Origin of the sequence: Nocardia sp. NBC_01503 (assembly GCF_036327755.1) — a bacterium.
Taxonomy (GTDB): domain Bacteria; phylum Actinomycetota; class Actinomycetes; order Mycobacteriales; family Mycobacteriaceae; genus Nocardia.
Genome location: NZ_CP109596.1, coordinates 7,547,957 through 8,004,956, shown reverse-complemented (window position 1 = coordinate 8,004,956; position 457,000 = coordinate 7,547,957). Strand labels below are relative to the sequence as shown.

Annotated in this window: 441 protein-coding genes, 6 tRNA genes, 3 rRNA genes and 11 pseudogenes (2 of these 461 cut by a window edge); 288 read left to right on the top strand and 173 right to left on the bottom strand. The window is 65.9% G+C overall.

Features of this window, described 5'->3' with window-relative positions; genetic code table 11:
• The 11 genes from OHB26_RS37000 to OHB26_RS36950 all read left to right on the top strand — a co-directional run.
• On the top strand, nt 1-1,338 hold the 3' portion of the coding sequence (locus OHB26_RS37000) for an anthranilate synthase component I (protein ID WP_330181882.1). Its footprint begins 210 nt before the window's first position; 1,338 of the gene's 1,548 nt are visible here — the last part of the coding sequence; its start codon lies beyond the left edge, outside the window; the stop codon is at nt 1,336-1,338.
• Nucleotides 1,331-2,245: a TIGR02234 family membrane protein gene (locus tag OHB26_RS36995; protein ID WP_330181881.1), complete on the top strand. Its 915-nt coding sequence runs from the start codon at nt 1,331-1,333 to the stop codon at nt 2,243-2,245. The genes OHB26_RS37000 and OHB26_RS36995 overlap by 8 nt, the downstream gene beginning before the upstream one ends.
• Before the next feature lie 149 nt (nt 2,246-2,394).
• Nucleotides 2,395-3,213 carry an indole-3-glycerol phosphate synthase TrpC gene (trpC, locus tag OHB26_RS36990; RefSeq protein WP_330181880.1) on the top strand — a complete coding sequence of 273 codons (819 nt, stop codon included), beginning with the start codon at nt 2,395-2,397 and terminating at the stop codon, nt 3,211-3,213.
• A gap of 8 nt (nt 3,214-3,221) precedes the next feature.
• Nucleotides 3,222-4,505: a tryptophan synthase subunit beta gene (trpB, locus tag OHB26_RS36985; RefSeq protein ID WP_330181879.1), complete on the top strand. Its 1,284-nt coding sequence runs from the start codon at nt 3,222-3,224 to the stop codon at nt 4,503-4,505.
• Nucleotides 4,506-4,575: 70 nt separating this feature from the next.
• The gene (trpA, locus tag OHB26_RS36980; RefSeq protein WP_330181878.1) at nt 4,576-5,376 is read left to right on the top strand and encodes a tryptophan synthase subunit alpha; all 801 of its coding nucleotides are present in this window, start codon (nt 4,576-4,578) and stop codon (nt 5,374-5,376) included.
• A gap of 227 nt (nt 5,377-5,603) precedes the next feature.
• Nucleotides 5,604-6,836, top strand: a complete 1,233-nt coding sequence (gene lgt / locus OHB26_RS36975) for a prolipoprotein diacylglyceryl transferase (RefSeq protein ID WP_330181877.1) — start codon at nt 5,604-5,606, stop codon at nt 6,834-6,836.
• 74 nt (nt 6,837-6,910) lie between these two features.
• Nucleotides 6,911-7,411: a TM2 domain-containing protein gene (locus OHB26_RS36970; protein WP_330181876.1), complete on the top strand. Its 501-nt coding sequence runs from the start codon at nt 6,911-6,913 to the stop codon at nt 7,409-7,411.
• 197 nt (nt 7,412-7,608) lie between these two features.
• Nucleotides 7,609-8,364: a transporter substrate-binding domain-containing protein gene (locus OHB26_RS36965; RefSeq protein ID WP_330181875.1), complete on the top strand. Its 756-nt coding sequence runs from the start codon at nt 7,609-7,611 to the stop codon at nt 8,362-8,364.
• A gap of 37 nt (nt 8,365-8,401) precedes the next feature.
• Nucleotides 8,402-9,070, top strand: coding sequence for an amino acid ABC transporter permease (locus OHB26_RS36960; RefSeq protein ID WP_330181874.1), 669 nt, complete (start codon nt 8,402-8,404; stop codon nt 9,068-9,070).
• 233 nt (nt 9,071-9,303) lie between these two features.
• Nucleotides 9,304-10,725 carry a pyruvate kinase gene (pyk, locus tag OHB26_RS36955; RefSeq protein ID WP_330181873.1) on the top strand — a complete coding sequence of 474 codons (1,422 nt, stop codon included), beginning with the start codon at nt 9,304-9,306 and terminating at the stop codon, nt 10,723-10,725.
• 1 nt (nt 10,726) lies between these two features.
• Nucleotides 10,727-11,638: an acyl-CoA thioesterase gene (locus tag OHB26_RS36950; protein ID WP_330181872.1), complete on the top strand. Its 912-nt coding sequence runs from the start codon at nt 10,727-10,729 to the stop codon at nt 11,636-11,638.
• A gap of 207 nt (nt 11,639-11,845) precedes the next feature.
• On the opposite strand, the gene OHB26_RS36945 is transcribed toward OHB26_RS36950, so the two are convergent.
• The 3 genes from OHB26_RS36945 to OHB26_RS36935 all read right to left on the bottom strand — a co-directional run bounded on the left by OHB26_RS36945 (nt 11,846) and on the right by OHB26_RS36935 (nt 13,919).
• Complete coding sequence (locus tag OHB26_RS36945; RefSeq protein ID WP_330181871.1) at nt 11,846-12,247, bottom strand: hypothetical protein; 402 nt, start codon at nt 12,245-12,247, stop codon at nt 11,846-11,848.
• A 216-nt stretch (nt 12,248-12,463) separates the two neighbouring features.
• Nucleotides 12,464-13,144: an arsenate reductase/protein-tyrosine-phosphatase family protein gene (locus OHB26_RS36940; protein WP_330181870.1), complete on the bottom strand. Its 681-nt coding sequence runs from the start codon at nt 13,142-13,144 to the stop codon at nt 12,464-12,466.
• A gap of 253 nt (nt 13,145-13,397) precedes the next feature.
• Entirely contained in the window at nt 13,398-13,919 is a 522-nt protein-coding gene (locus OHB26_RS36935) for a monooxygenase family protein (protein ID WP_330181869.1), read from the bottom strand.
• Nucleotides 13,920-14,168: 249 nt separating this feature from the next.
• On the opposite strand from OHB26_RS36935, the gene OHB26_RS36930 reads away from it, so the two are divergent.
• A complete protein-coding gene (locus tag OHB26_RS36930) occupies nt 14,169-14,717 on the top strand; it encodes a hypothetical protein (protein ID WP_330181868.1) in 549 nt (182 codons plus the stop codon).
• 8 nt (nt 14,718-14,725) lie between these two features.
• Here OHB26_RS36930 and OHB26_RS36925 read toward each other — a convergent pair whose 3' ends face one another.
• Complete coding sequence (locus OHB26_RS36925; RefSeq protein ID WP_330181867.1) at nt 14,726-15,826, bottom strand: FAD-dependent monooxygenase; 1,101 nt, start codon at nt 15,824-15,826, stop codon at nt 14,726-14,728.
• 124 nt (nt 15,827-15,950) lie between these two features.
• On the opposite strand from OHB26_RS36925, the gene OHB26_RS36920 reads away from it, so the two are divergent.
• From OHB26_RS36920 to OHB26_RS36905, 4 genes are all read left to right on the top strand, one after another.
• Nucleotides 15,951-16,520, top strand: a complete 570-nt coding sequence (locus OHB26_RS36920; RefSeq protein ID WP_330181866.1) for a TetR/AcrR family transcriptional regulator — start codon at nt 15,951-15,953, stop codon at nt 16,518-16,520.
• A gap of 470 nt (nt 16,521-16,990) precedes the next feature.
• Nucleotides 16,991-17,677 carry a helix-turn-helix domain-containing protein gene (locus tag OHB26_RS36915; protein ID WP_330181865.1) on the top strand — a complete coding sequence of 229 codons (687 nt, stop codon included), beginning with the start codon at nt 16,991-16,993 and terminating at the stop codon, nt 17,675-17,677.
• An 83-nt stretch (nt 17,678-17,760) separates the two neighbouring features.
• Entirely contained in the window at nt 17,761-18,417 is a 657-nt protein-coding gene (locus OHB26_RS36910) for a histone deacetylase (RefSeq protein ID WP_330181864.1), read from the top strand.
• A 76-nt stretch (nt 18,418-18,493) separates the two neighbouring features.
• Nucleotides 18,494-19,126, top strand: coding sequence for a hypothetical protein (locus OHB26_RS36905; protein ID WP_330181863.1), 633 nt, complete (start codon nt 18,494-18,496; stop codon nt 19,124-19,126).
• Between the two features lie 84 nt (nt 19,127-19,210).
• Here the strand turns inward: OHB26_RS36905 and OHB26_RS36900 are convergent, their stop codons facing one another.
• Complete coding sequence (locus OHB26_RS36900) at nt 19,211-19,867, bottom strand: hypothetical protein (RefSeq protein ID WP_330181862.1); 657 nt, start codon at nt 19,865-19,867, stop codon at nt 19,211-19,213.
• 307 nt (nt 19,868-20,174) lie between these two features.
• Nucleotides 20,175-20,846, bottom strand: coding sequence for a YdcF family protein (locus OHB26_RS36895; protein WP_330181861.1), 672 nt, complete (start codon nt 20,844-20,846; stop codon nt 20,175-20,177).
• Between the two features lie 118 nt (nt 20,847-20,964).
• Here OHB26_RS36895 and OHB26_RS36890 point away from each other — a divergent pair, with 118 nt between their 5' ends.
• The gene (locus OHB26_RS36890; protein ID WP_330181860.1) at nt 20,965-21,801 is read left to right on the top strand and encodes a hypothetical protein; all 837 of its coding nucleotides are present in this window, start codon (nt 20,965-20,967) and stop codon (nt 21,799-21,801) included.
• Nucleotides 21,802-21,809: 8 nt separating this feature from the next.
• Here the strand turns inward: OHB26_RS36890 and OHB26_RS36885 are convergent, their stop codons facing one another.
• Complete coding sequence (locus OHB26_RS36885) at nt 21,810-22,502, bottom strand: GntR family transcriptional regulator (RefSeq protein WP_330181859.1); 693 nt, start codon at nt 22,500-22,502, stop codon at nt 21,810-21,812.
• A 509-nt stretch (nt 22,503-23,011) separates the two neighbouring features.
• Nucleotides 23,012-23,098: transfer RNA gene (locus tag OHB26_RS36880), tRNA-Leu, on the bottom strand.
• 231 nt (nt 23,099-23,329) lie between these two features.
• Between OHB26_RS36880 and OHB26_RS36875 the strand changes: the two genes are divergently transcribed.
• The 6 genes from OHB26_RS36875 (at nt 23,330) to OHB26_RS36850 (ending at nt 29,531) form a co-directional block, all read left to right on the top strand.
• Nucleotides 23,330-23,953 (top strand): ANTAR domain-containing response regulator, encoded by a 624-nt coding sequence (locus OHB26_RS36875; RefSeq protein WP_330181858.1) that lies wholly within the window; start codon nt 23,330-23,332, stop codon nt 23,951-23,953.
• Between the two features lie 248 nt (nt 23,954-24,201).
• Nucleotides 24,202-25,413, top strand: coding sequence for a branched-chain amino acid ABC transporter substrate-binding protein (locus tag OHB26_RS36870; RefSeq protein ID WP_330181857.1), 1,212 nt, complete (start codon nt 24,202-24,204; stop codon nt 25,411-25,413).
• A gap of 89 nt (nt 25,414-25,502) precedes the next feature.
• Complete coding sequence (locus tag OHB26_RS36865) at nt 25,503-26,540, top strand: branched-chain amino acid ABC transporter permease (RefSeq protein ID WP_330181856.1); 1,038 nt, start codon at nt 25,503-25,505, stop codon at nt 26,538-26,540.
• The gene (locus OHB26_RS36860; protein WP_330181855.1) at nt 26,537-27,787 is read left to right on the top strand and encodes a branched-chain amino acid ABC transporter permease; all 1,251 of its coding nucleotides are present in this window, start codon (nt 26,537-26,539) and stop codon (nt 27,785-27,787) included. The genes OHB26_RS36865 and OHB26_RS36860 overlap by 4 nt, the downstream gene beginning before the upstream one ends.
• Nucleotides 27,784-28,752, top strand: coding sequence for an ABC transporter ATP-binding protein (locus OHB26_RS36855; protein ID WP_330181854.1), 969 nt, complete (start codon nt 27,784-27,786; stop codon nt 28,750-28,752). Before OHB26_RS36860 ends, OHB26_RS36855 begins: the two co-directional genes overlap by 4 nt.
• Nucleotides 28,753-28,835: 83 nt before the next feature.
• Nucleotides 28,836-29,531 carry an ABC transporter ATP-binding protein gene (locus tag OHB26_RS36850; RefSeq protein ID WP_330185897.1) on the top strand — a complete coding sequence of 232 codons (696 nt, stop codon included), beginning with the start codon at nt 28,836-28,838 and terminating at the stop codon, nt 29,529-29,531.
• 60 nt (nt 29,532-29,591) lie between these two features.
• Here the strand turns inward: OHB26_RS36850 and OHB26_RS36845 are convergent.
• A tRNA-Trp gene (locus OHB26_RS36845) sits at nt 29,592-29,664 on the bottom strand.
• Nucleotides 29,665-29,825: 161 nt separating this feature from the next.
• On the opposite strand from OHB26_RS36845, the gene polA reads away from it, so the two are divergent.
• Entirely contained in the window at nt 29,826-32,564 is a 2,739-nt protein-coding gene (gene polA, locus OHB26_RS36840; protein WP_330181853.1) for a DNA polymerase I, read from the top strand.
• A gap of 170 nt (nt 32,565-32,734) precedes the next feature.
• Here polA and OHB26_RS36835 read toward each other — a convergent pair whose 3' ends face one another.
• Nucleotides 32,735-33,067 carry a four-helix bundle copper-binding protein gene (locus OHB26_RS36835; RefSeq protein ID WP_330181852.1) on the bottom strand — a complete coding sequence of 111 codons (333 nt, stop codon included), beginning with the start codon at nt 33,065-33,067 and terminating at the stop codon, nt 32,735-32,737.
• Between the two features lie 244 nt (nt 33,068-33,311).
• Here OHB26_RS36835 and OHB26_RS36830 point away from each other — a divergent pair, with 244 nt between their 5' ends.
• Complete coding sequence (locus tag OHB26_RS36830; protein WP_281180216.1) at nt 33,312-33,443, top strand: hypothetical protein; 132 nt, start codon at nt 33,312-33,314, stop codon at nt 33,441-33,443.
• Between the two features lie 96 nt (nt 33,444-33,539).
• On the top strand, nt 33,540-33,962 hold the full coding sequence (locus OHB26_RS36825; protein WP_330181851.1) for a 2-keto-3-deoxygluconate kinase: 423 nt from the start codon (nt 33,540-33,542) through the stop codon (nt 33,960-33,962).
• A gap of 92 nt (nt 33,963-34,054) precedes the next feature.
• Here the strand turns inward: OHB26_RS36825 and trxA are convergent, their stop codons facing one another.
• Nucleotides 34,055-34,423, bottom strand: coding sequence for a thioredoxin (gene trxA / locus OHB26_RS36820; protein WP_330181850.1), 369 nt, complete (start codon nt 34,421-34,423; stop codon nt 34,055-34,057).
• Between the two features lie 130 nt (nt 34,424-34,553).
• On the opposite strand from trxA, the gene OHB26_RS36815 reads away from it, so the two are divergent.
• The 4 genes from OHB26_RS36815 to OHB26_RS36800 all read left to right on the top strand — a co-directional run bounded on the left by OHB26_RS36815 (nt 34,554) and on the right by OHB26_RS36800 (nt 38,462).
• Nucleotides 34,554-35,639 (top strand): isocitrate/isopropylmalate dehydrogenase family protein, encoded by a 1,086-nt coding sequence (locus OHB26_RS36815; RefSeq protein ID WP_330181849.1) that lies wholly within the window; start codon nt 34,554-34,556, stop codon nt 35,637-35,639.
• Nucleotides 35,640-35,793: 154 nt separating this feature from the next.
• Complete coding sequence (locus tag OHB26_RS36810) at nt 35,794-36,702, top strand: ABC transporter substrate-binding protein (RefSeq protein WP_330181848.1); 909 nt, start codon at nt 35,794-35,796, stop codon at nt 36,700-36,702.
• Between the two features lie 9 nt (nt 36,703-36,711).
• Nucleotides 36,712-37,668 (top strand): amino acid ABC transporter permease, encoded by a 957-nt coding sequence (locus tag OHB26_RS36805; RefSeq protein ID WP_330181847.1) that lies wholly within the window; start codon nt 36,712-36,714, stop codon nt 37,666-37,668.
• 35 nt (nt 37,669-37,703) lie between these two features.
• The gene (locus tag OHB26_RS36800) at nt 37,704-38,462 is read left to right on the top strand and encodes an amino acid ABC transporter ATP-binding protein (protein ID WP_442942803.1); all 759 of its coding nucleotides are present in this window, start codon (nt 37,704-37,706) and stop codon (nt 38,460-38,462) included.
• A 230-nt stretch (nt 38,463-38,692) separates the two neighbouring features.
• Here the strand turns inward: OHB26_RS36800 and OHB26_RS36795 are convergent, their stop codons facing one another.
• The 3 genes from OHB26_RS36795 to OHB26_RS36785 form a co-directional block, all read right to left on the bottom strand.
• On the bottom strand, nt 38,693-39,574 hold the full coding sequence (locus OHB26_RS36795; protein ID WP_330181846.1) for an alpha/beta fold hydrolase: 882 nt from the start codon (nt 39,572-39,574) through the stop codon (nt 38,693-38,695).
• Complete coding sequence (locus OHB26_RS36790) at nt 39,571-40,002, bottom strand: helix-turn-helix domain-containing protein (protein WP_330181845.1); 432 nt, start codon at nt 40,000-40,002, stop codon at nt 39,571-39,573. The genes OHB26_RS36795 and OHB26_RS36790 overlap by 4 nt, the downstream gene beginning before the upstream one ends.
• A gap of 77 nt (nt 40,003-40,079) precedes the next feature.
• Complete coding sequence (locus OHB26_RS36785; RefSeq protein ID WP_330181844.1) at nt 40,080-41,003, bottom strand: LysR family transcriptional regulator; 924 nt, start codon at nt 41,001-41,003, stop codon at nt 40,080-40,082.
• Nucleotides 41,004-41,074: 71 nt separating this feature from the next.
• Here OHB26_RS36785 and OHB26_RS36780 point away from each other — a divergent pair, with 71 nt between their 5' ends.
• From OHB26_RS36780 to OHB26_RS36770, 3 genes are all read left to right on the top strand, one after another.
• Nucleotides 41,075-42,430: an FAD-binding oxidoreductase gene (locus OHB26_RS36780; protein ID WP_330181843.1), complete on the top strand. Its 1,356-nt coding sequence runs from the start codon at nt 41,075-41,077 to the stop codon at nt 42,428-42,430.
• Nucleotides 42,431-42,559: 129 nt separating this feature from the next.
• Entirely contained in the window at nt 42,560-43,444 is an 885-nt protein-coding gene (locus OHB26_RS36775; protein ID WP_330181842.1) for an SPFH domain-containing protein, read from the top strand.
• Nucleotides 43,444-43,608, top strand: coding sequence for a hypothetical protein (locus OHB26_RS36770; RefSeq protein WP_330181841.1), 165 nt, complete (start codon nt 43,444-43,446; stop codon nt 43,606-43,608). The genes OHB26_RS36775 and OHB26_RS36770 overlap by 1 nt, the downstream gene beginning before the upstream one ends.
• Nucleotides 43,609-43,747: 139 nt before the next feature.
• On the opposite strand, the gene OHB26_RS36765 is transcribed toward OHB26_RS36770, so the two are convergent.
• Nucleotides 43,748-45,316, bottom strand: a complete 1,569-nt coding sequence (locus tag OHB26_RS36765) for a serine/threonine-protein kinase (protein WP_330181840.1) — start codon at nt 45,314-45,316, stop codon at nt 43,748-43,750.
• Nucleotides 45,317-45,376: 60 nt separating this feature from the next.
• Nucleotides 45,377-46,249: a class I SAM-dependent methyltransferase gene (locus tag OHB26_RS36760; protein ID WP_330181839.1), complete on the bottom strand. Its 873-nt coding sequence runs from the start codon at nt 46,247-46,249 to the stop codon at nt 45,377-45,379.
• Between the two features lie 295 nt (nt 46,250-46,544).
• On the opposite strand from OHB26_RS36760, the gene rpsA reads away from it, so the two are divergent.
• Together rpsA and OHB26_RS36750 are read left to right on the top strand one after the other, a co-directional pair.
• Entirely contained in the window at nt 46,545-48,023 is a 1,479-nt protein-coding gene (gene rpsA, locus OHB26_RS36755; protein ID WP_330181838.1) for a 30S ribosomal protein S1, read from the top strand.
• Nucleotides 48,024-48,264: 241 nt separating this feature from the next.
• Nucleotides 48,265-49,794 (top strand): phospholipase C, encoded by a 1,530-nt coding sequence (locus OHB26_RS36750; RefSeq protein WP_330181837.1) that lies wholly within the window; start codon nt 48,265-48,267, stop codon nt 49,792-49,794.
• Between the two features lie 66 nt (nt 49,795-49,860).
• Here OHB26_RS36750 and OHB26_RS36745 read toward each other — a convergent pair whose 3' ends face one another.
• Nucleotides 49,861-50,076: a hypothetical protein gene (locus tag OHB26_RS36745; protein ID WP_330185918.1), complete on the bottom strand. Its 216-nt coding sequence runs from the start codon at nt 50,074-50,076 to the stop codon at nt 49,861-49,863.
• 290 nt (nt 50,077-50,366) lie between these two features.
• Between OHB26_RS36745 and coaE the strand changes: the two are divergent.
• Nucleotides 50,367-51,314: pseudogene (gene coaE / locus OHB26_RS36740) on the top strand (dephospho-CoA kinase); the annotation flags it as partial.
• A gap of 53 nt (nt 51,315-51,367) precedes the next feature.
• Here coaE and OHB26_RS36735 read toward each other — a convergent pair.
• Nucleotides 51,368-51,892 carry a DUF402 domain-containing protein gene (locus OHB26_RS36735; RefSeq protein WP_330181836.1) on the bottom strand — a complete coding sequence of 175 codons (525 nt, stop codon included), beginning with the start codon at nt 51,890-51,892 and terminating at the stop codon, nt 51,368-51,370.
• A 149-nt stretch (nt 51,893-52,041) separates the two neighbouring features.
• Between OHB26_RS36735 and OHB26_RS36730 the strand changes: the two genes are divergently transcribed.
• On the top strand, nt 52,042-52,473 hold the full coding sequence (locus tag OHB26_RS36730; RefSeq protein ID WP_330181835.1) for a hypothetical protein: 432 nt from the start codon (nt 52,042-52,044) through the stop codon (nt 52,471-52,473).
• Between the two features lie 94 nt (nt 52,474-52,567).
• On the opposite strand, the gene OHB26_RS36725 is transcribed toward OHB26_RS36730, so the two are convergent.
• Nucleotides 52,568-53,152 (bottom strand): DUF402 domain-containing protein, encoded by a 585-nt coding sequence (locus OHB26_RS36725; RefSeq protein WP_330181834.1) that lies wholly within the window; start codon nt 53,150-53,152, stop codon nt 52,568-52,570.
• A gap of 304 nt (nt 53,153-53,456) precedes the next feature.
• Here OHB26_RS36725 and uvrB point away from each other — a divergent pair, with 304 nt between their 5' ends.
• Nucleotides 53,457-55,622, top strand: coding sequence for an excinuclease ABC subunit UvrB (gene uvrB, locus OHB26_RS36720; protein ID WP_330181833.1), 2,166 nt, complete (start codon nt 53,457-53,459; stop codon nt 55,620-55,622).
• A 73-nt stretch (nt 55,623-55,695) separates the two neighbouring features.
• On the opposite strand, the gene OHB26_RS36715 is transcribed toward uvrB, so the two are convergent.
• Entirely contained in the window at nt 55,696-56,166 is a 471-nt protein-coding gene (locus OHB26_RS36715) for a VOC family protein (protein ID WP_330181832.1), read from the bottom strand.
• A 55-nt stretch (nt 56,167-56,221) separates the two neighbouring features.
• Between OHB26_RS36715 and OHB26_RS36710 the strand changes: the two genes are divergently transcribed.
• From OHB26_RS36710 to OHB26_RS36700, 3 genes are all read left to right on the top strand, one after another.
• Nucleotides 56,222-57,085, top strand: coding sequence for a helix-turn-helix domain-containing protein (locus tag OHB26_RS36710; RefSeq protein WP_330181831.1), 864 nt, complete (start codon nt 56,222-56,224; stop codon nt 57,083-57,085).
• Nucleotides 57,086-57,178: 93 nt separating this feature from the next.
• Nucleotides 57,179-57,595: a DoxX family protein gene (locus OHB26_RS36705; RefSeq protein WP_330181830.1), complete on the top strand. Its 417-nt coding sequence runs from the start codon at nt 57,179-57,181 to the stop codon at nt 57,593-57,595.
• Between the two features lie 450 nt (nt 57,596-58,045).
• Nucleotides 58,046-58,498 (top strand): universal stress protein, encoded by a 453-nt coding sequence (locus OHB26_RS36700; protein ID WP_330181829.1) that lies wholly within the window; start codon nt 58,046-58,048, stop codon nt 58,496-58,498.
• Nucleotides 58,499-58,667: 169 nt separating this feature from the next.
• Here OHB26_RS36700 and OHB26_RS36695 read toward each other — a convergent pair whose 3' ends face one another.
• Both OHB26_RS36695 and OHB26_RS36690 read right to left on the bottom strand, forming a co-directional pair.
• Nucleotides 58,668-61,004 carry a HelD family protein gene (locus OHB26_RS36695; RefSeq protein ID WP_330181828.1) on the bottom strand — a complete coding sequence of 779 codons (2,337 nt, stop codon included), beginning with the start codon at nt 61,002-61,004 and terminating at the stop codon, nt 58,668-58,670.
• Between the two features lie 178 nt (nt 61,005-61,182).
• Nucleotides 61,183-62,526 (bottom strand): diguanylate cyclase domain-containing protein, encoded by a 1,344-nt coding sequence (locus OHB26_RS36690; protein WP_330181827.1) that lies wholly within the window; start codon nt 62,524-62,526, stop codon nt 61,183-61,185.
• A gap of 165 nt (nt 62,527-62,691) precedes the next feature.
• Here OHB26_RS36690 and OHB26_RS36685 point away from each other — a divergent pair, with 165 nt between their 5' ends.
• Nucleotides 62,692-63,888 carry a beta-ketoacyl synthase N-terminal-like domain-containing protein gene (locus OHB26_RS36685; protein ID WP_330181826.1) on the top strand — a complete coding sequence of 399 codons (1,197 nt, stop codon included), beginning with the start codon at nt 62,692-62,694 and terminating at the stop codon, nt 63,886-63,888.
• Between the two features lie 22 nt (nt 63,889-63,910).
• Here OHB26_RS36685 and OHB26_RS36680 read toward each other — a convergent pair whose 3' ends face one another.
• Nucleotides 63,911-65,629 carry a sensor histidine kinase gene (locus OHB26_RS36680; protein ID WP_330181825.1) on the bottom strand — a complete coding sequence of 573 codons (1,719 nt, stop codon included), beginning with the start codon at nt 65,627-65,629 and terminating at the stop codon, nt 63,911-63,913.
• Between the two features lie 301 nt (nt 65,630-65,930).
• Between OHB26_RS36680 and OHB26_RS36675 the strand changes: the two genes are divergently transcribed.
• From OHB26_RS36675 to OHB26_RS36660, 4 genes are all read left to right on the top strand, one after another.
• Entirely contained in the window at nt 65,931-66,713 is a 783-nt protein-coding gene (locus tag OHB26_RS36675; protein ID WP_330181824.1) for a hypothetical protein, read from the top strand.
• Nucleotides 66,714-66,838: 125 nt separating this feature from the next.
• On the top strand, nt 66,839-69,877 hold the full coding sequence (gene uvrA, locus OHB26_RS36670; RefSeq protein WP_330181823.1) for an excinuclease ABC subunit UvrA: 3,039 nt from the start codon (nt 66,839-66,841) through the stop codon (nt 69,875-69,877).
• Nucleotides 69,878-69,981: 104 nt separating this feature from the next.
• Nucleotides 69,982-70,194, top strand: coding sequence for a toxin-antitoxin system HicB family antitoxin (locus OHB26_RS36665; protein WP_330181822.1), 213 nt, complete (start codon nt 69,982-69,984; stop codon nt 70,192-70,194).
• Complete coding sequence (locus OHB26_RS36660; RefSeq protein ID WP_330181821.1) at nt 70,194-70,553, top strand: type II toxin-antitoxin system death-on-curing family toxin; 360 nt, start codon at nt 70,194-70,196, stop codon at nt 70,551-70,553. The genes OHB26_RS36665 and OHB26_RS36660 overlap by 1 nt, the downstream gene beginning before the upstream one ends.
• Nucleotides 70,554-70,584: 31 nt before the next feature.
• On the opposite strand, the gene OHB26_RS36655 is transcribed toward OHB26_RS36660, so the two are convergent.
• Nucleotides 70,585-71,376 carry an SDR family NAD(P)-dependent oxidoreductase gene (locus OHB26_RS36655; RefSeq protein WP_330181820.1) on the bottom strand — a complete coding sequence of 264 codons (792 nt, stop codon included), beginning with the start codon at nt 71,374-71,376 and terminating at the stop codon, nt 70,585-70,587.
• Between the two features lie 76 nt (nt 71,377-71,452).
• Nucleotides 71,453-72,325 (bottom strand): helix-turn-helix transcriptional regulator, encoded by an 873-nt coding sequence (locus OHB26_RS36650; protein WP_330181819.1) that lies wholly within the window; start codon nt 72,323-72,325, stop codon nt 71,453-71,455.
• 165 nt (nt 72,326-72,490) lie between these two features.
• Here OHB26_RS36650 and OHB26_RS36645 point away from each other — a divergent pair, with 165 nt between their 5' ends.
• Both OHB26_RS36645 and OHB26_RS36640 read left to right on the top strand, forming a co-directional pair.
• On the top strand, nt 72,491-72,850 hold the full coding sequence (locus OHB26_RS36645) for a spore germination protein GerW family protein (RefSeq protein WP_330181818.1): 360 nt from the start codon (nt 72,491-72,493) through the stop codon (nt 72,848-72,850).
• A gap of 56 nt (nt 72,851-72,906) precedes the next feature.
• Nucleotides 72,907-73,425 carry a hypothetical protein gene (locus OHB26_RS36640; protein ID WP_330181817.1) on the top strand — a complete coding sequence of 173 codons (519 nt, stop codon included), beginning with the start codon at nt 72,907-72,909 and terminating at the stop codon, nt 73,423-73,425.
• Between the two features lie 103 nt (nt 73,426-73,528).
• Here OHB26_RS36640 and OHB26_RS36635 read toward each other — a convergent pair whose 3' ends face one another.
• From OHB26_RS36635 to OHB26_RS36615, 5 genes are all read right to left on the bottom strand, one after another.
• Nucleotides 73,529-75,520, bottom strand: a complete 1,992-nt coding sequence (locus OHB26_RS36635; RefSeq protein ID WP_330181816.1) for an ATP-binding cassette domain-containing protein — start codon at nt 75,518-75,520, stop codon at nt 73,529-73,531.
• A 36-nt stretch (nt 75,521-75,556) separates the two neighbouring features.
• Nucleotides 75,557-76,681: a type III polyketide synthase gene (locus OHB26_RS36630; protein WP_330185895.1), complete on the bottom strand. Its 1,125-nt coding sequence runs from the start codon at nt 76,679-76,681 to the stop codon at nt 75,557-75,559.
• Nucleotides 76,682-76,815: 134 nt separating this feature from the next.
• Nucleotides 76,816-78,279, bottom strand: coding sequence for a fatty acid desaturase (locus tag OHB26_RS36625; protein WP_330181815.1), 1,464 nt, complete (start codon nt 78,277-78,279; stop codon nt 76,816-76,818).
• Nucleotides 78,280-78,565: 286 nt separating this feature from the next.
• Entirely contained in the window at nt 78,566-79,393 is an 828-nt protein-coding gene (locus tag OHB26_RS36620; protein ID WP_330181814.1) for an LppX_LprAFG lipoprotein, read from the bottom strand.
• A 454-nt stretch (nt 79,394-79,847) separates the two neighbouring features.
• Nucleotides 79,848-80,219 carry a DUF1844 domain-containing protein gene (locus tag OHB26_RS36615; protein WP_330181813.1) on the bottom strand — a complete coding sequence of 124 codons (372 nt, stop codon included), beginning with the start codon at nt 80,217-80,219 and terminating at the stop codon, nt 79,848-79,850.
• A gap of 341 nt (nt 80,220-80,560) precedes the next feature.
• Here OHB26_RS36615 and infC point away from each other — a divergent pair, with 341 nt between their 5' ends.
• From infC to OHB26_RS36590, 5 genes are all read left to right on the top strand, one after another.
• A complete protein-coding gene (gene infC, locus OHB26_RS36610) occupies nt 80,561-81,268 on the top strand; it encodes a translation initiation factor IF-3 (protein WP_330185894.1) in 708 nt (235 codons plus the stop codon).
• Nucleotides 81,269-81,332: 64 nt separating this feature from the next.
• On the top strand, nt 81,333-81,527 hold the full coding sequence (gene rpmI / locus OHB26_RS36605) for a 50S ribosomal protein L35 (protein ID WP_330181812.1): 195 nt from the start codon (nt 81,333-81,335) through the stop codon (nt 81,525-81,527).
• Between the two features lie 91 nt (nt 81,528-81,618).
• Nucleotides 81,619-81,999 (top strand): 50S ribosomal protein L20, encoded by a 381-nt coding sequence (gene rplT / locus OHB26_RS36600; protein WP_067570932.1) that lies wholly within the window; start codon nt 81,619-81,621, stop codon nt 81,997-81,999.
• 41 nt (nt 82,000-82,040) lie between these two features.
• Nucleotides 82,041-82,841 (top strand): TrmH family RNA methyltransferase, encoded by an 801-nt coding sequence (locus tag OHB26_RS36595; protein WP_330181811.1) that lies wholly within the window; start codon nt 82,041-82,043, stop codon nt 82,839-82,841.
• Between the two features lie 161 nt (nt 82,842-83,002).
• Nucleotides 83,003-84,508, top strand: a complete 1,506-nt coding sequence (locus OHB26_RS36590) for an APC family permease (RefSeq protein ID WP_330181810.1) — start codon at nt 83,003-83,005, stop codon at nt 84,506-84,508.
• A 5-nt stretch (nt 84,509-84,513) separates the two neighbouring features.
• Here OHB26_RS36590 and OHB26_RS36585 read toward each other — a convergent pair whose 3' ends face one another.
• Nucleotides 84,514-85,080, bottom strand: coding sequence for a TetR/AcrR family transcriptional regulator (locus OHB26_RS36585; RefSeq protein WP_330181809.1), 567 nt, complete (start codon nt 85,078-85,080; stop codon nt 84,514-84,516).
• A 102-nt stretch (nt 85,081-85,182) separates the two neighbouring features.
• Between OHB26_RS36585 and OHB26_RS36580 the strand changes: the two genes are divergently transcribed.
• The 3 genes from OHB26_RS36580 (at nt 85,183) to OHB26_RS36570 (ending at nt 87,866) form a co-directional block, all read left to right on the top strand.
• On the top strand, nt 85,183-86,634 hold the full coding sequence (locus OHB26_RS36580) for an MFS transporter (protein ID WP_330181808.1): 1,452 nt from the start codon (nt 85,183-85,185) through the stop codon (nt 86,632-86,634).
• A 32-nt stretch (nt 86,635-86,666) separates the two neighbouring features.
• Complete coding sequence (locus OHB26_RS36575) at nt 86,667-87,191, top strand: DoxX family protein (protein WP_330181807.1); 525 nt, start codon at nt 86,667-86,669, stop codon at nt 87,189-87,191.
• 105 nt (nt 87,192-87,296) lie between these two features.
• On the top strand, nt 87,297-87,866 hold the full coding sequence (locus OHB26_RS36570) for a hypothetical protein (RefSeq protein WP_330181806.1): 570 nt from the start codon (nt 87,297-87,299) through the stop codon (nt 87,864-87,866).
• Here OHB26_RS36570 and OHB26_RS36565 read toward each other — a convergent pair.
• Complete coding sequence (locus OHB26_RS36565) at nt 87,826-88,206, bottom strand: winged helix-turn-helix transcriptional regulator (protein ID WP_330181805.1); 381 nt, start codon at nt 88,204-88,206, stop codon at nt 87,826-87,828. The two genes, OHB26_RS36570 and OHB26_RS36565, sit on opposite strands and share 41 nt — an antisense overlap.
• A 69-nt stretch (nt 88,207-88,275) precedes the next feature.
• On the opposite strand from OHB26_RS36565, the gene OHB26_RS36560 reads away from it, so the two are divergent.
• From OHB26_RS36560 to OHB26_RS36545, 4 genes are all read left to right on the top strand, one after another.
• A complete protein-coding gene (locus OHB26_RS36560) occupies nt 88,276-88,920 on the top strand; it encodes a nitroreductase family protein (RefSeq protein ID WP_330181804.1) in 645 nt (214 codons plus the stop codon).
• A 154-nt stretch (nt 88,921-89,074) separates the two neighbouring features.
• The gene (gene pheS / locus OHB26_RS36555; RefSeq protein WP_330181803.1) at nt 89,075-90,136 is read left to right on the top strand and encodes a phenylalanine--tRNA ligase subunit alpha; all 1,062 of its coding nucleotides are present in this window, start codon (nt 89,075-89,077) and stop codon (nt 90,134-90,136) included.
• Between the two features lie 36 nt (nt 90,137-90,172).
• Nucleotides 90,173-92,695 (top strand): phenylalanine--tRNA ligase subunit beta, encoded by a 2,523-nt coding sequence (pheT, locus tag OHB26_RS36550; protein ID WP_330181802.1) that lies wholly within the window; start codon nt 90,173-90,175, stop codon nt 92,693-92,695.
• Nucleotides 92,696-93,103: 408 nt separating this feature from the next.
• Nucleotides 93,104-93,877, top strand: coding sequence for an alpha/beta hydrolase (locus OHB26_RS36545; RefSeq protein WP_330181801.1), 774 nt, complete (start codon nt 93,104-93,106; stop codon nt 93,875-93,877).
• Nucleotides 93,878-93,880: 3 nt separating this feature from the next.
• Here OHB26_RS36545 and rho read toward each other — a convergent pair.
• Nucleotides 93,881-94,987 (bottom strand): annotated as a pseudogene (gene rho / locus OHB26_RS36540) (transcription termination factor Rho); the annotation flags it as partial.
• Between the two features lie 264 nt (nt 94,988-95,251).
• Nucleotides 95,252-95,869, bottom strand: coding sequence for a TetR/AcrR family transcriptional regulator (locus OHB26_RS36535; protein ID WP_330181800.1), 618 nt, complete (start codon nt 95,867-95,869; stop codon nt 95,252-95,254).
• A 98-nt stretch (nt 95,870-95,967) separates the two neighbouring features.
• On the opposite strand from OHB26_RS36535, the gene OHB26_RS36530 reads away from it, so the two are divergent.
• The 11 genes from OHB26_RS36530 to OHB26_RS36480 all read left to right on the top strand — a co-directional run bounded on the left by OHB26_RS36530 (nt 95,968) and on the right by OHB26_RS36480 (nt 103,176).
• Complete coding sequence (locus OHB26_RS36530; protein ID WP_330181799.1) at nt 95,968-96,861, top strand: metal-dependent hydrolase; 894 nt, start codon at nt 95,968-95,970, stop codon at nt 96,859-96,861.
• Nucleotides 96,858-97,940 (top strand): PDR/VanB family oxidoreductase, encoded by a 1,083-nt coding sequence (locus OHB26_RS36525; RefSeq protein ID WP_330181798.1) that lies wholly within the window; start codon nt 96,858-96,860, stop codon nt 97,938-97,940. Before OHB26_RS36530 ends, OHB26_RS36525 begins: the two co-directional genes overlap by 4 nt.
• Nucleotides 97,941-97,962: 22 nt before the next feature.
• Nucleotides 97,963-99,426, top strand: a complete 1,464-nt coding sequence (locus OHB26_RS36520; RefSeq protein WP_330181797.1) for a flavin-containing monooxygenase — start codon at nt 97,963-97,965, stop codon at nt 99,424-99,426.
• On the top strand, nt 99,423-100,304 hold the full coding sequence (locus OHB26_RS36515) for an SDR family oxidoreductase (protein WP_330181796.1): 882 nt from the start codon (nt 99,423-99,425) through the stop codon (nt 100,302-100,304). The genes OHB26_RS36520 and OHB26_RS36515 overlap by 4 nt, the downstream gene beginning before the upstream one ends.
• 109 nt (nt 100,305-100,413) lie before the next feature.
• Entirely contained in the window at nt 100,414-100,923 is a 510-nt protein-coding gene (locus OHB26_RS36510) for a PspA/IM30 family protein (protein ID WP_330181795.1), read from the top strand.
• Nucleotides 100,924-100,959: 36 nt separating this feature from the next.
• Nucleotides 100,960-102,003 carry a hypothetical protein gene (locus tag OHB26_RS36505; protein WP_330181794.1) on the top strand — a complete coding sequence of 348 codons (1,044 nt, stop codon included), beginning with the start codon at nt 100,960-100,962 and terminating at the stop codon, nt 102,001-102,003.
• Nucleotides 102,004-102,051: 48 nt separating this feature from the next.
• On the top strand, nt 102,052-102,420 hold the full coding sequence (locus OHB26_RS36500) for a DUF6188 family protein (RefSeq protein WP_330181793.1): 369 nt from the start codon (nt 102,052-102,054) through the stop codon (nt 102,418-102,420).
• A 189-nt stretch (nt 102,421-102,609) separates the two neighbouring features.
• Nucleotides 102,610-102,687: transfer RNA gene (locus OHB26_RS36495), tRNA-OTHER, on the top strand.
• 26 nt (nt 102,688-102,713) lie between these two features.
• Nucleotides 102,714-102,790: transfer RNA gene (locus tag OHB26_RS36490), tRNA-Glu, on the top strand.
• A 1-nt stretch (nt 102,791) separates the two neighbouring features.
• Nucleotides 102,792-102,868, top strand: a tRNA-Glu gene (locus OHB26_RS36485).
• 170 nt (nt 102,869-103,038) lie between these two features.
• Entirely contained in the window at nt 103,039-103,176 is a 138-nt protein-coding gene (locus OHB26_RS36480; RefSeq protein ID WP_330181792.1) for a hypothetical protein, read from the top strand.
• On the opposite strand, the gene OHB26_RS36475 is transcribed toward OHB26_RS36480, so the two are convergent.
• From OHB26_RS36475 to OHB26_RS36455, 5 genes are all read right to left on the bottom strand, one after another.
• On the bottom strand, nt 103,177-103,677 hold the full coding sequence (locus OHB26_RS36475; RefSeq protein ID WP_330181791.1) for a nitroreductase/quinone reductase family protein: 501 nt from the start codon (nt 103,675-103,677) through the stop codon (nt 103,177-103,179).
• A gap of 98 nt (nt 103,678-103,775) precedes the next feature.
• The gene (locus OHB26_RS36470; RefSeq protein ID WP_442943064.1) at nt 103,776-105,263 is read right to left on the bottom strand and encodes an LCP family protein; all 1,488 of its coding nucleotides are present in this window, start codon (nt 105,261-105,263) and stop codon (nt 103,776-103,778) included.
• 209 nt (nt 105,264-105,472) lie between these two features.
• Complete coding sequence (locus OHB26_RS36465; RefSeq protein WP_330181789.1) at nt 105,473-105,880, bottom strand: RidA family protein; 408 nt, start codon at nt 105,878-105,880, stop codon at nt 105,473-105,475.
• Between the two features lie 10 nt (nt 105,881-105,890).
• A complete protein-coding gene (locus tag OHB26_RS36460) occupies nt 105,891-106,646 on the bottom strand; it encodes an IclR family transcriptional regulator (protein WP_330181788.1) in 756 nt (251 codons plus the stop codon).
• Nucleotides 106,643-107,731, bottom strand: coding sequence for a sugar kinase (locus OHB26_RS36455; RefSeq protein WP_330181787.1), 1,089 nt, complete (start codon nt 107,729-107,731; stop codon nt 106,643-106,645). The genes OHB26_RS36460 and OHB26_RS36455 overlap by 4 nt, the downstream gene beginning before the upstream one ends.
• Before the next feature lie 51 nt (nt 107,732-107,782).
• On the opposite strand from OHB26_RS36455, the gene OHB26_RS36450 reads away from it, so the two are divergent.
• From OHB26_RS36450 to OHB26_RS36380, 15 genes are all read left to right on the top strand, one after another.
• On the top strand, nt 107,783-109,135 hold the full coding sequence (locus OHB26_RS36450) for an amino acid deaminase (RefSeq protein WP_330181786.1): 1,353 nt from the start codon (nt 107,783-107,785) through the stop codon (nt 109,133-109,135).
• Between the two features lie 10 nt (nt 109,136-109,145).
• On the top strand, nt 109,146-110,762 hold the full coding sequence (locus OHB26_RS36445) for an N-acyl-D-amino-acid deacylase family protein (protein ID WP_330181785.1): 1,617 nt from the start codon (nt 109,146-109,148) through the stop codon (nt 110,760-110,762).
• Between the two features lie 8 nt (nt 110,763-110,770).
• A complete protein-coding gene (locus tag OHB26_RS36440; RefSeq protein WP_330185893.1) occupies nt 110,771-111,379 on the top strand; it encodes a bifunctional 4-hydroxy-2-oxoglutarate aldolase/2-dehydro-3-deoxy-phosphogluconate aldolase in 609 nt (202 codons plus the stop codon).
• 10 nt (nt 111,380-111,389) lie between these two features.
• Nucleotides 111,390-112,853: a GntP family permease gene (locus OHB26_RS36435; RefSeq protein ID WP_330181784.1), complete on the top strand. Its 1,464-nt coding sequence runs from the start codon at nt 111,390-111,392 to the stop codon at nt 112,851-112,853.
• A 76-nt stretch (nt 112,854-112,929) separates the two neighbouring features.
• A complete protein-coding gene (gene argC / locus OHB26_RS36430) occupies nt 112,930-113,988 on the top strand; it encodes an N-acetyl-gamma-glutamyl-phosphate reductase (protein WP_330181783.1) in 1,059 nt (352 codons plus the stop codon).
• The gene (argJ, locus tag OHB26_RS36425) at nt 113,985-115,196 is read left to right on the top strand and encodes a bifunctional glutamate N-acetyltransferase/amino-acid acetyltransferase ArgJ (RefSeq protein WP_330181782.1); all 1,212 of its coding nucleotides are present in this window, start codon (nt 113,985-113,987) and stop codon (nt 115,194-115,196) included. Before argC ends, argJ begins: the two co-directional genes overlap by 4 nt.
• Nucleotides 115,193-116,104, top strand: a complete 912-nt coding sequence (gene argB / locus OHB26_RS36420) for an acetylglutamate kinase (protein ID WP_330181781.1) — start codon at nt 115,193-115,195, stop codon at nt 116,102-116,104. The genes argJ and argB overlap by 4 nt, the downstream gene beginning before the upstream one ends.
• Nucleotides 116,101-117,303: an acetylornithine transaminase gene (locus OHB26_RS36415; RefSeq protein WP_330181780.1), complete on the top strand. Its 1,203-nt coding sequence runs from the start codon at nt 116,101-116,103 to the stop codon at nt 117,301-117,303. The genes argB and OHB26_RS36415 overlap by 4 nt, the downstream gene beginning before the upstream one ends.
• The gene (gene argF / locus OHB26_RS36410; RefSeq protein WP_330181779.1) at nt 117,300-118,241 is read left to right on the top strand and encodes an ornithine carbamoyltransferase; all 942 of its coding nucleotides are present in this window, start codon (nt 117,300-117,302) and stop codon (nt 118,239-118,241) included. Before OHB26_RS36415 ends, argF begins: the two co-directional genes overlap by 4 nt.
• Nucleotides 118,238-118,768 carry an arginine repressor gene (locus tag OHB26_RS36405; RefSeq protein WP_330181778.1) on the top strand — a complete coding sequence of 177 codons (531 nt, stop codon included), beginning with the start codon at nt 118,238-118,240 and terminating at the stop codon, nt 118,766-118,768. The genes argF and OHB26_RS36405 overlap by 4 nt, the downstream gene beginning before the upstream one ends.
• Before the next feature lie 97 nt (nt 118,769-118,865).
• Entirely contained in the window at nt 118,866-119,225 is a 360-nt protein-coding gene (locus OHB26_RS36400) for a CopG family transcriptional regulator (protein ID WP_330181777.1), read from the top strand.
• Between the two features lie 90 nt (nt 119,226-119,315).
• Complete coding sequence (locus OHB26_RS36395) at nt 119,316-119,642, top strand: WXG100 family type VII secretion target (protein ID WP_330181776.1); 327 nt, start codon at nt 119,316-119,318, stop codon at nt 119,640-119,642.
• Nucleotides 119,639-119,938, top strand: coding sequence for a WXG100 family type VII secretion target (locus OHB26_RS36390; protein WP_330181775.1), 300 nt, complete (start codon nt 119,639-119,641; stop codon nt 119,936-119,938). The genes OHB26_RS36395 and OHB26_RS36390 overlap by 4 nt, the downstream gene beginning before the upstream one ends.
• Before the next feature lie 30 nt (nt 119,939-119,968).
• Nucleotides 119,969-121,297: a polymorphic toxin type 24 domain-containing protein gene (locus tag OHB26_RS36385; RefSeq protein ID WP_330181774.1), complete on the top strand. Its 1,329-nt coding sequence runs from the start codon at nt 119,969-119,971 to the stop codon at nt 121,295-121,297.
• Entirely contained in the window at nt 121,297-121,707 is a 411-nt protein-coding gene (locus OHB26_RS36380) for a HEAT repeat domain-containing protein (protein WP_330181773.1), read from the top strand. Before OHB26_RS36385 ends, OHB26_RS36380 begins: the two co-directional genes overlap by 1 nt.
• A gap of 110 nt (nt 121,708-121,817) precedes the next feature.
• On the opposite strand, the gene erm is transcribed toward OHB26_RS36380, so the two are convergent.
• The 3 genes from erm to OHB26_RS36365 all read right to left on the bottom strand — a co-directional run bounded on the left by erm (nt 121,818) and on the right by OHB26_RS36365 (nt 123,794).
• On the bottom strand, nt 121,818-122,594 hold the full coding sequence (gene erm, locus OHB26_RS36375) for an ErmE/ErmH/ErmO/ErmR family 23S rRNA (adenine(2058)-N(6))-methyltransferase (protein ID WP_442943063.1): 777 nt from the start codon (nt 122,592-122,594) through the stop codon (nt 121,818-121,820).
• 274 nt (nt 122,595-122,868) lie between these two features.
• Entirely contained in the window at nt 122,869-123,117 is a 249-nt protein-coding gene (locus tag OHB26_RS36370) for a hypothetical protein (protein ID WP_330181771.1), read from the bottom strand.
• Nucleotides 123,114-123,794, bottom strand: coding sequence for a hypothetical protein (locus OHB26_RS36365; protein ID WP_330181770.1), 681 nt, complete (start codon nt 123,792-123,794; stop codon nt 123,114-123,116). The genes OHB26_RS36370 and OHB26_RS36365 overlap by 4 nt, the downstream gene beginning before the upstream one ends.
• Before the next feature lie 186 nt (nt 123,795-123,980).
• Between OHB26_RS36365 and OHB26_RS36360 the strand changes: the two genes are divergently transcribed.
• Genes OHB26_RS36360 through OHB26_RS36345 form a run of 4 tightly spaced genes read left to right on the top strand, consistent with a single transcriptional unit; the run spans nt 123,981 to nt 127,812 of the window.
• A complete protein-coding gene (locus OHB26_RS36360; RefSeq protein WP_330181769.1) occupies nt 123,981-125,183 on the top strand; it encodes an argininosuccinate synthase in 1,203 nt (400 codons plus the stop codon).
• A gap of 40 nt (nt 125,184-125,223) precedes the next feature.
• The gene (locus OHB26_RS36355) at nt 125,224-126,141 is read left to right on the top strand and encodes a class I SAM-dependent methyltransferase (protein WP_330181768.1); all 918 of its coding nucleotides are present in this window, start codon (nt 125,224-125,226) and stop codon (nt 126,139-126,141) included.
• Nucleotides 126,138-127,559 (top strand): argininosuccinate lyase, encoded by a 1,422-nt coding sequence (gene argH / locus OHB26_RS36350; RefSeq protein WP_330181767.1) that lies wholly within the window; start codon nt 126,138-126,140, stop codon nt 127,557-127,559. The genes OHB26_RS36355 and argH overlap by 4 nt, the downstream gene beginning before the upstream one ends.
• Before the next feature lie 52 nt (nt 127,560-127,611).
• On the top strand, nt 127,612-127,812 hold the full coding sequence (locus OHB26_RS36345; protein ID WP_330181766.1) for a hypothetical protein: 201 nt from the start codon (nt 127,612-127,614) through the stop codon (nt 127,810-127,812).
• 15 nt (nt 127,813-127,827) lie between these two features.
• On the opposite strand, the gene OHB26_RS36340 is transcribed toward OHB26_RS36345, so the two are convergent.
• Nucleotides 127,828-128,010 (bottom strand): hypothetical protein, encoded by a 183-nt coding sequence (locus tag OHB26_RS36340; RefSeq protein ID WP_330181765.1) that lies wholly within the window; start codon nt 128,008-128,010, stop codon nt 127,828-127,830.
• A gap of 269 nt (nt 128,011-128,279) precedes the next feature.
• Between OHB26_RS36340 and OHB26_RS36335 the strand changes: the two genes are divergently transcribed.
• On the top strand, nt 128,280-128,603 hold the full coding sequence (locus tag OHB26_RS36335; protein WP_330181764.1) for a DMT family transporter: 324 nt from the start codon (nt 128,280-128,282) through the stop codon (nt 128,601-128,603).
• A gap of 51 nt (nt 128,604-128,654) precedes the next feature.
• On the opposite strand, the gene ilvA is transcribed toward OHB26_RS36335, so the two are convergent.
• Nucleotides 128,655-129,878: a threonine ammonia-lyase gene (gene ilvA, locus OHB26_RS36330; RefSeq protein ID WP_442942801.1), complete on the bottom strand. Its 1,224-nt coding sequence runs from the start codon at nt 129,876-129,878 to the stop codon at nt 128,655-128,657.
• Nucleotides 129,879-130,059: 181 nt separating this feature from the next.
• On the opposite strand from ilvA, the gene OHB26_RS36325 reads away from it, so the two are divergent.
• The 5 genes from OHB26_RS36325 to OHB26_RS36305 all read left to right on the top strand — a co-directional run bounded on the left by OHB26_RS36325 (nt 130,060) and on the right by OHB26_RS36305 (nt 134,757).
• The gene (locus OHB26_RS36325) at nt 130,060-130,578 is read left to right on the top strand and encodes a hypothetical protein (RefSeq protein WP_330181763.1); all 519 of its coding nucleotides are present in this window, start codon (nt 130,060-130,062) and stop codon (nt 130,576-130,578) included.
• Between the two features lie 101 nt (nt 130,579-130,679).
• Entirely contained in the window at nt 130,680-131,405 is a 726-nt protein-coding gene (locus OHB26_RS36320; protein ID WP_330181762.1) for a GntR family transcriptional regulator, read from the top strand.
• An 80-nt stretch (nt 131,406-131,485) separates the two neighbouring features.
• Nucleotides 131,486-132,970, top strand: a complete 1,485-nt coding sequence (locus OHB26_RS36315) for an NCS1 family nucleobase:cation symporter-1 (RefSeq protein ID WP_330181761.1) — start codon at nt 131,486-131,488, stop codon at nt 132,968-132,970.
• 90 nt (nt 132,971-133,060) lie between these two features.
• On the top strand, nt 133,061-133,519 hold the full coding sequence (locus tag OHB26_RS36310; protein ID WP_330181760.1) for an RrF2 family transcriptional regulator: 459 nt from the start codon (nt 133,061-133,063) through the stop codon (nt 133,517-133,519).
• Nucleotides 133,520-133,527: 8 nt separating this feature from the next.
• Nucleotides 133,528-134,757: a globin domain-containing protein gene (locus OHB26_RS36305; protein ID WP_330181759.1), complete on the top strand. Its 1,230-nt coding sequence runs from the start codon at nt 133,528-133,530 to the stop codon at nt 134,755-134,757.
• On the opposite strand, the gene idi is transcribed toward OHB26_RS36305, so the two are convergent.
• From idi to OHB26_RS36285, 4 genes are read right to left on the bottom strand one after another with little or no spacing between them, the layout of a single operon-like run.
• On the bottom strand, nt 134,754-135,323 hold the full coding sequence (gene idi, locus OHB26_RS36300) for an isopentenyl-diphosphate Delta-isomerase (protein ID WP_330181758.1): 570 nt from the start codon (nt 135,321-135,323) through the stop codon (nt 134,754-134,756). The two genes, OHB26_RS36305 and idi, sit on opposite strands and share 4 nt — an antisense overlap.
• Entirely contained in the window at nt 135,320-136,189 is an 870-nt protein-coding gene (locus OHB26_RS36295; RefSeq protein WP_330181757.1) for a geranyl diphosphate 2-C-methyltransferase, read from the bottom strand. The genes idi and OHB26_RS36295 overlap by 4 nt, the downstream gene beginning before the upstream one ends.
• Nucleotides 136,190-136,245: 56 nt before the next feature.
• Complete coding sequence (locus tag OHB26_RS36290) at nt 136,246-137,937, bottom strand: family 2 encapsulin nanocompartment cargo protein terpene cyclase (protein ID WP_330181756.1); 1,692 nt, start codon at nt 137,935-137,937, stop codon at nt 136,246-136,248.
• 12 nt (nt 137,938-137,949) lie between these two features.
• Complete coding sequence (locus OHB26_RS36285) at nt 137,950-139,356, bottom strand: family 2B encapsulin nanocompartment shell protein (protein WP_330181755.1); 1,407 nt, start codon at nt 139,354-139,356, stop codon at nt 137,950-137,952.
• A 478-nt stretch (nt 139,357-139,834) separates the two neighbouring features.
• On the opposite strand from OHB26_RS36285, the gene OHB26_RS36280 reads away from it, so the two are divergent.
• From OHB26_RS36280 to OHB26_RS36265, 4 genes are all read left to right on the top strand, one after another.
• Nucleotides 139,835-142,798, top strand: a complete 2,964-nt coding sequence (locus OHB26_RS36280) for an AMP-binding protein (protein WP_442942800.1) — start codon at nt 139,835-139,837, stop codon at nt 142,796-142,798.
• Between the two features lie 178 nt (nt 142,799-142,976).
• A complete protein-coding gene (locus tag OHB26_RS36275) occupies nt 142,977-143,618 on the top strand; it encodes a class I SAM-dependent methyltransferase (RefSeq protein ID WP_442942799.1) in 642 nt (213 codons plus the stop codon).
• A 265-nt stretch (nt 143,619-143,883) separates the two neighbouring features.
• Nucleotides 143,884-144,417, top strand: a complete 534-nt coding sequence (locus OHB26_RS36270) for an anthrone oxygenase family protein (protein WP_330181753.1) — start codon at nt 143,884-143,886, stop codon at nt 144,415-144,417.
• Nucleotides 144,418-144,426: 9 nt separating this feature from the next.
• Nucleotides 144,427-144,795 carry a DUF4267 domain-containing protein gene (locus OHB26_RS36265; RefSeq protein WP_330181752.1) on the top strand — a complete coding sequence of 123 codons (369 nt, stop codon included), beginning with the start codon at nt 144,427-144,429 and terminating at the stop codon, nt 144,793-144,795.
• A gap of 59 nt (nt 144,796-144,854) precedes the next feature.
• Here OHB26_RS36265 and rffA read toward each other — a convergent pair whose 3' ends face one another.
• Both rffA and OHB26_RS36255 read right to left on the bottom strand, forming a co-directional pair.
• The gene (gene rffA, locus OHB26_RS36260; RefSeq protein WP_330181751.1) at nt 144,855-145,994 is read right to left on the bottom strand and encodes a dTDP-4-amino-4,6-dideoxygalactose transaminase; all 1,140 of its coding nucleotides are present in this window, start codon (nt 145,992-145,994) and stop codon (nt 144,855-144,857) included.
• Nucleotides 145,984-147,099, bottom strand: a complete 1,116-nt coding sequence (locus tag OHB26_RS36255; RefSeq protein WP_442942798.1) for a glycosyltransferase — start codon at nt 147,097-147,099, stop codon at nt 145,984-145,986. The genes rffA and OHB26_RS36255 overlap by 11 nt, the downstream gene beginning before the upstream one ends.
• Before the next feature lie 257 nt (nt 147,100-147,356).
• On the opposite strand from OHB26_RS36255, the gene OHB26_RS36250 reads away from it, so the two are divergent.
• The 3 genes from OHB26_RS36250 to OHB26_RS36240 are packed head-to-tail and all read left to right on the top strand — an operon-like array spanning nt 147,357 to nt 150,344.
• Nucleotides 147,357-149,582 (top strand): hypothetical protein, encoded by a 2,226-nt coding sequence (locus tag OHB26_RS36250; protein ID WP_330185889.1) that lies wholly within the window; start codon nt 147,357-147,359, stop codon nt 149,580-149,582.
• Nucleotides 149,579-150,112, top strand: coding sequence for a GtrA family protein (locus tag OHB26_RS36245; protein ID WP_330181750.1), 534 nt, complete (start codon nt 149,579-149,581; stop codon nt 150,110-150,112). The genes OHB26_RS36250 and OHB26_RS36245 overlap by 4 nt, the downstream gene beginning before the upstream one ends.
• A 10-nt stretch (nt 150,113-150,122) precedes the next feature.
• The gene (locus OHB26_RS36240; RefSeq protein WP_330181749.1) at nt 150,123-150,344 is read left to right on the top strand and encodes a Trm112 family protein; all 222 of its coding nucleotides are present in this window, start codon (nt 150,123-150,125) and stop codon (nt 150,342-150,344) included.
• Between the two features lie 48 nt (nt 150,345-150,392).
• Here the strand turns inward: OHB26_RS36240 and OHB26_RS36235 are convergent, their stop codons facing one another.
• The 4 genes from OHB26_RS36235 to OHB26_RS36220 all read right to left on the bottom strand — a co-directional run bounded on the left by OHB26_RS36235 (nt 150,393) and on the right by OHB26_RS36220 (nt 154,174).
• Entirely contained in the window at nt 150,393-150,992 is a 600-nt protein-coding gene (locus OHB26_RS36235) for a TetR/AcrR family transcriptional regulator (protein WP_330181748.1), read from the bottom strand.
• On the bottom strand, nt 150,989-151,777 hold the full coding sequence (locus OHB26_RS36230; RefSeq protein ID WP_330181747.1) for an ABC transporter permease: 789 nt from the start codon (nt 151,775-151,777) through the stop codon (nt 150,989-150,991). Before OHB26_RS36230 ends, OHB26_RS36235 begins: the two co-directional genes overlap by 4 nt.
• A complete protein-coding gene (locus tag OHB26_RS36225) occupies nt 151,774-152,505 on the bottom strand; it encodes an ABC transporter ATP-binding protein (protein ID WP_330181746.1) in 732 nt (243 codons plus the stop codon). Before OHB26_RS36225 ends, OHB26_RS36230 begins: the two co-directional genes overlap by 4 nt.
• A 145-nt stretch (nt 152,506-152,650) precedes the next feature.
• Nucleotides 152,651-154,174, bottom strand: a complete 1,524-nt coding sequence (locus OHB26_RS36220; protein WP_330181745.1) for a multicopper oxidase family protein — start codon at nt 154,172-154,174, stop codon at nt 152,651-152,653.
• 150 nt (nt 154,175-154,324) lie between these two features.
• On the opposite strand from OHB26_RS36220, the gene OHB26_RS36215 reads away from it, so the two are divergent.
• Both OHB26_RS36215 and OHB26_RS36210 read left to right on the top strand, forming a co-directional pair.
• Nucleotides 154,325-155,524, top strand: coding sequence for a low temperature requirement protein A (locus tag OHB26_RS36215; protein WP_330181744.1), 1,200 nt, complete (start codon nt 154,325-154,327; stop codon nt 155,522-155,524).
• 139 nt (nt 155,525-155,663) lie between these two features.
• Complete coding sequence (locus OHB26_RS36210; protein ID WP_330181743.1) at nt 155,664-156,719, top strand: NAD-dependent epimerase/dehydratase family protein; 1,056 nt, start codon at nt 155,664-155,666, stop codon at nt 156,717-156,719.
• A 66-nt stretch (nt 156,720-156,785) separates the two neighbouring features.
• Here the strand turns inward: OHB26_RS36210 and OHB26_RS36205 are convergent, their stop codons facing one another.
• The 3 genes from OHB26_RS36205 to OHB26_RS39800 are packed head-to-tail and all read right to left on the bottom strand — an operon-like array spanning nt 156,786 to nt 160,337.
• Entirely contained in the window at nt 156,786-157,820 is a 1,035-nt protein-coding gene (locus OHB26_RS36205; protein WP_442942796.1) for a sensor histidine kinase, read from the bottom strand.
• Nucleotides 157,804-158,499 carry a response regulator transcription factor gene (locus tag OHB26_RS36200; RefSeq protein ID WP_330181741.1) on the bottom strand — a complete coding sequence of 232 codons (696 nt, stop codon included), beginning with the start codon at nt 158,497-158,499 and terminating at the stop codon, nt 157,804-157,806. The genes OHB26_RS36205 and OHB26_RS36200 overlap by 17 nt, the downstream gene beginning before the upstream one ends.
• A 5-nt stretch (nt 158,500-158,504) precedes the next feature.
• The gene (locus OHB26_RS39800) at nt 158,505-160,337 is read right to left on the bottom strand and encodes a hypothetical protein (RefSeq protein WP_442942794.1); all 1,833 of its coding nucleotides are present in this window, start codon (nt 160,335-160,337) and stop codon (nt 158,505-158,507) included.
• A gap of 125 nt (nt 160,338-160,462) precedes the next feature.
• On the opposite strand from OHB26_RS39800, the gene OHB26_RS36185 reads away from it, so the two are divergent.
• The 4 genes from OHB26_RS36185 (at nt 160,463) to OHB26_RS36170 (ending at nt 163,820) form a co-directional block, all read left to right on the top strand.
• Nucleotides 160,463-161,128 (top strand): glycosyltransferase family 2 protein, encoded by a 666-nt coding sequence (locus OHB26_RS36185; protein WP_330181740.1) that lies wholly within the window; start codon nt 160,463-160,465, stop codon nt 161,126-161,128.
• Nucleotides 161,125-161,814: a TIGR04282 family arsenosugar biosynthesis glycosyltransferase gene (locus OHB26_RS36180; RefSeq protein ID WP_330181739.1), complete on the top strand. Its 690-nt coding sequence runs from the start codon at nt 161,125-161,127 to the stop codon at nt 161,812-161,814. The genes OHB26_RS36185 and OHB26_RS36180 overlap by 4 nt, the downstream gene beginning before the upstream one ends.
• Before the next feature lie 372 nt (nt 161,815-162,186).
• Nucleotides 162,187-163,410 (top strand): molybdopterin-dependent oxidoreductase, encoded by a 1,224-nt coding sequence (locus tag OHB26_RS36175; RefSeq protein WP_330185888.1) that lies wholly within the window; start codon nt 162,187-162,189, stop codon nt 163,408-163,410.
• Complete coding sequence (locus OHB26_RS36170; protein WP_330181738.1) at nt 163,407-163,820, top strand: hypothetical protein; 414 nt, start codon at nt 163,407-163,409, stop codon at nt 163,818-163,820. Before OHB26_RS36175 ends, OHB26_RS36170 begins: the two co-directional genes overlap by 4 nt.
• 3 nt (nt 163,821-163,823) lie before the next feature.
• On the opposite strand, the gene OHB26_RS36165 is transcribed toward OHB26_RS36170, so the two are convergent.
• Nucleotides 163,824-164,552: a DsbA family oxidoreductase gene (locus OHB26_RS36165; protein ID WP_330181737.1), complete on the bottom strand. Its 729-nt coding sequence runs from the start codon at nt 164,550-164,552 to the stop codon at nt 163,824-163,826.
• 196 nt (nt 164,553-164,748) lie between these two features.
• On the opposite strand from OHB26_RS36165, the gene OHB26_RS36160 reads away from it, so the two are divergent.
• The 4 genes and pseudogenes from OHB26_RS36160 to OHB26_RS36145 form a co-directional block, all read left to right on the top strand.
• Nucleotides 164,749-165,651, top strand: a complete 903-nt coding sequence (locus tag OHB26_RS36160) for an RNA polymerase sigma-70 factor (RefSeq protein ID WP_330181736.1) — start codon at nt 164,749-164,751, stop codon at nt 165,649-165,651.
• 187 nt (nt 165,652-165,838) lie between these two features.
• Nucleotides 165,839-166,162, top strand: a complete 324-nt coding sequence (locus OHB26_RS36155; protein ID WP_330181735.1) for a DUF3761 domain-containing protein — start codon at nt 165,839-165,841, stop codon at nt 166,160-166,162.
• Between the two features lie 64 nt (nt 166,163-166,226).
• Nucleotides 166,227-166,850 (top strand): DNA-3-methyladenine glycosylase, encoded by a 624-nt coding sequence (locus OHB26_RS36150; RefSeq protein ID WP_330181734.1) that lies wholly within the window; start codon nt 166,227-166,229, stop codon nt 166,848-166,850.
• Nucleotides 166,851-166,941: 91 nt separating this feature from the next.
• A pseudogene (locus tag OHB26_RS36145) lies at nt 166,942-167,364 on the top strand (Clp protease N-terminal domain-containing protein); the annotation flags it as partial.
• A 135-nt stretch (nt 167,365-167,499) separates the two neighbouring features.
• Here the strand turns inward: OHB26_RS36145 and OHB26_RS36140 are convergent.
• A complete protein-coding gene (locus OHB26_RS36140; RefSeq protein WP_442942793.1) occupies nt 167,500-168,849 on the bottom strand; it encodes a 2-isopropylmalate synthase in 1,350 nt (449 codons plus the stop codon).
• A 215-nt stretch (nt 168,850-169,064) separates the two neighbouring features.
• On the opposite strand from OHB26_RS36140, the gene OHB26_RS36135 reads away from it, so the two are divergent.
• From OHB26_RS36135 to OHB26_RS36100, 8 genes and pseudogenes are all read left to right on the top strand, one after another.
• Complete coding sequence (locus tag OHB26_RS36135; RefSeq protein ID WP_330181733.1) at nt 169,065-169,733, top strand: FadR/GntR family transcriptional regulator; 669 nt, start codon at nt 169,065-169,067, stop codon at nt 169,731-169,733.
• 137 nt (nt 169,734-169,870) lie between these two features.
• Nucleotides 169,871-170,308 (top strand): DoxX family protein, encoded by a 438-nt coding sequence (locus tag OHB26_RS36130; RefSeq protein ID WP_330181732.1) that lies wholly within the window; start codon nt 169,871-169,873, stop codon nt 170,306-170,308.
• A gap of 230 nt (nt 170,309-170,538) precedes the next feature.
• Entirely contained in the window at nt 170,539-171,828 is a 1,290-nt protein-coding gene (gene tyrS, locus OHB26_RS36125; protein WP_442942792.1) for a tyrosine--tRNA ligase, read from the top strand.
• 542 nt (nt 171,829-172,370) lie between these two features.
• Nucleotides 172,371-173,889: ribosomal RNA gene (locus OHB26_RS36120) — 16S ribosomal RNA — on the top strand.
• Nucleotides 173,890-174,192: 303 nt separating this feature from the next.
• Nucleotides 174,193-177,310, top strand: a 23S ribosomal RNA gene (locus OHB26_RS36115).
• Between the two features lie 125 nt (nt 177,311-177,435).
• A 5S ribosomal RNA gene (gene rrf, locus OHB26_RS36110) occupies nt 177,436-177,552 on the top strand.
• Together the 16S, 23S and 5S rRNA genes form the textbook arrangement of a ribosomal RNA operon.
• Before the next feature lie 1,334 nt (nt 177,553-178,886).
• A pseudogene (locus OHB26_RS36105) lies at nt 178,887-179,879 on the top strand (hypothetical protein); the annotation flags it as partial.
• Between the two features lie 301 nt (nt 179,880-180,180).
• Nucleotides 180,181-181,089: an HAD-IIA family hydrolase gene (locus OHB26_RS36100; RefSeq protein ID WP_330185886.1), complete on the top strand. Its 909-nt coding sequence runs from the start codon at nt 180,181-180,183 to the stop codon at nt 181,087-181,089.
• Between the two features lie 188 nt (nt 181,090-181,277).
• On the opposite strand, the gene OHB26_RS36095 is transcribed toward OHB26_RS36100, so the two are convergent.
• Nucleotides 181,278-182,036: a class I SAM-dependent methyltransferase gene (locus tag OHB26_RS36095; protein ID WP_330181731.1), complete on the bottom strand. Its 759-nt coding sequence runs from the start codon at nt 182,034-182,036 to the stop codon at nt 181,278-181,280.
• A 302-nt stretch (nt 182,037-182,338) separates the two neighbouring features.
• Between OHB26_RS36095 and OHB26_RS36090 the strand changes: the two genes are divergently transcribed.
• From OHB26_RS36090 to recN, 4 genes are read left to right on the top strand one after another with little or no spacing between them, the layout of a single operon-like run.
• Nucleotides 182,339-182,605 (top strand): hypothetical protein, encoded by a 267-nt coding sequence (locus OHB26_RS36090; protein WP_330181730.1) that lies wholly within the window; start codon nt 182,339-182,341, stop codon nt 182,603-182,605.
• A 1-nt stretch (nt 182,606) separates the two neighbouring features.
• Nucleotides 182,607-183,515 (top strand): TlyA family RNA methyltransferase, encoded by a 909-nt coding sequence (locus OHB26_RS36085; protein WP_330181729.1) that lies wholly within the window; start codon nt 182,607-182,609, stop codon nt 183,513-183,515.
• A complete protein-coding gene (locus OHB26_RS36080; protein WP_442943062.1) occupies nt 183,479-184,552 on the top strand; it encodes an NAD kinase in 1,074 nt (357 codons plus the stop codon). The genes OHB26_RS36085 and OHB26_RS36080 overlap by 37 nt, the downstream gene beginning before the upstream one ends.
• Complete coding sequence (recN, locus tag OHB26_RS36075; RefSeq protein ID WP_330181727.1) at nt 184,530-186,302, top strand: DNA repair protein RecN; 1,773 nt, start codon at nt 184,530-184,532, stop codon at nt 186,300-186,302. Before OHB26_RS36080 ends, recN begins: the two co-directional genes overlap by 23 nt.
• Nucleotides 186,303-186,471: 169 nt before the next feature.
• Here recN and OHB26_RS36070 read toward each other — a convergent pair whose 3' ends face one another.
• From OHB26_RS36070 to OHB26_RS36060, 3 genes are all read right to left on the bottom strand, one after another.
• Complete coding sequence (locus tag OHB26_RS36070; protein WP_330181726.1) at nt 186,472-187,701, bottom strand: DUF7373 family lipoprotein; 1,230 nt, start codon at nt 187,699-187,701, stop codon at nt 186,472-186,474.
• Between the two features lie 16 nt (nt 187,702-187,717).
• Nucleotides 187,718-189,430 (bottom strand): serine/threonine-protein kinase, encoded by a 1,713-nt coding sequence (locus tag OHB26_RS36065; RefSeq protein ID WP_330181725.1) that lies wholly within the window; start codon nt 189,428-189,430, stop codon nt 187,718-187,720.
• A 195-nt stretch (nt 189,431-189,625) separates the two neighbouring features.
• Nucleotides 189,626-190,045 carry an SRPBCC family protein gene (locus OHB26_RS36060; RefSeq protein ID WP_330181724.1) on the bottom strand — a complete coding sequence of 140 codons (420 nt, stop codon included), beginning with the start codon at nt 190,043-190,045 and terminating at the stop codon, nt 189,626-189,628.
• Between the two features lie 187 nt (nt 190,046-190,232).
• Between OHB26_RS36060 and steA the strand changes: the two genes are divergently transcribed.
• From steA to OHB26_RS36000, 12 genes are all read left to right on the top strand, one after another.
• Entirely contained in the window at nt 190,233-191,447 is a 1,215-nt protein-coding gene (gene steA / locus OHB26_RS36055) for a putative cytokinetic ring protein SteA (RefSeq protein WP_330181723.1), read from the top strand.
• Between the two features lie 7 nt (nt 191,448-191,454).
• The gene (locus OHB26_RS36050) at nt 191,455-192,375 is read left to right on the top strand and encodes a copper transporter (protein ID WP_330181722.1); all 921 of its coding nucleotides are present in this window, start codon (nt 191,455-191,457) and stop codon (nt 192,373-192,375) included.
• A 120-nt stretch (nt 192,376-192,495) separates the two neighbouring features.
• Entirely contained in the window at nt 192,496-194,214 is a 1,719-nt protein-coding gene (locus OHB26_RS36045; protein ID WP_330181721.1) for a CTP synthase, read from the top strand.
• A 108-nt stretch (nt 194,215-194,322) separates the two neighbouring features.
• Nucleotides 194,323-194,964 (top strand): NUDIX hydrolase, encoded by a 642-nt coding sequence (locus OHB26_RS36040; protein WP_330181720.1) that lies wholly within the window; start codon nt 194,323-194,325, stop codon nt 194,962-194,964.
• A gap of 226 nt (nt 194,965-195,190) precedes the next feature.
• Nucleotides 195,191-196,111: a site-specific tyrosine recombinase XerD gene (xerD, locus tag OHB26_RS36035; protein WP_442942790.1), complete on the top strand. Its 921-nt coding sequence runs from the start codon at nt 195,191-195,193 to the stop codon at nt 196,109-196,111.
• Between the two features lie 193 nt (nt 196,112-196,304).
• Complete coding sequence (locus tag OHB26_RS36030) at nt 196,305-197,198, top strand: ParA family protein (protein ID WP_330185884.1); 894 nt, start codon at nt 196,305-196,307, stop codon at nt 197,196-197,198.
• A gap of 29 nt (nt 197,199-197,227) precedes the next feature.
• Entirely contained in the window at nt 197,228-198,133 is a 906-nt protein-coding gene (locus OHB26_RS36025; RefSeq protein WP_442943061.1) for a segregation and condensation protein A, read from the top strand.
• A 173-nt stretch (nt 198,134-198,306) separates the two neighbouring features.
• Nucleotides 198,307-198,987 carry an SMC-Scp complex subunit ScpB gene (gene scpB, locus OHB26_RS36020; RefSeq protein ID WP_330185882.1) on the top strand — a complete coding sequence of 227 codons (681 nt, stop codon included), beginning with the start codon at nt 198,307-198,309 and terminating at the stop codon, nt 198,985-198,987.
• A gap of 788 nt (nt 198,988-199,775) precedes the next feature.
• Nucleotides 199,776-200,621, top strand: coding sequence for a pseudouridine synthase (locus tag OHB26_RS36015; RefSeq protein WP_442942789.1), 846 nt, complete (start codon nt 199,776-199,778; stop codon nt 200,619-200,621).
• Nucleotides 200,622-200,686: 65 nt separating this feature from the next.
• Entirely contained in the window at nt 200,687-201,355 is a 669-nt protein-coding gene (gene cmk / locus OHB26_RS36010) for a (d)CMP kinase (RefSeq protein WP_330185881.1), read from the top strand.
• Nucleotides 201,352-202,767: a ribosome biogenesis GTPase Der gene (gene der, locus OHB26_RS36005; RefSeq protein ID WP_330181719.1), complete on the top strand. Its 1,416-nt coding sequence runs from the start codon at nt 201,352-201,354 to the stop codon at nt 202,765-202,767. The genes cmk and der overlap by 4 nt, the downstream gene beginning before the upstream one ends.
• Before the next feature lie 190 nt (nt 202,768-202,957).
• Complete coding sequence (locus OHB26_RS36000; protein WP_330181718.1) at nt 202,958-205,375, top strand: bifunctional serine/threonine-protein kinase/ABC transporter substrate-binding protein; 2,418 nt, start codon at nt 202,958-202,960, stop codon at nt 205,373-205,375.
• Between the two features lie 18 nt (nt 205,376-205,393).
• On the opposite strand, the gene OHB26_RS35995 is transcribed toward OHB26_RS36000, so the two are convergent.
• Nucleotides 205,394-206,125: a TetR/AcrR family transcriptional regulator gene (locus tag OHB26_RS35995; protein WP_330181717.1), complete on the bottom strand. Its 732-nt coding sequence runs from the start codon at nt 206,123-206,125 to the stop codon at nt 205,394-205,396.
• Nucleotides 206,126-206,232: 107 nt separating this feature from the next.
• On the opposite strand from OHB26_RS35995, the gene OHB26_RS35990 reads away from it, so the two are divergent.
• The 8 genes from OHB26_RS35990 to OHB26_RS35955 all read left to right on the top strand — a co-directional run bounded on the left by OHB26_RS35990 (nt 206,233) and on the right by OHB26_RS35955 (nt 213,911).
• On the top strand, nt 206,233-207,183 hold the full coding sequence (locus tag OHB26_RS35990; protein WP_330181716.1) for an ATP-binding cassette domain-containing protein: 951 nt from the start codon (nt 206,233-206,235) through the stop codon (nt 207,181-207,183).
• Between the two features lie 35 nt (nt 207,184-207,218).
• Entirely contained in the window at nt 207,219-207,947 is a 729-nt protein-coding gene (locus tag OHB26_RS35985) for an ABC transporter permease (protein ID WP_330185880.1), read from the top strand.
• Between the two features lie 495 nt (nt 207,948-208,442).
• Nucleotides 208,443-209,291, top strand: coding sequence for a lysophospholipid acyltransferase family protein (locus OHB26_RS35980; protein WP_330181715.1), 849 nt, complete (start codon nt 208,443-208,445; stop codon nt 209,289-209,291).
• A 210-nt stretch (nt 209,292-209,501) separates the two neighbouring features.
• The gene (locus OHB26_RS35975) at nt 209,502-210,071 is read left to right on the top strand and encodes a hypothetical protein (protein ID WP_330181714.1); all 570 of its coding nucleotides are present in this window, start codon (nt 209,502-209,504) and stop codon (nt 210,069-210,071) included.
• Nucleotides 210,068-211,201 (top strand): PrsW family intramembrane metalloprotease, encoded by a 1,134-nt coding sequence (locus OHB26_RS35970; RefSeq protein WP_330181713.1) that lies wholly within the window; start codon nt 210,068-210,070, stop codon nt 211,199-211,201. Before OHB26_RS35975 ends, OHB26_RS35970 begins: the two co-directional genes overlap by 4 nt.
• A gap of 87 nt (nt 211,202-211,288) precedes the next feature.
• Nucleotides 211,289-212,152 (top strand): GNAT family N-acetyltransferase, encoded by an 864-nt coding sequence (locus OHB26_RS35965; protein ID WP_330181712.1) that lies wholly within the window; start codon nt 211,289-211,291, stop codon nt 212,150-212,152.
• A gap of 86 nt (nt 212,153-212,238) precedes the next feature.
• Nucleotides 212,239-213,561, top strand: a complete 1,323-nt coding sequence (locus tag OHB26_RS35960; protein WP_330181711.1) for a cryptochrome/photolyase family protein — start codon at nt 212,239-212,241, stop codon at nt 213,559-213,561.
• Between the two features lie 53 nt (nt 213,562-213,614).
• The gene (locus tag OHB26_RS35955) at nt 213,615-213,911 is read left to right on the top strand and encodes a hypothetical protein (RefSeq protein WP_330181710.1); all 297 of its coding nucleotides are present in this window, start codon (nt 213,615-213,617) and stop codon (nt 213,909-213,911) included.
• A 3-nt stretch (nt 213,912-213,914) separates the two neighbouring features.
• Here the strand turns inward: OHB26_RS35955 and OHB26_RS35950 are convergent, their stop codons facing one another.
• Nucleotides 213,915-214,787: an SDR family oxidoreductase gene (locus OHB26_RS35950; protein ID WP_330181709.1), complete on the bottom strand. Its 873-nt coding sequence runs from the start codon at nt 214,785-214,787 to the stop codon at nt 213,915-213,917.
• A 158-nt stretch (nt 214,788-214,945) separates the two neighbouring features.
• Between OHB26_RS35950 and OHB26_RS35945 the strand changes: the two genes are divergently transcribed.
• Nucleotides 214,946-215,590 carry a pentapeptide repeat-containing protein gene (locus OHB26_RS35945; RefSeq protein ID WP_330181708.1) on the top strand — a complete coding sequence of 215 codons (645 nt, stop codon included), beginning with the start codon at nt 214,946-214,948 and terminating at the stop codon, nt 215,588-215,590.
• 4 nt (nt 215,591-215,594) lie between these two features.
• Here the strand turns inward: OHB26_RS35945 and OHB26_RS35940 are convergent, their stop codons facing one another.
• Both OHB26_RS35940 and OHB26_RS35935 read right to left on the bottom strand, forming a co-directional pair.
• The gene (locus tag OHB26_RS35940; protein ID WP_330181707.1) at nt 215,595-216,365 is read right to left on the bottom strand and encodes an SDR family NAD(P)-dependent oxidoreductase; all 771 of its coding nucleotides are present in this window, start codon (nt 216,363-216,365) and stop codon (nt 215,595-215,597) included.
• Nucleotides 216,366-216,485: 120 nt separating this feature from the next.
• Nucleotides 216,486-217,346 carry a LysR family transcriptional regulator gene (locus OHB26_RS35935; RefSeq protein ID WP_330181706.1) on the bottom strand — a complete coding sequence of 287 codons (861 nt, stop codon included), beginning with the start codon at nt 217,344-217,346 and terminating at the stop codon, nt 216,486-216,488.
• Nucleotides 217,347-217,447: 101 nt separating this feature from the next.
• Here OHB26_RS35935 and OHB26_RS35930 point away from each other — a divergent pair, with 101 nt between their 5' ends.
• A complete protein-coding gene (locus tag OHB26_RS35930; protein ID WP_330181705.1) occupies nt 217,448-218,359 on the top strand; it encodes an MBL fold metallo-hydrolase in 912 nt (303 codons plus the stop codon).
• Here the strand turns inward: OHB26_RS35930 and OHB26_RS35925 are convergent.
• Nucleotides 218,356-218,940 carry a helix-turn-helix domain-containing protein gene (locus OHB26_RS35925; RefSeq protein WP_330181704.1) on the bottom strand — a complete coding sequence of 195 codons (585 nt, stop codon included), beginning with the start codon at nt 218,938-218,940 and terminating at the stop codon, nt 218,356-218,358. The genes OHB26_RS35930 and OHB26_RS35925 overlap by 4 nt on opposite strands.
• 67 nt (nt 218,941-219,007) lie before the next feature.
• Here OHB26_RS35925 and OHB26_RS35920 point away from each other — a divergent pair, with 67 nt between their 5' ends.
• Complete coding sequence (locus OHB26_RS35920) at nt 219,008-220,066, top strand: NAD(P)/FAD-dependent oxidoreductase (protein ID WP_330181703.1); 1,059 nt, start codon at nt 219,008-219,010, stop codon at nt 220,064-220,066.
• A gap of 144 nt (nt 220,067-220,210) precedes the next feature.
• Here OHB26_RS35920 and OHB26_RS35915 read toward each other — a convergent pair whose 3' ends face one another.
• Nucleotides 220,211-220,981 carry an RNA polymerase sigma factor SigF gene (locus tag OHB26_RS35915; RefSeq protein WP_330181702.1) on the bottom strand — a complete coding sequence of 257 codons (771 nt, stop codon included), beginning with the start codon at nt 220,979-220,981 and terminating at the stop codon, nt 220,211-220,213.
• Between the two features lie 282 nt (nt 220,982-221,263).
• Here OHB26_RS35915 and OHB26_RS35910 point away from each other — a divergent pair, with 282 nt between their 5' ends.
• Nucleotides 221,264-222,184: a DoxX family protein gene (locus OHB26_RS35910; protein WP_330181701.1), complete on the top strand. Its 921-nt coding sequence runs from the start codon at nt 221,264-221,266 to the stop codon at nt 222,182-222,184.
• On the opposite strand, the gene OHB26_RS35905 is transcribed toward OHB26_RS35910, so the two are convergent.
• Nucleotides 222,162-223,070 (bottom strand): LysR family transcriptional regulator, encoded by a 909-nt coding sequence (locus tag OHB26_RS35905; protein ID WP_330181700.1) that lies wholly within the window; start codon nt 223,068-223,070, stop codon nt 222,162-222,164. The genes OHB26_RS35910 and OHB26_RS35905 overlap by 23 nt on opposite strands.
• A 122-nt stretch (nt 223,071-223,192) precedes the next feature.
• Here OHB26_RS35905 and OHB26_RS35900 point away from each other — a divergent pair, with 122 nt between their 5' ends.
• Nucleotides 223,193-224,869, top strand: a complete 1,677-nt coding sequence (locus OHB26_RS35900) for a CDGSH iron-sulfur domain-containing protein (protein WP_330181699.1) — start codon at nt 223,193-223,195, stop codon at nt 224,867-224,869.
• Nucleotides 224,870-224,885: 16 nt separating this feature from the next.
• On the opposite strand, the gene OHB26_RS35895 is transcribed toward OHB26_RS35900, so the two are convergent.
• Entirely contained in the window at nt 224,886-225,458 is a 573-nt protein-coding gene (locus tag OHB26_RS35895) for a TetR/AcrR family transcriptional regulator (RefSeq protein WP_330181698.1), read from the bottom strand.
• 92 nt (nt 225,459-225,550) lie between these two features.
• Here OHB26_RS35895 and OHB26_RS35890 point away from each other — a divergent pair, with 92 nt between their 5' ends.
• The 5 genes from OHB26_RS35890 to OHB26_RS35870 all read left to right on the top strand — a co-directional run bounded on the left by OHB26_RS35890 (nt 225,551) and on the right by OHB26_RS35870 (nt 232,759).
• Nucleotides 225,551-226,765 (top strand): alpha/beta hydrolase family protein, encoded by a 1,215-nt coding sequence (locus OHB26_RS35890; RefSeq protein WP_330181697.1) that lies wholly within the window; start codon nt 225,551-225,553, stop codon nt 226,763-226,765.
• Between the two features lie 24 nt (nt 226,766-226,789).
• The gene (locus OHB26_RS35885; protein ID WP_330181696.1) at nt 226,790-227,362 is read left to right on the top strand and encodes a TIGR03086 family metal-binding protein; all 573 of its coding nucleotides are present in this window, start codon (nt 226,790-226,792) and stop codon (nt 227,360-227,362) included.
• Between the two features lie 85 nt (nt 227,363-227,447).
• Complete coding sequence (locus OHB26_RS35880) at nt 227,448-229,910, top strand: phosphoketolase family protein (RefSeq protein ID WP_330181695.1); 2,463 nt, start codon at nt 227,448-227,450, stop codon at nt 229,908-229,910.
• A gap of 84 nt (nt 229,911-229,994) precedes the next feature.
• A complete protein-coding gene (locus tag OHB26_RS35875) occupies nt 229,995-232,244 on the top strand; it encodes a molybdopterin-dependent oxidoreductase (protein ID WP_330181694.1) in 2,250 nt (749 codons plus the stop codon).
• Nucleotides 232,241-232,759, top strand: coding sequence for a winged helix-turn-helix transcriptional regulator (locus OHB26_RS35870; protein ID WP_330181693.1), 519 nt, complete (start codon nt 232,241-232,243; stop codon nt 232,757-232,759). Before OHB26_RS35875 ends, OHB26_RS35870 begins: the two co-directional genes overlap by 4 nt.
• A 561-nt stretch (nt 232,760-233,320) precedes the next feature.
• On the opposite strand, the gene OHB26_RS35865 is transcribed toward OHB26_RS35870, so the two are convergent.
• Nucleotides 233,321-233,929 carry an amidohydrolase family protein gene (locus OHB26_RS35865; RefSeq protein ID WP_330181692.1) on the bottom strand — a complete coding sequence of 203 codons (609 nt, stop codon included), beginning with the start codon at nt 233,927-233,929 and terminating at the stop codon, nt 233,321-233,323.
• Between the two features lie 14 nt (nt 233,930-233,943).
• On the opposite strand from OHB26_RS35865, the gene OHB26_RS35860 reads away from it, so the two are divergent.
• Nucleotides 233,944-234,141, top strand: a complete 198-nt coding sequence (locus OHB26_RS35860) for a hypothetical protein (protein WP_330181691.1) — start codon at nt 233,944-233,946, stop codon at nt 234,139-234,141.
• A gap of 46 nt (nt 234,142-234,187) precedes the next feature.
• Here the strand turns inward: OHB26_RS35860 and OHB26_RS35855 are convergent, their stop codons facing one another.
• From OHB26_RS35855 to OHB26_RS35840, 4 genes are all read right to left on the bottom strand, one after another.
• On the bottom strand, nt 234,188-234,625 hold the full coding sequence (locus OHB26_RS35855; protein ID WP_330181690.1) for a helix-turn-helix domain-containing protein: 438 nt from the start codon (nt 234,623-234,625) through the stop codon (nt 234,188-234,190).
• A gap of 113 nt (nt 234,626-234,738) precedes the next feature.
• Nucleotides 234,739-235,971, bottom strand: a complete 1,233-nt coding sequence (locus OHB26_RS35850) for a cytochrome P450 family protein (protein WP_330181689.1) — start codon at nt 235,969-235,971, stop codon at nt 234,739-234,741.
• A 19-nt stretch (nt 235,972-235,990) separates the two neighbouring features.
• Nucleotides 235,991-236,710, bottom strand: a complete 720-nt coding sequence (locus OHB26_RS35845; RefSeq protein ID WP_330185879.1) for a DJ-1/PfpI family protein — start codon at nt 236,708-236,710, stop codon at nt 235,991-235,993.
• A gap of 38 nt (nt 236,711-236,748) precedes the next feature.
• Nucleotides 236,749-237,093, bottom strand: a complete 345-nt coding sequence (locus OHB26_RS35840; protein ID WP_330181688.1) for a helix-turn-helix domain-containing protein — start codon at nt 237,091-237,093, stop codon at nt 236,749-236,751.
• A gap of 200 nt (nt 237,094-237,293) precedes the next feature.
• On the opposite strand from OHB26_RS35840, the gene OHB26_RS35835 reads away from it, so the two are divergent.
• The 14 genes from OHB26_RS35835 (at nt 237,294) to OHB26_RS35770 (ending at nt 249,695) form a co-directional block, all read left to right on the top strand.
• Nucleotides 237,294-237,677, top strand: a complete 384-nt coding sequence (locus OHB26_RS35835) for an acyl-CoA thioesterase (protein ID WP_330181687.1) — start codon at nt 237,294-237,296, stop codon at nt 237,675-237,677.
• Nucleotides 237,677-238,066 (top strand): acyl-CoA thioesterase, encoded by a 390-nt coding sequence (locus OHB26_RS35830; RefSeq protein WP_330181686.1) that lies wholly within the window; start codon nt 237,677-237,679, stop codon nt 238,064-238,066. Before OHB26_RS35835 ends, OHB26_RS35830 begins: the two co-directional genes overlap by 1 nt.
• Before the next feature lie 68 nt (nt 238,067-238,134).
• Nucleotides 238,135-238,521 (top strand): 50S ribosomal protein L7/L12, encoded by a 387-nt coding sequence (gene rplL / locus OHB26_RS35825; protein WP_330181685.1) that lies wholly within the window; start codon nt 238,135-238,137, stop codon nt 238,519-238,521.
• A gap of 227 nt (nt 238,522-238,748) precedes the next feature.
• Nucleotides 238,749-239,831: a hypothetical protein gene (locus OHB26_RS35820; protein ID WP_330181684.1), complete on the top strand. Its 1,083-nt coding sequence runs from the start codon at nt 238,749-238,751 to the stop codon at nt 239,829-239,831.
• A gap of 48 nt (nt 239,832-239,879) precedes the next feature.
• Nucleotides 239,880-241,064: a cation:proton antiporter gene (locus OHB26_RS35815; protein WP_330181683.1), complete on the top strand. Its 1,185-nt coding sequence runs from the start codon at nt 239,880-239,882 to the stop codon at nt 241,062-241,064.
• Between the two features lie 288 nt (nt 241,065-241,352).
• The gene (locus OHB26_RS35810; RefSeq protein ID WP_330181682.1) at nt 241,353-242,327 is read left to right on the top strand and encodes an acyl-CoA desaturase; all 975 of its coding nucleotides are present in this window, start codon (nt 241,353-241,355) and stop codon (nt 242,325-242,327) included.
• A 30-nt stretch (nt 242,328-242,357) separates the two neighbouring features.
• On the top strand, nt 242,358-242,615 hold the full coding sequence (locus OHB26_RS35805; protein ID WP_330181681.1) for an acyl carrier protein: 258 nt from the start codon (nt 242,358-242,360) through the stop codon (nt 242,613-242,615).
• Nucleotides 242,616-242,618: 3 nt separating this feature from the next.
• Nucleotides 242,619-243,515 (top strand): cyclopropane-fatty-acyl-phospholipid synthase family protein, encoded by an 897-nt coding sequence (locus tag OHB26_RS35800; RefSeq protein WP_330181680.1) that lies wholly within the window; start codon nt 242,619-242,621, stop codon nt 243,513-243,515.
• A complete protein-coding gene (locus tag OHB26_RS35795) occupies nt 243,512-244,756 on the top strand; it encodes a cytochrome P450 (protein ID WP_330181679.1) in 1,245 nt (414 codons plus the stop codon). Before OHB26_RS35800 ends, OHB26_RS35795 begins: the two co-directional genes overlap by 4 nt.
• Nucleotides 244,753-245,493 carry a thioesterase II family protein gene (locus tag OHB26_RS35790; protein WP_330181678.1) on the top strand — a complete coding sequence of 247 codons (741 nt, stop codon included), beginning with the start codon at nt 244,753-244,755 and terminating at the stop codon, nt 245,491-245,493. The genes OHB26_RS35795 and OHB26_RS35790 overlap by 4 nt, the downstream gene beginning before the upstream one ends.
• Before the next feature lie 11 nt (nt 245,494-245,504).
• Nucleotides 245,505-247,202: a fatty acyl-AMP ligase gene (locus tag OHB26_RS35785; protein WP_330181677.1), complete on the top strand. Its 1,698-nt coding sequence runs from the start codon at nt 245,505-245,507 to the stop codon at nt 247,200-247,202.
• A gap of 1 nt (nt 247,203) precedes the next feature.
• Nucleotides 247,204-247,644 (top strand): PaaI family thioesterase, encoded by a 441-nt coding sequence (locus OHB26_RS35780; RefSeq protein ID WP_330181676.1) that lies wholly within the window; start codon nt 247,204-247,206, stop codon nt 247,642-247,644.
• Between the two features lie 2 nt (nt 247,645-247,646).
• The gene (locus OHB26_RS35775; RefSeq protein ID WP_330181675.1) at nt 247,647-248,849 is read left to right on the top strand and encodes a cytochrome P450; all 1,203 of its coding nucleotides are present in this window, start codon (nt 247,647-247,649) and stop codon (nt 248,847-248,849) included.
• 15 nt (nt 248,850-248,864) lie between these two features.
• Entirely contained in the window at nt 248,865-249,695 is an 831-nt protein-coding gene (locus tag OHB26_RS35770) for an alpha/beta fold hydrolase (protein ID WP_330181674.1), read from the top strand.
• Nucleotides 249,696-249,708: 13 nt separating this feature from the next.
• On the opposite strand, the pseudogene OHB26_RS35765 reads toward OHB26_RS35770, so the two are convergent.
• Nucleotides 249,709-250,506 (bottom strand): annotated as a pseudogene (locus tag OHB26_RS35765) (AI-2E family transporter); the annotation flags it as partial.
• A gap of 53 nt (nt 250,507-250,559) precedes the next feature.
• Between OHB26_RS35765 and OHB26_RS35760 the strand changes: the two are divergent.
• Nucleotides 250,560-251,675 (top strand): annotated as a pseudogene (locus OHB26_RS35760) (CocE/NonD family hydrolase); the annotation flags it as partial.
• Nucleotides 251,676-251,741: 66 nt separating this feature from the next.
• Nucleotides 251,742-251,894 carry a hypothetical protein gene (locus OHB26_RS35755; protein WP_330181673.1) on the top strand — a complete coding sequence of 51 codons (153 nt, stop codon included), beginning with the start codon at nt 251,742-251,744 and terminating at the stop codon, nt 251,892-251,894.
• Nucleotides 251,895-251,911: 17 nt separating this feature from the next.
• Here the strand turns inward: OHB26_RS35755 and OHB26_RS35750 are convergent, their stop codons facing one another.
• Nucleotides 251,912-252,694, bottom strand: a complete 783-nt coding sequence (locus OHB26_RS35750) for an SHOCT domain-containing protein (protein WP_330181672.1) — start codon at nt 252,692-252,694, stop codon at nt 251,912-251,914.
• Nucleotides 252,695-252,701: 7 nt separating this feature from the next.
• Nucleotides 252,702-254,186, bottom strand: a complete 1,485-nt coding sequence (locus OHB26_RS35745) for an FAD-dependent oxidoreductase (protein ID WP_330181671.1) — start codon at nt 254,184-254,186, stop codon at nt 252,702-252,704.
• 169 nt (nt 254,187-254,355) lie between these two features.
• Here OHB26_RS35745 and OHB26_RS35740 point away from each other — a divergent pair, with 169 nt between their 5' ends.
• Nucleotides 254,356-255,468: an NAD(P)-dependent alcohol dehydrogenase gene (locus OHB26_RS35740; RefSeq protein WP_330181670.1), complete on the top strand. Its 1,113-nt coding sequence runs from the start codon at nt 254,356-254,358 to the stop codon at nt 255,466-255,468.
• Between the two features lie 15 nt (nt 255,469-255,483).
• Here OHB26_RS35740 and OHB26_RS35735 read toward each other — a convergent pair whose 3' ends face one another.
• The 3 genes and pseudogenes from OHB26_RS35735 to OHB26_RS35725 form a co-directional block, all read right to left on the bottom strand.
• The gene (locus OHB26_RS35735; RefSeq protein WP_330181669.1) at nt 255,484-256,545 is read right to left on the bottom strand and encodes a DUF4185 domain-containing protein; all 1,062 of its coding nucleotides are present in this window, start codon (nt 256,543-256,545) and stop codon (nt 255,484-255,486) included.
• 43 nt (nt 256,546-256,588) lie between these two features.
• On the bottom strand, nt 256,589-257,131 hold the full coding sequence (locus OHB26_RS35730) for an ATP-binding cassette domain-containing protein (RefSeq protein ID WP_330181668.1): 543 nt from the start codon (nt 257,129-257,131) through the stop codon (nt 256,589-256,591).
• 79 nt (nt 257,132-257,210) lie between these two features.
• Nucleotides 257,211-257,447: pseudogene (locus tag OHB26_RS35725) on the bottom strand (ATP-binding cassette domain-containing protein); the annotation flags it as partial.
• Nucleotides 257,448-257,706: 259 nt separating this feature from the next.
• Here OHB26_RS35725 and OHB26_RS35720 point away from each other — a divergent pair.
• The gene (locus OHB26_RS35720; RefSeq protein ID WP_330181667.1) at nt 257,707-259,257 is read left to right on the top strand and encodes an amino acid permease; all 1,551 of its coding nucleotides are present in this window, start codon (nt 257,707-257,709) and stop codon (nt 259,255-259,257) included.
• Between the two features lie 3 nt (nt 259,258-259,260).
• Here the strand turns inward: OHB26_RS35720 and OHB26_RS35715 are convergent, their stop codons facing one another.
• From OHB26_RS35715 to OHB26_RS35700, 4 genes are read right to left on the bottom strand one after another with little or no spacing between them, the layout of a single operon-like run.
• Nucleotides 259,261-260,025 (bottom strand): 3-oxoacyl-ACP reductase, encoded by a 765-nt coding sequence (locus OHB26_RS35715; RefSeq protein ID WP_330181666.1) that lies wholly within the window; start codon nt 260,023-260,025, stop codon nt 259,261-259,263.
• A gap of 9 nt (nt 260,026-260,034) precedes the next feature.
• Entirely contained in the window at nt 260,035-261,399 is a 1,365-nt protein-coding gene (locus OHB26_RS35710) for an aldehyde dehydrogenase family protein (protein WP_330181665.1), read from the bottom strand.
• Nucleotides 261,396-262,139, bottom strand: a complete 744-nt coding sequence (locus OHB26_RS35705) for a gamma-glutamyl-gamma-aminobutyrate hydrolase family protein (RefSeq protein ID WP_330181664.1) — start codon at nt 262,137-262,139, stop codon at nt 261,396-261,398. The genes OHB26_RS35710 and OHB26_RS35705 overlap by 4 nt, the downstream gene beginning before the upstream one ends.
• Entirely contained in the window at nt 262,120-263,484 is a 1,365-nt protein-coding gene (locus OHB26_RS35700; RefSeq protein WP_330181663.1) for a glutamine synthetase family protein, read from the bottom strand. Before OHB26_RS35700 ends, OHB26_RS35705 begins: the two co-directional genes overlap by 20 nt.
• Nucleotides 263,485-263,687: 203 nt before the next feature.
• Here OHB26_RS35700 and OHB26_RS35695 point away from each other — a divergent pair, with 203 nt between their 5' ends.
• Entirely contained in the window at nt 263,688-264,530 is an 843-nt protein-coding gene (locus tag OHB26_RS35695; RefSeq protein WP_330181662.1) for an SGNH/GDSL hydrolase family protein, read from the top strand.
• Between the two features lie 8 nt (nt 264,531-264,538).
• On the opposite strand, the gene OHB26_RS35690 is transcribed toward OHB26_RS35695, so the two are convergent.
• The 3 genes from OHB26_RS35690 to OHB26_RS35680 all read right to left on the bottom strand — a co-directional run bounded on the left by OHB26_RS35690 (nt 264,539) and on the right by OHB26_RS35680 (nt 267,663).
• Entirely contained in the window at nt 264,539-265,813 is a 1,275-nt protein-coding gene (locus OHB26_RS35690; RefSeq protein ID WP_330181661.1) for an MFS transporter, read from the bottom strand.
• 56 nt (nt 265,814-265,869) lie between these two features.
• Nucleotides 265,870-266,091 (bottom strand): heavy-metal-associated domain-containing protein, encoded by a 222-nt coding sequence (locus OHB26_RS35685; RefSeq protein ID WP_330181660.1) that lies wholly within the window; start codon nt 266,089-266,091, stop codon nt 265,870-265,872.
• A 414-nt stretch (nt 266,092-266,505) separates the two neighbouring features.
• Nucleotides 266,506-267,663 carry a helix-turn-helix domain-containing protein gene (locus OHB26_RS35680; RefSeq protein ID WP_330181659.1) on the bottom strand — a complete coding sequence of 386 codons (1,158 nt, stop codon included), beginning with the start codon at nt 267,661-267,663 and terminating at the stop codon, nt 266,506-266,508.
• A 192-nt stretch (nt 267,664-267,855) separates the two neighbouring features.
• On the opposite strand from OHB26_RS35680, the gene OHB26_RS35675 reads away from it, so the two are divergent.
• Complete coding sequence (locus tag OHB26_RS35675; protein ID WP_330181658.1) at nt 267,856-268,158, top strand: hypothetical protein; 303 nt, start codon at nt 267,856-267,858, stop codon at nt 268,156-268,158.
• Nucleotides 268,155-268,394: a MarR family transcriptional regulator gene (locus OHB26_RS35670; RefSeq protein ID WP_330181657.1), complete on the top strand. Its 240-nt coding sequence runs from the start codon at nt 268,155-268,157 to the stop codon at nt 268,392-268,394. Before OHB26_RS35675 ends, OHB26_RS35670 begins: the two co-directional genes overlap by 4 nt.
• Before the next feature lie 136 nt (nt 268,395-268,530).
• Here OHB26_RS35670 and OHB26_RS35665 read toward each other — a convergent pair whose 3' ends face one another.
• On the bottom strand, nt 268,531-269,430 hold the full coding sequence (locus OHB26_RS35665) for a ketopantoate reductase family protein (RefSeq protein WP_330181656.1): 900 nt from the start codon (nt 269,428-269,430) through the stop codon (nt 268,531-268,533).
• A gap of 136 nt (nt 269,431-269,566) precedes the next feature.
• On the opposite strand from OHB26_RS35665, the gene OHB26_RS35660 reads away from it, so the two are divergent.
• The 3 genes from OHB26_RS35660 to OHB26_RS35650 all read left to right on the top strand — a co-directional run bounded on the left by OHB26_RS35660 (nt 269,567) and on the right by OHB26_RS35650 (nt 273,524).
• Nucleotides 269,567-270,880, top strand: coding sequence for a DUF2786 domain-containing protein (locus OHB26_RS35660; RefSeq protein WP_330181655.1), 1,314 nt, complete (start codon nt 269,567-269,569; stop codon nt 270,878-270,880).
• 80 nt (nt 270,881-270,960) lie between these two features.
• Nucleotides 270,961-272,112 (top strand): serine hydrolase domain-containing protein, encoded by a 1,152-nt coding sequence (locus tag OHB26_RS35655; RefSeq protein ID WP_330181654.1) that lies wholly within the window; start codon nt 270,961-270,963, stop codon nt 272,110-272,112.
• 119 nt (nt 272,113-272,231) lie between these two features.
• Complete coding sequence (locus OHB26_RS35650) at nt 272,232-273,524, top strand: family 1 glycosylhydrolase (protein WP_330181653.1); 1,293 nt, start codon at nt 272,232-272,234, stop codon at nt 273,522-273,524.
• A gap of 9 nt (nt 273,525-273,533) precedes the next feature.
• Here the strand turns inward: OHB26_RS35650 and OHB26_RS35645 are convergent, their stop codons facing one another.
• A complete protein-coding gene (locus tag OHB26_RS35645; protein WP_330181652.1) occupies nt 273,534-275,204 on the bottom strand; it encodes a cation:proton antiporter in 1,671 nt (556 codons plus the stop codon).
• A gap of 173 nt (nt 275,205-275,377) precedes the next feature.
• On the opposite strand from OHB26_RS35645, the gene OHB26_RS35640 reads away from it, so the two are divergent.
• The 6 genes from OHB26_RS35640 to OHB26_RS35615 all read left to right on the top strand — a co-directional run bounded on the left by OHB26_RS35640 (nt 275,378) and on the right by OHB26_RS35615 (nt 279,708).
• Nucleotides 275,378-275,451: transfer RNA gene (locus OHB26_RS35640), tRNA-Pro, on the top strand.
• A gap of 464 nt (nt 275,452-275,915) precedes the next feature.
• A complete protein-coding gene (locus OHB26_RS35635; RefSeq protein ID WP_330181651.1) occupies nt 275,916-277,007 on the top strand; it encodes a Fic family protein in 1,092 nt (363 codons plus the stop codon).
• Between the two features lie 668 nt (nt 277,008-277,675).
• Entirely contained in the window at nt 277,676-277,858 is a 183-nt protein-coding gene (locus tag OHB26_RS35630; protein ID WP_330181650.1) for a hypothetical protein, read from the top strand.
• A 13-nt stretch (nt 277,859-277,871) separates the two neighbouring features.
• The gene (locus OHB26_RS35625) at nt 277,872-278,165 is read left to right on the top strand and encodes an integrase core domain-containing protein (protein ID WP_330181649.1); all 294 of its coding nucleotides are present in this window, start codon (nt 277,872-277,874) and stop codon (nt 278,163-278,165) included.
• A gap of 394 nt (nt 278,166-278,559) precedes the next feature.
• On the top strand, nt 278,560-279,348 hold the full coding sequence (locus OHB26_RS35620) for a GTP pyrophosphokinase (protein ID WP_330181648.1): 789 nt from the start codon (nt 278,560-278,562) through the stop codon (nt 279,346-279,348).
• Nucleotides 279,349-279,531: 183 nt separating this feature from the next.
• Nucleotides 279,532-279,708, top strand: a complete 177-nt coding sequence (locus tag OHB26_RS35615; protein ID WP_330181647.1) for a hypothetical protein — start codon at nt 279,532-279,534, stop codon at nt 279,706-279,708.
• Between the two features lie 209 nt (nt 279,709-279,917).
• On the opposite strand, the gene OHB26_RS35610 is transcribed toward OHB26_RS35615, so the two are convergent.
• The gene (locus OHB26_RS35610; RefSeq protein WP_330181646.1) at nt 279,918-280,139 is read right to left on the bottom strand and encodes a DUF5988 family protein; all 222 of its coding nucleotides are present in this window, start codon (nt 280,137-280,139) and stop codon (nt 279,918-279,920) included.
• 168 nt (nt 280,140-280,307) lie between these two features.
• Between OHB26_RS35610 and OHB26_RS35605 the strand changes: the two genes are divergently transcribed.
• The gene (locus OHB26_RS35605) at nt 280,308-281,006 is read left to right on the top strand and encodes a Pr6Pr family membrane protein (protein ID WP_330181645.1); all 699 of its coding nucleotides are present in this window, start codon (nt 280,308-280,310) and stop codon (nt 281,004-281,006) included.
• Nucleotides 281,007-281,091: 85 nt separating this feature from the next.
• Here the strand turns inward: OHB26_RS35605 and OHB26_RS35600 are convergent, their stop codons facing one another.
• Entirely contained in the window at nt 281,092-281,862 is a 771-nt protein-coding gene (locus tag OHB26_RS35600; protein ID WP_330181644.1) for an SDR family NAD(P)-dependent oxidoreductase, read from the bottom strand.
• 215 nt (nt 281,863-282,077) lie between these two features.
• Between OHB26_RS35600 and OHB26_RS35595 the strand changes: the two genes are divergently transcribed.
• From OHB26_RS35595 to OHB26_RS35585, 3 genes are all read left to right on the top strand, one after another.
• Nucleotides 282,078-283,085, top strand: coding sequence for a TerC/Alx family metal homeostasis membrane protein (locus OHB26_RS35595; RefSeq protein ID WP_330181643.1), 1,008 nt, complete (start codon nt 282,078-282,080; stop codon nt 283,083-283,085).
• Nucleotides 283,086-283,224: 139 nt separating this feature from the next.
• Nucleotides 283,225-284,586, top strand: coding sequence for a hemolysin family protein (locus tag OHB26_RS35590; RefSeq protein ID WP_330181642.1), 1,362 nt, complete (start codon nt 283,225-283,227; stop codon nt 284,584-284,586).
• Nucleotides 284,579-285,613 (top strand): hemolysin family protein, encoded by a 1,035-nt coding sequence (locus OHB26_RS35585; RefSeq protein WP_330181641.1) that lies wholly within the window; start codon nt 284,579-284,581, stop codon nt 285,611-285,613. The genes OHB26_RS35590 and OHB26_RS35585 overlap by 8 nt, the downstream gene beginning before the upstream one ends.
• A gap of 149 nt (nt 285,614-285,762) precedes the next feature.
• On the opposite strand, the gene OHB26_RS35580 is transcribed toward OHB26_RS35585, so the two are convergent.
• A complete protein-coding gene (locus tag OHB26_RS35580) occupies nt 285,763-286,188 on the bottom strand; it encodes a hypothetical protein (RefSeq protein WP_330181640.1) in 426 nt (141 codons plus the stop codon).
• 305 nt (nt 286,189-286,493) lie between these two features.
• On the opposite strand from OHB26_RS35580, the gene OHB26_RS35575 reads away from it, so the two are divergent.
• Nucleotides 286,494-287,666 (top strand): lipase family protein, encoded by a 1,173-nt coding sequence (locus tag OHB26_RS35575; protein ID WP_330181639.1) that lies wholly within the window; start codon nt 286,494-286,496, stop codon nt 287,664-287,666.
• A gap of 27 nt (nt 287,667-287,693) precedes the next feature.
• Here OHB26_RS35575 and OHB26_RS35570 read toward each other — a convergent pair whose 3' ends face one another.
• Together OHB26_RS35570 and OHB26_RS35565 are read right to left on the bottom strand one after the other, a co-directional pair.
• Entirely contained in the window at nt 287,694-288,587 is an 894-nt protein-coding gene (locus OHB26_RS35570) for an alpha/beta fold hydrolase (protein WP_330181638.1), read from the bottom strand.
• Nucleotides 288,568-289,512: an oxygenase MpaB family protein gene (locus OHB26_RS35565; protein ID WP_330181637.1), complete on the bottom strand. Its 945-nt coding sequence runs from the start codon at nt 289,510-289,512 to the stop codon at nt 288,568-288,570. Before OHB26_RS35565 ends, OHB26_RS35570 begins: the two co-directional genes overlap by 20 nt.
• Nucleotides 289,513-289,743: 231 nt before the next feature.
• Between OHB26_RS35565 and OHB26_RS35560 the strand changes: the two genes are divergently transcribed.
• The 14 genes from OHB26_RS35560 (at nt 289,744) to OHB26_RS35495 (ending at nt 302,437) form a co-directional block, all read left to right on the top strand.
• The gene (locus OHB26_RS35560; RefSeq protein WP_330181636.1) at nt 289,744-290,625 is read left to right on the top strand and encodes an oxygenase MpaB family protein; all 882 of its coding nucleotides are present in this window, start codon (nt 289,744-289,746) and stop codon (nt 290,623-290,625) included.
• 213 nt (nt 290,626-290,838) lie between these two features.
• Nucleotides 290,839-291,531 (top strand): hypothetical protein, encoded by a 693-nt coding sequence (locus OHB26_RS35555; protein WP_330181635.1) that lies wholly within the window; start codon nt 290,839-290,841, stop codon nt 291,529-291,531.
• Nucleotides 291,532-291,561: 30 nt separating this feature from the next.
• Entirely contained in the window at nt 291,562-292,416 is an 855-nt protein-coding gene (locus OHB26_RS35550) for an MlaE family ABC transporter permease (protein WP_330181634.1), read from the top strand.
• Nucleotides 292,413-293,285: an MlaE family ABC transporter permease gene (locus OHB26_RS35545; protein WP_330181633.1), complete on the top strand. Its 873-nt coding sequence runs from the start codon at nt 292,413-292,415 to the stop codon at nt 293,283-293,285. Before OHB26_RS35550 ends, OHB26_RS35545 begins: the two co-directional genes overlap by 4 nt.
• A gap of 7 nt (nt 293,286-293,292) precedes the next feature.
• On the top strand, nt 293,293-294,315 hold the full coding sequence (locus tag OHB26_RS35540) for an MlaD family protein (RefSeq protein ID WP_330181632.1): 1,023 nt from the start codon (nt 293,293-293,295) through the stop codon (nt 294,313-294,315).
• 1 nt (nt 294,316) lies between these two features.
• Nucleotides 294,317-295,324, top strand: coding sequence for an MlaD family protein (locus OHB26_RS35535; RefSeq protein ID WP_330181631.1), 1,008 nt, complete (start codon nt 294,317-294,319; stop codon nt 295,322-295,324).
• Nucleotides 295,312-296,331, top strand: a complete 1,020-nt coding sequence (locus OHB26_RS35530; protein ID WP_330181630.1) for an MlaD family protein — start codon at nt 295,312-295,314, stop codon at nt 296,329-296,331. Before OHB26_RS35535 ends, OHB26_RS35530 begins: the two co-directional genes overlap by 13 nt.
• On the top strand, nt 296,331-297,365 hold the full coding sequence (locus OHB26_RS35525; RefSeq protein WP_330181629.1) for an MlaD family protein: 1,035 nt from the start codon (nt 296,331-296,333) through the stop codon (nt 297,363-297,365). Before OHB26_RS35530 ends, OHB26_RS35525 begins: the two co-directional genes overlap by 1 nt.
• Entirely contained in the window at nt 297,362-298,360 is a 999-nt protein-coding gene (locus OHB26_RS35520; protein WP_330181628.1) for an MlaD family protein, read from the top strand. Before OHB26_RS35525 ends, OHB26_RS35520 begins: the two co-directional genes overlap by 4 nt.
• Nucleotides 298,357-299,313 (top strand): MlaD family protein, encoded by a 957-nt coding sequence (locus OHB26_RS35515; RefSeq protein ID WP_330181627.1) that lies wholly within the window; start codon nt 298,357-298,359, stop codon nt 299,311-299,313. Before OHB26_RS35520 ends, OHB26_RS35515 begins: the two co-directional genes overlap by 4 nt.
• A 66-nt stretch (nt 299,314-299,379) precedes the next feature.
• Nucleotides 299,380-300,051 (top strand): TetR/AcrR family transcriptional regulator, encoded by a 672-nt coding sequence (locus OHB26_RS35510; RefSeq protein WP_330181626.1) that lies wholly within the window; start codon nt 299,380-299,382, stop codon nt 300,049-300,051.
• A 69-nt stretch (nt 300,052-300,120) separates the two neighbouring features.
• Entirely contained in the window at nt 300,121-300,426 is a 306-nt protein-coding gene (locus OHB26_RS35505) for a hypothetical protein (protein ID WP_330181625.1), read from the top strand.
• A gap of 98 nt (nt 300,427-300,524) precedes the next feature.
• Nucleotides 300,525-300,926 carry a hypothetical protein gene (locus tag OHB26_RS35500; RefSeq protein WP_330181624.1) on the top strand — a complete coding sequence of 134 codons (402 nt, stop codon included), beginning with the start codon at nt 300,525-300,527 and terminating at the stop codon, nt 300,924-300,926.
• A gap of 527 nt (nt 300,927-301,453) precedes the next feature.
• The gene (locus OHB26_RS35495; protein WP_330181623.1) at nt 301,454-302,437 is read left to right on the top strand and encodes an oxygenase MpaB family protein; all 984 of its coding nucleotides are present in this window, start codon (nt 301,454-301,456) and stop codon (nt 302,435-302,437) included.
• A gap of 458 nt (nt 302,438-302,895) precedes the next feature.
• On the opposite strand, the gene OHB26_RS35490 is transcribed toward OHB26_RS35495, so the two are convergent.
• Genes OHB26_RS35490 through OHB26_RS35480 form a run of 3 tightly spaced genes read right to left on the bottom strand, consistent with a single transcriptional unit; the run spans nt 302,896 to nt 305,441 of the window.
• Entirely contained in the window at nt 302,896-304,320 is a 1,425-nt protein-coding gene (locus OHB26_RS35490; protein WP_330181622.1) for a cytochrome P450, read from the bottom strand.
• Nucleotides 304,317-305,150, bottom strand: a complete 834-nt coding sequence (locus tag OHB26_RS35485; RefSeq protein WP_330181621.1) for a hypothetical protein — start codon at nt 305,148-305,150, stop codon at nt 304,317-304,319. Before OHB26_RS35485 ends, OHB26_RS35490 begins: the two co-directional genes overlap by 4 nt.
• Nucleotides 305,151-305,210: 60 nt before the next feature.
• Entirely contained in the window at nt 305,211-305,441 is a 231-nt protein-coding gene (locus OHB26_RS35480; RefSeq protein WP_330181620.1) for a ferredoxin, read from the bottom strand.
• 950 nt (nt 305,442-306,391) lie between these two features.
• On the opposite strand from OHB26_RS35480, the gene OHB26_RS35475 reads away from it, so the two are divergent.
• The 3 genes from OHB26_RS35475 (at nt 306,392) to OHB26_RS35465 (ending at nt 309,523) form a co-directional block, all read left to right on the top strand.
• Complete coding sequence (locus OHB26_RS35475) at nt 306,392-306,970, top strand: MauE/DoxX family redox-associated membrane protein (protein ID WP_330181619.1); 579 nt, start codon at nt 306,392-306,394, stop codon at nt 306,968-306,970.
• A 2-nt stretch (nt 306,971-306,972) separates the two neighbouring features.
• Complete coding sequence (locus tag OHB26_RS35470; RefSeq protein ID WP_330181618.1) at nt 306,973-307,539, top strand: TlpA family protein disulfide reductase; 567 nt, start codon at nt 306,973-306,975, stop codon at nt 307,537-307,539.
• Nucleotides 307,540-308,392: 853 nt separating this feature from the next.
• Nucleotides 308,393-309,523, top strand: a complete 1,131-nt coding sequence (locus OHB26_RS35465; protein ID WP_330181617.1) for a Fic family protein — start codon at nt 308,393-308,395, stop codon at nt 309,521-309,523.
• 141 nt (nt 309,524-309,664) lie between these two features.
• On the opposite strand, the gene OHB26_RS35460 is transcribed toward OHB26_RS35465, so the two are convergent.
• Nucleotides 309,665-310,045 carry a hypothetical protein gene (locus OHB26_RS35460; protein WP_330181616.1) on the bottom strand — a complete coding sequence of 127 codons (381 nt, stop codon included), beginning with the start codon at nt 310,043-310,045 and terminating at the stop codon, nt 309,665-309,667.
• Between the two features lie 97 nt (nt 310,046-310,142).
• Nucleotides 310,143-310,571, bottom strand: coding sequence for a DUF4189 domain-containing protein (locus tag OHB26_RS35455; RefSeq protein ID WP_330181615.1), 429 nt, complete (start codon nt 310,569-310,571; stop codon nt 310,143-310,145).
• Nucleotides 310,572-311,172: 601 nt separating this feature from the next.
• Here OHB26_RS35455 and OHB26_RS35450 point away from each other — a divergent pair.
• The 11 genes from OHB26_RS35450 (at nt 311,173) to OHB26_RS35400 (ending at nt 321,791) form a co-directional block, all read left to right on the top strand.
• Nucleotides 311,173-311,559 (top strand): hypothetical protein, encoded by a 387-nt coding sequence (locus tag OHB26_RS35450; RefSeq protein ID WP_330181614.1) that lies wholly within the window; start codon nt 311,173-311,175, stop codon nt 311,557-311,559.
• A 159-nt stretch (nt 311,560-311,718) separates the two neighbouring features.
• A complete protein-coding gene (locus OHB26_RS35445) occupies nt 311,719-312,219 on the top strand; it encodes a response regulator (protein WP_330181613.1) in 501 nt (166 codons plus the stop codon).
• A gap of 24 nt (nt 312,220-312,243) precedes the next feature.
• Nucleotides 312,244-312,429: a LuxR C-terminal-related transcriptional regulator gene (locus OHB26_RS35440; protein WP_330185878.1), complete on the top strand. Its 186-nt coding sequence runs from the start codon at nt 312,244-312,246 to the stop codon at nt 312,427-312,429.
• A gap of 1,230 nt (nt 312,430-313,659) precedes the next feature.
• A complete protein-coding gene (locus OHB26_RS35435) occupies nt 313,660-314,700 on the top strand; it encodes an agmatine deiminase family protein (protein WP_330181612.1) in 1,041 nt (346 codons plus the stop codon).
• A 17-nt stretch (nt 314,701-314,717) separates the two neighbouring features.
• Complete coding sequence (locus tag OHB26_RS35430) at nt 314,718-315,683, top strand: nitrilase-related carbon-nitrogen hydrolase (protein WP_442943060.1); 966 nt, start codon at nt 314,718-314,720, stop codon at nt 315,681-315,683.
• 33 nt (nt 315,684-315,716) lie between these two features.
• Nucleotides 315,717-317,357 carry an ABC transporter substrate-binding protein gene (locus OHB26_RS35425; protein ID WP_330181610.1) on the top strand — a complete coding sequence of 547 codons (1,641 nt, stop codon included), beginning with the start codon at nt 315,717-315,719 and terminating at the stop codon, nt 317,355-317,357.
• A gap of 1 nt (nt 317,358) precedes the next feature.
• Entirely contained in the window at nt 317,359-318,306 is a 948-nt protein-coding gene (locus OHB26_RS35420) for an ABC transporter permease (protein WP_330181609.1), read from the top strand.
• Nucleotides 318,306-319,166, top strand: a complete 861-nt coding sequence (locus OHB26_RS35415) for an ABC transporter permease (RefSeq protein ID WP_330181608.1) — start codon at nt 318,306-318,308, stop codon at nt 319,164-319,166. The genes OHB26_RS35420 and OHB26_RS35415 overlap by 1 nt, the downstream gene beginning before the upstream one ends.
• Nucleotides 319,163-320,206 (top strand): ABC transporter ATP-binding protein, encoded by a 1,044-nt coding sequence (locus OHB26_RS35410; RefSeq protein ID WP_330181607.1) that lies wholly within the window; start codon nt 319,163-319,165, stop codon nt 320,204-320,206. Before OHB26_RS35415 ends, OHB26_RS35410 begins: the two co-directional genes overlap by 4 nt.
• Nucleotides 320,203-321,030, top strand: coding sequence for an ABC transporter ATP-binding protein (locus OHB26_RS35405; RefSeq protein ID WP_330181606.1), 828 nt, complete (start codon nt 320,203-320,205; stop codon nt 321,028-321,030). The genes OHB26_RS35410 and OHB26_RS35405 overlap by 4 nt, the downstream gene beginning before the upstream one ends.
• Nucleotides 321,027-321,791, top strand: coding sequence for a carbon-nitrogen hydrolase family protein (locus tag OHB26_RS35400; protein WP_330181605.1), 765 nt, complete (start codon nt 321,027-321,029; stop codon nt 321,789-321,791). Before OHB26_RS35405 ends, OHB26_RS35400 begins: the two co-directional genes overlap by 4 nt.
• A gap of 319 nt (nt 321,792-322,110) precedes the next feature.
• Here OHB26_RS35400 and OHB26_RS35395 read toward each other — a convergent pair whose 3' ends face one another.
• Nucleotides 322,111-323,193 (bottom strand): agmatine deiminase family protein, encoded by a 1,083-nt coding sequence (locus OHB26_RS35395; RefSeq protein WP_330181604.1) that lies wholly within the window; start codon nt 323,191-323,193, stop codon nt 322,111-322,113.
• Nucleotides 323,194-323,303: 110 nt separating this feature from the next.
• Between OHB26_RS35395 and OHB26_RS35390 the strand changes: the two genes are divergently transcribed.
• The gene (locus OHB26_RS35390) at nt 323,304-323,876 is read left to right on the top strand and encodes a TetR/AcrR family transcriptional regulator (RefSeq protein WP_330181603.1); all 573 of its coding nucleotides are present in this window, start codon (nt 323,304-323,306) and stop codon (nt 323,874-323,876) included.
• 65 nt (nt 323,877-323,941) lie between these two features.
• Here OHB26_RS35390 and OHB26_RS35385 read toward each other — a convergent pair whose 3' ends face one another.
• From OHB26_RS35385 to OHB26_RS35365, 5 genes are all read right to left on the bottom strand, one after another.
• A complete protein-coding gene (locus OHB26_RS35385) occupies nt 323,942-324,652 on the bottom strand; it encodes a YoaK family protein (protein ID WP_442942787.1) in 711 nt (236 codons plus the stop codon).
• Nucleotides 324,649-325,080, bottom strand: a complete 432-nt coding sequence (locus tag OHB26_RS35380; protein WP_330181602.1) for a hypothetical protein — start codon at nt 325,078-325,080, stop codon at nt 324,649-324,651. The genes OHB26_RS35385 and OHB26_RS35380 overlap by 4 nt, the downstream gene beginning before the upstream one ends.
• Nucleotides 325,080-325,664, bottom strand: a complete 585-nt coding sequence (locus tag OHB26_RS35375; protein WP_330181601.1) for a TetR/AcrR family transcriptional regulator — start codon at nt 325,662-325,664, stop codon at nt 325,080-325,082. Before OHB26_RS35375 ends, OHB26_RS35380 begins: the two co-directional genes overlap by 1 nt.
• A 42-nt stretch (nt 325,665-325,706) precedes the next feature.
• Entirely contained in the window at nt 325,707-326,276 is a 570-nt protein-coding gene (locus OHB26_RS35370; protein WP_330181600.1) for an agmatine deiminase family protein, read from the bottom strand.
• Between the two features lie 93 nt (nt 326,277-326,369).
• A complete protein-coding gene (locus tag OHB26_RS35365; protein WP_330181599.1) occupies nt 326,370-326,750 on the bottom strand; it encodes a DUF4436 family protein in 381 nt (126 codons plus the stop codon).
• Between the two features lie 254 nt (nt 326,751-327,004).
• Between OHB26_RS35365 and OHB26_RS35360 the strand changes: the two genes are divergently transcribed.
• From OHB26_RS35360 to OHB26_RS35345, 4 genes and pseudogenes are all read left to right on the top strand, one after another.
• Nucleotides 327,005-328,120 (top strand): agmatine deiminase family protein, encoded by a 1,116-nt coding sequence (locus tag OHB26_RS35360; RefSeq protein WP_330181598.1) that lies wholly within the window; start codon nt 327,005-327,007, stop codon nt 328,118-328,120.
• Nucleotides 328,121-328,269: 149 nt separating this feature from the next.
• Nucleotides 328,270-328,435 (top strand): annotated as a pseudogene (locus tag OHB26_RS35355) (serine/threonine protein kinase); the annotation flags it as partial.
• Nucleotides 328,417-328,635 (top strand): annotated as a pseudogene (locus OHB26_RS35350) (serine hydrolase domain-containing protein); the annotation flags it as partial. The pseudogenes OHB26_RS35355 and OHB26_RS35350, both read left to right, overlap by 19 nt.
• On the top strand, nt 328,632-329,135 hold the full coding sequence (locus tag OHB26_RS35345) for a serine hydrolase (RefSeq protein WP_330181597.1): 504 nt from the start codon (nt 328,632-328,634) through the stop codon (nt 329,133-329,135). The pseudogene OHB26_RS35350 and the gene OHB26_RS35345, both read left to right, overlap by 4 nt.
• Before the next feature lie 198 nt (nt 329,136-329,333).
• On the opposite strand, the gene OHB26_RS35340 is transcribed toward OHB26_RS35345, so the two are convergent.
• Both OHB26_RS35340 and OHB26_RS35335 read right to left on the bottom strand, forming a co-directional pair.
• A complete protein-coding gene (locus OHB26_RS35340) occupies nt 329,334-330,854 on the bottom strand; it encodes a catalase (protein WP_330181596.1) in 1,521 nt (506 codons plus the stop codon).
• Nucleotides 330,855-330,906: 52 nt separating this feature from the next.
• Nucleotides 330,907-331,464, bottom strand: coding sequence for a type 1 glutamine amidotransferase domain-containing protein (locus OHB26_RS35335; RefSeq protein ID WP_330181595.1), 558 nt, complete (start codon nt 331,462-331,464; stop codon nt 330,907-330,909).
• Between the two features lie 325 nt (nt 331,465-331,789).
• Here OHB26_RS35335 and OHB26_RS35330 point away from each other — a divergent pair, with 325 nt between their 5' ends.
• Genes OHB26_RS35330 through OHB26_RS35310 form a run of 5 tightly spaced genes read left to right on the top strand, consistent with a single transcriptional unit; the run spans nt 331,790 to nt 335,055 of the window.
• The gene (locus tag OHB26_RS35330; protein WP_330181594.1) at nt 331,790-331,936 is read left to right on the top strand and encodes a hypothetical protein; all 147 of its coding nucleotides are present in this window, start codon (nt 331,790-331,792) and stop codon (nt 331,934-331,936) included.
• Between the two features lie 60 nt (nt 331,937-331,996).
• On the top strand, nt 331,997-332,725 hold the full coding sequence (locus OHB26_RS35325) for a glycosyltransferase (protein ID WP_330181593.1): 729 nt from the start codon (nt 331,997-331,999) through the stop codon (nt 332,723-332,725).
• A gap of 55 nt (nt 332,726-332,780) precedes the next feature.
• Nucleotides 332,781-333,692: an acyl-CoA dehydrogenase family protein gene (locus tag OHB26_RS35320; RefSeq protein WP_330185876.1), complete on the top strand. Its 912-nt coding sequence runs from the start codon at nt 332,781-332,783 to the stop codon at nt 333,690-333,692.
• Nucleotides 333,677-334,426 (top strand): PIG-L deacetylase family protein, encoded by a 750-nt coding sequence (locus OHB26_RS35315; RefSeq protein ID WP_330181592.1) that lies wholly within the window; start codon nt 333,677-333,679, stop codon nt 334,424-334,426. The genes OHB26_RS35320 and OHB26_RS35315 overlap by 16 nt, the downstream gene beginning before the upstream one ends.
• The gene (locus OHB26_RS35310; RefSeq protein WP_330181591.1) at nt 334,423-335,055 is read left to right on the top strand and encodes an SAM-dependent methyltransferase; all 633 of its coding nucleotides are present in this window, start codon (nt 334,423-334,425) and stop codon (nt 335,053-335,055) included. The genes OHB26_RS35315 and OHB26_RS35310 overlap by 4 nt, the downstream gene beginning before the upstream one ends.
• Before the next feature lie 8 nt (nt 335,056-335,063).
• On the opposite strand, the gene OHB26_RS35305 is transcribed toward OHB26_RS35310, so the two are convergent.
• From OHB26_RS35305 to OHB26_RS35280, 5 genes are all read right to left on the bottom strand, one after another.
• Nucleotides 335,064-336,041 (bottom strand): zinc-binding dehydrogenase, encoded by a 978-nt coding sequence (locus OHB26_RS35305; RefSeq protein ID WP_330181590.1) that lies wholly within the window; start codon nt 336,039-336,041, stop codon nt 335,064-335,066.
• 89 nt (nt 336,042-336,130) lie between these two features.
• Nucleotides 336,131-336,721, bottom strand: a complete 591-nt coding sequence (locus OHB26_RS35300) for a TetR/AcrR family transcriptional regulator (protein ID WP_330181589.1) — start codon at nt 336,719-336,721, stop codon at nt 336,131-336,133.
• Between the two features lie 249 nt (nt 336,722-336,970).
• Nucleotides 336,971-337,675 carry a flavodoxin family protein gene (locus tag OHB26_RS35290; RefSeq protein ID WP_330181588.1) on the bottom strand — a complete coding sequence of 235 codons (705 nt, stop codon included), beginning with the start codon at nt 337,673-337,675 and terminating at the stop codon, nt 336,971-336,973.
• 68 nt (nt 337,676-337,743) lie between these two features.
• The gene (locus tag OHB26_RS35285; protein ID WP_330181587.1) at nt 337,744-337,971 is read right to left on the bottom strand and encodes an anti-sigma factor family protein; all 228 of its coding nucleotides are present in this window, start codon (nt 337,969-337,971) and stop codon (nt 337,744-337,746) included.
• Nucleotides 337,961-338,623, bottom strand: a complete 663-nt coding sequence (locus tag OHB26_RS35280; protein ID WP_330181586.1) for an RNA polymerase sigma factor — start codon at nt 338,621-338,623, stop codon at nt 337,961-337,963. Before OHB26_RS35280 ends, OHB26_RS35285 begins: the two co-directional genes overlap by 11 nt.
• Nucleotides 338,624-338,844: 221 nt before the next feature.
• Between OHB26_RS35280 and OHB26_RS35275 the strand changes: the two genes are divergently transcribed.
• Together OHB26_RS35275 and OHB26_RS35270 are read left to right on the top strand one after the other, a co-directional pair.
• The gene (locus tag OHB26_RS35275; RefSeq protein ID WP_330181585.1) at nt 338,845-340,221 is read left to right on the top strand and encodes an MBL fold metallo-hydrolase; all 1,377 of its coding nucleotides are present in this window, start codon (nt 338,845-338,847) and stop codon (nt 340,219-340,221) included.
• Between the two features lie 28 nt (nt 340,222-340,249).
• The gene (locus OHB26_RS35270; protein ID WP_330181584.1) at nt 340,250-341,023 is read left to right on the top strand and encodes a sulfite exporter TauE/SafE family protein; all 774 of its coding nucleotides are present in this window, start codon (nt 340,250-340,252) and stop codon (nt 341,021-341,023) included.
• A 79-nt stretch (nt 341,024-341,102) separates the two neighbouring features.
• Here OHB26_RS35270 and OHB26_RS35265 read toward each other — a convergent pair whose 3' ends face one another.
• Nucleotides 341,103-341,711 carry a hypothetical protein gene (locus OHB26_RS35265; RefSeq protein WP_330181583.1) on the bottom strand — a complete coding sequence of 203 codons (609 nt, stop codon included), beginning with the start codon at nt 341,709-341,711 and terminating at the stop codon, nt 341,103-341,105.
• 301 nt (nt 341,712-342,012) lie between these two features.
• Between OHB26_RS35265 and fabD the strand changes: the two genes are divergently transcribed.
• The 19 genes from fabD (at nt 342,013) to OHB26_RS35170 (ending at nt 361,427) form a co-directional block, all read left to right on the top strand.
• A complete protein-coding gene (gene fabD, locus OHB26_RS35260) occupies nt 342,013-342,999 on the top strand; it encodes an ACP S-malonyltransferase (protein WP_330181582.1) in 987 nt (328 codons plus the stop codon).
• 77 nt (nt 343,000-343,076) lie between these two features.
• Nucleotides 343,077-343,514, top strand: a complete 438-nt coding sequence (locus OHB26_RS35255; protein WP_330181581.1) for an acyl carrier protein — start codon at nt 343,077-343,079, stop codon at nt 343,512-343,514.
• A complete protein-coding gene (locus OHB26_RS35250) occupies nt 343,514-344,296 on the top strand; it encodes a 3-oxoacyl-ACP reductase family protein (protein ID WP_330181580.1) in 783 nt (260 codons plus the stop codon). The genes OHB26_RS35255 and OHB26_RS35250 overlap by 1 nt, the downstream gene beginning before the upstream one ends.
• Before the next feature lie 20 nt (nt 344,297-344,316).
• Nucleotides 344,317-344,766 carry a 3-hydroxyacyl-ACP dehydratase FabZ family protein gene (locus tag OHB26_RS35245; protein WP_330181579.1) on the top strand — a complete coding sequence of 150 codons (450 nt, stop codon included), beginning with the start codon at nt 344,317-344,319 and terminating at the stop codon, nt 344,764-344,766.
• On the top strand, nt 344,766-346,091 hold the full coding sequence (locus tag OHB26_RS35240) for a beta-ketoacyl-[acyl-carrier-protein] synthase family protein (RefSeq protein WP_330181578.1): 1,326 nt from the start codon (nt 344,766-344,768) through the stop codon (nt 346,089-346,091). The genes OHB26_RS35245 and OHB26_RS35240 overlap by 1 nt, the downstream gene beginning before the upstream one ends.
• Nucleotides 346,088-346,546 carry a 3-hydroxyacyl-ACP dehydratase FabZ family protein gene (locus tag OHB26_RS35235; RefSeq protein WP_330181577.1) on the top strand — a complete coding sequence of 153 codons (459 nt, stop codon included), beginning with the start codon at nt 346,088-346,090 and terminating at the stop codon, nt 346,544-346,546. Before OHB26_RS35240 ends, OHB26_RS35235 begins: the two co-directional genes overlap by 4 nt.
• A complete protein-coding gene (locus tag OHB26_RS35230; RefSeq protein WP_330181576.1) occupies nt 346,543-347,820 on the top strand; it encodes a beta-ketoacyl-[acyl-carrier-protein] synthase family protein in 1,278 nt (425 codons plus the stop codon). Before OHB26_RS35235 ends, OHB26_RS35230 begins: the two co-directional genes overlap by 4 nt.
• A 17-nt stretch (nt 347,821-347,837) precedes the next feature.
• Nucleotides 347,838-350,249 (top strand): beta-ketoacyl-[acyl-carrier-protein] synthase family protein, encoded by a 2,412-nt coding sequence (locus OHB26_RS35225; RefSeq protein ID WP_330181575.1) that lies wholly within the window; start codon nt 347,838-347,840, stop codon nt 350,247-350,249.
• A gap of 10 nt (nt 350,250-350,259) precedes the next feature.
• Nucleotides 350,260-351,396, top strand: a complete 1,137-nt coding sequence (locus OHB26_RS35220) for a 3-oxoacyl-ACP synthase III family protein (protein WP_330181574.1) — start codon at nt 350,260-350,262, stop codon at nt 351,394-351,396.
• Nucleotides 351,383-351,925, top strand: coding sequence for an ester cyclase (locus tag OHB26_RS35215; RefSeq protein WP_330181573.1), 543 nt, complete (start codon nt 351,383-351,385; stop codon nt 351,923-351,925). Before OHB26_RS35220 ends, OHB26_RS35215 begins: the two co-directional genes overlap by 14 nt.
• Nucleotides 351,922-353,169 carry an FAD-dependent monooxygenase gene (locus tag OHB26_RS35210; RefSeq protein WP_330181572.1) on the top strand — a complete coding sequence of 416 codons (1,248 nt, stop codon included), beginning with the start codon at nt 351,922-351,924 and terminating at the stop codon, nt 353,167-353,169. The genes OHB26_RS35215 and OHB26_RS35210 overlap by 4 nt, the downstream gene beginning before the upstream one ends.
• Nucleotides 353,166-353,873, top strand: coding sequence for a bifunctional 2-polyprenyl-6-hydroxyphenol methylase/3-demethylubiquinol 3-O-methyltransferase UbiG (gene ubiG / locus OHB26_RS35205; RefSeq protein ID WP_330181571.1), 708 nt, complete (start codon nt 353,166-353,168; stop codon nt 353,871-353,873). Before OHB26_RS35210 ends, ubiG begins: the two co-directional genes overlap by 4 nt.
• A complete protein-coding gene (locus OHB26_RS35200; protein WP_330181570.1) occupies nt 353,870-354,835 on the top strand; it encodes an NADP-dependent oxidoreductase in 966 nt (321 codons plus the stop codon). The genes ubiG and OHB26_RS35200 overlap by 4 nt, the downstream gene beginning before the upstream one ends.
• Nucleotides 354,825-355,232 (top strand): hypothetical protein, encoded by a 408-nt coding sequence (locus OHB26_RS35195; protein WP_330181569.1) that lies wholly within the window; start codon nt 354,825-354,827, stop codon nt 355,230-355,232. The genes OHB26_RS35200 and OHB26_RS35195 overlap by 11 nt, the downstream gene beginning before the upstream one ends.
• A gap of 249 nt (nt 355,233-355,481) precedes the next feature.
• Complete coding sequence (locus tag OHB26_RS35190; RefSeq protein ID WP_330181568.1) at nt 355,482-355,916, top strand: DUF1772 domain-containing protein; 435 nt, start codon at nt 355,482-355,484, stop codon at nt 355,914-355,916.
• Nucleotides 355,917-355,982: 66 nt separating this feature from the next.
• The gene (locus OHB26_RS35185) at nt 355,983-357,797 is read left to right on the top strand and encodes an AfsR/SARP family transcriptional regulator (RefSeq protein ID WP_330185875.1); all 1,815 of its coding nucleotides are present in this window, start codon (nt 355,983-355,985) and stop codon (nt 357,795-357,797) included.
• A gap of 2 nt (nt 357,798-357,799) precedes the next feature.
• A complete protein-coding gene (locus OHB26_RS35180; protein WP_330181567.1) occupies nt 357,800-358,303 on the top strand; it encodes a DUF2505 domain-containing protein in 504 nt (167 codons plus the stop codon).
• A complete protein-coding gene (locus tag OHB26_RS35175; protein ID WP_330181566.1) occupies nt 358,300-359,232 on the top strand; it encodes an SDR family NAD(P)-dependent oxidoreductase in 933 nt (310 codons plus the stop codon). The genes OHB26_RS35180 and OHB26_RS35175 overlap by 4 nt, the downstream gene beginning before the upstream one ends.
• A gap of 5 nt (nt 359,233-359,237) precedes the next feature.
• The gene (locus OHB26_RS35170) at nt 359,238-361,427 is read left to right on the top strand and encodes an MMPL family transporter (RefSeq protein WP_330181565.1); all 2,190 of its coding nucleotides are present in this window, start codon (nt 359,238-359,240) and stop codon (nt 361,425-361,427) included.
• 49 nt (nt 361,428-361,476) lie between these two features.
• On the opposite strand, the gene OHB26_RS35165 is transcribed toward OHB26_RS35170, so the two are convergent.
• Nucleotides 361,477-362,838: an NAD(P)/FAD-dependent oxidoreductase gene (locus tag OHB26_RS35165; RefSeq protein WP_330181564.1), complete on the bottom strand. Its 1,362-nt coding sequence runs from the start codon at nt 362,836-362,838 to the stop codon at nt 361,477-361,479.
• 347 nt (nt 362,839-363,185) lie between these two features.
• On the opposite strand from OHB26_RS35165, the gene OHB26_RS35160 reads away from it, so the two are divergent.
• The 4 genes from OHB26_RS35160 (at nt 363,186) to OHB26_RS35145 (ending at nt 366,250) form a co-directional block, all read left to right on the top strand.
• Nucleotides 363,186-363,905, top strand: a complete 720-nt coding sequence (locus OHB26_RS35160; RefSeq protein ID WP_330181563.1) for a hypothetical protein — start codon at nt 363,186-363,188, stop codon at nt 363,903-363,905.
• Nucleotides 363,902-365,557 (top strand): phosphoenolpyruvate carboxykinase (GTP), encoded by a 1,656-nt coding sequence (locus OHB26_RS35155; RefSeq protein WP_330181562.1) that lies wholly within the window; start codon nt 363,902-363,904, stop codon nt 365,555-365,557. The genes OHB26_RS35160 and OHB26_RS35155 overlap by 4 nt, the downstream gene beginning before the upstream one ends.
• Nucleotides 365,554-365,784 carry a hypothetical protein gene (locus OHB26_RS35150; protein ID WP_330181561.1) on the top strand — a complete coding sequence of 77 codons (231 nt, stop codon included), beginning with the start codon at nt 365,554-365,556 and terminating at the stop codon, nt 365,782-365,784. Before OHB26_RS35155 ends, OHB26_RS35150 begins: the two co-directional genes overlap by 4 nt.
• 136 nt (nt 365,785-365,920) lie before the next feature.
• A complete protein-coding gene (locus tag OHB26_RS35145; RefSeq protein WP_330181560.1) occupies nt 365,921-366,250 on the top strand; it encodes an ArsR/SmtB family transcription factor in 330 nt (109 codons plus the stop codon).
• A 332-nt stretch (nt 366,251-366,582) separates the two neighbouring features.
• Here the strand turns inward: OHB26_RS35145 and OHB26_RS35140 are convergent, their stop codons facing one another.
• The 18 genes from OHB26_RS35140 to OHB26_RS35055 all read right to left on the bottom strand — a co-directional run bounded on the left by OHB26_RS35140 (nt 366,583) and on the right by OHB26_RS35055 (nt 381,961).
• Entirely contained in the window at nt 366,583-366,813 is a 231-nt protein-coding gene (locus OHB26_RS35140) for a hypothetical protein (protein WP_330181559.1), read from the bottom strand.
• A gap of 129 nt (nt 366,814-366,942) precedes the next feature.
• Complete coding sequence (locus tag OHB26_RS35135) at nt 366,943-367,980, bottom strand: hypothetical protein (RefSeq protein WP_330181558.1); 1,038 nt, start codon at nt 367,978-367,980, stop codon at nt 366,943-366,945.
• 197 nt (nt 367,981-368,177) lie between these two features.
• Nucleotides 368,178-368,507, bottom strand: coding sequence for an ArsR/SmtB family transcription factor (locus OHB26_RS35130; RefSeq protein WP_330181557.1), 330 nt, complete (start codon nt 368,505-368,507; stop codon nt 368,178-368,180).
• A gap of 95 nt (nt 368,508-368,602) precedes the next feature.
• Complete coding sequence (locus tag OHB26_RS35125) at nt 368,603-370,090, bottom strand: hydrogenase large subunit (RefSeq protein WP_330181556.1); 1,488 nt, start codon at nt 370,088-370,090, stop codon at nt 368,603-368,605.
• On the bottom strand, nt 370,087-371,553 hold the full coding sequence (locus OHB26_RS35120; protein ID WP_330181555.1) for a proton-conducting transporter transmembrane domain-containing protein: 1,467 nt from the start codon (nt 371,551-371,553) through the stop codon (nt 370,087-370,089). The genes OHB26_RS35125 and OHB26_RS35120 overlap by 4 nt, the downstream gene beginning before the upstream one ends.
• Nucleotides 371,553-372,215 (bottom strand): hypothetical protein, encoded by a 663-nt coding sequence (locus tag OHB26_RS35115; RefSeq protein ID WP_330181554.1) that lies wholly within the window; start codon nt 372,213-372,215, stop codon nt 371,553-371,555. The genes OHB26_RS35120 and OHB26_RS35115 overlap by 1 nt, the downstream gene beginning before the upstream one ends.
• On the bottom strand, nt 372,212-373,168 hold the full coding sequence (locus OHB26_RS35110; protein WP_330185874.1) for a respiratory chain complex I subunit 1 family protein: 957 nt from the start codon (nt 373,166-373,168) through the stop codon (nt 372,212-372,214). The genes OHB26_RS35115 and OHB26_RS35110 overlap by 4 nt, the downstream gene beginning before the upstream one ends.
• Before the next feature lie 5 nt (nt 373,169-373,173).
• Entirely contained in the window at nt 373,174-375,072 is a 1,899-nt protein-coding gene (locus tag OHB26_RS35105) for a proton-conducting transporter transmembrane domain-containing protein (RefSeq protein ID WP_330181553.1), read from the bottom strand.
• Nucleotides 375,073-375,149: 77 nt separating this feature from the next.
• Nucleotides 375,150-375,626 carry an NADH-quinone oxidoreductase subunit B family protein gene (locus OHB26_RS35100; RefSeq protein ID WP_330181552.1) on the bottom strand — a complete coding sequence of 159 codons (477 nt, stop codon included), beginning with the start codon at nt 375,624-375,626 and terminating at the stop codon, nt 375,150-375,152.
• 170 nt (nt 375,627-375,796) lie between these two features.
• Entirely contained in the window at nt 375,797-376,477 is a 681-nt protein-coding gene (locus OHB26_RS35095) for a hypothetical protein (protein ID WP_330181551.1), read from the bottom strand.
• Nucleotides 376,478-376,629: 152 nt separating this feature from the next.
• Complete coding sequence (locus tag OHB26_RS35090; protein ID WP_330181550.1) at nt 376,630-376,866, bottom strand: hypothetical protein; 237 nt, start codon at nt 376,864-376,866, stop codon at nt 376,630-376,632.
• Nucleotides 376,867-377,144: 278 nt separating this feature from the next.
• Nucleotides 377,145-377,660 carry a pyridoxamine 5'-phosphate oxidase family protein gene (locus tag OHB26_RS35085; RefSeq protein ID WP_330181549.1) on the bottom strand — a complete coding sequence of 172 codons (516 nt, stop codon included), beginning with the start codon at nt 377,658-377,660 and terminating at the stop codon, nt 377,145-377,147.
• Nucleotides 377,657-378,061, bottom strand: coding sequence for a sigma 54 modulation/S30EA ribosomal C-terminal domain-containing protein (locus OHB26_RS35080; RefSeq protein ID WP_330181548.1), 405 nt, complete (start codon nt 378,059-378,061; stop codon nt 377,657-377,659). Before OHB26_RS35080 ends, OHB26_RS35085 begins: the two co-directional genes overlap by 4 nt.
• 574 nt (nt 378,062-378,635) lie before the next feature.
• Nucleotides 378,636-379,418: a spermidine synthase gene (locus OHB26_RS35075; protein ID WP_330181547.1), complete on the bottom strand. Its 783-nt coding sequence runs from the start codon at nt 379,416-379,418 to the stop codon at nt 378,636-378,638.
• Nucleotides 379,419-379,468: 50 nt separating this feature from the next.
• Nucleotides 379,469-379,897, bottom strand: coding sequence for an SRPBCC domain-containing protein (locus OHB26_RS35070; protein ID WP_330181546.1), 429 nt, complete (start codon nt 379,895-379,897; stop codon nt 379,469-379,471).
• A 131-nt stretch (nt 379,898-380,028) separates the two neighbouring features.
• The gene (locus OHB26_RS35065) at nt 380,029-380,232 is read right to left on the bottom strand and encodes a cold-shock protein (RefSeq protein ID WP_330185873.1); all 204 of its coding nucleotides are present in this window, start codon (nt 380,230-380,232) and stop codon (nt 380,029-380,031) included.
• A gap of 231 nt (nt 380,233-380,463) precedes the next feature.
• Nucleotides 380,464-381,465, bottom strand: a complete 1,002-nt coding sequence (locus tag OHB26_RS35060) for a zinc-binding alcohol dehydrogenase family protein (RefSeq protein ID WP_330181545.1) — start codon at nt 381,463-381,465, stop codon at nt 380,464-380,466.
• Nucleotides 381,466-381,478: 13 nt separating this feature from the next.
• Nucleotides 381,479-381,961 (bottom strand): MarR family winged helix-turn-helix transcriptional regulator, encoded by a 483-nt coding sequence (locus OHB26_RS35055; protein WP_330181544.1) that lies wholly within the window; start codon nt 381,959-381,961, stop codon nt 381,479-381,481.
• Between the two features lie 79 nt (nt 381,962-382,040).
• On the opposite strand from OHB26_RS35055, the gene OHB26_RS35050 reads away from it, so the two are divergent.
• On the top strand, nt 382,041-383,468 hold the full coding sequence (locus OHB26_RS35050; protein WP_330181543.1) for an MFS transporter: 1,428 nt from the start codon (nt 382,041-382,043) through the stop codon (nt 383,466-383,468).
• A gap of 301 nt (nt 383,469-383,769) precedes the next feature.
• Entirely contained in the window at nt 383,770-384,441 is a 672-nt protein-coding gene (locus OHB26_RS35045) for a DUF4232 domain-containing protein (RefSeq protein ID WP_330181542.1), read from the top strand.
• A gap of 12 nt (nt 384,442-384,453) precedes the next feature.
• On the opposite strand, the gene OHB26_RS35040 is transcribed toward OHB26_RS35045, so the two are convergent.
• Entirely contained in the window at nt 384,454-384,930 is a 477-nt protein-coding gene (locus OHB26_RS35040) for a MarR family winged helix-turn-helix transcriptional regulator (protein ID WP_330181541.1), read from the bottom strand.
• Nucleotides 384,931-385,022: 92 nt separating this feature from the next.
• Nucleotides 385,023-385,643, bottom strand: a complete 621-nt coding sequence (locus OHB26_RS35035) for a hypothetical protein (RefSeq protein WP_330181540.1) — start codon at nt 385,641-385,643, stop codon at nt 385,023-385,025.
• A gap of 531 nt (nt 385,644-386,174) precedes the next feature.
• On the opposite strand from OHB26_RS35035, the gene OHB26_RS35030 reads away from it, so the two are divergent.
• Nucleotides 386,175-386,783, top strand: a complete 609-nt coding sequence (locus OHB26_RS35030; protein ID WP_330181539.1) for a sigma 54 modulation/S30EA ribosomal C-terminal domain-containing protein — start codon at nt 386,175-386,177, stop codon at nt 386,781-386,783.
• A 36-nt stretch (nt 386,784-386,819) separates the two neighbouring features.
• On the opposite strand, the gene OHB26_RS35025 is transcribed toward OHB26_RS35030, so the two are convergent.
• From OHB26_RS35025 to OHB26_RS35015, 3 genes are read right to left on the bottom strand one after another with little or no spacing between them, the layout of a single operon-like run.
• A complete protein-coding gene (locus tag OHB26_RS35025) occupies nt 386,820-388,283 on the bottom strand; it encodes a patatin-like phospholipase family protein (RefSeq protein ID WP_330181538.1) in 1,464 nt (487 codons plus the stop codon).
• A gap of 23 nt (nt 388,284-388,306) precedes the next feature.
• Nucleotides 388,307-389,314: a lysophospholipid acyltransferase family protein gene (locus OHB26_RS35020; RefSeq protein ID WP_330181537.1), complete on the bottom strand. Its 1,008-nt coding sequence runs from the start codon at nt 389,312-389,314 to the stop codon at nt 388,307-388,309.
• On the bottom strand, nt 389,311-390,912 hold the full coding sequence (locus OHB26_RS35015) for a lipase family protein (RefSeq protein WP_330181536.1): 1,602 nt from the start codon (nt 390,910-390,912) through the stop codon (nt 389,311-389,313). The genes OHB26_RS35020 and OHB26_RS35015 overlap by 4 nt, the downstream gene beginning before the upstream one ends.
• 171 nt (nt 390,913-391,083) lie before the next feature.
• Between OHB26_RS35015 and OHB26_RS35010 the strand changes: the two genes are divergently transcribed.
• A complete protein-coding gene (locus tag OHB26_RS35010; protein WP_330181535.1) occupies nt 391,084-391,839 on the top strand; it encodes a bestrophin-like domain in 756 nt (251 codons plus the stop codon).
• 128 nt (nt 391,840-391,967) lie between these two features.
• Here the strand turns inward: OHB26_RS35010 and OHB26_RS35005 are convergent, their stop codons facing one another.
• Entirely contained in the window at nt 391,968-392,291 is a 324-nt protein-coding gene (locus tag OHB26_RS35005) for a hypothetical protein (protein ID WP_330181534.1), read from the bottom strand.
• 296 nt (nt 392,292-392,587) lie between these two features.
• On the opposite strand from OHB26_RS35005, the gene OHB26_RS35000 reads away from it, so the two are divergent.
• The gene (locus OHB26_RS35000; protein ID WP_330181533.1) at nt 392,588-394,600 is read left to right on the top strand and encodes a TerD family protein; all 2,013 of its coding nucleotides are present in this window, start codon (nt 392,588-392,590) and stop codon (nt 394,598-394,600) included.
• Nucleotides 394,601-394,647: 47 nt separating this feature from the next.
• On the opposite strand, the gene OHB26_RS34995 is transcribed toward OHB26_RS35000, so the two are convergent.
• Nucleotides 394,648-395,829: an NAD(P)/FAD-dependent oxidoreductase gene (locus OHB26_RS34995; protein ID WP_330181532.1), complete on the bottom strand. Its 1,182-nt coding sequence runs from the start codon at nt 395,827-395,829 to the stop codon at nt 394,648-394,650.
• A 186-nt stretch (nt 395,830-396,015) separates the two neighbouring features.
• Between OHB26_RS34995 and cynS the strand changes: the two are divergent.
• Nucleotides 396,016-396,299: pseudogene (gene cynS, locus OHB26_RS34990) on the top strand (cyanase); the annotation flags it as partial.
• A gap of 5 nt (nt 396,300-396,304) precedes the next feature.
• Here cynS and OHB26_RS34985 read toward each other — a convergent pair.
• Nucleotides 396,305-397,234 carry a LysR family transcriptional regulator gene (locus OHB26_RS34985; RefSeq protein ID WP_330181531.1) on the bottom strand — a complete coding sequence of 310 codons (930 nt, stop codon included), beginning with the start codon at nt 397,232-397,234 and terminating at the stop codon, nt 396,305-396,307.
• A 137-nt stretch (nt 397,235-397,371) separates the two neighbouring features.
• On the opposite strand from OHB26_RS34985, the gene OHB26_RS34980 reads away from it, so the two are divergent.
• The 4 genes from OHB26_RS34980 (at nt 397,372) to OHB26_RS34965 (ending at nt 402,190) form a co-directional block, all read left to right on the top strand.
• On the top strand, nt 397,372-398,748 hold the full coding sequence (locus OHB26_RS34980; protein WP_330181530.1) for an MFS transporter: 1,377 nt from the start codon (nt 397,372-397,374) through the stop codon (nt 398,746-398,748).
• Entirely contained in the window at nt 398,745-399,494 is a 750-nt protein-coding gene (locus OHB26_RS34975) for a 3-hydroxybutyrate dehydrogenase (protein WP_330181529.1), read from the top strand. The genes OHB26_RS34980 and OHB26_RS34975 overlap by 4 nt, the downstream gene beginning before the upstream one ends.
• Complete coding sequence (locus OHB26_RS34970) at nt 399,491-401,464, top strand: acetoacetate--CoA ligase (protein ID WP_330181528.1); 1,974 nt, start codon at nt 399,491-399,493, stop codon at nt 401,462-401,464. The genes OHB26_RS34975 and OHB26_RS34970 overlap by 4 nt, the downstream gene beginning before the upstream one ends.
• Before the next feature lie 81 nt (nt 401,465-401,545).
• Entirely contained in the window at nt 401,546-402,190 is a 645-nt protein-coding gene (locus OHB26_RS34965) for a GNAT family N-acetyltransferase (protein ID WP_330181527.1), read from the top strand.
• 2 nt (nt 402,191-402,192) lie between these two features.
• Here the strand turns inward: OHB26_RS34965 and OHB26_RS34960 are convergent, their stop codons facing one another.
• Both OHB26_RS34960 and OHB26_RS34955 read right to left on the bottom strand, forming a co-directional pair.
• Nucleotides 402,193-403,797: an FAD-binding protein gene (locus OHB26_RS34960; RefSeq protein ID WP_330181526.1), complete on the bottom strand. Its 1,605-nt coding sequence runs from the start codon at nt 403,795-403,797 to the stop codon at nt 402,193-402,195.
• Nucleotides 403,798-403,888: 91 nt separating this feature from the next.
• Nucleotides 403,889-404,491, bottom strand: coding sequence for a TetR/AcrR family transcriptional regulator (locus OHB26_RS34955; protein WP_330181525.1), 603 nt, complete (start codon nt 404,489-404,491; stop codon nt 403,889-403,891).
• A gap of 148 nt (nt 404,492-404,639) precedes the next feature.
• On the opposite strand from OHB26_RS34955, the gene OHB26_RS34950 reads away from it, so the two are divergent.
• The 3 genes from OHB26_RS34950 (at nt 404,640) to OHB26_RS34940 (ending at nt 409,278) form a co-directional block, all read left to right on the top strand.
• Entirely contained in the window at nt 404,640-405,491 is an 852-nt protein-coding gene (locus tag OHB26_RS34950) for an alpha/beta fold hydrolase (protein ID WP_330181524.1), read from the top strand.
• Nucleotides 405,488-407,869 (top strand): beta-glucosidase, encoded by a 2,382-nt coding sequence (locus OHB26_RS34945; RefSeq protein WP_330181523.1) that lies wholly within the window; start codon nt 405,488-405,490, stop codon nt 407,867-407,869. The genes OHB26_RS34950 and OHB26_RS34945 overlap by 4 nt, the downstream gene beginning before the upstream one ends.
• Before the next feature lie 167 nt (nt 407,870-408,036).
• Nucleotides 408,037-409,278 carry an MFS transporter gene (locus OHB26_RS34940; RefSeq protein ID WP_330181522.1) on the top strand — a complete coding sequence of 414 codons (1,242 nt, stop codon included), beginning with the start codon at nt 408,037-408,039 and terminating at the stop codon, nt 409,276-409,278.
• A 40-nt stretch (nt 409,279-409,318) separates the two neighbouring features.
• Here the strand turns inward: OHB26_RS34940 and OHB26_RS34935 are convergent, their stop codons facing one another.
• The gene (locus OHB26_RS34935; protein WP_330181521.1) at nt 409,319-410,320 is read right to left on the bottom strand and encodes a phosphatidylinositol-specific phospholipase C; all 1,002 of its coding nucleotides are present in this window, start codon (nt 410,318-410,320) and stop codon (nt 409,319-409,321) included.
• Between the two features lie 598 nt (nt 410,321-410,918).
• On the opposite strand from OHB26_RS34935, the gene OHB26_RS34930 reads away from it, so the two are divergent.
• Nucleotides 410,919-411,317: a DUF4870 domain-containing protein gene (locus tag OHB26_RS34930; RefSeq protein WP_330181520.1), complete on the top strand. Its 399-nt coding sequence runs from the start codon at nt 410,919-410,921 to the stop codon at nt 411,315-411,317.
• Between the two features lie 213 nt (nt 411,318-411,530).
• Complete coding sequence (locus OHB26_RS34925; protein WP_330181519.1) at nt 411,531-411,812, top strand: GNAT family N-acetyltransferase; 282 nt, start codon at nt 411,531-411,533, stop codon at nt 411,810-411,812.
• Between the two features lie 23 nt (nt 411,813-411,835).
• Here OHB26_RS34925 and OHB26_RS34920 read toward each other — a convergent pair whose 3' ends face one another.
• Nucleotides 411,836-412,429 carry a TetR/AcrR family transcriptional regulator gene (locus OHB26_RS34920; RefSeq protein ID WP_330181518.1) on the bottom strand — a complete coding sequence of 198 codons (594 nt, stop codon included), beginning with the start codon at nt 412,427-412,429 and terminating at the stop codon, nt 411,836-411,838.
• A gap of 130 nt (nt 412,430-412,559) precedes the next feature.
• On the opposite strand from OHB26_RS34920, the gene OHB26_RS34915 reads away from it, so the two are divergent.
• Both OHB26_RS34915 and OHB26_RS34910 read left to right on the top strand, forming a co-directional pair.
• Nucleotides 412,560-413,453, top strand: a complete 894-nt coding sequence (locus tag OHB26_RS34915) for an NADP-dependent oxidoreductase (RefSeq protein WP_330181517.1) — start codon at nt 412,560-412,562, stop codon at nt 413,451-413,453.
• Nucleotides 413,454-413,611: 158 nt separating this feature from the next.
• Nucleotides 413,612-414,124 (top strand): DUF2199 domain-containing protein, encoded by a 513-nt coding sequence (locus OHB26_RS34910; protein ID WP_330181516.1) that lies wholly within the window; start codon nt 413,612-413,614, stop codon nt 414,122-414,124.
• Between the two features lie 79 nt (nt 414,125-414,203).
• Here the strand turns inward: OHB26_RS34910 and OHB26_RS34905 are convergent, their stop codons facing one another.
• Entirely contained in the window at nt 414,204-414,854 is a 651-nt protein-coding gene (locus OHB26_RS34905) for a Rossmann-like fold-containing protein (RefSeq protein ID WP_330181515.1), read from the bottom strand.
• 680 nt (nt 414,855-415,534) lie between these two features.
• Here OHB26_RS34905 and OHB26_RS34900 point away from each other — a divergent pair.
• The gene (locus tag OHB26_RS34900; RefSeq protein ID WP_330181514.1) at nt 415,535-416,545 is read left to right on the top strand and encodes an aldo/keto reductase; all 1,011 of its coding nucleotides are present in this window, start codon (nt 415,535-415,537) and stop codon (nt 416,543-416,545) included.
• Between the two features lie 377 nt (nt 416,546-416,922).
• Here OHB26_RS34900 and OHB26_RS34895 read toward each other — a convergent pair whose 3' ends face one another.
• From OHB26_RS34895 to OHB26_RS34860, 8 genes are all read right to left on the bottom strand, one after another.
• On the bottom strand, nt 416,923-417,594 hold the full coding sequence (locus OHB26_RS34895) for an FHA domain-containing protein (RefSeq protein ID WP_330181513.1): 672 nt from the start codon (nt 417,592-417,594) through the stop codon (nt 416,923-416,925).
• Complete coding sequence (locus tag OHB26_RS34890) at nt 417,594-418,886, bottom strand: vWA domain-containing protein (RefSeq protein ID WP_330181512.1); 1,293 nt, start codon at nt 418,884-418,886, stop codon at nt 417,594-417,596. Before OHB26_RS34890 ends, OHB26_RS34895 begins: the two co-directional genes overlap by 1 nt.
• Nucleotides 418,883-420,001, bottom strand: coding sequence for a protein phosphatase 2C domain-containing protein (locus OHB26_RS34885; RefSeq protein ID WP_330181511.1), 1,119 nt, complete (start codon nt 419,999-420,001; stop codon nt 418,883-418,885). The genes OHB26_RS34890 and OHB26_RS34885 overlap by 4 nt, the downstream gene beginning before the upstream one ends.
• Nucleotides 419,998-422,454, bottom strand: coding sequence for a serine/threonine-protein kinase (locus tag OHB26_RS34880; protein ID WP_330181510.1), 2,457 nt, complete (start codon nt 422,452-422,454; stop codon nt 419,998-420,000). The genes OHB26_RS34885 and OHB26_RS34880 overlap by 4 nt, the downstream gene beginning before the upstream one ends.
• Entirely contained in the window at nt 422,451-423,629 is a 1,179-nt protein-coding gene (locus OHB26_RS34875) for a hypothetical protein (RefSeq protein ID WP_330181509.1), read from the bottom strand. Before OHB26_RS34875 ends, OHB26_RS34880 begins: the two co-directional genes overlap by 4 nt.
• A gap of 6 nt (nt 423,630-423,635) precedes the next feature.
• Complete coding sequence (locus tag OHB26_RS34870; protein WP_330181508.1) at nt 423,636-424,604, bottom strand: glutamate ABC transporter substrate-binding protein; 969 nt, start codon at nt 424,602-424,604, stop codon at nt 423,636-423,638.
• On the bottom strand, nt 424,601-425,878 hold the full coding sequence (locus OHB26_RS34865) for a hypothetical protein (RefSeq protein WP_330181507.1): 1,278 nt from the start codon (nt 425,876-425,878) through the stop codon (nt 424,601-424,603). Before OHB26_RS34865 ends, OHB26_RS34870 begins: the two co-directional genes overlap by 4 nt.
• Before the next feature lie 245 nt (nt 425,879-426,123).
• The gene (locus OHB26_RS34860; protein WP_330181506.1) at nt 426,124-426,852 is read right to left on the bottom strand and encodes a 2OG-Fe(II) oxygenase; all 729 of its coding nucleotides are present in this window, start codon (nt 426,850-426,852) and stop codon (nt 426,124-426,126) included.
• 161 nt (nt 426,853-427,013) lie between these two features.
• Between OHB26_RS34860 and OHB26_RS34855 the strand changes: the two genes are divergently transcribed.
• Nucleotides 427,014-427,595 (top strand): hydrolase, encoded by a 582-nt coding sequence (locus OHB26_RS34855; RefSeq protein ID WP_330181505.1) that lies wholly within the window; start codon nt 427,014-427,016, stop codon nt 427,593-427,595.
• A 1-nt stretch (nt 427,596) separates the two neighbouring features.
• Here the strand turns inward: OHB26_RS34855 and OHB26_RS34850 are convergent, their stop codons facing one another.
• A complete protein-coding gene (locus tag OHB26_RS34850; protein WP_330181504.1) occupies nt 427,597-428,343 on the bottom strand; it encodes a hypothetical protein in 747 nt (248 codons plus the stop codon).
• Between the two features lie 275 nt (nt 428,344-428,618).
• Between OHB26_RS34850 and OHB26_RS34845 the strand changes: the two genes are divergently transcribed.
• The 3 genes from OHB26_RS34845 (at nt 428,619) to OHB26_RS34835 (ending at nt 431,739) form a co-directional block, all read left to right on the top strand.
• Complete coding sequence (locus tag OHB26_RS34845) at nt 428,619-429,272, top strand: TetR/AcrR family transcriptional regulator (RefSeq protein ID WP_330181503.1); 654 nt, start codon at nt 428,619-428,621, stop codon at nt 429,270-429,272.
• A gap of 129 nt (nt 429,273-429,401) precedes the next feature.
• Entirely contained in the window at nt 429,402-430,433 is a 1,032-nt protein-coding gene (locus tag OHB26_RS34840) for an esterase/lipase family protein (RefSeq protein ID WP_330181502.1), read from the top strand.
• The gene (locus tag OHB26_RS34835) at nt 430,420-431,739 is read left to right on the top strand and encodes a lipase family protein (protein WP_330181501.1); all 1,320 of its coding nucleotides are present in this window, start codon (nt 430,420-430,422) and stop codon (nt 431,737-431,739) included. Before OHB26_RS34840 ends, OHB26_RS34835 begins: the two co-directional genes overlap by 14 nt.
• Here OHB26_RS34835 and OHB26_RS34830 read toward each other — a convergent pair.
• On the bottom strand, nt 431,638-432,561 hold the full coding sequence (locus OHB26_RS34830; RefSeq protein ID WP_330181500.1) for a PucR family transcriptional regulator: 924 nt from the start codon (nt 432,559-432,561) through the stop codon (nt 431,638-431,640). The two genes, OHB26_RS34835 and OHB26_RS34830, sit on opposite strands and share 102 nt — an antisense overlap.
• Before the next feature lie 124 nt (nt 432,562-432,685).
• Here OHB26_RS34830 and OHB26_RS34825 point away from each other — a divergent pair, with 124 nt between their 5' ends.
• Both OHB26_RS34825 and OHB26_RS34820 read left to right on the top strand, forming a co-directional pair.
• Entirely contained in the window at nt 432,686-433,360 is a 675-nt protein-coding gene (locus tag OHB26_RS34825; RefSeq protein ID WP_330181499.1) for an SGNH/GDSL hydrolase family protein, read from the top strand.
• A 24-nt stretch (nt 433,361-433,384) separates the two neighbouring features.
• On the top strand, nt 433,385-434,005 hold the full coding sequence (locus tag OHB26_RS34820; RefSeq protein WP_330181498.1) for a TetR/AcrR family transcriptional regulator: 621 nt from the start codon (nt 433,385-433,387) through the stop codon (nt 434,003-434,005).
• A 21-nt stretch (nt 434,006-434,026) separates the two neighbouring features.
• Here OHB26_RS34820 and zomB read toward each other — a convergent pair whose 3' ends face one another.
• Nucleotides 434,027-435,925, bottom strand: coding sequence for a flagellar motor control protein ZomB (zomB, locus tag OHB26_RS34815; protein ID WP_330181497.1), 1,899 nt, complete (start codon nt 435,923-435,925; stop codon nt 434,027-434,029).
• 209 nt (nt 435,926-436,134) lie between these two features.
• Nucleotides 436,135-436,971 carry a hypothetical protein gene (locus tag OHB26_RS34810; RefSeq protein ID WP_330181496.1) on the bottom strand — a complete coding sequence of 279 codons (837 nt, stop codon included), beginning with the start codon at nt 436,969-436,971 and terminating at the stop codon, nt 436,135-436,137.
• A 414-nt stretch (nt 436,972-437,385) separates the two neighbouring features.
• On the opposite strand from OHB26_RS34810, the gene OHB26_RS34805 reads away from it, so the two are divergent.
• Nucleotides 437,386-438,417: a fused (3R)-hydroxyacyl-ACP dehydratase subunits HadA/HadB gene (locus tag OHB26_RS34805; RefSeq protein ID WP_442943059.1), complete on the top strand. Its 1,032-nt coding sequence runs from the start codon at nt 437,386-437,388 to the stop codon at nt 438,415-438,417.
• A gap of 20 nt (nt 438,418-438,437) precedes the next feature.
• On the opposite strand, the pseudogene OHB26_RS34800 reads toward OHB26_RS34805, so the two are convergent.
• A pseudogene (locus tag OHB26_RS34800) lies at nt 438,438-438,649 on the bottom strand (steroid C27-monooxygenase); the annotation flags it as partial.
• A 150-nt stretch (nt 438,650-438,799) separates the two neighbouring features.
• Here OHB26_RS34800 and OHB26_RS34795 point away from each other — a divergent pair.
• On the top strand, nt 438,800-439,642 hold the full coding sequence (locus tag OHB26_RS34795; protein ID WP_330181495.1) for a helix-turn-helix domain-containing protein: 843 nt from the start codon (nt 438,800-438,802) through the stop codon (nt 439,640-439,642).
• Between the two features lie 73 nt (nt 439,643-439,715).
• Nucleotides 439,716-440,330, top strand: coding sequence for a dihydrofolate reductase family protein (locus tag OHB26_RS34790; RefSeq protein WP_330181494.1), 615 nt, complete (start codon nt 439,716-439,718; stop codon nt 440,328-440,330).
• Here the strand turns inward: OHB26_RS34790 and OHB26_RS34785 are convergent.
• On the bottom strand, nt 440,320-441,507 hold the full coding sequence (locus OHB26_RS34785) for an FAD-dependent monooxygenase (RefSeq protein ID WP_330181493.1): 1,188 nt from the start codon (nt 441,505-441,507) through the stop codon (nt 440,320-440,322). The two genes, OHB26_RS34790 and OHB26_RS34785, sit on opposite strands and share 11 nt — an antisense overlap.
• Nucleotides 441,508-441,636: 129 nt before the next feature.
• A complete protein-coding gene (locus tag OHB26_RS34780) occupies nt 441,637-442,137 on the bottom strand; it encodes a hypothetical protein (protein WP_330181492.1) in 501 nt (166 codons plus the stop codon).
• A gap of 500 nt (nt 442,138-442,637) precedes the next feature.
• Between OHB26_RS34780 and OHB26_RS34775 the strand changes: the two genes are divergently transcribed.
• The gene (locus OHB26_RS34775; RefSeq protein WP_330181491.1) at nt 442,638-443,543 is read left to right on the top strand and encodes an ADP-ribosylglycohydrolase family protein; all 906 of its coding nucleotides are present in this window, start codon (nt 442,638-442,640) and stop codon (nt 443,541-443,543) included.
• On the opposite strand, the gene OHB26_RS34770 is transcribed toward OHB26_RS34775, so the two are convergent.
• Nucleotides 443,532-443,957 carry a hypothetical protein gene (locus OHB26_RS34770; RefSeq protein WP_330181490.1) on the bottom strand — a complete coding sequence of 142 codons (426 nt, stop codon included), beginning with the start codon at nt 443,955-443,957 and terminating at the stop codon, nt 443,532-443,534. The genes OHB26_RS34775 and OHB26_RS34770 overlap by 12 nt on opposite strands.
• Nucleotides 443,958-444,951: 994 nt before the next feature.
• Nucleotides 444,952-445,833, bottom strand: a complete 882-nt coding sequence (locus OHB26_RS34765; protein WP_330181489.1) for an alpha/beta fold hydrolase — start codon at nt 445,831-445,833, stop codon at nt 444,952-444,954.
• A gap of 217 nt (nt 445,834-446,050) precedes the next feature.
• Here OHB26_RS34765 and OHB26_RS34760 point away from each other — a divergent pair, with 217 nt between their 5' ends.
• Nucleotides 446,051-446,269, top strand: a complete 219-nt coding sequence (locus OHB26_RS34760; RefSeq protein ID WP_330181488.1) for a hypothetical protein — start codon at nt 446,051-446,053, stop codon at nt 446,267-446,269.
• A gap of 26 nt (nt 446,270-446,295) precedes the next feature.
• Here the strand turns inward: OHB26_RS34760 and OHB26_RS34755 are convergent, their stop codons facing one another.
• From OHB26_RS34755 to OHB26_RS34740, 4 genes are all read right to left on the bottom strand, one after another.
• Nucleotides 446,296-447,450, bottom strand: coding sequence for an oxygenase MpaB family protein (locus OHB26_RS34755; protein ID WP_330181487.1), 1,155 nt, complete (start codon nt 447,448-447,450; stop codon nt 446,296-446,298).
• A gap of 48 nt (nt 447,451-447,498) precedes the next feature.
• A complete protein-coding gene (locus OHB26_RS34750; protein WP_330181486.1) occupies nt 447,499-448,551 on the bottom strand; it encodes a polyprenyl synthetase family protein in 1,053 nt (350 codons plus the stop codon).
• Nucleotides 448,544-448,816 (bottom strand): hypothetical protein, encoded by a 273-nt coding sequence (locus OHB26_RS34745; protein WP_330181485.1) that lies wholly within the window; start codon nt 448,814-448,816, stop codon nt 448,544-448,546. Before OHB26_RS34745 ends, OHB26_RS34750 begins: the two co-directional genes overlap by 8 nt.
• Nucleotides 448,817-448,967: 151 nt before the next feature.
• Nucleotides 448,968-449,336, bottom strand: coding sequence for a VOC family protein (locus OHB26_RS34740; protein WP_330181484.1), 369 nt, complete (start codon nt 449,334-449,336; stop codon nt 448,968-448,970).
• Nucleotides 449,337-449,398: 62 nt separating this feature from the next.
• On the opposite strand from OHB26_RS34740, the gene OHB26_RS34735 reads away from it, so the two are divergent.
• Together OHB26_RS34735 and OHB26_RS34730 are read left to right on the top strand one after the other, a co-directional pair.
• Complete coding sequence (locus OHB26_RS34735; RefSeq protein WP_330181483.1) at nt 449,399-449,857, top strand: MarR family winged helix-turn-helix transcriptional regulator; 459 nt, start codon at nt 449,399-449,401, stop codon at nt 449,855-449,857.
• 122 nt (nt 449,858-449,979) lie between these two features.
• The gene (locus OHB26_RS34730; RefSeq protein ID WP_330181482.1) at nt 449,980-450,396 is read left to right on the top strand and encodes a hypothetical protein; all 417 of its coding nucleotides are present in this window, start codon (nt 449,980-449,982) and stop codon (nt 450,394-450,396) included.
• On the opposite strand, the gene OHB26_RS34725 is transcribed toward OHB26_RS34730, so the two are convergent.
• Nucleotides 450,321-451,319, bottom strand: coding sequence for a serine hydrolase domain-containing protein (locus tag OHB26_RS34725; protein ID WP_330181481.1), 999 nt, complete (start codon nt 451,317-451,319; stop codon nt 450,321-450,323). The two genes, OHB26_RS34730 and OHB26_RS34725, sit on opposite strands and share 76 nt — an antisense overlap.
• A 252-nt stretch (nt 451,320-451,571) precedes the next feature.
• Nucleotides 451,572-452,039, bottom strand: coding sequence for a (4Fe-4S)-binding protein (locus tag OHB26_RS34720; protein WP_330181480.1), 468 nt, complete (start codon nt 452,037-452,039; stop codon nt 451,572-451,574).
• A gap of 757 nt (nt 452,040-452,796) precedes the next feature.
• Between OHB26_RS34720 and OHB26_RS34715 the strand changes: the two genes are divergently transcribed.
• Both OHB26_RS34715 and OHB26_RS34710 read left to right on the top strand, forming a co-directional pair.
• Nucleotides 452,797-453,675, top strand: coding sequence for a DUF5753 domain-containing protein (locus OHB26_RS34715; protein ID WP_330181479.1), 879 nt, complete (start codon nt 452,797-452,799; stop codon nt 453,673-453,675).
• Nucleotides 453,675-453,863, top strand: a complete 189-nt coding sequence (locus OHB26_RS34710) for a DUF397 domain-containing protein (RefSeq protein WP_330185871.1) — start codon at nt 453,675-453,677, stop codon at nt 453,861-453,863. Before OHB26_RS34715 ends, OHB26_RS34710 begins: the two co-directional genes overlap by 1 nt.
• Nucleotides 453,864-453,964: 101 nt before the next feature.
• On the opposite strand, the gene OHB26_RS34705 is transcribed toward OHB26_RS34710, so the two are convergent.
• Nucleotides 453,965-454,915 (bottom strand): sigma-70 family RNA polymerase sigma factor, encoded by a 951-nt coding sequence (locus OHB26_RS34705; RefSeq protein WP_330181478.1) that lies wholly within the window; start codon nt 454,913-454,915, stop codon nt 453,965-453,967.
• Between the two features lie 96 nt (nt 454,916-455,011).
• On the opposite strand from OHB26_RS34705, the gene OHB26_RS34700 reads away from it, so the two are divergent.
• Nucleotides 455,012-455,407: an SgcJ/EcaC family oxidoreductase gene (locus tag OHB26_RS34700; protein ID WP_330181477.1), complete on the top strand. Its 396-nt coding sequence runs from the start codon at nt 455,012-455,014 to the stop codon at nt 455,405-455,407.
• A 70-nt stretch (nt 455,408-455,477) separates the two neighbouring features.
• On the opposite strand, the gene OHB26_RS34695 is transcribed toward OHB26_RS34700, so the two are convergent.
• The gene (locus tag OHB26_RS34695) at nt 455,478-455,981 is read right to left on the bottom strand and encodes a L,D-transpeptidase (RefSeq protein WP_330181476.1); all 504 of its coding nucleotides are present in this window, start codon (nt 455,979-455,981) and stop codon (nt 455,478-455,480) included.
• Between the two features lie 170 nt (nt 455,982-456,151).
• Nucleotides 456,152-457,000, bottom strand: partial view of an MlaD family protein gene (locus tag OHB26_RS34690; protein ID WP_330181475.1) — the 3' portion only. 318 nt of this gene lie beyond the right edge of the window; 849 of the gene's 1,167 nt are visible here — the last part of the coding sequence; its start codon lies off the right edge, out of view; it ends in the stop codon at nt 456,152-456,154.

Sequence of the window (457,000 nt, the reverse complement as noted above, 5' to 3'; positions counted from 1 at the left end):
GGCGCCGGAAGTCCGACCGCGTTGAGCGTGGTCGATGGTGAGGCGGCCTGGCTCGGGCAGAGTCCGGCGGATGCGCCGTCCGGTGGTGACCCCCTGGTCGCGCTGCGTGAAACCCTGGAGTTGCTGCGCACCGAACGACTGCCCGGTCTGCCGCCTTTGACCGGTGGCATGGTCGGCTACCTCGGCTATGACGCGGTCCGCCGGATGGAGCGGCTGCCCACCCTGGCCGCCGACGATCTGGAACTTCCGGAGATGGTGCTGCTGCTCGCCACCGATCTCGCGGCCTTCGACCATCACGAGGGCGCGATCACGCTCATCGCCAATGCCGTGAACTGGAACGGCACCGATGAGCGCGTCGACGAGGCGTACGACGATGCCGTGGCCCGCCTGGATCGCATGACCGATGCCCTGGCCGCGCCCGCCGAATCCACCGTGTCGGTCTTCGATCGCTCGGAACCGGACTTCCGCCGCCAGCGCACCTCCGACGAGTTCGGGGCCGGTGTGCGCCGCCTGGTCAAGGAGATCGAGGCGGGTGAGGCGTTCCAGGTGGTGCTGTCGCAGCGCTTCGAGATCGAGTACGGCGGTACGCCGATCGATCTGTACCGCATGCTGCGCGCGTCGAATCCGAGCCCGTACATGTACCTCATGCACATTCCGGACGGATCGGGCGGAACGGCGTTCACGATCGTCGGCTCCAGTCCGGAAGCGCTGGTGACGGTGAAGGACGGCGTGGCCACCACGCACCCCATCGCGGGCACCCGCTGGCGCGGCGCCACCGAGGAGGACGATCTGCTCCTCGAGAAGGGCCTGCTCGCGGACGAGAAGGAGAACGCCGAGCACCTCATGCTCGTCGACCTCGGCCGCAATGATCTCGGCCGCGTCTGCGAACCCGGCACCGTGCGCGTCACCGAATACCGGCATATCGAGCGCTACAGCCATGTGATGCATCTGGTTTCGACGGTTTCGGGCCGCCTCGCCGCGGGCAGGATCGCCTTCGACGCGGTGCGGGCGTGCTTCCCCGCGGGCACCCTGTCCGGCGCGCCGAAGGTGCGCGCCATGGAGCTCATCGAGGAGCTCGAACCCACCCGCCGCGGTATCTACGGCGGTGTGGTCGGCTACCTCGACTTCGCCGGTGACGCCGATACCGCCATCTGTATTCGCACCGCCCTGCTCAAGAACGGCACCGCCTACGTGCAGGCGGGCGCGGGCGTGGTCGCGGACTCCGATCCCGATTACGAGGATGTCGAATCCCGCAACAAGGCCATGGCCGTTCTCAAGGCCGTAGCCGCTGCGGAGACCCTGCGCGCGTATCGACCGAATGGCAGCAGCAATGACTGATTCGGAGCCCGACCCGAGAACCCCCGCGGCACAGCCGGACCCGACCGAACAGACCCGTTCGAGCGATTCGGTGGCCGCCGATATCGCTGCGGCGCAACGGGATGCGGCCGCCGCGCGAGCCGAGGCATCCGGTGCGGACGCGGATGTCCTTGCCGCCGAGGCCGATGCCGCCCGGGCCGAGGCCGACGGCGCCGCCAAGAAGCCCAAACCGGTCGGCGCGGTCGCCCTGCTGGCGCTCGCCGCGGCCCTGCTGTGGGTCTCCTCGCGCATGACCTGGGTGAGCCTGGACGTCACCAGTGAGCTCGGCACCGGTCGGACCGCGCACCTCAATGGCAGCACCTGGTTCGGCGCGCTGACCCCGCTGGCCCTGGTCCTGGTCGCGACCATCGCCGCGGTCTTCGCCGCGCGCGGCTGGTGGCGGCGCGGACTCGGGGTCGTTGTCGCGGTCCTGGCGGCAGTCGCGGCGGTCCCGGCGTACGCACTGCTCCAGGGTGCCGGGAAAACCGAGGAGCGGGCCGGTCGGCTGGCCGAATTGCGCGACTGGGAACATGTATCGGGGGTGCAGACCTCGACACTGCCCGCCGTACTGACCATCATCGGTGCGCTGGCGGCGTTCGGAGCCGGTGTGCTGCTCACGCGTATGCCATCGGAGAGCTCCGCACCCATGTCCGGAAAGTACGACAATCCGGTCTTCCGCAAGTCGGAGGCGGCCGAACAGGTTGCCGAACATCACGCGGTCAAGCGCGCCGCGGAATCCGGGTCACAGCGGACCGCTGCCGAGCCGCTGTCGGGTCGCGTCCTCTGGGATGCCCTCGACGCGGGCGCGGACCCGACCGACGATGAAACCAATACCCCTGCCGCACACGATGATCCAGGTAGCGGCAGCGCGGGCCACAAGCCCGCCTGATCAGCGATCAGGAGCAGTGCCGCTCCAGGTTCCGGCCCCGCCGACATTGACGGGAACATAGCCATTTACTCTTTATCAGCATCGGTGAGACAGCGCCTGGGGGGATTCTCAGGCAGCAAGTCCGTCTCCCCAGAAAGGATTCGAGCCAGATGACGGTACTCGACTCGATTCTCGACGGGGTCCGCGCGGATGTGGCCGCTCGGGAAGCCCTCCTGGATTTCCAGGCTGTCAAGAAGGCCGCCGCCGCGGCGAAATCTCCACGTGACGCCAAGGCGGCGCTGCACGAAGAGGGTATCGGCGTTATCGCCGAGGTGAAGCGGTCTTCTCCTTCCAAGGGCGCCCTGGCCGACATTCCGGACCCGGCCGTACTGGCCCGCGCGTACGAGGACGGTGGCGCGCGCATCATCAGCGTGCTCACCGAGCAGCGCCGCTTCGGCGGCTCGCTCGCCGATCTCGACGCGGTGCGCATGGCGGTGGACATCCCCATCCTGCGCAAGGACTTCATCGTCGGCCCGTACCAGATCCACGAGGCCCGCGCCCACGGCGCGGATGTGATTCTGCTGATCGTGGCGGCGCTGCCGCAGGATGTGCTGGCCTCGCTCATCGATCGCACCGAATCGCTCGGTATGACCGCGCTCGTCGAGGTGCACACCGAGGAAGAGGCCGACCGCGCCCTCGAGGCCGGCGCCACCGTGATCGGTGTGAACGCCCGCAACCTCAAGACCCTCGAGGTGGATCGGGATGTGTTCGCGCGCATCGCCCCCGGTCTGCCCAGCGATGTCATTCGCATCGCCGAATCCGGTATCCGCGGCACCGCGGATCTGCTGGCCTACGCCGGTGCGGGCGCGGATGCCGTGCTCGTCGGCGAGGGCTTGGTGACCAGCGGCGATCCGCGTGCCGCGGTGGCCGAGCTGGTGACCGCCGGAACCCATCCTTCCTGCCCGAAGCCGGTTCGCCGGGGCCGGTGAAAGAGCCGATGACACAGATCAACGATTTGGGTAAGAACACGCTCGGCCTGCCACCGGCCAGCGCGGGCGTCGCGCACAAGAGCGAGCATGAGCCGGACCTGGGTGGACACTTCGGTGTGTACGGCGGCCGGCATGTGCCCGAGGCGCTCATGGCCGTGATCGAAGAGGTCACCGCCGAGTACGACAAGGTGCGCGTCGACCCCAACTTCCTGAACGAGCTGGACCGGTTGCAGCGCGATTACACCGGGCGTCCCTCGCCGGTGTTCGAGTGCAAGAACCTCGCCAAGCATGCGGGCGGCGCTCGTATCGTGCTCAAGCGAGAAGACCTGAACCACACCGGTTCTCACAAAATCAACAATGTGCTCGGACAGGCATTGCTCGCCAAGCGCATGGGCAAGACCCGCGTCATCGCGGAGACGGGCGCGGGCCAGCACGGCGTCGCCACCGCCACCGCGTGCGCACTGCTGGGCCTCGAGTGCGTCATCTACATGGGCGCGGTCGATACCGCACGACAGGCGCTGAACGTGGCCCGCATGCGGCTGCTCGGCGCCGAAGTCGTCAGTGTGACAACGGGTTCGCAGACGCTCAAGGACGCCATCAACGAGGCGCTGCGGGACTGGGTCACCAATGCCGACGAGACCTACTACTGCTTCGGCACCGCCGCGGGCCCGCATCCGTTCCCGCTCATGGTCCGCGATTTCCAGCGGGTCGTGGGTTTGGAGGCGCGCCAGCAGATCCAGGCGCTGACCGGTCGGCTGCCCGATGCCGTAGTCGCCTGTGTCGGTGGCGGTTCCAATGCCATCGGCATCTTCCACCCCTTCATCGATGATGCGGGCGTGCGGCTGATCGGCTACGAGGCGGCGGGTGACGGTGTCGAAACCGGCCGTCACGCGGCCACTTTCGCCGGTGGACGGCCCGGCGCCTTCCAGGGCGCGTACTCGTACCTGCTGCAGGACGAAGACGGCCAGACCATCGAATCGCATTCGATCTCAGCGGGTTTGGACTACCCGGGCGTCGGCCCGGAGCACGCCCACCTCAAGGATATCGGCCGCGCCGAATACCGGCCGATCACCGATGCCGAGGCCATGGACGCGCTGCTGCTGCTGAGCCGCACCGAGGGCATCATTCCGGCCATCGAATCCGCGCACGCCGTGGCGGGTGCGCTGAAGCTCGGTAAGGAATTGGGCGAGGGCGCGATCATCCTGGTGAACCTGTCCGGTCGTGGCGACAAGGATATGGACACCGCCGCCCGCTGGTTCGGGCTCTTCGACAAGGCTCAGGAGGCGGAGTGAGCGACAATCGCGAAGCGGCTCGCTTCGCCGACCGGGTGCGGGTGTCCCGCATGACACCGCAGGAGGCCGAATGAGCCAGCAGTCCCGTCTCGCCAATACCTTCGCGGCCTGCCGCGAGGAGAACCGCGCCGCGTTGATCGGCTACCTGCCCGCCGGATATCCGGATCTGCAGGGCAGCATCGACGTCTGTCGCACCATGGTCGAATCCGGTTGCGACATCATCGAAGTCGGTGTCGCCTACTCCGATCCGGTGATGGACGGCCCGACCATCCAGGCCGCCGCCGAGCAGGCGCTGCGCGGTGGCATCCGGGTGCGCGATGTCTTCAAGGTCGTGGAGGCCATCACCCGGGCGGGCGGTAAGGCCGTGGTGATGACCTACTGGAATCCGGTGCTGCAGTACGGCGTCGACACCTTCTCCCGCGATCTGGCGGCGGCGGGCGGCCTCGGGCTGATCACGCCGAATCTGATTCCGGAGGAAGCCGACGACTGGTTCGTGGCCTCGTCCACCTACAACCTGGATCGCATCTTCCTGGTCGCGCCATCCTCGACCGAGGAGCGATTGGTGAAGACCCTGGAAGCCTCGCGCGGATTCGTCTACGCGGCCTCCACCATGGGTGTGACCGGTGCGCGCGACGCGGTGTCGGATATGGCTCCGGCGCTGTGCGCCCGGGTGCGCGCGCATTCGGACATTCCGATCGGCGTGGGCCTGGGTGTGCGCAATGGCGCGCAGGCCGCCGAGATCGCTTCCTACGCGGACGGTGTCATCGTCGGCTCGGCTCTGGTGAGCGCCGCGGCGCAGGGCCTGGGCGCGGTGCGGACGCTGACCGAGGAGCTCGCGTTCGGCGTGCGTTCGGCGCCTGTCGCCTCCTGAGGATCAATCAATAGCATTGGGCGCGTATCGAATTCGATACGCGCCCAATGCTATTGAGGTCGGCGGTGGTGTGCTGAGCCCGGCTGTGACGCGCGCCCGGGTTGTTACCGCCAGGCACTGCTGGGCGCGCACCGCGATGAATCCGCCGGGTGTTGTTCGCGCGGGTGTCGGCGGCGCGCCACCCGGGGCACATGCCCACGCAGCGAATTCCGCTACGGTGGGGACTCGTGACCATTCGAGCCCTGGCCGACAATCTTCCGGCCTCCGACGTGCTGGCCTACATTCCCAGTCCGCCTCGCGGCGTCTGGGATATCGGCCCCTTCCCGCTGCGCGCCTATGCCATCTGCATCATCATCGGCATTGTCGCGGCCATCTGGCTGGGGGAGAAGCGGTGGCAGCAGCGCGGCGGACAGCAGGGCATGGTGCTGGATGTGGCCATGTTCGCGGTGCCGCTGGGTTTGATCGGCGGGCGGCTCTATCACGTGGCCACCGACTGGTCGACCTACTTCGGGCCCGGCGGTAAATCGGGCGACTGGTGGAAGATCTGGCAGGGCGGCCTCGGCATCTGGGGCGCGGTACTGCTCGGCGCGATCGGCGCGTGGATCGGCTGCCGGGTCTACAAGATTCCGCTGACCGCCTTCGGTGACGCCATCGCGCCCGGCATTCTGCTGGCGCAGGGCATCGGCCGACTCGGCAACTACTTCAATCAGGAGCTGTTCGGCCGCGCCACCACCATGCCGTGGGGTCTGGAGATCTACGACCGCTTCGACGCCAATGGTGGGCCGTCGCCGATGAACGGTTCGGCCGCCGGTCCGCCGGTGGCGATCGTGCAGCCGACCTTCCTGTACGAGCTGATCTGGAATCTGCTGGGTGTGGCGGTGCTGCTCTGGGCCGATCGCAAGTACCGGATCGGGCACGGGCGCTTGTTCGCGCTGTACGTGGCGATCTACTGCTTCGGGCGGTTCTTCGTGGAGTTGCTGCGCGATGATCACGCCACGCATATCGCGGGTATTCGCATCAACTCGTTCACCTCGGCGATCGTATTCCTGTGCGCCATCGCGTATTTCATCTTCGCGACGAAGGGGCGCGAGACCGCCGAGCAGGTGCGCGCGGGGGTGGAGCGGCCGTGGCCATGGCAGTTCGGCGCGTTGCGGGCCTACGGTGCGGCGAGTGCCGGGACCGAGGTCGTCGCGGCCGACGAAGCCGAATCCGACGCCGAGTCCGGTGATACGGCAGTCGATCTCGACAAGTCCGAATCGTCTGAATCCGAATCCGCCTCCGATGCGGAGTCCGAGACCGGGACATCCGAGACATCCGGGGATGACTCCGACTCCGAATCCCCTTCGGAAGGCAACGAATCCGCCGAGGTCCGCGATAACTCTTCCGAATCCGGTGATTCCGATCCGGTGGTCCCGCTCGAGGAGACGAAAACGGTCGACTCGGGCAAGAATGGCTCCTGACCGCCGCGTATCGAATTCGCCCGGCGGGTTCAGCACACAGGGGGCCGTGCGGCCCGCGATTCAGGAGGACGCGAGTGACCGATCCATTCAACAAGCAGCCCGAGCAGGGTGGCCCGCAGTACGGCGCGCCCGGCACCGGGCCGCAGTACGGTCAGCCGCAGCCTGGCTATGGCCAGCAGCCCGGATACGGTCAGCCGCAGCCCGGTTACGGTGAGCCCCAGCCGGGTTACGGACAGCCCCAGCCCGGATACGGTCAGCAGCCCTACGGTGCGCAGCCCGCGTACGGTCAGCCCGGTCCCTATGGCCAGCCGATGCCCTACGGCGCGGATGCCGAGGCCCCCTTCGGTCGCGATCCGTACGGCGTGCCCTATTCGGACAAGTCCAAGCTGACCGCGGGCCTGCTGCAGATTCTGATCGGCGGATTGGGTATCGGCCGCTTCTACCTCGGTTACACCACCATCGGTGTGCTGCAACTGATCACCTGCGGCGGCTTCGGCATCTGGTCGCTGATCGACGGCATTCTCATCCTCACCGGCAAGGTCCCGGACCCGCAGGGCCGTCCACTCAAGGACTGAGCTCGGAGTAGCGACACACCGACTCCGGCGGGCACCACTGGGCAGAGAGGTGCCCGCCCGCCGCTATCATCACCGTCGTAATCGCACAAGGTTTGCGCGCATCATGATGGTTGACGTGCCACCCGGTTGGTTTCGGGCGTACCCTTTGTCGGTTGTTTGTCGCGTGGGTCGACCACGCTCGAGGAGAGGTAGTCCCCGTGCGCCGTAAGCTGTTCGCCGCCGTACTCGCCGTAGTCGCCGCCACCGCGGCACTCACCGCGTGCAGCAGCAATGACGACCCGAATGTCCTGAAAGTCGGCACCGAGGGCACCTACTCTCCCTTCAGCTACCAGGACGGCGGCAGCCTCACCGGCTACGACGTCGAGGTCATCAAGGCCGTCGGCGACAAACTCGGCCGCAAGGTCGAATTCGTGCAGACCCCCTGGGACGCCATCTTCGCGGGCCTGGAGTCCAAGCGCTTCGATCTGGTCGCGAACCAGGTCACCGTGAATCCCGATCGCGCGCAGAAGTATTCGCTCTCGCAGCCGTACACCACCTCCGAGGGCGTCATCGTCACCAAGACCGATAACGCCGGTATCCACGCGCTCACCGATCTGAGCGGTAAGACCTGCGCGCAGTCGGTCACCAGCAACTGGAACAAGGTCGCCGAGGGCGCGGGCTGCAAGGTCGAGGGCGTCGAGGGTTTCGTGCAGGCCATCCAGCTGCTCAAGAACGGTCGCGTCGACGCCACCGTCAACGACACCCTCGCGGTAGGCGAATACGCCAAGAAGACCAATGACGCGACCGTGCATGTCGCGGGCAAGACCGGTGAGACCAGCAAGCAGGCGTTCGCCGCGCGCAAGGATTCGCAGGCGCTGACCGATCAGATCAATACCGCCCTGGATCAGCTGCGCGCGGACGGCACCCTGGCCAAGATCTCCGAGAAGTACTTCGGCACCGACGTCAGCAAGTAAGCGGCACAGGACGATTGGACTGCTGAGCGACTAGACGATGGATGACGCCACCTGGGAGCTGATCCGGGCGAATCTGTGGCCCATGCTCGTGGCCACGGTCGAGAAGACGCTGCCGCTGACCGCGATCAGCTTCGCGATCGGAGTGGTGCTGGCGCTGTTCGTGGCGCTGGCCCGCATGTCGAAGCTGTGGCCGGTATCGGCGGCGGCCCGGTTCTATATCTCGATCATTCGCGGGACGCCGCTGCTGGTGCAGCTGTTCATCGTCTTCTACGCGCTACCGCAGTTCCACATAGTCATCGACCCGTTCCCGGCGGCGGTGATCGCATTCAGTCTCAATGTCGGCGGCTATGCGGCCGAAGTCATTCGCGCCGCTATTCTTTCGGTCGCGCACGGGCAGTGGGAGGCGTCCTATGCGGTCGGTATGACCTATGCGCAGGCGTTGCGTTTGATCATCCTGCCGCAGGCCTCCCGCATTGCGGTGCCACCGCTGAGCAACACCCTCATCTCGTTGGTGAAGGACACTTCGCTGGCCTCGACCATCCTCGTCACCGAACTGTTGCGGACCGCCCAACTGGCCGCCGCGCCGACCTTCGACTTCTTCGCGCTGTATGGCGTAGCGGCACTCTACTACTGGGTTATCTGCCTGATTCTCGGCTTCGGTCAGACGCGTCTGGAGACCCGCCTCGCACGGCACATCGCGCGTTAACCGAGCGGTAAGTTCGCGGCCCGCCTCGGGTCTGGACTGACGGAGCGGGGGAGCGAAGCGGCGGAGCGGAGGAGGGAAGACCCGAGGTCACGAGGGCCGCGAACAGCCGTAGCGCAGCGGAGGCAGATCAAACACAGTGCTGACCGGCTGTTAGCTGAACGGCATGTGTATATCTTTCTTCCAGGCGTGTGCCCGTTCAGCGGGACAGTTGCGGCAGGTCTAGGGTTGATGCCGTGATGCGACGAACGAAGATTGTGTGCACACTCGGACCAGCTGTGTCGTCCGAGGACCGTATTCGTGAACTCGTTGAGAGTGGAATGGACGTGGCGCGGCTGAATTTCAGCCATGGCGAGCACTCCGACCATGCCGAGAACTATAAGAAGGTGCGTCAGGCCAGCGATCTGCTGGGCCGCGCGGTGGGAATTCTCGCCGATCTCCAGGGACCGAAGATCCGATTGGGCCGGTTCATCGAGGGTAAGACCGTCTGGGCGACGGGTGAAGAAATCCGCATCACGGTCGACGACATCGAAGGCACTCACGACCGAGTTTCGACCACCTACAAGCAACTGGCGCAGGACGCCAAAGCCGGAGATCGACTGCTTGTCGACGACGGCAAGCTGGGGCTGACCGTTGAGCGCGTCGACGGCAATGACGTGATCTGCCGGGTCACCGAGGGCGGCCCCGTCTCCAACAACAAGGGCGTCTCCCTGCCGGGTATGGATATTTCCGTTCCGGCCTTGTCCGAGAAGGACATCGAGGATCTCGAGTTCGCGCTGAACCTCGGCGTGGACTTCATCGCGCTGTCCTTCGTGCGCTCGCCGTCCGATGTCGAGCTGGTGCACGAGATCATGGATCGCGTGGGCCGCCGGGTGCCGATCATCGGCAAGCTCGAAAAGCCCGAAGCCATCGATAATTTGGAGGCCATCGTGCTGGCCTTCGACGCCATCATGGTGGCGCGCGGTGACCTCGGCGTCGAGCTTCCGCTGGAGCAGGTGCCGCTGGTGCAGAAGCGGGCCATCCAGATGGCGCGCGAGAACGCCAAGCCGGTCATCGTGGCCACCCAGATGCTGGAATCGATGATCACCAACTCGCGGCCCACCCGCGCCGAGGCCTCCGATGTGGCGAACGCGGTGCTCGATGGCGCTGACGCGGTGATGCTTTCGGGTGAGACCTCGGTCGGCGACTACCCGATCGAGACCGTGCGCACCATGGCCCGCATCGTGCACGCCGTGGAGTCCGAATCCTCCACCCGGGTGCCGCCGCTGACCCATGTCCCGCGTACCAAGCGCGGTGTCATCTCCTACGCCGCACGCGATATCGGCGAGCGCTTGAATGCCAAGGCCCTCGTCGCCTTCACCCAGTCCGGTGACACGGTGCGCCGCCTGGCCCGCCTGCACACCCCGCTGCCGCTGCTGGCATTCACCCCGAATCCGGCGATTCGCAGTCAGCTGGCCTTGACGTGGGGCACTGAAACGTTCATCGTCCCCACCGTCGATACCACTGACGAGATGATTCATCAGGTGGATACCGCACTGCTGTCGATCGGCCGCTACAAGAAGGGCGATCTCGTGGTGATCGTGGCGGGCTCCCCGCCCGGTACTGTCGGGTCCACCAATCTGATTCACGTGCACCGTATCGGCGAGGAGGACCACTAAGTTGAGCGCGTCGCTTGGCGAGACCGCAACCGGGGCAGCGAAATCCGCTCCGGCCGATGATCTACGGGTGCTCCTCGAGCTGCTCGATCTCGAGGAGCACGGCCCCGACATCTTCATCGGACAGCACCCGGAGAAGGTGTGGAGTCGCACCTTCGGCGGGCAGCTGGTCTCCCAGGCGATCATCGCCGCGGGGCGCACGGTCGGCCCCGGCCGGCCGGTGCACGCGGTGAACGCGCACTTCGTGCGTGGCGGCGACCCCAAGAAGCCGATCGAATATCACGTCGATCGGCATCGGGACGGGCGGGCGTTCGCCAATCGCACGGTCACCGCGCTGCAGGACGACCAGGAGCTGTTCGTCATGCTCGCGGCCTTCCAGGACTGGGGTAAGGGGCTCGAGCACAGCGCGCCGCAGCCCGAGGTCGCCGACCCGGAAGACCTTCCCCGCGTGGAGGAGTCCTTCGCCGGGCTGGAGGACAAGCTCGAGATGTTCGTCAAGGCACCGCATCCCATCGATATGCGGTACACGAACGATCCGGCCTGGATCCTCAAGGGCACGGGGGAGAAGCTGAACCACAACCGGGTCTGGATGCGCACCGATGGCGCGCTCTCCGACGATCCGCTGATTCATGTTGCGGCGCTGGCGTACTCCTCCGACACCACGGTGCTGGATTCGATCATCACCACGCACGGGCTGTCCTGGGGACATGACCGGATCCTCGCGGCCACGGTGAACCACTCCATCTGGTTCCACCGGCCGTTCCGCTTCGACGACTGGGCGCTGTACGCCACCGAGTCGCCGGTGGCGTCGGGTTCACGCGGTCTGGCCCGCGGCCACTTCTACTCGCGCGGCGGCGATCTGCTCGCCACCACGGTGCAGGAAGGCGTCATCCGGCACTTCCCGGCGCGCGCCTGAGCTGAGGCATGAGATTTCGGGCCGTACCCTCACGGGTGCGGCCCGTCGTCATTCCGGCATGCTTGTGGCCGTCATCCTGGCGTGCTCCCGCCCGTCATTTCGGCGTGCTTTCGGCCGTCGTCATCCCGGTGTGTGCCGATCCGTCGTCCCGGCGTGCTTTTGGCCGGGATCCACCCCGTCACAGCGGATTCCAGCGCTACCGCACCCTCAGATGAGTTCGCGGTTCTCTTCCAGCTCGAAGTTCTCCCGCTGCAACGCGTGCACGATGTAGGGGATGGGCTCATCGGCCGACAGTTCGAGCACCAGCCGCTGCTCCAGGCGCGCGATTCCGGCCTTGGTGAGCTGGCGCGCCTCGCCGACCAGGCTGAGCGCTATCTCGTAGGTACGGCGCTCACCCGGGTCGGCGTCGGGATGATCCAGCCGCCACTGGGTTTCGAGCACCGTATGGGTGGGATCGTCGCACTCCACCGGGAGGGTGAAGCGCCACGCGAAGATGTCGCGATCGTCCACGTATTCGTCCACGACGCGGCACACCGTTTCGGTGACGCGGTGGAGGGTCTGCGGTGTGACGAAAACATGGAGCGAAACATCCGAAATTCGCTTCGGCATGTCCTGAGTCCTGTTCCTGTGTCGAACCACCGGCGGTGGTGTTCCGCGCGGAAGTGTAATCCCTTACCGGACTTAGCGGGCAGACAGGTGTATTGACACGCAGGAGCCAGCGTAATCCTGGTTACGCCACAACGGAAGTAGGAGTACGGGTTCGGTGACCGGAATAGGTGATCGGGTGGCCGAAATTCACACGGACGCGATGGCCGGAATCCGCTCCTATCCGGCCGATTCCACGGAATGACGCACGGGTTCGGCTGACCGCTCGGGCAATTCGGGTTGTGCGCCGGTGTCGGCGCGTCCGCCGGGGAGCACCAGCAGGGCGGGGCGATGGGTACCGGTATCGGTGACCCCCGAACGGTGAATTGTGGCCTGCGGGTGCTGATGTGCGTGCAATGCCAGCAGCAGCGGCACCAGCGCCTCGGCGATGCGATCGCCGACCTCGCAGAACTGCTGGGCCTTGAGACCGACCGGATCCGAGATGTTCTCGCGCCCCACATACGCCAGATCGTCGCGCGCGGCATGCAATCCGACCACGGTGCGCGCGCCGCTGACCTTGGCGATGCGGTACGCCTCGAGCAGGGTGAAGGTGCGGGGGAGCGCGTCGGGCACCAATTCGCGCACCTGGTCGCGGATCTTGTCGGTCATGGTGAGCACCAGATCGGCGCGGTGCACCATCTCGGCTTTGATGCGGCGGGCCTTGAATCCGCCGGGATCGCCGCCGAGGCCGATGATCGTCTGGGCCGCAAGCGGTTCCACCGGGAAGCCGACCAGTGCCCGCACGCCCGCGCTTTCGGCGGATAGCTCCTGTAGGCCGTGTTCGGCCGCCACCGCCAGCGTGAGGCGCTCGGCAATGACAGACCGGCAAACGTTTCCGCTGCACACGAAGAGCACATGCATGGGAGCAACGTATGCCCACGGCGGCGACACGAAAACGCCTGGAAGACCGAATCACACGTTTTGACCGGTAAGTTCATCTTTCGGCCGAATGTCGGTCGCTTGCTGTTCGCTAACGGGTACCGAATCGCTTCGCCGTGCGAACCGTCAACGCCCCTGGAATGTGAGCTTGCTGGTTTTCCGTCAGCGAATCAATAGTGCCGTGGGTTTGCTCGACTAACGATTCGGATTCGATTGCGTCGCTGGAACGTTCGTCCTAGTGCTGGGGCTCGTCCGGGTCGCCGTAGTACGTGCCCTCCTCGACCACCGAGGTGACCAATGGGGCCGCCCCGCGCACCCGCTGTCGCGTCGAGAACATCCGGCCGCGTGCGGGGACCATCGGTGCGAAGCGGGTGAGGCCCGAGACCGGAGCCATATCGTCGTACACCGAATCGATGCCACCGCGCGCGAAGTACGCCTCATGCCAGAAGCCGGTGCCGCCGGAGTCCTTCAGGAACTCTCGCCACCAGATCCGATGCGGATCCGAACGCGTCCACTTCTCCAGGCTCTCGAGGTCACGCCAATATTGGCGCGCTCCCCAGTGTGGTGGGAACAGCGACCAGATCACGTCCTCATGGGAGAGCAGTCCATCGGGTCGATCGTGATGCGATCGGTAGAGCTTGGGCCCGACGCCCAGCAGTCGCAGGATTCCGCGTGGCTTGTGCACCCGCATCCCCAGCAGTACCACCACCAGATCCGGATACTGCGACAGATCCGCCGTCACCCTGTTCACGCGCATGCGCAGAGACCTCCACTCGACCCGAGGCCGTCGTCAGGTCTGTCTGTGCGGATGTACGAGATACCCGTTCCGACGGTTCGGACCTTCTTCAGTTACCTCTCACGCCTCCAGCATGCGCTCGCATACCGAATCCGGCTACGCATCCGTCCGGTCCGTTCCGTCGTGTTCGGGACGAATGTTCGAGACCCGCAGGTCGAGACTGCCCTATTGCCATGCGGGGCCCACTCCGCCTTGGCTAATGTCCGGTAGGTGAGCTCCGAACCCGCCGCCCCGCGTTCCTACTCCCTGCGCGATCTGGCAGAGACCTATGTACTCGCCCAAGCGAACTGGACCGACCCCGTCGGTGGCTACGACAAGGAGAACACCGCCTACAACGCCGCCCTGCGCAAATATCGTGAGCGCCTGCTGGCGGCGCTCGAGGATCTCTACGGGCAGAAGCTCGAAATGAAGGAGATGGTCGAGATCCCGCGCGGGACCGTCCTTTTCATGCATTTCAAGCGCACGGTCAGCTCATGTCTGGCATTGCGAACACCCGGCTCGGCCTTCCTCGAACCGGGCCTGCTACTACGGTCGCTCGAGGCGGCGGGCGAGCCGGGTCGCCGCGTGGTGGACACCTCCGCCCGCATCGACAAACTCATGAACCTCTCCCGCGATGCCCACCTCGATATCCTGGAGGATCTACTACGCATCCTGGTGGGCGGCAACGCGGATCTGGTCTTCACCACCGACGAGCTGAGCTCCATGGGCGTCGAAGCCGCGCCGCCCTCGATGGAGGAGTACGTCGCGGTCGCGGAGTGAATTTCGGATCAGCCTTTCCAATCCAGTACCGGGGCAAGTGCTTTGAACTGCGCCGAGGACGGGATCAGCCGCATGACGGTGTCGCGCAAGCGCACCGCCAGCGGTGAGTCGAGTTGGGCGACGGCGCCGATTCTGTTCGAACGCGCCGCGATCATCCGGGTGCGGGGGCGGCGTTCGGCGTCGTAGCGGGTGAGATCGGAGTCCTCGGCGGCGACTCGCGCCAGCACCACCGCATCCTCGAGTGCTTGGCATGCGCCCTGGCCGAGATTCGGGGTCATGGCGTGGGCGGCGTCGCCGAGCAGGGCGATACGGCCCGAGACATAGGTCCGCAGCGGGGGCAGTTCGTAGATGTCGTTGTGCAGGACGGCCGATTCGTCGGCCGCGGCCAGCAGGCTCGGGATCGGGTCGTGCCAGGTGCCGAAGCGCCGCCGTAGTTCGGGCAGCCCGGTGCTCGATGTTCCGACGGGGACGTTGGCGGTGGCGAAGCAGTAGACGCGGCCGTCGGCCAATGCGGCATAGCCGAAACGCTCACCGCGGCCCCAGGATTCGGCCAGCTCGCCGAGGGGTTCTGTCGGGGTGACCACCATTCGCCAGGCGGTGTAACCGCTGTAGCGGGGATCGACGACACCGCATACCGCGCGCCGCACGACGCTGTGGATGCCATCGGCTCCGACGATCACATCACCTGCCGAGGTGCCCTGTGAGTGTGTGACGGTGCCGTCCGCGCGCACCTCGCGCACCGAAATGCCGGTGCGCAGAGCCGATTCCGGCACCGCCCCGCGCAGAATGTCCAGCAGATCCGCGCGATGCGTCATGATCGGGCTGCCGTAACGTGCCCGCACCGCTTCGGCATCCGTGCGGGACAGCCAGGTGCCTCGGCTGTCCCGAATCCCGGCCGAGCCATCCTCGATGGCGCGGGCCCGCACCTCATCCCCGAGTCCGAGCGCGTCGAGCGCCCGAATCGCATTGGGCCACAGTGACAGTCCCGCTCCGACCGCAGTGATCTTGGTGGCCTTCTCGAGGATCTCGACCTCCCAACCCCGCCGGTCGAAGGCGATGGCCGTGGCCAGTCCGCCGATGCCGCCGCCGACGATGAGTGCCTTGGACATGTCGTTCTCCGTTTCGATCGCGAACCGGCGCCCGAGCCGATTGCCGTACCCGTCGAAAATTACTACAGGTGTAGTCTCTATACTACCGGTGTAGTGCAAGTCACTACCGATGTAGTATCCGTTCATGCCCACCAAACGCGAGCTGATCCTCGACGGCGCGATCGAACTGCTCGGTTCGCGCGGCCTGCGCGCGCTGACGCACCGGGCGGTCGACGAGATCGCCGGCATGCCCCCCGGCTCCGCCTCCAACTACTTCCGCACCCGCGAGGCCCTGCTCACCGGTATCGCCGAACGCCTGGCGGAACGCGACTACGCCGACTGGTCGGCCGTCACCCGCGTCTCCGCCCCCTCAACCCTTCCGCAACTCATCGAGGGCCTGTCCCAACTCCTGACCCACACCGTCACCACCGACCGCACCCGAACCCTCGCCCGCTACGCCCTGTTCCTGGAATCCCACAACCTCCCCACCCTCGCCGACACCCTCCACCACGGCCACCTCCGCCTGACCGAATGGATCGACACCCTCCTGCGCGCCGTCGCCCCGACCGCTCCCGCAGGCACCACCAAACTCCTGGTCGACTACGTGGACGGCGCGGTCCTGCACCAACTCACCTACCCCGCAGCGGATTACGACCCGCAGCCGGCCTTGAATCGGCTTATCCAGGCCCTATTGGATCGGTCCTCGCCCAGCTGACGAACCCTTGTTCGATCTCGCTGCGACCACAATGCATGCCGGGTTCTGGGCAACTCCGCCATCGGGTCCTACACTGGGCCTAAAGTGAAGTTACGACTTCACTCCGGTTGGAGGTGTTGCATGAAGGCTCGGAACTGACGTTGTACGGCGTTGTCGTCGAAGATGCCTGTCAGGCTCGTGAGTGGTTGGCAAGCCGAGATCGGAAGACCCAAGCCCAGTTCTATGCCCGCTTCGAACGCCTCACCACTATTGGTTACCTCCGGAGCCCGGAGCCCGGAGGAGATGCGGCAACTGCAATGCCCTGTCGATCCCCCTGTTTTCGAGATCAAGACAAGGTCTGGCCACCGCTTATATGTTGTGCGGCGACACCGAGACTGGGTTGCGACACATGGCGAAAAGAAGCCTCCTGATCGGAGGGTATGCGTTCAGGCGGCGAAAGCAATCGAGATTTGGAAGGAGGCGCACACCCAATGAACACATGGTTCCGACGCGGTTCCGAAGCTGAAGCGCTCGTCGCCGAGGAGCGCCTTGTGCTGGCGGCCACGGAGATGGTCCACGAAGCCTTGAACGCCCGAGGGGTCAGCAAGAAGGAACTGGCGGATCGATTGGGCGTTCGCCCAACCGAGATCAGTCAACGACTGAGCGGCCGGCGAAACCTCACCCTCCGAAGTCTTGCGCAGATGATGCATGCGCTCGGCTATGGGATCGATCTCGATTCGACCGAAGCGGTAGATATGGATGCTGCCTCCGAACGGGTCGGTACACGCGTGGTCAGGGAGGTCGACAATGGGGTCGCGCCGTTGACTCGACGTTGGATACTTGGCTTTCACGTGCTCGTCCGAACCGGCGGCGATCGCAATCGTGATCTTGTGAAGCTCCGAATGCAGAAGGTGCTCGAGGAACTGCGCGCGCTCGATCGGATACACGAAGTCACAGCGGAGTATCCCGACAATGCGGCGGTGCTGGTCCGTCTCAGTGTCGAGGCCGAAGATGCGTTGTCTGCCAGCCAATTGGGAGTAACCGCACTGCGGACAGCGATTCACACCGTCGGCGACGGAACGCCCGGGTGGGAGAAAATGCTCGAACGGATGGTTCAAGATCTTCGGATCAACATCGACGCGTCGGATAAATTCGACGAAAGCACATCTTGCAGCTGATGGGTTCGGGCGTCTCGAACTCGACTACCCCGCAGAGGATTTCGACTCCGGCCCGGTTCGGATCGAATTGGGCGGATGGCCCGATGCCGGGTGACGCGCTGGTCTGGTATGCCGCCTATGGCTCGAACCTGCTCGAGTCGCGATTCCGCTTCTACCTCGAGGGTGGGGTGCCGGCGGGGACCACGCGGAACTACTCCGGATTCCGAAACTCGCGGCCGCCCAGGCGCACTCGGCCGCTGATGCTGCCGGGTTCGGTCTACTTCGGCGGGGAGTCCGGCGTCTGGGGTGGCGGTATGGCTTTCTACGCTCCCGAGGCCCCGGCCGGATGGCCGCGGACCGCGGCCGCGCGCGGATATCTGCTCACCGCGGGGCAATTCGCCGATCTGGTGGCGCAGGAGATGCATAGGCCCGCGCACGGTGATCTGGATCTGTCCCGGGTACTCCGTGACGGGCGGGACGAGCTGGGGCCGGGCCGTTACGAAACACTGGTCCACCTGGGCGATCTCGACGGCCATCCGATCCTGACCTGTACCGCGCCCGGCGACCCGGCCATCGTCGAACTTCGCGCCCCGAGCGCGCGTTATCTGGGGATGATCGCCAGCGGCCTCCATCGAACCTTCGACTGGCCCGCTACCCGGGTCTCCGAATATCTGACGGCACTGCCGGGCATCGAAGGTGTCTGGGACCGCGACGAACTCGAAGCCGTCATCGAGGGTATGCATCAATCAGGTTGTCAGTAGCGGGTTTTCGGGTTGGTGAGCGGTGCGGGCTTCTACCATCGGACGTCTCGAGGTTCGAGTCTTGGGAGGTCATCACATGGACGCTCACCTCAGTGCCGGACAACCCGCCGCGGTGTACGAATCGGCGCGGGCATCCCGGGAGAACGTGTACACGAATATCCCCGGCAACCACCCCTATCACTATTCCTGGCATCAGAATCTGCGGATCGTCGTCGGCACCGGCGGCGGACAGCATCGAAACTTCACTTGCACCATCAGCAATCAATTCGTCGTCACGCTCCCGCAGGGTGATGGTGCGCTACCCGTCGGCGCCGGTGGGATCAATGTGGCCGCGCTGCTCGGCAGTGTCACCGGCGTGCTGAAAGCCCGCTTCCGCGCACTGATCCTGACGACCGCCTTCAACAATCTCGGCAGATCCGCACATCAACTGACCTTCCACAACAACGAGCTGGTCAACCGTCACGAAACCCGCAAGGTGCGCATCGGCAACACCACCATCGACCCCGGCCGCTCCCACACCTTCGCCGCAGGCACCATGAACGGCTTCACCATCTTCAAAAATCTCCCCGGCCTCGACACCTACTACCGCAACTACGACCTCAACGAAACCACCGACGCCGCGGTAGACGAGCGCCTCCGCATCCAATACAACCCGGTAGCCCTCAGCGGCACCCTCGCCCCCGCCAACTACGCCATCCAATTACTCTGACCCACCCCGCTTCTCGACGGCTCACTCGGGCAGCAGTCGCCTATCGTATTCGGCGACTACCAAGCGCGAGAAGGCTTTTCGCGCCTAGCCGCGCAGCATTTGAACGCCGTGCCAGGATGTGCCTTTCATCAGTTCGACGCCGAGTTCAGGGTCATCACCTGTCAATTCGACGAGTTCGCGGGGCGTCGGATATCTCGCATCGGCCCCCTTGAATCGTTTCATGATGTCGCCGAGTAGTTTTCGATCCGCCCGCGAGCAATCGGGGGAGATCGCCGCGGCCCGTTCCCTGATGCTGGACAGTGCCCGGGCCAGATTTTCCGGAGTCCGGTCGAAGTCGAAACCTGCCCGAGCCCAGGCGACGGAGCCATCTTGAACGGCGAAGATCTTGATTCGGTCGACACCCGACCGGCGGTAGTAGTCGTTTATCGCGCCGGTGAAGGCTTTCGAAAAGCCCTGGCCACGACCCGACGGTTCCAGCCACATATGAGCGTTGAATGCGACTGTCCGGCCGTCCTCGGTGAGAATGTGCCGTTCGAGTCTGCCGACGCGCTTCCCAGCGCCATCGATGATCTCGCCGTTGAACCTGAAGCCACTGACTGCGGGACCGCCGGAACCCTTGGGGCCGAAGTAGGCCGCGTCGGTTATCCGCAGGCGATGGCTACCGTACTGCTGTTCCAACCCGGACAGTCGCTCACGAAGTCGCCGGTTGTCCAGGGTGGTCACCCTCAGCAGTTCGTCCACGCCCGGCACCGACGAAAGATCGGGTCCATTGGTCCTTGCACGACCACCGCGCTCGGTCCGACCCACCGCACGATCGGCCTCGCCCGCACGATCGATCGTCCTCCCGATCTGATGGTCCATGCCCCCGACTGCTCTGGCGTGCCCAGCGATCGCGTCGGCAGGACGCCGAATCGAGGCCCCATCACGCTCGGCGAAGTGTCCAAAGGCGCGAGCGAGACGGCGTGCCACTTCACCCACCACCTCGGAAACCCTGGACACCGTTCCACGCTATAGCAATAACGGCGCCTCTCATCTGCACGGCCGATGCTCATCGCTCCGGGAGCAACCGCCGATCGAATCCGGCGTCTACCAAGTGCGAGAAGGCTTTTCGCACGGCCTCGGGTATTGCTTGCGCGATGGCCCAACCATTGGCGGGGTAGACCCAGAGTCGTTGAGTGTCGCCGACCAGCATGTTGATGACGCGAGCAAGGTCGCCGATGTGGTTGATGTACTCGTCGAGGGGGAGCGGGCGCGACGCACACGTCACTTCGACTTCGGGCCAACGCTTTCGGCAGATCGCATAGCTCCGCCGCTGTTGGTATGGGCGAGAGATCAGCATCACGGACCGGATTCGGCTCGAGTCCTTGTGACCCTCGATGAGTGCCCGGGTGAAGTCGACGTTCTCGCCGGTATTCGTAGCCCTGGGCTCCACCAGGATCGCGCTGTCCGGCACGCCGAGCTCGAGTGCGCGTTCGCGGAAGTGCACCGCCTCGCCCCGCGGGAACTGATCGACAGTGCTGGGCGCATTGGCTCCGGTGAACACGATCTTCGGGAACAATCCACGGTGATAAAGCTCGGAGGTGTAGACGGGCACGTCCCGGTCATGGCTTCCGAGGCCGATTCCGAGATCCACCGCCCGCGGCTCATGGTGCATTTGGCTGTAGTCCCACAGCGTTTCGACATCGTCGCGGAGCTCCGGAGGAACGGTCACTGTCTGCACGGGATCTCCTTGCTCGGGCAGTACCAAGGCCGTGTTGAGTCCCGACGGAGGGTACGTCGAACATGGTGACCGTCGCGAATATCTCGCGAGACATGTTGATGCCGGGGAAAATGATTCCATGGCCGATCTGGTGCTGACCGCGGAACGCCGTGATGAACTGGCCGCGTTGCTGGACGATGTGCAGGGTCTTCGGTCCACGTTTCCGAAGGTAGCGGACTACCTCGAGACCGCGCCGATGCTGCCCGGCAGTGGGAATGCCCAGGCGGACAGCGCGTTTGATCTTCGGTTCGTGCATTTCATGACGGGCGGCCCGTCGGTGAGCGGGAATCCCTACTGGGACATTGTCGGTCCATCGGTGTCCAATCGCGACGGCAACCTTCGGGCCGATGGCGGTCGACCCAACGGGAGTGCACGGCTCGGGTACGCACAGACGATTCTGCAAGTCGTCTACGCCTACGCCATCCCGGGACCGGAGACACTCACCTGGATTTCCGATTTCTGTGAGGGTCGGCCCCTCGTGGAACTCGGTGCGGGGCGCGGGTATTGGGCCGCGCAGCTTGCCGAGCAGGGGCTGACGGTCGACGCCTACGATTCGGAGCCACCGGACCGAGTGGAGAACCTCTCGTTTCCGGGCGCTGCCGGTCAGCGGGATGTCTGGTATCCGGTGGGCGACCTCGCGGCATCCTCGACCCGAATCGGTGATCGCTCTGATCACGTGTTGTTTCTGTGCTGGCCGCCCGGGTGGGGCAGCACGATGGCCTCACAAGCGCTGGCGGAGTTCGAACGCTCCGGCGGCGAGCAACTGGTATTCATCGGCGAACCGAAGGGCGGAAAGACCGGCGACGCCGCCTTCTTCGACGCGCTCGCGTCCGGCTGGCAGCTGGAATCGCAAGACTCCCAGTACGTTTCGTGGTGGAACTTGTCGGATATCGCTCAGGGCTGGGTTCGCCGCTGAGCGCCGATTCACTCCGCCCGCGACTGCTTCGGAGGATTGGTGAGCGCCATCCTGGAGACGAACGCGTCGTAGCGGTCATGGGGGTAGGAGATGTCCGAGATCATCAGCACCTGATCATCGGTTCCGAGGTAGCGCTGACGTACCGCTTTGACGAGACCGCCCGTCGGTGTCCGAAGCCATTCGCCGTGCGAGCTGGACGGGAGTCGATCAGCGACGCTTTCTTCGAGGAAGAGTGCCGCTGAGATGTCTGGAACGCCGACCGGCCGGTAAGTGTCCGAGATGGAGATCGGTCGCCCGTTTTCCAGGGCGCGAGTGATGACGTGCATCAGCTCCGAGCCCTGGTCTATCGCGAACGCATCGGCCAACTCCTGGGTAGCGCGCATGCGCTCGCTCTCGCGCTCAATCCGGATATCGCCGCCGGATTCGTGTCTGAAAGTGTCTTCGGGGTCTTCCATTTGGCGTTCGGGGGCAATCCGGACGAGGTTGGGATGATCGGTCACAAACGTGCCCCGACTCGGGACAGTGCGAACGAGTCCCTGCCTCTCCAGTAGGCGAATGGCCTCGATGATCACGATCTTCGAAACCTTGTGCCGTTCGACCATCTCGTTGAGACTCCGCAGCTGCGTTCCGGCAGGCAGTGAGCCGCTGCGGATCTGGTGGGCGTAGTCCGCCGCGATCGCGACGTACGCGGGGTCCTTCACGATTCGGGTCCTTCCGGCCGAGGATCGTGCCGATCTCTTATGGAGAGTCATTGCTAGCATACACGGCTGTGCATGTACTTGGTGGTCGTCCATAGATCGGCTCTACCTAGCAGCATCATTGAACATATACGGCTGTGCATATACGATCTACCCATCTGATCGGTTCGAAATCTCAGAGGGACCCGAGGGGTTGGATGATGGGGAGCGAGCGGATTTCGGGGTCGATGCGAGACGGCGATGGTTCGTCCTGGGTCCACGACGACTGCGAGAAGGGCTACGTCTACTCGATCGGTCGTGAACGCGCCGAAGGCATTTTGCGGATTCATGCCCCGTGCGAGCCCCCGTGTCCGCGCAAGCGAGCCGCCAGAGAGTATCTGGAGAGCGGTCTTTCATCGTCGGGGGAGTGAAGGATGTTGTCCGGCTTCGGGGTTCGGGCGATCCGCGAGCAGGACTCGGGGGGCGGCCGTGAAATGTGAAAGGGGCCTCCCGGAAAATCCGGGAGACCCCTGTGGTGCCGAGTGTGGGAATCGAACCCACACGTCCTTTCGGACAACGGTTTTTGAGACCGTCGCGTCTGCCTATTCCGCCAACTCGGCGCACCGCGTTGGAGAGCATAGCGGGTGGGGTGGCGGAAAGCCTAACCGGGGCGCGCGGGATCGGAGGTGAGAACGACACGGTTGTGATACTGGTCGGTTTGCGCTGGGTACGTGGGTTGTGAGCGGGGGCGGACGGTACTCTTTGGGTACTCGGGTACGTGCCGATCCGTCGAGGGTGGCTTCGGACCGATGTACGTCGGGTGTTGGTATCGGAGCGACAGGGGTTCATCTATGGGAACGACAGCAGGGGGCGGTTCGAAGAAGGATGCGGCGGCATCGGCCCCCAAGCGGGTGGTGGTTGCCGAGGACGAGGCGCTCATCCGGATGGACCTGGTGGAGATGCTCTCCGAGGAGGGCTATCACGTGGTGGGTGAGGCGGGGGACGGCCAGCAGGCCGTGGACCTCGCCGAGGAGATGCGTCCGGATCTGGTGATCATGGACGTGAAGATGCCGCGCCGCGACGGTATCGACGCCGCGGCCGAGATCGCCTCGAAACGCCTTGCGCCGGTGGTCATTCTGACCGCCTTCAGCCAGCGCGACCTGGTCGAGCGGGCACGCGACGCGGGCGCGATGGCGTACCTGGTGAAGCCGTTCACCAAGTCCGATCTGGTTCCGGCCATCGAATTGGCCGCCAGCCGCTTCCACGAGATCGCCGCGTTGGAGAGCGAAGTCGCGAATCTGACCGATCGCCTGGAAACGCGCAAGCTGGTGGAGCGTGCCAAGGGTGTGCTCATGCAGACCCAGGGCCTCTCGGAACCGCAGGCATTCAAGTGGATTCAGCGCACCGCAATGGACCGTCGCACCACGATGAAGGCGGTCGCGGAGGTAGTGCTGGAGAATCTCGCTCCCAAGTAACATCGCTCGCCGGAGCGTTGCCCCTCTGTTGCCGCGAATGCGCTAGCGCAATTAACTCGCGAGTAACACGAGGGGCGCTTTCGTTTGTTGCGATGTCACATGAATGATGCGAATGTGATGCGGAGCTAACCTGGCGGGGATATGTTCTGTCCGGGCCGATCGATGGGGCGGCCCTCCTCGGCAAGCCGAGGGAGCACAGAACATAGAGGTGAATCGTGCTTGGTTCAGTGACAAACACGCGAGGCCCAGTGGCTCGCGCGGTAGTCATCGGAGCTGCCGCAGTACTTGCGCTTGGCATTGCCGGATGCAGCAGCAAGTCCACCGACAACAACAGTGGCGGTGGTGGAAACGGTGGCAGCAGTCTGACCATTTCGCCCCTTGTCCAGATCGACAAGGACGGCAAGGAAGTCGCCAGCGCCGACAATTCGGCCGCGGCGAATCCCGCCAGCGACGGCAAGGACAGTTGCGCGCCGCAGACGATCGCCATGTCGGGCCCGCTGACCGGCCCGAACGCCAACCTGGGCTTGAACATCGTGCGTGGCGTGAAATTGGCGCTGGACCAGCACAACAAAGCGAACCCGGACTGCCAGGTCACCGTCAAGGAATTCGATACCGAAGGTGATCCGCAGAAGGCCACCCAGGTCATTCCGACGATCATCAGCGATCCGTCCATAGTGGCCATGATCGGCCCCACCTTCTCGGGTGAGACCAAGGCGACCGGCCAGATCATCAGCGATGCGGGGCTTTTGGCGCTGACACCCTCGGCTACCAACGTCACCCTGACCACAAACGGCTGGAAGACGTTCTTCCGTGGCCTCGGCAATGACGGGGTGCAGGGCCCGGCCGTCGCGAAGTACCTGGCGGGTACCGGTAAGTACAAGAAGATCTGCGTCGTGCAGGACAACTCGGATTACGGGACCGGCCTGGCCAAGACGCTGACCGATGGTCTCGGTCCGATCGCCGATCCCAGCTGTGCGACCCAGGTGAAGGCGGGCGACAAGGACTTCTCGGCCGCGGTCTCCAAGCTGGCCTCCGCCAAGCCGGATGCCATCTTCTACTCGGGCTACTACGCCGAAGCGGCGCCCTTCGTGCAGCAGCTGCGCTCGGGCGGAGTGACCGCCACGTTCATCTCCGATGACGGCACCAAGGATGTCGAGTTCGTGAAGCAGGCGGGCGATTCGTCCAAGGGCGCGCTGCTGTCCTGCCCGTGTGGTCCGGCTCCCGACAAGTTCGCCACCGACTACAAGGCGTTCAGCGGCTATGACGCCGGAACCTACTCGACCGAGGGCTACGACCTGACCACGATCGTGCTCAAGGGAATCGCCGCCGGTAAGGTTTCGCGCTCGGATCTGGTCGACTACGTGAAGACCTACGACGGTCAGGGCTTGGCCCGCGCGTACAAGTGGGATGCCCAGGGTGAATTGGCGAATGCGCTGATCTGGATGTACGAGGTCAAGTAGTCACCTCCGACTCGAAGCGGCGCGGCCGGATTCACAGCGGGTCACAAACCCGTTCCGGCCCGCCGCTTCCTCTACGGCGAGAGTTTTGAATGTCTTCATCCCTATTGGCCGATGCGGCTCTGCTTGCCAACGGGTCCATCGATTTCAACGTCTCCGGCGTGGTCGACCAATTCTGGCGGCTCACCGTGGACGGTTTGGCTTATGGCTCGATCTACGCTCTGGTAGCGGTCGGCTATACCTTGGTCTACGGCGTGCTGCGACTGATCAATTTCGCCCATTCGGAAATTTTCATGGTGGGCATGTTCGGTCAGTACATCGGTCTCATGGTGGTCGGTTTCAGTCCCAGCGGAAATGTGTACTCCGAAGGCATTGTCCTCACCGTCGTCTATCTGTTGGTGGCCATGATCTTCGGCATGCTGGTCTCGGGTGCGACCGCGGTCGGCCTGGAGCGCATCGCCTATCGTCCGCTGCGTAAACGCGGCGCCAAACCACTCATCTTCCTGATCACCGCGATCGGTATGTCGTTCGTGCTGCAGGAGTTCGTGCACTATGTGCTGCCGAAGTTCTCGACCGAGCTGGGCGGCACCAACGCGCAGCAGCCGATCATGCTGGTGCGCGCGACCGAGCAGTTCACCATCTTCGGGGCTTCGGTCACCAATGTGACCCTGGTGATCATCGTGGCCGCCGTCATCCTGGCCGCCACCACCGAAATCCTCATCAACAGAACCAAATTCGGCCGCGGCATTCGCGCCGTGGCGCAGGATCCCGATACCGCCACCCTGATGGGCGTCTCGCGGGAGCGGATCATCATGCTGACCTTCCTGCTCGGCGGTCTGCTCGCCGGTGCGGCGGCCATGCTGTACACGTTGAAGATCCCGAACGGCATCATCTACTCGGGCGGATTCATCCTGGGCATCAAGGCATTCAGCGCCGCGGTGCTCGGCGGTATCGGCAATCTGCGTGGCGCGCTGCTGGGCGGTCTGCTGCTCGGACTCGCGGAGAACTACGGTCAGATCCTGTTCGGCACCCAGTGGCGTGATGTGGTCGCGTTCGTGGTGCTGGTGGCCGTGCTGATGTTCCGCCCGACCGGCATTCTCGGCGAGAGCCTGGGGAGGGCGCGGGTATGACGCTATCGAAATCCGCTGCACCGCAGCCGAAATCGCCCGCGCCGAAGGCCAGGCCCAAGGGGCGCGGTATCGGCGATTCGCTGCGTGATTGGTGGGGCGGGCTGTCCCGCCCGGCGCAGTGGGGCGTCGGCGTGCCGGTGATCATCCTGCTCGCGCTGCTCCCGCTGTTCCCGCCGCCGCTGCTCGATACGCCGGGCACCAGTTTCTCCGGTGTGATGGCGCAGTTCGCCATGACGGCGCTGATCGCCGTCGGCCTGAATGTCGTTGTCGGACAGGCAGGTCTGCTCGACCTCGGCTATGTCGGCTTCTACGCGGTCGGCGCGTACACGGTCGGTCTGCTCACCAGTCCGAACAGTCCGTGGAATCAAACCGGCGGCTGGTTGAATCCGAGCTGGGCGTGGATCGTCTGTGTGCCGCTGGCCATTCTGGTCACCGCCGTATCCGGTCTGATCCTGGGTACGCCGACGCTGCGCCTGCGCGGCGACTACCTGGCCATCGTGACCCTCGGCTTCGGTGAGATCGTGCGCCTGCTCGCCGACAACCTCGGCGATATCACCAATGGCAGTCTCGGCCTCTCGCGTATCGCGTATCCGCGGGTCGGGGTCTCCGAGACGCATCCGGACGGATACTTCTCCTCCGGAAATCTCGGCGATAAGAACAGCTCGAATCTATTGGACCGGGCCAACTCCGGCGCCTGGTGGTTCTGGCTCGGCATGACGTTGGTGATCATCGTCCTGCTGTTCGTCGGCAATCTGGAGCGCAGCCGCGTCGGCCGGGCCTGGGTGGCGATTCGCGAGGACGAGGATGTCGCCGAGATGATGGGCGTCCCGACCTTCAAATTCAAATTGTGGGCGTTCATGATCGGCGCGGGCATCGGCGGTATGTCGGGTGCGCTCTACGCCGGTCAGGTGCAGTTCATCAATCCGACCGGATTCAACATCATCAATTCGATGCTGTTCCTGTGCGCGGTGGTGATCGGTGGTCAGGGTAATAAACTGGGTGTCATCGTCGGCGCGTTCCTGATCGTGTATCTGCCGAACCGGTTCATGTCGGTGAATATCAGCGGCCAGTCGCTCGGCGACTACAAGTATCTGTTCTACGGCGTCACGCTGGTGGTGGTCATGATCTTCCGGCCGCAGGGTTTGTTCCCGGTGCGACAGAAACTGCTCGCCTACGGGCGCACGGTCTACCGCGCGGTGCATCGCACCCCCGGGACGGCCGTCGAAACCACTGGAGGACAGCGATGACCGGGCCGGGCGCGGGTGGCGCGCTGTTCGACAATGAGGATATGGCGGCCGGTTTTACCGCCGAGGAGGTTCGCGAGGCCGCGGGGACACTCGATGTGACCGAGGTGCTGCCGACCTTCGCCGATGCCGAGGTCGTCGCGGAAGTCGTTGCGCCGCACCGGGAAATCGGAACCGCCGTGGGTGCGCCGCTGCTGCGCACCGACGGGCTGACGGTGAAATTCGGTGGCCTCACCGCCCTGGACAACGTCAGCTTCGAGATCCGCCGCGGTGAGATCCTGGGGATGATCGGACCCAATGGCGCGGGCAAGACCACCTGCTTCAACGCCATCACCGGTGTGTATCGCCCCACCTCCGGCACGGTGTCCTTCGACGGTCAACCGCTCACCAAATCCAAGCGCAATGAGATCACCCGCCTGGGTATCGCCCGCACCTTCCAGAATGTGCGGCTGTTCCAGGAGATGACGGCGCTGGAGAATGTGGTGGTGGGAACCGATGCGCGGCACCACACTTCGATTCCCGGCGCGGTCTTCCGCTCCGCACGCCATCGCCGTGAGGAGAAGGACGCCATCGAACGCGGTATGGCGCTGCTGGAGTTCGTCGGCATCGCCCCGCGCGCGGTGGAGAAGGCGCGCAACCTCTCCTACGGCGATCAGCGTCGCCTGGAGATCGCGCGTGCCCTGGCGACCGAACCGAAACTGCTCTGTCTGGACGAACCCGCGGCCGGGTTCAATCCGAGCGAGAAGTCCGCGCTCATGGATCTGATCCGCAAGATCCGCGATGACGGTTTCACCGTGCTGCTCATCGAGCACGATATGCGTCTGGTCATGGGCGTCACCGACCGCATCGTGGTGCTGGAGTTCGGTCGCAAGATCGCCGACGGCCTGCCCGCGGAGATCCGCGACAACCCCAAGGTGATCGCCGCCTACCTTGGCGTCCCCGACGACGAAGTGGAGGCAGCACAGTGACATCGCCGACCCCTCCGACCGCGCCGCTCAGCAAGACCGAGCAGCCCGGTACGGCCGCCGATGCCCTGCTCCAGGTCGACGATATGGTCGTCAGCTACGGCAGAATCCAAGCCCTGCACGGTATTTCACTCTCGGTCGCACCCGGTGAACTGGTGACCCTGCTCGGCGCCAACGGTGCGGGCAAGACCACCACCATGCGCGCCCTGTCCGGTCTGCTCCCACTGAGCCGCGGCCGAATCCTCTTCGAGGGTCGCGATATCACCCGTGTGAAGGCGCACGACCGTGTCGGGCTCGGCCTCATCCAGGCTCCCGAAGGCCGCGGCGTCTTCCCCGGTATGACAGTCCAGGAGAACCTCGATATGGGCTGCTACTCGCGCCCATTCAAAACCAAGGCCGAGTACAACGAGACCCTGGAGTGGATCTTCACGCTCTTCCCCAGGGTCAAGGAACGCCAGAAGCAGGTGGGCGGCACTCTGTCCGGTGGCGAACAGCAGATGGTCGCCATCGCCCGCTCCCTGATGGCCCGTCCCAAGCTCCTGCTGCTGGATGAGCCGTCAATGGGCTTGGCCCCCATGGTCATCCGCCAGATCTTCCAGATCATCGCGGATATCAACGCCCAGGGCACCACGGTCCTGTTGGTCGAACAGAACGCCCAGCAGGCCCTCACCCGAAGCGACCGCGCCTACATCCTGGAGACCGGTGAGGTCACCAAAACCGGTTACGGCCGCGACCTGCTGCACGACCCGGCGGTCAAATCCGCCTACCTCGGCGTCGGCTGATCGCCTGCCCCACACAGCATTCGGGCCGGTCATCCTGCTGGATGACCGGCCCGAATATTGCAGGGGCGACAGGACTTGAACCTGCAACCTGCGGTTTTGGAGACCGCTGCTCTGCCAGTTGAGCTACGCCCCTTGGCGTGTTGTGCGCGGCAAGATTATCAGGGCGAGCCGCCGACGCGAAATCGGATTTCCGGCGCGCCGCCGGAGCGGGCACGGCGGGTGGTGTCGGCCGGTGGACGCGGCGAAAGTGCCCGCTTCCCCCATGTGTCGGTGCACGTCCCTAGACTCTCCTGCGTGACCCCTGCCTCCACCGATCAACGGCCGAGCGCCGTGTCCGTCCCCGGCACCTCCGATGCGCAGCCCACGTTGCTGTTGCTGGATGGGCATTCGCTGGCCTATCGCGCGTTCTACGCGCTGCCGGCGGAGAACTTCAAGACGGCGGGTGGGCAGACCACCAATGCGGTGTACGGGTTCACCGCCATGCTCATCAATCTGCTGCGGGATGAGAAGCCCACGCATGTGGCGGCGGCGTTCGATGTGAGCCGCAAGACCTTCCGCACCGAGGCGTATCCGGAGTACAAGGCGAATCGGGCCACCACGCCGGACGAGTTCCGGGGGCAGGTGGAGACCACCCAGGAAGTGCTGGGGGCGCTGGGTATTCCGGTGATGGCCATCGACGGATACGAGGCCGACGATGTGATCGCCACGCTCGTCACGCAGGCCGAACCGCAGGGATTCCGGGTGCTCATCGTCACCGGCGACCGGGATTCGCTGCAGTTGGTGAGCGATAACGTCACCGTGCTCTACCCGAAGAAGGGTGTTTCGGAGCTGACCCGGTTCACCCCGGCGGCGGTGGAGGAGAAGTACGGGCTCACCCCGGCGCAGTACCCGGATTTCGCGGCGCTGCGCGGCGACCCGAGCGACAATCTGCCCGGCATTCCGGGTGTGGGGGAGAAGACCGCCACCAAGTGGATTCGCGAATACGGTGACCTGAACGCACTCGTGGACAAGGTCGATACGGTCAAGGGCAAGGTCGGAGATGCCTTGCGCGCCAACCTCTCCAGCGTGATCCTCAACCGGCAGCTCACCGAGATGGTGAAGGAGGTGCCGCTGCCGTACACCCCGGATCAGCTGGGAATGCAGCCCTGGGATCGGGACAAGATCCACCGGCTCTTCGACGAACTCGAATTCCGGGTGCTGCGTGATCGGCTCTTCGACACCCTCGCCCCGGTGGAGGCGGAAGCCGAGGCGGGCTTCGAGATCAGCGGTGCGGCCATCGCACCCGGCGCATTGTCCGCCTGGCTGGCGGAGCATGCCAAAGCCGGTGTCCGGCACGGTGTTTCGGTGGTCGGAGTGGGCACCCCGGTGCACGGTGACGTGAAGGCCATCGCCCTGGCCGCCGCCGACGGTGAGGGCGGCTACCTCGACGTACACACCCTGACCCCGGAGGACGAAGCAGCGCTCGGTGCCTGGCTCGCCGATCCGGAGACCCCGAAAGCCCTGCACGAGGCCAAATCCGCCATGCACGCGCTGCGCGGTCGCGGCTGGACCCTCGGCGGGCTCAGCAGCGATACCGCCATCGCCGCCTACCTGGTTCGCCCCGGCCAGCGCACCTTCAACCTCGACGATCTCTCACTGCGCTACCTGAGCCGCGAACTGCGCGTGGAGGACAGCGGCGAAACCCAGCTGTCCCTGCTCGATGACGAGGATCAGGTCGACGAGGAGATCGCCAAGGGCGAAATGCTGCGCGCCCGAGCGGTTTCCGACCTCGCCGACGCCTTCGACGCCGAACTCGAGCGCATCGAATCCACCGCACTGCTCGGCGATATGGAGTTGCCGCTGCTGAGCGTGCTCGCCGATCTGGAGGCCGCCGGAATCGCCGTCGACTCCGCGCAGCTGGAAGAGTTGCAGGGCGAATTCGCCGACCGCGTCGCCGAGGCCGCGCAGGCCGCCTACGGGGTGATCGGTAAGCAGATCAACCTGGGCTCGCCCAAACAGCTCCAGGTGGTGCTGTTCGACGAACTCGATATGCCCAAGACCAAGCGCACCAAGACCGGCTACACCACCGATGCCGATGCGCTGGAAGGGCTTTACGAGAAGACCCAGCACCCGTTCCTGCAACACCTGCTGGAACACCGCGACGCCACCCGCCTCAAGGTGACTGTCGACGGCCTGCTCAAATCGGTCGCCGACGACGGGCGGATTCACACCACCTTCAATCAGACGGTCGCCGCGACCGGACGCCTGTCCTCCACCGAGCCGAATCTGCAGAACATTCCGATCCGCACCGATATGGGCCGCCGTATTCGCGACACCTTCGTGGTCGGCCCCGGCTTCGAATCGCTCATGACCGCGGACTACAGCCAGATCGAAATGCGCATCATGGCGCACCTTTCCAAGGACGAGGGCCTCATCGAAGCCTTCAACTCCGGCGAGGATCTGCACAATTTCGTCGCCTCCAAGGCATTCGACATCCCGATCACCGAGGTCGATCCGGAGCTGCGCCGCCGCATCAAGGCCATGTCCTACGGCCTGGCGTACGGTCTGTCGGCCTACGGTCTGTCGCAGCAGCTGAAGATCAGCGCCGAAGAGGCGAAGGCGCAGATGGACGTCTACTTCGAGCGGTTCGGCGCGATTCGCGAATACCTGCGCGAGGCAGTCGAATTGGCCCGCAAGACCGGCTACACCGAAACGCTCTTCGGCCGCCGCCGCTATCTGCCGGATCTGGACTCGTCGAACCGTCAGCGCCGCGAGGCCGCCGAACGCATGGCCCTGAACGCACCCATCCAGGGCACGGCCGCCGACATCATCAAGGTCGCCATGATCGACACCCAGCGCGCCATCGCCGCCGCGGGCCTGAAATCCCGCATGCTCCTGCAGGTCCACGACGAACTCATCTTCGAAGTGGCCTCCGGCGAACGCGAGGAACTCGAAGCCCTTGCCCGCGAACACATGTCGAACGCCATCGAGCTCTCGGTCCCGCTCGAGGTCTCCGTCGGCGTGGGCCGCAGCTGGGACTCCGCGGCCCACTAACCGTTGGGCCGACTCGGCTCACCATCCCCCGTCATCCCCGGCATGCTTTTGGCCGGGATCCACACCCGGCGGTACTCCGCCGATCAACGTGGATCCCGGCCAAAAACGCGCCGAGATGACGACGGGGTTGCGCCGCGGCCGACAGGGGGCAAGCGGCCGCACATTCCGGGTTAGCCGCGGAGTTGTTCGGCGAGAACCGTTAGTACTTCAGCGGTTTCACGACAGGTGCGGGCGCAGATCTTCTCGTCGAGCTGCTCACAGCTCTCGGCTGTCGCGGTGCACACCTGGGCGGTCAGCTCGCACAGCGCCAGCGCCCACGGCGAGCGCCGATCCAGGATGTCCGCGGTGAGCCGGCAGATGGCCGCGCAGTCCATCAATTGCGCGATATGCGCGCGCGCCGCGTGGGCCCCACTCAAATCCAGGGATTCCCCGGTTTGCCTGACGCAGGTGCGGTGACAGCCGAACAAATGATTGATGGTGCTCATGATCTTCGGATCGGTCATCGTATGGCTCCCGGGTGTTCACGGAGGATTGGAGCGAGCGTCCGGCAAGGTTTGCCCATTGTGACATCCGCTGTTGCCCGCGCCCGGAACCATGGATGTCGTGCCACACGAGGCTGGTTGCCGTGCTCGCCGAGGCTAGGCGGTATGGCCCACACCACACACCGGATGACCTGCGACAAAGTTACCCGTGGGTCGAATGCGAATATGGTTGCCATTGCGTGGGTCTGCCCCTATGCTCGGTGCCGTGCCGAATCCCCTCAACAGCCGCAACGCTGCGCTCGAAGTCGCCGACCGCGACCGCGCCGCGATTGTTCCGCTCACCGCGACGGTGGCTGTCGAGCGCGTACTCGTAGTACTCCGCCGTAGCGGGGTCTGAATTCGGACCGGCCCCCTCGCTGCGGCCGTTTGGAACTTTTTTTTGTGCTGGTCCCCTCTGCCAATTTCTGAGAAGAAGTCGGGAAGACCTAGTTCAATGACACTCACAATCGATACACACGCGTTCATTGCCGCTGCCCCCGCGAGCCTGCGGGCCGAGAGCGCCGGTTTGAGCCCCGCCGAGTTCCACGATCGCTACTGCCGCGACGCGGGTGCGATCAAACTCGGCGAATGGACTCACCTCTGTGCCGCGGATTTCACCGCGACCCTGGAGTTCGCGGATCACCTGCGCACCGTCACGGCGTCGGGGAGCCCGGTCGCGGCGCTCACCTCGGCGCTGTACGACGAGGGCTATCCGGTCGAGATCCTGCAGTTCCATCAGCGCCGCACCGAATCCGGCACCGCCACCTTCGTGCAGTGCGAGTTCAACGGCCGACGCGGCTGGGGTGCGGCCCTCGCCGACGACAGTGCGGAGTCCACCGTCCGCGCCATGATCGCCGGTATCAACACCTTCGCGTAAACGAATGCGCCGCAACCCATTCGATGGGTTGCGGCGCATTCGATGCGTGAATCATCGGCGGTGGCAGTGCTTTTCGGCAAGTGAGCCGAAGATCAAGCCTTGGTCTGCTGCTCGGCGAGCTGCTTGCGGACCTCGTCCATATCGAGCTCCTTCACCTGCCCGATGAGATCCTCTAGCGCGGCGGGCGGCAGCGCACCGGGCTGTGCGAACACCAGCACACCCTCGCGGAAAGCCATGATGGTCGGAATCGACCGGATATTCGCGGCGGCGGCCAGCCCCTGCTCGGCCTCGGTGTCGACCTTGCCGTGCACCACATCGGGATGCTTCTCCGAGGACGCCTCGAAGGTGGGGGCGAACGAACGGCACGGACCGCACCACGCAGCCCAGAAGTCGACGAGAACCACGTCGCTCTTGGTGACGATGTCATCGAAGTTCTGCTCGGTCAGTGTCTGGGTGGCCATGACGTCCTCTCATGTCGATTTTCCCGGTCCAACACCGGGCCGTCGCGTTCTCTTCCCTTTACCCACTACGGTAGTCGCCAACCGCGTGCCGCCGCATGGTCGCCGTGGTGTTTGCGCGAGGATGACTGCCATGAGCGACAGCGAGACTCGGCTCCGGCTGGGCCTGATCGAGGGTGACGGCATCGGCCCGGAGATCGTGCGGGCGACCCGCGATGTGGTGGACGATGCCTTCGAGGTGGTCGGTCTGACCGCGGTGGAGTGGGTGCCGTTGCCCATCGGTCACACCGCGATCGCGGAGTTCGGTGATCCCATGCCCGAGTCGACGCTGAAGACCCTGGAGGGTCTGGAGGGCTGGATCATGGGCCCGCACGACAATGCGTCGTACGCCGCCGAGCATCGCCTCGGCCTGCCGCCCGCCGGTGCGGTGCGCAAACGCTTCGGTCTGTACGGAAACCTGCGCCCGTCGCGCACCATCGAGGGTGTGCGCTCGGTCGCGCCGGAGATGGATCTGATCATCGTGCGGGAGAACAGCGAGGGCCTGTACGCCGATCGCAATATGTTCACCGGCTCCGGCGAGTTCCGGCCGACCGCCGATATGGCCATGGCCATCGGCGTGTTCACCCGTTCGGCCATCGAGCGTGTCGCACGGCTGGGCTTCGATGGCGCGAGTAATCGGCGCAAGCGGGTCACCATCGTGCACAAGGCGAATGTGCTGCCGGTGACCATGGGCCTGTTCCGGGACGTGTGCTACGAGATCGCCACGGAGTATCCGGATATCGAGGTGAACGATGAGCACGTCGATGCCGCGGCGGCACATCTGGTGCGCGCGCCGGGGGATTACGACGTGATCGTCACCGAGAACCTCTTCGGTGACATCCTCTCGGACCTGGCCGGTGAGCTGAGTGGTTCGCTGGGTCTGGCGCCCTCGTTGAACTGCTCGGATGACCAGGCCATGGCGCAGGCCGTACACGGTGCCGCGCCCACCCTCACCGGGCACAATCGCGCGAATCCGGTGGCGCTCATGCTCTCCGCCGCGCTGCTGCTGCGCTGGCTGGCGACCCGTTATTCACACAGTGCGCTGCGACGGGTGGCCGAGCGGATTGAACATGGGGTAGCCGAGACGTTGCGGGCCGGAGTCGCCACATCCGATTTGGGTGGGTTAGCATCTACCACCGAATTCACCGAGCAGGTGCGCGCCCGGCTGCACCGCTGGTGAAGCGCACTTCCGGAACCGGGCGTGTATCGGCCACGCTGCGGCGTGTCGCCGATTAATGTTCGGTTACCGACCGGCATGGAATGTACGACTCGCCTACATTTCAAAACGGCGGGCGACGTCCGGATGTCGCGTGACCGAACTGTGGAGGACTGCTGTGTCTGTTCGTAACTCTCTCCGCGGGCGTGCCCTGCGGGCCGCCTGCGTAGTCGCGGGTGGCGCCCTGGTGCTGACCGCGTGTACCAGCAACTCGGATTCCAACGCGCCCGATGTGGCCAAGGTGGATGTGGCCAAGGTCGACACCATCGCCGCCAAGGTGCCCGCGGATATCAAGAGCGCGGGCAAGCTGCTGGTCGGCGTGAACACCCCCTACTCGCCGAACGAGTACAAGGATCCGGGCACCGGCAAGATCGTCGGCTACGACGTGGACCTGATGGACGCGGTGGCCAAGGTGCTCGGTCTGACGGCCGATTACAAGGAAGCCGATTTCGAGAAGATCATCCCGGGTATCGAGGCCGGTACCTACAACCTCGGCATGTCCTCGTTCACCGATAACAAGGAGCGCGAGAAGACCGCCGACTTCGTCACCTACTTCACCGCGGGCAGCCAGTGGGCCCAGCAGAAGGGGAAGACGGTCGACCCGAACAATGCCTGCGGTAAGCGAGTCGCGGTGCAGCGCACCACCGTTCAGGACACCGACGAGATTCCGGCCAAGAGCGCGGCCTGCGTCGCCGCCGGTAAGCCGGAGATCACCAAGGTCGCCTACGACGAGCAGAGCGCCGCGGCCACCGCACTGGTCAACGGTCAGGTCGACGCCATGTCCGCCGACTCGCCGGTGACCGCGTACGCGATCAAGCAGAACCAGGACACCATCGAGCCCTCGGGCGCCATGTTCGACTCCGCGCCGTACGGCTGGCCGGTCAAGAAGGGTTCCGCGCTGGGCCCGGTGCTGCAGGAGGCCGTGCAGTACCTGATCGACAACGGTCAGTACAAGAAGATCGCCGAGAACTGGGGCGTGCAGGACGGTGTGATCGCCAAGTCGGTCATCAACGGAGCGCAGGGCTGATAAACCGCCATGTCACAGGACGAGACCAATTCCGCAGCCTCGGCTGTGACGGTCGCGAAATCCACCGAGCCCGAGCCGATCAAAGCGATTCCGCTGCGTCGGCCGGGCCGGTGGATCGCCGCGACGGTGCTGCTGGCACTGGTGGCACTGTTCCTCTACGGGGCCAAGACGAACCCGGCCTATCACTGGGACACCTACGGTAAATACCTGCTGGACAGGAAGATCGCCCAGGGCGCGCTGATCACCCTCGAGCTGACGGTGCTGGCCATGGCCATCGGCGTGCTGCTCGGCGTGCTGCTGGCGGTCATGCGGCTCTCGCCGAATCCGGTGCTGCGCTCGGTGGCGTGGGCGTACCTGTGGATCTTCCGCGGCACCCCCGTATACGTGCAGTTGGTGTTCTGGGGCCTGTTCCCGTCGCTGTACAAGACGATCACCGTCGGCGTGCCGTTCGGGCCCTCGTTCGCGCACTTCGATGTACAGCACTGGTCCGCGCCGTTCTTCTTCGCCATGATCGGCCTGGGATTGAACGAGGCCGCGTACATGGCCGAAATCGTCCGTGCCGGAATCAATTCCGTGGACGACGGACAACGTGAGGCGTCGACGGCGCTGGGCATGTCGTGGTCGCAGACCATGACCCGCACGGTGCTGCCGCAGGCCATGCGCGTCATCATCCCGCCCACCGGCAATGAGCTGATCTCCATGCTCAAGACCACCTCGCTGGTCACCGCCATCCCGCTCACCACCGACCTGTACGGCCGGGCGCGCGATATCTACGGCGTGAACTTCCAGCCGATTCCGCTGCTGCTGGTCGCGGCCACCTGGTACCTCGCGGTCACCAGTGTGCTCATGGTGGGCCAGTTCTATCTGGAGCGGTATTACTCGCGCGGTTCCTCGCGCAAGCTGACCGGTAAGCAGTTGCGGGCATTGGCGGCTGTGCAGCAGCGTTCGGGGGTGGAAGGGCATTGAGTACCAACGATTCTTCGAGTATCAGTGATTCTTCGATGCCGATGGTGCGTGCCGACCGGGTATGCAAGAACTTCGGCGCTCTCAATGTGCTGAAAGGGATTTCGCTGGAGGTGAAGCGCGGTGAGGTGATGTGCCTCATCGGGCCGTCCGGCTCCGGCAAATCCACTTTCCTGCGCTGCATCAACCATCTGGAGGTTGTGAACGCCGGAAGGCTGTATGTGGACGGCGATCTCGTCGGCTACCGCGAGAAGGCCGGCAAACTCTACGAGATGCCTCCGCGCGACGCGGCCCGCCAGCGCCGCGATATCGGCATGGTGTTCCAGCATTTCAACCTCTTCCCGCATCGCACGGTGCTAGAGAATGTCATCGAGGCACCCACCCAGGTGAAGAAGCTCAAGAAGGCTGATGCGATCGCTCGCGCCCGCACGCTGCTGGATCGAGTCGGCCTGGCGGACAAGGCCGATTCGTATCCGGCGCAGTTGTCGGGCGGTCAGCAGCAGCGTGTCGCCATCGCCCGCGCACTGGCCATGGATCCCAAACTGATGCTCTTCGACGAGCCCACCTCGGCGCTCGATCCGGAGCTCGTCGGTGAGGTGCTGGGCGTCATGCGCGAACTGGCGGCCGACGGTATGACGATGATCGTGGTGACGCACGAAATGGGCTTCGCCCGCGAGGTCGCCGATCAGCTGGTCTTCATGGACGCCGGCGTGGTCGTCGAGGCGGGCAACCCCCGCGAGGTGCTGGCCAACCCGCAGCATGACCGCACCAAGGCATTCCTGTCTCGCATCCTGTAGCGAGACAACGCCTTTCAGCCCCCGCTCCGAGCTTCGGCGCGGGGGCTGGTGCGTACGGAGGGGATGACGGGTTCGTGCAGCGGAATTCGTCCGCGTGGTCGGGTGGCCCATTCCAGAGATCGCGGGGCGGGCGGCCGGTGGCAGATCCACTTGGAAGTGCGGGATTCCGGCGTGGCGTCGTGCGGCGTGGCGGCGTTTCGCCGTGGCATCGAAGCGGCCGGTCGCCGCGGTCAGCTCCGGCCGAGGTGTTCGAGCAGGAAGTCCAGCACCAGATCGGTCTGACCGAGGATGGCGTGACCTACGCCGGGCAGGACTCGAACCGTGGCATCGGGAACGGAACGGGTTATGCGGCGGGCGGTTTCGGCCGAGTCGAACATGACGTCCCGATCGCCGGCGACGGCCAGGACCGGCATGTTGAGGCCGCGCAATTGCGCATCGGTGAAGGGCGGCAGCCGTTCCCGGCGCGGATTGAAGTGGGTGAAGGTGAGTACGATCTCATCCACCACCGCATCCAGGTGCGCACCCTCGAGGCCGGTGACCGTGCGCGCCGAGCTGTGCGGGTCGTGGCGGTCGAACAGGCGGGGGACGATGGCCCTCAATATCCAGCCATAGCGCTGCTTGCCGACACCGCCGGGGCACAGCAGTGCCAGTTGGGTGACGCGCTCGGGGCGGCGGATGGCGTAATCCAGCGCGGTCCACCCGCCGAGTGAGATCGCGGCGATGGCGGTGCTCGAAACACCCAGGCCCGCAAGCACGTCGTCGAGCCAGAGCGCGACCGCCTCGGACCCCAATACCGGGCGTGATGGTGCGCTGCCGCCGGGCTCGCCGACCATATCGACGCCATACACCCGGAATTCCTTTGCCCAGGAGGCGATATCGCCTCGCCACATGCCCGAGTTGGCGCCGGACCCGTGTAGCAGCACCAGCGGCGGTGCCTCGCGCGGTCCGCTGGCGATGACGAAGGTGTCGCCCTCGCGGGTCGGCACCAGCAGTCGCTCCGACGGAATCGGCCAGGTGCGCAATACCTCTCGATACTGTTCCGCGATGGCGGCGGCACCGGCGGCGGATTTGTAGATGGATGCGATGGGTCGGGTGGTGTCTGTCGTGCTCATGAGGTGAGCACCCCTTCCAGGTATTCGAGCAGCCGGGCCGTCTCACCCAGGCCGCCCACGATGATGATCTTGAGCCGGGCGCGTTCGGCGTCGTAGAAGGTCTGGAACCGCAGTGGTTCGTCACCGGCCTGCCGGTTGCCGGTAGCCCCCGTGAGCAGGGTGGACATTCGATCGACCGTCGCTCGGTCCACTGCGTCGACCTCGACAATGCTCGACACCTCGGCATGGCGCTCGCGAGAGACGCTCTCGCGCAACGCATCCGGAACAGGTCGGCCGGTGAAGGCTTCCAGATCCGCGTGCGCGATGCGGTACTGCTTACCGATGCGCACCGCGGGGAGCTTGCCCTCGCGGACATAGCCGCGCACGGTGCGCACGTGTAGGCCGAGGCGTTCGGCGACTTCCTCCGCGGAGTACAGGCGATCGTTCACGTGAAATACTCTAACCTTCCCTATCTGACATTTCAATAGGGAAGGTTAGGGAAGTATTGGGTATGTAAGGTGGTGCGCTATCGCTCTACGAAGATGGTCTCCTCACCCTTCCAGCCGCCCATGGCGATCCGGACCTGTCCCAGCAGTACCTTCGCGGCCGGGCTCAGCTGGCGATCCCGGTTCCATGCCAGGGCCAGTCGTCCGCGAATCGGGGGATCGATATCGACCATGCGCACCCCGAGCGCGGCCGCATCCGCCGCCCGCAACGGCGGTACCACCGCCACGCCGAGTCCATACCGGGCCAGTCGCAGCAGCAGGGGTGGCGCGGCACCCTCGAATGCCACCTGTGGAGTCAATCCGGCTGCCGTGCAAGCGTTTTCGAGCGATCCGCGAATGCCGGTACCGCGCGGCAGGCAGATGAGCTGGTGCTCGCACAACTCGGCGAGGGTGATGCGATCACCGAATCCGGTGGCATCGGCCGCCACCGCCGCGACAATGACCGAATCGAAGACCGTCTCCAGTGCGACCTCCGGATCGAGGTCGTCACCGGTGAGTCCGAGTAGCGCGATATCGAGTTCGCCGTGCCGCAGTGCCGCGTACATGTTCTCCGAGGTGTCCTCGGTGAGCGAGATGGCGATCTGCGGATGATCGCGATGGTATTCGGCCAGCACCCGCGCGAAGTCGACCTCGTCATTGGCGGCGCCGGAGATCATGCCGACACGCACATGCCCGCGCAGTAGTCCGGTGAACTCGTCGACGGTGTGGCTGATCCGCTCGGCGGCCTCCAGTGCGGCCCTGGCGTGCGGCAGCACCGCCGCACCCACCGGGGTGAGGCTGACCGAACGCGTGGAGCGATCCAGAAGTTGTTGTCCCAGTTCGCGTTCCAGCTGCCGGATCTGCGCGCTCAAACCCGGCTGGGCCAGGTGCAGGCGGGCCGCGGCGCGGGTGAAGTTGGCCTCCTCTGCGACGGTGACGAAGTAGCGCAGCTGACGGAGTTCCATAACCGTTGATTCTAGCTATAAGAAAAACTATCTGTTGGAGTTCTCAATCCGTCGGGGGCAGAGTCGAAGCCATGACGAAGAACGCGAATATCGAACTGCCCGCCACCACCGGTGCGGTCCGGCAGCCGGGCGACAGCGGCTACGACGCCGAGATCGCCGGATTCCAGACCGCGTACACCCATCGCCCCGCGATCGTCGTCACCGCCGCGCACGCCGAGGATGTCCGCGCCGCCGTGGAGTACGCCGCCCGGCACGGACTTCCGGTCGCCGTGCAGGCCACCGGACACGGCCTGTCGGTGCCCGCCGACGGGGGAGTTCTCATCAACACCCGGCAGCTGACCGATATCCGGATAGATGCCGCCACCCGCACCGCCCGCGTCGCGGCCGGGGTGCGGGCCGGTCAGCTGATCGAGGCGGCCGCGGCGCACGGCCTGGCCCCGCTGAACGGCTCCTCGAATTCCGTCGGTGTCGTGGGCTACACCCTCGGCGGTGGCATCGGCCTGCTGGCCCGCGAATTCGGTTATGCCGCAGACCATGTGCGCGCCATCGAACTGGTCACCGCGGACGGTCGCCTGCGCCGTCTGGAGTCCGGTGACGAACTCTTCGGCGCGGTGCTCGGCACCGTCGGGAACTTCGGCGTGGTGACCGCGCTGGAGCTCGAATTGGTGCCGGTCACAACGGTTTACGGTGGCCAGCTGCAATTCGATGCCGCGCTGGTGCCGCAGGCCCTGGAGGCTTGGCGGCTGTGGACCACCGATCTGCCCGAACAGCTCACCTCCGCCATCACCATGATGGCCGCACCCGATATCCCGCAGGTGCCGCCGCAGCTGCGCGGGCGCTACCTGGCCACGGTGGCCCTGGCCTACACCGGATCGGCGGCCGAGGGTGAGCGCCTGGTAGCGCCGCTGCGCGCGATCGGCGAACGTTTCACCGACAACCTGAGGGTTATGTCGTACACCGATTCCCATGCGATCCACAGTGATCCGCCGCACCCGCATCCGTACACCGGCACCAACGCCCTGCTCTCGGAGCTGCCCGCCGATGCCACCGACGCCTTCCTGGAGGCCACCGGTCCGGGATCGGCTCTGTCGGTCGTCGCCGGATTCCGGCATATGGGCGGTGCGCTGCGCCGTCCCGGTCCGGTCGCCAGCGCCGTGGATCACCGTGCGGCCGAGTATGTCGCCCGGGCGATCGCGTTGCCGGGCTCCGATGATCGGGCGGTGGCCGCGGGGCTGGAGCGTATTCGAAAGACGGTGGAGCCCTGGACCATCGGCCGGAATCTGAACTTCCTCTACGGCGGCGGGGAACAGGCCGAGCAGACTCGCGCGGCCTATTCGGACGCGACCTATGCGCGGCTGACCGCGCTCAAGTCCGAGTACGACGCGCAGAACATGTTCCGCTTCAACCGCAATATCGCGCCGCGCTGAGGGTGCGGACCCGGCGGCCCGTGATCACGTCGATCACGGGCCGCCGTGCTGTCCGCCGGTGGAAATGTCTTGGCGGCGGCCCCTTCGCGCGCTATCGTCGTGATATCACTTCGATACTAGGAGAGTGTCATGGAGATGCGCCGGGCGTTCCGCGTGAACGGGTTTTTGATGCTGGGGGTGTTGGTATTGCTCGGGGTTCTGGTCGCGGTGGCGATCGGCATCATCGGCAATGCGCAGAACGGTCATGAGGGCGCGTCCCCGGGTGGGGTGGCGCTGCTGATCGTGGCCGTCATCGCGGCCGTGGTGGTACTCACCGGGTTCGTGGTGGTGAATCCCAACCAGGCCAAGGTGGTTCAGTTCTTCGGCCGCTACATCGGCTCGGTGAGCGAGGCCGGATTCCACTGGGCCACCCCGTTCAGCAGCCGCCGCAATATCTCGCTGCGGGTCCGGAACTTCGAGACCCAGAAGCTGAAGGTCAACGAGGCCGACGGCAATCCGGTCGAGATCGCCGCGGTCGTCGTCTATCGCGTGGTCGACAGCTACAAGGCCGCCTTCGCCGTCGACGACTACGAACAGTACGTGGAGACCCAGTCCGAGGCGGCCGTACGGCATCTGGCCACCACCCACCCGTACGACGCGCATGACGACACCACTCGCACCAGCCTGCGCGATGGCAGCACCGTCGCCGAGGAACTCACCACCGAACTGCGCGAACGCACCGACCTCGCCGGGATCGAGGTCATCGAGGCCCGCATCACGCACCTGGCCTACGCCCCCGAGATCGCCCAGTCCATGCTGGTGCGCCAGCAGGCCTCGCAGATCGTGGCCGCCCGCACCCGTATCGTGGAGGGCGCGGTCGGCATGGTCGGCCTGGCCCTGGAGCGCCTCGCGGCCGAGGGCATGGTCGAACTCGACGAGGAGCGCAAAGCGGCGATGGTCTCCAACCTTCTGGTCGTGCTCTGCGGCGACCGCGCCGCCCAGCCCGTCGTGAACACCGGCACCCTCTACAACTGATGCCGGCGCCCAAACGCGAGCCCAAACGGGTCCTGCTCCGCCTCGACCCCGGCGTCCACGACGCCATCGCCAAATGGGCCGCCGACGATCTCCGCAGCATCAACGCCCAAATCGAGTACGCCCTGCGAATCGCCCTGAAAAACGCTGGGCGAGAACCGAAATAGGGAATCGGACGCCCCGTCGCACTCATCATGCGGCGGGGCGCTTCGCCGGTCGTGCGGCCGGTGCCGATCTCCTTTCGGCGCGACCGGCTTCCAGCCGACCGGTGGGTGAACCGGCCGCCGGTGACCGGCGGAACGGCGGTCAGGAAATCGGTTCGGCGCTGTCGATCAGGAATGTGTCGCCATTGCGCACCAGTTGGGCGCGGCGCTGTTCGGAGGTGATCGGTGTGCCGTTGTTGTACCGGAAGGACAGACGGTAGGTGACCGTCAGTGCGACCGGATCCGCGGCCACATTCCCTATGGTGACGGAATCGACTGTGCCCCAGAAGGATCGGTAGGTGTCGTAGCCGCCGATATAGCCCTGGTAGCGCGGGGTCAGGCGTGCCCAGGCGGCCGCCGGATTGCGCGGCAGCAGCGCGTAATGTTCCTGGACGAAATTGGCCAGGGCGCTCGCGGTATCGGTCGGGGGCGGGGTGATCAACGGGCTCGCCCGGGTCAGCGGGCCCGTGCTGGGGGCGGGAGAGCCGGTGCGCACCGGACTCGTGGGGACCATGGTGGTGGCCTGGGGGGCGGTCGCGGAGTTCGATTCGGTCGAGCCGTGGCGGATGAGCGGGACCGCGACCACGCCGATCGCGACGATCAGGATCATGGCGGAGGCGGCCCACATCAGGGCGCTCAGTGAGCGTTTCGCGGGGTCGGGGGTCGCCGGGCGCACCACGTGGGTGTCCGCGGTCGCGGCGGGTGTGGTGTGCGGCCCGACCCGTGGCGGGTGCAGTGGATTGAACTGCGTGACAGCGGTATCCGGCCCCTCCGCGTCGAACCCTGGCGCGGGGTGCCCCGACGGATTCGAGGTGGGCGGAAGCGGCGTCCCCGGCCCGTGCCCGGCCTCCCGGAGTCGGCTGCGTTGCGCAATTCGCGCCGCCTCGGCCAGTGCGCCCGCGGTCGGGTATCGGTCGGCCGGATTCTTGGCCATACCGCGCGCGATGACCGCGTCGAAGTCGGTGGCGATTCCGGGGCCGCTCACCGAGGGCCTGGGTGGCGGCGCGGACAGGTGGGCGGCTATCTGGCGTTCGACGCTGTTGCCCGGGAACGGTTTCGAGCCCGCCAGGCATTCGTAGAGCACGCAGGCGAGGGAGTAGACGTCCGCGCGGCCGTCGTAGTCGTCGTTGGCGAGCCGTTCGGGGGCCATATAGGCGAAGGTGCCGATGGCCGCGCCCATGGTGGTGAGCTCGGAGTCGTTCTCGCCCCGGGCGATTCCGAAATCGATCAGGTACGCGAACCCGTCCGCGGTGGTGAGGATGTTGGAGGGCTTCACATCCCGATGCACCAGCCCGGCGCGATGCGCGGCATCGAGTGCGGCGGCGATCTGGGAGAGGGTGTCGACGGCTCGCATGGGTGCGAGCCGCCCCGCATCGCTGAGCACCGTCGCCAGATCGATCCCCTCGACCAGGCGCATATCCAGGAACAGTCGCCCGTCGATCTCCCCGTAGCCGTGGATCGGGATGATGTGCGGTTCGGTCAGTCGCGCCGCCGCCTGTGCCTCGCGCCGAAACCGCTCCCGGTACACCGGATCATGCGCGAACTGCGGTGGCAGCACCTTGAGCGCCACCACCCGCTCGGTCTCGATATCGAAGGCGCGGTAGACCCGCCCCATCCCCCCTTCGCCGAGCAGCCCGAGGAGTCGATAGCGGCCGAACGGACTTTCCTCCACCCGGTACGCCTACCACAACCGAGCCCGGCACGGCAGTCCCGCCGTGATCGCCGGAACCCGTCAGCGCGGCTTCTCGGTGACGAAAATGGCTGTGCCGGGGAAGATCTCACCCCGAAGCGGACTCCACTGACCCCATTCCCGCTCCAGCCACTCCGGCCATTCGGGTTCGATGATGTCGACCAAAGTCAAACCGGCGGCGACGATCTCGCGTACCCGGTCGCCGATGGTGCGGTGATGCTCCACATAGGTGGGCTCTCCGTCGCCGTCCAGCTCCACATACGGTGTCCGGTCGAAGTACGGGATGGTGGCGCGTAGTCCCTCGGGCCCCGGATCGTCCGGGAAGATCCAGCGCATGGGGTGGTTGACGGAGAACACCCAGCGCCCGCCCGGCCGCAGCACCCGCGCCACCTCGCTCATGACCTGTCCGGAGTCGGCGACGAATGGCACCCCGCCGAAGGCCGAGCACGCGATATCGAAGCTGGCGTCGGCGAACGGCAGCGCCTCCGCGCCCGCCTGCACCAGGGGCACCCGCGGCCCGCCCGCCGCCATGGCGCTCATCCCGCGCTCCAGCATCTGCCGCGAGATATCGAGCCCGACCGGATGCGCCCCGTGTGCGGCGAGCCAGCGCGAGCACGGCGCGGAGCCGCAGCCGATCTCCAATATGTGCTTGTCCACAATGTCGCCGAGCAGCCGCCAGTCACCCTCGTGCATGCCCTCCGGGCACCAGATGAACTCGCCCGCAGCCGAATCCACGCCGAGGAAATCGGCATGCGTCTCGTGGTAGGCCGCAGCGTCCGCGTCCCACCATCGGCGACTGGCTCTTTCGCTGGCGGAGGAGTCAATCTTGGTGCGCGCCACTCCCACTGTGCCGAGCAGGGAATTCGCCTCGGCATGCCGGGTATCATCGGGGGGCGTGGGGAGATCTTCGGCCATTGCGTAACCCTATCGACTCGCGCCGGGGGACCCGTGTTTGCTTGGTACAACAGACCTCGCGTACGCTGTTTCCCGCGAGTGTCTTCTGTACTCGATTCTCTGGGGAAACTCACGGGGGCGAGCAGAGCAGACAATCGTGCTGTGAGTCCGCATGCTTTTCAGGGCAGCGTTGTGCTCCGCCACAGCGATGTGCTGTTGCATGACCAACGTTAGTTCCATCAGCTGTGTGTTCGCAGCAATACCGAAAGCCCACATGTCCACTACCGACCACAATCCGTCCGGAGCAACCTCACACATGCCCACTACTGTGACCTCGCCGCAGGTAGCCGTTAATGACATCGGCACTGCCGAGGACTTCCTCGCCGCTATCGACAAGACGATCAAGTACTTCAACGACGGCGATATCGTCGAAGGCACCATTGTCAAGGTCGATCGTGACGAGGTCCTTCTCGACATCGGTTACAAGACCGAAGGCGTCATCCCCTCTCGCGAACTCTCCATCAAGCACGATGTCGACCCGAATGAGGTCGTTTCCGTGGGTGATGAGGTCGAGGCCCTCGTTCTCACCAAGGAGGACAAGGAAGGCCGCCTGATCCTGTCGAAGAAGCGCGCGCAGTACGAGCGGGCTTGGGGCACGATCGAGGAGCTCAAGGAGAAGGACGAGGCCGTCAAGGGCACCGTCATCGAGGTCGTCAAGGGCGGCCTGATCCTCGACATCGGTCTCCGCGGCTTCCTCCCCGCCTCGCTCGTCGAGATGCGTCGTGTCCGCGACCTCCAGCCGTACGTCGGCAAGGAGATCGAGGCCAAGATCATCGAGCTCGACAAGAACCGCAACAACGTGGTGCTGTCGCGTCGCGCTTGGCTGGAGCAGACCCAGTCCGAGGTGCGCTCCGAGTTCCTGCACCAGCTGCAGAAGGGCCAGGTCCGCAAGGGCGTCGTGTCCTCCATCGTCAACTTCGGTGCCTTCGTGGACCTGGGTGGCGTCGACGGCCTGGTGCACGTCTCCGAGCTGTCCTGGAAGCACATCGATCACCCGTCCGAGGTTGTCGAGGTCGGCAACGAGGTCACCGTCGAGGTTCTCGACGTCGACCTGGACCGCGAGCGTGTCTCCCTGTCGCTCAAGGCGACTCAGGAAGACCCGTGGCGTCAGTTCGCCCGGACCCACGCGATCGGTCAGATCGTCCCGGGCAAGGTCACCAAGCTGGTTCCGTTCGGCGCCTTCGTGCGCGTCGAAGAGGGCATCGAGGGCCTGGTGCACATCTCCGAGCTGGCCGAGCGCCACGTCGAGGTCCCGGACCAGGTTGTCGCCGTCGGCGACGACGCGATGGTCAAGGTCATCGACATCGACCTCGAGCGTCGTCGTATCTCGCTGTCGCTGAAGCAGGCGAACGAGGACTACAACGCCGAGTTCGATCCGTCCAAGTACGGTATGGCGGACAGCTACGACGACCAGGGCAACTACATCTTCCCCGAGGGCTTCGATCCCGAGACCAACGAATGGCTCGAGGGTTCGGACAAGGTCCGGGAAGAGTGGGAAGGCCGGTACGCCGAGGCCGAGCGTCGCCACAAGATGCACACCGCTCAGATGGAGAAGATGGCGGCCGACGCCGCCGCTGAGGCCGCCAACGGCGGACCGCAGAACTACTCCTCCGAGACCGGTTCGCAGGCCGCCGCTTCGTCGTCGTCCTCCTCGTCGACCGAGTCCGCCGGTGGCTCGCTCGCGAGCGACGCCCAGCTGGCCGCACTGCGTGAGAAGCTGTCGGGCAACGCCTGATTCGCGACTGACGCGGTAACGCGATAGTTCGAAAGTCCCCGAGTCCCTTAGGGCTCGGGGACTTTCGCTTTTCGCACCGCGGTGAGAGGTACCTCTCGTCCCGGGAAACCCCGGGGATACCGGGGATTCGCTGTCCGGACATCATTCGCGGGTTGGATGCAGGTGTCGTGCCGGGACCGACGGGAATCGGCGCGCTAACGTTTCTCTGATTCTCGCTTCTCAGGAAAGGCGCTACCGAGGTATGGGTGTGTTCGACGGCATCAACAGGCGTGACTTCATGGCCAAGGCCATGGTCGCGGGCGGGGCGGGAATGCTGGCCTCCTGGGCCAATCCGATCATCGATCGGGCGTACGCCGCCGATCCCGCGGGAATGGGCGGGCTCGGCGATATCGAGCACTTCGTCCTGCTGATGCAGGAGAACCGATCCTTCGACCACTACTTCGGAACCCTCTCCGGCGTACGCGGATTCGACGATCCGTCACCGGCGTGGAATCAGTACGGGTACGCGCCCGGGGTCGGGCCCACCCCCGACGGCTTCATCAACCCGTTCCGCCTGGACACCGAACGCGGCCCGTCCCTGGACGGCGAGTGCATCAACGATCCCGACCACACCTGGGCCGGTATGCACAGGGCGTGGAACAACGGGAAGAACGACGGCTGGATGCCGATGTCCATCGCCTCGGTCGGCGCGGCCAACGGACCGGCGGCCATGGGGTACTACACCCGCGCCGATATTCCGGTGCACCACGATCTCGCGGACGCCTTCACCATCGCCGACAACTACCACTGCTCGGTGCTCGGCCCCACCGATCCCAATCGGCTGTACTGGGTTTCGGCCACCCTCGATCCCGATGGTGTCGCCGGTGGTCCGCTGCTCGAGACGCCGACGCTGATTCCGCAGAACGCGTACAGCTGGCGGACCATGCCGGAGAACCTCTCCGACGCCGGCGTCAGTTGGAAGATCTACAACAATCGCGATGTGGGTCCGCTCTCGTCGGTGCTGCTGGACGGCATGATGGGCTGCTTCAAACAGGCCGCCGATCCGGCCTCGGAGCTGGCACGCCGCGGTAAGGCCCCGGTGTACCCCAGCGATTTCGCCGCCGATGTGGCCGCGGATCAGCTGCCGAGCGTCTCCTGGGTGATCCCGTCGCTGCTCAACTGCGAACATCCCGCACTGCCACCGGCTTTGGGCGCGGTCGGCATTATGCAGGTGCTGGATATCCTCACCTCGAATCCGAAGGTGTGGGAGAAGACCGCGCTGATCGTCAGCTATGACGAGAACGGCGGCTTCTTCGATCATGTGACACCGCCGACCCCACCGCCCGGAACCGCCGGTGAATACCTGACCGTTCCCCTGGACCGGGCGCACAAATCAGAGGGCATCGCCGGACCGATCGGCCTCGGCTATCGCGTTCCGTGCTTTGTGATCTCGCCGTACAGCCGGGGTGGACTGGTCGCCTCGGAGACGTTCGACCACACCTCGCAGCTGCGCCTGCTGGAGCGCCGCTTCGGTGTGGACGTGCCGAACCTGACCGCGTGGCGGCGCGGCGTCACCGGTGATATGACCTCGACCTTCGACTTCCGGTCGTCGCCGGACGCGGTGAAGCCCGCCTTCGGTCCCGCGGACCGGAAGGTGAATGCCGCACTGGCGCAGTGTGGTCCGAATGCCGCCCTGGGTACGGCGAACGTCGGCACGCCGTATCCGGTGCCGCCCAACGCCATGCCCACGCAGGAGCCGGGGAGTCGTCGCAGGCCCAGTGGCCTGGTCTGATTCCGCTCCGCGCACGCGATAGTGGCCCAGTCCCGGAAGGGGCTGGGCCACAAGCGCTCTCGCACGTCAGACGGCGGTGGCGGGTACCCATTGGACGGGGGCGGGGCGCTCGGCGCGTTTTCGCATGGACGCGAAGCTGTGCCGGGCGGGGTTGAGCAAAGCGGAAAGCCAACCGCGGCGATGCTCGGCGAGCGCTGCCGCGACCGCGGGGATCTCGATGCAGTGCATCATGCCCGGCAGTCCCAGACGGTGCCGACCCGTCTGGATGTTTCTGGTGCCCAATGGTGTTCCTTCTCCTACGTGTTTCCCGGCCCTGGATCGCCTGCGGCGAACCTTAGCGGAACAAAAGTGTGCGACGCCGTATTTTGCACGACATCCGCCCCGGCGTGTCGGAATGTTGCCGACAAACGGTTCGGATTGAGCGAAAAAGTTGCGAATTGGTCTCGCGGATATCACGGAATGGGCAAACTCCGGCCTGGATTGTGAAATCCCCGGGGCAACTGGGTAATCCGTACTTTCGGCAGGTGAGGGGTGGTGCGCGCGATCGCGGGCGCGGCTGTCAGACTGGTCGAATGTTGCGAATCGGTCTCACCGGAGGCATGGGAGCGGGCAAATCCACCGTGGCCCGCATTCTCGTCGAACACGGCGCGTTGCTGGTGGACAGCGACCTCATCGCGCGCGAAGTCGTCGCGCCCGGCACCGAGGGATTGGCCGCCCTGGTCGCCGCCTTCGGGCCCGATATCCTCACCGCCGACGGCAGCCTGGATCGACCGGCGCTGGCGGCCAAGGCCTTCGCCAGTGACGAGGCCCGCGCCACCCTCAACGGCATCACCCATCCGCTGGTCGGTAAGCGCACCAATGAACTGGTCGCCTCCGCTCCCGCGGACGGCATTGTGGTGCAGGACATTCCGCTGCTGGTGGAGAACGGGCTCGCGCCGTTCATGAACCTGGTGGTCGTGGTCGATGCCGCCGAGGAGCTCCGGTTGCGCCGCCTGGTCGAATTCCGTGGGGTCGACGAGGCCGACGCGCGCAGCCGAATCGCGGCTCAGGCCACCGACGCCCAGCGCCGCGCCGTCGCCGATGTGCTGCTGGACAACAATGGCGCGGACGGTGCGGTCGAACCCGCCGTGCACGCGCTCTGGACCGAGCGGCTCATCCCCTTCGAACGCAATCTGCGCACCCGGACCCCCGCCGCCCGTCCGGCGGAACTGCCTGTGGTCGAGGCGAATCCGGAGTGGCCGGTGCAGGCCAAGCGGATCATCGCCCGGCTCGCCGTCGCCTGTGCCGCCGACGCGCGCCGTATCGAACACGTCGGACCCACCGCCATCGCGGGTAAGCCCGCCGAGGATGTGCTCGATATCCGCGTCACGGTCGCCGACGCGGCGGTGGCCGAGGGTCTGCGAGATCGGTTGGCGGACGCGGGCTTCCCGCGTGATACCGATCGTGCGGCCGCCGCGGGGGAGTGGGCGCATGCCGGTGCCGATCCCGGTCGCCTGGTGAATGTGGTTGTCGCCGTGGACAACTGATATGACGGTCGCCACGGCACCTGCGGCCCTGGCGACCCGGCCGAGACCTACATCCAGGTCAGGGTGATATCCCGCGCCTGCAGCCAGTTCTCGAAACTGTGCCCGTGCGCGGCGATTCCATCGATCACGGTGGTCGCGGTCTCGATGGCCCGCTGTGCCTCGGTCAATTCGAGGTACCCCGCGGCGTGTGCGGCCAGTAGTTCGTCCACATCGAGTAGCTCGACCTCGCGACTGCTGCGCACCACCAGATCCAGGTAGTGATCGACCGATCGCCACTTCTTCGGGGCGACCTGCGCGTACTCGCCGATATCGATGTAGTAGTCCTGATCGCGCAGGTGCGCCGGGGTGAAGTGGAAGACCGTCGCGCGAATGGACAGGCTTGGCAGCAGCCAGGATTCGATGTAGTGGAACTCGGGGTGATCGGAGGTGCGCGCCATGTACAGCCCCCACGGTTCGACGTGGTAGCGCTCGACCTGTCGCACGAAGCCCTTGGGGTCGATATTGGTGAGTTCCTCGACATTGAAGTACTCAACCTTGGGTCGGTGGAGGTCAACCGCGGAAGCCTGAGTCATGTCGTAAGCATTGCGTGTCGCGGCGGCATCGTCCAGGGGAGTGTGGTCGATTCGGCCGAGTTTCCGCGAAACCCAAATGTGAAACACTGCCTTCCGTTACGGTGCGGCTACCCATAACTTGACGTGGGTAGTTCGAATCAAGGGAAGTAATGATGAAGGTACAGAGCGTTCGCGCTCGCCGGGCCGGGATGGGAGTCACCGCCTTCGGCGCGATGGCCGCCACCATGGTTCTGGCCGCACCCCAGGCCGGCGCGTGGGTCGGCAACCTCGAGGTCTCCGGCTCCGACCACAAGACCGGTTGCAGCTACACCATTACCGCGTCGGTCGAGATCGACCGGCTCTCGACGGTGAAGTTCACCGACAATGGCGCGGATATCCCGGGCAGCCCGGTATCGCCGTCGCTGCTGAGCAATAAGGTCACCATCAAGTGGACCCCCGCCACCGCGGGTAACCACAAGCTGGAGGCGCGACAGATCCTGATCAGCGACTCGATCGACGTCCAGGTGACCGCGGGCAGCGGCACCGGCAGCCTGGGCTGCGGCGGCGGACTCGGTGGACTGATTCCGAGCTTCTCCGGCTAAGCATCCGCGAGAACCAGCTCCAAGCGAAAGCCACCCGGGCCGAACACAATACGAACCGGGTGGCTTTTCGCGCGGAGCCGGGCCGAAGCGCCCTTTACAGCCAGCTCAGCGCGAGACCGTGGGTGGCGAGCCAGCGGTCCACATCGTGACCGCATCCGGCGATACCGTCGACGACCGCCGCGGCCCGCTCGATGGCCAGATGCGTGCGGACGGTGTCGAAGTGCCCGGCGGCGTGCGCGGTCAGCAGTTCGTCGATGCCCAAGAGTTCGGGCACCTGACCGGGGCGGGCCACCACGTGCAGGTAGTGCCCCTCGGCGCGCCACTTCCTCGGCCCGACCGGACCGTAATCACCGATATCGAGGTAGTAGGTCTGACCGCGATCGTGACCGGGTCGCAGATGGTAGACCGTCACACGCAGGTGAAGTTCCGGGAGCAACCAGGATTCGATGTAGTGGAAACGCGGATTGTCCACTACCCGCTCCACGTACAGACCCCACGCCTCGGCGTGTAGCCGCTCCACCGAGTGCACGTAACCGTGATAGTCGGTCCAGCACAAGTCCGCCAGATTGAAATACTCGAGTCTGGGGCGATGCGGCGTCGCCGGGGGAGCGGTACGACTGATCCTGTTGGGATCAGTGCCGTTGGTGGAATTGCGCTGTGGCATATGCAGACCGGTCATGGCCTTGCCTCTTTTCCGACTCGTCCGAACCGCCAGCCCAGGTTACACCTGGACGCTGTGAATCGGATGGCGGTGTGCCACGCGGAAATTCGATGTTCGTCACATGGGAATTCTTTGAACTTTCTTGGGAGAAACAATAATTCGGACAATTGGCGCATGGGAAAGTGGAACGCTCCTGCGTCACGGGGAGTGCTGCGCGGCGTGGTGGACCGAGTACCCGCCGCGCCCGTGCCCCGGCGGACACCTCCGGCGGCTCGGCCGCGCTCCGCGTGAACCTGTCGGTGGGTCGTCCTAGGCTGTGAACATGGCATTCGCAACCGAGATCCCGGACGATCGGCCGCTGGCGCATTCGGACTTCCGGCCCATCGGCGATATCGAACGGGTCGAGGGACAGTTCCAGGTCGTCAGCGAGCATGTTCCCGCAGGTGACCAGCCCGCCGCCATCGCGGAGCTGGAGAAGCGCATCAACGCCGGTGAGCGCGATGTGGTGCTGCTCGGCGCCACCGGCACCGGCAAATCGGCCACCACGGCCTGGCTCATCGAGAAGTTGCAGCGGCCGACCCTGGTCATGGCCCCCAACAAGACGCTCGCCGCACAGCTGGCCAATGAGCTGCGCGAGATGCTGCCGCACAATGCCGTCGAGTACTTCGTCTCGTACTACGACTACTACCAGCCCGAGGCGTATATCGCGCAGACCGATACCTATATCGAGAAGGACAGCTCGATCAACGACGATGTGGAGCGGCTGCGGCATTCGGCCACCTCCAGCCTGCTCTCGCGGCGCGATGTCGTGGTGGTGGCGTCGGTATCGTGCATCTACGGTCTCGGTACCCCGCAGTCCTATCTGGATCGCTCGGTCATGCTCGAGGTCGGGCATGAGGTGGAGCGGGACAAACTGCTGCGGCTGCTGGTCGATGTGCAGTACACGCGCAATGACATGTCGTTCACCCGCGGCAGTTTCCGGGTGCGCGGTGACACCGTCGAAATCATTCCCTCGTATGAGGAATTGGCGATTCGCATCGAATTCTTCGGTGATGAGATCGAGGCGCTCTATTATCTGCATCCGCTCACCGGTGATGTGGTGCGGCAGGTGGATATGGTCCGCATTTTCCCGGCCACCCACTACGTGGCGGGCCCGGAACGAATGGAGCGCGCGGTCCGCGATATCGAGGCCGAACTCGAAACGCGCCTGGCGGAATTGGAGAAGCAGGGGAAACTGCTCGAGGCGCAGCGTTTGCGTATGCGTACCCAATACGATCTGGAAATGATTCGGCAGGTCGGCTTCTGCTCGGGTATCGAGAACTATTCCCGCCATATCGACGGTCGCGGTGCGGGTACCGCGCCCGCGACCCTCATCGATTACTTCCCAGACGATTTCCTGCTCGTGATCGACGAATCGCATGTGACCGTGCCGCAGATCGGCAGCATGTACGAGGGCGATATGTCCCGTAAGCGGAATCTGGTGGAGTTCGGTTTCCGATTGCCCTCCGCGGTGGACAATCGCCCGCTCACCTGGGAGGAGTTCGCCGACCGCATCGGGCAGACGGTGTACCTGTCGGCTACCCCGGGCAAGTACGAATTGGGTCAGACCGGTGGTGAATTCGTCGAACAGGTCATTCGCCCGACCGGTCTGGTCGATCCGCATGTGGTGGTGAAGCCGACCAAGGGACAGATCGACGATCTGGTCGGTGAGATCCGGCTGCGCACCGAACGCGATGAGCGGGTGCTGGTAACCACGCTCACCAAGAAGATGTCCGAGGATCTCACCGATTATCTGCTCGGCCTCGGTATTCGGGTGCGGTACCTGCACTCGGAGATCGACACGCTGCGCCGCGTGGAGCTGCTGCGTCAGCTGCGCCTGGGCGAGTACGACGTTTTGGTCGGCATCAACCTGCTGCGTGAGGGTCTCGACCTGCCCGAGGTCTCCTTGGTCGCCATCCTCGATGCCGATAAGGAGGGCTTCCTGCGCAGCGGCACCAGCCTCATTCAGACCATCGGCCGCGCGGCCCGAAATGTCTCGGGTGAGGTGCATATGTACGCGGACAAGATCACCGACTCCATGGCGCACGCCATCAGTGAGACCGAGCGCCGCCGCGCCAAACAGATCGCCTACAACGAAGAGCGCGGAATCGATCCGAAACCTTTGCGCAAGAAGATCAATGACATTCTCGACACCGTCTACCGCGAGGCCGAGGAGACCGAGGTCGAGGTCGGCGGTTCGGGTCGCAATGCCAGCCGTGGCCGCCGAGCTCAGGGTGAACCCGGTCGCGCCGTCTCGGCGGGCGTCTACGAGGGCCGCGATATCAAGTCCATGCCGCGGGCCGAACTCGCGGACCTGGTCAAGGATATGACCGCGCAGATGATGAATGCCGCCCGCGAGCTCCAGTTCGAGCTGGCCGGTCGCCTCCGTGACGAGATCGCCGATCTCAAGAAGGAACTGCGGGGTATGGACGCCGCCGGATTGCAGTGAGAATCGGGTGCTGACGACGACCGATCGCCGCTTCCCGGACCGCCGATGCGGAGGTCCGGGAAGCGCGAATAGCTCAGCCCTGCTGTGCCATCCACTCGTTGACGCGGCGCTCGGCCTCTTCACGGGAGACGTCCTCGACCCGGGTCATGCAGACCCAGCGGTAACCGAAGGGGTCGTACAGCACGGCGTAGCGGTCACCGGTGACGAAGGTCGCCGGTTCGTCGGCAATACGGGCGCCGACCGCGCGACCGCGCTCGATGACCGCGTCCACATCGGGGCAGTAGTGCACGATGCTGGTGTTGAGCGTCTCGCCATTCGGTGCGACCAGGCCGTTATCGGGTATCGGCATGCCGATCTGAATGGTGGAATCGCCGATCAGGAGTTCGGCGTGGGCGGGCTGGCCGTCGGGAAGGTCATTGCGGCTCAGCACCTTCGCGCCGAACACCTCGGTGTAGAAATCGATGGCCTTGACGCCGTCCGGGACGGCCATGAAACAGGTGATGGAGTGGTAGTTCTCCGGAATGGGATGCACTTTCTCGCTCATGGCCACCACTCTGCTCGCCCGGCCGCCGTGGATCTTGTAAGAAAGCGACACCTTCATGACCAGCGATAATCCACCGACGTTTCCGCGCCGCCCGGTGCCGCCGCCCGAGACCGCGAAGGGCATTCTGCGCCCGCGCGAACAACAGGCGGCCAGCAATCACAGCCGGTTGCCGGCGGGGGAGCCGGTCGCCCGCTATGTCGAGTTCTACTGGTCCGTGCACTGGGATCGCCGCGGCCTGCCGCCGTACTCGGCCGAGGTGCTGGGCTTCCCGGTGGTGAATATGACCTTCGAGAACGAGTCGGGTCGTCGCGGTGGTTTCGTCACCGGTGTCTGGACCGCCAAGTACGTGCGCGAATTGGCCGGGGTCGGTGAGACATTCGGGGTGAAATTCCGCTCCGGCGGCTTCGGCGCCTTCACCGGTATGGATGTGGGCGCACTGCGCGATACCGCGCTCCCGCTCACCGAGGTGCTGCCGGAGGCGCAGGGGCTGGCCGAGAAGGTCCTCGACACCCCGGAGTTGGAGCAGCGCCGAATCCTGGTGGAGGACTTCCTCATCGACGCCATCGCCCGCCGCGCCGTGGCCGATGACACCTCCTATCACCTGGTGCTGCGCATCATCGATGCCATGGAGCGTGAGCGTGAGTTGACCCGGGTCGATCAGGTCACCGAACGCTTCGACATCCCGGTCCGCACCCTGCAGCGCCTGTTCCGCCGCTATGTCGGGGTCGGCCCGAAATGGGTGCTGCGCCGCTTCCGCCTCCAGGATGGCGCGCATCTGCTCGCCCAGGGCCGCGCCTCGGATCTGGCCGCGCTCGCGCTGGACCTCGGTTACTTCGATCAGGCGCACTTCTCCCGCGAGTTCGCGGCGGAGATCGGAATGCCTCCACTGGAATACGCCCGAACCTCGCTAATGTCCTGAACAGCACTGAGCACGGGAATATGCTTCTCCCACAGCTAGTTGGTTGCCATGTCACCAACATGGCGATCACAGCAATCGACCAAGGAGCGGGCCATGGATGTGCTGGTTCTGATCGGACGTATTCTCTTCGTCCTGCTGTTTCTCTCCTCCGGCGTCGGGCATCTCACCCAGGCCGACGCAATGGCGCAGTACGCGCAATTCAAAGGTGTTCCGGCGGCCAAACTCTCGGTCATGGGCTCCGGGGTACTGCTGGTGCTCGGCGGCCTGAGCGTGCTGCTCGGTATCTGGGCCGATCTCGGCGCACTACTGCTGTTCATCTTCCTGCTCCCGACCGCGTTCCTCATGCACGCGTTCTGGAAGGAAGCCGATCCGCAGACCAAGCAGACCGAGATGATCTCGTTCAATAAGGATCTGTCGCTGGCGGGTGCGGCGCTCATGCTCTTCGCCTTCTTCGCCTATGTCGGCCACGACCTCGGATTGACGCTGACCGGGCCACTTTTCAGCCTCTGAGCATGGGCCGGGCGCGCTACTATTGCGCGTCATCGATCGGCCGTAGCGACAGGAGTGAGGATGACCATCCTCAGTGTGATTCTCGGCTGGATCTGGGCCGACTATCGCTCGCTGTGAGGTAGCGGTTTCACGACCCATCCGGTGCGCGCCTCGCACCGGATGGGTCGCCCGGTATCCCCGGGAAAACCCCTTCTGTGACGAAAGTCCCAGGCGCACAATAGTGTTGGCGAATTCTGGGAAGTATCACAACCATCCGGGAATTCGCTGGTAGCCAGGGTTGTATCCGGCCACGTCACAGAATGTGTGCTTCGGCCGACACGGCGCGTGAGTGTGATGTGTTGCGATATCGAAAATTTCCGCCTGTTATGCCGCTATTGTCAGGCGGAGTTGCCGCGGCGGTAACCACGACAGTGGACGCTGCGGCCCCGACCCTTGTACTTGGAGGAGAGAATGACCGCCTACCGGACGATTGTCGTCGGTACCGATGGCTCGGACTCGTCGTATGTAGCCGTTGAGCGGGCCGCTGCTCTGGCAGGTGCCGAGGGGGCGACCCTGTACATCGCCTGCGCGTACTACCCGACCGACGACCGCGATGTGGCCGCCGCCGCCGATGTGCTCAAGGACGAGGCCTACCAGGTGCGCGGCTCCGCGCCCACCAGTGAGATCCTGCGCGTCGCCCGTGACAAGGCCGCCGCCGCCGGAGCCGTCAATGTGGTCGAGAAGGCCGTTGTCGGTGAGCCCGTCGAATCCCTGCTCGCCCTGCTCAAGGAGGTCGACGCCGATCTGCTCGTCGTCGGCAACCGCGGGCTCAACACCCTCGCGGGTCGCCTGCTCGGCTCCGTCCCCTCGGACGTCGCCCGCAAGTCCCGCAGCGATGTGCTGATCGTGCACACCGTGCGGTAAGAGGTAAGGAGATTTGTGGGGGCAAGCCCCCACATCCCCACCGAGAAGTGGCCGTGCCCAGTTGGGTGCGGCCACTTCACTTTTGCGCGAGCGCGGCCGCTTCGCTTTGTGCGGGCGGGGCCCGCTGGGCTTTGCGGGGGTGTGGGGGCGTCAACCCCCACACCTCACTTCACTCCAACCGCTGCAGGACGGCGGGTAGGTCCTCGGTGTGCACCACCGCCAGGCGCTGGGTGGCGCGGGTCAGGGCGACGTAGAGGTCGTTCATACCGCGCGGGGATTCGGCGAGGATGTCGTGGGGCTCGACCAGGATGACGGCGTCGAACTCCAGGCCCTTGACCTCGTGCACGGTGAGTACGCGCGCCGAATCCACGCTCAGGTGGGCGAGTTTCGCGGCCAGATCGTGCGGCACGATGACCGCGGTGGTGCCCGGATGCTCGGCTTCGGCGGCCACCAGGCGGGCGACCTCATCGGCCAACTCACCGGCGGTGACCCGGTTCGAGGTGGGCGCGAAGCCCGAATCGCGCACCGAGCGCGGGATGGCCGCGCCCGGATCGATCTCGGCGAGCACATCGGCGGCGACCGCCATGATCTCGGCGGGTGTGCGGTAGTTGACCGTCAGCTCGGTGAGCTTCCACCGTTTGGCCACATACGGTTCCAGCACCTGCTGCCAGGAGGAGGCCCCGGCCGGATCACCGGTCTGCGCCACATCCCCGACCGCGGTGATCCACCGATTCGGGATGCGCCGCATGACCATTCGCCACGCCATCTCCGAAAGCTCCTGAGCCTCATCGACGATCACATGCCCGTAGGTCCAGGTGCGATCGCCGGCGGCGCGTTCGGCGGTGGTCTGGCTGGCGCGCACCTGCTGACGTTCGGCGAGCTGACTGGCGTCGATGAGGTCGTACGCCATGAGCAGTTCGGGATCGAGTTCGTCCTCGAGATCCTGTGGCGCGGAACCGGTCAGAATGTCGAGGGCGTCCTGCGCCTCGGCGAGCTGGGCACGCCAGCGGCGGCGTGAGCGTTCGCGCTCCTCACTGTCGTCGATGCCGAGCAGTTCGGCGAGCTCGTCCAGCAGCGGTGCGTCGGCATCGCTGAATTCACCGCTGTCGGTGCGCTGCAACTCGGCCCGATCCTCCGGGCTGAGATGTCCGGCGGCACTTGCCAATCGCTTGGGGTCGGCCCACAGCCCGCCCAGGACGTCCTGCGGGGTGAGCAGCGGCCACAATCCGGCGATGGCGCGCTGGATATCGGCGTCGGCGCGCATCTCATCGCGGATCTCGGTGAGATCGGTCTGGCTCAACAGGTTTCGCCCGCCGAGTGGATCCGAGCCGATGATCTCGGCCAGCTGATCGGTGAGCGCGTCCACCACGCCCGCGGCGAAGATGGGCCGGGCCAGGTTGTGCGGTCGCCGCGAGGAGCGGGCGCGCCCGCGCGCCTTGGTGACAATGCGCCGGTCCAGGGTGAGTTCGCGCCCGTCGAAGTGCAGCCGGATCGGCTCCTTCGGGATCTCCTGCCATTCCCGCACGGCCTTCTTGAGCACCTCGAGCATATCGAGGGAGCCCTTGAGCTCGCCGGCGCGCAGCGAATCCTCCAGTGTGGCCTGCACTCCCGGATACAGATCGCCGATGGTGGACAGCAGTACACCGGTCTCACCGAGCGAGGGCAGCACCTGCCCGATGTAGTCCAGGAACGTGGAGTTCGGTCCGATGATGAGTACACCGGCCTTGTCCAGCTGCTGGCGGTAGGTGTACAGCAGATACGCCGCACGATGCAGTGCGACGGCGGTCTTACCGGTACCCGGTCCACCCTGTACCACGAGCACACTCTTGTGCTCGGAGCGAATGATGGCGTCCTGCTCGCTCTGAATGGTCTCGACAATGTCGTTCATATGCCCGGTGCGGGCGGCGTTCAGCGCCGCCAGCAGCGCGCTCTCACTGCCCACGCCGCCGTCGTCGTTGATGACGCCGTCGCGCCGCGCGGTCTCCAGATCGAGGTACTCGTCATTGACCGAGGTGACCTTGCGATTACGGGTGCGGATATGCCGCCGCCGGGTGACGCCGTCCGGTGCGGCGGTGGTGGCGAGGTAGAACGGCCGCGCCATGGGCGCGCGCCAATCCAGCAGCAGCGTCTCGTAATCGGCGGTCTCGTCGAGGATGCCGATACGGCCGATGTACCGCTTCTCGGCCTCGCCGCCGGAACCGTTCCCATTGGCGGCGCTGCCGTTCGCGCCGCCGCCGTCCTCGGCCTCGGGCGCGAGATCGATTCGGCCGAAGCACAATCCGTGTTCGGCGGCATCGTATTTGGATAGGTCTTCGGAGTAGAGCTGGGTGAACGATTCGCGTTCACTGCGGGCCTGCGGCGTCCCGCCGGTCTCCAGCAGAACAGTGCGCAGCCGTCGCTGCGCGTATTCGCGCATTCCGTCGAGCCGCTCGTACAGCAGGGTGAGGTGCTGCTGTTCGCGCTCCAGATCCGCCGTGCTCTTGGCATCGGAGGTGGACGCGGACACAGAACGCTCCTCGGTGAGGTCGGGCAAAACGGAACTCCTTGTCACCACGCGGTGCGTACGCGCACTGCGCGCGAACCATCGAGAACAGAGTTATCGAGTCTAGTTCGCGTTCGCCCGACTCGCCGTACCGGCAGGTCAACCGTGCCGCGCGGCGGGGTTCGCGCGGCATCGGGCCAGTTCAGGAGGCGTGCGTGGAATCGCTTCTGCGACTCAGCGCGCTGTCCCGATGTCCGGGCGGTTTGGCCCGGTACATGGCCAGATCGGCATCGTGCAGGACCGCCTCGGGGGTGCGGCCGTCGCCGGGATGCAATGGGGTGATGCCGACCGAGGCATTGACCTGGATGCGATGCCCGCGCGCGATGATCGGCTCGGCCATGGTCTGGCGCAGCCGGGTGACCAGCGCCTCCAGATCCTCGCCGAGCGTGCGCCCGGAGAGCAGCACCAGGAATTCGTCGCCACCGATACGCCCGACGATATCGTCCGAGCGCAGTCCGCGCTGTAACCGCTGCGCCACGATCTGCAGCACGGTATCGCCGATGGCATGTCCGAGCGTGTCATTGATGCTCTTGAATCCGTCCAGGTCGATGAAGAGCACGGTGGATACCGGCAGCGATTCACTGGTGCCCAGTGCCGCCGCCAGCCGGGACAGCACCAGGGACCGATTGGCCAGCCCGGTCAGCGGATCGTGGGTGGCCTGGTACTCCAATTGCCTTCTGCTGGCCCGGAATTCGGTGATGTCATTGAAGGACGACACCGCCGCGGAGTTCGGATCCTCGGGATTGAGCAGCCGACTGCTCGCCGACAACCAGCGCCGCTGCCCGTCGGGCCGATCCACCCCGAAGACGAAGCGCGTCACCGTCTCCCCGGTCGCCAGTGTGCGGATCACCGGGTACCAGGACGGCGGCATCGGCTGGGCATTGGCGTCCAGCAGGCACAGCGGAATGTCATTGATATGCGTGCCGACGAGATCGTCCGCGTCGTATCCGAATATGCGCCGGGCCGCGGGATTCGCCGATTCGATACGCCCCTCCCGGTCGATGACGACCACCCCCTCCTCCAGTTGCGACACCACGGTGGTGAAGAACTGTTCGGCCCGCGCCTGGGCGGCCTCGGCGCGCCGCTGCGGGGTGAGGTCGTGCACCACCACCTGATAGGCGAGCCGGTCGTGCCAGGCGGTGAGCACCGACACCGTCTCGGCCTCGACGGTGCTGCCGTCACAGCGCACGAGCACCAATTCGGCGGGCTCGGAAGCGGTTCCGGCGATGGTGAGTCTGCGAATCCGCTCCAGCATGGCGGGCACATCGCGCGCCATGACGAAGTTGGCGACCGGCTGCCCGATGACATCGTCGTTGTGCTGGGCGCCGAGCAACCGCAGCATGGCCGGATTGGCGTACACGATCGTTCCGCGTTCGTGGACCACAACCCCGTCGGGGCTGTGCTCCACCAGCGTGCGGTACCGCTGGGCCAGCTGTTCGGCATCGGTCGGGGTATTTGCCCGATCGTTACCAACCACCTCAAGCACCCCCTGATCGTCGTTGAAACACGTCGCTGGAGCACGGCACTAAAGTGTGAACGGCAGGGTTTGCTGGAAACCCCACCGAACCTATTGGATCAATCACAGTTCCGCACAGCATCGGCCTGCTGATGGTGATCATTACAGGCAAAGGCTCTGGGAAGGAGCGATGCAATGCCTGGCACCAACCCCGTCCCCAACACTGCGGCACCGCACCAAGATCATATGACCATTGCCGGAATCGGTGCCGTCACCGGGTACGGCTGGGGTCGAGACGCCCTCTGGGAGGGTTTGCTGAGCGGTAAGCCCGCAGCCCGGCTCCATCCAGGGTACGGCCCAGAACGCGATCGGCACGGATGGGTTGCCCGCGTGCCGGACGGCGGCGATCCGGAGTTGGGACCGAGTCGCTATGTACGCGCGGTACAGGAATCGGTGCGCGAGGCGGTCGCCGACGCCACCGCGCGCGGTTGGCGGCCCGGTCGCACCGTGGGTCTGCTGCACGCCATCGTGCTGGGCAATGTGTACGAGTGGCGGGACTTCTATGTCGAGGATGACGGGCACCGCCGCGCCCGCGACTATCTGCGACTACTGCCCTCGACGCCGATTTCGAATCTGATGGGCGAGTTCGGTTTCCACGGCCCGGCCATGAATGTGACCGCGGCCTGCTCCTCGGCCAATGCCGGATTGATCACCGCGCAGCTGTGGCTGGCGCAGGGTTTCGCCGATGACGTGGTGGTGGTCGCCACCGATCTGTCCGGCACACCCGACATGGTCGAGCATTTCGAGGCGCTCGGGGCGGCGGTCACCGATGTGGAGCCCCTCGTCGCATGCCGCCCGTTCCAGGAGGGCAGTCGCGGATTCAGTTGGGGTGAGGCGTCGACGGCGTTCGTGGTGACCCGCGAGGCCGATCGGCCGTACGCGGCGGTGCTGGGCGGGGCCATGACCAATGACGGGTATCACGTTATCTCGGTGGATCCCTCGCATGAGCAGATCTTCGAGTGTGTGCGGCGCGCCCTGGCCAGTGCCGATGTGCGGCCCGAGGAGGTGGCGTACCTGAACTCGCACGGCTCGGGCACCCAGCAGTGCGATGACGCCGAAACCGCGCTGCTGGCGGATCTTTTCGACAATCGCCCGCTGGTCTGCGCGACCAAGCCTTTGACCGGGCACTGCCAGGCGGCGTCCGCGGGAGTCGAAGTGGCCGCGGTGGCAATGGGTTACGAGCGCGGACTGGTGGTGTCCGCGCCGGTCGTCGCACCCGCGCACGCCCGGCTCGCGGATGGGGTGGTCCCGGGTGGTGCGGGGATCACGGTGAAGACCGCACTCGGTATGGGCGGTAACAACTCCGCGCTGGTGCTCGGCCCCGTCGGCTGAGTCGGGTGCTGTCGGCCGTCGCTCAGTGCAGCGGGACAGACCAATTCAGTTTGGTGCCGGTCGTGTCCCGCCGCGGATACACCGCCAGCCGCCCACCGGACTCCTCGGCGCGATGCGCGAGATTGGCGAGCCCACTGGGCGTGATGCCGTCCGGAATCCCGCACCCGTTATCGGCGACGACGATGGTGAGATCGTCCGCCACCCCGATGTCGACGGTGATGGTATCGGCCCCCGAATGCCGGACCGCATTGCTGACCGCCTCGCGCACAACGGCTTCCGCGTGATCGGCGAGTGCGGGCTCCACCACCGACAGCGGTCCGGTGACGTGCATGAGCGCGCGGATACCGGTGGTGGTGGTCTGCTGTTTGATCGCGCGCTCCAACCGCTGGCGCAGTCGCGTGCTGTGCCCGTGGCCGCCGTGCAGGTCGAAGATGGAGGTGCGGATCTCCTCGACCACATCCTGCAGATCATTGATGGCATCGGTGAGCCGCTGCGTCACCTCGGGCACCCGGGTGCGCGGCACCGTGCCCTGGAGTGAGAGCCCGATGGCGAAGAGCCGCTGGATGACATGGTCGTGCAGATCCCGGGCGATGCGATCGCGATCGGTGAGAATGTCGAGTTCGCGCATGCGCCGCTGCGCCACCGCCAACTGCATCGCCAGCGCGGCCTGATCGGTGAAGGCCGCGATCAGCTCCACCAATTCGTCGGTGTACGGCGCGGATTCGGCCGAGCGCAAGATGATCAGCACACCGAGGGTGGAATCCGGGGTGTGCAGCGGCAGTATCAGTGCCGGTCCGATGACGGCGATGCGCTCGCCCAGGTGCACCCGCCGCGAATTGTCGAAACGCAGTGGCGTACGGGTGGTGAGCGCCTCACCGATGGCGGTGCCGACCGTGTCGACGGTGCTGCCGACCGGATTCTCACCGGGGCCGGACCACTGCGCGATCACCAATTCGGTGACCTCCTCCGGCGGCGTCTCCGGATCGGCCACCACCGCGAGCAGTGCCCGGTGTGATCCGGTGAGTTCGCGCGCGTGCTCCACCACGTGCGCGAGCACCTCCGCGGGATCGGTATCGGCCAGGAATTCGGTGGCGATATCGCGGGTGGCCTCGATCCACGCCTGTCGCGTGCGCGCGGATTCGTAGAGGCGGGCATTGTCCACTGCGATACCGGCGGCCGCGGCGAGGGCCTGCATGAGCACCTCGTCGTCCTCGGTGAAGGGGTGACCGCCGGTCTTCTCGGCCAGATAGAGGTGGCCGAACATCTCGCCGCGAATCCGCACCGGCACCCCGAGAAAGGTGTGCATGCGCGGATGATGCGGGGGGAATCCGACGGCGTCCGGATGATGCGTAACGTCCTCCAGTCGAACGGGTTCGGCCTGCCCGACCACCAGGCCGAGCACCCCTTTGCCCTCCGGCGGCGCGCCGATGTGCATCCGGGTGAGTTCGTCGATACCGTGCGAGATGAACTGGCTCAGCTGTTGATCGCGGCCCCGCACCGCGAGCGCACCGTAGCGGGCATCGACCAGACCGGTCGCCGCGCGCACGATGGTGTGCAGCGTCTGATCCAGATCGAGTCCGTAGGTGACCGCGAGCATGGCTTCCACCAGCCCGTCGATACGGTCACGGGCATCGATGATCTGCTCGACCCGATCCTTGACCTCGGTCAATAGTTCGCGCAATCGCAGCTGCGACAGCGTGTCTCGTACGGAGTAGGGACCGGTGCGATGAGTGTCGTACATGGTGGTCCTGGCTGTCCGGCGGATGCGCACACGGCATCCGGAATGGTACTCGCGAGGTGGTTGCCGAAGGGTTGTTGTTGCGGATGCACTTGCAGCACAGCCGAATTCATCCCATGCAACCATCCGCCAACTTTTTAACGGAAGAATTTCCAAAAAATAGCCCGGATTGGGACCTTAGCCCCTGTCGGCAGCCGTCGAGGCGTGTTGTCATGGGAGCGGGTTGCCGGGTCGGAATCGGGAAAGTGGGTCGGCTATGGGTGGGTTCGAAGTGTGGTCGAGTGGAACCGATGAGGATTTCGTGGTGACCACACGCGGACCGGTGCCGGCCGCCGAGGTGACCCGCGTGGTGCGCGGACTGGGCAGAATCCTGCGCCGCCACGGGGTGCAAGGGCCGGTGCGGGCACGCCTGCACTGGCCCGACTCCGAGGATGAGAACACCCTCGCGCAAATATCGATCCGGACGCTGGGGAAGGCGTTCCGGGTACAGGTCGCCGGGCCGGGACGCTTCGCGACCACCTTCGCATTGGAACGCCTCGACCTGCGGCTTGGCTGTCCACCGGAGGAAGCGTCTCGGCCCTGGCCCGACCCGGCGCGGCCGCCCCTGGCCGTGGTCACCGGTCCGCGCCCCATTGTGCGGCGCAAGGACTGTCGTTTACAGGTGGCCACGGCCGGGGCGGCCGCGCTGATCCTCGATGCCATGGATTACGACGCGCACCTATATATCGACGCCGAGACCGGCGCGGATGCCGTGGTCTGCTGGAGCGGACAGCTCGGTGCGCGGCCGTTGCGCCAGCATCGCGACAGCGTCCCGGCGCTGCACGAGGACGAGGCCGCCGCGCGCCTGTGCCTGGGCGGGGTGCCGTATCTGTTCTTCACCGATCCGGACACCCGCCGGGGTCGTCTGATCTATCGCCGATTCGACGGCGACCTGGCCTTGGTGACGGCCGCGGGCTCGGAGGAGCGCTCACGCGATCGCGGTTTGGCGCCCCGCGCCATCTCGGTGCCTTGTGTGCGCCGGATCATCCCGGAACAATCGAGCGCACAGCCGTCGTTGTGGTTCACGGACCGTCTCGTTCCGGAGTGACGTAGCGCGCAATTTATATCGTGTGACCAGCGTTTCAGCGTGCGTGACCGAACTTGTCGGTGGTCGCGCCTAGCATGGCGTCGCGGGGGCTATGTCTTGATGCCGAAACGTTGGAAGGATGGCCGGTGGCGGATCGCCTGACGGTGCGTGGAGCGCGGGAACACAATCTCAAAGGGGTCGATCTCGACCTACCCCGCGACAGTCTCATCGTGTTCACCGGTCTGTCCGGGTCCGGTAAGTCTTCGCTGGCGTTCGACACGATCTTCGCCGAGGGACAGCGCCGGTATGTGGAGTCGCTGTCGGCGTACGCCCGGCAATTCCTCGGACAGATGGACAAGCCCGATGTGGACTTCATCGAGGGGCTCTCGCCCGCGGTGTCCATCGATCAGAAGTCGACCAATCGCAATCCGCGGTCGACCGTGGGCACCATTACCGAGGTCTACGACTATCTGCGTCTGCTGTTCGCGCGCGCGGGCACGCCGCACTGCCCGACCTGTGGTCATCTCATCGAGAAGCAGTCGCCACAGCAGATCGTGGATCAGGTGCTCGCCATGCAGGAGGGCATCAAATTCCAGGTGCTCGCACCCGTGGTGCGTACCCGCAAGGGCGAATTCGTCGATCTCTTCGAATCCTTGAACGGGCAGGGCTACTCGCGGGTGCGGGTCGACGGCGTGGTGTATCCGCTGACCGAACCGCCCAAGCTGAAGAAGCAGGAGAAGCACGATGTCGAGGTGGTCGTCGACCGGCTCGCCGTGAAGCCCAGCTCCAAACAGCGTCTGACCGATTCGATCGAGACCGCGCTGCGCCTGGCCGACGGCATCGTGGTGCTGGACTTCGTGGATCGCGATGAGCACGCGCACGATCGGGAGCGGCGCTTCTCCGAGCGACTGGCCTGCCCGAACGGGCATCCGCTCGATATCGAGGATCTCGAGCCGCGGTCGTTCTCGTTCAACTCGCCCTACGGCGCCTGCCCGGACTGCACCGGTCTCGGTATTCGCAAGGAGGTCGATCCGGATCTCGTTGTGCCCGATACCGAGTTGAGTCTGGGCGAGGGTGCGATCGCGCCGTGGTCGCGCGGGCAGACCGCCGAATACTTCACCCGGCTGCTGTCGGGCTTGGCCGAGGCCATGGGGTTCTCCATGGACACCGCCTGGCAGGATCTGCCGCCGAAGGCGCGAAAGGCCGTGCTGGAGGGCAGTTCCGAGCAGGTGCACGTCTCGTACACCAACCGGTACGGCCGCAAGCGTTCGTACTACGCCGATTTCGAAGGTGTGATGCCGTTCCTGCAGCGGCGCATGGAGAGCACCGAATCGGAGTCGGCCAAGGAGTACTACGACGGGTACATGCGGGACATCCCGTGCCCGGTCTGCAATGGCGCGCGGCTGCGGCCGGAGATCCTCGCGGTCACGCTGCGAGCGGGCAAGGCGGATAAGTCGATTGCCGATATCTCCGATCTGTCCATCGGTGACGCCGCGGACTTCCTGAACTCGCTCACCCTGGACGACCGGCAGGCTGCGATCGCCGCGCAGGTGATCAAGGAGATTCAGGCGCGACTGGGCTTCCTGCTCGATGTCGGCCTGCAGTATCTGACCCTGTCGCGAGCGGCGGCCACGCTCTCCGGTGGTGAGGCGCAGCGTATTCGGCTTGCCACACAGATCGGTTCGGGCCTGGTCGGTGTGCTTTACGTGTTGGACGAGCCGTCCATCGGCCTGCATCAGCGCGATAACCGGCGACTGATCGAAACCCTCACGCGGCTCAAGAAACTCGGCAATACGCTGATCGTGGTCGAGCATGACGAGGACACCATCCACGCCTCGGATTGGGTGGTCGATATCGGCCCGCTCGCCGGTGAGCACGGTGGTGAGGTGGTGTACTCCGGACCGTATCCGGGACTGCTGACCGATAAGCGATCCCTCACCGGCGCTTACCTTTCCGGTCGCGAGAGCATCGAGATTCCGCTCGTGCGCCGTCCCGCGGACAAGAAGAAGCAGCTCACCGTGGTCGGCGCGGTCGAACACAATCTGCGCGATATCGATGTGAGCTTCCCGCTGGGCATTCTCACCTCGATCACCGGTGTCTCCGGCTCCGGTAAGTCGACGCTCGTCAATGACATTCTGGCCACCGTGCTGGCGAACAAACTCAATGGCGCGCGCCAGGTTCCGGGTCGGCACACCCGGGTGAACGGTCTCGATCACCTGGACAAGCTGGTGCAGGTGGATCAGTCGCCCATCGGCCGCACCCCGCGTTCGAACGCCGCCACCTACACCGGTGTCTTCGACAAGATCCGCACCCTGTTCGCCGCCACCACCGAGGCCAAGGTGCGCGGCTATCAGCCGGGTCGTTTCTCCTTCAATGTGAAGGGCGGCCGCTGCGAAGCCTGTTCGGGCGACGGCACTTTGAAGATCGAGATGAACTTCCTGCCGGACGTATACGTCCCCTGCGAGGTCTGCCACGGCGCTCGCTACAACCGGGAAACCCTCGAGGTGCATTACAAGGGCAAGACCATCGCCGAGGTCCTGGATATGCCGATCGAGGAGGCCGCCGAATTCTTCGAACCGGTCACCTCCATTCACCGGTATCTCGCGACGCTGGTCGATGTCGGCCTCGGCTATGTGCGCCTGGGCCAGCCCGCACCGACCCTGTCCGGTGGTGAGGCGCAGCGCGTGAAGCTGGCCGCCGAACTCCAGAAGCGCTCCACCGGTCGCACCATCTACATCCTCGACGAGCCCACCACCGGCCTGCACTTCGAAGACATCCGCAAACTGCTCAAGGTCATCAACGGCCTGGTCGACAAGGGCAACTCGGTCATCGTCATCGAACACAACCTGGACGTCATCAAAACCTCCGACTGGGTCATCGATATGGGCCCCGAAGGCGGTTCCGGCGGCGGTATGGTCATCGCCGAGGGCACCCCGGAAGATATTGCGGCGGTAGCCGACAGCTACACCGGCCAATTCCTCAAGGGCGTTCTCGATGCCCAGCCCCCAGTTCCCGCCAAGGCCGTAGCCGCCAAGAAGACCCCGGCCAAGAAGGCCGGCGCCAAGACGACCACATCGAGCAACGGCAGTTCGGCCAAGAAGACCACGGCGGCGGAAAAGAAGCCCGCCGACGCCGCGGCGAAGAAGGCGGCGGCAGCCCGCCGAAAGGCAGCCGCCCTGCGCTGATCTGCGGTGCACCAGCGGAAATGCCCTCCCGAGAGAGATTTCGGTGGGGGCATTTCGCTGCCGATCTGGAGCCGCGATGAAACGGGTGGTGCTATTTTGGTGCTATGTCGAATCTGAACCTGCGGCTACCCGATGACCTGCACACCGCTGCCGCCGCTGAAGCCGAAGCAGCCCACCTGTCTCTGAACAGCGCGATCTGCGACGCACTTCGCGCCTGGGTCGCGGCCCGCGCGCTCAGCCGCCGAGAGGACGCGATCCTGGACCGAGTCATGAAGGAAGATGCCGATCTCCTCGAGATGATCCGAAGGGCTGAATAGTGCGGCCGGAAGCCCTCATCAAATGCAATCAGCGAGTCACCGAGGGGCGCGGCGGGATCCGGGACCTCGGCCTGGTTGCCGCGGCCGCGACGCGGGCCGATCAGATTGTATTGGGCAAAGAGGCGTACCCGACCCCGGAACTGAAGGCGGCGGCCGTCTTTCAGTCCGTCATCCGTGAGCAGCCGTTTACCGAGGGCAATAAAATGACCGCCTGGGTCGCGGTCCGGCTTCTCCTCGGCTGTTATGGACTCGCTCCCAGCGCTGCGGCCGGAGCTGTAGTGGCCCTGATCGATACCGTTGATACGAAGCGGACAGACGTCGCCTGGATCGCTGCCCGATTCGGCGTTCGGCCGCAGTAGTACCTGTCCTGGATTCACTTCGGGCTGACGGTTACAGCATGGCCGCGGGGGTGGCGGCAACGAGGCCGCCGTCGATGATCAGATCTTGACCGTTGACGTACGACGCCTCGTGCGAAGCAAGGAATGCGACCGCTGCGGCCACATCCTCGGCGGTGCCGAGTCTCCCGGCTGCGACGGCCGAGATCACGTCGGAATGTGCTGTGTCCGAGACGTTCTCGTGGAACATGGGGGTGGTGATGTAGCCGGGGCTCACCGAGTTCACTCGGATGCGGCGGGGTGCGAGGTCTGCGGCCAGGGTGTGGCCGAGGTTGTGCACGGCGGCTTTGGTCGCGGCGTAGACCGTCGCACCGGGGATGCCGCGATGCAGCGTCCAGGATGCGTTGATCACGATGGCCGATCCGTCGATCAGCGGGGGAAGTGCTTGCTGGATGGTGAAATACACGCCCTTGAAGTTGATTCCGATCACTCTGTCGAATTCGTCTGCGCTGACCTGGTCGATCGGTTCGAATGAACCGATACCGGCATTGGCGAACAGCACGTCCAGTCGTCCGTAGCGATTGCCGATGGCCTCGAACAGTGTGTTGCGGTCGCTGGTTGCACCCACGTCACCGGGTACCGCGAGAATGCGTTCGGCCGCGGCGCCTTGCGGCAGTTCGCGGCCGAGTTCGGTCGCGGCGGCATCGAGGCGGGTCTTATCGCGGCCGGTGATGATCACGCTCGCCCCCTCGGCCAGCAGCCGATGCGCGGCCGCCAACCCCATCCCGCTGGTGCCACCGGTGACGAGAGCGATCTTGTCCTGGAATCGAGAGCTGCTGTGCGTCATATGATTCAGCCTGCCGACTCCCGCCGCGGCCGAACAGTGTGCAGTCAACCTGGGTCCACCACCACCAGGCTGACCGCTACGCGGTCGCCGAGTGCGCCGGGTGGCGGGTTGCTGTCTCTGCGAGTTGCTCTTCCACTCGCTTGCGGGTCCCGGTTCCGGGCTGCGGGTTGTACAGCTCGAGATACCAACTCGGGCGGTCGATTACCGCGAGAGTGGTGGTGTCGAAGTACAGGTCGCCTGCGTCGGGATGGCGCACGGCTTTGACCCCCTGTGTCGGTGTCGCCACATCGTGCTGTGTCCACAGTCGCGCGAACTCCGGGCTGACCGCGCTGAGCTGACCGACCAAGCGCTGCAATCCCGGATCTCCCGGTAGGTGCGCCGCCTCGGCCCGGAAGGCCGCCACCACCGCGGGGGCGACCTGCGCCCACCGCGGGTGGATCCCGTGATACCGGGGATTGGTGAAGAACGAGATCAGGCAGTTCTGATCACTCTCGTCGTATCCGAACACCGCCCGGGTCGCATTGTTGACAGCGAGGATATTCCAGTACCGATCGCGCAGTAGCGCCGGTTGCGGCGTCCACGCGTCGATCAGCCGCCGCAGCTCCGGACTCACCTCGACGTTCGGAAGTTCTTGCGCGGGTGGGGGATTCAGCCCGGCGAGGACGAACAGGTGCGCCCGCTCGGGCTGGCTCAAGTGAAGTGCGCGGCCGATGGCGTCGAGTACTTCGGCGGAGACGTTGATATCGCGGCCCTGTTCGAGCCAGGTGTACCAGGAGACCCCGACACCGGCGAGCAGCGCGACCTCCTCTCTGCGGAGGCCGGGGGTGCGGCGCTTGCCCGCCGGTGCGAGGCCGACGTCGCCGGGCGCCAATCGCGCTCGGCGGGTCCGCAGGAAATCCCGGAGTTGTTCCCGTCGCTGCTGTTTCGTTGCCGCTGATTCGCCGACCATCTTTGGGACAACACCGGTGACAACCGGGTTACTCCGGTGCCGGTGCCGCTGTGGCCCTTCCTACTTCGCGAGAGGGGATTAAGGCCCTCTCCCCGGACCGCTGCGCCGCCGAGACTGGTGAGAGACCGGGCAGAGCGACTGCTCGTCAGCAGGGAAGGCATAGCCATGAAGGTCGAGGATGTTCTCGCCGCGGCGAAGGATTCCATCACGGTGCGGCGGGTCTACGCCGAACCGGTCGAGCGGGACGGGACGACGGTTATCGCCGCCGCCGCGGTATCGGGTGGCGGTGGCGGTGGCGGCGGCACCGACGGCGGTGGTCAGGAGGGTTCCGGCGGCGGGTTCGGTGTGGGCGCGAAACCGGTCGGCGCCTACGTGATTCAGGACGGGCGGGTGAGCTGGCTGCCCGCCGTCGATGTCAATCGGCTGATGACGGTGCTGGGCGTGGTCGTAGTCGCGGGTCTGGCCATCGGTGCGCGCATTGTGAAAGTGCGGGCGAGTCAGGGCTGTTCGGCGTGCGCGCCGTGACGACTGGTGGACCGCTGCCGATTGGCTCGGCGTTCGTAGCCGTCGCCCGGTGCGTGATGACGTCGCTCGGTTTGCTGCTGCGGAGCCGGGTGCGGGTGCCGCGTGGAAACCGCGGGCTGCGTGTGGGTTTCGCCGATGGGACGTCGGCGTTCGTCTTCCGGGAGACGGTGATCGATCGCCCGGCACCGCGCGATCCGTGCGTGCTTGTGGTGACCTTCGCACTGCGGGCGGTGCGCGGTCGCGGCCATGCCCTGTTCCGCCGGGAGAGTCTGCTGAACACATTGCTCTTCGCGGGTTTTCCGGGCTTGGTCTCCAAGCTGTGGCTGACCGATGATCAGCGGGGCCGGTATCGCGGGCTTTACGAGTGGGATGGACCGGAATCGGCTACCGCGTATGCCGGCGCGCTGTGGCGGGTACTGGCTTTGGTCAGTGCGCCGGGCTCCATCGACTATCGGGTGCTCCCCGGGCTCGATCGCACCGGCCTTTTCGAGCAGCTGCCCCACGGTACGGAACAGGCCGACGGTTCGCAGTGGTGGCGGGTCACCGAGGTCGGTGCCGTGGCGGCGACCCGGTGAACGCGAGCACCGGCTGCCTCGACCGAAATCGGGCAGCCGGTGCGGACCGGATCCCAGACCGGCCCCCACCGATTCCGGTGGCGGGGTCCGGGTGGAGCGGAGGCTACTTGGCGTCGGAGCTCAGCCGCGCTGCGGCCTCGGCCTCGGTGAGTTTGCCGAAGTCGAGCTTGACGAGTTGGTCGGCGAGGTGGAAGTAGCGGTCGTCGTGGGTGATGACGATGACCGTCTTGTTCCGCGCCTTCAACTCGGCCAGGATCTCGGTGTAGAACACATCGCGGAACTTGGGTTCCTGATCGGCGGCCCACTCGTCGAAGAGGTAGATCGAGCGGTCCTCCAGTAGGGCGGTCAACAGTGCCAACCGCTTCCGCTGACCCTGTGACAGGTCGATGGTGGAGAGCTTGCCGTCCTTGACGGTCACCTTGTGCGCGATCTGCAGCTCTTCGAGATAGTGCCGCACCTCCTCGTCGATGCCGGGGCGATCGAAGCCGAGGTAGTCCTCGAAGAGATGGAAATCGGTGAAGATGGCCGACGCGTTCTGCCGGAACCACTCGATGTTCTCGTGGTCGATACGCTCACCATTGAGGGTCACCGTGCCGGTGCGCGGCACGTACAGCCCGGTGATGAGCTTGGCGAGCGTCGACTTACCACTGCCGTTGCCGCCGACGATGAAGGTGATCTGACCGGGTTCGAAGGTGAGATCGATCGGCCCCAAACGGAATCCGTCACCCTCACCCGCCTCCGGCATTGCCGTCATCGGCACCGGCCGCGCATCGCGTCCACCGTGGTCGACCCAGCGGTGCCCGTTCACATCCGGTCCGGTGGGATGCCCACCGCGCCGCGGCGGCGGCGGACCGCCCGGCCGATGCGCGCCCACGCCACCGGGATGGCTGCCCGGCGCACCCGGTCGTCCGCCCGGATGTGGCGGCGCCCCTTCGGGATTCGCGCCTTCGGGATGCGGTCCGGCGGGCGGTGCGCCCACCCGATCCGGGCGTGCGCCCGGTCGCGCCGGACGTCCACCGGGATGCTGGCCGATCCCCGGCGGCGGTCCGCCGGGACCCTCGTCCAGCGGTGACGGCGCCTCGAACCGGTAGTTGTAGCCGACCCCCATCAGCTCGAGTCGCGCCTCGGTGGCCGGGGCCCGATCGGTGTACGGCAGCAGATCCTCGTTATGCATGGTCTCCATGGAGAGGTTCATGCCGCGAATCTTGGCCAGCGCCACATCACCTCGGAGCAGATCCGGAATGCGATGCATGAAGTTCTGCATGGGCATGGCCAGGAAGGTGGTGACCAGCACGTACCCGACCATCACATCCTGGTGCACGCCAAGGGATTTGGCGACCACGAACAGAATCAGCGCCATGGTGGCCAGCTGTAGCGCCTGGCCGAGCCCCTGGCCGATGGAGAACCGCGACCCGGCCTCCACATTCTGATCCCGCAGTGCCCGAGCGGATCCGAGCAGATGCCGCTCCATGAAGTCGCGTCGCCGTCCGCGATGCAGTTTGAGCTCCTTGATGCCGAGCGTCACCGCCTGGAAGGAGCGCAGCAGGGCATCGTCGTTCTCGCGCGCCTCGCGGTAGAGCACCCGCACCCGCTTGAGGAACAGCTCCACCGAGGAGATGCCGATAATGGTGCCTGCCAACGTGATCGCGAAGATCGGCCCCGACAGCACCACCAGGAAGATGAAGCAGCCGATGATCGTCGCCACATCGACGGCGATGCTCGGAATCGCGGTGACGGCCTGCGACAGCGATCGCACATCCTCGGTGAGGGTGGCCATCAGCCGGTGCATACCGAGGCGTTCGAGGTGCTCCAGCGGAGCCGAGACGATGCCCGAGCTCAGCTCCGCGCGGAGCCGGTAGATGGCGTCCTGGGCCAGTCGCACCAGCAGTACCTGCGAGAGCACGCCGCTCACCAGGATCACCAGTCCGGTGAGCGCGAAGCTCGCGACGGTGACCTGCGGATGCGGTTCGGGCGATACGACGCCGCGGATCAGGGTCACCAGGTACGTATTGGCAGCGCCGCAGATCAGACCGGCGGCGATGACGGCCACGATCCGCATCCACGAGATGGAGATGAGGAATCTGATGAGTTGCATGGCTTGCTCTCTGAAAGATGCTGTGCGCGAATACTGTCAGCGGACGATGTCGAAGATGATGCCTTCGAGCGTCACACCCGGCGCGAAGGAGAACGCGACGCCGGTGGAGAGGGGCTTGGGCGAATCCGCCTGCCGCGCCATCTCTTCCAGCACGAAGATCAGCGAGACGCTCAGCATATTGCCGTAGCGTGCCAGCACATCCCAGCTCACCGCGGCCTGCTCGACCGGGATGCCGAGGGAGGCGGCGGACTGCTCGATGATCTTGGGTCCACCCGGGTGGATGGCCCACAGGTCGATATCGGACTTGTCGAGTCCGTTGCGCCGCAACACATCCGAGACCACCGGGTCGACCCCGCGCAGAATGTACTGCGGCAGGTTCTCCGAGAGTTCGCAGGTGATGCCGTTATCGTTGACGCCGAGCACGATGCCGTCCTCGGCCTCGTCGAACAGGTAGCTGAAGCTGTCCCGGATGACGATCTTGCCTGGGGCGAGCTGCTGATGCGGCTGGCCCGCGCCGATCACGACGGCTCCGCAGCCGTCGCCGAAGAGGCTGTGCGTGATGACATCATTGATATCGTCGTCGAAAACCGCGTTCACCGAGCTGATTTCGATGCAGATGAGCATGGACTTCTTGTCCGGATGGGCCCGGACGTAATCCACCGCGGTGCGCATACCGTTCATGGCGGCGGCGCAACCCATGAAGTTCACCACCACGCGGCTCACGGCGGGGGATAGGCCGAGCGCCTTGACCACGGCCACATCCACACCGGGCGCGATGAATCCGGTGCTGGTCACGAAGATCAGCTGGCCGATCTGCGCGGCCGGATCGTCGAGTCCGGCGACCGCGCGCCGGGCCACGTCGATCGCCAGCGGTGCGGCGTGCTCGTAGAACAGGTTCATCCGCTCGCGAATGGTCGCGGGCTCGGAGCTGAACGGCAGGAACTCCGCGTCCAGCGGATCGATGGCCAGGCGGCGCGTATCGATCCGGGTCTTCTGGTAGATCCGCGGAATGCGGGCCTGCTGGGCCGGATCGGTGAAGCGTTCGGCGACCCGCAGTGCCGCCTCGGCCTGATCGATGACCGGCAACGGCGATCCCGTCGCGATGCTCTCGATAACGCCGACGGTGGTCGGCGGGGCCGGCGGCAGTGCCGTCTCGATCATGCCGTACCCGTGCTGACCCCCCGCGAACGGAGTGGTCTTTACAGGCGCGGCGCCCCCCTCGTCGAATGTGATAGTCACGAAATTACTCCCCTTCTTTCAGTGAAAATGTTTGCGCGTCGATGCACGAAATCGGTTCAGACCGTGCCGATTCCGGTGAAGCCCTGGACGGTGTACACCACACAGGTCTTCAGGGCCGACGGCGCGAAATGCTCGCGGAAGAACCCCCAGTTCTGTTCCTTCGCATCGTCCGAGGCAGAGAGCAGATAGGTCTGGATCTGCTTCGGGAAACGATCGGTGAAGAAACTCTTGGCCGGCAGCCATTCGACCCCGAATTTGGCTGCCTCCTCCCGCAAGACGTCTTCGGTGGCGATATTGGCGAAACCGCTACGCTGGTAAGGCAATACGTGATGCACCCGGTGCGAGCTGAGCCCCGCGGACAGGAAGCAGTCCACATACCGGTTGCCGATCACCTTGAGGTCATAGGCCTGTTCGATCTGATTGATGCCCCAGTCCTCGGTATCGACCTCGATCTCCTCGACCTCCTCCTCGAAGTCGTGGCTGGCCACCACCAGGAAGGTGCTGATCCACAGCGAGATCACGAATTGCAGTGCCCAGGCCCAGAAGTCGCCCATGATGATGAAGGCGATCAACTCGCCGAGCAGCAGGAAGCGCACGCCGAACGAGCCGATGAAGTGCGGCAGCGCTCCGCCCCAGGTGCCGTACATATCCTTGATGCCGACCTTGCGGGTCAGGCGGCAGACATCGAGCAAGCGGATGGTCATCCCGGTGACGGTGTGCCCGAACTTGTGGATGGTGTGGATCGGCATCCGGTAGAGCCGGGGGATGCGCGTCATCATGGTGAAGACGTTCTTCTTGATGTCGACTTCACTCTGGGTGTGCGGATGGTGCAGTAGGGCGTGGCCATCCGCGGTCACGAAAGCCAGTGCGACATAATTGAAGTCGAAGGCATTCGTGTAGATCTTGTTCATGCCCTTCTGGGCGCGGTGGATGGCGTAGTGTCCGAAACCGGCCAGCGAACTGCGCAGCAGCACCATGGCGATCACGAATACCGGCAGCGGCATCCAGCTGCGCTCGAACAGGCGCAGGCCCTGTACCGCGAAGTACGAAATCGCAAGCAGCGCAACGACGATATTGAAGGCCCGGTCCATCCGCTTGATGCGGGCGGCCAATTCGGGCTCCTTGAGCCGCTTCTTGACCTGGTGCAGCAGGTCGTCCTTATTGTCGAAGCGGTACTTGGGGGTATCGCGCCAGCTGTCGAAACCCTCGGTGAACAGGAAGTCCGGTGCGTTGGCCTTGGGGTGGATATCCTCGGGTAGCGCGACGCGATCGAGTGAGTAGCGCTCGATCAGCTTGCCGATTCCCTCCGGATTCTTGTGGTACGAACCGATAATCGAGGTGATGTCACGATTTTTCGTTCGCCCGATGAAGAACTCGCCGCCCGGATGCTTGGAAATCCAGTCGCTGAGGTCGTAGGCTTTGCCGTTGTAAACCCACACGTTTGAGATCGGAGGTGGGCCGTCCGGCGGAGGTTGACGGAGTTCCCGCTCCTCGATATCTGGGCGGTCGTCGGTCGTCATCTCATTCCTCCATGTCTGATCGGCTGCTGCTCGGCCGATCAGGTTCATCGCTGCCCCCGGAAAGCCATACGCACACACAGCGTTTGAGCGTTGTGTAGGTATCGTCCGTGCTGAGGCTTGCATTTCACTGAAAAACTTCTTAAGCGAGACGTGCGCTGCCAGCGTGTCGAGACGTTACTCGAGAGTCGCTCGGACGCAACCGGTCCGGGACCGCGGACGGCAGTCATCGCCGCCGTTCGCTTTCCCGGACCGGGGTGTAGCTCGATTGCCGATCTGGTGCCGCGGCTTAACCCGCGGGCTTGACCACGTTCACGGACTTGCCCCAACCCGAGAGGGTCAGGTTCACATTGCCGGAATCCTTGGTGACGATGGCGCGCACCAGGTTCGGGCCGGTGCCGGGCGAGGCCGCGGACGACGGCAGCGCCGAGGCCGAGGTGGTCGGCGGGGCGACATCGGCGATCCACAGGGTGATGGGCAGGACGCCGCCGGCCTGGCCGATACGCGGGACGACCGGGTCGATGACCGCGGTGTCGATGGTGCCGGTGACCTTCACGGTATTGACGCCGTTGATGGTCTCGCGGGACTCCACCTTCGGGTTCTGCACCTCGGCGATGACGTGCGCCAAGCCCTTGTCCTTGTCCAGGATTACGCCCGGATCGTAGATCTTCTCGGCGGGGCCGACGGGCGCGTACTTGGTGCCGTCACCGGCGTACAGGGTCTTGTCGACGACCAGGAACTTGGTCTCGGTCCAGTTCGGGTCGCCCTCCTTGACCTTGACCTTGGCCTCACCGACGGCCTGGCCGCTGCCCTGGGGCTGGTTGGTGATGTCGGCCTTGACGTAGTCGACCGGCAGGTTCTCCAGACCGGTGGCCTTGAGATCCAGGTGCACCGACTGCAGGGTCTGGGTGGTGCGCGAGCATTCGGCGACCAGCTGGCCGCCGTCGGGCAGCGGGCCGGTGGCGGGCGCCGCGGCCGAGGTGCTGGAGGAGCCGGAATCGGAAGAGGAGCAACCGGTGACGAGTGCGCCGAACAGGGCAGCAGCCGTGATGACGGCAGGGACGAGTGCCCGGCGTCGCCGGTGCACGGAGATTTCTTGTGGAATCGAGTCGAGCATGTACAACCCCCGAAGAGTTCGTGATCCGTGACGGACAGCTCGCGCTGCCCGCGTCGTAGTATGCAGCCTTCATTTGCACAGCGCGTGGTCGGCGCTACTCCGGCATCCAACCAGCACAGCGCTTGTGACGCTACGACTTTCCATCGCGAAAACGCCAAACATCGTTTACACGAAAAAGTTTCGTGCGGAAACAACAAATCAGCAACCGATTCGCTAACCATGGGTTAGCTGCGGCGTCCACCCGGTTTCCAAGTTGTCTGCGGTAAACGATGATTGGCAACCGTTGAGCAACGCTCACAGTGAATTCACAGCAGATCACGGCAAATCGGACCCAGGCCCTGCGTCGACCTCATCGTGCGATCGATCCGCGCGAGCCGGGGCTGAACGGACGAATTCGGCCCGCCCCGACCGTGACTGGTCGGGGCGGGCCGAATCGGTATGGGGGAGTGGCGGGTCAGTACACCGGGCCGGTGTACTTCTCGCCCGGCCCCGCGCCCGGAGCGTCGGGATGTGCCGACGCTTCGCGGAACGCGCGCTGCAGGGACTGCAGTCCGTCGCGGATCGGTCCGGCGTGCGGTCCGAGGTATTCCACCGATGCGGTGACCAGACCCGCGAGCGCGGTGATCACCCGGCGGGCCTCGTCCAGATCCAGATGCGGGCTGGCGGACGGATCGTCCTCGCCCAGGCCCAGCTTCTCCGCGGCCGAACTCATCAGCATGACGGCCGCGCGGCTGATAACCTCGACCGCCGGGATCTCGGCCAGCTCGCGCACGACCTCACCGTCGATGAGAGCCGACTCCTGTTCGTGTACTGACGCCTCGCTCATGCCTTAGATCTTGGCACCGACCGGGTTGCCGCTGGTCGAGGGGGCGGCCGATTCGGTTCTGCGGCGCGGGGCTGTTAGACTCTTCCGCGACGACCGTCCCGGTCTGATGCATGTTGTCAATCTTCATGTATTCAGCCAGGGCATCAAGTGGAGCCCGACTCCCACCGTCAGCCGGTCTCAGAACCAGGCGAACGGTTCCGGTCGCTCATCCTTTACCGGATGGGTATCTGTACGGGTTTGCCCTGTACAGGTGCGATGCGAGTTGTTTGCGTCGTAGATCGGTCGACTCGGGCCCCGTGTTGGAGAAATACCAACCCGGGGCTTTCGTGTTGAAATTGGGGTTGCAGTTATTGCTTGCGGTCGTTGACGAACCGCTTGACCTAGGAGGCCCCATCAGCACTGAGACTCGCATCAACGATCGCATCCGCGTACCCGAGGTCCGCCTCATCGGACCGGGTGGTGAGCAGGTCGGGATCGTGCGTGTTGAAGATGCACTACGCGTCGCCATGGAGGCCGACCTCGACCTGGTCGAGGTCGCACCGGACGCGCGTCCGCCGGTATGCAAGATCATGGACTACGGCAAGTTCAAGTACGAGACCGCGCAGAAGGCGCGTGAATCTCGGAAGAACCAGGTCCAGACCGTGATCAAGGAGCAGAAGCTCCGCCCGAAGATCGACGACCACGACTACGAGACCAAGAAGCGCAACGTAGTTCGCTTCCTCGAAGCAGGCTCGAAGGTCAAGGTCACGATCATGTTCCGTGGTCGTGAGCAGTCCCGGCCGGAACTCGGTTTCCGGCTGCTGCAGCGGCTGGCCTCCGACGTCGCCGATCTCGGTTTCGTCGAAACTTCGGCCAAGCAGGACGGCCGGAACATGACCATGGTCCTCGCACCCCACAAGGGCGCGAAGACGCGGGTGAAGGCGCAGAACGAAGCGAGCTCGACGCCGCAGCGCAGCAGTGCGCCCGCGGCAGCGGCTCCGGCCGAAGCGCCGGCCACCGACGTTGCGGCAGCTCCGGCTGAAGCACCGGCGGCCACCCCGCAGCAGTAATAACGATCAGGCTCCGGCGGCGCGCTCACGCGCGCCCCCGGGACGAGACAGATTAGAGGAATCCATGCCGAAGATGAAGAAGCACAGCGGTGCCTCGAAGCGATTCAAGGTGACCGGCTCGGGCAAGCTCCGTCGTGAGCAGGCCAACCGCCGCCACCTGCTCGAGCACAAGTCCTCGCGCCGGACTCGCCGTCTGGAAGGCACGGAGGCCGTCGCCACGGTTGACGTTCCCCGCATCAAGAAGCTGCTCGGCCTCTAAGCCGCACACAGCAACTCGCGTTCTCGAACGCCGACCCCGACCCACTCCGGGCGCAACCGCCGCGCCCGCCGAATCGATCAAGGACTGACAAGTGGCACGCGTCAAAAGGGCCGTAAACGCTCAGAAGAAGCGCCGTTCCGTACTCGAGGCCTCCAAGGGCTACCGTGGCCAGCGCTCGCGCCTGTACCGCAAGGCCAAGGAGCAGCAGCTCCACTCGCTGACCTACGCGTACCGGGACCGCAAGGCGCGCAAGGGTGACTTCCGCAAGCTGTGGATCGCTCGTATCAACGCCGCCGCGCGTCTGAACGACATCACCTACAACCGCTTCGTCCAGGGCCTCAAGCTCGCGGGCGTCGAGGTTGACCGCAAGATCCTGGCCGAGCTGGCCGTCTCCGACGCCGATGCCTTCGCCGGCCTCGTGGCCGTCGCCAAGGCCGCGCTGCCGGCCGACGTCAACGCCCCGGCTGCCTGAGCTCCGGCTGCGTGACAACACAGCACAATTCGGAACGACCCGTGGAAGCGCTCTCCGAGCGCAATCCGCGGGTCGTTTCCGCTGTCAAGCTGCATCGCGCGCCGGTGCGGCGCAAGAGCGGACTGTTCCTGGCCGAGGGCGCGAACTCCGTGGAGTCGGCCCTGGAGACCGGCCGGGTCGAGGAGCTGTTCTTCTCACTCAAAGCCGCCAACCGCGAGCATGAGTTGGTTGCCGGTGCCGCCGCTATGGGCGTGCGCACCACGCTGGTGAGTGAACGTGCCGCGGAGGCGTTGGGGGAGACCGTGACTCCGCCCGGACTGGTCGCGGTCTGCCGTCAGGTCGATGTGCCGCTGACCGATATCCTGGCCACCACGCCGAGCCTGCTCGCCGTCCCGGTCGGCATGTCCGACCCCGGCAACGCGGGCACCCTGATTCGGGTCGCCGACGCGGTGGGCGCGAATGGTGTGGTGCTGGCCGGTGATTCGGTGGACCCGCACAACGGCAAATGCGTACGCGCAAGCGCCGGAAGCGTTTTCCATCTGCCTATCGCGCGTGAGCGTGATGCCGATCAGGTGCTGACCGCGCTGGAGTCGGCGGGCATCACCATCCTGGCCACCACCGCCAAGGGCGAAGTCGACCTCGACGAGGCCGATGACATCCTGCGCGGCCCCGTAGCCTGGCTCTTCGGCAACGAGGCACACGGCCTGGACCGCGCCGTCGCGGACCGTGCCACCCACCGGCTGCGGATTCCCATCCACGGCCGCGCCGAAAGCCTGAATCTGGCTGCGGCGGCATCGATCTGCCTCTACGCGAGCGCCCGCGTCCAACACGCCGCGCGCTGACCTTCAGCGCTGTCACACCCTGTGTCATAACGGCACGCCCGCCATAGCGGGTGTGCCGTTTGTGTACGGGGTGTGCCAGCTACCGGGAGCCGATGGTGCGGTTGCGACCGGAGGGCCTGCCGCGATTCGGTGTGCTGGGAGGTTGCCCTTACTCTTACCCGGTGACTTCGCCCAGCACCCTGCGCTCCGGTGCGCTCTCCCTGGCATCCAGTGTGGTGATCGGGGTGGCCTCGGCCGGGCCCGCGTACAGCATTACCGCCACCCTCGGTCTGGTGGTCGCGGCCGTCGGTCTGCAATCGCCGATCATCGTGCTGCTGGCATTCGTGCCGATGCTGCTCGTCGCCATCGGATATCGGGATCTCAATGCGGTGGAACCGGATCCGGGCACCACCTTCGTGTGGGCGACGCGCGCGTTCGGACCGTTCACCGGATGGATGTCGGGCTGGGCGATCGTGGTGTCGGATCTGCTGGTGATGGCGAGTCTGGCGCAGATCAGTTCGCAGTACACCTTCCATCTGTTCGGCGCGCACGGGATCGGATCCGATGCCACCAATGTGTGGGTGCTGTTGCTGGGCGTTGTCTATCTGGTCGTGATGACCTTGATCGCGGTGTACGGGATCGATGTGTCGGCGCGGCTGCAATCCTGGTTGCTGACGGTCGAATTCGGCATGCTGGTGGTCTTCTCCATCGTGGCGCTGACCCGCGTGGTCATCGGGAACGCGCCGGAGGGTGCGCACTTACCGGAGTGGTCGTGGTTCAACCCGTTCGAGATCGGGTCGTTCTCGGACTTCGTCACCGCCATGCTGCTCATGGTCTTCATCTACTGGGGCTGGGATTCGGCGGTCGCGGTGAATCAGGAGACCGTCGATCCGCGGCATACGCCGGGGCGCGCCGCGGTGCTCTCGACCATCACCCTCGTCGCGCTCTATCTACTGGTGACGGTGGCCGGTCAGGCGTTCGTCGGCGCCGGTACCGAGGGGCTGGGGCTGGCCAATCCCGATCATGTCGACGATGTGCTGGGTGCGCTGGGCAATGCCGTCTTCGGCGCCGGACCGGTGGGTACCGTGCTGGTGCATCTGCTGTTCCTGATGGTGCTCACCTCGGCGGCGGCCTCCACCCAGACCACGATTCTGCCCACCGCGCGCGCCACCTATTCGATGGCGCTGCATCACGCGCTACCCGAGGCGTTCGGGCGGATTCATCCGCGCTTCCGTACCCCGGTCTTCTCGACCATCGTCTTCGGCGCGGTATCGGTGGTGCTGTATGTGGGGCTCAACTTCGCCTCGGGCGGACGGCTCATCGCCGAGGCGGTGACGGCGATCGGCATCTCTATCGGTCTCTACTACGGGCTCACCGGGCTGAGCTGCGCCTGGCTGTACCGCGATCAATTCGCCGCCAGCTCCAGGACGCTGATCATGAAGGGCATCATGCCCGCGCTGGGCGGCTTCGCACTCCTGTTCGCGGCGGCCTGGACGGCGGTGACCTCCTGGTTCAGCGCCATCTTCGTGCTGGGCGTTGGCACACTGCTGGTCGGAATTCCGATCTATCTGGTGCTGGCACGCATGATGCCGCCGTTCTTCCGCGGTGAGGTGCTGGCGCGGCAGTTGCCCGAGCCGACCGAGCGAATCATCGAGGCCGACGCGCCAGCGGCGCAGGCGCACGGCTGAGCAGCTCAGAGTTCGGCGTCGAAACAGGTGAGAATCTCTGTGGCCCAAGGGGTTTCGACGGCATCCGGGCCGACCACCTGCATGGCGGCCATATCGGTGAGCAGCATGCCGGTGGCGACGAAGGTCCCGGCCTCGCTCGCCGACGCGCCGGTCAGATCGCGCACCAGCTGGTAGATCTCGCCGAAGCGGGCGCGCATGATCGGGCCGATCGCGGGATCGCCGCTGGCCGCGAAGCCGTGCAGCAGGACCCGCGGTAGATCGCGTTCGGTGAGCAGCACCTTGTATGCCTCGCCGAGGTACTCCAGGGCCTCCTCGACGCTCGCGCCAGGTGGAATCTGTTCGGCGGCGGTCCGGAAGAGCTCCTCGATGCGATCGCAGACCAGGCGCAGCGCGGCCAGGAACAGCTGTTGTTTGGTGCCGAAGAGCCGGATCACATACGGCTGCGAGACCCCGGCGCGGCGCGCGATCTCATCGGTTTTGGTTGCGGCATAACCGGATTCGGCGAAGGCGGTGACGGCGGCGGCGAGTACCTGCTCGCCGCGTTCGCTCGCGGTCATGCGTGTCCTCGTCATGGCTGTCTGCCTCCTCGGTAGCGGTTTTCCGATGTCTCATTGACATGTTATCAGTCAATGCATACTCTCGAGTTATCAGTCGATAACAACTAGGGACCGGACATGACTGAAATACTCGATAACCCCGCATCACAGCCGGTTTCCGGCCCGCGCACGCCCCCGCTGTGGGCCGTGCTGGTGGCCGTCGGCATCCCCATGTTCATGGTCACGCTCGACAATCTCGTCGTGACCAACGCCCTGCCGGTCATTCGCACCGAGCTCAATGCCTCGCTCAGCGATCTGCAGTGGTTCATCAACGCCTACACGCTGTCCTTCGCCTCCCTGCTGCTCACCGCCTCGGCGCTGGGTGACCGGCTGGGGCGGCGGCGGCTGTTCCTGATCGGGATCGCGGTCTTCACCGCCGCCTCCGCGGCCTGCGCCATGGCCACCGAGCCGTGGATGCTGATCCTGTTCCGGGCGATTCAGGGCTTCGGCGGGGCCGCGGTCATGCCGCTCTCGCTCACCCTGCTCTCGGCGCATGTGCCGGAGAAGATGCGCAGTGCCGCCATCGGAATCTGGGGCGGCATAACGGGTCTCGGTGTGGCGCTCGGCCCGGTGGTCGGCGGCGCGGTGGTGGACGGGCTGAGCTGGCAGTGGATCTTCTGGCTCAATGTCCCCGTCGGCATACTGGCGCTCCCGTTCGTGGCCCGCGTGCTCGGTGAATCCTTCGGTGGTGCACGGCGTTTGGATGTAGTCGGCCTGCTGCTCTCCGCCGGTGGCGTACTCGCGGTGGTGTGGGGCGTCATTCACGGTGCGGACGACGGCTGGACCTCGGCCCCCGTGCTGACCGGAATGCTCGGTGGCGCTGCGCTTCTCGCCGCGTTCATCGTCTGGGAGCTGCGGGTCGCCGAACCCATGCTGCCGCTGCGGCTGTTCCGTTCCCGTGGCTTCAGCGCCATCAATGCCGTGAACTTCGCCTTCTCGCTCGGCGTCTTCGGCTCGATCTTCCTGCTGTCGCAGTACTTCCAGGTGGTGCAGGGCTATACGCCGCTGGAGTCGGGTATTCGCACGATGCCGTGGACCATGGCCCCGATGGTGGTCGCCCCGCTCGCCGGGCTCATCGTCGACAAGGTCGGCCCCCGGGTCCTGGTGGTCACCGGCCAGATCTTCCTGGCCTCGGCGCTGGGCTGGATGGCCCTGATCGCCGATGTCGGCACCTCATACGGTTCGTTCGTGCTGCCGTTCATCCTCGGCGGCGTCGGCATGGGCCTGACCTTCGCCCCCGCCTCGACCGTGGTCATGGCCAGCGCCTCGGCGCAGGATCAGGGCATGGCCTCGGGTACCAGCAGCACCGTCCGTGAGGTCGGCGTCGCCATGGGCGTGGCGGTCCTGGCCTCGGTCTTCGCCTCGCACGGCGGTTACGGCACCCCGCAGACCTATGTCGACGGCCTGGCCCCCGCGGTCGCGGTCGGCGCGGTCATCGTCGCGGTCGGCGCGCTCATCGCCATCCTGATCCCCGCCCGCAAGACCATCGCGACCGTAACCGCCGGCCGCGCGGTCGAATTCGCGCACTGATCGATCAACCGACCGAACTCTCGGAGACCATCATGTTCGAGACTCTGCTCCTGCTCCTCGTCCCGACCCTGCTGTTCCGACTGCTCGGCGCGCTCGGCGCCACTCGCTTCGCCACCTGGCGAGTGGCGGCCGCGCACGGCCTGGCCTTCATGCTCCTGCTCACCGGCGCTTCGCATTTCGCGCCGGAGAGCGTGACTTTCATGCCCACCCACTCCGATTCGCTGCATATGCTCCCGTCCTGGATTCCCTTCCCGGACTTCACCATCTACCTGACCGGCGCACTGGAGTGGCTGGGCGCGCTCGGTCTGATCATCACCGCGACTCGCATGTGGGCGGGCACCGCCCTGGCCCTGCTGTTCGTGGTCATGCTGCCCGCCAATATCTATGCGGCGCTGAACAATATCGAGTTCGACGGCGCCGCGCCCACCCCGCTCTGGTTCCGCGTACCCGAACAACTGGTCTACATCGGCGTAGCCCTCTTCGCGGCCTTCGGCAGTGTCGCCGTCCGCCGCACCCTGATCCGTCCGCGCGTCGGAAGCCCGTCGCCACAGCTGTAGCCGTGCCTCCGCGAGCCCCTCTGCACCCCCGCCGATCCGTTATCGGCGGGGGTGAACTCGTGCCCGGGCCACACCGTAACCAGGGTGAAGGCGATTGGAGCGCGCATGAAAAACGGTGCCGCGGTGCGGCTGTACCTGAGAATCTTTCTGCTGACCGGCATCCCGTTCGGTGTCGTGATCGGACTCTACGATTCGATCACCTTCGCGGGCGGTACCGCCGCGATACTCGGCGGCGTGGTCACCGGCGCGATCTTCGGCGCACTCAGCGCGGGCTTCGGTGGCACCGGGCAATTGCGTGCGGCGCGCGCAGCCGTCTACACCGACGCGACCGATCTGCGATTGCCGCAGAGCGCGCGGATTCGCGTGGAACGCCCCGCGCCGCAGGCATATGCCCTCGCGCAGCAGGTGCTCCGCGCCCTCCCGGCGCGTATCACCGCCGAGGACGCGGTGCTCGGCAGGATCACCGCGCAAACCGGTATCACCTGGCAGAGCTTCGGCGAGAACATCGCCATCGCAATCGAATCCGATGGAGCGGACGCCGCCGAAGTGCTGGTCGAGGGTCGCCCTCGACTGCGCTTCACCGCCGTCGACTACGGCCTGGGCCGTCAACGCGTGGAGCGCATCGCCGCCAACCTCACCGATCTTGCCGCGCGCGGGCGCGCTCGACCTCGTTGATGTGCTGTTCGGTCCAGTTACGCAGGGCCGCAATGGGTTCGGCGAGGCTGTGACCCAGTTCGGTGAGTTCGTACTCGACCCGGGGCGGAATGGTGGGATGCACCGTGCGGGTCAGGAATCCGTCGGCCTCCAGGCTGCGCAGGGTTTGGGTGAGCATTTTCTGGGAGACGCCGCCGATGCGGCGGGACAGATCGGTATAGCGCATGGTGCCGTCCTGGCGCAGGGCGTCGATGATCAGGACCGTCCATTTGCCCGCGATGTGGTCGAGCACCTGGCGGGTGGGACATTTGGCGGAGTAGACGTCGGCGGGGAGGCCGGAGGATTCGACGAGCGGTATCACCTGAAGGAGAGTAGCGCACTAATTAGTGCCTACTTCACTGTAGAGAGTCACTCTCCGATAGTTAGTGGCATGAACACGATCTCAGTCGCCGAAGCCATCCGCACTCGCCGTACCGTTCGGCACTACCGCCCCGATCCGGTCGCCGCCGCCGATCTCGACACCCTTCTCGCACTCGCCATGGAGGCTCCGACCAGCTGGAATCTGCAGGACCGCAGCATTGTGGTGATCACCGATCAGGCGGGCCGGGACGGGCTGGCATGGGCCACGGGCGGGCAGCCGCAGCCGCAGGAGGCTCCGGTCATGCTGGTCTTCGTCGCGGAAACCCAAGCGTGGCAGGAGGATCGGGCCGATGTGTACGAGCAGGCTCGTCGCAATCACGCGTGGAGCGAGGAGTTCATCATCGGTTTCGCCGCCGCCTCGCGGGAATTCCAGCGGAGCCTGGCCGGCCGCGGGCTGCTGCGGGAGTACGCGGTGAAGGACGCCATGATCGCCGCGAGCTTCACCATGCTGGCCGCCACCGAACTCGGTTTGGCGACTTCGCCCATGAACGGCTGGGATGAGGACAAGGTGAAGAAGGTCATCGGTATCGAGGATCGACCGGACCTGTCCATCGCCCTGCTCATGTCCATCGGCTATGCCGCCGAGGAGCGGATTCACCCCGGTCGCCGGAGCGTAGCGCGCACGGTATTCCGCGAGACCTACCCCGCCGCGTGAGCGGCGAAGGTGGCGCGCACCACGCCGACGCGGTGCGCGCTGCCTGCGGGAAAAGCACGTGAACCGGGCTGAGTACAAGGCTTACGATTCGACCAGCAAGAATGGGGGAGGCAATCCGCCCGACCCGTACCAGCCAGGGGAGAGACGAAGCATCGTGGCCGACGATATCGACCGTGCCGAGCAGTCCGCGGCACTGACCGAGGAATCCCTCGCAGCCGCCGCCGAAGCCGCTGAGAAGGCGTTCGCCGCTGCCGCCGATCTGGACGCCCTGGCGAGCGCGAAAACCGAGTACATGGGCGGTAAGTCGCCGATCGCTCTCGCCCAGCGCTCCCTGGGCTCGCTGCCCAAGGAGGAGAAGTCCGAGGCGGGTAAGCGCGTGAATGTGGCGCGCCAGCGCGTCACCGCCGCCTTCGAGGCGCGCAATGCCGTCCTGCTCGCCGAGCGCGATGCCGCGGTGCTGGTGGCCGAGGCCATCGATGTCACCCTGCCCGCGCGCCGGGCCGCGGTCGGCGCGCGCCACCCCATCAACGCGCTGTCCGAGCGCGTCGGCGATGTTTTCGTGGCCATGGGCTGGGAGATCGCCGAGGGTCCCGAGGTCGAGACCGAGCACTTCAATTTCGACGCCCTGAACTTCCTGCCCGATCATCCGGCGCGCACCATGCAGGACACCTTCCATATCGCGCCGGAGGGTTCGCGGCAGGTGCTGCGCACGCACACCTCACCGGTTCAGGTGCGCTCCATGCTCTCTCGTGAGCTGCCCATCTATGTGGTGTGCCCGGGTCGCACGTTCCGCACCGATGAGCTCGACGCCACGCACACCCCGGTGTTCTCGCAGGTGGAGGGTCTGGCCATCGATAAGGGCCTGACCATGGCGCACCTGAAGGGCACCCTGGACCATTTCGCGCGGGCGCTGTTCGGACCGAACACCACCACGCGGATGCGGCCCAGCTTCTTCCCCTTCACCGAGCCCTCGGCCGAGGTCGATGTCTGGTTCGAGGACAAGAAGGGCGGGCCGGGCTGGGTCGAGTGGGGCGGCTGCGGCATGGTCAATCCGAAGGTGCTCATCGCCAGCGGTATCGACCCCGAGGTGTACAGCGGTTTCGCCTTCGGTATGGGCCTGGAGCGGACTCTGCAGTTCCGCAACGGCCTGCCCGATATGCGCGACATCGTCGAGGGTGACGTGCGTTTCACGCTGCCCTTCGGCATCCAAGCCTGACCCGACCACCCCTTAAACAAGGAAGCGAAACGTCAAGTGCGAGTAGCGCAGTCCTGGCTGACGGAAATCCTGCAGCGCACCACCCCCGGGTGGTCGGTGACGCCGGAGGAGCTCGACGCGGGGTTCGTCCGGGTCGGCCTGGAGGTCGAAGAGGTCGATCGGCTCCAGCGGGTGACCGGTGATATCGAGCATCCGCTGGTGGTCGGCCGCGTCGCCGAGATCACCGAGCTGACCGAGTTCAAGAAGCCGATCCGCTTCTGCAAGGTCGAGATCGGGCTGGGCGGGTCCGGGGGCGATCAAACACAGCTGCAGGAGATCGTCTGCGGCGCACGGAATTTCGCCGTCGGTGATCTCGTGGTCGTGGTGCTGCCCGGTGGTGAACTGCCCGGCGGTTTCAAGATCGCCTCGCGAAAGACCTACGGGCACACCTCCAATGGCATGATCTGCTCGGTCGCCGAACTGGCGATCGGCAAGGACCACAATGGGATCCTGGTGCTGGAGCCCGGCACCGCCGAACCCGGCGCGGACGCCAATGAGCTGCTCGGACTTGACGATACGGTCATCGAGCTGGCCATCACCCCGGACCGCGGCTACGCCTTCTCGGCGCGCGGGCTGGCGCGTGAACTCGCCTGCGGCTTCGACCTGGAATATCAGGATCCGGCCGTGCGACTGCTGCCCGACGCCGACGTCGAGGCGTGGCCGGTGCGCCTGGAACCCGAATCCCTGTGCACCCGTTTCGCGGTCCGCCGGGTCACCGGGGTCGATCCGAAGGCCATGAGCCCGTGGTGGTTGCAGCGCCGACTGTTGCTCTCGGGTGTGCGCCCGATCTCCCCGGCCGTGGACGTCACCAACTACGTGATGCTCGAACTGGGTCAGCCGCTGCACGCCTTCGACGCCGCCAAGGTGTCGGGCGGGCTGGTGGTGCGCCGCGCCAACAAGGGCGAGACGCTGCGCACCCTCGACGAGGTCGAGCGCACCCTCGACGCGGAAGACGTGGTGATCGCCGATGATTCCGGCGTCATCTCCCTCGCGGGCATCATGGGCGGTGCGAGCACCGAGGTCGGCGAGGAATCCACCGACATCATTCTCGAGGCCGCCACCTGGAACCCGATCGCCGTGGCCCGCACCGCGCGCCGGCACAAGCTGGGCTCCGAGGCCAGCCGTCGCTTCGAGCGCATCGTCGATCCCGAGGTGAACCTGGCCGCACTGGATCGCGCCGCCACACTGCTGGCCGAAATCGCCGGTGGCACGGTCGAATCCGTGCTCACCGATGTGCGCGTCCCGGTTCCGGCCGTCGCGCCGATCGCCATGAATATCGATCAGGCCGATCGCATCGCGGGAGTCCATTACGCGCCGGGTGCTTCCACCCGTCGTTTGCAGCAGGTCGGCTGCACCGTCGAGGTCGGCGTCAGCGAGGCCGGACACGGTCAGCTGATCGTCACCCCGCCGACCTGGCGGCCCGACCTGACCCAGCCCGCCGATCTGGTCGAGGAGGTGCTGCGCCTGGAGGGTCTGGACAAGATTCCGTCCGTGCTGCCCACCGCTCCGGCCGGTCGCGGTCTGACCGCCGAGCAGAAGCGCCGTCGTGCGATCAGCAAGGCCCTCGCATTCGAAGGTTGTGTCGAGGTGCCGACGCCGGTCTTCATGGCCCGCGACGTCTTCGACGTCTGGGGTCTGGACGCCGACGATCCGCGCCGCAACACCATGCGCGTGCTGAACCCGCTCGACGCCGACCGCCCGGAGCTGGCCTCCACCCTGCTGCCCGGTCTGCTGGAAGTGGCCGCGCGCAATATCTCTCGCGGTGAACGCGATCTCGCCATCTACGGCATCGCCCAGGTGGTGCGCCGCACCGAGCAGACCGGCCCGGTCGGCCCGCTGCCGGTGGATCGCCGCCCCACCGAGGACGAGATCAACGTCCTGCTGCGCTCGCTGCCCGAGCAGCCGGTGCATGTGGCCGCCGTGCTGACCGGTAAGCGTGAACCGCGCGGACCGCACGGCCAGGGTCGCCCGGTCGAGGCCGCCGACGCCTTCGCCCTGGTCGACGTGGTCGCCGAGACCACCGGTCTGGTCATCGAGCGGCGTGCGACGGCGTACCTGCCGTGGCATCCGGGCCGCTGCGCCGAACTGCTGGTGGACGGCACCGTCGTCGGTCACGCCGGTGAACTGCACCCCGCGGTCCTCGAGCGCTCGGGTCTGCCCCCGCGCACCTGCGCCGTGGTCATCAACCTGGACGCCCTGCCCCTGCACGAAAACCGTCCCGCCCCCGTGGTTTCCGCCTTCCCGGCGGTGCTCCAGGACGTCTCGGTGAGCGTGGACAAGGCCGTTCCGGCGGCTTCGGTGGAATCCGCATTGCGCACCGGCGCGGGCGAACTCCTGGAAAAGATCTCACTCTTCGACGTCTACGAGGGCGCACAGGCCGGTGAGGGCCGCAAATCCCTCACCTATGCCCTGCGTTTCCGTGCCACCGACCGCACCCTCACCGAGGATGAGGCCAGCGCGGCCCGCGACTCGGCGGTGGCTGCGGCGGCGGACGCGGTGGGAGCGGTTCTGCGCGGCTGATAGCTAGCTAGCATGCATGTCAGCTAGCTAGTTTGCTAGCACGCTAGGAGAGTCTCACGTAGCATGAGTGAATCACCTTGGTGATGGCTGAGAGGATGGAGCGCTGCTGTAACAGCGCCCCACCCGAATGGGCTACCTAGCCCGACTGATCAGTCGGATCAGGCACAGGACCCCGGCGACTGCGGCAGCGGCTACAGCAACCCATGCCCAGTTGTTCGGGGTTTCCTGCTTCTTCAGGGAGTGTTTCCCCATTCCCATCACCTCCTCCCTGGTGGGGCGACGAGGACCAGGCCAAGTCGCCACCCCCCTCGGGATGAGGTGCCATCACCATACTGGCTGGCAGGATTGCTGCGGGTTGCTTTGGCGGGGCGGGTTTTTCACTACCTTGCGGTCGGGTAAGAAGGGTGTATGCGGCATCCGGCGGAGACGATTCTCAATGTGCTGACCTACGTTCCGGGGGATCGGCGGGTGTATGCGACTCCGGAACAGTTCGGGGTGCCGTTCGAAGATCTGTCGTTGCGGACGGCGGACGGGGAGAGTATTAACGCCTGGTTTGTGCGGGCCGTGGGGAAACCGTTGGGGCACATACTGTTCGCACACGGGAATGGCGGGAATATCGGTGATCGGTCGCCGGTGCTGGCTTTGCTGGCGGCCGCCGGATTCGATGTGCTGATCTTCGATTATCGGGGGTACGGGGGTAGTAGCGGTCGGCCCAGCGAGCGGGGTACCTACCTGGATGCGCGAGCAGCGCGGGAGGCGCTGCTCACGCAATCCGGGGTGGAGCCGGAACGTGTTGTGTACCTTGGCAAATCGCTCGGCGGGGGAGTCATGCTGGAGTTGGCGAATGCTCATCCGCCCGCCGCGCTGATACTCATGTCGACGTTCACGGGATTGCGTGATGCGGCGCGGGCGGTGTACCCGTTCTTGCCGAAGATGTTCGTGCCCGACGCCTATCCGAGTGTGCGGCGGATTCGGGGGCTGCGGAGTCCGGTGCTGATCATGCACGGGGATGCCGATGAACTACTGCCGGTGCGGATGGGGCGCGAATTGTTCGCGGCGGCTCCGGAGCCCAAGGAATTGGTGATCTATCCGGGCGGTGCGCACAACGATATTGTGCTGAAACCGGGGTGGGCGAATACGGTGGCGGACTGGGCGGTGAAGGTATTGCCTACTGCGCGTTAGGGATTACTTGCGAGCGATATTGAGCAGGAATTCGGCATTGCCGCCGGTCTTGCGCAGACCGTCCAGCATCAGGTCCAGGGCGCGCTGATCATCGAGTTCGGAGAGCGTGCGGCGCAGTTTGCTCACAGCCGCGTGTTCGGCGGGGGTGTGCAGCAGATCGTCTCGGCGGGTGCTGGACCGGGCGATATCGACGGCCGGGTAAACGTGGCGGCTTGCGAGACCGCGGTCGAGTTTGAGCTCGGCATTGCCGGTGCCCTTGTACTCCTCGAAGATGACCGTATCCGCGAGCGAACCGGTCTCGACCAGTGCGGTGGCGATAATGGTGAGCGATCCGCCGTGCTCGATATTGCGGGCCGAACCCAGGAACTTCTTGGGCGGCAGCAGTGCGGTGGCATCCACGCCCCCGGACATGATGCGGCCCGACGCGGGTCCGGAAGTGTTGTAGGCGCGGGCGAGCCGGGTGAGCGAATCGAGTAGTACTACGACGTCGCGGCCCTCCTCGACCAGGCGCTGTGCGCGTTCGATGGCCAGCTCCGCGAGCGCGGTCTGCTGGGCGGGGGAGTGGTCGAAGGTGGCGGCGATGACCTCACCGGGAACGCCGCGGGTGAATTCGGTGACCTCCTCGGGGCGTTCGCCGATCAGCACCAGCATGAGATGCGCCTCCGGGTGATTGGCGGCGATACCGTGCGCGATCGCTTGCAGCACAGAGGTTTTGCCCGCCTTGGGCGGTGCGACGATGAGTGCGCGCTGCCCCTTGCCGATCGGCATGATCAGGTCGGTGACCCGGGTGGTGAGCTTGTTCGCCGTGGTCTCGAGCCGCAGCCGCTCATCGGGGTGGATGGGGGTGAGGTCCGCGTAGCGCGGACGGGATTTTGCTTCGGCGACGGGACGTCCGTTCACCGTATCGACCCGAATGAGCGGAGCGAGCTTGCCGCCCTTGGCATTCGGTTGTGCCAGTCCGGCGATGTCATCGCCGCGGCGCAGTCCGTGTTCGCGAATCAGATTGTTCGGGACATGGACGTCACCCGGTCCGGGCAGATATCCACCGTGGCGAAGTACCGCCGTATGTCCGGTGATATCGAGGATTCCCGTTGCGGGAGAGAGTGTTTCGATGACCTCGAGGCCGAGGTCGGGATTGATGGTGGTCATGCGGGTTCTCCTGAGGAAGATATGGTGAACCGAGTTCGGCTATACGACAGCGCAGGAGCTGGATCGACAGCCGTCAGGCTGGATTCGAACTCGGGAGGGAAGAAATCCGGAGGGAGGGACTGACGTCAACCTGCATCCTCGAGACTGCGACTCCATCACCGTACGCCCCGTTCGAAATCCGTGCAAGAGCGGGGGTGGAACAGGGCCCGTGACCGGGGCGAACGCTCAGGCGGGCAGGCCGGTGATGATCGGCAGCAGGTAGCGGTGCGCGAATTCCCTGAGCTGTGAATCGGTCTCGAGCTCGAGGGCGGCTTTGGGTAGCAGGATCAGTGAATGCACGATGCGGCAGGCGATTTCGGCGCGTGCGGTGAGATCGCTTGCGGGAGCAAGGAGTTCGCGATCGACGGCGCGTTGCAGGGCATGTGCGGTGGCGGCGACCGCCATGGTGAAGATATCCGCCCCGTCCACGCTGAGCTTCATGACGACCCGTTCGGGCTCGAGCATCAGCATGCGTTCGGCGACCGGGTGCGCGCGCCAGCGCTGCAGCACCGTCATGAACATATCGGTGACGAGGTCCTCGATATTCCCGTGTCGTTCGGGAATGAGCGCCAGCTCGGCCAGGACCAGGGCAACCTCGCGGCTGAAGACCGCGGTCACCAGATTGTCGCGGGAGCCGATCCGGCGGTAGACGGTCACCCGATCCACGCCCGCCTCCCGGGCGACGTCCTCGATGGTCGTCTTCTTCACTCCGACCCGCTGGAACTGGAGCAGGGCGGCGTCGAGAATCCGGGTGTTGTCATCGGCCGTGGCACGGCTGGACTGGGGTTTCGACGCGGTCGGCACAGTTCAACGCTAGCAAATCGAACGAGTGGTGCAACATTTGACTAGATTTTGTTGCGTGCAACATTGCCATGGAATTTGTTGCACTGTACCGTCGGGTCATGGTTGAGCAGGACGGCGCAAAGACGCGCCAGTACCGTGAGCAAGCGCATGCCATCGCCGCCCGCGATGTGCACTTCGACTTCGAATCCGTTCCGCTGCACTACATTCCGGGTGAGGTGCTGGCCACCCACATTGTGAACGTCATGCACCTGGTGCTGCCGGAGGGTGAGCGGGCCATGGCCGGGGCGCTCGCCGAGGCACTGCCGTATATCGACGACGACCGGCTGCGCGAGGAGGTCACCGGCTTCGTCGGCCAGGAGTCCATGCACGCCAGCAGTCATGAGGGCGCACGTAACCACCTGCGCGATATCGGCCTCGATGTCGACTCGTACGTGCGTGCCATCGCCTGGCTCGTCGACCGCGTTCTGGGCGACCACGGCCTCACCGGCCGGGCACGGGAGGAGTGGCTCAAGGAGCGACTCGGCCTGTTCGCCGGTATGGAGCATTACACCGCGGTCCTCGGCGAATGGCTGCTGGAAGCCGATGTGCTCGAGTCCAAGGGTATGCACCCGACCATGCTCGATCTGGTGCGCTGGCACGGGGCCGAGGAGGTGGAGCACCGCAGCGTCGTCTACGACGCCTACATGCACGTGGACGGCGGATATGCCCGCAAGGCCCGTACGGCTCTGCTGGCCAGCGCCACCCTGCTCCCGCTCTTCATCGTCTCGACGGGCTACCTGTACCGCAAGGATCCGAGCCCGGACAAGGGCCGTTTCTGGGGACTGCAATTCATCAATGCGACGCGACGCGGCGTAATCCCCAGCTGGACAGTCTTTTTCAAGGAGATCCCGCGCTATCTGCGCCCCGGCTTTCACCCTTCGCAGCTCGGCCCGATGGATACGGCGCTGCGCTACCTCGCCCATTCCCCCGCTGCCCGCGGGGCCGACTCATGACCGCCCCCTCGGCATCCCGGCATGTTTTCGGCCGGGATGCGCACACCCCGGCCGTAGGTCTCCGGCTACTGGGCGGCGTGCTGGACGCGTACCTGAAGCTTTTCGTCAGCGGTCCGGCCGCGCCTGTGCTGTCGCGTCCTAATCCGGTGCGGCGCAGCGGATTCGAAATAGATGTGGTGGTCGGAGAACGGATCCGCGAGGCCGATGATGTGGTGAGTCTGACGCTGTACCGGGCGGGCGGTGGGCCGCTCCCGGTTTGGCGGCCCGGTGCGCATGTGGATGTGTTCCTGCCCTCGGGACGGCACCGGCAGTACTCGCTGTGCGGTGATCCGGCGGACCGGGATCGATATCGCATCGCGGTCCGCCGGATTCCCGGCGGCGCCGGGTCGGCGGAGCTGCATGATGCGTTGCGGGTCGGGGACCGGCTGCGAATTCGCGGTCCGCGCAATGCCTTCACGCTGGTGGACGCGCCGTCCTATCTGTTCCTGGCGGGCGGCATCGGTATCACGCCGATCCTGCCCATGGCGCGGGCGGCGGGCGCACGCGGACAACTCGTGTACACCGGGCGCTCGCGGGCGAGCATGCCGTTTCTGAACGAGCTCGGCTCTGCCGAAATCGCGTCTGCGCGAATACTTCCCGATGACGAGTGCGGTGCCCCGGAGGTAGCGTCCATTCTCGCCACCGCCGAACCCGGTGCGGCCGTGTACGTCTGCGGTCCGCCGCCCATGCTGGCCGCCGCACAGCGGTGCCTGTTCGAGCTGAATCCGACCGGATCGCTGCATACCGAACGATTCTCGGCGCGGCCGGTGCTGGACGGACGCGAGTTCGATCTCACCTTGGCGCGCACCGGAACCACCCTGCGGGTCGGTGCCGAGGAGACCGCGCTGGCCGCCGTCCGGCGCGCGCTGCCCGATGTTTCGTACTCCTGTCAGCAGGGCTTCTGCGGCTCCTGCGAGGTGGGCGTCCTGTCCGGGGCGGTCGATCATCGTGATCGCCTGCTCACCGAATCCGCACGGGCGCGACGCATGCTGCTGTGCGTCTCGCGCGCGGCGGGCGATCAGCTCGTGCTCGACCTGTGATCTCGAAGGGAATACAGCGGTAATGACCACAGTGGTCGAACACACGCCCATCGCCATTGTCGGCGCGGGCTTCGGCGGTATCGGATTGGCGATCAAGCTGCGGGAGGCCGGATTCGAGGAGCTGGTCATTCTCGAGCGCGCGCCTGATCTGGGTGGGACCTGGCAGGCCAATACCTATCCGGGCGCCGCGTGCGATGTGCCCTCGCATCTGTACAGCTTCTCGTTCGCGCCGAATCCGAACTGGTCCAGGACCTATGGCCGGCAGCCGGAGATTCTGGAGTATCTGCGCACCGTGGCCGTCGAGCATGATGTGCTGCGGTATATGCGTTTCGGCGTCGAGCTGTTGGATGCGCGCTGGGACGGGGAGGAATCCCGCTGGCGGATCGAGACGAGTGACGGCCCGCTCACCGCGGACTTCCTCATCTCCGCGACCGGTGTCTTCGCCGAGGCCAAGTATCCGGATCTGCCCGGCTTGGATACCTTCGAGGGCAAGACATTCCACTCCCTGCACTGGGATCACGAGCATGATCTGACCGGTGAGCGGGTCGCGGTCATCGGCACCGGCGCGTCGGCGGTGCAGTTCGTACCGGAGATTCAGCCGCTGGTGGACAGGTTGCTGCTGTTCCAGCGGTCCGCGCCGTGGATCGTGCCGCGCCTGGACCGCGCCACATCGGGCCTGGAACGCTATGTCCTGGAGCGTATTCCACTGGCACAGCGGCTCATTCGCGGTGGCTTCTACTCCGCGATCGAGGGCTTCGGGCTGATCTCGCTGGTCGATCAGCGCTTCCGGCACCCCTATGAGGCGCTGGCGCGGTGGCAACTGTCGCGCCAGGTGCGCGATCCGGCGCTGCGGGCCAAGCTGCTGCCCGACTATGTCATCGGTTGTAAGCGCGCCATCTTCTCCGATGCCTATCTGCCCGCGCTGGACAAGCCCAATACCGAGGTGATCACCGACGCCATCGCCGAGGTCCGGCCGCACTCGATCGTGCTGCGCGATGGTACCGAGCATGCGGTCGACACCATTGTCTTCGGCACCGGATTCACCTCCATCCCAACGGCTTACGACCGCTTCATCGGCTCCGACGGTCGCAGCATCGCCCAGCTGTACGACAGGGAGCCGCAGAGCTATCTGGGTGTCGCGGTGGCCGGGTTCCCGAACTTCTTCTGCACCCTCGGCCCGTTCGGGGCGGCCGGGAACCAGTCGGCTATCTTCATGATCGAATCGCAGATCACCTACATCGTCGATGCGCTGACCATGTTGCGCCGCAAGGGGGCCCGCCGAGTGCAGGTGCGTCCCCGCGCCCAGCAGGCTTTCCTCGCCGAAATGGCTTACCGCAGTACGACGACCGTCTGGCTCACCGGGGGATGCCAGAGCTACTACACCACCGCCGACGGCCGCAACGCCGGGTTGTATCCGAACTGGAGTTTCGAATATCGCCGTCGCACGGCGAGATTCGACAGCGAGAACTATGAGGTGACGCGATGATGACGCGACTGCTGGGCCTACTGTCTCCCGAGCGCCCCGGTCACCGGGTAGCCGGACAGACCGTGCTCATCACCGGGGCCGGGCAGGGCATCGGCCACGAACTCGCGGTGCTGCTGCACGAGCGGGGCGCGCGGGTGGTGCTGGTCGATATCGACGGTCATGCCGTGGCGGCCATCGCACATCGCCTCGGTGACCGCGCCCTGGCCGTCACAGCCGATGTCACCGATCGAGAAGCCATGCGCCAGGCCGTGATTCGCACCGTCGCACACTTCGGCACCTTGGATGTGGTGGTGGCGAACGCCGGTGTGGTACCGCGCCCGGCGACCCTGCGCATAATGGACGGCGCCGATTTCGATCGCGTTATCGACATCAATCTCACCGGCGTGTTCAATACCGTGCGACCGGCGCTCGACCACATCGTCACCGCGCACGGGCACGTCGTGGTGATCTCCTCGTGCGCCGCGTTCGCACCGGGGATGGCGGGTGCGCCGTACATGATCAGCAAGGCGGCCGTGGAACAGCTCGGTCGGGCCCTGCGCGTGGAGCTGGCCCCCTTCGGCGCCACGGCCGGGATCGCGTACTTCGGCATCGTCGACACCGATATGACCCGCGCGACCCTGGACCGCGATGAACTCGGCCGCGACCTGGACGATCTGCTGCCCTGGCCGCTCAACGTGCGCATTACCGCCGCCCGTGCCGCGGAGGTGATCGCCGACGGTATCGAGCGGCGCGCGGCTCGCACCATCGCACCGCTGGGGTGGGAGCCGTATGCCCTGTTCCGGGGCCTGGTGAATGTGGTGCTGGATCGCGCACTCGCCGCGGACCCCCGGGTGCACGATCTGGTGCGCCGGGCCGAACAGCGCCGGGTGCGTTCATAGCCGATGCGGTCGGATCTGTTCGCTGTCGAAAACCCGGGCGCTCCGGATAAATAGGCAGGCAAGCCGCATTTCGGGCATGTCGCCCGGACCGCTGCGTAGCCTGGTTCCCATGAGCGATGCCAAGGATTTCGGATCGGAATTGGCGGGGCTGTCGGACGCCGAGTTGGCGGCCGTGGTGGTGACGGCCACGCAGGGGCGCGCGGGACTGGCCGCATTGCACGCGGTGGCCGAGTCGGTGGCGGCCACCCTCGGTCATGCACCGAATGTGATCGATGTGACTCCGGACACCGACGAGGAGGCGTTCGCACCGCCGCCATCTGTCTCGGACACATTCGAGCAGGTCGGGGGCGGTCCGGTGGTGACCGGAGTGCCGGTACCTCCGGCGGGTATACCGACCGCTCCGGGGATCGGCGGTTATACCGGCTCCGGCGTCCCTACTTTCGAGTCAGTTCGCGATAAGGTCGAGCAGCGCTACGGCACCGCACAGGGGATGGGCGAGCTCGATCGGCAGACACCCGTGGGTCGTAGCGTCGAGGAACAGTGGGACGCGCGGGAGAAAGCCGCGCGGGAGCGTCTGGAACAGATTCGAAAATCGGTGCACGGCAACGATTCCGACTGAACTCGGCGGTCCCTTCTTGATGATGGGTGGAACCCGATGACCGAGCCGCGCGAAATCGCCGAACGACTGCTCGACCTGCAAGTGGACTTCGTACTCGCCGAGGTGACCGGCGATCGCTTCGCCGAGGTGATCGGCCGCGATGTGGAGGCGGTGATCGGCGTCGCCGACACCATTATCTTCCGCGATGTGGTCGAGATCGATCAGGCCAAGGAAACCGTCGCCGATGTGATCAATCTGATCGGTGGCAGCCCGGTACTGGGTGAAATGGTCGGCGCGCTGGCCAATTCGCTGTACACCGATATCGCCAGCAATAACGACTACACCCTCGGTGACGTGGTGGAGCGTGAGCCGGTGGAACAGCTGCTGGAGAAGATCTTCGGCATGCATCAGGCGCAGGAGCGCATCCTGGAGCGGCTCACCGAAAGCCCGCTCATCGCCACCGTCGCCGCGAAATTCGTCGACAAGCTGATCGACGACTTCATGGAGAGCAATCGCCAGATGGCGAACAAGATCCCGGGCGTGGGCTCGCTGGTCTCGTTCGGCACCTCCGCCGCCAAGCAGGCCCGTAAGGCCGCCGAGAAGGCCACCGGTGACGGCACCTTCCTCGGTGAAATGGCCGGTAAGGGCGCGCAATTCGCGCTCAAGCGGACCAATAACGCGATTCGCGAAATGCTGCGGGACGCGCCCGTGCACGATGCCGCCATGGAGTTCTGGGATCTGCACGCGGGTGAGCCCGTGAGCGGATTGCGCGAATACCTCTCGCAGCAGGAACTGCACGATCTCGCGCTGATCATCTACCGCATCGCGCTCACCACGCGCGAGAAGGAGTACTTCGGCGTCCTGGTGGATCAGGGGGTCGAGGTGTTCTTCGAGAAGTACGGCGATCACACGCTCGCCGGGCTGCTGCCCGAGCTCGGACTCTCCGGCGCGGATATCGGCCGCGAGATTCTGCGCTACGGTCCGGCCGTGGTTGCGGCCGCCAAGCGTAATGGTGTGCTGGCCAAGCTGATTCGTGAGCGTCTGGAGCCGTTCTTCCTCTCCGACGAGGTCATCGCCGTACTGGCGGAGGCCACCAAATAGCAGCTCGGCGCCCGGGCTCGCCCGGGTGCCACCAACACTGGAGGCGCAATGAAACTACCGATCACCGGTGAGCGCCTCACAGTGTTGTCGCCCGGCCCCTACGTAATCATCTTGGGCGCGGGTGTTTTCGAGATTCACATCGAGGGCGAGCTGGTGGTGCATCGCGCCGCCGGTTCGACCTCGCACCGGCTCGCCGGAGAGGCGCGCCCGGAGGATCTGTCCACCGCGGTGGATGGCGTAATCGTCGCCGCCACAGTCGAATCCAGGGGCGAGCTACGCATCGACCTGGATTCCGGACACCGCATCGTGGTGGAGCCCGACCAGTACTTCGAGGCCTGGCATGTGACCGATCCCGGCCGCTATCTCGTGGCGTGCATGCCGGGTGGCGAATTGGCCGTGTGGTCCCCGGAGCCCTGAAATCGTGTGCCCGGTTCCTGTCCCCGGTCGCGGATAAATTCGCTATCTCCCTGCGGCTCAGCCTGTTAGCGTTGATCTCACCGACGACGAAAGGAATGGCGATGACCGGCAGCACCACCTCCGAACGCTATTCCTATGAGTCATCAGAGCGCTGACCGCGCTCCGACTCTTTCGTATTCACACCATCGCGGGGGCGCGGAGCCTGGTGGCTCAGCCTGTCTGTAAAACAGGTGCGCGAGCAGGTAGGTTCGATCCCTACCGCCCCCACCGCATTTCGCGTTTCGCGAAAGTGCGGCGCAGTCGCTCTGCTGGTAACGGGCAGCCTGACTTTCACTCAGGACCTCCGTCGGTTCGATTCCGACCTGCGTCACGGCCTCGTGCTCCGCTGGATTGGGCGCCCTGGTTCTCAGCCAGGACTACGCGGGTTCGATTCCCGCCGGGGTCACCATTTTTCACCATGGAAAGCAATGCGGACCGGCGTCCGCCACCGCCTCGAAAACGGCAGGTCCTCCGGGAGGGGGATGGGGGTCGGCACCTCTGCTTTCCGCCAGGTATCACCCGGAAATCGGGGCACCCGTGCCGTGTCGGCGCGTACCCGCCGGGGGTTCCCATGCGGACATGGCGGCGGTGGCGACGGCTTCCAGGTCGGCGCGGGAACACCTACCACTGGGCGGGTGTGCCGTGACCGCGGTGTTCTTCACCTCGACCAAGACGGTCGCGCCGGTTGTGGCCGAGGTCGCGGCGACGGCCGGGTGATCACTTCCCGGTGGCTCGGCTCAGGACGGCCACGGGGAATTCGCGGGGGCTCAGGGCGCGGTAGGTGGCGAAGTCCGGGTACCCGGCTACCAGTGTGCGCCAGTGCTTTTCGTACTCTTCGTCGTCGGTGACGATGCGGACGTCGACGGGCCAGGTGTCGGGGCCGACCTGGACTCGGGCGGTGGGTTGGGCGGCGAGGTTGTGCCACCAGTTGGGAGTGCCGGGATGGCCCCCGTTGGAGCCGCAGACCAGGATGTCATCGCCGTCGCGGACGAGCATGAGCATGACGGGGCGGGGTTCGCCGGATTTGCGGCCGGTGACGATGAGTTGGAAGACGGGTTTGCCCTGGAGTTTGTTGCCGCGGGTGCCGCCGGAGCTGGTGTAGACGCGGCTGTTGCGGCGCGCGAAGGCGCGGGCGGCGAAGCCCAGGTAGATGCTGGAGTAGTGGTTGAACCGGCCGCTCAGGGTGAGGTTGCCGGATTCGGAGGACTTGCCTGCCATCTGTTTTCCCATGCTCTGCCCGTTGTGTCGCGGCTCACTTTACATGGTGTCCAGTGAGTCGCCGGGGCTCAGGGTTTCAGCTTTCGACGTGGTGCCGATCAGTTCACGCAGGGGATGCTGCCGCCGATGGTGGTCGTCACCGGCTTGCCGTTGTCGGGAATATTCGAGGTGCTGGTGGCCGCGGACTTCGACGTGGTGGTGGTCGTCGTGGTCGAGCTGGTGGCGGTGGGATCGAGCGTCTCGGGAATCTCGAAATCGGTGCCCAGCACCAGCCTTATCTGCCCGGACCCGAGCGTGGTGGACGCGGCGGGGGTGACACTGCCGCCGAGCATATCGGCGAGCGACTGGGCGTCGGTATCGGCTCCCGCGCCGTAGTAGAGCACGGTCGAGGTCCCATCCGAATAGGTGGCATTGCCGATGTCGCCGGGCGTGAATCCCTTGTCGCCCAGGCTCTTCGACACCTTGGCGGCCATACCGGGCGTCCCGGTCGCATTCACCACATCCACGGTCGAGGTGGGTGTGGTGCGCGGTGCGGCGGCGACGGTCGGCTGCTCCACTCCGAACGCGGCGCGCACCTCTTTCTTGATGGCGGCCGGATCGATGATGTTCACATCTTGGCCGTCGACGGTGTCGTAGCGCAGTACCGGCAGCGTCCGGAACTCCACCGACGGCGAATCGGCGCGCCCCAGTGTGGTGATGAAATCGGTGAGGCTCCAGCCGTCCGAGAGCACCACATCGCGGTGCGCCACATCCATCAGCGCCTTCATCTTGCCGATATTGGTGATGGTCCCGGAGTCCTTGAGCTGTTTGGAGACCGAGGTCAGGAACGCCTGCTGGCGATGCGTGCGGTCGAGGTCGCCGTTCTCCAGCCCATGCCGCTGCCGCACGAAGGACAGCGCGTTGGCGGCGTCGAGGTGCTGTGGCCCGGCGGGGAATACGGCACCGGAGAAGTAGCTGTCGTCGACGGCGTGATTGAGGCACACATCGACCCCGCCGAGCGCGTCGGCCAGATGGTAGAACCCGACCAGCGATACCTCGGCGAAGCGATTGATCGGCACCCCGGTGAGTGATTTGACCGCCTGCACGATCGAGGCGCGCCCGGCCTCGCGGCCCTGGCGCTCCAGCTCGTTCTTATCGGTCATGCCCTGCGCCTTGAGCTTCTCCTCGGCGTAGAACTTCTTGAGGCCGTACGCCTCTTTGATCTTGATGTGGTCGTATCCGGGAATCCCGCTGGCGGGCACATAGTCGTCGCGCGGAATCGAGAAGGCGACGATCGTCTTCAGATCCTTCGGAATGTGCACCAGGATCAGTGAATTGGCGTTGTATCCGCCCTCGGAGCCGTCACCGGCGTGCAGCTGATCGAGAATGTCCTTGGGCAGATCATTGCCATTGAGATCTTTGCGGGTGTCCAATCCGATGAGCAGAATATTGACATCACCGCCCAGCGAGGCTCGATCCTCCTCGGAGATGACACCGGTCTTGGTGAACCCGTTGTCCAGGCTGGTCTCCCCGTACCAGGCGACCCCGGTCACCCCGATGACGCCGACGGCGAACAGTGACATGAGCCCGCGCCCGGCATAGCGCATGCGATGGCTCTCGCCGGAGCGGCGATGCGAAATCGGCCCGGCCCGCCGGGTACGGCGCGGCTCGGGCGTAGGCGTCTGCGCGGCTCCGTGAACCCCGCCGGAGCGGTAGACGGGCAGCTGCTCGGTGTCGTCGTCGTACATGGCTCTGTCGAGTCTGCCGGAGCCCTCCCGACTTGTCACAACGTGCGGGCTCCGGTCTCAGCCGCGTCTCAGTTTTCGACGATGGCGACGGCGTCGATCTCGACCAGCATTTCCGCGCGCGGCAGGCCGGTGAAGACGGTCGTGCGACTGGGCAGCACACCGCCGAGCGTGTACTTGGTCACGAAATCGCCATAGGCGTCGTTCATGATCGGGAAGTCCTCGCGCTTGGTCAGATAGACGCGCAGCATCACCACATCGTCGAAGCTGGCGCCGCTCGCCTCGACAATGGCCTTCACGTTCTCCAGGGTGCGGGTGGTCTGTGCGGCCACATCACCCGGATGGAGGTACTCATTGGTGACGGGGTCGACCGGACCCTGTCCGGAGACCTGGACGAACGGACCCTTGCGCACACCCTGGGAGAAGGTGTGCGCGGGTGCGGGGGCCTTATCGGTGCGGACGGCGATCTTCTCGGTCATGAACGGCCTTTCATTTCTCGGGGGTGGGGCTCCAGCCCAGTTCGGTGGAGACGGCATCGGCGGCGGCGCGCACCCGCGGCAGCATGGCGAGCACCTGGTCGTGGTCCAGCAGCATGTCCGGCACCGACATGGACAGTGCGGCGACGACCGCGCCGGTGCCATCGCGAATCGGGACGGCGACGCAGTTGATGAAGCTCTCGTGCTCCTCGTGGTCCTCGGCATACCCTTGGGCCGCAACGAGTTCCAGCTCGGCGAGGTACTGCTCGGGAGTGCGGATGGTGCGGTCGGTGAAGGCTTTGTACTCGAGGCCCTCGGCGAGCTTGCGCCACTGTTCGCGCGGCAGAGCCGAAACCAGCACCTTGCCGACCGCGGTGCAGTGCAGGGCGGCGGGACGGCCTATGCGCGAATACATTCGGACGCTGTGCGTGGCATCGAGTTTGTCGATGTACACCGCCTCACCCGATTCATAGGTGGCCAGGTGCACGGTCTGACCGGTCGCGGCATTGAGCGCGGCCAGGTGCGGTCGCGCCGCGGTGCGGACATCCCGGCCCTCGAGTGAGCGATTGGCGAGCTCGAAGAGCTTGGAGCCCAGTCGATATCGATGCTCGCTGTCGTGGGTGACGAAGCGTTCGCCCTCCATGGTCTGCAGTAGCCGCAGCACGGTGGATTTGTGTACCCCGAGCTGGCCGGCCAACTGGTCCAGGGATTTCGGCTCCTCGCCGAGTTGGGTGAGGATGGTGAGGGCGCGCAGCAGGCTCTGGCTCATGAGCTGACATTCTCGGGGATGGGCTGGGCCGGGCTGTAATTCAATTCCGCCCATTCGGAAACAGTGGCGGCGGAGCGGGATTCGAGCATGTGCAGCGGGGGCAGTTCGGCGACGTCGCCGGTACCGGTCAGCGCGGCCGCGGCGCACAGGTGTCCGAAGCGCAGTAGCTGTTCATGGGGGCGGCCCTGTAGCAGCGCGGCGAGGTAGCCGCCGGCGAAGGCATCGCCCGCGCCGATGCGTTCGGTGACGCGCAGGCGCAGCGCGGGCACCTCGAGGGCCTCATCGCCGATATAGCCGGTCACCGAATGTCTGTCGTTCTTGACGATCAGATGCCGGGGTTCGGGGAAGAGTGCGCGCAGCTGCGCGGCCCGGCCCACCCCGAAGACCTCCAGGGCCTCGTCCGCGCCGAGGAACACCACATCGCTGCGGCGGATATGGCGGGCCAGGATCTCCGCGGCGGGCTCATCGCGCCGCTCCCACAGGGCCGGGCGGAAATTCAGGTCGAAGCTGATCAGCCGCTGCTCGCGCGGTCGCGCCAGCAATGCCTCGGTGAACGCGGTTGCCGAGGGTGACAGTGCCGGGGTGATACCGGTGAAGTGCACAAGATCGGCGGTGTCGAGCAGCCTTGCCGTGATGGCGAGATCGCGCGGTCCGAGGGCGCTGGCGGCGGAACCGGTGCGGTAGTACAGCATTCGGCTCGCCCCGGCGGCCAGGTCGTCCGGGCGGGTGGAGCCGCTACCGCGTTCCTTGACGTACATACCGGTCGGCCGGGCCGGATCGATGGTGACGGCGGAGGTGTCCACCCCGCGCTCGGCCAGATGCCGCACCAGATAGCGGCCGAAACCGTCATCGCCGACCCGTGAGACCCAGGCTGTCGGAACGCCGAGCTGTGCGAGCACGGTGGCCACATTGGCCTCGGCTCCACCGGCCCCGCGCTCGAAGGTGTGCGAATCCTCCAGCGGGCCGGGCTGCGCAATGAGTACGGCGAGTCCCTCACCGATGGTGACCGCGCGTCGGGTCGCCTGGATCACACCAATCTCCTTCGAGTGGTTGCGGCTTTCGGCCATGGCATGCAGAATAACCACGGCGAACACAATACGCAACAATCGTTGCAGATTATGCAATGCCTTTAGGCTATGAATCGGCCGATCGGATTCGGAAGGAGCGTCGTGGCCCTCGACAACGATGTCGTCGCAGCACTGCATGACCGGAGGCTGGGAGCGGAGCACAAATCGCTCCCGCCCACCGCCTGGGGGCTGACGGTGCGCGAGTATCTGGCCACCGCACCGTATTTGGACCAATTGCAGACCCCGGTGCTGACCGTGGACCGCTCGGCCGTGGACTCGAATCTCGCCGTCATGGCGCAATGGGCTGCCGCGCACGGGGTTCGGCTGGCACCGCACGGCAAGACCACCATGTCACCGCAGCTGTGGGGTGAGCAGCTGGTGGCCGGGTCGTGGGGGATCACCCTCGCCACCGGATGGCAGGCACAGGTGGGTCGCTGCTTCGGTCTCGACCGCATCATGCTGGCCAATGCCCTGGTCGACCCGGCCGGATTGACTTGGGCGGCAGCTGAATTGGCGCGTGATCCCGACTTCGAGCTGTACAGCTGGGTCGATGGCGTCGGAACCGTCCGGGAGATGGAGCGGCACCTGCGATCCGCGCCCGCCGGGGTGCGACTCTCGGTACTGGTGGAACTCGGTGGGCCGCACGGCCGTACCGGGGCGCGCACGCTGACCGAGGCGCATGAGATCGCCGACGCCATCCACGAGTCGGATCGGCTGATTCTCGCCGGTGTCGGCGGTTACGAGGGTGCGCTGGCGCACGACCGCACCCCGGAAGGTCTTGCGGCCGTTCGTCATTACCTCGACGAGATGGGCGTCCTGCACAAGGAGCTGGTCGCACGGGGCCGCTACGCGGGCCGCGCGATCATCACCGCCGGTGGCAGTGCCTATCCCGACCTGGTGGTGGAGCGACTCGCCGGACTCGCGGATGAACAGGGCGCACACGGGGTTCCGACCACCGTGCTACTGCGCTCGGGCGCCTATGTGATCCACGATGACGGTTTCTACTCCGGCATTTCCCCGCTCACCGCGGGCGGTGCGTCGTTGACCGGCGATGCCCGCCCATTGCGTTCTGCCATGCACGGCTGGGCGCGCTGCGTCTCCCGGCCGGAGCCCGGCCTGGCGCTGCTCGACGCGGGTAAACGGGATCTGCCATTCGATGAGGGGCTGCCGGTCCCGCAACTCGTTGCGGGACCGGCGGTGAAACCACTGCCCGAGGGCGCGACGGTCACCAAACTCAATGATCAGCACGCCTTCCTGCGTTGGAACGGCGGCGATGCCGAATCGGTTCCGGCGGGTGCGGTGGTGCGACTGGGGCTTTCGCATCCGTGCACGGCCTTCGACAAATGGCGGCTCATCCCGGTGATCGATGACGCGGGGGCCGAACGGCCGCGCATCGTCGACTTCCTGCACACCTTCTTCTGAGCGGACTGCCATGGCCGACTTACTGATTCGTGATATCGACATATTCGACGGCACCGGTGCGGACCGCTTCCGGGGCGATGTGCTGGTGGACGGCGGGCGGATCGTGGAGATCGCCGCGCCCGGTACGCTCACCGAGGCCGATCGCATTGTCGATGAGGGTGAAAGTCTCGCGCTGGCACCGGGTTTCATCGATATGCACGCACATTCGGATCTGCATCTGCTGACCGAGCCGGGGCATTTCCCGAAGCTGAGTCAGGGCATCACCACCGAGGTCATCGGGCAGGACGGGTTGTCGTACGCGCCCATCGACGATGCCGCGCTCGCGGTGGTGCGCCGTCAGATCGCCGGCTGGAACGGCAATCCCGCCGAGCTCGACTTCTCCTGGCGGACCGTCGCCGAGTACCTGGATCGCCTCGACTCGTCGGGCATCACGCCCAATGCCGCGTATCTGGTGCCACAGGGCACCCTGCGGTTGATGGTGGTGGGCAGCGAGAAGCGCGCTGCCACATCGGACGAAATCGACCGTATGCGTGCGCTGCTCGCGCAGGGTTTGGCCGAAGGCGCGGTCGGCATGTCCAGCGGGCTCACCTACACGCCCGGAATGTACGCGGACACTTCGGAACTCGCCGCACTGTGCGAGGTCGTCGCCGAGCACGGCGGCTTCTACGCACCGCACACCCGCTCCTACGGTGCGGGCGCGCTGGAGGCGTACGCCGAGATGATCGAGCTGTCCCGCCGCACCGGCTGCGCCCTGCACCTGACCCACGCCACCATGAACTTCGGCGTGAATCGCGGCCGCGCACCGGAATTCCTCGCCATGGTCGACAAGGCCCTGACGGACGGCTGCGATATCAGCCTCGACACCTACCCGTATCTGCCCGGCAGCACCACACTCTCGGCGCTGCTGCCCAGCTGGGCCATGTCCGGCGGACCCGATGCCGCGCTCGCACGCATCGCGGATCTGCCGACCCGGCTGCGAATTGTGGCCGATGTCAATGAGAACGGCTCGGACGGCTGCCACGGCGTCACCGTCGAATGGGAGACCATTCAGATCAGCGGTGTCGCCAATCGCGACCTCGACCGCTATGTCGGGCGCACGATCACCGAGATCGCCGCCGAACGCGATATGCCGCCGGTCGAGGTGTTCTTCGACCTGCTGACCCGAGATCAGTTGGCCACCACCATTCTTCAGCACGTCGGTGATGAGGAGAATGTGCGCGCCATCATGCGCCATTCCCGGCATATGGGTGGCAGTGACGCGCTGCTGGTGGGGGAGCGGCCGCATCCGCGCGCCTGGGGCACCTTCCCGCGCTACCTCGGCCACTACTCGCGTGAACTCGGTGTGCTCGGCCTCGCGGAGTGCGTACATCACCTCACCGGCCGTCCCGCACAACGACTTCGGCTCGGTGACCGCGGACTCGTCCGCGCGGGCTACGCCGCCGATCTCGTGCTCTTCGACCCGGGCACGGTGGCCGATACCGCCACCTTCGAGAACCCCAAACAGCAGGCGCGTGGCATTCCATACGTCCTTGTCAATGGCGAATTCGCCTTGGACGCGGGCAAACCCACCGGGGTACGCGCCGGTCGCGCCCTGCGCATGAATTCCGTTCGGAAGGAGACCCGTTGACCTCCGCCATGGATGTCATTCGCACCGATCGCGTCCTCACCGTGGTGCGCGCCCCGCGGATCCCCGATCCGGCGGCGCTGGCCCAGGCCCTGGCCGGATCCGGAATCCGGGCCGTGGAGCTGACTTTCACCACCCCCGGTGTACTGGACGCACTGCGCGAGGCCGCCGACTCCGGATACGGGGTGCTGGGCGCGGGCACCGTGCTCACCGGTGATCAGGCCGCCGCCGCCATCGACAGCGGCGCACGCTTCCTGGTCACCCCCGGCATCCGCGAAGGGGTCGCCGAGGTCGCGAATCGGCGCGGAATCCCGGTCGTCATGGGCGCTTTGACGCCCTCCGAGGTCATGCGCGCCCTGGATCTGGGCGCCGCCGCGGTCAAGATCTTCCCCGCCCGCGTGTTCGGGCCGGACTACTTCAAGGACCTGCGGGGCCCGTTCCCCGAGGCGCAGCTGATCCCCTCCGGCGGGGTCAACGCGGGCAATGCCGCCGACTTCCTCGCCCAGGGCGCGGTAGCGGTCACCGCCGGAACCGATGTCGTCGCACCCGCCGATGTCGCGGCGGGCCACTGGGCCGAAATCGCCGCGCGCGCGGCATCGTTCGTTCGATCTCTGAACTGAGAGGTACACCATGGGCGCCACAGTCGACTGGCTGCGCACCACCACACCAGGACTGCTGGTGCTCTGCGGACTCGCCATCGCGGTCCTGCTGTTCACGATCATTCGCGTCAAACTGGAGCCGTTCATCGCACTGCTGCTCGTCAGCCTGGGCTTGGCTCTCGCGGCCGGGCTGCCGGTGTCGAAGATCGTGGGTTCACCGCTCAAAGCCGGTGATTCACTGCTGGAGACGGGCTTCGGCGGAATCCTCGGGCATATCGCGGTCATCATCGGCCTCGGCACCGTGCTCGGCGCGATCCTGGAGCGATCCGGGGGCGCGGATGTGCTCACCGATCGACTGCTGAAGATCTTCGGCGACAAGGGCGCTCCCGTCGCCATGGGTCTGCTCGGTTTGATCTTCGGTATTCCACTGTTCTTCGATATCGGCATCTTCGTGCTCGCGCCGCTGGTCTACGTTGCCGCCAAACGCGGTGGCGGATCACTGGTTCGGTATGTGCTGCCGCTGGTCGCGGGTCTGTCCATGACGCACGCCTTCCTGCCGCCGCACCCCGGGCCGGTCGCGCTCGGCGGGCTCATGGGGGTGAGCCTGGGCTGGCTGATTCTGGTCGGATTCATCTGCGGTATCCCGGGATTCGTCGCCGCGGGCATTGTGTGGGGCAGCTGGATCGGCAAGCGCGTCATGGTCGAGGTGCCGGAGGAGTTCCTGGTCGCCGAGGCGAACAAGGCAGCGGCGCAGGCGCATCAGGTCACCGCGGGCAAGGGTGACGGTCCGGGTACCACCACCGCGGTCGCGGTACAGCGTCCGCCGTCGGTCGCGCTCATCGGTGGCATTATCGCCATTCCGCTGATCCTGATTCTCGGTGCGACCTTCGGCAGTCAAATGCTGCAGGCGAATTCGCAGCCCCTCGAGGTGCTCACCTTCCTCGGCACACCCGCGGTGGCGCTGCTCATCGCGGTACTGATCGCCTTCTACGTGCTCGGCATTCGGCGCGGGCAGACCGTACAGGAGCTCGGCGCGCTCACCTCCGAATCACTGCGCCCGGTGGGCATGCTGCTGCTGGTCGTGGGTGCGGGCGCGTTCTTCGGAAAGGTCATCTCCGCCACCGGAATCGGTTCGGCGCTGGCCGAGACCATGTCCGCCGCCGGGCTTCCCGTCATCGTGCTGGCGTACATCATCAGCTGCGGGCTGCGGATCGCGCAGGGGTCGGCGACGGTCGCCATTGTCACCACGGGCGGCATTGTCGCGCCGCTGGTGGTGGATCACGGGTACTCGCAGTTCTCGCTGGCGCTCATCGCCATGGCGATCGCGGCGGGCTCGATCATTCTGAGCCACGTCAATGACGGCGGATTCTGGATCATCGCCAAGTACTTCAATATGACGGTCAAGCAGACGCTGCAGACCTGGACCGTGCTGGAGACGATTCTCTCGGTGGTCAGTTTCGCGGTCGCCGCATTACTGTTCGCCCTGGTCGCATAGCGTTCCGACCCTCGCACTCGGTGGGCCCACCGGACCCCACTGTGAATGAGCTTGCACAGTCGTGCATAATCATCACATGGCGGATACCTCTGGTGGGCCCCTGGTGCGGGTCGCGGTCGCTGGTGCGAGTGGGTACGCGGGCGGTGAAGTCCTGCGTCTGCTGCTGGGGCATCCAGCCTATCGAAGCGGGCGCCTCGAGATCGGGGCGCTGACCGCCGGATCCAATGCCGGAAGCCCGCTGGGTGAACTCCAGCCGCATCTGCTGCCCCTCGCCGATCGGGTGCTCGGGCCCACCACCGTGGATGAGCTCGCCGGGCATGACGTGGTCTTCCTCGGCCTGCCGCACGGACAATCCGCCGCCATTGCCAAGGCGCTGCCCGAATCGACCGTCATCATCGACTGCGGAGCCGATTTCCGGCTCACCGACGGCGCGGCCTGGGAGAAGTACTACGGCACGCCCCATGCGGGCAGCTGGCCGTATGGTCTGCCCGAACTGCCCGGACAGCGGGACAAACTGCGCGGGGCGACCCGGATCGCGGTGCCCGGCTGCTATCCGACCGTCTCGAGCCTCGCGCTGGCACCGGCCATCGCCGCGGGCATTATCGAACCGAATGTGAATGTGGTTGCCGTGAGCGGCACCTCGGGCGCGGGCCGCAAACTCGATATCGGGCTGCTGGGCTCGGAGGTGATGGGCTCGCTGCGCGCGTACAGCATCGCGGGCGCGCACCGGCACACCCCCGAGATCGCGCAGAACCTCGAGGCCGCGGGCGGAGTCGACGTCGCGGTGTCCTTCACCCCGGTACTGGCCCCGCTGCCGCGCGGCATTCTCGCCACCTGCACCGCCCCGACGCGCGTGGATGCCGCCACGGCCCGCGCCGTCTACGAAAAAGCCTATGCCGATGAGCCTTTCGTGCACCTGCTGCCCGAAGGTGTACTGCCGCAGACCGGTTCGGTGCTGGGCTCCAATGCGGTCACGCTGCAGGTGGCCGTGGACGCCGACGCCGGACTGCTGATCGTGATCGGCGCGATCGACAACCTGGCCAAGGGCACCGCCGGCGCGGCGGTGCAATCCATGAATCTGGCTCTCGGATTCGACGAGACCGCAGGACTTTCCACCGTAGGAGTGGCACCGTGACTTCGCATATCGACGGCAAGCTGGTTCGGACCCAGGGCGTCACCGCACCCCTGGGCTTCCGCGCGGCCGGAATCTCCGCGGGTATCAAGGCCAGCGGAAAGCCGGATCTGGCACTGGTTTTCAGCGAGGGGCCGGAGTATTCGGCGGCCGGTGTCTTCACCCGCAACAAGGTCAAGGCCGCACCGGTGCTGTGGTCGCAGCAGGTGCTGAAAACCGGGCGACTGCGCGCGGTCATCCTCAACTCCGGTGGGGCCAATGCCTGTACGGGTCCGGGCGGATTCCAGGACACCCACACCACCGCCGAGGAGCTCGCCAAGGCGCTGAGCAACTGGGGCACCGAGACCGGGGCGGGTGAGATCGCGGTCTGCTCAACGGGTTTGATCGGCGACCGGCTGCCCATGGACAAGCTGCTGCCCGCCGTTACCGAAATCGTGCACGAGATGGGTGGCGGGCTGTCCGGCGGGGCCGAGGCCGCGCGCGCCATCATGACCACCGATACGGTGCCGAAAGAGGTTGCGTACCACCATAAGGACAAGTGGAACGTCGGCGGTATGGGTAAGGGCGCGGGCATGCTCGCACCATCGCTCGCGACCATGCTGATCGTGCTCACCACCGATGCCGTGGCCACCCCGGCGCAGTTGGACGAGGCGCTGCGCAAGGCTACCGGGCTCACCTTCGATCGCCTGGATGTGGACGGTTCCTGCTCCACCAATGACACCGTGCTGCTGCTCGCCAATGGCGCGAGCGGGGTCACGCCCGGTCAGGACGAGCTCGACGCTGCCGTCTTCGCGGTCTGCGACGATCTGGCTGAACAGTTGATGGCCGATGCCGAGGGCGTCACCAAGCGCGTGCATATCACCGTGCGCGGTGCGGTCAGCGAGGACGAGGCCCTGATCGGCGCGCGGGCGCTGGCGCGGGACAGCCTGGTCAAGACGGCGTTCTTCGGTTCGGATCCGAACTGGGGCCGGGTGCTCGCGAGCATCGGTATCGCGCCGATCGAGCTGGAGCAGGACAAGATTTCGGTGTCCTTCAACGGGCATCCGGTGTGTGTGAACGGTATGGGCGCGCCCGGTGCGCGCGAGGTCGATCTCTCCGGTGCGGATATTCAGGTACTGGTCGATCTCGGCCTGGGTAGCGGTGAGGCGACCATTCGCACCACCGATCTCTCGCACGGATACGTCGAAGAGAATTCGGCCTACAGCTCATGAGCTCGGTGCGGGAACAGCTTTCGGCCCTGGACAAGGCGCATGTGCTCGCCGACGCGCTGCCGTGGCTGCAGAAGTTCCGGGACAAGATCGTCGTGGTCAAATACGGCGGCAACGCCATGATCGACGATGAGCTCAAGCGCGCGTTCGCGGCCGACATGGCATTCCTGCGCACCGTCGGCGTACATCCGGTGGTGGTGCACGGTGGTGGGCCGCAGATCAGCGCCATGCTGAAAAAGCTTGGTCTGCAAGGGGAATTCCGCGGCGGCTTCCGGGTCACCACCCCCGAGGTGATGGATGTCGTGCGCATGGTGCTCTTCGGTCAGGTCGGCCGCGAGCTCGTCGGATTGATCAATGCGCACGGGCCGTACGCGGTCGGTATCTCCGGTGAGGACGCGCGACTGTTCACCGCGACCCGGCGCACCGTGACCGTGGATGGCGCGGCCACCGATATCGGCCTGGTCGGCGACGTCACCGAGGTGAATCCGGACGCGGTACTGGATCTCATCGCGGCGGGCCGGATTCCGGTGGTCTCCACCATCGCCCCCGATTCGGACGGCGTGGTGCACAACATCAACGCCGATACCGCGGCGGCCGCGCTCGCCCAGGGCATCGGCGCGGAGAAGCTCGTCATCCTCACCGATGTCGAGGGTCTGTACACGAATTGGCCGGACCGGTCCTCGCTGACCACGCGCATCGACAGCGATGAGCTGGCCAAGTTGCTGCCGAGCCTGGATGCGGGCATGGTCCCCAAGATGGAAGCCTGCCTGCGCGCCGTCGAAGCCGGCGTGCCCACCGCGCACGTCATCGACGGGCGGGTACCGCATTCGGTGCTATTGGAGCTGTTCACCGGGGAGGGCATCGGCACCATGGTGACCCCCGCGGAGAGTTCGAACGGAGTGGAGTCATGAGCACAGCCGATCTACAGCAGCGGTGGAACTCCGCGCTGATGAACAATTACGGCACCCCCAAGGTGGCGCTGGTGCGCGGCGCGGGCGCGGTCGTCTACGACGCCGACGGTAAGCGCTACCTCGACTTCCTCGGCGGTATCGCGGTCAACAGCCTCGGGCATGCGCATCCGGCGATTCTGGCGGCGGTCACCCAGCAGTTGGGCACGCTCGGACATGTCTCGAATCTGTATGCGAGCGAACCGGTTATCGAATTGGCCGAGCGGCTGCTCGCGCACTTCGGCGACGGGCAGGGACGGGCGTTCTTCTGCAACTCCGGGACCGAGGCGAATGAGGCCGCGTTCAAGATGGCGCGGTTGACCGGTAAGACCAAGATCGTCGCGTGTGACGAGGCGTTCCACGGCAGGACCATGGGCGCACTGGCTTTGACGGGCCAGCCCGCCAAGCGCACCCCGTTCGAGCCGATGCCCGCGGGCGTCGTCCATGTGCCCTACGGTGATTCGGCCGCGCTGGCCGCCGCCGTCGACGATGACACCGCCGCGGTATTCCTCGAACCCATGATGGGCGAGAGCGGTGTGGTGGTGCCGCCCGCCGACTATCTGGCCGAAGCGCGCGCCATCACCAAAGAGCATGGCGCACTGTTGATTCTGGACGAGGTGCAGACCGGGATCGGGCGCACCGGGGCGTTCTACGCGCATCAGGCGGCGGGCATCGTGCCCGATGTGATCACCCTGGCCAAGGGGCTCGGCGGTGGGTTGCCGATCGGTGCGGTGCTGGCGCAGGGACCGGCCGCGGAGCTGTTGCAGCCGGGTATGCACGGCACCACCTTCGGCGGTAATCCCGTCTGTGCCGCAGCGGCTTTGGCCGTGCTGCGCACCATCGACGAGGAGGGGTTGCTCGCGCACGTCGAGAAGATCGGGAAGATGATCACCGACGGTATCGACGCGCTCGACCACCCACTGGTCGACCATGTGCGCGGTGCGGGTCTGCTCATCGGTATCGAGCTCACCGCCGATGTCTCCGCGCAGGTCGAGGCGGCGGCCCGCGAGATCGGTTATCTGGTGAATCCCGCCAAGCCCAATGTGATCCGGCTGGCTCCGCCGCTGGTGCTCACCGAAACCCAGGCCGACAATTTCCTGTCCGACCTGCCCGGCATTCTCGATGCCGCGCGGGCCGAGGCCGAGAAGGAGCACACCAAGTGACCATTCGACACTTTCTGCGCGATGACGATGTGAGTCCCGCCGAACAGACCGAGATCCTGTCCATCGCAGCGGATCTCAAGAAGGCTCCGCTGTCGCTGCGGCCGCTCGACGGTCCGCGCGGGGTGGCGGTCATGTTCGAGAAGAACTCGACCCGCACCCGGTTCTCCTTCGAAATGGGTATCGCCCAGCTCGGCGGGCATGCCGTCGTGGTCGACGGCCGCGACACCCAACTCGGCCGCGAGGAGACCCTCGCCGACACCGGTCGGGTGCTCTCCCGCTACGTCGACGCCATCGTATGGCGCACCTTCGGCCAGGAACGCCTGGACGAAATGGCCGGAGCCGCAACCGTTCCCGTGGTGAACGCGCTCTCCAATGAGTTCCATCCGTGCCAGGTCCTGGCCGATCTGCAGACGCTGAAGGAGCGCAAGGGCGATCTCGCCGGGCGCAATCTCGCCTACCTCGGCGACGGCGCGAACAATATGTCGCACTCGCTGCTGCTGGGCGGCGTCACGGCGGGCCTGAACGTGACCATCGCCGCCCCCGAGGGTTTCGAACCGCTGCCGTGGATCGTCGATCTGGCGCAGAAGCGCGCCGCCGAGACCGGTGCGACCATCACCCTCACCGATGATCCGCGGTCCGCCGCCGAGGGCGCGGACGCCCTGGTGACCGACACCTGGATGTCCATGGGCCAGGAGGGCGACGGCCGCGACCGGGTAGCCCCCTTCCGCCCCTTCCAGGTGAACGCGGATCTGCTGGCCCGCGCCGCCTCGGATGTGACCGTCCTGCACTGCCTTCCGGCGCATCGCGGTGAGGAGATCACCGACGAGGTCATCGACGGCCCGCACAGCGCGGTCTGGGACGAGGCCGAGAACCGCCTGCACGCCCAGAAGGCCCTGCTGGTCTGGCTGCTGCGCCAACACGACCGAGGTGAGGCGTGACCAGCGGCGACCGCCGCTCTCCCGCAACGGTTTCCGGCAAGTCGGGTGCGGCCGTAGCCCGCACCCGCGCCGGTCGCCAAGCCCGAATCGTGGCCATCCTCTCCCAGCACGAGGTCCGCAGCCAATCCGAATTGGCCGCCCTCCTGTCCGGCGAAGGCATAGACACCACCCAGGCCACTCTCTCCCGCGACCTGGACGAACTGGGCGCGGTCAAGCTGCGGGCCGCCGACGGCGGCGCCGGAGTCTACGTAGTCCCCGAGGACGGCAGCCCCGTCCGCGGCGTAACCGGCGGCACCGAACGCCTGTCGAAACTATTGGGCGACTTACTGGTATCCACCGACGCCAGCGGCAACATAGCCGTCCTGCGCACCCCACCCGGCGCAGCCCACTTCCTGGCCAGCGCCTTGGACCGAGCCGCCCTCCCCGAAATAGTCGGCACCATCGCAGGCGACGACACCATCGCCGTCATAGCCCGAGAACCCCTCACCGGCGCCGAACTGGCCGCCAAAATAGAACACCTCGCCTGAACCGCCCGTTCGGTACTCAACGGTCTATTTCGAGTTCGACACAAACCTGGCCTGCGGGTAATACCTTGGTATTATCGTATTCTGCCGTGGAGTATGAATGGTGGATCGCGTCAGGATTCATCGCTTGGGAGGCGGAACAATGACCGCGATGTATGAACCGAAGCCCGGCGAGGGTCCGCAAGAGATCCTCGATTCCCTCGTGTACGACGACAGTGCCGATGCACCCCCGCTCCCGCCCACTTCCGATGAGATCGAGCGAGGCATGGTCACCACCTCGCTCAAACTCCCGAAGGAGTTGCGCGACCGAGTTCGCGAAGCAGCCGCCGAGCACTGCATCACCCCCTCGATGCTCATTCGCCAATACATCGAAATGGGGCTTGCGGGTGAACAGCCCGGCCGCATGATCCCTCTCTCCGACGCGATCCGAGTGCTGAGCAGCCTCCGTCCCACTGCTTGACCGGTACCCGGTGTGTCGGGGTGCGAAGTTCGATTCCGCCGAATAGTTGCTGTATGGATGCCATAAGATGCTGCGCTGAAGGAGGATGGCGTGGCTATCGAATCGGGTGGGGTATCCGGGCAGTTGGAAGTGGGTCCGGATGAGGTGCGGGCGTTCGGTCATTCGGCGTATCGGATGGCTGAGGAGTTGCGGTCTGGGTCGGAAGGGCTCGATCGGGAGGTCGCCGGGCTGATGAACAGCTGGAAGGGTGCGGCGGCTACCGCGTATGGCGGCGGGTGGGACGAGATGCATCGCGGTGCCGTCGAGGTGTGGGACGCGCTCTTCGAGCTTGCCGCCAAGCTGGGGGTGACCGCCGAAACTTATCGCGACACTGACGCCGAATTCGGTGCCGCCGTGAACTCGCTGGAGTTGCCGTGAGCACTCCCGGCGGCTATTCGGTCGACCTGACCCATTTGGATGAGACGACCGCGCGCATCCGCGCATTCACAGGCTTCGTCAGCGTCCATTTGGCCAGTCTCGACGAGATGGCGAAGACGCTCTCGGCGACCTGGTCGAGTGAGGCCGCCACCGCCTACGGGCTCGCGCACCGCGAATGGTCAACGGGCGCACAGGAAGTCCGCGATGGACTGGACGCGCTGGAATCCGCGGCCCGCACCGCCCACAGCAACTATCAGGGCGCGATCGCCGCCAATCTCCGCATGCTCGGCCGGTGAGATGAGCCAGTCGAATGCGCGGCGGCTGCCGTGGTGAACGTCGACTTCGGAGCGTATTACGCGGTCGGCAGAGCCTGTTTCGGCCTCGATGACGCGCTGCAAACCGCTTTTCTCGCCGAGACCAGGGCCATGGCCGACTGTGGCGCTATGGCCGGAGTCGATGAAACCGGTGCCGCATGGGGTCGGAAGTATGACCTGCGCGCGGCCGAGGTACTCACCATGGTCTCCGACCTCGGCAATGGCCTGCAAAAACTCGGCAATGTGATCGTGCGGGCGGGCTACAACCACTATCTGGCCGACTACGACAGCATTCTCGATTCGACGGTCCCGCCCGCGGCGATGCCCGCGGGCCCAACCCCCGCATGCCTGTATTACGGTGCCGCGCCGTCGGCGGGCGGCCCCAGCGATGGCCTTCGCGAAGCGGCCGACTCCCTGATCCGCTTGGCCGACAAAGTCGGCATAGACATCCCCGACGGCAACACCGACAAACTGCAAACCGCTGCCGAAGCCTGGACCCGCCTGCGCACCGCCCACACCGCCGACCTGGCCTCGGTCCTGAAAAACGCCGCGGCCGTAATGAACCGCAATGACGTCGAAGACGCCCAAGAGTTCACCCGCAGACTCCTCGACCTCCAAGACGCCATGGACGAGATCCTGAGCGCGTGCGGCGAACTGGCCCAACTCTGCACCACCCACAAAACGGATCTCGACCACCTCCGCGGCCAAATCCTGCACGGCATCCTCGTAGAACTCTCCTGGGCCGTAGCCGGCGAACTAACCATCGCCATAGCGTCGGCCTGGTTCACCTTCGGCATCACCGCGGTCGTAATGACCGGCGCAACCGCCGCCACCGTAACCCGCTACGCCCTCCGCATAACCGAAGCCGTCCGAGGCTGGCGCGACGGAATAGCCACCGCCCGAGCCCGTTTCGCCCTCCGCGACCTGAGCCGCTCCCGCCGAAGTATCGACGAGGCGAACCGGCTCGAACCTGAGGCCTTCAAACCGTCAACGCGGCCGAAACCTGTTGTAGCGCAAATCAGTCTGCGCGAGCAGTTGGATGCGGCGACCACCTGGCCTCGCGGAAACCTTCCCACCCAAGGCGGTCCACCCAATGGGTACCTCGCCAAGCGAGATTCGCAGGGAAATATCACCCACTACTCGTATTACGATGCCGATGGAGTGGCTACCAAGCGTGTAGATCTGACCGGTAGAGCGCATCTCGACAAGGCAACCGGTCAATATATTCCCACTCCGCATGTCGTAGACGTTCGGCGAAATGTCAATCCGGCCACCGGCGAGATTTTCGGTCAAACCCTCCCCAATAGTGTCAGACCTGCACTCCCCGAGGAGATTCCGTAGTGAGTGACAATTCGAAGGGCTCTGGCCTCGAGGCCGCGCTGGACGCCTCGCGGAGTTCAGATGCCATGATCAGGGTCGCGGCAATCATCGAACTCGGTGATTACATCGAACACCCGGAGGCGCGGAAGCGGCTCGAGGAATTGATGGATGACGACATCGTCACCATTGAGGTCGACGCGGCGGAAGTGCTCGTGAAAGTCGGCGGGCCATCCGGATTGCTGTCGGTATTGGACGTTTTGGGACGGCGCGAGGACGATCCGGACGTCGACTACATCGCCTACATGCTGCAGAATCTCGACTCCGGTGGTGAACTCCCCGTTCTGGCCATCGCATCGTCGATCGACGATGACCGTCTCTCGGCCGCGGCTCGAACAGGGCTCGCGAATCTGCGACGGCTGATGGGTCGATGAACGCCGAGGCCCCGTCCCGTTAGCCCGCGAGTGTGTACTCAGGGCGGTGGTATGTCTGGTTTACCGCCGTGGGTGCACACTCGCCGGGTGGATTGGCGCGGACCGTTGGGTTAGGAGTTGGTGGGGAGGGAGTGGTGGAGGGTTAGCCACTGGTCTGGGTGGACGTAGCCGACGACCGTGTCGGGGGTGATGCCGGCGGTGGAGAGGGCGCGGTCCAGGTGGCGGTAGTGGGGGCGGAGGGAGGCGCGGACTGAGCCTCCTATGCCGGTGAAGCCCAGGGCCACCAGGGTTTTGAAGGCTTGGTGGTTTTCTACCAGGGGGTGGGGGCGTCGGCGGAGTTGGAGGATGGCCGCGTCTACCAAGGGGATGGGGCGGAAGTTTTCGCGGTTGATTCGGGCGTGGAGGGTCCAGGTGAAGCGGGGCCAGGTGGTGACGGTCAGTTCGCTCCAGCGGCCGTAGTCGCCGGTGCGTTTGCGGGCGTACTCGCGTTGGGTGAGCAGGGTGGCCGAGGTGAGGGTGGGGGCGGTCAGGCACCAGTTCACGATTGCGGCGGTTGCCGAGAAGGGGATATTGCCGACTACCGCGAAGGGTTCACGTGGTGGGGCGGCTTTGGTGAAATCGCCTCGTACCACCTGTATTTCAGGGCTTTCCCGGGTTCGCGCCGCGAGCTTGCCCGCCAGCAGCGGGTCGATCTCATAGGCCGTCACCCGTGCGCCGCGTTCGGAGAGCGCCCGGGTTATCGCGCCTTCGCCCGCGCCGGGTTCGAGCACCAGACCGGTCGGACTCGCCGTCTCGACAATCAGGTCGATCGCATGGCGATCCACCAGAAAGTTCTGCGAATACTCTCGCCGGGCTCGATCGCGCGGTGTTCGACCGCCATTGCCGATCTTGCCCTGGGTGTGGGAGAAGTTCCCGTAGCCGGATGTCCGGGAGGAAAAGTTGTGCGCCACTGTGCAATTGCCCTTTCGGGTCTTCGAGATGGATAGGTCTCGAAGGGCCCTGGGCGCGCCGGTGGACGCGGTGGGGTTACCTGCGTCCGCTAGCGGGCCAGAGCCCGGGCGGAACGCACGCGTACGAAGCAGTAGGACGACATGAAGGTCACCTTAGAAATCCGGTCCCGGTCTCGCAAACGATTTATCAGCGCCACTCCGAGTGGAGGTGTCAGGTGAGTAGAGCGCGGACCAGAGCACGAATCCTGGTGCGGGTGGCGGTGTTCGGACCTGTGGAGGGGAGTGCACGGCCTGGGGTGTCGAAGTGTTCGGTGAGGAGGGTGGCGGTTTGGGTGAAGGTGGGGCCGGTGGGCCAGGAGGTGGGGGTGTCGAGATCCGCCGCAGCGTCGGCCGCATCGGCGAGTGCGCGATAAGCCCCGTCTTCGGCGCGGGATCCGCTGGTGATTCGTATCGTCTTCATATCCGCGGTGATTCGGATTCGACCGCCCGCCTGGCTTGCAGGAATCGATGGCGCAATTCGGCTACTGCCTCGGCGGCGTCCGGCCCACCGGTGACTCGGATTCGGCGGGCAATATCGTTGACCGGAGCGAGGTTTCGCCCGGGTTCGGAATCGGCCATGCGCACCGCGATGCGCGGATCGGTCCGCCACCTGGGCGGGACGGTGCCGACCACGAGATGCAGTGTCGCATCGGTCAACTCGGCGGGGACGAATCCGGCATCCTCGAGATCCAGCGGTTTGTCGACATGAAGCACCACCAACTGAGGAATCCGCCACGGGGCGAGCAGATCCGCCGCCCAATCGCCCGTGAGCCGATACTCGGCCCGCGCTCGGGTGGCGGCATCGATACTCGACTCCACCTGCCGCAATCCGGGTTCCAGTGCGTACCAGCCGAGAGGCGGGAGCGGCCGGAGTGGTTGACCGGTGCAGAGGTCGAACACCGCGGCCGGGTCGGTGACCTGCCATCCGGCAGCGGTACGCAGCGTCAGCCCGTCACGATCGGTCTCGGCGAGGACCTGGGACACTCGCGCCTGAGTAGCGTGGATCGCGTTCGCGATCTCGGTCTGCCGCATCGCGTCGGGATTCTCGAGCAGACAGCCGAGGGTAGCGGCCTGTACGCGCGCTAGTCGAGCGGTCACACTGCAAGTATGAATTTTCGTCGACCTATCGGCAATAATTTATACCTAATGGTCAGATCGGTTGTGTGTGACGATATGGGCCGTGCCCACCCCCGGTTATGAATGGGATTGCATCATCGTGCATAATCATTTGCAGGACGCCGGGGGAACCGACCTACACGTATCTAATCGAGGAGCACACGGACTATGACCAAGCGCGTCGTACTCGCCTACTCCGGCGGGCTGGACACATCGGTCGCGATCAGCTGGATCGCCAAGGAAACCGGGGCCGAGGTGGTCGCGGTCGCGATCGATCTGGGCCAGGGTGGCGAGGACATGAACGATGTGCGCCAGCGCGCGCTCGACTGCGGCGCCGTCGAGTCGATCGTGGTGGACGCGCGCGACGAGTTCGCCAATGAGTACTGCCTGCCGACCATCCAGTCCAACGCGCTGTACATGGGCCGCTACCCGCTGGTCTCCGCGATCTCCCGGCCGCTGATCGTCAAGCACCTGGTCGAGGCCGCCGAATACCATGGCGCGGACACGGTTTCGCACGGTTGCACCGGTAAGGGCAACGATCAGGTCCGCTTCGAGGTCGGCATCGGCGCCCTCGCCCCCGATCTGAAGGTCATCGCCCCGGTCCGCGACTACGCCTGGACCCGCGAGAAGGCCATCGAGTTCGCGGCCGAGAACAAGCTGCCGATCAACGTCTCCAAGAAGTCCCCGTTCTCCATCGACCAGAACCTGTGGGGCCGCGCGGTCGAGACCGGATTCCTCGAGGACCTCTGGAACGCTCCGACCAAGGACGTCTACGACTACACCGTCGACCCGACCGTCAATTTCGAGGCCCCCGACGAGCTCATCGTCACCTTCGACAAGGGTGTCCCGGTCGCCATCGACGGCCGCCCGGTCAGCATGCTCGAGGCCATCACCGAGCTGAACAAGCGCGCGGGGCGCCAGGGCGTCGGCCGCCTCGATATGGTCGAGGACCGGCTCGTCGGCATCAAGAGCCGGGAGATCTACGAGGCCCCGGGCGCGATCGCCCTCATCACCGCGCACCAGGAGATGGAGGCGGTCACCATCGAGCGTGAGCTGGGCCGCTACAAGCGGCAGGTCGAGCAGCGCTGGGGCGAGCTGGTCTACGACGGCCTGTGGTTCTCCCCGCTCAAGCGCGCCCTGGACGCCTTCGTGCAGGACACCCAGCAGCACGTCTCCGGTGATGTCCGGATGGTGCTGCACGGCGGCAGCGTCGTGGTCAACGGCCGTCGCTCGGACGAGTCGCTGTACGACTTCAACCTGGCCACCTACGACGCGGGCGATACCTTCGACCAGTCCCTGGCCAAGGGCTTCGTGCAGATCCACGGCCTGTCGTCGAAGGTTGCGGCGCGTCGGGATCTCAGCAAGAAGTAGTAGCCTGCGACCGGGACTCGACCGGCCTGAGGAGGCGCCCATGCGAACCGATGACGACAGTTGGGACATCACGGAGAGCGTGGGCGCGACCGCCATCGGCGTCGCCGCCATGCGGGCCTATGAAACCGATCGCGCGGACGCGCTCTTCCATGATCCGTATGCCGCCAAGCTGGTCGAGGCCGTCGGTTCGGAGAACTGGACCGCGATGCTGCGGGGTACTCGCGAGGATCCGCGCGAGCAGGGTGGTTCCTTCATCCAGGGGGTGATGGGCTACTTCCTGATCGCGCGCACCCTCTATTTCGACAAGTACTTCGCCGATGCGATCGAGGTGGGCGTCCGCCAGTTCGTCATTCTGGCCTCGGGCCTGGATGCCCGCGCGTACCGGATGCAATGGCCTTCCGGCAGTGTGGTTTTCGAACTGGATCAGCCGAGAGTGCTGGATTTCAAGGCGAAAGCGCTGGCGGCGGATACTCCGGCGGTCGATCGTCGTGAACTACCGATCGATCTGCGCCAAGATTGGCCGAAAGCCTTGCTGGACAAGGGGTTCGACCCGACCCGGCCGACCGCCTGGCTCGCCGAGGGTCTGCTCCGCTACCTCCCCGGCGACGCCCAGGACCGGTTGCTCGGGAACGTCGCCGAACTCAGCGCCCCCGGCAGCCGGATGGCGCTGAATATCGGCACCGGCGAGCGCGCGCTCTCCGACGAATTCCGTAAGCGTCGCGCGGAAGCCTTGGCCGAGGCCGGAATTCGCGTCGACCTGGAGCAGCTCTGGTATCCGTGGGAGGGCCGCACCGACCCGCGGACCTGGTTCGCCATGCACGGCTGGCTGGTGCGCGAGGGTGATCCGGCCGCCCTGCTGGAAGACCGCGGCCGTACCGTCGTCGAGGCGGCACTGCCGGATTTGAGCACACACATTCTGATGACCGCGATACGACCGCGAGGAGACGACACGCTATGACCGAGGGCGGCAGCACGAACGAGGGCGCGCTGTGGGGCGGACGATTCGCCTCCGGCCCGGCCGCGGCAATGGCGGCGCTGAGCAAGTCGACCCACTTCGACTGGGTGCTCGCGCCCTATGACATCCGCGCGTCGAAAGCCCATGCGCGCGTGCTGCACAAGGCCGGACTGCTCTCGGCGAGCGATCTGGAGGCCATGCTCATCGGACTCGATCAGCTCGCCGCCGATGTGGCCTCGGGAGCATACGGTCCCGCCGATTCCGATGAGGACGTGCACGGTGCGCTGGAGCGCGGTCTGATCGAGCGCGTCGGCACCGAGCTCGGTGGCCGCCTGCGCGCCGGTCGTTCGCGTAATGACCAGGTCGCCACCCTGTTCCGGATGTGGCTGCGCGACGGCGTGCGTCGCGTCGCCGCGGGTGTGCTGGATGTGGTCGATGCCCTCGTCGCCCAGGCCGCCGCGCATCCCGATGCCGTCATGCCCGGCAAAACGCACCTGCAGGCCGCGCAGCCGGTGCTGCTCGCGCATCATCTACTCGCACACGCGCATCCGCTGCTGCGCGATATCGACCGCCTGCGCGATTGGGACAAGCGCGCCGCCATCTCGCCGTACGGTTCGGGCGCACTCGCCGGTTCCTCGCTGGGCCTGGATCCCGAGGCGATCGCCGCGGACCTGAATTTCGATGCGGCGGCGGCCAATTCGATCGACGCCACCTCCTCGCGTGACTTCGCCGCCGAGGCCGCGTTCGTGCTGGCCATGACCGCGGTCGACCTCTCCCGCATGGCAGAGGAGGTGATCATCTGGAGCACACCGGAATTCGGCTACATCACCCTGGCCGACGCCTGGTCCACCGGCTCCTCGATCATGCCGCAGAAGAAGAACCCGGATGTCTCGGAGCTGACGCGCGGTAAGGCCGGTCGCCTGATCGGTAACCTCACCGGCCTGCTCGCCACGCTCAAGGCACAGCCCCTGGCGTACAACCGTGACCTGCAAGAGGACAAGGAACCGGTCTTCGATTCGGTGGCCCAGCTCGAGCTGCTGCTCCCCGCCATCGCGGGCCTGGTCTCCACCCTCACCTTCCACACCGACCGCATGGCCGAGTTGGCCCCGGCCGGTTTCACCCTCGCCACCGACATCGCCGAATGGCTTGTCCGCCAGGGTGTTCCGTTCCGCGTCGCGCACGAAGCGGCGGGCGGCTGCGTCCGCGCCGCCGAGGCCCGCGGCGTCGGCCTGGACGAACTCACCGATGCCGAATTCGCCGCCGTCGACCCGGCGCTGACCCCGCGGGTCCGCGAGGTCCTCACCGTCGAAGGCTCCATCGCCTCCCGTAACGCCCGCGGCGGCACCGCCGGAATCCAAGTCGCCAAGCAGCTCGAAGAGGTCCGCTCCACCGCCGCCGAACAGCGTACTTGGCTCGGCTGACCTGCCGAAAAACCCGTAGCCGCCGTGGAATACGGCGGCTACGGTCATGTTCATGTCCAGACGCGAGCAGCGGTTGCGCGCCGAGATCCCACCGTTCCTGAAGGCGTATGGCCGCAGCTCGCGGCGGCGCAACGGCATGGACCCGAACGATCGGCACTATGACCGCGCCTTCGAACAGAAGATCAAACGCCTGGATCCGCGCGACCTCGACTGCCTCATGAACGAGACGGGCGAGGGCGACGATGAGCGCTGATCGACGCGGATTCCCTTATCCGCGGCGGTAATTCATATGTTTGGAGGCCGGGACCGCCGCGCGTCCGGCGTTCCGCACCCGACCGCCGATCGGCTGCCGATCGGCGGCTTTACCGCGCCGCTCACGACGCGAGAGCGGACGTTCGGCGGGAGTGACGTCGTGCGAATGCGATTCGGAATTCGAAGGATGGGCAGGCATAGGTCCTCCTGAGGGGATGCGTGACCGACTCACCGGAGGCGGCCGGTCAGTACGGGTACATGCCGCGAGGCGGCGGGAATCGGCGTTCAGTGCCGAACAGCGCGCGAAGGTACGCGGAGACGAGAGCTCACGGTGCGCGGCGCGAGGCGCTCAGAAGTGCAGTGGCATCCACATGCGGATCAGGTTAACCAGACCGCGGACGCTCGCGCATCCCCTTTTTCGCGGAGTGTGATCGCGGCGTGTACCGCTCGGCCGGTTACGCTCCGGCAATGACCTTGCTGCTGCTGGGATTGGCCATTGCCTGCGAAGTGACGGCGACCGTCTCGCTGAAGATCTCCGAGGGATTCAGCAAGCTGGCGCCCTCGATCATCGTGGTGCTCGGGTACGGGGCGGCGTTCTGGTTCCTGTCGCAGGCGCTCAAACGCGGGATGGCGATCGGCGTCGCCTACGGCATCTGGTCCGCGGTCGGTGTGGTGGCGGTATCGGTGATCGGGGTGCTGTTCCTGGACGAGCGGCTGACCCTGGTGCAGGTGGGCGGGATCGGACTGGTGATCGCGGGCGTGCTGGCGCTGGAACTCGGTGGGGCGCACTGAGACCGCGCCGCGAAAGCGGGTGGCGACCCGGTGTGGGCCGCCACCTGGATCTCAATCCTCCACGCGCAGTACATATCCCGCTTCGGCGAGTGCGTCGATCACCTCGTCGCGATGCGTGGGGCCGCGGGTTTCCAGGGTGAGCATGACCTCGACTTCATCGATCGCGAGCCATGCCCCGGTGCGGGAATGGACCACGTCCAGGACGCTCGCACCGCTGCGGCCGAGTTCGGCGAGCAGGCGGCCGAGGCTGCCCGGACGGTCGGAGATGGTGACGCGGGCGGCGAGATAGCGGCCCGCCGCGCTGAGGCCGTGGCCGATGACACGGGTCAGCAGCAGCGGGTCGATATTTCCGCCGGAGAGTATGGCGCACACCGGACCTCGCAGGTCGAGCTCGGCGAGATCGCAGGCCATGAGCGCGGCCACCGCCGCCGCCCCGGCCGGTTCGACAATCAGTTTGGCGCGTTCCATACAGAGCAGCAGCGCCTTGGAGAGGGCATCCTCATCGACGGTCACAATGCTCGGCGCGCATTCGACAATGTGCTCGAACGGCACTTCGCCCGGAAGTCCGACGGCGATACCGTCGGCCATGGTCGCCATCTGTTCCAGGCGAATGGGTTTCCCGGCCTCGATCGAGACCGGCCAGGCGGCCGCACCCTGGGCCTGCACCCCGATCACCCGCACCCGGGGCGCCAATTGCTGTAGCGCACCGGCGATTCCGGCGAGCAGCCCACCGCCGCCGGTCGGGACGATCACCGTCCCGACCTCGGGCAGCTGTTCGAGGATTTCCAGCGCCACCGTCCCCTGCCCGGCCACGATATCCGGGTGGTCGAACGGATGGACCAGCGTGGCCCCGGTCTGCTCGGCGAATTCCCTTGCCGCGGCGAGTGATTCCTCGATGGTCTCGCCGACCTGATGCACGGTCGCCCCATATGCCTTGGTGGCCACCAGTTTCGGCAGTGCCGCCCCGACCGGCATGAACACCGTGGATTCGATACCGAGCGAGGTCGCCGACCAGGCCACCCCCTGTGCGTGATTGCCCGCGCTCGCGGCCACGACACCGCGCCGCCGTTCGGCCTCGGGCAGATTCGCGATCCGGTTGTACGCCCCGCGCGGTTTGAACGATCCGGTGCGCTGCAGGTTCTCGCATTTGAGCCACACCTCATGCCCGGTGCGTTCGGCCAGTACCCGCGAGGCCACCACCGGGGTCCGGCGAATCACCGGTGCCAGCAGGGTCGCCGCCGCGTCTATCCGCGCGATCAGGTCCATGGCGGCCATGCTGCCAGTTGGCAGCGGAACTGTCGCGTATCGCGCGGACCGCCCGGCGAATATCGCCGCCACGCGTGGGGACCGCGCGTGATTCGAAATCCCCGACCCGGGCGCCCATGCACGCTATCTTTCTGGCGAATCGCGCTGACCTGCGACGATGTGCCAATTTGAGCAGTGGGAGAGGAAAACTGTGCCGAAAGCAGTGCAGCTTCTCGCGGCCGCCGTCATCGCCTCCGCGGTGAGTGTCATGCCGCTGGGCACCCCGACCGCCGCGGCCGCCATCTCCAGCTGCTCGGGCGGTGACTTCCGCTGGACCGCGGTCGACGGCGCGATCACCATGCAGCCCACCCTGCTCACCTTCACCTCGGTGGGCCGCCTCTGGGACTGCACCGGCCCCGCGAATATCTCCGGCGGCACCTTCACCGGCGTTCACATCGCCTGGTCCGACTGTATGCACCCCGCGGACGGTCCCCTCACGGTCAATATCACCTGGGACAACGGCGAGGTCAGCACCCTCTGGGGTCCCTGGCCGGTCGGCATGTCCCAACCCACCATCGGTCCCATGGAGGTGATCGACGGTTATGGCAAGGGCAGCCATGTCCGGGTGGTCGCCACCTACGAAATGCTGGAACCGGATATGGTCATGGGCTGCGTGAACGGCACCGGCGTGAAGACCGGCCCCGGCAGGCTCTCCGCCACGCTGCTGTAGGAATTCCGGGCTGAATCGGCGGTTCGGGGCGGAGCGCCGACTTTTCACGGTTGTGACACAGCCGACCGAGAAAGTGAACACGGGAAACATAGCGTGGCGCTATGCCCCCACGCCGACGCTCCGCCCTGCTGGCCACGCTGGTGGTCGACCAACCGGGTCGCCCGCAGATCATTCTCGGTGAACTGCGCCGCGTCATCCTCGACGGCGCGGCTCCGCCCGGCACCGTGATTCCGCTGCGCGAGATCGCGGAACTCTTCGGCGTCAGCCATATTCCGGTCCGCGAGGCGCTCAAAACCCTCATCGGCGAGGGACTGGTCACCCATGAACAACACGCCGGATACACCGTCGCCCAGTTGACCGCCGCTGAACTGCGCGAAATGTATGTGGTGCGACAGACTTTGGAGGAGGCCGCGCTGGCGCTGGCCGCGGTCAACGCCTGCGCCGACGACCGTGCCGCGCTGGTCGCGGCGAACACCCTGCTGGAGAAGGCGATTCACGAAGACGATTCGGTGGCCTACCACCGGCATTCGCGCACTTTCCATCTCGCCCTGACCCGGCCGTCGCGCATGTTCCGGCTTGTGCACATGCTGGAGGCGGCCTGGAATGTCACCGAACCGGTACAGCCCATGGTCCATGTGTCACAGGCGGATCGGGAGCGCCTGCACGGCGATCACAACCTCATGCTGGACGCCTTCCTGGACCGCGATGTCGATCGCCTGCTGTCCATCGCGCGCCGTCACCACCTGCGCCTGGAGCAGGTGATCTCCACGCTGCCAACCGATATCGGCCTGCTGATGCCCCAGGAAGATATATCGATCCCGCAATAAGCGGGCAATAGAGGTGCAACGGAAGGGCAATAGCCCGTTCCTACTTTGGTCCGACCATTGCTCTTCGGATCGGATGCACCATGACCGATATCGTCACCCCTGCCACCACGGCGGACTCACCGCCCGTGACGGCCCCAGTCTACGACCCCGCCCTCACCAATGCGGATTTGGCCCCACTCCGTGAACAACGCTGGGGCAGTTACCACATCTTCGCGTTCTGGATGTCGGACGTGCACAGCGTCGGCGGATACGTCACCGCCGGAAGTCTTTTCGCGCTCGGCCTGGCCGGTTGGCAGGTCCTGGCCGCCCTGCTCATCGGCATCACCATCGTATATTTTCTCTGCAATCTGGTCGCCGCGCCCAGCCAGCACGCGGGTGTGCCGTATCCGGTGATGTGCCGCAGCGCGTTCGGTGTGCGCGGTGCGAACATTCCCGCGATCATCCGCGGCCTGATCGCGGTGGCCTGGTACGGAATCCAGACCTATCTGGCCTCGGCGGCGCTGATAGTCGTCGCGGTGAAGCTTCTCCCGAGCCTGGCCCCGTACGCGGTGGCCGATGACTACGGTTTCCTGGGGCTGTCCCTGCTGGGCTGGGGCGCGTACCTGGTGCTGTGGGTGGTGCAGGCGGCCGTGTTCTGGCAGGGCATGGAATCCATTCGCCGGTTCATCGACTTCTGCGGTCCCGCCGTCTATGTCGTGATGTTCGTGCTCTGCGGCTACCTGATCTACAAGGCGGGCTGGAGTTCGATCGATCTGCAATTGGGTTCGGTGAAGTACCACGGCTGGGATGCCCTGCCGGTAATCCTGGGCGCGATTGCCCTTGTCGTCTCATACTTCTGCGGTCCGATGCTGAATTTCGGCGACTTCTCTCGTTACGCGAAGTCGATGCGGGCGGTGAAGCGCGGCAACTTCCTCGGGCTGCCCGTGAACTTTCTGGCCTTCTCGTTGCTCGTGGTCATCACCGCATCGCTGACGATTCCGGTTTACGGCGAGCTCATCACCGATCCGGTGGAGACGGTCTCGCGCATCGACTCGACCTTCGCGATTGTCTTGGGCGCGTTGACCTTCACCATCGCCACCGTCGGCATCAATATCGTCGCCAACTTCATCTCCCCGGCCTTCGACTTCTCGCATGTGAGCCCGCAGAAGATCAGCTGGCGGATGGGCGGCATGATCGCGGCGGTCGGCTCGATCGTCATCACGCCGTGGAATCTGTACAACAATCCCGATGTCATCCACTACACCCTCGAGGTGCTGGGCGCCTTCATCGGCCCGCTGTTCGGCGTGCTGATCGCCGACTACTACCTGATCCGCAAGCGCACCATCGTCATCGATGACCTGTTCACCCTCTCGACCGCCGGAAGCTACTGGTACAGAAAGGGTTTCAACCCGGTAGCGGTGATCGCCACCATTGTCGGCGCGGCGGCCGCCGTCTTCCCGGTGCTCGCCAAGAACCTCACCGGGATGTACACCGCCGCGCAGTACAGCTGGTTCATCGGCTGCGGTCTGGCCCTGGTCATCTACTACGTCCTGGCCAAACGCTCCAGGTTTGCCATGAAAGTGTGACGGCGCCTACATAATCCGCATGGGTTCGCGTATTAGAGCCCACACCCGCAAAACCTGCTTTTCTCGAGCGGAATTAGTAGCGTGATCGGTATGCAGCTCTCCAGGTTCACCGATCTCGGATTGCGCGCCCTCATGCGGCTGGCGATCAGTGATCGGGCACAGGAGCGAGTCACCGTCAAACTCATTGCGCGACAGGTTAATGCCTCTGAGAACTATGTGGCCAAAGCGGTCTCGCGCCTGTCCGAACTGGGGTATGTGGAGTCGTTGCGTGGCCGTACCGGCGGGATATTCCTCACGCCCGCCGGACGGTCCACCACACTCGGCCGTATTGTCCGCGAACTCGAAGGCGATGCCGAAGTCGTCGAGTGCCTCGGCGTGAATCCGTGCCCGCTGGCGAGTGCCTGCCGTTTGCGGGGCATTCTCGCCCGGGCCCAGCGCGCCTTCTATGCCGAGCTCGACAACTTCACCCTCGCCGATCTGGTGGACCGCCGGACCGTGGAGCTGCTGCATCTGCCGGTCTTTCCGGCCGTGGCACTGATCGACGATTAGGAGACACCATGACCATCGCGCAGGATTCGGCGCCGTACGCCATCGCGGAGCTGGACCCCGGACACGCCGAGGCGATCAGGGCGACGCTACCGCTGGTCGGTGCGCATATCGACCAGATCACCCCGCTGTTCTACGCCAAGATGTTCGCCGCGCATCCGGAGTTGCTGCGGGACCGCTTCAATCGCGGTAATCAGACCCAGGGTGCGCAGCAGCGGGCATTGGCCGCCTCCATCGCCACCTTCGCCGCGCATCTGGTCGATCCGGCCCTACCGCATCCGCGAGAGTTGTTGTCCCGCATCGGGCATAAGCACGCTTCGCTGGGCGTCACCGCGGCCGAGTACCACATCGTGCACGAGCATCTGTTCGCCGCGATCGTCGAGGTACTGGGTGCGGAGACGGTGACAGCCGAGGTGGCCGCCGCCTGGGATCGGGTCTACTGGTTGATGGCCACCACGCTCATCGATCTGGAGGCCAAGCTCTACGCCGAGGCGGGGGTGGCACCCGGGGAGGTCTTCCGCGAGACCCGGGTGGTGCGGCGCGTCGACGATCCCTCCGGCGCGGCGACTTTCGTCGTCGAATCCGCCGATCCGGCGCGGCCACTACCGGATTTCCTGCCCGGACAATATATTTCGGTCGGCGCGCGGCTGCCCGACGGTGCGCGTCAGCTCCGGCAGTACAGTCTGATCAATCGCCCGGGGACGCATCGACTGGCCTTCGCGGTCCGCCGGGTGGTCGCCGCCGACGGCACTCCGGAGGGCGAGGTCTCCGCATGGCTGCACGAGAACATCGGCGCGGGCGATACTTTGGAGATCACGCTGCCCTTCGGTGATCTCACCATCGATCCGGATGCCACGACTCCGCTGGTGCTCATCTCCGCCGGTATCGGCGTGACACCCATGGCGGGCATTCTGGAGCATCTGGCCGTGACAACGAGCGACCGCCGAACGCTGGTCCTGCACGCGGACCGTTCGGCGGCCGCCCATCCGCTCCGCGACATCGTCACCACTTTGGTTGGGGGACTGCGTGATTCGGATTTCCGGGCCTGGTATCAGGCCGAGGGGCACGGTCTGATGGATATCTCCCAGGTCGAATTGCCACGGGACGCCGACTACTACCTGTGCGGCGGGAACAGCTTCCTGCAGGGGATACGCAGTCAGCTGCTGGCCGCCGGAATTCCGGGCAGCAGAGTACATTTCGAGCTCTTCGCACCCAATGATTGGCTGCTGGCGCCCGCCTAGCGGCGATTGCGCTCGGCGATATCGAGCACCTGCGCCAGCCACGGCGTATATCCGGCGGGCACCGCGGACATGGCGGTGCGCAGCTCTTCGATGCTCACCCACATGGTTTCGGCGACCTCCGCCGGATTCGGTTCGGGCACTTCGTCACCCACGCGCCCGAGCACCACGTGATCGAATTCGTACTCGACGCGCCCGGTGGCCGGATCGGCGGCCTGGTAGCTGAAGGTCCCGGCCTCGGTCAGCTCGACCGTGAGCCCCATCTCCTCGCGCAGTCGGGTGGCGGCGGCATCGATCACCGATTGCCCGGGTGCGGGATGCCCGCAGCAGGTGTTGGTCCACAGCAGCGGGAAGCGGGTTTTGACGCCCGCGCGCTGCTGCAGCAGTATCTGCCCACTGTCGTCGAAGAGCAGTACCGAGAAGGCTCGGTGCAGCCGTCCGGGCGCGGTATGGGCCGCGGCCACCGGCAGCGATCCGGTCGCGCGACCCTGCTCGTCCACCAGCTCGACGAGCAGGGTTTCGCGATCGACCGCCGCCGAGGCGTCGGGAGTGTCGAGAGTGCCGGTCACCGGCCTACCTTATCGGCGGCGATCATCAGGTATTGGAAGCTGCCCTCCTTGTACGAGGTCAGGAATGGTTTCTCCACACCGGTGGCCAGCTCGGAGTGGGTGCGCAGCTCCCAGTACGGAATGGTGTCCGGGGTCAGATCGGTGACCGAGACCGGCACCAGATTGTTGGCGGCCATGGCCTTGAAGTACTCGCTGCGCGGATGGATATTGCAGCCGTAGTGCGCGTCGATCCAGCTCACCGCCGCCGAGCGGGCGCCGAACACATCATTGGAGCAGCCGGTGATGCAGACATAGCGCCCACCGGGCCGCAGCAGCCGGGAGAACTCGGCGAAGAGTTCGTAGAGGTCCACGTACATGGTGGTCTCATTGGTCCAGATGCCGCGCATGGCACCGGATTCGAACCCGGTGTCGAGCATATTCTTGAAGTGGAACCGCACCTTGTCCGTCACACCGCGCTCACGCGCCTGATCATTGGCGAATCCGGCCTGGTATTCGGAGATGGTGACGCCGTCCATCCGGCAGCCGAAGCGCTGATTGGCCATGAAACTGGTGCCACCGCGCCCGGAGCCGCCGTCCATCAGCCGGTCACCCGGGCCGATATCGCCGAGATGGTCGAGCAGCAGATCGGCCTGTGCGGTCTCCAGGCGGTGCAACTCCTGCACCAGGCGCTGCTGGCGGGTGTCCTCCGGACCCTCGAGGACCGACAGATCGGGCGCGCCGATGCCGTAGTGGTGGTGGTAGAGCCCGTCCACCTCGCCGAGCACGGTATTGACGCGGTCGTCATTGGGATTGTTGTTCCAGTACGCGGCGACCGACTTCTGATAGTCGGTGCGCAGAACCTCGGTCTCGGAGTGCAGCGCGGTCATGGCAGCTCATCCTCTCGCTTGGGGAGTACCGATGAAGAGTCGAAAAACCGTGGAGCTCAGCTGGTTTCGTTATAGCGGCGGCTGCCGGCATGCCAGGCGCGATTACCGCCCATCCAGGCCCAGAGTCCGCCGAGGAAGCGGCGCAGTTCGGGGGAGCCGGAAGCGGCGAGCGCGCCCGCCTCGGCCTCGAACCGGTGCACCAGTTCGTCGTGCACCTCGGCGGTGCGTTGTACGGCGTCGGCGCGTGAGCAGTTCTCCTCGGCCGCGAGCACCGTGGGGAGATTGAATTCCCTTCCGCCGGAGAGGTCTTCACGGGCCATCGAGTAGAGATCGTTCACCATCTGACTGGCCAGTGCGGCGGTGGTGACCACCCGCCGCACCCGCGGATCGGTGTACTCCGCCGCGGGCAGTTCATAGCCGCCGACCGCGTCGATGGGCGCCATGCACGGCAGGAAGCTGTGCGGTTGGCGATTGAGCAGGTACTCCCACACCGGTGGCATGCGCTTGGCCCCACGCCAGCCCGCCTCCGCACCGAGGGCGATGAACCAGCCCGCGATCTCGGTGCGCAACCGGGCGACCTGGGTGGGGGAGGCGAAGCGCGAGAGGTGTTCGAAGGAGGTCCGGAAGGCCCGCAGAATCGGATCGCTCTGCATGGCCGCCTCCACCTCGGCCTGATACCGGACCGGCAGATGCACCGGATCCATTGCCGCGGCGGCCAATTCGAGCCGGGGACCCAGCTCGGCCGCGGCGTTGGAGTGCGACCCGTCCGGGGCGATATCGCTGGCATCCTCCTCGCAGTAGTAGTCGTCCACCGACCACTCCGAGACGGCGCATTTGGCCGCCGCCAGCAGCCGGTCGGCGTCATCGCAGTCCGGATGCGCGAGCATGATCAGCCGCCCGAAATCGGCTTTGCGGAGTTCGTCCAGACGACCCTCGTAGAGTCCGATCTCCTTGGCCCAGGACAGGATTCCGACATTCACCGCCTCGCCGAGCTCCGGATTGTCCCGCACCGGAGGTGGGCAGTACAGCGGTGGAATCGCTTGCCCGGCCTGGCGTGTGCGCCGCACCGATGCCGTGCCGATTCCGTTGGGGGCGTGAGGTACCGCCGGAGCGCCCGAGACCGCGGACGATGCCGTAGCGGGAGGTGCGACAGCAGGCGTGGCCGGGGGAGACGCCGCCGCGGCGGTGGCGGGGGTAGCCCCCACCGCCGCGCCGGATATCGCTGCCCGCCGGGCGGCCGACAGGGCTCCGAGTCCGCTGGGGCCCCGTGGTATTCGCCCGCTACCGGATGGTGTGCCCGGTCCGGCGGATTTCGGTGCCGCCCGAGGTGTGGTGGGCGGAGTGGGTACCCGCCCCGAGCTGTTCGCCCGGGGTATCGGTCGAAGCGGTTGTCCCACACCGGGTGTCGGTGGCGTAGGACGCAGGGCGGGCACCACGCCACCGGCGGGTGTGACCGGATGCGCCGCCTGGTCGGCGACGCCCGCGATCGTCCCGGAGGTGGGCAGATTCACCAGTAGGCTCGCGGACCCCAACCCCATGGGACCGAGTAGCCGTTTGGGCGGCAGATGCGCCTCGGCGGCATCCGATTCGCCCAATCGTGGATCATCCAGTGCGCCTCGGCTCTCCGGTGTCTCCGGAATTGCCAGCCGGGACGGCGCGTTCGGATCGAAGGATTTCAGCAGGGCGGCGACGGCCGCCGCCACCTCGTGGGTGGCGGGCGGCGCGGCGGCGCGGGACAGCACCGACATGGCCTGCTCCGATCAGTCGGACTGACGGGCGACCAGCACATTGTCGAGAATGCCGAGCGCGTCGGGGACCAGGACGGCAGCCGAGTAGTAGCAGCTCACGAGGTACGAGATGATCGACTGGTCGTCGATGCCCTTGAATCGCACATTCAGGCTGGGCTCGTACTCGTCCGGAATCCCGGTCTGGTGCAGGCCGATGACGCCCTGATCCTTCTCCCCGGTACGCATGGCCATGATCGAGGTGGTCTGGGTGCCGCTCACCGGGATCTTGCCGCACGGGAAGATGGGCACCCCGCGCCAGGCGGGTACGCGGTGGCCGTCCACCTCGACCGGATCCGGGTAGAGGCCGCGCTTACTGCATTCGCGGCCGAACGCGGCGATCGCCTTCGGGTGCGCCAGAAAGAGTTTGGTGCCGCGCCGCATGCTGAGCAGCTCGTCCATATCGTCCGGGGTCGGCGGGCCGGACTCGGTGTAGATGCGCTGCTTGAGATCGCAGTTGTGGAGCAGCCCGAAATCGGGATTGTTCACCAGGTCGTATTCGCGCCGCTCGTACATGGCCTCGATGGTCAGGCGCAGCTGCTGTTCGATCTGATCCATCGGATCGTTGAACAGATCGGCGACGCGGGTGTGTACCCGCAGCACGCTCTGTCCCAGGCTGAGCTCGTATTCTCGGGGCTGATCGTCGTAGTCGACGAAGGTGCCGTCGAGCAGCGGCTCACCGGAGTGACCCGAGGCGACCACGATCTCGGCCTCGCCGTATTTGTTCTGCGGTGCGGCGGGCAGATTCGCCACCGACTCCAAATGCTGTGCCAGCGCGGGGATCTGGTCATTGAGCTGTTCCAGGGCCTGCCGGGTCAGCACCAGCATGGTGGTCGGCGTGACGGTCTTGATGGTGACCGGCCAGATGGCATCGGGATCGACCAGGGTCTGGTCACCGTAGAAGTCGCCGCCGGCGAGCATGCCGAGCTTGGTGGTCTCACCGTATTCGCCGGTGCCCATCTTGCTGAGCTTGCCGTGCACGATGAGCAGCACCTGATCCATCGGATTCCCGAATTCGGCAACCACCGTGCCGGGGGCCAGATCTCGCTGTTCGAAGCGCTGCGAGACGGTGGAGAGCACCTCTTCGTCGGTGAAGCCGCGCAGCTGTGGCAGTTCCTGCAGTTCGAGTGGAATGACCCGGGCGTGCGGGCCATTGATGATGAACTCCACCTCGCCATTGCCGACGGTGTGGGTGAGGCGTCGGTTGACGCGGTAGACACCACCCTTGACCTGGGTCCACGGCAGGCTGCGGGTCAGCCACCGGGAGCTGATGCCCTGCATCTGAGGTTCGGATTTGGTGGTGTGCGCGAGCTGGCTGGCGGCGGCGGTGCTGAGGGTTTTGCGCTGGTGGTTGTCGGTCTGGAGGGGCAATTCAATGGTCATGCTGCGGTCCTCACCTCGAAGGGCCACCGCGTATACAAGCGGTGGAATCCACGGCGATAGGGCAGGCCCGAGATGGGCCTGCGAAAACTAGACATGTGGATGAAATGACAAGCGCGACAGTGCGTTCCAGCGATACCGATGGTAGGGCGGGCAATCGCATAAGCGCAGCGAAATGCATAAACATGATGTCTGGTGTATTGCTATCGCCGGGGTGTCGTGACTTCGCGGCCTCGCAATCGTGCGTTCGCAGGCATTTCAGCCGGGCCTTCGACCAGTGTGCTGACCGGCCGCGTATAGGTGATGATCTCGGCATTCGCAGCTTCACAAAAATAGCGGAACCGACCGGGCTGTTCGTAGAATTCGCCGCGCCCGGGGGTGTGCTCGCATGGTGCTGGTCACAGCGCCCACGCGATAGGGTGGCTCTATGGCAAGCTCATCTGGACGCGTTGGGGCGGATGACGCAGGTCACGAGCAGATTATGTCTGGGAGCGAAGCCGTGAAATTCAATACGAAGTCCGTTGTGGGGCCGATGCAGCGCCTGATGGCGACCGCTCAGAACGGGCTCGAGGTGATCCGGTTCGGGGGACTGGTTCACGAGATCGAATCCTCGCCGTACGAGATCGCCGAGCGTAAGCGCATGTATCGGCTGCGGCATTACTTCCCGGACGCGGTGGGAACCGACCGTCCGGTTGTGCTGTTGGTGCCGCCGATCATGGTCACCGCCGAGATCTGGGACGTGAATGCCGCCGACGGGGCGGTCGGCATTCTGCACGCCGCCGGAATCGATTGCTGGGTGGTCGATTTCGGCTCACCCACCACCGAGGAGGGCGGCTGGGATCGCGATCTCGCCGATCACGTCCTCGCGGTCAGCAGCGCCATCGATACGGTCAATGAATTGACCGGCCGCGGTGTCCATCTCATGGGTTACTCGCAGGGCGGCATGTTCGCCTACCAGACCGCGGCCTACCGGCTCGGTGGCGGTGTGGAGTCGATCGTCACCTTCGGCAGCCCCGTGGACGCGGTCGCGGGCATCCCGTTCGGTATTCCCTACGGTGTCGCCTCCGGCGCGGCGGAGTTCCTCGCCGATCATGTGCTGAACCGGCTGCCCATCACCGACTCCATGGTGCGCCTTGGCTTCCAGGCCCTGGACCCGGTCAAGACCGCCAAGGCGCGCATCGACTTCCTGCGCCAGCTGCACGATCGCGAGGCCCTGCTGCCCAAGGAGCGCCAGCGCCGCTTCCTCGAGGCCGACGGCTGGCTCGGCTATCCCGGGCCCGCGCTCACCGATCTGCTCCGGCAGTTCATCAAGCACAATCGAATGATGCTGGGTGGCTTCGTCATTCGTGACCAGCCCATCTCACTCGCCGATCTCAAGTGCCCGATTCTGGCGTTCGTCGGCGAGGTCGACGATATCGGCCAGCCCGCCGCCGTCCGCGGTATCGTGCGCGCCGCACCCAATGCCGAGGTGTATGAGGCCAGCGTGGTGGCGGGGCATTTCGGGCTCGTCTCGGGCTCCACCGCCACCAAGCACACCTGGCCGGTGGTGCGCGATTGGGTGAACTGGCTGAGCAACCGGGGTGAACTGCCCCCGCAGATCGTGCCGATGAGCCAGGAGGTCGCACGCAAGGGGCCGAGCACCGGACTCACCCGCGCCGTACACGCCGTCGGCAGCCTGGCCGAGGCGGGCGCGGGCCTGAGCAAGACCATCGAGGGCGTCGCCAGCCAAACCCTGCGCGGCACGGTCGAATTGACCGGTGAGGCGGCCCGCGCGCTACCGCGCCTCACCCGCCTGGGCATGATCCAGCCGCACACCCGAATCTCGCTGGGCCGCTTGCTCTCCGAACAGGCGCGGCGCGGACCGGACCGGGAGGCTTTCCTTTTCGAGGATCGCGTGCACACGCACTTCGCGGTGAATCAGCGCATCGACAACGTGGTGCGCGGGCTCATCTCGGTCGGGGTGCGACCGGCCACCCGGGTCGGCGTGGTCATGGAGACCCGGCCCAGCGCCATGGTCGCCATTGCCGCGCTGTCGCGGCTCGGCGCGGTCGCGGTACTGCTCGCGCCCCGCAGTGAATTGACCAAGGTCGTCGCGCTGACCGGGACGAAACTGCTGATCACCGATCCGGAGAATCTGAAGGACGCGGCCGCCACCGGGACCCGCGTACTGGTGCTCGGCGGTGGCGATGCGCGCGGACTGGATATTCCGGCCGGATGCGATGTCACCGATCTGGAGCAGATCGATCCCGCCGAGGTCACCCTGCCCGGCTGGTACCAGCCCAATCCGGGCCTGGCCCGAGAGCTGGCGTTCATTCTGGTGACCGGCACCGGGGATCGCTTCGATATCAAGTACGTCACCAATCACCGCTGGGCGCTGTCGGCCTTCGGTACCGCCTCGGCCGCCGATCTCGGCCGCCGGGACACCGTGTACTGCCTTGCGCCACTGCATCATTCCTCCGGTCTGCTGGTGAGCCTGGGTGGCGCGGTGGCCGGTGGCAGCCGGATCGCGCTGGCCCGCTCGCTCGATCCGGCGCAGTTCGCCGCCGAGGTGCACCGGTACGGCGTGACGGTGGTCACCTACACCTGGACCATGCTGCGCGACATTCTCGATGCGGACACCTTCCCCAACGGGCATCCGCATCCGATCCGGCTGTTCATCGGCTCGGGTATGCCCGCGGGTCTGTGGCGGCGCACCCAGGAGCGCTTCGCCCCCGCCCGGGTGCTGGAGTTCTACGCCTCCATCGAGGGGGATGTGGTGCTGGCCAATGTCTCCGGCGCGAAGATCGGCTCCAAGGGCCGCCCGGTTCCGGGCACCGCCAAGGTCGAGCTCATCGCCTACGATCCGCTCACCGACGAAATCCAGGTGGAGGATTCGGGTTTCGCGCGCCGCTGCGCCGAGAACGAGGTCGGGCTGCTCATCGGTACCGCCTCGGACACGGTGGATGTCTCCGCGGGCGGGCTGCGCGGCGTCTTCACCCCAGGTGATGCCTGGATGCCTACGGAGAACCTCTTCCGCCGCGACAGCGATGGAGATTACTGGCTGATGGACCGTCGCGACACGGTGATCCACACGCCGCGCGGCCCGGTCTACACCCAGCCGATCGTCGACCTGTTGAACGACATCACCGCGGTGGATATGGAAGTCGCCTACGGTCTGCCCGCGGGAGATCGCACCCTCGCGGTGGCGGCCGTCAGCATTCGCGAGGGTCTGCGACTGTCGCCGAAGGATGTCACCGAGGCCCTGCGTGATCTGGTTCCCGATCAGCGGCCCGATCTCATCTACGTGGTGGACGAGATCCCGCGCAGCTCCACTTTCCGGCCCTCCACCCGGGCGGTTCAGGCCGCGGGGCGTCCCGCGCCCGGCGATCGAACCTGGTGGTACAACCGGGAATCGGAGTCCTACGAGATCCTCACCGAGGAGCTCGCCGCACGTCTGTTCGCCTGATCGCGGTCTCGGGAGATGCCAACGGCGATCGGCCGGGTCGGGGGTCCGGCCGATCGCCGCGGTACCGACGAGTCTAGAGATCGCCGGACCGAGCTCGCATCCCCGAAATTCGGGGGCTCGGTAGCGGTCAACACTTTCGCACCGTTGACACTGTCGGCGCGGCGGTAGCATCGAGAAGGTGAATCCCCTTGCCGCACGTGTGATGTCCACTGTTGCCGGTCAACTCGGTAATCCGCACGGCCTGTTGGGTAAGGGCACCGCCCTCATGCTCAATCGGGTCAATCGATTCCTGATCGACGAGGCGGTGGCCGCGGCCGCGCCGGTGGTGGGGGAGACGGTCGCCGATATCGGCTTCGGCGGTGGCGTCGGACTCTCGCTGCTGTTGGACCGGGTGGGGCCCACCGGAACCGTGCACGGCATCGAGATCTCATCCGATATGTTGAATCGCGCCAAGACCAACCTCGCGACCGCGATCGGCGCGGGCCGATTGCAGGTGCTGGAGGGTTCCCTCACCGAACTACCGTTCGCCAAGGCCGGCCTGGATGCCGCGATAACGGTGAACACCATCTACTTCGTCTCCGAATTGGACCGCGTCTGCGCCGAATTCGCGCGCGTGCTCAGCCCGCAGGGCCGGGTAGCCATCGGCATCGGCGATCCGGACGGAATGGCCAAGATGCCCTTCACCCAATTCGGCTTCCGACTGCGCCCGGTCGCCGAGGTCATCGTCGCGCTCGAAGCGGCCGGTCTGGTGGTGGAGGTCCGCATCGTCGACCACAAACCGGTCCCCGGTCACATTCTCATCGCCCGCCCCAAGAACTGATACGGGCGAAGCTGGAATCATTGCGGCCGTGGCTAGGTCCCGGCGGTCTCGGCATGTCGGGTCACCGGGCCCATCGACTCGAGGCCCTACGAACTACCGGCGCGATCCCGAATTTGTTCCATATGGACCCTTCAGTATCGCTAAACGGTGGTTGGTCAACGAGGCATTGTTCCCTCGACTCGCTCGCTGAATCCTTTGAGGTGCAGTAGCACGAGTGAGATGAGGAACGAAAAGCCATGTCCGAGAACATGAAAAGCGGCGCCCGATGAGGGCGGCGCGGTCGGCGACCCTGGTCGCCGCAGCCATAACGGCCGGTCTGATGGCGGGACTGTTCGCCGGATTCGCCTACGCCGTCATGCCCGGTCTGAAGCGCGGCAGCGACGCCGCGTACATCGAGGTCATGCAGAACATCAATGTGGTCATTGTGAATCCGCTCTTCATGACCCTGTTCATGGGCGGCCTGGCGGTGGGGCTGGCCGCGGTGGTGACGAACTGGCGCTCCGGTGATCCGGCGGTCCGATACTGGGCCATCGCCGGATTCGCCTGCTACGTAGTGATGTTCCTGATCACCAGCGGCGCGAACGTCCCGCTGAACGACAAGCTGGCCGCTGCGGGCGATCCGGCGCAGATCCCCGATCTGGCCGCTGTCCGCGCGGACTTCGAGGGGCCGTGGGAGGCCTGGAATATCGCCCGCACCCTCGCGAGTGTGGCAGCGCTGGGCTGTTTCTCCTTGGCGCTCTTACGTTTCCGTCGTACCGCCGTGCAATCCGGTGCCGGACAAGCCGTCCTGGCGAGCTAGGGAATCACCGTGACAGTTCTCGCCTATGGGTTGGCCATTGTGCTCAACCTCATGATCATCCTTGTCGGAGTGCGGTTCCTGCTGGCTCCGGAGACCGCCGCGGCGGCCTACGGCGTACCCGCGAAGGCCGACGGTGATGCCGCCTACCTGAGCATCAAGGGCTTGCGCGATCTCACCTCGGGTGTCATCGGTTTGACTCTGCTCGCCCTCGCGGGCGCATCCGCCGAGGGCTGGTTCATGCTCGCCGTCGCGCTCACCCCGCTCGGTGACACCGCCATCGTCCTGCGGCACGGCGGTACGAAGGCCGTGGCCTTCGGAATCCATTTCGCCACGGCCGTAACCGTATTGATCAGCGCCGCATTGCTCTTCGCGGTCTGAACGGCGATCGGCCGGTCACCTTCGTGATGACCGGCCGATCGGGTGCCGTGTGCTACCGGTCAGACGGTGAAGGCGGTGATACCCTCGACGACCCGGTCGAGCTGTTGTTCGGTGAGGCCGGGCCAGAGGGGAAGGCGCACAATGGTTCCGGAGAATTCGGCGCTGCGGACGCAGGGGTTTGGGGTGCGGCCCAGTTTCAGGCCCGCGGGGCTGGAGTCCAGCGGGATGTAGTGGAACGGGGCCGAAATGCCCTGTGCGCCAAGGTGTCTGATGAGGTCGTCGCGGCGGTCCTCGGTGGGCACGCGCAGGAAGTACAGGTGGGCGGTGTGCTCGCGGTCCGCGGGGACTGTCATGAGCTGAACGTCGTTGCGGGCGGCCCAGTCCGGGAGCGTGGCCGCGTAGTGATCCCAGACGCGGTGACGGTTGGCCTGGATGGTGTCGAACTCCGCGAGCTGGGCGTCCAGGACGGCCGCGTTCAATTCGCTCGGCAGATAGCTGGAGCCGATGTCCTGCCACGAGTACTTGTCCACCGCGCCGCGCAGGAAGCGCGCGCGGTCGGTGCCCTTCTCGCGCACGATCTCCGCTCGCGCCATGAGGATCTCATCGGTGAGCAGCAGCGCGCCGCCCTCACCGCAGTGCACGTTCTTGGTGTCGTGGAAGCTCAGCGCGCCGACCGTGCCGATGGTGCCCAGCGGGCGTCCGCGCCAGGTGCCGCCGAGGCCGTGCGCGGTGTCCTCGATGAGCGCCAGACCGTGCGCGTCCGCGATCTGTTGCAGCCGTTCCATATCCGCGCCGACGCCGCCGTAGTGAATGATCACCACGGCTTTGGTGCGCGGAGTCACCGCGGCGGCCACCGATTCCGGATCGATATTGCCGGTCGCGAGATCGATATCGGCGAAGACCACCGTGGCGCCGCGCAAAGCCATGGCCGTCGCGGTCGAGGTGAAGGCGAAGCTCGGCACGATCACTTCGTCATCGGGTCCGAGTTCCAGCAGCAGCCCGGCCATTTCGAGCGCATGCGTGCACGAGGTGGTCAGCAGCGCGTACGGCGCGGCGGTGATACCGCGCAGCTTGGCGGTGGCCGCCGCGGTGAACGGGCCGTCGCCGTGGCTGTGGTCCGACGACAGCACGGCCTCCACATTCGCCAGCTCACCCGTGGCACGGAACGGACGGCTGAAGATGATGCGATCAGTGCTCACCCGGGTCGATTCCCCTCGCTCCTGCGTTGCTGTACCGGACATCCTGGCCCGCGTCCCGCGAATGCTGTTGCACCGGTCGCGGTGTCGGCGAATCTACCGTCAAATACAGCGGTTTGCCCACGAGCACGTGCAAGGCCACACCGAGATACTCGGCGATCAGGCCGAGTGAGAACAGCACCGCGCCCGAACACAGCAGCAGCACCGTCATGAGCGAGGCCCAGCCCTCGGGATCGGCGCCGCTGTTGGTGAGCGCGCGATAGACCACCCACGTCGCCATTCCCACACCCGCCAGGGCGAGGGTCACCCCGAGCATGCTCACCAGGCGCAGACCGCGAGTTCCACTGCACAGCACCATCTTCCAGAACAGCGAGAACAGTCGCCGGTAGTTGTACCCCGACTCCTCACGCCCCTCCGCTCGCAACTGCACCGGCACCTGCGCCACATCGCTCACCACCCAGGTGAGCGCCACATCCAGATACACGCCATTGGAGGCGACCTGCGCCAGCTGCCGCGCGATATCGCCGCGAATCAGCCGATAGCTCTCGAACCGGGTTGAATCCGGGAACGCGAAAATCGTTGCCAGCACGATCTTCGCGCCGCGCGAGGTGATATTGCGCAGGAACCCGTGCGGGCGGGTATTGACCGGTTTGGAGTAGACCAGATCCGCGCGCTGCGCCATGGCCGCGTCCAGGAAATCGGCGATGAACGCCGGATCGTGCTGCCCGTCCTCATCCATGGTGACGGTCCAGTCGCCGGTGGCGGCGGCCATACCCGCGATGGTGGCGGCGTCCTGACCGTAATTACGGCTCATCCACACCACCCGCACCTGCGGATAGGTCTGCTCCAACTCCTGCAACACCACATCCGAGCGGTCCGGCCCGTGATCGTGCACCAGCACGATCTCGTTCACCGTGAACTCCGCGCCCGCGGATGTGCGCACCGGTCCGCTCAACTTGTCCAGCTCGGCGACGAGCGCGGCAATGGTGTCCTGTCCGCGATAGACGGGGACGACGACGGAGACGGCGTGCACCCGCATCGGTCCGTGGGGACCGGAGGTGACGCTCGGAGCGGTCTGCGACCGGAGCGGGCGAGACGGAATCGGCATCAGCTGGATCGACTTTCGATGACGGTGCGTGCCGGTACTCCACGGCGAATGACAGAGCCCGAACCGCGCTGAACTCTAACACGGTGCAGGTGGCGGCTTCCGGGGTGCGAGATCATCACCCCATCATTCTTGTCACACAGCTTGATGCCGCTGAGCGCGACGCCCTGTAGGGTCTGGAACTCGTGGTGGAAAGTGCATTTTCGACGGTGGCGGAGACCGCCGGAACCGGGCCATCGGACAGCTCGGACAAGCGCGAGGTGTACCGCTGGGGAGTCGTCACCGCGATCGGTGTGACCCTCGGCTATATCGCGGTCCTGCTGGCCAATGCCCGCCACTTCTATACCGACGACAGCGAATCCCAGTACACCGGTCTATGGGTGTTCTTCGGGCGCGCCTTCCGTGACGGCCAATTCCCGTTCCTGATTCCGCAGCAGTGGATGTCGGGCAATTACACCAATGAGGAAGCGGGACTGTTCAACCCGCCGCAGCTGCTGATCGATCTGATCGCGCCCTCGGTGCCGAACCTGGCGGTGTACGCCACCATCGTCAAACTCGTCTTCGCGATCATCGCCGGACTCGGCGTGTACCGCGTCTGCCTGGCCTACGGCAGTCGCGCGCAGTGGGCGGCGGTCGCGGGTGTGGCCTTCCCGTTCACCGGCTTCTTCCTCTTCTTCGACGAGGCCAGCTGGTTCACCGCCATGAGCGGTACCGCGTGGATGATCCACGCCTGGGCCTGCTCGGTGCGCTACGCCCGCGGTAAGGGCGGGCCGATCCCGGTCTTCGTCTACCTGTACCTGGCCATTTCGGTGCAGTACGTATTCCCGGCGGTCGAGGCCGCCATCATGCTGGTCGCGGTCGCGGTGGGTGAACTGGTGTGGCGCGGGCGCGCCGCCTGGGCGCCGCTGACCCGGCTGACCGCGGCCGCCGCCTGCGCGGGTGGGGCGGGTCTGATCACCTTCCTGCCGAGCATGCTCTCGGCCAAGGTGAGCTGGCGCGGCACCTCGCAGATCAATAACGACCAGTTCCTCACGGTCCCGTGGTCCGAGTCGCTGAACGCCAGCCTGCCGAGCACGCTGCCCGCGTTCAACTCCTGGTGGGGGTATATCCAGCCGCTGCCCATGGTCTATATCGCCTGGTTCCTGATTCCGGCGCTGGCGTTCATCGACTGGCGTGCGGCCAAGGCGTATTGGAAGGAGCTGGTCTCCATCGCGATCTTCGCGATGGTGATGCTCATGTGGACCGCCGGGCCCGGCACCATCGGCCCGCTGCGCTGGCCCGCGCGCGTGCTGCCCATGCTGGCGCTGGGATTGCTGGTGCTGGTGTGCGTGCTGCTCGGTCGCTTCGGCACGGTGCGCGATTGGCGTAACCGCGGTATCGCCGCGGGCGTGCTGATACTGCTGCTGTGGGTGCGCACCTTCTCCGCCGATCCGCATCGGGTGCTCTGGCATGTGCTCTCCGCGGTGGTGGTGGGGCTGCTGGTGGCGGGCGTGGTGTGGCTGGGCCGCACCCGGGGCACCGCGGCGGCGGTCGCGCTGACCATCATCGCCATGTTCCCGATCACGTACTTCCAGGTGCGCGGTGTGCAGCCAACACCCATGTCGTGGAACCTGCCCGCGAATCGCGAGGAGGCCAAGGCCGCGTTCCCGAAGTTCAACAGCGGCACCACACTTCAGCTCGGTGATCGCGGCCTGCTGCAACCCGCGGACAAGAGTCTCGACGGTGCGTACGGCTCGCTGGTGTGGGGCAACTACGCCAAGGATCTCGAGCTCGACTACGTGAACGGCTATACGCCCAACGGGCACTTCTACTTCGGCGAAATGCTCTGCATGCGCTGGGACGGCAGCACCTGCCCCGACGCGTACCGGCGCATGTTCACCCCCGAACCGACCACCGGACGCGTTCTCGCCGATCTCATGCTGATCGACCGAATCGTCTTGCAGAAGGCCATGTTCCCCGACGCCGGGACACAGCCCGCGCCGGACGGCTGGCACTTCGTCGACGTGCCCGGACATGAGAAGTACATCTGGGTGCTCGAGCGCGACAACGGCCCGATCTCCACGGTCAACGGCCGCGTCGGCGACGCCACCGGTGTCGAGGCCACCTCGGTCTCCGAATCCGGCACCGGCAGCGTGGTGCGCGTCTCGTCCGAGGCCGGCGGTCGTGTCACCTTCGCCCGCCTGGGCTGGCCCGGTTACCGCGTCACGCTGAACGGTAAGACCATCCCGTTCACCACCGTCGCGAAATCCTTTGTCGCGGTGAATATCCCCGCGGGGACCAAGAACGCCGAACTCGAGGTCAGCTGGCGTCCGCCGGGCTGGAAGATCGGCATCGGCTCCGCCGCGGCCGGAGTCATCGGAGTCGGTGTCCTGCAGTGGCTCTACCTGCGCTCGCGCCGTCGCGGTGATGACGGCGGCGAGGGCGGCGACGATGTCACCCCCGTGCATCCCGATCCGAAACGCGAACTGGTGGAATCGGTTTCGTGACCACCGAGCAGTCCATGCCCTCGAATGACGCGGTGGCGGCCGAGACGGTTGCCGCCGCCGCGGATCCGGCTGTGGCGCAACCCGAAACGCCGGGCCCGTTACTTCGACTGGTGCGGCGGCAGGAGATCGCCTTCGCACTCGTGGGCGGCTTCAACACGCTGCTGGGCATGGTCCTGACCATCGTGTGGCTGACCGTCCTGAACGGCATGGTCTCCGAGGATGTGGCCGCCGCCCTCTCGGTGGCCCTGGCGTACACGGTGAGCGTCTTCATCGCCTTCGCCCTGCACCGCACCCTGGTCTTCCGGGTCCGCGGCCACCTCCTGCGCGACTTCGTGGCCTTCGTTGGCGTCAACTCGGTCGGCATGGTCCTGAATATGGCCCTACTGCAATTCGCCGTCTCGATCCTGCACGCCCCCGCCAAGCCCGCCGCCGTGGTGGTGATGGGTTTGGTGGCGGTTGCCAGCTTCTTCGGCCACCGCCACATCTCCTTCCGCCGAACCGATTCCCACCCCGCTCCGACGGACCGGTAGGTTGTCGACCATGTCGGAGGAAATCCTGGACCCCACCCTGCTGACCCTGCTCGCCTGCCCGCAGGACAAGGGCCCGCTGCAACTGGTCCACACCGAGACCGGCGACCCGGTCCTGTACAACTCCCGCCTCCGCATCGCCTACCCCATCGACAACGGCATCCCGGTCCTGTTGGCCGACGAAGCCCGCCCCGTCACCGACACGGAGCACACCACCTTCCTCACCCAGGTCTGAGATCGGCGACAGCCGTCACGGGAGCGCTCCCGGCCCCGCGGGTCCGGGTCAGCCGATATCGCCGGTGAGGTAGTGCTGGATATTCGGGCCGACGGCTTTCGCCAGCTCATCGACGGGCATCGAGGCGATGGGTTCGAGGTGCAGGAGTTTGCGGGTCACCAGGAGGCCCGCCAGTTGAGAGGCGGCCAGGACCGAGCGTTTATCGCCGGTGCCGGGGGGTGAATCCACGCGGGCGCGAACGTCTTTCAGGACTATCTCGAGGAGAAAGCTGCGGGCCAGGGCCGGGTCCGCATTGGTGAGTAGGGAGCGGAACGCCGCTACCGCGGGGGTACCGACGGGGGAGTCCCAGACCGTGACCACGGCACGAACTATCGTCTCGCCCAACTCTTCCAAGGGGGCGGCGGCCACCTGCGTCAGCACCACCTCCGGATCGATCGGGAGTTCCAGTGCGGCGGTGAACAACTCCTGTTTGGTGCCGAAATAGTGGTGCACCAGTGCGGGATCCACGCTCGCCGCGGTGGCGATGGAGCGGATGGAGGCGCGGTCGAAACCCGCCTCGGCGAAGCGCTCGCGGGCGGCGTCCAGGATCGCTTCGCGGGTGCCGGAGCGGCCGGGTCGCCGGCCGCTCCGGGGATTGCCGACACTCACGCGGTACGCCGCCGTAGCGTCGCCGCGCCCAATCCCAGTGCGATACAGGCGAATCCGGCCACCACCGCCAGATCCCGCCACATCAGGCCGGTGACCCCGGTGTGCGTGGACACCTGCTGCAGGGCGTCCACCGCATAGCTGAGCGGCAGCACATTGCTGATGGCCTCGAGCCAGCCGGGCAGCTGGCCACGCGGAACCAGCAGTCCGCAGAGGAAGAACTGGGGCAGCACGATCACGGGCATGAACTGTACGGCCTGGAACTCGGTGCGGGCGAAGGCGCTGGCCAGCAGGCCCAGGGCCACGCCGAGTACGGCATCGACCACGGCGATCAACACCACCAGCAGCGGACTGCCCGCCGCGTTCAGGCCGAGTAGCCAGAACGCCACCACGCAGGCGATCACGGCCTGCGCCGCGGCCGCGACGGAGAACGCGGTGCCGTACCCGCCGAGCAGGTCGATTTTCGACAGCGGTGTGGTCATGAGCCGTTCGAGGGTGCCCGAAACCCGTTCGCGCTGCATGGCGATGGCGGTGATCAGGAACATGACCACGAATGGCAGCACCCCGAGCATGGTGATCCCGACCCGATCGAAGAGCCGCGGCGCACCCGGCATCGTCGGATAGTTCTTGTACACGAAGTACAGCAGTGTCATGAGCAGGGCGGGCACCAGCAGAATCATGGCGACGGTGCGGCGGTCCGCGCGCAACTGGCGCAGAATGCGCACGGTGGTGGCGGCATAGCAGCGCAGCGGCTTCGGTCCGGCCGGGCGCGCGAGGGTGGCGGTCACGACTGTTCTCCCATTCGGATGAGCGCCAGGAAGGCATTCTCGAGGCTGGATTCGCCGGTGTCGGCGCGCAATTCGGCGGGGCTGAGCTGGGCGAGCAGCAGCCCCTCGCGCATGAGCAGCAGTTGATCGCAGTGCTCGGCCTCATCCATGACGTGGCTGGAGACGATCAGGGTGCGGCCCTGCTTCGCGAGAGCGTCGAACTGTTCCCAAAGATCCGCGCGCAGTACGGGATCCAGGCCCACGGTCGGCTCGTCCAGCACCAGCAGTTCGGGATCGGCGACCAGCGCGCAGGCCAGTGAGACCCGGGTGCGCTGCCCGCCGGAGAGCTGACTGCCTCGATTCCCGGCGTGTCCGCTCAATCCGACAGCGGCAATGGCGGATTCGACATCACCGGCCGAACAGCCGTACAGCGCACCGAAGTACGAGACATTGTCGGTGACGGTCAGATCGTCGTAGATGCTCGGCGCCTGGGTCACATACCCGACCCGGCGCCGCAGCGCGGGGGACCCGGCCTCGTCGCCGAGTACTCGCACGCTGCCCGCGGCAATGATCTGCGTCCCCACCATGGTGCGCATGAGCGTGGTCTTACCGCAGCCGGACGGCCCGAGTAGCCCGGTAATGCTGCCTTTCGGCACGGTCAGCGAAATATCTTGCAGGACTTGTCGTCCGCCGCGATCCACCCGCAGGTGTTCGATCGCTATGGCGGGCGATGGGCTCGGTGCCGTCACTGGGTCACCCTCAATTCATCGAGTGTTGAATTCACTACGTGATGAATTGTGCGCCCGGCCGGGCCGTTCGCGCAAGACCCCGGCGTGTGTCGAATGCCAAAAGCGTGTCGCCGCGGGTCGCGGCGACACGCTCGAGGGGTGGGCTTCAGTGCCCCGAGTGCTGGTGTGCGGGCGGCTGCCCGGCCTGCTGACCGGGCTCGACCACCACGAACTGGCCCATCATCCCGAGGTCCTCGTGCCACAGCAGGTGGCAGTGGAACATGTACGGCGTATTCGGATCGGCGGGCCCGTCGAACCGCAGCGCCAGCCGCACCGTCCCGTTCGGTGGCAGGAAGACGGTGTCCTTCGCTCCGCGCAGTGCGGGCGGTGGTGCGTGACCATCCACCTCGACCACCGCGAATTGCACATCGTGCACATGGAAGTTGTGCGGCATACCGTCGGCATTGCGCACCGTCCAGGTCTCGGTGCTGCCGCGCGTGATGGTGGCATCGATACGATCCATGGCCATCGGCCGATTGTTGATCTGACCGAACGTCAGCGTGAAGTCGCGCTGTCGCACCGAATCCGTCGCCTTGGGCAGTGCCGCCGCGGGCAGGGTAGCGGGCAGTGTGGGGGAGGCCCGAAGCGTCTGTGCCGCACGCAATTCCAGTACATCGAACCGGTCGTCGCCACCGCTGAACCGCTGTCCGAAGAAGTCCAGTCCGGCATCCACGCGATCGCTGCGCAGGGTCACCCGCTCACCGGGTTGGAATCGCACCACGATCTCCGCGCGCTCACCCGGTGAAAGCTGAATATTTCCCAGGCTTTCCGGCTGTGCCAGCAATCCGCCGTCGGTGCCGACCAGTGTGAACCGCCGATCATCGGAGAACCCGAAGTTGTAAATCCGTGCGGTGGAGGCATTGAGCAGCCGTAACCGCACCAACTCGTCACCGACGTTCCGGTACGGCGCGAGCACGCCGTTCACCATGGTGCGGTCCCCGAGTACCCCGATATCGGCGAATATTCCACGGCCGGTGTCGAATTGCGCGCCCTTGAATTTCACGTCCTGCACGATGACCGGCACATCGTCAACGCCGTAGGTGTGCGGCAGCTCCGGAGTGGGCCCGGTCTCGTCATCGAGGATGAACATGCCCGCCAGCCCGCGCCGCACATGAGATTCGGTGGCCCCGTGCGGATGTGGGTGATACCAGAGCGTCGCCGCCGCCTGATCGACCCGCCACTCCGGGGTCCAGATATCTCCGGGCCGCACCATCTGATGCGGTCCGCCATCCATGGCGGCGGGTAGATGCATACCGTGCCAGTGCACCGTCGAGGCGTCCGGCAGCCCATTGCGCACCTGCACGCGTACCTGCTCGCCGCGTCGCGCGCGCAGGGTGGGTCCGAGGTAGTCCCCATTGAACCCCCAGGTGTCGGTGACCTGGCCGGGACGGAATTCCTTTGTCCCCGAGCGCATATCGAGCTGGAACACCCGCGTCCCGTCCGCCTCCACGGTCGAGTCGGCCAGGGGTGGCACGCTCAACTCCTGCCGGAATTCGACCTTGCCCACCGTCGATACGTCGGCAGTGGTGTAGATCCATGTCATACCGCCGCCCACCACCAGCGCTACCGTGAGAAGAATCCCACCGAGAATCAAGAGAATTCGCCGCATCCGCGACCTGGGAACCGCCATGGGTCGACGGTAGGAAGTCCGGGCCGCGCGGCACATCGGGTAGCGCACCCATCTCGCAACCGAATCGACCCCGAGGTGACCCCGAAGAAGTTCCGATATACCGGCTGGTCGGAATGGTGAATGGCGCGCCGAACCTTTACGCTCTCCGGCGTGACCAGCGACTATCCCAATGCCGCCGAGGACGCTACCGAGGGCGGCCAGGTACGCGCCTCCACCCTGGAACTCTTCTTCGACCTCGTCTTCGTCTTCACCATCACCCAGTTGACCCATGCCTTCACCCATCACCCCGGGTGGGAGGCGCTCGCGCAGGTGGCGCTCATGTTCGGCGTCATCTGGTGGATGTACGCCGGATATGTCTGGCTCACCAATGAGGTCGCACCGAACAGCTCCAACCGCCGAACCTGGCTGCTGGTCGGCATGTTCGGATTCTTCGTCCTCGCCCTGGCCATTCCCGGAGCCTTCGGAGGTTCGGGCCTGGCCTTCGGCCTCGCCTACCTCCTGATCGTGGCGGTACACGCGGCCATGTTCGCCACCTCCGGCTCCGCCGGCGCCTCCGCGATTCTGCGGATCGCCCCGTTCAACGCCGTCTCGGCGGGCCTCGTACTGGCGGGCGGACTTATTCACGGCTGGCCGCGATATCTGCTGTGGGCCTTGGCCTTCGGCGTGCAGATCGTCTCGCCGTACATCATCCACGGCGGCGGATTCGTGGTGCGGGTCAGTCACTTCGTCGAACGACACGGCCTGGTCATCATTGTCGCGCTGGGCGAATCAGTGGTGGCCATCGGCACCGGGCTCGCCGGACAGGACATCACGGTCCCGCTGGTCGCCACCGTCGCGCTCGGACTCACCCTGGTCTACGTGCTGTGGTGGGCCTTCTTCGGCATCGACGACGAACGCGGCGAACACGTCCTGGAATCGCTGCCCACCGCAGAGCGGACCCGCGCCTCGGTCGCGGCCTACGACTACGCCTTCTACGCGCTGCTGGTCGGAATCATCCTCGCCGCCGCGGGCATCAGCATGACCATCGCGCACGGCAACGAACCGGCGAGTACCGCTGCGGCGCTGGCACTCTCCGGGGGTGTGGCGCTGTACTTCTTCGGGCAGGTCTGCTTCCGCTGGGTGCTCGGACTGGCGCGGCCCTGGCTGCGGCTCGTCGCCGCGGTGGCGGTGCTGGCGACCGCGCCGATCGGCGTCGTCTGGGTGGCGTGGGCTCAGCTCGCCATTCTGGTCGTGGTCGGTTACGGCTTCGTCATCCTCGACGACGTCCTGAGCATCCGAGACGGACAAGGTGGCAAGTACCTCGCGCGCACGCACCTCGACACCCTGCATGCCCGCCGCCCCCGCGGCTAGCCCGGCGCGCGCCAGAGGATGACCAAACGCTGACGAATCCGCGCCACGCCGTGCGTGAGCGAGCCGGCTCGGGCGCACTCGCCCACAATCGACCGCATGACGTGCAATCACAGCCTCCGATCGATCGGAAGGGCCTGACATGCGGGTATTGCTCACCGGCGCGGCCGGATTCATCGGCTCGCACATTCACACCGCGCTCACCGAGGCCGGGCACGAGGTGATCGCCGTCGATCTCATGCTGCCCGCCGCACACGGTTTCGGCGCCACCCCGCCACCCGGCGTACAGCGGCTCGACGTGCGTGATCCCGACGCCCTCGACGCGCGGCTGCACGGTATCGACGCCGTCTGTCATCAGGCCGCGGTCGTCGGCGCGGGGGTCAGCGCCCAGGACGCCCCCGCCTACGCCGCCCACAATGACCTCGGCACCGCGGTGCTGCTGGCCGCCATGGATCGCGCGCACTGCCGGCACCTGGTGCTCGCCTCCTCCATGGTGGTCTACGGCGAGGGTCGATACCGCGACACCCCAGCCGATTTCATCCCCGGCCCGCGCTCGCGCACCGATCTGGACAGCGGCATATTCGACCACCGTGCCCCCTCGGGTGAACCGCTCGACTGGACCCCCATCGACGAATCCGCCGCCCTGCACCCGCGCAGCCTCTACGCGGCGAGCAAAGTGGCGCAGGAGCATTACGCCCTGGCCTGGGCGAGCGCGACCGCCTCCACCGTGACGGCGCTGCGCTACCACAATGTCTACGGCGACGATATGCCCAGGGATACACCGTATTCCGGCGTAGCCGCCATCTTCCGCTCAGCGCTCGAGGCGGGCGAATCCCCACGCGTCTTCGAAGACGGCCGCCAGGCCAGGGATTTCGTCCACGTCCGCGATATAGCCGCCGCCAACGTAGCCGCCCTCACCCGACCCCTCGCCCCCTTCACGCCACTGAACATCGCCTCCGGCCACCCCATCACCATCGGTGAGGTAGCCGCCGTCCTCGCCACCGCCGCGGATGGCAAACCTCCGGTGGTGACCGGCGAATACCGCTCCGGCGATGTCCGGCATATCGTCGCCAGCCCCGAAAAAGCCCACCGCACCCTGGGTTTCACCGCCGCCATCACACCTCAGGCAGGCTTGACCGACTTCGCCCATGCCCCGTTGCGCGCGGCCGCGGGTGTCGGTGCCCCCACATGGCGGTGACTCGGGTAGGCCCCCTCCGTCATCCCGGCATGCTTTCGGCCGGGATCCACACCCGCGGTGCCGCGACTAATTCGCGTCGGCGAGTAGCGGCAACCGAACCTGGAATCGTGCGCCGTGCTCGCGATTCTCGGCACTGATATCGCCGTGGTGCGCCTCGACCAGCCCGGCCGCGATGGCCAAACCCATTCCGCTGCTACTGCCGAGATCATCGGCGGAGGGGGAGCGGGCGGAGGTGCCACGGTAGGCGACCTCGAAGATGCGCGGCAGATCGGTGGGCGCGATACCGGGACCGGTGTCCTCCACCCGGGCCCAGGCGTACCCGCCGTCGATCCCGGTGGAGATATCGATCCGCCCGTCCGGCGGGGTGTGCGCGATCGCATTGGCGACCAGATTGGTGAGCACCCGGCTGAGCGCGTGATCGCTGCCCGCCACCAGGATTCGATGCTCCGGCTGCCGCGCGGTGAGCGTCACACCGGCGCGCCGCGCGGTCGGCTGATTGGCCGCCAGCACCTCATCGATGAGCTCACGTAGATCCACCGGTTCCAGGGTCAGTCGCAGGGCCCCGGAGTTGATCTTCGACATCTCGAACAGGTCATCCACCATGGTCGAGAGCCGATTGGTCTCGCGCACAATCTGATTCGCGTACCGCTCCACATCCGCGGTCTGCGCCACCACCCCGTCGGCCAGCGCCTCACCCATGGCGCGAATCCCGGCCAAGGGCGTGCGCAGATCATGACTCACCCACGCCACCAACTCCCGCCGTGAGCGTTCGGCGGCGCGCTCCTGCTCCAGCATCTCGCGCTCCCACACCGTGGTTCGCGCCTGCGCCCGCCCGAGCAGAATCGCCGCGGGCACCGTCACCGCCGTGACCACACCCAGCACCACCGCGAACTTCTCGAACTCGTCGGTGAACATGAGCCCGCTCACCGCCACCACGCCGCAGAGGGTGGCGACCGTCGGAATCAATACCAGCACGGCCATACTCGTGGTCATGGCGCGATTGCGCAGATAGCGCATGAGCAGCGCGCCCAGCACCACCACCGGCAGTGACGCGGCCAGCGCGTAGCCGATCAGGCCCGGCAAATCAGTCGGCACGGCCATCCTCCTCGGAATCGGTACGGCCCCAGGCGTATCCGCGACCCCACACCGTATCGATGCGATGCGCCGCCCCGAGTTTGGCGCGCAACCGCTTGATATGCACGGTCACGGTGGATTGATCACCGAAGCTCCACCCCCATACCTGCGCCAGCAGCTCATCCCGGCTGAACACCCGCTGCTGATTCGACAGCAGGAACACCAGCAGATCGAACTCCCGCGCCGTCAGATCCACCGGCACACCATCCACCGTCACCACCCGCGCGGCCCGCCGCACCTCCACACTCCCACTGCGCAACACCTGATCCCCGGTGACGGGGGGATTCGCCCGCCGCAGTACCGAGGCCACCCGCAAAGCCAACTCGCGCGGACTGAACGGCTTGGTGACGTAATCATCGGCCCCCGCCTGCAACCCGATCACCCGATCATCCTCATCCCCGAGCGCGGTGAGCAGAATGATCGGCGTCCCCGGATTCGGCCCCGACCGCACCGCCCGAGTCAAATCGATCCCATCCGGCGGCGGCATCATCACATCCAATACCGCGAGGTCGATCTCATTGCGCGCCAACACCTCAGCGGTCGCGGGGCCATCCGCGGTCTCGATCACCTCGAGCCCATCCCGCTCCAGATACCGCCGAACAACTTCGCGGACAACAGGATCGTCATCGGCCACCAGAATGCGCATACGTATCACCAATTCGTCAGAATGACATGAACAAGTACGAGCGCCCCCACCGCCTGCACCCCCAACCACACCCGCACACCCCGTGCGGGCAAGAGTGCGGCCCCCGCCAGCACCCACACATCGAACGGCAACCAAATCCGTTCCGTCTCAGCCTTACTCAACCCACTGAGATCAGCCAGCAGTAGTGCGATCACCCCGGCCGCAGTCACCAGCGCCACCGGATCGACCGCGGCCCGCCAGCGCCGGACCCGGTCCACGCACCCGGCAGCGGCCTGCGCGAATACGAACGGGCCCGGCCGGGCAGCGCTGCGCTTCGAGCGCTCGGCCCCCATGACAGGTGGGCTGATGGCAGCCGAAATCGGTGCGGATACGGCCGAACCGGCGCTCGACGGCGGCGGAGCCGATGCGGTCCCCGCGGCCGGGGCGGTCGCGGGAACCGGCACGAGTGGCTCACGCGTCGGTGTTTTCGGCGTGGACGATCGGGGCATCATCGGCAGATCTCGTTTGCCCCATAGCGTGTCGAACTCGAGCCCACGCGCCACCCGGTGCAAGGCTGCGACGGACGCCAGCCCCACCGCGCATACGGTCGCGGCGAGATTGGCCCACACCCAATATGAGTACGGCCGATCACTTGCGATGCCCTGGTAATACCGTTGCACCACAAGGTGATACCCGTCCAGCCACCAGAATCCGGCCGCCTTGAACGCGAATACCACCAGCAGTACGCCCAGGAGCGCTGGCACGGCCGGTCGCAGTGTCCGAGCGATAAGTATGGCCGCGGCCGGAACCGCCATCAGCACAAGTCCGTAGCTCAGGAATATCCCGTAGCCGAAGAGCAGTCCCGCACCGATGGCCGCGAGCACCCAATTCCGTTGCTGCCGAGTGGCAATGGCCAGCAGCGCCACCGCCCATGCGGTCACTCCGGCGAACAGCCCATCCGCCGAGACCGCGATCCAGATCGCCGCCGGGGCGAGCGCGAGAAACGGCAGTGCCGCCCGCGACCGCCATTCCGCGGCACTCACGGCTTCGCGGTTCGCGCTGGAACCTGGGGTGGTGGCGCTGGTTCGGGGAGTCGCGCCGCCCGCGCGACGGCCGAGATCAGCCGGGCCGGACTCCACCGGTGGCGCGCCGAGGTCTGCGTGCCCCGCCCGGATTACCGTCTTCATCTCGGATCGACCTGGGCGACCGGTGTTCTCGGAGCCGGTGCTCGCGGCTCCGAGAACGCGGATCGTCACCGGAACGGCCACGGCCACGCTGGAACCGACGAGGACACACAGCAGGGCTGCCCAGGCTCCGCCGCCCAGCCCCAGGCGGTCCAGCAGCACGAAGGTGAGCAACGCCCCCGGCGGATGTCCGGAGACGTGGGTGGTCCAGGAGTCGGGCTGGAAATCGAGTATGCGACTGGAGAATCCGCGCAACATGGCGGCTATGTCGTGGACGCCGCCGACCTCGTGCAGGTATTCGTCGCGGGTGGTCAGGCGACCGGCGAAGCCGCGTTGCCAGCCGTCGACCATCGCCAGTGCGAACGCCCAGGCCGCGGCGGTCACCCAGGTGAGGAGCAGGGCGCGCCGCCAGGGGAGGCGGTGTGCGAGCTCCGGACCGTAGACGATGACCAGTGCGGCGATGCCGATCGCCGGGGCGGTGCCCCAGCCGATATGCGGCAGCCAGTTTCCGAAGATCGGTGCGGCTCCCGCGAACAACCGCCCGCGCTCGCGTTCGCCGAGTATTCGCGGGACCAGGAAAGCGGTCGCGACGAGCACCGCTCCGGCGATCGCGCAGTACAGATCGGCGCGACCGGTGAGGCGGCGTGGGGGAGTCAGGACGGGGGCGTTCCGCACGGGTTCCACCCTAGGCCGCGCAATCCCCCGACTCGCGGTGAAATGAGCGTCGGTCCAGGTCTCGTCACACTTTCGTCACCGGTGACTTCCGGTGAAAACCGCACGTGCGGCCCTACGGTCATGGGGTGACCGAATCCAAGCTGGAACGCGGAGTCACCGTCGTGATCCCGTGTAAGGACGAAGCGGGCGCACTGCCCGGCGTACTCTCGGCAATCCCACGCGACTATCGGGTGATCGTGGTGGACAACGGCTCCACCGATGCCACCGCCGCCGTCGCCAGACTCGCCGGTGCGACCGTCGTCGCCGAACCCGAGCCGGGCTACGGCAGCGCCGTTCAAGCGGGCGTGCACGCCGCCCGTACCGAGGTGGTGGCGGTCCTGGACGGTGACGGCTCCATGGACCCGCGCGAATTACCCGCCCTGGTAGCCGAACTCGGCCCCGATGTGGACATGGTGGTGGGCCGTCGTCGCCCACACCGCGCCGGCGCCTGGCCGTGGCATGCCCGGCTCGGCAATCAGATCGTCGCCGCCCGGCTGCGCCATCGCTACGGCCTGGCCGTCCACGATGTGGCGGCCATGCGCGTGGTGCACCGCGCCCGCCTGCTGGACCTGGGGCCACTGCACCGGCGCTCCGGCTATCCGCTCGAATTGCTGGTCGCCGCGGCGCATTCCGGCTGGCGACTGGTCGAACGCGATATCACCTACCGGCCACGCACCCACGGTGAGTCCAAGGTTTCCGGCTCGTGGCGCGGCACCATCCGCGCCGCCAAAGACTTCTGGAGCGTCCGATGAGGCCATCCGCCATCCCCGCCACCCTGCTCATCATCGCCAAGGCCCCCATCGCGGGCTTCGCCAAAACCCGTCTGACACCACCCTTCTCACCCCGCGATGCGGCCAGACTGGCCGCCGCGTCCCTGCTGGACACCCTGACCGCGGTGCGTGCCAGCGGTATTCAACACCGCATGGTCGCCTGGACCGGCACCCTCGCCGCCGCCGAGGAGGCCGATACCCTCGCCGACACCCTGCGTGAGTTCACCGTGGTTCCCCAGCGCGGCAACAGCTTCGGCGAGCGCCTCGCCAACGCGCACGCCGACGCCGCCCACTTCGGCCTCCCGGTCCTGCAGATCGGCATGGACACTCCGCAGGCGGGCCCTGAACTCCTGGCCCGCTCCGCCACCCACCTGATCGCCAGCGAGGACGCCGTCCTCGGCCCCGCCGCCGACGGTGGCTGGTGGGCACTGGGTTTGACCGACCCCCGCCCCGCCCGCCTCCTCGTCGAGGTCCCCATGTCCACCTCCCGCACCGGCGACTTGACCCGAGAAGCCGTGCGCGGCTGCGGATACCGCGTCCACCGCCTCCCCATCCTCACCGATGTGGATACCTACGACGACGCCCTGACCGTCGCCGCGCACTCCCACGGCCGCTTCGCCACCACCTTCGAAAGGCTCAGTGCGGCGCACACCCCGGCGCTGCTGTAACCCATGCCCACCGAGCCGACTACCCCCGAAAACGCGTCCGGCGCAATGGATGCGATGGAGCAAGGCATGCAATCATCTCGCAGCTGTGAATCGCGGGCAGACGGACCGGCCAGCTCCACGGCATCGGTCGAACGGCCCGATCTCGACGAACCCTCCGGCGCGGATACCCGGGCTGTAGAAGGAGCCCGGACCACGCGATCGGACGCCACTGTCTCCGAGGTGAGCGCTCCCGTATCGGCACAGCATCCGGTCGAACCCGTGCCCCCGGCGCATTCGAGTGGTCGTTCGCCCGCGACCTCTTCGGGCGATCATGTGCGGGGCAAGCGTGCGGGTGCTCGTGTGGCCGCCGGAGCGCTGGCGCATATGCCTCCGATGTCCTCTGCCCTGATCCTGCCCGAGTCCATCGCTACGCGGATCTCGACTGCTCGCGGTCCGGCGGTGGCGGCGCGGGTGGGGATCGCGCTCGGTGTCAGCATTACCCTCTGCTTCCTGACCGGGCTGATCAGTCATTGGATTCAGCATCCGCCGACGTGGTTCTATTGGCCCGCGAATCCGGTGTGGCTGTATCGGTTCACCCAGGGCGCGCATGTGATCTCGGGAGTTATCGCGATGCCGCTGCTGCTGGTCAAGCTGTGGGCGGTGTACCCGCGGCTGTTCGGTCGCCCGCTCATCGGCAATCCGGTGCGGATGCTGGAGCGCGGTTCCATTGCGCTGCTGGTGGGTTCGGTGATCTTCCAGCTGGTTACGGGGCTGTTCAATACGGCCCAGTTCTATCCGTGGAAGTTCTTCTTCACCACAACGCATTACGCCATGGCGTATGTCGCGGCGGGCGCGCTCGCGATACACCTGGCGGTGAAGCTCCCCATCGTGCACACGGCATTGAGTCGACCGGTGGTCGCACCGCCCGAGTCCGAATCCGCGGGACAGCCCGATCCCGAAGGTGCGCACCGGCCGGAAGGTGAAGTCGCACAGCAGCAGCCCGGTACACCGGTGGCATCCACCGGCATCTCCCGGCGCGCGGTGCTGAGCACGGCTGGAATCGCGGCGGTGGTCGCGGGCCTGGCGGTGGCGGGGCAGACGGTGCCGTTCCTACGCTGGATTTCGGTGCTCGCACCGCGCAGTGGCCAAGGGCCGCAGGGCGTTCCGGTCAACCGCTCCGCCGCCGACGCCGGTGTGGAGACCACGGCGCGGGATCCCGCGTACCGTCTCGAAGTCAGGGTCGGCGGTCGACAACGCGAGTTCACCCGCGCCGATCTCGCCGCCCTACCTCAGACGGCGGCCGAACTCCCGATCGCCTGCGTCGAAGGCTGGAGCGCCGAGGCTCGGTGGACCGGTGTCCGCCTGCGCGATCTACTCGCCGCGGTCGGCGAATTCCACGGCGGTGACGTGCGTTTCGAATCCCTGGAATCCGGTGGTCTCTACCGCACCTCGGTACTGCCGAGCCGCCACGCGATCGACGCCGCCACCCTGGTGGCCCTGCGCCTCAACGGCGAGGACCTCACCGTGGATCACGGCTACCCCTGCCGTCTGATCGCCCCCAACCGTCCCGGTGTCCTGCAAACCAAATGGCTTTCGAGCATCGAGGTGCTGTCATGACGGTGATTCGTATATTGCTGATCGCGCTGGGAGTATGGCTCGGCTGGTACGGCATCAGCCTGCTACTGGATATGAATCCGACGGATCTGCGCTCGGTGGCGCTGTGGTTCGCGGGCGGAATCCTCTTGCACGACGGCGTATTCGCCCCGATCGCGGCAACTCTCGGCGTCGCCGCCCGCCGCGTGCTCCCGGCATCGTGGTGGGCGCCGGTCGCCTGCGGCACGGTATGCACCGTCACGCTGGCACTCATCGCGGTGCCGGTCATCGGCCGGGCCGGAGCGCTTTCCGGTAATCCGACTATTCTGAACCGCGATTACGTGCTGGGACTGTCGATTTCGCTGGCGGTGGTATGGCTCCTGGTCGCGGTCGCCCTGCGCCGCGTCCACACCACCCGCGCGAAACTCAGCTGATCGTCAATTCCGTTCCGGCACAGCGCAACCGTCCGGACCGCACGCCTCGGCATCCTCGGCGCCGGTCAGGGTCACCAATTTCGGCGCATGATCACTCCACGCCTGTTCGAGCGCCTGCGCGAACACCTCGGGCGGTTGCGCACCGGAGACCCCGTACTTGCGATCGATCACGAAGAACGGCACACCGCGCGCACCCAGCGCGGCGGCCTCGGCCTCATCGGACCGCACCGCCTCGGCAAAGGCATTGGGGTCATCGAGTACGGCGCGCACCGCCGCCTCCTCGAATCCGGCCCCGACCGCGACCCGGACCAACCGCTCGGCATCCCCGAACAAGGGTGCGTCCTCCGCGAAATTGGCGGCGTACAGCGCGTCCAACAGCGCCTCCTGCCGCCCCTGCTCCAGCGCGAAGTGCAGCAGCCGATGCATATCGAAGCTATTGCCGAAGTCGCGGCCCGAGGTCAGATAGGTCAGCCCCGCCGCCTCGGCCTGCGCACCGATTCCGCGCTCATTCGCCGCGGCCTGCGCCTCGCTGATCCCGTACTTCTCCGCGATATGCGGTACCACCGCATCACTGTGATCGCGCGGCAGCGTCGGATCCAGCTCGAAGGATTTGTGCACCACCCGCACATCGTCGCGGTGCGGGAACGCTTCGAGGGCCTCCTCGAACCGCCGCTTGCCCAGATAGCAGAACGGGCAGTTGATATCGGTCCAGATCTCGACCTGTACGGCCATCACACCTCACTCGATAGCGGAAATTCGCAGGCCGGAGACCCGGCCACCGAGAAGTTCCAACCGATGGCACCCGCCGAAGATTCCACGGTGACACGGCTCACCCCGCACCCTGTCACGTTTGCGCAGCCGGTCCTGTCTTCTATCCGACCACCGCGAACATGACTTCCGCAGGCGAGGCCCGGTAGATATGAATGTCATGCGGGACCACGACACCGACCCCTTCGTCGAGCACCGCCGACTGCTGTTCGGCACCGCGTACCAGATGCTCGGCAGCGTCACCGACGCCGAGGACATCCTGCAGGACGCCTGGATCAAATGGCATGCCGCCGACCGCGAATCGGTCGAGCATCCCAAGTCGTACCTGGTCCGCACAATTACCAATCTGTGCCTGAACCGCCTCACCTCCGCCCGCGCCACTCGCGAGACCTATATCGGCCCGTGGCTGCCCGAACCGCTGCTCACCACCGCCGCCGATGCCGCCCAGGAGACCGAGATGGCCGAGACCGTATCGACCGCCATGCTCGTGGTTCTGGAGACCCTCACCCCGGTCGAACGCGCGGTCTTCGTATTGCGCGAGGTCTTCGGCTACTCGTACGCCGAGATCGGCGGTTTCCTGGACCGCCCCGAGCCCAGCGTGCGGCAGATCTCGCATCGCGCGCGCGATCACGTGCACGCCCGGCGACCGCGTTTCGACGCCGACGACACCGCGCGCCAGGAGATCACGCGCAAGTTCATGGCCGCCTGTCACGGCGGTGACGTCAATGCTCTGATGGAGTTGCTCGCCCCGGAAGTGACATTGTGGAACGACGGCGGTGGCAAGATCACCGCCGCGCGCCGTCCGCTGCACGGTCCGGATCATGTGGCGCGCTGGATGCTCGGGGTCATGGCGAAACCGATCAGCGCGGGCATTCGCCTCGAAACCGCCGTCATCAATGGCGAACTCGGCATTCTCGGCAAGATCGGCGACCATGTCGTCGGCGCGCTCACCTTCGATATGGTCGACGGCCGCATCGAGAACCTGCGCTTCCAGGTCAATCCAGACAAGCTGGTCAGGTTGCAATCGAATGCGGACGAAACCCCGCAACTCGCAACGGATTAGCGGTGAGGTAGCCATTCGGGCGTGCGACCGACGGAATACGCCACTCCAGGCGCACCCGCTGCCATCGCGTGCCAATCTCGTTCCGGCAGTTCGCAACTGGCGGTGAACGCGCGTTACGCTGGCGCGGCTCAATCCGGGGGGACGTTCGTTTCCTCGGTCGAAAACCGCACCGCTAGAAGGATTCCGAATGCGTTTTGGGGGAACCCGACCCGCCCTGATCGGCCGGTCCACCGCGCTGGTAAAGCGCTCCGCCCTGCCCGCCCTGTTCGCCGCCGTCCTGGGCGCCGCCGCCCTCACCTCGGCCCCGGCCGGCGCGGCACCGGTCCTCATGGAGACCGCCTGCCCGTCCAGCCAGTACGAGAACGTCCAGGGCAACTGCGTCCAGCGCCCGACCGAATCGGATACCGCGCCCAATGGCGCGACCGCCCGCTGTGGCGACGGCACCTACAGCTTCAGCCGGAATCACCGTGGCACCTGCTCGCACCACGGCGGCGTATCGAAGTGGCTGTAACTCGCTGACCGGTCCGCCGTCCCGACTCGGGGTCCGGGACGGCGCTCGGGAACAATGGCATGTCGTGGATGCCGAACAACTGGCCGTCGAACCCCTGCTCGCCGCCCGACGACTGCTCGGCGCGACCCTGTGGTCCGGACCAGTCGGCATGCGCATTGTCGAGGTCGAGGCATACGGGGGAGATCCGGCCGGACCCTGGCACGATCCCGCCGCGCACTCCGGCCGCGGCCGCACCCCGCGCAATGCCGTCATGTTCGGCCCGCCCGGCGTGCTGTACGTCTATTTCAGCTACGGCATGCACACCTGCGTGAATGTGGTGACCGGACCCGACGGCACCGCCAGCGCCGTCCTGATTCGCGCGGGCGAGATCATCGCCGGACACCAGCACGCCCGGGCCCGCCGCCCCGCCGCCCGCACCGACACCGGACTCGCCAAAGGTCCGGGCAATGTCGGCAGCGCCCTCGGAATCGCCCTGAGCGACTACGGAATCGACCTCTTCGACCCGAAATCGCCGATCCGTCTCCAGCTCGGACCCGAAATCGACGACCCCGCAGCGGTTTCCGCCGGACCCCGGGTCGGCGTGCGCCTGGCCGCCGACCGCCCCTGGCGACTCTGGCTCACCGATTCCCCCGCGGTCTCGGCCTACCGCCGCAGCCCGCGCGCCCCGCACCTGGACCGCCCGGCCTGAGCATCCCGACCGGCGGCAGTCGATTCGGCAAACCCGGACGGGAGCCGGTCTACCGTGGATGGGGAACACAGCCGTACTAGGGGGTCCGTCCATGTTCGAGCGTTTCACCGATCGCGCCCGCCGGGTAGTCGTACTCGCCCAAGACGAGGGCAAACTGCTCAACCACAACTACATCGGCACCGAACATCTGCTCCTCGGACTGCTGCGCGAGGGCGAGGGTGTGGCCGCGCGGGTGCTCGGCGATCTCGCCGTGGACCTGAAGGAGGTCCGCGACCGCGTCGAGACCATCATCGGCCGAGGCGAACACGCGCCCACCGGTCATATCCCCTTCACCCCGCGCGCCAAACAGGTGCTCCAGATCTCACTGCAACAGGCAATCCAGCTGGGGCACCGCGAGATCGGCGACGAACACCTGCTGCTCGGCCTGATCGTCGAAGGTCATGGCGTGGCCGCGCAGGTGCTGAACACTATGGACGTGCACTCCGACGCGGTACGTGTTCGGGTACTCGAATTGCACGCTCCCGCAGCGGATTCCATGGCTGCCCGGCCACCGCGCGCCGCCTCCGTCACGGAACAGCGCCTTGCCGCGCTGGAACATCGCGTCACCGAGCTGGAACAGCGGCTCGGTGACGCCTCCGGCGAGTCCTGATCACACCGTCGAATCGACCCCGTACACCTGGGCATACAGCTCACGCAGTGTCTGCGCGGAAACCTCGGTGCCGATGCGATCCATATACCCCTGCACATGCCGGGCGAACTCGATCTGCCGGCGCCGCGACATCTCGATCCCGTACTCCTGCTCCAGCAGATACGCGATACCGCCCTTGCCGGACTGTGAATTGACCCGGATCACCGCATCATAGGATCGCCCCACATCGGCCGGATCGATCGGCAGATACGGTACCTGCCAAGGGATTTCACGCTCCGGCAGCCCCATTCGCTCGGCCCGCGCCCGATGCTCGGCGAACCCCTTCTTGATGGCGTCCTGATGCGTCCCGGAGAAGGCGGTGTAGACCAGATCCCCGGCGTAGGGATGACGATCGTGAATCGGCAGCCGCGTGCAGTACTCCACGGTCTCGCGCACCCGGTCGATATCGGAGAAGTCGACCATCGGATTCACCCCCTGCGCATGCAGATTCAACGCCAGCACCGCCAAATCCACATTGCCGGTGCGCTCACCATTGCCGAAGACACAGCCCTCCACGCGCTGCGCCCCCGCCAAAACCGCCAGCTCGGCGCAGGCGATACCGGTCCCGCGGTCATTGTGCGGATGCACCGACAGGATGACGCTGTCCCGCCGCGCCAGATTCCGATGCATGTACTCGATCTGATCGGCGTACACATTCGGAGTCGCCACCTCGACCGTGGCGGGCAGATTCAACACCACCGGCCGCTCCGGTCGCGCATCCCACAGCGTGGTGATCCGATCGCAGATATCCAGGACGAAATCCGGTTCGGTCAGCATGAACACCTCGGGCGAGAACTGGAACCGCACATTGGGCAGATCCCCCGCCAGCTCCAGAATGTCGCGCGCGCCCGCCATGATCAGCTCCGCCACCCGCTCGCGGGACGCACCCAGCACCACCTCCCGCCAGGTCGGCGCGGTGGCGCAATACATGTGCAGCACAACATCATTGGTGATCCCGCGCACCGACTCCACGGTCCGCTCGATCAAATCCCGTCGCGCCGGGGTGAATACGACGATGGACACATCCTCGGGGGCCAGCCCCTCGCTGCCGATCAGCCGGACGAAGTCGAAGTCGGCTTGTGATGCGCTCGGATACCCGACCTCGATCTCCTTGTAGCCCATGGCCACCAGCATTTCGAAGAACCGCCGCTTGCGATCGGGATCCATCGGTTCGGTCAGGGCCTGATTGCCGTCCCGCAGATCCACCGGCACCCACAGCGGCGCCTCGGTAATGCGATTGGACGGCCACTGCCGGTCGGTCAGCGGCACCGAAACCCGTTCGTACACATCGCGATACCGATGCGATGGCATGGGGGAGGGCTGCTGACGATTCCAGTTCTGGGAAGTAAACACGGTTCGCTGTCTTTCGCGTCGGAAGGCAGACCGGCGCAGCACTTCAACCCGCGGGCGGGGTGCCGGTCGATCAAACCCCGCCGCGGCGAAGAAGGAGAAGCAGCACACCCTGTGTCATGTGGCTTAGACTAGAGGGGATTCACTCCTCAGACAAGTAGCGAGGCGAAACGGATATGTCCCAGGTCCAGCGGCACCCGCTAGCCGCGCAAGCCGCAGAGGTGCTACTCGATCGGCTGCGCGCGGGGGAGTGGGAGCTGGGCCACCGGCTCCCCGGCGAGACCACCCTGGCCGCTCAGCTCGGCGTCGGCCGCTCCACCCTGCGCGAGGCCATTCGCGAACTCGCGGGTAAGGGCGTGCTCGAAAGCCGCCAGGGCGCGGGCGTTTTCGTCACCGCCCTGGATGTGGCGGAGGACTGGGACGCGGTACTACGCCGTGCCGACATCACCGCCGTCATCGAGGCCCGCATAGCCATCGAGGCCGAGGCCGCCGCCCTGGCCGCCGACCGCCGCACCCCCGCGGATCTGCGAAACATCCTGCGCGCCCTCACCGCTCGCGCCGAAGCGGGCGACTCTGCGGAGGCCCTCGTCGACGCCGATACCGCCTTCCATCGCACGGTCATCGTCGCAGCGCACAATGACATCCTGCTCGAGATGTTCAATGCCTTCGTCCCGCGCCTGCGCCGCGCCATGGTGGAGATGCTGCGCATCAAACCCATCGCGAACCCGGCCGCCGACCAGCACGCGCACGAAGACCTCTATGTAGCGATCCGCGCGCGCAAGCCGGAGGCCGCCGGCACCGCCAGCCGCGTCCACCTGACCGCTCTCAAGGTCGCCCTCGGCTAGCGAATCAAGCGCTGACCAGGCAAAACACAATCTTGGAAAATTTCTTCGCCACCGCCGATGAGTTTCCGAACCGGGCCCCGTCTGTACCAATGACCGAGTTCAACCCCGAACTCGCAAGCCCCAGAAGGACACTCGACATGACCGCCATCACCGCCTCCGCCCAGACCATCTCCGCCACCACCTCGGCCACCCCCGGCAAGACCCGCAACCGGGTGCTGTGGACCCTGCAGATCGTGTTCGGCCTCTTCTTCATCATCGCCTCGGGTCTGCCGAAGCTGGTCGGCCAGCACGACGCGGTCGAGGCATTCCGCACCATCGGCTGGGGCGAATGGTTCCGCTACTTCACCGGCGTGGTCGAGGTCTCCGGCGGTATCGGCCTGCTGGTTCCCCGCCTGAGCGGTCCGGCCGCCGCGGGTCTGTCCATCACCACCGTGCTGGCCGCCCTCACCCAGATCTTCCTGCTCGACGCCCCGGCCCTGGCCCCCTTCCCGCTGATCCTGGCGGTCATGTTCGCCTGGATCGCCTACGAGCGCCGCGCCTCCTTCGCCACCTTCACCTCGCTGGTGAAGCACTGAAGGACACCGTGCGAGCAGATCGCAAATTGAATAATCCCTCGCTCACAGATCCGCCGCCGATAGCAATCGGCGGCGGATTTTTTGTGTACAGGTGACTCTCACCCGGTCGTTCGCGGCCCGTCTCGCTTCTGGACTGAGTGGAGCGGGGGAGCGAAGCGGAGGAGCGGAGGGAGGGAAGAAGTGAGACTTGGGGGGGCCGCGAACAGGCCCGGAGCGAAGCGGAGGGCAGAATGAGCACAGTGAACGGCGACATCATTGATGAACTGACTTGGCGCGGATTGATCGCGCAGTCCACCGATCTGGACGCACTGCGTGCGGAGCTGGCCAAGGGGCCGATCACCCTCTATGCCGGATTCGACCCCACCGCGGCGAGCCTGCACGCCGGGCATCTGGTTCCCCTGTTGGCGCTCAAGCGTTTTCAGCGCGCGGGCAATCGCCCCGTCGTGCTCGCGGGCGGTGCCACCGGCCTCATCGGCGACCCCCGTGACGTGGGCGAACGCACCATGAACTCGACCGACACCGTGGCCGAATGGGCCGGGCGCATCCGCTCGCAGCTGGAGCGCTTCGTCGATATCGACGACTCGCCCACCGGCGCGATCATCGCGAACAATATGGATTGGACCGGCCCGCTGAGCACGGTCTCCTTCCTGCGCGATATCGGTAAGCACTTCTCGGTGAACGTCATGCTGGCTCGGGATACGGTCAAGCGCCGCCTGGAGAGCGACGGCATGTCCTACACCGAGTTCTCCTACATGCTGTTGCAGGCCAACGACTTCCTGCAGTTGCGCCGCAATCACGGCTGCACGCTGCAGGTCGGTGGTTCGGATCAGTGGGGCAACATCATCGCGGGCGTGGAGCTGAACCGCCGCGTCGACGGTGCGCACGTGCACGCCCTCACCGTTCCCCTGGTGACCTCGGCCGACGGCAAGAAGTTCGGCAAGTCCACCGGTGGCGGCAGCCTCTGGCTCGATCCCGAGATGACCAGCCCCTACGCCTGGTACCAGTACTTCGTGAATACCGCCGACGCCGATGTGGTCCGCTACCTGCGCTGGTTCACCTTCCTGTCCCGCGAGGAGCTCGACGAGCTGGAGACCGCGACCGCCGAGCGCCCGCACGCCCGCGAGGCGCAGCGCCGCCTGGCCGCGGAGATGACCACACTCGTGCACGGCGAGGAGAACACCCGCTCGGTACAGCTGGCGAGCCAGGCGCTGTTCGGCCGGGGCGAGCTCCGCGACCTGAATGAGTCGACCCTCGCCGCCGCGCTCACCGAGGCCGCGGTCGAGGGCAAGGTCGCCGAGGCCACTTCGGAATCGACGATTGTCGACCTGCTGGTATCCAGCGGTCTTTCCGAGAGTCGCGCCGCGGCACGCCGTGCTGTCAATGAGGGTGGCGCATCGGTGAACAACGAACGCGTCTCCGATCTCGAGTGGACTCCGTCGGAATCGGACTACCTGCATGGACGCTGGCTGGTCCTGCGCCGCGGTAAGAAGAACTTCGCGGGCGTCCGCAAAGCCGATTGATCTTGCTTTTTCATGACCTGGGTCACAAATAGGTGGCCCAGGTCGGGAAAAGGCCCGGCGCGCGCCCTCGCGACCTGCGACGACACGCCCGTGACCAGGCGATTTGACGTTCCGTTTCCCGCCACGTAACTTATTCCAGGTCAGAGCGACACGGACACCGACCGGGTGCCAAACGCCCAGCTCAGAAGCTGGAAACGGGATCCGGAAAACGAGGTAGTACGAGGAGCGCCTGACAGCCTGCAAAACGATCAAGAACCCCGAGCTTGACTCGGTGGGACTCGGCCGTTAGGCTGGAAAAGTTGCCTCAGAGACTAACCGGGACAAAGAGCCCGCGAAGTTCTGTGTGCGCCTGTTCTTTGAGAACTCAATAGTGTGTCGATGAATGTCAGTGCCAATAATTTATTGGTTCCGATGCTTCTCACCCCCGTGAGATTGTGTCGGACATTTAGTCAGCAAATACTTTTGCTGGCGTTTGATTTTGCCAAGGTTTTCGGACTCTGGTTAATTCTTCCAATTACTGCTTCGGCAGCGATTGAGAGTCTTCAACGGAGAGTTTGATCCTGGCTCAGGACGAACGCTGGCGGCGTGCTTAACACATGCAAGTCGAGCGGTAAGGCCCTTCGGGGTACACGAGCGGCGAACGGGTGAGTAACACGTGGGTGATCTGCCTCGCACTCTGGGATAAGCCTGGGAAACTGGGTCTAATACCGGATACGACCAGGGAATGCATGTTCCTTGGTGGAAAGGTTTACTGGTGCGAGATGGGCCCGCGGCCTATCAGCTTGTTGGTGGGGTAACGGCCTACCAAGGCGACGACGGGTAGCCGACCTGAGAGGGTGACCGGCCACACTGGGACTGAGACACGGCCCAGACTCCTACGGGAGGCAGCAGTGGGGAATATTGCACAATGGGCGAAAGCCTGATGCAGCGACGCCGCGTGGGGGATGACGGCCTTCGGGTTGTAAACCCCTTTCGACAGGGACGAAGCGCAAGTGACGGTACCTGTAGAAGAAGCACCGGCCAACTACGTGCCAGCAGCCGCGGTAATACGTAGGGTGCGAGCGTTGTCCGGAATTACTGGGCGTAAAGAGCTTGTAGGCGGTTCGTCGCGTCGATTGTGAAAACTTGGGGCTCAACTCCAAGCTTGCAGTCGATACGGGCGAACTAGAGTACTTCAGGGGAGACTGGAATTCCTGGTGTAGCGGTGAAATGCGCAGATATCAGGAGGAACACCGGTGGCGAAGGCGGGTCTCTGGGAAGTAACTGACGCTGAGAAGCGAAAGCGTGGGTAGCGAACAGGATTAGATACCCTGGTAGTCCACGCCGTAAACGGTGGGTACTAGGTGTGGGTTTCCTTCCACGGGATCCGTGCCGTAGCTAACGCATTAAGTACCCCGCCTGGGGAGTACGGCCGCAAGGCTAAAACTCAAAGGAATTGACGGGGGCCCGCACAAGCGGCGGAGCATGTGGATTAATTCGATGCAACGCGAAGAACCTTACCTGGGTTTGACATACACCGGAAAGCTGTAGAGATATGGCCCCCCTTGTGGTCGGTGTACAGGTGGTGCATGGCTGTCGTCAGCTCGTGTCGTGAGATGTTGGGTTAAGTCCCGCAACGAGCGCAACCCTTATCTTATGTTGCCAGCGCGTAATGGCGGGGACTCGTGAGAGACTGCCGGGGTCAACTCGGAGGAAGGTGGGGACGACGTCAAGTCATCATGCCCCTTATGTCCAGGGCTTCACACATGCTACAATGGCCGGTACAGAGGGCTGCGATACCGTGAGGTGGAGCGAATCCCTTAAAGCCGGTCTCAGTTCGGATCGGGGTCTGCAACTCGACCCCGTGAAGTTGGAGTCGCTAGTAATCGCAGATCAGCAACGCTGCGGTGAATACGTTCCCGGGCCTTGTACACACCGCCCGTCACGTCATGAAAGTCGGTAACACCCGAAGCCGCTGGCCTAACCCCTTGTGGGAGGGAGGCGTCGAAGGTGGGATTGGCGATTGGGACGAAGTCGTAACAAGGTAGCCGTACCGGAAGGTGCGGCTGGATCACCTCCTTTCTAAGGAGCACATCTCCAGATGCCCCTCACAGAGGTGAGAGTGGTTCTGGCAGAGACCGTTTCGGACTCGAATGTAGTCCGGCGGACGCTCATGGGTGGAACACTGACTAACTCCCTTCGGGGATATACCGACACACTATTGGGTCCTGAAAGAACAGACGTAAGTCTTTCTTTCCAGGCAAGATAACGATCCGCTCGGATCTTCCTCGATACCGCGAAGCTTGCTTCGGTCCGGTCCTGTGAAATGCGATTCGATGCGGGTGTGTTGTTTGAGAACTGCACAGTGGACGCGAGCATCTTTGTTAGTAAGTGTGTAAGAGCGTACGGTGGATGCCTTGGCACCAGGAGCCGATGAAGGACGTAGTAGGCTGCGATAAGCCTCGGGGAGCTGTCAAACGAGCTGAGATCCGAGGATTTCCGAATGGGGAAACCCAGCACGAGTGATGTCGTGTTACCCGCCACTGAATATATAGGTGGTGTGGAGGGAACGTGGGGAAGTGAAACATCTCAGTACCCACAGGAAGAGAAAACAACAGTGATTCCGTGAGTAGTGGCGAGCGAAAGCGGAAGAGGCTAAACCGTGTGGATGTGATAGCCGGCAGGCGTTGTCCATGCGGGGTTGTGGGATTGTTCTTCCCGATTCTGCCGAATCGGGCGAGAGTCAGAAACCGTTGTGTTAGTCGAAGTGGCCTGGGACGGCCCGTCGTAGAGGGTGAGAATCCCGTAGACGAAAACTCAACGGCTCTCGTGAGCAACTCCCGAGTAGCAGCGGGCCCGTGAAATCTGCTGTGAATCTGTCGGGACCACCCGATAAGCCTGAATACTACCTGGTGACCGATAGCGGACTAGTACCGTGAGGGAAAGGTGAAAAGTACCCCGGGAGGGGAGTGAAATAGTACCTGAAACCGTGCGCTTACAATCCGTCAGAGCCTTCGCAACTTGTTGTGTGGGGTGATGGCGTGCCTTTTGAAGAATGAGCCTGCGAGTCATCGGTGTGTGGCGAGGTTAACCCGTGTGGGGTAGCCGTAGCGAAAGCGAGTCCGAATAGGGCGAGTTAGTCGCACACTATGGACCCGAAGCGGAGTGATCTACCCATGGCCAGGGTGAAGCGACGGTAAGACGTCGTGGAGGCCCGAACCCACTTAGGTTGAAAACTGAGGGGATGAGCTGTGGGTAGGGGTGAAAGGCCAATCAAACTCCGTGATAGCTGGTTCTCCCCGAAATGCATTTAGGTGCAGCGTCACGTGTTTCACACCGGAGGTAGAGCTACTGGATGGCCTAGGGGGCCCACAAGCTTACCGAAGTCAGCCAAACTCCGAATGCCGGTGTGTGAGAGCGTGGCAGTGAGACTGCGGGGGATAAGCTTCGTAGTCGAGAGGGAAACAGCCCAGATCGCCGGCTAAGGCCCCTAAGCGTGTACTAAGTGGAAAAGGATGTGGGGTCGCGAAGACAACCAGGAGGTTGGCTTAGAAGCAGCCACCCTTGAAAGAGTGCGTAATAGCTCACTGGTCAAGTGATCCTGCGCCGACAATGTAGCGGGGCTCAAGTACACCGCCGAAGCCGCGGCATTCACACATTATCCCGCCTTCGGGCCAGGAGTGTGGATGGGTAGGGGAGCGTCCTGTGGCCAGGGAAGCGGCGGAGTGATCCAGCCGTGGAGGCCATGGGAGTGAGAATGCAGGCATGAGTAGCGAAAGACGAGTGAGAAACTCGTCCGCCGAATGACCAAGGGTTCCTGGGCCAGGTTAATCCGCCCAGGGTGAGTCGGGACCTAAGGCGAGGCCGACAGGCGTAGTCGATGGACAACGGGTTGATATTCCCGTACCCGTGTATCCGCGCCAAATATCGAATCATCTGTGCTAAATGTCCAAAAGCGGTCTTATCCACCTTCGGGTGGAGGGAACGTGGCTGCACATGACCCCGGGTGTAGTAGGTAAGCGATGGGGTGACGCAGGAAGGTAGCTGGGCCCGGTAATGGTTGTCCGGGTGTAAGCCTGTAGGGCGAGACATAGGCAAATCCGTGTCTCATATGGCCTGAGAGGTGATGCGTAGCCGATTGAGGCGAATTCAGTGATCCTATGCTGCCGAGAAAAGCCTCTAGTGAGTTGGTACACGGCCCGTACCCCAAACCGACACAGGTGGTCAGGTAGAGAATACTAAGGCGATCGAGATAACTGTGGTTAAGGAACTCGGCAAAATACCTCCGTAACTTCGGGAGAAGGAGGGCCTTGTCTGGTGACGGCACGTGCTGCCCGAGCTGGGTGAGGTCGCAGAGACCAGTGAGAAGCGACTGTTTACTAAAAACACAGGTCCGTGCGAAGTCGTAAGACGATGTATACGGACTGACGCCTGCCCGGTGCCGGAAGGTTAAGAGGACCGGTTAGCCCGCAAGGGCGAAGCTGAGAATTTAAGCCCCGGTAAACGGCGGTGGTAACTATAACCATCCTAAGGTAGCGAAATTCCTTGTCGGGTAAGTTCCGACCTGCACGAATGGCGTAACGACTTCTCAGCTGTCTCAACCACAGACTCGGCGAAATTGCATTACGAGTAAAGATGCTCGTTACGCGCGGCAGGACGAAAAGACCCCGGGACCTTCACTATAGCTTGGTATTGGTGTTCGGTACGGTTTGTGTAGGATAGGTGGGAGACTGTGAAATCAGCACGCCAGTGTTGGTGGAGTCGTCGTTGAAATACCACTCTGATCGTATTGGACCTCTAACCTCGGACCCTGATCGGGTTCAGGGACAGTGCCTGGTGGGTAGTTTAACTGGGGCGGTTGCCTCCCAAAATGTAACGGAGGCGCCCAAAGGTTCCCTCAGCCTGGTTGGCAATCAGGTGTCGAGTGCAAGTGCACAAGGGAGCTTGACTGTGAGACCGACAGGTCGAGCAGGGACGAAAGTCGGGACTAGTGATCCGGCACCGGCAAGTGGAAGCGGTGTCGCTCAACGGATAAAAGGTACCCCGGGGATAACAGGCTGATCTTCCCCAAGAGTCCATATCGACGGGATGGTTTGGCACCTCGATGTCGGCTCGTCGCATCCTGGGGCTGGAGTAGGTCCCAAGGGTTGGGCTGTTCGCCCATTAAAGCGGCACGCGAGCTGGGTTTAGAACGTCGTGAGACAGTTCGGTCTCTATCCGCCGCGCGCGTCAGAAACTTGAGGAAGGCTGTCCCTAGTACGAGAGGACCGGGACGGACGAACCTCTGGTGTGCCAGTTGTCCTGCCAAGGGCACGGCTGGTTTGCTACGTTCGGAAGGGATAACCGCTGAAAGCATCTAAGCGGGAAGCCTGTTCCAAGATGAGGTTTCTCACCCCCTTCGAGGGGTTAAGGCCCCCAACAGACCATTGGGTTGATAGGCCGGAACTGGAAGCCCGGTAACGGGTGCAGGTGACCGGTACTAATAGGCCGAGGACTTACCAACAAAGAAGCTACGCGTCCACTGTGCGGTATCTGAAACAACACACTGCCGTGTGTTGAGACGGACTCCTGAACCCTGTGAGGGGCAAGGGAATTCGGCTCCGCTCGCGGTGCATAGTTTCATAGAGTTACGGCGGCTATAGCGGTGGGGAAACGCCCGGTCCCATTCCGAACCCGGAAGCTAAGGCCACCTGCGCCGATGGTACTGCACTCGACAGGGTGTGGGAGAGTAGGACACCGCCGGAACATCATTCCCGAAAGCCCTCAGCATATGCTGGGGGCCTTCGTGGTTTTCACGTTTGGTAGCCCGAGAGCAATACGGTCGGATAGACGAGCCGGGATACGACCCGGTGCCGCTTGGCGGCTCAGCGGTGCGTGATTGAATTTGTGGTGGTGGGAACAAAACGTCCCGCCGACCGTCACGCGCGCCAGCGCCGCGGCCGGGTACCGCAGGCAAACTATAGAGAGGGATCACCGTGGCGGAGCATAACGACGGCCGCAAACCTTTCCGCCGTAGCGGCGGATCCGATCGTCCGGAGGGCGGATTCAACCGCGGTGGTCGCGATAACGCGGGCCGCGGCGACAATAACGAGCGCGGCGGCTACAACGGTGGCCGCGACAATGCCGGTGGTCGTGGTGGTTCCGGCCGAGGTGGCGACAGCGGCGGCCGTGGCGGCTTCAACCGCGACAACCGTGATGGTGAGCGCGGCGGATTCAACCGCGGCAGCTCCGATTCTCGCGGTGGCGAGCGCGGTGGATTCAACCGTGGCGGTGACAGCGGCGGGCGTGGTGGATTCAATCGCTCCGGCGAGGGCCGGGACAACGATCGTGGCGGCTTCAACCGCGACAATGACAGCAACTCCGGTGGTCGCGGTGGCTTCAACCGCGGTGGCGGCGACAGCCGTGGCGGTGAGCGCGGCGGGTTCAACCGTGACAGCGATAACCGGGGTGGATACAACCGTGGTGGCGGCGACAGCCGCGGCGGATTCAATCGCAGTGAGGGTCGCGACAACGAGCGCGGCGGTTTCCGGGGCGGCGAGCGGCGTGAAGGCGATCGCGGCGGATTCAATCGCGGCGGCGACAGCCGCGGTGGCGAGCGCGGGGGATTCAACCGCGATCGTGACAACCGTGGTGGCGACAGCCGTGGCGGGTTCAACCGTGGTGGTGGCGACAGTCGTGGCGGATTCAACCGCGACAGCGACAATCGTGGCGGTGACCGCGGCGGATTCAATCGCGGTGGCGACAACCGTGGCGATTCCCGTGGTGGGTTCAACCGCAGCGGTGGTGGCGATAGCCGTGGCGGTGAGCGCGGAGGATTCAACCGCGATCGCGATAACGATCGTGGCGGATTCAATCGCGGTGGCGACAGTCGTGGTGGCGAGCGCGGTGGATTCAACCGGGATCGTGACAACCGTGGTGGCGACAGCCGTGGCGATTCCCGTGGTGGATTCAACCGCAGCGGTGGTGGCGACAGTCGTGGCGGCGAGCGCGGGGGATTCAACCGCGATCGTGACAGCCGTGGCGGTTCCTCGCGTGAGGGTGGCCGTGACTTCAACCGCGATAGCCGGGGCGGCGAGCGCGATGATCGAAAGAGCTTCGGCCGCAGCGGTTTCGGCGATCGTGGCAATTCCGGCGGCGGTTTCAACCGTGATCGTGGCGATCGCCCCGAGCGCAGTGACCGCCCGGCTCGCGAGCGGTTCGACAAGTCAGACAGCGCACCCAAGTCCGAGCGTTTCGACCAGGTCGAAGGCATCGAAGGTGCGGAGAAGCCGGAGCGTTTCGAGAAGCCCGAGCGTGCGGAGCGTCCCGAGCGGTCCTTCGGCGACGATTCGGATCGTCGGCGTGGCGGCGAAGGCGCGCGTGGTCCCGGCGCCCGGGGTGGCGAGCGTCGGACGGGTCGCCCGGATGAGCCGGAGCTGCCCGATGAGGTGCAGGCCGCCGATCTCGATCCGGCGGTACGCCGCGATCTGCTGAGCCTGGACAAGAGCAATGCCGAATCGGTCGCCCGGCACCTGATCATGGTGGCGCAGCTGCTCGATGAGGATCCGGAGTTGGCGCTCGAACATGCCCGTGCCGCTCGTCAGCGCGCCGGTCGTATCGCCGTGGTGCGCGAAACCGCCGGTGTCGCGGCCTACCACGCGGGTGAGTGGGCCGAGGCGCTGTCCGAGCTGCGCACCGCGCGGCGTATGTCCGGTGGTTCCGGGCTGCTCGCGGTCATGGCCGACTGTGAGCGTGGTCTGGGTCGTCCCGAGCGCGCCATCGAGTTGGGTCGCAGCGATGAGGCCCGGCTGCTCAAGGGCGATGAGGCCACCGAGCTGCGCATTGTCGTGGCGGGCGCGCGTATGGATCTGGGTCAGTACGACCAGGCCGTGGTCACCCTGCAGACCCCGGAGCTCGACCCGGCGCGCACCGGATCGGCCTCGGCCCGGCTGTTCTACGCCTATGCCGAGGCCCTGTTGGCCGCCGGTCGCCGCGAAGAGGCGCTGACCTGGTTCATGAACGCCGCCTCCGCCGATGCCGAGGGTGAGACCGACGCCGAGGACCGCGCCGCGGATCTGGCCGAGGGTGGTTCGGGCCAATCCGATTGGACCGCCGAGGTTTCCGAGGACGAGGACGACTCCGACGAGCCGGACTGGACCGCCCAGGTCGAGGACGGTACCGAGGATGACGAGGACGCCGACGCGGAGGATGACGAAGACGACTTCGTCGCCGACAAGGACGGCGACGTCGCGGACGGCGATAACAAGAAGTAGTAACCGGCCGAGGTGTTCGGCGTACGAAGACAGGCTGTGACCTCGGCCTAGTAGGCTGGCCGTCCCCAGATGGGGGCGGCCGACCTGTATGTGACGGCTCGGAACTTGGAAGAGGGGCGGCATCATGCGGCTACGGGATCGATTCGGCGCACTACTGTTGGATTTGGACGGCACGCTGTATCGCGGGCCCGAGGTGATTCCGGGTGCGCCGGAAGCGCTTTCGGCCGCGGGTGCGCAGCAGTTGGTCTACGTGACCAACAATGCCAGCCGCTCGGCCGCCGCCGTCGCGGTGCATCTGCGCGAAATCGGTTACAGCGCTGTCGAAGACGAGGTCGTCACCAGCGCCCAGGCCGCCGCTCACCTGCTGGCCGCTCGACTCGAGCCCGGTTCGACGGTGCTCATCGTCGGCACCGATGATCTGGCCGCCGAGGTGAATGCGGTTGGCCTGGAACCGATCCGCCGCTTCAACGGGGTATCGCCGGCCGCGGTCGTCCAGGGCCATTCCCCCGAGACCGCCTGGCCCGACCTGGCCGAAGCCGCCTACGCGCTGCGCGGCGGTGCCCTCTGGGTGGCCGCGAATACCGATGCCACCCTGCCGAACGAGCGTGGTCTGGCACCGGGCAACGGCTCCATGGTGGCGGCCCTGCGCACCGCCTCCGCGCGTGAGCCGATCGTGGCGGGCAAACCCTATGCGCCACTGCTGGAAGACGCGCTCTTACGCGCCGGAACCCGCGATGCGCTGGTGGTCGGAGATCGCCTCGATACCGATATCGACGGCGCGCACTGTGTCGGCCTGGAGTCCTTCATGGTCCTCACCGGTGTGAGCACCCTCGCGGACCTGCGCTCCCAGCCGGTCGAGCACCTCCCGACGTACATCGCGGAATCCCTTGACGCCCTGAACCATCCGATCGCCGATACCGCCCCCGTCACCCCCGGCGACGGCGATATCGCCGAGGTGATCACGGCCCTGCTGGCCAAGCACCCCGGCCGCGCCATCGCGATCTCCGCCCCGCCCGCCGCCAAGGACTGATCTCCCGGGCGCGATGAACCCGCCGCCCGGCCGGCGTATGTCGCCGTCATCCGCCGGCAGGTACTTCCCCGTAATCCGGCGGACGCTTCCCCCCGTTATCCGGCGGACGCTTCCCCTGTCATCCCGGCATGCTTCTGGCCGGAATCCACACTTCGGCCGGGCGTACCGCCCGACCGAAGTATCAAGCCTCAGTTGGGCTTTCGCGCCTCGAAGAGCGTGCGGGCCGAGTTGGCCTCGAACGGCCCGTTCGCGGTGATCTCCTCGTGCAGCTCACGCAGTCGATCCCGATACTGCGCCACGGTGAATCCGGGCACCATCCAGATCACCTTGCGCAGGAAGTACACGACGGCCCCGATATCGTTGAACCGCATGGGAAGTCGCTCCGTGCGCGTCTGCACGATCTCCAGCCCGGCCGCGCGCGCCCCGGTCGCCTCGATCTCCGGATCGCGCCCTTTGCGTGCCTCCGGCTGTGGCCCGAGAAAGTATTCGACGAGTTCGAAGACGCTCGCGGGCCCCACATGCTGTGCGAAGTACACCCCGCCCGGTTCGAGTACCCGCGCGATCTCCTCCCACCAGATGGTGGCCGGATGCCGACTCGTCACCAGATCGAACGCCTCATCGGCGAACGGCAGCGGTGGCTCGTCCGGATCGGCCACCACCACCGCTCCGCGCGGATGCAGCAGCCGGGTCGCCTTGGCCAGATTCGGTGGCCAGGATTCGGTGGCGACCATGGTGCGCGGAAAGTGCTCGGCCTCGGCGAGCACCTCGCCGCCCCCGGTCTGTATATCCAGGGCCGCCCGCGCGGTGGCCAAGCGCCCCGCCTGCTGCCGCTGATAACCCCAGGACGGACGCTTCTCGGCGGCTCGTCCCGCCAGCCAGGAGAAGTCCCATCCCGCGACGGAGACGGTATCCGCCTCCGCGATCAGCTCCTCGAAGTTGCGGTCCATTTGCCCGATTCTGCCAGTCGAGTCCACCGATTTTCCGCAGCTGTGGCTCCACCGACCGTTACTTCGATGAGGCTGCCCTTGCTGGGGAGATCGCCGCGGACGAAATCCAGCCGACGCGTCACCGACGACCGATGCCCGGCATCGCGCAGGTGCGAGAGATGTCCGCCGACGAGTTGATCGGCCCCGTGTCTCCGCCGGATCGCGGCCCGTCGTGCTGAAGCCGGGGTGCGTGGGCGGACACGAAATGAACCTTGTGGGCTGGATACTGTTCGAATGCGAGTTCGGGTAGCGTTGGTCCCACGATGAGTATGCCCACGTCTTATCCGCAGTCTCCCGCGCCGGGACCCCGTCCGGGGATGCCGTTGCCCGGGCAGCATTTGGCGGGTGCGAATCAGGAGTTCGCCGATCCGGCGCGGGTGCGCTCGGAGGTGGACGCGCTGCTGGCCGAATTGTCGGCGGGCGCGCGGGACGCGGCGTCCGATGGCACCGATATGGTGCGCCGCGCCAAAATTCTGGAGCAGGCGCACGATGTGCTGGTGCGGGCGCTGGCAACGGTGGACAAGATCTAGGGTGGCCAAACGCGCACGGGTGGACGCGGAACTGGTTCGCCGCGGGTTGGCGCGGTCGCGGGAGCACGCGGTCGAGCTGATCAACGCGGGCCGTGTCCTGATCAATGGAAGTGTCGCCACCAAACCGGCGACCGGTGTCGAGACCGCGGCCGCACTGCTGGTCCGCGATGAGCCCGATGAGGTGCGGTGGGCCTCGCGCGGTGCGCACAAGTTGCTCGGTGCGCTCGAGGCGTTCGAGGCACAGGGTGTTTCGGTGGACGGTAAGCGCTGCCTGGACGCGGGCGCGTCCACCGGCGGATTCACCGATGTACTGCTCGCCAAAGGCGCGAAGGAGGTCGTGGCCGCGGATGTCGGTTACGGCCAGTTGATTTGGCGGTTGCAGAACGACGACCGGGTAAAGGTGCACGACCGCACCAATGTTCGTGCTCTCACCCCGGAACTCATCGGCGGCACAGTCGATTTGGTCGTCGCAGACCTGTCCTTCATCTCACTCGCGCTGGTGCTGCCCGCGCTGGCGTCCTGCTGTGCGCCCGGGGCGGATCTGCTGCCCATGGTGAAGCCGCAGTTCGAGGTCGGTAAGGATCGGCTCGGATCCGGCGGCGTGGTGCGTGATCCGGCGCTGCGCGCGGAGACCGTCCGCGAGGTCGCGGCCGCCGCGGCCAAGTTGGGTCTGCGCTCCCGGGGTGTGGTGGCGAGTCCGCTGCCCGGCCCGTCGGGGAATGTCGAGTACTTTCTCTGGTTGCGTAAAGAGGCGACGGAACCGGATGGTGTTGTCACCATTGCTGAAAGCTTGTCGGTGCCGGGAGATACGGTGTCCGCTGCGAGCTCTGTCCCCTCCGCATACAGTGCGGAGGAACAGGCTCGAGTGGCGGCATTGATCGATCGGGCGGTGGAGGAGGGACCACAGTGAATTCGCGGGGCGCCGCACGGGAAATCCTGCTGGTCGCACATCCCGGGCGGTCCGAGATCACCGAGACCGCGCATCGGGTGGCCAAGATCTTCGACGAGGCCGGTATCGGGCTGCGGGTGCTCGAGGACGAGGCATACAGCACGCGTTTCGATCTCGACGACGGCGGGGCGGCGAACGGATATCCGGTGCGCGTGATGGCGCACGGTCCGGATGCCGCCGTCGGCTGCGAGATGGTACTGGCCCTCGGCGGTGACGGCACCTTCCTGCGCGCGGCCGAGTTGGCGCGTGACGCGTCGGTGCCGGTGCTGGGAATCAATCTGGGCCGCATAGGTTTTCTGACCGAGGCCGAGGCCGAGCATCTGGACGAGGCGCTATCGCAGGTGGTGCGCGGGGATTACACCCTCGAGACGCGTATGACCATCGATGTGTGCGTCCGGGTCGACGATGTGATCGTCGAGCGGGGCTGGGCGTTGAACGAGGCCAGTATCGAGAACGCCGCGCGCATGGGCGTTCTCGAGGTGGTGCTGGAGGTGGACGGCCGACCGGTCTCCTCCTTCGGCTGCGATGGCGTATTGATCGCCACGCCCACCGGTTCGACGGCCTATGCCTTCTCCGCCGGTGGTCCGGTGGTGTGGCCCGAACTCGAGGCGCTGCTGGTGATTCCGAGCAATGCCCATGCCCTGTTCGCGCGCCCGCTGGTCACCAGCCCGGAGTCCCGGATAGCGGTGGAAACCGTTGCGACGGGCCATGATGCGATAGTTTTCCTCGATGGTCGACGCACCCTCGCACTGCCGCGGGGCGGCCGGGTCGAGGCGGTCCGCGGGACCGAGCCGGTGCGCTGGGTGCGGTTGGATTCCGCACCCTTCGCAGACCGGATGGTGCGCAAGTTCCAATTGCCCGTGACAGGCTGGCGAGGCCGCCCGTCTGCGCGGTCAGGCGCGGAGGCGGTAGCTCGCGTAACCACGCAGCGCCCGAGTGCAGGCGAGAATGAGAACCGCCGAACGGAGAGCACGAGTGCTGACAGAGATCAGGATTGACGGGCTGGGCGTAATTTCCACCGCCACCGCGCAATTCCACGAAGGTTTGACCGTATTGACCGGTGAGACCGGTGCGGGCAAGACGATGGTGGTGACGAGCCTGCACCTGCTCAGCGGTGCCCGCGCCGATGCGGGCCGGGTTCGGCTCGGCGCGTCCCGCGCTTTGGTCGAGGGGCGCTTCACCGTGGACGAGGTGCATGAGGGAGCCGTCTCCGAGGTCAAGGAGGTGCTCGAAGCCTCCGGCGCCGAACGCGATGACGACGGCAGTGTGATCGCGGTGCGCACCGTGGGCAGCGACGGTCGTTCGCGCGCGCATCTGGGTGGGCGCAGCGTCCCCGCCTCGGTGCTGTCGGATTTCACGACACCGCTGCTGACGGTGCACGGCCAGAACGATCAGCTGCGGTTGCAGCGGCCGGATCAGCAGTTGCACGCCCTGGACCAGTTCGCCGGTGACGGTGTCGCCGCCCTGCTGAACAAATATCAGAAGGTGCGCAAAGCTTGGCTCGACGCGCGTAATCAGCTGCTCGAACGCACCGCGCGCAGCCGCGAATTGGCCCTGGAGGCCGATCATCTCACCCAGTCGCTGAACGAAATCGACGCCATCGCACCGGAACCCGGTGAGGATGAGCGCCTGGTCGGCGAGGTGCGCCGGCTCTCGGATCTGGATTCACTGCGCGAGGCCGCCTCGGCCGCGCATGACGCGCTCGCCGGTCCCGCCGAAACGCCCGGCGAGGGTTCGGGTGCGTTGGATCTGCTCGGCACGGCTCGCGCGCGCATGGAGTCCGCCGACGATCCGGCGCTCGCCGCCCTGGCTCCCCGGTTGGGTGAGGCGATTTCGGTGGTGGTGGATATGGCGACCGAGCTCAGCTCATATCTGTCGGATCTGCCGTCCGATCCGGGCGCATTGGATTCGATGCTCACCCGTCAGGCCGAATTGAAGTCGCTGACCAGGAAATACGCGCCGGATATCGATGGCGTCATCGCCTGGGCGGATCAGTCCCGCACCCGGCTGGAGTCCCTGGATGTCTCCGAGGAGGCGCTGGCCGCCCTCGCCGCCGAGGTCGAGACGGCCGCGGTGAAGGTGCGCGAGGCCGCCCGCAAACTCAGTACCGCGCGCACCAAGGCGGCGGGCAAGCTGGCCAGTGCCGTCAGCGTCGAACTCGGCGGTCTGGCCATGGGCCGCGCTCGCCTCGAGGTCGAGGTGCGCCCCATGCCCGCCGGGGTGCAGGACTCCGCGCCGCTGCTGGTCGACGGCAAGGAGCTGCACGCCGGATCCACGGGTGTGGACGAGGTGGAGTTCCGGCTCGCCGCGCACTCGGGCGCACAGCCACTTCCCTTGAGCCGCAGCGCCTCCGGTGGTGAGCTCTCCCGCATCATGCTGGCCCTGGAGGTGGTGCTGGCCAGCTCCGAACACGGCACCACCATGGTTTTCGACGAGGTCGATGCCGGTGTCGGTGGTCGCGCCGCGGTCGAGATCGGCCGTCGCCTGGCCAGATTGGCGCGTACCCATCAGGTCATCGTGGTCACTCACCTCGCGCAGGTCGCGGCCTTCGCCGACACTCACCTGGTGGTCGACAAGGTCGACGACGGCAAGGGTGTGAAATCCGGTGTCCGAGCCCTGACTAGGGATGAGCGTGTGGTCGAATTGGCCCGCATGCTCGCCGGTCTCGACGACACCGAAACCGGTCGCGCCCACGCCTGGGAGCTGCTCACCACCGCCGATGCCGAGAAGGTCACCGCCGCGAGCTGAAACATCAACCTGCGATCGACCGAGAACCGATGGGCCGCAGGGGATGTGGATCCCGGCCACCGGCACGCCGGGAAGACGGGGAGAGCCCTGTGCCCGGTCGCCCGATTCGGCGTGGGGCGGCAGGCGAGCCCCTCGTCCCACCGTGACGGTGCGGGCTCGTCGGTGCGTACTACTTGGTATCCGCCGCGATCAGCAACAGGTACTGGGCGGCGGTCTTGCGGAGCAGGTCGGGGAGGTCGCCGCCGATGACGAACCCGACATAGCGGTGCACCAGGATCTTGCACGAGTACTTCACCTCCCGGGTATCGGCGCCGGTGCCGAGGTCTTCGATGCAGCGCGCGTCCGGGACCCCGGCCGGGACTTCGGTGAGCCGGTATTTCGTCGGGTCCGGGGTATGTGAGATGTATTTGCGGGCGGCGGTGGCGTCGGCGAAGCGCAGCACGCCGCCGAGGCCGACCTTGGCGAAGGCGTCGGCCGTGAGGTCACCGGGGGTGGTGCGGTCGTATTTGAGGTGTATCGCGTTCCGTCCCAGGATCACGCCGGAGTCGATGATCGGGTTATCCCAACTGGCCCCGAGGAATTCGGGTACCGAGCTCAGCACCGGATACGGCCATTGACCGGGTGTGTTGGGCTGGGTCCGGCGCAGCATGCCGTCGCGGTCCAGCGGCAGGCTCGCGAATTGGTCCGCCGGTGTGGCGGCGAAGGTGTCCAACAGGGGGAGCTGTGCGGCGAAGGCTTTCGCGGCGACATCGGTGAGCGCGGTGAGATCGGTGCTCGGCAACTGGATGAACAGGCTGACGACATAGGAGCCGTGCGCGAGTGTCGAGGCCAGCGTCGGCACGTCCGGCCGTCGATGACTGTGCGCCGCATCGTATCCGGGAATCGGCGCCGCGACATTCTCCGGGCTGACGGCGGCGTCGGCGGTATCGATCCCCGCGGCCGCGCGCTGTGCCGTGGCATCGTCCGGAAAGCGTAAGAGCACCACCGATACTCGGTGCATGCGGCCGATCTGCGCCGTCGATCCCGCCGTATCGCTGCCGCCGGTCCAGAATCCGGCGAGCATGCGCTCCTGTTCGAGCACCGATCGGACGGCGGCGCCCAGCCGCAGTGCGGCGTAGTCCGGGGTGGGCAGCACCGCGATGCCCACTCCGAGTGAGTATTTCGCCTCCGGATCGGCGACCACCGGATCGATGATCGCCTCGCCCATGCGCATCGATTCGATGATCTTGCCGTATTTTCCGTCCTGCGTGACCGGTTCGATCAGCGGTGCGGTGTCATAGTTGCCGGTGTCGAGATGCTGTGCCGGACCGGCCTCGACCGGGTGCCCGGCGATACCGCACGAGGTGGTGAGCAGCAGTGCGCCGATCGCGGTGAGCGCGCGCCTCCCGAAGGTCTTCATCCGTTGTCATCACTCTCTAGAGGGGTGCGCTCGGCCACCAGCGTTGCAGCAGTTCCTCGCCGGTGGAGGCGCCGGTGACGGTCAGGGAGCAGAAGTAGCGGGCCGGAGCGTCGAAGAACACCTGCAGCACACCGCGCACGCGACCCGGTTTGGTCTCACCGTGCCCCCACAGCATGCGGCCCGACCCCGAGGCCCGGGTCCACTCCTGACTGCCCTCCGGGGTGGCGTCCGGTGCGATGGCGACGGGCATGGGCGTGCGATCGGCCAGGCAGATGAACAGCAGACTTTCGGCCGGCGGGGTGACACCGGCACAGAAGATGTCGGCGGTCGCGCCCGAGACCTGGTCCACCGTAAGCGTTTTCCCTTCGGTGTCGACCGGGAAACAATTGCCGGACCCGCCGATCCCCAGCGCGTTCGGCTGTTTGGGCAGCAGGCCGGGGAAGGCCGCGGGAATGTAGGCGTATGACTTCCACGCCGGATAGTCGGCCACACTGAGCGCCGTCGTCGGCGGGGTGGTCGCGGCGGCCCCGGTGGTGGTCGTACTACTCGGTCCAGTGGGATGGGCGCCGATGTCTCGCAGGGCCACGGCGGAGATCGCCGCGACCAGTACGAGAACGGCTACGCCGGAACCTATTCCGAGTGCCCGCCGCATCCGCCGGGTCCGAGCCGCTCGGACATCGGTCGCTGAGGCGGCACCGAGCTGGGTGAGGGCGTGTTCGGAGGCCGGTGCCGTATTCGAAGGCCATTGGCGCGCATCGACGAGCCCGTGTGGGTTACTCGACCGGGCGCGTCGAGATTCGGAGCCCGGTGGAAATGCGATCGTCGGTTGGGCCGATCCACCTGCCATGTCGGCCGCGGGTGGCATCGGCGGTGCGGGCGCGGTTGCCGGATTACGCAGCGCGACAGCGGCATCCGCGGCCAGTGCGCCGCAGCTGGGGTAGCGGTGGGCCGGGTCTTTCGCCATGGCGCGCGCGATGACTGCGTCGAGCGCGAGTGGAAGTCCGAGCCCGGTCGCGGAGGGCTGCGGTGGTGGCGACATCAGATGGGCGCGGACCATCCCACCCGGATCGGTGCGCGGAAACGGCATTGTGCCGGTGAGCATTTGATAGAGGGTGCAGCCCAGGGCGTAGATATCGGCGCGGTGGTCGACGGGGGCGATCTCGAGCTGTTCCGGTGCCGCGTAGGCCAGGGTGCCGACCATGGATCCGGCATCGCCGAGGGTGTCGGTGGCGTCGGCACTGCGCGCGATACCGAAGTCGGTGACCAGCACCCGGTCATTGCCGTCGCGGCCCTTGGTCACCATGATGTTGTGCGGCTTCACATCTCGGTGCACCAGCCCGGAGCGGTGGATTTCGTCCAGTCCGCGTGCCGCTTCGGCGATGATGGCGATGGCGCGTTCGGGCGGTAGCGCCGCGCGGCCGTGCCGGATGAGTGCGGCGGCATCGGTGCCGTCGATGTACTGCATGGCAATCCACAACTGTCCGTGGTGGATTCCACGATCGTGCACCGACACCAGATTGGGATGGTCCAGTTGTGAGGCGATTTCGGCCTCGCGCAGGAATCTGGCCTGGAATTCCGGGTCGTCGGAATGGGTTTCGACCAGGATTTTGAGCGCTTCGTAGCGGGGTAGCCGGGGATGGCGGGCGCGGTACACCACCGCCGTCCCGCCCGAACCGAGTCGCTGTTCGATCCGATATCCGGCGAAGACAGCTCCCTCCAGCCTGTCCACCGCCGCGGCCCCCTGTCTTGATCTCCGGGGGTAGCTTATCGGGCATTCGCCGCAGGGGCACTGATCAGGCTGAGCCACTTCGGCTTCGGCGAGGGCCTGGCGGACCGGCGCGAGCCGAATAGCGCCGCGGACGAGCGCCTGCTCGTCAAAAAACCGCCCGCGGAACGAATCCGCGGGCCGTGCACCGGTTTCGACCTACTTGACGGCCTTGCGGGCGCCGCTCAGGAAGGTGTTGATCAGGCCCTTGAGTCCGGCCTCGAGTACCTTGGCCGGGACGGGCAGGCTGGGGTCGGACTCCATGGTGTAGACCACGCGGGTGCCACCCGGGGCATCGGCGAAGGTGATGGTGCCGACGTGTCGCTTGACGGGTGCGCCCTTGATGATCCGGTAGACCATGCGCTCGCCGGGGACCAGTTCGGTGGTCTCCTCGGTGACGCCCACACCGGCGAGGCCGATGAGGTACTGCGCGCCGACGCCGGACGGGCTGCCGATGCCAGGCTTCTTCAGCGAGATCTGCACCGGCAGATAGGAGCTGAGCGCATCGCGATCGCTGAAGAGCTGGTAGACGACCTCGCGTGGAGCGGATAGGACAGTATCGACGGTGGTGCTGGCCATAACGGTGGGTCTCCTCTCGAACCGTTGGCGTGAGCTTATCCTTACCGTCGGGTAAGAAGACAGTCTTGGTCTCACTGTCTCGAGGGTGATAAGTCCCTTGTGCCCCACTGGCATCACAGTGACGAATGTTCGCCCGGTCGGCGCGCCTCCACCAATGGTTGAGAGTTTGCGGTAAAGATCGATCGTTATGAAGATGCTGGCCCTGCTGTCGCGCACCTCCGAAACGCTGCCCGGAATCGCCGGGATGGCCCGGGTCGACCGCAATACCAGGCGTCTGCTGCAGCGCATCGGACCCGGTGACGTGGTGGTTCTCGATGAGATGGACCTGGATCGGCTCACCGCCGACCGGCTCGTCGAAGCCGGTGTCGCCGCGGTGATCAATGCCTCGCCGTCCATCTCCGGCCGCTACCCGAATCTGGGTCCGGAGGTGCTGGTGGCCAATGGGATTCTGCTCCTGGACGCGCTCAGCTCCGATGTCTTCACCAAGATCAAGGACGGCGCCAAGGTTCGCATCGACGGCAGTGTGGTCTTCGCCGACAAGGTGGTGAAGAAGGAACCCGAGGCGCTGGTGGAGGGCATCGAGCTCACCGAGGCCGGGATCGCCGAGCGCATGGTCGAGGCCCGCAACGGCCTGGCCGATCATCTGGAGGCGTTCGCGGGCAACACCATCGAGTTCATTCGCACCGAATCCTCGCTGCTGATAGACGGAATCGGCGTCCCCGATGTCGTGCTGGACATGAAGAAGCGGCATGTGGTGGTGGTCGGTGACGGACCCGATCACGCCGAGGATCTCAAGCGCATCAAACCGTTCATCAAGGAGTACGCGCCGGTGCTCATCGGCGTCGGTCGCGGCGCGGATACCTTGACCCGCAATGGATATCGCCCCGATCTGATCGTCGGCGATCCGGAGGAGATCACCGCCACCACACTCAAATGCGGGGCCGAGGTGATCCTGCCCGCCGATACCGACGGCCATGCCAAGGGTTTGGAGCGCATCCAGGATCTGGGGATCGGCGCGACCACCTTCCCGTCCTCGGGCGCGCCCGCCGATCTGGCGCTGCTGCTGGCCGATCATCACGGCGCGAGCCTGATCGTCACCGCCGGTGCCGCGGTCTCGCTCGACGACTTCTTCGACCGCGGCCGCCGCGACTCCAATCCGGCGACCTTCCTGACCAGATTGAAGATCGGCACCAAGCTGATGGACGCGAAAGCCGTTGCGGCGCTGTACCGGCACCGCGGTTCGGGCTGGGCCATCGCCCTGGTGGTGCTGGCCGCGCTGGTCGCGTTGATCGTCGCGATGCTGGCCACGCACTCCGGTGCCGAGGTCACCACCTGGCTCACCGACACCTGGCATCGCGGTTCGCACTGGTTACAGGTCCAGCTCGACCGGCATCTCAAGTAGGGGACCCATGATTTCCTTTCGCCACCACGCGGTTTCGATCGCGGCCGTCTTCCTGGCCCTGGCGGTCGGCGTGGTGCTCGGCACCCGCACGCACAGCGCGGGTTTCTTCCCCGGCTCCGCGGATCGTCAGCAGGTCGACGCGCTGACCGCCGAGAATGCCAGGCTCACAGAGCAATTGAAGGCGGCCGACGATTTCCTGACCGGCGCCGCCGCCAAGGTGCTCGCGGGCAGTCTCGGCGACAAGACCGTGCTGGTCTTCACCACCCCCGATGCCGACGGCGCGGATGTGGATGCCGTCACCACCGCGCTGACCGCCGCCGGTGCGACCGTCACCGGCCGGGTCGCGCTCACCGGAGCCTTCACCGACTCCTCCGAGGGCGATCGCCTGCGCACCGCGCTCACCAATGTGGTGCCCGCGGGCGCGCAGTTGAAGATCGACGCCGCCGACCAGGGCAGCCTGGGCGGTGATCTGCTGGGCCAGGTGCTGCTCACCGATCCGGTCGGCAATCAGCCGCGCGGCACCGAGGCCGAACGCGGTCTGGCGCTGGAGACCCTGCGTGGCGGTGGCTTCCTCACCTTCGCCGATGTCAAGCCCGCGCAACTGGCGGTGGTGGTCACCGGTCCGGGTGCGCGGGCGGATGAGAACAATCGCGGGACCATCATCGCCAGGTTCGCCGGAGGGTTGCGGTCACACGGTGCCGGGGTGGTGCTCGCGGGCCGCCACGGTGCCGCCGAGGGCCCCGGACCGATAGCCGTGGCACGCTCGGAGGCCGCGCTCGCGACCATCACCACGGTCGACAATGTGGATCACGAGATCGGCCGCATCACCACCGTTCTCGGTCTCACCGAGCAGCTGAACGGTGGGACCGGGCGATACGGCACCGGCGACAAGGCGACCTCGCTCACAGTCGCCGCCATGCCGCGCTGACCGATTCACCGTCGACACCGGCAATATCGGCGCTATCGCTCGGCGGATGGGCGGATAAGCATGGGAGCGCCGCGCGTGGCATTCGATCGGCATACCGAATCCGTGTTACCGTGAAGTCCCGTGGGTCAATCACGGATTCCGGCGCGCGCGGCCACGAAACACATCTTCGTCAGCGGTGGCGTTGCCTCTTCACTCGGTAAGGGTCTGACCGCCTCCAGCCTCGGTCAGCTGCTCACCTCACGCGGTTTGCGCGTGACGATGCAGAAGTTGGATCCGTACCTGAACGTCGATCCCGGCACCATGAACCCTTTCCAGCACGGTGAGGTGTTCGTGACCGAGGACGGCGCTGAGACGGACCTCGACGTGGGTCACTACGAACGCTTCCTCGATCGCGATCTCTCGGGGATCGCGAATGTCACTACCGGCCAGATCTATTCGTCGGTCATCGCCAAGGAACGACGCGGCGAGTACCTCGGCGATACGGTGCAGGTCATTCCGCATATCACCGATGCCATCAAGGCTCGGATCGTCGCCATGTCCGGTCCGGACCTGCACGGTCAGGTGCCCGATGTGGTGATCACCGAAATCGGCGGCACCGTCGGCGATATCGAATCGCAGCCGTTCCTCGAGGCGGCTCGTCAGATCCGCCACGAGGTGGGTCGCGAGAACTGCTTCTTCCTGCACGTCACGCTGGTGCCCTACCTGGGCCCGTCGGGTGAGCTCAAGACCAAGCCGACCCAGCATTCGGTGGCGGCGCTGCGCAATATCGGTATCCAGCCCGATGCGCTGATCCTGCGCTGCGATCGCGATGTGCCGGAGCCGCTCAAGAACAAGATCGCGCTCATGTGCGATGTGGATGTGGACGCCTGCATCTCCACCCCGGACGCGCCGTCGATCTACGACATCCCCAAGGTGCTGCACCGCGAGGGCCTGGACGCGTACGTGGTGCGCCGCCTGGGACTGCCCTTCCGCGATGTGGACTGGACCGTTTGGGGCGGCCTGCTGGATCGGGTGCACAACCCGCGCGAGCAGGTCACCGTGGCGCTGGTCGGCAAGTATGTCGATCTGCCGGACGCGTATCTCTCGGTCACCGAGGCGCTGCGCGCGGGCGGTTTCGCCTCGCGGGCCAAGGTGAATATCCGCTGGGTGCAGTCGGATGAGTGCGAGACGCCCGCGGGCGCGCAGCAGCATCTGCACGATGTGGACGCGGTGCTGGTGCCCGGCGGCTTCGGCATCCGCGGTATCGAGGGCAAGGTGGGTGCGATCAATTACGCGCGCACCCATGGGATTCCGACCCTGGGCCTATGTCTGGGCATGCAGTGCATGGTGATCGAGGCGGCGCGTTCGGTCGGTCTGACCGATGCGAATTCGACCGAGTTCGAGCCCGACGCCAAGTACCCGGTCATCTCGACCATGGCCGATCAGCAGCAGGCCGTGGCCGGTGAGGCCGATCTCGGCGGCACCATGCGACTGGGCGCGTACCCCGCGATCCTGGAGCCGGGTTCGGTGGTGGCGCAGGCGTATGGCGCGACCGAGGTCTCCGAGCGGCATCGGCACCGGTACGAGGTGAACAACTCCTTCCGCGACAAGATCGCCAAGAGTGGCCTGAAGTTCAGTGGCACCTCGCCGGACGGCAAGCTGGTGGAGTTCGTCGAGCTGCCCAAGGACAAGCATCCGTTCTTCGTCGCCACTCAGGCGCATCCGGAGCTCAAGTCCCGGCCGACGCGTCCGCATCCGCTGTTCGCGGCGCTCATCGCGGCGGCGCTGGAGTACAAACTCGCCGAGCAGCTTCCGGTGGATATGCCGGAGGCCGCCGAAAGCGAGAAAGTGACCAGCTGACGTTTGTCACGCTGTACGACGGCCCGGCAGAGCCCGTTCCCGCCCGAGGGGACCAGCTCCGCCGGGCCATCGGCGTTTCCGAGCCCGTTCGACAGATAAGGTTGCCCAATGGCTGAATCCGCGCCCGGAACACACGAATTCGACACTGTCTCCAGTCACACCGCGTACTCGGGAGCGATTCTGGCGCTGCGCCTGGATCAGGTCGCCATGCCCGGCGGGCGCGTCGCCGAACGCGAGGTGATCGAGCATCATGCGGCGGTCGCCGTCGCGGCGCTGGACGAGAACGACGATGTCGTGCTGATCAACCAGTACCGGCATCCGATCGGACGGCGGTTGCTGGAGCTTCCGGCGGGTTTGCTGGACAAGCTGGGGGAGGATCCCCTCGAGGCTGCCAAGCGTGAGCTGGCCGAGGAGACCGGACTGGCGGCGCGCGAATGGTCGGTGCTGGTCGATATCGCCCTCTCGCCGGGTTTCACCGATGAGGCGCTGCGCATCTACCTGGCCACCGACCTCTACGAAACCGACCGTCCCGAACCCGAATTGGAAGAAGCGGATATCGAACTGGTCCGCGTGCCGCTCGCCGAGGCGGTCCGCGCCGCCCTCGCCGGTGAGATCACCAATGCGACAGCCGTCGCAGGTGTGACGGCGCTGATGACCGCCCGGGCCAGCGGAGCCGAACTCCGCCCCGCCGATGCCCTGTGGCCGGGCATGCCCACCGCGTTTCTGGAACGCAAAGCGGCACAGGACTAGTCGCACGGCTGACAACTCGGCGTGCACACCCACCCCGTCATCCCGGCATGCTTTGGCCGGGATCCACAGCGGCCGGTGGATTCCGGCCAAAACGCGCCGGGATTGACGAGGGTGTCCGGTGCCCGGATTGACGAGGGTGCTGTGTCGGGATGACAGTGCGCATCGGGCCGCGCCGGATTTGTCGTGGTGCGGTCGACTGTCGGTGTCGACTGCCATGATGTGCGGTGTGCTGAGCCGCCAGATCGACGTCTACCTCGACCATTTGACGGTCGAGCGGGGCGCCGCGCGCAATACGCTCGCGGCGTATCGGCGGGATCTGGTGCGGTACAGGGGATTTTTGGAGGGGCGCGGGATCGATACGCTCGCGCGGGTTTCCGAACAGGACATCGCCGATTTCATGGTGTCGCTGCGCGCGGGGGACGGTGATCATCCGGCGCTGGCGGCGAGCTCGGCCTCGCGCGCCCTGGTCGCGGTGCGCGGCCTGCACAAGTTCTCCGCGGCCGAGGGGGTGACCGATGCGGATGTCGCGCATCCGGTGAAACCGCCCACACCGGCGCGGCGACTACCCAAAGCGCTCCCGTACGACCAGATTTCGCGGCTGCTGGACGCGGCGGGCGGTGATATCGCCGATGCCCCGCGTGGTCTGCGCGATCGCGCGCTGCTGGAGTTGCTGTACTCCACGGGCGCGCGCATCTCCGAGGTGGTCGGCCTCGATGTCGACGATATCGACACCGCCGAACGCGCGGTGCTGTTGCGCGGCAAGGGCGGAAAGCAGCGCATGGTCCCCATCGGGCGGCCCGCGCTCGCCGCGGTGGACAACTATCTGGTGCGCGGCCGTCCGGCGCTGTCCGTGCTCGGCAGGGGCAATCCCGCGCTGTTCCTGAATCATCGCGGCGGCCGGCTCTCCCGTCAGACCGCTTGGCAGGTCCTGCATTCCGCCGCGGGGCGCGCCGGGATCGCCGCGCACGTTTCACCCCATACGCTGCGACATTCGTTCGCCACGCATCTGCTGGACGGTGGCGCGGACGTGCGCGTGGTACAGGAGTTACTCGGTCATGCCTCGGTAACGACCACGCAGATTTACACTCTGGTGACCGTCGGCACGCTGCACGAGGTGTGGGCAACCGCCCATCCACGTGCCCGCTAGCCGGGCTGAAGTGCAGGTTCAGGGTGCGTGTCCGAACGTAGGTCTGGTGCCGGCAGGCGGTAGCGTCTGTTAGGTACCGGACCGCACACGCGGTCGGGCACGCCGTCCACCGGCATACCGGAGCGGGCGGGGCAAGGGCAGGAACGTCGAAGGAGCAGCGGACGTGACGAAAGCCGGTGGTGCGGGCCAGCGGATCGAAACCGCCGCGCAAACCCTGTGGGAGGCGCCGGAACTGGCCGCCAGCAGTGCGGTCGGTCCGACCGGGCGCCCTTTGCGTGAGATCGCGGAGCCCCCGGCCCCGGACCACACCGGGGACGCGCTCATTGTGGCCATGTGTAATCAGAAGGGCGGCGTCGGCAAGACCACCTCGACCATCAATCTCGGTGCGGCACTGGCCGAATACGGTCGCCGGGTGCTGCTGGTGGATCTGGATCCGCAGGGCGCGCTCTCGGCCGGATTGGGTGTGGCACACCACGATCTGGATATGACCGTGCACAATCTGCTGGTCGGGCCGGGCAAGGTCACGGTGGATCAGGTGCTGATCAATACCAAGGTCGAGCAGATGGATCTGCTGCCCAGCAATATCGATCTGTCCGCGGCGGAGATCCAACTCGTCAACGAGGTCGGCCGTGAGCACACCCTCGGGCGGGCGCTCCGCCCGCTGCGCGATCGCTACGACTACATCCTGATCGACTGCCAGCCGTCGCTGGGTCTGCTCACCGTGAACGCGCTGGCCTGCGCGGATGGCGTGATCATTCCGATGGAGTGCGAATACTTCTCACTACGTGGGCTGGCGCTGCTCAATGACACCGTGGAGAAGGTGCGGGACCGGTTGAATCCCGAGTTGAGCCTGTACGGCATCGTGGTCACCATGTTCGATGCCCGGCTCCTGCATTCCCGGCAGGTGATGACGCGTGTGGTCGAGGTCTTCGGTGATCTGGTCTACGACACGGTGATCTCGCGTACCGTGCGCTTCCCGGACGCCTCGGTGGCCGGTGAGCCGATCACCACCTGGGCGCCCAAATCCGGTGGCGCGGAAGCGTATCGGGCCATGGCGCGGGAAGTCATCTTCCGGTCGGGCCGTTGAACGATGCGCTCGAACCCGCGACCTCCGATGTGGTCGCGGATATTGTGGCGGCCGAAGAACCCGCGGTGGCGCAACCCGCGGCGGAACTGCCTGCTGAATCCGACAATTCGGACAAAAAGGTCGGATTCCATCTGCGGCTGAGTAACTTCCAGGGGCCGTTCGATCTGCTGTTGCAGCTCATCAGCTCCCGGCGGCTCGATGTCACCGAGGTCGCGCTGCACAAGGTCACCGACGAATTCATCGCCTACACCAAGGCTTTGACCGCCAGCATGTCCGAGGAGACCGGCCTGCGCGCGGACAAGATCCTCGATCAGACCACCGAATTCCTGGTCGTCGCGGCGACCCTGCTCGATCTCAAGGCCGCGCGTCTGCTGCCCTCGGGCGAGGTCAGCGATGAGGAAGACCTCGAACTGCTCTCCGCCCGCGACCTGCTCTTCGCCCGCCTGCTGCAGTACCGCGCCTTCAAACAGGTCGCGGAGTTGCTCGGCGAGCTCGAGGCGGCTGCGCTGCAACGCTATCCGCGCGCGGTCTCCCTGGAAGAGCGCTACCTGGAGCTGTTGCCGGACGTTACGCTGGGAGTGGATGCCGCGGGCTTCGCGGAGGTCGCCGCGGCCGCGTTCCGCCCCCGCCCGACTCCTACGGTGGGCCTGGACCACCTGCACAACCACTCCATCTCGGTCGCCGAACAGGCCGCCCTGGTATTGGAAATGCTGAAGAGTCGCGGTATCGGCGGCTGGACCACCTTCGCGGAGATCTGCCACGACTGTGAGGTCGCGGTGCAGATCGTGGCCCGCTTCCTGGCCCTGCTGGAGCTGTACCGCGGTAAGACGATCGAGTTCGATCAGTCCGATCCGCTCGGCCCGCTCTCGGTGAGCTACGTGGGCGAGCCGGGCGACCGACCCGAACCGATCACCGTAGAGGAGGACTGGGGTTGACCGAGTCAGTGCCGAACGTGGGCGACGCGACCGAGAACACCGGTGCCGTGAGCGATGTCCTGGGTGATATTGCCCACGATACGGGCCGAGTGACATCGGTCGCCGAGGCGATCATCGCGGCCGCCCGGCAGAGCGCCGCCGGATCGAGCCCCGTCGAAACGGAGTCGCCGGCGGTGCCCGAGCAGACCCGCCTCGAACTCGGTGACGAGGTCGGCGAATCGGACTCGGACACCCTCGATGAGGCCGAGTTCCGCAGTGCGCTGGAGGCGATGCTGCTGGTCGTCGACGCCCCCGCACCGGTGGAATTGCTGGCCTCGGCTCTGAACGACTCGGCGCGCCGGGTAGAGACCACCCTGCGCCTGATGTCGCGCGAATTGACCGAGCGCCACAGTGGCATGGATCTCAGATTCGTCGGCGACGGGTGGCGTTACTACACGCGGACGGAGTTCGCGCCCTACGTGGAACGTATGCTGTTGGACGGCGCACGTTCGAAGCTCACTCGCGCTGCCTTGGAAACCCTGGCGGTTATCGCCTATCGTCAACCGGTTACCCGGGCCCGTGTGAGTGCGGTGCGCGGCGTGAATATCGACGGCGTGATCAGAACCCTGCTGGCGCGGGGGCTGCTCACGGAGGCCGGAACGGACCCGGAGACCAACGGCACCCTGTACGTCACGACCGAACTGTTCCTGGAACGGATCGGGCTGGCGTCCCTGGCGGATCTTCCGCCGCTGGCACCGCTGCTCCCGGGCGTCGACCTGATCGACGAGATCAATGAGAGCCTGGACACCGACCCCCGGTACACCAGGCTGAAAAAACCAGCCGAGGCGGATATCGACCTCGGCACCGAGGATTGAAATAGGACAACGTGAATACTCCCGCTCGCCGAGATGGCACACCGGAACGTAGGAAACGTGGATTCGAACCGCCCAGCCGCGGTTCGCAGTCCGCCCGAGGGACCGACAGGTCCGCACGGGGCGGCGATTCATATGGAAACAGTGGTTCGCGGGGCGGCTCGGCCGCCCGCGGTGGATCTCGCGGAGACTCGCAGTCGTGGGGGAGCGGCTCGTCCCGGGGATCGAATGAAGGTTCGCGCGGCGGATACCAGGGTTCGCGCGATTCGCGCGGCGGCTCCGGTTATGAGGGCTCGCGTGGTGGTTCGGGGTACCAGGGTTCGCGCGGTGATTCGCGTGGTGGCTCCGGTTACCAGGGTTCGCGTCCGGATTCGCGTGGTGGTTCGGGGTACCAGGGTTCGCGCGGTGATTCGCGTGGTGGCTCCGGTTACCAGGGTTCGCGTCCGGATTCGCGTGCTGGCTCGGGATATCAAGGCTCGCGCGGTGATTCGCGCGGCGGATCGAGTTCGTTCGACTCGCGCGGTGGATCTCGCGGCGGCTCCTACGAGGGTTCGCGCGGCGGATACCAAGGCGCACGCGGTGATTCGCGTGGCGCGGCCCCGTCGGCTCGCGGTGGTTCGGCCCCGCGTGGCGGTGCCCCGCGCGCTGGTGATTCGCGAGGTACGCAGGGCCGCACCGGATTCGGTGCCGATCGCACCGGATTCGGACAGGATCGCAATGCCTCGCGCGGTCGTATCGGTGGCGGGCGGCCGCTCGCGCCGAGCACCTCGCCGACCCCCAAGAAGGCCAAGGTGCATCGCCCGTCGCCCGCGCTGCCGGTGATGCTCAGCAATGCCAAGCCCGCCCGGCATCAGCATGTCGACGAGGAGTCGCGCGAGACCCCGAAGAAGCTTCCGTGGGGCGAGGGTGAGCGCCTGCAGAAGGTGCTGGCCAAGGCCGGTGTCGCCTCGCGGCGCGTGGCCGAGGACATGATCGAGGCCGGTCGTATCGAGGTCGACGGTCGCATCGTGCGCGAGCAGGGTCTGCGCATCGATCCGGAGAACGCGGTCGTTCGTGTCGATGGTGTGCGTGTCGTGGTTCGGGACGAGCAGGTGTACCTGGCGCTGAACAAGCCCAAGGGCTGGCAGTCCACCATGTCCGATGAGATGGGCCGCCCGTGTGTCGGCGATATCGTCGCCGAGCGCATCGCCGCCGGGCAGCGCCTGTTCCACGTCGGCCGCCTGGACGCCGATACCGAGGGTCTGCTGCTGCTCACCAATGACGGCGATCTGGCGCACCGCCTGATGCACCCGTCCTACGAGGTCTCCAAGACTTATCTGGCGACGGTCAACGGCGAGGTCAATCAGCGCCACGTGTCCAAGCTGCTGCGCGAGGGCGTCGAGTTGGAGGACGGTCCGGCCAAGGCCGACAAGTTCCAGGTGCTCGAGGTCGGCCAGGGCAAGTCGCTGGTGAAGATCGTGCTGCACGAGGGGCGTAAGCACATTGTGCGTCGCCTGCTGGCCGAGGTCGGCCATCCGGTGACCGCGCTGGTGCGCACCCATGTGGGTCCGGTGGCCCTGGGTGATCAGCGCCCCGGTGCGCTGCGTGTTCTTGGTCGTGACGAAATCGGGAAGCTCTACGAGGCGGTGTCGTTGTGAACGGTGTGGGATCTGTGAAGGATCGGCTCGGCGGGCTGACGGGTATCTCCCCGCTGGTGGTCGCCATGGACGGCCCGTCCGGCACCGGCAAGTCGAGCGTGTCGCGCAAGCTGGCGACGCGGCTGGAGGCGAGCTATCTCGATACCGGCGCCATGTATCGGGTGGCGACGCTGCGCGTACTGCGCAGCGGTGTCGATCTCGATGACGCCGACGCGATCGTGGCGGCGGTCAAGGAGTTGCCGCTGACCATCGGCACCGATCCGAGCCGCGAGGTGATTCTGCTCGACGGTGAGGATGTGTCGAGCGAGATCCGCGGCAATGCGGTGACCAAGGCCGTCTCCGCCGTGTCCGCGGTGCCCGAGGTGCGTGAGCAGCTCGTCGCCCTGCAGCGCGATATGGTGACCGCCGCGGGCCGAATTGTGGTGGAGGGCCGCGATATCGGCACCGTGGTGTTGCCCGCGGCCGATGTGAAGGTCTATCTGACCGCGTCCGCAGAGGCGCGGGCGCAGCGGCGCAATGCGCAGAACATCGCCGAGGGTCGCGGCGATGATTATCAGGCGGTGCTGGCCGATGTGCAGCGCCGCGACAATCTCGACTCCACCCGCAAGGTGTCGCCGCTGCGTCCCGCCGAGGACGCGGTGCTGGTCGACACCAGCGAGCTGAACAAGGACGAGGTTATCGACGAGCTGTTTCGCGTTGTGCGGCAGCAGATTTCGGCAGGAGGCGCGCAGTGACGCAGGACACCTTCGCCGGTGACGGCATCTGGTCGGACGAAACCGACTGGGATCTGGCCGAATTCGAGGGCGAGCAGGACGCCGAGCATGTGCCCATGCCGACGCTGGCCATTGTCGGCCGGCCGAACGTGGGTAAGTCGACGCTGGTGAACCGTATTCTGGGCCGCCGCGAAGCGGTGGTCGAGGATGTGCCGGGCGTGACCCGCGACCGCATCTCGTACGAGGCCACCTGGGCCGGACGTAAATTCCTGGTGCAGGACACCGGCGGTTGGGAACCCGACGCCAAGGGTCTGCAGCAGTCCGTGGCCCGGCAGGCCGAGATCGCCATGCAGACCGCGGACGCCATCGTGGTGGTGGTGGACGCGGTGGTCGGTGCGACCGCCACCGATGAAGCGGTGGCGAAGGTGTTGCGCCGCTCCAAGACCCCGGTGATCCTGGTCGCCAACAAGGTCGACAATCAGAAGCTGGAATCCGATGCGGCGGCGCTGTGGTCGCTGGGTCTGGGTGAGCCCAAACTGGTTTCGGCCGCGCACGGTCGTGGTACCGGTGATCTGCTGGACGATATTCTGGCCGTACTGCCCGAAACCCCGCGTGAGGGTGGCAATCTGCTCGGCGGCCCGCGTCGCGTGGCGCTGGTCGGCAAGCCGAATGTCGGCAAATCCAGTCTGATCAACAAGCTTTCGGGTGTGGAGCGCTCGGTGGTGCACGATGTCGCGGGCACCACCGTGGATCCGGTCGACTCGTTGGTCGAATTGGGCGGTAAGCCTTGGCGTTTCGTCGACACCGCCGGTCTGCGCCGCAAGGTGGCCAATGCCAGCGGCACCGAGTTCTACGCCTCGCTGCGCACCAAGTCGGCGGTCGAGGCCGCCGAGGTGGCGGTCATGCTCATCGACGCCTCGCAGCCGATCACCGAACAGGATCTGCGGGTCATCTCCATGGTGGCCGAGACCGGTCGCGCGCTGGTGATCGCCTACAACAAGTGGGATCTGGTCGACGAGGATCGCCGCGAACAGCTCGAGCGTGAGATCGATCGCGAAATGGTGCAGGTGCGCTGGGCGCAGCGGGTGAATATCTCCGCGCATACCGGTCGTGCGGTGCAGAAGCTGGTTCCGGCCATGGAGACCGCCCTCGAATCCTGGGATAAGCGCATCTCCACCGGCCGCCTGAACAATTGGCTCAAAGAGGTCGTGGCCGCGACGCCGCCGCCCATGCGTGGTGGCCGACTGCCCCGCGTCATGTTCGCCACCCAGGCGTCCACCCGGCCGCCGACGTTCGTGCTCTTCACCACGGGCTTCCTCGAGGCCGGCTACCGCCGGTTCATCGAGCGCAAGCTGCGTGAGGAGTTCGGCTTCGACGGTTCGCCGGTACAGGTGAATGTCCGCGTGCGCGAGAAGCGCGAGCGCAAGAAGTAGGTGTCCCGCACCCGATGAGCGGCCCCCGGCGAATTCGCCGGGGGCCGCTCGCGTATCGATCGGTGTGTGCCCCGAGCCCGGATGCGCGCGGTGCGCCGGGACCGCCCCGATACGTCCGCCGGATGCCCGCCCGGGACCGTCCGTGCGGTGTACCGTTCCAAGGGTTCCGTAGCTGCGAGGGGACCGGACGATGCGTGCGGGTGAGGTTTTCGCGGGGTACCAGGTCGAACGGCTGCTGGGCAGCGGCGGGATGGGTTCGGTGTATCTGGCCCGGCATCCGCGCCTGCCCCGGCTGGTCGCGCTGAAGGTGCTGAGCCCGGAGTTCGCGGGCGACACCGAGATTCGTGCCCGTTTCGAACGGGAAGCGGAGCTGATCGCCCGCCTGGATCATCCGAATATCGTCTCGGTCTCCGATCGCGGGGTGGAGGGCGGGCGATTGTGGATCGCCATGCAGTACATCGACGGCTCGGACGCCTCGGGGCTGACCCCGCCGGATCTGCGGCCCCCGCACGCGGTTCGCGTCGTCGCCGAGACCGCCAAGGCCCTCGACTACGCGCATTCCGTGGGTGTCCTGCATCGAGATGTGAAGCCCGCCAACATCATGCTGGCCCGTCCCACGCTCGGCCACGATGAACGGGTGCTGCTCACCGATTTCGGTATCGGCCGGCTGCGGGATGACACCGCGCATCTGACTCGCACCGGAACACTCACCGCCACACTGGCTTACGCGTCTCCGGAACAGCTCTCCGGTCATCCGCTGGACCAGCGCTCGGATCAGTACTCGCTGGCGTGCACCCTCTACTGGCTGCTCTCGGGGACTACTCCGTTCCAATCACTCACCGCCGCGGCGGTCATCGCGGGCCACCTGCATTTCGCGCCCGCGCCGGTGAGCTCGCGCCGGGGTGGCCTGCCCGCGGCGCTGGACGTCGTCTTCGGCCGTGCGCTGGCGAAGAACCCCGCCGACCGTTTCGACACCTGCCGCGATTTCGCCTCCGCCGCCACGCGCGCGCTGACGGGCTTGGCTCCGGCCCCCGGTTCCTCATCGCAGCCCGAAATCACCGCGCCCCCAACGCTTATCGATCCGGAGTTCGCGACGCCCACGCCGCTTCTCGCATCCGACTACTCCTTCACCCCCGCGCCGCGACCCGACTCGGGTCCGGGCTATCCGCACGCCCCGACTCCACCGGCGCGGAGTGATCCGCGCATCGCGGAGACGATGTTCGCCGGTGGTCCGCCGGACCGGATCCCGCCGCCGGGGGTGCCGCGACCGTCGGCCGATACCGCTGTGGCGCAGTCGAATACCCCGCCGCCGTCGAGCGCTCCCGCGAAAACGGCGGTGAAACGTGTGTTGCGGGGCCGGTGGATGGCGGCCGGGGCGGCGATGCTCGTGACGGTCCTACTCGCGGCGGCTGGAACCTTCTGGCTGACAAGGGATTCCAAGTCGCCCGGTGGGGATTCGGCGTCAACCGCCGGCGGTGGTTCCGCCGCACCCATCGAGCTGCCGATCAGCCCGGGCGGCGGTATTCAGCCGCTGACGCGAATCGACGGGCAGGGCAATAAGGTCGGGCCCGCGAACTCCGGTCTGGATCCCGCCGGGGATGGTCAGGCGAAATGTCCGCCGACGAGTGTGGCCATGGCGGGTGCGCTCACGGGGGCGAATTCGGTGCTGGGGCAGAATGTGCTCGGCGGTGTGAAGCTGGCCGTCGACCAGTTCACCCGGAACAATCCGGGCTGTGTGATCACCGTGAAGGAGTACGACACCACCGGGGATCCGCAGGTCGCGAACCGGATCGCGCCGACGATCGTCGCGGACCCCGCCATCGCCGCGCTGATCGGGCCGGTTCTCTCGGGTGAGACGTATGCGACCGGTAAGCAGTTCAGCGACGCCGGACTTCCCTTCCTGACCCCTTCGGCCACCAATATCGAACTGTCGCAGCGTAACTGGCGCACCTTCTTCCGCGGACTGGCCGGTGACGACTTCAGCGGTCCCGCCATCGGCCGATATCTGGCAGGACCGGCGGGTTTCGGTGGTGTCTGCGTGGTCTGGGAAGCCAGCGATTACGGCATCGGTCTGGGCAAGGCCGTCACCACGGGCCTGGGCGCCGCGGCCGACACCAACTGTTCCTTCGCCCTCGACCCGCACGGCGATATCGACGCGGCGGTCGCCAAGATCGCCACGGCGGGCCCCGACGCTGTCTTCTACGCGGGCTACTACACCGAATCGGGCCCCCTACTCGCGCGCCTGCGCGCGGCGGCGGTAACTGTCCCCTTCATCTCGGGTAGCGGCAGCGACGATCCGGGTTTCGTGGAACGCGCGGGCGCCGCTGCCACCGGCGCCACGCTGTCCTGTGCGTGCGGCCCCGCGACCGACACCGACTTCGCCACCGCCTATCAGGCACTCACCGGTACATCCCCGGGCGCCTACTCGGCAGAAGCCTACGACTTGACCGCGATAGTCCTGCAGGGCATAGCCGCCGGCCACACCACCCACCCCGCCCTGGTCGCCTACCTCAACGCCTACTCCGGCGATGGTCTGGCCCAAACCTACGGTTGGACCGCCACCGGCGAACCCGCCCGCCCTCACCTCTGGCTCTACCGGGTCGGCTGACCCGCGATCCTCGTCGGATCAGCGGGGGTACGTGCTGACATAGTGCTCGTAGCCGTCCAGGAGGCGGTCCAGGGCGAAGCCGAAATCGCCTTCCTCCCAATGCATATCGTCATCGTCGAAGGCTCGGTTGGTGATGGCGCTGGTGACGGCGGGGTAGCGGGCGGGGTCCAGGATCTGGGCGAGGATGCCGGTGTAGTCCGTATCGTCCTTGGCCTGTTTGATGGTGTCGCGCAGGAACCGGGCTCGGCTTACGACGAAGAAGGACAGGTTCGTCACGAGCTGTAGGCGCTGGGGTTCGGGGATCGGCAGGTCGGCGAGGGCGGCCATACCGGTCTCCAGCCAGTCCATATTGTTCGGGCCCAGCGGGGGACCGGTCATGGGGATGTCGAGCCACCAGTCGTGGACGCGGATGCTGCGGAATTCGGCCCAGGCCCACGCTTGGAGGTTGGCGCGCCAGCCCGCATCGGTGGTGAGCAGGGGTGGAGGACCGATGACGCGGTCCAGCAGGATGTCGACGAGGGTGTCCTTGCTGTCGACGTAGCGGTAGAGGGACATGGGGGTGAAGCCGAGCTCCTTGGCGATGCGGCCCATGGAGATGGCGGCGAAGCCCTCGGCATCGCCGATCTTGACGGCCGCCTCGACGATCTGGTCCAGGCTCATTCCGCGTTTGGGTCCGCGGGTGCCGGGATCGTCCAGGTTCCACAGCAGCTTGACCGACTTGGGCAGGACCCGTTCGTCGTGCCGATCCATTCGACCCTCCTGTTCTCGTGCTCCCTCATATCTTGCGGCATTCACGAAACTGTGTAACCTATACACAGAGTGTATGCCATATACAGTTTCTGATTCGGGGGTTCCCCATGACAACCACTCGCCAGCCCGCCATCGAGGTGGCCGGGTTGACCAAATCCTTCGGCGAACATCCGGTGCTCCGTGGCATCGACGTGAATGTTCCTGCGGGAACAGTCTTTTCACTGCTCGGGCCGAACGGCGCGGGTAAGACCACCATGGTCCGGATTCTCGCCACCCTCGGCGGGCTCGATGCCGGACAGGTGCGGGTCGGCGGTTTCGATCCCATCCGCCAGCCCGATGAGGTGCGCCGGATCATCGGCGTCACCGGCCAGTCCTCGGCCGTGGACCCGGTATTGACGGGGGAGGAGAACCTGCGCCTGGCGGGTCGCCTGCTGCATCTCGGCAGTGCGGAAACATCCAGGCGCACAACGCGATTGCTGAAGCAGTTCGATCTCGCCGAAGCGGCCCGCAAGCGCACCGGGTCCTACTCCGGCGGTATGGTGCGCCGACTGGATCTGGCCATGAGCCTGATGGGCGATCCGAGCATCATCTTCCTCGATGAGCCGACCACCGGCCTGGATCCACGCAGCCGCCGCGAATTATGGTCGGTGATAAGGGGTTTGGTGAGCGAGGGGGTCACGGTCTTCCTCACCACCCAGTATCTGGAGGAGGCGGATCAGCTCGCCGACCGCATCGCGGTCCTGGACGACGGCCGCATCGTGGCCGAGGGCACCGCGGGCGAGTTGAAGAAGCTCGCCCCCGGCGGTCACATTCGGATCGGATTCGCCGACGAACAGGGTTTGGCGGCGGCCGTCCGCGCGGTGCCGAGCGCGGAGGCCGATCTGGAGCAGCTTGTCCTGCAGGTCCCCTCGGATGGCAGTGTCGGCGATATCCGCAGGCTGCTGGAGCATTTCGACGATCACGATCTCGCCATCGGTCAATTGTCCATTCACACACCGGATCTCGATGATGTCTTCTTCGCCTTGACCGGCAATTCCTCGAAAGGCGCACAGCTGTGAGCACTCTGGTTCGCGCGGCCCAGGATTCGACAACCATGATGGGGCGCAGTTTCCGGCACACCCTGCGCAGCCCCGACACCATGCTGATGACCGTCGTCATCCCGCTCATGATCCTGTTGATGTTCGTCTACGTCTTCGGTGGCGCGTTCAATGTGGGCGGTAAGTACATCGACTATGTGGTGCCCGGAATCATCCTGCTCTGTGCGGGTTTCGGGGCGGGTGGTACCGCGGTGAGCGTCTCCACCGATATGCACAATGGCATTGTCGATCGTTTTCGCGCCATGGCGATCTCGCGTTCATCCCTGCTCACCGGGCATGTGGCCGAGAGCGTACTACGCAATATGATCACCACCGGATTGGTAATTCTGGTGGCGATCGCGCTGGGTTTCCGGCCCACCACGGATCCGCTGCGCTGGCTCGGCGTGCTCGGGTTGCTGGCGGTCTTCCTGCTGGCGCTGTCCTGGCTGGCCGCCGCGCTCGGCCTGCTCGCACCGAATCCGGAGGCGGCCAATGGATTCACCTTCGGCTTCATGTTCCTGCCGTATGTGAGTAGTGCCTTCGTGCCGGTGACCACCCTGCCCGGCTGGTTGCGCGGATTCGCCGAACATCAGCCCATCACCCCGATCACCGAGACCGTGCGCGGCTTGCTGATGGGCACACCGGTCGGGCATAACCCGGTGACGGCGCTGTTGTGGTGTGCCGGAATAGGTTTGGCGGGCTATCTGGCAGCGGGCGCGCTGTACCGCCGCCGCGGACTGAACTGAGTCCGAGCTCCATCGCGGGGATCCGGGCCATTCGGATCCCCGCGATATTCGTCTACGCCGATATGCGCATTAGAGCATGTATGTCCGGATCGTCGACCGAGGGGAAGCTCCTCGGCTGGGAGCCTATGCGCTCAGTTGCATTGCGCCGCAAGATCATCGCCGCGACGCCGGGAGTAAGAGCGGATAGGTATCTTAGGCAAACGCTCGCACTCGCGCTGGAATCACGCTGTGGATGTTGGGTTTCGCACACTTCCTAACAAGCAAATGCTTGGGTTGATAACCTCGGAAGGGCAGGAGGACGGTGACGGGCATCGGTCGCAACGCAGCGACACGCGCACTGCCAATCGGGACCGCGTAGGACGCGGCCGTCGGGACTATCAATGGGGATGTGGTCCGGGGGCAATTCATTTCGGCTCGGCGTCGAATGTGGACGCCAGGTGTGTGTCGTCGCGCGCCGCCGCCCGTCACCGGCAAGGCAATACGACAGGACATCCCATGAACAATGCACCGGTACTACCGAACCCGAATCACCCACTGCTTCCCGTGGCTCGGGCCTATACGAATTACTTCACGCCGAAGGTGATCGGCATCGAGAATCTACCGGCGGCGGGGCCGGCCCTGGTGATCGGTAATCACTCGTCGATCTATTGGGCTCCCGAGGTGTGGATCACCTTCATGGCGGCCATGGATCGCCGACCGAATGAGCCCACCTTCGGTGTGGCACACGAAATCCTTTTGCGCACACCGGGTCTGGGTGACAGCCTGCGGGAGTTCGGTGTGATTCCGGCCTCGCAGGAGGCGGCCACGGCCGGGCTCAAGGACGGCGGCGCGGTCATGGTCTACCCGGGTGGGGACTGGGAGGCATGCCGGCCGTGGACCGATCGTGGCAAGGTCGACTTCGCCGGGCGCAAGGGCTTCATCCGGCTGGCGCTCAAACTGGGTGTGCCGGTGATTCCGGCGGTCGCCAACGGCGGACATGATTCGATCTTCATTCTGAGTCGCGGTGAGCGCACCGCGCGCCTGCTGGGTCTGGATAAGCTGGTGCGCGCCAAGGTGTTTCCGTACACTGTCGGCCTGCCGTTCGGTGTCGCGCCGATTCTGCCGCAGATTCCACTGCCCTCGCATGTGGATGTGAGCTTCCTGCCGGCCCTGGACTGGTCCACTCAGCCGGGCGATCCGGAGGACGCGGAGCTGGTCGACCGCATCTACGACCAGACGGTCGGCGTCATGCAGACCGAGCTGGATCGTCTGCGGGCGGCGACCCCGAATCCGGTGGCGACCGGTCTGAAGAATCATGTGGCGGCGCTGCCCGGTCCGCTCTCGAGTCTGGCGAATCTGCTGTAACCGGTAGGTCTCGCGTACGTGGATGGCTCCCGGAGATGATTCCCGGGAGTCATTCCCCGTGACCTGCTCGCGGATTCACTGTGCCGGGACGGCACGGTCCGGGCGGCGTGCATCCCCGGTCGCACTCTGGATTTGTGGTTAACTCTCGGCTACCACATGCTGCCGGTCGCTCATCGCGAGCGTGCCGCACAGACCGGGAGGCTGGAAGACATGGCGCGCCTTGTGCATTCGGTGAGACCGGCGGTGGCGGCGGTGGCCGCGCTCGCCGTGATCATCGTGGTGCCACCGCTCGTGGACGCGGCGATACCCACCAGGGAGACACCGATTTCGGCGGGTACCGAAGTCACCCTCACGGCTACGGGAATCGGCGCGGTACACGGAACAGCCGATCCCTCGAACGGCGTCTCCTTCCAGGCACCCGAGGCCATGCGGCGCATTGCCACCGGCGATATCTCCACCGGAATCTTCGAATCCGATATCGGTGAACAGCGCCTGGGCGTCTCGGTGGTGGACGGCATCACCGACTTCGATACCGCCGCACCGCGTCTGCTGCTGCCACTGCGCGCTGCCGGTCGGGAGGTGCACTTCGACGGCAATGTCATCGATGCGGGTGCGTTCCACGGCGTGCTGTGCGTGCTGCCCGATACCGCGGGTGGTGTCTGCGCGGTGGCCAACTCCGGTGATATCGCGGTGACCATCACTGTCACCGGTCCGACCCGGGAGGCGGGCCGAGCGCTCATCCAGGCCGTGCTCGCGTCGAGTAGGGCGGTGCGGGTGTGAGTCGGCCGGGAGCGGGCGCGCCGATGGGGGCAATCGGTTCCGCGCCGATCGACGCGGGCCGGGGGAATTGGTTCCAGCCGAGGTCCGCGCTGTTCTGGGTGTACTGCGCGGCGGTGCTGGCGGGTCCGCTGGTGTTCCTGGCGCAGGCGGCGGGCATGGTTCGCTTCGGCGGGGCGCAGGCCATGGCGGCGCTGCCGATCACCGCGGCGACGCTGGTGTTCTTCGGCTGGGTGTTGTTCGCCCTGGATCCGTTTCGCGCGCGGCGGCGGTTGGTCGCGCCGATTGTGCTGGGTTTCCTCTGGGGTGCGTCGGTGTGGCCGGGTGTGGCGTTGTGGGCGAATGACCATGTGACGCATGCGGTGACGAATCTGGCGGGGGACTCCTTCGCCAGTAGCTGGCAGGCCGCGATCGCCGCGCCCATCGATGAGGAGTTCATCAAGGCGATCGGTATCGCGGTGGTGGCGGTGCTGTTCCGGTCGCGGTTGCGGCGGCCCATGGACGGTTTCCTGATCGGCGGGTTCGTCGGATTGGGTGCGCAGATCTCCGAGGATGTGCTGTACAGCGTGCAGACCGCACTGGCCGCGCCGCAGAATCCGGTGGCGGATGTGCTGATCGTGGCGCTGCTGCGGTTGGTGACGGCGTTGACCTCGCACTGGGCCATGTCCGCGTTGGCTGGTGTCGGCATTGTGGTGCTGTTGCTCCGGACCGATCGGTCGTGGGGTTGGCGGTGGGGGTTCTTCGCGCTCTTCTACGGCATGGCGGTGCTGATGCATTTCGTCTTCGACGCGCCGCGCCCGGGTGGTCCCGGCTGGTTGCTGATGTTCCTGCCGGTCATCATCGATCTGACGATTTTCGCGCTGGCCTACCGCTGGGTCCTGGGTGTCGAGCGAAAGTGGTTGCGCGCCAACATCTCTCAGCCCATCGCGCGCACTCTCGGTTCCGAGGCGCAGTTGGCTTCGCTGCTCACCCGGCGTAGTCGGCGGCGGGCGCGCGCCGGATTGCGTGCGGCCACGGGTATGGGTCGCCGCCAGGCCCGGCGCTATGAGCATGAGCTGATCGACCGGGTGGAGCTGCTCGCCGAGCCGCAACCGCAGCCGATATGGAACTACCAGCAAACACCGAGGAGGTAGTCGCATGATGCGTCGATGGATGGTCGAAGTCGATCCCGAGCGTGCCGATTACCTGCGACTTGGGTACCGAGCGCTAGCTTGTTCGGTATGAGTGAGGGCAAGTCGCTTCCGGATACGGCCGGTTCCGACCGCGCGCGCGAGCTGTTGGAGCGTCGACAGCAAGCATTGTGCAACTACCTGGAGGCCAGCGGTGATGTCGCGGGCACCCGTATTCGCGCCAACCTCACCGGGTGGCGGCGCTGGCTGCACCGCCTGCCCGGGGCCACCATCGCCAATGCCGCGGGCCGTCGCGATGCGCTGTTGCGCGAGCTCGCCCAGCACGGTGTCGGTGCGGAGGATCGGCGTTGGGGGGTGCTGTCCGGTGGTTATCTGCGCAGCCGGGGCGCCCCGATCGGGTTGGAGTTCACCCTCGCGGAGTTGATGTCCGAGTACGAGTCCACCGATCCGCACTGGGCGCGGCAGCTGCGCGTCATCGCCGATGCCGCCGAGCAGGTGCGCCCGCTGGCGGCGCTGGGGGATCGGGTGGCGGTCGCCGAACTCACCGAGCAACTGGTGGCGGTGACCCGGGCGGCGCCGGATGAGGCGGCGCGGCAACGACTCTCCGATCATCTGCCGGGGGTGCTGCGGCCACTGCCCGCCGATCTCGAATCCCTGCGCCGCAGTGACGATCTCGTCGATGTGGTCTTCGAGGTGTACGCGAACACCATCAAGCTGGACAACATCACGGTGAATCCGGAGCTGCGTGGTACCGGGCTGGGAAGTGCTGTGCTGCAACAGCTTTGCCGGGCGGCGGATGCGCATCACCTGACCATTGTCGGGCAGCTGGTGCCGACCTATCGTGATGACGATTCGGCGGTCCCGCTGCTGGCGGCGTGGTGCCGCAAACATGGTTTCGCGGTGAACGAGCGACTGGGCGGTCGTATCTCGCGGACCCCGGCCAGCATTTCCTGACCGGGCGGCGCGGTGGACGGCACCGTCCTCGCCTCGAATATCCTGCTGGCATCACTTGGGGTTGACCATGGCGAAGGGGCTTGTCGATGAGTGTCGCGATCGCGTTGTTCACCCGGGATCTGCGGGTCGGGGACAATCCGATATTGGCCGCGGCGGCGCGGGCGGATGCGGTGGTACCGCTGTTCGTTCTCGATGATCGGATTCTCGGCCGGACGGGATTGGGCGCCAATCGGATTCGGTTTCTGCTGGCGGCATTGAGCGAACTCGATACGGAGTTGCGGGGGCTGGGTGGGCGGTTGGTGCTGCGGCGCGGGGATGTGGCCGAGGAGGTGGCGCGGGTCGCGGCGCAGGTGGGGGCCGAGCGGGTGCATATCGCGGCGGATGTGAGCGGGTACAGCACGCTGCGGCTGCGGCGACTTCGGGAACGACTGGGGCAGAACAGGATTGAGGTTACCGAGCATTCCGGTTCGGTGAGTGTGGTCGATCCCGCCGATCTTCGACCGGCGACCGGGCGCGATCACTTCTCGATATTCACCCCGTATTTCCGGCGGTGGGTCGAGACGCCGTTGCGCGGTGCCGCGCCCCGGCCCTCGGCCTTGACGGTCCCCGAGGTGGACAGCATCGACATGCCCGCCCGGGCAGACCTATGCGCGGACGAGGGGTCCCCGCGGCTCGCGGTGGGTGGTGAGACGACCGGGCGAAAACTGCTGCGCGCCTGGCTCTCCGGCCCGGTCGCCGAGTACGAGGCGCGCAATGACGACCTCGGCGCGGACGCCACCTCGCACCTGGCCGCGTATCTGCATTTCGGCTGCCTCTCACCGACCGAGCTGGTGCGCCGCACCGACCTGTCCACCCCGGGCGGTCATGCCTTCGCCCGCCAACTCGCCTGGCGCGACTTCAACAATCAGCTGCTGGCCGCCCGCCCCGAGGTGGCGACCCAGGACTACCGCTCCCGACCGGCCCCGTGGCGTACCGACCCGCAGGCCGTAAAAGCCTGGTGCACAGGCAGAACCGGCTACCCCATCATCGATGCCGCCATGCGCCAACTGCTCGCCGAGGGCTGGATGCCCGGCCGCGCCCGTCTCGTGGCGGCCAGCTTCCTGAGCAAATCCCTCGGCATCGACTGGCGTATCGGCGCGGCGCACTTCACCCGCTGGCTGGCCGACGCCGATGTCGCCAACAACCAACTCAACTGGCAGTGGGCCGCGGGCACCGGTACCGACACCCGTCCCAACCGCACCCTCAACCCCCTGCGCCAGGCCGAACGCTACGACCCCGAAGGCAGCTATATCCACCGCTGGCTCCCCGAACTCGATGACCTCCCCGGCCCCGCCGCCCACAAGCCGTGGCGCTCACCCCTTCTCGCCCCCGACTACCCGCCCCCCATCATCGAATGCAAAGGCATGTGACGGGAACGGCGAAATGGGGGCGGGGTGCGGGTGCGGGCCATACGCTCGGGTGGGTGAAGACATTGTTGCAGGTTGTCGCGGGTCATCTGCCTCCCACCATTGCCGCTCGGGTGCGGGTGGCGGCGGCGAATCCGCTGTTGGACGGGGTGCAGATCGAGGAGGTGGTGGCGCCGCTGGCGCAGTTGAGCGAGGTACAGGTGACTGCTGTACGGGCGGCGCTGGCGGATTTCGAAGAGCCGTCGTTGCCACCGGTATTGCGGGATGAATTGGTTGTGTTGCAGCGGGATCCGTCGCCGGAGGCGCTGATCGCGGTGGTGCGGGATCTGCTCTCCGCTATTGCCGCGGTGTGAGGTTCACGCGCGGCCGATCAGGCGGTCCAGCACCTCGGGGTGGGTGTCGAGGTAGCGCTCGAAGTCGATGGGCGGGTGGCCGGTGACGGCCTCGACCGTGCTGGAGACATTCGCGAGTTCGCCGGTGGCGATGGCCTCGTAGGAGGTCACCCAGCCGGCGACCATCCAGTCGGGTGCGTGGTAGTGCGAACGGCTTTCGTACGCCTCGGGAATCGACTCCGGTTTATAGGTGATGGGCCGCCCGGTGTGGCGGCTGAGGATCTCGGCGACCTCGTCCAGGTCCAGCGCCCGCGGTCCGGTGACATCGCGGACCTGGTTGGGCAGTAGCCCCTCGTCCAGCAGCACCGCGGTGGCGACATCGGCGATGTCCTCGTGTGCCACCGCCGCGACCCGTCCGTCCCCGGCGGGACCGCTGATCACCCCGGTCTCGGGATCGGCGAGCGCGGGCAGATGCACCTGATAGTTGTTGTCCCGCAAGAACGTGAAGGGCAGTTCGGTCTGGCGGATCTGCTGTTCGGTGTACCAGTGATCGCGCGCGAAGGTGAAGGTGGCCTCGGGGGCCGCGCCCTGGAAGGAGATGTAGACGATGCGCCGCACACCCGCCGAGACGGCCGCCTCGATGGCGGTGGTGTGCTCGGCCACGCGCAGCTCGCTCTCCATGGCCGAGACCAGCAGTAGCGTCTCCACCCCGGTCACCGCCAGCTCGAACTTCGGCGCGTCGCCGTAGTTGGCGAATCGCACCTCGGCATCGGGCAGCGGCAGCTGTTTCGCGGGGCTGCGTGCGATCAATCGCAGGTCCGCTCCTGCGGCGGCGAGGCGCTGGGCGACCAGGGTGCCGAGCTTGCCGGTCGCTCCGGTGACACCGATTTTCGTCACGATCGAACCCTCCCGGTGCAGTGGGTGATCAAAATGCTGCCGTTTCGCAGCCTACGCCCGTGGGCGGCCGGACGGTTCCGGGCACCGACCGCGCCGGGGTGTCGGGGCGGTCGGCTACGGTCGCAGGACTTGTTGCCGAGCAGAGGTGAGGATCTTCGATGCCGCGGGATTTGGCCGATCTGTCGTTCGCGCGCTTTCTGGAAGCCCGCGAGGATCTCACGATGGAGGGCGAATACGATTGCGCGCTCTTCGAGGGCCTGCGACTCGAGGACGCCGAAGTGCGTGGCGCGCAGCTCACCGAATGCGCCATGACCGGCAGCACCATCTCCGGCGGCAGTATGCGGCACACCAGATTCAACGATGTGTGGATTCAGGGCACGCAGTGGATTCGCGCCGATCTCTCCGAAACCTCTTGGATGGATGCGGAATTGGTGATGAACGCCTGGTCGGGTGTGGAGGCGTTCGGTGCGCGCCTGCGCCGGGTCAAGTTCTACAACTGCAAATTCGATTCGGTGAACCTGCGCGGCGCGCACCTGAACGAGGTGCAGTTCGTGGATTGTGTACTGCGCCATCTGGATATCGGCGAGGCGAAGCTGACCTCGGTGAGTTTTCCCGGCACCGAGATCGAGGCGCTGTCCATGCGCAAGGCCACCCTGTCGAAGGTGGATCTGCGCTCGGCGCGGGCGATCGGCATCTTCGACGGGGTCGAATCCCTGCGTGGGGCGACGATCAACAGCTCACAGCTGATGGATCTGGCCCCGGTCTTCGCACACAATATCGGGCTGAACGTCTCCGATCGCTGAGCGATTACACCCCGTAGCCGCCGTCGATATCGAGCTTCTGCCCGCTGATGAAATCGGCGCGGTCCGAGGCCAGGAAGCACACCGCTTCGGCGATGTCCTCGGCATTTCCGAAGCGGCGCAACGGAATATTGGCGCGCGTGATGTCCAGGGCATGCTGATCGAGCTCACCGGAGCTGATGAGTCGATCGGCCATCCCGTCGGTGGTCATACCCGGTCCGACGCAGTTGGCGCGAATCCCGAAGCGGCCTTCCTCGGCGGCGATACCCCGAATCAGGGCTTCCACAGCGGCTTTCGGTCCGCTGGAGAGACCGTCGCGAATGGGGAAGCGCGCGGTCGCGGCGGTGGTGACGGCGACGATATTGCCGCCGGTCTCCCGCAGATACGGCAGCGCCGCATGCGCGGCATTGAAGAATCCGCTGGCATCGTCGATGAGCTGAGACTTGAACTCGGCCGGGGTGATTCGGCTCAGATGCCGCATCGGAATATGCGGTCCGGCCGCGTAGACCAGGGTGTGGATGCCGCCGAACTCGGCGGCGGTCTGCGCCATGACCTCGGCCGCGCGTTCGGCATCGGTGAGGTCGAGTCGCCAGGACAGTGCCCGCCGCCCCCGTTCCTTGGCGAGGGTGAGCAGCGGATCGAGTTTGCCCGCGGAGCGGAAGTAGGTCAGCCCCACATGGCTGCCGCGCTCGATGAGCATGCGCGCGGTGGCCAGGCCGAGCCCGCCGCTGGCTCCGAGTACGAGTGCGGCACCGGGCCGATGACCGAAGTCGTCCATCTACTTCCTTCGGTGCGGGTCGCGCGGGTGGGCGCGACGAATATGAACAGGTTGATAGCACCCTATTGGTAGTCCACCGAAGCAAAACAAGCAAGTGCTTGGTTTGGTGATGGCGGATGATCAGTGGGTTCGATACACCTCGGCCGCGATCCGCCGGAACGAGTCGATGAGCGGATTGCGATCGGTCCGCTGCCACGCCACCACCAGATTGCTGGGCGCGGCATCGCTGAGCGGAACCGCCCGCAAGCCGTCCGGCAGCGTGTGCACCAGCGGCGCCAGACCGACGGAGCCGTTCCACAGCACGGCCTGCATGCACTCGTGCACGGTGCGCACCACCGGGCCGTCGGTGCGCGCGCCCGCGGGTTGGGTCCAATACGCCCGCCAGATCGGATCGGTGCCCTCGGGCAGCTGGAACCAGTCGCGGTCCGCGATCTCCCGCACTTCGAGCCGCTCGCGCCCGGCGAGCGGATCATCCGCGCGCAGCACCACCCCGATCGGATCCGATCGGAGCGTATGCACCGCGATTCCCTTGTGCTCGAACGGGGTTCGAGTGAGCGCCACATCCGCGAGTCCGGTGCGCAGGCCCGCCGTGGGATCGGTGAAATCGAACTCCCGGATGCGCACCCGAATTCCGGGGTGGGCGCGCCGGAACTCCGAAACCAGCCGCGCGCCGGCTTGTTCGGCACTGTCGCCCAGGGTGCCGAGGGTGAGTGTGGCCGATCCGGCGATGGCGAGCACCCGGGCGCGCGCCTGCTCCGCCTGGGCCAGTAGGGCGCGTGCTTCGTCGTGGAGCGCGGATCCGGCGGCGGTGAGGGTGACCCCGCCGGGTGCACGGTGCAGGAGTTCGCAGCCGAGATCGGCTTCGAGTTGCCGGATGGCGCGGCTCAGCGGCGGCTGCGACATGTGCAGGCGGGCGGCGGCCCGGCCGAAGTGCAATTCGTCGGCGACCGCCACGAAATAGCGCAGCGTGCGTAAGTCCATCAGCGGCAACGATACCCGCAGGGTATGGGCCGAACGGTATGGGTCTTGGACGCCGCCGGTCGCCGCGACTGGACTGAGGAGACATAGGACAGGAGTGGACAATGACCGCAGCAGTGACACCGGAGCAGCCGATTCCGGACCCGGTGGTGCAGGTCGCGCAGGCGCGCGAGGTCGCCCGCGATCTGGTGGTGATTCCGAATCGGGGAGTGCAGCTGGTTCCCAATATCGGTGTGATCGGCGGGCGGGAGGCGGTGCTCGTCGTCGATACCGGGATTGGGCCGGGTAATGCCGGGCAGGTGCTGAACTTCGCGATCGAGTACGCGGCGGGCCGTCAATTGTATTTGACGACAACGCATTTCCATCCCGAGCACGCATTCGGTGCGGAGGTCTTCGCGGGATCGGCGACCTATCTGATCAATCGCGCGCAGGCGCTGGATCTGGAGCGCAAAGGCCCGGCCTACCTCGAAATGTTCAGGGGCCTGGGAGATTCGGTGGCGCGGCGATTGGAGGGTGTGCGGCTGGCGACACCGGATATCGTCTACGACAGTACCCACGACCTGGACCTGGGCGGCCGCCGGGTGCGACTGCGGGCCACCGGTCGCGGGCACAGCCTCGGTGATCAGGTGGTCGAAATACCGGACGTGGAAGTGCTTTTCACCGGCGATCTGGTGGAGGCGGGTCAGTTCGCCATCTTCCCGTGGTTCCCGCCGTACGACACCGATGTCTCCGGAATCCATTGGCTCGCGGTCATGGAACGCCTCATTGCCGAACGGCCGGGCATCGTGGTCCCCGGGCACGGTGAAGTCGGCGATACGCGACTGCTCGGCGATGTCCGCGACTATTTGCGGCTACTGCGTGACGAGACCTGGATACGCCGCGATTCCGCGGCGAGCGAGCAGACCGTCGTCGATGAGGTGCGCGCGATAATGCTCGCGCGACACCCGGATTGGGTCGGGCGGGAGTGGATCGAGCAGGGTGTCGGCTGCCTCTGCGCCGAACATTCGCACGCTTAATCCTTCGGCTTCGGCCGGGCGCGCAGATGCGCTCGTTCGCCCTGTTTGCCGAAGAGGCTCAGGAATTCGACCGATTCCGGACCGGCCGCGCCGAACCAGTGCGGTTCGCGAGTGTCGAACTCCGCCGCCTCACCCGGCTGCATGATGAAATCGTGGTCGCCGAGCACCACCCGTAGTCGACCGTTCAGGACGTACATCCATTCGTAGCCCTCATGGGTCTGCGGGTCGGGTTCGCGCCGCGTTCCGCCGGGGATGACCAGCTTGTACGCCTGAATGCCGCCGGCCCGCCGGGTGAGCGGCACCATGGTCATCGCGCCGCGGCTGACCGGTCGCATATGGATGCGCGGATCCCCGGTGGGTGGTGCGCCCACGAGTTCGTCGAGGGTGACCCCGTGCGCCTTGGCCAGGGGCAAGAGCAGTTCGAGGGTGGGCCGCCGCGCCCCGGACTCCAGCCGGGACAGGGTGCTGACCGAGATTCCGGTGCTCGCGGAGAGCTCGGCGAGCGTGGCCTCACGCTTGCGGCGCAGGTCGCGCAGGCGCGGGCCGACCGCGTCGAGGGCCTGATCGAGTTCGCTGTCCATGCTCCGAGTTTGCCGTATCGGCAAATAACCTTGCCGGATTTGTGGATCTTCTCGCATGGTCGATGACATGCGGAACAAGGAGGTCATAGTGGCGGATCAGCTGGCGGACGGCTACGACGCGGTGGTGATCGGCGGCGGCGCGGCCGGTTTGAACGGCGCGCTCATGCTGGCGCGGGCCCGGCGCTCGGTACTGGTGATCGATGCGGGCGAACCCCGCAATGCTCCGGCCGAGGGCGTGCACGGACTGCTGGCGCGGGAGGGAATGGCACCCGCGGAGCTGGTGGCGCGCGGCCGCGAGGAGGTGCGCGGCTACGGCGGGCAGGTCGTCTCCGGCATGGTGGTCAACGCGACGCGGGATGCGGACACCCCTGCCGGTGGCGAGCGGGAGCACGCCGCGCGCGATGGTGGCACGCACGCCGGCGGTACCGGCGCGGAGAGCGCCATCGGTTTCACGGTCGAGCTGGCGGACGGCCGTAGCGTGCGCGCACGGCGGCTGCTGGTGACCACCGGGCTCGTCGATGAGCTGCCGAATATCGAAGGGCTGCGGGAGCGTTGGGGTCACGATGTGATCCACTGCCCGTACTGCCACGGCTGGGAGGTGCGCGATCAGGCCATCGGCATTCTGGGCAGCGGCCCGATGTCGGTGCATCAGGCACTGCTGTTCCGGCAGTGGAGCCCGGATATCACCTACTTCGCGCACAGCGTCGCACCCACCGCGGAGCAGGCGGAACAGCTTGCGGCGCGCGGGATTTCGGTGGTGACCGGTGCTGTGAAGGCCCTCGAGATCGCCGATGACAAGATCGTCGGCGTCCGCCTCGAAGACGGAACGGTCGTCCCGCGTTCGGCCGTGGCAGTGGCCTCACGCATGGTGGCCCGCGCGAATTTCCTTGCGGCCCTTGATCTGAAGCCCGCGGATCACCCCTCCGGCATGGGTGAGCACATCCCCGCCGATCCGACCGGCCGCACCGATGCCCCCGGCATCTGGGTGGCGGGCAATGTCACCGATCTCTCCGCCCAGGTCGGCGCGGCCGCCGCGGCCGGTGCCACCGCCGGTGCGATGATCAACTTCGACCTGGTGAACGAGGAGACCGCCGCGGCCGTGGCGGCCTACCGCGCTCGCACCTGATCAAGTTCCGCGAGGTATGCGTCGAGGCGCGCGAAGGTCGCCTCAGGCTGCTCCCACTGCGGCAGATGCCCTGCCTCGTCGATGATTTCGAGGCGGGTATGCCGTTCCAGCCGGGATGGATGGGCTGCTGGAGTGCGTGGGTGGTCAGTCGGCGAGGGCGTCGGCACGCAGTTGATTGAGGGTTTTGGACAGGATGCGCGAGACGTGCATCTGTGAGATGCCGAGGTGGTCGGCGATCTGCTTCTGGGTCTGGCATTCGAAGAAGCGCATGGTGAGGATGTCACGCTCGCGGTCCTCGAGCTGAATCAGATGCGGGCGTACCGCCATTCGCTGTTCGATGAGTTCGAAATCGGGATCGTCGGAACCGAGGGTCTCGGCGGGGGACAGCGGTGTGTTCTCACCGTCGTCACTGGTGTAGGCATCGAGCGAGCTGGCTTGATAGGCATTGGAGGCCACCAGCGCCTGGGTGATCTCGAGGAGGTCGACATCGAGTTCGACGGCGATCTCGCGCGCCTTGGGCATGCGCCCGAGGCGCTGTGCCAATCGTTCGACGGCGCCGCCGATCTGGAGTTGAATCTCCTTGGTGCGCCGTGGAACTCGCACCGACCAGGTGTAGTCGCGGAAGTGCCGGCGTACCTCGCCCATGACGGTGGGTACCGCGAAGGACAGGAAGGTCGAGCCGCGGGAGACGTCGAACCGATCCACGGCCTGAACCAGTCCCACGCGCGCCACCTGTTGTAGATCGTCGAATCCCTCACCGCGCCCGGCGAATCTGCGCGCGATGTGATCGGCCAGCGGTAGGCAACGCTCGATAATGCGCTCCCGCAAGCAGTTTCGTTTGGGGTCGAGCTTCTCGTCGGCGACGGCGAGCTCCTTGAAGGCAGCCTCGATATTGTCGTAGCTGTTTTCGGTCATCGGTCAAACTCCGACTCCGGCTGATCGCGCCACGACCTCCCGGGGGAAGTCCGGCTGCGCCGCGCGTCTTAGCGTTTCGCAGTGGCGAAATCAGCTGTCGCACCACCGGCCGGCCGCATATGAGCGGACCTCCCGGGATCGGCTGTTCTATCAACCTGCTGCAGGGGTACCCAATCGCACCGTTGCCAAACCGAGACGTGTGAAACGTGGACACTGCGGGGTTTACCGACCGCCGTTCCGGCTACAGCCGGAGTATCGGCGACCAGGAAGGACCTCCTCATTATGTTGATGCGACGACTCGCCCGCCCACTGCTCGCGACGGCGTTCATAGCCGAGGGATTGGACACCCTCGCCAACCCACAGCACCGCACCAAGGCTGCCGCCGATCGGGTGCAGCAGGCCAAGCGAGTGTTGCCCGATCGCTACGCGGATCGGTTTCCCGAACCCGAGCGTGCGGTGCGGATCAATGCCATGGTGCAGGTGGGCGGCGGCGCGCTGCTCGCTTTCGGTCGCGTGCCGCGCCTGGCCGCCGGTCTACTCGCCGCCACGGTGATCCCGGCGACCATCACCGAACAGGACTTCTGGGCCGAAACCGATCCGGCGCTGAAGTCCGCCAAACGGCTGGCCTTTCTGAAGGATCTGAGCCTGCTCGGTGGTCTGCTCATCGCCGCGGGCGACAAAGGTGGCCGCGGAACGCCCGCGTGGCATGAGTTCGCGGAGCGGGCCGCCGCCGGGACCGCCGAATTGGCCGATTCGGCGCAGACCAAGGGTTCCCATCTGGCCGAGCTCGCGCAGGATCGTGGGTCGCATCTGGCCGAGCTCGCGCAGGACCGTGGTTCGCATCTGGCCGAGCTCGCCCAGCATCGGGGCGCGCACCTGGCCGATGTCGCGAAGGATCGCGGTGCGCATTTGGCCGAGGTGGCGCGCGATCGCGGCGGGGAGCTCTCCGAGGTCGTGAAGGATCGCGGTGCGGTGCTGTCGGAGGTGGTCAAGGACAAGGGTGCGGCGCTGTCCGAGGTGGCCAGGGACCGGGGCGCGGTGCTGGCGGAGGTGGTGCGCGATCGCGGCTCGGAGCTGGCGGAAGTGGTCAAGGATCGCGGCGCCGATCTGGGCGAGGTGGTCAAGGATCGCGGCGCCGAACTCGCCGACGAGGTCAAGGAGCGTGACGGTCGTCGGCGGGTCAGGTCCGGTTGGCGCGCTTGAGTTCTGCCCGGACCAGACCGTGTGCGGCGGTGTCGAAGGCGCGGATGCGGGCGGTCTCATCGCAGGCGCGCCAGGTGAAACCCCATCGCATGGGCGGGGTCCCGGTGATCGGCAGGAAGGCGATATCGGGTCGCTGATAGAAGCGATTCACCTGGGCGCCGCAGATGAACGCGCCCTCACCCGCACCGATCGAGGCCAGCACCTCCTGGAAGGTGTGCACCAGTCTGCCGCGCGGTATGGGTCGTCCCGCGGGGGTGTGCGTCGGGAGGTGGTCCCGCACCCAGGACTGCGGGACGGATTCGGGCACGTCCAGCAGTGTCACCGCGGCCAGATCCTCGAGCTCGACGGTCTGCCGGGTGGCCAGCGGATGCCCGGCGGAGACGGCCAGTACTCGCGGTTCGGTAATGAGCGCGGGTCCGTGCACCAGCGCCGGATCATCGATCGGACGGCTCACCAGCACCATATCGAAACCCGTTGTGAACCAGCTCAATCCGTCGGTCAGTTGGGCATCGCGAATGGAGATTTCGGTCTCGGGGTGTTCGGCGCGGAACAGGGCGGCGGTGGCGTGGCAGAGTTGTCCGGCGGCCGCGCCGATGAATCCGACGGTCAGGGTGCCCTCGAAACCACGGCCCGCTCCGACGGCCCGGCGAATACCCCGCTGGATCTGTTCATGACCCGGCCGCAGATCGCTGAGCAGCCGCTCGCCGATTCGGGTCAGGACCACCCGGCGGGTGGTGCGCTCGAACAGCTGCGCGCCGATGCGCCGTTCCAACTGTGTGATGGTCTGGCTGACCCGGCTGGGGGAGACGTGCAATTGTTCGGCGGCGCGCCCGAAGTGCAGATGTTCGGCCACCGCGAGGAATCCCTCGATTTCGTAGAGCTCCATGGACCTTCGCTCGTTTCCTGAGTGGAACTACGTAAGCGTTGAGCGAACGGTCATTGTTCCCGGGGCTTTCGATGGGCATCCTTCGAAGTGGATATCCACTCGTCCTCGAGGGAAGGCACGCCTTGACCACCGCCACCCGGCACGAACTCCGAACATTGCTGGCGCGCGCCCGGCGTCTCGATGGTGAACTCGTCGAGGGAGCGGCTCCGCTGCGCGATAGCGTAATCCGTCCGCTGGCCGCTGTCGTGGACGAAACAGGCTCCGCCGCAGGCGAATCCGAGTCAGGCGCGCCGGAGCAGCGGTTGTGGGAGCTGGCCAAGGATGCCACCCGGCTGCGCGCCGACTGCGATCTGCCCGAACTGCGGGAGGCGGTGGCCGCGCTACAGCATCTGGCGTGTGTCTTCGCCTCGGACGAAGAGACTTTGGCCGCGCGTATCGCCGAACTCACAGCGATCCAAGGTGTTTCGCCGACGCATATCGAGGTCTCGCCGGACGGGCCGTATCTGCTCACCAATCCCGAACAACTCACCAACTGGCTCGGTGAACCCATTCGCACCTTCCCGCAGATGGCGCTGTGCCGCTGTGGCGCTTCGGAGATGAAGCCGCTGTGCGATGGCAGCCACGCTCGTATCGGCTTCAGCGGCGCCAAGGATCCCGAGCGGGCGCCGGATCGGCTCGACACCTATCGCGGGACGGGGGTGACGGTCACCGACAATCGGGGTCTCTGCGCGCATTCGGGATTCTGCACCGACCGGGTGCCGACCGCCTTCCGCGCCACCCGGGAACCGTTCGTCGCACCCAGCGGCGCGCGCGCCGACGAGATCGCAGCGGCGGTACGGGCCTGCCCGTCCGGTGCGCTCGGGAGCCCGGATGTGCTGCTGCCGCAGCGTGATCCGGCCGTCGAGGTGTCGAAGGACGGGCCGTATCGAGTCACCGGCGGGGTGCCCCTCGATGGTGATACCGGTCGCGAACACTACAGCCTGTGCCGATGCGGGCAATCGCGTAACAAGCCGTTCTGCAGCGGAATGCACTACTACGTGGGCTTCCAGGATCCGCCGATGTCGCAGGAGCCGAGCCTGTTCGAATGGGCGGGTGGACTGCCCGCGCTCACCCGAATGACCAAGATCTTCTACGGCAAGTACGTGGCCGATGACGATCTGCTGGCCCCGCTCTTCGCCCGCATGTCACCCGATCATCCGGAGCGGGTGGCGGCCTGGCTGTCCGAAACCTTCGGCGGGCCGATGCTTTACACCGAGCAGTACGGCGGTTACGACCATATGGTCGCCGAGCACGCCGGTAAGGGGCTGACCGAGGAGTGGCGGGCGCGCTGGGCGCAGCTCATCTCGCGTGCCGCCGATGACGCGGGCCTGCCGCGTGATCCGGAGTTCCGGGCCGCCTTCGCCGCCTATGTGGAGTGGGGTTCGCGTATCGCGGTGGAGAACTCCCAGCCCGGTGCGAATCCGCCCCCGCATATGCCGGTGCCGCGCTGGTGGTGGGTGTGCAATGCCACGCCGGGCTCGAGGATCTCGGCGCTCGCGCCGAAAACCGAAGAGGCCGTGACGCTTCCGGCCGCCGATGCACCGCTCGGCTTCGCCGCGCACATCAAACCGCTGTTCCGCGAGATGGACCGCAAGTCCATGAGTTTCGTCTTCGACCTGTGGTCACACGAGGATGTGACCCGGCATGCCGACGGGATTCTCACCCGCCTGCGGCAGGGCTCGATGCCGTGCGACGGCGCCTGGCCCGCCGATCACGTGGATGCCTTCGAGCGCTGGCTCGAGGATGGCTGCCCGGCCTGAGTGCTGTCGTGGTACATCAGGATTGGTCGATCAGCCGATCTACCAGTTCATCGGTGTAAGCGTCGGTGAGCGGGCCCAGGCCGAAAAGGGTCCGCACATAGATCGGGGCCAGGATATGGTCCACGATATGCATCGGATCGGGGGCCCGCTCACCGCGCGCCACCGCCCGGTCGACCATGGCCCGTAGCTGGTCGAAACGTGCTGTGAGGAACTGGTTCCGGGCCTGCTCACCGGTCTCCCCGGCATTGGACAGCGCCATGGCCAGTCGCAGCACCCCCAGTCCGGCCGGGCCGGACACATCGGCCGCGACCTTGCTCGCGAATCCGCGCAGATCGGCCCGCAGACTCCCGGAATCCGGGATCGGGGAATGCTCGGTGAGCCAGGTGATCGCCGCATCCGCGCTGAGCGCCTCGAGGTTTCCCCACCGGCGATAGATGCTGGTATCGGCCACTCCGGCCCGTGCGGCCACCTCGCCCACGGTGAAGTTCCCGTACCCGCGCTCGGCGACGAGTTCGGCCACGGCCTGATGCACCGCCGTGCGCACCCGGGCGCTGCGCCCGCCGGGCCGTCGGGTCTTCTCCGTTTCCATGTCCCTACTCTAACGCAGTTGGTGGTTGCGTTTATCGCGGCATGCCTCTACCGTTTTCATTAACGCCGTTAGCAACTGCTTTAGGAGCGATAATGCAACCGATCTTCTTCCCCGATGACCCGCAGTTCTGGTTCGAGACGCTGCGCACCTTCGGTCACATCACCTACGGCGGCGCAGATTTCGGTGAGGCCGTCGTGACCACTCAGCGCATTACCGCCGGCGATTACGACAGCTGGCATGACGAATGGCGGGCCACCGCCGATCGTGTTGCGGCGCAGGCGCGTTCGTCTCTGTCCGGTGGCCACCGCGTCAGTGCCCGGGACGGTTTCCTGCGTGCCTCGAACTACTACCGCAACGCCGAATTCTTCCTGCACGGCGATCTCGCCGACCCGCGCATCATGGCGGCCTACGACGCCCAGGTCGAATGCTTCCGCGCGGCGGCGGAACTGGCCGATGCCCCCATCGAGCCGGTCGAAATCCCTTATGAGGGAACGACATTGCCCGGCTATCTGTATCGAGTCGACGATTCCGGGGTGCCCCGCCCGACCGTATTGATGTGCAACGGTTTCGATGGCTCCGCCGAGGAAATGTATTTCGGCGGAGCGGCGGCCGCGGTGGAACGCGGCTACAACGTGCTGGTCTTCGACGGTCCGGGCCAGCCCGGCGCCCGGCACCGGCGCGGCCTGTTCTTCCGCCCCGACTGGGAGCATGTGGTGGGCCCCGTCATCGATTTCGCCCGCATCCTTCCCGACGTCGATCCGGCGCGTATCGCCCTGCTGGGCAACAGCATGGGCGGTGTGCTGACCCCGCGCGCCGCCGCCTTCGAACCACGCATCGCGGCCCTGATCACCCTGGACGGCATCTACGACCTCGGCACCATCGCCACCGCCGGCATTCCGGGTGATCGCGCCGAGATCGAACGCCGCCTGCGCGCGGACTCCGATCCGGAGCTCGATGCCCTGCTCGAGGGCGCCGCCCAGGAGAGTCCTATGCTGCGCTGGGCAATCGCCCAGGGCTGCTTCACCTTCGGCGTCGCCACCGCCCGCGAATTCTGCGCCGCCTACCTCGACTACCACGTCCGCGACGGCATCGCCGAGCGAATCACCTGCCCCACCCTGGTCTGCGAGGGCGCCGAGGACGGTTTCTTCAAGGGCCAGCCCGAGCTCCTCTACGCCCACCTGACCTGCCCCAAAACCCTGCTGTCCTTCACCGAAGCCGAAGGCGCCGATGCGCACTGCCAATCGGGCGCCCAGCGCCTGGCCTTCGCCCGCATCTACGACTGGCTCGACGACACCTTCGCCGCCTGATCACAAAAAGCCTTGGAGTACAACATGATCACGCTCATCGACCGCATCGACGCGGCAATCACCACGACCGGCGGCATAGTGGACTCGATCCCCGTGGCCGCACTCTCCGCCCGCACGCCCTGTGCGGGGTGGGATGTCCGAACCGAACTCAACCACCTGGTGGGCGGTATGCGCATCTTCGCCGCCGAACTGACCGGGATCGACGCGGGTGGTGAACACGAATCCGATTGGCTGACAACCGATCACCACGTCGCCTATCGCACCGCGGCAGCCCTCGACCGCGCCGCCTGGCAGCGGCCGGACGCGCTGGCCACGAATGTGCGCCTCGGCTTCGGCACGGTGCCCGGCACCACCGCGGCTCTCATCCATCTGACCGAGGTCCTGGTCCACGGCATCGATCTCGCGGTCGCCGCCGGTCACGAGGATCTCATCGATCAGCGGGCAGCCGCCGAACTCCTGGAGATCATGCGCGGCATGGATTTCGACGCCTTCCGGCAGCCGGGCATGTTCGGTCCGGACGTCTCCGTGCCCGCTGCCGCCCCCGCCCACCGGCGACTACTGGCATTCACCGGGCGCTCGGCGCTCGGTGCCGATTGACGCCACTTCGAGCGGGTAGCCTGTGCTTGGAATCTTCGCCCGAATTGTCCGTACAGGCACGCCGCAAGCGTGAGGAGCTCGGTGCATGACGCAGTTGACCAGCGCGAATGATGACACCTCGGCCGATAATCTCGGCGGAGCCGGCGGGCGGACCGTCGCTCCGAAGCCCTACCGGCTCGATGCGAGTCCCGGGCCGCTCGACCGCGATGAGTTGAGCACCGTCGACGCCTGGTGGCGAGCCGCGAATTATCTGGCGGTCGGGCAGATCTATTTGATGGCCAATCCGCTGCTGCGCACACCCCTGGAACCCGAGCAGATCAAGCCGCGATTGCTCGGCCACTTCGGCACCGTGCCGGGATTGAATCTGGTGTGGGTGCATGCCAATCGGGCCATTCTGGCGCGTGATCTCGATGCGGTTTTCGTCGCAGGTCCCGGTCACGGTGGTCCCGGCCCCAACGCCTGCGCCTGGCTGGAGGGCACCTACTCCGAGCTGTACGGCAATATTTCGCGGGACGCCGACGGTATGCGGGCACTGTTCGCGCAGTTCTCCTTCCCGGGTGGTGTGCCCAGTCACTGCGCCCCCGAGACCCCGGGTTCATTCCATGAGGGCGGTGAACTCGGTTATTCGCTGCTGCACGCTTTCGGTGCGGCGCTGGACAATCCGAAGCTGACGGTCTTCTGCGTGGTCGGCGACGGTGAGGCCGAGACGGGTCCGCTGGCGGGGAGCTGGCATGCCAACAAGTTCATCAACCCGGCGCGCGACGGCGCGGTGCTGCCGATCCTGGCACTGAACCAGTACAAGATCGCGAATCCGACCGTGCTGGCGCGCATTCCGGAGTCGGAGCTGGTGTCGCTGTTCAACGGGTACGGCTACGACCCGATCATCGTCTCCGGGAGTGATCCGGCGGCGGTGCATCAGGATATGGCCACCGCGATGGATCGCTGCCTGGATCGCATTGCCGAGATTCAGCAGCTCGCGCGCGCCGGTGACACCACGCGGCCCAGCTGGCCGATGATCGTGCTGCGCACGCCCAAGGGCTGGACCTGTCCGCCGATAGTCGACGGTGAACCGGTCGAGGGCACCTTCCGGGCGCATCAGGTGCCGTTGTCCGCCGCCCGTACCGATGCCAATCATCGTGCGGTACTGGAGAAGTGGCTCGAGTCCTATCGACCCGAGGAACTGTTCGACGAGCAGGGGCGGCCGGTCGAGGAGTTGCTGCGGTTGGTGCCGACCGGGGACCGGCGGATGAGCGCCAATCCGGTCAGCAACGGCGGCATGCTGGTGCGCGATCTGAAGCTGCCCGATTGGCGGGAGTACGGTGTGGAGGTCGTGACGCCCGGTGGCACCGAACATGAGGCGACGCAGGTGCTGGGTACCTGGCTGCGCGATGTCACCGCCGCGAACCCCGACAACTTCCTCACCTTCGCTCCGGATGAGTTGGCCAGCAACCGATTACAGGACATTCTCACCGTCACCGGCCGCGACTGGCAGGCCGAGATCGGTGAGTACGACGTCAAATTGGATCGCGCGGGCCGGGTCATCGAGGTGCTGTCCGAGCATATGTGCGAGGGTCTGCTGGAGGGCTATCTGCTCACCGGGCGGCACGGCGTCTTCACCTGCTACGAGGCGTTCATCCACATTGTCGACGCCATGTTCAACCAGCACGCCAAATGGCTGGACGCGAGCGCGGCGGTACCGTGGCGGCGGCCGATTCCGAGCCTGAATTACCTGCTTTCGTCGCATGTTTGGCGGCAGGATCATAATGGCTTCACCCATCAGGATCCGGGATTCCTGGATGTGGTGCTGAACAAGTCGCCGGAGATCGTGCGCGTCTATCTGCCCCCGGACGCCAATACGCTGCTCTCGACCTATGATCACTGTCTGCGATCGCGGCACTATGTGAATGTGGTCGTCGCGGGCAAACAGCCGCAGGCGGACTGGCTTTCGGTGGACGAGGCGACCGTGCACTGCGCGCGGGGTGCGGGTATCTGGGAGTGGGCGGGTAATAACGACGAGCTCGGCTCTACCCCCGATGTGGTACTCGCCTGTGCGGGTGACGTGCCCACACTGGAGACCCTCGCGGCCGCCGCCATTCTGCGGGAACGGCTGCCGCGGTTGCGAATTCGAGTGATCAATATTGTCGATCTGATGCGCCTGCAGCCGCGGGACGAGCATCCGCACGGTCTCCCGGACAGTCTTTTCGACACCATGTTCACTACCGACCGCCCGGTCATCTTCGCCTTCCACGGCTATCCGTGGTTGATCCACCGCCTCACCTACCGGCGCGCGAACCACTCGGGTCTGCATGTGCGCGGCTATAAGGAGAAGGGCACCACCACAACGCCTTTCGACATGGTGATGCTCAATGATATGGACCGCTATCACCTGGTCATGGATGTCATCGACCGCGTCCCGGGGCTGCGTACCCAGGCCGCCGGGCTGCGGCAGGAGATGGTCGACGCACGCTGGACGGCCCGCGCGTGGACTCGCGAACACGGCGAGGACATTCCGGAGGTCGCCGACTGGGCCTGGCCGTATTCGCGCTGATGGCCCGCGCCCCGCTTCCCTAGCGGGCGCGCCATTTCCGCCCAGTGGGTAGCGCAAGTGAACTAACTCACCTACGCTGAGCGAATGACGGAGTGGCAGCCCACGGCATGCATCCTGTGCGAGTGCAATTGCGGCATTCAGGTGCTGCTCGGGCCGGACGGCCGGTCCTTCGAGAAGATCCGCGGCGATAAACTGCATCCCGCCTCGGCGGGCTACACCTGCAATAAGGCGCTGCGCCTGGACCACTACCAGAACGGCCGCACCGATCGGCTGACCACACCGCTGCGGCGTCGCACCGACGGCGAGTTCGAGGAAATCGACTGGGATACCGCGATTTCCGAGATCACCGCGCGTATGCAGGAGATTGGATTGCGCTACGGCGGCGAGTCGATCTTCTATTACGGCGGCGGCAGCCAGGGCAATCACCTGGGCGGGGCGTACGCGCCCGCCACCATGGCGGCCTTCGGGATGAAGTACCGCTCGAGTGCGCTCGCGCAGGAGAAGACCGGTGACTTCTGGGTGGGTGCGCGCATGTTCGGGCATCCGCTGCGCGCCGATGTGGAGCATGCCGAGGTGGCCTTGTTCGTCGGCAAGAATCCCTATCAGTCCCATGGGTTTCCGCGCGCCCGCACGGTGTTGAAAGAGATCGGGAAGAATCCTGAGCGCGCCATGATCGTGCTCGATCCGGTGCGTACCGAGACCGCCGAGCTCGCGGACTTCCATCTGCAACTGCGGCCGGGCACCGACGTCTATCTGCTGTCGGCCATGGCCGCGATTCTGCTGCGCGACAATCTCATCGATACCGCGTGGCTGGCCGAACATGCCGAGGGTCTCGATGAGGTCGTGGCGGTGTTGCGCGCCGTTCCCATCGAGAAGTACTGCGGCATAGCCGATGTGGACACCGACCTGGTGGTCGCGGCGACACATCGGCTGGCGCGGGCGAAGTCGGTGGCCGTACTGGAAGACCTCGGCGTGCAGATGAACCGGTACTCGACGGTGGTCAGCTATCTGGAGAAGCTGGTATGGCTGCTCACCGGCAATCTCGGCAAGCCCGGCACCCAGTACGCCTTCACCGGTATGGCCGCCATCGGGCATGATCGCGGACATCCGGCCGGGGAGGGCCCGCGCAGCCCGGTGGTGGGCGCGCCGATCATCAGCGGCCTGATTCCGTGCAATGTGATCACCGAGGAGATCCTCACCGATCATCCGGCGCGCTATCGCGCCATGTTCGTCGAGAGTAGCAATCCCGTGCACTCACTTGCGGATTCGGCGCGTATGCGGGCCGCGCTGGAGTCCCTGGAGCTGGTGGTGGTGGTCGATGTGGCCATGACCGAGACCGCGCGACTGGCCGACTATGTACTGCCCGCCGCAACACAATTCGAGAAGTACGAGGCGACATTCTTCAATTTCGACTTTCCGCGCAATATCTTCCACCTGCGCCATCCGGTGCTGCCCGCGCCCGAGGGTGTGCTGGCCGAACCGGAGATCCACGCCCGCCTGGTGGAGGCGTCGGGCGCGCTCACCGAGGATGACTACCGGCCGCTGCGTGCGGCATTGGCGCAGGGCCGCGCAGCCTTCGCCATGGCCTTCCTGGGTGTGCTCGCGGACCGGAACAAGGCGAAACTCGCCCCGGTGCTGCTGTATCGGACGCTCGGCCCGACCCTGCCAGCTGGCGCTGACGCGGCGGCCATGCTGTGGGCGGCGGCCTACAACTGTGCGCGCAAATTCCCCGAGAGTGTCGAACGCGCCGGATATGGAACGGGTTCGGCGGCGGGTGAGCGGCTGTTCGAAGCCATTCTCACCGGAAGGCACGGCATCGTCATCACCGAGGACGACTACGACGAGACCTGGAACCGACTGCGCGACAACAAAGTCCAGTTGAGCATTGCCGAACTGCTCCGAGTCGTCGCCGCGCTGCCCGAACCGGACGCCGATGCCGGTCAGTGGCCGTTCGTGCTCTCCGCCGGGGAACGTCGTGCCTTCACGGCCAACACCATTGTGCGAGATCCCCTCTGGCGCAAGCGCGATAGCGGCGGCACCCTGCGCCTGAGCCTGGCCGATGCCGATCAGTTGGGCCTCGCCGCGGGCGATCTGGTCCGGGTGACCACCCGGCGCGGCAGTGTCGAGGTCCCGGTGGAGCCCACCGACCGGATGCGCCCCGGCCACCTGTCCCTCCCGAACGGCTTCGGCCTCTCGGTCACCGATGCCACCGGCGCACAGGTCACCACCGGCGCGGCCCCCAATGAACTCACCGAATTCGATTCCCGCGACGAATGGGTCGGAACCCCGTGGCATAAGTACGTCCCGGCCCGCTTGGATACCGTGGACGCATGAAACGCACGACGTTCGCCACCTGGCCGTGCACCGTGGCCCGCACGGTGGATCTCATCGGCGACTGGTGGACCCCGCTCGTGCTACGCGAAGCCTTCTACGGCGCAAAGCGTTTCGACGAATTCGAGCGCATCCTCGGCCTGAGCCGCAATGTGCTCACCCAGCGCCTGACCCGCCTGGTCGAGGAGGGTCTGCTCGAACGCGTGCAATACCAGGACCGCCCGCCCCGCTCGGAATACCTGCTCACCGATCAGGGGCGAGATTTCTTCCCCGTCATCGCCGCCATGATGCGCTGGGGCGACCGTTACCTGGCCCCCGACGGCCCCCCGGTCGTCCTGCACCACAACACCTGTGACCACGACACCCACGCCGAGGTCGTCTGCGCGCACTGCCGCGAACCCCTGCACCACGCCGACATCTCCGCCCGCCTCGGCCCCGGCTTCCCCGACCGGCACCGCGAATCCGCCCTCGCCACGGGCCGATTCGACGATGTCGAGCCGGGGAATCACGCCGACTAGAGGTATGAATGCCCGCCCAGCGAGGCGGTATGCACGGCGCCGTGATGACATCCGGCCCGCAGATTGCGGCGTTCATCGGCGGTGAGGGTATGCCGATCTCTCGACGGTTTCCTCGAATTGCGTTGTGAACTGCGTTTTTTGGAGATCCGATGCAACATTGGCGGTGTGCGTCACTCTCGGTGATCGTGGATTGACAGCGCGTGAATTCAAGGCACATGCCGGCACCGGGCAAATGCTCGGCAAGTTCGAGCAGCCCCATTCCGGATAACCCGAAGAAAGTCTCCTGATGAAATTCCGTTCCATTGTCGCGACCGCGGCTGTTGCCGTCGCGGCCGTCTCCGTCACCTCCGTCACCGCGAATGTGGCCTCCGCACAGCCCGATTCGGCGAACAACAATCGCGGCGTAGATAGTCCCGCTCGGCGTAGGCGGCTTTCATACGGTCGAAGAGCGTCTGGGCGCGGCGGGTCATGGCGGGTAGATCGATGCCCGGCACCTGACCGTCGCACAGGAACATGCGTCCCGCGCGATCATGCTGAAGGTGGTCGCGCGGGCCGTGCTGTTCATACAGAGGGTGCGGATCGGATCGTCCAGGACGCCGTCGAGGGGGTCGTCGAGTCGGAAGGCGACCAGGTCGGCGGCTGCGCCCGGGGTGGGAACGAGTCGGTGCTGAGGGCGAGGGGCACTCCGGCGGCGCGGTAGCGCTCGAAGCTGTCGAGTGCCGCGCCGTGTCTGGCTATGGTGAGCGGGCAGTGGATGACGGTGGTCCCCGAGGCTGCCAGGGTGGCGATATCGGCCTCGGTATCCGCTGCGACCAAGGGCTTCGAGTTGACGTAGATTCCATGCGGGATAAGCAGTTTCGGCCCCAGTAGGCCGATCCGCGCCAATACCTGCAGCGGTGGCACGCCGAAGCTGTCCAGGATGAGCCGCCGTTCGAGCAAACCCTGCAATGCGTGCAGGCGCACCGGCACCCCGGATTCGGCGGCGAGTTTCGCAGTGCGCCGCATGAGGTCTTCGCTCAGCGTTTCGATCCGGCACGGCGGTAGCGCACCGTGTACGAGATCGGAGTCACGCGCCCGGGCCCAGTCGAGAAACCTTGCGGCATCGTCGAATCCGTCGAGTCCGAGCTGCTCGTTTCGGTAGATGGAGCGGGCACCGTCCGCATCCACCACATTGACGCCCGAGCGTGGCGTGGCTGTTCTTAATCACCACCGAGCGCGATGTGGCCGAACAACTCGACGATCATCGGCACCTGATCGCGGCCATCACCTCCGGGGACGAACGCCTGGCCGAGTACGCCATGCTCAGTCACACCGAGGCGGGCCGCATTCCGACGCTCACCATTCTCGGCGAGCTGCGCCACGGGCACCCGCAAGGGGATTGAGCGACACGGCCGTTCCGGTCGAGCGGAACGGCCGGACGCTGCGCGGTCACGCGTCGACGGCGACGCGGCCCGCGAGGATGGCGGCGGCGGTATCGGCGGGCCAATCCAAACCGGCGTCGAGTTTGGCGAGGACCTCCGCGGCGGGGGATTCGACCAGGCTGCGTTCGATCTGGCTGATCATGCCCGCGGCCGGTCCGCCCTTCTTGGCGACATCGCCCTGGGTCCAGCCCATTTCGCGGCGGCGGGCCTTGACCCGGTCGGCGAGTGCGGCGATATCGAGGTCGCCGGTGGGTTGTGCGGCGGGTTTCGCCTCGGCCTTGGCGGCCGTCTTCGCCTTGGGCGCTGCGACACTCGGTGCGTCGGCGGCCGCCGCGGCGGTGCTGTCGGCTTCGGCGGCCTCGCGTTGCTTCTTGGAGACTCCACCACTTGCCAGGAACGCCTGCGTATTGAGTCGCGAGCGCTTTCGCCTACCCATTTTTGCCATGAAACCCTCCCTGATCTGTCGATGCTCACGGTCGTCGGAGCATGGGGAAGACTGCCACGACTGTGCCAGCCCCCCCGGTATGAGCGGAAGCTCGGCGTGCCGCGAACCGATGGCTATCTATCTTCGGAGCCGACGGGGTTCCGGATGGATTCGGTTCTTCCCAAGCGAACCGGCAGGTCGGTGAGGCCGCGGATAATGGGGTTCGGGTACCGGTGCAGATCGGATTCGGCCACGGCAAGTTCGATATCGGGAAATCGGTGCAAAAGACCGGCGAATGCCGTGCGCGCCTCGAGACGGGCCAGGGGTGCGCCGACGCAGAAGTGGACGCCGTGTCCGAAGGCCAGGTGGGAGTCGCGGTCGGCGGTGAGGTCGAGGTGGTCCGGGTCGGGATAGTGCGCGGGATCATGATTGCCCGCCGAGAGCGCCACGTACACGACCTCCCCGGCCGGAATCACGGTGTCGCCGATCGTGATCGGCTCCACGGTGAAGCGCGGGGTGGCGAGGTTGACGGGGCCGTCGAAGCGCAGGAACTCCTCGACGGCGTCGGGGATGAGCTCCGGATCGGCGCGGAGCCGGTCCAGCCAGGGGCGGTCGCGGAGCAGAGCGAGCATGCCATTGCCGATGAGGTTCACGGTGGTCTCATGCCCGGCGACCAGGAGCAGCAGGGCCATACCGACCAACTCCTGCTCATCGAGGTCGGCGTCGGTATCGGTGACGAGTAGCGAGAGCAGATCATCGCCCGGATCGGCCTGTTTGTCGCGCACCGTATCCCGTAGGAATCGCACCATATCGTCGTGCGCCCGGGCGCGGTCGGTCGCCGAATCGGCGGTCCCCACCATCGCTCGGGTCCATGCGCGGAAGGTGTCATGATCCTCGATGGCGACACCCAGGAGATGGCAGATGACCGTGACCGGCAGTGGTACCGCGAAGGATTCGAGCAGGTCGACCCGATCGGATTCGTCCATGGCGTCCAGGAGTTCGGCCGTGGTCCGCTCGATGATCGGTTGCAGTCGCGCCACCTGCCGTGCGGTGAACGCCCGCGCGACGGCCTTGCGCAGCCGCGTGTGATCGGGCGGATCGGAGTTGAGCATATGCCGCAGCACCTCCTGCGGCCGCGGATTCACCCGTGCCACACCGCGTTTGCGCGCCAGCACCGCGTTGAAGTAGGCGATGTCCTTGCGCAGCCGCGGATCCGCCAGCGCGGCGCGCCCCTGCTCGTAGCCGAGGATGAGCCAGCGATCCAGGCCGTCTCCGAAGTCGACCCGACGCACCGGACCGTGTGCGCGCCAACGCCGGTAGTACTCGTGCGGGTCGGCGAAGAAATTGTCGTCGAGCAACTCGCTCACACTTCGACGCTACGGCACATCAGCGTCGTGCGGTTGCGCGTTCGCGCACCCGATTCAGGGTCAGATGCCAGAAGGCGCTCGCCAGATCGAGTGGAATACGCGGCCGGGCAGCACGTTTCGTCATCTCCAGGCGGGTCTTGCGCAGCAGTTCGGCCGGTGCCTTGTCCGGATGCCCGGTGTCGAACGGCGGATGCGGATCGTATTCGATACCCAACTGGGTCATCTGCGCCGCCTCGGTGCCCGCGATCTCGCCGACCAGCCACAGACCCAGATCGATTCCGGCCGAGACTCCCGCCGCCGTGACGATCTCGCCGCTGCGCACGATGCGGTCGTGCGGACGGGACTCCGCGCCGAAGGCGGCCAGCATGGGCTGCGCCGACCAGTGCGTGGTGGCCGGATGTCCCCTCAGGATATCGGCGGCGGCCAGCACCAGTGAACCGGTGCAGACCGAGGTGGTCCACCGGGTATTCGGATGCACGCGGCGCAACCAGTCGATGAGTTCGCGATTGGCCATGGCCTCGGTGGTGGCGGCCTCGGAGCCGCCGATCAGCACCAGATCGGGGGCGGGCGTCTCGGCGAAGGTGTGCGTCGCACCGAGCACGAGAACACCGGAGTCCGAAACGATCGGTCCGACTTCATTCGATACGAACCGCAATTCGCTGTCGGGCAGCGACCGCAGCACCTCATCGGGTCCGATGGCATCGAGCACGGTCATGCCCGGGTACAGCACTATGGCGATCTGGAAGGTCCTGGGGGACTCTCACTTTCGGTGCCGATTCAAACGCGGGTGAAGCGCGCGCGATACTCGCCCGGCGGAATGCCCAGGTGGTGGTGGAAGATTCGGTAGAGGGTCTCCGGACTGCCGAGTGCGACGGCGGCCGCGACCCGGTCCATGGGCTGATCGGTGTTCTCCAGCAGGCGACGTGCCGCGCCGATGCGGACCTGTTCGACATAGCGGGCGGGGGTGGTGCCGGTCTCGATGGCGAAGACCCGGGAGAAATGCCGGGTGCTCATCCCTACGTGCTCGGCCAGGGCTGGCAGGGACAGGTCCTCGGCGAGGTTCTCCTCCAGCCAAACCTGGAGTGCGCGCAGCGAATTGCGCCTGGGCGGAGCGGCGGCCATCGGGGTGCTGGCTCTGACCGCCCGGCCGGTGCAGCCGCCAGATCCACGAGTTGGAATCCGTCGTAGACCACCATCAGCACCACCCGCATACCTCTCAGCCTGCGTTCGGCACCCGCATGGCGTCAATGCCACGGCTCTTGCAAATCCGGCCATCGACTGCTGGTCAGAGCGCCCGAAGTGCGGCTTGGTATGAATGCCGGGTGGCTAGACACCAGTTCCTGTGCCCCCTGCGCTGGTCCGATATGGACGCGGACGGTCATGTGCACAATGCCGAACACCTGCGCTACCTGGAGGAAACCCGCATCGACGTATTCCGCGAGCGGGGGTTCCGCGGGTCGTGCGTGGTCGCGCAGATGGATATCGACTATCTGACGCCGCTGCGGTATCGCTCGGAGCCGGTGCGGGTGGAGACCTGGGTGACCAAGGTGGGTAGCTCATCGTTCACCCTGACGCAGGAGATCCGCGATGACGACATCGTCTATTCGGCCGCGACCTGCACCATGGTCGCCTTCGACCGCGAGGCGCAGCGCTCCCGCAAACTCGACGACGCCGAACGCCGCATGCTCGAGGAACTGAGCGCCTGATGCACTCCTATGACATCCAACTGCGCCGCACCGATATGGACGCGCTCCAGCATGTGAACAATGTGGTCTTCGCGCAGTACCTGGACGAGGCCCGCACCGAGCTGCTCGCCGGGTGCGAATCACCCGACGGCCCTTGGCGGGTCGTGGTCGCGGGGCAGCGACTCACCTACCGCACACCGCTGGTGTTCCGTCGCGAACCGGTTACGGTCCGCACCGTGCTGGACCGCATCGGCACCTCATCCTTCACCCTGCGACATGAGGTCCGCGATGCCGAATCCCATTATCTCACAGCGACTTCCACGCTCGTCGCGATAGCCGACGGCGCGCCACGCCCGCTCACCGCCGCCGAACGCGACTACCTCACCGCACTGGCCGCCCCGCAAAACTGATCGCCAGCGGGTGGCATCCGCGCATATGATGGATGTATCTCCTGGTCAGCGCTTCAAGGGGGTCCATCATGGCCAAGATGACCAATGACGAACTGCTCGACGTCTTCAAAGGTATGACGCTGCTGGAACTCTCGACGTTCGTCAGGGCCTTCGAAGACGAATTCGGCGTCACCGCCGCCGCGACCTATGCCCCGGCGCCCATCGACGGCACCCCGGTCGAGGTCGAAACCGCCGATGAGCAAAGCGAATTCGATCTCATCCTGGAATCCTTCGGCGATAAGAAGATCCAGGTGATCAAGGCGATGCGCGAAATCATCCCCGGCCTCGGCCTCAAGGAGGCCAAGGATCTGGTCGAGTCCGCCCCCAAGCCGGTGCTGGAGGCGGTCTCCAAGGACGCGGCCGAATCGGCCCGCATCAAACTGGAAGCCGCGGGCGCTCGCGCCGCTCTCCGCTGATCGATCCGCGGGGTTGCCCCTGAGGCAGGGTCAACCCCGCAGCATGGTCGGTATGACTTCGATTGTCGATCAGTTCACGATTCACCATGACGGCGTGACGATTTCGTTGTCGCGTGCCGGGCGTGGGCGGCCGCTCGTACAGTGTCCGGGGCTGAACTCGACGCGTCGGTATGACGAAGACGGGTGGATAAGCGGCGGTTCCACGGTCGATCTGCGACAGTGGGCTGATGAGGTGGTCGCTCGTGCTGTTGTCGGTGCTGGCACTGATCGCGGGATGTGCCCGGGGCACAACGGATTCGGAGTGGAAAGAGCTGGCGTTACCGGCGTCCGGCGCCCGGGTGGTCGAGTTGGTGCCGGTGCGCGACGGGGTGTTGGCGCTCGGGTCGGTGCCCTCCGGGGAGGATCGGGCACCCGCGGCGTGGACTTCGAGCGATGGAAGTCATTGGCGTGCGGTCGCGGTGGAGCCGCGCAGTCCCTATGGGTCGCTGGCGGAGTTGATTTCGGCCGGGGTGGGGGATCGGACGGTGGTGCTCGGGCGGGCTTTCGGTGGGTCGCATGGGAATCCGCGGATGACGGTCTGGAGTGGTGACAGCACCAAGTTGGTCGAGTATCCGCAGGTGTTCGAATTGTTCGGCGGGCCGCATTCGATCGCGGTGACGGCGGCGGCCTCGCTGGGTGGAACCGACCTGCTGATCGGCGGGTGGGACGGGGCGGACGGGCGGTACGGGGTCGCCGTCTGGGTTTCCGCCGATGGTGCGAATTGGCAACGGCGGGTGGATGATCCGGCGCTATCCTCCGGGGCGGGAGAGTTGACGGGTGCGTCCGCGATCACCACCGGTCCGGCCGGGTTCGTGATTGTCGGGGAGACGCAGCGTGACGGTACCCAGTTGCCGCTGGAGTGGACCTCGCGCGATGGGAGCGCCTGGCAGCGAATCGCTATGCCCGGTACAGCCGCGCTCGCCACGCAGGTCGGCTGCAATCCCGCCCGCTGCACCGTCTTCGGGCAATCCACCCTCGCGGCTCCGACGGTGCTCTGTTGGCCGAGCGATACGGCGGCGGCGATTCCCGGGCCCGCCGCGACCACCATCGACACCTTGAAGGTGCTGGTGCGGGACGCTCGTACGTTCGCGGTGGTACGCCTCGACGGTGCGGTACACCTGCTGTCGGTGCGTCCGGACTGCACCGACTGGCAAGATCTGCCGCTACCCGTGCCCGCCGCGCGCGCCCAGCTCACCGAACTCCCGAACGGACTTCTGCTCAGCACCATCGAGGACAACGCCAGTCGACTCTGGCTGCGCGCGCACCCCTGACTGTCCCGGTTGCCAGGAAAATGCCGGTGCGTCTGGGAGGATGCGCGGGTGACTCAGGCGCTGATCGCTATCGCGGGCGTGGTCGCCGCGTGGTCGTTGCTGGCGGCGCGATTGGAGCGGTGGCAGATCACCGCGCCGGTCGCGGTGGTGCTCGCGGGGATCGCGGCGGGGATCGGGACGCGCAACACCATCGGCGAGACGCTCAATACCCGAATCGCCCAGCATGCGGCCGAGATCGTGCTGGCGGTACTGCTCTTCGTCGATGCCACCGAGGTGCGCGGCGGCCTATTCGGGCCGCAGCCGCGAGCGGTGTTCCGAATGCTGTTCATCGCCCTGCCGCTGGGGCTGGGATTGTCGGTGCTGTTCGGGGCGTGGCTGCTGCCCGGACTCTCCTGGGCGGTATTGCTGGTTATTGCCTGCGTGGTGGTGCCGATCGATTTCGCACCCGCGGCCTTCATTCTGCGGGACCGGGGGATTCCGCCGCGGGTGCGCGATGTGCTCAATGTGGAGGGCGGCTACAACGACGGAATCGTCTCGCCGATCTTCATTTTCGCGCTGGCGCTGGCGGGCGATGCCTCACGCGCCACCACCCCGATGGATGCGCTCGGCGATGCGGTGCCCTCGGCGGTGAAGGCGATTCTGGTCGGCTCGGCGGTGGGGTGGGTGCTCGCGGCGGCGACCGATGCCGCCGAGCAGCGCGATCTCATGAACCATCAGTCCAAGCGGATGGCGTTGGTGGCCGCGCCGATCCTGTCCTATGCGCTCGCGGTCGCCGCGGGCGGAAATGGCTTCGTCGCGGCTTTCGTCTCTGGCTTGGCCCTCAACTACTTCCGGCGTACCGCGGGCTTCCACCGCGAATTGGAGTTGATCGACGATATCGGCTTCCTGCTGACCATGGCCATGTGGTTCGTCTTCGGCAGTGTCGCGGTCTACGCGCTGACCGGTGAGAACAACTTGCGCGCAGTGCTTTTCGCACTCGCCGCATTGACCGTGGTGCGCATTCTGCCCACCTACTTGGCCATGCTGGGCTCCGACTGGTCCTGGCGGGACCGACTCCGGCTGGGTCTGCTCGGTCCGCGCGGCACCACCTCGATCGTCTTCGGCCTGCTCGCCTTCAACGGCCTCACCGGCGAACCGGCCGAGTTCGTGCTGCTGACACTGGTTTTCACCGTCCTCGGCAGTGTGCTGCTGCACGGGGCGGGCGCGCCATTGGCGGCCCGCCGCCGTGGCTGAATGGGGCTGTGCCCGCTGACGCGCCTCCTGACCGAATGAGCCCAGCGGGAGCGAGCCGTCGGGCAGCACCAGATCCCCCGACTCCAGCCGCGTGCGCGAATGCCGAAAGATCTGGGCGGTCTGGGCGAAGAGATGCTCGCGCGCGCCGCGCGGTCGCGCGATCAATGATTCCGATGCCGCGATCGGACCGGGGAACGAAGCCGGTGCGGCGGTCGAGCGCGCTGTTACCTTCGGATCGTTCGCTGGATGGACAAGTGTCCGGTACTCCTGAGGGTTTGGACGGGTGCAATGACCGAGGACAATTCACTGTCCGCCGAGCGCTTTTCGGACGCGCTCGACAACGCGCAGCCCACGCCGCGCCGAAAGACCATCAGTAGTCCCTATATTCACCGATTGCAGCGCCGGCACTTCCTGCTCTTCGATGTGCTGCCGATTATCGGCACCGTGGCGGCCCTGGCGTTCCTGCTGGTGCGGCCGCTGGGCGCGCTGGAAGTGGCCCTGTTATTCGTGATGTGGCTCGTCACCGGGCTCGGCGTGACGGTCGGATATCACCGGTTGTTCACCCATCGCACCTTCAAGGCGGCCCCGTGGGTGGCGGTCGTGCTGGCGGTACTGGGTTCGATGGCCGGGCAGGGCGGGGTGCTGTCCTGGGTCGCGCTGCATCGCCGCCACCACGAATACAGTGATCGTGAGGGAGATCCGCACTCGCCCAACCTCTCCGGGGGCGGTGTCCGGGGTGCGGTGCGCGGCCTGGCGCACTCGCACTTCCTGTGGATGCGCCGCCACGAATACCCCAATATCGTGCACTACGCGCCCGACCTGATCAAAGATCGCCGACTGGTGCGCGTCGCCCGGCTCTACTACTACTGGGTCGCGCTCGGACTGCTGGTGCCCGCGGTGCTGGGCGGTGTGCTCTCGATGAGTTGGACCGGTGCGGTGAGCGGTCTGCTGTGGGGCGGTTTCGTGCGGATCTTCCTGCTCGAACACATTGTGTGGGCGATCAATTCGTTCCTGCACATGTTCGGCACCCGGCCGTACGAATCCCGTGAGAACAGCCACAATGGCGGCATCTTCGCACTGGTGACGCTCGGCGAATCCTGGCACAACAATCACCACGCCTTCCCGGAGTCGCCGTCGTTCGGGCTGGACTGGTATCGACTCGACCCCGGGTACTGGCTGATTCGAGCGCTGGCCGCCTGCGGGCTGGCCTGGGAGCTGAAACTGCCGTCGCAGGCCCGCATATCCGCCAAACGCGTTGCCTGACAAGCGTATTGCACTCCTGAGAGGTCCATCATGGATAACAGTCAAGAAGCCATCGTCAGCTGGTGCCGGGAGTACCTGGCGAATCTGCTCGAGGTCCCGGTCGAGACGATCGGTCCGGCCGCCGACTTCGATCGTCTCGGCATCGATTCCGCGCTCGCGGTGGCCCTGCTGATCGATGTCGAGGACCGCTACGGCGTCGATCTGTCGCCCGAGGACCTGTACGAGAACCCGACCCTCGACGCGGTCGCGGCGCTGGTGCGGGAGCAGTCCGCGCGAAATGTGGCGTGAGCGGTGGCCACGATCGATGCCGAGCGCACCGCCGCCGCGGCCGCGGCCATCCGCCATCACTACGACATCGGCAACGAGTTCTATCGACTGTGGCTGGACCCGACCCTGAGCTACTCCTGCGCGCTGCGGCAAAACGCAGACGACACACTGGAAATCGCGCAGGCGCACAAACTGCGCCATCATCTGGACGCGGTCGAGGCGGACCGGGCGCGGTCGGTGCTGGATATCGGCTGCGGCTGGGGCGCGATACTGAACGGGCTCGCCGAACGCGGCGTCGGCCGCTCGGTGGGGCTGACGCTCAGCGCCGAACAGGCGGAATATGTTCAGGCACAGCGGTATCCGGGTGTCGAGGTGCGAGTCCAGGACTGGTTGGACTATCGGCCGCGGGAGCGATTCGACGGCATCATCTCCGTCGGCGCGTTCGAACACTTCGCCAGGCCCGATGATTCGCCCGAACAGAAGATCGGCGTCTACCGCGAATTCCTCACCCGCTGCCGGGACTGGCTGACCCCGGACGGCGCGCTCTCCCTGCAAACCATCGCCTACGCGAATATGCATCCCGCCCAGGCGAACTCGTTCATGACCCAGCAGATCTTCCCCGACGCCGAACTGCCCACCCTGGCCGAGATCACGGCGGCGGCGCAGGGCCTGTTCGAGGTCTGCGCGGTCACCAATGGCCGCCTCGACTACGCGTGGACCTGCGCGGAGTGGGCGCGCCGACTGCGGTCCGAACGTGCCGCCGCCACCGAACTGGTCGGCGCGGAGGCCGTCGCCCGATATGAGCGCTACCTCAAGCTGTCGGCAATGGGTTTCCGGATGGGCAAGCTGACCCTGTACCGCCTGGTGCTGCGGCCGTACCGGACCGAACTCTTCGGCGCGCGGGGTGATCGAGCGTCATGACCGTGCAGGCGTCCGAACCGGCCCGCCCGCGTATCCGGTTCAATCCGTTCAGCGCCGAATTCCGGTGCGACCCCTACCCGATGTACCGGGAACTGCGCACGGTCGCCCCGGTGCACAAGACGCTCGGCATGTGGGTGCTGACCCGGCATGCCGATGTCCGGACGGTGCTACTGGATCGCTCCTTCAGCGCCGGACTGATTCCGGAATTGGTGAGCGCGCAGGCCGAGCGGCTCGGCCAGGGCCACGTCGCGCGTATCGAACGACTGGGCCGAAAGTCGCTGGTATTCACCGACAACCCCGATCACGCGCGCCTGCGCGGACTGGTGAACCGGGTGTTCACCGCGGCCGCGGTGGCCGAGCTGCGGCCGGTGGCGAGCACCGCCGCGACGCGGCTGCTGAGCCGGGCCCGTGCGGCGGGCAGTCTGGATCTGATCGCCGATTTCGCCGCCCCGCTGCCGATTTCGGTGTTGTGCGAATGGATGGCGCTGCCCGAGGAGTTGCGCGCCAGGGTCGGCCCGTGGACGCACGATATTCGTTTCCTGCTCGAACCCGGGCTGATGAAGGCGGCCGATTTCGCGCGGGTGCGTGAGGTCGTGGAGGAGTTCGCTACCGCGCTCGGCGAGGTGCTGGCCGAGCGGCGGCGACGCCCGGGAACTGATCTGATCAGCCGTCTGCGCGCGGTGCGGACCACGGGCGGCGACGCGCTCAGCGATGAGGAACTGATCTTCGTCTGCGTCATGTGCTTCGTCGCGGGCAATGAGACCACCAAATCCCTCATCGGCAATGGCACGCTCGCGCTGCTGCGGTATCCGGATCAGGCGGCGTTGCTACGACAGGATCCGGATACCGTCGGGACCGCCGTGGTGGAGGCGCTGCGCTATGACAGTCCGTTGCAATTGACAAAGCGCCTGGCCACCAAGGATGTCGAGATCGGCGGGCGGGTGATCCGGGCGGGCGATCAGGTGCTGGTGTGCCTGGGAGCGGCCAATCGCGATCCCGAGGTATTTCCCGACCCCGACCGATTCGATCTCACCCGGGACACCTCGAGCCAGCTGGCATTCGGTCACGGCATGCACGGATGTCTCGGCGGGCAACTGGCCGAGCTCGTCGCGGGTGTCGCGTTCGCACAGCTGCGGACGGTCGACCTGACCCCGCTGGTCGATGAATTCGAGTGGCAGGACCATAGTTTCATCGTCCGGGGGTTGCGCGCACTGCCGGTCGAGATTCGGGCCGCCGCGTGACCGCCACCCGTCCCGGACATCGAAACTGGTTGCGGTACAGCGACTCCGATGCCGTATTGCGATTGATCTGCCTGCCGCACGCGGGTGCGGGAGCCTCCTCGTTCAATCGCTGGGTGGAGTTGTTCCCGGCGTGGATCGCCCCCGTACGAGTCCAATTGCCGGGCCGGGAGGACGCGGCGTCGGAACCCGCGCTGCGACGCGTCCCGGATGCGGTGGACGGACTGCTGGCCGAACTGTCCGCGCTGGACCGGACACCGCTGGCCGTCTACGGGCACAGTATGGGCGCGCTGGTGGCCTACGAATTGGCCCGGGCGCTGGCCGCCGCCGGTACGCCGGTGCTGCACCTGTTTGTCTCCGGCCGTCGCGCACCACATCTGGCGGCGACCCGGCAACAGATCCATCGCCTGCCGGACCCCGATTTCGCCGCCGCGCTGGCCGCCATGAACGCCTGGGGCGATGCGGGACGCAGTGCCTCGTTCCTGCGGTACGCGCTGCGCTTGACCCGGTCGGATCTGGAGCTGTCCGAGGAGTACCGGCATCTGTCCGAACCCCGGCTGGAGTGTCCGATCACCGCCTTCCACGGCACCGCCGATCCGATCGTCGACGCCGCCGAGATCACCGCCTGGCGGGAGTTGACCGGCGGCCCGTTCGTCCTGCACGAATTCGCGGGCGATCACCTCTTCCACCATCGGCATCGGGCGGCGATCGTCGTGCTCATGGCCGAGGCCGTGCGGTAAAGGAATCCGAGATGCGCCAGCCCACACTGCTTCCCGACATTCTGCGCCGCCGTGCGGTGCAAGAGACCGACCGCACCGCGTACATCTTTCTCGACGACAACGGCGCGGAGACCTCGACCCTGACCTACGGCGAACTGCACGCCCGCGCGCTGTCCGTCGCCGCCGAGCTCGAAACACGGTGTGCGCCGGGCGATCGCGCGCTGCTGGTGTTTCCGCAGTGCCCGGAGTTCATCGTCGCCTGGTTCGGCTGTCTGTACGCCGGTGTGATCGCGGTTCCGGTGCATCCGCCGCGCCGCGCACGCGTACAGGAGGCGACCGTATCGATCGTGCGGGACTGCGTTCCGGTCGCCGTATTGAGCCTGGACATGTTCCTCGCGCCGTTGCGGACGGTGCTGGGGCCCTACTGCGCCGCACCACATTGGCTCGCGGTCGACGGAATGTCCACCGCCGGAGTGGAATTCGAACCGGTGGCCCGAACCGTGGACGATCTGGCCTTCCTGCAATACACCTCCGGCTCCACCTCCGCGCCCAAGGGCGTCATGGTCACGCACGGCAATCTGATGGCCAACGAGGAGATGATCCGGCAGGGCTTCGGCCATGATCGCGACTCCACCGTGGTCGGGTGGGCTCCGTTCTTCCACGATCAGGGTCTGATCGGAAATGTGTTGCAGCCGTTGTACGTCGGTGCGACGAGCGTTCTCATGTCACCTACGGCGTTCATTCGGCGTCCACTGCTGTGGTTGTCGACCATCAGCCGCTATCGCGCGCATACCAGCGGCGGACCGAACTTCGCCTTCGACGCCTGCGTGCGGCGGGCCGCCGCCGGGCCGCTACCCGAATTGGACCTGAGCAGCTGGCGGGTGGCGTTCAACGGCGCGGAGCCGATCCGGCCCGGCACCTTGCGGGCGTTCACGGAAACCTTTGCCGCATATGGCTTCAGCGCGGGCGCTTGGTATCCGTGCTACGGCCTGGCCGAGGCGACGCTGCTGGTCGCCGGGAGTCCGGTGGGCCGTGGGCCGCGTCTACTCGAGCTGGACTCGGACGCGCTCGGCGAGCGCAGGTATGCCGTCGGCGGCAGGACCAAGACCCTGGTCGGCTCCGGACAGGTCCTCGCCGGGGAACAGGTGCGCATTGTCGACCCGGACACCGGCGTGAGCTGTCCGCCGGATCGGGTCGGTGAGATCTGGGTGGCGGGAAACCATATCGCGCAGGGGTATTGGCGGAACGAGACCGCCACGGCGGCGAGCTTCCGGTCCGACGGCTTCCTGCGCACCGGTGATCTGGGCCTCTTGGTCGACGGTGAACTGTATGTGGTCGGCCGGGTGAAGGATCTCGTTGTCATTCGCGGGCGCAACTACTATCCGCAGGACATCGAGCACACGGCGCAGACCGCGCATCCGGCCTTGCGGGCCGGTGCGTGCGCCGCGTTCGCGATCGACGCGCCCGGCGGCGAGAGACTCGTTCTCGTGCAGGAGATTCGGCGCGACGCCGAGGGCGATCCCGCCGACATCACCGGCGCGATCAAAGCGGCGGTGACCGCCGAGCACGAACTCGCGCTCGCCGATGTCGTACTCGCCGCACCGGGGCAGGTGCAGCGCACAAGCAGCGGCAAGATCATGCGATCCGCCGCCCGAAACCGTTATCTGGCCGGTGAGTTCGAGGTATGGACCTCGGCCGCCGACGACCACACCCGAGCATCGAGGAGCTGATATGCAGACCTGGCAGGCACCGAATCCGGATTTCGCCGCGGCCGTGACGGGTGCGGTGCTGAGCATGCCCGCGGCCCGGCACCTGGGCTTCGAATTCGCCCGGATCGCGCCCGGCGAGGCCGAGATCGTGCAGCCGTTCCGGACCGAACTCACCCAGCACAATGGGTTCTTCCAGGGCGGTGTGCTCGGATCACTCGCGGATTTCGCGGCGGGCTCGGCCGCGGGCACGCTGTTGCAACCGGGGTGGGTGAACATGACCATCGACTACACGGTGAAGATCCTGGCTCCGGCCAAGGGGGAGCGGGTGATCGCGCGCGGGCGGGTGCTCAAACCGGGTGCGCTCATCACCTCGGCCGCCGCCGACGTGTACTCGGTCGAGGGTGACGGCGAAACCCTCTGTGCCACAGCGCTGGTCACCATGCGCAATGTGAAGCTGGGCTGACAGTGCCGGACTTCGCCTTCGACCCGTTCGCGCCCGGCTTCGCCGAGGACCCGTATCCGCATTACGCGCGGTTGCGCGCGCACGGCCCGGTGTACGAGCATCCGCTCGGCTTCTGGATCCTGTCCAGGTACGCGGATGTTGCCGCGCTGCAACGGTCTTCACACTCGGTCGACGAGGTGCATCTGACCCGGCTGCCCGCGTGGAAGAGCGATAGCGGCACGCTCGGCAAGGCGAACCGGATCATGGGCGGGCAATCCATGCTGGATCAGGATCCGCCGGACCACACCCGTCTGCGCCGCCTGGTCGCCAAGGCGTTCACCCGGCGGGCCGTCGAGGATTGGCAACCGCGCATTCAGGAGATGGTGCGGGCCGCGCTCGCGCGCATCGCCGAGCTGGGGCGCGCGGATATCGTCGCCGAACTGGCCTTTCCGCTGCCGTTCACGATCATCTCCGAACTGCTCGGCATTCCGGTACTGGAACACGCCCGGCTGCGTGAACTCACCGGAACGCTGGTGCTCGCCTTGGAACCGCTGGCCGATCCGGGCCTGCAGGTGCGGATTCGGGCCGCGAACACCGAACTGCTCGAGCTGGTGGCGGAGTTGGTGCGGTGGAAACGCGCGCACCCCGGCGACGATCTGCTGACCGCGTTGATCGGGGCCGAGCACGAGGGCGATGTACTGACCGAGGACGAATTGATCGCCCAGGTCATGCTGCTCTACGTGGCCGGGCATGAGACCACGGTCAATCACCTCGGCGGTGGGCTGCTCGCGCTGCTGCGGTATCCCGAACAGGCCGCGCGGCTGCGCGCCGAGCCCGCGCTGGCGGTCAACGCGGTCGACGAACTGCTGCGCTACGACACCCCCGTGCATCTGATGCGTCGCATCACGATCGCGCCCCTGACCGTCGGTGCGGTCGAGATTCCCTCCGGCAGTTGGGTTTTGGGCGCGCTGGCGGCCGCGAATCGAGACACCGAATTCTGGGGATCGGATGCGGACCGGGTGCGGATCGATCGGCCGATCGCGGCACAGCACGGCTCGTTCGGCGCGGGCGCGCATCACTGCCTGGGCGCGGCGCTGGTGCGGGTGCAGGGGCGGGTGGCGTTCACCGAATTCGTCCGGCGCTTCCCGGACGCCGTGGTCGAGGACGTGCGCTGGAACGGCCGCATCAATGTACGCGGTCCCGAACAACTCATCGTCACGGTCTGACCGAGGAGTCCACCCATGCCGACCGTTTCCGTCAATGGCGTTCCGATCGCCTACTCCGACACCGGAATTCCGGACGGCAGGCCCCGGGCCGAGACCATCGTCTTCGGGCACGGGCTGCTGTTCGGCGGCTGGATGTTCGATCCGCAGATCGCGGCGCTGCGGCAGCGCTATCGCTGCGTGACCATCGACTGGCGTGGTCAGGGCGATACCCCTGCCACCGCCGACGGCTACGATATGGACACACTCACCGCGGACGTGGCCGGAATGATCGGCGAGCTACGCCTGGCACCCGTGCACTATGTGGGGCTGTCCATGGGCGGATTCATCGGCCTGCGTCTCGCGGCCCGGCATCCTGAACTGCTCAGCTCACTGACCCTGCTCGATACCAGTGCGGCCCAGGAGGATTCGGCGAAGATCGGCGAGTACAAGCGGCTCGCCCTCGCGGTGCGACTGCTCGGTTTCCGAGCGGTCCGCGGTCAGGTCCTGCCGCATATGTTCGGCCCGGTCTTCCGCGCCGACCCCGCGGCGCGTCCGATGCTGCGGGACTGGTCCGCCCGGCTGAGCCGTCTCGATCGGGCCGCACTGCGCAAAGCCGTCCTCGGCGTCGCGGATCGCCCTTCGGTCGAACTCGAACTGGCCGCCATCACCCTGCCCACCCTCGTGCTGGTCGGGGCCGACGATATCGCCACCCCACCTGCCCGTGCTCGCGAAATCATCGCCCGCATACCGGGATCGCGCCTGGCCTTGATCGAATCATGCGGTCATAGCAGCACCCTGGAGCAACCCGCATCGGTCAGCGCGTACCTCGCGGACTTCCTCGCCGGACACCCGGTGCCATCGAACTGAGCCCCCGTGCCGGTTACAGCTCTGAACCGGGTGGACTCTGATCCAGGCGCGGAAACAGGGTCTCCTCGACGAGCAACAGGATCGCCGCGGCAATGGGAATGGCGAGCAGTGCGCCGAGCACGCCCAGCAGTGAACCGCCGATGAGTACGGCGATCACCGTGACCACCCCGGGCACTTTGACGGTGCGGCCCATGATGTGCGGGGCGAGCAGATAGTCCTCGAGCAGTCGCAGCACGATGAAGAAGCCGAGGGTGGTCAGACAGACCGGCATCGAAACCGTCAGTGCCACCAGCGCGATCACAATGCCCGCCAAGGTGGAGCCGACCATCGGAATCAGATCCAGCACGGCCACCAGCACCGCGAGCGCGAGCGGGAAAGGCACACCCCAGATCTCGAGCCAGACGAAAGTCAGCACGCCGGTGATGACGGAGATCAGCAGATTTCCCAGTACATAGCCGCCGACCTTCACGAAGATGGCATCACCGATCAGGATGGCGCGTGGCCGGCGCGCGGCGGGGAAGAGTCGATACAGATTCGCCCGCAGACTCGGAAAGTTCGCCGAGAAGTACGCGGTCAGGACGACGACGATGACCGTACTTGTCAAGACGCCGAAGACGATTCGGCCCGCGCCGATCAGTCCGTGGGCGATTTCCCCACTGTAACTTCCGATTCCCTGTCTGAGCTTGTCCTCCAGATGGAATCGCTCCGCGGCCGAACGCACCACCGGATACTTGTCCTGCAGATGATGCAGTTGATCCGGTGCGTGATCGACCAGTGCCTGCCCCTGATCGACGAGCGGTGTGATCACGGCCAATCGAAGTACCAGGACGCGACCGCCGGATTCTCCGGATGCATCGGCGGGAACGCCACCCGACGCGTGACGACTACTGGAAGCCGTGAAGTATTCGCGATCGGTACGCGCGAGTGCAGGTCCCGGTGTTGGACATAGAGGGCTGGTACGACGCGTTTCTCGCGGGCGGGGTGGAGAACTTCACCGGTATGGTGGCCGACGGCGGCACACCCGCCGCACGGGAGAATCAGCGGCTGGTGATCGGGCCGTGGGATCACACCGGTTGGGGCAGAGCCGATTCCGCCACCGGTACCCCGCTGATGGCCACCGCGGGCGCGGCCGGGGACAGCCCGATCAACGAACTCATGCTGGCGTGGTTCGATCACTTCCTGAAAGGCAAGGGCGACAACGTATCCGGCAAGCCCATCGTCGACTACTTCGTCATGGGCGCGAATCGCTGGAAGACCGCCACCGCGTGGCCGCTACCGGACACCCGATGGACCACCTACTACCTCTCCGGCGCGGGCGGAAATGGAATACACGGCCGCACCGGCCATCTCGGCACCGATCAACCCAAAGACGCCCAACCGCCGGACAGCTACGACTACGACCCCGCCAATCCGGTCCCCAGCGCAGGTGGGCATTCGTGCTGTGGCACCGGTACCGGACCGCAGGGACCGGTCGACCAGTTCGTGGTCGAGCAGCGCTCGGATGTGCTCACCTATACAACCGATCCGATGGCCACCGATACCGAGATCACCGGTCCGGTCCGCATGCGGCTCTGGGCCGCCTCCACCGCACCCGATACCGACTTCACCGCCAAGCTGGTCGCGCTGGCACCCGACGGCAGTACGGTCAATCTCAACAGCGGCATCATCCGCGCCGCCTTCCGTGATTCGCTCGAGCATCCCGCACCGATCGAACCCGGCCGCGCCTATCCGTACAACATCGCTATCTGGCCCACGTCCTACCTGGTCAAGGCGGGATATCGGATTCGCGTCGAGGTCTCCAGCAGCGACTTCCCGCAGTTCGCTCCCAACCCCAATACCGGCGAACCCTTCGGCACGACCGCCAACAGCCAACTCGCCACCCAGACCATCTATCACGATGCCGAGCACCCCTCGGCCCTCATACTTCCGGTCATTCCGGGCGCCGACACCGGGAGCACCCGATTCCCTGTCGGACACTGACCGTAGACTGCCAGGGAATACCCCTTGTAGGTATTTCGGTCATTCACGACGCCAATAGGAGTTCATGTGTGCCAGCGAATTGTCTGTCAGGCCTGCGGTAAGCCCTCCTTCCAGGGCTGCGGCGAGCATGTCGAGGAGGTACTCGGCGATGTGCCTGTCGCGCAGCGCTGCGCCTGCGCGAACCCCGGCGGCAGCCGCGGCCTCTTCTCCCGCCAGTAACCGAGTCAGGCTGCGGCTCAGGGTTTCTCGAGGATTCGGGATTTCGCGCGCTGGAATTCGGCGGCGCTGAGATGGCCCTTGGCGTAGAGGGCGGTGACGCGTTCGAGTTCATCGGCGACGGTGTCGTCCTCGCTCGCGCCGTCACCGCGCAGGGGGCGGTACCAAGGCAGGGCGAGGCGGACCCGGGTGGGGTCGTCGCGGTGGTAGTGGGCGTGCACGGGCAGGTCCAGCCAGGATTGGGCGGCGGGGATTCTGCGGGTGTGGGTGAGTCCCTCGGTGTCGGTGAAGGTGATCAGGGCGGTGCCCGCATCGTCGACGACCTCGAATTCGGTCAGTCGGGCGGGTACGCGGGGGCGTCCGAGGATTCGATCCAGGGTGCCGGTGACCTTCAGTTCGTAGCGCAGGGCCAGGGCGGTGACCGCTATGCCGAGCCAGCCGGCGATGGTCCAGATGGTGGCCGCGGTGGAGTTGACCGCGGCGGGTTCGAGGCCCGCGGCGGTGGCTCTGCGCCAGCCGCTGACCGTCGCGAACGAGCCCAGGGCGAAGGCGATTCCGACGCCCGTCATGTGCAGGATGGACCAGGCGGTACCGGCCAGGCCGAAGGCGAGGAAGCCACCGACGACCAGGAACGCCACCCGGGCGTCATTGGTGCCGCAGCCTTCGCTGTCACAGGTCCAGGGGATATCGTGCAGCACATAGGTGCCCTGTCGGATCATCAGCCACGCCGTGACGCCGAGTGCGATCGACAGGATGAGCAGGACGGGAGCGGCGATGCGGCCGGGCCTGGGCGAGTCGGACACGCCCTGATTATGCGGTGGGGCGGGCATGGGCGCACGGTCGGTTTCCGGGGCCGAACCACGCCGGGATCACCGCGCGGGCGAAGGCGCTGATGCATTCGGCGGTGGGGCCGGAGAGGATCTCACCGGTGAACCAGATGCCGTCCCGGCCCTGGATCGTCGCGATGCGGTCGAACCAGCCGTCGCGAATGGCGGCGGCGCTCGGGTACGCGGGCCATTCGGCGATGGTTTCGGTAATCAGCTCGGGGTCGTCGAACAGGAACAGGCTCTCCCTGGCGAGGTTCCAGGCTTGCGCGTCCGAGATGGAGAGATCGGAGTTGCTGAAGCAGACCCAGTACGGTCCGGGATGCTGCTTATTGACCGCGGTGATGCGGTGCATGGCCTGTTCGGGATCGGTGTCGGTATAGCTGCCGTAGGGGTCGATCACCCAGAAGCCGAGGGGCTCGGGGGAGTTGGGTTTGCGCGGGAAGCCGATGATCTCGTCCGCGACCTTGACGAGATAGCTGCGGGTCCAGGCGCGCGGGCAATTCCCCTCGCCGAACAGGTCGTGAATCTCACCGGTGGGGAAGATATCTCGGATCTGCGCGGGGCGGGCCGTGACGATGACCCGTGCATAGGTGGCCGCGCCGGTGCCTTCGGCGGTCGTGTAGCCGACTCGAACCCCCTCCGGCGCAACGGGTTCGATCGAGGTCACCCTGGTGCCGACCCGGATGTTCAAATCGTGATCGGCGATCATCCGCCGCAGCAGGCTGATGAAGCCCTGTCGCAGACTCATCGTGACCGGTCTGCGCGAACTCATCTGTGCCAGTAATGAGTGCGGCATCCGCGCCAGCAATGCCTCGCGCTGTGCCGGATACAGCGAAAGGATCATCTTCGCCAGCTGCGAAACGTGTCCGGAGATATGGGCGTTGATATTGATGACGGTCTCCGCGGGCTGGCGTGGCCGTCGCATATTCGCGTACAGCGTCAGCCCCTGCAGCAACTCACCGACCAGCGGAGCGTGCCGGGCACGGTAGGTCTCCCAGGTCTCGCCCGGGACGCGATCGAAGACGAGCCCGTGCATGCCGGGGCCGCGACTCTCCCGGATCGCCCGCTCGATAATCGTCCACGCCTGCGCGAGTTGATCGGCGGCCTGCTCCGGGGTCAACAGCTGGAACAATGGGACGAAATGCGGTGGAACGGCCATCCGCGGCTTGCCGGAGTCGTCCCTGGATACGAAATACAGTGCCTCGGTTTGCAGTTCGACCGGATGCCGAGTGAGCAGCTCGTGGATGGCGGTGCCCTCGATATCCTCGCCGAAGTCCTGCTGTATCACCAGGTGGGCCTGGAAATCGTATGTCGCGCCGTCGATTTCGGCGGTCTGGCAGTAACCGCCCGGCTCCGGACCGGCCTCCAGGATGTCGATATTCGTGAATCCCAGCTCGCGTAGTCGCGCGGCCGCCATGATTCCGCTCTGACCTGCGCCGACAATGCAGATGCGGTCCGTGAGTTCCATCGAACTCCTTCGGGTGCGGCGAAGGTGATGGGAATGAGTATGCGCGCTCCGTCGGCAAGACGCCGCCCCCCTGAGTGAAACACGTTCTAGATTTGTGGCCCGCCGCGCCCTAGGGTGCTTGGGATCGGCGTGAGACTCTCTTCGCCGACTTTGGGAAGGAGCCGTCCGGATGGACATCACTGCCGCGGTCGCGCGTGGAGCGCAGGCGCCCCTCGCGCTCGAAGCCATCACGCTGGAGGACCCGCGCGCCCATGAGGTCGTGGTGCGCATTGTCGCGACCGGCGTCTGCCATACGGATCTGGTCACCAAGAGCGTCTTCCCGGCCGAGCTCCCCATTGTGCTGGGGCATGAGGGTGCGGGCATTGTCGAGCGGGTCGGGTCCGAGGTCACCGATGTCAAGGTCGGCGATCATGTGCTGCTGACCTACAACAGCTGTGGTGAGTGCCGTCCGTGCACCACCGGTACGCCGTCGTACTGCGAGAACTTCGTCATGCTGAACACTTCCGGCGGGCGGGCCGATTTCACCTCACCGCTGAGCCAGGACGGTGAGCGGGTCATGGGCGCGTTCTTCGGGCAGTCGAGCTTCGCCTCGCATGTGCTGGTGTCGCGGCGCAGTGTGGTCGTGGTCGACGATGAGGTGGATCTGGTCGCGAGCGCGCCGTTCGGTTGTGGTGTGCAGACCGGTGCGGGCGCGGTCGCCAATGTGATGCGCCCGCAGCCGCACGAGTCGATCGTCATCTTCGGCGCCGGTGGTGTGGGCATGTCCGCGCTGATGGCCGCGCGGGCGCTGGGTGTGGAGAATGTGGTCGCCGTCGACCTGTCCGCCGAAAGGCTGGCGGTGGCAAAGGAACTCGGTGCGTCCACGGTCATCGACGGTGCGGCCGAGGATGTGGTGGCGCAGGTGCGGGCCGCCACCGACGGTGGTGCGAACTTCGCCCTGGACACCACCGCCGCCAATCCGGTGATCGCCAACGCGCTACTGGCCCTGGCTCCGCGCGGCACCCTGGTGCTGGTCGGGCTCGGTGAGGCGTCGATGGATTTCGAGATCGGTCACCTCACCGGCAATGGCAAGGCCGTCCGCGGTTGTATCGAAGGTACTTGCGACCCACAGGAATTCATTCCGCAGCTGATCGAATGGCATCGTTCAGGCAAGTTCCCGATCGAGCGCATCTCCCGCCAGTACCCCTTCGCCGAAGTCAACGCCGCCATGCATGACGCCCACACCGGCGCGACCATCAAGCCGATCCTGGTCCTGCCCACCGAGATCACCCCGGAACCATAACTGGACCTCGCGCTGTCAATCCGGCTGTGCGGTAAGCCCGGTCCACTGTGTCGCGGTGTAGGGCCGGGCTCCCAGCGTGCCGTTCCACTGGCTGACGATCAGGCACAGGTTCGAGGTGCTCGCGGAGCCGGGATGGATGTACCCGCCATAGGGGTACCGCTGTTGTGGCTTGCCCCAGTGGCTGGGCGGCCAGAGTTTGTTGTGCACCACCTGAATCTTCTCGTCGGACCAGATGCCGTCCACCGCGGCCGCGGTGCGGGTCTTGATACTGCGGTCCGTGCAGTCGAAGTAGCTCATCACCCAGGTGGAGCCGATCTTCTTGACCGACAGTTCGCCGAGGTTGTTGCCGGGGGCGAAGAGCGGGGTGGCCGGGAGGTCGCCGCACCAGCTCCACGTCCCCGAGCCGTAGTGCCAGTTCTCCACGTTCGAGAAGTCCCCGTCGTAGAAGTCGGCAAGACTCATGCGGAACAGGATGATTCGTGCGTTGTCGCCGTTGTAGTTATGGCTGCCGTTCCAGGGCTTGCTGAAGATGTAGATCTTGTCCGCGTCGGTATCGATGCCCGCGAAGGTCCACATCATGTACACCGAGCCGTTGTTGCCGCGCCGGTCCCCGTCCCACTGGGTGGCGAAGTCCGCCCAGGTGTCCCCGTAGTCGTCGGAGTACGCGATGCCCGCGAATCGTGAGCCGTCGCTGAACGAGTGGGGACGGACCCAGGTGTCGACCGACGTGTACTGAATGAAGGTCCGGCCGTTGTACTCGACGCAGTCGTTCGGAATGCGCGAGACCTCATAGCCGTACCCGTTGTCGGCGTGGTCGGCGTAGTCGAACAGCCTCGACGCCTGCGGCTTCGGCTCCGCCCAGGTGAAAGCGATGGCGCTCGCGCCCGCGCTGTCGAAGCTGTCCTGGTCCAGCATGATCGGGGATCCGAGGTAGTTCCCGCCCTGTTCCTGGCCGTCCCAGCAATCCCCGAAAACGTAACCCCAGGTCGAATCACGTACGCGCGCAAAGGGAATACACAGATCACCCGAACCGACGCCGTAATAGTCGGCCGAATCCCCGGGGTTATCGCACAGCATCACGCCACACTGACTCATAAGGGCCTTCCCATCTTTCATTGCATCACGAATGAATTGCCTTGGGAAGCTTTGAAAGTCCGACACCCCACGAGAATCGAGTCAGCACTTGGACTTGTAGAAGTACGGCTCGTTGGTGGACATGTTGTCCTGGGTCAGGGCGATCATGTCGGTTTGGATGTTGCGGGTGGTCGGCCTGCCTTCGATGGCCGCCGCGGCTTGGTCTACGCCCTGTGGTGGCATCGGAGGTGAACCGGGCCACCCGCCGCCCCAGGCGCAATACCTCGATCCGATCGGCCACCGCCCGCACCTCGGGCATATTGTGGCTGATCAGCACCACCGAGATCCCCTGATCGCGCACGCGTCGAATGACATCGAGCACCCGCTCGCGCTGTACGACCCCGAGCGCGGCGGTGGGCTCGTCCATGAACACCACTTTGCTGGCCCACATCACCGCCCGCGCCACCGCCACAGTCTGCCGCTGCCCGCCCGAGAGCGATCCGATCGGGATATCGGCGCGCGGCAATACCACCCCGAGCCGCTGGAAGTGCTCCGCCGCTTGCGTTCTCATGGCCTTGCGATCGAGCATTCCGAGTCTGCCCGACAGTCCCCGCCGGATCGAGATCGGGTGCCACGGCCAGATCCTGATAGACGGTCTCCACCCCGGGTCGCCGCGCGGCGGTGGGCGAGGCCATCCGCACCGGCTCGCCATCGAGCAGGATCCGCCCGCCATCGGGCTGTTCGGCCCCCGAAAGGCATTTCACCAGCGTGGATTTGCCCGCCCCGTTATCCCCGATGAGCGCCACTACCTCACCGGCGCATACCTGAAAGTTGGCTCCCCGCAACGCTTCCACGCCGCCGTACCGTTTGACCAGCCCTTCGGCTTCCAATACCACGGCAGGCATGGCGATCACCCCGGCAACATTGACTGAACGGACGTCCGGTCCGTCCGCCGATCGTACGATCGATCACCGCGCGTCCGGGTCGATACGGCGAAAGATCGTCGATACGCACGATATCCGCGCCGCGATGGCGGCAGGAATCGCGCGTAACCATGGGTAACCACTGATTTACGCGCAATGGGCTGCGGGCGACACATCTCTACTTCACACTGAGGCCCTGGCAAACGCCGTGTGAGGGCGGCGTTTTCACGCGGGAGTGCGAATGAGCGTTAACCAGTCCCCATCCGATGACGAACGACGGCTGGCCGAGCTCGGCTATAAACAGGAACTGGCCCGATCCTGGTCGGGATTCTCGAACTTCGCCATCAGTTTCACGATTGTGTCGATTCTGACCGGTGGTCTGGCGAGTTATGGGATCGGGCTCTCCAACGGTGGGCCGATCACCATGGCGTGGGGCTGGCCGCTGGTCTCGATCATGGTGCTGTTCGTGGGGCTGGCCATGGCCGAATTGGCGTCGGCCTACCCGACCTCCGGTGGATTGTATTGGTGGGCTTCGGAGTTGGGCGGGCCCATCTGGGGCTGGTTCACCGGGTGGTTCAATCTGATCGGGCAGATCGCGGTGACGGCCGCGATCGATTACGGCGCTGCGATCTTCACCACCGTGGTGCTCAATGTGATCGGCGTGGACATCGGAACCGACCGCACCGCAATCTTTTTGGTGTTCGCCGCGATTCTGATTCTGCACGCGGTGCTCAATGCCATCGGCCCGCACCTGTCGGCGGTCATCAACAATATTTCGGCCTGGTGGCATGTGGGTGGTGTGGCCATCTTCGTCCTGGTGCTCGGGATCGGTGCCGAACACCATCAGAGCGTGAGCTTCGTCTTCACCCAGACCGTGGACAATTCCTCGGTGGGATTCGGCGGCGTGGCCTTCAGCTTCCTGCTCGGACTGTTGCACGCGCAGTACACCTTCACCGGGTACGACGCCTCGGCGCATATGTCCGAGGAGACGCATGACGCCTCGCGGATGGCGGCCAAGGGGATCATCAATACGATCATCGTCTCGGCGGTCGCCGGATATCTGCTGATCATGGCGGTGACCTTCGCGATCCCCAACCTCGATGACGCCCTCGATCCGACCAAGAACAGCGGTTATCCGGTGATCTATATCCTGGAGAACTCGCTCAGCTCGTTCTGGTCCGGATTGCTGCTGATCATCGCCGCCGTCGCCCAGTTGTTCTGCGGCTACGCCTCGGTCACCGCGGCCTCGCGCATGCTGTTCGCCTTCGCCCGCGATGGCGCGGTGCCCGGTTCGGCGCTGTGGTCCAAGTTGTCGGCGCGCAAGGTGCCGGTGAACGCGGTGCTGTTCGTCTCGGTGTTCGCGTTCATGCTGTTGATTCCGTCGATGCTGGTGCCCGCCGAGAACGCGCCGACCGCGTACGCCGCGGCGACCTCGGTCGCCACCATCGGGCTGTATATCGCCTACGGCATTCCGGTGCTGCTGCGGCTGCGGCACGGCAGCCGATTCCAGAACGGGCCCTGGCAACTCGGCCGCTGGCATCGCCCGATCGGTGTGATCGCGTTGATCTGGATCGTGTTCATCAGCCTGCTGTTCATCCTGCCTATGGATGATCGCGGATATCCGTGGAATGCCGAATTCACCTGGAACTCGGTGAATTACGCGCCGATCGCCTTGTTCGGCGTGGTCGGTGCCATCGCGATCTGGTGGTTCGCCTCGGCCCGGCGCTGGTTCGCCGGACCCAAGCGCACCGTGGACGAGCCGCCGGGGGCCGAAACCCCCGTCGGCGCGTAGGGCCTACAGCGGGGTCACATACGCCCCGGAGATACCACCGTCGACCAGGAACTGCGCGGCGGTGATGAAGGAGGAATCGTCGCTGGCCAGGAAGGCGACGGCCGCGGCGATCTCCTCCGGTTCGGCGAACCGGCCCGTCGGAATATGCACCAGCCGCCGGGCCGCGCGCTCGGGATCCTTGGCGAACAGCTCCTGCAGCAGCGGGGTGTTCACCGGGCCGGGGCACAGCGCATTGACCCGGATTCCCTGGCGGGCGAACTGAACTCCGAGCTCTCGGCTCATCGACAGCACGCCGCCCTTGGACGCGGTGTAGGAGATCTGCGAGGTCGCCGCACCCATCACCGCCACGAACGACGCGGTATTGATGACCGAACCCTTACCGCGCTCGAGCATATGCTCGATCGCGTACTTGCTGCACAGGTACACCGAGGTCAGATTGACCTCCTGCACCCGCCGCCAGGCGTCCAACCCGGTGGTGAGAATCGAATCATCCTCCGGCGGTGAGATTCCCGCATTGTTGAAGGCGATATCTAGCCCGCCGTAGGTGTCCACCGCCGTCTGGAACAGCGCCCGCACCTGCTCCTCGTCGGTGACATCGACCTTCACGTACAACCCGCCGACCTCGGCCGCGGCGGCCTCACCGGAGGTGGCATCGATATCGGCGACCACGACTTTCGCGCCCTCCTGGGCGAAACGCTTGGCGGTGGCGAGTCCGATACCACTGCCGCCGCCGGTGACGACCGCGACTCGATCCTGTAAGCGCTGCAACGTATCTCCTCAATTGTCGGTGGCGATGAAGACGTTCTTGGTCTCGGTGAACGCGCGCGCGGCGTCCGGTCCGAGCTCACGACCCAGGCCGGACTGTTTGAAACCGCCGAACGGCGTCCAATACCGCACGGAGGAGTGCGAATTCACCGACAGGTTCCCGGCCTCGACCCCGCGCGCGACGCGCAGCGCCCGGCCGACATCGGAGGTCCAGATGGAGCCGGACAGGCCGTACTCGGAGTCATTGGCAATGCGCAGTGCGTCCGCCTCATCGTCGAAGGGCAGTACCGCGACGACCGGGCCGAAGACCTCCTCGGTCAGGATGCGGTCATCGGGGCCGGAGGGCAGGACAACCGTTGGCGGGAACCAGAATCCGGGTCCTTCGACGCGGGTGCCGGTGAAGGCGACCTTGGTCGAGGGCTCCAGGAATCCGGCGACCCGCTCGCGATGCGCGGCCGAGATGAGCGGACCCATCTCGGTGGCCTCATCGGCGGGATCGCCGACCCGCACGCCTTGCACGGCCGGCTCCAGCAGTTCCAGGAATTTGTCGAAAACACTGCGCTGCACCAGAATCCGGGAGCGCGCGCAGCAGTCCTGCCCGGCATTGTCGAAGACGCCGTAGGGCGCGGTGGCGGCGGCCTTGGCCAGATCGGAGTCGGCGAAGACGATATTGGCGCTCTTACCGCCCAATTCGAGGGTGACCCGCTTCACCTGTTCGGCACAACCGGCCATGATGCCGCGGCCCACCTCCGTGGAGCCGGTGAACACCACCTTGCGCACCGCCGGATGGGTGACGAAGCGTGCGCCCACCACCGAACCCTTGCCCGGAATCACCTGAAAGACGTTCTCCGGCAACCCCGCCTGGATCGCCAGCTCACCGAGACGGATAGCCGTCAGCGGGGTCAGCTCGGCCGGTTTGAGCACCACGGTATTGCCCGCCGCCAGCGCCGGACCGAAGCCCCATGCCGCGATCGGCATGGGGAAATTCCACGGCACGATGATTCCGACGACGCCCAGCGGTTCATGGAAGGTGATATCCACCCCGCCCGCGACCGGAATCTGATTGCCCAGCAGGCGTTCCGGCAATCCGGCGCTGTAGTGCAGCACATCGCGCACATTGCCCGCCTCCCAGCGGGCATTGCCGATGGTATGGCCCGCATTGCGCACCTCGAGCTGTGCGAGATGCTCCAGATCGGCCTCGACGGCCTCGGCGAATCGGCGCAGCAGCCGCGCGCGGTCGCCGGGGGCTATCGCACGCCAGCCCGGCAGCGCCCGCTGGGCTCGATCGATGGCCGCGTCCGTTGCCGCCGCATCGGCCAATTCCACTGTGGCCTCGACCGTTTCGGTCGCGGGGTTGACGACCTGGGTCGTTGTCACCGAGTGCGCTCCCTTCCATAGATTGTCGCCTGCTCGACCAATGCCCGCATCAGGCGGTCATCGGTGGAGTTCTCCTCCGGATGCCATTGCACGCCGACCAGGAACGGCTCGCCCGTCGACTCGGCCGCCTCGATGGTGCCGTCGGGGGCGTGCGCGGAGGCGGTGAGGCCGGGCGCGAGCACTTCGATCGCCTGGTGATGGTGGCAGTGCACCTTCACCTCGGGACCGGCGATCGCGGCGACCCGGCTGCCCGGCACGGTGCGCACCGTGGTGACCCCGAAGACGCCCGGGGTCCGGGCATGATCGGTATGCCCGAGCGCATCGGGCAGATGTTGCACCAGGGTGCCGCCCAGGGCGACATTGACCAGTTGCAGGCCGCGGCAGATCGCCAGCACCGGCATATCCACCACGCGGGCCAGTTCGAACAACCCGAACTCGGATTCGTCCCGGTCCGGGCGGAGCCCACGGGTCGCGGGGTCCGGCTCGGCCCCATAGCGGGCCGGATCGATATCGGCGCCACCGGTCAGCGCCAGGCCGTCGAGGCGCTCCAGCAGCTCCGGACGCGGAGTTCCGATGGGCGGCAGCAGGATTGGAATACCGCCCGCGCGCACGACCATATCGACGTAGGTGCGCGACAGCACCGCGCTGTTCACGTCCCAATGTCCGAATCGGGTCCGCTCGGAGTAGGTGGGCAGTCCGATCAGCGGCCGCCGCGCACCCTCAGAGTCGTTCGAAACCACGCACCCGCTCCCAATCGGTCACCGCGGCGTCATAGGCGTCGAGCTCGACCTGGGCCGCATTCCGGTAGTGCCGCACCACTTCCTCGCCGAACGCCCGCTGCGCGACCTTGCTCTCACCGAACAGGCGCGCCGCATCCCGCAGCGTATGCGGAACCCGTGGTCGTTGCGACCGGTAGGCATTGCCGTGGAACTCCGGTTCCAGGGGCAACTGCTGTTCGAGGCCGTGCAATCCGGCCGCGATCGAGGCGGCCACGGCGAGATAGGGATTCACATCCCCGCCCGGTACCCGATTCTCGAACCGCAGCGACGGCCCGTGCCCGACCACTCGTAGTGAACAGGTTCGATTGTCCCGTCCCCACGCCACCGCGGTCGGTGCGAAACTGCCCGCCTGAAAACGCTTGTACGAATTGATATTGGGTGCCAGCAGATAGGTGAACTCCGCTAGGCAGTCCAACTGCCCGGCCAGGAAGTGCCGCATGAGCGCCGATCCGCCGTCGGCGTCCTGTCCGGCGAAGACCGGCTGACCCTCCATATTGCGCAGGCTGAGGTGAATATGACACGAATTCCCCTCACGCTCATTGTATTTCGCCATAAAGGTGATGCTGCGCCCCTCCTGCGCGGCGATCTCCTTGGCCCCGGTCTTGTAGATGCTGTGGTTATCGCAGGTGATCAGCGCCTCGTCGTATTTGAACGCGATCTCATGCTGCCCGGGATTGCACTCACCCTTGGCGGATTCGACGTACATTCCCGCCCCGGACATTTCATTGCGAATGCGCCGCAGCAGCGGTTCGATCCGGGAGGTGCCGAGCATGGAGTAGTCGACGTTGTACTGATTGGCGGGCGTCAGATCCCGATAGCCGTCGCGGAACGCCGCCTCGTAACTGTCATCGAAGACCAGGAATTCGAGCTCGGTCCCGACATAGGCTTGCAGGCCGTGCTCGGCGAGCCGATCCAACTGCGCCCGCAGCACCTGCCGCGGTGAGGGCGCCACCGGCTTACCGCCCGAATCCACCTGCTCCACATCGCAGAGCACCAGCGCGGTCCCCGGCCACCACGGCACCAGCCGCAAAGTGCTGAGATCCGGCCGCAGTACGAAATCCCCGTACCCGGTCTCCCATGAGGACATGGCGTACCCGTCGACGGTGCTCATATCCACATCCACGGCCAGCAGATAATTGCACGCCTCGGTGGCGTGATCGAGCACCTCCTCCACGAAATATCTTGCCGAACAACGCTTTCCCTGCAATCGCCCCTGCATATCGGTCATGGCCACCAGTACGGTGTCGATCGCCCCCGCCTCGACCTGCCCCACCAGCTCCGCGACACTCAGCATTCCGGCTCGCATCAGTGACCCCTCTCGACAGCAACGTGCTCACGCTAAGGGAACCGATGCCCTACCGTGCCCGAATCCGGAAGGAGATGAGCGAGTGTCGCGCGGGCGATCATAAAAGGAAACTTTTCACAACTCTTGCGCCCCTCGGGTTGCGGATGTGATCCTGACCACCGTGCCCGATCGCTGGGCGGGTCTACAGGATGAGGAGCTCCTTCGTGAAGTTGAAGCACTGTTTGCCGGTACTCGTGGTCACCGCGGCGGCGATGATGGGGGCCGGGCCCGCGAACGCGGCCGGGGAGCAGTACGTGGCGCTTGGTGATTCGTACGCGGCGGGTGTCGGGATCCCTACGATCATCGACCAGGCATGCGATCGATCCGATCACAACTACGCGCACCTGGTCGCCGGACAGCGGAGCTACAGCCTCACCGATGTCACCTGCGGAGGCGCGAAAACCGCGGATGTCAGTGCCACCCAGCTCTCGGCGATCACCGCGACCACGGCGGTGGTGACGCTCGGAATCGGCGGCAACGACATCGGTTTCAGCGATATCGTGCGCAGTTGTGTGGTCGTACCCGGCTCCAATGGTGCGGGATGCCGCAATCGGTACACCGATATGCCCGATCGCCTGGCGAAGACATCCACCAATGTCGGGGCCATCCTCGACGCTGTTCGCTCGCGTGCGCCCAAGGCCCGGGTCCTGCTCGTCGGCTATCCGAAGATCATCCCGGACAATGAATCCTCCTGCGCCGCAACCCAACCCTTCGACCCGGCCGACCTCGCGTGGGCCCGTGACACGGTGGTCGCCGGGCTCAACGCCATGCTGAAATCGCACACCGGTGACCGTGTCGGCTACGTCGACACCCAGGCCGCCACCACCGGGCACGACATCTGCCAGGACCCCGCCCTGCGCTGGATCAACGGCGTGCAGGTGGAGCCCGGCAGTGACGGTCGCACAGTTCACCCGAATCACTATGGCCAGGAAGCGATGTCGATTCAGGTGCTGGGCGCCCTCGGCAACGGCGGCGGCGGTCTTCCGACCGGTAGCTTCGGCAGCTGAGCCCCGGCTCACGCGGCCACGGTGGACCGCGGTGCGTCCTGGGCCGACCCGAAACGGTGCGCGGCGTCGATGATCTCGGCGTCGTGGCGGGGCCACAGGCGCACCGCCGCGGTGATGCCGGTGGCCGCGATGAAGGCCAGGGTCACCCAGGTGGTGGTGAATCCGGTTGCGGTGCTCAGCCATCCGGCGATCGGGTAGGTGATCAACCAGGCCAGGTGTGAGAGCGAGAACTGCGCCGCGAAGAGCGCGGGCCGGTCGGCGGGCTCGGCCGAGCGGCGCAGCAGCTGCCCGGTCGGGGTGAGAATTGCGGCGGTGCCCGCACCCGCGATCGCCCACACCAGCGGTGCTGCGGCCCAGCGCCATTCACCCGAATCGGCGGTGGAGAGTGCGATGGCGGCGACGAGCCCGGTGATGAGTGTCGCCGCGCCGGTCAGCATGACCGGGCGCGCATCGAGGCGGTCCAGCGCGCGGGGGAGCGTCAGCGCCACGAGCATGGTGCCGAAACCATTGGCGGCCAGCAGCATTGCCACACCGGTCTGGGTGCCGCCGAGAGTATCGCGCACATAGTTCACGGTATTGACCATGATGACCGAACCGGCGGCCGCGACAATGAGATTCAATCCGAGCAGGCCGCGCAGTCGCGGGGTCGCGGCGAAGATCCGCATGCCGACGGTGATCCGGTCACGGAAGCCGCCGCGGCCGGTCGCGCCCGCATTCGGAATGCGAGTGGCGAGCACCAGTGCGGCCGAGAACGCGAATCCGATCGCGGTGCCGACGAACAGCCAGTGGTAGCTGATCACCAGCAGTGCGGCGGCGGCCAGCATGGGGCTCAGCAGCGTCTCCATTGTCGCGGCCAGTTGGGCGGCCGACAGTGCGCGGGTGTAATCGCGCTCGTCAGGCAGGATGTCGGGGATGACCGCCTGGTAGGTGGGGGTGAATGCCGCGGAGGCGGTTTGCAGTACCGCGATCAGTACGTAGATCTGCCAGATCTCTCCGATGAACGGCAGCGCCAGCACCACGCCGCCGCGAATCGCATTGAGGGAGACCAGGAAAAGCCCGCGGGGGAGTCGATCGGCATACGCGGCCACAATCGGCGCGACCGTCACATAGACCAGCATTTTGATGGTGAGCGCGGTGCCCAGGACGGCCGCCGCATCCGCCCCCGCGAGCTCATAGGCGAGCAATCCCAGTGCGACCGTGGTCAATCCGGTCCCGAACAGTGCCGACACCTGAGCGGTGAACAGCCGTAGGTAATCCCGGTTCCGCAGTAGCGAGGTGAACATCGGACAATCCTTCCGATCCGCGTCACCGGGCGAATCCCGGTGACGCGGACACGAATTCAGCCTTCGGCTACCCCGTAGCCGAGCTTCTCGATGGTGGTCTTGATCAAAGCGCCATCGCCCGCACCCGCACCGATGACACTCATCCGGCCGGTGGCGAGCTCGATCTGAACGGCGTCGACCCCGGAGAGCTTCCCGACAGCCGCCTCGACCTTCCCGGCGCACCCACCACACGTCACACCCGAAAGCGTGTAGTTGCTGACATCCGTATTGCTGCTCATAGCCGTTCTCCTCGCGTCTCACGGGACTTGCCCGCCGAGGCGGAACCTCCGCCGCGACTGACTATAAACGTATACCCCCTGGGGGTATCAATATGACCTGAATCACTATGCGGGAAGAATCGTGGAATCGGCACCCAGGCAGCCGAAAAACCGCACTACAGAGAGGCGTTGGCGCAAATGACAGGTACATGGCGCGGACGGTCCACCGGGTCCATGGCAGGTGTGGATCCCGGCCGAAAGCGCGCCGGGATGACGGGGTGCCATCCGCGTGGCGATACGAGTCGGCATCGCCCATCAGGCGATTGGCGGGCTGCTCTCAGGCTCGACGCGAACCGCGGCGAGCGCTACGACCGTCGGCGCGGAATCGGTCACCTCGCCGATTCTGTCAGCACCTCTGCCGCTCGTACGAAGGTCTCAAAGGGTTGCGCCGAGCCAGGATGCGAACCCCAGCAGGCCATCACTTTGCCGACGCTGCGCGCTCGCGATGCCGTACACCGTCTCGCGCACAGCGGGATGCAGTCGGGTCTGTTGCGGGGCCGCCGCTCGCGCCTTGTTCAACGCGGCCAATGCCTTGTCCGGCTTACCTGACATCAGCCATGCCCGCGCGTTGTCCTGCCAGTGGTGGGCGATTCGGGTTGGGGCGGCGTTGGTGGGGTGGGTGAGGGTGGTGCCTTCGAGGGCGGCTCGATGAGGGTCTCCCGCTTCGAGTTCTATTGCGTGGGTGTGGATTTCGACATTCAGTGGACCGAAGGCGGTCATGTAGATGTCGGTTTCGCCGGTGTGGGTGGCGTATTCGCGTGCCTGGTGGACGTGAGCCAGCGCGCCGTCGTAGTCGAGTTTGCGGGCTTCGTTGATCGCGGCGGTGAGGTGGGAGTATCCGGCCAGCACCATTCCGGCTCGACTGGTGTCGGCGGTGTCGATCGCGGAGTCGATGAGTTGGGCAGCCACTGCGGATTCGCCGTAGTGGATGAGGACGCGCGCGCGGGCGAGCGCTGAGAACGCGCCGTAGCGAGGGTCGTCGGCGTCGGGGGCGTAGGTGTCGGCCAAGTCCAGTGCGGGGAGTGCGAGCAGGAGGTGGCCGGTGCGGCGGACGGACCACTCGGCCAAGACGTATGCCGAGGTGAGCAGCGTATTGGCACGGGCTTTCGCGTCACCGCTGGACTCACGCACCGCGCCGTGCAATCGGCGAATCAGATCGGGGAGGGCCTCGATCGTCTGGCGGGTGCGGTCGCTGCGGTAGAGGCGTTGTGCTGCTTCCAATTCCGCTTCGAGGGCGGCAATCGCTCCGGGGTCGATGGCTCGGGCATAGCGGCCTTCGGCGAGCAGTACCGATAATTGGTTCACCGCATCGGAGAGCGGTTTGCCGTCGTCGTATGGGGCACCGGTCAAATGTTCCGGTGTGACCTTCAGAGCCTTCGCGACTGCGGAGATGAACCCGGTGCTCGCGGGTTCCCTGCCCTGCTCCACTGCTTTGAGCATGGACAGGCTGTAATTCGCCCGGGTAGCCAATTGCTGCTGTCCGAGTCCGGCAATCTTGCGTTCGGCCGCGATCCGCTGCCCGACGTTCGCCATGCATTCGAGGGTAGCCGCGTGCTGAGTCACGGACCGGGCTTCAGGGCAGAGGCTGTCCTCTTACTGTCCCTCCGAGCTCGTAACCGCGGGATGGCTTCGCCGGAGAATCACAGGTGGGGCGGCTGTCCTTTTGCTGTCCCTCTCCGTTCCCGCTCGCCCCGAATCTTGGGTGTGGCGAGAAAAGGGGCTGTGATGCAGGCGAATCCGACGGCTTTGGCGTTCGTCGATCCGGAGATCTCCGGGCCGGGTACGGCCTGGGATTGCGCACAGGTGCGGCGGCTGGCGCGCAGACTCGGCTATGAGCTGCTGTGGCCGCCGGAGGACTCGGCGCTACCGCTCGCCGACCTCGCGCGGGAACTGGATGTGGACGCGGTAATCGTCCCGGCCGCAACACATTTGGACTTCGCTACGGTCGACGCGCTCACCCGGGTATGCGAAATCGAATGCGCCCAGCCACCACTCACCTACACCCGGCGGGCGGTGAGGTACGCATGACCCCGGGTGTACTGGCCGCCGAATACGCCGTTCTGGGCGTACTCGCACCGGGTGATCCGCTCGCGATCGATGAACTTCAGCGCCGTACCGGCCTGACCGGCCGCGCCGTTCGGGCGGCCGTGGCTCGGCTCGAACGACGCGGATTGATCAGCGGGGTGGCACGGCCGGGGCGCTGGCAGATCACCCCGCGTGGGCGGGCGGCATGGGTGACCAAAGGGCGGCGCTGCACCTGGTGAACGCCGCCGGATACGCACACCGGTGTACGCCGCCCGGTGCGACACCCGCGGAGCGTTCGGCAACTATCTCCTCGGTTGCGCAGCGTCCATGTGGTGCTGTTCGGCGGCTCCCGCCGCGGGATGCTCCTGGCCGCTGTCAGGGCCGGGTGTCCAACTCCTGGACCAGGCGGGTCGCCACGGGGACCGGGATGTCGTGGTGAGCCGCGGCGCGCAGGAGTGCGCCGCCGATGGCGTCCAGTTCGAGGGGGCGGCCCGCCTCGGCGTCACGTTGCATGGAGGACTTGGACTCCGGCGGGAAAGCGTTGTAGCGGGCCATGATCTGGGCTGTGTCGGTGGGCGCGCCGTATGCGCGGGCCACCGCTACCGTCTCCGCGGTCAAGGCGGAGAGTTCGTCGGCGTGCTCGGTTCGGATTGTGCCGAGCGGGACCGCGTAGCGGGTGGTCAGTAGCGCGAAGGGGGCCAGGAAGGCCAACTTCGACCAGAGTGCGGCGGCCTCGTCGTCGAGAACGCGGACCGTGGGCCCGGCCTCGGTGAGTGCGTCCGCGAGCGCCTTCAATTGGGTCTCGGGGACGGTGCCGCTGGTCAGGTCGACTTCGACGAAGGGGCTGGCGTGCTCGATTTCGCCGGGAGCTACCCGGGTGGATTCGACGCGAATTATGCCGGGGGACACTCGATCCGGACGATAGCGGTTGCGGAGCAGCGCCGGGTGTTCGACACCGTTCAGCAGCGGGATCACCGGACCGTCACCGAGGGCAGCGGGCGGAATCCGGTCGAGCGCCGAGTCGAGGGCGGTGTGCTTCACCGCGATGAAGCAGACATCGACCGGCTCGCGCAGCTCGGTATCCGCCTCGACCCGGGCCGTGAAATCGCCGAATCGCGTGCTGTGCACCTGTATTCCCTTGGTGCGCAAGGTTTCCACGGTCTCCGGACCGGCCAGGCAGATCACCCGGTTCCCGGCCCGCGCCAGCAATGCCGCGAGCAATCCGCCCACGCCACCCGGCCCCAGAATCGCAACGGTCAGTGCGTTATTCGCCACAGCGAGTTCCTTTCTTCGGTCGACCCCTGGAAAGGTGGCCGCCTGCACCGAGTATGGCAGCCACGCCGAACAGCGGCCGGCGAGGGTTCGGCCCGATAAACGTGCTGAACCCGAGGTGAAATAGGGTCGACGAGTCATGGGTAAACCGAATCGGAAGCATCGTGCGGCCAAACAGCGAGCACAGCAGAGTGCTGCCGAATTCTGGGCGGCAGTCGGTATCCCGGAGGATCGGGAAGCCACCGCCGCGGAGATCGGCAATGCGATCACGGCCGCCGCTCTGCAATCGGCGCGGAGTGGAGCGCGGGGCAAGACCGCGCGCGGGGACGCGATCGTCGCCGAACGCTTCGGCGCGCTCTTCGCCGGACTCCCCGCGAGCGTGGTCGAGCACGGCACCCAACTCGCTGGTCAGCACATTATCGCGAGCGTCTTCCGGAATGGCTGGCTGCCGTCGGATATCGCCCAGGCCGCACAGCGCCGAGGCGATACCTTCGTTGTCGAATTCCTGACCGATGTCATCGCCGCATATGTCCGGCCATTCGCACCCGACACCATCGACGAAACCTGGCGGGCACAGCTCAGCGAACTGGGCGCGGAGGTCTGGTGGTCGGACTCCGCGACGCACCTGTCCCAATGGTCGGTGAAACAGATGCTGACCATCGAGGAGGCATTGACCACCGTTATAGCGGCTCTCGCACTGTTACTCCTGCTGCCCAAGATGGAATCGATCAGACCGCTACCCGGCGCGGCCCGCCCGCAATCCGTACCGCATCATGTGGACGAGAAGGTGCTCGGACGCGTACGCGGCCTGCTCGCCAAGGCCGAATCGACCTCATTTCCCGAAGAGGCCGAGGCGCTTTCGGCCAAGGCACAGGAGTTGATGACCAAATACGCACTCGATCGCGTACTGGTCGATGCCGATACCTCCGCGGTGGACCTGCCCGGCGCGCGCCGAATCTGGCTCGATACCCCGTATACCGATGCCAAGGCGCTGCTGATCGACGCCGTCGCCAAAGCCAATCGCAGCCGCGCCATCTTCGTCGCGGAGTGGGGTTTCGTGACCATTGTCGGCGATGAAACCGACCTCGACGCGGTGGAATTGCTCTCCACCTCCCTGCTGGTCCAGGCGACCCGGGCAATGATCGCGATCGATATCAACGCGACGGGCACCGACGCCCGCACCTTCCGAAAAGCCTTCCTGGTCGCCTATGCCACCCGCATCGGGGAACGACTCGCCGCCGCCACCGCGGCCACCATCGCGCAATCCGCTACGCCGGAACGGCTATTGCCGGTGCTGGCCTCGCATCAACTGGCTGTCGACAACGCCTTCGAAACCCTCTTCCCGCAATCCCGCAGCCGCGGGATTACCATTCGCAGTGCCGAAGGCTGGGACGCCGGACGAGCCGCCGCCGACCGCGCCCGCCTCGACTCCCGTCGCGGCCTCGAGAGGTAGGGGTTCTCGGGGGCTTCTCGGGGTCCGCGTGGGACCTGGGAGCGATGTGGGCGACCGCGCGTCCGTGTGAGTCTGCGGGTATGACTTCGAAGCTGAGGGTTCGACGAATCGTCGTAGGCGGCTTGGCGCTGGCCTGCGCGCTCACCGCATGCAGCTCCGGAGCGGATTCGGCCGCACCGCAACCGCTTTCCGATACCGCGCGGGTCGAGGTGCGGCGTGCCTTGGACGCGGCGGTCGCGGCCGGTACCCCCGGGGTGCAGGTGGTCGTCACCGAACACGGACAAACCTGGACCGCCACCGCGGGAGTCGGGAATATCGACACCAAGGCACCCTTTCCGGACAATGCCGAGGTCCGCGTGGGCAGCAATACCAAGGCTTTCGTCGCGACCGTCATGATGCAGTTGGCAGGCGAAGGGAAAGTCGATCTCGATGCACCGATCGAGCGATATCTCCCCGGTGTGGTGCAGGGCGAAGGCATCGACGGAAACCGCATTACCGTGCGAAACCTCATGCAACACACCAGCGGACTACCCGAATACCTCGAATTGCCGCAACTCGATGCGGATTACGAAACCATGCGCACCTATCACTTCGAATCCGCCGATCTGGTGCGCGCCGCCGTCGCCAGCGGACCCGCGCATTTCCCGCCGGGGGAGAAGGCCGAATACAGCAACACCAACTATCTGATCGTCGGAATGTTGGTGGAGCGACTGACCGGCCATCCCTTCGCCGACGAAGTCGACCGCAGGGTAATCCAGCCACTCGGCCTGAAATCCACCTACATTCCCGCCGCAGGTGAAATCGACATCAGAAATCCGCACCCGCTCGGCTACGAGGTGGTCGACGGAAAGCCCATGGATTTCACCCAATTCGATACGTCCTGGGCGGGCTCCGCCGGCGCCCTCATCTCCACGGGTGCCGACCTGGACCGTTTCTTCACCGCGCTCCTGTTCGAAAAACTGCTCCAGCCAGCGCAATTGGCGGAGATGCGCCGTGATCCCAAACCGCTCACCAACCGAAACGGAATCGACTATGCCCTGGGCCTGGCCCGCCTCAGCGTCCCCTGCGGTAAAGAAGTCTGGGGTCACGGCGGCTCCATCCCCGGGTTCCGAACCCATGACGGAGTGACGGTCGAAGGTCGCGCGGTAACCGTCCTGGCGAATCTGCGTCCGGTCGATCCCGCCGCCACCGAGGCCGTGCAACACGTCTTCGACACGGCGATCTGTCAATAGCGACCGAGCCCGGCTCAAATGAGCATTTGCGCACTTGGACGGTCCGCAAGGCGTGTCGCCCGCACTCGATCTGATCGGACCGCCCCGAAAGTGCTTCTCCGGAAGGTACTCTCGATCCGATGGGACAACGTGCACCGTTCGCGCTGGCATGCATTGTTCTGGCCGCCTTATGCGCGGCCATCACACCCGGGCGGGCCACCGCCGATCCCGGGTTACCCGCTGTCGGCGGCAATTTCCTTTGGGGCGTATCGAGTTCGGGATTCCAGAGCGAAGGCTCCGCACCCGACAGCAATTGGAGCCGCTACGCCGCCTCCGGCCGAGCCGAGAACTACCGCGATTCCGTCGATTTCCTGCACCGCTACGGTGAGGATATCCAGAACGCCGCCGACCTCGGCGTAGGCGTTTACCGGATCAGTGTGGAATGGGCACGCGTACAACCCAATCCGGGCGAATGGGATTTCTCCTTCTATGACGCGATGATCGCGCGCATCCGCGCCGCCGGAATGCGCCCGATGATCACCCTGGACCACTGGGTATTCCCCGGCTGGGAGGTCGACCGCGGCGGCTGGCGCAATCCCGGCATGGTCGAGGACTGGCTGACCAACGCCCGCGCGGTGGTGGACCGGTACGCGGGTTCGGATCCGCTCTGGGTCACCTTCAACGAGCCGCTCGCGTATGTGTCGAAGGAACAGCAGATCGGCGGTATCGGCGCACTCGATGTGACGACCATGATCGATCGAATGGTCGCAGCACACCGCGCCATCTACGACCATATCCACGCGCGGCAGGCCAATGCGATGGTCACCAGCAATATCGCCTACTCGTCCATCGGCGCGGCGCAGGCCGATGCCTCCTTCGTCGACCGCATCGCCGATAAACTCGACTATGTCGGGATCGACTACTACTACGGCGGATCGCTGTCCAAACCACCGAATCTGGCTGCGCTGCTGACCAATCAACCCTCCAGCCTGATTATCGAACCCGACGGCATCTACTACGTACTGCGCAGGTACGCCCAGAAATTTCCGGGCCGACCGCTCTATATCGTCGAGAACGGTATGCCCACCGACAACGGCTCACCAACCACCGACGGGATCACCCGCGCGGACAATCTGCGTGACACCGTCTACTGGATCCAGCGGGCCAAGGCCGACGGTATGAATGTCATCGGCTACAACTACTGGAGCATCACCGACAACTACGAATGGGGCAGCTACGCACCGCGTTTCGGCCTCTACACCGTCGATGTGACCACCGATCCCTCGCTGGCCCGGCGACCCACCCCCGCGGTACCCGCCTATCACGACATCACCGCGATGGGCGGGGTCCCGGCCAACTACGTTCCGACCAGGGCCCCGGCCCTGTGCTCCATCCAGGACCTCCCCTCGAGCTGCCTGAATCCGGTCCGCTGAGCGTGCTGCTCAGCTGATCAAGGTGCCGCGCAGTTCGATGGCGATCTCCGAGGCGTCCAGATTGGCCAGGGCGTTCGCGAGCACATCGGCGTCGAAGGTGCCGTTATCGCGGGCATCGAGCAGCGCCGAGCGTTGTGCGTCGATGACGGCCAGGCGGTGGGCTCTCGCCTCCTGAAAGCTCTGCTGGGTGGGTTCGTCATCCGCCTGCTCCGGCTCCTGGATGGATTGGGCGGTGGTGCGCATCAACTCCACGATCCGGGTCTGTTCGGCCTGTAGCTGTTCCCTGGAGGTGTCCTGGTCGGCATCCGGCGGGAGCAGGCGCAGCAGCGGGCCGATCGTGCCGCCCTGGACGACCAGGGAGAGCAGTGCCACCGCGAACGCGATGAGCACCAGCACCGAACGCTGCGGCGTGTCCTCCGGCAGGGTCTGCGCGGCGGCCACCGTCACCGCGCCGCGCATACCCGCCCACACCACCGCGGTGCCCTCGCGCCAGCCGAGCGGTTCCCGCAGAAAATACTCGATATTGGCCAAACCCTTGGTGACCCGACGGGCAAGTCGATCGAGATCATGTTCGGATACCTTGCGGCGCTTGGTGTTCGCCCGCTCCAGCAGCTGCTGCTTGCCCTCGGCGGTGGACATCTTCTCCTGCATACCCTCGAGCCGGGGCTGCAATTGCTCGCCGCGCCTTACGTTCGCGGCGAGCAAACGCAGCAGCGGGGCGACGAAGGCGGCGCGCACCGCGATCGTCAACAGCAGCGCACCCGCGGCAATGAGCACCGCCGTCCCGACCCCGCCGTGATCGTTCTGAACATTGGTGACGATCGTCCGGATCTGCAAACCCATGGTCAGGAACACCGCGCCCTCGAGCACCAGCTCGATGGTCCGCCAATTCTGACTATCCGAAAGCCTGTTCCGCGGCGAAAGATCTCGCGGCGCACGGATTCCCGTAATCAAACCGGCGACCACCGCCGCCACCAGCCCCGAAGCGCCGAGCAGCTCCGCGGGCACCGACGCCACGAACGGCACCGTGAACGAGATGACCGTATTCACCGTCGAATCGGTGACCCGCTTCCGGACCATCAAATTCAGCCGCCCGATCACCCACCCGATCGCCACCGCGACCAACACCGAGTACACGAACGTCCCCACCGCACCCCAGAACGCGAACGACGCCGCCGTAGCCACAATCGCGGTACGCAACAGCACAAGTGCCGTCGCATCATTGAGCAAACTCTCCCCATCGAGCATCGCCACCACCCGTTTGGACACCGACGTCTGCTTGATGATCGACGTCGCCACCGCATCCGTAGGACTGATGATCGCCCCCAGCGCCACACCCCAGGCGAACCCCACATCCGGGATCACCACCATGAAGAACACCCCCAGCGCGAGCGCACTCGCCACCACCAACAACACCGAAAGCCCACTGATAGCGCCGAATTCCCGCCTGAAGTTCATCGCGGGCATGGACACCGCCGACGAGTAGAGCAACGGCGGCAACACCCCCTCGAGGATCCACTCCGGCTCGATCCGCACGGCGGCGAAGATCGGCATCAAACTGGCCAAAACCCCAATCCCCACCAACACCAACGGCGAAGCGATCCCCACCCGCGGCCCCACCACCGCCGACCCCGCAATCACCAGCAGCGCCGCGACACTCACGATCAACAGTTCGGTCACCGCCCCATCCTGACAGCGCCCCCACCCCAACCCCCGGCACCGCGAGTCCACACCTCCCCGGTGTCGCCGCCCCACCCGCTCACCGCCGGTGGAATCGCCCAGAACCAGCCGATTTGGAGGAACCGGGGGGTGCTGATGTAATCTCATCGAGCACGAAGCGAAGCGGAGTGCAACGGGCTGTGGCGCAGCTTGGTAGCGCACTTGACTGGGGGTCAAGTGGTCGCAGGTTCAAATCCTGTCAGCCCGACAGTGTGCAGGTCGGAGCGGGTTTCCCGCTCCGACCTGCTTCTGTTAATTGGGGCGAATGCTACGCATTTCCGGAGCGCCTGAGTCAATCGAAAATGCCCTGACCAGGCATTTCACTCTCGGGTTGAGCACTTGACTCGCTGTCAAGTGCGCGGATGGTGAAACATATTCTGCTACTTCAGCTTTCGCGCCTTAGGCGTTGCGATGGCACCGTTCGAGTTCACGGCGATGTGGCGTCAAGTCCGGCATCCTCCCAGGTGGGGTCGCTATTCTGCACCGCGCGGTCACCACTGTTCTGTGGACCGATCGTGGACCAGCGCTGGTCCAGGATCGGTCCATAAGCGTCTAGAGCGGACCCGGGCACCGATCGGGTGGCCTGGCCACCAGGCTCATCCGGGTGCGTTATCAGGCAAATAAACACGCTTTAAAGACGCAATGTTCACAATTTATCGGTAAACTGGTCCGATGTTCCAGCCGAACTTCACGATCACCCCTGCTGCCGCGACTTCGCTGATGGCCATCGAGGCAGACCGCCAGGCGATCATGGAACTACCGATCAATGTCGACGTACTCGCAGGTCTGCGAGAGACCGCACGACTGGCGGCAACCCACTACTCCACCCAGATCGAGGGAAACCGGCTGACCCAGGCACAGGTCGCGAAAGCCCTTGCCGGAGCCCATTTTCCGGGCCGAGAACGCGACGAAGCCGAAGTCCGAAACTACTACCGCGCCCTCGAACACATCGAATCCCTGGCGATCGAGGGCGGCCCGATCGATGAAGTCGAACTCCGGCGGGTCCACGGATTCGTCATGACCGGCAAACGGACACCGACACCGTACCGGCCCGGCCAGAACGAGATTCGCGAAGCAGTTAACGGCCGTGTGGTCTACATGCCACCAGAGGCACCCGATGTTCCCGAACTGATGTCGGACCTGTTCGCGTGGATCAACACCCGCATGGCCGAACACGATCTGCCCGCACCACTGGTCGCGGCGCTGACCCACTACCAGTACGCCACGATCCATCCGTATTACGACGGCAACGGCCGCACCGCCCGCCTGCTCACTACGCTCGTCCTGCACCGAGCGGGCTACGGGCTCAAAGGCATTTACTCCCTCGACGAGCACTACGCCCGTAACCTCGCCGGCTACTACGCGGCACTGACCGTCGGTCCCTCGCACAACTACTACCTCGGCCGGGCCGAAGCCGACCTCACCGGCTTCCTGAACTTCTTCTGCGACAGCATGGCCCAAGCCCTCGGTTCGGTACGCACCCGAGCCACCGACGTCGCCCAGACACCGGGAAACCGTCACACCGACGACACCGCGGCACTGAGACAGCTCGACCCGCGTCAACGACGCGCCCTGGAACTCTTCCGCGACAGCGCGATAGTCACCAGTTCCCACATCGCCACACACCTGGGCATCAGTCCCCGCACAGCAAACACCCTGATACGCAGTTGGATAGACGACGACTTCCTCGAAGTAGACGACCCCTCCAAGAAGAAACGCACCTACCGCCTCCGGCCACGATACGAGCGACTGGTCAGCCCCTAACCGACCACCTGACATCCCAGTCAAGCAAATACGGCGGGCCGGGTGAACCCGGCCATAGGTCGATTGCGGCAGTTGGGACTGCCCCAACCAAAGTGACTTGTGCGCAAAGGGGGTGTCGCCTGCGCGGCGAGCACGACGACATCAGTGACCGTTCCGGGGTGAGTCCGAGCATCGCGGGCACGCTCGCGATGAGTTACCGCGGGTCGGTGAGCGGGATGTCGGGATTAGGAGAGCCGGACTCAGAGGCATGACAAGCTCCTCCGAGGAGATGAAAGCTCCACGAACACAACGAGAACGAGCCCAGCAGCCAAGCGCCGCGCCGTGGACATGCTTCGTGAGTGCAAGAGGATGTCGGAACGGTTCGCGTGCAAGGTCGTTGGGCTGAATCGGTCGACGCATCGGCGGTTGCCGATCAAGGACACCCCGACCGATCCGGACGCTGGTTTGCGGGCGTGGCTGCGCTCGTACGCGGTCAAGAATCAGGGGCACGGGTTCCGCCGCGCCTGTGCGGCCCTGCGGTTCGACGAGGGCGCAGGGGTCAACATCAAGAAGATCCACCGTCTTTGGCGCGAGGAGGGCCTACAGGTCCGCGAACACCATCCTCGCAAACGGGCCGGGGTTTCTCGGTCCCGCCGGTCGAGGCCGATGCCCCGAAAGTAGTGTGGGCGTTGGATTTCCAGTTCGACTCCACCACCGACGGCCGGGCGGTGAAGATCGCATCGATGATCGACGAACACACCCGCGAATCCCTGCTGCACGTGGTGGAACAGTCGATCACAGCCGACCGGCTGGTCGCCGAGTTGGAGAAAGTTTTCACCGCCCCGGCGGCCCGCCGAGGGTACTGCGGATGACAACGGCCCGGAGATGATTTCCCATGCTCTGCAAAGGTTTTGCGCCGACCGGGTCGGGATCTCCTACATTCCACCGGGCACACCCTGGAACAACGGCTTCGTCGAATCGTTCAACCGGCGGCTGCGGACCGAGTGCCTCAACCGCAACCACTGGACCAGTCTGCTCGAGGCGCGGGTGGTGATCGGCGACTTCAAGATCGACCACAATCGGCGGCACCGACATTCGGCGCTGGGATACCTGACGCCGGCCGAGTACTCTGCGGCCTGCACTCACACCCACCATCCGGTGGCCTGCGGGACCAACTGAACACGGTACGAAATCACCTGGCTCTATACCCGGGTGGTCTCGTCATCGGGGACCGCTCAGTCGTGCTCACGGCCTCGGTGGTGCTCAGTTCGCGTCGACCGCTACCGGTAGTGCCCACACAGCTCGATCCACTGGATGTTGCGAAGAAGGAAGTCGGACTGACGAGATCCCTCAATTGGTCCACCCTCCGGGGCCCGTCTCGTCACCCGGCTGAGGTCTGCTGAGGTCTTATGCACCGGTAGTTTCGTGCCCACCGCTGTTTGCACTCGCGGTCCGGAGTGATCCAATCCCTCCCCCTCGGTCACCACCGCTCGGCCAAGCTCTGGACCAGGCGGGTCGGTCAACACCGCACCGGCTGCGGCGTTCGTAGTGTGCCAAAGGCACAATGAACTCAATGAAACCCTGGCAACTGGACCACATCATTGACGACGGCCTGCTTGGCAACCGACAGCAGGTCGGCATCGACGACCTCCGGGTGCTCAGAGAGCAGTTCGTGGATTTCATGCTCGGCTACAAGTTCGCGATCGACGAGGTCACGACCAAAATCAATATCCTGCGTGAGGACTTCAACAACGCGCACGAGTACAACCCCATCGAGCACGTCGGATCGCGGCTCAAGTCCCCTGAAAGCGTGCTGGAGAAGGTTCGGCGCAAAAACTACGCGATGAACCTGGCGGCGATCCGGGAGAACGTGCTTGATATCGCCGGGGTTCGGGTGGTTTGTAGCTTCATCTCCGATATCGGCACGATCAGGGATATGTTGGCGGGCCAGGAGGACATTACGGTTCTGGAGGAGCGCGACTACATCTCCAACCGCAAACCGAACGGATACCGGAGCCTGCACTTGATCGTGTCGATTCCGGTGTTTCGTTCCGACCGGACCCAACCAATACCGGTCGAGATCCAGATCCGCACTATCGCGATGGATTTCTGGGCCAGCCTCGAACACAAGATCTACTACAAATATCAAGGCGAGGTTCCCCCGAACCTTCGCAGCGACCTCGCCCAGGCGGCCGAGGTGGCCACTCAGCTCGACGAGAAGATGGAGGCTCTCCATCGCCAGGTCGATCGCAGCGCGCGCCCGAAGAAGAGCGCAGCTGATTCTCTGGATCTCAGCATGTTGTACAACAGCCTCATCGCTGACCAGCCCGTACGTCTGCGGCCCGGCGATCTTCCGATTTGAGCCCCGCGCACTCGGGCGCTGGCGTCCAGCCGCGTGCGTATTGCACGGGATCGGCTGCGGTGCCGAAAGGACGTGGCTACCCCTTCACCGGAGGTGTCGGGATGCGCAGGTTCACTACCGCCGTCGAACGGCTGAGGACCGCCTGATCGCCGTTTGACATCACCGAACACCGAAATTCGACTGTTGCACGTACTGAAGGAGGTCGGTGCGATCGAGGACATCATCGCCCTGGCCGACTGCCTAGCCGCCGACGCCGCCCTGGAAATCCCGAACATCGTGGCCTGGCGGCTGCGAGCGCTGAAGGAGGTTGGTGCGACCGAACAGATCACCGCCCTGGCCGTGAGTTGCTGGCGCAAGTAGCGCAATCGATTCTCAGAGCTGCTGTCCTCTCCGGTCAGCCCCTGCGGCGCGGCGGTTTACGACGTCGGTCACGATTGCCTTACTGAATAGTCGTGCTGAACGATTCCCGCAGGCGATGTGACACCGAATGCTCGAATACGCGTGTCGATGACACGCAGGGGGCAGACCTTTCAGGCATAGCCGCGTCTGTAATCCTGGGCCTGTCAGTACTATTCGGCGATGCGGGTGCGGTACGCCCATCTGAACACCGGCAACGATGTGCCGTCGAGGGTCACGGTTGAGTCGGTGGGGTCGAAGTGCTCGTATCCGCTGAGGCGGGGAACCTTCACCGGCAACGAAGTTGCGGCGGCGTTGATTGTCCAATAGTTCGGGATACCGCTCGGGCCGTCGGCGCGCTGCTGCGTGAGGTCCAAACGTGTTCGGGGGATCATGTCTCGTCCGGTCGCCTACATCCGTCGATGCATGCCTGCGCGTCGAATCCGGTGGCCAAGTTCAATAATTCGAGTCTGCGCCACCGACTGCCCGTAGTCGCCGCGCCGTTCAGCTGCCGGCAGGCGATGGGGCGTGTGCGTGGATGCTCAGCGGATAGGGTTCGGCCCATGGATGTGAAATGGGCGCGTGCCTGGTTCGTGGTGACTGCCGCGTGTGTTGTTGTGGGCGTGGTCATGCAGGTGGTGCTGGCTTGGCAGAACCACATGCCGATGATCGCCGAGACGGGCGAGTTGTTCCAGAAGTTCGGTGGTAGCCCAATTGCGCGAGCGCTGAACGTCTTCGCGTTCTTCACCGTGCAGTCGAATCTGATCGTGGGCGTGACGAGTTTGCTGCTCGCGCTCGATCGGAATCGGTCCTCGACGGTGTTCGCGGTGTTCCGGCTGATCGGGCTCGTGGCGATCACGGTCACCGGGCTGGTTTACCACGTCGCGCTCAGCAATCTGTTCCGGTTGGACAGTTGGGCGCTGGCCGCCGATCAACTCTTGCACACGGTGGTGCCGGTCATGACCGTCGTGGGCTGGCTCGCGTTCGGGCCACGGGGGCTGACCTCGGCGCGGATCGTGAAGCTGACGGTTCTGTTCCCGCTCGCCTACATGATCTTCACCGTCATCCGCGGCCCGCTGGCCTCGGACTGGTACCCCTACCCGTTCGCGGACGTGCACGCCCTGGGATACCTGCGCGTACTCATCAACGGCCTGTGGATCGGGTTGCTGTTCGTCGCGCTCGCGGCCGGTGCTGCCTGGATCGACAAACGCCTGTCGGCCAAGCAAGCCACCACTGTTGTGCCCGCGGAGACACATTCCTGACTTCTCGGCTTCGGAGATGTCGAGCGTGTTCTCATCGAGCCTGCTTCGGGATCCGCACCGGTCGGTGCGGATCCCGAAGTGCGTTTCAGAGGGCGGTGCCGCCGCTGGCGTCGATGGTTTGTCCGGTGACCCAGCGGGCATCGTCTCCGGCCAGGAAGGCCACGACGTCGGCGACATCGGCGGGGCGGCCGAGGCGGCCGAGCGCCACATTGGCCGAGGCTTCACGCTGTCCATCGGGATTGTCGATGAGTGCGGCGTTCATATCGGTGAGAGTGAAGCCGGGGGAGACGGCATTGACGGTGATGCCGCGCGGGCCGAGCTGGTGCGCGAGTACCCGGGTGAACGAATCGATCGCGCCCTTGGTCATGGTGTACGCCAGCGCATCCGGGATCGCCACCCGGGTCAGGACCGAGGACACATTGACCACTCGGCCACCCTCGCGCAAACGATCCAGCAACCCTTGGACCAGAAAGAAGGGAGCGCGGACATTGGTGGCGAACAGGAGATCGAACTCCTCGGGCGTCATGGCGTCCACGCCCGTTACCGAGGAGATGCCCGCGTTGTTGACCAGGATGTCCAGGCCGCCGGGTACGCCGAGGTTCGCGAAGCCCGCGTCGATCTCGTTCAGCAGTGCGGTGTAGTCGGTCGAGCTGAGGTCGCCACCCACGGCGAACGCTTGACCGCCCGCTGCGTGAATACCGGCGACAACCTCTTTCGCCGCCGTATCGTTTCGACCGAAATGCACTGCGACCGTTGCCCCGTCGCGAGCCAATCGTTCGGCGGTGGCACGTCCGATGCCTCGGCTGGCGCCGGTCACCAGGGCTGTCTTGCCTGTCAGTTTCTTGGCTTCGCTCATGAATCGATCCTACGGACGAGATCATCAGCAATCCGACAGCACACCACAAACTGGACAAGCGAGCTAAAACTCGGCTATTCTCGGCGGCGAGGGGAGTACTTCCCAAGAATCATTCCGGTCAATACGGACTGCGCCATCGCGGTCCCCGGGTGGTCACCCGGTTGTTCGGGTGAAGGAGACCTCAGGCTGGTTTAACCGTGCTTGAGGAGGCTCCGTTGAATACCGCCGCATCTTTGCTGGCGAGTCCCGCCGCTATCGAATCCATTGGCACGCCCTGGTTGTGGGCTGGAACTATTGGCGTCGTCCTGGTGTTGCTGGTGCTCGATTTCGCGATAACCCGTCGCCCGCACGAGGTTTCGATGCGCGAAGCGATCGGGTGGACCGTCTTCTATATCGCCCTGCCCGTCGCGTTCGGCGTATACCTTTGGGCCAGTAACGGTTCCACGACCGGCGTGGAATTCTTCACCGGATATCTGCTCGAGAAATCGCTGTCGGTGGACAACCTGTTCGTGTTCATGCTGTTGCTCTCGGCGTTCGCGGTTCCCGCTGCCCTGGCCCAGCGCGTGCTGTTGTTCGGTATCGCCGGTGCCTTGGTATTGCGCGGCATCTTCATCGCCCTCGGCGCGGCCGCCTTGGCCACCCTGGACTGGGCGTTCCTGCTCTTCGGCGCGATCCTGCTGATCACCGCGATCAAACTGCTCGCGGACACCGTGCGCGGTGACGAGCAGACCGTGGACATCTCGTCCATGAAGTCGGTCAAGCTGATGCGCAAGTTCATGCCGGTCACCGACGACTACCAGGGCACCCGCATGACCGTCATGCGGGCGGGAAAGCGCGCCCTGACCCCGCTGGCCTTGGTCGTTGCCGCCGTCATGGTTACCGACCTGGTGTTCGCGGTCGACTCGGTGCCCGCGGTCTACGGCGTGACCGGTGATCCGTTCCTGGTGTTCGCCACCAACGCGTTCGCGCTGTTGGGTTTGCGCGCACTGTATTTCGTGCTGCACGCCGCGCTGTCACGACTGGTGCACCTTGCCTACGGCCTGGCTGCGATCCTCGGGTTCATCGGTGTGAAACTGGTTCTGCACTGGGCGCACGGTGTCTGGGCCGGCGTGCCGACCATTCCGACGGTCGCTTCGCTGCTGGTCATCGTGGTGGTGTTGACCGCCGTTACCGCGACCAGCCTGTATGCCACCCGCGATCAGGAACCCGCCGCGGTCTCCTGATCGATGCCGCGGCAACAAGTACTCAGGAATCAAAGAAATCGACTTACTCATGTCGCAACTGAAATGAGCCGATGAACCGCACAGCACGACAGTATCGAGCTGACCTGGACGCCGGATATTCGAGGCGAGTGTGGTCGCGGTGATTGTGTTGAATATCGCCCTCGGTGTCCTGGTCGTTCTGCTGATCACCGCACTGACGGGGTACTTCGTCGCACAGGAATTCGCCTATATGGCGGTGGACCGCTCGCGGCTGAAGGTCCGCGCCGAAGCTGGTGATGCCACTGCCGCAAGGGCTTTGGCGGTGACCAGGCGAACCTCGTTCATGTTGTCGGGTGCTCAGCTCGGCATCACCGTCACCGGTCTGCTGGTGGGCTATGTCGCCGAACCGCTCATCGGCCGAGGCTTGGGAGTGCTGCTCGGCGGTGTCGGTATTCCGACCGGAGTGGGCGTCGCGGTGGGTGCGGTACTGGCTCTTGCCTTCTCAACTGTCGTGCAGATGATTTTCGGTGAGCTGTTCCCGAAGAATCTCGCCATCGCTCGGCCGGAACAGGTGGCGCTGCGACTCGGGTTGTCGACCGTCGCCTATCTGCGGATGTTCGGTTGGCTCATCTCGCTTTTCGATAGAGCGGCGAATCTGCTGTTGCGCGCGCTGCGGATCGAACCGGTGCACGATGTGGAGCATTCGGCCACCCCGCGCGATCTCGAACACATCGTCGCGGCCTCGCGGGAATCCGGGGAACTGCCGCGCGAGCTCTCCACACTGCTGGATCGGATTCTCGACTTCCCCACTCGCACAGCAGAACACGCGATGATTCCGCGATCCCGCACCGATGTCGTGGAGCACGACGAACCGGTCGCGAAGGTGCTCGAGCGGATGCGCACCGGGCACACCCGCTATCCGGTGGTCGGGGAGACCAGCGATGACCTGCGCGGCGTCATCCATCTGCACGATCTGCTCGAGGGTGAGCTCATCGGTACGGCCGGAGACCGGACCCGATCGGCGGTCACGGTGCCCGAATCGCTGCCGTTGCCCGATGTCATCGCCGCACTGGCGGCGGCGAAACAGGAGATGGCGCTGATCATCGACGAATACGGCGGATTCGCGGGTGTGATCACCGTGGAGGACATCGCCGAGGAATTGGTCGGCGAGATCGCCGACGAACACGATCCCGAAGTCGACAGCAAGGTCGTGACCGTGGACGGCGGCTGGGTGATCGCCGCCGACCTACATCTGGACGAGGTGCGGCGATTGCTGGATCTGGTGCTGCCGCACGGGGATTACGAGACCCTCGCCGGTCTGGTGATCACCAGGTTCGGTGGACTTCCCGGGCCCGGAGACACCGTCGAGATCGCGCTCGAACCCCACGCCGCGGACGTGATCTCCGAGCAGCCTCGACCCCGGCGGTGGCTGATCGCCCGGGTGCTCGAGGTCGACAAGCGCGTTCCGTCGCAGATCTTCATCACCGTCCACCGCGAGCAGGAGCCGACCTCCGATGAGTAACCCCTGGGTAGTCATCGCGATCACGATCGTTCTGATCGCGGCCAGCGCCTTCTTCGTCGCGGTGGAGTTCGCGCTCATCGCCGCCCGCAAACACCGGCTCGAGGATGCCGCCGCCACGAGCTCGGCCGCACGCGCCGCGCTGCGCAGCGCCTCGGAACTGTCGGTGTTGCTGGCGGGTTCACAGCTCGGCATCACCCTGTGCACTGTGGCGCTCGGTGCGCTCACCAAACCCGCTGTGCATTACTGGCTCACCCCGGTGATCGAGACGTTCGGTGCGCCACTGTGGATCGCCGACGCCGCGGGCTTCGTACTCGCGCTCATCGTGGTGACGTTCCTGCACCTGGTCGTCGGTGAGATGGCCCCCAAGTCGTGGGCCATCGCCCATCCGGAGCGGTCGGCCATTCTGCTGGCGGTGCCGATGCGCGCATTCATGTGGTTGACCCGCCCGCTGCTCGTGGTGTTGAACCGGATCGCCAACTGGTTCCTGCGCCGAGTCGGCGTCACCCCGGTCGACGAGGTCGAGGCCGGTCAGAATCCGGCCACGCTGCATCATCTGATCGAGCATTCCGCCACCGTCGGCACACTCGACGAGCGCTATCGCGGACACCTCACCGCCGCACTGGAACTCGAGGCATTGACCGTCGGCGATATGACCCGGCCCGACACCGCGTTCAGCAGCGTCACCCCGGATGCCGACGCGCGCACCTTACAAGCGGCCGCGCTCGGTAGCGGGCATCTGCGGCTGATCGTTCGTGACGGCGACACGGTCGAGGGCGTGGTCCACGTTCGAGACAGCCTCCATATGCCCGCGAGCGTGACCGCGCGTGAGCTCATGCGGCCGGTGCTCCTGCTCGCACGCACCGTGCCGGTGTACGAAGCACTACGCACGATGCGTGAAACCCGCAGCCATATCGCGATCGTGATCGATCCTGAGACCGACCTTCCGATCGGCCTTGTCACGATGACCGACGTGCTGGAAAAGTTGCTGCCCGCCGCCGGTGCGGCGCAGAAAACGTCTGTCGCGTAACGAATCTCGGTCTGAACTCGGGCCATCTCTCGCTCGACCCGAGCCGAGATCCGCTGAATTCGATGCCGCCGTCGCCTACCGCTGTGCCCTTGCCGTCATTTCTTGGTTCGGCACACGGACGAACGACCGAGTCGGCACGGCTCCGTTGGTTACTGGCCGCGGGCGGCGCAGCGGAACCAGCCGCGGAAGCTGATCTCGCAGAACGCGCCCGCGTAGGACAGTTTGGGGCCGAAGGGGCCTTGCTCGTTGGCGACCTGGAAGAAGTCGGGGTTGCCGCCAGGCTGGGTGTAGGACTGGCTGAAATCGTAGGAGGGGTGCAAGCCGCCGGCGTCCTGGATGGACTGTGGTGCGGGGATCGAGATCGGGATGCCGCCGCCGATCGGAATGGTGAAGATCGAGACGTCTTGCCAGCCGTCGCAACCGATTACGCCGTCCGGGGTGATCGCGCAGTTCTTGCCGCCGTAGTTGAAGTAGACCGAGTCCGGAGGAGCTGCCTGCGCGGGCACGGTCGCCACCAGGGGTGCTGTCACGGCTGCGGTCACGCCGGCGGCAATCAGGAGTCCGAAGCGCTTCATGTCACTGATCCTTCGTCGAAGGCTAGGCGAATGACTGAATGGTCGCGCTAGCTGATGGGTAGCCACGTCTAGTTGCTCTACTACAGCACACAACGAGCAATGATCTGTCAACGGTCGCTGGATCGACCTCTGCCGTAACTTCGGGGTAGTGGCTGATAAGGGCTGAAAAATCGGCGGGCCACATCGTTTCGGTTCTATTGTGCGACCATTTCGATTGCGGTCCGGTGTGGTAACTTGTCGGCAAATAAACTGGTCGGTTGATCATTTGCGGATGGGTTCCTCACGGGGGATCTGGTGGAGGATTCATGAGATTTACCGCGGCCGTTGCTCGCAATCTGGTCATTGCTTCCGTGACCGCGAGCACCCTGCTGGTGTTGCCGGTGAGTCCGGCGAGCGCACAGACGCCGGGGACGCTCATTGCCGCGACCGCGCAACCCGATGGCTGGCATCAGCTGAGTAATGGTTCTCTGGTGGAGTATTGGACCACCCGTTCCAATGGCGAACAGGTCAAGGCGACGGGCGCGATGTTCGTTCCCTCCGGGCCCGCCCCTGCCGGCGGCTGGCCGATCATGGCTTACGACCACGGCACCTCCGGTCTCGGGTCGGGCTGCGGTGGGATGGCCGATCCCCAGCTCGCGCCCTTTCCTGAGGTACTGAGCCTGGAAGAGACGCTGCTGCAGTACTTCGTGTCCAAGGGGTTCGCCGTCGTCGCACCCGATTACCTGGGCCTGGGCCGCTTCGACACCGGCCCGCACCCCTACCTGGAGACGCGCACCGAAGCCACCGCCACCCTGGATCTGGTGCGCGCCGCTCGCGCGGCCAACCCGTCCCTGTCGCGCAGCTGGGCGGTGACCGGTACCTCCCAGGGCGGTCACGCGGCCCTGGGCACCTCCAATCTGCAGGTGATCGCGGCCCCGGACCTCGATTTCCGCGGCACCATCGCGATCGACCCGGCTTCGGACCTGGAGAAGATCCTTCCGATCGCGGGCCCGTGGGGGCCGAATATTCCAGGTAAGGCCGGTGACGGCGTGAACGGTCTGGTCGTCAGCGTCCTGACAGGGCTTCGCGCCGCCCGCCCCGATGCGCAGGTCGACAGCTACTTGACCGAGCGCGGTCGCCACATGCTCGACAGCGTCGGAAGCACCTGCCTGCCGCAGACCATCAAACTGATGCAGGACGACTCGATCGGTGATCTGCTTTCCCGCCCGCTCTCCGAAGGCCCGCTGCCAGCGGTGCTGCGCGACTACATGACGGTCCCGACCAAGGACTACAACGCGCCTATCCTGTTGCTGCTCAACGCGACCGACACCACCGTCCCGTCCCCGTTGCACGCTGCCCTGGCTGCCCAGTTCGCCGCCAACGGCGTCGACTTCTCGACCGTGGTCGGCGTCGGCAAGCACGGCGAGGTCGACGCACGGATGTGGGACGGCATCCACGCCTTCACCGACCGTATTCTCGCTGCCCCGACCCAACGCTGAGAGCCTGCCCGAGCCTTGTCGGCGCGATCACGGGATCGGTTGGCGGGCAGAAGGTTCCATTCCGGGCCGTTCGACGATTTCCGAGGAGTGGAGCCATTCGTCGATTCGGTCGACAACGCTCGTGGGAGCTTTCGCCCAGCTATTGTGGCCCAGTGGGGTGTCAAGCACAGTGCGGGTGATGCTTGCGGTCCGGAACTTCGACAGCAGCAACTCTGTTTGGCACGGTGGTACCCGTGCATCGCCCGGTATCTCCACTGCCAGAACAGGTGTCGTGGTCCGGGCCATCGCGTATTCATAGTTCAGATCGGCACGACTCGGGTCGTATCGTCCCGATCCCAGGAGTTCGACTATGTCGCGAACCATTGTCAGTGATTGCGCGCCGACAACCGAGTTATCGGCCAGGAAGCCTTCCCTTTCGCTGCGGTCGAGCATCACGGCCCAACTCTCTCGCAGCACGGTCAGATCGGGTGCGGGAGTGTCGCTGAACGGAGTTCCCGAGGCCACCAGGATCAGGCCCGCGAGATCTGTCTCCGGGCGAGCGGCGTAGAGCGAACCCAGTTGACCTCCCAAGCTGTGGCCGAGAAGAATGCGTGGCGAATCCGGAAAAGCTTGCGCGACAAGCTCATCCACTGCGGAGTAGTCCTCTGCTACCAGCGCGTGCATCCCGTAGCGGCTACGACCGTCAGGCTTCGGGACGCTGTCGCCCTGACCACGGAGGTCGGAGATCGTCGCGTGATATCCACGGGCCGCGAGTTCGTCGGCAAGACGATCGAAATAACGTGCGGCCAAACCGATTCCGGGCCAGATCATGATCGCCGGCGTCCGTCGGCGCCGACCGGTCCGGGCGTGAAAAATTCGGACCGGCAGCGCGGTGCCGTCGGGCGCGGAGAGAGTTGTGATTTCAGTGGGCAGGGTGGCCATTGGTCTTGAACCTGGTGGGCCACGCATTGTCACGGTCGAATGCTGCGCGAGCTCGCTGGACGTATTTGATTCGGCGTGGGAGCCACGGCCATGTGATGCGGATGCTGGCGGCAACCATCGAGAAGGCGCGCTCTTGCCACGGTGACCAGGTGTATCCGACGGTCATGCGCACACTTTCGGGGAGCAGTCCGTACATTAGAAAGCTCCCGAATCGAGTGAGGACCGGGGCAAAGATCCAGTAGAGCCACTGGGGCATCTGGGTTTGTGGCGCAGGTCGAGGGTCGCGCGCGATCTCCATCGCACGGTCGAAACCCTTGGTCTTCTCGAGTACTTGTGCGGCGAAGTCGTCGAAATAGACACAGAATTCATCCCAAGTCGCGGGTTCGTTCTTCTTCGCGATTCCGTACTGCGCCCACCACTGCCTCGATTCCTGATAGAGCTGCTCCTTCTCGATGTGATCCATCCGGTGGTCGAAACGGTCGATCATCGCGACGAGGCAATCGACAAAAGTGGCGTGCGCCCAGTAGAAGGTATCGGGATTGAGTGCGTGATAGCGATTTCCATTGTGGTCGGTGCCTTTCACGCCTATGTGTTGCTGTAGCACCCATCGAGTGGTCGCCGCGGCTTCGGCGCCGTCGTAGACGACTCCATAGATCGGGGGCATCGAACGCATCAGCCGATCCAATGGCTCGGTGAAGATCGCCGAGTGCTGGAACGAGGCTGCACCGAAAGCGGGATCCATGACTTGCAGCGCACCCCACCTCGACGAGGTCAACATGTAGCGCCAATCCCCGAGATAACGCCAGAGCAGTGTTCCGGGTTGGACCGGAGCAACGGCGGTGCGTCGGCGCTCGGCGCCGACAAGCCGTGCGGCGCTGTCCTCGTCGGGCTCCGAACCCATCAGATCTGCGGCGCTGTTGGTCATCGTCATCCTCCTTGCTGGGCACACCGTTACCGGCCCGGTGTGACTTCAGTCGTTGTCAGTATCGACCAAGCTATGGTTGACTTCGCATGTTGTCAATTTGTCCGCGACCGGCTTTGGCTGCCTTATGTGGTACTCGGAGAGTCTCTGGGCTGTCGTCTGTCGCGAAGTCTCTCGTGTATTGACAATGATATATGTCAGTTCTAGCGTTCGGGGCATGATCTGGGAGAAGAGATGACCGCCGGCCGGGCCGGGATGGCCGATCAGCCGGCGATGAGGGCACCCATCGGGCCGGGTTCGCTGCTGTGGCACTTCGCCTCGGATACGCGCAGCATGTTTCCGGGCCTGAGTCTCGGGCTCTTGCAACTGATGCACCCCGCGATCGGCGCGGCGGTCACCGAACACTCCGCGTTCTCGGAGCAACCATTCGAGCGGGTGTATCGATCTGTCCCGCAGATCTGGTCGGCGCTACTGCTTCCGGATGGAGATGCGCGGAGTCTGCGGATTCGAGATCTGCACAGCAATATCGCCGGGACCGATGAACGGCAGCGTCGATACCACGCGCTGGAGCCGGAGACTTTCTGGTGGGCGCATGCGTGTTTCACCTGGGGGATCTTCCGATCCGTCGAGTTGTTCCACGCCAGGCAACTCGACGACTATGAACGCGCTCGGCTCTACGCCGAGACGCTGAGTTGGTATGACCGCTATGGCGTGAGCAGTCGCCCTGTCCCCCCCGACTATGCCGCGTTTCGGGCCAAGTTCGATCACGTCTGCGCTGATGTGCTCGAGTGGACTCCGGCGGTGCGACAGGCGCTGCACGTCAGGCCCGCCGCCGCTGCGGCGGTTTCCTCGGGCGCCTCCCCGTTGGCGGGGCGATTCCTGAATCTGGTCACACCGGACCTGGGGTTGTTCAGCATCGGATGTATGCCACCGATTGTGCGTCGGCGCTTCGACCTGCGCTTGGACGACGACCGGCAGCGGCGATTCGATCGATCTGCTTCGGTCATTCGGCAGGGCGCGCGCCTTGTGCCCGACCGGCTGAACTATTCGGTCTTGCGAACCTTCCTGCGCCAGACCGGTGCTCATACGCGTGCGGACCGCTACCAGGCCGAGTAGTTCTTATGACATCAATAGTTGTCACTGAATGGGGTATGTGCGGGATTCCGGATATGTGCGGTCGGTTGCTGTTGGTTGTGGATGGAACCGCAACCGAGATGACGAGTATCTCGGCTTCTCTGGTCAAATACCGACCGCACTGTTAGCTTGGGCACATGGAAATGACATGCAAAATTGTCATTCAAGCGAATGCATGGCTAATCGAGGTGGGCGATGTCTGAACAGATGGCGACAGCGGAGGCCGAGTCGGCGCAGGTCGATGACGCGGCCCTCCGCGCGGTCGCCGAAGGCTCCGGACAGGTGAAAGTTTCGTCCCGATCGGGCCGGGGATTCGATCGACGGATCCGGCAGTTGCGGTCCGGCGGCACGGTGTCGGTTCGGCTCAGCACCGTGATGGCGCTCGGCCTTGCGGCTGTACTACTGCTCGCGACCCTCGTTCTGGGCTGGGTGGCATATGAACGCGGCAGTGATCGTGACGCGGCCCGCGCGGAGGTCGCGGCGCTGGGGGCGGCGGCGAACGATCGGCACCACGCCGAGCGCGTGGCCACCGAGTACTCGGTCGGCGCGGCCGATATGAACTTCAAGGACCTCGCGGCCTGGTCACAGCGGCTGACCGCGAACACCTCACCGCAGCTGGCGAACAAACTGAAGCAGGCGGCGGCCTCGATGGAGCAGATCATCGTGCCCCTGCAATGGATTTCGGCGCCGACTCCGATCGCGGCGACGGTCCGTTCGGAACAGGGCGGTAGCTATGTCGTCACCTGCTTCGTCAGCGTGATGACCAAGAACACCCAGGCGCCGGACGGCGTCCAGTCAACCGCGACCTACACCGTCACCATCGACAAGAACGCCGGTTGGAAGATCACCGATGTCGGTGGCATCGATTCCGCCATGAGCGGCAAATAGATTCGCCGACCCAGGGATACGGAAGACCTCATGGCACAGCCCGATAGCGCGACGACGCTGGACAGAGTCGCGGATGTTCTCAATGCACCGGTCGATCATCTGAGTGGCGTCGGCCGCGCGAGTGCGGCGACGCTGGGCAGATCGATCCTGCTCGGCACCTCGATAGTCCGGCATCTGGTGCGAGACGTCCTCGCCGGTCGGCTCCCGTTCGGTGAATTCGTGCAGCAGGCATGGCATCTGCTGAAGGTGACCGCGGTCCCGGCGATCCTGATGGCGATTCCGTTCGGCGCGGTCGTCTCGGTTCAGGTCGGGGGACTGGTGCATCAGGTGGGGGCCGACTCGCTGATCGGTGCGGCGAGCGGCTTGGGCATCATCCGGCAAGGTGCGCCGCTCGCGGCCGGCCTGCTGCTGGGTGGGGCGGGGGCCGCGGCGATCGCGGCCGATCTCGGGGCGCGGGCCATCCGGGAGGAACTCGATGCCATGCGGGTGATGGGCGTGGATCCGGTGCAGCGGTTGCTGGTGCCGCGTTTCCTTGCGCTGCTTGTTATTTCGCCGATGTTGTTTGTCGCCATCGTGATGGTGGGTGTCGGCTCCTCCTATCTGGTGGCTGTCGAAATCAACGGGGTCAGCCGCGGCAGCTTCTGGGCGTCGTTCGGGGCATTCGCCACCACAGCCGATCTGGCCGTGGCGGTGATCAAGACGCTGGTCGCGGCCGTGCTGGTCGCGATCATCGCCGGATTGCGCGGCCTAGAGGCGCGCGGCGGACCGCGTGGCGTCGCGGATGCGGTGAATTCCGCTGTGGTGCTGAGTGTTACGGCGATCATCCTGGCTACGCTGCTGATCACGCAGCTGCAGGCCATGTTCCTGCCGGGTCACGTCGCATGAACACGACCGCGCCGTCCCGCTACCAACCGCTGCCGCGCACCGCCCGGCTGGTGCGGCGAGTAGCCCGGCCCGGTGCTGACCTGGTGGCCGAGATCGGCAGGGTCGCGGTGTTCGTCGGCCGGACGCTGTGGCTGCTGCCGGTCACGGTTCGTCAGTACCGTGCACAGACTTTCCGGGTGTTGAACAACCTGGCGTGGGGGCGTGGATCGCTGATCGTCGATGGTGGAGTGGTCAGCACCATGTTGATACTCGGTGTCGCGATCGGTGCCATGGTGTCCATCGAGGCCTTCGCCGGGTTGGATCTCATCGGGTTCGGCGCGCTGTCCGGTGTCGTGGGTGGGATGGCGAATATTCGGGAGATGGCTCCCATCGTCGCCGGGGTCGGCTTCGCCGCACAGGCGGGGTGCCGGATGACCGCGGAGATCGGGTCCATGCGGATCTCGGAGGAGATCGACGCCATCGGATCGCTCGGGGTCCGCACGGTGCCGTTCGTGGTCGGCACCCGGCTGATAGGCGGAATGCTTTGTGTCGTACCGGCTTATCTGGTGACACTGTTGGTCAGCTTCGTCACCTGCCGTCTGGTGGTGACGGTGGTGCACTCGCAGTCCACCGGAACCTACAACCATTATTTCGAGCAGTTCCTCGATCCGGTGGACGTGCTCTATTCGACGATCAAGGCGGTTTTGTTCTGTGCGGTGGTCACGTTCATTCATTGCTACTTCGGTTATTTCGCCTCGGGCGGCCCGGCCGGTGTGGGCCTTGCCAGTGGGCGCGCGATCCGCGCGAGCCTGGTCGCGATCATCATGCTGGATCTGATGCTGACCGTGCTGTTGTGGGGGCTCACCCCGGAATTCGTATTCACGGGGTGAGGTGACGATGTCGGAACTACTGGCTGGATCAGAGCGCAGGCAACGGCGGATTCTGTTGTTGACCGGCACCGTCACGGTGGTGGTGCTGGTGATCGCGATATTCACCATGATGCGGATCACCGGACGGGAACCCGGTGGCACCGTGCAGATCACGGTGCGGACGGCCTATCTCGGGCAGGGCGTCGCGGCCGGCTCCGCGATCATGCTGCACGGGGTCGAGGTGGGACGGGTGGAATCGGTGCACGCTGCTGCCGGGCACGGAGTCGAGCTGGGTATCCGGTTGCAGCGCAATCAAATCGGGGGACTGACCGATACGGTCCGGTTCGACTACCGGCCGATGAACTACTTCGGCGTCTCCGCGCTCAACCTGCTGCCCGGCGTCGGAGGCCAAATCCTGACCGACGGCCAGCGGCTCGATCGCGCACCCGAGGGTGACTTCACCATGGCGGCGCTCCTGACCCGCTCCTCGATGGTGGTGAACGGTGTGGTCACCGATCGCATGGTCGAGGTGATCCGGCGGATCGCCGACTACACCGATGCGCTCGCGCCATTGCTCGAGGCCGGGTTCACGGTCGCCGGCGTCGTGGCCGAAACACAGCAGCGCACGCCCGATATCCAACTGCGCCAGCTGAATACGCTGCTCGATCCGCTCCCCGTCTTCGCCGATGACGCGGTCGCCGCGATCAAGGCTGTACGCGAGATACCCGGCGGTGAGATGATCATCGACGACTTCGGGCCGATAAACGAAACCCTGCAGTTGATCTCCACCGGCTTCTTCGGTCCGCTGGGATCGCTACTCGGTTCGCACGCGGACGATTTCACTCCGCTGACCGAAATCCTGCGCACAGTGTCGGATCTGGTCTCCGCGACGCTGAACAAGGCGCAACTGGGTACTCGGCTCGATCAGGTGATGTCGGGATTCGCCTCGGCCTATACCGGCCCGGACCAGGACAGATCACTGAAGTTGCGCATCGTGCTGGACCAGTTGCCCGCGCTCGCCTCGGCGCTACCGCTGCCCGGGGGGAACTGAGATGGGGACGGCACCGCGCCAGGCGCTGTGGCGGCTCATCGTCGCCGCAGCTGTCACGGTCGTGCTCTTCGGCGGCGTCGTCAACGCGCTCCGCAATCCTGTGATCGGCGACACGGTTTCCTACACAGCGGATTTCGCTGATGTGTCCGGACTGCGCATCGGGGCGGACGTACGTCGGCAGGGAGTGCAGGTCGGCAAGGTGACCTCGATCGACATCCGGCAGCAGGGCGGCACGAATATCGCCGTCGTCGGTTTCGCGCTGCAGCAGCGTTATCGGCTCACCTCGGCATCGCATCTGGCGGTGAGATACCAGAATCTCAGTGGCCTGCGTTATCTGGACTTCGACGAAACCGGCACCGTGGCAGGGGAGCCCGTGGCCATCCGGCACGCGACAACGCAGATGACCACCTCATCCTTCGATATAACCACTCTGTTCCACGGCTTGGAACCGGTGCTGCGCACTCTCGATCCGGCCGAGATCGACAAGCTGGCGGAGAACGTCTCGGCCTTCCTGGCGGGCGATGGCACCGGCGCGGCGGATCTCGCGGCCGGCGTCAAGAAGATCGCCGACTACACCGTCGACCGGCAGCAGGTCGTTTCCACGCTGGTCGCGAATATCGCGGCGATATCGAACACCATGAAGGGAAAGTCGGATCGTGTGCTGGAGTTCATCGAGAACTTCGACTTGGTCCTGGACAAGACGATGACGGTACTCGATCAGTTCTACGTGACCGCCACCTACGGACCGGCCTTCGTCGACGCGGTCAATCGGCTGTTGACCAGCGTCGGGTTGAGGGAAGGGACCGATCTCGACGCCTTGTTGAAATCCGCGCTCGCACAACTGCAGGACGCCCCGCAGACCCTGCGCATGCTGCCGTCCGTGCTGGCGGGACTCGAGCAACTCGACTCCGCGAAGCTTGACACCCGATGCGCCAACGGTCCCGCGGTACTGCCGCAAGCGGTGCAGGTGCTGCTCGCCGGACAGCAGGTGGTGCTGTGCAACCGATAGCCGCCGCGGCGCATCGTGTGCGCGCCTACCTGGAAAGCCGCAGCTCCGAACAGAAGCATGTGCTCATCGGTGTCGTCTCGGTCGGGACGGCGGTGATCGTCGCAGTCGCGGCGGGGGCACTGTATCTGCATCCGCTGCGCCAACAGCGGGTCGTTTTCGAGACCACCGATGCCGCGGCGTTGCGTACCGGCGAGGAGGTGCGCGTCGCCGGAGTCCCCGCGGGCAAGGTGACCGAGGTGCGGTTGCGGCCCGATCATGTCGAGATCGAATTGACCGTCGACGACAGCGTCTTCCTCGGCGCCGAGACCGCCGTGGACGTCCGCATGCTGACCGCCGCCGGGGGCTACTACGTCGCGCTCGTGTCCGCAGGCGAAGCGGCGCTGGGGAATCGGACGATTCCCGCCGCCAGGGTGCACCTGCCCTACCGCCTGCCGGAACTGCTCGACGACGCTCCACCGAAAATCGCTGCTCTCGACGCACCCGCGATCGGCACCGACCTCGACCAGGCCGCGGCCGCTCTGGAGGCGAATCCGGGTTCGGTGAAGTCGATGATCGACAGCGTCCAGGCACTCGCCGGCGTCCTGGATCGCCAGCGCGACCAAGTCGGAACCAGCTTGACGGTGACGCAGGAATACCTGGGCGCGTTCGGTAATCGACGTGACGTGCTGTTCAACATGCTGCGCAAAGCCGCGATCGTGCTGCGCGTGCTCGACGACACCCATGTCGAATTCGCCTACGCCTACCAGGGTTTGGCACAAGTCTTCACCTCGGTGAAGACGCTCACCACCTTCTACGCGAACCACCGCGACGAGGTGTACGACGCGGTGCGGCAACTCGACGCCGCAGCGCACAGCGTGAACACCGACCTGCCGACCCTCATCGGCCAACTGCAAACCTTTGTCGACTACCTGCAATCGCTGCTCGGCCCCGACGGAATCCGCCTCGCGGGCGGCGATCAGGTGCTGGCCACCGACCTGTGCATACCGATCCCCGGAAGGAGCTGCTGATGCTTCGCCGCTACCGAGGGCTGCTCATCCTGACCGCCATCGCCACCGTTGCGCTCGCCGTCGGCACCACCGTCGCCACCGACACGAATTCCGGTAGCACCAAGGGCTTTTGCGCGATCATGCCCGACACGATCGGCCTGTACCCCGGCAACTTCGTGACCCGCATGGGCGTACGCATCGGCACGGTGGATCGGACCGACCCGGAAGGGGCCGGAGTTCGCGTCACCTTCTCCCTCGACGACAGCCAATCGATCGCCGCCACCACGAAGGCGGTGACTCGGTCGACATCGATTCTCGCCGACCGCAGTATCGAACTGACCGGCAACAATCAGCCCGGACCACACTTGACACCGGGACACTGTATTCCGCTGTCGGACACCGCCACCCCGAAGAGCATCTCCGAAATCACCGCTGCCACTGCCGGACTCATCGACGGCATCACCCGATCCGGTACGACCAGCGCCGCGAACGGGGCCCTGGACAATCTGTCGAGCCAACTGGCAGGCAACGGTGCCGCCGCCGGTGCCGCCGTAACCACCCTGAGCCACGCCCTCGCGGATCCGGACCATGCGACGGCGACCCTCGGTCAACTGCTCGCGGACATCGCACCGCTGCTGGCCGCCACCCGCACCCATTGGGACGACATCGAATCCGCGCTCGCGACCGCACCACCGGGCATCGACGCGGTCGCGACGCAGGTCTTCCCGGCCATCACCAAGATCTTCGACGGCCTGCCGGGAGCGATGGATCTGTGCCTGGACCTGGCGCAGCGCTACGGAACCCTGCTTTGGCCCGGACTCGACACCGTCGCCGCGGCACTGCATCTCGCAGCCACCGGCGAGGACAGCATCGCACAATTGGCCAATTCACTACCGGTGCTCGCCGATTCGATCGCAACCCTCACCAATGCCCGGACCGGACAGCCGATCTCCGGCGTCGCGCCGCGATTTCGGCTGACCACGATGCCGGGACAGCCCGAGGCATCCATCACCGATCTCTTACAACTGGTACTGAAGGGCGGTGTGCCCCAATGAGAACCACGCGCCATCTGATCGTCGTGGTCCTGACGACAGCGGTCACCGCCACGCTGGCCGCATGCTCGGCGAATCCGGCGAAGCTGCCGATGCCCAGTGACCTGGCCCGCAATGGCTACCCACTCACCATCGAGTTCGCCAACGCGCTGAACCTGCCGGCTGGGGCAAAGGTGTCCTTCGACGGTGCCGCCGTCGGATCGGTCCGCAACATCGACCTGACCGGTGACAACGTGGCAGTCGGAGTGGATATCCGCATCGGCATCGTCATTCCGGCCGACAGCACCGCCGCCATCACCCAGGACACCGTGCTCGGCGACGCCTACGTGAAGATCCAGCGCCCACAGCCGGTATCGAACAGCGCTGCGCTGGCACCGAATTCACGGATAGCCCGTGAGCACACGGTGTCGCCCGCACCGCTGGAGGACACCCTCGCGGTGCTGGCGAACTTCCTCGGTTCCGGTTCGGTACAGCGCATCGAACAGGCCATCGGCAAGCTGAACGCGGCCCTGCCACCGACGACCGACGACGTCCGCAAGGTCGCCGCAACCATGGCCGTCGATGTGCGGAGCCTGGCCGCCGGCACCGCCGACATCGACCGGATGCTCACCGGCGTCGACGACATCACCCAGACCCTGAATCGCCACAGCGACGCTCTCGAGAGCATTTTCTCTCCGCATGCGATGAAACTGTGGGCCAACCTGCGGCTACTCATCGGGAACATCGGTATCCTGCTGCCGTCGGTCGGCAGCGTCTACACCGGCGGAAACTGGCTGGTCCCAATGATCGACTCGCTTGCCGTCACCGTCGAGGATGTCTCCAGCACTGGTACAGGTCTCGCCGACACCGGCATGAGTCTGCAACGATTCCTGCGCACCACGCTGTTGCCGCTGCTGAGCAAACCCGCTGTTGACGTCACCTCCCTCGTCAGCGCCGACGGCAATGAACAATTGGCCGCCGTCGAGGATCTGCTCAGAATGCTGGGAGCCGTCCGGTGAACACCAGGAACGCCGTGTCCATCGCCGCTCTGCTGGCCCTGCTGGCCTTCTCGGTCGTAGCGATCGGCCGCCAGGGGGTGCACTGGCTACCTCCTGCGGATCAACACCACGCCGTGCTGGCCGTAGCCGACGCCAATGGAATCGTCGCCGGTTCCAAACTGCTGTTACGGGGAGTACCCATCGGCCGGGTGATCGCGGTTCACGCCGCGGCAGACGGCGTGGAGATCGAATTCGGCTACCACGACAGCTATAGAATTCCCGTCGACAGCGATTTTCGCATCGAAAGCCTCTCCTCGCTGGGGGAGAGTTATGTCGCGATCCTGCCGAAATCGACCGCCGGGCCGTACTTCGCCGATGACCAGCATATTCAGGCCCAGGTATCGATAGTGCCGCGCACCTTCGGCGATCTGTCGGCCGCGCTCACCCGAATGCTCGACGGCATCCCCCCAGACACCGCGAATTCCCTTGTCGATGAGCTCGAGTCGGCCTTACCCGCGGATATCATGGTGGTGCACAACCTGTCTCGGGCCAGCGCGCTGCTCGCCTCGACGCTGCTGATGAGCACCGGCTCGATCCGCGATCTGCTCACCGACGGACAGGACGTGCTGGCCCGCAGCGGCGCGGTCGGTCCCACCCTCGCCGAGACCAGCGATCCGGCCCGGCTGCTGGGCGTCAACTTCGCGGCCCTTGCTCAGACTGCCATCGACATGATGCAGACCAACGACTACCCGCGGGTCGTGCAGATCGGGCCGTTGACCCTGTTCGGCAAGCTCCAGCGGTTCGAGGACCAGGTCGGCCCGGATATCCGAAAACTCGCCGGTACAGCCCTGCCCGGCATTCGCGCCGCTGCCGATTCCGCGGGCATGATCGACATCAGCCGTCTACTGGATACCGCGCTGTCCGCGGTCGCGGTCCCCGGCGCGGTCACCCTTCACGTCACCACACCGCGATAGGGGATAATCGATGCCATGACATCGCAGCCGACCCCTGTCGCCCGGCGGCCCCATCGGTTTGCGGGTATGAGCAAAGAGGACCGCAAGGACGCCCGCCGCACGGCATTCCTGGACGCGGGAATCGCGGTCATCGCTGAATCCGGAATCGCCGATACCAAGGTCCGTGACGTGTGCCGCCGCGCCGAACTGACCGAACGCTACTTCTACGAGAGTTTCGACAATCTCGATACCTTCGCGAAGGCGGTCATCGAAGCCGTTGCCATGCAGGTCGCGGGGCGACTGTTTGTCAAGGCCGTCGGCATCGACGAGGCGCAGGCTCGATTGCGAGCGGTGGCAAAGGAACTCGTGACGATCCTGGATGAGGACCCCAGGGTGGGGCGCATCCTGTTCATCGAACCGGAGCGGGCCGGCGGCGCACTGGCCAAGCTGCGTCAGCAGATGTTGTACGGAACCACCTGGCTGATGACCATGTGGCTGGAGAACCCCGAATCGAACGATATGGCCGTGGCGACACTACCCATGGTCACCCAGTTCATGAACGGCGGATCCGACGCAGTGGGCCCGCTAATGGGCGACATCACCACCATCGCCATGGCGGGTGCGGCTGCCGAGGTGCTGATGGCCTGGGTCGATGATCGACTCGACATGTCCGCCGAGGAGTTGGTCGACTACCTTCTCAGTTTCCTCGACGAAGCAGTCGCCTGGCGGCGGAAGATTACCGCAGCTGATCGGTCGTAGCCGGGCAGATCAGCGGTCGCTGCGGTCCTGGATCGGCGGCCCACCGATAACCGTCCCGGTCTACCGACGGTGCAGCACTACGACGATCTGCTGCCTTCACAGCGCCACGGCCGGGCGGCAACGCCGCAGCCCGTGCCGGATCGTGAAGAGCGAGCGGCACAGGAACTTTCGGTGCGACGGCTGGTACGTCAGGTCATCGAACCCGACGAGGTATTCGAGGTCGACGATCTGCTCGCCCGGCTCGCGCGTCTGGGCATAGCGATGACACCGGGCAAGGTCACCGGCATCCTCGACTACTGGGCCGCGCGCTCCCAACTCGCCTTCATCAGGCCCGGGGTCTATTGCCGCCCACCCGAGCCCGACGACGCCACCTGAACTGCGCCTTCGCCATATTCGTTGTTTTTCGCGCAGTCCGATACCCCAGGCCGGAATCGCCATCATCGGCGAGATCGGGATCGCGGACACGAAGGTCCGTGACGTGTGCGCCCGCACCGAGCACACCGAACGCTACTTTCTACGAGAGCTTCACCAATCTCACTCAGTTCGCTCATGAGGTCGTGCAGTTAGTCGCGGTTCAGGTCGCTGTGCGTCTGCTGAGCAAGGCGATACTCGTCGACGATGGGCATGCACGGCTGCGGGCCGTGACCCGGGAACTGGTGGCCATTGTGGATGAAGACCGCCGTATCGGCCGCATTCTTTTGGTGGAAACCGAACGAGCTGGAGGCCATCTGGCCACGTTGCGCCGGCAGATGCTGTACATCGTCACGTGGTTGATGGCGATGTGGCTCGACGATCCTGAACAGCGCGCGGAATCAATCTGGCGGCTCTCGCCGCCCCGATGCTCGCCCAGTACCAGCAAAACGGCCCGGACGTGATCGAGGCGGTCCATGGGTGACGCGAACACCCTCGTCATCTCCGGGGCGATTGCGGAACTGTTTCGCGATGGATCGAGCAGCGGATCGTGATGTCAGCCGCCGAGGTGGTCGACTACCTGCTGCGCTATTTCGACAACACGCTGGCGTGGCAACAAGAACAGATTCCGCTCGATCCCGCGGCGCGGTGAAGGGCTGCTGATCGGACTGAATTCGGTGGGCGCAAGGCTGCTGTGACGCCGCCCTGGCGTGCGCCGGCTCGGATGCGCCTGCGGCCGGCGCGGTCGAGAGTGCAGTTGTGTGGCGTGGGGGTTGCTGCCCGGGGAAGGGCCCGGCGTCGAATCAGCGTGTCCTGACCTGGGTTTCGTTCGCTGAAGTGCGGATCTACCGCCGGCGGTGCCGCTTTGGCGGCAGTCCTGTGCCCCGATCCAAATATTGACAACGACAATTGTTAATTTTAACGTAAGGTGGGCGACCCGGATGAGGCGTCGTCGCGGACCTCGGTCCGAACCTAGTGATGGAGGTCGAAGATGACTGTCGAGTCCCGGTCGGCCGGAGCCGGCGATCCAGCCCCCTTGCCCGTCCCGCTACGGGCCGCGTGCCTCGGGCCGGATTCGCTGATGTGGAAGTACTACGGCGATCTGCGCTACAACCTGCTCACCTATTGGTTGGGAATAACCCAGAACATGTTCCCCGAGCTAGGTGCCGGTGTGGAGGAGCATTCGCTGATCAACGCCGAACCGGTCCAACGCTTTTCGCGGTCGGCCTATCCGATCGTCGGGGTCATCTACGACGGTGATCGCGCGCCCGAGACGGCACGCAAGATCCGTGACTACCACCTCACGATCAAGGGCGTCGACAGTCAGGGCAGGCGCTACCACGCCTTGAACCCCGGCACGTTCTATTGGGCGCACGCGACCTTTCTGATGATGACGATCCGTGCCGCCGAATATTTCGGTGACGGGCTCACCGAGCAGCAGAAGCGCGAACTGTTCGCCGAGAGCTCCCAGTACTACCGGCTGTACCAGGTGTCGATGATGTCGGTCCCCGCGACCTGGGAGGAATTCCAGCAGTACTGGGACCGGGTGTGCCGAGACGAACTCGAGGACAACCGGGCCACCCGAGACGTCTTCCAACTCGGCCGTAAGGCGATCGATGATGCGAGTGCGCGGATGCCGTCTTTGCTGCGCCCCGCCGTTCGGGTCGGAGGCCGGATCGCGGACTCGCTGATGCTGTGGATTGCCACCGGGCTCTTCGACGAACCGGTCCGCGAGAAACTGGGCCTGTCCTGGAATGCGCGTGACGAATGGATGCTGCACCGGTTCGGCCGGGTGGTTGCGCTCGCATTCAAACTCGTGCCGTTCCGGTACCGCTACCACCCGCGCGCGCGGGCGGCCTGGAATCGCGCTTCCGGACGTGCACCGGTCGATGCCCCATTGGTCGAAACTCCCGCTAAATACCTTCCGCCGCGGTCGGCACGGGGCAACCCGCAACACTACTGCCCGATGGCATGAGCCACATGATCCCGAGTTTCACCGGCACACAGCCATCTTGGACAAATCGTGACAACCATCGACGACAACACGGTGACCGAACCCGGCGGACAAAGCCGTGTCGCAGGTGCGATGCGTAAACGCGAATCGGTAGCTCCGATCAGCTCGGGCACGATGTTGTGGCGTTACCTCGGTGACTGGCGATTCATGTTCGCCGCGAGCAGGTGGGGCGCTCTGCAGGTGATGGATCCCGCCTTCGGTGCGGCTTGTACTGCGCCTTCGCCTCACAGCGAACGCCGGTGCAGGATGGGCTCGATATGACCGCCGAGGAATTGGTCGACTATCTGGTGAACTTCATCGACGAGGCGATTGTGTGGCGGCGCAAGGTCGCCCGCCCGAGTCAGCAGTAGCGAGCCGCTCGGCTGTCGGCAAAACGAAGGGCCCGTTCGTCGATGACGAACGGGCCCTTCGCTATTGGGTCAGGACACGCGCTCCAGGGTGACCGGCAGGCCGCCCTGAATGGTGGTGGAGAAGGTGGAGGCGTGCTTGGGCTTCCAGCCCGGCGCGGTCTTCATGCGGTAGCGCTGGAAAAACAGCGTCAGAATGAATTGCGCGTTCATATAACCCAATTGGGAACCGATGCAGCGATGCGGACCGGTGCCGAAGGGAATGAAGGCATTGATCGGCCGGGCCGAGACCACGGCGCGATCGGTGAACCGGGACGGATCGAACTTGTCCGGCTCGGGCCACCAGCGCTCATCGCGATGCAGGGCGTACACCGAGACGCCGATAATGGTGCCGCGTGCGATGAGATGCCCGTCGATGACATCGTCGTGCAGGGCGATGCGCGGGTGGAAGGGATGCCCCTGCATGCGCTGGCCCTCATCGAAACAGGCTTTGGTCCACTCCAGGCGTTTGAGATCGGCGTATGTGGGCCGATCACCTTGCAGCTCATCCACTTCCGCGATGAGCTGTTCCCGCGCCTCGGTGTTCTCCGCGAGCAGCGCCAGTGTCCACGACACCGAGGCCACGACGGTTTCGTAGCCGCCCGCAATGAGAATGGCGAGTTCGGCGATGAGATCCTTGCGGTTCAGCGGGGTGCCGTCCTCATTGCGTGCGTCCAGCAGCACCTGCAACATATCGACGCTCTCGATCGGATGCGTCAAGCGCCGCTCGATCTGATCCTCGATCCACCGCGAGATGCGGAACCACGCCGCGGGCAAGGTGTCCCGGCCCGGGAACGGGACCATTTTCGGTATGGGACTGAGGAATACGGCCGCGGCGAAGGAGCCGAGCAGCATGCGCAGATCGTGATCGAGTTGTTCGATTTCCGCATCGGAGGGGGAGATGCCGAACATGGCGCGCATGAACGCGGGCATGGTCAGCCAGGCGATCTCGTGTTGTAGATCGATGGTCTCACCGGCGTCGGCCCGGTCGCCCCATTTGTCTATGCGAGTGGCGAATTCGTCGACGATCTCGTCCGCCAGCTCGGCCAGCGAGCTGTGCTTGAACATGGGGGTGATGAGCTTGCGTCGCTGCCGTAGCGGATCGCCCTCCAGCAGCGGGATGGTGCGGCCGATGACTCGGTGCGCGATCGGCGCGTAATGCCCGATCATGGTGTACTTTTCGACGTCGCTCATGATGTAGCGGACCAGGTCGGGGGTATTGACCACCACCATGTCCAGCGCCGGTACCGGCAGCCGGAATATATCGCCGTATTCGTTCGCACAACCCCGCAGATACTCGAACGGATCGGCTTTGAACTCCCGCAGTACACCGGTCACCGGGCGGCCCACCGGTCCGGGCGGCAGCGTCAGCTTGCGGCGCTTGGCGACCACCGATTTGCGCACCGCCCGAACGGGATTGCGCGTCAGCGCGTACTTGTCTCGTTGGGGAATGCTCATGCGTTGACCTCGACCTTCGCCGAATCACCGGACTGTGCGGCGGCTTTGCGCAGGCGGACGACGGACGGTGCGTAGGCCGCGAAGACGACGGCTCCCAGGTTCAGCAGGGTCGACACGATCGCCAGGGCCCACGACGTCGCCCGGGAGGCATCATTGTGAATGGCGTAGTAGCTCGGCAGGGTGCAGAGCAGGGTGTAGGCCAGGTACACCGCAGGAGCGATGAACGGCACCACCACAATTCGCCGCCAGCCGTGCAGATGCGGGAGCATGATCGTCATCACCCAGGCGATGACGACGAACATGCCGCCGTTCTGCACCAGGCTCGGCATGGGAATGCCGAAGACCAGCGCGTCATTGCTGTAGTAGAGCATGACGCCGTAGTGGCAGCTGATCATCTCGCCGAGGCACTCGGTGATGGAAATGAAAGCGGCGAACGCGAATAGCGCCTTTGCCGGTCGACCCTGTTTGACGATCAGGTACGCGGTTATGGTCGCGATACCGATACCGCCGACGTAGGTCACCCACATATGCCAGGGGAGTGGCCGATCCACAATGGTCGTGACGGGATCGATGACATTGGTGAGATAGGTTGTCGCCCCGATGAAGTCGAGCCAGGGCTCCACGTAGAACGGGAACACCACCAGCGCGCCGACGGTAATGAGCCCGAGCAGGACCAAACTCTCACGGTCCTTGGCCAGCCGTAGGCCGATGGCGTACACCAGCGCGCCTAGCACCGAGCAGATGGCTACTCCGAGCAGCAGCCAGGTTGCCAGCGGCCCCGCCTCGGTGATCGGAGGCGGACCCCAGTTGCCTGCCAACACTTGCACCATTGCAATGTTCCTTCCGGGTACTGCTGAAGATTTACAACGAAAGTTGTCTATTACCGCGACTCAGTCGGCGGTGTGCACCGCGATCGCCGCCGCTGGGCAACCCAGCTCGGCGGCCTGGACGGCTGCGGTGAACCGATCGGCCACCGGCACCGGTCCGGTCGTTCCTCGCGGGTGATTGTGCAGTTCAACGACGTCGTCGGGAAACTCGAAGACCTCCGGGGCCAATCTCGCGCACAATCCGGATCCCAGACACAGATCCTGATCGACCTCGACAACGATGTCCTCGGTCATCCCGCACTCCTCTGCACTCACCATCGCCGAAACGCAATAATGACATCAGATATTGTCAATATTGGAGCGAAAGGTCAACCATGGGTTTTATTGGGTTGATCAGCCGTTTCGGAGTGGCGGTAGGGGAGCGATCCTCAGCGCATGGCGTTTTCGATGATCAGCACGAAGTACTGCCGAGCCAGTTCGCGGGACTGCTCGTCGGTATCGATGGACAGACTGCTGGTCATGACCGCCGATGTTCCGCCGACCGCGAACTGACGCAAAACCCGGACGGCTCCGGGAGTAACTGACGGTTCTATCAGCGTCGCATTCGCCAGTAGCTATCGTTGGGCTGACCTCAGATCGCCGCTGCCGGTCGATCTTCCACTGCTCCCGCGCTCGATCGTTCGGTCAGCGCGCCCTGCGGCATTAGCGGTCGTTGCCAAGTCATCGCCAACGACCCATTGCGACCTCGACGAGACACCGCTCCCAGGGCTGGATAGGTAGAGGATGCCTGGCCAGTCACCTAATGCCCCACTGCGCGTGTCACCCTCCGAGAGCCGCCGTGGCTGCGAAGATGACCGTGTGCCGATGCCTGCCCGAGGCGATCGGTGGGCAGAAGGGAGCGGAACTCATGACAGCGCACCACAAACGGCGATGGATGATCCGGTCAACTTTCACCGCGATGGGCGTCGGCGCGGTATCCGTGCTCGGATTCAGCCGGCCGGCACTAGCCCGACCCCAACCTGAACCTGAAACTTGCAAAACTCAGGTCATGAACTTTATGAACTGCCTCACGCTGGGACTCGGCGAGAAATGCTGCGGCGGGGTCGTCGAAACCCCTGAGTGTTATTGCGAAGTAGATCGATACGCCTACGTCAGACCGGGCAAGAATCAACCCGAGGTGCGCGTCAGCGAACTGGGCCTCTCGTGCTTGAAGAATCTGAAATGCAAGAGGTAGGAGAGTTGCTGTGCAAGGCGATGCCGTTGTAGCAGTCGGTGTACTCGCCGTGCGACTGGTCTTGGCCGCGGTGCTGGTGACTGCCGGATTGGCGAAACTGGGCCGCGGGGTGGACCTGCGCGCAGACATCGAGCGCTATCATCTGGTGCCGGTCCGCGTGCTTCCGTTCGCAGCTTTCCTGCTGCCGGCACTGGAACTTGTACTCGGCACCGCGCTGCTGCTCAACCGCGCCACCCCCGTCGCCGCCATGGTCGCGACGGCGATGTTCGCGGCGTTCACGACCGGGATCGTCGTCAACCTCCGCCGCGGCCGAGCGATCAACTGCGGCTGCCACGGCGTCCTCGGCGACATCACCCTCAGCTGGCCCCTGGCCACCCGCAGCCTCGCCCTCACCATCTGCGCTGCCGTGCTCGCTGGTACCGCCGCCGCCGGAACTGTCGCGGTCTCCACCGCCGACACCATCGCCACCGTCGTCGCGGTCCTGCTCGGCCTGTGCGCAACCCGCCTCGCCGCGCTCAGCTACGCCCTGAACCGCAGCCACCACCGACTCGCTGACCTCATCAGCGCCACCCCATCCGGAAGGCGATAATCGTGACCTGGCCATGGATCACCGTCGTGTGCCTGCTCGCCTTCATGGTGCTCGCCCAAGCACTCACCCTGACCGGGCTCATCACCCGCACCACCGCCGCCCTGGAACAGGTCGAAACCCTCCTGACCCGTAACGGCGCACCAGGACCCGCTCCCGGCACCCCTCTTCCGACCCTCACCCTCTACCACCACGAACAACCCATCCGGCTCGACCAGCGATACGCGGGTCAACCCCTGCTCTTGCTCTTCCTCTCCAGCGGCTGCCCCCACTGCACCCGCCTGGTTTCCGCTTTCGCCGACACCCCCGCCGGACCACCCATCACGGTGCTCGCCATCAGCGACACCGACGATCACGCGACTACCCTTCCTTCCTGGATCACTCCACTGCGCGATCGGGAGGACACCTTCCTCACCGCGCTGGGCATCGACCGCGTCCCCCTAGCCCTCGCCATCAACCCCGACCACACCGTCCACACCGTCCAAACCCCCACCACCCCAGCCAGCCTGCACACCCTCGCCGAGGCCCTCACCGAGCCCCACGAGGTTCCACTGACACCAGTGGGCCTCTGAGAAACCAGATGCAGGGTTCCAGTTAGCCAACCGCCACGACGCGGACCTCCGCGCCGAGCATCACGCACTCGGGACTGCCCTCTCCGGACTCACTGGGGCGATTCAGTTTCCCTGGCCTGAGCCAGGGGCGTTTCGCCGACTGCGGTTCGCGTCCTGGTTGCCGGGGCGTGCTTGACAGCTTGGTGCAGGGGCATCGGTGCTGTGTCCGCGCGGACCTTCGGCATCAGGTTCCTTGCGGCGCAAGGTCGGCTTTGTGGCATGACGTATGTGGGAATAAGGCGTCGTTCCTCTGTCCTGAAATCGTGGACCAATCGTGGACCAATGCTCTCTGAGGCGAGGGTCGTGTGGACCGATCATGGACCACCCGATCTGCCCGCACCGCCCGTAGGCAGCGGGTATGCTCGATATGCATGCGGGAACAACGAGCGTTCCGTGCGTGAAATGTCCCTATCGGGTACCAACATTTGACTGGGGGTCAAGTGGTCGCAGGTTCAAATCCTGTCAGCCCGACAGGTTTGCAGGTCGGAGCGGGTTTCCCGCTCCGACCTGCTTCTGTTTTCGGGGAAGAATTCTACAGATCTTACGGCTGCTTGAGCCGGTTCGAAACGCTCTGACCAGGTCTTTTTCGGTTCCAAAACCACTTGACCCGCTGTCAAGTAGGGTTGGGAATGAAACGCCTTGTGCCGCTTGATCTTCCATGTATTGACTCGTCGGTCTGTCGGAATTGTGGACCAATTCGTGGTCCGCGATTGGTCCACAAGGCGTCTTGGGTGCGTAGGTGGCCCATTGGCCCATTGGCCCATTGGCCCCGTGTCGCCTTGACGCAATGACTACGTCATCATATTGTTGTGTCATGTTGTTTCCCACGCCCGCACTAACCGCAGCCGACGTCCGCGTCCTGGCGGGTGTGGATCGGATGCGCGATCAATTACGCCATGAAGTTCAGGCCAAACCCGGCAAATGGGCGGGTGGTCTCCGCAAATTCCTCACCGCAGACTCCGTTGCCGCGTCGAACTCCATCGAGGGGTTCAAAGTCTCCACCGTTGATGTGGAAGACCTCATCGCAGGCGAACGGGACGTCGAGGTCTCCGAGGAGAACAAGGCCGAGACACTCGCCTACGAGCGGATGATGACCTACATTCAGACCCTCCACAATGTAGACGATTTCGCGTACAGCAAAGGCTTCCTCAATGCGTTGCATTGGATGTTGCAAGGGCACCGGCATACCGAACGTCGCTCAGCCGGGCAATGGCGACCGGGCCCCGTCTACGTGACCGACCCCCGCGACCCGAGCATCGCCGCTTACACCGCACCCGATGCCGACCACGTACCAGCGCTAATGGGAGAACTCGTCGAATGGCTCAATACCGACGACGGCACACATCCACTCGTTCGCGCGGCGATGGCACACCTGCACCTCGTGTCCATCCACCCCTGGGCCGATGGCAACGGACGCATGTCAAGATCGTTGCAGACACTGATGATCGCCAGGGAAGGTGTTCTCGCACCGGAGTTTTCGTCCATTGAAGCGTGGCTTGGCAGGCCTGGAAACACCTGGGAGTACTACCAGGTGCTCGGTCGCCGCGGCTCCACTTATCACCCGGATCAGGATGTATCCGAATGGATTCGATTCAATCTGACCGCCTACCATCAGCAGGCCCAAACCGTGTATGCCCGTTGGGTTCGGTCCGGTACGGTATGGGCGATGCTCGAGGAGTACGTCGCAGGTGCGCACCTGGACGAGCGCGTCATCAGCGCACTGCACGACGTCGCGATGTCCGGCCGAGTCCGGCGAACCCGCTACGAGCAATCCGAAGGGCTAAGCCTGCAGCAAGCACAACGCGATCTACGCGACCTCGTTGCGCTTCGGGCACTCGAACCTGTCGGTAAGACCCGAGCCCGCTTCTACACTGCTGGATCGGCCTACCCCACAACTGTGTTGGAGGTCGCCAGCACTCCAACCACCCTCGAAAGCCCCTACTAGCGTCGTCGCACTCGTGGGACTGCTGCATGGCAGGTCAACCTGTCACCTGATCTTGCAGCAGTCCCCATCTTGTGCGTTCACCGAATTAGCGAGGTCTCCGACTGGGTTGGATACCGACCGTCGAGCCTGGTGGGCCGTTGATCAGCCTCCGGATCCCGAGGGAGGAAGGGCCGATCCCGGTGCGACGCCGGTGATAGCGGCTCCGGTCATGCTGTCGCCGCCCCGGCAGATCGGGGTCAGCGTCATCGTCGAATGTGGATTGACGACGACGCTCATCGCGTTGGTGTAGGGAGTAGGGGCGGTTGGTTGTTGCCCGGGCATGGGCGGAGTGTTGGCCGGGTTGGTCAAACAGTAGGTCACCCCCGACGCCACATAGGGTTCGTCGGAGTCGTTGGTGCAGCTCAACCCCTCGCAGTTCACACCGGGGGCGAACTCCTGCGCCCGCGCTGCTCCGAATGCCGACAGCGAGACAGCCATAACCCCTACCGCTAACTTTGAAGCCTTGACCAGCAGATCACTCACCGCCGCGCCTCCTACGTCGAAAACCATTGCGATGGAGCGGATTCGGGCCGTTCGTAAGAGGCGTTGTCACCGTTGTCCGGCCTTCGATCACGGTGCGTCAGCCCGCGTTGCCGGTGCATTCGGTGTGCGCGATCGCGGCGGGTGGGTTGCCCGCGCTCAGCGACACCAGGTCGGGTGGGCCGAAGGCGTCGAGTGCGGCGCGTTCGGCTTCCTCCCGGGTGTGTCCGACTCCGCCGAGCAGTCGGTGGTTGTGTTGGGCGATGGATCCGCAGCCGTCGACGAACCGGGCCTGCACCGCGCAGTTACCGGACTCGCAGTGCCGTAGTGCGGCGTCATCGGCCTCGGCCCAGTTGGGATAGTTGACCGCCCACATGACCCCGAAATGGTCCCCGAGATCTTCGGTGGCCAAGGATCCGTAATACCGGCCGTCGGGTCCGGGCTCGGCAGCCGCCACACCGATACCGGAGCCGCCCACCACAATGGCGGCCATCGCGAGAAGTCCGAATAGCTTGGGCACCAGCGCCATTACCGTCGCCTCCTGCTCGGAGAACCGCCTTCGGGCCGACCTCGGACCCGAGAACCGGATCTATGTCGATGCTGTGACTACGCGAAACCTCATGCCCGTCGCCGCCCTGACGGTTCTACGGCGACATTGCCAACCAGCTATTGACTAGCTAAGCGCTTGCGTGTCGATTCCGCCCCGGAATCGCATAACAATCGTGACTCCCTTCGGCGGTGGTCCGGTCGGCGGCATGGCCTGCCGCCCGAAGTCGGTTTCGACTACGGCACCGTGCCGTGCCCGGCGTGGGCGAAGGTGCCGGAAGGAGTGAACGGGCGGCACGATTGGATCTCGTCGTTAGGGCAGGTCACGGCGGCGATGTGAGGCAGGTGACATTGATGCTGCACCGCCGCGGGGCTCGGGGCGTCTTGCGGGGGATTGTTGGTGTACGGCAAATGAACGAGTGATCACGGGCGGCGTTGACGATGGTCTATGGATTGCCAAAGAATTGCTGTCAATGTTCACTTACCGCATCCGAATTGGACGTACGTCCAGCGGTGATCGGAATACGTGCGACCGGTCGCGATTGGTTCTCGATCGGCACACCCTCCCGGAAAGTGAGCTGACAATGCGTGTTCACCCCATCACCCTCCTGGCCGCCGCGTCCGCGGCAGGCACCGCCGCTCTGCTGCTGAGCGCGGGAACCGCTTCTGCCGCAACGCCGTTCGCCGGTCCCGATATGAGCGGTGTCGTGCTCTCTCCGAGTGAGACCGCCGCACTGACGGGGAGCCCGATCCCCGGGGCGATCGACGCACTGGTCCCGGCCGGTGCCCAGCGCGTGGACCTGGAACCCGATTCCCAGCTGGCGTTGCCCGATGGCAGCACCTACGCCAGCACTTACGAGATCGCCGCCGAGGCCGCGGCGCACCCCGGCGGCGGAACTTACGTAGCGGTCTTGAATCCCCTCGACCCGCAGGACCCGGGCGCCGTGCTCGCGGTCGGGCAGTACTGGTAACCGCGTCGGACCGAAAAGCGTTCGAGGCGTAGGACTTCAGGTCATGACGAGGCTGCTCCCGAACCGGTCGGCACGCCGGGACCGTCCGAGGGCGAAAGTCCCGCCCGCTGGTGGCGTTGGCCCGATGGCAGGGCGGGCGGGCAGGCGGATCGTGAGGTGATGAGCAATCCCACCCGTGCGGGCGCGACTCGTCCGCCGCCCTCGCGCCATAATCCGGTTCGGGTGGCTCTGGTCGAGGAGGACTACATCGTCCGCCACGCCCTCGCCGATCTGCTGGAGTGCGATCGCACCATCGCGATCGTAGGTGCGGCCGGCACCGTCGCCGCCGCGCGGGCGCTGCTGTCGGCGGTGCGGCCCGAGGTGGTGATCCTGGACCCACACCTGCCCGACGGCGATGGACTCGAGCTGTGCCGGGTCTTGCGTGCCGAGCACCCCGCGATTCGGTGGTTGATCCTGAGCGCCGACATTGCCCCCGAGGCGATGCTCGCCGCGATCCACGCCGGCGCGGCCGGATATATGGTCAAGGACCTGACCGAACTCGACGTGGCGGGCGCGGTCAAAGCCATCGCCACCGGACACTCGCGCCTGGACCGGCGTCCTGTGCCCAGCCTGACCCATCCGTTGCGCCACCACGACGGCGCCCATCACTCACCGGCCTGACGCTGACCACCATGGAGATGAACGATCCTGCTGCTGCTCGCGCAGGGATTGACCAACAAGCAGATCGCGCACCGACTGTTCTTCTGCGAGAACACGATCCGCAACAATCTCCTCGCGCTGACCCGCAAACTCGGCCTCGACGACCACACCCACCTCGCCGAGCACTCCGCAGCCCTCACCGTGTCCTGCCCTCCGAACTCCTGCCGGTAGAGCCCTGGAATCTCCACGAGACCCTCGGTCGACGAATTCGCTGAGAGTCACCATCGAAAGGCTTTGCACCGGAACAGTTCTGACCAAAACCAGACAAGCGAGGGCCGAGTCCGCGCGGGTGCGGACAACCGAAGCGCACTATTCTGCCGCGACCCGCGTGCCTGGCTCGGGCGGGTCGGCAACGCGGCGGCAAAGTGAAAGATCGGCACATGGCGGGGTCGACGATGCTGCACTCATGTCCGAGGGGGTAGCGCGTGCCCGACCTAACCAGCCGCGAAACATGGTGGGTCGAAACGGATACGGGGGTCTCGTCGCAGCCGCTGTATGTCATCGGCTGGCTGAAGGGTTGGCAAGCGATGGTGGCAGAGAATTCTGGTGGCGCGAAGCGACTGTAACGCAGGGTTAAGCCGGTCTTGTGCGTGCGCCGACTACGAGTGTGAAGAGCACGTGGCCTTGGGTTTGCCAGCAAACCGTCGCTCGAGCGCCTCGCTCCATACGGACAAGGCTCGTGCGTGTCGTTGTTCGCGGGCGCAGGGCCTTCAGGTATGTGAGTACGACTGAATAGTGTTGACACCTAGGCGATCTGGTGCAGCCGCTACCGCCGCTGAGTAGACGGCAATGGGGGTGGTGCCGTTCGTGCGGTGCGGGGCGCGGTCGACTCCCCTCGGGGTTCCGCGGGTTTGCTGCGAGGTGTTTCGGTCGCGAGAATTCGCTGTTAACGCTATGGCTTCCTCGGATATCAGCTGCTATCTTCGGCCTGACCAAAATTTCAGTCAATATGCACTGCGCGGACTGGTGGAAATGATGAGTGACTTCTCGCGTCGGAGAATCCTTCGTGGTGGAGCGGGGGTGGTTGGCGGGGACGCTGTGCTGGCGGCAGCGGCATCGCGGGCGTGGGTTTTCCCGCAGCTTCGGCTATACCCGGGGAGTGGCTGATGCCGTCCGAGTGGGCGGCGCACGCGCGCACCTGCATGGCATGGCCGCCATCGGGCTCGGTGTGGCAGGGCTCGGACGGTATCGCGGTGCAGAACGATATCGCGGGATCGCCCGGGTGATAGCCGACTTCGAGCCGGTGGTGATGCTCGCCGAGTGGCCCCAGGGGTGTCAGGGGTATCGATCCGCTCTTCAGCGGGTGGGGCGGTAAGCGGCAGCTGAGCGTGGGTCGCTCGGGCTCGAAATTTTTTTGCCAAAGAACTTAACTAAAATTTTAGTCAGGATATGGTGGCTGACATGAAACACACTGTGAGCGGGATCGAACCGTCGTGGCGGATGCCCGCGGAGTGGGCAGCGCACGAGCGGTGCCTGATGGCGTGGCCGACCCGAAAAGACCTGTGGGGGCCTTACTTCGAAGAGGCCAAGGCCGAGTACGCGGCGACCGCGAACGCGATCGCCCGGTTCGAGGCGGTGCTGATGATCGTCGCTCCCGGACAGGCCGACGAAGCGCGCGCCATGTGCGGTGAGGCCGTCGAGATCGTGGTGCTCTCCATCGACGATTCCTGGATCCGGGATTCGGGCCCGCAGATCGTGCTGGACGCGGAGGGCAATCGCGCCGCGGTGGACTTCGGATTCAACTCCTGGGGCAATAAGTTCCTGCCCTACGACCAGGACGCGACGATCAGTGAGCGTGTGCTGGATGTCCTTGGCATAGAACGGTTTTCGTCGGACATGATCCTCGAAGGCGGAGCGATCACCGTTGACGGCGAAGGGACGCTGATCACCACCGAACAGTGCCTGCTGCATCCGAACCGCAACCCGTCGATGTCGCGGGAGCAGATCGAGGCGGAGCTGCGTCACCGGCTCGGCGTCACGAAGATCATCTGGCTGCCCTATGGGCATTTCGACGACGCGCACACCGACGGTCACGTCGATGGCGTATGCACGTATGTGCGCCCGGGTGTGGTGATCGCGCAGACCTGTACCGATCCCGATATGCCGGACTTCGAGCGGATGGCCGCGAATCTGAAGGTGTTGCGCGAGAGCACCGATGCGGCCGGTCGCCCCTTCGAGATCATCGAGTTGCCGCAGTTCCCGATCACCGTTCTACCCGACGGCACCGAAACCATGGTCGCGTACGCGAACTTCTACATCGCCAACGGCGGCGTGATCGTGCCGATCGGCGGGCACGAACTGGATGCGGCGGCGCTGGCGACGCTCGCGCGGGCGTTCCCGGATCGCGAGGTGGTCGGTGTGCCGGGAAATATCGTGGCGTACGGCGGCGGTGGAGTGCACTGCATCACCCAGCAGATTCCGGCGGCGGGAGCCCGTCGATGAGCGCACCTGACCATCCGATGACGCAGCGCGTCGACGAGGATGGGGGATGGGTCGTCGTCACGGCGATCGGCGCGCTGTTCCCGTCGCCCGCACGGGTCACCCCCGCCACCCGCCCGCCGGTCCGTATCGGCGCCGTGCAGACGTCCTGGCATGCCGACCCGGACGAGCACAAAGCCGTACTGGGCGAAGGCATTCGGCGGGCCGCGGGGCTCGGCGCACAGGTCGTATGCCTGCAGGAGCTCACGCTGAGTCCCTACTTCGCGACGGTTCCGGACCATGCCGGTGCCGAGCGGTATCGCGAGAGCATCCCCGACGGTCCGACCATCGCGTTCGCTCGGCAGTACGCCACCGAGCTCGGTGTGTTCGTGCACGCTTCGCTGTACGAGCGCAACGACAGTCGCCTGGGCTTCAATACGGCGATTCTGGTCGGACCGGACGGGGAACTGCACGCGAGAACGCGAAAGCTACACATTCCAGCGTTTCCCGGTTACCACGAAGACCACTATTTCGATTCCGGTGACAGTGGATATCCCGTGATCTCCGCGGCCGGAGCCGCATTCGGCTTCCCGACCTGCTGGGATCAGTGGTTTCCCGAACTGGCGCGGGCATATTCGCTCGGCGGCGCGGAAATCCTGGTCTATCCCACCGCGATCGGCTCCGAACCCGAATCCCCGGACTTCGACACCGAGCCGATGTGGCATCAGATGATCGCCGGCAACGGGCTGGCCAACGCCACCTTCATGGTCGCGGTCAATCGCATCGGACATGAGGGCGGCACGAACTTCTACGGATCCTCGTTCATCTCGGATCCCTACGGCCGCACCATCGTTCGCGCGCCACGTGATCGGGACACGGTGCTCGTCGCCGATCTCGACCTGGATCAGCGTCGCGACTGGCTCACCTTCGGGCTGTTCGACACTCGCCGACCGGCCAGCTACGGCGTGCTGACGGAATCGAATTCCGCGCTGCGCGAGACCTCCTGAAACATCCCCACCAGATCGAAACCAGGTTCCACGATGATGACAAAGGGTCGTATACGTGCCATAGCGGTGGCCGCGTGTGTAGCCACCATGCTGACGGGATGCTCGGGCCGCATCCCGACTTCGTCTTCGAACGACAGCGCTTCGCTGATCAATCTCTCGCCGAACACCCCCGCGGCCTCGGGCGGTGTGGACAGTGCCACCTGGGCGCTGTATCGAGATCCGACGACGCTCGACCCGGCGACGGCGTTCGACTACCCGGAGAACACCGTCATCGCCACCATGTGCGATGCACTGCTACGCCAAAAGCCCGACGGCAGTATCGCTTCCGGTCTCGCCAGCGAATACCGATACCGCACACCCACCGCACTGGCACTGACGATTCGGCCCGGCGTCACCTTCTGGGATGGCAAACCGCTGACCGCGGACGATGTGGTCTTCAGCCTCGAACGCAACCGTGATCCGAAACTCGGCGGCTTCTACGGCAAGGTCTTCGATCGGGTCTCCACCATCACCGCCGAAGACGCGAAGACGGTGCTCATCACCCTGACCCAGCCGGACTACTGGCTCACCGGCGAACTGTCGGCCATGCCCGGGATCGTGGTCGAGAAGGCCTTCGCACAGCAGCAGGGCCAGAAATTCGGTACGCCCGACGGCGGCACCATGTGCACCGGCCCGTACCGGCTGGCCAAATGGACCCCCGGCGAATCACTCAAACTGGCGGCCAATTCGGCCTACTGGGACTCCACGCTCACCCCGCTGACGAAAAACATCGCCTTCAAAGGCATTCCGGACGCGGCCACCCTCACCACCGGACTGACCACCGGCGAGATCGACGGCAGCTGGATCACCGACACATCGAATCTGTCGCAGTTGCAACGCACTTCGACGGTATCCGTACACTCCGGGCCCACGCTGGAAACGGAGTTCCTCATCCCGTCGAACCTGACCGGAGTACTCGGCGATATCCGAGTCCGGCAGGCGCTGTCGCTGGCCTTCGACCGCCGCAGTTTCATCAATGCCGCCTATGCCGGTAACGCACTGGAACCGAGGCTGTCGACCAACCCCGGCACCTGGGGTTATGCCAAGGACTCCTTCAACGCCGCCTGGAACGCCGCGCCGGAGGTCACCCGTGATCTCGACAGGGCCAAGCAGTTGATTCGCGAAGCCGGTGCGACCGGAAAACCGCTGGTGATAGGAACATCCACCGGTATGGCAACGGTGGCGACGGTATCGAACGCCTGGCTCGAGGTGGCCACCGCGATCGGGCTGGACGCGAAATTGTCCAATGTGTCGCCGGAGAACTACATCAATTTCTTCACCGATCCGAAGGCCCGCGAGGGCGTCGACGCGTTCAGCACCACGACCTACGGCGACTACGCCGACCCGGCGGCACTGATCTCGACCTATGTGCTGCCCGGCGGGAACCAGAACTACTCGGGCTATGAGAACCCGGCGCTCACCGATTTGCTCAATGCCGCACGCGCCGAAGCGGATCCGGCCGCCCGCGCCCGGGATGTGATCGAAGCCGAAAAGCTCGTCATGCACGATCTGCCCTGGATTCCGGTCGCGCACCCCACCTCGTTCCTCGTGCTCAACAACAAACTGACCGGGGCTCCGACCTCGTTCTGCTACATGCAATCCCCGGCGCTCGCGATGCTCGGAGCGAGGGGTTGACATGGGTAGATTCCTCCTGCGCCGCGGCGCTTTGCTGCTGGCGACACTGTGGGTGGCGAGCATCGCGATATTCGGTGCGCTGTACCTGGCTCCCGGGGACCCGATCGCGGTATTGACCGGGGGCAGGCAGATCACGCCGGAAGCGCGCGCCATCCTCGTCGCCAGATACCACCTGGACGATCCGTTGCCGGTGCGCTACTGGAACTGGCTGACGTCGGCTCTCCATGGTGACTTCGGCTATTCGATGACCAGTCGCCAGGACGTGTCTACGGTGATCGCGCAACGCGTGAGCACCACAGTCGAATTGGTGGCCTACGCGGCGGTCATCGTCATTGTGCTCGGCATCGGCGTCGGCGTGCTCAGCGCGCTGAAACCCGGGATCGTCGACAATATCGCGCTGCTGTTCACCACGGTGCTGGCGGCGGTTCCCTCGTTCGTCGCCGCTTTGCTGCTGATCAGCGTCTTCGCGGTGAAGCTGCACTGGCTGCCCGCTCTCGGTGAGGGACAAGGGTTCTCGGATCAACTCGCCCATCTCACGCTGCCCGCCATCGCGCTGGCGAGCACCTCACTGGCCTTGGTCGCGCGCATCACCCGCGCGTCGGTCCGCGCCGAATCCAGCGGTGAGCGTGTGCAAACCGCGGTGAGCCGCGGGATTCCACCGGGGGTGATCCTGCGCAGACATGTGCTGCACAACGCGTCGATCCCCATCATGACCGTGACGGGTCTGACGATCGCCACCTTGATCGTCCTGGTGTCGATCGTCGAACAGGCCTTCAGTTTGAACGGGCTGGGCGCGACCCTGGTCAAGGCCGCGGCGAACAAGGATTTCAGTGTTGTGCAGGCGATTTCGCTGCTCATGGTGGCGGCGTTCGTCATTGTCAACGGCATCGTCGATCTGCTCTACGCGGTGCTCGACCCGCGGGTCAGTCTCGGAACGGCGGCGAGCTGATGGCTATCACGCTGCCTCGGGCCACCCGCATACCGTCGATCCAACGGCTGCGTGGGATCGGCTGGTTCGGGTACGCATGCGCTGTAATCATCGCTCTCGCTGCGATTGTCGCGACCTTCGGTCCGTTCCTGGCACCATATCCACCGAACCAGAGCGACCTGGTGAATGCCTTCGCCGGGCCGAGCGGATCCCATGTGCTCGGCTTCGATTCGCAGGGCCGCGATCTGTTCTCCCGGCTGCTTGTCGGGGCCCGGTCCTCGATGCTGGGTGCGTTCGTCGTGATCGTGCTGGCCATGACCGCCGGCACCACGCTGGCGATTGTGGCGGGTTGGCGGCGCGGCTGGATCGACAATGTCATCTCCTCCGGGTCCGATCTGGTCTTCGCCTTCCCGGGTTTGCTGTTGGCGGTGCTCGTCGCCGCCGTCGCCGGGCCCAGCCAGTGGTCCGCGGCGATCTCGCTGGCCGTGGCGTACACGCCGTACATCGTCCGGATCATCCGCGGCGTGGCATTGCGAGAACGCGCACTGCCCTATATCGAGGCCCTGGAAGTCCAGGGCAGCTCGGCCTGGACCATCTGCGTCAAGCACATCGTCCCGAACATCGCACCGATGCTGGTCGCGCAGGCCACCATCCTGTTCGGCTGGGCCGCACTCGATCTGGCGGCGATCTCATTTCTGGGACTCGGTGTCCAACCTCCGCAAGCCGATTGGGGCGTGATGGTATCGGACGGCAAAACCGGTGTCCTACAAGGCTATCCGGCCGAATCGCTGTATGCGGGCGTCGTACTCGTACTGGTCGTTGTCGCATTCAACATCCTGGGCGAGCGGCTCAACGACCTGCAAGCCAAGGAACGCCGATGACTCAAAAGACATTGCCCACTGTGAAATTCCCGGATGCGGCGGGCGGCGGGACCACACCGCTGGTCGCGGTGCGGGATCTGAATCTGACCCTCGAGGTGCGGGGCGAACAGCGCCTGGTACTGCGCGATGTCTCCTTCACGATCGAGCCCGGCGAGGCACTCGGACTCGTCGGAGAATCCGGCGCGGGCAAATCGATGACCGCGCGAGCCATAGCCCGGCTGCTGCCGGAGCGGGCAAGCGTGACCGGCACAATCCATTTCGAAGACCATGAGCTGCTCAGCCTGCGCGGCAACGCATTACGGCGCGCGCGGACCGATATGGCGGTGATCTTTCAGGATCCCCGGGCCTGCATCAACCCGGTGCACCGGATCGGTGACTTCCTCACCGAACAACTGCGCACCGTCCGCCATGTCGATCGGCGGAACGCGACCCGGCAGGCCCAGGAAGTCCTTTCGGCCGTGGGCATCACCGATACCGCGCGCCGGATGCGCCAGTTTCCCGGGGACCTGTCCGGCGGCATGCTGCAGCGGGTGATGATCGCGGCGGCCCTGCTGGGCAAGCCCAAACTCATCCTCGCCGATGAACCCACCACGGCCTTGGACGTCACCACCCAGTCCGAGGTGATGGCGATCCTGAATGATCTGCGCCACGACACCGGGGTGGCGCTGCTGTTCATCACCCACGATCTCGACCTGGCCGCGGCGGTGTGCGACCGCACCGCCGTCATGTACGCCGGACAGATCGTAGAGGTGCAACCATCGGCCCACCTGCACCGAAATCCGTTGCACCCCTACACCGCCGCACTGGCGCATGCCCGTCCGGATCTGGACCGCCCGGCGCGGCGGCTCGCGGCGATACCGGGCTCGCCCGTCGGAGCGTGGGAGGCCGACCCGTGTTGCGCCTTCTCCGGCCGGTGCTCCTTCGCTCAGCCGGACTGCACCGGATCCGGTCCGATCCCACTCACCCCCGTGCCGTCCGGCGCGGTGCGCTGTGTGCGCACCGACGAGATCCGCGGCGAGCTGAACAGGACTCCCGAATGACGGAATCGGTACTGAGCGTGCGGAATCTGACGAAGCACTTCGGATCCTTCACCGCTGTCGACAATGTCAGCTTCGAACTGCCCGCCGGTTCCGCGCTCGGCATCGTCGGCGAGTCCGGCTCCGGGAAAACGACCGTGGCGCGCATGGTGATCGGGCTCGAACGGCCCAGTGCGGGCACGATCCGCTGCTGCGGCAGCGACCGTTCCACTCCGTCGCGGTCGACTCGGGCTCGGCGAGCGCGGGCGAGCGAAGCGCAGATCGTATTCCAGGATCCGTATTCGAGTCTCGATCCGCGCCAGACGATTCGGGCAGCGCTCACCGAAGCCGTCGGTCTGCACCACCGGATTTCGGGAACCGCACTCGAACAACGGGTCGACGAGCTCGCGGACACGGTGGCACTCGACGCGCGGCTGCTGGCCTCCTATCCGGCTCATCTGTCCGGCGGTCAGCGGCAACGGGTGGCGATCGCTCGGGCACTGGGCGCTGATCCGCGGGTTCTCGTACTCGACGAGGCGGTGGCCGCCCTCGACGTCTCCATCCAGGCGCAGATTCTCAATCTTCTCGCCGATATCCGGGAAAAGACCGGCGTCTCTTATGTTTTCATCACCCATGATCTCGCGGTGGTCCGGCAGGTCACGGAGTTCACCCTGGTTATGGCGAAAGGATGCGTCGTCGAGTCCGGTCGCACCGACGACATCCTGCGCTCGCCACAACACCCGTATACGCGCGCCCTCTTGGGGAGCGTGCCCCGCCCGGGATGGACACCGTGCCACCGGCCGGCGACCGAACCTACCGCGACCATCGACGGACAGGATCCGCAGTGAAAGTGACCGTATGTGAAATCCACAGTGCCGCAGATGAGCTCGGCGCGCAATGGGAGCGGTTGACCGCCCACCTGCAAGAAAGCCGAAGCGAACTGCTGCTGTTGCCGGAGATGCCTTTCCATCCCTGGATGTTCGGCGACAGCGAATACCGACCCGAGCAATGGCAGGCAGCCGAACAAGCACATGTGGAATGGCTCGAAGTACTGGCCGAATTGCCGTGCGCAGTCGCGGCAACCCGTCCGATCACCGAAGACGCGCGCCGCGTCAACCGTGGGTTCACCTTGCTGCACGGTCACTACGCCGACGTGCACACCAAACACTACGTGCCTGCGGAGGACGGTTTCTGGGAAGCGGCGTGGTACCAACCCGGCGCGGGCATATTCGAGACATTCACCGCGGCGCAAGCGAATTGCGGCATGCTGATCTGCACAGACGTGTGGTTCATGGAGCATGCCCAGCAATACGGCCGCGACGGCGCGCACCTGCTGCTCAATCCGCGCGCCAACTACGGCGGCGCCGAGGATCGCGCACTCTGGCAGGCCGCAACCCAGGTCGCCGCCTTCAGCAGCGGTACCTGGGTAGCCACCTCCAATCTGCTACCCGCCGATGCCGAACCGGGCACCGCCGCGCACGCTTGGGTCATGAGCCCCGACGGCGAGGTGGTGGCCGAAACCACCGCCGAGCAGCCCTTCAGCACCGCGGATATCGACCTCGACGCCGCCGTCCAGGCCAAGCGGCGCTACCCCTGCTACATCCGCTGACAAGCGGAGTTCCGCCAATCTCGAAGTACGAGAAGAAAGTTCATACATGCCGTTCCGTTCGCTCGCCGCGACCGCCGCCATCGGTGTGGTCGCCGGAACCGTCCTCTCGGCGGACCGGTCACCGTCGTGGCGCTGATCCAATTCTTCAACGACCTGGCCACGCCGCCCGTCCCGGCTGCCACGAAGTGAGGTGCGCGCATCGATGACCACATGATTCGAATCATGTTGGCGCATCCATCGATTGGCGGCAATGGCCGGGCGATTCGCCTGCCATTGCCGCAGCGTGGAATCTCTGCCGCGTTTACCGCGGCGGGTGGAGTCAGTCGGCGGGACGGCCGGGCAGGTCGTGGGTCGAACAGTGGATACCTCCGCCACCCGCCGCGATGAGGTCGATCGGGATCGGCACGATATCGCGGTGAGCGAAGTGTTCCTGCAGGATGTCGCGGGCACGCTTGTCCGCGCGCCGGTCGCCGAACTTGGGCATGAACACCGCGTCGTTGGCTATGTAGAAGTTCGTGTATGTGGTGACCATATCGTCGTCCTCGCCGGAGATCCGGTCGGGATCGGGCTGGGGCAGATCGATGATCTGCAGCGGGCGGCCGTGGGCATCGGTGGACCGGCTCAGGACCGCTCGCGCCTGATCGGCCGAGCGGGACCACGAATCGGCGGGAGTGCCGGGGAATGCGCTGTCCAGCAATACGATTCCCGGCGCGACAAAGCGGACGAGGCTGTCGACGTGCGCGTCGGTGATGTCCTCCCCATATACCCCCGCCAACCAGATCACCTTTTCGATTCCGAGTGTCTGCTTCAGCTCGAGTTCGATCTGGTCGCGGCCTTTTCCTGGGTTGCGGTTGTTGTTGACGACGGAGCTCTCGGTCACCAGCAGTGTGCCCTGCCCGTCGGTTTCGAACGAGCCGCCCTCGGCGATCAGCGGTGCTTGCTCCCCGCGAATCCGATACCGGTGCAACAGATTACGGGCCACATAGGCGTCGTTGTCGTGGACCTGCTTATTTCCCCAGCCGTTGAAATTGAAGTCGACGCCGACGGTCTCGCCGTGCTGCTCCACGAAGACTGGAACGATGTCGCGGGCCCAGAGATCATCCACTGGCAGCGGGATCACCTCCACCTGGGAACCGCAGGCGCGCTGTGCGGCATCGGCTTGATCGGGACGGGCCAGCATGACGACGTATTCGTATTCGGCGATCGTTCGCGCGACGCGCGCGATGTCCTCGCGCACATAGCGCAGATCGCGTTCCCACACCGCATCGAGAGCAGGCCACGACATGAACGTGAGCGTGTGGCTTTCCCACTCCGCGCCGAGGCGACGACCGCTGGAGTACCCGGCGGGTCCGGGGGAGTGCGCGGTCTCGGCGAACGACCGCTCGAACTCGCGGCGAGGCATGAGGTGATCGAACACGGCGCTCCCAACCTTCGAAATCTGACTAAACCTTCAGTCAAGATCGTACGGTAACGTGTATGGTCGTCAAGCCCGCGAAGCCTGGAAAGAGAAGAATGTCTCGTCGTCGTACCGACATCCTGGAAGCCGCTGTCCGTGTCGTCGCCCAGCGCGGCATTCGAGGACTGCGCGTAGAAGAGCTCGCCAAGGAGGCCGGTGTCTCGACCGCGCTGATCTACTACCACTTCCGGGACCGAGCCGGTCTGGTGTCGAGCACGCTCGATTTCATCAGCAACCGCGCCGAGCAGTACACCGATGTAGCCTCGGATCCCGACGCCGATCCGCGCGGTCACCTCGAAGAGACGCTGCTGCGGGAATTGCAGGACACCCCGATCGTGGTCGAGAACAGTACGGCCTGGGGCGAGTTGCGCGCGTCCGCGGTCTTCCAACCCGAACTGCGTGACCAGTTGCGACTGGCCACCGCGCGCTGGACCGACCACACCAGCGAACTCATCCACAATGCGCAGCGGCACGGCAGCGTCTCGCCCGAGGTGATGCCCGACGATGCGGCCGAACGCCTCACCGCTTTGGTCGAAGGGTTGAGCATGCGCTGGCTCAGCGGCTCGCTGGAACTGTCGCAGGCCCGAAAACTGTTGCATGGCGCGCTCATCGCGGAACTCGGCGAGTAGTCCCCGCGCCGTTCGGAGCCATGCGTCGACGATGCCTATTGAAAGCTGTTGGGGGGCAGTCCGTTTCATTCGGCGAACAGCGGTCCGTGACGGTCCAGGTGCAGGTAGGTATAGCCGGTGGCCGCCATACAGACCACGGTCGCGGTGATGAGCATCGCCCAGCCCACGACCAGTAGACTCAACAGTCCGCCACACAGCGCGCCGATGGCGAACGCCGTGAACAGCAGGAAGTAGCCGAGCCAATCGGCGCAGCTGCCGCCGCTGAGGTGTCGCTCGATGCCCTGGCCCATCTTGACCAGCGTCCCGGTGACGTAGCTCAGCGGCACCGACACCTCACCGTTCTTGACGAACGAGGTGTTGAGTCCACCGACACCGAAGGCCACGAACAGAATCGGGACGAAATCGATCGTGGTCGTATCGGTTGCCGTGTAGCTGAGGGCGTCGATCACCGACGCGAGGGCGAGGCTGGCGGTGGTGAGGAGCGTCGGACCGTGCGGGTGGCCGGACCAGAAGCGCCTACGGCACCAGGATGCGGCCACCACGCCCGCCATGAACGACACGAGCAGCAGGGCGGCGGCGACGGCCATATCGGTCTGGTCGTCGAAATATCCGAGAATGGCTCGCTCGGTGTTGCCGGTCATGAAGGTGACGAAGTAGCCGGAGGTATGGGTGAACGCGGCCGCTCCGAGGAGCCCCGCCAGAGCGGCGAGTACCCAGGACAGTCGGTCCTCGCTGTCGAAAAGCGTTCGCACACTACGATTGCCGGTGCTCGTCACGGTTGACTCCTGGTCATATGGGCAGCAGTGGAAGGTGTTGTCGTGGCCGAGATTCCGGTGATCCCGCGAAGCCGGTGCAGCTCCAGCAATTGGTCGGCGAGCATCCGCCGCAACCGGGCCGAGACGGCACATTCGGCGGCGAACGCTTTAGTGACCGTGTCGTACGCGCGTTGCGCTTGCTCGCGGGAGTGGATCAGCTCTTCGATGACCTCGGCAGCGCCGTGCCGCGCTCTGACCCGTGCCCGAAAGCAGTCCAGGAGCGCCCGATGCTGGTACAGCACGTCGCGGCGCACGCCCGACTCGATACTGAGTTCGGTGGTGGTGAGCCTGCCCGATGCCGACCGCAATGGTGTACCGGCGAGCAGGCGGTAGCTGGCGGCGGTGATCGCCGCGGCGTCGGAGGCGCGATCGCGGGGTGCGCGCACCATCAGAAGTCCGCTCCGCGCGGACCGAGTTCGGTGGTGATCGCGCCGACGAGCAGCGCTCTGGCTCGATCGGCGCTGACAGATCCACTGAGCCACCGCTCGATCAACCCCTCCACCTGTGCGGTGAGTCGCTCGGCCGCCTCCTCCGAATCAGGAGTCCGGGTCGCGAGGCCGGTGTGACGCACCGAGTCGACGAGACCGGCGACATCGCGTGTCCAGGCTCGAGTATTGGCGCGCAGCGGCCCGCGCAAGTCACCGGAGAAGACCGCGCTCGCGCGCAGTTCGCCCCACACGATGTTGTGATCGCGTGCCTCGGGAGTGTCCTGGATTTCGAGCAGCAGGAGCTGTTCGAGCTGATCGCGAGGATTCGGGTAGTCCCAGGCGCTGCCGGTGTGATGCTCGGCCCAGCTGTTGATGTATTCGAAGGCGCGTTGCAGTACGCCGGCTCGATTCCTGAAATGGTGATAGATCAGCGCTGTCGAGACCTCCGCTTCGGCCGCGAGCCTCGACATCCGAAGGCCGCGCACACCGGTCTGCGCGATCACTCTGACCGCTGCTTGCAGGATTCGAGTCTGACGGTCGAGCACGGCACCTCATTCCGCTGCTGGATACGGGACGAACGCATTTCGCTAATCCGCCGGTTCGTGCCGGGCCGTGCAATTGATCCCGGCACCGCCCGAGACGATCGCGTCGATATCGATCTGCACCACTTCTCGGCACGGGAATAGGCGCGCGAGTGCGGATTTCGCGAAGGCGTCGGCCTCTGGGTCGCCGAACTCCGGAGCGACGACCGCGCCGTTACAGAGATAGAAGTTCGTGTAGGTCGCTGCGGAACAGGAGGATTCGAGGGTCGGCCGGGTCCGTGCCGGCCCCTCGAATACCTCGACCCGCAGCGGGCGTCCGGAGGCGTCGTCGGCTGCCCGCAAGATTTCGAGATGACGCTCGGCGATGCCGTATCCCAACGACCGTCGGTCCGAGGGTCGTTGGGATACGACGATGCCGGGGCCGAGCATGGCCCGCGCCTGCTCGATGTCGTCGCGCCGCACCAACATCGACACCGGTTCGAATCGAGCGATGGCCCGCGCGATCCTGGCCAGATCGCGGCGCACCGGCGGCAGCATGTGCCCGCCCCGAATCTCGGCACTGGCGCTGAACGCCATCCAGGTCCACAGGTGCGGATCTCCTTCCGCCGAAGTCACCCAGCGACGCGAATCCGCGTGATGACGGATAACGCCGTCCTCGAACGACAAAGGCAACGTCGGGCGCTCCTCTCATCGGCAATTTCTGTGCGGTCAGGCGACCGTCCGGCAATCGCACTCTAGAAGTTGACTGAAATTTTGGTCAAGATTTGCGAGAGTTGAGTGACCGATGCCACCCGGACCGAAGGCCAAGTCCTGCCGGATGTCCGGTGAGGTCAACAGCGTGAGATCTTCGGAGGGGGAGAGTCCGCCGTCTCGGCTCAGCGAGCCACGGGGTGTGACGCGCACCCGCAGCGTGAGCTCGCGCCCGGCGGCGTCCACGCGTTGTATGGCAATGTCGATGTCGACTCGGTCGGCTTGGTCGGGGATACCCGCGACATGTGGGGTCTCCAGATCGAATCGCTCACCGACCTGCACCCAGATGCCCAGACCGATGGCGGCCAGCGCGGCCACCATCGCGATAGGCAGGATCAAATTTCTTCGCGGTTCGGCTGGACGCTGTGTTGTCAATTGAACCTCACAAATTCCTCATACTGAGTCGAATATGGTGTCCGCGCGCCAGTCTGCTCGACCCCCGCGCGGGTCTGTCGTACCTGGCGTCACTACGGGTTTTGCCGATGCCATGGGGTAGCTGAACGGGATCTGGGCTGCTATCGTCCAGTCTGACCAAAATTTTAGTCAAGATCTGAGAGATCGGAGCAACGATGGGCGAGTTTTCGCGCAGGACAATGTTTCGGACCAGCGCCCTGGCGGTAGCCGGCGGTGCGGCCCTGCTGGCCTGTACGCCGGAGGACGCCGGTGGGCTACTCGGCTCTGGATCGGCGGCCCCGGTCACCTCCGGTGGGCCGTGGCGGATGCCGGTCGAGTCGGCTCCGCACGCGCGCACATTCATGTCCTGGCCGCCGCTGGGCTCGGTGTGGACGGGTCAGGACGGCCCAGGGGTGCAGGACGATATCGCCGGGATCGCCCGTGCCATCGCCCAATTCGAGCCGGTGACCATCCTCGCCGAACCCGCGGAGGCAGATGCCGCTCAGCAAGCATGCGGCTCCGGTGTGGAGGTCGTCCCGATCGCCACCGATGACCTGTGGATGCGCGACAGCGGCCCGACCTTCGTGATCGGACCCAACGGCCTGGCCGGCATCGACATGCACTTCAACGGCTGGGGCAACAAACAGAAGCACGGGCGCGACGCACTGGTCGCGAGCGCATTGCTGACCCGTTTGAACGTGCCGCGCATCGATGCCCCGATCGTCGGTGAGGGTGGTTCGATCGAAATCGACGGCGAGGGCACGCTGATGGCGACGGAGAGTTCGCTGGTCAACTCGAATCGTAATCCGGGCAAATCCCGCGACGACATCGAACGCGCGCTCAAGGAGCTCACCGGCGTCTCAAAGGTGATCTGGGTCAAAGGCGTTGCGGGCCAGGATATTACCGACTATCACATCGATTCCCTCGCGCGTTTCGCCGAGCCGGGCGTTGTGATCATCAGCCAAGCGCCCGACGGCGACGACGTCTGGAGCGGCGCCTACAAGCAGGCCCTCGGAGTACTGCAGAACGAGACCGATGCCAAGGGTCGCAAGCTCGAGATCGTCAATCTGCCCGAGCCGGACCCGAGCAATATCGGCAAGCGCGGCGACGCCTTCCTCGCTTCGTATGTGAACTTCTACGTCGTCAACGGCGGTGTCATCATGCCGAAGTTCGGCGACAGCGCCGCCGACGATCACGCCAAGGGGATCGTCGCGGATCTACATCCCGGCCGCACCGTTGTACAGATCGAGATCAACACGGTCGCCGAGGGCGGCGGCGGCATCCACTGCTCGACCCAGCAGCAACCCGCTGTGTGAGCTTTCGACAATCACCAATCCCCGGGCGGCTGAATCGATGACCGGGGCCCGTCGGCAGCGTCCGGCACCAGGGCGAAACTCCGAGCAGACACGTGGACGACATCACATCCGGGCACTACCGCCTGCGGGAAGTCATCGGAACGGGCGGTATGGGACAGGTCTACCGGGCCTACGACACTCATACCGACCGAATCGTGGCGGTCAAGGTGCTACACGAGCATATTGCCGCGGACCCCGAATTCCGCGAGCGGTTCCGCCGTGAAGCCCACGCCGCCGCGGGTCTCCGCGAACCCCACGTGGTGCCGACCCATCATGTCGAGGAGGGATCGTGGCGTTGGTGGAAGGGTCTGTCGAGCGGGGGGCAACTCGAACTCGATGCCGCGGTGGGGGAGTACTGGCCGGAGTTCGCCGCCGCGGGAAAGGCCGACATCACCGTGGCTGAGCTGCTGTCCCATCGAGCGGGCCTGTCCAGTTTTCGATCCCGCGGCAGGGATCGGCCGTATTGGCCAGGATGGGCATCGATGTCGCCGCGCGGCTGGTCGAGGCGACCCTGGGATCGGTGGCCACCAGGGACGCGGGGATCGACCTGCTCAACACCCGTGCCGGACACGCGGCCGAAGTCCCCGCCGGAAATGCCATCGCCAACGCCCGCTCGTTGGCACGGATGTACGCCGCGACAATCGGTGCGGTCGACGGTGCCCGACTGGTATCTGCCGAAACCGTAAGCAGGGCAACGCAACCGCGAACCGACGGACTCTCCCATCCGAGCCCCCTGCACGTGCTCCCGGTCACCCATCGCTTCGCTCACGGCTACGAACTGTCTCGCCCCGTCAGCCCGATGCTCGGTGAAGGCTCCTTCGGGCACCTGGGCACCGGCGGAAGACTCGCCTTCGCCCATCCCGAATCCGGCCTGGCGGTCGCATACAGCTGCACCGACATGACCGGAACCGACACTGTCGGCCCCGACCGGCGCTGGCTGCCGTGGCTCGCCGCACTGCACGAGACACTTGGCTGATGCCGCTCGGCTGAAGCGGGGCACGGTGGTTCGCTGGCCATGGGCAGCGGGATGTCAACCACGCGGGTTGATACGTGTGAGATAGCCTCGCTACCCGCGAATCGCCTTGACCGCCCGCGTAATTCCCGATGCCGGTGGTCCCGCTCGTGCGCTGAGCGGGACCACCGGTTTGTTCGTGTGATCGGGCTGTTCGAACCGTCAGGCTTTGTCCTGGGCTGAGGTCCGGGCCGGATTGGCCTGCTTCGCGGCTTTGGGATCGCGCTCGTTGTGTTTGGCCTGTACGCCCGCTTCGATCCGATCGCCCAGATCCTTGTCGACATTGCGCCAGTACTCGAACGCGCGGGCAAGCACCGGTGCCGTCACGCCGTTGAGCAGATGGCCGACGATATTGTCGACCAGCCGCCCCCGGGCGGCGTCGTCGAGGACCTCGCGGACCATGGTGCCCGCCTGGCCCCAGTCGTCATCGTCCTTGCGCAGGGTGTACGCCAGTCGCACCATTTCGCCATCGGTATGCCACCCCACGGGCGCACCCGAGACCGCGGGATCGGCATGCGGCCCGCCCTTCGAATTGGGCACGTACACCGGATCACCCGGATTGTGGTGGCGCATCGCGCCGTCCTTGGAGTAGGACCGCACCTGCGCGGCGTGCGGCGAATTCACCGGCAGCTCTTTGTAATTCGCGCCGATGCGGTGGCGATGCGCGTCCGGATAGGAGAACCAGCGCCCGAGCAGCATCTTGTCCGGGCTCGGGCCGGTGCCGGGAACCGCGTTGCTGGGCTCGAACGCGGCCTGTTCGATTTCGGTGTGATAGTCGGAAGGATTGCGGTTCAACGTCATTCGGCCGACCTCGACGAGCGGATAGTCGCCGTGCGGCCACACCTTGGTGAGATCGAAAGGATTGAACCGGTAGGTCTTCGCGTCCTCGAACGGCATGATCTGCATGTGCAGCGTCCAACTGGGGAAGTCGCGGCCGTCGATCGCCTCCCACAGATCCCGGGTGTGATAGTCGGTATCCATGGACGCCATCTGGTCGCCCTCGTCCTGGGTGAAGAACTCGATGCCCTGATCGGTCTTGAAGTGATACTTGACCCAGAACCGCTCCCCGGCGGCATTGACCCACAGATACGTATGACTGGAGTAGCCGTTCATATGCCGCCAGGAACGCGGGATGCCGCGATCACCCATCAACCAGGTCACCTGATGCGCCGATTCGGGTGACAGCGTCCAGAAGTCCCACTGCATATCGTGATCGCGAAGGTTGTTGTCCGCGCGGCGTTTCTGCGAACGGATGAAGTCCTGGAACTTCATCGGATCGCGCACGAAGAACACTGGGGTGTTGTTGCCCACCATGTCGAAGTTGCCCTGCTCGGTATAGAACTTGAGCGCGAATCCGCGCGGGTCCCGCCAGGTGTCCGGGCTGCCGCGCTCACCGGCGACGGTGGAGAAGCGGGCCAGGACCTCGGTTTTGCTGCCCGGTTGGAAGACCGCGGCCTTGGTGTAGGCGCTGACGTCGTGGGTGACCTCGAAGGTGCCGAACGCACCGCCGCCCTTGGCGTGGGGCTGCCGTTCGGGTACCCGCTCGCGGTTGAAGGCGGCCATCTTCTCGATGAGATAGGCGTCATGGAGCAGGATCGGGCCGTCCGGGCCGATGGTCAGCGAATGTTCGTCGCTGGGTACGGGAATGCCGGCGTCGTCGGTGGTGTAATTCGGGTCGGGCATTTCACTCCTCCTCTGCGTAACCTGTTGCGGCTCTACGGATTCGGGCGGCCCCTCACGCGGCGATGGTCTCCTCGATCGCTTCGATGAAGTCCTGGAGGTCGCGGGGGGTGCGGGAGGTGATCAGTGTCCAGCCGTTCTCGGATGAGCGCACCACGGGCCGATCAATCCAGGTGCCCTCGGCATTGATCACGTCGGTGCGCAACGAGGGATATGAGGTCAGGGTCTTTCCGGGCAGCAGGTCGGCTTCCACGAGCAGCCATGGACCGTGGCAGATTGCCGCGATCGTCCTGCTCGCGGTGGCGAACTGCCGAGCCAATTCCACCGCCCGGTCGGAGAGTCGAAGCTTGTCGGCGTTCACGGTGCCGCCGGGTATCACGAGGACGTCGAATTCGTCTGCCTCGACATCATCGAGTGTCTTATCCGGATGCACGGCGACGTCCTTGTCGACGTCGTGTACGAAAGTCTGCACGTCCTCGCTGTTCAGCGCCGCATGCGTGACCTTCGCGCCGTGATCCTTCAGTCGATCGAGCGGTATCAGCAACTCGTCTCGTTCGACACCGGTGTTCGAGGTGACGAACAGTACACGCGCCGCACTGAGTGGACCTGTCACTAGGGCTCCTTCCGCTGTCTGAATGCTCTATCCGGCACTTACCCGGAGAGCCGCCGCCAAAACGGCCGTCGGCGGTACCGGTGCGGAAGTCCTCACGCCCCGGCCGAGTCGCTCTTTGATCGTGATTCCAGGTTTGTCCGATTCTCCCAGGGTAATCGCTTGGAGGTGAGCCCCCTGGGCAGCGTCAACGGCGACGCACTCTCGAGGAGGAGAGGATGCCCCGACAGCAGGATCCAAGGATCAGCACCTCGTTGTCGGTGTCGGCCAAGTCCGGTGATCATGTTCGGCGGCATGGAGTTTCGCCAGCGCTCGGAAAGGACTGAATATGACCGAGAAATCCGATAGTGAGCAGCCCGAAGCCCGTGCCCCCCGGCGGGACGAGGATGAGAAGCCCGCAGTGCGGGACGATCCGGAAGCCACCACCGAAGACCAAGCCGCGAACATGGACTACGAAGGCGACACCCCGAACTAGCGGGCGCCACGAATCCGGTGTCGTCGGTTTGCCATCGGTGGCTCCGGGTAGGCGGCAAACATGATCAATTCGGAGGAGGCCGCCACCGGTCCACTCAGGATCGACGACGTCGTCATCGTGGTGCCGGTGCGTGACGAGCAGCAATTGTTGCAGACCTGCCTGGATGCGCTACTTCGCTGCGCGGAGCGGACGCCTGTTCCGGTGCGGATCCAGCTGGTGCTCGACGCGTGTACCGACCGCTCTGCCCGGGTAGCCGAAGCGGCCGGGGTCGATGTGATCGCGGTTGACGCGCATAACGTCGGGGTCGCGCGTGCGGCCGGATTCGTCGCTGCGGGCACCGGATGCGGTGCGCAAACCTGGTTCTGCACCACCGATGCTGATTCTCGTGTCGATCACTATTGGCTGGATCGGCAGATTCGATACGCGCAAGCCGGGGCGGAGGTTGTCGCGGGTGTTGTCACTGTGGCTGATTGGGATGAGTACACGCCGCAGGTGCGTGCTCGCTACGAGCGCGGGTACCGGGCCGGGCGTGTGGTCGGTCATGTCCATGGCGCGAGTCTCGGGTTCCGGGCCGATATCTATTGGCGTACAGGCGGATTCGTGCCGCTGAGCTCAGGTGAGGACGTGGAGTTCGTGCGCCGGGCCGCTGACCGGGGCGCGCGGGTGGTCTGGGCCGAGGATGTCGTGGTGTCGACGTCCGGGCGTCGATTCGGGCGTGCCCCCGGTGGTTTCGCGGCACATCTGCGGCGACTGGAGTCCTCGCGTTCGCCGGAGGCCGAAAGTGCGTGAGCGGTCCTTGGAATTGCGCGATCGGCTACGCGCACTGTCGAGTTCGGGCCGCTTGATGCTCCCGTTCCCAGGAGGGGGCAGGACGCTGGAGCGGTTCCGTGCACTGGCGGCGTCGAGTGCCGAGGACACCGTGCTGGGCCGCATGATCGAGGCGCACGCCGATGCGGCCGCGATCCTGCACGAGCTCGACGGTCCGGCACCCGCGTCCGGGCAGATCTGGGGGGTGTGGGCGGCCGAGCCGCCTGACCCGGTGCTGCGCGCTCGCGCTACCGCCTCGGGCTGGGTGCTCGACGGGCGGAAGTTGTGGTGTTCGGGTGCGAGCATATGCAGCCACGCGCTGGTCACGGCCCGCGACGGCGAGCAACGTCGGCTCTTCGCGGTGTCGTTGTCTCAGCCCGGCGTGCGGGCGGTGCCGGGGAGCTGGCATGCGGTGGGGATGCGCGAATCAGATTCCGGTGCCGTGGATTTCGACGTCGCCCGGGCTGTTCCGGTGGGCGAGAACGGCGACTATCTGGACCGCGCCGGGTTCTGGCACGGCGCGGTCGGGGTGGCGGCGTGCTGGTACGGCAGCGCCTGTCGGGTGGTCCGTCCGTTGCACGAGCGTGCCGCGCGAGGGCGAGCTGATGAGCATGCGCTCGCGCATCTGGGCGCGGTGGCGGCTGCCCTGAGCGCCGCGCGGCTGGGTTTGTCGGCCGCGGCGGGGGAGATCGATGCCGATCCGGATGGCGACCGCAGCCGCTCCCGTATTCGCGCTCGCACCGTTCGTGCCCTGGTCGAGGACGCGGTAACGGCGACGGTGGATCGGGTCGGGCGGGCGTTGGGCGCCGGGCCATTGTGTATGGACGCCGAGCATGCCCGGCGGGTCGCTGATCTCACGGTGTATGTGCGTCAGAGTCACGCGGAGGCGGATCTGGCCGATCTCGGCCGCGATATCGCCGGACAGGAGTTCATATGGCCGGACCTGTGATCGACGTACGGGCCACGGGTGCTCCCGAGGAGCAGTGGGAATCATGGCGGCAGCGGTGTGCGCCCCTGCGGCTCGCGCCTGTGCCGCGACTGGTCGTCGTAGCCGCGCACCCCGACGACGAGGTGCTCGGCGCCGGTGGGCTCATCGCGATGGTTCGAGCGGCGGGCATCGCGGTCACCCTCGTCACCGTCACCGATGGCGAAGCGTCCCACCCGAAGTCGCCCACCCACAGTCCGTCTCGGTTGGCCGAGCTTCGTATCGGCGAATCATGCCGTGCCGCAAGTGAACTGGGAGCGGAAGCGCCCATCCGTCTGGGTATGCCCGATGGTGATATAGCATCGCACGAAGATTGGCTGGAGGACGAATTAGGTGCTCTGCTCAGCGGTTTCCCCGAACCTGGCACGGTGTGCGCGGCGACCTGGCGTCACGACGGCCATCCCGACCATGAGGCCGTCGGTCGTGCCGCGGCCGCAGCCTGCGCGGCCACGGATACCGAACTGCTGGAATACCCGGTGTGGATGTGGCAGTGGGCCGCGCCGGGACATTCTCGGATACTGCGGTGTGCTCCGGAGGTGCTGGCGTTGCCTCCCACCGCGCACGCCGCGAAATGTCGTGCCCTGGCGCATTTCCGCAGTCAGGTTCTGCCCCTTTCCGATGACCCCGCCGACGCGCCGATCCTGCCCGCGCACGTCCTGCGCCGCTTCACCGGTCCGGCGGAAACCTACTTCCGATGAGCCGAGTTCGCCTGCCCGCCACCTACTTCGAAGAGCTGTACGCCCGGAGCGCTGATCCCTGGCAGTTCACCACCCGTTGGTATGAAAAGCGTAAACGAGCGCTCACCCTGGCCGCGCTACCGCGGCCGCACTACCGTTCCGCTTTCGAACCCGGTTGCGGCATAGGTGTTCTCACTCAGGAACTGGCGTCGCGCTGTGATCGGATCGTGGCCACCGACATCGTGGACGAGGCGCTGCGCGGTGCCGCCGCCAGGCTTGCCGGGGTACCGGAGCCACCGTCCGCGACCGTGGAGCTGCGGCGCTGGGCGCTCGGAGACGACTGGCCCGCAGAACAATTCGATCTCATCGTGCTCAGCGAAGTGTGCTACTACCTCGATGCCCCCGGCCTGCGCACCGCAGTCGACGAACTCCTCGGCCACCTCGACTCCGGCGGCACTGTGGTGTGCGTGCACTGGCGTCACCCGGTATCCGAGTATCTCCTGACCGGAGACGAGGTCCATGCCATCGTCGGGGGCCATCCCGGCCTGGCGATACAGGCCCAATACAGCGACGACGACTTCCTGCTGGAAGTGTTCACACCGGCACAGCCGGAGTGCCGTTCCGTCGCCCGGGCAGAAGGTTTGGTCTGAATCGATGCCTACCCGACCGCCACGGTCATCTTGCCTCCGGCTGTGCCGGATTCCATGATCTCGTGCGCGCGGACGATCTCCTCGAAAGCGAAGGTACGCACCGGTTTTGCGTGATAGGTACCCGCCGTCGCCTTGGCGACGAGGGCGGCGATCGGTACGGCCGAGAGCGGATACTCGGGTGTCCCGAAGTTGAAGCTGCCGAAGAAGGACAGCTGAACTCCGCTGGGCAGGTCCGCGATCGGAGCGAAATCGGTGACGGGGTTCAGTCCGCCGAGAAAGCCGGCTTGGCAGACGCGGCCTCTTGTGCGAACCGTGGCGACCGAATCGCGCAGGACCGAGTTGCCGACCAGATCCAGCAGCGAGTCGACCGTGATCGCGCGCTCGCGGATCTGGGTGGCGAGCTGACCGTCGTCGAGGAGAACCTCTGTGGCACCGATGTTTTCGAGAAAGGCTGTGTTCTCAGCGGACCGTGTGGTGGCGATGACCTTGGCTCCGAGATCCGCGGCGACATTGACCGCGGCCTGTCCGAGAGCGGAGGTGGCGCCGCGAACCAGCACCGTATGCCCGCTCTCGATCGCGAGATTGTCGTGCAGAGCCGTCCACGCGGTCGCGTAGACCTCCGGGATGGCGGCGAGGTCGGTCCATTCGAGCGTGGTGTCGACCGGCACCACATTGCCCGCCGGAACGGTGACCAGCTCGGCATAGGAACCGTTGCGAGTGCGTCCCATACCGCCCATGATCGCGACGACCGGTGTTCCGGCCGCCAGTCGGCCGGAGGGATCCTCGGCCACCACTCCGGCCGCTTCGATCCCGGTCACCTGCGCGACCTCACCCCACTGTCCGGAGCGCATGTACGTTTCCGCGTGGTTCAGCCCGAAAGCCTTGACCGCCAACAGGATTTCACCCGCACCGGCCACCGGATCGGGTAGCTCACGAACCGTGAGCACCTCGGGTGCGCCGTAGTGGGAGATGGTGATCGCCTTCATATCCGTCCTCATTCTTGAGTGTTCATTCAACTATTTGTGCCGCAGAAGGGCCGCCGAAACAGGCGGCCCCGCAATTGGTTTCGTTGCCTCTAGAGTGGTGACAACCCCGCGAAAGCGGTGTCGACGATCGCCCGCAAGAGCGTTTCGTCCGGATTGGCCTTGCCGACCACCATGAGTCCCTGTGAGGTGGCCACCAACCCTTTCGCGGTGCTGACGGGATCGACGCCCTCGCGAATCTCGCTGCGCCGCAGCGCATTCACGAGCGCCCCCCGCATCCGATCCTCCAGCCGGGTCAGATGCCCCCGCACCACCGCGGCGGCCGCGTCGTCGGTAGCGGCGTTCTCGATCGCCGTATTCACCAGCAGGCACCCCTGTCGTCCCTCGGGCGAGAGTAGATCGGCCACCAGTCCGTCGAAGTATCCGCGAACCTGCGCCACCGAGGCATTGGGGTCATCGAGCTCGCCGAGCTTGCGTGGCACAACGAGATCCGAGTATCTGCGCAGCGAAGCCAGGAACAACGCGTGCTTCCCTCCGGGAAACGCGCTGTACAGACTCCCCGGCTTCACCCCGGTCGCCTTGACCAGCTCCTCCACCGAGGTGGCCCGATACCCGCGCTCCCAGAACCGATGCATCGCGGCGTCCACCACGTCATCGGGTTCGAATCCTCGGTATCGAGCCATGCCCGCAAACATACTTGAATGACCCTTCAAGAATCAAGAGCGGGGACCGCGGGCGGTTGGTTGGGATTTCGGTGATCTGTCCACGGTTACCGTGCATATCAAGCGCGTGCGAGCGAAACGCGGAGCACACCAGCGAATTACGACGCCGTGGGGTCGCGGATCGGCTGGAGGCCGATGTGGCCTCGTCGTCGAGTGAGCTGTCGGATGGCCAGCCGTGCGCGGCCACCCACGGCCTCTGATGAACTGCGCTCAACGGTATTCCGGATTCTCGTAGTCGAATCGGCAGCCGGCGTTCCACTCCGACCGCTGATTGCCATATGCCGGAATACCGTTGTTGTCCTTGAGCATTCGTGCCAGGTGCAGCAGATTCCAGGTCATGAAGGTGGTGTTGCGGTTGGTGAAGTCGTTCTCTGGGCCGCCGGAGCCGGGATCGAGGTAGGACGGTCCGGGCCCGGCCTCGCCGATCCAACCGGCGTCGGCCTGCGGCGGGATGGTGTAGCCGAGGTGCTGGAGGCTGTAGAGGACGTTCATTGCGCAGTGTTTGACGCCGTCCTCGTTACCGGTGATCAGGCAGCCCGCGACGCGACCGTAGTAGGCGTACTGTCCGGCGTCGTTCAGGATCGAGGAGTTCGCGTACAGCCGCTCGATGACCTTCTTCATCTCGGAGCTGTTGTCGCCCAACCAGATCGGCCCGGACAGCACCAGAATATCGGCCGCCATCACCTGCTCCTGCAGTGCGGGCCAGGCATCGGTGGCCCAGCCGTGCTCGGTCATATCCGGGTAGACACCGGTCGCGATGTCGTGGTCGATGGACCGGATATGGGTGACCTGGACGCCCTGTTTCTCCATGATGTGCGCGCTGGCATCGATCAGACCCTGGGTGTTGCTGGTGGCGGGGGAGCGCTTGAGCGTGCAGTTGATGAATACCGCGCGCAGATCGTCGTAGCTCGTCATAGCGACACAGTGTCGGCGCCACGCCTATCGTTACAGGCGAAGCGCACCGATTGCCGCGGATTTTCGCGCTACCGCTGCCAACTCCGGAACGCGGACAACAGTTTGTCGCGCGCCGGAGCCGACAGGCTCTCCGGCGGCAACTCGCCCACGGTCTGAATGGTCCGCCGGAATTGATCCAGATACGCATCGCAGCCGTCGCACAGCGACAGGTGGTCGACGAAGCGCTGTTCGGTCGCCGCATCCAGGGCACCGTCCAGGAAAAGCGTTACCAGCTCGACGAATTCGTCACAGTCCACGGTGGATACCCCTCTCGGCGTCGAAGTAGTGTTCGAGTTTGACGCGCACCGCCGCGCGTGAGCGATGCAGGATCACCCGCTGGTTGCCGTGGGAGATATCGAGCAGTTCGCAGACCTCATCGGAGCTGTAGCCCTCCAAATCGCGCAGCGTGATGACGATGCGATTGCGATCGGGCAGTTCCGCGAGGGCCGCGGCGACAACGCGCCCGATCTCCGCTCGCTCGGCCGCGCTCTCCGGATCTGACCAGCGTTGCGGCTTCCGATCCGCCAGCCAGTGCCCAGGGTACGGATCACCGGCGGGCCGGAAACGGCTGGGGTCGACGGTGGGCCCCTCATCGTCGAAGGTGAGGCTGCCGAACGGCAGTGTCCGGCTCTCCTTCATGCCGCGCTTCTTCGCGGTGTTCACCAGAATCCGAAAGACCCACGTCTTCAACGCCGCTCGCCCTTCGAACCCCTCGATACCGCGGATCACCGCCAGCCAGGTCTCCTGCACGACCTCCTCGGCGGAGGCATCGGTGGAGACGAACGATCTGGCCAGTCGCAGCATCGAAGCCGACCAGGCGTCCAGCACCTGCTCGAACGCCGATTCGTCACCCTTGCGGAGTCTGCCGGCCAGCACGTCGTCCGGAGGCAACGCGCCGTCGTCACTCACACTCACTCCTCGGTCGGCACGCTCGAACTCCCGGGCACTCTATCGCCGTGCCTCCGAAGCCGCCTGCTGTCCGAGTGATCCCGGGAACGCGATCGATCGTTGACATCAGCTGGGCGTCCGGTCGTGTGATATACCCCCCAGGGTATTTGCATACCCCCGGGGGTATGTGTCACGCTGGATGCATTGCGGGTGAACGGACCTGCCATCCGAAGGACGAAGCGATGATCCTCGAGCAGTACTACATCGAATGCCTCTCCCACGCCTCCTACCTGATCGGCGACCCTCGCAGTGGTCGTGCGGTGGTGGTGGACCCGCGACGTGACGTCACCGAGTACCTCGACGACGCCCGGCGTCTCGGGCTGACCATCGAAGGCGTCGTCAATACCCACTTCCACGCCGACTTCGTCTCGGGCCACCTCGAACTGGTCGAGGCGACTGGCGCTTGGATCGGCTTCGGTGCCGACGCCGAAACCGATTACCCGATCCGAAGGCTCGCGCACGGTGAACGGGTGAGCCTGGGCGATGTCGATATAGAGGTGCTGTCGACACCGGGGCACACCTGGGAGTCGATCAGCTTGCTGGTTCGCGAGCGCGCTGATTCCGAACCGGTGGCGGTGCTCACCGGCGACTCGCTGTTCATCGGCGATGTCGGCCGCCCCGATCTGGTGAACCTCGGCTCCGGCAGCAGCCTCGACCTGGCGCGCGCGATGTATCACTCGATCCACGAGGTGCTGCTCACCCTGCCGGACGCGGTGGCGGTGCTGCCCGCGCACGGTGCCGGTTCGTCATGCGGCAAGAACCTGTCCACCGAGCTGCGCTCCACCATCGGCGCACAACGCCGGGACAACCCGTCGGTGCAGCCGATGAGTGAGGACGAGTTCGTCGCGCTGATCACCACCGACCAGCCGGCGGCGCCGAACTACTTCTATGTCGATGCGGCACTGAACAAGTCGCTGCATCCGGTGCTGGATCCGAACCGGCAGATCCCCGCGCTCACCACCGAACAGCTGCGCACCGAGCTCGCCTCGGCGACCCGGGTGATCGACGCCCGCGCACCCGAGGATTTCGCCGTCGCGCATCTGCGGGGATCGGTCAATGTCGGATTCGAGGGACGGTTCGCCGAGACCGGCGGCATCGTGGCCGACATCGGTGAGCGCCTGGCCGTGGTCGCCTACCCCGGCGATGAACAGGCTGCGGCCCTGCGGCTTTCCCGCATCGGCTCGGACGCGGTGATCGGATACTTCACCGTCGATGCCACCGGCTTCCCCGCGGAGCTGTCGGATCTGGTGCGGGTGGCTCCGCGCACCGATGCCGCCGAGCTCGACCGGCTCGTCGCCGCCGGTGCGGTTACCCTGATCGATATTCGCAATCCCGCCGAACGTGAATTCGGTGTCATTCCGGCCGCGATCTCGATACCTTTGGCGCAGTTGCGGTCCCGTCTCGGTGAACTGTCTGTCGATCGCCCGATCGTCGTGCATTGCGCGGGCGGATGGCGCTCCAGCGTCGCGGCGTCGATGCTGCGGGCCGCGGGTTTCGATCGCGTCAGCGATCTGCGCGGCGGCTATCACGAGTGGGCGGAACGGCGAGCCCTGGCGTGAGCGCGCGTTCTCGGCGGGGGAGGAGACCATGACCATTCTGCTGGCGCTCGCGCTGGGCTCCGCGATCGGGATCCTGCTCGGCCTGCTCGGCGGCGGTGGGTCGATCCTGGCGGTTCCGGGCCTGGTCTACGGGCTGCGGATGCCGCTCGCGCACGCGGTGCCGATGTCGTTGCTGGTCGTCGGTATCGCCGCGTTGTTCGGCAGCATCGGCCGGATTCGGAGCCATCAGGTGCAATGGCGGGTGGCGGCGGTGTTCGCGGCCACCGGATTGCCGGCCGCCTTCGCCGGTAGCGCGGTCAACCGGCTGCTGCCACCGGCGCTCACCCTCGGCGGATTCGCGGTGCTGATGGTGGTGTCCGGGCTGCGGATGCTCTCCGAATCCGAGCGCGCGGGCGCCGCGTGCCGCACCGAGGCAGGAGCGGTCGACTGGCGGCGATGCGTATCGCGCGCGGTGCCGATCGGCCTGGGGGTCGGCTTCCTGACCGGCTTGTTCGGAGTCGGCGGCGGATTCTTGATCATTCCGGCGCTGGTGCTGATGCTCGGCCTGGACATGGTCACCGCGATCGGCACCTCGCTGGTCATCGTGGTCGCCAACTCGGCCTCCGGGCTGCTCGCCTACCTCGGCGATCTCAGCCTCGACTGGCGGCTGGCCACCGCGTTCACCGCTGCCGCGATCATCGGATCGCTGGCCGCGGGTCGCTTCGGCGCGACGGTCGACACCCATCGGCTGCGGACGTGGTTCGCCTACCTCGTCTTCGCGGTAGCAGCCTTCGTCCTGGCCAAAGTCCTGTTCCTGCACTGAATCCGAATAACACCGAATATTGAAGAAGGAGAATTCCCATGTGTCAGCGAGTCACCTGCCACCGCTGCGGCAAACCCACCTACCAGGGCTGCGGCGGACACATCGAACAAGTCCTGGGCGATGTCCCCGTCGCAGAACGCTGTTCCTGCGCCGAAACGCCGCAGCCCACCCGCCGGCGACTGTTCGACCGGCGTTGACCGTATCGATCTCGATTGCGCCGATCAGGCGAAAGCCGGTGTCGGCGCATTCGTTTCGAGTTCAGCGTCCTGCTCCGGTGGGTCGCCCGGGTCTTCTCGGTCGCGTCGGCGGCCCACTGCAGCAGTCCCAGTAGGCCGGTCAGGGCGGTGGCGATACCGATCTTCCATCCGGGCGGTCGCCAGGACACCACAAGATCGGCGTAGTGGGTGCCCGGCGGGACGTATGGGGGTACAAAGATGAAGTCGCCCGGTTCGGCTTCCGCGACGAACTCGAGGTGGTCGCCCCAGCGCATTCGGGCTCGGCCCCGGACTATGTAGATGACGCTTTCCAGGGCGCCGTGGTGGTGGGCGCCGGTTTTGGCATCGGGATCGATGGTGACCGTGCCCGCCCAGATCTGTTGTGCGCCTACCCGGGCGGCGTCGATCGCCGCCGCACGGTTCATACCCGGGGTTCGGGCCGTGTTCGAATCCAGTTGATCCGACTTGATCACACGTACTCCGTTATCGCGCCAGTCACCGTCCCCGGACGAATTCGGCTGTGGCTCATCCGCTGTCACGTACGCACCCCGCTGGTCGGCTGGCCTCGAATTCTATCGTCGGCCACGGCGCCGACGCCGGTCGCGCGCAACTGAAAGGTCGCTGTGCGGGGGCGGGGTGTGGGTGGGGCGATACTGCACGTTTGGTTTTCCTCGAGGACCGCTCGAGTCGCGGTTTACATACTCGGTGCGCGGACAGTGAGGTTCGTGATCTGTATCGAAGTGGCCACGGCCACCTCAGGATTCGGGATACATCATGAACGCCAGTGTGATCGCGGCGGCCCGCCAGATGGGGCCTGCCACCCTCGAAGGACAGCGACGGGTGCTGGCCATGTTTCCGGGGCAGGGCTCACAGCGTGAAGGTATGGCCGCGCATTTGATCCGGGAGTTTCCGGAGACGGCGGGGGCGGTGTTCGAGCGCGCCGACGACGAGTTGGGACTGCCGTTGCGGGCGCTGTGCGTCGAGGGTGACGCGGAACGGTTGCGGGCCACCGAGATCGCGCAACCGGCGATCCTGGTGACGTCGCTGGCGACCTTCGAGGTGCTCCGGGCCGAGGGCTTCGCACCCGATCTGGTGACCGGGCACAGCCTGGGAGAGTTCACCGCGCTGGCCGCCGCCGGGGTGCTGGATCTCGCCGACGCGCTGGCCCTGGTGCGGCGACGCGGTGAGTTGATGGCCGAGGTCGCGGCGGCGGTGCCCGGGACCATGACCGCGGTCTCCGGGGTACCCGCATCCCGAATCGAGGAGATCTGCGCCGAGGTCGACGGGGTGGTCGAACTCGCCAATTACAACGCACCTGATCAGTCGGTCATCTCCGGCACGGCGGACGCGGTGGCCGCGGCCACCGACCGGCTGCGGGCCGAGGGCGCGGGCAAAATGGTCTCGCTGCGAGTCGGGGCCCCGTTCCACTGCTCGCTGATGTCCACGCTCGAGGACCGGTTCGCTGACGCGCTGTCCCGTGCCGAGTTCCGTGACCCGGCCATCGATGTCATCAGTTCGGTTACCGCACAGCCGATTTCGAATGGTGACCAAGCCCGCGACCTGCTGCGCCGGCAGCTGACCGCCCCGGTCCGCTGGATCGAGGTGATCGCCGCCGCCACCGCGCTGGGCTGCACCGACTACATCGAGACGGGTCCCGGTCGCGTGCTGTCGGGACTCGCCAACCGCATGGTGGACGGCGCGACCGTCCGCAGCACCCAGGACGCGCGCCGCATCGCCGCGGTCGTCGCCGAATACGCCTGACTCCCAACACAATCGGACCTCTGCGGCACTTTCGTGTCACAGGGGCCCGAACCAACCCCTCACGAAGGAAGATAACCATGCCCGAAACCGATACCGACTTCGCACCCGCCGTCATCGACGCGATCGCCGATGCCCTCGGCATCGACCAGTCCGAGGTGACACTCGACGCCACCCTGATCGATGAGCTGGGCGCGGAGTCCATCGATCTGCTCGACATCCTGTTCCGCATCCACCGCGATACCGGCGTGAAGATCGCGGTCGCCGATGTGCAGGAGCTGTTGCAGGGCGGCATCCCCGACGACGTATTCGGTGACGAGAACGAAATCGTCTCCGAGGTCGGCCTCGCACATCTGGAAAAGGTGCTGCCGCAGTTCGATCGCGCGAAACTCAACGGTCCGCTCCGCGGTGAGCAGGTGCTCGGCCTGGTCACTGTCCGCAATCTGGTGGATCTGGTCGCCGAGCGCGCGGCCGCCGGTCCGGCCGAGGCCGAGATCGCCGCCGAAGAGGTCGCGTAATGACCGCCGAACCCTTCGCGGACCGGGTCGCACTGGTCACCGGCGCGTCCCGGGGGATCGGCCGGGCGGTCGCGCTGACCCTGGCGGCTCGCGGCGCGGCGGTCGCGGTCAACTATCGGTCGCATAAGGACGAAGCCCTCGAGGTGGTCGCGCAGATCGAGGCGGCCGGTGGTCGTGCGGTCGCCATCGGCGCGGACGTCTCCGATGTGGCGGCCGCCCGCGATCTGGTGGACCAGACGCGAGAACAGCTGGGCGGCTTGCACATTCTGGTCAACAACGCGGGCATCACCCGCGACGGGCTGCTGCACGATATGGATCCCGCGCTGTGGTGGGAGGTCATCCAGGTGAATCTGGGTGGCGCCTTCAACTGCACCCATGCCGCCGCCGGTCATCTCATGCAGCAGGGTGAGGGCGCGATCGTGAACGTCTCCTCGATCATGGGGGAGAAGGGCCTGACCGGGCAGTCGAACTACTCCACCTCCAAGGGTGCGCTGAACGCCTTCACCCTGGCCTGCGCGGTGGAGATGGCCCGATTCGGGGTCCGGGTCAATGCCGTGCTCGGCGGCGTGATCCCCACCGACCTGATCGGCGATCTGCTGCAACGCGATAACGGTCGCGGCCGCACCCATGTGCCGATGCGCCGCTACGGCGATGTGCAGCAGGTAGCGGAGGCGGTGGCCTTCCTGGCGAGTCCGGCCGCCGACTACGTCACCGGGGAGCTGCTGCGCGTGGACGGCGGCCTGGCGGTGCAGCTGAGCAACGGCCGCCTCGTCTCGCGCTGAACCGAAAGGACGTGACCGCTATGCGATTTCATCTCATCGACCGCATCGAGTCCTGGGAACCGTTGCAGCACATCACGGCTCGAAAAATGACCTCGGTCTACGAGGACATCTGGCAGCCCGGAGCGGCGGGCCCGGTGCTGCCGTTCGGACTGGCGCTGGAGGCGCTGTGTCAGGCAGGCGCCTGGCTGGTGCTGCTCAGCTCGGCGCATACCCGGCGGGCCGCGCTGCTCACCGTGGACGAGGTGACCGTCTACCGCGACGCGGTGCCCGGCGATGTGCTGCGGATGACCGCGCAGGTGGTCCACGCGACGCCGGAGGCGGCGGTGGTGGACGGCTGGATCGAGGTGGACGGCGAGCGAATCATGTACGCCCGCAACATAATGTGCGCGCTCATCGAGGCGGATCTGCTCGACGATCCGGTCGATACCGAGCGGATGGCGCGCCAGCTGCTCGGCGAGGAGCTGGTCTGATGAGCGGATTCCGGGATACCGGCTCGCTGACCGATGCCGCCGGACGCCGGCGGGTGGCGGTGACGGGCGTCGGGGCCGTCACCCCGCTCGGCGTCGACGCGCCGACGACCTGGGCCGGACTGATGGCCGGGCGCAATGCGATCGGGAAACTGACCACCTTCGACTGCACTACCTTTCCGGTCCGGATCGGCGGGCTGGTCCCCGATTCGTTCGATCCGGCCACCGCGATACCGGCGGCCGCCGATCGCCGCTGGGTGTCCCGGCCCGGACTGTTCGGGCTGGCGGCCGTCGGGGAGGCGCTGCGGTCCGCGGATCTGGATCCGCTCACCGAGTGTCCGTATCCGCCGTCGGCGCGCGGGGTCGCCATGGGCGGCAGCGTGGGCCGCCCGGATCTGAACATGGTGCTGAAGGTCTCCGAAATACGTTCCGCCACAGGCAGAGCCGACGCCTTCGTGCGTCCCGCACCGTCGGCGACGCTGACCGGGAACCAGAACGTGGCGCTCAACGCCATGGTCCGGCTGGTCGGTGCGACCGGGCCGATGGTGGGCATTCACACCGCCTGCGCCGGATCCGGGCACGCGCTCGGCGAGGCCCTGCGGCTCATTCAGGAGGGCGATGCCGACATGATGGTGGCGGGCGGCTACGACTCGCTCACCACCTGGGCCGATATCCTCGGATTCGGGCTGCTGGGCGCGATGACCGACCGCTACAACGATAATCCCGGCGCGGCGTCGCGACCCTTCGACGCCGACCGCAGCGGGTTCGTCATCGGTGAGGGCGCGGTGGCCTTCGTACTGGAGGATCTCGGTTCCGCGCTCGAACGTGGCGCGCCGATCCTGGGCGAGCTGCTCGGATACGGCTCCACCATGAACGCTTGGCGCATTACCGACTCGCCCCCGGACGGTGCGGGCGCGATCGAGGCGATGGAGTCGGCGCTGGCCGAATCCGGTTTGGGCACAGGAGATATCGACTACATCGCCGCGCACGGCACCAGTACGCCGGGCAATGACGTCTCCGAGACCCGGGCGATCAAGAAGGTCTTCGGCGATGACGCCTACCGGCTGGTGGTCTCCTCCCCGAAGTCCATGGCCGGGCATCTGACCGCCGCGGCCGCCGCGCTCAATCTGCTGGCGGCGCTCGGTGCGATCCGGGATTCGGTGGTGCCGCCCACCATCAACCTCGACACCCCGGACCGCGCACTGGATCTCGACTACATACCCCATCGCGCGCGCCGAATGCAGGTGCGCGCGGCCATGATCAACGCGCTCGCATTCGGCGGTTCCAACACCTGCCTGGTGGTGGGCGCACCCCAGGAGCAGCCATGACCGCATCCTCCACCGTGCCCGCCGACCTCCGGGTGCCGCACGCCGCCCTCCCGGCGGGGATCGGCGCCCCGGGATTGGATCGAATCCTGCAGGTGAGCACCGGAATTCGAGCCGAGGGCCTGTTGAATGTGACCGGCACCCTGCCGTTCTTCGACACCCATTTCCCGCGCCGCCCCATTCTGCCCGGCGTGCTGCTGACCGAGAGCATGATCGCGCTGGCCGTCCTCGCCGCCGGTGATCCGCTGCTGCGCCTGCACGTCGCCGGTGGAATGCGGTTCCGCCGCTTCGTCACTCCCGGCGATCAGGTGCACATCACCGTCGAAACGCTCGGGCCCGCAGCGGATCCCGAGGAGAGTCACTGGCGCGCCACCGCCCGGGTGGGCACGACCACCGTCGCCGCCATTCGCAGGCTGCGCCTGGTGCGCGGACCGCTCGCCGCCGAGGTGACCCCGTGACCCCGCGCCGCGTGGCGGTCACCGGAATCGGACTGGTCACGGCGCTGGGCGAGGGCGCGCGCGTTACCTGGTCGGCGCTCGTGGCCGGTCGCACCGGGATCGGCCCGTTGCGCGCCTACGATCCGTCACCATTGCGGACGCGGCAGGGCGCGGAGATCCCGGACTTCGATCCGAGCGAATTCATGTCGCTGCGGTCCATGCGCACCTCCACCCGCGGTGACCAATACGGCGTCGCGGCAGCCACTCTCGCGCTGCGGGACGCGGGACTCGAGCCGCGCGACCTCGGCCACCGCACCGGTCTGTATCTCGGCGGGAACAAGGACATCTGCCAGCGGGACGACTCCATCGCCGATATGGAGGCCATCCGCGGCGCGGACGGTGCGCCGGATATGCGACTGCTCGGGGAACTGGCCCGCTCGATCGTGCCACCGCTGGCCTATGTCGAGGGGTTGCAGAACGGCGGGACCTACCACATCTCATCCCTGTTCGGCCTGCGCGGACCCAATGCCTTCTACGCGGGCGCGGCCGATTCCGGGGCCACCGCGATCGGACGGGCCATGCGCGCCATCCGCCGTGGTGAGGCCGATATCGCGGTCGCGGGCGGATACGACGACGCGACCAACTGGTGGGCCATGGCCAAACTGGACGGACTCGGTGTGCTGTCACCGCGAAATGATCTGGACGCCGGGGCCTTCCGGCCATTCGACCGGGACCATAGCGGATCCGTCATCGGTGACGGCGCGGCGATCCTGGTGCTGGAGGAGTACGACCGGGCGCGGCGGCGCGGTGCGCACTGCTACGCCGAGCTCGCGGGCTACGGCATGGGCAATGACTGTGTCCGCGCGCCCGCCTCCGATCCGGCTGGACGGGGGCTGGCCCGCGCCATCACCGCCGCGCTCGCCGACGCCGACGCGGGCACCCCCGCCGACTGCGTGCTCTCGCACGGTTGCGCGACCACGCTCGGCGATACCAGTGAGGTGCGGGCGCTGCGCACCGCACTCGGCTCCGACGCCGACCGCGCCGCGGTGACCAGCGTCAAACCGCAGACCGGACATCTGGTCGGCGGGGCCGGGGCGCTCAATGCCGCGCTGGCGGCGCTCGCCCTGGACTCCGGGGTGGTGCCAGCCACGGCCAATCACGAAACACCCGCTCCCGGATGCGATCTCGACATCGTCTCGGGTGCGGCGCGCAGGTCCCGGCCACGGGTCGCGCTGGCCCTGGCCCGTGGCCTGGAGGGCCAGGCCGTGGCGCTCACCCTCACCGCAACGAACTGATCGACAGGACTTCGGCCATGCACGAAACCCCTCATCCGGCGCCGCAGCGGCGCATCGTGATCACCTCGCTGGGCGCGATCACCGCGCACGGCGCGGGCGCGGAAGAACTGTGGCAGCGGGTGCGCGGCGGTGAGGTGGCGATCCGGCCGCTGCGCGAACTCGCCGTGCCCGGCCTCCCCGCAGCCATCGGCGGCGAGATCATCGACCCGCCACGCCCCCAATACGACTACCTGAAACCGCTCGGCCTCACCGAACCCGAACCCGCCGTCGATTATGCGCTGCTGGCCGCCGAGGAAGCGATGGCCGCCGCCGGAGTCGGTGTGCTCGAACCGGATTCGCCGTCGCGGCCGGACGCCCTGCCCGCGCACCGCTGGGGTGTGGCGTTCGGCAGCTGCAACAGCGGTATCCGCAGCGCGGAGAAGGCGGTGCGCCGCGCGGTCGCCGCGGGCCGCACGGTCGACGTGGACGGCCTGCGACTGGGCGATGACCGGCACCTGCTGCTGGTGCCGCCGCAGTTCTGCGCGGAGGCGTTGAGCGCGGCCTTCGGACTGAAAGGTCCTGTGCTGTCGGTCAATACCGCGTGCGCGTCCAGTGCGCACGCTCTCGCGCACGCGGTCGAACAGATCCGGGCCGGGCGGGCCGACGCCATGCTGGTCGGCGGCAGCGACGCGCTCACCGAGACCGCCTACTACGGATTCAACAGTGTGGAATCGCTGTCCGCGCGCCCGGCCCGGCCGTATTCGCGTGACCGGGACGGCCTTTCCCTCGGTGCGGGCGCGGGCATGATGGTGCTGGTCGCCGCCGAGGTGGCGCTGGCCGCCGGTGCGCCGATCGTCGCCGAGGTGCTCGGGTACGGCATGTCCGCGGACGGCTATCACGCGACGGCCCCGCATCCGCAGGGTGAGGGCGCCGCCCGCGCGATCCGGTCCGCCATCGATACCGCGGGGCTCACGCCCCAGGACATCCCCTACATCAACGGCCACGGCACCGGCACGCCGAAGAATGATGCGGCCGAGAGCAATGCGGTGCGCACGGCACTGGGCGAAGCCGCTACGAAGGTGGTGCTGAGCAGCACCAAATCCATGGTCGGCCATCTACTCGGCGCGGCGGGCGCGGTGGAGGCGATCGTCACCATTCTCGGCCTGCGTGACGAAATGGCGCCGCCCACAGCCGGTTTCGCCGAACGCGACCCGGCCTGCGGATTGGACTCCGCCCCGAACGCGGCGCGCGAGCTGCCGATGCGGGTGGCGGCGTCGAACAACTTCGCCTTCGGCGGCGCGAACGCGTGCGTGGTGTACGGCCGCCCCGGCACCGCGCGAACCGATACGGTGGCCACCGCGTTCGACGAGGTCGTCGTCACCGGAATCGGCGCCCTGCTGGGCAGTGCGGGCGATGCCGATCAGCTCTGGGACGCCTGGCGTCGTGACGATGTCGCGGCCGAGCGGCACAACGGATTACGGCTGGTGCGCCTCGACGGCGATCCGGGCCGGGAGATCCCCGCCAAATCGCGGCGGCGCATGGATCGTCTCGGCCAGATGGCTGTCGCCACCAGCACGCAGGCGCTGGATGCGGCCGGGCTCACCGCGCACGACGGCGTCGGGGTGGTGGTCGGCACCGGTATCGGCCCGATGAGCAGCATCTCGCGCTTCTTCGAGCCGACCGTAGCGGGCGGCCCCACCCAGGGCAGTCCGGCCATCTTCCCCAACACCGTCTTCAATGCCGCCGCCGGGCAGGTGGCCATGGTGCTGGGGGCCAAGGGCCCGACCTCCACGCTCACCTCGGGCCACGCCGCGGGCGCGGCCGCGCTCGGCACCGCCTTCGACCTGTTGCGGGCGGGCCGCGCGGACGCCGTGCTCTGCACCGGCGCGGATGAGCTGTCCCCCTATGCGCTCGACGCCTACCGTGGCGCAGGGCTTTTCACCGGCCGCCGCGGCCGCGACTACCTGCTCGCCGAGGGCAGTATCACCCTGACGCTGGAGCGCGCCGCGGTGGCGCGCGAACGCGGTGTCACCCCGATCGCGGTGCTCGCGGGGTACGCGACCACCTCCGACGCGCTCGGTATCGCCCGCTGGGATCCGCGCGGTTTCGGTGTGGAACGCGCCATGCGCGCCGCCCTCGCCGAGGCCGGGATCGACCCTGCCGAGCTCGCCGCCGTCTGGACCGCCGCATCCGGTCTGCCGGCGGTGGACGGTCCCGAGCGCCGGGCCATCGACCGCCTCGAGCTGAGCGCGAATTGCGCTCGGCACGAACCGAAACGGGTGCTCGGCGATCCCATCGGCGCGGGCGCGCAGCTCGCCGCCGCGCTGGCGATCAGCGCCTGGCGGCACGGTGGCGATCGCGGCCCGGTGCTGATCAACGGTTCCTCACTGGGCGGCACCCACACCAGTTTCGTGCTGCGGCACCCCGCCGCCGCACCCACCCGATCGTGAACGGAGACCCATGCCGAACCTCGAACCACGTCATGTCTCGATCCTGTCCACCGGTTCCTTCCTGCCCGGCGACCCGATCGACAATGCCACCCTGGAGCGTCTGTGCGGCACCCTGCCCGCCGAGGTGCTCGACAACATCCAAGTGCGCCAGCGGCATTGGATGATCGATCCGGCCACCGGCCACCACACCACCGGTACCTCCACCATGGCCACCACCGCGGCGCGGCGCGCCCTGGCCCGCGCGGATATCGATCCGGAGGAGGTCGATCTGCTGGTGGTGTCCTCGGCCAGCCCGGAATACCAGCTGCCCGCGGTGGTCACCTACGTGCAGGAGCAGCTGGGCCTGGCGCACTGCGCGTCTATCGAATTCCGGGCCGCCTGTACGGGTTTCGTCCAGGGACTGGATTACGCGCGCCGGCTGCTCGCGGACGGCACCTATCGCACCGCCGTGGTGATCGGCGCGGAGGCGATCTCACCGCTGCTGGTCCCGATGTACCTCGGCCAGGACCCCGAATTGGTGCGCATGCGTGATCGGTTGGTCATCAACTCCTTCGGTGACGGCGCCGGTGCGGTGGTGCTGCGCGCCGGGGAACCCGGCAGCGCCGATCCGAACGGCGAATTCCAGTTCGCCACCGCGTGTTTGGGTGGTGACCGCAAACCCGGTATGCAGATCGTGGGCGGCGGTACGCACGCGCCGGTCTTCGATCAGGCCAAGCGCAAGCGTCTGGTGGAGATGAAGCTGGATGTGAACGGCACCGCCACCTTCGGGCCGAAGGTCTTCGTGGCCGGTATGCGCGATATGCTCGAGCGCACCGGGCTGACCGTGGCCGAGATCGACGCCTGCATCCTGCCCGAGGGTAATGCCGACTACTTCACCGCCGAATTCGATGCCGCCGGAGTCACTCCCGAGGATCAGGCGGTGCTGGCCAAGAATATCGTGGAGAACCTCGCCACCGTCGGCGCGACCGGTTCGGCGGCGGTGCCGCTGGCCCTGGACGAGGGCTGGGTACAGGGCCGGGTCCGGCCGGGTGATCAGGTGCTGCTGCTGGCGGTGGAGGCCAGCAGATATCTGTACGCGGGATTGTCACTGCGCTGGGAAGCGCCCGCACCCGCCGCGGCCGAGGAGCGTGCCCATGTCGACGCCTGAGCAGACCTTCACCCCGGAGTACAACACCGCGATCATCCGGCGGGTGTTCGACGAGTTCGTCAATCAGGGCGACTTCTCGGTGGTGGAACAGATCTACGCCCCGGATATGGTCGACCATCAGCCGCTGCCGGGCGCGCCGCACGGCACCGAGGGCGTCAAGTACACCATTGCCGGTCTGCGCCAAGGCTTTCCGGACCTGCACGTCACCATCGAGGCGGTCAGCGCGCACGCCGACTACGTGGTCATCCACAACACCTGGCGCGGCACCTTCACCGGCGAATTCCTGAATATGGATCCCACCGGCGAGCCGATCGAATTCCGCGGCGTGGTGGTGTGGCGGCTGGCGAACGGCCTGATCGCCGAACGCTGGGGCATCGGGGTGGAGTCCTCCATGCTGGAGGCGCTGGGCCTGGGCTGGCTGATGTCGGGTGCGCTGGCCCGCAAAGGCCGTCGACGCGGAGGCGGCGGAATGGATCTGGCGGACCTGGCGGCGACCGCCGCCGCGCTGACCGGAACGGACGGGCCGTGACCGACCGGCCGCCGACCGTGCTCATCTCCGGCGGCGGGATCGGCGGACTCGCCGCGGCACTGGCGTTGCGGCAGCGCGGCATTCGCGTGCGCGTCTTCGAGCGCGCCGCCGAACTGCGCGACGGCGGTGCGGGACTGCACATCTGGACCAACGGCACCATCGCGCTGCAACGACTGGGTGTGCTCGACGAGGTGCTCGATACCGCGCCGGTGCAGCACACCACCCACTTCGGCACCTGGCGCGGAGACCTTTTCGGCGCGTGGCCGGTCGGCGATTTCATCGATCGCTACGGGTGCCCCACCATCGCGGTGGAGCGTTCGGTGCTGCATCGCGTGCTCACCGCGGCCCTGTCGAAATACTCCGCCGATGCCGAGATCCGCACGGGCGCGGCCGTCGTCGGCTTCCAGCAGGACGCCGATGGCGTCACCGTGGAGCTCTCCGACGGTGACCGAGTGCGCGGTGACGTCCTGATCGGCGCCGACGGCATCAACGGCGCGGTGCGCACCGGACTGCTGGGCACGCACCCGCCGCGCTATACCGGCTACATCGCCTGGCGCGGCAAAGCCCAACTGCGGCACGCGGATATCCCGCCGGGCACCTTCTACGCGCTGTTCGGTCCCGGCACCCGATTCACCTTCTACGATGTCGCGCCCGGTGTCGTGCACTGGATGAGCGTGGCCAACGGTGAACCCGGCGGACGTGACGACGGGGATGTGCGGGATATGCTGGCGCGCCGCCATAGTGGCTGGATGCCGCCGGTGGCGGAGATCCTGGCAGCCACCGCGCCCGAGGACATCATCCGCGGTGATGTGCTGGATCGGGCGCCGGATCGGCGCTGGGGGACCGGCCGGGTCACCCTGCTGGGCGATGCCGCCCACCCGATCACCTTCAATATCGGCCAGGGCGCCTGCCAGGCCCTCGAGGACGCCCTGGTGCTTTCCGAGGAGTTGGACGGCACCGATCCTGTTGCCGCGCTACGCCGCTACGAACGCCTGCGCCGTGCCCGCACCGCCGGGATGCAACGGGTGGCGTGGCGGATCGGCCGGCTGGGCGCGGTCGAGCACCCGCTGCTCATCCGGCTGCGCGAACTCGGCATGCGAATGGTGTGGCCGCGGTTGGTATTCCGCATCGCCGAGCGCGATCAGATCGCGTACGCCACCCGGTGGAGTTCACCGAAGCAATCCTCGTCCGCCGCCGAAGACGCTGCCGGACAGCACCTTTCAGACAGACGGAGTATGAGATGAAACAATCGCAGACCGAGAGCGACTTCTTCGGCGACTTCGCCGAATCCTGGTGGGACGACGACTCCGCCATGAAGGGGCTCACCTCCTTCCAGCGCCCGCGCTTCGAATACTTCGACCGGTTCGTGCAGGACTGGTCCGGTAAGAAGGTGCTCGACGTCGGCTGCGGCGGCGGCTTCACCACCGAATACCTGACCGGACGCGGGGCCGTGGTGAGCGGGATGGATCCGTCCGAGCGCCTGGTCGCCGCCGCGCGGGCGCACGCCGAGGCGACCGGTAAGAGCATCGACTACTCCGTCGGGCGGGCCGAGGCGCTGCCCTATCCGGACGCCTCGTTCGATGTGGTCACCTGCGTCGACGTCCTCGAGCACGTCGACAATCCGGCGCAGGCGGTGCAGGAGATCGCCCGGGTGCTCGCGCCGGGCGGAATCTTCTGCTACGACACCATCAATCGCACCCTGCTGGCCCGGATCGTGATGATCTGGATCCCCGAATACCTCACCGGCATGGTGGCCCGCGGTACCCACCACCATCACCAGTTCATCAAGCCGCCCGAGTTGCGCCGCCACCTCGACGCCGCGGGACTGCGACCGCTCGCGAAACAGCGCGGGCTGACCATCCTGGGCAAGCGGCGCGACGGCAACCTGATCATGTTCACCACCGCGGACCTCTCCTCGACCTATATCGGCGCGGCGGTGCGGGCGTGAAGGCGGTCTTCTACCGGCGCTATGGTGACGCGTCGGTGCTCGAATACGGCGATCTGCCCGTACCGAAGATGGCGTTGGACGGTGTGCTGCTCGACGTCAAGGCCGCCGCGGTCAATCCGATCGACTGGAAGGCGCGTGAGGGTTATCTCGACCCGTTCGCCGATACCGTCTTCCCCATCGTCCCCGGCGCCGACGTCTCGGGCGTGGTGCGCGAAATCGGTATCGGTGTCACCGAATTCGCGGTGGGTGACGAGGTGGTGGGCTGCGTCCGGGAGGACTATCTGAGCCGCGGCAGCTTCGCCGAGATCATGCCCGCCCCGGTGCGCGCGCTCGCGCTCAAACCGCCGAATCTGGGCTGGGCCGAGGGCGCGGCGATGCCCCTGGCTGCCCTCACCTCCTATCAGGCGCTGGTGCGGGTGCTCGATGTGCGGCGCGGTGAAACGGTGCTCGTACACGGCGCGGCGGGTGGCGTCGGCAGCGTGGCGGTGCAGCTGGCGGTGCACCTGGGCGCGCGCGTGATCGGCACCGCCGGTGAGCGGAATCACGACTTCCTGCGTAGCCTGGGTGCGGAGCCGGTGAATTACACTGTGGGACTGGCAGATTCGATACGCGCGCTGGCGCCGGACGGAGTGGACGTTCTGCTCGACGCGGTCGGCAAGCGGATCGGGCGCACCGTACTGCCATTGCTCGCACCGCACGGCCGGTTCGCCTCGGTGGTCGATCCCAAGGCTCGCGAACTCGGCGGGGCGTACGTGTTCACCCGGCCGGACACCGGTGACCTCCCGGTGGTCGCCGCACTGGCGGGCAAGGGCGTGTTCCGGGTGCCGATCGGTGCGATCTTCCCCCTGCGCGACGCGGCGCAGGCGCATTTGCTCAGTCAGGGCGGGCATGCCCGCGGAAAGGTGGTCGTCGCCGTCGACGAGGCCGCCTGCGAAGAGGAGAAACCCTGCGATGAACGGTAATTCGACGCTGGCCCGCGCCACCCAGGGCATGGTCCGGCAGCTGGCCTGGTCCCAAGCGCTGGCCCGGATCGCCATCGGCACCGGCATGCTGACCGCGCCGGCGGTCGTCTCCAAGTCGTGGTCGGGGGAGTACGACGAGGACGCGTCCTCGTTGCCGACCCGGGCCTTCGGCACCCGGGATGTGGTGATCGGGCTCGGCACCATCTGGTCACTGCGGCGCGGTCATCCGGTGCGGCACTGGTTCATTCTCGGTGTGGCCCTCGAGCTGGTGGATGCCACGGTGACGCTGAACAAGCGGGAGCGGCTCGGCGTCACCGGGCGTCCGGACACCTGGGAATTGCTCACCGCGGCCGGTTTGGCGGGCGGAGTTCTCGTTGCCGTTGCTTTGCGTGAGTAACGAAAAACTAATCCTCTTATATCCGATCACAGCGTGTGGCGGGCGGGAATTGGCCATCACCACAATCACAGTTCGGTGAAATGTGTTGTGCCACAAGGTGGGTGATAATGACCCCCACGACCTTCTACGACGATAATCACCGACGCCTCGAGGTGGAGGCACGACCGCGACCGTTCCCCACCCGTTCGTCCTTCGCCGAGGATTTGAAAAATGGAAATTCTGTTCCTGACCGCCATAGGCATTTCAATTATGACGACCGCAGTTGTCTACGGTACGGATTTTTTCTGTGCCCTGGTGCTGCGTACGGCGCTGGCGCGCATCGACGACCGGGCGCTGGCCGCCACCACCGGCCGGATCCACGAGGTCGCCGATAAGCGCATGCCGATTCCGGGCGCCGTCGGCGTGGTGGCCGCGGTCCTCGCAGCGGCGCTGGCATTCCTCGATGGTGCGGTGACCGCGGGCCTGCTCGCGGCGCTGGCCGTGGTGGTGCTGGCGGTCTGGCTCGGTATCTACGCGCGCATCAGCGCGCCGATCAACAAGGAGCTCACCACCGCGGTCCTGGCGGACCGGGTGCCGGGCAACGTTCGGGAGATGCAGCGAACCTGGGACAGCGTCATCGTCGTACGCGTGGTCCTGCAGGGAATCGCCCTGGTCGCACTATTTCTCGCGGCGCTGTCGGTGTAATGGACAGCGCCGCAAACGATCCCGCCTATGCCGCGGCGTATGAGGGCGGGAAGCGAAGGCGTGACAATGATTCAGTTCAAACTTCTGGGACCGCTGCAGTTGCATGTGCACGGCAAGGTCGTCGATCTGGGGCCGCCCCGGCAGTGCAGTCTACTGGCCGCGCTGCTGGTCGACTCGGGTCGGCCGCTGTCCATCGACACCCTGATCGACCGGGTCTGGGGTGACTCTCCGCCGGTCGCCGCGCGCGATGCCGTCTATACCTACGTCGCACGGCTGCGCGGTCTGCTGACCGAGGCGACGGCCGGCACCGACGCCCCGCCCGTCCAGCTGAACCGCGGGTCCAGCGGATATCTGCTCGACACCCCACCGGATTCGGTCGATCTGTGGCACTTCATGGATCTGGTGGACCGCGCCCGCGCCGCCGATATCGATGATCCCGATCGCGTCGAACAACTGGCGGCCGGGTTGAACCTGTGGAACGGCAGCGCCATGACGGGTCTGGACAGCGAATGGGCCAGGCGGCTCGGTGAATCGCTGCACCGGCTCAAGCACGAGGTGATCGCCGACTGGGCCGACGCGGAGATCCGCCGCGGCAATCACTCGCTGGCCATCAACCGGCTGCACTCCGCCCTGCTCGAGGAGCCGCTCGTGGAAGGGTTGCAGGAGCGCCTGATTCGCGCCTACTTCCTCAATGGTGAGACCGCGCAGGCGTTGCGTCAGTACGAGCATGCGCGCCGCCTCATCGCCGATGAGCTCGGCGCGGATCCGAGTCCGGGCATGCGCGAGCTGCACGGCCGGATCCTGCGTGGTGATCAGCCCGTGTCGGCCGCACCCGCCCGCTCGTCCGTCACGCTGCGCTCCGAGCACAACGGGCACGGGGCACGCGCGCTGACCTTCGCGGTGGCGCCCGACACCATGCCGCTGGCGCCGCTCGGATTCAGCGGCCGGGACACCGAATTGGCCACTCTCACCGGAATGCTCACCGATGAGCCCGCACCGCGCCCGGTGCTGGTGACCGGTGGCGCCGGGGTTGGCAAGACCGCGCTGGTCCTACAGGCGGCCGAATGTCTGCGCGAGAGCTTCCCCGGCGGACTGCTGTACGTCGATCTGGCGGACGGGCCGAGCACCGCCCCGGAGGCGGTGCTCGGCCGGCTGCTGACGGCGCTCGGCACCCCCTCCGGTGCGATGCCGCCGAGTTTGGCCGAACGCGTCAACCTCTACCGCGCCCGGCTGGCGCGCCGGCGCGTGCTGGTCATTCTGGACAATGCCGTCACCGAATCCCAGATCATCCCGCTGTTGCCGGCGGGTGGCACCAGTACCGCCTTGATCACCAGCCGCTTCGCCTTGGGTCTGACCACCGTCAGAACCTTTGTGCTGCACGAGCTTTCCCGCACGCAGGGATTGCAGATGCTGGTCGCCACCGTCGGCCGCGCCCGGGTACTGCCCGAATGGGAGGACGCCGGCACCGTCGCCGACCACTGCTCCGGTATCCCGCTGGCCTTGCGCGCGGTCGCCTTCCGGATGACCGCGCGCCCGCACTGGACCTTCGCCCGCATGCTCACCCGCATCAGCGATGAGCAGCGGCGCCTCGAGGTGGTCTGCTATCAGGCCCTGGATATGCGCGCGAGCCTGGACCTGACCTTCGATCGGCTCGACAGCACCGCCGCCCGGTTGTTCCGCGAACTCGGCCGGCGGGTGCCCGCCGGCGGCGATTTCACCGCCCCGGAGCAGCCCGGCCTGTCCGCGGTCGAGGTGGAGGACGCCATGGACCGGCTCGTCGACGCCTATCTGCTCTCCGAGGTCGGCCGGGACGAGGCCGACCGCACCCTCTACCGAATGCTCGACATCCATCGCATCTACGCCAAGCACCTGGGAGATTGACCATGCCGCGTCCCGTGCAGCACACGACCCCGTATCCCTACTCGGACACCCTGTTCCACCGCGCCCTCGGCACCCGCGAGTACTGGGAGCGGCGTATTCGCGAAATCGACGGTCCGGACGCGGAATTGGCCGCCTTCGAGGTCACCCCGGACCGCACCCTGGTCACGGTGAACACGGTCATTCCGGCCTCGGCGCTGCCCGGCCCGGCCGCGACCTTCCGGCCGAACGGGGTGCGCTACCGCTATACCGAGACCTGGTCCGAACCCGCCGACGGCATCGCGCGCGGCCGGATGCAGGGGCAGGTGGAGGGTATGACCATCGCCCTGGAAGCCGATCTGCTGGTGCGACGCACCGACTCCGGATGCGAGTTCTCCATGTCCGGATCGATCGGTGCGCGAGTTCCGTTGATCGGCAGGCTGATCGAGGCCGATATGAGCAAGACCTTCGTCCGCACCGCCGCCGCCATCGACGAATTCACCATGAAGTGGCTGGAGAACGCGGCATGAGCCTTCCCGTCCTCATCACCGGGGCTACCTCGGGCCTCGGCCTGGAGACCGCCAAAGTACTTGCCGCCGAGGGCGTCCCATTGATTCTGGGCTGCCGTGACAAGTCGCGCGCGGACGCGGCGGTGCAACAGATTCGCGAGCGCGCGCCCGGCGCCCAGATCGAACTGCTGGAGCTGGAGTTGGCCTCGCTCGAGTCGGTCGGCGCGGCCGTCGACGAACTGCATCGGCGGGAACAGCCGCGACTGGGTGCGATCGTATGCAATGCCGGACTACAGATCGTCGACAGTGTGCGCACCTCGCGGGACGGCCACGAACTCACCTTCGCGGTCAACCATCTCGGGCATTTCGCACTCGTCACCGGATGCGCCGACCTGCTCGAACCGGGATCACGAGTCGTGGTGGTCTCCAGTGACGTGCACCAGGGGCCGCGCAAATCCATGGGCTTCCCCGCGCCGCAATGGCGCGATCCGCGCGACCTGGCCGCCGTGGAGGGTCGGGACCGTTCCGGGCGGGACGGTCGAATCTCTTACGCCACCAGCAAACTCGCCAATGTCTACTTCGCCTACGAGCTCGCGCGGCGCTGGCGCGACCGTGGGATCACCGTCACCGCGTTCGATCCCGGGCTGATGCCGCAGACCGGATTGTCGCGTGGATACCCGGCACCGGCGCGCATCGGCTTCCGGCTGCTCGCGCCCGTACTGATCCGGGTGATGCCCATCGCGCGCACCGTCACCCGGTCGGCGGCGGATCTGGCGTGGCTGGTCACCGCGCCGGAGCTCGCGGACACCACCGGCAAGTACTTCACCGGTGCGGCGCAGGTGCCCAGCGCACCGGAATCCTACGATGAGGGCCGCGCGGCGGAACTCTGGCAGGTTTCCACGGAGCTGGTCCAGGCCGCGCGGCGCGTACCGCCCGTCGAAAGGCGCTGAATCGCATGCTGATTCGAATCGCGGAGTTCGCTCAGCGCCGGGCCCGCGCCGTTCTGGTGGCGGCGGGACTCGCGGCCGTGCTCTGCTACATCGTCGGCGGGTCCGCCCCGATGCATTTGAAGTCCGGCGGTTTTCAAGCCCCGAACTCCGAATCCACCTGGGTGGACCGGTATCTCGACCAGCACTTCCCGGGCGCGGCCCCGAATGTCGTACTGGTGCTCACCGCGGACGGCGGTATCGACGGTCCCGCCGCCACCACGGTGGGGCAGCAGGTCACCGGCGAACTCCGCGCTGATCCGGATCTGCAAGGCGTGCAATCGTATTGGGATGTCGCGGCGGAGATGCGGCCCGCACTGCGCAGTACCGATCGCGACAGTGCCGTCATCGTGGCCTTCGCGCGCGGTGACGACACCGCCGCACCGAAACTGGCCGGGGCGCTCGCGGACAAGTACAACGGCAGCCGCGACGGCGTTCGGATCCGGGCCGGTGGCGAAGCGGTCGCACTCGCGCAGATGAGCGAGCAGGCCACCCTCGACCTGGTGAAGGTCGAGGCCATCGCCATACCGCTGGCGGGCATCGTATTGGTGCTGGTGTTCGGCAGTCTGTTCGCCTCGATGCTGCCGCTGCTGGTGGGGGTGGTGACCATCGGCGCGGCCCTGGCCGTGCTGCGCGTGCTGTCCGCCTTCGGGGATGTGTCGATCTTCGCGTTGAATATGACGACCGCGCTCGGGTTCGCGGTGGCGCTGGACTCCAGTCTGTTCATGGTGAGCCGGTTCCGCGAGGAGCTCGCCGCGGGCGCGGATACCGCCGCGGCGGTGGTCCGCACCGTGCGCACCGCCGGGCGCACCGTGCTGTATTCCGGTCTGACCGTGGCCTTGTCGCTGGCGGCGCTGCTGATCTTCCCGCTGTATTTCCTGCGCTCGTTCGCGTACGCGGGACTGGCCGTGCTCGCCGCGGCGGTATTCACCACCTTGCTGGTGCTGCCGGCGGCGTTGGCGCTCATGGGTTCTCGGGTGGAGGCCCTGGATGTGCGGCAATACCTGCGCCGCCGGTTGGGTCGCCCGGACCCGGTACCCGGACCCGTGGAAGCGGACCGCTGGTATCGGTTCGCCATGGGCGTGATGCGCCGTCCCGTGCTCGCCATCGCCGGTGTGGTGGCGCTGCTGCTCCTACTCGGATCCCCGTTCCTGAACGTGCGGTTCGGCTGGGCGGACGATCGGGTGCTCGCCTCCGGATCCAGCCGGGAGGTCGGCGATATCTCCCGCACCGGGTTCTCCGAGAATTTGACCTCGGGCATTCTGGCGGTACTGCCGGACACCCACGGCGATCCCGCGGCCCTGGGCGCATACGCGCATACGCTGTCGCAGGTGCCGGGCGTGACGTCGGTGCTGTCCGCGGGCGGCGTCTTCGCCGGCGGTTTACAGGTCGCCGCAGCACAATCCGCGATGACCGGCGATGCGGGCGCGTACCTGCGCATCGGCACCCGCTTGGACCCGTACTCGAAAGCCGCGACCGAACAACTCGACACCCTGCGCGCGGTTCCCGCCCCCGGCCGCGTGCTCTTCGGCGGTCCCGCCGCCCGCAATGCCGACTCGATCTCCGCGCTGGCTTCCCGAATCCCGTTGGCCCTGACTCTGATCGCGCTGTCGATGTTCGTGGTCCTGCTGATCTTCACGCGCAGCGTGATACTTCCGATCAAGGCCCTGCTGTTGACGGTGTTGTCACTGACGGCCACCTTCGGCGCAATGGTCTGGATCTTCCAGGACGGTCATTTCGCGGGTCTATTGGGATTCACCCCCACCGGCTTCCTCATCCCCACCATGCCGATCCTGATGTTCTGCCTGGCCTTCGGCGTCTCCATGGACTACGAGGTCTTCCTGCTCTCACGCATCCGCGAGGAGTACCTCACCTCCGGGGCGACCGGCCGCGCCGTAGCCGTCGGATTGGCCCGCACCGCAAGGATTTTCACCGCCGCCGCCGCGCTCCTGGCCATTGCCTTCGTGGGCATGGTCTTCGCGGGCGTCTCCTTCGTTCAACTCTTCGGCCTGGGCCTGACCCTCGCGGTCCTGGTCGACGCCACCATAATTCGCACCATCCTCGTCCCCGCCCTCATGCAGACCATGGGCAGGCTCAACTGGTGGGCTCCCATCCGCCGCCACGCCACCCCTGAGCTGTCCGCGGAGACCGTTGCCTGATGCACCTTGGCCACCGCTTCGGCGGAGATCTGTCGAAACCGACTGACTGTCAGTCGGTTTCGCAGATCGCCCGCAGGGCCACCGGCACCTCGTCGGCAGGCAGATAGCACCCCGTCTGTTCGAAGCCGCCGATGGTGTGGGCGTCGTAGTCGCCATAGCCGATGCGGAGGAAGTCGTCACCGCTGAGGCCGTGCACGGTCCAGTCGAAGGCGACCCGGGCACGCGCGACGACGGTGCGCAGCGCCATCAGGTGATAGCCGCGGGCCGCGAATTGTGCCGGTATGCCACGCAATCCGATCTTCAGCGGGCGGGCAACGGCGTCACGGCCGCCGAGGTCGACCACCATGCCCAGGTCCGGATGTCGGTACGGTTCGACCTTCCCGCCGCGCAAAGTCGCCAGCAGGTTCTTGGCGAGGTGCTTGCCCTGGCGCATGGCGTGCTGTGCGGTGGGTGCGCAGATCTTGCCGTCGCCCTCGGTCAGGTCGGGGACCGCGGCCGCGTCGCCGCACGCCCACACCCCGTCCAGGCCCGGCACGGTGAGATCGGCCGCGGCGACAATGCGGCCCTTCGTGGTGGCCGCGCCCAGATGTCTGGCCAGCGGGCTGGGTGCGACACCCGCGGTCCACACCAGTGTGCGAGTCGGTATGTAGCGGCCATTGGTGAGTGTGACGCCGTTGGCGGTGACCGTCTGGGCCGAAGCGCCGGAGATCAATTCGATACCGCGTTCGGCCAGAATCCGTTTCACCTCCACGCCGAGTCGCTCGCCGAGTTCGGGCATGATCCGGTCCCCGTGGGTGACCAGATGCCAGCGCACCATGTCCGGGTTCAGTCGCGGGAAGTAGCGGCGGGCCGCGGCCTGGGTGACTTTGTTGAGCACGGCGGCGGTTTCGGTACCGGCGTATCCCGCGCCGATGGTGACGAAGTTGAGCCGCTCCCGATCCTCGTCCTCCTCACCGCGCACGGCCGCGATATCCAGTTGCCGCAGTACGTGATCGCGCAAATGCATCGCCTCGGCGAGGGTCTTCATACCGAACCCGTGCTTATCCAGGCCGGGGACGTCGAGTACGCGGGTGATGCTGCCCGGGACGAGTGCGAGATGGTCGTAGCCGAGCGCGAATTCGCCGCCCGTCGGCCGCCGCACGATGACCTGCCGGGTCTTCGGCTCCACCCCGATGGCGGTGCCCGGCACAACTTCGGTGCGCCGCAAGACCCTTCGCAGCGAGACCGAGACCGACCGCGGATTGAGTACGCCCGATGCCACCTGCGGCAGCAGCGGCAGATAGAGCAATCCCGCTACGGGCGTGATGAGTTGGATGAACGCCTCTTCCGGCTTCAGCTGGCGTTCCAGATACCGGGCGCATTCGACACCCGCGAAACCACCGCCGATGATCACGATCTTGGATGGCGCCATCGCATCACCATAACAATCGAGCGGGCCGCATGTCGGCGGCCGTGAGTTCTTCGAGGAGACCGGTTCTCCCGAGTGATCAGCGGATTTCCATCCGTTGGCGCTGATCGTCGAACCCGATGAGTCGGATCCGATAGGCAGCAGCTAGTCTCTACTTGCATAACTTCTAAAATGCGAACCTCGTATAGACGGGAGATGCATCCACGGTGACCGCCGATCCCACGCCCGAAGACGGCACCCCCATGTCCGGCGCGTCGCGTTCGACCGGGGTTGATGTCGGGGTGATTGGGGTATGGCAGCCATCCGGTCGCGGTCGGGGCGATCGGATGGCGCGGTCGTGCTGGGAGGCGATGGAGGACTACACCGCGTTGATCAGTGCGCACACCGCGCTGCGCGTGCTGGCGTTCCCGCAGACCGACCGGGACATACCCGCGGTCGCGACGCGGGTCACCGCCTTGTCCGCGCGGGCGTCGGCGGTGTTCGTCACCGGATTGAGGCCCTCCGAATCGACGGCATTACAGGAGGCGGTGACTGTTGCGGCGGGGCCGCTGGTCGTGACCGAACTCGATGTCACCGCCGCCGCGCTGGCCGCCGCCGCGGTGACCACGCTGCATGCCCGGAGGGTTCGCCCGGCATTGGGTCGGGTGATGGTGATCGGCGCCGATGCCGTGCCGCGCCTCGGGTCGGTGCTGGGCCGCGTCGGTGTCGCGACCGTCACCAGTTTCGATCGGCGTGAAGCGCATACGATCCAGTTGCGCCGATTGATGTCGTTTCACGATGTGCTGATCGATCTGATCGGTACGTCGTCTGCCCAGGTGGCGCCCGGGCGCACGGTGAACCTCCCGGCTGATCTGTTCGATCTGACGGCTCTCGTCCTTCCCGGGTTGCTCAGCAGCCTGTGTGGGCACGACTGCCGAGTGTTGACCGTCGATGCGCTGGCCGCGGCAGCTCGGGCCATCGCACTGATCACGCCCGCCGGGCGAATACGGCCGGACCCGCACCATCGACTGCTGGCTTCGGCCGTCGCCCAGCACGTGAGCGGGACTTTGGCAAAGGAAAACACCTCGTGACCGTTTCGACCGTCCCGGGGATGGACCGCACCCCTTGTCGTCATACCGGGATCGCCGACTGGGTCGACGGCGTCGCGGGAATCACCGAGCCCGATCGGGTGGTGTGGTGCGACGGATCCGCGGACGAATGGCACACGCTGACAGCGCATCTCGTTGAAATTGGTGCTTTCGGTCGGTTGCCGGGGAAGCGTGATTCGTTCGAGTGCGTTTCGGATTCCGTCGATATCGCCCGGATCGAGGACCGAACGTTCATCTGTTCCTACGCCGAGGTCGATGCCGGGCCGACGAACAACTGGATGGACCCGGTGGACATGAAGGTCCGGATGACGCAGGAGTACCGCGGCGCCATGGCCGGGCGCACCCTGTATGTGATCGCGTTCTGTTTGGGCCCGCTCGATGCCGACGAGCCGAAATACGGTGTGCAGATCACAGATTCGGAATATGTTGCGGCGTCCATGCACTCCATGTCCCGTTCGGGGGCCACGGTGTGGGAGCGGCTGACGCCTGGCACCGAGTTCTTCCGCTGTCTGCACTCGGTCGGCGCACCGTTGAAACCGGGACAGCGCGACGTGCCGTGGCCTTGCGATCACACCGAATACTTCTCCTACTTCCCGCAGGAACGCACGATCTGGAGCTATGGCGTCAGCGGGCACATGTTACTGGGCACGAAGCGCTTTCCACCGCGCATCGCGTCGGCTATCGCTCGTGCCGAGGGCTGGCTGGTCGCGCACATGCTCATCCTCGAAATCACCTCACCCGAGCGGCAGGTGCACTACATCGCCGCGGCGTTCCCCTCCTCGTGTGGGAAGACGAACCTGGCCATGCTCGAACCCGCCTTGGAGGGGTGGACCGCGGAAACCATCGGCGATGGCATGGCGTGGCTGCGATTCGGCGCGGACGGCCGCCTCTGTGCGGTCGATCCCGAAGCCGGGTTCTCCGGGGGCGCTCGCGGCCCCTGCGTCCACACTTATTCGCCCCCGGTTGCGGCCATCACGGGCGGAACTTCGAAATCCACCAATGGCGTGCCGATTTCGGCGATTTTCTTCGGCGGTCGCCGCGCGACCACAGTTCCGTTGGTCACCGAGTCCTTCAACTGGCGGCACGGGGTGTTCCTCGCCTCAATCCTGTCTTCGGAGACCACCGGCGCCGCGACAGGCAGTGTGGATATCGTGCGACGCGATCCGATGGCGATGCTGCCCTTCCTCGGCTACCACGTCGGAGACTATCTACGGCATTGGCTGGACGTCGGCGCCGGCATGAGCGCACGGAAGCTGCCGAAGATCTTCTACGTCAACTGGTTTCGGCGCGCCGACGACGGTACATTTCTCTGGCCCGGCTACGGTGAGAATGTCCGTGTCCTGAAATGGGCCCTGCAGCGCATTGCCGGCGCTGCCGATGCGCAACGGACCCCGGTCGGCTTTGTGCCCACTCTCGAGTCGCTCGACCTGGAAGGGTTGGACATCGAGAGCGCGAAAGTCCTTGCGGCACTGGCGGTTGATCCCGCTGAATGGGCTGCCGAAACGTGGTCGATCGGCGATTGGTACTCCAGCATCGGGGCCACCAAACTTCCCTTCCCGCTGCGTCGAGAACTCGCGGCCCTCAAACGTCGCCTCGCCGAGGTGATGTCCACCGAGAAAGAAAGTGACCGATGACCGCAATCGCCCGGCTCGAAAACACTATCTGCCATCTCGAACTGCCCGAACTCGCTGGTGCCACCGTTTCTGCGCACGCGCTGGTGCAAACGATCGATCCGAGCACCCTGGCCGTTGTCGTGTTCTGCGGCAGCAACACTCAGATCATCGAAGACGCCATTCGAGGTCGGTGCCATGACACCCGGGGCATCACCACCGCGAGTGACATCATCACCGTCATCATCTGACCGACGGTCGCGGGCCGCGCCCCAACACCCGGGTCCGCGGCCGCGCGGCGACTGATTATCCTGTTTGCTAAACTCTGCAATCTCAATGCGGATTGTCGCGCCGCGGCCGTGCTGTCGATGGAAGGGTGGCTTGCGAATGACTGGATTGAGTAGGCCGCTCTATCAGATGAAGGCCGACTTCTTCAAGACGCTGGGCCATCCCGTCCGGATTCGGGTGCTGGAATTGCTCAGTGATCACGAGTACGCGGTCTCGCAGCTGCTCGACGAGATCGGCGTCGAGCCGGCGAATCTGTCTCAGCAGCTTTCCATCCTGCGTCGCGCCGGGCTTGTGGCCGCTCGCAGGGAAGGTTTGTCCGTCACCTACGAACTCACCTCGCCGCAAGTCGCCGAGATGCTGGCCGCCGCGCGAGCGATTCTCACCGGGGTTGTGGCCGGACAGGCCGAGGCGCTGGAGCGTCTCGCCTAGCAGTCTTTTCGATGTTGTCGGGGAGGCGCTTGCTCGCGACTGATTGCAATTTTTCTAAACTCAAAACCTAATGCTTTTCGAAAGAGAGAACTCATGACCGATCGTTCCGATGCCATCGTGATCCGCGAAGGGGCGTCCGAATGCGAGTAACCCCGTTTCGCCGACTGCGTGGCCAGCTGTTGCGTTGCTACGACTGCGGATTGCTGTGCCGGCCTTCGGCTCTGACGCCGGGATCCCAATCCTGTCCCCGGTGTGCGGCGCCCGCACTCGTGATCGTCAGTACGGGCATCGCCTTCTCGCCGAGCATTCGTGGCTGATGACCGGGGTGCTGGTCAGATGGCGGCCGTAATGACGTCCCCGTCGATCTGGACCGCTGCCTGCGGATAGCACCGGATGAGGATGGCCTGCTCGATGATTCGCGCGTTATGCCCGCACACGACCACCACGGCCAGAGTATTCGAGTCGAGTACGTGGATCGCGGCGTGGTCGGACACCGTCGAGTAGCCCAGTTCGGGGATTTCGAGCGCGCCGACGATCTGCTCGAGGTCGTATATCGCTTTCATCCGCCTGTCGCGATCCGATTTGCCGAGTGAAGCGGGCGTCGTATTCGAGACGCTCGCTCGTGGGTGGCACGATCGGAATCGATTGGGGGTGATCATGAATCCTCCCTCTTGTCGGTTGGCCGCGCCGCTCTATCCGCGGGTATGTGTTCGGCCGTTGGGTGGCGCGTCGAGAATCTTGCTGACATGCTGTGCGACTGTCGGGTCCAGTCTCTGGTCGTGTACGTCGGGCAGCCTTCGGCCGACAGGAGTGATGAGGGCGAGCGCCCGCGCGGCGGCGGCCAGCGCGCTGATCGTGACCTGTGTCGTGCCGTGACCACACAGCGCGCCGAGCAGTCCCGGCAGTGCCAGTGCGGCGAAATGATATGGATCGGCGGGAACCTCGACTACGCGCGTGGGTACTGTCCACATGGAGTCCTGGCCGGTGAGGTCGACCGTGATGTCGTGATCGACTATCAGCTTGCGGATCGCGGCCCCGGAGAATGTGTTGCCGGGCTCTGCGGTGACGCTCGCTGCCCCGCACTCCAGTAGTACGGCTGCCAGGCGTGGTGTCCGGTCTGCGCCGATCACGGCAAGCCTGCCGTGCCGTGGCGGGACTCTTCTCGCGCGCAGTGCCGTGGCAGCCGCAGCGGCCACGGCTGTGGTGAGCGCGTCGGTCTCGGAGATCACCAACCGTCCGCCCTGGGCGGCTGTGATCGATTGCACCGCAGCGGATTCGGCCGCATTCGGCCCGATCAGGAATACCGCGTTCAGGTGGTGAGGGAGTTTCGTGATTCGCTCGGCGATCGAATACGGTCGCCGAGCGGTGAACGGGATGGCCGAGGCGTGCAGGGCTGTCCGGCGGGTGAGCAGCGCGGCGTAGTCTTCCATGGCTGTCCAGCACGAACTGTTGGTTCGATTGCGGCGGCTGCCCCACACCCCGACCACCGCGGCCCCCATGCTGCCCGAGTCCGTTCTTTTGCGCGGGGCCGCGTTGTGGTGACCGGACTTCATATGGCTCGTCACTGCGGTGGCCTCACTTTCACGGGCTCGAGCGGACGGGGTGCCGGGTGCTGTGCGCAGGATGACCACATGCACCTCGGACACCTCGGCGAACTCGAGCAGAAAGCGGCGGGCCGCGGCGAAGAACAGCGGCCCGTCGATGCGGTAGGCGACGATGTGGTCGTGCACTCCGACATTCCCTTGGCCGCACTGGCGGGCGTGCTGTTGGCGACCACCGTGCGTGCCCCGGAACGGACGGTACCGGTGAGGGTGGTGGACTGCTCGGTCACGGCCGTACTCTCCTTCATGAAACAACTAGATCTTAAGTTTAGAAAACCTGCAATCAATGACGGCGCACACACCCTACCTTCGGGGTGTGGACTCGCTTAGGCGGGCCGCTCCAGGGCTTCTGCCTGGCCGGCTATCACGCCGGTGAGGATGTCCCGCGCCGCGGCCAAGAGTTCGGCGACGTCGGCGGTGGCGAGTTCGTAGATCATCGAGATCCCGTCGCGGCGCGCGGTGACCAGGCCGGCGCGGCGGAGGATGGACAGTTGCTGCGACAGGTTGGCCGGTTCGACGCCGATCTCGGTCAGCATTTCGGCGACAGCGTGTTGGCGCTCGCTGAGTAATTCGAGCACGCGGATTCGGATGGGATGGCCGAGAGTTTTGAAGAAGTCGGCTTTCATCCGATGGAGCGGCCGTTGCGGTCCTGGCATATGTGCGCCACTCCTTTTCGCCAGCGGCGGAGTCGATGCCGATGGCCGCCCGATGATTGCAGAGTTTAGCCAACAGGACAATTGCCTCTCCCGGGTCAGAGATCGTTGCCCGCATAGGAGAGATTGAAACTCTTGTTGACCAGCGGGAAGTCCGGCACGATCGTCTCACTCATCGCCACCGGCAATGCCGGCCAGTTGAACCAGGACGGATCGACGATCTTGGCTCGTGTCAGCCGCCCGGCCGTATCGATCTCCACCCGGTGTGTGATTGTGCCACGCCAGCCCTCTACGATACCGACCCCGGTTCCGGAGGCGGTGGTGCTCGGGCCGGTGATGAATTCTATTGTTCCGCAGTGATTTTCGGTCAGTTCTGTGACCAGTGTGGTGGAGGCGGCGAATTCGTCCCGGCGCATGGTGAAGCGGGCGAGGACATCGCCGGCGTCGGCGCGGATCTCGGTGACGGGCAGTTCGACCGCGGGATGGTCCAGGCGGGCGTCGGTGACCAGATCGCTGGCGCGGGCGGAGTATCCCAGGCAGCCCAGTGCGCGGGCGTCGTCGCCGGTGAGTATGCCGGTCCCGGCGAAGCGGTCGAAGACCAGCCCATTGCGCAGTGTGAGCTCGGCTACCTCGGCGAGATCGGTTGCCAGTGAACGTAACTCGCGCGCGTCGGGCAGAGCGCGCAGCACCACTCCGCCCGGACGGATCGCGCCGCGCAACAGGCGGTGCCCGGTCACCGCCGTATTCAAGCGCAGCAATCGCTCTCGAATACGCAGGGCGTGGGCGTTGGCCAGCCCGTATCCGACATCGTTGGCCAGCGCGCCCAGGTCGGCCGCATGGTTGTAGAGCCGCTCCATCTCGACGAGTATGGCGCGCAGCCGGTGGACATCGTCCGGCACCGTGATCGCGCATGCTTCCTCGACCGCGAGGCTGTGGGCCAGCGCGTGGGCCGCGGAGGTGTCACCGCTGATCCGTTCGGCGAGGTCGACCGCGTCGGTTGCGCTGCGACCGTGGAACAGTCGCTCGATACCTCGATGCAGATACCACAGCCGGGCCTTGAGTCGCACCACCGTCTCGCCGACTACGGAGAACCGGAAATGACCGGGCTCGATGAGTCCGGCGTGTACCGGGCCGACGGGTATTTCGTAGACGCCGTTGCCGCCGACAGTCAGGAATCGCAACTCTTCCGCTCCGTGGAAATCCGGGATCCGGTGAGCGTCGGCGCGCATCGGGTGCCAGTCCTCGGGCCAGTGCGCATGGCGGACCAGGCGGCGTGGGCGGGGATGGCCGTGCACACGAATCCCGTAGAGGTCCATCATTTCCCGTTCGAACCGTCCGGCGGGAAATGAAATGTATGCCAGTGACGGCAGCACCGGATCGTGGGCGGGCAGATGGCATTCCAGTTCCAGCCGACGGTCGGGTCGGCCCGCGAGGAACAGATACACGACGCGCAAGACGCCGTCGCCGTCGTCATGAGCGGCGACCAAGCCGAGCCGATAACCGTCGGCGAGGAGTTCTTCGGTGGCATCGGCGAGTTCGCCGGTCCGGATGAGTCGACGTGTGCGCTGCACCCGATCCGCGCTCATTTCGGCTGCACCTGTGCGGCGGCGGTGGTGAAAAGGTCGGTGAGCGGTCCGGCCGTGATGCCGAGTGCGATCGAAAGTGCCACTCCCGTAAGCAATGCCAGCGTCATCGAACGGGGAACCGCGATCACGGGCGCGCCGTCGGGGGCGGCGCCGAGCAGGATACGGCTGGTGTTGCGAACCAGAGCGGCGAACGCCACCGCGATCAGAAGCAGAGCGATGGCCAGCGCCCACGCCAGGTGCGCGTCGGCCAGGGAACGAGCGATGGCCAGTTCGCTGGCGAACATCGCGAATGGCGGCAACCCCAGCAGCACGACCATGCCCACGCCGAAGGTCGAGCCGATCACACGGGACCGAGCGGCAACGCCGGTGATCGTGGCGATGGTTGTGGATTGATGGGCAGCTTGCAAAGGGCCGGTGGATAGGAACAAGACGGTCTTGCCGATGCCGTGTGCGAGTACGTGCAGCAGCAGTGCGGCGATCGCCAGGCGGGTTCCCGCCGCCGCGGCGATCGCGATCAAACCCATGTTCTCCATGGACGAATATGCCAGCAGCCGTTTGAGATCGCGGGCCACCGTCAACATGGATGCCGCGATCGACAGGGTCGCCAGGCCGACGATCAGTAGCCCGGCACGCAGATAGCCGGTGCCGGTCGCCGCGTCGATGACCGGCTTGATCCGCAGCACCACCGATAGCGCCACCGCCAGCAGCACTCCGCTCATCAAGGCCGACACCGGCGCCGGTGCCTGACTGTGGGCGTCGGCCAGCCAGGAATGGAACGGTACGAGTCCGGCCTTGGCGCCGTAGCCGATCAACAGCAGGCCACCCGCCATTCGCGTGACACCAGGATCGAGATGACTTGCGTGAGTCAGCAAGACGTCTAGATTCAGAGCTTGCTCACTCGGAGCGCCCGCATGTCGGGAAGCGAAGTACAGCAGCACGGTTCCCAAGAACGCGACGATGATGCCCACCGAGCAGATCACCACGTACTTCCAGGTGGCCTCGAGCGCGGTCCGGGAGCGTCGATGCCCGACCAGGAACGCGGTGACCACGGTGGTCGCCTCGACCCCGACCCAGATTACGCCGATATTGTTGGCGCAGACCGCCAGTGCCATCGCGGCCAGGAAGGCGGGTACCAGCGCGGCATAGGTGCGTGCGCCATGAGCGTCGGTGTGGCCGTGCGCGAGCTCGGCGTCGATATAGCCGATACCCGCGCATGTGGCCAGCGTGCCGACGACACCGATGACGAGCAGCATCGTCACCGAGAGCGCGTCCACCCGCAGCAGTCCGCCGGCCAGCACATAACTTCGCCCATTCAGGCCGGTGCCCAGCATCGTTCCGCACGTCAGCACGGCTAGAGCGCTGAGCGTGGTGAAAACCGCTGTGCCGCGCCGCCATCCGGCAAGCGCGCCGAGCGCCGCCGCGCCGCCGGGCGCGAGTATCGCGCCGAGAACCAGGGCCGTCATCAGTCGTGCAGCTCCTGCAATTGGTCGAGGTCCGCGCCGCCGAACGCGCGCCGCAGTCGGCCGGTGAGAACACCGATGATCGCGACCGCGAAGAACACATCCAGCGACGCGCCCAACTCGACGATCAGCGGAACACCGGCGGTGAGCAGGAATGCGGTCGCCGCGATCCCGTTGTCCAGCATGAGGAATCCGGCCGCCTGTGAGACCGCGTGCCGCCGAGTGGCCATCACCAGCAACGCGATCAGGATCACCGCGAACGCCGCGGGAACCGCCTCGGTCTCCGCGCTCGTCTCCAGGTTCACCAGCGGCCGGGTGACCCCGAACGCCGTCACCGTCAGGGCAGCGGCGATCAACAGCGAGGTGGCGGTGTTCACCAGCGGGGTGGCTTCCCGGTATTCCTGGCGTTCGGCGCCGATCGTGCGCGCCAGCAACCATGGCAGCACACCCGCGCGTAAGACGAGCACCGCCGCACCGACCGCGAGCAGCGGGGCCTCGCCGTGACGTATGCCCTGCACGGTCGGTATCACCGCCAGCATGGCGCCCTGTGCGCCCAGCAGCCGGGCGATCGCGCGCAGATCGCGCCGCCACACCACGAATACCGCCGCGAGTACCAGTGCGCCCGCGGCGAAGTCGAGCACACTCGCGTATCCGGCCTCGGTCATGAAACGCCTTTGGCGGTGAAGAAGCTCGCGGCGGTCACCGAGAGCAATGCCAGCAGGAACGAGCCCGCGAGCAACTCGGGCACCCGGAACAGTCGCAGCTTGGCAATGAATACCTCCACGAAGGCGAGCAGCGTGGCCAGCACCGTCACCTTGGCGGCAATGGCGAGCAGTCCGACCGCGACGCCGATCGCACTGGGCTGACTGCCCGCGATTCCCCACGGCAGGAACAGGTTTGCCAGCAGGGCGAGCAGCACCGTCAGCCGCATGGCCGCCGCCCATTCGATCAAGGCCAGCCGGGGCCCGGTGTATTCGAGGACCATGGCCTCGTGCACCATGGTCAGCTCCAGATGGGTGGCCGGGTTGTCCACGGGCAGCCGACCGGTCTCGGCGATGATCACGACCACCAGTGCGGCAGCGGCCAAGACCGCGCTCAACGACACCACCCGGCCCGGATGGTCGAGGTTGTTCGCCACCAGCGCACCGAGATTCGATGAACCGCCGGGAATCGACAGCGCGAACACCGACAGCAGAATGGTGGGCTCGACCAGAGCCGCGATGACCATCTCCCGGCTGGCGCCCATGCCGCCGAAGGCCGTGCCGGTGTCGATCCCACCGAGCGCGGAAGCCACCGTGCCGACGAGTAACAGACCGACCACGGCGAACAGATCGGCCGCGGGATCCAGCGGTGAGCCGGTCGCCACCAGCGGCGCGACCGCGGCGACCACGAGTGTGGTGGCCGCGAGTACCAGTGGCGCGGCGGCGAAGACGATCGTGGTGCCCGTCGGCGTGATCGATTGCTTGCGAAGCTGTTTGCGCAGATCTCGCCATGGCTGCTGGATCCCGGCTCCGGCGCGGCCCTGTGCTCGTGCGCGAATCTGCCGCATCGCGCCGAGCACGAGCGGTGCTCCGACGACGACGCCGCCGATCTGCGCGGCCCCGGCCGCGTACGCCATCGCGGTCATCGCGACACCACCAACACGATCAGTACGCCGAGCGTGCCATAGGCGAGATAGAGATGCACATTGCCGGTGTGCGCGCGTGCCACGGCCATCGCCGTCAGGCGGATACCCCGGATCACGGGGCGATACAGGCGGTCCTCGACCGTGTCGGCGATCCGCGCGCGATAGGCGACTTTCTCCACCAGATACCGGGACTCGGCCAGGTGCGTGATCTCGATATCGGTATCCGGGCGCAGCACATCGTCGAACACGCGCTGCAGTGGTTCGGCGAATGATGTTGCCGTGTACTGCATTCGCGGGTTCGGCTGATCCGCGCCGCACGCCCACAGTGGCAGCTCCTCCGGTGCCGGATTGCTCCGGGTCCGCCATCGGATCAAGACCGAGATGGTCAGACCGGCGACGACCACCGCGGCGGCGATACCGGTGGGCATGAGGCTGCCCGTGAGTCCGGGCAGGTGAATCGTCCAGCCCAAACCGGTGAACTCGTGCATCCCCGATGCCGGTAGCGCGCCGACCACGTTCCGAATCGCTGGGCCTACGACCACCGGTACCACGGCCACAATCAGACATGCTCCCGCGGCGATCGCCATTCCCGCCGTCATCGAGGCCGACGCTTCGCGAGCGTCCGCAGCCTGCCGCGAACGCGGTCGAGCGAGGAATCCGATGCCGAACGCCTTCACCATCGCAGCCACGCCCAGACCGGCGGTCAGCGCGACCGCGCCCACCGCCAGCGGAGCCGCCAATGTCAGCACCGAATCACTTTGCGTGCCAGTGTGAATGAGTGACTGAACCAGCAGCCACTCACTGACGAAACCGGCACCCAGTGGCAAACCCGAGGCGCCCAAGGCCGCGATACCGAACAATGTCGTGGTGACGGGCATTCGTCCTGCCAGACCGCCCAGCCGGTCCAGATCTCGTACGCCGGTCGCGGCCAGCACCGAACCGGCCCCTAGAAAACCGAGGCACTTGAACGCCGCATGCGCGATCAGATGCAGCATTGCCGCGGCCATGGCCACCGTCGCCGCCGAGCCCGCTCCCGCATCGGCGAACAGGGTCGCCGTTCCCAGCGCCAAGGTCACCAGGCCCATATTCTCGGTGGTCGAAAATGCCAGCAGCCTTTTGAGATCCGACTGCACCGATGCCTGCAAGACCCCGTATACGGCGGTCACTCCGCCCACGATCATCAGCGCCAGACCCCACCAGCGTGGACCCGGTCCCAGCAACTGCAGATCTATGCGGACGATGCCGTAGATCCCGAGATTCACCATAGCCGCGCTCATCAGAGCCGATACCGGGCTCGGGGCCTCCGGATGCGCGCGCGGCAACCATGCGTGCAGCGGCACCAGCCCCGCCTTGGAGCCGAATCCCACTACGGTCAAGGCGAATACGACCGTGCGTGTCCCTGCCGGGACTGCGGTGAACCCGTCGAACCGGTCCGCCCCACCCGTCGCGGCCGATGCCACCAGCAACCCGATCAAGATCGCGGCGAACCCCAACTGGGTCATGACCGCATAGAAGACACCCGCTCTGCGCGCGGCCGATCGCCGATGTTCGGTGAATACCAGCACCAGCGATGCGATCGCCATGGACTCCCAGGCCAGCAGGAAGGTTGTCACCGAGCCGGCGCAAGGCACCAGCAGCATCGCCGCCACGAACACCGGCACTACCGCCAACGGCACCGAGCCGAGATGCTCACGCCGTGCATACCCGATCAGATAGACGCCCACCGGGATTGCCACCCCACCCGTGAGTGCCAGGAAGAAGCCACCGACCTGATCCAGCCGCAGGTAAACCCCTGACAGTGGAAGTAGCCAGCCGACTCTCAGTGACCGCACCGGCCCGAACACGCCACCGATTCCCGCCGCCACTGCGAGGATTCCGAGTGTGGTCGTGACCATGCCTGCTGCGATCGCGCTGAAAGTGTTGTCGCGCAAGTGAACCGATGGGGCTGGTGGGTCGTCCTCGACCGTAGCGGTCACCGGCCGGTCACCGACCGTAGCGCCGCGACTATCGCCTCCGGAGGCGGGGGGCACCCGGGAATCGCGACATCGACGGGTACGACCTCGCCAACCGTGCCCGCTACGCCGTACGCGTTCGCGAACACGCCTCGGTTCAAAGCGCAATCACCACAGGCGATCACGACTTTCGGTCCGGGTGTCGCCGCGTAAGTGCGCCGCAATGCCTCGGCCATGTTCCGGGTCACCACGCCGGTCACGAGCAATCCGTCGCCGTGCCGAGGCGAGGCGACCAACCGCGCGCCGTAGCGCTCCGCATCGTATATGGGCCCGAACGCACCGGAGATCTCCACCTCGCAGCCATTGCACGAGCCCACGTCCACATGACGCAATTGCAGCGAATCCCGCACCGCCGCAGGGGCTTCGATGCGCGGCGGTGCGGCGGGTTGGGGCTCGGCCACCCGGCCGACCCGCAGTATCTTCCGCATCCAACCCATGGCGCTACCGCCCGGCCGGTGCGTCGACGAGAACCTCGAGGAGTGCATCGTCCACAGATAGAAGGTCTATCAGAAACTGCTTGATCACTCTACCGATTGCGAAATATAGAAATTATGAAGCAGGAGAGGTTTGGGCACTTTGCGGTGAATCTCCGGCCGATGGTTTCGCGCTAACGCGTGGCTGGGCTGGGCTGGATGAACAGTGGCCGGTAGAACGCCGGGCCGAGGGGATGGTCGTGGCGTCGCCATCCGAGAGAAGTCCAGAAGTCGTCCGCTTGCTCGCTGAAGGCGATCAGTCGGCGATGTGGGTGGGCTTCGGCGAGCACGCGGACGACTTCGGTGCCGACGCCCCGCCGTCGGCAGTTGGATGAGACTTCGATCAGTTGGATCTCGAGGGCCTCGTCGCCGAGTTGTGGTGCGGTGGGGTAGTTCTCGACGCTGATGTCCTCGCTGAGGGCGATACGGGCGACCTCGGTATCGTTCATCCGAACCTCGACGTATCGAAAGGTGTCGTCGAGATACCGCGGTTCGTTCCACCAGGTCGGCTCGAATTCGATGTCGAGCCGGAACGGGATCCAGGTGTAGTGAGTGTGGCTGGGATCCGGCAATTTGACCGCGAGCGTGAGGAGTGGGCGCTCGCACCCCTGTGTCGACGTCATCGCGATCCCGTGCGGGTTGCGTGCTCCACGGGGGCATCGGTCACCCCGGCGCTCAAGGCGACCAGACTGTGTGCGCCGCACCGCGGGCAGGCGCCACCTTTGCTGTGCATCGCGAAGGTGCGGCACAGTAAGCCGCACTCGTTGCAGCGCAGGGTCTGTCCGCGGAGCAGTGAACTGATCGAGATCGAGCACATCCGTCGCCTCCTTAGATACTTGCTAACTTTAGCAAATGCCAATATTGATGGATCAATCGGAGGCTGTCATCGTCCGCATGTTGCCCGACCGGGCGATCCTGCCGTGATCGGTGGGTGCGTCGAGCGCTCGTGTCCGCAGGCGGGATGGGGTCAACGGCCGTCGGTGGCTGATAGAAACACCGTCAACTGTGTCCGGGAACCTTCCTTGTCCATCGTCGCCTGCCATCGGTCGCCGGTGGCTTGTGCCTGCAGTTGCTCCGTGCTGAGTGAAACCCCGAACGGTTGCAGGGCTTCGAGGATTTCGGGAACTGTCGAATACTGGTACTCGCGAATGGAAACGCCACTGGAACCGGAACTCGATGTCACAGTACGCAATCGGTATGTCATGTCGGACAGAATAGTCTGGGTGATGCGGATGTATGCGTGAAAGGATAACTGTCCGAAGATACTTCGGTACGACTTTATTCTATTCTTTGCGTCACTTATCGAGTAAGCGGCCCTCGGCCCTTACCGTGTCTTATCGACTTTTATAGTCCCGCTGAATTTTCTGTATTCGCTGGGCAACTAACGAACGGAACGCGCACCGTGCTCTGGTTATGGCATGCGATCGGCGATCGGGTCGTCGCGGACCTCCTTCGGCGCGGCGAATCCATTGCCCAGGTGTCTCATGCGAACGTTGACCAGGGCGACGGGATCGACGCCGCGGGTGACAACCGGAGGTCGCGCTTGTCAGCACACATGGGGACGAGGCGGGTTCCGGTGACGATTCTCGGTTCGATCTCGATGACCGCGTTCATTGTTCTGTTCACCCAGGGGTGCAGCAGCCGCTCGTAGCGGGACACCCGGTCCGGATCGGTGACCGGGCGGGCGAATCCGGTCACCACCACACTCCAGCCGGTGTGCGATACCGGATCGAGTTCATCCGCTTCGTACACCACTACTTCACCGGTCCCGCCGTCGGCTCGCGGGATGTTCGCGAGAGGTGTCGACAACCGGGTGCGGATGATGATCACCCCGTTGTCTATGAAGTGGTTGACCGGGCGGATCGCGGGTAAGGCGTGCTGAGTGAACACGATGCGACCGAATGCCGCGCCGGAAAGCAACCGCAGCGTTTCTCGGAGTCCGAGTTCGACTGTTTCGCAACCGGACTCGTCACCGATCTGATCCGCCATTCCTGTCATGAGCACGCCGCCGCACTGGAGGCGGGTGTGATCAGGCCGAGGTCGGCATCGTAGCGGCGATACATGAGGTGGCCCCGTCCGGTATCGAAGTCGGTGTAGAACAGGAACGGCAGTCCGAACTCGCATACGCGGTCAGCCGCGTTGTGCTCCGTCAGTACCGGCGCTGGACGTGGAGTGGTGATCAGCGGTATCGGGGTGGCCGCACTGGCCAGCGCGCTGCGCGGTGGCTGGACACAACGCTGCCGGGCCAGGCGTAGCCCGGTTTGCCGGGCGCGGTACAGGATCGAGTCCTCAGCGGTCTCGGCGTCGGTGAAAAGGTGCGCGTCGTAGTCCATCGCATCCATTACCGCTGCCGCAGTGAGCGGTTCGGCGGTGCGCAACGCAACGGTCTTGCGACGCACGAGAATTCCTGGACCGGGTGCGCTCAGCGGGGGGCGGGTGGGGTCCGGCCAGGGTCGTGGTGACCACGTCTTGCGTACCATCCGCAATTGCCGCTCCAGCCTGACGATCACCGGCAATGCGTCGCCGCGACCGTGCGTGAGGGTTTGCACCCGGAGCGGTGTGTCCGCCGGGTGTGTGTTCACCTGGACCAGAATCGGTCCGCTCTCGCAGTTGGACCCGGTGATTCGTATCCGCGCCGATGTGCTGGCGCGGTACCGCGCCAGCAGCCGGCCGGCCGCACCCGCGACCCGCTCGCTCTCGAGCCGCGGAACTCGGCCGCTGACAACCACGGCGATGTCCGGAAACGCTTCCGTTGACCATGCCTTACTCGCAGACAACAACCTCGGGACCTCACTCGTGTCGCACTTCTCGGGACGGCGCACGGCGCCGTTCAGATCAGAAGGATGCCAAGCCGCAGGGTTGCCCAGAAGGGCCGAAAGTCACCTGTATGCGTGATTTCGATATTGCAGGTTTAAGCAATCAGAAACAGGCAAATTTGATCAAGATCCCTGTGTGTGAAGTTTCGGCGGGCGGCTATCGCGGTCGATCCGGAACCGTCACCCGTACCGGAGGGAACGCCGCTTCCGCTTGCCGGTACAACGTTTCGAGAGGCAGGGGAACACGACTGGCGGCCAGGACCTGGTTGCCGACATAACCGGCGAACACATCGCCGTCCAGCAACGCGTGATGGGGAAATGCCGCGCGGATTTCGTCCAATTGATGCCGGGTGCCAACCAGATTCAGCAGATAGACGCCGTCGGTCCGCAGCACCCTGGCCACCTGTGCGGTGAAGGCGGCACCGGTGATGCCCTCGGCCATGCGCAGACCTTCGAACGCGTCCGCCACCACCAGATGTGCCGAGGCCGCGGACAAGGTATGGATCTCCGAGAGGCCATCACCGATTCGCAGCTCCACCCCCGGCACCGAGCGCAAGCCCAATCGCTCGTCGACGAACTCCGCCAAAGCCCCATCGGCCTCGATGATCAGATGCCGCGAACCGGGCCGCAGCGCAGACAGATAGCGCGGGAACGTGCCACCGCCACCGCCGATATGCACCACATCCAGCGCGGCATCGAAGGGTTCCAGGGAATCGACGACACAGCCCATGAACCGGACATAATCCAGCTCGAGAAAGGTCGGATCATCCAGGTCCACATACGACTGGGCGATACCGTCCACGGTCAGCAACCAGGCATTCGGCCGATACGCGTCCGCCCGCAACTCGGCCATGCCGAACCGCACTTCACGTGTCCCGGGCACCGGCTCACCAACCACTCGCACCTCTTCGTCCCCGGGCAGTTCCAGCCAGCTACTCATCAATACATGATCTCAGGCTGTCCGGATCGGATGCGCCGTGTGCGGCCGTGCTAACCGTGTTCGGCGGCCTTCTTGATACCGCTGACGTGGGTCTGCCACATGCCGCGTGCGTGGTCGGCCTCTTCCTCGCTGGCGTTGTTGTCCTGGCTCAGGGTGAGGTGGGTGGTCGCGCCGTTGTCGGTCAGCTCGTAGGTGAGGGTGTGGTAGTTCTCCGGGATATCGGGTTGGCCGGTGAGTGGGCTGTAGTGAGTCACTCGCAGTAGGCGGCCGGGCTCGAATGCGAGGATCTCGCCCTTGTCTTCGTACGGTTTTCCCTCGTACTCGCCCGACCAGACGATCGGGTGGCCCACCCGCCAGTCGGTGTGCACGTGCGCCCCGAACATGAACTCGCGAATCTGTTCGGGGTCGGTCAGCGTGGTCCACACCTGCTTGGGCGAAGCGCTGATATCGGTCTCCGCGGTGGCGACGTATCCGGTCATGGGATTCACCTTCCATGGGCTGATCGTCTTCAGCGTATGCCCGCGGCGAACCGTGTTCTTGCATAAAAGCGTCACAACGAAAAAAGCTTCGCACCGTTGACGGTGCGAAGCTTTCGACAAGTCGTGCTGAATCAGATGGCGCGGACGTCCTGGGCCTGCAGGCCCTTCTGGCCCTGCTCTACCGCGAACTCGACACGCTGACCCTCATCGAGGGATTTGTAACCCGCGCCGCTGACGGCCGAGTAATGCACGAAGACGTCGGGGCCGCCTCCATCTTGAGCGATGAAGCCGAAGCCCTTTTCGCCGTTGAACCACTTAACACTGCCTTGAGTCATGCTGTTTACAACTTCTTTTCTGTAGATGAGCCGGGCAAATTTCTTGACAAGCCGCCCGTTCTCAATCGCCAACTATGCCACGATCGCCGCCGAAAACCTCGAGCTGTGAGCCATCAGACAACGACTCTTCGAATTTTGTTGCTGCGGGCGAATTCTCGTGCGGCCGGTGTCGAACGACTTCGCGGGGTCACTACTACGGAAACCAGCTCGCAGGTCGGCATCACCGAGCGACTAGGGCAGCAGGACCGCGGCGCCCGCGAAACGGCCATGGGCCAGGTCGGCGAGCGCGTGATCGGCTCGCTGGAGCGGGTACGGGTGCACGGTCACCTCCAGGTGGTGCTCACCGGCGAAGGTCAGGAAGTCGCGCGCGTCCCGGCGAGTATTGGCGGTGACCGAGCGAATCTCCCTCTCCTGGAATAGATGTCGCTGATAGTTCAGGGGCGGGATATCGCTGAGATGGATACCGGCGATGGAGAGTATTCCGCCGCGATCCAGGGCCGCCATGGCCGGTGGCACCAGATCGCCGACCGGTGCGAACAGGATCGCGGAATCGAGCGGCACGGGTGGTGGGTCGGCCGCGCCCTGCGCGGAGCTGGCACCCAACTCCAGGGCGAGCGCTCGGGCGGCCGAATCCCGGGTCATCACATGGACTTCCGCGCCGCGAGCCAATGCGACCTGTGCGGCGAGGTGCGCGCTGCCGCCGAACCCGTAGATCCCCAGTCGCCCGCCCTCGGGCAGTGCCGCGCGTTCGAGCGCCCGATATCCGATGATTCCGGCGCACAGCAGCGGCGCGAGTTCGGCCGGGGTGTAGCCGGACGGTAGCGGGAGCGCGAAATCGGCGGGGACCGTGGCATATTCGGCGTATCCGCCGTCGGCGTCCCAGCCGGTATAGCGCGATCGCGGGCACAGATTCTCGGCTCCGCGCAGACAGTAACGGCATTCTCCGCAGGTGTGCCGCAGCCATGCGATACCCACCCGGTCACCGATATCGAATTCCGTGGAGTTACCGGACCCCAGGGCTACGACCTCCCCGACCACCTCGTGCCCGGGGATGACCCCCACCCGGTGTACCGGCAGATCTCCCTCGGTCACGTGCAGATCCGTCCGGCACACGCCGCAGGCGAGCACGCGCACCAGTAACTCGCCGGTCGCCGGCTCGGGAACCGCTACCTCGTCGAACCGCAGCGGCCCGTCATCGATCGCCGCGGGTTTCTCCACACGCCACGCACGCATTCATCCACCCTATTCATTCATCGTGAAGACCATGCGCATTTCGAGTGCCTGCTGCGCGGCCACCCTGTCTCGAGTCGACATTGCCGGTCAGGGTGTTGAGCAATTGCGGTAGCGCCGTGACGGTTTCGGGGGATAGGCCGGTGACGGTCTCCTCGGCCAGGGCATGCCACAGATGTTTGATCCGCTCGGTCAGCTCCCTGCCGCTTTCGGTGAGTTCGACGATACTGGCTCGTCGGTCGTCGGGGGCGGGGGTGCGACGGATATGACCGGATGCCTCGAGTTTGCGGGCCATGATCGTAATGCTGGGCGGTTCGCAGCCCAGCGCGTCGCTGAGCTTGGCCTGGATGGTCGGCCCGACCCGGTCGAGTTCGAGCAGCAGTGCCTCTTGACCGGGGTGCAGGCCCAGCGGGGCCAGTAGCGCAGCGGCCCGCGCGCGGTGGCGCAGGGTCAACAGGCGGATGGCCTGGTTGAGGGCGTCGGCTTGCTCGAAGTCCACGGGCACTCCTTGACAGATTTTAGTTATGTGCATAACAGTTATGCGCATAACTAACTCTACATGGGAGACGAGGACGCTCATGACCGACATCGGTATCTCGCCCCGGCAGGCCGTACCCCGTGTCGACTCGACGCGGTTGGTGCTGATCCTGGTGTGCGCCAGTCAATTCATGGTCATTCTGGATTCGTCGATCGTGAATGTCGCGCTGCCGACCATCCAGCACGACCTCGGCTTCAGCGCCAGCGGGATTGCCTGGGTGGTCAACGGTTACCTGTTGACCTTCGGGGGATTCATGCTCCTCGGGGGACGCGCCGCGGACCTGTTCGGGCAGCGGCGCGTACTGATCGGGGGACTGGCCCTGTTCACCGCGGCGAGCCTGGTCAGTGGCCTGGCAATGGCGCCGGGAGTGCTGGTGGCGGCCCGGGTGACACAGGGCTTGGGCGCCGCGCTGCTGGCGCCCGCGACGGTGGCGGTGCTGCACACCCGCTTCACCGAGCCGAATGCGCGGGCCCGAGCGTTCGGCGCCTGGTCCGCCTCCGGCGGTGTCGGCGGGATGGCGGGTGCGCTGGCGGGCGGTGCGATCACCACCGGGCTCTCCTGGCGCTGGATCTTCCTGATCAATGTTCCGATCGGCGCGATACTCATCGCCCTGGCGTGGATGGCCCTGTCCGGCAAGCAAATCCGGAACAAGGCGACGCTGGATCTCGCCGGTGCCATTACCGGGACAGCCGGATTGGCCCTATTGATCCTCGGGGTTATGCGCACCGCCGACCACAGCTGGGCATCGCCATCGGTGCTCGGCGCGATGGGTGCGGGGGTACTGCTGCTGGTGATCTTCACGGTGGTGCAGGCGCGGTTCGCCGCTCAACCGCTGATGCCCTTGCGGCTTTTCGGAATTCGACGGGTCGCCCTCGGTGGCGGCATGCTGCTGTTGTTCGGCGGTATCGCCGTCGCGATGTGGTACTTCACCTCACTGTTTCTGCAGAATGTATTGGGCTACGACGCATTTCACGCCGGTCTCGGGCAGACCCCCGCGGCGGTCATGTTCCTGGTCATCGCCCGGGTGGCCGCGGCACTGCTGCCGCGCATCGGGGCGCGGGCGGTGTTGCTGGCCGGATGTGCTTGTCTCGTGGTCGGTTTCGTCTGGCTCGCCCAGGCCCATGCCGGGAGCGCCTACCTCACCGCGGTGCTCGGGCCCACCCTGGTCATCGCGATCGGCATCGGCTTGACCTTCCCCACGCTGATGGCCACCACAACCGCCGCGGTCTCGGACAGCGATGCCGGAATCGTCGGCGGGATCGCCGGCACCGCGAACCAATCCGGCGGATCGATCGGCCTGGCGGCGCTGGCCGCGGTCGCCGCGGCCGGGACCGCGCATGAATCCGGGCAGAGCCCGGCGGTCGGTCTCGCCACCGGCTACAGCGTGGTCTTCCTGCTGGCGGCCGGGCTCGGTGTCGCGATCGCAATCATCGGCCTGCTGCTTCCCCGCAACCACATCGACTCATGAGGCGTATTGAGCGAAGAGTCGGCGAACAGAGCGATCGACTCCGGCCGACAGCCGGAGCGGCATGGGTGCGCGCCCGCCCGGCGGGCCCCAACTTTCTGGGGCACAGCTCGTGCGGGCCGGTGTTAACGTTTTGCCCGAAGGTGCCCGGAGCAGGGGGTTTCCGGCGGTACGGGGGTGAACTGTGTTGAACCGCAGTCGATTACGGGGGTTGCTGCCGGTGCCCTGGCGTAACAGGAGCGGGTGCGGCTCGATGTGCTGCTTGCGTACGAACGGTTACGGTAATCGAACTCGAGGGGATCTCATGCGGATCAAGTCACTAATCGTCGCCTGCGTCGCCGCGGGCCTGGCCGTCACCGTCAGCGGTTGCGATCCGAACTCCACATCCGGATCGTTGCCCACCACCATCCCCGCGGGCCAAACATCGCAGGCCCCAACGCAATCCGGGCAGCCGACCCAACCGGGCAACGCGACCGAATCCGGTGGCGGCAACTCCGAAACCAGTGCCGTGCCCACGACCGGAAGTCCCGTCGCCGACCCGACGACCTCCGTCGACACCGCCATCCCCAAGTGCGTGACGGCACAGCTCAGCCTGGACAAGGGAGTCGGTGGCCCGGTGGGCGGGGACTGGTTCCTGAGGTTCATCAACAACAGTTCGCGAACCTGTGTGATGCAAGGGTTCCCGGGCGTTTCGCAGACCAACGGTCCCAGCGGTGATCCGGTGGGTGAACCCGCGGAACGGGATCAGGGCCCGCAGGCGCCCAAACCCGTTCCGGTCGTCCTCGCCCCGGGCGCGGCAGCCCAGTTCGAATTCATCACCTATCCCAAGCAGATCAACGACTGTGCCGCCCTGCGCACCAACACCCTGCGCGTCTACCCGCCGGACAACACCGAATCGCAGTGGCTGCCCTGGGACAGCCTGATCTGCCCGAGTCCGCAGCGCATGCTCGTCGTCCGTGCGGTCACACCGATGTAGCGGATCGATCCGTCACGGCCGCGGGTACGGGTCCATATCGCGCAGGCGTTGCCGGTGGCTCTGCTGTAGTTCGCTCACCCGGGTGAGGAAGCCCGCGATCAGTTCCAGTTCGGTGTGGTCGTATCGGCTCAGCATGGTTCGGTAGCCCTCGTCGACCAGCGGTGCGATGAGATCCTGGACGCGGCGGGCGGCGAGATCGGTGGCGACCACGATGACGCGGCGGCGATCGGTGGGGTGCAGGGAGCGGGCGATATAGCCCTGCTTCTCCAGGCGGTTGAGCATGATGGTGGCGCCCGCGGCGGTGAGGCCGAGTTGTTCGGCCAGCATTCCCGGTGTGGTGGACTTTCCGTCTCCGAGTAGGACGATTTCCAGCGCGCGTCGATCGGTCTCGTTCACGCCGAGCAGTCGGATCAATTCGCGGGCCAGATCCTCGAGGGTTCCGTGATAGAACTCCAGCGCTTTTCTGAGCTCTATTGCGATCGGAGCCACTGGATGCATGAAACCTCTCAAAAGGACTCACCGTACCTGGACCGGGCTGTCGGTAATAGCCCGATCCAGGTATTCACCACACTGCCAAGGGATCAGCTGACGGCGGTGGTGGTGAGCGTCGGGGACGGATTCGGGTAGCACGCGGTGGCCACATTGCCCACGAATGCCACCTTGGTCGTCATGGTCATGCCCGGATTGGCATAACTGGTCCCGGCGTATTTGCTGGTGATCGGTGTTCCGGGGGTTCCGGCGGTGACATTGATGGTGACCGCCGGCGGGGTGAAGCTGGAGCCGCCCGCGATCGGGCCCGGCACGGTGAGAACGACATTGCCGCCCGAGGTGCTGACGGTGCCGGCCACGGTGCCGCCGGAGGCGGAGGCCGAGACCAGCGTCGAATTCGCCGGGGTCGGGAAGATCATCTTCAGGTTGCTGATATTCGTCACACTGAAGCCGGAGGCCGAACTGGGAACCGTGGATACGCCCGGGGTGAGGGTGATGGCCACGGCCGAGCCGGATGTCGCCGTACTCGGCGCGGTCCCGTCGACCGAGGTGGTCATGCTGGAGGTCTGTCCGATGCCGAAGATGGTGCCCTGGCAACTCCAGTTCACGGTGACGGGGGTGGCATTCGCGGGTGCGGCCAGACAGAAGAGCGTGGCAAGCGCCACCGGAGTAACGACACCGGCTCGAAGCAGCACGGATGCGGCAGATCTCATAACTATCTCCAAAATTGTGAAGCAATGGCGCGACTCGAGATTTGGAGCCGCCACCCAAGGGTCTGAAATGTATCCTATTCGGATAGAACCTTGCTTCGAATCGGAAATAACGGTTTGGCATCGGATGGTCTTATTATGGGCTGCTCGGTATGTATTTATCCGCAGTTAGATATTTACCCCGGAAAGCTGAATTGGTTAAGTCTGGATCGAATGTGTGAATTCCGTCCTTGCAAATGCCGATCACGATTGATGTCTCGTGGCAGCGGTTCGCCCGCGCATCGATGCCCGCGAAGGACTTTCGGCCCTGTTTGGCGGGTAGGTCGTGATGGTGCCATGGGTGCTTGCGGAAGCCGGTTCGTCGAGGACAGGAAGCGAGGTCGTCGGCTCGTGATAACAGGTGAGGTGTGGTCGGCGGTGCAGCCCAACGTGCAAGTGAGCGCTTGCGGAGAGGTTTCATCGGCACAGGTTCGGCGTGCGGAGCGGGCGATCGCCCGGGTGTTGCACAGGCACGGTGCCGAACACGATGCGCGCGTGCGCATTACCGCGCGCGGGTACGCCGACGGTGAGAACGTCGCGCAGGTGAATGTCGACTACGGCGGCCGGGCGGTGCGCTCCCAGATCGCCGGGCCGGGCGGCTTCGCCCTCACCTTCGCCGCGGCGCGCCTGGACAGTCAACTCGATCGGCTCGCGGCCGCCCTGCCGCCGCGCTGGGAGCCCGATCCGGGGCGCGCGCCGCTGGCGTACGTCACCGATGAGCGCCCGATCGTGCACCGCAAGATCTGCCAACCGCGAATCAGCGATCCGATCGCGGCGGTGCGCGCCATGGACGCTCTCGACTATGACGCTCATCTGTTCACCGACCTCGCGACCGGCGAGGACGCGATCGTGTATTGGGCTGGGCCGCTGGGTGTTCGGATGGCCAGGCAGCGTCGCATGCACCCGCCGCGGATCGCGGGCGACCTGCGATTGACCGTCAATCCGCATCCGACTCGGATACTGACCGACGCCGATGCGGCAGCGCGCTTGTGCGCGTACGCGCTGCCGTTCCTGTTCTACACCGCGACGGATGACGGCCGGGGCCGTCTGCTCTATCGCCGCTATGACGGCGATCTGGGATTGGTGGCCCCGGCGCGCGAGTGAGCCCCGAAGCCGCCGCCGACTACGCATGGGTTTTCGCTATGCGCCGAACAGGAGGTTGCCCGGAGCGCCGGGTTCTTCGCTGGTGAAGTAGTCGGCGAAGGCTTCGTCGAGTTCGTCGAGGCTCAGGACGCCGTCGTTATTGGTGTCCAGACGCAGGGAGACCGCGTGGATGCCGGAGGTGTCCACGCCCAGGGCGGTGAGGAGATGGTGGAGTTCGTCGACGTTCAGGACCGCGTCGCGGTCGTGGTCGGCGGCGGCCAGGATGGCGGCGATGGCGGGCAGGACGTGTTTGTCGTAGTCGGCGGGGTTGGTGGTCAGGCGCGCCAGGGCGTCGACGTATTGGTCGCGGTTCAGCTGGCCGCGCGGATCGGTGCCCGCTTCGCGGCAGAGTCCGGCCCAGAACTCGGCGATGGCGGTGTGAAGTCTTGTGCCGGTGGCGCTTTCGGGTGGGCAGGCGAATGCGACGCAGATTCGATCGGCGGCCGCGGTGTATTCGGCGCTGGAGACCCGCTGATCGCCGTCATGGTCGAAGAGGTCGAAGAATCGGGCGAGCTTATCTCGCACGAACTCGGAGTGGTTGCGGTGCACAGGGATTCGCTTCGGCTCCCGGGTGCGTGACCTGATGATCGCGGTCTTGCGCTCCTCGGTCGCGCTCAGATAGTCCACCGTGCTCCGATATCCGGCCGTCACCCGGCGCTCGAAGATCTCCAGCTGCTGCTGCACGGTGGTGTACAGCCCGGTGTCCGGCGGCTCCAGCAGATCCTCGCCGGTCGGCAGCAGATGTACCGTCACCCCGGCCGGGCGCATATTGATCACCTGCCCGAGCCGATGCCGCCGGGACACCTCGAACACGGTCTGCCCCAACTGCCACGGCAGGCGCGGAGATTTCAACGGCAGTTCGCGCTGGCGCAGCCGCAGCACATAGATCTCCTTCGCGCCGAAGGAGACAGCGCGGGTGAACGGCACCGTCTCCACCACACCGCCGTCGATATAGTGCTCGGCCCCGATCCGCAGCGGCGGCCACAGTCCGGGAATACAGCTCGAGGCCAGCAGCGCCGGTATCACCGGTCCGTAGTCGAAGTACCGCGCCGTCGCCCGTTCGATCGAGGCCGCCGCGCATTGGAAGGGAATCCCGAGCTGCTCGATTCGAGTGTCCACGCCCACATGCCGTTCCAATACCTCGCGCAGCGCGTCCTGGGTGGCGAGCGCGGGCCGCAGCCGCACCAGATTGGTGAGCAGGGAACGCACCGGAACGCCCATGACCTTCTCGGTCAGCGCGTCATGCCAGAACGCGGTCAGGGCGTCGATGGTGTTCCCGGTGCGGGGTGCGGCCAGGATCGCGCCCTGAATCGATCCGACCGAGGTGCCGATGACCAGATCCGGTGTGATGCCGTATTCGGCGAGTGCCCGCAGCATGCCGACTTGATAGCCGCCGAGCATACCGCCGCCACCCAGGACGAAGGCGGTGTGGGGGACGGGCCCTGTCGTGGTGTTGCTCATATGATCGCGGCTCCCGAACTGATTCAGTGGACCGGGCGGAGTGGCTTCGAAGGATGAACGGCCGCAACATCTTCCATGGTCCCGGCGCTGCGGGCGGTCGCGATCCAGGAATCGACCTCCCGCCACTGCCCGCGCAGCCAGGCGGCGAATTCGGCGCGCTCGCGCGGCACCTCGTCGGCCGGAATATGCCACCATCCGACTCGCACCTCGCCGGTGCCGATGGACGGATAACCCAGCCCGTCGGCACCGGTCAGATCCTCGAGTCCGGTCTGCGCGAGCACGACCACATCCGCGGTCGGCGCGCTGGTGGCGAGCATCCAGGCTCCGGTCGGATGAATCGGCATCACGTGCGGGCACTGTTCGGCCTGGATGGCGTGCGCGTCCCGGCCGGCGGCCCGCATGGTCTCGATGGCCTGCCGCCAGCGCTTCACCGAATAGTTCGTCCCCTCCGGGAACAGCAGCAGTGCGTCGCTGGGCAGCGCACCGCTGGCTTGTTTTCGAAGCTGTTGCAGTGCAACGGCTTTGCCCTCCTGGTCGAATCGGCAGAACACCACGCCGGAGTCCGCGTATACCGCGCGCAGTCCGGGCGTGAGGGCCGCGCAGCGTTTGGCGATGGTGTAGGTGTCCCGGCCCAGATCCCGGGCGATGAGATGAGCCATCAGCGCGCTGTTGAAGGCACCGGCGTGCCGGGCCAGCACGATCACCGGGCGATCGGCCGGAATACGCGGTGGCGGAGCGCAATTGAGCTCGATGCCCGCCACGGCGAACCCCCATCCGTAGAACCGCCGGTTCAGCGCGGCGAGGCGGTCGCACCCGCCCTGTCGCCCGGACCGCCGAATCTCTCGCCCGGATCGGCCGTCGATCTCATACACGAGCAGGAATGCGGCCGAGAGCAAGAGCAGGCGAGCCCGGCCCCGCATCGCCTCCGGGAAACCCGGCAGCAGCACGACCAGTCGAGCCAGCAGCAGCAGTGGCGCACCGATGATCAGCAGGAGACCGCCGAGAACGGCTGTCGGTAGCGGGCTCCTCATCGGAACCGCCCGAATAGCCACGCGCCCGGTTTATCCGGGGTCGGGTCGAGGCAGAACTCGCGAATGGCGGTGATGAGCTCGTCGGCGGTGATGGTGCCGGAGCCGTCGATATCGAGCCGGTCGAACAGGGCGCTCGCCTCGGCGGGCGTATGTTCGCAGCCGACGAGCAGTTCGATCAGCTCCGCTCGATCGAGCACGCCGTTGCGGTCGGCATCGGCCAGATCGATGACCGATTGCGCCAGCGGGGTGATATCGCGATCGAATCCGTCATTGTCCCAATGGTTTTCGAGCCAGTCCAGGAATTCGGTGACGGTGATGCGCCCATCCCCGTCGGCATCGGCCCGCTCGGCCATCGATCGCCAGAGCGCCCGGTACCCCGAGCGCACCGCCATGGCCCGGGGCGATCCGGGGGCTTCGTTGAACGCCTGCACCAACCGCAATCCGAACGCCTCGTAGTCATCGGCGGTCAGATAGCCGTCGCCGGTGATGTCGAGCAGTCCGAATCCGTGTCTGGCGCTGAGCGATTCGGCGACCGACGGTGCCGTCATGCGCTCGCCGACCCAGGCGAGCATCTCCGGTACCGCGCACAGCATGCCCGAATGATCGATTCCGGTGCAGGTGGTCAGGTGGATATCCGTTCCCGCCCTGCGTATCTCATCGACGAAATGGGTGACCACCACCATGGGCAGCACATCGTCGGCGGTGCCCGCGGCCAGCATGACCGGTCGATCGAATCGGGCCGAGGGCACCCGGCAGGCGCGCAGCATCTCCTCGACGCCGGGGCGTCCGCTCAGACCGGTGGTGCCGATGTCCTCGTTGGTCAGCAGGGCGACCGCGTAGTGGATATCGCGCACCGGCGCGTGCTCGGCGAGTTCCACCAGGCGTCGCCCGAGACCGGTCATGAACTCGTGGGTGTCCAGGCCGCGGGTGGTCCGCAATCCGGCGAGCAGATAGGGCAGGAACAGGGTGACCCCGGCGCTGTCCTCGGCCGTCTGCAGATCGATGATCATCGGAACCTCGACCGGCGGAGCCAGCGCCACCGTGCCCCGAAAGTCGAGCTCCGGAGCGTATTTCGTGGCCATCAATCCGGTGAACAGTGCGGCGTGACCGCCCTGTGAGAAGCCGACCGCGACCCAGCGGGGACTCAGCCGATGGCCGAGCTGGTGCGCGGCGCGGACGATATCGACCACATCGTCGGCGGCGGCCTCGCCGTTGAAGTACGGATGCGGGCCGGCGGAGGCCAGCCCCTCGTAGTCGGTGACGGTCACGACGTATCCGGCCTCGAGCCACATGCCCACGTGCCGGCTCTCCGGTCGCGACAGTCCGGCCACGGACGGCGCGGTGCGGTCCGACAGTCCGGTGGTGCCGTGCGCGTAACTGATCACCGGCCAGCCGTCGACGGGCGGTTCACCCGCGGGTACGAATACCGATCCGGAGACGATTCGGCCCGATCCGTCGTAGCCGATGCCCTGATACCAGACGCGATATCCCGCCGCGCAGTGTCCGGGCCAGAACGATGGCGGGAGTTCTTCGCTGTGATCCAGGGTGCCCGCTCGGTGGAATGCGTTTTCCCGCAATAGATTTCCCGCAGTGATCATCGTCCGCTCCGTTTCAGTGACCGATTGTGTCGATGCCGAATTGCGGTAACGCGATCTCGAAGAAGAATTGTAGATGGGGTGCGGGCGGGTTGCGGGGAAGTGGGGAGACGCGCAGGTACCGTCTTTCGGCGGCACCAGCGCGCTAATTCCTTCGATTCAGGGAGATCGTCGATGTCGTGGGCGTCATTCGCAATGATTGTTCCGGTGCTGACGGTGGCCGGTGGCATCCCGCTGCTGCGGCGTTCCCTGCGGCGTGGCGCACCCTCGGACCACAATGAGGTCGCTGGATTGGTTTTCCAGGTGATCGGCGCGTTGTATGCGGTGCTGCTGGCATTCGTCGTGGTGAACGAGTGGAATTCGTTGCAGGAGGCCCGGGGCAATACCTTCTCCGAGGCCAATGAGCTCGGTGCGCTGTATTGGAATACCCGGGCCTTGCCGCCGGAGTTCGGGCGTGATCTGGAGGCGACCACCAAGCAGTACGCCCGGGTCGTCATAGATAAGGAATGGCCGCGGCTGGCGCGTGGTGAATACAGTCCCGAGGCCACCGCGCTGGTGTATCGCATGCGTGAGCAGATCAACGCGCTGCCGTCCGATACCCCGAGTTCGCAGTCCGTCTACGAACACTCACTCTCGACCGTCAACGACCTCGCGGCGGCGCGCCGTGAACGACTCAGTCAGAGCGGCCACAATGTGCCGCCCGCGCTGTGGATGGCATTGGCCCTGGGCGCGGTGGTGACCGTCGGATTCACCTTCGTCTTCGGCCTGCCCAAATTCTGGACACATCTGTTGCTCGGCAGCTCGCTGGCGGTGCTGATCATGCTGGTGATGGCGCTGATCCAAATGCTCGATCAACCGTTCGCGGGCAGTATCGCGGTCCAACCGGACGCCTTCGAGATATTTCTCCGCGACCTGCCCGCACAACGTTGAATACGGCTGTGCCGCGACGGTGCGGACCACCGAGAATGGCCCGATCTGCGGGTGGGACAACGACTGACCCGACATCCATATGTGAGCCCACCGGTTGACGCCGGTGGGCTCACCCAGCTCGCGTGCCACTAGGGATTGGGCGCGGGCTGCCAGCAGGCCAGCGGGGGGCCGGGCGGGTAGAGCAGCGACCATCCGATCGCGGCACCGATCGCCGCGCCGATGAGAGCGCCGGGAAGCGCGCTACCCGTACCGCCGATGGCCGCGCCGACGAGCGCACCGAGCAAAGCGTTGCACTGATGCATTGTCGCGTCGGGATCCTCGACGGGATCCGCCTGTTGCACGCTGATACCGGGCCCGGGATCCACCTCGGGCTCCGCGGCGGCAATACCGCCGGTGAGAACCGTTGCTCCGATCGCGAGCACGGCTGTTGCGGTAAATCGATTGATCGTCATGGCTCCTTCTTCCGCACGATAGGAGTTCCTGTCACAAATCGATTTCGGCTGACCTGCAGCCGACCTATGCGTACCAAGAATCGAATCCCGACAAACCGGATTTCCGCAATTTCTCAGCCCACCGGTACTGGCCCGTTACCACACGAATGCCCACTTTGTCGCGATAGTCGAGGTCGCCACGGCGTGTCGCGTGAATTGGCACAGTTCGTCACCTCGCCGGGCAGTGACTTCGCTCGTCCCGTCTGTGAATCTGGAATGCGCGTGATTGTGCGCGGCTGATCGTGAAGGGGCATGCTTTGACGTCTTCGATACTTTCCAAGGGGCAGAATGTGGCGCTGCCCGCCGACGTCGAGCGCGTTGACGTCGTTATCGGATGGGCGGAGGCGGAGGTCGCGGTCGACGCCTCCGCACTGCTGCTGGGGGAGGACCGAAAAGTGCTCTCCGACAGTCATTTCGTCTTCTACAACCAGCCGGAGTCGACTGATGGTTCGGTGCGATTCCTGGGTTCGAGCGCGACGGAAGAAGGTGCGCAGACCCGGATTGCCATCGAATTGGCGGCGCTTCCGGATGATGTGCACTCGGTGGCACTCGCGGCGAGCGTCGGTGCGGGCACCTTCGGCGAATTGGGCAAGATCGCGTTCTGCGTCATCGACGGGGCCGGACAGCCGCTGGCGGAGTATGTGACCGCGGACGCCACGACAGAGTCGGCCTTCCTGTTCGGCGAGGTGTACCGGCGGGCGGGGGTATGGAAGGTTCGTGCGGTAGGGCAGGGCTGGGATTCCGGATTGGCGGGTCTGGCAACGGATTTCGGCGTCGCGATCGACGACGACTCGGATGGCGACCAGGCACCCGAATCGGCACCGGTCGGCGAGCTGGTGGTGGAGGAGACCGTCGAAGTCGCCGTGATCGAGGAGAGGACCGCACGGCTCGAAGAATCGAAGACCGGCCCCGCCCGCCGCACCCGGGGCGTTCGCACCACCAAACAGGTTGCCAAGAAGGTTAAACCGCTCGAATTCAAGCTCGCCGAACATGATTCGTGGCAGCCCGCCCGTCTGTTCTCGGTGGTCGGGGTCGGCGCGGGTGAGGAGCAGGAGCGCCGGGCCACCTCGGCGCTGATCGCGACCATGCAGGCCGTCCGCCCCTTCGCGCGAGCGCTTTGTGCGCGAATGGGTGCTCCCGCAGGTGTTTTCGAGGGTTTCATCGAGGTCCAGTACGAGCGCGGTGAAGCGACGGTCATTCCGGACGCGGTCCTCAAGGTGGTGCGGGGCGGCCGGGTGTGGACGGGCCTGCTCGAGGTGAAGACCGGTACCGGCAAGCTCAAACGCGAGCAGCTGGAGAGCTATCTCGATGTGGCGCGTAAGAAGAAGTACGACGTGGTGGTGAGCCTGTCCAATGATATTCCGGCCGGGCCCGGTGAACTCCCCGTCGAGGTCGATCGCCGCAAGCTCACCAAGGTCGCGCTACGGCATCTGTCCTGGGCGGAGGTGGCACACGAGGCGCGAATGCTGCTGTCGCACGGCGGGATCGAGGACGATCTACAGGCGTGGCTGCTGAGCGAATTCCTGCGCTATCTCGATCATCCGCGCTCGGGTGCGGCGGAGTTCGTCGATATGGGCAGGCATTGGGTCGCGGTCCGGGATTCCGTCGCGGCGGGAACCCTGCGAGCCGGGGATCAGAAGGCCCTGGCGGTCGCCGAAACCTGGGTGTCGCTCTCGCGGCATCTCGGACTGCGCCTCACCGCCGAGCTGGGCGCGACCGTCAAACATATACTGCCCCGGCGATATCGCACCGATCCGGCAGCCCGCAATGCCGCCGTCGCCGAGCGATTGGCCGCCGACGGCGTCTTCGAAGCGGTACTGCGGATTCCCGATACCGCGGGCGATCTGCAGATAGTCGCGGATATGCGTACCAACAGGATTCGCTGTCATATCGCGTTCGACGCCCCCGATGAGGGAACCTCCGGTCGTCGCCTGTCCTGGCTGGTGAAACAGCTCCAGGACGCATCTGGCACCGTCCAGGTCGAGGCGGTGTTCTCCGAATCCGGCAATGAGACCTGCGAGCACCTGGATACGGTGCGGGCGAATCCCAAGGTATTGACGGCGGGCCGTGCCGGGGTGATCACCTCGTTCACGCTGGAACAGTCCTTCCCCATGGGGAATCGCCGCTCGGGAACCGCGACGAGCTTCATCACCAGCGTGACCTCGGCGACCGACGCGTTCTACGGGGCGGTGGTGCAACCGTTGCGCGGCTGGGTTCCCGCCGCTCCGAAGCAATCCGAGTCACCGGCGGTGGCGGATTCGCAGGCTTGAGTTCGGTCGCTGCGGGGCCGGAGTCGTCCGGCCCCGATCGCCGCGGATCATGCGAGTCGGCGGGTGGCGCGGCCGCCGTTGGTGAGTTGGACCTGGGCGTTCATATGCTTGCTGAGTTTGTAGGCGAAGGGTGGGGTGCTGCTGACGAAGGCCTTGTAGAAGACGGCGGGGCGACCTTTGAGGTACCAGCGGTTGGGGGTGTCGTCGGCGTTGGTGAACTGGATGACGGCGTCCTTGCGGCCGAGGCTGAGGGGCTGGTGGAAGTAGCCGATGCGGAACGGAGCGACCGACTTGCCGCGGAGTCGGCGCGCGATGGTGTCGGCGGTGTAGGCGGCGGTGGGGAGGCCGGTTTGGCAGGTGCCGTGCACTTGGCCCCAGGGCATGCGGATGGCGGCGGCGTCGCCGATGGCGTGGATCTCGGGGTGTGAGATCGAGCGGAGGGTGGGGTCGGTGATGATGAGTCCTCTTGTGTCGGTGGCGATTCCGGCCTGTGCCGCCAGGGGTGGGACCTTGACGCCGGTGGTCCACAGGGTCAGATCCGAGGCGAGCGGTTCGCCGGTGTCCAGGCGGACCGCGTCGGGAAGCACCTTGGTGACCTTCACTCCGATCTTGCGGATGATGCCGAGGCGGTCGAGGGCCTTGTTCAGATGAACGCGTGCCCGGTCGCCCATCATCGCGCCGGGTTCGCCCGAGCTGATCAGGGTGACGGTGAGATCCGGGTGGCTCTCGGCGATTTCGGTGGCGGCTTCGATGCCGGTGAGCCCGCCGCCGCAGACGGTGACCGTGCCGCCGGTCGCGGCGATCTCGGTCAGCCGCTGCGAAAAGCGGTGTGCCGCACGGGGATCGTTGAGCGTCCAGGCGTGTTCGGCGACGCCGGGCGCATTGCCGGTGTCGGTGCCGCTGCCGAGCGCGTAGACCAGTGTGTCGTAGGTCAGCGTCGCGCCGTCGTCGAGGGTGACGGTGTGTGCGGCCGGATCGATGGCGGTCGCGGTGGCCCGGACGAATCGCACACCCGACCCGTCCAGCAGCTCCGGAATGCGGTAGACCGTCAGTTCCTGTCCGGCCGCGACCTGGTGCATCCGCAGCCGCTCGGTGAAGCGCTCCGACGGATTCACCAGTGTCACCGCCACATTCAGCTTGCGAGTATTGCGCGCCACCCGCACCGCCGCCAGCATGCCGGTGTAGCCCGCGCCCAGTACGACGATCTCGTGAGTGTTCTCGGTGTTCATGGCCTTGCCTCCCAGTGCTCGTTCGTTGTGGTCGGCTATGGGACAGCCGGGCGCTTCCGAACATGACACCTCGATGCTGTGACCTGGGTCACGGCGCTTTCGGGCTGTTCGGGTCGTAGCCCAGTTCGGCAATGAGAGCCACGGTGCGGCGCTGGAATTCGATGGCGGCGGCGCTGCGATACCGCGGTCGCCGATCTCCTCGGCCTCGGCGCGGACGCCGCCGTACTCCTGCGAACCATCCCCAGTCGAGGCGCTTTCACCGGCGTCCCCGCCGATCCGACCGTGTACCGCTTCTACGAAATGCTCCAGGTCTACGGCACCACCCTCAAAGCCCTTGCGCACGAACAGTTGGGCGACGGCATCATCAGCGCCATCAATTTCATACTGGATGTCCGCAAGGTCGCCGATCCCGAAGGTAGCGCGCCGTCATCACCCTCGACGGTAAATACCTTCCGACCAAACCCTTCTGACCGATTCAGGCCGCGGGGGAGCCTCCCAGGAGTTGGGGGCGCATCGACAGGACCTGGGCGCGCAACGCGCGGACTATGGCGGCCACCTCCGGCCGCCGGAGGGTTTCGGGCCGGGTCACCAGCCAATAGGTGAGTTGGACGGCGACCTGGCCGGGCAGGACGCGGAGCAGGTCCGTATGCCGGTCGGCCATGAAGCAGGGGAGCAGGCCGATTCCGGCGGCGGCGCGGGTGGCCTCCACGTGTACGAAAACGTTTGTGGAGGAGATGGATTCGCGCATCGTCGGCGCGAAGAGGGTGGGGGCCAGGTCGAGGTCGTCGACCTGGAGCATGGAGTCGATGAAGTAGACCAGCGGGTGATTCGAGAGGTCGGCGACGGATTCGGGGGAGCCGTGCGCGGCGATGTAGGACTCGGAGGCGTAGAGGGCGAGGGTGTAATCCCCGAGGGGAATGGCTTCGGCCCGTCGCACCTGGGGTTTGCCGACCACCACTTCGATATCGAGGCTGGAGCGTTGCAGCGATGCCCGGCGGGTCGCGGTAATGATCTCCACGGTCACCTTGGGATGCTCGCGCTGCACCTGTGCGATGGCCGGGGCGGCCAGATACGCGCTGAATCCGTCGGTCGCGGACATGCGAACCACACCCTCGAGAACCCGCATCCCATCGGTTCCCGAGGCCAGCGCCCGCACCGCGGATTCGATGGTTTCGGCCGCCGCCAACGCTTCTCGGCCCAGTTCGGTCAATTCCCATCCGCCCGCGCCGCGCGTGAGCACTCGCCCGCCCAGCGCGTGCTCGAGCGTGGCGATGCGCCGCGAGATGGTGGTGTGATTCAGTCCCAGCTCATCGGCTGCTGAAACATAGCGGCCGGTCCGCCCCACCGCCAGCAGTACGAGCAGGTCGTCCGGATTGGGTCGCGCAGTGGCGGGGGTCACGCTCATTTCTGCATCTTTGCAGATATGCCCTGCGAACTTGGCCATTGCTGCCAATCGAATGTGCACGAATACTCGGTACCTGATTGATTTGTGGGCCGCGTCACAGATGAGGGGGCGCGGCCCGATCGTGAAGGAGTTGCACGATGAGCGTCCGGGATACCGAGCCGCCGCAGGGCACCGCGCTGGCGGGACTCCGGCGGGTGGTGGCCGCCTCGATGGCGGGCACCGTCGTCGAGTGGTACGAATTCTTCCTCTACGGCACGGCGGCGACGCTGGTCTTCAACAAGGTGTTCTTCGCCAAGGGCACCAGCGATCTGGATGCGATTCTGGCGGCGTTCATCACCTATGCGGTGGGCTTCGCGGCGCGGCCGATCGGCGGAATAGTCTTCGGGCACTTCGGCGATAAGTACGGTCGTAAGAAGCTGCTCCAGTTGAGTCTGCTGTTGGTGGGTGCGACCACCTTCCTGATGGGCTGTCTGCCGACCTTCGCGCAGGTCGGCTATCTGGCCCCCGCCCTGCTGGTGGTGCTGCGCTTCATGCAGGGCTTCGCGGTCGGCGGTGAGTGGGGCGGCGCGGTTCTGCTTGTGGCCGAACACAGTCCGAGCAGGAGTCGCGCGTTCTGGGCGTCCTGGCCGCAGGCCGCGGTACCGCTGGGCAATATGCTCGCGACCGTCGTACTGCTGATCCTGACCTCCACGCTCTCGGACGCGTCCTTCCTGTCCTGGGGTTGGCGGGTGGCCTTCTGGCTCTCGGCGGTGGTGGTGCTGATCGGTTACTACGTGCGCACCAAGATCACCGACGCGCCCATCTTCCTGGCCGCGCAGCAGCTGGCCGAACAGGAGAAGGCGACCTCGTTCAGCGCCATCGAGGTGCTCAAGCGTTATCCGCGTGGGGTTTTCACCGCCATGGGCCTGCGTTTCGGCGAGAACATCCTGTACTACCTGGTGGTCACCTTCAGCATCACCTATCTGAAGGTGCATGTCGGAGCCAATACGAAGGTGATCCTGTGGTGGCTGTTGGTCGCGCACGCGGTGCATTTCGCGATCATCCCGCTGGCGGGACGGCTCAGTGACCGGTTCGGCCGCCGCCCGATCTATCTGATCGGCGCGCTGGCGGCGGGCACCTGGGGCTTCTTCGCCTTCCCCATGATGGACAGCAAGCACAATGCGGTCATCCTGTCGGCGATCATCATCGGACTGGTCTTCCACGCCTTCATGTACGCCGCCCAACCCGCGATCATGGCCGAGATGTTCCCGACCCGAATGCGGTATTCCGGTGTCTCCCTCGGCTATCAGGTGACCTCGATCGTCGCCGGTTCGCTCGCGCCGATCATCGCGGTGCGACTGCTCAATACCTACAAGTCCTCGGTGCCGATCGCCTGGTACCTGGCCGGGGCGGCCGCCGTCACCGTGGTCGCGGTGCTGTTCGCCCGGGAGACCAATGGCGCGGATCTGGCCGCCATCGACCTGGCGGACGCGGAAAGCGTGGCCGCGGAGAGCAATCGAAAGGTGGCCGCATGACCGGCGACCTGACCGGACGCACCGCCCTGGTCACGGGCGGTGCGAGCGGAATCGGCGCGGCCTGCGCGAAAGAGCTTGCCGGGCAGGGGGCCAAGGTGATCGTGGCCGATATCGACGGGCCCGGGGCGAAGCAGGTGGCGGCCGAGATCGGCGGGCACGCCTGGGAAGTGGATCTCCTCGATGTCGCCGCACTCGAGGAACTGCGTCTCGACGTGGACATCCTGGTGAACAACGCCGGGGTGCAGAGCATCAACCCGATTGTCGACTTCCCGCCGGAGAAGTTCCGAATGCTGTTGGCGCTCATGGTGGAAGCGCCGTTCCTGCTGATTCGGGCGGCGCTGCCGCACATGTACGAGCGGGGCCACGGCCGGATCATCAATATCTCCTCGGTACACGGCATCCGGGCCTCGGCCTACAAGTCCGCGTACGTCACCGCCAAGCACGCACTGGAAGGGCTGTCCAAAGTGACCGCGCTGGAAGGCGGTCCGCACGGCGTCACCAGCAATTGCGTCAGCCCCGGCTATGTGCGAACCCCGTTGGTGGACACACAGATCGCCGATCAGGCGGCCGCGCACGGTATCGACGAGCAAGAGGTGGTGGAGCGAATCATGCTCACCGAGAACGCCGTCAAACGACTCGTGGAGCCGGGGGAGGTGGCCGCGCTGGTCGGCTGGCTCGCCACCGATGCCGCTCGCATGGTGACCGGGGCGAGCTACACCATGGATGGCGGATGGAGTGCGCGATGATGCGGTCCGAGCACACCGCGCCGCAGTGGATACCGGATGCGGAAACCATTGCGGGCGCGCGCATTACCGACTTCACGCGATTCGTGCGGCAGCGCTACGGGGTCACCGCGGCGGACTATCACGAACTCCAGCGGTGGTCGGTGTGGGACATCCCCGGGTTCTGGCGGGCGGTCTGGGACTACTTCGAACTCGGTGTCACGCCCGCGGAGGTGCTCACCGAATCCGTCATGCCGGGAGCCCGATGGTTCCCCGGTACCCGGCTGAACTACGTCGACCAGGTGGTGCGCCAGGCCCGGACCGATCGTCCCGCGATCATCGCGCTCGGCGAAGACGCCCCGGCCAGAGAAGTGTCGTGGGCGGAAATGCTCTCCCGGACAGCGGTTCTGGCTCGCTCGCTGCGTGCGCTCGGTGTCGGGCCCGGTGATCGGGTGGTCGGCTACCTGCCGAATATCCCGGAGACGGTGATCGCCTTCCTCGCCACCGCGAGCGTCGGCGCGATCTGGAGTGCCTGCGGGCAGGACTACACCGCCGCGGCGGCCTGGGACCGGCTCGGTCAACTCGAGCCCACCGTCCTGATCACCGCCGATGGCTACCGGTATGGCGGCAGGGCACACGACAAGCGCGACGAGATCACCTCTCTGCGTGCGGCGCTGCCCACCCTGCGCGGGACAATTCTGCTCGCGCGGCTCGGTCACACCCTCGCGGGCACCCTCGACTGGGATGACGCCACCGAGGACCCGGCCCGTGATCTCGGCTGGGATCCGGCCGAAATCGAGACCGTCCCCGTCGATTTCGCGCACCCGCTGTGGGTGCTCTACTCCTCCGGCACCACCGGTAAGCCCAAGGGCATAGTCCACGGTCACGGCGGTGTCCTGCTAGAGCATCTCAAAGCCGTTGCCCTGCAATCGGATATCGGGCCCGGCGACACCTTCTTCTGGTACACCAGCCCCAGTTGGATGATGTGGAACCTCCAGGTCGCCGGGCTGCTGGCCGGGGCGACCATCGTCTGCTACGACGGCAGTCCCGCGTATCCGTCCCCGGATGCGCTGTGGGCCATGGCCGCCCGTACCGGAACCACGGTGCTGGGCACCAGCCCCGGCTATGTCCTCTCGTGCGAGAAGGCGGGTGTGCGGCCTTCCCGGGCACATGATCTGAGCGAACTGCGGCAGATCGGCATCACCGGTTCGGCCCTGCCCGCCACCTCATCGCTGTGGCTGCGCGACCATATCGGCGATATCCCGATCTCCTCCATCAGCGGTGGCACCGATGTGGTATCCGCGTTCCTCGGTGGCGCACCGACCGTGCCGGTCTGGCCCGGCGAACTATCGGCCCCGTATCTCGGTGTGGCCCTGCAAGCCTGGGACGAATCCGGCGAACCGGTGCACGGCGCGGTCGGTGAACTCGTCATCACCGCCCCCATGCCGTCCATGCCACTGCGCTTCTGGAACGACCCGGACGGTTCTCGCTACCGTGACGCCTACTTCGACACCTATCCCGGCGTCTGGCGGCACGGCGACTGGATCACCGTCAACCCGCACGGCAGTATCACCGTGCACGGTCGCTCCGATTCCACCTTGAACCGCAACGGCATTCGCATGGGCAGCGCCGAGATCTACCAGGCCGTCGAAGCCCTGCCCGAGGTTCTGGAAGCCCTGGTCCTGGGTGTGGAACAACCCGACGGCGGCTACTGGATGCCACTGTTCGTCGTGCTGTCCGAGGGTGTGGACCTCACCGACGACCTACGCGACCGCATCACCCGCACCATCCGCACCCAACTCTCCCCACGCCACGTACCCGACGAAATCCTGTGCGCCCCGGGCATTCCGCACACCCGCACCGGCAAGAAGCTGGAGGTACCACTCAAACGTCTACTCCAGGGCGCGGATCCGTCCCGCGTCGTGGACCCGAGCGCCATCGACGCCCCGGAGCTGTTGTCCTGGTATGCCGCGCTGCCCTCGGCGCAGGTCTAAACCTTTTCTAAACGCCCGCTCGGACGTCCGCCCGCCCAAGTTACCGTTGGGCAGCATCCGTCCGAACCCGAGGGTCCCGCTGTGCCGAAGACATTGCAGAACATAGCCGTTCGCCCCGCTACCAAGCGCGATATCCCCGCCATGACGGCGGTGCTCGACCGGGCCTTCAGCGCGAACGATCCCTTCGGGGCGTACATGTTCCCGAATCCATCGCAGCGTGCGAGATCTCGACCGCGGCTCACCCGTGCGATGATCCGGCATCTGTTTCTGCCCGCCGGTGGCGCGCACGTCGCCACCTCCGACGGCCGGGTCGTCGGCGTCGTGCTGTGGCAGCCCTCGGATCGCCGGTTCGGGTTGTTGCGCGATCTGGCGTCGATTCCGGAGTTCCTGCGGGCCATGGGGTTCGACGGTCCGCGGGTGCTGTCCATGTACGCCACCATCGCCGGACTCGCCCCGGGACTGCCGCACTACTTCGGCGTCACCCTCGGTGTCGATCCGGAATTCCAGCACATCGGTGTGGGCAAGGCGCTGTCGCTGTTCTGCCTGACCGAGGTCGAACAGGCGGCCGTGCCGCTGCTTTGCCTCTGTGAGGACGACAGTATGGGCTTCTACAGCGCCTTCGGCAGCCAGCGGCTGGGCCATATTCGGCTGGGCCGCACGGGGCCGGAGGTCAACGTCATGATGTGGCTGCCCTCCAGCCTGCGTGCCCGCGAGCGACGACTCTGAACTCAGAGCGTGCTGTTCACCTGAACACTGTGCGCGCCCGCCCGCCGCCCTGAGAAGACGCAGTCGGCCAGCGACAGCCCGCTCACATAGGAGTTGGAGCAGACGCCGACCGCCGCCCGGCCCGCCGCGAACAGACCGGGAATGGTGCCACCGTCCGTGGTGAGCACCGCGCCGGTGTCCTCATCGACCAGCAGGCCGCCCAAGGTCAGCATGGGCATCGGATAGGTCAACCGCGCCTTGAACGAAATATCCAGCAGCACATAGGGTCCCGTACGAAGCGGCTTGCGGATATCGGCGGGCTTGCCCATCGGGTCGGGCAGGTGCTGTTCGATGGCGCGATTGTGCGCGTCGACGGTCTTGCGTAGCGCCGCCGGTTCGATGCCCGCGCGCGCCGCCACATCCTCGAGGGTGTGACCGGTAACGCGCTTGACCCGCATGAGGCGCTCGGTCTGCATGCGCTGGAACCACACCGACTGCCCGCCGAGCTGCCGCTGCGATTCGGCCAGCAGTTCCGCGTCCACCAGCAGCCAGGCCCGATTGCCCGGAGCGGTCGCGATCGCGGCGCCCATGGCCGCGCCGTAGCGGGATTCATCGATCATGCGCTGGCCGTTGGCATCCACCGCGATCGAGCCGAAGAAGGCGCTCGGCGGTGCGATGAACCGCCACGTGGAGAGGGCGTCCATTTTGCCGGTGGCCGCGCCCGCCGCCTGCGCCATGGCGATCCCGCTGCCGTCGTCACCTGCGGTGCCCAGCGGAAGCCCTTCCGCCCAAGGGTAATCCGGTGCGTGCTGACCGACCATCGCACCATTGGCGATGAATCCGCCGGTGGTGAGAATGACGCCCGAGCGCGCCTGAATGCGCACCGTCCGGCCGTAGCGCGCCTCGATGCGATCCATCAGTTTGCCGACCGCATTGCGCAAACCCGGGTGGTACACGCCGGGTTTCGCCGAAATGCGGGCCAGTGTCGCGAACCGTCGCCGCACCTTCACGGGCGCGTCGGCCAGCGAGATCGCCCGCACGCCGACGACTCGACCGTCCTCGATCACGAGTTCTGTTGCCCTGGTGCCGGTCTGGACCCGCACGCCATGCCGGGCGGCCGACTTCGCCAGCGGGCCGAACAGCTTCTTACCCGAGACGCCTCGCCCGTGCGCGCGATGTCCGCGCTGCGCCGGTTTCGCCAAATCCCGGAAGCCGCCGGAGTTTTCGCTACCGGAGTAGTACAGGTAGTGGTCATCGGTCGGATACGAGGTCTTGTACGGGCACAGGGACGGCTGGAACGGCACGCCGTGCGAGCTGAGCCAATCGATCATGGCCGCCGAGCCCTCGCAGAACCGCCGCAGCGTCTGCTCACTCACCGCATCGCCGACCTCGGCACGCAGGTAGGCCAGCATATTCTCGATATCGTCCTGCACTCCGGCCGCGCGCTGCACCCAGGTGCCGCCGCCCGCGTACACGATGCCACCGGACAGCGCGGTCGCGCCGCCGCCGAGGAACCGGTCGAGGGCCAGTACATCCGCCCCGGATTCACGTGCGGCCAAGGCCGCCGCGACACCCGCGCCGCCGTACCCCACGACGACGATATCGGCCGAAGAATCCCAGGTCCGCACCGCTGCGACCACCTTCCCGAATGAGAATGCCGGCGTCTCGTGCCGAGCGAGGTGAACTATAACGTGTTCTAGTTCACCAAGCCATTCGCGTTCAGGCGGAGAGTTGTGCGGTGAGCCCGTCGATATAGGCCCGGAATAGTTCGGCCATATTCACCCGCTCCGGGTCGAGGAGCCATTGCAATTGCAGGCCGTCCATCATGGCCGTGATCTGGCACGCGATGGCGGCGGTATCGATATCGGAGCGCAGGGTGCCATCGGCGATGCCGCCGTCGAGCGCGCCCGCGAGGTAGGTCTCGAGCATCCGATAGCGATTCACCACCCAGTCGCGGGCCGGATGGTCGAGGGTGACCGCCTCGCTGGTGACCACGGTGAACAGCTGCACCAATCCGGGTACATGCATATTGTGTTCGACGAGCCGAACCAATTGTCCCAGTGCGTCTTTGCCACGCAATCGCAGATTTATGCCGAGTCGATCGGTATCGAGCCGATCGCGATACTCCAGTACCGCGGCCAGCAATGCCGCTTTGTTCGGGAAGTAGTGCAGCAGTCCGGGCTGGGAGAGTCCGCAGCGCTCGGCGATCTCGGCGATCGAGGAGTTGCGATAGCCGTTCTCGGCGAAGCTCTTCAGTGCCTGATCGATGATCTGCTCGCGGCGGTCGTCGCCCCGTCTCCGGCGTTGAGGGTGCGGCGTCATGTGCTGGGACAGTAGTCGCACTGCCGGGACCTGCAAAAACAGCTATGCATAACGAAACAATAACGGTACCGAGTGACCACTCGGTAAACTGGATTCGCACTGGCACACTCGTGTCAGCCGTACAGGGACGTGCGAGGAAGGACAGCCGATGACCCAGGGCAGCCAGATGCCGATCGAATCGATCACGCTGCGAGGCGGAGCGGGCACGCTCGTCGGATGGGAGGTCAACCCGCCCGCCGGTGCGTCGAACCTCGGCACCGTCGTGCTGGTGCCCGGCTTCACCGGCTCCAAAGAGGACTTCGAATTCATGCTCCCGCTGCTCGCGGCGGCCGGGTATCGCGCGGTCGCCTACGACCAGCGCGGCCAGTGGCAGTCCGAGGGGCCCGATGACATCTCGGGTTACACCATGGCCGATTTCGTGGCCGACCTGCACGGTGTGATCGATCAGGTGTCGCCGGACGCGCCCGTACATCTGGTCGGGCATTCGTTCGGCGGGTACGTCTCCCGCGTCGCGGTGGTCGAGACGCCCGCGCGATTCCGCAGCTTCACCCTGCTGGCCTCGGGTCCGTCCTCGGTCGAGGATATCAATTTCCCGCCGCCGCGAATGGTCGCGCAGATTGTCGAACAGGCCGGGCAGGAGGCCATCTTCCAGCAGCTGAGCGCCGCCATGACCGCCTCGGGAGCGAGCTTCACTCCGGAGCGAATGGAGTTCCTGCACAATCGGATTCTGCGGACCAAGAAGGCCAATATCCTCGGCATTCTCAAATGTATGGAGACCCCGCCGCTCACCGATACCGCCGCGCTGCGCGATGCCGGAGTGCCGCTGCTGGTGGCCTATGGCGACACGAACGATCTTTGGGCCCCCGAGGTCCACGTGAAGTTCGCCGAACAGTTGCAGGCTGGGACCGCGGTGTATCCGGGCGTCGGCCATGTGCCGAACGAGGATGTGCCCGATCAGGTAACGGCCGATCTGGTGAGCTTCTGGAAGGAACTGGCATGACCGACTTCATCGACGACCTGCTCGCCAAGCTGGACCTGGAGGCCAAGGTCCGGCTCATCTCCGGATCCAATATCTTCCGGTTCGCGGGCGACGACAGCATCGGCCTGGCCGAGATGCCGGTGTCCGACGGCCCCTCGGGTGTGCGCGGCGAGACCTGGGATGAGCGCGACCCCTCGGTCAGCCTGCCGTCCGGTTCGGCGCTGGCCGCCACCTGGGATCGTGACCTGCTGGCCGAGATCGGCGGGCTCATTGCCGCCGAGGCGCGCCGCAAGAATGTGTGCGCGGTCCTCGGCCCGACCATCAATCTGCACCGATCCCCGCTCGGCGGAAGGCATTTCGAATGCTTCTCCGAGGATCCGATGCTCACCGGTGAGATGGCCGCCGCCTATGTGAACGGTGTACAGGACCACGGCGTCAGTGCGTGCCCCAAGCATTACGTGGCCAATGATTCCGAGACCGAGCGTTTCACCGCCGACGCGATTGTCGACGACCGCACGCTACGCGAGCTGTACCTGTACCCGTTCGAGCGGTCGGTCCGGGCGGGCGCGTGGATGATCATGGACGCGTACAACTCCGTCAATGGCGTCACCATGACCGAAAACCCGCTGCTGGACGAGCCTTTGAAGGGCGAGTGGGGTTTCGACGGCGTGGTGGTGTCGGACTGGACCGCGGTGCGCTCCACCACGGGTGCGGCCAAGGGCACCGATCTGGCCATGCCCGGCCCGTGGGAGCTCTGGGGTGCGCCGCTGGTCGAGGCGGTTCGCAACGGCGAGGTGCCCGAGGCCGCGATCGATGAAAAGGTCCGTCGCATACTGCGATTCGCGCAGCGCGTGGGCGCGCTGAACGGAACGCCCCGGCAGCCACCGGCTTTCACCGACGAGACCGCCCGCCGACTGGTGCGTGACGCCGCCGCCAAGGCCATGGTGCTCGCGGCCAACGACGGCGTGCTGCCGCTGGCGCGGCCCGCGGGGGTGGCGGTGCTGGGCGCGGCCGCCGCGGAACCGCGCTTCGGTGGCGGTGGCAGCGCGACAGTCGTTCCGGGCCATACGACATCACCGCTCGACGGGCTGAGCGAGGTGCTGCCGGTGGTGTACACCCCGGGCGTGCACCTGAACGAGAATATGATTCCGGTGCCGCTGGGCCTGGTCACCGATCCCGAGACCGGCACCGCGGGTGTGGATCTGCGCTACCTCGACGGTGACGCCGTACTGAAGGCCGAGCATCGCACCTCGGGCACGCTCATGCTCTTCGGCAATGAATTCGCCATGACCGCTACGTCTTTCCAGGTGCGCGGTCGACTGCGCGCCGATGCGGCGGGGGAGTGGCGGATCGGTTTCGCCGGTGTCGGCACGCTGCGCTTGGATCTCGATGGCGAGACCGTACTCACCGAGACGGTGTTCCCCGAGGGCGGTGATCCGGTCGAGATGCTGCTGAATCCGCCGCAGCGCTGGGTGACCCGCACCCTTGCCGAGGGCGATGAGGTCGACGTGCTCATCGAGTTGGCCCCCGCGCTCGCGCAGGGTCTGCCCGCCATGGGCGTCACCTTCGGTATCGGCCGCCCGCGCCGAGCCGCCGATGAGGAGTTCGCCGCCGCAGTGGAATTGGCCCGCAACGCCGAGGTCGCGGTGGTGGTGGTCGGTACCACCGAACAGATCGAATCCGAGGGGTACGACCGCAAGGACCTGTCGCTGCCCGGCCGTCAGAACGAACTGGTGGCGGCGGTGGCCGCGGTGAACCCACGCACCGTCGTGGTGGTCAATGCCGGTTCGCCGGTGGAGATGCCGTGGCGCGATGATGTTGCCGCCGTACTGCTTTCGTGGTTCCCCGGGCAGGAGTTCGGCGGCGCGCTCGCCGATGTGCTCACCGGGGCGACCGAGCCCGGCGGGCGATTGCCCACCACCTGGCCCAAGGTCATGGCCGATGTGCCGGTGCTGAACACCAAACCGGCCGCCGACAACAGCCTGCCGTACACCGAGGGCATCCATATCGGCTACCGCGCCTGGCTGAAATCCGGTGTGGCCCCGGCTTATCCGTTCGGCCACGGCCTCGGGTACACCAGTTGGGAGCTCGCGGATCTGACCGTGTCCGGGCGCACCGCCACCGTCACCGTCCGCAATATCGGTGAACGTGCGGGCCGTCAGGTGATCCAGGCGTACCTGTCGCGTGCGGACGGCGCCGTCGATCGCCCGGTTCGCTGGCTGTCCGGCTTCGCGGCCGTCGAGGCCGGTGCGGGTGAAACCGTCACCGCCACCATCGAATTGCCGCAGCGCTCCTTCGAACACTGGACCGACCAGGGCTGGGCCACCGAGCCCGGCAGCTTCACCCTGCACATCGGTACTTCGGTATCCGCGCTTCCGCTCACCGCGGAAGTCAGCTGAGCCACCCCCTCGGCTATCCGGCGAGCTCCCCTCGTCATCCCGGCCGCGAATATCCCGGGATGACGAGGTGGGGCGGGACCGGGGCCGGGGGTCTTCCTGTCGAACGTCCTGAATGAAGCCGCGGCGAACTTCATTTCCACGCTTTCTCTCACACCCTGGATTTCACCGTGGCCAATTCTGACGCCGACCTGTCCGTCGGCGAAAATGCTTCTGCCGCAGGCACTCCCACCAAGGGGTTGCTGCCGCTGCTCTTCATCGGCAATGCCGCCATGTACGCGCTCTACTCCGGTGTCGGCGGCATTCTGCTGCCGAAGCAGATCGAGCACATCGACGCGGCGTCCAAGGTCGCCAATCTCGGTCTGGTCGCCGGTATCGCCGCGATGTTCGCGACGCTGTTCAATCCGGTGGCGGGTGCGCTGTCGGATCGATCCGGTCGCCGCAATCCATGGATTCTCGGTGGCGGCCTGGCCGCTGTCGGCGCCATGGCGTTGCTGGGCAATGTGCACACGGTGCTGCTGGTCGCCATCGCCTGGTGTATCGGGCAGGCGGTCATGAATATCTATCAGGCCGCGCTCACCTCGGTGGTACCGGATCGGGTTCCGCTGGCTCGGCGTGGAATCGCCTCCGCCGCGGTCGGTCTCGGTATTCCCGCCGGAACGGTGATCGGCGTGGTGCTGGCTTCGGTGCTCGCCGATCACCTCGGCATCGGATATCTCGCGCTCGGCGTACTGGTCGCGGTGGCCGCGGTGATCTTCACCGCCGGTGCCCGCGAACACCCGATGCCGCCGAAACAGGCTATGCCCCTGCGTGATCAGGCCGCCGCTTTCCTGAGTGTGCTGCGCGAGCACGACTTCCGCTGGGCCTTCATCGGCCGGGCGCTGCTGGTGCTGGGCTACTTCTCGGTGGTCGGCTACCAGCTCTACATTCTGCAGGACCATATTCGGCTGCCCGATGGCCTGAAGGCCGAGACCGCGGTGGCCATTCTGACGCCCATTTCCGCTGTGGGCATGACGATTTCGACGATCGCGGGCGGCATCCTGTCCGATCGGATGGACCGGCGTAAACCCTTCGTCGCGGTCTCCTCGGCGCTGGCCGCGGTGGCGCTGCTGATTCCGGTGTTCAGCCCGAGCTGGCCCGGCATGCTCGCCTTCGCCGCCATCAACGGGCTGGCGTTCGGCAGCTTCATGGCCGTGGATACCGCGCTGGTCACCATGGTGCTGCCCAAGGCCGAGGATGCCGCCCGCGATATGGGCGTGCTGAATATCGCCAATGCGGGTCCGCAGATTCTCGGACCCTTCGTGGCCTCGGCGGTGGTCAGCCTGGTCGGCTATTCGCCGCTGTTCATCTTCGGCGGGCTGCTCTCGGTGCTGGGCGCGCTCGCGGTCGCGCCGATTCGCTCGGTGCGCTGAGCCGGCCGGTCCCGGCGAACCGGCCGCCTCGTCGGATGACTCAGAGAAAGTTCTTCTCCAGCATTAGATTCAGGACATTGGGGTACCGGTCCGGGAAGTCCATCGGGATGATGCCGAAGTGGGCGGGCTGTGCGCGATGCTCGGTGAGGTAGCCCTCCAGCTTCGGCATGATCGCCGCCGCATTGTCCTTGGGCCAGGCATTGTCGGAGTAGCTGGTGAAGTTGATGTACATCAGCGAGTTGTTCGTATCCGTGGCTGCCTTGTCGAGGCAGTCGCGGACGTACGAATACTTGTCACCGCCCGACGATCCGGTGCCCGCGGAGCCCGAACCGCCTGAGCCCGAACCGGATCCGGAGTCCAGGCCCATCAGGCCATTGCCCTTGTACCGATCCTGCAGGTAGAAGCGATCATTGGTGAACACGCCGTTATCGCCGCCCGGCCACTGCAGTGCCGGAAGCTGATTGGCGAACTGGGCGATCAAGACGATCCGTCCGCGCGCCTCACCGAGTGTCGGAATCCGATTGCCGATCCAGAACAGCGACCGATAGCCCTTGGTATCCAGATACCCGTTGAAGATGCGCTCGAAGTCACCCCCGACATCGTTCTTGGTGCCGTTCTCCTTCTTCACCCGCATGACGATGACCTCGCCGGGGTTGCGCTCCAGGAAGTTTCGGCAGTCGGCGAGTACGCCGTCGAACGTCAGCCCCTGATAGGCGGCCGAGTGATAGATCCCGAACGAGTCGCTCATATGGTCCTGGAGGCCGTTGCAGCGCATATCCAGGAAGCGAATCCCATGCTGGAACTGCTCGGCGATCGACCAGTTCTGGGTATGCGCCCACTCGGTGCCGTTGGCCGGATCGGTGCACCCCGAATCATGTGTGCCCGGAATGGTCAGTCGCAGTAGCGAAGTGCTATCGGGCAGCGCCCCCATCCATCCCTGCGGTGCGGGCAGCGCGCCCGCCCGTGCCGCCAGTCCGGCCACCGCGGTACCGGCCGCCGCGGCGACAGCGGTACGAACAAAATCTCGCCTACTCAGTCTCATCGGCCGGGAGCCTAACCTGGACAACAGTCCAAGATCGCCCGATTCGCCGAAATTTTCTCAGCGCCAGAACGCGGTGAACTCCTCGGCGCTGGCTCGACAGCCGACTCGCGACAACAGCGTGCCGCATGAACCTCGCCGATTCCGCGGCACCTTGACATTCGGCATCAGCCCGCGACCATTGTTATATGAGCGCCGCTCGCGAGCTGTGACCACGCTCGCCGAGGTCCCGACTCGGTCGGTTGCGTGCTGTTCAGCCCGCGGGCAGGCCGACCTGTTCGCTCTCGAGCGCGGCACGGAGTTGCGAGAAGGCTTGCGCGACAGTCGATAGCCGCGAGTTGGGGACGGTGTCGGCGAACACCCGGGCTCCCCGCAGACGTCCCCCACATCTTCCAATCCTTCAACGGCATGCTCGACGAAGCCGACCAGGCCCTGGATCGCGCAGCACTGTTCCTCTGCCAGCACCTCCACGTCGACCGCCGGTGCTCGATCGTGTAATAGGCCATCGCCCAAGCGTTTCGAGGTCGCGGATGGCCCGGGACCTGGGGTTCGTGCCGAAAGTTGGGATCGGTAGGGGATAGGCCTGGCATCTACTTACCCCATGACATCTTCTCAATCACCCGCCAACCAACCGCAGTCCGCCGGCTTGGACAAGAAGACCAGCGCGATCCTGTCCTATGCGCTGGGATGGCTCACCGGAATCATCTTCCTCTTCGTGGGAAAGAACGACCCCGACGTGAAATTCCATGCCGCACAATCGATCGTCTTCTTCGGAGCGGTCTCGGTGGTCAATGTCGTGCTGAGCATCCTCGGCTCCCTCCTGGGAGCCCTCGGGATAATCTTCAGCCTCGCCAGCCTCGCCCTCGGCCTCTTCGCCCTGGTCATCTGGATCATGGCCATGGTCCAGGCGAACAGGACCGGGGGCGTTCGCGCCGAACTCCCCATCATCGGAAAGTTCACCGCCCCCTACGCCGATCGTCTGGCCAGCTCGGTCAACTAGCGGCGGACTCGAATTCCCGCCTGCATCTCGAAGACCAACGGCCCGAGCCTGTCTCGGGCCGTTGGCGTCGCCGCCGACCGTTCACACGCGACGCGATCGGGCCGCGCCCATTCGGTACCAGCATTACCCCGGGGAGCGAGCGGGTGGATCCCGGCGACGGTTTGGCTGTAACTGCTTGCGGTCGGTGAACGGCTGTCCTACAACGGCATCTGGTTGTGGGAAGTCGACGGACAGCCGGTGTTGGTCGCCTCGCTCTCGCGCAGCGTTGCCGGGATCGTGCGGGTCGGCCTGGTGGCCACGCCACCGGAACATCGCGGACAGGGTTATGCGGCGGCGGTGACGCACCATGTGTCGCGGGCCGCGCTGGACGCGGGTAACAACGAGGTTCTGCTGTTCACCGACAGATCGAATCCCACAAGTAACGGCATCTACCGGCGGTTGGGTTACGAGGTCGTCGAAGAGCGGATCCAGATGCGGCTCGGCACAACCCATTAGAGCAGTTCGGGTTGGGCCGACTGTCACGAGCGACAGGCATCGGAACGACCGGTGACCGCCCAGGCCGCCTCGATCATCCGGAAGATCTCGTCCACCGCGGCCTGCGGATCTGCCGTCTCTCGGGCCAGCGAGTAGGCGTCGATCACGAACCGCGCGATTGCCCGGCATTCCGTGCTGTTCGGCGGCTGGTCGAGCTCCGCGGCGATGGCCGCCGCCAATGACTCCGCGTGGCGCAGCCGCATCGAATCCTCGTACTCGCGCAGGGCGGGTGTCCTGTCGATCAGATGCCAGAGCGGTGCGGCTCCTTCGGCCGCGCAGTGCCGCACCATGGCGTGGATCTCGTGCCGCAGCGCCGGGATCAGTGGCTCGTTCGCCGATCTGCCGGTCACAGCGTGGGTGAGTCGCTGCTCGAAGTTCTCGTCCTGCTCGAAGACCAGGGCCTCTTTCGAGGCGAAGTGGGAGAAGACGGTGGTGACGGCCACGTCGGCCTCGGCAGCCACATCGCGGATGCCCACCGCGTCGTATCCGCGTTCCAGAAATAGCGCCAGCGCGGTGTCAGCGATCTTCTGGCGGGTCGCGGCCTTCTTGCGCTCACGACGCCCGGGCGGCGCGGTCATCGTTTGATGCTATCAGCTGCGCAAATGCATCCGTTCTGAACTCCTAACGGTTAGGCGGTCAACCGTAGCCCCACCCGATCCAAAAATGCAACCGTTGCGAAACGCTAACCGGTAGTCTTAATGTGCAGGTATGAAGGCAATGCGCTTCGCCGAGTACGGCGGTCCCGAAGTCCTGAAACAGGTAGACGTGGCCGAGCCGCACGCCGGCCCCGGCCAAGTACGCATCGCCGTGCGGGCGGCGGGGGTGAACCCGCACGATTGGCGGGTTCGCGAGGGCCAGTTCCAGCGGGTCCAGCCGCTCGTCCTGCCCGCCGGTGTCGGACAGGACGCCGCGGGCGTGATAGACGAAATCGGCGACGGTGTCACCGATTTCGAGGTCGGCGACCAGGTATTCGGCCGAGGTTCGAACACGTACGCGGAGAACGCCGTGCTCTCCAGTTGGGCGCGCCTGCCAGACGGGCTCACCTTCGCCGAGGCTGCCGGGTACCCCTCGGTGGTCGAGACCGCACTGCGGATCCTCCGCATGGTCGGCGTCCAACCCGGGCAAACACTGCTGGTCAGTGGCGCGGCCGGTGGAGTCGGGTCGACGGTATCGCAGATCGCCCGCGACCGGGGAATCACGGTGATCGGCACCGCCGGGCCCGCGAACCAGGACTACCTGCGAAGCCTCGGCGCGATCGCCACCACCTACGGTCCGGGCTGGGTCGAGCGCGTACGTCAGCTCGGCCGGATCGACGCCGCGCTGGACCTGAACGGCACCGGCGTCCTGCGCGGACTTCTCGACCTGACCGGGGATCCGGACAAGGTCATCACCATCGCCGACCTCGAGGCCCCCATGCTCGGTATCCGCTTCGCCGGCGTCGGCGGAAGCATGCCCGAAGCCCTTGCCACCGCCGTCGACCTGATTCGACGCGGCAAGCTCCACCTCCCGGTCGACCGGTCGTACCCGCTCACCGATGCCGCGGCGGCGCACGCGGACAGCCGAGCCGGACACACCCGCGGGCGTAGAGTCCTGCTCGTCTGAGCGGCTCGCACCCGAAACAGTCAGGCAGAGCTGTCCGTCAACGCCGAACCGGCCACCTGGCGGGGCCGAAGATCAATGGGCTGAGGACATCTCGGTCAGCGGCACCGCACCGCAATGCCGATGAGCGTGCTGACGATTTGCGGCATTACGCTAGGACCATGATGGTCGGCTCGACGTTCTCCTGCTCATTCTGCTCCGAACTGCACGATGGGCCTCCTCTCGGCTACGGCACGCACGCGCCCGTCTACTGGAACGCGGACTTCACCGAGCAGCAGGGCAATGTGCTGGGGGAAGAACAATGCGTGATCGCCGGCGAACACTTCTTCGTGCGCGCGCGTCTGGTGCTTCCGATCAAAGACGCCGATGGTGAGTTCGACTGGGGTGTCTGGGTATCGCTGAGCGAGGCCAACTTCCACCGGTCGTCAGCCTTGTGGGACAAGCCCGAGCGGGTCGAGGAGCCACCGTATTTCGGGTGGTTGTCGACAGCGCTGCCCGGGTATGAGCCGACCACGGTGAATCTCAAGACCAAGCTGCACACCCAGCCCCTCGGCGAGCGCCCACTGGCGGAGTTGGAGCCCACCGATCATCCGCTGGCTGTCGAACAGCGCGCGGGGATCACCATGGCCCGAGTTCAATGGCTCGCTGAGCAACTCTTGCACGCCGACTCGTAGGTCGACTGGGCAGCGGATGTCCGCTGTCGCGCATGGCGCGCTGACCTAACCGGCGAACGGCGCGCGTAGCCGCCAACTCTCAGTTCCGATAGAGAATCCCGAGTTCGTCGGCGACGAACGTCGAGCCCCGATTGCGTGCGACCCACATCTTGCCGAGGTCGAGATTGCGCACGTGCACGAGACCGGCCTTCGTGCCGTACGCGGCGGCGAAGCTCGGGACCTCGAGCTGCATACCCGTCAATCCCAGGTCGCCCTTGGGGTTCTTGCCGATATAGGGCCAGCCGACGGCGGTGATCAGGACCTGCCCGTTGGGGTTCAGGATCTTTCGGGAGTTCGCCAGCGCGGCCATCAGCAACCGCTGATTGTCGGTGCTCGACACCAGATAGGACGACATGCCGGGGTCCTGACCGTTGCCGTAAGTTCCGGTGTGCGGATTGCGGAAGATGATCAGATCGAACCCCCCGACGGAGTAGTGGCCGGTGGCGTCGGTTTCGAATCCGACTGCGACACCGGCATTTCCGAGGGCCTGGACATTGGTGGCGACCACGTCGCCGTATACCTTGCGCAGTTCGGCCTCGCTGCGTAGCTCGGTGGCCAGCACATCGTCACTGGGATTGGGATGGTCCGCATCGATCGGCTGGAAGGGGGTGTACCCCAACTGTTGCTTGATGAAGGACAGGGACTCGATCACATTGGAGAAGTCGCCGCAGCCGTAGAGAAGGATGCGCATGGTGATTCACCTGCGATTCTGCATATCGAGTGTGCTCCGGCACCGCGCCGGAAACCGCTCGCTAATTGTAGGAACGAATCACGTTGTGCCGCAGCGAATTCGAATCCGCATGACATAACGGCCGGTCGGAATGTCGGCGCGGTGACGGACCCCGCGCCACCCAGCGCGGCACGGTGGAAGATCGCCAGCCGCGAGATGTCTGTCGCCCTCGCCATGATGGCCTGACACCAAGCCCGTCCCTGTTCGTAACAGGGACGGGCTTCGACATGCCCAAGGCGCGCTAGCGAAGCGAACCGCTTGCACCCGAGGACGCGTGGCTGGACGCCATCGGCCGTTTGGTCATCACTCGCCCCCGGCCGGTCGACGCTCCTGGCAGCGAACGGCTTTCACCCGACGCGGGACCACGTTCCCAAGTACGAGTGAAACCGTCTGGGGTCCAGGAGGTCCCGCGATTGCCGCTGGGTGCGCGACTGAGCGGTGCGGAACGTGCTGCGGCCCGAGACATCCGACAATGCCGCTTCCCGCGCGGTCCGCGGCGACCCGTTAGCCGCCGGACTGAAGATCAGCGGCACAGGGCCATCTCGGGGCCGTCGCAGTGTCCGCATATGCCGTACGCCTCCGGATTTCCGGACCGAGACGCATTTGCGTTGGAGCGCACTCCAACTCCTAGGTTCGGACGTATGCGATACATCAAGCTCGGAACGACCGGACTGGAAGTCTCCGCAATCACGCTGGGCTGTATGAGCTTCGGCGAGCCGGACCGGGGCGGCGAGCCCTGGTCGCTGGGCGTGGACGCCAGCCGGGACATCATCAAGAAGGCCCTCGAGAGCGGCGTCAATTTCCTCGACACAGCCAATGGGTACAGCGCCGGAAGCAGCGAGGAGATCGTCGGTCGAGCGGTCAAGGACTTCACCCGGCGGGCGGAGGTTGTTCTCGCCACCAAGGTCTGGATGCGGATGCGTCCCGGCCCGAACGGCGCAGGGCTGTCCCGCAAGGCGATCTTCGCCGAGCTCGACGCCTCCCTGAAGCGACTGGGGACCGACTACATCGACCTGTACCAGATTCACCGCTGGGACTACGACACTCCGATCGAGGAAACCCTCGAGGCGCTGCACGACGCGGTCAAATCCGGGAAGGTCCGTTACATCGGAGCCTCGTCCATGTACGCCTGGCAGTTCGCCAAGGCCCTGTACCTGGCTGACCTGAACGGCTGGACCCGGTTCGTGTCGATGCAGGAGCACTACAACCTCATCCACCGGGAAGCGGAGCGGGAGATGATCCCGCTCTGCGCCGACCAGGGCGTCGGCGTGATCCCGTGGAGCCCGCTGGCGCGGGGCAGGCTGACGCGGGCCTGGGACACGGCCACCGCGCGTGCGGAGACCGACGCGGGCGGCACAATCCTCTACCGCGACGAGGACCGGGCGGTGGCCGAGCGCGTCCACGAGATCGCGGGCAGGCGCGGTTTGTCCCCGGCTCAAATCGCCCTGGCCTGGGCCATGCGCAACCCGGCGGTGACCTCGCCCATCGTCGGGGTCACCAAGCCGGCCCAGCTGGCCGACGCGGTCGCCGCCGTGGACGTCGAACTCGACGAAGACGAGGCCGCCTACTTGGAGGAGCCCTACCAGCCGCACGAGGCTGCCTACCTGGAGGAGTCCTTCTACAAGCGGCAGCCTGTGGCGGACTCCCGGTAGTCCGGGCCATCGCGGGGGCTTCGACGAGACCCCGGCCCCGGCCCTTCACAGCCCTTCGGTCGGCCCGCGGTGAGTGGGATGCCTCGCCGCGGCCCGCGCTGACCGAACCGGCCGGCCAAGGACCTGGAGGATCAACCGGTACTGCGGTGCTGGCCGTGGCGTTCGAGTTCGATCCGCTATTCGGTCCCGCCCAAGCACAATTGGCCGTGGATCGTATTCCAGGTGCCGAACTCCGCGTGATTCCCGAGGCCGCGCACGGCGGCGTGATGACGCACGGGCAGCATGTGGTCCCCGAATCGTCGAGTTCCCGACCAAGCATCACGCCTGATCAAGACCGCGAGGCGGAACGGCCCCGGGCGATCCCGGTTGATGAGCGGTCAGGTGGTCTCCTTGGAGATCGTGATGGTGGTCCAGCCGCCCACGTGGATGCGGTCGCCCGGTTGTAGTGGGATGGGCTGCTTTGCGGCGATCGGGGTGTCGCTGCCGTTGAGGCAGGTGCCGTTGGTGGAGCCGAGGTCCATGACGGTGAGTGAACCGCCGTTGAGGTGCAGGATGGCGTGCGAGCGGGAGACCGCTATATCCGCGGGGGCGATGGCCAGGTCTATGTCCGGGTGCAGGCCCTGGGAGGTGCTGTGCTTGCCGATGAGAATGTCGGTGCCGTGCAAGGGGATTCGGCGGGCAGGGTAGTAGTCGGGGAAGTCCACGCGGTCCGCGTCGGGGCCCTTCTGGGCGATCATGCGGTGGTAGTGGGCGGCGTCGGCCGTCACGGTGGCGATCCACATCTCAACTGGCGCGGACGATCCGGCGTTCACCAGGGTCGCGTCCGGATTGACCACGGTGGGGGCGGGAGCGTGCTGGGGGACCGGGAGGGCCGAATCGTGGCCGCAGTCTTCGCAGAAGCGGCCGTCGATCAGCGCTCCGCAGGCGGGACATTGCGCGACTCCCTCTGGGGGAGTGGCGGTTCCGGTCGCTCCCGCGCTCATGGTGGAGCCGCAGGTGTCACAGTAGTCGGTGGATGCCGAGGTGTGACCTTCGGGGCAGAGTGTCATTACGAACCCGCTTCCTTGCGGACCCGGGCCGTTTTGCTGGAGCGGACGTCCAGAGCCATCTCGTCGGCGGCGTCGACGCGGGAGCGCAGGCGCACGGTGCCGGTGCGATCATCCACCTCGACAACGGCTTTCAGCAGTTTCGCGGTGTTCTCGTTACCGGATTCATTGGCCAGTTGGACCGCTCGCCGCAGTTTGGCGGTGGCGGTGTTGAGGTCGCCCTGTTTGCGGGCGGCCAGGCCCTCCTGCACCGCCCGGGCCAGTTCGGCCTGCCCGGTGTAGTGGGCGACGCGACGGCTGATGCGCGCCGAGAGATCGGTGTCGGTGGTCCAGACGGCCTTCACCAGACCCTGGCCCAGTACCTCACCCTCGGCGACGACACTGATTCGCGCGGCGAGCTTTTCGCGGCCGGGCGGGGCGGGCTCCACCTCGATCTGCACGTGATAGCCGCGCTCCTCCGCCCCCCACGCGCCGAGCGGGTACTCGCCGATCTGGGCGGCGGTGGCGGTGCGGCGTGCGGTGAGATCCTCGATGACCGGGTCGACCAGTTTGACGAAGCGCACGGTCGCGCCGACCGGTGTCCACACCCGCAGGGTGAGCTCGGGAATGACCTTGGCAAGCGAGGTCTGCATCATTTCGGCGAAGTCCGCGGCGAGCAGATCGGGGGTCTTCACGATATCGACGGTGCCGTGCAGCGCGCTGGCGATGGCCCGCAATTCGTTGGGCTCCCAATCGGTTCCGACGCCGCGGCAATCGCAGGTGAACAGCCGTTCGGAGGCTTTGATCTCCGCCGCCAACTGCTCGGGCTTCTCATGTTCGTTGCGGCCGTCGGTGAGCAGGATGGCGTGCACCATCGCACCCGGATGCCGCTGCGCGATGAGCCGGGACAGGCCGAGCCAGGTGCCCATGGCGGTACCGCCGTGCGGGTGCAGTTTGTCGAGAGCGCGGCGGGCATCGGCACGAGATCGTTTGTCCGCGAGGGCTGTTGCGCCATCGCGAGGGTAGACCACCTCGGCCTTGTCGGTGCCCTCGACAATGGCGAAGCGGGTGCCGTCCGGAATGACGTCCAGCGCCGCGAGGGTGGCGCGCCGGGCTCCGCCGAATTTGTCACCGCCGCCCATGGAGCCCGAACAGTCGATGATCAGAATCTCGACGCGCTCCTGCGCGGGTGCGGCGACCATCAACTCGTCGGTGGTCTCCACCGAGACGACGGCGTCGATGGTGCGCACGCCCTCGGCGAGATAGGGATTCTGGTCGACGGCGACCGAAATACCCTTGGTTTCAGGGGAACTCACAGTGCTTCTCCTATTAGCTCGGAGAACGGAACGGGTACCAGCGCGACGGTGATGTTGTCCTTGCCACCCGCCTGCAGCGCGTAATCCACGAGCGCGCGAGCGGACTCCAAAGGCACTGCGGCCAAGGCGATCTCGGCCAGTCCAGCCGCATCGGGCAGGTAGTTCCACAGCCCGTCGGAGCAGATCAGCAGTACACCCGGCGCACGCACGTGCAGGGTCTGCACGCAATTGTCGGACCACGATTGCTTCTCGCTGTCGGCGCCCAGCCAGCGAGTCAGCACATGCGCGTGCGGGGTGTCCATGGCGGCTTCCTCGTCCATGGCCCCGGTCTCTACCATGGCCTGGGCGAGTGAATCATCGACGGTGAGCCGCTGGGAACCAGGTCCGGACTGCAACCAATACGCCCGGCTGTCACCGACATTCGCGACGGTCAGGCGCGCGCCCCCGGCATCGTCGAACTGCACCACCGCGCCCACGTAGGTGCAGGAGGGTGAACGGCCGTCCGCGGTGCCGATATCGCGCACCGCCTGTGCGGCCGCGGCGACTCCGGCCATGATCGCCTCTTCGGCGGGGCGTGCGGCGGCCAGCGCGGTCAGGCAGGTGTCGACGCCGGTGCGTACCCCGGTGCCGGAGGCCGCCTGCGGATCCTCCGAGGTCGAGACGCCATCGCATACCGAGATCACCAGTGCGGGCGGCGTACCCGGATTCGCGCTCTCCAGCACGGCGGCGGCGACCGCGTCCTCATTGTGCGCGTGTACGTTTCCGCGATCGGTGACCAGTACGGCCGCGCCCAGATCCGCCTCGAATCGATCGTGTTCGCGCCCGCGCTGTCCGCACACCACGCAGAATCCGTCGCTGTCGAAATGCGTTCCGCCGCAGCCGTCACAGGCGGGCGGATCCTCCGAATCATGCGAGAGCGTGGTGCCGCTGTAACGTGCCACGGCCGCGGAGGCGGCCCGTGCCAGACTGGTCGGGCGGGTATTGTCGCTGGCCACCGCGGGTGCGGAGGTGGGCGGTAGGGCGATCCGCTGCCCGCCGAGCTGTCGCCCGCACTCCTCACAGAAGCGGTCGCTCTCCGCGGCGAAGGTCCCGCAGGCCGGGCACCGGGCGGTCACAGCGTGGTCCTCGGGCGAACGGCATTGGCCTGTTCCACCAGGGCGATACGTTCCCACCAGTCATCCGTTTCATGCGCGAGATCGCGATAGCAGCGTTCCAAACCGGTACGCACCCCCTGTAAGTCGAGTGTCACCCCCAGCAGTGGGGAGTGATCGGTGGGCACGCGGCCAAGGCGCAGCCAGTACAGCGCCGCATCGAGTACGCGTAACCGGGCCTGAGCGGACCGGCGTTTGGAGTCCAGGCCGAGCTTCTCGATCCGCCGCCCCGCATCGCGCAGCAGGTGTTCGGTGAGCTCGCCCTGGCGTTCCACACTGAGCAGCGTATCCACAGCCGCCACACCGGCTTCGGTGTATACCGCCGAAGCCGGATCGACCTGGTCCAGGACCGCCACCGCGCCATCGCGATCGTGGGCCGAGCGGCGCAGTCGGGCCAGGCCGAAGGCGGCACTGGTGTAGGAGCGATCGGTGCGCCAGACCGCCTCGTAGTAGCGGGCGGCTTCGCGCAGTGCGGGCTCGGGATCCGGCTCGGATCCGGTGCGCCCCAACAACTCCGCCGTCACCGCGAGCGCCAGCTTGGGTGCGGGCTCACCGGGCAGCGCGGTGTATAGGGCGTCGAACTCGGCCGCCGCCGACCGCCAATCGCGTCGCAGCAGATGAGCTTGTGCGCGGAACCAGCTCAATTGCCAATCGCCGCCGAGGTTCTGCTCCATCTCCTCGATCCGGCGCAGCGCGTCGGCCGCGTCGCCGTACTCGAGCGCCGCGCGGATCAGGCGTAGTGGAATCTCCGCGGATTCGTCCGTGCCGGTGACCACCGAGCGCAGACCCGCGGTGATCTCGCGCTCCAACTCCCGCGGAGTCCCCGAGCCCAGACTCGCCAGCAGCGCCGCACCGCTGTCATTCGGATCGACCAGTGGAATCGGCAGCGCCGCAACGAGTTTCACTGGATCATCCGGCAGTGTGTCACCGACACCGAAGACCGCGCGCGGCGGACCGAAGCGGGTGGACAGACCCGGCCGGGGCAGCCCGTCCTCGGCGGCCAGCACCTCGCGCAGCACGCCGGTGAGCTGATCGGCCATCTCATCGGAGCCGCTGAACCGTTCCAACGGATCGAGATGTGTCGCGCGCACCAGGAATCGGTACAGCGACGGATGCTGCGCCAGCACCGGCTCGAACTCCGGACCGGGCAGCGGACCGAGACGGCCGTGCTCCTGCGGCACCTTGAGCAGCAGCACCGCGAGCGTGCGGCCGACGGTATAGACCTCCGAGGCCACGGTGGGCCCGGTCTCGGCGACCTCCGGGGCCTGATACCCGGGCGTACCGTAGATGGCGCTGTGCTCATCGTTCATGGCGATGACCGCGCCGAGGTCGATGAGCTTGAGCTGCTCCTCGGTCTGCATCACATTGTCCGGCTTGAAATCACAGTAGGCCAGCCCGCGCGAGTGCAGGTATCCGAGCGCGGGCAGCGCCTCGAGAATGTAGGCGATGGCCTGTGCGGGCGGCAGCCACACCCCGTCGGTATCGCGTCGCCGCCGCAGAATCTGCTTGAGCGAGGTGCCGCCGACGTACTCCATGACGATGTAGCCGACCGGCTCGCCATCGGGACCGATATCCTCGGCGAAGTTGTAGATCCGCACGATATTCGGGTGATCGACCTGCGCCAGGAAGCGCCGCTCGGCCACCGCGGCGCGCATGGCATCGGCATCGCCGGTATTGAGCAGACCCTTGAGCACCACCGGGCGGCCGTTCACCTTGTGATCGAGCGCCAGGTAGATCCACCCCAGACCGCCGTGCGCCAGCGGCCCCAGCACCTCGTACTGTCCGCCGACCACATCGCCGCGATCCAGCTTGGGCGTGAACGAGAATCGCGTCCGGCAGTGCCCGCAGAATCCCTCGCTGCGCCCCGGCTGATCACCGCGACTGCGCCCGACCGGCCGATCACACTTACCGCAGAAACGCTGACTCTCCGGTACCACCGGATCCGCCATCACCGCCGCGGCCGGATCGATCGGAGCGACCGGCGGCACCTTGACCATCCCCGCCCCGAGCCGCCCGCGCGTCGCCCCGGAGGACCCGGTGCGCCCGGTCCGAATACTGCTGCGCGTCCCACCCGTCGTGAACGCTCCGGTGATCCCGGAACCTCGACTGGTCGCGACGCTCCCCGCGGACGAGCCCGACTGACCGCCACTGGTCGCGACCGCGGCGATCGGCGCGGGTGCGGTACCGCAGACTTCGCAGTACCCGTCGGAAATGCTTCCGTCGCAACCGGGTTCGGCGCAGACGGTCGCTTCCCCGCCACCGGCGGCCCCGGACGGCGCGGCGGTCGCCGACCCCTGTCCGTTGCCGTGTGCGGTCGGTCCCGAGTTCACCGTCGCGGCGGCCGATGGTGCGGTCCCGCAGACGGCGCAGTAACCGTCTTCGATGGTTCCGGTGCAGCCCGGTTCGGTGCAGGTCACGGTCGTCTCCCCGTTTTCTGGGCGATGAGCTGCCGATAGTCGGTAATGGCGCGGGTGACGGCCGCCAGGTCGCAGGGTTTGCGAGTGAGCAGGCCCGCCGCTATCCGGCTGGAGGCCAATACTTCTCGATCTTCGCTCACCCCGAGGCGGGCGGCCTTGGCGCGGTAGGCGGAGAGTCTGCCGCGCAATTCGGCGCGCCGATCGAGCAGCCCCTGGACCAATTGCTCGGCTTCGACCGCCGCGGCCAGCGCCGCGGTCAATCGGCGGCGCAGATCCCACAGCGCGGACGGATCCGGGGGAGTGGCATCGAGAGCGGTGAGTTCGGAGCCGAAAAGCGCACTGTCATCGGCGTGTTCGGGCAGCTGGCTGGTGAGTATGGTGCGCTCCACGGCAATTCGCGCCAGATGGGTGCGCTCATAGGTTTTGCGCAATGTCTCCACCTGGGTGCGAATACGCGAGACGGCCCCGTCCCAATCGGCGACCATGGCCGCCAATTCGGCGCGCAGACCGGCCGCTTCCCGCATTCGCGCACCGAGTTCGGCTATGCGACGGTCGATTTCGGCGACCGGCAGGGAAAGTGGATCCCCGGCGACACGGGTGGATAGCTCATCGAGATCATCGGAGAGCGCCCGCAATTCCGGTAATCCCGTCCCGATTCGATCGAGTTCGGTTCGCAGCGGCGTGATTTCGGACATCACCCGGCCGTTCACCGCGTCCACCGCGTCGAGCACCTCGACAATGCGCGGAAACCCCTCGCGCATCCGCGTCACCAATTCCGCGAATCCGACCCGCACGATCACTTCACCCGGTCCGATCAGCGACCGCTGTGCGAGTGGAATCGCGGTGCGCGCCACCTCCATCGGCTGTCCGCGCAGTAATGCGGTCAATTCCTCCCTATCGAGCGCCTCGAGCCTGCGCCGCATACGGACCGTATGCGCCTGCTCCAGCAGGGTGCGTAATCGCCCGAAGTCCTCCCACAGCAGATCCATGGCATCGCGCGCGGGCGCCCAGCGCGTTTCGGTGACCCCGGTCGGCGGGAATCGGCGCAGCAGAATCAATCCGGGATGCTTGTCGAGGTCGTACAGCGTCGCGGCAATGGCGTCGATCTCACGTTCGCGTTCGGCGATATCGCGGTCGATCTCCGCGACCGAGAGAATGTGGGAATTCTCGGACATGGCCGTTCACCCCAGATACTTGGCCGAGGGCGGCGTCGGCGCGGGCCCGAGTGCGGACAGCCGATTGGCGTACAACCGCTGCCAGGTGCCGTCACCGCGCACCCGTTCCAGCACACCGTTGACGAAGCGCACCAGATCCTTCGCGTTCTGTCCGATGCCGACCGCGTAGGTGTCCGTCGCGAGTGGCTCGCCCACTATCCGCAGGTTCGGATCCTGCTCCTGCAGCCCGTGCAGGATCGGGATATCGGTGCTGGCGGCATCGACCTGCGCCTGCTGCAGCGCGGTGAGGCAGTCCAGCCAGTTGTTCATGGCAATAACGGTAGGCTTCTGCGGTACCGCCAGGATCGCTCCCAACGTAGTTGTGCCTTTGACGCCGCAAACTCGCTTGCCCACCAGGTCCGTGGTGGAGTTGATACCGGAGTTGTTCGCCACCAGCAGCCGCTGATCGGATTCGAAGTAGCTGGTGGAGAATTCGATGGCCTTGCGGCGTTCACAGGTCGGCGAGAGCGTCTGCACCACGATGTCGACCTCCGCGTTCTGCAATGCGGGCACACGCCGCGCGGAGACGATGGGGGTCAGTTCGATCCGGTCCGGATCGCCGAAGATATCCCGGGCGATCTCCCGGGCGATATCGATATCGAAGCCCTCGATCCGTCCACTGGCCGGATTACGGTAGCCGAACATGAACGAGTTCTGATCGACTCCGACGCGCAGTTTGCCATTCTGAACGATCTTCGCCATGGCGGACCCGGCCGGCATACTCCCCGGGCTGGGCTGCGCTCCCGGCCGCAGGCTCGCGATCGGATCGCCGCAGCCGGAACCGAGCTGATCGAGTGCGCTGGTAACGGTCTCGGCCCCCGGTGGCAGCTGATTCTCCGCGGTCAATCGCATCGGCGGGGCGTCCGGGGTCTGCCCGCATCCGGCGGCGAGCACGGCCACGGTGGCCAGCAACAGCATTCGCGGGCGCGCGCTCACAAGAACTCCTTCAATCGCGGCCAGATGCCGCCCGCCGTGGCCGCTGCCGCCGCGATCAGCAGGAGCAGCGTGCCGAACTGACTCAGCTGGAATGCGCCGCCGGCACCGTCCACGCCGTCGCGGACCTGTTGTCTGGTGGTGTCGAGTTCGGTGCGCAAGGCGTCGTCCAGGGCGGCGAAGCGGGTCGCGGAGCTGCCCGGCGCACCGCCGATGGCCTGGGTCACCGCACCGTTGTAGTCATTGGCCTGATACGCCTTGACCTCGGTGTTGTGCCCGGCCTGCCAGGTGGAGAAGGCCGTGGCGGCAGGCGAATTCGCATCCGTCACCGTGGTCAGGTGGTCGCTCAGCTCATTGACCTTGGTGCCGAAGCGGTTTTCGCTGTCGTTGATATCACCGCGAATAATGAGCTGCAGGGTCTCCTCGGTGCGGGCCTGCTGCGCGAGGATTCTTATCCGGGAAAGGGTTTCGAAGCGTGCGGTCGCACCGTCGGAACCGGTGTCGATCACACCGGTCGCGGCGATCGAGGCGATGACTATCCAGAGCAGCGCCAGCACCGTCGCACCCGCCGCGGTGCCGACACCGAGGTTGATTCGGCGATTGGTGTGCCGCAGCAGCACCACCGAACCGGCGACGAAAGCCAGCAGCAGCACCAGCAGCAGGATCACGCTCAGCAGCGGCAGCGTGGAGATATCGCGCTGGTCATCGCGCAGGTGCGTGAGCCGATTCTTTTGTAGCCGTTCGGCATCGGGCAGCACCGAGTTCTGCATGAGCGCGGACGCCTGCCGCAGATACGCCGACCCCACCGGCAGGCCCTGCCGGTTATTGGCGCGCGCCGCCTCGACCAGCCCGGTGTAGGTGGGCAGGTCGGCGGAGATGTTCGCCACGATATCCCGGGTCTGCTGATCGGAGGCGCCGGTGGTGGCCTCGGCCAGTGCGGCCGCCGCATCGGCGAGGGCCTGCCGGTATCGCGTTCGCACATCCGGTGATTCGACATTGCCGGACAGGAATGCCGAGGACGCGGTGGCATCGGCCGCGGAGAGCGCGACATACAGTCGCTGTGCGGCATTGGCGAGCGGTTCGGAGTGCGTCAAGACGGTATCGCGCCGAGTCAGCTTCTCGCTGAGCTGATTCGCGCATACCAACCCCGAAATCACGCTGAGCGCCACCAGTCCGACGACCACCGCACTCAGTACCCCCGGCGCCGTTCGCGCGAAACGCCGCGCCCACTCCGCACCATTGCGGATGGCAGTCGGTAGCCGACTCCTCACACCCATGCCCCCGTTTCACCGGCTCTGCTCCCGGTAGGGCGATGGTACGGGAGCGGGTGGGTTGTGTCGATCGAGATCCAACCAGTCGGATTCAATTGCTGAGGCACAGTTTTCAGGTACCCGAGCAATATCATCCGGCGGGTGAAATTCCGATTCAGCGGAGGAGAATAGCCGGGAAACCTCGCGGCTCGAGAATAGCGATTATTCGGATGGCGGCGGACCCGGAGTTCGTGTATCAGGCGGTTCCGGTTTCAGGCATCGTGGAAGACCAGACCCAGGGTGTGGCGGTGACCCGAGCGGACCGTACTCACCCCATGCCGCATGGGCGCGGCCGACCAGCCGCGCACACTGCGGATCGGACGATCACGGGTGGTGAAGATGAGGCCGTGCCCCTGGGGGAGAGCGATGGCCGAGCCCCGGGATTGGGCGCGCGGGCGCTGCTCGACCATGAGGAATTCGCCGCCGGTGTAGTCCACGCCGGGGACGTCGAGGCCGATCGCCACCTGGAGCGGAAAGATCATGTCGCCGAAGAGATCTCGGTGCAGGGCGTTCCAGTCACCGCCGGTGTAGCGGAGCAGGATCTGGGACGACTTGGTCTGTCCGGCGTTGTGACACTGGCTGATCCAGTCCTCCAGTCGGTGCGGCCAGGTGCCGGGGCGGCGCAGTCGGGCGGCCCAATCCTGGGCGATGGGAAGCAGTTTCGGATACAGGGCGGCGCGTAGTTCGCGGATCGGATCCGGTAGGTCGTGGGTGAAGTAGCGGTACTCACCGGAGCCGAAGCGATGGCGGGCCATATCGATGGTGGAACGGAAGTGCTGTTCCCGTTCGTACAGGTTCACGAGTTCGCGGCATTCGCGCGGAGTCAGCAGCGGGCCCATGAGTGCGTGCCCGTACTCGTCCAGCTCGGTGGTGAGCGCGGGCCAGTCCTGGTCGGCGACGCGCTCGGCGCGAGTTGCCGGCGTCGCTGTGGTCACCGTCATCGATCGTTCCTCTCGCGTGAATGTGCTGGTTCCGGAGTCCAATCTGCCGCAGCGGGAGGCTCGGGACCGGCGGAAATCGGTCACAGCATTCGGTGCTAATTTCGAAGGGCGGGCTCGCCCGCGCAGCGCCTGCCGGACCCTCTCGGAAAAGGAATCGCCTCTTGTCATCGACACTGCTGGACCCGCGCACAGCCCTGGTCATCATCGATCTACAGCGCGGCGTGGTCGGTATGCCGACCCTGCCGCACAGCAGTGACGTCGTGGTGAAGAACTCCGTCGCGCTGGCCCGCGCCTTCCGCGCGCACGACCTGCCCGTCGTCCTGGTGCGGGTGTCCTTCTCGGCCGACGGTGTGGACGCGGCCCCCGGGCGGATCACCAACCCGATGCCCAAGGGTGTTGCCTACCCCGAGGGCTGGGACGAGATCATCGAGGAGCTGGAGGTCCAGCCCACCGACATCCGGATCACCAAGCGGCAGTGGGGCGCCTTCTACGGCACCGAACTCGACCTGCAACTGCGCCGCCGCGGCATTACCGAGATCGTGCTGACCGGCATCTCCACCAGCATCGGCGTCGAATCCAGCGCCCGCGCCGCCCATGAACACGGCTATCACGTCGTGGTCGTCGAAGACGCGACCGCCGACCGCGACCTCGCCTCCCATGAGCACGCCACCACCAAGATCTTCCCCCGCCTCGGCCTGGTGGCGCGCACGGACCAAATCCTCGAAGAGCTCCAAGCCCGATAGCTCAAACCAAGGCGGTGTGGGACCACGACCGGCCCCAGAGTCCCTGCCACCCGCCGGTGCTCAGCCATGAGTTCGGCACCAGCACACCGGTTTCGGCGGTCTGCTCCCAGAATCGCTCGATGCCACCGCCGAATTCGGTGGCGGCGGGCAGGTGCCGCTCCCACGGTCCCTCGGGGGCATTCAGCGCCGTGGCCGGGAATCCGGTCACGGTGACAGCGCTCGGTTCGGAGATCGCGGCGACCGGGTAGGGCCGCTCGGCCGCGGAGGTGATCGCGATCGCGAACGGGCAGATCACCTCCGGGCTGGGCCGCCGGGTGAGCGCGCGGGCGAAGACCGGATCGTCGGTCATGGCCATGTGGGCGATCACGCCACGCAGCCGCAGCGAGACCAGATCCATGGAGCGCGCAACGGCGAGTTCGGGGGCTCTCACCAACTCGCGCAATACCTTCGAGGGCAACGGCGCATCGGCCGTCAAAGCGTGCAGCCGGGGATACCGCGCGAGCAGAGCCGGGTCCAAAGCCGCGAGGGTGGCGACCAGAGGGCGATTGTTCACCGCCGACCACAGCTCCGCCAGCCCCACGCGATTGCTGTCGAGGGCCTCGGCGCACAGCTGTTCCAAATCTCCCAGTACGACCGCCGCGCCCGCGGGCAGTTCGTGGTCCCTGGCGTCCACCCGCTCCCCGGTCTCGGCCAGCCAGACTCCTCGACCCCGATCGGCGATTACGCCCCAGGCCAAACGCACTGCCAAACTCGAACTCCTGATGATTCGTCCGCCGACCTCCCCGGCGGACCAGCTTCGACCGCGAACGATACGAGCCCACGCCCGAGCCCGGCAATCGAGTTTTCACCGCCGTCACGCGTCCGGCCGGTGAATCGTCGGCCCGAACTTGCCGGTCACGCCCGGGAATCACGCGCGATCGAACCTGTGGAACGGGACACCGCGAGCTGGACGAGCCGTCCCGGGTACCGGCTCGAGCGGTAGTCCCGACCCGGCGTGCGAGTCGAGGCCATATTGTTGGCGGCGTGAGTGTGGAGGGTGTGGGGGTGCCGGGGCCATTGCCGCGCGGACGGCATGGGCTGAGCCGGGAGCAGGTGGAGAACTCGCAGTTTCAGCGGCTCTGCGTGGCCGTGCTGGACGCGGTGGGGGAGTTGGGGTACGCCGCCACCACGGTCGCCGATATCGTCAGCCGCGCACAGGTGGCGCGCCGCACCTTCTACGCCGTCTTCGGCGGCAAGGACGAATGCTTCGCCGCCGCCTACGACCTGGCGGTGAACACCGCGCTGGATCAATTGCAGGACACCGTGACCGGTCTGGTCGGGGTGAACTTCGCGGACCGGGTGCGGATCTCCTTCGACATCTACCTGGCCGTGCTCGCCGCGCAACCGGAGGCGACCCGGGCGCTGTATGTGGAGACCCTGGCCGCGGGGCCGGGGCTGGTGGCGCATCGCGCGCGGGTGCACCGGCGGTTCGCCGAATACATTCTGGCGGTGGCGCGGATCGGGGTTCGCGATGGTGAACTCTCCGGCGATCCGGATCCGGAGTTGATCGATATGCTGCTCGGGGGTATCGACGACCGGGTGCGCGCGTGTCTGCACGAGCGGGACGCCAGCCAATTGCCTTCGCTGTCACCGCTGTTCACCCGCACCGCCATCGCGCTGGTGCGGACACCGGAGTGAACGGGCTGTACCGCAGCACAAACGCCGGGGTCGCGCTCGCGCTCCGATTTGTCATCTGACACAGGCGCAGTGACACCGGACACACCAGAAACCTACTGTCACAAGGGAATTAGACGTAGGAGAGGTGCGATGAAGCCCATAGTGCGAGTACTCGGAAGTGTCATATGCGCGGGGGTCACCGCGATCGGGGTGACGGTCGCGGGCGGTCCGGCGCATTCGGAGCCGGCAGCGGGCCTGACCAGTATCGCCTCCGATACCAGTGGGACCGGTCCGGAGACCTCCGCTTTCATGGCCGCTTTCGGCTACGGGCTCCTGCATCCCGATGTCGCGCCACCGGGGGCCAATGACTGGAATTGCAGACCGAGCGCCGCGCATCCACGCCCGGTGGTGCTGCTGCACGGTACCTGGTTGAACACCTATGACAGCTTCGCGTACCTGTCCCCGCGCATCGCTCGCGCCGGAGTGTGCGTCTACGCCTTCAACTACGGCCGCCAAGGCGTGTTGAACGGCGGCGGCATCGGCGCGATCCTTCCGGGGCGCTATGGCGTCGGGCTGATGGAGGATTCGGCCGAACAGTTGGCGCGGTTCGTGGATCGGGTGCTGGCGGCGACCGGGGCCGCACAGGTCGATGTGGTCGCGCATTCGCAGGGCGGGCCGGTCGCCAGCCAATATCTGAAATTCGAAGGCGGAGCGGGGAAGATCCGCAAGGTTGTCACCCTGGGTGCGACCAGCCACGGCACCTCGCTGGACGGTATCGCCTCGCTCGGACGCTGGATCACCGATATGGGAGTGAATATTCTCGGCTTCTACGAGCCGCTGCTGGGGGTGTCGAATATCGAGCAGACCGTGGGCTCACCGTTCTACAAAACCCTGAATGCCAACGGCGACACCGTGCCCGGCGTGGAGTACACCTCCATCGGCACCCGGCACGACGAGGTCTCCAACCCGTACGAGTGGACCTTCCTGACGCCGGGACCCGATGCGACCGTCGACAATGTGACCCTGCAACAGGATTGCGAGGCGGATCTGTCGGATCACCTGACCATCCTGTACTCGCCGCGGGCCGCGTCGATTGTGTTGCGCGCCTTGGACCCGGCCGCGCATCAGGACCTGGAGTGCACCTTCAACCCCTGGGTGGTCGGTGGCGATGGGCACCTCTGAACCTCTGCTACCGGACCGGGATCCGTTCTACCGCACCGAGGAACCATTGAGCGGAATCGAACCCGGCACCATACTGCGCTCGCGTGCGGTGCGCGTCGGGTTGTTCGGCCGGGTGCCGCAGCGGATCTCGGCCTGGCAGTTGCTGTATCGCAGCACCGACCTGTCCGGGCGGCCCGAGGCCGCGGTCACCACGGTGCTGCTGCCGTGGGGTGCCGATCCAGGGACGCCGCGGCCGCTGCTGTCCTTCCAGTGTGCGATCGATGCGATCGCGTCGAAGTGCTTCCCCTCCTACGCATTACGGCATGGAGCGCGGGCGCTCGGCTCCATTCCGCAGCTGGAGTTCCCGCTCATCGCCAGCGCGCTGTCTCGGGGTTGGGCGGTGTCGGTGCCCGATCACGAGGGCCTCGGTGGTCATTTCGGCGCGGCTAAGGAACCCGGCTATCGGGCACTGGACGGGGTCCGTGCCGCCCTGCGCTTCGCTCCACTCGGGTTGCACGCCGGGACGCCGATCGGCCTGTGGGGCTACTCCGGTGGTGGTCTGGCCACGGCCTGGGCGGCCGAGCAGGCGGGCGAATACGCGCCCGAACTCGATATCGTCGGCGCGGTCGCGGGATCGCCGGTGGGCGATCCGGCAAATGCTTTCGTCCGATTGAACGGTTCGCCTTTCGCGGGCTTCGCCATGGTGTTCACCGCCGGATTGGCTCGTGCCTATCCGCAGCTGGAACACCTGCTGCGCGACCATCTTTCGGAGCGGTTCCGGACGCTGCTCGCGCGGGCGGAGCACAGTGCCACCTTTCCGCTGCTGGCGCGCTTCGCCGGTCGCGACGCGGATCGGCATACCCGGGCGGGGCTGGCGGCCATGCTCGCCGAGCCCGAACTACTGGCGGTGCTGGCCGAAATCCGGCCCGGTGCACAGGCTCCCGTCATGCCGATGCTGATTCTGCAGGCCGTCAATGACGAGGTGATCGCGGTCGCCGATATCGACGCGCACGTGGACAGATATCTCGAGCACGGCGCACACGTGCACTACGTGCGCGATCGGTTGAGTATGCATCTGCCACTGCAATTCCTGGGCGCACCGGCCATGATCGACTGGCTCGCCGACCGATTCGACGGGGTGGCACCGGATCCGCCCGGGGTGCGGACGGTGTGGTCGGTGGCACTGTCGGATCGCGCGCGACCACAGCACCGGGATTTCGCCGCCCTACTGTGGCGCATGTTCACCGGCGGCCCGATAGGTGCGCGCCACCAGCGCCGAGCGCAGGTACCACAGCCCCGCCGACTGAGCGGGGTCGAAGCCGGTTAACTGTCCGATCCGCTTCAACCGATAGTCGATGGTATTGGCGTGCACCCCGAGCCCGCGCGCGGTGCGCCGCCGATTCAGGTCATTGCCCAGATGACGGCGCAGCGTCTCGAGCAGCTCGGGGTACTCGTCCAGCGGATCCAGCAGTGCGCCAAGGTATTCCCGGCCCGGACCGGGGCGGGTGAGCTGATACTCCATGGCCAGATCGTCGAACCGGTACAGGCCCGGTTCGCACTGGAGCCGGTGCACGATGTCGAGCAGCTCATGCGCCTGCTCGGCCGCGCCGGGAATGCCGGGCGTCGGCGCGGGTATGACGGTGGCGGTCAGCGCCACCTGTGCCACGGCGGCCAAACCGGTGACGATCGCGTCGAGTTCGGTTGCCGCCGTGGCGGATTCCGGAATCAGTACCGTCCCGCCGTCGGGGCCGAGGACCCACAGTGCCTTGTCCGCACATCGCGATCCCAGTTCGGCCTGTATGCAGCGCAGTCGCCGTCGCGCCACCAAATCCCCATCCACGGCTGGGTGCCGTTCACCCGGATGCGCCGGAATGCCGAGTGCCAGTACGTAATACGCCGTCTCGATCGCCATGCCGTGCGGGCCGGTGGATGTCGTTGCCGGATGTCCCGCGAGTAGGGCCGCCGCCGGTGTGAGGGGCTCGGTACCGGGTGCCGCCGTGCCGAGCGTGGTGTCGACCGCGGAGAGCGCCTCCAGTAGCCGCCGTGCGCTGACCGCCACTTCGAGTGCGCCCGCCCGCAATTCGAGGCAGGTCTCGGCAATGGCGGTCACGTCCGTGGGGAGCTGAGCTACGCGGGCAGGTGTTGGCATGTGCGACTCCACTTTTCAGGGAACGCTGGCGTTCCTACTGGTGCGTAACTGTAATGGGGGTCACCTCGCGCAGGCAAGCGCATCATCTTGTCTTATGGATACGTACGACCGTATGCTTAGTTTCATGACAGCTCTCGCACAACCGATTGTCGAGGTCACCGACCCCTACTGCCTCTCGTTCACCGACGCGGCCGCTCTACTCTTCGACGCCCCCTGGCAACGCTTCGCCTCGATCGGCGACAGCCTCTCGCTCGGCGTCGGCGATGCCACACCCGGATATTTGAATCTCGGTTGGCCCGAACGACTTCGGCGGATCCTGCGCGCCGTGCATCCGGACCTCGCCTACCGCAATACCGGCCGTATCGGCGCCACCACGCGCCAGGCTCTCGAGGAACAGGCACCGGAAATCCTTGCCTTTCAACCGGACCTGCTCATCGTCCCCAGCGGGGCGAACGACATCGTTCGGCGCGAGCCCGACTGGGACGAGATCGAGCGCACCCTGCGCCGTATGTGGGAATTCGCCGCGAGTACGGGTGCGCAACTTGCCGCGTTCGCGCTGGGCCGGGCCTATGTCGTGCCGGTCTTCCCGGACTTTCCGGACCGAGTCCGCAAGCTCAATGCCCTCACCCGCGAACTCGCGTCCGAGTACGGGGGTGTGGTCGCCGACTGTGAACAGCATCCCTTCAACGACCGCTCAAATCTGCTCAGCGCGGACGGAATTCACTTCTCCACGGCGGGGCAAGCGGTAATCGCCAGCCTGCTGGTACGCCAACTCGCCTTCATCCTGGGCTCCGCGTAGCGATGCGGGAGTACGATCGACCGTATGGATAGTTCATCCGTCTCCGGTGAGATCACCGATAAACGCCTCCTGCGAGGCGCGCGCACCCGGCAGTTGGTGCTGGCCCGAGCGGTGGACATCGCCTCGCTGGAGAACCTCGAGTCTCTCAGCTTCGGCCGCCTGGCCGCTGACGTCGGCCTGAGCAAAGCGGGTATCCAAACCCTGTTCCGCACCAAGGAACAACTCCAATTGGCCACCGTCGACCACGCGCGAGACCGCTTCATCGCCGAGGTGAGTCAACCGGCCCGTGCCAAACCCCATGGCGTACAACGCCTGCGCGAGCTCATCGACCGCTGGATCAGCTACGCCACCACCCCGCTGTTCGAAGGGGGCTGTTTCCAAGCCGCCAACCTCAGCGAATTCGACAGCCGCCCGGGGCCAATTCAGGATGCTTTGACTCGCAACCAACAGGAATGGGTATCGCTCCTGTCCTACGAGTTGGGCCGAGCCGTCGAGGCGAAACAAATCGCGCCCCTGGACCCCGATTTGACCGCATTCCAAATATCCGCGGTCCTGCTCTCCGCGAATACCGCCCTCCGCCTGGGCGATCCAACCGCGGCGGACAAGATCCACCGGGTCGTCGAAGGCTTCCTGGCCCCCGCCTAGCCGTGGTCATCGCTTGGTATTTCAGCGCGTACGCGTCACAATGGCGCACCGCTGCATCTCATTCTCGGGCACCCGGTCGATTCGGTAGGCGGCGTACCCCAGGGATTGACGGATATTGCGCTGGAAGCGGTCGAAGGTCAGCGGGGCGCGGGTGGAGGCGAGTAGGTCCTGAGTTCGGGGGCAGGTCAGGGCGGTTCGGATTCGGGTCGCCCAGCCTTCGTCCAGATACCAGGGCAGTGCGGGATGCTTATCGGCCATACCAGCGTCTATGACCGCCCAGTCGTTGTCGAGATTCTTGTCGTGGCCGATGCGGGCATTCGGGAACCGAAACGTATGTGCGGCAAGCGGATACGACAGACCCATGGGGTCGATGACGCGGACGGCGAGGGGTGTGTTCATGCTGATCATGCCGAGATTGATGAAGTAGACGGTATGTCCGGCAACGCCGTTCGGGGTCGGGGGCGGGACGAGTTGCCAGGTCCAGGACGGTGAATTGATCAGGAGACCGCCGTTCGGGCTGCTCGCGATATCGCCCAGCATGGCGCGGATGCGTGGGTAGTCCAGGTAGTCCTCGGCGCGGATCGGGTGAGCGTGGCCGGTGGTCTGGATGTAGTAGAGCCGTTCGTCGGCGATTCCCGTGTCGGTGATGTGGTTTGCGGTGTGGATGGCGGTGGTGTCGGCGGCCAGGAACGCCCAGCCCGCGATGGCCGCCAGCGCGATAGGGAGCGCACGATCGGTGCGGCGGAAATTCGCGTGCGCGGCAAAGGAATCGAGAGGCAGCACCATGACGGGAAGAAGTGCGCAGAACAGTGGTGGCAGCAGCATGCGAGCGTGCATGAAGTCACCGCCGACGCGGATCTCGTAGAGGGTCAGCAGGGCGCCGCTGGTGAGCATGAGGGCAACCGCCGTGCCCGGGGTCCGCAGCCGGACTCGGAATCGGTGGATGCGTTCGCGCGGAGTTGGTTTCGTGAGGTTGCCGGGCGTGATCGCCGGAAATCCGATGACTCTGTGCCGCATCGCTGCCACTGCGGCCACCCCGAGCACCATCAGTGGCACCCACAGCCAGTACGGGCCGACCAGATTCCACAGATAGATCAGCCCTTGCCGCCATTTCGCGCCGCTCGCATCCTTGGCAACGGCCGTATTCGGATACGGCAGACCGTAATAGCCCATACGCCAGATCTGGTGGGCGACCGGCATCAGACCCGCGGCAGTCAGAATGAGCGCACGGAACATCCACGCCCGCGTTCGGATTCCCGGCATCGGCGCACCACAGATCACGAGTAGGGCCAGCGCGCCGACCACCGTCAGCTCCGGCCGGATCAGCGGTGCCGAACCCGCCACGAAGGACAGGCCGAGAATGCTTGCCGGATTCACCTTTTCGGTGCGACTCCAGCGGATCAGCCACCACCACAGCACAGCCAGCCAGCAGATGACCAGACTGGACTCCAGCCCCGAGGTGGCGTAGTCGCGCGCGGGCGGCAGCGCGATGTAGACGAGAGCGCCTGCTGGAAGAAAGAATTGGGCACCGCCACCCCATAGCCGGGCCGCACCCAGCATCGCGAAGACGATGGCCGTAGCCGATAACGTCAGTGCCAGAACCAGGACCACGTACTCCAGCCGCGCCTGGGTCAACCAGCTGAAGAACCAGATGAGGTAGGTCCAGGCCGTACTGGTATTCACCTCGACGCGCTCACCCGCGTTGAAGACGGGCCCGTTGCCCGCCAACAGGTTCCGCACCGTACGCAGCACGGTCAAACCGTCATCAGCGATCCAGCGCCGTTTCCAGCCACCGATCGCGAAAAGCGCAGCGGTGAAAAGAATTCCGCTGACGGAGATGATGTGGGAGGCGCGCTGCGCCGTCGGCGCGGCCGCGAGCTCCTCGCCCCGCACTGTGTCGGGCGAGATGGTCAGCGTCACCTGGGCGCGCTATCCGGATGTTCCGGCAAGGCAATTCACGGGATTCCCCTCGTTCTGGTACGGGCGAACCATACCTTCCGAGGAAACGAGGGCGTACCCATCAATCATGGGGCCTTGCCCTGGGCTCCCGCAGCTGTCAAAGGCGCGCGACGACTCCCACGCCATCGACTTCATTGCCCACGCGGCTTGCGGCGGCAGCGGGAATGCGGTCAGAACGCCGCCTGCACCGCCGCGAGCAGGTCATTGGCGGGTTGGGTGAGTGGGCCGAGCGCGTCGGGGGTCAGTAGGGGCAGGGCCGCGATCGCGGTTCGCAGCGAGGTGACCGCCGCCTTGGTATCGGGACTGATCGCGGCGATGCTATCCACCGCAGCGGCGACAGGCTCGGGTGCGATCGAATGATCCTGGGGTGCTGTGGTGTTCACGATCGGCTGAGTCGCATCGGCCGGGGCCGGATCGGCGCCGCCCCCTGCGATGCCGCCGGCGAATCCGCCGATGACGGCGCCGCCGACGAGGCCGACCACATCCACCGGAATGGCCACCGCGACACCGCCGATCAGGCATCCGGCCACGCCGCCGACCGCAGCGCCGACCGGCGCGCCCGCCCCCACGGTCGGCAGTGCGCCGATGATCCCGCCCGCGATCGCCCCGACGGTAGCCCCGACCCCGCACCCCACAATCTCCAACGGGAAGACGGCGACCTTCCCGATGATGGCGCCGATGACTCCGCCCGCGACGGTCGAGTCGGTGCGGCGGTCAGCCATATTGCGGGGGAGTTCGATCCCGTCAACAGCGGTCGTGACCTGCTGTCGCACACCGTCCAAATAACTCAGCGCCCGGTCGCGAACCGCAGGGTCGATACCCTCGGGCAGCTGAACGGGTTGCGATGCCACCTGCACGGCGTTGAGAGCGTCTGCCGCAGCGCGTATTTCGAGGCTGCTCAGATCGGTGTGGGGGACACCGGCGGGTTGCGCCGCGGCCGTACCCGACCCGAACGCGAGAAGTGCTGGCACTGCCGTCAATACCGCGTAAGCGCGCAGGTCGGACATCGCTGCATCCCTCGATCCGGCGAACCACCGTCGAGCCTCCCGGGAGCGGACCCGAACCTGCGATGGCCACGCTGCCCGCCGATCCTACCCCGAACTCCCTACCCGACAGCACGATTCACCGCGCTGGCAACGTCCGTTGTTCGCCCGCCACTCCGCAGTGCAGAGCCGCTGTCAACGGCCGATTGTGGTCGTGAGGCGGTCCGAAGCGGTATGGGCGGGCGGCCCCCAGGACGATGGCTGGATGAAGGCGGGACTGGTCCAGGCGTGCACTGAACCACGGCTATTGGCGGTTTCCTGCTGAAAGCGTATCGGTAGTGCACGAAAAGGCCGACCGGCGGTCTGTGGAAGAGTGTTGCACGCCAAGGGATTCGGGTTGTGGATCCTGAGGTCGGTTGAATGATGAAGGGACAGTCGATGGATACGGTGTTCGATGCTGCCGGGCTGGTCGGGTATCGGTATCGCGTAGATGACTACTACGAGGTCGGTCGGGAGAAGGTTCGCGAGTATGCGCGGGCCGTGCAGGACTTTCATCCGGCGCACTGGAGTGAGGCCGGGGCGAGTGAGCTCGGGTACGCCGGGGTGCTCGCGCCGACGACGTTCGCCTCCATTGTGGCTATGCGGGTCAATCGTGCTCTGCTCGACGATGTCATGACCGGTTATGACACGTTCGTGCATACCGATCAGGTCTTCGAGATGCATAAGCCGGTGCTGGCGGGTGATCGGCTGTTCAGTGATGTCGAACTGTCCTCGGTGCGCAGCGTCGCCGGTAAGGACCTGCTCACCATTACCAATACCTTCACCGATCGGTCCGGCGAGATCGTGCAGGTCATGCACACCACGGTCATCGGCCTGACCGGCGACGATGTCGACGCCGATATCAGCGCCGCCATAGAGGGTGTTGTCATGAGCGGATTGGAAGTCGCCGCCACACCCGCGGTGACCGATCAGCCGGAACAGGCCGCGCCGCGATATTCGGAGGTATCGCGAACACGATTGCCGCGCACGGTAATCCGCTTCGAGGACATCGCAATCGGCGACGAGCTACCGGCCCGGACCGTCAAACTGACGCGCGGTGACCTCGTGAACTACGCGGGAGTGGCCGGAGATGTGAATCCGATCCACTGGAGCGAGGAAGTCGCCGCCCTGGCCGGGCTTCCCGATGTGATCGCGCACGGGATGCTCACCATGGGTATCGGCGCGGGCTTCGTCACCGACTGGCTCGGCGACCCCGGTGCCATCACCCGATACAGCGCCCGGCTGTCGAACTACACGGTGGTCGAAGCGGTTTCGGCCGGCGACGTGGAGTTCAGCGGCCGAATCAAATCGATCGACCCGGAGACCAGAACCGCCACCGTCGTCCTCATCGCGAAATCCGCCGGACGCAAGATCTTCGGCCTGGCCACCATGGACATCCGACTCACCTGGAATTCGGCCTTGCCGAGATGAAGCGGGCGATCGAAGCCGCACAATGAGACTTCTTTGACATCGGCGTATTTGGTGACCACCCAGAATCCGTCATCGCCGAAGCCGCCCACCGTGGGTGATTGCGGATTCCGCCAGATCGGAGCCGCTCGACGCAGCGTGGCCAGCTCATCCGATGGCACCCGTCGGGCCCACATCTCGGGTCGGTGACATCGAATCCCTCGGGCAGATCGGGCGCGGTCCGGCGATCGATCATGACCGCAACCTCTTCTCATGTGAAGGCCGCCGCGACGGCGGAGATCGCCACTCGCAGCCACCAGTTATATTACATGCTGATACGTAATTAACGCGGTTCGCGACTACGCGGCAGGGAATCGGGTTCATCGACCGATGCGACACTGAACAAATGCAGTACATCGGCCGGGTCCCCGCGCCGCCGCTGGATCGGTTCATCGACGACATCTACTGTCTCTCCGGGATGCCGCGCCATCGCCGCATGCTCGTCCCGCCGATGCCCTCGGCGCATTTGTTCATCAACCTCGGCGAACCCATTCGGCTGTGGGATCGTGACCCGCCCGCGTCACCCTCGACCTTGATCGACGGATGGTTCATGGGCCTGCGGACCAAGCGTTTCGTCGTGGAATACTCGGCGCACGTACGACTGGTCGGGGTGCATTTCAAGCCCTGGGGCATCGCGGCGTTCACCGGTATCCCGGGGATCGAGTTGCTGGATCGCTGCGTACCCGTCGATGCCGTCTGGCAACGCTCGCTGGATCGAATCCGCGAGCAGGTCCACGCCATCGGATCTCCGGCCCGGACACTCGGGTTCGTGGAGCGGGAGCTGCGGTCCAGGCTCACCGAAACACCCACGCGCAGTCTCGATCTGGTCAGCCACACAGGTGCGCGGTTGGCGAGCGCGTACGGTTCGATGCCGGTCACCGCACTGACCGAGGCCGCCGGAGTGAGCGGCAATCACCTTGCCGCACAGTTCAAATCGCAAATCGGCGTCACGCCCAAGCGTGTGGCGCGTATCTACCGCTTCGCCCGGCTCATCCTCTCCGTCGATGCGCGACGACCTGTCGACTGGTCCGAATTCGCGCACTCCGCAGGCTATTTCGATCAGGCGCACTCCAGTCGGGAGTTCAAGGACTTCACCGGCTACACCCCCACCGAATACCTGGCGCTGCGTCGAAAATTCCCCGCCGAGGACGGATTCCCACCGGATGCCGGTCCGATACCGTTCGAGTGATTTTTTACAAGACCGGAAACCCGCGGTGCAACAGAATCAGAAAGCCAACGCACGAGCGAATCGAGGAGACCCAGTGGGCACGGTGATCATGCACAATGTGATGTCGGTGGACGGCTTCATCGCCGATAAGAACGATGACGTCGGTCCACTCCACGAGTGGTACTTCAGCGGCGACACCCCCATCACCGAACCCGCGGGCGAGCCGGGCTTCGACCATTCGGGCACCGAAAGCGGATTCAAGGTCTCGCGCGCCTCCGCGGATTACGTCCGCGATACGTGGGCCTCGATCGGCACGATTGTGATGGGCCGCAACCTGTTCGACCTGGTGAACGGCTGGGAAGGGCAGCCGCCCGCGGGAGACCACGTCGTCGTGGTCTCCCATCGACCCAAACCCGAGGGCTGGCACCCCGAGGCGTCTTACCACTTCGTCGACGACCCCGCCGCCGCGATCGCCAAAGCCCGGGAACTCGCCGGGGATCGCACCGTCGCGGTGAACGCCGGGCAGGTCGGCGGCCAGATCCTCGCGGCCGGTCTGGTCGACGAAGTCGCGATCGATGTGGTCCCCGTGATCTTCGGATCGGGCAAACGGTTCTTCGGTGATATCGACGGTCAGCAGCTGCTGGAGGATCCGCACCTGGTCATTCAGGGCGAGCGGGTGCTGCACCTGCGGTTCAAGGTCAGGCGTTGAGACCCCGGAGCCCCGCGTAGTCGGGCAGCTCGATGCCGTTGATCGCGCGATCGATCAACTCGAAATCCCATTCGGGTTCCGCGTTCGGCTCGGCGCCCGGCGCGGGGACGTCGCGGGTGCGCGCGTGCACCCGGCCGATCTCCTGGTTGGCCTCGACGAACGGACGCATCCGAGCCTCGTAGGCGGCGAACCCGGCCTCGGGATCCCAGTTGGCGGCGGCCAGTTCTCCGGCAAGGAGATACGCGCCGATCAGGGCAAGTCCGGTGCCCTGGCCGGACATTGGCGACGAGCTGAATGCCGCATCCCCGAGCAGGCCGACCCGACCGCTCGACCAGCGATCCATCACCACCTGGGCGACCTGGTCGAGGTAGAAGTCCGGGGTGTCGTCGACGTGCGCGAGGATGCGCGGGGTCAACCAGCCCAAATCGGCCATTTGCTCACGCAACAGGCGCTTTTGGGCCTCGACGTCGCGGTAGTCGACATCGAGATCGGCTGCGGGGAAGGAGAACATGGCCATCGCATGGGTGGCGTCCGGGATGGGCCGCAGGCCCGCGGAGCGTCCGGAGGCCTGGTCCTGGTAGTCGATCAGCCAGCCGTCCAGCCCGAATTCGTTCGGCACGGTGTAGAAAGCCAGTACATGTCCGAGATGGCGGATGAAACGCTCACGCGGGCCGAAGACCAACGCTCGCAGCGACGAATGCAGCCCGTCCGCCCCGATCACCAGATCGAAGCGCCGCCGATCGCCGCTCGCGAATACCACGTCGACCCCGTCGGTGTCCTGGGTGAGCTCGGCGATCCGGTCGTCGAAGATGTACTCGACACCGTCCCGAGTGTCGTCGTACAGGACCGTGGACAGATCACCGCGCAGAATCTCGATCTCCGAGATGAACCCGTCTCCGCCATCATCTTCCGCGCGGAAGGTCTCCAGCACTTTCCCGTCCACGTCCACGGTGTACGCGCCCGCGGTCCGGGTGCGCGCCGCGCGCACCTGCGCATCCAGCCCCATGCGCCGGATGACCTCCTTGGTCACCCCGCGCGCGTCCACCGCCTGCCCGCCGGGACGCAGCTCGGGGGCCCGCTCGACCACGGCCACCTCGGCTCCGTACCGACGCAGCCAATGCGCGAGCGCGGGCCCCGCGATGCTCGCGCCCGCGATCAAGACCCTGTTACCACTCACAATCGCCTCCATATGTTCGTCCTGTACTGGAACTGTTCCAGCCCAGGCCACCACTGTCGGTGTGTTCAGAGGTATCGACGACGGATCCACCCGAAATTCATCGGTTCGGCGGGTACGAGAATCCTTGGCTCAGGCGAACTTTCCCGGATTCGCCGCCACGGCACGGCGCAGGGTGGGGCGGTTGGCGCGGTAGGCCTCGACCACCGATTCCAGTTCGTGCGGGCTCGCGCCGTGCATGATCACCGAGTGACAGCCGAGGTCGTATTCGCGGGAGATCTTGCGCACGCACTGCTCCGGTGTGCCGTAGGCGGCCGAATCGAGCCATTCGTCCGGGATGAGGGCGTGGAACTGCTCGAGCACCTCGACGGAGGCCGAGGCGTCCTCGCTTCGCCCATCGCTACTTCCGTTCCGCACATCCCTGAAGTCTCGGAATCTCCGATTGTCGCTCCGACGATAGCGGCCCTGCCCGGCCGGTCCGCCCGCGCGTGCATGCCGGACGGTTTCGATGGTGCTCGGACCACCGATCAGAGGCACGGCACCGCCGCCATGGCTGGCCGGTGTTCCGGGTCCGGCACCTGCGGTGGCCACCCGGTTGGGCATGGTGACATATCCGTCGGTGCTGATGTACACGCACGCTACCGAGGTAGTCGAGACAGCATCTGTACGAGCTCGTCCGGGAATTCTGCCATGTGAGGCTCGGCGCAGTATCTCACGGTGCAGGCCGCCGAGAGAAACTCCATTGCCGAGTATTCTCCATTCGACAGCATTCTGGCAGACATCCCCAGGGGGGTTACGAAATCCGCTTGGACGGAATCGCTTAGCGAATCGAGGAAATCAGTTTCCCCCGAGAGGGCCAGTTCAACGATTGAACTCAAGACTCCCGCCAGCTCGGAGATATTCACCCTACGGGAGAGATCGATCATGTCGTCGTACTCGGCAAATCCGAATCGATTCACTCGAAGATGCTGTCTGCTCACATCGTTCCCTCGGTAGCCAATTCCCTGTGATGATCCAGCCTAGGTTGCCAGACCGTCATACACGGCAATCTGGGCCGTCATGACGGGATCCGGAAAGGCTTGCGGCAGTGCCGAGGTTGGGGTTCGGGCGGCGCTTGCTGCCAGACTGGGCCGATGAGTGCTGACCGTCGATCCCGATCCCTGAGGTCGTTACGCGGTCTCGCGGTGGGGGATGGGTTCGGATCATGCTTCGACGATGCGATCAATCATGGTGCGCTGCAGGCGCGTACGCTGCTGCCCGGACCCTGGCTGTGGACCGACGATACCCAAATGGCCTGCTCGATCTACACCATCCTGAGCGAGTACGGTCGGATCGATCAGGACGCGCTGGCCCAATTATTCGCTGAGCGTTACGACATCTACCGTCGATACGGACCCGGAACGAGCAGGATTCTGCGTTCGATACGCCAAAAGGGTTACCACTGGCGCGAACTCGCTCAACAGGCGCGAGATGGGCGAGGCTCCTGGGGCAATGGGGCCTCGATGCGCGTAGCGCCGCTGGGCGCCTATTTCGCCGACAGCCTCGACCTGGTGGTGACCGAGGCCGTGGCCTCGGCGGAGATCACCCATGCTCACCCCGATGTCGTGGCCGGGGCTGTCGCCGTGGCAGTCGCTGCCGCCTTGTCCGCGACGCAACCACAGATGGACGGCGATCGGCTTCTCGATATTGTTGCCACCCATACCCCGGCCGGACCGGTACGAGACAGGATCACACATGCCCGCGCCGTGAGTGAATCCGCCACTGCCGCTGCAGAATTGGGCACCGGTCAAGATACTTCCGCACTCGACACAGTCCCCTTCTGTCTATGGGTGGTGGCCCGTCATGGCCACGATTTCGCCGACGCCTGCTGGACCGCGGCCGTGGCCGGTGGCGATATCGACACCACCTGCGCGATCATCGGCGGAATCCTCGGTGCTCGCCAAAGGGCCGACGCCATACCGCTGGACTGGCTCCCGCACTGTGAACCGCTGCCCGACTGGGCGATCACAGCTTCGCGCAGCGACGGGTCAACGACGTAGCTGCGCGGCCAGGAGCGCCAGCACTCGGTCGAGAGCGACCTGGGTCGGATGGCCCGGCTCGTCGACGAGGGAGACCGTGAGCACCGCGTGCGCCGATGGTGCGATCCCGGCCGCGTTGCCCGGCGAGGAGTCGAGCTCGATCCCCTCGAACGAGGCCCCGAGCATCGTCCGCAGGGTCTCGAATCGCTCAGGCGGGCAACCCCGGTCGTTGGTGAACCGGAGCCCGAGCACCCGCAGGCCGTCGTCCGCTCGTGCGGCGATTGTCGAGAAATCCTCGGCATTCAGGCCGAGGGCGGCACGACCACGCCGCCCGATCGGCGCGGGCAAGACCGGCTGACTCATGACGGACGCGACGACTGACGGTTCGAGCGCAGTCGCCAGCGCGAAACCACCGGTGATGCACATCCCGACCACGCCGACTCCCGGACCGCCACACTCGCGGTAGGCCGACGCGGCGAGTGCCCGCAGCCACCCGACGACGGGGCTCGTACGGTCCGCAAATTTCGTGAACTCACGCGCCACGTGTATCTGGGCCTGCAAAAGTTAGCCCGCCCGCGCTGACGCAGCGCACCCAGTGGGCACGCTCATCGGCATTTCAGTGGTGCGCCACGATGCGCATCGTCAGATCCCCGGCGCAGCCGGGACAGACTGGAAGGGGGTCTGTGGGTCCGCTGGCTTACCCGAGGCCGAAAGGTTAACGGGGACAAGAGCATGTCAGGAAACCGGCGGCCGTGCCCGAGCATCGGGATGGCGCGTCCGGGGGACCCGCGCGATAGGGTGAAAGCTGGATTGCCTGAAGCCCAATCTCCAGTTGGTGCAAATGCCCGCCCGTCGGAAGATGATGCTTGATGACCGACGCCGTGTCCCGGACCGGTCCCGCACTGTGGCCGGCTCGCCTTCCGGACGCGGGGCGATGTCCAGTGAGGACATTCAAGGAGATGAGTGGGCCACCTACGTCGCGCTCGATACGTCTGACGATGACGAACGTGGGATCGCCTACGGGACAAGGTCCTAGGGCGACAGAGTTCCGGTAGTAGTCGTGGGAGTCACGCCCCACCAGGGAGGACGGGAAAGCCGTCCACACGGGCGAAGCGGAACAGGCGACCGGGAGGTCCGGGACCCCGGGAGGTACGCGAAATGCGGAGCGCCGAAACGGGATCGGACATCCCATGCAGCTTCGGCTGCGATGGTTGCTGGAGAGCCGGATGCCGGGAAACTGGCCTGTCCGGTTCGGGAACGCGGCTTGAGGAAACGGACCCGGCGAATGCCGGGCACCGCGCCTCATGCCGACGTTCATCGTTCCGCCGGCCTCGGATGGGCACGGCCAGTTGATCTCAGAGGTGCCGCGCTGGCCGTTCCGAACAGCGCGGCATGCCGTATTACAGGATGCCTCGAACTCCGGCAGGTCTCATTCCCGGACAGGATCGTGGCTGTCGATGAAGTTCAAGAAGCGCGGAATGACCTGGTCCGGATTGGCCCACAGCAGATCGTGTCCAATGCCCGGATAGGTTTCGACTTCAACCGTAGGGATGTGGGCGTGGACACGAGCGGCTCCATGTACCGGATCGCTGACGACGGTCTCGGCGCCGTAAAGGATCAGACTCGGCGCGGTGATAGCGGCCAGCTGTTCGTCGGTGAGGGGCCGATCCCACGGCACTCCCGACCGGAATTTCAGCGTCGTCATGGCTACTGCGAGTTCGTCGTCGGTCAGCTCCAATCCTGGCATCAGCCACTTGTTGAGCTTTTGCATACGTTCGGGGGTCGGCCGCATGCCTGCCTTCAGGAATTTGAACAGCAGCCCCCAGCTCGGCTTGGCGAACGTCGCTCCGCTGGGCTCGAACATGGTGAGGCTGGCCAGGCGCTCGGAGTGGTAGGCCGCGACTACGCCGGCCAGCCAGGCGCCGTAGGAATTTCCGGCGAGGTGCACTCGCTTCTCGCCGAGACCGTCGAGCACCGCGGTCATCCACGTCGCTATATCCCGCGCATCGTTCAGCGGTGCGGTCTGCTCACACAGCCCGGCCCATCCGATGACATCCGGCGTGTACACCACGTGGTCGCGCGACAGCTCTTCGATGAACCGATGCCACACCATTCCGTTGCCACCGATGCCGGGCAGCAGCACAATCGGTGTGCCCTCGCCGGATCCGGATTTTCGTACTCGTGTTGTCCCGAAAGGTGTTTCGACATCGAGGTCGACCGAGGGCGCCGGCCATTGCGCTGCCACAGTGTCGTAAGCGGCCAAGAAAGCTGCCTTCGCTTCGGTGTTCGTGAATCGCCCGATCTTCGGCACGAGCCTCCCCTTCATCCTCGTTACGGTATGACCGTATCACTTAATGCGGTACGAACGTACCATGTATTTGGTATGCGCATACCATCTAGGTTCCGAGGATTCTGCGGCACGGAAGGAAGGCGGCAGGTCGCGTGCCTCGATTGGTCGACCGTGAGGTTCGGCGCCGCCGATCGTCGATGCCGTACGGCGAGTCATCGTCACCGGCGGCCTGGGAAGGGTGACCTTTCGAACGGTCGCCGCCGAGGCCGAGATCTCGGTTCGGCTGGTGCAGTACTACTTCGGCGCTAAGTGCTCACTGCATTTGACTGTGCGGCCGGTTCGAGCAGCGCGGGCAGCGGCGTCACGGTGCGTTGTCAGCGCGGCGGTTGTTCGAGTGCGGTCATTTGCCGACCTGGACTTCGGCCCCGTGGCACCGACCGCGCCGCTATTCCTCTGAAGCGTGCCATCGGGAGTACGGGCTCGTCAGCGGTGGTCGGCCGGTGGGGGTGGGGTCCAGCGGTTGAGGCGGGGGGCGGCGGACGCCATGCCGTAGTCGGGTTTGAGGTGTTCGGGGATGGCGTACTGCATGACTCGGCCGCGGGTGAGGGAGCTGAGTTCGAAGACCGAGGTCAGGTGGCCGAGGCGGTCCAGTGCCCAGGCGCCCAAAGGTGAAGTGTCCTCGATGGTTTCGAGGACGCCGAGCAGTGTCGGAACGGTTTTGACCGCCGCATCCCAGCCGGTGCGCGGTACGCGGAGCCAGTCCGCACACGTGTCGCCGATGAGGTAGCGGATCAGAGCGGCTACCACGGGGTCGAAGAGGGTGCCGGGGACGACCTCTTCATAGAGGTCGATGAGCTGGCGGGTGAGTTGCGCGCCCTCTTCACTCGGGCCCATGTAGCGCACGAGGTAGTTGTCGAGGAACTCGCGGGCGGAGGCCAGATCCGTGGGGGCGTGTCTCTGGTCGACGCCGAGCATGGCGCCGACCACCCGCCAGGCGTAGTAGTACGCCTCGGCGCCCTCCACACTCATATGGATATTGAGCCGATGCAGACTGTCGAGCACGAGCAACGAGAACAGCAGTTGACCGCCGATCATGTCTTCCTGGCAGATGGGAACACCCAGCGTTGTTGTGTCCCATTGATTTTCCCGCGCCAGATGATGGCGAATCGAGGCATGCAGCAGCCGGACCTTCTGCACGGCGGGAATGAAACGGCTACCGGCCTCGAAGGCATCGGGGCGCATCAGATAGACGGTGAACTGCCCGGTCTCGGCCATGCGTTTGGAGGGGTACCGCAGCGAGTGCGTGGCCGACAACAACTTCGCGATATGTGGGATGACGTAGCAGGCGGGCATGGAGGCGAAGGACAATGCGGTGGAGATGTGCACGTTGTTGTCGATGAAAAACAGTCGCGCCCGCTCCATTTCGCCCCAATCGACCCAGCTCGGCGGGGCGGCGGTGTGCCGCAGATACTCGCGCGCGACATCGGGGAGATCGTCCGGGAGCGGTGAGCCCGCGGTCGACACGTACCGCATCAGCGTATTGAACTTGCCGACCTCGCCGCGTTCGAACAGGGTGGCCACGGTGGCGTCGGCGAGTTCATCGCCGAGCGTCCGCAATTCGCCGAGAGGGTGGGACATCGGAAACTCCTCAGGTCCGGTGACGACGGGAGTGCTTGTGCCGCAGCATCAGTGACAGCGGGTGGTGGCGGTGTACGCGAGTTCGGTCAGTGCCCGTGCGGCACTCGCGGGCAGCTCTGACCGTGCCAGTACGTCGGTGGCGGTTCGGACTCGCTCGTGGATCATCTCCTCGACGCGAGCGGGGGAGCCGATCCGGTTCATCAGCTCACGCAGGTCGTGTAGATCTCCGGGGCCGTGGTCCTTGCCCTCCAACAATATTCGCAATTGCTTGCGCTGCCGGTCGTCGGCGGCGTGCCAGCTCTCCGCGAGCAGCGCGGTGGGGCGTCGCCCGCGCAGGTCGTCGAGGTTCGACTTGCCCATGGCGGCCGGATCACCGAATACGCCGAGCAGATCATCGCGCAGCTGAAAGGCATCACCCAGCGGTAATCCGTACGCGGAGAAGGTGTTCCGCAAGGGCATGCGCGCCCCCGCCAGTGCCGCACCGATCAACAACGGATGCTCGACGGTGTATTTGGCGGTCTTGTATCTGATCACCTTCATCGATTCGCCCAGATCGGGAACCGCGCCGGTCGAGATGATCTCCAGGCATTCCCCGGCGATCAACTCCCGGGCCAGCACCGCCCACAGCGGACGTGCCCGCGACAGATATGCCACCGGCAGACCACTGCCGAGGAACAACTGCCCGGCCGCGGCGATCAGCAGGTCCCCGACCAGCATGGCCAGTGCCCGCGCGGACCTGCGCGGCCCCGGACGTCCGACGAGTGAATCCCGTAGCGCCACATGGGCTGTCGGCAATCCATGCCGCAGCGGACTGGCATCGATGATGTCGTCGTGCACACTCGCCGCCGCGTGCACCAACTCCATGGCAGCCGCGGCCCGTATGAGCGCATCACTGTCCGGCTGCCCGGCGGCCCGCCAACCCCAGTAGCAGAATGCCGCCCGCAGGCGTTTGCCGTGAGTTGTCGCGACCGTCAACTGTTCCGCGACCGACCGCAATCGCGGATCGATCTCCACCAGCTGCTCACTCTCTCGCGCGACGAATTCCCCGAGTGCGGCGTCGATTCGGGCTTTGAACGCAATCGGGTCGAACGGCTCAGACATCGCCGCGGCGCGACTGCGCACGCTGAGCGAGAACCTCCAGATGAGCGGGCGGAACCGCGGCATAGCGGTCCAGCACCAAGCGCCCCCGAGCCTTCAGATCCGCCCCCGCCTCACCCGCCAGATCGGCGGTATCCGAGCGCCGCAAGAAGCGCCAAGCCTGATTCACCACCGGCGCAACGCGGCTCAGCGCCGCATCCGCCAGCCCGACCGCCAGCAGCACCGCATCCTCACCCCGTGACCCGGAATCGAACCCCTTGTGCACCATAAGATCAGCTCCCACATCGCTCGAAGTGGCCCTGACACCTTGCTGCCCAACAACTTCCGGATCAGTCAGGCGAACCCAGTGTGACATGGACCGATCCGAGACACGCCGGAAATTAGCGACGCACTCCGGGAGCGGCCCGGCGGGTTCGGTTTCAGGCGCGGTCGTGGAGGGTGACCTGGTAGCCGTCGGGGTCCGCAAAGGTGAAAGTTCGGCCGAAGGGGCCGTCGATCGGCGCGGAGACGATGGTGTGGCCGTCGGCGACGAGAGCATCGTGGATGGCCTGGACGTCGGTGGCGTGGAGCCAGATCGCGGCGCCGATGCCGGGCTGGGCGACGGATGTCAGATCGGTGCCGGGAGCGATATCGCGGAGTGCGAACGCAATCGGCTTCGTCTCGAAGACGACGGCGTGCGGCGGTCCGGCCGGTGAGCGGACAAGGCCGAGGTACTGCTCGTAGAACGCCTGCGACGCAGCGAGATCGCGCGCTTGGAGCGAGAGGAAATCGGGACCGGTGACAGTCATGACATGCTCCTTCTTTTCGTGTCAGTTTTCTGACACCAATCAATCTATGTCAGAATACTGACATGAGTCAAGATGGTGTCGGCGTCGACCTGGAGACGTCACTGGGCTACCTGCTGAAAGAGGCGTCGAGCGCGCTGCGCGTAGCCATGGAGGAGGTGCTGCGACCGCTCGGGATGAGCGTGACGCACTACTCCTGCCTCGAACTGCTGGCTCAGCGACCGGGTCTGTCGAACTCCGAGCTCGCGCGAGGCGCGTTCGTCACCCGGCAGACGATGAATGTGCTGCTCCAGACCCTGGAACGCGACGGCTATGTGATTCGGCCCGCCGAGGCGCCCGTCGGGAAGGTGCTTCCCACGCGGCTCACGCCTCGCGGTCGGCGGAGCCTGGAGAAGGCGACCGCGGCGGTCCGTTCCGTTGAGTTGAGAATGCTGTCCGGCATGACCGAGGCCGAGCAGTCGATCGCGGTCCGGACTCTCCGGAGCATGATCCGTTCCCTGCGCGACGGCAACGACGGCGCATAGCTGCGCCGGGATAGATCGAGTCCCCGCCCGGAATTCGGACGGGGGCTCGAGCCGGTTTCACCTCACCACCGCGGGAACCCACGGCGGTGGCCGGGAATCAGCGAGTGGCGTCGGGAACCCACATGAACCCGCTGGCACCGGTGTTCACGCAGATGACCGGTTCCCCGGTATTCACATCCCACGTCGGATGCATCGCCTCGCTGCGGGGACACCAGGTGTGTGCCATCGGCGTCGCCGACGCGGATGCCGTCCCGGCCGATCCGATGAACGCCGCCGCGATGACCCCGCCGATCACGGTCGTGCCCTTGATTGCCTTCACTGTGTTCTCCCCTCGTCGTCTGACAAGACCACTCTGGGGGGAAGGTGCTAACAAAACCTTGTGGTTCGCTTATCAAGGGCTGGGCCGTCCTGCCGTGCCTGTGCCGAAGGTGGTGCCGCCGAATCCGATTCGGATGTCAGCTGTTCACGATATGGCGCAGATCGCGGTGTCCAACGCCGTGACCGCCACGGCCTCGATGTCGGTGGTGGTGGACAGTTGATTGATCATCACAGTCACTGCCCGGCCATCGGTGGTCGCACCGCCTACGGTCACGAAACCGGGGGTCGAGCCCCTATGTCCCCAGACCGCCTTACCGCAGGACACCGGGATTTGTTCGATGCCGAGCCCGTACGGTAACTCCCCGTCGCTGGTGACCGGGTTTCGCCTCATCTCATCCAGTTGAGCTGGGGGCAAGAGCTTCCCGCCCAGCAATGCGATGAAGAATCGATTCAGATCCGCACCGGTGGACACCATCGCGCCTGACGCCCCTGCCCCGGACGGGTCCAGCTCCGTGAATTCGATACGCACCCCGTCGTGCTCGAAGTAGCCGAGCGGATGCGGGTTACGCAGACCGATCTCACCTGCCAGCGGATAGTAGGTGTCGTGCAGCCCGAGCGGTTCGATGATGCGGCGGGTGATCGCTTCGTCGATCGATTGACCGGTCACCCGCTCGATGATCATGCCGATCACCAGGTAGTTGGTGTTGCTGTACTCGAACTTCTCGCCCGGTGCGAAATGCGCGGGCGTCGCCAACGTCCGGCGCACCAGGTCGGCCGTCTCGGACCGCTGCAATCGGACCTGCTCCAGATTCTCCAGCAGATGCAGAACCTGATAGACGTCGGGCAGGCCGCTGGTGTGCTGCAACAGGTTTCGGACGGTTATCCGGGTGCCGTCGTTACCGTTGCCGACCAGCACACCGGGCAGGTACCGGTCCACGGGCGCATCCAGCTCCAGCTTCCCCTCGGTCACCAACTCGAGAAGTACCGTCGCCACGAAGGATTTGGTGTTACTGGCGATCCGGACGTGGCTGTTGTCGGGAAACGGGTCGCCGGTGGTGAGATCGCCGACCCCCGAGGTCGTCACCTGGTCTCGCCCTTGTTCGGTGACGACGATCTGAGCGCCGGGCACACCCGTGTGGACCACGGTGTCCGCTGCTTGCTGGATCGGGGCCCGACCCGATTGTGCGGAGGTGGCTGTCGGCTGTGCTGTCGAGTCCGTCCCGCACGCGGTGATTGCGCAGAGCACCCCGACTGTCACGGCCAGCGCGGCGGTTCGTGGAAGTCGCTGCCGAAATAACCTGGTATTCAAGGACTTTCCATTCTGTATTCGTCCGAAAATACCCGATCGCCACCGTCTGGCACCTCAGGGATTCCCCTGATCTCGGGTGAAACGTGGCTAGTGGGAGGTGTGTTCGCCGTGTAGGTCGCAGGCGCCGTCGCAGAAGGGGGCGTTGGCGGTTTTGCCGCAGCGACAGGCGGCCATGCGGGTTTCGTCGATCATGTCGGGGCCCTTCTCGCCCGCGGCGGTGATCGCGACGCGGAGGGCTCCCGTGAGCAGGAGGGGTCCGCCTGGGAGGGGCGTTGCGGTGGTGACCGCCTCGCCCTGTTCGGGTGGGCCCGAGTCGAGGACGTAGTGCAGGGCTCCGCTGGGGCAGCGGCGGATTACCTCGGCGACGTCGGGTGCTTCGGCGTTGGCGGGTTGGATCCAGGGGCGGGCGGCGGTGTCGAAGACGTTCGGGAGGCCGCGGACGCATTCGGCGAAGTGCAGGCAGCGGGTCGCGTCGTAATAGACGGTGACGCCGGGGGCGCTGTAGGCCCGGCCGGGTGGAGTTGGGGGCCGCGGTACCGACTGATCGGTGTCCATTCGAATACGGTACGCCCGGCTATGGATCGCGGACGATATTGCCCACCTCTTTGAAGTATCGGGTCGGGAGGGGGTGAACGTTCGATCGTTCGGCATACCGGTCCGCTTCGAGGCCGACTATGCGATTCGCTTCCAAGCCCCTCGCGCAGAACACCGGATCGCAGTCACGGTGAATTATCGAAGCCTCCAGTGCCTCGGCGGCATTCATCGTTATGTCGTCATTGTGGACGTGACAATCTTCTAATCTATCCAAACGAGGGCCGTAGATTTCCATTGGTCGACTCCATTTCCCTTGCGCGGCACGTGTTATGGCCTGGTGTGTTGGTCGCGGTGGCGGCCCGCCGGTTCGCGACGAACGTGAGCCGTAATGCACTCGCCGTCGCGAATGTGAATACGTACCGTACGGTTCTCGGATCTGCTGAAACGTTGTTCCCGGAGGTCCTCGACAATGCAGATGAGGACGACCGCTGCGCAACCGCCGATGAGTATCGCTAAAACCCAGGCGTCCCAAGACATTCGCGCCTCCTAATTTCGAAAGAACCCCGGTGGCGGTTCAGCTTGTCGGCCCCAGGTGCTATCTATGAGTAGACATCAAATGTGATTGAAAGATTCGCTCTCGGTAGGTAGTTCGTGAAATGTGCTTGTAAGACCGTAGCGGGCAGTGTCCGTTACGGACGCGTCCCGTACGGACACTGTCCGTCGCGGGCATCTATCTGATAGCGAGGTTGACGAAATGGCCGGATTAACGGTCTCCCGCATGGATTTCGGCAACTACATGCGAGAGCTGAGGGCACGCGCGCCGCGGCAGGCCATGATGGCCGCGGCCGCCCACATCGGGGTGTCACGACAAGCCGTGGACCGAATGGAGGATGGGTCGCCGACCAGACTCGGCGACCTCCATATCAACGCGCTACTGGACTTCTACTGCGCTGGTGACGAGGCCCGCGCGAAGGCTATGGGCCTTTGGAACGAGATCAAGACCGAGGAAAAGGCAAGCAGGGCACAAGGATCGACGCGGGGCCTATGGAAGGCATATCAGGATCAGGTCGCACCCAACACAGGAAAGTTCCTCCGACTGGAGGGTATTGCCGATCACGTCGTCACTCATCACCCCGTGATCTTCCCGGCGCTACTACAGTCGGCCGATTACCGGCGCGCGCTCGATCGTGTCAGCGACCCAGGTTTGTCGACGGTTGATCTGGAGCGCCGGATCGAACTCATCATGAAACGGCAAGCGCGGCTTGCTGATCCGGACTTCACATACGAAGCGTTCCTGAGTGAGGCTGTAGTCCGCCAGCGAGTCGGTGACGGTCCGATCATGCGCAGGCAGCTCAACTGGCTTGCTGCGGTGAGTGAACGCGACAACGTGAGTATTCGCCTGATCCCGTTCGCTTCTGGCGTGCATCCGGGACTGACCATGCTTGCGTTCGACTGGCTGACGTTTCCGCCGGGCAGCAGCGGCCTCGCACTACCGACGATCGTCTACGCCGAAGGCGCGATCGGAAGCGTCTTCCACGAGCAGGCGGAGGAAATCGACCGGTATCGCCAAGCGATCGAAGGCATTCGAGATGTAGCGTTGGAGAGAGTAGATACCAGGGCGCTGGTGTCGAAGATCGCGAAGGAGTGCGCGGCGTGATGAGACCGGTCAAGGGCGCATGGTACAAATCGAGTCGATCCAACAGTGGCAACCAGTGCGTCGAAGTCTTCCACGGTGATGCCGTGACCAAGGTCCGGGACACGAAGGACAACGGCCGCGGACCTATCCTCGAGTTTCCGGCCGACACATGGGCACGCTTCGTTGCCAGTCGCATCTGGGAGAGCTGAGGCCCACTCGGCATCGGGAACGCCCCCACTCCGGCGAAAGTGGGGGTCGTTCTTATGGTTTCAGCGGTTCAGGGTTGGCGGAGCTTGCCCATGACCGTGGACTACTCGGGTAGTTCGGCGGCCAGGTCGAACAGCGCGTAGACCTCCGGATCCTGCGTCACGGTATTGCGGGTGATCAAACCCTTTGTGACAGTGAATATCTGGAGGGTATGCATGGTGTATCCGCCACCCGGGGCGCGGACGTACGCGGCGAATCCGAGCTGTCCGTTGGCCGCCACGGGAAGTACGCGCCAATCGGTTCCGTTCGTGGCGTAGACCCGCGCCATGAAGAAGATGTAATGCTCGCGCCCCAGGTACCAATTGAGGAACGGCGGCATCTCCATGATCACGTCATCGGCCAGCAGCTTCTCCAGGGCGGTCAGGTCCGCGTCCAGGAAGGCGTTGACATAGCGGTCCAGCACGGCCCGCTGGTCGTTCGGCTCGGTGACGTCATCCTCGTTGATGCCATTGGTGGAGAGCGTCTTTCGCGCCCGCTGAAGCGCGCTGTTGACCGCCGCCGGTGTCATCTCCAGCGCCTCGGCGATCTGTCCGGGCGGCCAGTCCAGTGCTTCGCGCAGCACCAGTGCCGCCCGCTGCCGCGCGGGCAACTGCTGCATGGCGGCGACCAGCGCCAGTCGCAGACTGCCGCGTGCCGCCGCCACCTCCGCCGGATCGCCGATCATCGCATCCGGAATCGGTTGCAGCCAGGGCACCTCGCCGCCGTGTACCAGCGTCTCATTGGGATCGTCGCCGGGCGGCCCGCCCAATCCCGCGGGCAACGGCCGCCGCGCCCGCTGCTCCAGCGCGGTCAGGCAGACATTGGTGGCGATCCGATACAACCAGGTGCGCATGGACGCGCGGCTGGAGTCATAGCTGTCCCGCGCCCGCCAGGCCCGCAGCAGCGTCTCCTGCACCAGGTCCTCGGCATCGTGCACCGATCCGAGCATGCGATAGCAGTGCGCCAGCAACTCTCGCCGGTAGGGGTCGGTGCTGCTGGTGAATTCGTCGGCCACGAATCTTTTCTACGCCACACCGATGACAACCCGGGGTCCCGCCGGTAGGTACTCGTGAGCCGCTGATCCGGGCGGCGCGATTTCAGGAGGATCACCATGAACGACACCGCCGCACAAGCCACCGATCGGGCCGCCGTCCTGGATGTCATCAGCGACGTCTACAAAGCCTGGGCGGGCAATGACGCCGAGGCGATGGTCGCCGGGTACCTGCCCGACGCCGTCTCGATACTGCCCGGTTCGCTGAGCGACGGCCGCGATGCCGTGCGCACCCGCATGGCCGCGGGCTTCGCCGGTCCGTTGAAAGACTCCTCGGTGCTCGATGAGCCGCTGATCGTGCGCTTTCCGCACCCCGACACCGCGATCGTGGTCAGCCGCGGCGCGATTCTGCCGGCGGGACAGACCGAATCGGACCGCTGGGTCGTCGCGACCTGGGTGCTGACCCGCTCCGCCGACGGCTGGGCCGTCGCGGCCTATCACAACTGCGAGGCATAGCCCGGCAGAACAAAGCCCCCTTCCGCCAATCCGGAAGGGGGCCTGTCGAATTCGATACGCGGGTCGAAACTCAGGGAACAACCTCGACCGCATCACCGGGATTGAGATAGCCGAAGAACTGCTTCGCCCCATCGGGCGTCATCCGAATGCAACCGTGCGACTTCTTGTCCACCGGTCCGATATGGAATGCGATATCCCCGTTGAAGAAGATGGCGTACTCCATCGGAGCCTGATGCATGGTGCTCCAGTGGAACGGCCGCTTGAACGCCACATGGAAGAACCCGGGCGGTGTTTCGAATCCGGGCATGCCATGCGATATCGGGGTGGGGCCGAAGACGACCTTGCCATTGTCCATCAGCCACGCCTCATTGGTCCCCAGTCGCAGGCAGGCGCGGGCCTGATCGCCGCAGGGGGCCGTGACCGGCTGAGTCGGAATGATGGCCGGAACGCCCGGCACATCGGGTCCGCCGGGCCACAGCGGATCGGCCTGCGCCGATCCCGCCGCCATTCCGACCGCCACGCCCGCGAAGACGAGGGAACGCATTGCCGAGCCGAGGGAACACTTGCTCATCATCGAGTCATCTGACCTCTCTAGCCTTGCCCGCCGCCCGGTGAACTCGCCTGCCTGGGCGAAGGGACATCTCTATTCGTCTCGTGCAAGTGATCATTCTGCGCGGTGCGCACCGGGATTCGCGGTATAAAACGCCCCAGGCGCGCCGACACGCGTGCGGCGTGCCTGGGAATTCATCGAACGGGCGGCATGGTGCGCTCATTCGGGTCGACACCGGTGGGCATTTGCGCACCATTGTTCGGAATGTCCGGTCGTGGGGCATTCGAGGAGCCGCGAATCTGCTGATCCGCCGGCGGATTCTCGCAGTAGTTCCAGCGGAAGAGGGTGTCGTCCTGCACCACGTACGGCGGTGTCTGTTTTGTCTTGTACAGGCACCACGGGCGCGGCCAGGCATCGACAATCGTGTAGAACTCGTTGTCGTGCGCGGGCACGCCCATGGCGGTGGTGCCGACCACCAGCGCCGGAAAGAGCGCGCGCAGTGCCGGAGTGCGCAGCAGCGCCGCCCGCACCACCGCGGACATATTGTCCGCCAGCGCCTGAATCGGATCCTGATTGCGATCGAGGAAGGCGCTCATCACGGCCAGCTGCTCCGGTGCCCGGTCGAGCACCCTGCGCAGTTCGGCATTGGCCGCGTTCACCTGATCGAAGAGCAGCTTCGAATTGCGCGTCAGCGTGCCCAGATCCGGCTGCGCGTGCGCGGAGGTGGCGGCGATCGAGCGCAGATTCGTGATGAGACTCGTGGTCTGCGGCAGCAGATTGTCGAGCCCGGTGGTGGCCAGACTGAGGGCGTCGACAATATATCGCAGCTGATCCGGTCCACCGCTGAGCGCGGTGTCGAGCTCGGACAGAATGGTATTCATCTTGTTCGGATCGATCTGCGCCAGTAGATCATTGGAGTTGGCCAGCGTCTCCGGAATGGAGGCGGGCGTGCTGATTCGCTTGGCGTCGAACAGTATTACCTGCCCGTCCTTCAGATACGGCGCACCGTCGGTGTTCGGCCGGAAGTCGATGTACTGCTCGCC

Excerpts from the sequence above, each read along its gene's own strand:
- OHB26_RS36995 (WP_330181881.1), top strand. The coding sequence starts at position 1,331 with ATGACTGATTCGGAGCCCGACCCGAGAACCCCCGCGGCACAGCCGGAC.
- trpC (WP_330181880.1), top strand. The coding sequence starts at position 2,395 with ATGACGGTACTCGACTCGATTCTCGACGGGGTCCGCGCGGATGTGGCC.
- trpB (WP_330181879.1), top strand. The coding sequence starts at position 3,222 with ATGACACAGATCAACGATTTGGGTAAGAACACGCTCGGCCTGCCACCG.
- trpA (WP_330181878.1), top strand. The coding sequence starts at position 4,576 with ATGAGCCAGCAGTCCCGTCTCGCCAATACCTTCGCGGCCTGCCGCGAG.
- OHB26_RS36960 (WP_330181874.1), top strand. The coding sequence starts at position 8,402 with ATGGATGACGCCACCTGGGAGCTGATCCGGGCGAATCTGTGGCCCATG.
- OHB26_RS36945 (WP_330181871.1), bottom strand. The coding sequence starts at position 12,247 with ATGCCGAAGCGAATTTCGGATGTTTCGCTCCATGTTTTCGTCACACCG.
- OHB26_RS36940 (WP_330181870.1), bottom strand. The coding sequence starts at position 13,144 with ATGCATGTGCTCTTCGTGTGCAGCGGAAACGTTTGCCGGTCTGTCATT.
- OHB26_RS36935 (WP_330181869.1), bottom strand. The coding sequence starts at position 13,919 with ATGCGCGTGAACAGGGTGACGGCGGATCTGTCGCAGTATCCGGATCTG.
- OHB26_RS36925 (WP_330181867.1), bottom strand. The coding sequence starts at position 15,826 with ATGTCCAAGGCACTCATCGTCGGCGGCGGCATCGGCGGACTGGCCACG.
- OHB26_RS36920 (WP_330181866.1), top strand. The coding sequence starts at position 15,951 with ATGCCCACCAAACGCGAGCTGATCCTCGACGGCGCGATCGAACTGCTC.
- OHB26_RS36915 (WP_330181865.1), top strand. The coding sequence starts at position 16,991 with ATGAACACATGGTTCCGACGCGGTTCCGAAGCTGAAGCGCTCGTCGCC.
- OHB26_RS36910 (WP_330181864.1), top strand. The coding sequence starts at position 17,761 with ATGCCGGGTGACGCGCTGGTCTGGTATGCCGCCTATGGCTCGAACCTG.
- OHB26_RS36905 (WP_330181863.1), top strand. The coding sequence starts at position 18,494 with ATGGACGCTCACCTCAGTGCCGGACAACCCGCCGCGGTGTACGAATCG.
- OHB26_RS36890 (WP_330181860.1), top strand. The coding sequence starts at position 20,965 with ATGGCCGATCTGGTGCTGACCGCGGAACGCCGTGATGAACTGGCCGCG.
- OHB26_RS36875 (WP_330181858.1), top strand. The coding sequence starts at position 23,330 with ATGGGAACGACAGCAGGGGGCGGTTCGAAGAAGGATGCGGCGGCATCG.
- OHB26_RS36865 (WP_330181856.1), top strand. The coding sequence starts at position 25,503 with ATGTCTTCATCCCTATTGGCCGATGCGGCTCTGCTTGCCAACGGGTCC.
- OHB26_RS36860 (WP_330181855.1), top strand. The coding sequence starts at position 26,537 with ATGACGCTATCGAAATCCGCTGCACCGCAGCCGAAATCGCCCGCGCCG.
- OHB26_RS36855 (WP_330181854.1), top strand. The coding sequence starts at position 27,784 with ATGACCGGGCCGGGCGCGGGTGGCGCGCTGTTCGACAATGAGGATATG.
- OHB26_RS36850 (WP_330185897.1), top strand. The coding sequence starts at position 28,836 with ATGGTCGTCAGCTACGGCAGAATCCAAGCCCTGCACGGTATTTCACTC.
- OHB26_RS36835 (WP_330181852.1), bottom strand. The coding sequence starts at position 33,067 with ATGACCGATCCGAAGATCATGAGCACCATCAATCATTTGTTCGGCTGT.
- OHB26_RS36825 (WP_330181851.1), top strand. The coding sequence starts at position 33,540 with ATGACACTCACAATCGATACACACGCGTTCATTGCCGCTGCCCCCGCG.
- trxA (WP_330181850.1), bottom strand. The coding sequence starts at position 34,423 with ATGGCCACCCAGACACTGACCGAGCAGAACTTCGATGACATCGTCACC.
- OHB26_RS36815 (WP_330181849.1), top strand. The coding sequence starts at position 34,554 with ATGAGCGACAGCGAGACTCGGCTCCGGCTGGGCCTGATCGAGGGTGAC.
- OHB26_RS36805 (WP_330181847.1), top strand. The coding sequence starts at position 36,712 with ATGTCACAGGACGAGACCAATTCCGCAGCCTCGGCTGTGACGGTCGCG.
- OHB26_RS36800 (WP_442942803.1), top strand. The coding sequence starts at position 37,704 with ATGCCGATGGTGCGTGCCGACCGGGTATGCAAGAACTTCGGCGCTCTC.
- OHB26_RS36795 (WP_330181846.1), bottom strand. The coding sequence starts at position 39,574 with ATGAGCACGACAGACACCACCCGACCCATCGCATCCATCTACAAATCC.
- OHB26_RS36785 (WP_330181844.1), bottom strand. The coding sequence starts at position 41,003 with ATGGAACTCCGTCAGCTGCGCTACTTCGTCACCGTCGCAGAGGAGGCC.
- OHB26_RS36780 (WP_330181843.1), top strand. The coding sequence starts at position 41,075 with ATGACGAAGAACGCGAATATCGAACTGCCCGCCACCACCGGTGCGGTC.
- OHB26_RS36775 (WP_330181842.1), top strand. The coding sequence starts at position 42,560 with ATGGAGATGCGCCGGGCGTTCCGCGTGAACGGGTTTTTGATGCTGGGG.
- OHB26_RS36770 (WP_330181841.1), top strand. The coding sequence starts at position 43,444 with ATGCCGGCGCCCAAACGCGAGCCCAAACGGGTCCTGCTCCGCCTCGAC.
- OHB26_RS36760 (WP_330181839.1), bottom strand. The coding sequence starts at position 46,249 with ATGGCCGAAGATCTCCCCACGCCCCCCGATGATACCCGGCATGCCGAG.
- rpsA (WP_330181838.1), top strand. The coding sequence starts at position 46,545 with ATGCCCACTACTGTGACCTCGCCGCAGGTAGCCGTTAATGACATCGGC.
- OHB26_RS36750 (WP_330181837.1), top strand. The coding sequence starts at position 48,265 with ATGGGTGTGTTCGACGGCATCAACAGGCGTGACTTCATGGCCAAGGCC.
- OHB26_RS36735 (WP_330181836.1), bottom strand. The coding sequence starts at position 51,892 with ATGACTCAGGCTTCCGCGGTTGACCTCCACCGACCCAAGGTTGAGTAC.
- OHB26_RS36730 (WP_330181835.1), top strand. The coding sequence starts at position 52,042 with ATGATGAAGGTACAGAGCGTTCGCGCTCGCCGGGCCGGGATGGGAGTC.
- OHB26_RS36725 (WP_330181834.1), bottom strand. The coding sequence starts at position 53,152 with ATGACCGGTCTGCATATGCCACAGCGCAATTCCACCAACGGCACTGAT.
- uvrB (WP_330181833.1), top strand. The coding sequence starts at position 53,457 with ATGGCATTCGCAACCGAGATCCCGGACGATCGGCCGCTGGCGCATTCG.
- OHB26_RS36715 (WP_330181832.1), bottom strand. The coding sequence starts at position 56,166 with ATGAGCGAGAAAGTGCATCCCATTCCGGAGAACTACCACTCCATCACC.
- OHB26_RS36710 (WP_330181831.1), top strand. The coding sequence starts at position 56,222 with ATGACCAGCGATAATCCACCGACGTTTCCGCGCCGCCCGGTGCCGCCG.
- OHB26_RS36705 (WP_330181830.1), top strand. The coding sequence starts at position 57,179 with ATGGATGTGCTGGTTCTGATCGGACGTATTCTCTTCGTCCTGCTGTTT.
- OHB26_RS36700 (WP_330181829.1), top strand. The coding sequence starts at position 58,046 with ATGACCGCCTACCGGACGATTGTCGTCGGTACCGATGGCTCGGACTCG.
- OHB26_RS36685 (WP_330181826.1), top strand. The coding sequence starts at position 62,692 with ATGCCTGGCACCAACCCCGTCCCCAACACTGCGGCACCGCACCAAGAT.
- OHB26_RS36680 (WP_330181825.1), bottom strand. The coding sequence starts at position 65,629 with ATGTACGACACTCATCGCACCGGTCCCTACTCCGTACGAGACACGCTG.
- OHB26_RS36665 (WP_330181822.1), top strand. The coding sequence starts at position 69,982 with ATGTCGAATCTGAACCTGCGGCTACCCGATGACCTGCACACCGCTGCC.
- OHB26_RS36655 (WP_330181820.1), bottom strand. The coding sequence starts at position 71,376 with ATGACGCACAGCAGCTCTCGATTCCAGGACAAGATCGCTCTCGTCACC.
- OHB26_RS36650 (WP_330181819.1), bottom strand. The coding sequence starts at position 72,325 with ATGGTCGGCGAATCAGCGGCAACGAAACAGCAGCGACGGGAACAACTC.
- OHB26_RS36645 (WP_330181818.1), top strand. The coding sequence starts at position 72,491 with ATGAAGGTCGAGGATGTTCTCGCCGCGGCGAAGGATTCCATCACGGTG.
- OHB26_RS36640 (WP_330181817.1), top strand. The coding sequence starts at position 72,907 with ATGACGTCGCTCGGTTTGCTGCTGCGGAGCCGGGTGCGGGTGCCGCGT.
- OHB26_RS36635 (WP_330181816.1), bottom strand. The coding sequence starts at position 75,520 with ATGCAACTCATCAGATTCCTCATCTCCATCTCGTGGATGCGGATCGTG.
- OHB26_RS36630 (WP_330185895.1), bottom strand. The coding sequence starts at position 76,681 with ATGATCGAGACGGCACTGCCGCCGGCCCCGCCGACCACCGTCGGCGTT.
- OHB26_RS36625 (WP_330181815.1), bottom strand. The coding sequence starts at position 78,279 with ATGACGACCGACGACCGCCCAGATATCGAGGAGCGGGAACTCCGTCAA.
- OHB26_RS36620 (WP_330181814.1), bottom strand. The coding sequence starts at position 79,393 with ATGCTCGACTCGATTCCACAAGAAATCTCCGTGCACCGGCGACGCCGG.
- OHB26_RS36615 (WP_330181813.1), bottom strand. The coding sequence starts at position 80,219 with ATGAGCGAGGCGTCAGTACACGAACAGGAGTCGGCTCTCATCGACGGT.
- rpmI (WP_330181812.1), top strand. The coding sequence starts at position 81,333 with ATGCCGAAGATGAAGAAGCACAGCGGTGCCTCGAAGCGATTCAAGGTG.
- OHB26_RS36585 (WP_330181809.1), bottom strand. The coding sequence starts at position 85,080 with ATGACGAGGACACGCATGACCGCGAGCGAACGCGGCGAGCAGGTACTC.
- OHB26_RS36580 (WP_330181808.1), top strand. The coding sequence starts at position 85,183 with ATGACTGAAATACTCGATAACCCCGCATCACAGCCGGTTTCCGGCCCG.
- OHB26_RS36575 (WP_330181807.1), top strand. The coding sequence starts at position 86,667 with ATGTTCGAGACTCTGCTCCTGCTCCTCGTCCCGACCCTGCTGTTCCGA.
- OHB26_RS36570 (WP_330181806.1), top strand. The coding sequence starts at position 87,297 with ATGAAAAACGGTGCCGCGGTGCGGCTGTACCTGAGAATCTTTCTGCTG.
- OHB26_RS36560 (WP_330181804.1), top strand. The coding sequence starts at position 88,276 with ATGAACACGATCTCAGTCGCCGAAGCCATCCGCACTCGCCGTACCGTT.
- OHB26_RS36545 (WP_330181801.1), top strand. The coding sequence starts at position 93,104 with ATGCGGCATCCGGCGGAGACGATTCTCAATGTGCTGACCTACGTTCCG.
- OHB26_RS36530 (WP_330181799.1), top strand. The coding sequence starts at position 95,968 with ATGGTTGAGCAGGACGGCGCAAAGACGCGCCAGTACCGTGAGCAAGCG.
- OHB26_RS36525 (WP_330181798.1), top strand. The coding sequence starts at position 96,858 with ATGACCGCCCCCTCGGCATCCCGGCATGTTTTCGGCCGGGATGCGCAC.
- OHB26_RS36520 (WP_330181797.1), top strand. The coding sequence starts at position 97,963 with ATGACCACAGTGGTCGAACACACGCCCATCGCCATTGTCGGCGCGGGC.
- OHB26_RS36515 (WP_330181796.1), top strand. The coding sequence starts at position 99,423 with ATGATGACGCGACTGCTGGGCCTACTGTCTCCCGAGCGCCCCGGTCAC.
- OHB26_RS36510 (WP_330181795.1), top strand. The coding sequence starts at position 100,414 with ATGAGCGATGCCAAGGATTTCGGATCGGAATTGGCGGGGCTGTCGGAC.
- OHB26_RS36505 (WP_330181794.1), top strand. The coding sequence starts at position 100,960 with ATGACCGAGCCGCGCGAAATCGCCGAACGACTGCTCGACCTGCAAGTG.
- OHB26_RS36500 (WP_330181793.1), top strand. The coding sequence starts at position 102,052 with ATGAAACTACCGATCACCGGTGAGCGCCTCACAGTGTTGTCGCCCGGC.
- OHB26_RS36480 (WP_330181792.1), top strand. The coding sequence starts at position 103,039 with ATGGCGGCGGTGGCGACGGCTTCCAGGTCGGCGCGGGAACACCTACCA.
- OHB26_RS36475 (WP_330181791.1), bottom strand. The coding sequence starts at position 103,677 with ATGGCAGGCAAGTCCTCCGAATCCGGCAACCTCACCCTGAGCGGCCGG.
- OHB26_RS36470 (WP_442943064.1), bottom strand. The coding sequence starts at position 105,263 with ATGCGCTATGCCGGGCGCGGGCTCATGTCACTGTTCGCCGTCGGCGTC.
- OHB26_RS36465 (WP_330181789.1), bottom strand. The coding sequence starts at position 105,880 with ATGACCGAGAAGATCGCCGTCCGCACCGATAAGGCCCCCGCACCCGCG.
- OHB26_RS36460 (WP_330181788.1), bottom strand. The coding sequence starts at position 106,646 with ATGAGCCAGAGCCTGCTGCGCGCCCTCACCATCCTCACCCAACTCGGC.
- OHB26_RS36450 (WP_330181786.1), top strand. The coding sequence starts at position 107,783 with ATGAATCGGCCGATCGGATTCGGAAGGAGCGTCGTGGCCCTCGACAAC.
- OHB26_RS36445 (WP_330181785.1), top strand. The coding sequence starts at position 109,146 with ATGGCCGACTTACTGATTCGTGATATCGACATATTCGACGGCACCGGT.
- OHB26_RS36440 (WP_330185893.1), top strand. The coding sequence starts at position 110,771 with ATGGATGTCATTCGCACCGATCGCGTCCTCACCGTGGTGCGCGCCCCG.
- OHB26_RS36435 (WP_330181784.1), top strand. The coding sequence starts at position 111,390 with ATGGGCGCCACAGTCGACTGGCTGCGCACCACCACACCAGGACTGCTG.
- argC (WP_330181783.1), top strand. The coding sequence starts at position 112,930 with ATGGCGGATACCTCTGGTGGGCCCCTGGTGCGGGTCGCGGTCGCTGGT.
- argB (WP_330181781.1), top strand. The coding sequence starts at position 115,193 with ATGAGCTCGGTGCGGGAACAGCTTTCGGCCCTGGACAAGGCGCATGTG.
- OHB26_RS36415 (WP_330181780.1), top strand. The coding sequence starts at position 116,101 with ATGAGCACAGCCGATCTACAGCAGCGGTGGAACTCCGCGCTGATGAAC.
- OHB26_RS36400 (WP_330181777.1), top strand. The coding sequence starts at position 118,866 with ATGGTGGATCGCGTCAGGATTCATCGCTTGGGAGGCGGAACAATGACC.
- OHB26_RS36370 (WP_330181771.1), bottom strand. The coding sequence starts at position 123,117 with ATGAAGACGATACGAATCACCAGCGGATCCCGCGCCGAAGACGGGGCT.
- OHB26_RS36360 (WP_330181769.1), top strand. The coding sequence starts at position 123,981 with ATGACCAAGCGCGTCGTACTCGCCTACTCCGGCGGGCTGGACACATCG.
- OHB26_RS36355 (WP_330181768.1), top strand. The coding sequence starts at position 125,224 with ATGCGAACCGATGACGACAGTTGGGACATCACGGAGAGCGTGGGCGCG.
- argH (WP_330181767.1), top strand. The coding sequence starts at position 126,138 with ATGACCGAGGGCGGCAGCACGAACGAGGGCGCGCTGTGGGGCGGACGA.
- OHB26_RS36345 (WP_330181766.1), top strand. The coding sequence starts at position 127,612 with ATGTCCAGACGCGAGCAGCGGTTGCGCGCCGAGATCCCACCGTTCCTG.
- OHB26_RS36340 (WP_330181765.1), bottom strand. The coding sequence starts at position 128,010 with ATGCCTGCCCATCCTTCGAATTCCGAATCGCATTCGCACGACGTCACT.
- OHB26_RS36335 (WP_330181764.1), top strand. The coding sequence starts at position 128,280 with ATGACCTTGCTGCTGCTGGGATTGGCCATTGCCTGCGAAGTGACGGCG.
- ilvA (WP_442942801.1), bottom strand. The coding sequence starts at position 129,878 with ATGGCCGCCATGGACCTGATCGCGCGGATAGACGCGGCGGCGACCCTG.
- OHB26_RS36320 (WP_330181762.1), top strand. The coding sequence starts at position 130,680 with ATGCCCCCACGCCGACGCTCCGCCCTGCTGGCCACGCTGGTGGTCGAC.
- OHB26_RS36315 (WP_330181761.1), top strand. The coding sequence starts at position 131,486 with ATGACCGATATCGTCACCCCTGCCACCACGGCGGACTCACCGCCCGTG.
- OHB26_RS36310 (WP_330181760.1), top strand. The coding sequence starts at position 133,061 with ATGCAGCTCTCCAGGTTCACCGATCTCGGATTGCGCGCCCTCATGCGG.
- OHB26_RS36305 (WP_330181759.1), top strand. The coding sequence starts at position 133,528 with ATGACCATCGCGCAGGATTCGGCGCCGTACGCCATCGCGGAGCTGGAC.
- OHB26_RS36295 (WP_330181757.1), bottom strand. The coding sequence starts at position 136,189 with ATGACCGCGCTGCACTCCGAGACCGAGGTTCTGCGCACCGACTATCAG.
- OHB26_RS36290 (WP_330181756.1), bottom strand. The coding sequence starts at position 137,937 with ATGTCGGTGCTGTCCCGCGCCGCCGCGCCGCCCGCCACCCACGAGGTG.
- OHB26_RS36285 (WP_330181755.1), bottom strand. The coding sequence starts at position 139,356 with ATGACCATTGAATTGCCCCTCCAGACCGACAACCACCAGCGCAAAACC.
- OHB26_RS36280 (WP_442942800.1), top strand. The coding sequence starts at position 139,835 with ATGTCTGGGAGCGAAGCCGTGAAATTCAATACGAAGTCCGTTGTGGGG.
- OHB26_RS36270 (WP_330181753.1), top strand. The coding sequence starts at position 143,884 with ATGAGGGCGGCGCGGTCGGCGACCCTGGTCGCCGCAGCCATAACGGCC.
- OHB26_RS36255 (WP_442942798.1), bottom strand. The coding sequence starts at position 147,099 with ATGCCGATTCCGTCTCGCCCGCTCCGGTCGCAGACCGCTCCGAGCGTC.
- OHB26_RS36240 (WP_330181749.1), top strand. The coding sequence starts at position 150,123 with ATGTCGGAGGAAATCCTGGACCCCACCCTGCTGACCCTGCTCGCCTGC.
- OHB26_RS36220 (WP_330181745.1), bottom strand. The coding sequence starts at position 154,174 with ATGGCGGTTCCCAGGTCGCGGATGCGGCGAATTCTCTTGATTCTCGGT.
- OHB26_RS36210 (WP_330181743.1), top strand. The coding sequence starts at position 155,664 with ATGCGGGTATTGCTCACCGGCGCGGCCGGATTCATCGGCTCGCACATT.
- OHB26_RS36205 (WP_442942796.1), bottom strand. The coding sequence starts at position 157,820 with ATGGCCGTGCCGACTGATTTGCCGGGCCTGATCGGCTACGCGCTGGCC.
- OHB26_RS36200 (WP_330181741.1), bottom strand. The coding sequence starts at position 158,499 with ATGCGCATTCTGGTGGCCGATGACGATCCTGTTGTCCGCGAAGTTGTT.
- OHB26_RS36180 (WP_330181739.1), top strand. The coding sequence starts at position 161,125 with ATGAGGCCATCCGCCATCCCCGCCACCCTGCTCATCATCGCCAAGGCC.
- OHB26_RS36175 (WP_330185888.1), top strand. The coding sequence starts at position 162,187 with ATGTCCTCTGCCCTGATCCTGCCCGAGTCCATCGCTACGCGGATCTCG.
- OHB26_RS36170 (WP_330181738.1), top strand. The coding sequence starts at position 163,407 with ATGACGGTGATTCGTATATTGCTGATCGCGCTGGGAGTATGGCTCGGC.
- OHB26_RS36165 (WP_330181737.1), bottom strand. The coding sequence starts at position 164,552 with ATGGCCGTACAGGTCGAGATCTGGACCGATATCAACTGCCCGTTCTGC.
- OHB26_RS36160 (WP_330181736.1), top strand. The coding sequence starts at position 164,749 with ATGCGGGACCACGACACCGACCCCTTCGTCGAGCACCGCCGACTGCTG.
- OHB26_RS36155 (WP_330181735.1), top strand. The coding sequence starts at position 165,839 with ATGCGTTTTGGGGGAACCCGACCCGCCCTGATCGGCCGGTCCACCGCG.
- OHB26_RS36140 (WP_442942793.1), bottom strand. The coding sequence starts at position 168,849 with ATGCCATCGCATCGGTATCGCGATGTGTACGAACGGGTTTCGGTGCCG.
- OHB26_RS36135 (WP_330181733.1), top strand. The coding sequence starts at position 169,065 with ATGTCCCAGGTCCAGCGGCACCCGCTAGCCGCGCAAGCCGCAGAGGTG.
- OHB26_RS36130 (WP_330181732.1), top strand. The coding sequence starts at position 169,871 with ATGACCGCCATCACCGCCTCCGCCCAGACCATCTCCGCCACCACCTCG.
- tyrS (WP_442942792.1), top strand. The coding sequence starts at position 170,539 with ATGAGCACAGTGAACGGCGACATCATTGATGAACTGACTTGGCGCGGA.
- OHB26_RS36095 (WP_330181731.1), bottom strand. The coding sequence starts at position 182,036 with ATGGACCGCAACTTCGAGGAGCTGATCGCGGAGGCGGATACCGTCTCC.
- OHB26_RS36090 (WP_330181730.1), top strand. The coding sequence starts at position 182,339 with ATGAGTATGCCCACGTCTTATCCGCAGTCTCCCGCGCCGGGACCCCGT.
- OHB26_RS36070 (WP_330181726.1), bottom strand. The coding sequence starts at position 187,701 with ATGAAGACCTTCGGGAGGCGCGCGCTCACCGCGATCGGCGCACTGCTG.
- OHB26_RS36060 (WP_330181724.1), bottom strand. The coding sequence starts at position 190,045 with ATGGCCAGCACCACCGTCGATACTGTCCTATCCGCTCCACGCGAGGTC.
- steA (WP_330181723.1), top strand. The coding sequence starts at position 190,233 with ATGAAGATGCTGGCCCTGCTGTCGCGCACCTCCGAAACGCTGCCCGGA.
- OHB26_RS36050 (WP_330181722.1), top strand. The coding sequence starts at position 191,455 with ATGATTTCCTTTCGCCACCACGCGGTTTCGATCGCGGCCGTCTTCCTG.
- OHB26_RS36040 (WP_330181720.1), top strand. The coding sequence starts at position 194,323 with ATGGCTGAATCCGCGCCCGGAACACACGAATTCGACACTGTCTCCAGT.
- cmk (WP_330185881.1), top strand. The coding sequence starts at position 200,687 with ATGGACGGCCCGTCCGGCACCGGCAAGTCGAGCGTGTCGCGCAAGCTG.
- OHB26_RS36000 (WP_330181718.1), top strand. The coding sequence starts at position 202,958 with ATGCGTGCGGGTGAGGTTTTCGCGGGGTACCAGGTCGAACGGCTGCTG.
- OHB26_RS35995 (WP_330181717.1), bottom strand. The coding sequence starts at position 206,125 with ATGGATCGGCACGACGAACGGGTCCTGCCCAAGTCGGTCAAGCTGCTG.
- OHB26_RS35990 (WP_330181716.1), top strand. The coding sequence starts at position 206,233 with ATGACAACCACTCGCCAGCCCGCCATCGAGGTGGCCGGGTTGACCAAA.
- OHB26_RS35985 (WP_330185880.1), top strand. The coding sequence starts at position 207,219 with ATGATGGGGCGCAGTTTCCGGCACACCCTGCGCAGCCCCGACACCATG.
- OHB26_RS35980 (WP_330181715.1), top strand. The coding sequence starts at position 208,443 with ATGAACAATGCACCGGTACTACCGAACCCGAATCACCCACTGCTTCCC.
- OHB26_RS35975 (WP_330181714.1), top strand. The coding sequence starts at position 209,502 with ATGGCGCGCCTTGTGCATTCGGTGAGACCGGCGGTGGCGGCGGTGGCC.
- OHB26_RS35965 (WP_330181712.1), top strand. The coding sequence starts at position 211,289 with ATGAGTGAGGGCAAGTCGCTTCCGGATACGGCCGGTTCCGACCGCGCG.
- OHB26_RS35960 (WP_330181711.1), top strand. The coding sequence starts at position 212,239 with ATGAGTGTCGCGATCGCGTTGTTCACCCGGGATCTGCGGGTCGGGGAC.
- OHB26_RS35945 (WP_330181708.1), top strand. The coding sequence starts at position 214,946 with ATGCCGCGGGATTTGGCCGATCTGTCGTTCGCGCGCTTTCTGGAAGCC.
- OHB26_RS35940 (WP_330181707.1), bottom strand. The coding sequence starts at position 216,365 with ATGGACGACTTCGGTCATCGGCCCGGTGCCGCACTCGTACTCGGAGCC.
- OHB26_RS35935 (WP_330181706.1), bottom strand. The coding sequence starts at position 217,346 with ATGGACTTACGCACGCTGCGCTATTTCGTGGCGGTCGCCGACGAATTG.
- OHB26_RS35930 (WP_330181705.1), top strand. The coding sequence starts at position 217,448 with ATGACCGCAGCAGTGACACCGGAGCAGCCGATTCCGGACCCGGTGGTG.
- OHB26_RS35925 (WP_330181704.1), bottom strand. The coding sequence starts at position 218,940 with ATGGACAGCGAACTCGATCAGGCCCTCGACGCGGTCGGCCCGCGCCTG.
- OHB26_RS35920 (WP_330181703.1), top strand. The coding sequence starts at position 219,008 with ATGCGGAACAAGGAGGTCATAGTGGCGGATCAGCTGGCGGACGGCTAC.
- OHB26_RS35915 (WP_330181702.1), bottom strand. The coding sequence starts at position 220,981 with ATGACCGAAAACAGCTACGACAATATCGAGGCTGCCTTCAAGGAGCTC.
- OHB26_RS35910 (WP_330181701.1), top strand. The coding sequence starts at position 221,264 with ATGTTGATGCGACGACTCGCCCGCCCACTGCTCGCGACGGCGTTCATA.
- OHB26_RS35905 (WP_330181700.1), bottom strand. The coding sequence starts at position 223,070 with ATGGAGCTCTACGAAATCGAGGGATTCCTCGCGGTGGCCGAACATCTG.
- OHB26_RS35895 (WP_330181698.1), bottom strand. The coding sequence starts at position 225,458 with ATGGAAACGGAGAAGACCCGACGGCCCGGCGGGCGCAGCGCCCGGGTG.
- OHB26_RS35890 (WP_330181697.1), top strand. The coding sequence starts at position 225,551 with ATGCAACCGATCTTCTTCCCCGATGACCCGCAGTTCTGGTTCGAGACG.
- OHB26_RS35885 (WP_330181696.1), top strand. The coding sequence starts at position 226,790 with ATGATCACGCTCATCGACCGCATCGACGCGGCAATCACCACGACCGGC.
- OHB26_RS35880 (WP_330181695.1), top strand. The coding sequence starts at position 227,448 with ATGACGCAGTTGACCAGCGCGAATGATGACACCTCGGCCGATAATCTC.
- OHB26_RS35875 (WP_330181694.1), top strand. The coding sequence starts at position 229,995 with ATGACGGAGTGGCAGCCCACGGCATGCATCCTGTGCGAGTGCAATTGC.
- OHB26_RS35870 (WP_330181693.1), top strand. The coding sequence starts at position 232,241 with ATGAAACGCACGACGTTCGCCACCTGGCCGTGCACCGTGGCCCGCACG.
- OHB26_RS35855 (WP_330181690.1), bottom strand. The coding sequence starts at position 234,625 with ATGGCAAAAATGGGTAGGCGAAAGCGCTCGCGACTCAATACGCAGGCG.
- OHB26_RS35840 (WP_330181688.1), bottom strand. The coding sequence starts at position 237,093 with ATGGCCGCCGCTCCGCCCAGGCGCAATTCGCTGCGCGCACTCCAGGTT.
- OHB26_RS35830 (WP_330181686.1), top strand. The coding sequence starts at position 237,677 with ATGCACTCCTATGACATCCAACTGCGCCGCACCGATATGGACGCGCTC.
- rplL (WP_330181685.1), top strand. The coding sequence starts at position 238,135 with ATGGCCAAGATGACCAATGACGAACTGCTCGACGTCTTCAAAGGTATG.
- OHB26_RS35820 (WP_330181684.1), top strand. The coding sequence starts at position 238,749 with ATGAGGTGGTCGCTCGTGCTGTTGTCGGTGCTGGCACTGATCGCGGGA.
- OHB26_RS35810 (WP_330181682.1), top strand. The coding sequence starts at position 241,353 with ATGACCGAGGACAATTCACTGTCCGCCGAGCGCTTTTCGGACGCGCTC.
- OHB26_RS35805 (WP_330181681.1), top strand. The coding sequence starts at position 242,358 with ATGGATAACAGTCAAGAAGCCATCGTCAGCTGGTGCCGGGAGTACCTG.
- OHB26_RS35795 (WP_330181679.1), top strand. The coding sequence starts at position 243,512 with ATGACCGTGCAGGCGTCCGAACCGGCCCGCCCGCGTATCCGGTTCAAT.
- OHB26_RS35785 (WP_330181677.1), top strand. The coding sequence starts at position 245,505 with ATGCGCCAGCCCACACTGCTTCCCGACATTCTGCGCCGCCGTGCGGTG.
- OHB26_RS35780 (WP_330181676.1), top strand. The coding sequence starts at position 247,204 with ATGCAGACCTGGCAGGCACCGAATCCGGATTTCGCCGCGGCCGTGACG.
- OHB26_RS35770 (WP_330181674.1), top strand. The coding sequence starts at position 248,865 with ATGCCGACCGTTTCCGTCAATGGCGTTCCGATCGCCTACTCCGACACC.
- OHB26_RS35745 (WP_330181671.1), bottom strand. The coding sequence starts at position 254,186 with ATGGAACTCACGGACCGCATCTGCATTGTCGGCGCAGGTCAGAGCGGA.
- OHB26_RS35740 (WP_330181670.1), top strand. The coding sequence starts at position 254,356 with ATGGACATCACTGCCGCGGTCGCGCGTGGAGCGCAGGCGCCCCTCGCG.
- OHB26_RS35735 (WP_330181669.1), bottom strand. The coding sequence starts at position 256,545 with ATGCTGTGCGATAACCCCGGGGATTCGGCCGACTATTACGGCGTCGGT.
- OHB26_RS35730 (WP_330181668.1), bottom strand. The coding sequence starts at position 257,131 with ATGCTCGATCGCAAGGCCATGAGAACGCAAGCGGCGGAGCACTTCCAG.
- OHB26_RS35720 (WP_330181667.1), top strand. The coding sequence starts at position 257,707 with ATGAGCGTTAACCAGTCCCCATCCGATGACGAACGACGGCTGGCCGAG.
- OHB26_RS35700 (WP_330181663.1), bottom strand. The coding sequence starts at position 263,484 with ATGCGAGCCGGAATGCTGAGTGTCGCGGAGCTGGTGGGGCAGGTCGAG.
- OHB26_RS35690 (WP_330181661.1), bottom strand. The coding sequence starts at position 265,813 with ATGTTCACCTCGCTACTGCGGAACCGGGATTACCTACGGCTGTTCACC.
- OHB26_RS35685 (WP_330181660.1), bottom strand. The coding sequence starts at position 266,091 with ATGAGCAGCAATACGGATGTCAGCAACTACACGCTTTCGGGTGTGACG.
- OHB26_RS35680 (WP_330181659.1), bottom strand. The coding sequence starts at position 267,663 with ATGGCGAACGTCGGGCAGCGGATCGCGGCCGAACGCAAGATTGCCGGA.
- OHB26_RS35675 (WP_330181658.1), top strand. The coding sequence starts at position 267,856 with ATGCAGGCGAATCCGACGGCTTTGGCGTTCGTCGATCCGGAGATCTCC.
- OHB26_RS35670 (WP_330181657.1), top strand. The coding sequence starts at position 268,155 with ATGACCCCGGGTGTACTGGCCGCCGAATACGCCGTTCTGGGCGTACTC.
- OHB26_RS35660 (WP_330181655.1), top strand. The coding sequence starts at position 269,567 with ATGGGTAAACCGAATCGGAAGCATCGTGCGGCCAAACAGCGAGCACAG.
- OHB26_RS35655 (WP_330181654.1), top strand. The coding sequence starts at position 270,961 with ATGACTTCGAAGCTGAGGGTTCGACGAATCGTCGTAGGCGGCTTGGCG.
- OHB26_RS35650 (WP_330181653.1), top strand. The coding sequence starts at position 272,232 with ATGGGACAACGTGCACCGTTCGCGCTGGCATGCATTGTTCTGGCCGCC.
- OHB26_RS35635 (WP_330181651.1), top strand. The coding sequence starts at position 275,916 with ATGTTCCAGCCGAACTTCACGATCACCCCTGCTGCCGCGACTTCGCTG.
- OHB26_RS35625 (WP_330181649.1), top strand. The coding sequence starts at position 277,872 with ATGATTTCCCATGCTCTGCAAAGGTTTTGCGCCGACCGGGTCGGGATC.
- OHB26_RS35620 (WP_330181648.1), top strand. The coding sequence starts at position 278,560 with ATGAAACCCTGGCAACTGGACCACATCATTGACGACGGCCTGCTTGGC.
- OHB26_RS35610 (WP_330181646.1), bottom strand. The coding sequence starts at position 280,139 with ATGATCCCCCGAACACGTTTGGACCTCACGCAGCAGCGCGCCGACGGC.
- OHB26_RS35605 (WP_330181645.1), top strand. The coding sequence starts at position 280,308 with ATGGATGTGAAATGGGCGCGTGCCTGGTTCGTGGTGACTGCCGCGTGT.
- OHB26_RS35600 (WP_330181644.1), bottom strand. The coding sequence starts at position 281,862 with ATGAGCGAAGCCAAGAAACTGACAGGCAAGACAGCCCTGGTGACCGGC.
- OHB26_RS35585 (WP_330181641.1), top strand. The coding sequence starts at position 284,579 with ATGAGTAACCCCTGGGTAGTCATCGCGATCACGATCGTTCTGATCGCG.
- OHB26_RS35580 (WP_330181640.1), bottom strand. The coding sequence starts at position 286,188 with ATGAAGCGCTTCGGACTCCTGATTGCCGCCGGCGTGACCGCAGCCGTG.
- OHB26_RS35575 (WP_330181639.1), top strand. The coding sequence starts at position 286,494 with ATGAGATTTACCGCGGCCGTTGCTCGCAATCTGGTCATTGCTTCCGTG.
- OHB26_RS35570 (WP_330181638.1), bottom strand. The coding sequence starts at position 288,587 with ATGGCCACCCTGCCCACTGAAATCACAACTCTCTCCGCGCCCGACGGC.
- OHB26_RS35565 (WP_330181637.1), bottom strand. The coding sequence starts at position 289,512 with ATGACCAACAGCGCCGCAGATCTGATGGGTTCGGAGCCCGACGAGGAC.
- OHB26_RS35560 (WP_330181636.1), top strand. The coding sequence starts at position 289,744 with ATGACCGCCGGCCGGGCCGGGATGGCCGATCAGCCGGCGATGAGGGCA.
- OHB26_RS35555 (WP_330181635.1), top strand. The coding sequence starts at position 290,839 with ATGTCTGAACAGATGGCGACAGCGGAGGCCGAGTCGGCGCAGGTCGAT.
- OHB26_RS35550 (WP_330181634.1), top strand. The coding sequence starts at position 291,562 with ATGGCACAGCCCGATAGCGCGACGACGCTGGACAGAGTCGCGGATGTT.
- OHB26_RS35545 (WP_330181633.1), top strand. The coding sequence starts at position 292,413 with ATGAACACGACCGCGCCGTCCCGCTACCAACCGCTGCCGCGCACCGCC.
- OHB26_RS35540 (WP_330181632.1), top strand. The coding sequence starts at position 293,293 with ATGTCGGAACTACTGGCTGGATCAGAGCGCAGGCAACGGCGGATTCTG.
- OHB26_RS35535 (WP_330181631.1), top strand. The coding sequence starts at position 294,317 with ATGGGGACGGCACCGCGCCAGGCGCTGTGGCGGCTCATCGTCGCCGCA.
- OHB26_RS35525 (WP_330181629.1), top strand. The coding sequence starts at position 296,331 with ATGCTTCGCCGCTACCGAGGGCTGCTCATCCTGACCGCCATCGCCACC.
- OHB26_RS35520 (WP_330181628.1), top strand. The coding sequence starts at position 297,362 with ATGAGAACCACGCGCCATCTGATCGTCGTGGTCCTGACGACAGCGGTC.
- OHB26_RS35510 (WP_330181626.1), top strand. The coding sequence starts at position 299,380 with ATGAGCAAAGAGGACCGCAAGGACGCCCGCCGCACGGCATTCCTGGAC.
- OHB26_RS35495 (WP_330181623.1), top strand. The coding sequence starts at position 301,454 with ATGACTGTCGAGTCCCGGTCGGCCGGAGCCGGCGATCCAGCCCCCTTG.
- OHB26_RS35490 (WP_330181622.1), bottom strand. The coding sequence starts at position 304,320 with ATGAGCATTCCCCAACGAGACAAGTACGCGCTGACGCGCAATCCCGTT.
- OHB26_RS35485 (WP_330181621.1), bottom strand. The coding sequence starts at position 305,150 with ATGGTGCAAGTGTTGGCAGGCAACTGGGGTCCGCCTCCGATCACCGAG.
- OHB26_RS35480 (WP_330181620.1), bottom strand. The coding sequence starts at position 305,441 with ATGACCGAGGACATCGTTGTCGAGGTCGATCAGGATCTGTGTCTGGGA.
- OHB26_RS35465 (WP_330181617.1), top strand. The coding sequence starts at position 308,393 with ATGTTGTTTCCCACGCCCGCACTAACCGCAGCCGACGTCCGCGTCCTG.
- OHB26_RS35455 (WP_330181615.1), bottom strand. The coding sequence starts at position 310,571 with ATGGCGCTGGTGCCCAAGCTATTCGGACTTCTCGCGATGGCCGCCATT.
- OHB26_RS35450 (WP_330181614.1), top strand. The coding sequence starts at position 311,173 with ATGCGTGTTCACCCCATCACCCTCCTGGCCGCCGCGTCCGCGGCAGGC.
- OHB26_RS35445 (WP_330181613.1), top strand. The coding sequence starts at position 311,719 with ATGAGCAATCCCACCCGTGCGGGCGCGACTCGTCCGCCGCCCTCGCGC.
- OHB26_RS35435 (WP_330181612.1), top strand. The coding sequence starts at position 313,660 with ATGAAACACACTGTGAGCGGGATCGAACCGTCGTGGCGGATGCCCGCG.
- OHB26_RS35430 (WP_442943060.1), top strand. The coding sequence starts at position 314,718 with ATGACGCAGCGCGTCGACGAGGATGGGGGATGGGTCGTCGTCACGGCG.
- OHB26_RS35425 (WP_330181610.1), top strand. The coding sequence starts at position 315,717 with ATGATGACAAAGGGTCGTATACGTGCCATAGCGGTGGCCGCGTGTGTA.
- OHB26_RS35420 (WP_330181609.1), top strand. The coding sequence starts at position 317,359 with ATGGGTAGATTCCTCCTGCGCCGCGGCGCTTTGCTGCTGGCGACACTG.
- OHB26_RS35415 (WP_330181608.1), top strand. The coding sequence starts at position 318,306 with ATGGCTATCACGCTGCCTCGGGCCACCCGCATACCGTCGATCCAACGG.
- OHB26_RS35410 (WP_330181607.1), top strand. The coding sequence starts at position 319,163 with ATGACTCAAAAGACATTGCCCACTGTGAAATTCCCGGATGCGGCGGGC.
- OHB26_RS35405 (WP_330181606.1), top strand. The coding sequence starts at position 320,203 with ATGACGGAATCGGTACTGAGCGTGCGGAATCTGACGAAGCACTTCGGA.
- OHB26_RS35395 (WP_330181604.1), bottom strand. The coding sequence starts at position 323,193 with ATGCCTCGCCGCGAGTTCGAGCGGTCGTTCGCCGAGACCGCGCACTCC.
- OHB26_RS35390 (WP_330181603.1), top strand. The coding sequence starts at position 323,304 with ATGTCTCGTCGTCGTACCGACATCCTGGAAGCCGCTGTCCGTGTCGTC.
- OHB26_RS35380 (WP_330181602.1), bottom strand. The coding sequence starts at position 325,080 with ATGGTGCGCGCACCCCGCGATCGCGCCTCCGACGCCGCGGCGATCACC.
- OHB26_RS35360 (WP_330181598.1), top strand. The coding sequence starts at position 327,005 with ATGTTTCGGACCAGCGCCCTGGCGGTAGCCGGCGGTGCGGCCCTGCTG.
- OHB26_RS35345 (WP_330181597.1), top strand. The coding sequence starts at position 328,632 with ATGGGCATCGATGTCGCCGCGCGGCTGGTCGAGGCGACCCTGGGATCG.
- OHB26_RS35340 (WP_330181596.1), bottom strand. The coding sequence starts at position 330,854 with ATGCCCGACCCGAATTACACCACCGACGACGCCGGCATTCCCGTACCC.
- OHB26_RS35330 (WP_330181594.1), top strand. The coding sequence starts at position 331,790 with ATGACCGAGAAATCCGATAGTGAGCAGCCCGAAGCCCGTGCCCCCCGG.
- OHB26_RS35325 (WP_330181593.1), top strand. The coding sequence starts at position 331,997 with ATGATCAATTCGGAGGAGGCCGCCACCGGTCCACTCAGGATCGACGAC.
- OHB26_RS35320 (WP_330185876.1), top strand. The coding sequence starts at position 332,781 with ATGCTCCCGTTCCCAGGAGGGGGCAGGACGCTGGAGCGGTTCCGTGCA.
- OHB26_RS35315 (WP_330181592.1), top strand. The coding sequence starts at position 333,677 with ATGGCCGGACCTGTGATCGACGTACGGGCCACGGGTGCTCCCGAGGAG.
- OHB26_RS35310 (WP_330181591.1), top strand. The coding sequence starts at position 334,423 with ATGAGCCGAGTTCGCCTGCCCGCCACCTACTTCGAAGAGCTGTACGCC.
- OHB26_RS35305 (WP_330181590.1), bottom strand. The coding sequence starts at position 336,041 with ATGAAGGCGATCACCATCTCCCACTACGGCGCACCCGAGGTGCTCACG.
- OHB26_RS35300 (WP_330181589.1), bottom strand. The coding sequence starts at position 336,721 with ATGGCTCGATACCGAGGATTCGAACCCGATGACGTGGTGGACGCCGCG.
- OHB26_RS35290 (WP_330181588.1), bottom strand. The coding sequence starts at position 337,675 with ATGACGAGCTACGACGATCTGCGCGCGGTATTCATCAACTGCACGCTC.
- OHB26_RS35275 (WP_330181585.1), top strand. The coding sequence starts at position 338,845 with ATGATCCTCGAGCAGTACTACATCGAATGCCTCTCCCACGCCTCCTAC.
- OHB26_RS35270 (WP_330181584.1), top strand. The coding sequence starts at position 340,250 with ATGACCATTCTGCTGGCGCTCGCGCTGGGCTCCGCGATCGGGATCCTG.
- fabD (WP_330181582.1), top strand. The coding sequence starts at position 342,013 with ATGAACGCCAGTGTGATCGCGGCGGCCCGCCAGATGGGGCCTGCCACC.
- OHB26_RS35255 (WP_330181581.1), top strand. The coding sequence starts at position 343,077 with ATGCCCGAAACCGATACCGACTTCGCACCCGCCGTCATCGACGCGATC.
- OHB26_RS35250 (WP_330181580.1), top strand. The coding sequence starts at position 343,514 with ATGACCGCCGAACCCTTCGCGGACCGGGTCGCACTGGTCACCGGCGCG.
- OHB26_RS35245 (WP_330181579.1), top strand. The coding sequence starts at position 344,317 with ATGCGATTTCATCTCATCGACCGCATCGAGTCCTGGGAACCGTTGCAG.
- OHB26_RS35240 (WP_330181578.1), top strand. The coding sequence starts at position 344,766 with ATGAGCGGATTCCGGGATACCGGCTCGCTGACCGATGCCGCCGGACGC.
- OHB26_RS35235 (WP_330181577.1), top strand. The coding sequence starts at position 346,088 with ATGACCGCATCCTCCACCGTGCCCGCCGACCTCCGGGTGCCGCACGCC.
- OHB26_RS35225 (WP_330181575.1), top strand. The coding sequence starts at position 347,838 with ATGCACGAAACCCCTCATCCGGCGCCGCAGCGGCGCATCGTGATCACC.
- OHB26_RS35220 (WP_330181574.1), top strand. The coding sequence starts at position 350,260 with ATGCCGAACCTCGAACCACGTCATGTCTCGATCCTGTCCACCGGTTCC.
- OHB26_RS35215 (WP_330181573.1), top strand. The coding sequence starts at position 351,383 with ATGTCGACGCCTGAGCAGACCTTCACCCCGGAGTACAACACCGCGATC.
- ubiG (WP_330181571.1), top strand. The coding sequence starts at position 353,166 with ATGAAACAATCGCAGACCGAGAGCGACTTCTTCGGCGACTTCGCCGAA.
- OHB26_RS35195 (WP_330181569.1), top strand. The coding sequence starts at position 354,825 with ATGAACGGTAATTCGACGCTGGCCCGCGCCACCCAGGGCATGGTCCGG.
- OHB26_RS35190 (WP_330181568.1), top strand. The coding sequence starts at position 355,482 with ATGACGACCGCAGTTGTCTACGGTACGGATTTTTTCTGTGCCCTGGTG.
- OHB26_RS35185 (WP_330185875.1), top strand. The coding sequence starts at position 355,983 with ATGATTCAGTTCAAACTTCTGGGACCGCTGCAGTTGCATGTGCACGGC.
- OHB26_RS35180 (WP_330181567.1), top strand. The coding sequence starts at position 357,800 with ATGCCGCGTCCCGTGCAGCACACGACCCCGTATCCCTACTCGGACACC.
- OHB26_RS35175 (WP_330181566.1), top strand. The coding sequence starts at position 358,300 with ATGAGCCTTCCCGTCCTCATCACCGGGGCTACCTCGGGCCTCGGCCTG.
- OHB26_RS35170 (WP_330181565.1), top strand. The coding sequence starts at position 359,238 with ATGCTGATTCGAATCGCGGAGTTCGCTCAGCGCCGGGCCCGCGCCGTT.
- OHB26_RS35165 (WP_330181564.1), bottom strand. The coding sequence starts at position 362,838 with ATGGCGCCATCCAAGATCGTGATCATCGGCGGTGGTTTCGCGGGTGTC.
- OHB26_RS35160 (WP_330181563.1), top strand. The coding sequence starts at position 363,186 with ATGGAGGACTACACCGCGTTGATCAGTGCGCACACCGCGCTGCGCGTG.
- OHB26_RS35150 (WP_330181561.1), top strand. The coding sequence starts at position 365,554 with ATGACCGCAATCGCCCGGCTCGAAAACACTATCTGCCATCTCGAACTG.
- OHB26_RS35145 (WP_330181560.1), top strand. The coding sequence starts at position 365,921 with ATGACTGGATTGAGTAGGCCGCTCTATCAGATGAAGGCCGACTTCTTC.
- OHB26_RS35140 (WP_330181559.1), bottom strand. The coding sequence starts at position 366,813 with ATGAAAGCGATATACGACCTCGAGCAGATCGTCGGCGCGCTCGAAATC.
- OHB26_RS35130 (WP_330181557.1), bottom strand. The coding sequence starts at position 368,507 with ATGCCAGGACCGCAACGGCCGCTCCATCGGATGAAAGCCGACTTCTTC.
- OHB26_RS35125 (WP_330181556.1), bottom strand. The coding sequence starts at position 370,090 with ATGAGCGCGGATCGGGTGCAGCGCACACGTCGACTCATCCGGACCGGC.
- OHB26_RS35120 (WP_330181555.1), bottom strand. The coding sequence starts at position 371,553 with ATGACGGCCCTGGTTCTCGGCGCGATACTCGCGCCCGGCGGCGCGGCG.
- OHB26_RS35115 (WP_330181554.1), bottom strand. The coding sequence starts at position 372,215 with ATGACCGAGGCCGGATACGCGAGTGTGCTCGACTTCGCCGCGGGCGCA.
- OHB26_RS35110 (WP_330185874.1), bottom strand. The coding sequence starts at position 373,168 with ATGGCGTACGCGGCCGGGGCCGCGCAGATCGGCGGCGTCGTCGTCGGA.
- OHB26_RS35105 (WP_330181553.1), bottom strand. The coding sequence starts at position 375,072 with ATGGTCACGACCACACTCGGAATCCTCGCAGTGGCGGCGGGAATCGGT.
- OHB26_RS35100 (WP_330181552.1), bottom strand. The coding sequence starts at position 375,626 with ATGGGTTGGATGCGGAAGATACTGCGGGTCGGCCGGGTGGCCGAGCCC.
- OHB26_RS35090 (WP_330181550.1), bottom strand. The coding sequence starts at position 376,866 with ATGACATACCGATTGCGTACTGTGACATCGAGTTCCGGTTCCAGTGGC.
- OHB26_RS35085 (WP_330181549.1), bottom strand. The coding sequence starts at position 377,660 with ATGACAGGAATGGCGGATCAGATCGGTGACGAGTCCGGTTGCGAAACA.
- OHB26_RS35075 (WP_330181547.1), bottom strand. The coding sequence starts at position 379,418 with ATGAGTAGCTGGCTGGAACTGCCCGGGGACGAAGAGGTGCGAGTGGTT.
- OHB26_RS35070 (WP_330181546.1), bottom strand. The coding sequence starts at position 379,897 with ATGACCGGATACGTCGCCACCGCGGAGACCGATATCAGCGCTTCGCCC.
- OHB26_RS35065 (WP_330185873.1), bottom strand. The coding sequence starts at position 380,232 with ATGACTCAAGGCAGTGTTAAGTGGTTCAACGGCGAAAAGGGCTTCGGC.
- OHB26_RS35060 (WP_330181545.1), bottom strand. The coding sequence starts at position 381,465 with ATGCGTGCGTGGCGTGTGGAGAAACCCGCGGCGATCGATGACGGGCCG.
- OHB26_RS35050 (WP_330181543.1), top strand. The coding sequence starts at position 382,041 with ATGACCGACATCGGTATCTCGCCCCGGCAGGCCGTACCCCGTGTCGAC.
- OHB26_RS35045 (WP_330181542.1), top strand. The coding sequence starts at position 383,770 with ATGCGGATCAAGTCACTAATCGTCGCCTGCGTCGCCGCGGGCCTGGCC.
- OHB26_RS35035 (WP_330181540.1), bottom strand. The coding sequence starts at position 385,643 with ATGAGATCTGCCGCATCCGTGCTGCTTCGAGCCGGTGTCGTTACTCCG.
- OHB26_RS35025 (WP_330181538.1), bottom strand. The coding sequence starts at position 388,283 with ATGAGCAACACCACGACAGGGCCCGTCCCCCACACCGCCTTCGTCCTG.
- OHB26_RS35020 (WP_330181537.1), bottom strand. The coding sequence starts at position 389,314 with ATGAGGAGCCCGCTACCGACAGCCGTTCTCGGCGGTCTCCTGCTGATC.
- OHB26_RS35015 (WP_330181536.1), bottom strand. The coding sequence starts at position 390,912 with ATGATCACTGCGGGAAATCTATTGCGGGAAAACGCATTCCACCGAGCG.
- OHB26_RS35010 (WP_330181535.1), top strand. The coding sequence starts at position 391,084 with ATGTCGTGGGCGTCATTCGCAATGATTGTTCCGGTGCTGACGGTGGCC.
- OHB26_RS35005 (WP_330181534.1), bottom strand. The coding sequence starts at position 392,291 with ATGACGATCAATCGATTTACCGCAACAGCCGTGCTCGCGATCGGAGCA.
- OHB26_RS34995 (WP_330181532.1), bottom strand. The coding sequence starts at position 395,829 with ATGAACACCGAGAACACTCACGAGATCGTCGTACTGGGCGCGGGCTAC.
- OHB26_RS34985 (WP_330181531.1), bottom strand. The coding sequence starts at position 397,234 with ATGAGCGTGACCCCCGCCACTGCGCGACCCAATCCGGACGACCTGCTC.
- OHB26_RS34980 (WP_330181530.1), top strand. The coding sequence starts at position 397,372 with ATGAGCGTCCGGGATACCGAGCCGCCGCAGGGCACCGCGCTGGCGGGA.
- OHB26_RS34975 (WP_330181529.1), top strand. The coding sequence starts at position 398,745 with ATGACCGGCGACCTGACCGGACGCACCGCCCTGGTCACGGGCGGTGCG.
- OHB26_RS34970 (WP_330181528.1), top strand. The coding sequence starts at position 399,491 with ATGATGCGGTCCGAGCACACCGCGCCGCAGTGGATACCGGATGCGGAA.
- OHB26_RS34955 (WP_330181525.1), bottom strand. The coding sequence starts at position 404,491 with ATGACGCCGCACCCTCAACGCCGGAGACGGGGCGACGACCGCCGCGAG.
- OHB26_RS34950 (WP_330181524.1), top strand. The coding sequence starts at position 404,640 with ATGACCCAGGGCAGCCAGATGCCGATCGAATCGATCACGCTGCGAGGC.
- OHB26_RS34945 (WP_330181523.1), top strand. The coding sequence starts at position 405,488 with ATGACCGACTTCATCGACGACCTGCTCGCCAAGCTGGACCTGGAGGCC.
- OHB26_RS34935 (WP_330181521.1), bottom strand. The coding sequence starts at position 410,320 with ATGAGACTGAGTAGGCGAGATTTTGTTCGTACCGCTGTCGCCGCGGCG.
- OHB26_RS34930 (WP_330181520.1), top strand. The coding sequence starts at position 410,919 with ATGACATCTTCTCAATCACCCGCCAACCAACCGCAGTCCGCCGGCTTG.
- OHB26_RS34920 (WP_330181518.1), bottom strand. The coding sequence starts at position 412,429 with ATGACCGCGCCGCCCGGGCGTCGTGAGCGCAAGAAGGCCGCGACCCGC.
- OHB26_RS34915 (WP_330181517.1), top strand. The coding sequence starts at position 412,560 with ATGAAGGCAATGCGCTTCGCCGAGTACGGCGGTCCCGAAGTCCTGAAA.
- OHB26_RS34910 (WP_330181516.1), top strand. The coding sequence starts at position 413,612 with ATGATGGTCGGCTCGACGTTCTCCTGCTCATTCTGCTCCGAACTGCAC.
- OHB26_RS34905 (WP_330181515.1), bottom strand. The coding sequence starts at position 414,854 with ATGCGCATCCTTCTCTACGGCTGCGGCGACTTCTCCAATGTGATCGAG.
- OHB26_RS34900 (WP_330181514.1), top strand. The coding sequence starts at position 415,535 with ATGCGATACATCAAGCTCGGAACGACCGGACTGGAAGTCTCCGCAATC.
- OHB26_RS34895 (WP_330181513.1), bottom strand. The coding sequence starts at position 417,594 with ATGACACTCTGCCCCGAAGGTCACACCTCGGCATCCACCGACTACTGT.
- OHB26_RS34875 (WP_330181509.1), bottom strand. The coding sequence starts at position 423,629 with ATGTCCGAGAATTCCCACATTCTCTCGGTCGCGGAGATCGACCGCGAT.
- OHB26_RS34865 (WP_330181507.1), bottom strand. The coding sequence starts at position 425,878 with ATGGGTGTGAGGAGTCGGCTACCGACTGCCATCCGCAATGGTGCGGAG.
- OHB26_RS34860 (WP_330181506.1), bottom strand. The coding sequence starts at position 426,852 with ATGACGGTGACCACAGCGACGCCGGCAACTCGCGCCGAGCGCGTCGCC.
- OHB26_RS34840 (WP_330181502.1), top strand. The coding sequence starts at position 429,402 with ATGAAGCCCATAGTGCGAGTACTCGGAAGTGTCATATGCGCGGGGGTC.
- OHB26_RS34835 (WP_330181501.1), top strand. The coding sequence starts at position 430,420 with ATGGGCACCTCTGAACCTCTGCTACCGGACCGGGATCCGTTCTACCGC.
- OHB26_RS34830 (WP_330181500.1), bottom strand. The coding sequence starts at position 432,561 with ATGCCAACACCTGCCCGCGTAGCTCAGCTCCCCACGGACGTGACCGCC.
- OHB26_RS34825 (WP_330181499.1), top strand. The coding sequence starts at position 432,686 with ATGACAGCTCTCGCACAACCGATTGTCGAGGTCACCGACCCCTACTGC.
- OHB26_RS34820 (WP_330181498.1), top strand. The coding sequence starts at position 433,385 with ATGGATAGTTCATCCGTCTCCGGTGAGATCACCGATAAACGCCTCCTG.
- OHB26_RS34810 (WP_330181496.1), bottom strand. The coding sequence starts at position 436,971 with ATGTCCGACCTGCGCGCTTACGCGGTATTGACGGCAGTGCCAGCACTT.
- OHB26_RS34805 (WP_442943059.1), top strand. The coding sequence starts at position 437,386 with ATGGATACGGTGTTCGATGCTGCCGGGCTGGTCGGGTATCGGTATCGC.
- OHB26_RS34795 (WP_330181495.1), top strand. The coding sequence starts at position 438,800 with ATGCAGTACATCGGCCGGGTCCCCGCGCCGCCGCTGGATCGGTTCATC.
- OHB26_RS34775 (WP_330181491.1), top strand. The coding sequence starts at position 442,638 with ATGAGTGCTGACCGTCGATCCCGATCCCTGAGGTCGTTACGCGGTCTC.
- OHB26_RS34755 (WP_330181487.1), bottom strand. The coding sequence starts at position 447,450 with ATGTCCCACCCTCTCGGCGAATTGCGGACGCTCGGCGATGAACTCGCC.
- OHB26_RS34750 (WP_330181486.1), bottom strand. The coding sequence starts at position 448,551 with ATGTCTGAGCCGTTCGACCCGATTGCGTTCAAAGCCCGAATCGACGCC.
- OHB26_RS34745 (WP_330181485.1), bottom strand. The coding sequence starts at position 448,816 with ATGGTGCACAAGGGGTTCGATTCCGGGTCACGGGGTGAGGATGCGGTG.
- OHB26_RS34740 (WP_330181484.1), bottom strand. The coding sequence starts at position 449,336 with ATGACTGTCACCGGTCCCGATTTCCTCTCGCTCCAAGCGCGCGATCTC.
- OHB26_RS34735 (WP_330181483.1), top strand. The coding sequence starts at position 449,399 with ATGAGTCAAGATGGTGTCGGCGTCGACCTGGAGACGTCACTGGGCTAC.
- OHB26_RS34730 (WP_330181482.1), top strand. The coding sequence starts at position 449,980 with ATGAACCCGCTGGCACCGGTGTTCACGCAGATGACCGGTTCCCCGGTA.
- OHB26_RS34720 (WP_330181480.1), bottom strand. The coding sequence starts at position 452,039 with ATGGACACCGATCAGTCGGTACCGCGGCCCCCAACTCCACCCGGCCGG.
- OHB26_RS34715 (WP_330181479.1), top strand. The coding sequence starts at position 452,797 with ATGGATTTCGGCAACTACATGCGAGAGCTGAGGGCACGCGCGCCGCGG.
- OHB26_RS34710 (WP_330185871.1), top strand. The coding sequence starts at position 453,675 with ATGAGACCGGTCAAGGGCGCATGGTACAAATCGAGTCGATCCAACAGT.
- OHB26_RS34700 (WP_330181477.1), top strand. The coding sequence starts at position 455,012 with ATGAACGACACCGCCGCACAAGCCACCGATCGGGCCGCCGTCCTGGAT.
- OHB26_RS34695 (WP_330181476.1), bottom strand. The coding sequence starts at position 455,981 with ATGATGAGCAAGTGTTCCCTCGGCTCGGCAATGCGTTCCCTCGTCTTC.